Origin of the sequence: Pantoea alfalfae, assembly GCF_019880205.1 — a bacterium.
Taxonomy (GTDB): domain Bacteria; phylum Pseudomonadota; class Gammaproteobacteria; order Enterobacterales; family Enterobacteriaceae; genus Pantoea; species Pantoea alfalfae.
The window spans coordinates 3,443,598-3,904,970 of sequence record NZ_CP082292.1; the positions used below are offsets into that span (position 1 = coordinate 3,443,598).

The 461,373-nt window shown below is 55.4% G+C and carries 377 protein-coding genes, 14 tRNA genes, 6 rRNA genes, 1 other RNA gene, 3 pseudogenes and 2 riboswitches (2 of these 403 running past the window's edge); of the genes and pseudogenes, 141 read left to right on the plus strand and 260 right to left on the minus strand.

Features of this window, described 5'->3' with window-relative positions:
- Together K6R05_RS16165 and K6R05_RS16170 are read left to right on the plus strand one after the other, a co-directional pair.
- Positions 1–1,332 carry the 3' portion of a type I secretion system permease/ATPase gene (locus K6R05_RS16165; protein ID WP_262390874.1) on the plus strand. The gene continues 876 nt to the left of window position 1, outside the view, so 1,332 of the gene's 2,208 nt are visible here — the last part of the coding sequence; its start codon lies beyond the left edge, outside the window; the stop codon is at positions 1,330–1,332.
- Entirely contained in the window at positions 1,329–2,510 is a 1,182-nt protein-coding gene (locus K6R05_RS16170; RefSeq protein ID WP_262390875.1) for a beta-barrel domain-containing protein, read from the plus strand. Before K6R05_RS16165 ends, K6R05_RS16170 begins: the two co-directional genes overlap by 4 nt.
- Before the next feature lie 288 nt (positions 2,511–2,798).
- On the opposite strand, the gene K6R05_RS16175 is transcribed toward K6R05_RS16170, so the two are convergent.
- The 4 genes and pseudogenes from K6R05_RS16175 to K6R05_RS16190 all read right to left on the minus strand — a co-directional run.
- Entirely contained in the window at positions 2,799–3,617 is an 819-nt protein-coding gene (locus tag K6R05_RS16175; RefSeq protein WP_222924626.1) for a CDP-diacylglycerol pyrophosphatase, read from the minus strand.
- Between the two features lie 73 nt (positions 3,618–3,690).
- Complete coding sequence (locus K6R05_RS16180; protein WP_222924628.1) at positions 3,691–3,993, minus strand: contact-dependent growth inhibition system immunity protein; 303 nt, start codon at positions 3,991–3,993, stop codon at positions 3,691–3,693.
- Positions 3,994–4,506: 513 nt separating this feature from the next.
- Positions 4,507–4,836: an endoribonuclease SymE gene (gene symE / locus K6R05_RS16185; RefSeq protein ID WP_222924629.1), complete on the minus strand. Its 330-nt coding sequence runs from the start codon at positions 4,834–4,836 to the stop codon at positions 4,507–4,509.
- Positions 4,837–5,216: 380 nt separating this feature from the next.
- Positions 5,217–5,351: pseudogene (locus K6R05_RS16190) on the minus strand (helix-turn-helix domain-containing protein); the annotation flags it as partial.
- Positions 5,352–5,658: 307 nt separating this feature from the next.
- Between K6R05_RS16190 and dndB the strand changes: the two are divergent.
- Genes dndB through dndE form a run of 4 tightly spaced genes read left to right on the plus strand, consistent with a single transcriptional unit; the run spans position 5,659 to position 10,718 of the window.
- Positions 5,659–6,744 (plus strand): DNA sulfur modification protein DndB, encoded by a 1,086-nt coding sequence (gene dndB / locus K6R05_RS16195; RefSeq protein WP_045140816.1) that lies wholly within the window; start codon positions 5,659–5,661, stop codon positions 6,742–6,744.
- The gene (gene dndC / locus K6R05_RS16200; RefSeq protein WP_222924630.1) at positions 6,741–8,375 is read left to right on the plus strand and encodes a DNA phosphorothioation system sulfurtransferase DndC; all 1,635 of its coding nucleotides are present in this window, start codon (positions 6,741–6,743) and stop codon (positions 8,373–8,375) included. Before dndB ends, dndC begins: the two co-directional genes overlap by 4 nt.
- Positions 8,365–10,365 (plus strand): DNA sulfur modification protein DndD, encoded by a 2,001-nt coding sequence (gene dndD / locus K6R05_RS16205; RefSeq protein ID WP_222924632.1) that lies wholly within the window; start codon positions 8,365–8,367, stop codon positions 10,363–10,365. The genes dndC and dndD overlap by 11 nt, the downstream gene beginning before the upstream one ends.
- On the plus strand, positions 10,365–10,718 hold the full coding sequence (gene dndE, locus K6R05_RS16210) for a DNA sulfur modification protein DndE (RefSeq protein WP_222924634.1): 354 nt from the start codon (positions 10,365–10,367) through the stop codon (positions 10,716–10,718). Before dndD ends, dndE begins: the two co-directional genes overlap by 1 nt.
- 50 nt (positions 10,719–10,768) lie before the next feature.
- Here dndE and K6R05_RS16215 read toward each other — a convergent pair whose 3' ends face one another.
- From K6R05_RS16215 to K6R05_RS16265, 11 genes are all read right to left on the minus strand, one after another.
- Entirely contained in the window at positions 10,769–11,725 is a 957-nt protein-coding gene (locus K6R05_RS16215; RefSeq protein ID WP_222924636.1) for a hypothetical protein, read from the minus strand.
- Positions 11,718–12,821 carry a ParB/RepB/Spo0J family partition protein gene (locus K6R05_RS16220; protein ID WP_222924637.1) on the minus strand — a complete coding sequence of 368 codons (1,104 nt, stop codon included), beginning with the start codon at positions 12,819–12,821 and terminating at the stop codon, positions 11,718–11,720. Before K6R05_RS16220 ends, K6R05_RS16215 begins: the two co-directional genes overlap by 8 nt.
- A gap of 40 nt (positions 12,822–12,861) precedes the next feature.
- A complete protein-coding gene (gene dptH, locus K6R05_RS16225; RefSeq protein WP_222924638.1) occupies positions 12,862–17,940 on the minus strand; it encodes a DNA phosphorothioation-dependent restriction protein DptH in 5,079 nt (1,692 codons plus the stop codon).
- Complete coding sequence (gene dptG / locus K6R05_RS16230; RefSeq protein ID WP_222924640.1) at positions 17,921–19,246, minus strand: DNA phosphorothioation-dependent restriction protein DptG; 1,326 nt, start codon at positions 19,244–19,246, stop codon at positions 17,921–17,923. The genes dptH and dptG overlap by 20 nt, the downstream gene beginning before the upstream one ends.
- 4 nt (positions 19,247–19,250) lie before the next feature.
- A complete protein-coding gene (dptF, locus tag K6R05_RS16235) occupies positions 19,251–20,900 on the minus strand; it encodes a DNA phosphorothioation-dependent restriction protein DptF (RefSeq protein WP_222924642.1) in 1,650 nt (549 codons plus the stop codon).
- A 733-nt stretch (positions 20,901–21,633) separates the two neighbouring features.
- Positions 21,634–21,718, minus strand: a tRNA-Leu gene (locus tag K6R05_RS16240).
- A 209-nt stretch (positions 21,719–21,927) separates the two neighbouring features.
- Positions 21,928–22,959 carry a DUF1176 domain-containing protein gene (locus K6R05_RS16245; protein ID WP_222925503.1) on the minus strand — a complete coding sequence of 344 codons (1,032 nt, stop codon included), beginning with the start codon at positions 22,957–22,959 and terminating at the stop codon, positions 21,928–21,930.
- A 109-nt stretch (positions 22,960–23,068) separates the two neighbouring features.
- Positions 23,069–23,530, minus strand: coding sequence for a hypothetical protein (locus tag K6R05_RS16250; protein WP_222924643.1), 462 nt, complete (start codon positions 23,528–23,530; stop codon positions 23,069–23,071).
- A 157-nt stretch (positions 23,531–23,687) separates the two neighbouring features.
- Positions 23,688–25,307 (minus strand): hypothetical protein, encoded by a 1,620-nt coding sequence (locus tag K6R05_RS16255; RefSeq protein ID WP_222924645.1) that lies wholly within the window; start codon positions 25,305–25,307, stop codon positions 23,688–23,690.
- A 22-nt stretch (positions 25,308–25,329) separates the two neighbouring features.
- Positions 25,330–26,127, minus strand: a complete 798-nt coding sequence (locus K6R05_RS16260; RefSeq protein WP_222924646.1) for a nucleotidyltransferase domain-containing protein — start codon at positions 26,125–26,127, stop codon at positions 25,330–25,332.
- 4 nt (positions 26,128–26,131) lie between these two features.
- Positions 26,132–27,355 carry an RtcB family protein gene (locus K6R05_RS16265; protein ID WP_222924648.1) on the minus strand — a complete coding sequence of 408 codons (1,224 nt, stop codon included), beginning with the start codon at positions 27,353–27,355 and terminating at the stop codon, positions 26,132–26,134.
- Between the two features lie 182 nt (positions 27,356–27,537).
- Here K6R05_RS16265 and rtcR point away from each other — a divergent pair, with 182 nt between their 5' ends.
- Positions 27,538–29,118 (plus strand): RNA repair transcriptional activator RtcR, encoded by a 1,581-nt coding sequence (gene rtcR / locus K6R05_RS16270; RefSeq protein ID WP_222924650.1) that lies wholly within the window; start codon positions 27,538–27,540, stop codon positions 29,116–29,118.
- A 293-nt stretch (positions 29,119–29,411) separates the two neighbouring features.
- Here the strand turns inward: rtcR and K6R05_RS16275 are convergent, their stop codons facing one another.
- Together K6R05_RS16275 and K6R05_RS16280 are read right to left on the minus strand one after the other, a co-directional pair.
- A complete protein-coding gene (locus tag K6R05_RS16275) occupies positions 29,412–30,407 on the minus strand; it encodes a YsnF/AvaK domain-containing protein (protein ID WP_161731922.1) in 996 nt (331 codons plus the stop codon).
- Between the two features lie 16 nt (positions 30,408–30,423).
- Entirely contained in the window at positions 30,424–30,825 is a 402-nt protein-coding gene (locus K6R05_RS16280) for a DUF2382 domain-containing protein (RefSeq protein WP_161731920.1), read from the minus strand.
- Positions 30,826–30,882: 57 nt separating this feature from the next.
- Here K6R05_RS16280 and K6R05_RS16285 point away from each other — a divergent pair, with 57 nt between their 5' ends.
- The 4 genes from K6R05_RS16285 (at position 30,883) to K6R05_RS16300 (ending at position 33,308) form a co-directional block, all read left to right on the plus strand.
- On the plus strand, positions 30,883–31,020 hold the full coding sequence (locus K6R05_RS16285) for a hypothetical protein (RefSeq protein ID WP_222924651.1): 138 nt from the start codon (positions 30,883–30,885) through the stop codon (positions 31,018–31,020).
- A 337-nt stretch (positions 31,021–31,357) separates the two neighbouring features.
- Entirely contained in the window at positions 31,358–31,858 is a 501-nt protein-coding gene (locus K6R05_RS16290) for a YjjA family protein (protein ID WP_222924653.1), read from the plus strand.
- Positions 31,859–31,988: 130 nt separating this feature from the next.
- Complete coding sequence (locus K6R05_RS16295) at positions 31,989–32,624, plus strand: hypothetical protein (RefSeq protein ID WP_161731918.1); 636 nt, start codon at positions 31,989–31,991, stop codon at positions 32,622–32,624.
- Between the two features lie 15 nt (positions 32,625–32,639).
- The gene (locus K6R05_RS16300; protein ID WP_161731916.1) at positions 32,640–33,308 is read left to right on the plus strand and encodes a MarC family NAAT transporter; all 669 of its coding nucleotides are present in this window, start codon (positions 32,640–32,642) and stop codon (positions 33,306–33,308) included.
- Between the two features lie 43 nt (positions 33,309–33,351).
- On the opposite strand, the gene K6R05_RS16305 is transcribed toward K6R05_RS16300, so the two are convergent.
- The 3 genes from K6R05_RS16305 to K6R05_RS16315 are packed head-to-tail and all read right to left on the minus strand — an operon-like array spanning position 33,352 to position 37,147.
- Complete coding sequence (locus K6R05_RS16305; protein WP_222924655.1) at positions 33,352–34,614, minus strand: c-type cytochrome; 1,263 nt, start codon at positions 34,612–34,614, stop codon at positions 33,352–33,354.
- Between the two features lie 4 nt (positions 34,615–34,618).
- On the minus strand, positions 34,619–36,388 hold the full coding sequence (locus K6R05_RS16310) for a GMC family oxidoreductase (RefSeq protein ID WP_033731366.1): 1,770 nt from the start codon (positions 36,386–36,388) through the stop codon (positions 34,619–34,621).
- 30 nt (positions 36,389–36,418) lie between these two features.
- Positions 36,419–37,147 carry a gluconate 2-dehydrogenase subunit 3 family protein gene (locus K6R05_RS16315; protein ID WP_095706284.1) on the minus strand — a complete coding sequence of 243 codons (729 nt, stop codon included), beginning with the start codon at positions 37,145–37,147 and terminating at the stop codon, positions 36,419–36,421.
- 688 nt (positions 37,148–37,835) lie between these two features.
- On the opposite strand from K6R05_RS16315, the gene K6R05_RS16320 reads away from it, so the two are divergent.
- The 3 genes from K6R05_RS16320 (at position 37,836) to K6R05_RS16330 (ending at position 42,362) form a co-directional block, all read left to right on the plus strand.
- A complete protein-coding gene (locus K6R05_RS16320; protein WP_222924657.1) occupies positions 37,836–39,413 on the plus strand; it encodes an ABC transporter substrate-binding protein in 1,578 nt (525 codons plus the stop codon).
- Positions 39,414–39,534: 121 nt separating this feature from the next.
- The gene (locus tag K6R05_RS16325; protein WP_161731910.1) at positions 39,535–41,037 is read left to right on the plus strand and encodes a helicase HerA-like C-terminal domain-containing protein; all 1,503 of its coding nucleotides are present in this window, start codon (positions 39,535–39,537) and stop codon (positions 41,035–41,037) included.
- A 26-nt stretch (positions 41,038–41,063) separates the two neighbouring features.
- Positions 41,064–42,362, plus strand: coding sequence for a DUF445 domain-containing protein (locus K6R05_RS16330; protein WP_222924659.1), 1,299 nt, complete (start codon positions 41,064–41,066; stop codon positions 42,360–42,362).
- Positions 42,363–42,551: 189 nt separating this feature from the next.
- Here K6R05_RS16330 and lptG read toward each other — a convergent pair whose 3' ends face one another.
- Both lptG and lptF read right to left on the minus strand, forming a co-directional pair.
- Positions 42,552–43,628 (minus strand): LPS export ABC transporter permease LptG, encoded by a 1,077-nt coding sequence (lptG, locus tag K6R05_RS16335; protein WP_161731906.1) that lies wholly within the window; start codon positions 43,626–43,628, stop codon positions 42,552–42,554.
- Positions 43,628–44,728 (minus strand): LPS export ABC transporter permease LptF, encoded by a 1,101-nt coding sequence (lptF, locus tag K6R05_RS16340; protein ID WP_222924661.1) that lies wholly within the window; start codon positions 44,726–44,728, stop codon positions 43,628–43,630. Before lptF ends, lptG begins: the two co-directional genes overlap by 1 nt.
- 268 nt (positions 44,729–44,996) lie before the next feature.
- On the opposite strand from lptF, the gene pepA reads away from it, so the two are divergent.
- The 4 genes from pepA to K6R05_RS16360 all read left to right on the plus strand — a co-directional run bounded on the left by pepA (position 44,997) and on the right by K6R05_RS16360 (position 50,482).
- Positions 44,997–46,508 carry a leucyl aminopeptidase gene (gene pepA, locus K6R05_RS16345; protein ID WP_222924663.1) on the plus strand — a complete coding sequence of 504 codons (1,512 nt, stop codon included), beginning with the start codon at positions 44,997–44,999 and terminating at the stop codon, positions 46,506–46,508.
- Between the two features lie 65 nt (positions 46,509–46,573).
- Positions 46,574–47,032 (plus strand): DNA polymerase III subunit chi, encoded by a 459-nt coding sequence (locus K6R05_RS16350; RefSeq protein WP_090963995.1) that lies wholly within the window; start codon positions 46,574–46,576, stop codon positions 47,030–47,032.
- A 5-nt stretch (positions 47,033–47,037) separates the two neighbouring features.
- On the plus strand, positions 47,038–49,893 hold the full coding sequence (locus K6R05_RS16355) for a valine--tRNA ligase (RefSeq protein WP_222924665.1): 2,856 nt from the start codon (positions 47,038–47,040) through the stop codon (positions 49,891–49,893).
- Positions 49,894–49,972: 79 nt separating this feature from the next.
- Entirely contained in the window at positions 49,973–50,482 is a 510-nt protein-coding gene (locus K6R05_RS16360) for a GNAT family N-acetyltransferase (RefSeq protein ID WP_374206938.1), read from the plus strand.
- Here the strand turns inward: K6R05_RS16360 and K6R05_RS16365 are convergent.
- The 4 genes from K6R05_RS16365 to rraB form a co-directional block, all read right to left on the minus strand.
- On the minus strand, positions 50,477–51,154 hold the full coding sequence (locus K6R05_RS16365; protein ID WP_237566662.1) for a histidine phosphatase family protein: 678 nt from the start codon (positions 51,152–51,154) through the stop codon (positions 50,477–50,479). The two genes, K6R05_RS16360 and K6R05_RS16365, sit on opposite strands and share 6 nt — an antisense overlap.
- A gap of 125 nt (positions 51,155–51,279) precedes the next feature.
- Positions 51,280–52,647 (minus strand): OprD family porin, encoded by a 1,368-nt coding sequence (locus K6R05_RS16370; protein ID WP_262390876.1) that lies wholly within the window; start codon positions 52,645–52,647, stop codon positions 51,280–51,282.
- A gap of 324 nt (positions 52,648–52,971) precedes the next feature.
- Positions 52,972–53,733 (minus strand): tRNA isopentenyl-2-thiomethyl-A-37 hydroxylase MiaE, encoded by a 762-nt coding sequence (gene miaE, locus K6R05_RS16375; protein ID WP_161731892.1) that lies wholly within the window; start codon positions 53,731–53,733, stop codon positions 52,972–52,974.
- Between the two features lie 56 nt (positions 53,734–53,789).
- Positions 53,790–54,212 (minus strand): ribonuclease E inhibitor RraB, encoded by a 423-nt coding sequence (rraB, locus tag K6R05_RS16380; protein ID WP_013359940.1) that lies wholly within the window; start codon positions 54,210–54,212, stop codon positions 53,790–53,792.
- A gap of 160 nt (positions 54,213–54,372) precedes the next feature.
- On the opposite strand from rraB, the gene argF reads away from it, so the two are divergent.
- From argF to ridA, 4 genes are all read left to right on the plus strand, one after another.
- Complete coding sequence (gene argF / locus K6R05_RS16385; RefSeq protein WP_161731890.1) at positions 54,373–55,380, plus strand: ornithine carbamoyltransferase; 1,008 nt, start codon at positions 54,373–54,375, stop codon at positions 55,378–55,380.
- A 235-nt stretch (positions 55,381–55,615) separates the two neighbouring features.
- A complete protein-coding gene (gene pyrB / locus K6R05_RS16390) occupies positions 55,616–56,551 on the plus strand; it encodes an aspartate carbamoyltransferase (RefSeq protein WP_222924667.1) in 936 nt (311 codons plus the stop codon).
- Positions 56,552–56,563: 12 nt separating this feature from the next.
- Complete coding sequence (gene pyrI, locus K6R05_RS16395) at positions 56,564–57,028, plus strand: aspartate carbamoyltransferase regulatory subunit (protein ID WP_161731886.1); 465 nt, start codon at positions 56,564–56,566, stop codon at positions 57,026–57,028.
- Positions 57,029–57,100: 72 nt separating this feature from the next.
- Positions 57,101–57,487, plus strand: a complete 387-nt coding sequence (gene ridA / locus K6R05_RS16400) for a 2-iminobutanoate/2-iminopropanoate deaminase (protein ID WP_161731940.1) — start codon at positions 57,101–57,103, stop codon at positions 57,485–57,487.
- Positions 57,488–57,536: 49 nt separating this feature from the next.
- Here the strand turns inward: ridA and lplT are convergent, their stop codons facing one another.
- From lplT to K6R05_RS16440, 8 genes are all read right to left on the minus strand, one after another.
- A complete protein-coding gene (gene lplT, locus K6R05_RS16405) occupies positions 57,537–58,727 on the minus strand; it encodes a lysophospholipid transporter LplT (RefSeq protein ID WP_161731884.1) in 1,191 nt (396 codons plus the stop codon).
- Positions 58,724–60,874 carry a bifunctional acyl-ACP--phospholipid O-acyltransferase/long-chain-fatty-acid--ACP ligase gene (gene aas, locus K6R05_RS16410; RefSeq protein ID WP_222924669.1) on the minus strand — a complete coding sequence of 717 codons (2,151 nt, stop codon included), beginning with the start codon at positions 60,872–60,874 and terminating at the stop codon, positions 58,724–58,726. Before aas ends, lplT begins: the two co-directional genes overlap by 4 nt.
- 90 nt (positions 60,875–60,964) lie before the next feature.
- Positions 60,965–62,353: an efflux transporter outer membrane subunit gene (locus K6R05_RS16415; RefSeq protein ID WP_222924671.1), complete on the minus strand. Its 1,389-nt coding sequence runs from the start codon at positions 62,351–62,353 to the stop codon at positions 60,965–60,967.
- Between the two features lie 3 nt (positions 62,354–62,356).
- Entirely contained in the window at positions 62,357–65,458 is a 3,102-nt protein-coding gene (locus tag K6R05_RS16420) for an efflux RND transporter permease subunit (RefSeq protein WP_222924673.1), read from the minus strand.
- Complete coding sequence (locus K6R05_RS16425) at positions 65,455–68,676, minus strand: efflux RND transporter permease subunit (protein ID WP_222924674.1); 3,222 nt, start codon at positions 68,674–68,676, stop codon at positions 65,455–65,457. Before K6R05_RS16425 ends, K6R05_RS16420 begins: the two co-directional genes overlap by 4 nt.
- Positions 68,673–69,881 carry an efflux RND transporter periplasmic adaptor subunit gene (locus K6R05_RS16430; protein WP_222924675.1) on the minus strand — a complete coding sequence of 403 codons (1,209 nt, stop codon included), beginning with the start codon at positions 69,879–69,881 and terminating at the stop codon, positions 68,673–68,675. The genes K6R05_RS16425 and K6R05_RS16430 overlap by 4 nt, the downstream gene beginning before the upstream one ends.
- A gap of 420 nt (positions 69,882–70,301) precedes the next feature.
- Positions 70,302–72,041, minus strand: coding sequence for a penicillin-binding transpeptidase domain-containing protein (locus K6R05_RS16435; protein WP_161731872.1), 1,740 nt, complete (start codon positions 72,039–72,041; stop codon positions 70,302–70,304).
- A 279-nt stretch (positions 72,042–72,320) separates the two neighbouring features.
- Positions 72,321–74,594 carry a molybdopterin guanine dinucleotide-containing S/N-oxide reductase gene (locus tag K6R05_RS16440; protein ID WP_222924676.1) on the minus strand — a complete coding sequence of 758 codons (2,274 nt, stop codon included), beginning with the start codon at positions 74,592–74,594 and terminating at the stop codon, positions 72,321–72,323.
- A gap of 192 nt (positions 74,595–74,786) precedes the next feature.
- Here K6R05_RS16440 and galR point away from each other — a divergent pair, with 192 nt between their 5' ends.
- Positions 74,787–75,788 carry an HTH-type transcriptional regulator GalR gene (galR, locus tag K6R05_RS16445; RefSeq protein WP_003851033.1) on the plus strand — a complete coding sequence of 334 codons (1,002 nt, stop codon included), beginning with the start codon at positions 74,787–74,789 and terminating at the stop codon, positions 75,786–75,788.
- A 33-nt stretch (positions 75,789–75,821) separates the two neighbouring features.
- On the opposite strand, the gene K6R05_RS16450 is transcribed toward galR, so the two are convergent.
- Complete coding sequence (locus tag K6R05_RS16450) at positions 75,822–78,194, minus strand: beta-N-acetylhexosaminidase (protein WP_222924677.1); 2,373 nt, start codon at positions 78,192–78,194, stop codon at positions 75,822–75,824.
- Positions 78,195–78,443: 249 nt separating this feature from the next.
- Here K6R05_RS16450 and nrdD point away from each other — a divergent pair, with 249 nt between their 5' ends.
- Together nrdD and nrdG are read left to right on the plus strand one after the other, a co-directional pair.
- Positions 78,444–80,582: an anaerobic ribonucleoside-triphosphate reductase gene (nrdD, locus tag K6R05_RS16455; RefSeq protein WP_222924678.1), complete on the plus strand. Its 2,139-nt coding sequence runs from the start codon at positions 78,444–78,446 to the stop codon at positions 80,580–80,582.
- Positions 80,579–81,046: an anaerobic ribonucleoside-triphosphate reductase-activating protein gene (gene nrdG, locus K6R05_RS16460; protein ID WP_161731864.1), complete on the plus strand. Its 468-nt coding sequence runs from the start codon at positions 80,579–80,581 to the stop codon at positions 81,044–81,046. The genes nrdD and nrdG overlap by 4 nt, the downstream gene beginning before the upstream one ends.
- Here the strand turns inward: nrdG and K6R05_RS16465 are convergent.
- Entirely contained in the window at positions 81,038–81,673 is a 636-nt protein-coding gene (locus K6R05_RS16465; protein WP_222924679.1) for an NAD-dependent epimerase/dehydratase family protein, read from the minus strand. The genes nrdG and K6R05_RS16465 overlap by 9 nt on opposite strands.
- A 147-nt stretch (positions 81,674–81,820) precedes the next feature.
- On the opposite strand from K6R05_RS16465, the gene K6R05_RS16470 reads away from it, so the two are divergent.
- A complete protein-coding gene (locus K6R05_RS16470) occupies positions 81,821–82,342 on the plus strand; it encodes a type 1 glutamine amidotransferase domain-containing protein (protein ID WP_033731332.1) in 522 nt (173 codons plus the stop codon).
- A 35-nt stretch (positions 82,343–82,377) separates the two neighbouring features.
- On the opposite strand, the gene K6R05_RS16475 is transcribed toward K6R05_RS16470, so the two are convergent.
- Positions 82,378–82,806: a YhbP family protein gene (locus K6R05_RS16475; RefSeq protein WP_222924680.1), complete on the minus strand. Its 429-nt coding sequence runs from the start codon at positions 82,804–82,806 to the stop codon at positions 82,378–82,380.
- A 74-nt stretch (positions 82,807–82,880) separates the two neighbouring features.
- On the opposite strand from K6R05_RS16475, the gene K6R05_RS16480 reads away from it, so the two are divergent.
- Entirely contained in the window at positions 82,881–83,174 is a 294-nt protein-coding gene (locus K6R05_RS16480) for a GIY-YIG nuclease family protein (RefSeq protein ID WP_161731858.1), read from the plus strand.
- On the opposite strand, the gene K6R05_RS16485 is transcribed toward K6R05_RS16480, so the two are convergent.
- Positions 83,158–83,664: a GNAT family N-acetyltransferase gene (locus K6R05_RS16485; protein WP_161731856.1), complete on the minus strand. Its 507-nt coding sequence runs from the start codon at positions 83,662–83,664 to the stop codon at positions 83,158–83,160. The genes K6R05_RS16480 and K6R05_RS16485 overlap by 17 nt on opposite strands.
- A complete protein-coding gene (ubiT, locus tag K6R05_RS16490) occupies positions 83,658–84,182 on the minus strand; it encodes a ubiquinone anaerobic biosynthesis accessory factor UbiT (RefSeq protein WP_161731854.1) in 525 nt (174 codons plus the stop codon). Before ubiT ends, K6R05_RS16485 begins: the two co-directional genes overlap by 7 nt.
- A gap of 202 nt (positions 84,183–84,384) precedes the next feature.
- Here ubiT and ubiU point away from each other — a divergent pair, with 202 nt between their 5' ends.
- The 3 genes from ubiU (at position 84,385) to K6R05_RS16505 (ending at position 87,394) form a co-directional block, all read left to right on the plus strand.
- Positions 84,385–85,380, plus strand: a complete 996-nt coding sequence (gene ubiU, locus K6R05_RS16495) for a ubiquinone anaerobic biosynthesis protein UbiU (RefSeq protein WP_161731852.1) — start codon at positions 84,385–84,387, stop codon at positions 85,378–85,380.
- A 9-nt stretch (positions 85,381–85,389) separates the two neighbouring features.
- Entirely contained in the window at positions 85,390–86,268 is an 879-nt protein-coding gene (locus K6R05_RS16500) for a U32 family peptidase (RefSeq protein ID WP_161731938.1), read from the plus strand.
- A 115-nt stretch (positions 86,269–86,383) separates the two neighbouring features.
- The gene (locus tag K6R05_RS16505) at positions 86,384–87,394 is read left to right on the plus strand and encodes a luciferase-like monooxygenase (protein WP_161731850.1); all 1,011 of its coding nucleotides are present in this window, start codon (positions 86,384–86,386) and stop codon (positions 87,392–87,394) included.
- On the opposite strand, the gene K6R05_RS16510 is transcribed toward K6R05_RS16505, so the two are convergent.
- Positions 87,395–88,315: an AraC family transcriptional regulator gene (locus K6R05_RS16510; RefSeq protein WP_161731848.1), complete on the minus strand. Its 921-nt coding sequence runs from the start codon at positions 88,313–88,315 to the stop codon at positions 87,395–87,397.
- 172 nt (positions 88,316–88,487) lie between these two features.
- On the opposite strand from K6R05_RS16510, the gene K6R05_RS16515 reads away from it, so the two are divergent.
- Positions 88,488–89,234: an SDR family NAD(P)-dependent oxidoreductase gene (locus tag K6R05_RS16515; RefSeq protein ID WP_222924681.1), complete on the plus strand. Its 747-nt coding sequence runs from the start codon at positions 88,488–88,490 to the stop codon at positions 89,232–89,234.
- A 55-nt stretch (positions 89,235–89,289) separates the two neighbouring features.
- Here K6R05_RS16515 and K6R05_RS16520 read toward each other — a convergent pair whose 3' ends face one another.
- The 17 genes from K6R05_RS16520 to rlmE form a co-directional block, all read right to left on the minus strand.
- Entirely contained in the window at positions 89,290–91,212 is a 1,923-nt protein-coding gene (locus K6R05_RS16520) for a DEAD/DEAH family ATP-dependent RNA helicase (RefSeq protein ID WP_013359913.1), read from the minus strand.
- A gap of 16 nt (positions 91,213–91,228) precedes the next feature.
- The gene (gene yrbN / locus K6R05_RS22410; RefSeq protein ID WP_098053093.1) at positions 91,229–91,285 is read right to left on the minus strand and encodes a protein YrbN; all 57 of its coding nucleotides are present in this window, start codon (positions 91,283–91,285) and stop codon (positions 91,229–91,231) included.
- 105 nt (positions 91,286–91,390) lie between these two features.
- Positions 91,391–92,275 carry a lipoprotein NlpI gene (gene nlpI, locus K6R05_RS16530; protein WP_161731844.1) on the minus strand — a complete coding sequence of 295 codons (885 nt, stop codon included), beginning with the start codon at positions 92,273–92,275 and terminating at the stop codon, positions 91,391–91,393.
- Between the two features lie 129 nt (positions 92,276–92,404).
- On the minus strand, positions 92,405–94,540 hold the full coding sequence (pnp, locus tag K6R05_RS16535; RefSeq protein ID WP_222924682.1) for a polyribonucleotide nucleotidyltransferase: 2,136 nt from the start codon (positions 94,538–94,540) through the stop codon (positions 92,405–92,407).
- Positions 94,541–94,850: 310 nt separating this feature from the next.
- A complete protein-coding gene (rpsO, locus tag K6R05_RS16540) occupies positions 94,851–95,120 on the minus strand; it encodes a 30S ribosomal protein S15 (RefSeq protein WP_003851063.1) in 270 nt (89 codons plus the stop codon).
- A gap of 131 nt (positions 95,121–95,251) precedes the next feature.
- A complete protein-coding gene (truB, locus tag K6R05_RS16545) occupies positions 95,252–96,196 on the minus strand; it encodes a tRNA pseudouridine(55) synthase TruB (protein ID WP_161731842.1) in 945 nt (314 codons plus the stop codon).
- Complete coding sequence (gene rbfA, locus K6R05_RS16550) at positions 96,196–96,603, minus strand: 30S ribosome-binding factor RbfA (RefSeq protein WP_033731320.1); 408 nt, start codon at positions 96,601–96,603, stop codon at positions 96,196–96,198. The genes truB and rbfA overlap by 1 nt, the downstream gene beginning before the upstream one ends.
- Positions 96,604–96,668: 65 nt before the next feature.
- On the minus strand, positions 96,669–99,362 hold the full coding sequence (gene infB, locus K6R05_RS16555; RefSeq protein WP_161731840.1) for a translation initiation factor IF-2: 2,694 nt from the start codon (positions 99,360–99,362) through the stop codon (positions 96,669–96,671).
- A gap of 17 nt (positions 99,363–99,379) precedes the next feature.
- Positions 99,380–100,867 carry a transcription termination factor NusA gene (gene nusA, locus K6R05_RS16560; protein WP_061061455.1) on the minus strand — a complete coding sequence of 496 codons (1,488 nt, stop codon included), beginning with the start codon at positions 100,865–100,867 and terminating at the stop codon, positions 99,380–99,382.
- 24 nt (positions 100,868–100,891) lie between these two features.
- Positions 100,892–101,344 carry a ribosome maturation factor RimP gene (gene rimP / locus K6R05_RS16565; RefSeq protein WP_010251795.1) on the minus strand — a complete coding sequence of 151 codons (453 nt, stop codon included), beginning with the start codon at positions 101,342–101,344 and terminating at the stop codon, positions 100,892–100,894.
- A gap of 211 nt (positions 101,345–101,555) precedes the next feature.
- Positions 101,556–101,632 (minus strand) — tRNA-Met (locus tag K6R05_RS16570).
- A 59-nt stretch (positions 101,633–101,691) separates the two neighbouring features.
- Positions 101,692–101,778 (minus strand) — tRNA-Leu (locus tag K6R05_RS16575).
- Positions 101,779–101,815: 37 nt separating this feature from the next.
- On the minus strand, positions 101,816–102,154 hold the full coding sequence (gene secG / locus K6R05_RS16580; RefSeq protein WP_003851074.1) for a preprotein translocase subunit SecG: 339 nt from the start codon (positions 102,152–102,154) through the stop codon (positions 101,816–101,818).
- 217 nt (positions 102,155–102,371) lie between these two features.
- Positions 102,372–103,706, minus strand: a complete 1,335-nt coding sequence (gene glmM / locus K6R05_RS16585; protein WP_161731838.1) for a phosphoglucosamine mutase — start codon at positions 103,704–103,706, stop codon at positions 102,372–102,374.
- On the minus strand, positions 103,703–104,542 hold the full coding sequence (gene folP, locus K6R05_RS16590; RefSeq protein ID WP_033731317.1) for a dihydropteroate synthase: 840 nt from the start codon (positions 104,540–104,542) through the stop codon (positions 103,703–103,705). Before folP ends, glmM begins: the two co-directional genes overlap by 4 nt.
- 79 nt (positions 104,543–104,621) lie before the next feature.
- Positions 104,622–106,547 (minus strand): ATP-dependent zinc metalloprotease FtsH, encoded by a 1,926-nt coding sequence (ftsH, locus tag K6R05_RS16595; protein WP_161731836.1) that lies wholly within the window; start codon positions 106,545–106,547, stop codon positions 104,622–104,624.
- 113 nt (positions 106,548–106,660) lie between these two features.
- Positions 106,661–107,290: a 23S rRNA (uridine(2552)-2'-O)-methyltransferase RlmE gene (rlmE, locus tag K6R05_RS16600; RefSeq protein WP_013359905.1), complete on the minus strand. Its 630-nt coding sequence runs from the start codon at positions 107,288–107,290 to the stop codon at positions 106,661–106,663.
- A gap of 127 nt (positions 107,291–107,417) precedes the next feature.
- Between rlmE and yhbY the strand changes: the two genes are divergently transcribed.
- Entirely contained in the window at positions 107,418–107,711 is a 294-nt protein-coding gene (gene yhbY, locus K6R05_RS16605) for a ribosome assembly RNA-binding protein YhbY (protein ID WP_010251809.1), read from the plus strand.
- A gap of 106 nt (positions 107,712–107,817) precedes the next feature.
- Here the strand turns inward: yhbY and greA are convergent, their stop codons facing one another.
- Complete coding sequence (greA, locus tag K6R05_RS16610; protein ID WP_010251811.1) at positions 107,818–108,294, minus strand: transcription elongation factor GreA; 477 nt, start codon at positions 108,292–108,294, stop codon at positions 107,818–107,820.
- Positions 108,295–108,543: 249 nt separating this feature from the next.
- Between greA and dacB the strand changes: the two genes are divergently transcribed.
- On the plus strand, positions 108,544–109,977 hold the full coding sequence (dacB, locus tag K6R05_RS16615; RefSeq protein ID WP_010251813.1) for a serine-type D-Ala-D-Ala carboxypeptidase: 1,434 nt from the start codon (positions 108,544–108,546) through the stop codon (positions 109,975–109,977).
- Positions 109,978–110,038: 61 nt separating this feature from the next.
- On the opposite strand, the gene K6R05_RS16620 is transcribed toward dacB, so the two are convergent.
- Positions 110,039–112,306, minus strand: a complete 2,268-nt coding sequence (locus K6R05_RS16620; RefSeq protein WP_222924683.1) for a TonB-dependent siderophore receptor — start codon at positions 112,304–112,306, stop codon at positions 110,039–110,041.
- A 250-nt stretch (positions 112,307–112,556) separates the two neighbouring features.
- Between K6R05_RS16620 and fes the strand changes: the two genes are divergently transcribed.
- From fes to K6R05_RS16635, 3 genes are all read left to right on the plus strand, one after another.
- Positions 112,557–113,768: an enterochelin esterase gene (fes, locus tag K6R05_RS16625; RefSeq protein WP_161731832.1), complete on the plus strand. Its 1,212-nt coding sequence runs from the start codon at positions 112,557–112,559 to the stop codon at positions 113,766–113,768.
- Between the two features lie 96 nt (positions 113,769–113,864).
- Positions 113,865–114,086: an MbtH family protein gene (locus tag K6R05_RS16630; RefSeq protein ID WP_222924684.1), complete on the plus strand. Its 222-nt coding sequence runs from the start codon at positions 113,865–113,867 to the stop codon at positions 114,084–114,086.
- Positions 114,079–118,008, plus strand: a complete 3,930-nt coding sequence (locus K6R05_RS16635) for an enterobactin synthase subunit F (protein ID WP_222924685.1) — start codon at positions 114,079–114,081, stop codon at positions 118,006–118,008. The genes K6R05_RS16630 and K6R05_RS16635 overlap by 8 nt, the downstream gene beginning before the upstream one ends.
- A gap of 40 nt (positions 118,009–118,048) precedes the next feature.
- On the opposite strand, the gene K6R05_RS16640 is transcribed toward K6R05_RS16635, so the two are convergent.
- The 3 genes from K6R05_RS16640 to fepD are packed head-to-tail and all read right to left on the minus strand — an operon-like array spanning position 118,049 to position 120,803.
- Complete coding sequence (locus tag K6R05_RS16640; protein WP_161731825.1) at positions 118,049–118,840, minus strand: ATP-binding cassette domain-containing protein; 792 nt, start codon at positions 118,838–118,840, stop codon at positions 118,049–118,051.
- Complete coding sequence (gene fepG, locus K6R05_RS16645; RefSeq protein WP_222924686.1) at positions 118,837–119,817, minus strand: iron-enterobactin ABC transporter permease; 981 nt, start codon at positions 119,815–119,817, stop codon at positions 118,837–118,839. Before fepG ends, K6R05_RS16640 begins: the two co-directional genes overlap by 4 nt.
- Entirely contained in the window at positions 119,814–120,803 is a 990-nt protein-coding gene (fepD, locus tag K6R05_RS16650) for a Fe(3+)-siderophore ABC transporter permease (protein ID WP_222924687.1), read from the minus strand. Before fepD ends, fepG begins: the two co-directional genes overlap by 4 nt.
- Before the next feature lie 147 nt (positions 120,804–120,950).
- Here fepD and entS point away from each other — a divergent pair, with 147 nt between their 5' ends.
- Entirely contained in the window at positions 120,951–122,195 is a 1,245-nt protein-coding gene (gene entS, locus K6R05_RS16655; RefSeq protein WP_222924688.1) for an enterobactin transporter EntS, read from the plus strand.
- On the opposite strand, the gene fepB is transcribed toward entS, so the two are convergent.
- Positions 122,190–123,158: a Fe2+-enterobactin ABC transporter substrate-binding protein gene (fepB, locus tag K6R05_RS16660; protein ID WP_222924689.1), complete on the minus strand. Its 969-nt coding sequence runs from the start codon at positions 123,156–123,158 to the stop codon at positions 122,190–122,192. The genes entS and fepB overlap by 6 nt on opposite strands.
- 176 nt (positions 123,159–123,334) lie before the next feature.
- On the opposite strand from fepB, the gene K6R05_RS16665 reads away from it, so the two are divergent.
- The 5 genes from K6R05_RS16665 to K6R05_RS16685 are packed head-to-tail and all read left to right on the plus strand — an operon-like array spanning position 123,335 to position 128,190.
- A complete protein-coding gene (locus K6R05_RS16665; protein WP_161731816.1) occupies positions 123,335–124,513 on the plus strand; it encodes an isochorismate synthase in 1,179 nt (392 codons plus the stop codon).
- A 10-nt stretch (positions 124,514–124,523) separates the two neighbouring features.
- On the plus strand, positions 124,524–126,140 hold the full coding sequence (locus tag K6R05_RS16670; protein WP_222924690.1) for a (2,3-dihydroxybenzoyl)adenylate synthase: 1,617 nt from the start codon (positions 124,524–124,526) through the stop codon (positions 126,138–126,140).
- An 18-nt stretch (positions 126,141–126,158) separates the two neighbouring features.
- Complete coding sequence (locus K6R05_RS16675) at positions 126,159–127,013, plus strand: isochorismatase (RefSeq protein WP_222924691.1); 855 nt, start codon at positions 126,159–126,161, stop codon at positions 127,011–127,013.
- On the plus strand, positions 127,010–127,768 hold the full coding sequence (gene dhbA, locus K6R05_RS16680; protein ID WP_222924692.1) for a 2,3-dihydro-2,3-dihydroxybenzoate dehydrogenase: 759 nt from the start codon (positions 127,010–127,012) through the stop codon (positions 127,766–127,768). The genes K6R05_RS16675 and dhbA overlap by 4 nt, the downstream gene beginning before the upstream one ends.
- Before the next feature lie 2 nt (positions 127,769–127,770).
- Positions 127,771–128,190: a hotdog fold thioesterase gene (locus tag K6R05_RS16685; RefSeq protein ID WP_202604844.1), complete on the plus strand. Its 420-nt coding sequence runs from the start codon at positions 127,771–127,773 to the stop codon at positions 128,188–128,190.
- 74 nt (positions 128,191–128,264) lie between these two features.
- On the opposite strand, the gene cgtA is transcribed toward K6R05_RS16685, so the two are convergent.
- The 3 genes from cgtA to rplU form a co-directional block, all read right to left on the minus strand.
- Complete coding sequence (cgtA, locus tag K6R05_RS16690) at positions 128,265–129,437, minus strand: Obg family GTPase CgtA (RefSeq protein ID WP_013359890.1); 1,173 nt, start codon at positions 129,435–129,437, stop codon at positions 128,265–128,267.
- A 244-nt stretch (positions 129,438–129,681) separates the two neighbouring features.
- A complete protein-coding gene (gene rpmA, locus K6R05_RS16695; RefSeq protein WP_003851093.1) occupies positions 129,682–129,939 on the minus strand; it encodes a 50S ribosomal protein L27 in 258 nt (85 codons plus the stop codon).
- A 15-nt stretch (positions 129,940–129,954) separates the two neighbouring features.
- The gene (gene rplU / locus K6R05_RS16700; RefSeq protein WP_008925416.1) at positions 129,955–130,266 is read right to left on the minus strand and encodes a 50S ribosomal protein L21; all 312 of its coding nucleotides are present in this window, start codon (positions 130,264–130,266) and stop codon (positions 129,955–129,957) included.
- A gap of 256 nt (positions 130,267–130,522) precedes the next feature.
- Between rplU and ispB the strand changes: the two genes are divergently transcribed.
- Both ispB and K6R05_RS16710 read left to right on the plus strand, forming a co-directional pair.
- On the plus strand, positions 130,523–131,494 hold the full coding sequence (ispB, locus tag K6R05_RS16705) for an octaprenyl diphosphate synthase (RefSeq protein WP_008925415.1): 972 nt from the start codon (positions 130,523–130,525) through the stop codon (positions 131,492–131,494).
- A 237-nt stretch (positions 131,495–131,731) separates the two neighbouring features.
- Entirely contained in the window at positions 131,732–132,016 is a 285-nt protein-coding gene (locus K6R05_RS16710) for a helix-turn-helix domain-containing protein (protein ID WP_161731808.1), read from the plus strand.
- A gap of 72 nt (positions 132,017–132,088) precedes the next feature.
- On the opposite strand, the gene murA is transcribed toward K6R05_RS16710, so the two are convergent.
- From murA to K6R05_RS16750, 8 genes are all read right to left on the minus strand, one after another.
- On the minus strand, positions 132,089–133,348 hold the full coding sequence (gene murA / locus K6R05_RS16715; protein ID WP_161731806.1) for a UDP-N-acetylglucosamine 1-carboxyvinyltransferase: 1,260 nt from the start codon (positions 133,346–133,348) through the stop codon (positions 132,089–132,091).
- Between the two features lie 66 nt (positions 133,349–133,414).
- Entirely contained in the window at positions 133,415–133,672 is a 258-nt protein-coding gene (gene ibaG / locus K6R05_RS16720; protein ID WP_010251880.1) for a BolA family iron metabolism protein IbaG, read from the minus strand.
- A gap of 113 nt (positions 133,673–133,785) precedes the next feature.
- Positions 133,786–134,091 carry a lipid asymmetry maintenance protein MlaB gene (gene mlaB, locus K6R05_RS16725; RefSeq protein ID WP_010251883.1) on the minus strand — a complete coding sequence of 102 codons (306 nt, stop codon included), beginning with the start codon at positions 134,089–134,091 and terminating at the stop codon, positions 133,786–133,788.
- Positions 134,091–134,726 (minus strand): phospholipid-binding protein MlaC, encoded by a 636-nt coding sequence (mlaC, locus tag K6R05_RS16730; protein ID WP_161731804.1) that lies wholly within the window; start codon positions 134,724–134,726, stop codon positions 134,091–134,093. The genes mlaB and mlaC overlap by 1 nt, the downstream gene beginning before the upstream one ends.
- Before the next feature lie 15 nt (positions 134,727–134,741).
- Entirely contained in the window at positions 134,742–135,287 is a 546-nt protein-coding gene (mlaD, locus tag K6R05_RS16735; protein WP_161731802.1) for an outer membrane lipid asymmetry maintenance protein MlaD, read from the minus strand.
- 4 nt (positions 135,288–135,291) lie between these two features.
- The gene (gene mlaE / locus K6R05_RS16740; protein ID WP_222924693.1) at positions 135,292–136,074 is read right to left on the minus strand and encodes a lipid asymmetry maintenance ABC transporter permease subunit MlaE; all 783 of its coding nucleotides are present in this window, start codon (positions 136,072–136,074) and stop codon (positions 135,292–135,294) included.
- A 4-nt stretch (positions 136,075–136,078) separates the two neighbouring features.
- Positions 136,079–136,894: a phospholipid ABC transporter ATP-binding protein MlaF gene (gene mlaF / locus K6R05_RS16745; protein ID WP_150011839.1), complete on the minus strand. Its 816-nt coding sequence runs from the start codon at positions 136,892–136,894 to the stop codon at positions 136,079–136,081.
- Positions 136,866–137,123 (minus strand): hypothetical protein, encoded by a 258-nt coding sequence (locus K6R05_RS16750; protein ID WP_222924694.1) that lies wholly within the window; start codon positions 137,121–137,123, stop codon positions 136,866–136,868. The genes mlaF and K6R05_RS16750 overlap by 29 nt, the downstream gene beginning before the upstream one ends.
- Here K6R05_RS16750 and K6R05_RS16755 point away from each other — a divergent pair.
- The 11 genes from K6R05_RS16755 to npr all read left to right on the plus strand — a co-directional run bounded on the left by K6R05_RS16755 (position 137,122) and on the right by npr (position 145,100).
- Complete coding sequence (locus K6R05_RS16755; RefSeq protein ID WP_033731280.1) at positions 137,122–138,102, plus strand: calcium/sodium antiporter; 981 nt, start codon at positions 137,122–137,124, stop codon at positions 138,100–138,102. The genes K6R05_RS16750 and K6R05_RS16755 overlap by 2 nt on opposite strands.
- A 16-nt stretch (positions 138,103–138,118) precedes the next feature.
- Positions 138,119–139,102 carry an arabinose-5-phosphate isomerase KdsD gene (gene kdsD, locus K6R05_RS16760; protein ID WP_161731794.1) on the plus strand — a complete coding sequence of 328 codons (984 nt, stop codon included), beginning with the start codon at positions 138,119–138,121 and terminating at the stop codon, positions 139,100–139,102.
- Between the two features lie 13 nt (positions 139,103–139,115).
- Complete coding sequence (gene kdsC / locus K6R05_RS16765; RefSeq protein ID WP_222924695.1) at positions 139,116–139,682, plus strand: 3-deoxy-manno-octulosonate-8-phosphatase KdsC; 567 nt, start codon at positions 139,116–139,118, stop codon at positions 139,680–139,682.
- Entirely contained in the window at positions 139,679–140,251 is a 573-nt protein-coding gene (gene lptC / locus K6R05_RS16770) for an LPS export ABC transporter periplasmic protein LptC (protein ID WP_161731790.1), read from the plus strand. Before kdsC ends, lptC begins: the two co-directional genes overlap by 4 nt.
- The gene (gene lptA, locus K6R05_RS16775; protein WP_033731276.1) at positions 140,226–140,777 is read left to right on the plus strand and encodes a lipopolysaccharide ABC transporter substrate-binding protein LptA; all 552 of its coding nucleotides are present in this window, start codon (positions 140,226–140,228) and stop codon (positions 140,775–140,777) included. The genes lptC and lptA overlap by 26 nt, the downstream gene beginning before the upstream one ends.
- Positions 140,778–140,782: 5 nt before the next feature.
- Positions 140,783–141,508 carry an LPS export ABC transporter ATP-binding protein gene (gene lptB, locus K6R05_RS16780; protein WP_009092467.1) on the plus strand — a complete coding sequence of 242 codons (726 nt, stop codon included), beginning with the start codon at positions 140,783–140,785 and terminating at the stop codon, positions 141,506–141,508.
- Positions 141,509–141,556: 48 nt separating this feature from the next.
- A complete protein-coding gene (rpoN, locus tag K6R05_RS16785; RefSeq protein WP_222924696.1) occupies positions 141,557–142,990 on the plus strand; it encodes an RNA polymerase factor sigma-54 in 1,434 nt (477 codons plus the stop codon).
- 21 nt (positions 142,991–143,011) lie between these two features.
- Positions 143,012–143,299: a ribosome hibernation promoting factor gene (gene hpf / locus K6R05_RS16790; RefSeq protein ID WP_161731786.1), complete on the plus strand. Its 288-nt coding sequence runs from the start codon at positions 143,012–143,014 to the stop codon at positions 143,297–143,299.
- A gap of 150 nt (positions 143,300–143,449) precedes the next feature.
- Positions 143,450–143,929, plus strand: a complete 480-nt coding sequence (gene ptsN, locus K6R05_RS16795) for a PTS IIA-like nitrogen regulatory protein PtsN (RefSeq protein WP_013359876.1) — start codon at positions 143,450–143,452, stop codon at positions 143,927–143,929.
- Between the two features lie 47 nt (positions 143,930–143,976).
- Entirely contained in the window at positions 143,977–144,831 is an 855-nt protein-coding gene (rapZ, locus tag K6R05_RS16800; RefSeq protein WP_010251920.1) for an RNase adapter RapZ, read from the plus strand.
- On the plus strand, positions 144,828–145,100 hold the full coding sequence (npr, locus tag K6R05_RS16805; protein ID WP_010251923.1) for a PTS phosphocarrier protein NPr: 273 nt from the start codon (positions 144,828–144,830) through the stop codon (positions 145,098–145,100). Before rapZ ends, npr begins: the two co-directional genes overlap by 4 nt.
- Positions 145,101–145,103: 3 nt before the next feature.
- Here the strand turns inward: npr and mtgA are convergent, their stop codons facing one another.
- Positions 145,104–145,823 (minus strand): monofunctional biosynthetic peptidoglycan transglycosylase, encoded by a 720-nt coding sequence (gene mtgA, locus K6R05_RS16810; protein ID WP_161731784.1) that lies wholly within the window; start codon positions 145,821–145,823, stop codon positions 145,104–145,106.
- 869 nt (positions 145,824–146,692) lie between these two features.
- Complete coding sequence (gene arcB, locus K6R05_RS16815; protein WP_222924697.1) at positions 146,693–149,044, minus strand: aerobic respiration two-component sensor histidine kinase ArcB; 2,352 nt, start codon at positions 149,042–149,044, stop codon at positions 146,693–146,695.
- Positions 149,045–149,934: 890 nt separating this feature from the next.
- On the opposite strand from arcB, the gene K6R05_RS16820 reads away from it, so the two are divergent.
- Positions 149,935–155,466 (plus strand): glutamate synthase-related protein, encoded by a 5,532-nt coding sequence (locus K6R05_RS16820; RefSeq protein WP_222924698.1) that lies wholly within the window; start codon positions 149,935–149,937, stop codon positions 155,464–155,466.
- A gap of 185 nt (positions 155,467–155,651) precedes the next feature.
- Positions 155,652–157,409, plus strand: a complete 1,758-nt coding sequence (locus tag K6R05_RS16825; protein ID WP_222924699.1) for a sulfite reductase subunit alpha — start codon at positions 155,652–155,654, stop codon at positions 157,407–157,409.
- A gap of 112 nt (positions 157,410–157,521) precedes the next feature.
- Here K6R05_RS16825 and sspB read toward each other — a convergent pair whose 3' ends face one another.
- The 5 genes from sspB to zapE all read right to left on the minus strand — a co-directional run bounded on the left by sspB (position 157,522) and on the right by zapE (position 161,174).
- Complete coding sequence (gene sspB / locus K6R05_RS16830) at positions 157,522–158,007, minus strand: ClpXP protease specificity-enhancing factor (RefSeq protein ID WP_010251939.1); 486 nt, start codon at positions 158,005–158,007, stop codon at positions 157,522–157,524.
- Positions 158,008–158,010: 3 nt separating this feature from the next.
- A complete protein-coding gene (sspA, locus tag K6R05_RS16835) occupies positions 158,011–158,652 on the minus strand; it encodes a stringent starvation protein SspA (RefSeq protein WP_003851135.1) in 642 nt (213 codons plus the stop codon).
- 330 nt (positions 158,653–158,982) lie between these two features.
- Positions 158,983–159,375: a 30S ribosomal protein S9 gene (gene rpsI, locus K6R05_RS16840; RefSeq protein ID WP_008925401.1), complete on the minus strand. Its 393-nt coding sequence runs from the start codon at positions 159,373–159,375 to the stop codon at positions 158,983–158,985.
- 15 nt (positions 159,376–159,390) lie between these two features.
- On the minus strand, positions 159,391–159,819 hold the full coding sequence (gene rplM / locus K6R05_RS16845; protein ID WP_008925400.1) for a 50S ribosomal protein L13: 429 nt from the start codon (positions 159,817–159,819) through the stop codon (positions 159,391–159,393).
- Positions 159,820–160,046: 227 nt separating this feature from the next.
- A complete protein-coding gene (zapE, locus tag K6R05_RS16850; RefSeq protein ID WP_161731776.1) occupies positions 160,047–161,174 on the minus strand; it encodes a cell division protein ZapE in 1,128 nt (375 codons plus the stop codon).
- A gap of 178 nt (positions 161,175–161,352) precedes the next feature.
- Here zapE and zapG point away from each other — a divergent pair, with 178 nt between their 5' ends.
- From zapG to degS, 3 genes are all read left to right on the plus strand, one after another.
- Positions 161,353–161,754, plus strand: a complete 402-nt coding sequence (zapG, locus tag K6R05_RS16855; protein ID WP_003848291.1) for a Z-ring associated protein ZapG — start codon at positions 161,353–161,355, stop codon at positions 161,752–161,754.
- Positions 161,755–161,864: 110 nt separating this feature from the next.
- Complete coding sequence (gene degQ, locus K6R05_RS16860; RefSeq protein ID WP_010251960.1) at positions 161,865–163,238, plus strand: serine endoprotease DegQ; 1,374 nt, start codon at positions 161,865–161,867, stop codon at positions 163,236–163,238.
- Between the two features lie 89 nt (positions 163,239–163,327).
- The gene (gene degS / locus K6R05_RS16865) at positions 163,328–164,389 is read left to right on the plus strand and encodes an outer membrane-stress sensor serine endopeptidase DegS (protein WP_161731774.1); all 1,062 of its coding nucleotides are present in this window, start codon (positions 163,328–163,330) and stop codon (positions 164,387–164,389) included.
- Positions 164,390–164,549: 160 nt separating this feature from the next.
- Here degS and epmA read toward each other — a convergent pair whose 3' ends face one another.
- Positions 164,550–165,527, minus strand: coding sequence for an elongation factor P--(R)-beta-lysine ligase (gene epmA, locus K6R05_RS16870; protein WP_161731772.1), 978 nt, complete (start codon positions 165,525–165,527; stop codon positions 164,550–164,552).
- Between the two features lie 135 nt (positions 165,528–165,662).
- Between epmA and K6R05_RS16875 the strand changes: the two genes are divergently transcribed.
- Positions 165,663–166,187 (plus strand): lipocalin family protein, encoded by a 525-nt coding sequence (locus K6R05_RS16875; RefSeq protein ID WP_061061424.1) that lies wholly within the window; start codon positions 165,663–165,665, stop codon positions 166,185–166,187.
- 55 nt (positions 166,188–166,242) lie between these two features.
- Here K6R05_RS16875 and K6R05_RS16880 read toward each other — a convergent pair whose 3' ends face one another.
- The 3 genes from K6R05_RS16880 to efp form a co-directional block, all read right to left on the minus strand.
- Positions 166,243–166,377 carry an entericidin A/B family lipoprotein gene (locus K6R05_RS16880; protein WP_003848302.1) on the minus strand — a complete coding sequence of 45 codons (135 nt, stop codon included), beginning with the start codon at positions 166,375–166,377 and terminating at the stop codon, positions 166,243–166,245.
- 102 nt (positions 166,378–166,479) lie between these two features.
- Positions 166,480–166,611 (minus strand): entericidin A/B family lipoprotein, encoded by a 132-nt coding sequence (locus K6R05_RS16885; protein ID WP_003848306.1) that lies wholly within the window; start codon positions 166,609–166,611, stop codon positions 166,480–166,482.
- Positions 166,612–166,662: 51 nt separating this feature from the next.
- Entirely contained in the window at positions 166,663–167,229 is a 567-nt protein-coding gene (efp, locus tag K6R05_RS16890) for an elongation factor P (RefSeq protein WP_010251979.1), read from the minus strand.
- A gap of 42 nt (positions 167,230–167,271) precedes the next feature.
- Between efp and epmB the strand changes: the two genes are divergently transcribed.
- The gene (gene epmB, locus K6R05_RS16895; protein ID WP_222924700.1) at positions 167,272–168,300 is read left to right on the plus strand and encodes an EF-P beta-lysylation protein EpmB; all 1,029 of its coding nucleotides are present in this window, start codon (positions 167,272–167,274) and stop codon (positions 168,298–168,300) included.
- 52 nt (positions 168,301–168,352) lie between these two features.
- On the opposite strand, the gene K6R05_RS16900 is transcribed toward epmB, so the two are convergent.
- From K6R05_RS16900 to K6R05_RS16915, 4 genes are all read right to left on the minus strand, one after another.
- A complete protein-coding gene (locus tag K6R05_RS16900; RefSeq protein ID WP_008925394.1) occupies positions 168,353–168,700 on the minus strand; it encodes a DUF4156 domain-containing protein in 348 nt (115 codons plus the stop codon).
- Positions 168,701–169,024: 324 nt separating this feature from the next.
- Positions 169,025–170,674, minus strand: a complete 1,650-nt coding sequence (gene groL, locus K6R05_RS16905) for a chaperonin GroEL (RefSeq protein ID WP_003848314.1) — start codon at positions 170,672–170,674, stop codon at positions 169,025–169,027.
- A 48-nt stretch (positions 170,675–170,722) separates the two neighbouring features.
- Complete coding sequence (locus K6R05_RS16910) at positions 170,723–171,016, minus strand: co-chaperone GroES (RefSeq protein WP_009092502.1); 294 nt, start codon at positions 171,014–171,016, stop codon at positions 170,723–170,725.
- A 228-nt stretch (positions 171,017–171,244) separates the two neighbouring features.
- On the minus strand, positions 171,245–171,706 hold the full coding sequence (locus tag K6R05_RS16915) for an FxsA family protein (RefSeq protein WP_222925504.1): 462 nt from the start codon (positions 171,704–171,706) through the stop codon (positions 171,245–171,247).
- Positions 171,707–172,034: 328 nt separating this feature from the next.
- Here K6R05_RS16915 and aspA point away from each other — a divergent pair, with 328 nt between their 5' ends.
- From aspA to K6R05_RS16945, 6 genes are all read left to right on the plus strand, one after another.
- Positions 172,035–173,471: an aspartate ammonia-lyase gene (gene aspA / locus K6R05_RS16920; protein WP_150011885.1), complete on the plus strand. Its 1,437-nt coding sequence runs from the start codon at positions 172,035–172,037 to the stop codon at positions 173,469–173,471.
- A 111-nt stretch (positions 173,472–173,582) separates the two neighbouring features.
- Positions 173,583–174,884: an anaerobic C4-dicarboxylate transporter gene (locus tag K6R05_RS16925; protein ID WP_161731767.1), complete on the plus strand. Its 1,302-nt coding sequence runs from the start codon at positions 173,583–173,585 to the stop codon at positions 174,882–174,884.
- Between the two features lie 64 nt (positions 174,885–174,948).
- Positions 174,949–175,263 (plus strand): divalent cation tolerance protein CutA, encoded by a 315-nt coding sequence (gene cutA, locus K6R05_RS16930; RefSeq protein ID WP_161731765.1) that lies wholly within the window; start codon positions 174,949–174,951, stop codon positions 175,261–175,263.
- Positions 175,239–176,939 (plus strand): protein-disulfide reductase DsbD, encoded by a 1,701-nt coding sequence (locus tag K6R05_RS16935; RefSeq protein WP_222924701.1) that lies wholly within the window; start codon positions 175,239–175,241, stop codon positions 176,937–176,939. The genes cutA and K6R05_RS16935 overlap by 25 nt, the downstream gene beginning before the upstream one ends.
- Positions 176,940–177,002: 63 nt before the next feature.
- Positions 177,003–177,581, plus strand: coding sequence for a division control transcriptional repressor DicD (dicD, locus tag K6R05_RS16940; RefSeq protein ID WP_161731761.1), 579 nt, complete (start codon positions 177,003–177,005; stop codon positions 177,579–177,581).
- Between the two features lie 107 nt (positions 177,582–177,688).
- Positions 177,689–177,764 (plus strand) — tRNA-Phe (locus K6R05_RS16945).
- A 267-nt stretch (positions 177,765–178,031) separates the two neighbouring features.
- Here K6R05_RS16945 and K6R05_RS16950 read toward each other — a convergent pair.
- From K6R05_RS16950 to K6R05_RS16960, 3 genes and pseudogenes are all read right to left on the minus strand, one after another.
- On the minus strand, positions 178,032–179,201 hold the full coding sequence (locus K6R05_RS16950) for a Gfo/Idh/MocA family protein (RefSeq protein ID WP_222924702.1): 1,170 nt from the start codon (positions 179,199–179,201) through the stop codon (positions 178,032–178,034).
- A gap of 10 nt (positions 179,202–179,211) precedes the next feature.
- Positions 179,212–180,129, minus strand: coding sequence for a TIM barrel protein (locus K6R05_RS16955; RefSeq protein WP_222924703.1), 918 nt, complete (start codon positions 180,127–180,129; stop codon positions 179,212–179,214).
- 197 nt (positions 180,130–180,326) lie between these two features.
- Positions 180,327–180,911, minus strand: a pseudogene (locus K6R05_RS16960) (LacI family DNA-binding transcriptional regulator); the annotation flags it as partial.
- A 334-nt stretch (positions 180,912–181,245) separates the two neighbouring features.
- Here K6R05_RS16960 and K6R05_RS16965 point away from each other — a divergent pair.
- The 4 genes from K6R05_RS16965 (at position 181,246) to K6R05_RS16980 (ending at position 184,579) form a co-directional block, all read left to right on the plus strand.
- On the plus strand, positions 181,246–182,289 hold the full coding sequence (locus K6R05_RS16965) for a Gfo/Idh/MocA family protein (protein ID WP_222924704.1): 1,044 nt from the start codon (positions 181,246–181,248) through the stop codon (positions 182,287–182,289).
- An 18-nt stretch (positions 182,290–182,307) separates the two neighbouring features.
- The gene (locus K6R05_RS16970; protein ID WP_150011911.1) at positions 182,308–183,186 is read left to right on the plus strand and encodes a sugar phosphate isomerase/epimerase family protein; all 879 of its coding nucleotides are present in this window, start codon (positions 182,308–182,310) and stop codon (positions 183,184–183,186) included.
- A gap of 218 nt (positions 183,187–183,404) precedes the next feature.
- Positions 183,405–184,271 (plus strand): glutathione-dependent disulfide-bond oxidoreductase, encoded by an 867-nt coding sequence (yghU, locus tag K6R05_RS16975; RefSeq protein WP_161736376.1) that lies wholly within the window; start codon positions 183,405–183,407, stop codon positions 184,269–184,271.
- A gap of 11 nt (positions 184,272–184,282) precedes the next feature.
- On the plus strand, positions 184,283–184,579 hold the full coding sequence (locus K6R05_RS16980; protein WP_161736375.1) for a DUF1330 domain-containing protein: 297 nt from the start codon (positions 184,283–184,285) through the stop codon (positions 184,577–184,579).
- A 253-nt stretch (positions 184,580–184,832) separates the two neighbouring features.
- On the opposite strand, the gene K6R05_RS16985 is transcribed toward K6R05_RS16980, so the two are convergent.
- From K6R05_RS16985 to K6R05_RS17000, 4 genes are all read right to left on the minus strand, one after another.
- Positions 184,833–185,147, minus strand: a complete 315-nt coding sequence (locus tag K6R05_RS16985) for a DUF5862 family protein (protein ID WP_161736374.1) — start codon at positions 185,145–185,147, stop codon at positions 184,833–184,835.
- Positions 185,148–185,239: 92 nt separating this feature from the next.
- A complete protein-coding gene (locus K6R05_RS16990; RefSeq protein ID WP_161736373.1) occupies positions 185,240–185,539 on the minus strand; it encodes a DUF5862 family protein in 300 nt (99 codons plus the stop codon).
- A gap of 407 nt (positions 185,540–185,946) precedes the next feature.
- Positions 185,947–187,038: a YncE family protein gene (locus tag K6R05_RS16995; RefSeq protein WP_222924705.1), complete on the minus strand. Its 1,092-nt coding sequence runs from the start codon at positions 187,036–187,038 to the stop codon at positions 185,947–185,949.
- Between the two features lie 195 nt (positions 187,039–187,233).
- Positions 187,234–188,178 (minus strand): LysR family transcriptional regulator, encoded by a 945-nt coding sequence (locus K6R05_RS17000; RefSeq protein ID WP_161736371.1) that lies wholly within the window; start codon positions 188,176–188,178, stop codon positions 187,234–187,236.
- Between the two features lie 64 nt (positions 188,179–188,242).
- Here K6R05_RS17000 and K6R05_RS17005 point away from each other — a divergent pair, with 64 nt between their 5' ends.
- Positions 188,243–189,313 (plus strand): tartrate dehydrogenase, encoded by a 1,071-nt coding sequence (locus tag K6R05_RS17005; RefSeq protein ID WP_222924706.1) that lies wholly within the window; start codon positions 188,243–188,245, stop codon positions 189,311–189,313.
- A gap of 1 nt (position 189,314) precedes the next feature.
- Here the strand turns inward: K6R05_RS17005 and K6R05_RS17010 are convergent, their stop codons facing one another.
- The 4 genes from K6R05_RS17010 to K6R05_RS17025 all read right to left on the minus strand — a co-directional run bounded on the left by K6R05_RS17010 (position 189,315) and on the right by K6R05_RS17025 (position 193,826).
- Positions 189,315–190,646, minus strand: coding sequence for a glycoside hydrolase family 28 protein (locus tag K6R05_RS17010; protein ID WP_222925505.1), 1,332 nt, complete (start codon positions 190,644–190,646; stop codon positions 189,315–189,317).
- A 103-nt stretch (positions 190,647–190,749) separates the two neighbouring features.
- On the minus strand, positions 190,750–191,565 hold the full coding sequence (locus tag K6R05_RS17015) for a carbohydrate ABC transporter permease (protein ID WP_010252038.1): 816 nt from the start codon (positions 191,563–191,565) through the stop codon (positions 190,750–190,752).
- Positions 191,565–192,437: a carbohydrate ABC transporter permease gene (locus K6R05_RS17020; RefSeq protein ID WP_161736369.1), complete on the minus strand. Its 873-nt coding sequence runs from the start codon at positions 192,435–192,437 to the stop codon at positions 191,565–191,567. The genes K6R05_RS17015 and K6R05_RS17020 overlap by 1 nt, the downstream gene beginning before the upstream one ends.
- 57 nt (positions 192,438–192,494) lie before the next feature.
- On the minus strand, positions 192,495–193,826 hold the full coding sequence (locus K6R05_RS17025; protein WP_222924707.1) for an extracellular solute-binding protein: 1,332 nt from the start codon (positions 193,824–193,826) through the stop codon (positions 192,495–192,497).
- A gap of 550 nt (positions 193,827–194,376) precedes the next feature.
- On the opposite strand from K6R05_RS17025, the gene K6R05_RS17030 reads away from it, so the two are divergent.
- Both K6R05_RS17030 and K6R05_RS17035 read left to right on the plus strand, forming a co-directional pair.
- Positions 194,377–194,976, plus strand: a complete 600-nt coding sequence (locus K6R05_RS17030; protein ID WP_161736367.1) for a GNAT family N-acetyltransferase — start codon at positions 194,377–194,379, stop codon at positions 194,974–194,976.
- Between the two features lie 12 nt (positions 194,977–194,988).
- A complete protein-coding gene (locus K6R05_RS17035; protein ID WP_161736366.1) occupies positions 194,989–196,080 on the plus strand; it encodes an ABC transporter ATP-binding protein in 1,092 nt (363 codons plus the stop codon).
- A 366-nt stretch (positions 196,081–196,446) separates the two neighbouring features.
- Here the strand turns inward: K6R05_RS17035 and K6R05_RS17040 are convergent, their stop codons facing one another.
- Together K6R05_RS17040 and K6R05_RS17045 are read right to left on the minus strand one after the other, a co-directional pair.
- Positions 196,447–197,565, minus strand: coding sequence for an ROK family transcriptional regulator (locus K6R05_RS17040; protein ID WP_222924708.1), 1,119 nt, complete (start codon positions 197,563–197,565; stop codon positions 196,447–196,449).
- Between the two features lie 40 nt (positions 197,566–197,605).
- Complete coding sequence (locus tag K6R05_RS17045; protein ID WP_222924709.1) at positions 197,606–198,490, minus strand: glucosamine kinase nucleotide-binding domain-containing protein; 885 nt, start codon at positions 198,488–198,490, stop codon at positions 197,606–197,608.
- Between the two features lie 269 nt (positions 198,491–198,759).
- On the opposite strand from K6R05_RS17045, the gene K6R05_RS17050 reads away from it, so the two are divergent.
- Positions 198,760–199,917: a Gfo/Idh/MocA family protein gene (locus tag K6R05_RS17050; protein ID WP_161736363.1), complete on the plus strand. Its 1,158-nt coding sequence runs from the start codon at positions 198,760–198,762 to the stop codon at positions 199,915–199,917.
- 450 nt (positions 199,918–200,367) lie between these two features.
- Here the strand turns inward: K6R05_RS17050 and K6R05_RS17055 are convergent, their stop codons facing one another.
- Positions 200,368–201,609 carry an MFS transporter gene (locus K6R05_RS17055; protein ID WP_222924710.1) on the minus strand — a complete coding sequence of 414 codons (1,242 nt, stop codon included), beginning with the start codon at positions 201,607–201,609 and terminating at the stop codon, positions 200,368–200,370.
- A gap of 400 nt (positions 201,610–202,009) precedes the next feature.
- Between K6R05_RS17055 and K6R05_RS17060 the strand changes: the two genes are divergently transcribed.
- Positions 202,010–202,609 carry a hypothetical protein gene (locus K6R05_RS17060; protein WP_033781586.1) on the plus strand — a complete coding sequence of 200 codons (600 nt, stop codon included), beginning with the start codon at positions 202,010–202,012 and terminating at the stop codon, positions 202,607–202,609.
- A 275-nt stretch (positions 202,610–202,884) separates the two neighbouring features.
- Complete coding sequence (locus K6R05_RS17065) at positions 202,885–205,275, plus strand: glucose/quinate/shikimate family membrane-bound PQQ-dependent dehydrogenase (protein ID WP_161736361.1); 2,391 nt, start codon at positions 202,885–202,887, stop codon at positions 205,273–205,275.
- Between the two features lie 51 nt (positions 205,276–205,326).
- On the opposite strand, the gene K6R05_RS17070 is transcribed toward K6R05_RS17065, so the two are convergent.
- From K6R05_RS17070 to K6R05_RS17085, 4 genes are all read right to left on the minus strand, one after another.
- A complete protein-coding gene (locus K6R05_RS17070) occupies positions 205,327–206,532 on the minus strand; it encodes an MFS transporter (protein ID WP_222924711.1) in 1,206 nt (401 codons plus the stop codon).
- Between the two features lie 110 nt (positions 206,533–206,642).
- Positions 206,643–207,539, minus strand: a complete 897-nt coding sequence (locus tag K6R05_RS17075) for a LysR family transcriptional regulator (protein ID WP_222924712.1) — start codon at positions 207,537–207,539, stop codon at positions 206,643–206,645.
- Between the two features lie 168 nt (positions 207,540–207,707).
- Complete coding sequence (locus K6R05_RS17080; protein ID WP_013359828.1) at positions 207,708–208,076, minus strand: helix-turn-helix domain-containing protein; 369 nt, start codon at positions 208,074–208,076, stop codon at positions 207,708–207,710.
- Between the two features lie 690 nt (positions 208,077–208,766).
- Positions 208,767–209,108, minus strand: a complete 342-nt coding sequence (locus K6R05_RS17085; RefSeq protein ID WP_161733606.1) for a hypothetical protein — start codon at positions 209,106–209,108, stop codon at positions 208,767–208,769.
- 583 nt (positions 209,109–209,691) lie between these two features.
- Here K6R05_RS17085 and K6R05_RS17090 point away from each other — a divergent pair.
- The 3 genes from K6R05_RS17090 to K6R05_RS17100 all read left to right on the plus strand — a co-directional run bounded on the left by K6R05_RS17090 (position 209,692) and on the right by K6R05_RS17100 (position 212,849).
- The gene (locus K6R05_RS17090; protein WP_003855687.1) at positions 209,692–210,351 is read left to right on the plus strand and encodes a response regulator; all 660 of its coding nucleotides are present in this window, start codon (positions 209,692–209,694) and stop codon (positions 210,349–210,351) included.
- On the plus strand, positions 210,348–211,703 hold the full coding sequence (locus tag K6R05_RS17095; RefSeq protein WP_222924713.1) for a sensor histidine kinase: 1,356 nt from the start codon (positions 210,348–210,350) through the stop codon (positions 211,701–211,703). The genes K6R05_RS17090 and K6R05_RS17095 overlap by 4 nt, the downstream gene beginning before the upstream one ends.
- Before the next feature lie 279 nt (positions 211,704–211,982).
- A complete protein-coding gene (locus K6R05_RS17100) occupies positions 211,983–212,849 on the plus strand; it encodes a nucleoside-specific channel-forming protein Tsx (RefSeq protein WP_222924714.1) in 867 nt (288 codons plus the stop codon).
- A gap of 139 nt (positions 212,850–212,988) precedes the next feature.
- Here the strand turns inward: K6R05_RS17100 and yjdN are convergent, their stop codons facing one another.
- Positions 212,989–213,426, minus strand: coding sequence for a VOC family metalloprotein YjdN (gene yjdN, locus K6R05_RS17105; RefSeq protein WP_013359825.1), 438 nt, complete (start codon positions 213,424–213,426; stop codon positions 212,989–212,991).
- Between the two features lie 72 nt (positions 213,427–213,498).
- Positions 213,499–214,395, minus strand: a complete 897-nt coding sequence (locus K6R05_RS17110) for a LysR family transcriptional regulator (RefSeq protein ID WP_161733598.1) — start codon at positions 214,393–214,395, stop codon at positions 213,499–213,501.
- Between the two features lie 114 nt (positions 214,396–214,509).
- On the opposite strand from K6R05_RS17110, the gene K6R05_RS17115 reads away from it, so the two are divergent.
- The 3 genes from K6R05_RS17115 to abgT all read left to right on the plus strand — a co-directional run bounded on the left by K6R05_RS17115 (position 214,510) and on the right by abgT (position 218,940).
- Positions 214,510–215,823, plus strand: coding sequence for an amidohydrolase (locus K6R05_RS17115; protein WP_222924715.1), 1,314 nt, complete (start codon positions 214,510–214,512; stop codon positions 215,821–215,823).
- Positions 215,820–217,262, plus strand: coding sequence for a M20 family metallopeptidase (locus K6R05_RS17120; RefSeq protein WP_222924716.1), 1,443 nt, complete (start codon positions 215,820–215,822; stop codon positions 217,260–217,262). The genes K6R05_RS17115 and K6R05_RS17120 overlap by 4 nt, the downstream gene beginning before the upstream one ends.
- 160 nt (positions 217,263–217,422) lie before the next feature.
- Positions 217,423–218,940 carry a p-aminobenzoyl-glutamate transporter gene (abgT, locus tag K6R05_RS17125; RefSeq protein ID WP_222924717.1) on the plus strand — a complete coding sequence of 506 codons (1,518 nt, stop codon included), beginning with the start codon at positions 217,423–217,425 and terminating at the stop codon, positions 218,938–218,940.
- 81 nt (positions 218,941–219,021) lie between these two features.
- Here the strand turns inward: abgT and nadS are convergent.
- Positions 219,022–219,141 (minus strand): annotated as a pseudogene (gene nadS / locus K6R05_RS17130) (NadS family protein); the annotation flags it as partial.
- 377 nt (positions 219,142–219,518) lie between these two features.
- On the opposite strand from nadS, the gene K6R05_RS17135 reads away from it, so the two are divergent.
- On the plus strand, positions 219,519–220,928 hold the full coding sequence (locus tag K6R05_RS17135; protein WP_161733590.1) for an MFS transporter: 1,410 nt from the start codon (positions 219,519–219,521) through the stop codon (positions 220,926–220,928).
- A 46-nt stretch (positions 220,929–220,974) separates the two neighbouring features.
- Here the strand turns inward: K6R05_RS17135 and K6R05_RS17140 are convergent, their stop codons facing one another.
- The 3 genes from K6R05_RS17140 to K6R05_RS17150 are packed head-to-tail and all read right to left on the minus strand — an operon-like array spanning position 220,975 to position 224,817.
- Positions 220,975–222,285, minus strand: a complete 1,311-nt coding sequence (locus tag K6R05_RS17140) for a c-type cytochrome (protein ID WP_161733588.1) — start codon at positions 222,283–222,285, stop codon at positions 220,975–220,977.
- A 10-nt stretch (positions 222,286–222,295) separates the two neighbouring features.
- Positions 222,296–224,080, minus strand: a complete 1,785-nt coding sequence (locus K6R05_RS17145) for a GMC family oxidoreductase (protein ID WP_161733586.1) — start codon at positions 224,078–224,080, stop codon at positions 222,296–222,298.
- A gap of 2 nt (positions 224,081–224,082) precedes the next feature.
- Positions 224,083–224,817 (minus strand): gluconate 2-dehydrogenase subunit 3 family protein, encoded by a 735-nt coding sequence (locus K6R05_RS17150; RefSeq protein ID WP_161733584.1) that lies wholly within the window; start codon positions 224,815–224,817, stop codon positions 224,083–224,085.
- A 275-nt stretch (positions 224,818–225,092) separates the two neighbouring features.
- Between K6R05_RS17150 and sbmA the strand changes: the two genes are divergently transcribed.
- Positions 225,093–226,334: a peptide antibiotic transporter SbmA gene (gene sbmA / locus K6R05_RS17155; protein ID WP_161733582.1), complete on the plus strand. Its 1,242-nt coding sequence runs from the start codon at positions 225,093–225,095 to the stop codon at positions 226,332–226,334.
- A 47-nt stretch (positions 226,335–226,381) separates the two neighbouring features.
- On the opposite strand, the gene K6R05_RS17160 is transcribed toward sbmA, so the two are convergent.
- From K6R05_RS17160 to K6R05_RS17180, 5 genes are all read right to left on the minus strand, one after another.
- Positions 226,382–226,681, minus strand: a complete 300-nt coding sequence (locus K6R05_RS17160) for a helix-turn-helix domain-containing protein (protein WP_161733580.1) — start codon at positions 226,679–226,681, stop codon at positions 226,382–226,384.
- Positions 226,674–227,027, minus strand: coding sequence for a type II toxin-antitoxin system RelE/ParE family toxin (locus K6R05_RS17165; RefSeq protein WP_022625232.1), 354 nt, complete (start codon positions 227,025–227,027; stop codon positions 226,674–226,676). The genes K6R05_RS17160 and K6R05_RS17165 overlap by 8 nt, the downstream gene beginning before the upstream one ends.
- A 210-nt stretch (positions 227,028–227,237) precedes the next feature.
- On the minus strand, positions 227,238–228,290 hold the full coding sequence (yncE, locus tag K6R05_RS17170; protein ID WP_161733578.1) for a 7-bladed beta-propeller protein YncE: 1,053 nt from the start codon (positions 228,288–228,290) through the stop codon (positions 227,238–227,240).
- Between the two features lie 197 nt (positions 228,291–228,487).
- Positions 228,488–228,697, minus strand: a complete 210-nt coding sequence (locus K6R05_RS17175; protein WP_009092571.1) for a YdgH/BhsA/McbA family protein — start codon at positions 228,695–228,697, stop codon at positions 228,488–228,490.
- A gap of 212 nt (positions 228,698–228,909) precedes the next feature.
- On the minus strand, positions 228,910–230,097 hold the full coding sequence (locus tag K6R05_RS17180; RefSeq protein ID WP_161733576.1) for an MFS transporter: 1,188 nt from the start codon (positions 230,095–230,097) through the stop codon (positions 228,910–228,912).
- A 104-nt stretch (positions 230,098–230,201) separates the two neighbouring features.
- Between K6R05_RS17180 and K6R05_RS17185 the strand changes: the two genes are divergently transcribed.
- Complete coding sequence (locus K6R05_RS17185) at positions 230,202–231,167, plus strand: AraC family transcriptional regulator (RefSeq protein WP_161733574.1); 966 nt, start codon at positions 230,202–230,204, stop codon at positions 231,165–231,167.
- A gap of 9 nt (positions 231,168–231,176) precedes the next feature.
- Here the strand turns inward: K6R05_RS17185 and K6R05_RS17190 are convergent, their stop codons facing one another.
- The 4 genes from K6R05_RS17190 to gltP all read right to left on the minus strand — a co-directional run bounded on the left by K6R05_RS17190 (position 231,177) and on the right by gltP (position 237,068).
- The gene (locus tag K6R05_RS17190; protein ID WP_161733572.1) at positions 231,177–232,721 is read right to left on the minus strand and encodes a methyl-accepting chemotaxis protein; all 1,545 of its coding nucleotides are present in this window, start codon (positions 232,719–232,721) and stop codon (positions 231,177–231,179) included.
- A 228-nt stretch (positions 232,722–232,949) separates the two neighbouring features.
- Entirely contained in the window at positions 232,950–234,404 is a 1,455-nt protein-coding gene (gene murP / locus K6R05_RS17195) for a PTS N-acetylmuramic acid transporter subunit IIBC (protein WP_161733570.1), read from the minus strand.
- A complete protein-coding gene (gene murQ / locus K6R05_RS17200) occupies positions 234,404–235,315 on the minus strand; it encodes an N-acetylmuramic acid 6-phosphate etherase (protein ID WP_161733568.1) in 912 nt (303 codons plus the stop codon). Before murQ ends, murP begins: the two co-directional genes overlap by 1 nt.
- A 451-nt stretch (positions 235,316–235,766) precedes the next feature.
- On the minus strand, positions 235,767–237,068 hold the full coding sequence (gene gltP / locus K6R05_RS17205) for a glutamate/aspartate:proton symporter GltP (protein WP_161733566.1): 1,302 nt from the start codon (positions 237,066–237,068) through the stop codon (positions 235,767–235,769).
- A 585-nt stretch (positions 237,069–237,653) separates the two neighbouring features.
- On the opposite strand from gltP, the gene acs reads away from it, so the two are divergent.
- The 3 genes from acs to K6R05_RS17220 all read left to right on the plus strand — a co-directional run bounded on the left by acs (position 237,654) and on the right by K6R05_RS17220 (position 241,731).
- Positions 237,654–239,609: an acetate--CoA ligase gene (gene acs / locus K6R05_RS17210; protein WP_161733564.1), complete on the plus strand. Its 1,956-nt coding sequence runs from the start codon at positions 237,654–237,656 to the stop codon at positions 239,607–239,609.
- 140 nt (positions 239,610–239,749) lie between these two features.
- On the plus strand, positions 239,750–240,079 hold the full coding sequence (locus tag K6R05_RS17215) for a DUF485 domain-containing protein (protein WP_222924719.1): 330 nt from the start codon (positions 239,750–239,752) through the stop codon (positions 240,077–240,079).
- Entirely contained in the window at positions 240,076–241,731 is a 1,656-nt protein-coding gene (locus K6R05_RS17220; RefSeq protein WP_222924720.1) for a cation acetate symporter, read from the plus strand. The genes K6R05_RS17215 and K6R05_RS17220 overlap by 4 nt, the downstream gene beginning before the upstream one ends.
- 82 nt (positions 241,732–241,813) lie before the next feature.
- On the opposite strand, the gene K6R05_RS17225 is transcribed toward K6R05_RS17220, so the two are convergent.
- From K6R05_RS17225 to K6R05_RS17235, 3 genes are all read right to left on the minus strand, one after another.
- Complete coding sequence (locus K6R05_RS17225; protein WP_150011995.1) at positions 241,814–242,359, minus strand: YfaZ family outer membrane protein; 546 nt, start codon at positions 242,357–242,359, stop codon at positions 241,814–241,816.
- Positions 242,360–242,499: 140 nt separating this feature from the next.
- Entirely contained in the window at positions 242,500–243,195 is a 696-nt protein-coding gene (locus tag K6R05_RS17230; protein ID WP_150038354.1) for an LrgB family protein, read from the minus strand.
- Positions 243,188–243,613, minus strand: coding sequence for a CidA/LrgA family protein (locus tag K6R05_RS17235; protein WP_222924721.1), 426 nt, complete (start codon positions 243,611–243,613; stop codon positions 243,188–243,190). The genes K6R05_RS17230 and K6R05_RS17235 overlap by 8 nt, the downstream gene beginning before the upstream one ends.
- Positions 243,614–243,716: 103 nt before the next feature.
- Between K6R05_RS17235 and K6R05_RS17240 the strand changes: the two genes are divergently transcribed.
- Positions 243,717–244,619 (plus strand): LysR family transcriptional regulator, encoded by a 903-nt coding sequence (locus tag K6R05_RS17240; protein WP_222924722.1) that lies wholly within the window; start codon positions 243,717–243,719, stop codon positions 244,617–244,619.
- A gap of 45 nt (positions 244,620–244,664) precedes the next feature.
- Here K6R05_RS17240 and K6R05_RS17245 read toward each other — a convergent pair whose 3' ends face one another.
- From K6R05_RS17245 to soxR, 4 genes are all read right to left on the minus strand, one after another.
- Positions 244,665–246,314: a Na+/H+ antiporter gene (locus K6R05_RS17245; protein ID WP_161733554.1), complete on the minus strand. Its 1,650-nt coding sequence runs from the start codon at positions 246,312–246,314 to the stop codon at positions 244,665–244,667.
- A 145-nt stretch (positions 246,315–246,459) separates the two neighbouring features.
- Entirely contained in the window at positions 246,460–247,809 is a 1,350-nt protein-coding gene (locus K6R05_RS17250; RefSeq protein ID WP_161733552.1) for an NCS2 family permease, read from the minus strand.
- A 361-nt stretch (positions 247,810–248,170) separates the two neighbouring features.
- Positions 248,171–248,836 (minus strand): glutathione S-transferase family protein, encoded by a 666-nt coding sequence (locus K6R05_RS17255; protein ID WP_222925506.1) that lies wholly within the window; start codon positions 248,834–248,836, stop codon positions 248,171–248,173.
- A gap of 39 nt (positions 248,837–248,875) precedes the next feature.
- The gene (gene soxR, locus K6R05_RS17260) at positions 248,876–249,361 is read right to left on the minus strand and encodes a redox-sensitive transcriptional activator SoxR (RefSeq protein WP_161733550.1); all 486 of its coding nucleotides are present in this window, start codon (positions 249,359–249,361) and stop codon (positions 248,876–248,878) included.
- Positions 249,362–249,461: 100 nt separating this feature from the next.
- Here soxR and soxS point away from each other — a divergent pair, with 100 nt between their 5' ends.
- Entirely contained in the window at positions 249,462–249,887 is a 426-nt protein-coding gene (gene soxS, locus K6R05_RS17265) for a superoxide response transcriptional regulator SoxS (protein WP_150012009.1), read from the plus strand.
- Positions 249,888–250,141: 254 nt separating this feature from the next.
- A complete protein-coding gene (locus K6R05_RS17270) occupies positions 250,142–250,423 on the plus strand; it encodes a YjcB family protein (protein WP_013359796.1) in 282 nt (93 codons plus the stop codon).
- A 54-nt stretch (positions 250,424–250,477) separates the two neighbouring features.
- On the opposite strand, the gene K6R05_RS17275 is transcribed toward K6R05_RS17270, so the two are convergent.
- Together K6R05_RS17275 and K6R05_RS17280 are read right to left on the minus strand one after the other, a co-directional pair.
- Positions 250,478–251,428 carry an ATP-grasp fold amidoligase family protein gene (locus K6R05_RS17275; RefSeq protein ID WP_222924723.1) on the minus strand — a complete coding sequence of 317 codons (951 nt, stop codon included), beginning with the start codon at positions 251,426–251,428 and terminating at the stop codon, positions 250,478–250,480.
- A gap of 8 nt (positions 251,429–251,436) precedes the next feature.
- A complete protein-coding gene (locus K6R05_RS17280; protein ID WP_013359794.1) occupies positions 251,437–252,693 on the minus strand; it encodes an oligosaccharide flippase family protein in 1,257 nt (418 codons plus the stop codon).
- A 524-nt stretch (positions 252,694–253,217) separates the two neighbouring features.
- Here K6R05_RS17280 and K6R05_RS17285 point away from each other — a divergent pair.
- Positions 253,218–253,613 carry a transposase gene (locus tag K6R05_RS17285; RefSeq protein ID WP_013359793.1) on the plus strand — a complete coding sequence of 132 codons (396 nt, stop codon included), beginning with the start codon at positions 253,218–253,220 and terminating at the stop codon, positions 253,611–253,613.
- Between the two features lie 923 nt (positions 253,614–254,536).
- On the opposite strand, the gene K6R05_RS17290 is transcribed toward K6R05_RS17285, so the two are convergent.
- A complete protein-coding gene (locus K6R05_RS17290; protein ID WP_161733548.1) occupies positions 254,537–255,496 on the minus strand; it encodes a DMT family transporter in 960 nt (319 codons plus the stop codon).
- Between the two features lie 77 nt (positions 255,497–255,573).
- Positions 255,574–256,401 (minus strand): AraC family transcriptional regulator, encoded by an 828-nt coding sequence (locus tag K6R05_RS17295; RefSeq protein ID WP_161733546.1) that lies wholly within the window; start codon positions 256,399–256,401, stop codon positions 255,574–255,576.
- Between the two features lie 119 nt (positions 256,402–256,520).
- Here K6R05_RS17295 and K6R05_RS17300 point away from each other — a divergent pair, with 119 nt between their 5' ends.
- Positions 256,521–257,042, plus strand: a complete 522-nt coding sequence (locus K6R05_RS17300) for an isochorismatase family protein (protein ID WP_161733544.1) — start codon at positions 256,521–256,523, stop codon at positions 257,040–257,042.
- Positions 257,043–257,111: 69 nt separating this feature from the next.
- On the opposite strand, the gene ssb1 is transcribed toward K6R05_RS17300, so the two are convergent.
- Complete coding sequence (gene ssb1, locus K6R05_RS17305; RefSeq protein ID WP_161733541.1) at positions 257,112–257,666, minus strand: single-stranded DNA-binding protein SSB1; 555 nt, start codon at positions 257,664–257,666, stop codon at positions 257,112–257,114.
- Positions 257,667–257,891: 225 nt separating this feature from the next.
- On the opposite strand from ssb1, the gene uvrA reads away from it, so the two are divergent.
- Positions 257,892–260,720 (plus strand): excinuclease ABC subunit UvrA, encoded by a 2,829-nt coding sequence (gene uvrA, locus K6R05_RS17310; protein WP_161733539.1) that lies wholly within the window; start codon positions 257,892–257,894, stop codon positions 260,718–260,720.
- A 232-nt stretch (positions 260,721–260,952) separates the two neighbouring features.
- Complete coding sequence (locus K6R05_RS17315; protein ID WP_161733537.1) at positions 260,953–262,017, plus strand: NAD(P)-dependent alcohol dehydrogenase; 1,065 nt, start codon at positions 260,953–260,955, stop codon at positions 262,015–262,017.
- A 52-nt stretch (positions 262,018–262,069) separates the two neighbouring features.
- Here the strand turns inward: K6R05_RS17315 and K6R05_RS17320 are convergent, their stop codons facing one another.
- The 6 genes from K6R05_RS17320 to dnaB all read right to left on the minus strand — a co-directional run bounded on the left by K6R05_RS17320 (position 262,070) and on the right by dnaB (position 267,035).
- The gene (locus tag K6R05_RS17320; RefSeq protein ID WP_161733535.1) at positions 262,070–262,390 is read right to left on the minus strand and encodes an MmcQ/YjbR family DNA-binding protein; all 321 of its coding nucleotides are present in this window, start codon (positions 262,388–262,390) and stop codon (positions 262,070–262,072) included.
- Positions 262,390–262,809: a secondary thiamine-phosphate synthase enzyme YjbQ gene (locus K6R05_RS17325; RefSeq protein ID WP_161733533.1), complete on the minus strand. Its 420-nt coding sequence runs from the start codon at positions 262,807–262,809 to the stop codon at positions 262,390–262,392. The genes K6R05_RS17320 and K6R05_RS17325 overlap by 1 nt, the downstream gene beginning before the upstream one ends.
- Positions 262,810–262,930: 121 nt before the next feature.
- Complete coding sequence (locus K6R05_RS17330) at positions 262,931–264,124, minus strand: amino acid aminotransferase (RefSeq protein WP_222925507.1); 1,194 nt, start codon at positions 264,122–264,124, stop codon at positions 262,931–262,933.
- A gap of 40 nt (positions 264,125–264,164) precedes the next feature.
- Complete coding sequence (locus K6R05_RS17335) at positions 264,165–264,779, minus strand: YitT family protein (protein ID WP_161733531.1); 615 nt, start codon at positions 264,777–264,779, stop codon at positions 264,165–264,167.
- Between the two features lie 240 nt (positions 264,780–265,019).
- Positions 265,020–265,499 (minus strand): Lrp/AsnC family transcriptional regulator, encoded by a 480-nt coding sequence (locus tag K6R05_RS17340; protein ID WP_161733529.1) that lies wholly within the window; start codon positions 265,497–265,499, stop codon positions 265,020–265,022.
- Positions 265,500–265,628: 129 nt separating this feature from the next.
- Positions 265,629–267,035 (minus strand): replicative DNA helicase, encoded by a 1,407-nt coding sequence (dnaB, locus tag K6R05_RS17345; RefSeq protein ID WP_010252197.1) that lies wholly within the window; start codon positions 267,033–267,035, stop codon positions 265,629–265,631.
- 96 nt (positions 267,036–267,131) lie between these two features.
- On the opposite strand from dnaB, the gene K6R05_RS17350 reads away from it, so the two are divergent.
- Positions 267,132–268,115 carry a quinone oxidoreductase gene (locus K6R05_RS17350; protein ID WP_161733527.1) on the plus strand — a complete coding sequence of 328 codons (984 nt, stop codon included), beginning with the start codon at positions 267,132–267,134 and terminating at the stop codon, positions 268,113–268,115.
- A gap of 222 nt (positions 268,116–268,337) precedes the next feature.
- On the opposite strand, the gene pspG is transcribed toward K6R05_RS17350, so the two are convergent.
- The 3 genes from pspG to K6R05_RS17365 form a co-directional block, all read right to left on the minus strand.
- Positions 268,338–268,604, minus strand: a complete 267-nt coding sequence (pspG, locus tag K6R05_RS17355; RefSeq protein ID WP_222924724.1) for an envelope stress response protein PspG — start codon at positions 268,602–268,604, stop codon at positions 268,338–268,340.
- A 178-nt stretch (positions 268,605–268,782) separates the two neighbouring features.
- Positions 268,783–269,775: a tRNA dihydrouridine(20/20a) synthase DusA gene (gene dusA / locus K6R05_RS17360; RefSeq protein ID WP_161733523.1), complete on the minus strand. Its 993-nt coding sequence runs from the start codon at positions 269,773–269,775 to the stop codon at positions 268,783–268,785.
- Positions 269,776–269,881: 106 nt separating this feature from the next.
- Positions 269,882–271,132 (minus strand): conjugal transfer protein TraF, encoded by a 1,251-nt coding sequence (locus K6R05_RS17365; protein WP_161733521.1) that lies wholly within the window; start codon positions 271,130–271,132, stop codon positions 269,882–269,884.
- Between the two features lie 451 nt (positions 271,133–271,583).
- On the opposite strand from K6R05_RS17365, the gene zur reads away from it, so the two are divergent.
- Positions 271,584–272,105 carry a zinc uptake transcriptional repressor Zur gene (zur, locus tag K6R05_RS17370; RefSeq protein ID WP_161733519.1) on the plus strand — a complete coding sequence of 174 codons (522 nt, stop codon included), beginning with the start codon at positions 271,584–271,586 and terminating at the stop codon, positions 272,103–272,105.
- A gap of 89 nt (positions 272,106–272,194) precedes the next feature.
- On the opposite strand, the gene K6R05_RS17375 is transcribed toward zur, so the two are convergent.
- The 4 genes from K6R05_RS17375 to K6R05_RS17390 form a co-directional block, all read right to left on the minus strand.
- Complete coding sequence (locus tag K6R05_RS17375; protein WP_013359776.1) at positions 272,195–272,407, minus strand: CsbD family protein; 213 nt, start codon at positions 272,405–272,407, stop codon at positions 272,195–272,197.
- A gap of 167 nt (positions 272,408–272,574) precedes the next feature.
- Entirely contained in the window at positions 272,575–273,897 is a 1,323-nt protein-coding gene (dinF, locus tag K6R05_RS17380) for an MATE family efflux transporter DinF (RefSeq protein WP_161733517.1), read from the minus strand.
- 100 nt (positions 273,898–273,997) lie between these two features.
- Positions 273,998–274,612: a transcriptional repressor LexA gene (lexA, locus tag K6R05_RS17385; RefSeq protein WP_013359774.1), complete on the minus strand. Its 615-nt coding sequence runs from the start codon at positions 274,610–274,612 to the stop codon at positions 273,998–274,000.
- Between the two features lie 105 nt (positions 274,613–274,717).
- Positions 274,718–275,086, minus strand: a complete 369-nt coding sequence (locus K6R05_RS17390) for a diacylglycerol kinase (protein WP_161733515.1) — start codon at positions 275,084–275,086, stop codon at positions 274,718–274,720.
- Between the two features lie 128 nt (positions 275,087–275,214).
- Between K6R05_RS17390 and plsB the strand changes: the two genes are divergently transcribed.
- On the plus strand, positions 275,215–277,638 hold the full coding sequence (gene plsB / locus K6R05_RS17395) for a glycerol-3-phosphate 1-O-acyltransferase PlsB (RefSeq protein ID WP_161733614.1): 2,424 nt from the start codon (positions 275,215–275,217) through the stop codon (positions 277,636–277,638).
- 491 nt (positions 277,639–278,129) lie between these two features.
- Here plsB and ubiA read toward each other — a convergent pair whose 3' ends face one another.
- From ubiA to K6R05_RS17415, 4 genes are all read right to left on the minus strand, one after another.
- Positions 278,130–278,996 carry a 4-hydroxybenzoate octaprenyltransferase gene (gene ubiA, locus K6R05_RS17400; RefSeq protein WP_256497640.1) on the minus strand — a complete coding sequence of 289 codons (867 nt, stop codon included), beginning with the start codon at positions 278,994–278,996 and terminating at the stop codon, positions 278,130–278,132.
- A gap of 28 nt (positions 278,997–279,024) precedes the next feature.
- On the minus strand, positions 279,025–279,537 hold the full coding sequence (ubiC, locus tag K6R05_RS17405) for a chorismate lyase (RefSeq protein WP_161733513.1): 513 nt from the start codon (positions 279,535–279,537) through the stop codon (positions 279,025–279,027).
- 86 nt (positions 279,538–279,623) lie between these two features.
- Positions 279,624–280,034 (minus strand): phosphate-starvation-inducible protein PsiE, encoded by a 411-nt coding sequence (psiE, locus tag K6R05_RS17410; RefSeq protein WP_013359769.1) that lies wholly within the window; start codon positions 280,032–280,034, stop codon positions 279,624–279,626.
- Positions 280,035–280,104: 70 nt separating this feature from the next.
- The gene (locus tag K6R05_RS17415; protein ID WP_222924726.1) at positions 280,105–280,812 is read right to left on the minus strand and encodes a UTRA domain-containing protein; all 708 of its coding nucleotides are present in this window, start codon (positions 280,810–280,812) and stop codon (positions 280,105–280,107) included.
- Positions 280,813–281,018: 206 nt separating this feature from the next.
- Here K6R05_RS17415 and K6R05_RS17420 point away from each other — a divergent pair, with 206 nt between their 5' ends.
- From K6R05_RS17420 to K6R05_RS17445, 6 genes are all read left to right on the plus strand, one after another.
- On the plus strand, positions 281,019–282,080 hold the full coding sequence (locus tag K6R05_RS17420) for an ABC transporter substrate-binding protein (protein ID WP_161733511.1): 1,062 nt from the start codon (positions 281,019–281,021) through the stop codon (positions 282,078–282,080).
- Between the two features lie 20 nt (positions 282,081–282,100).
- Positions 282,101–282,913 (plus strand): alkaline phosphatase family protein, encoded by an 813-nt coding sequence (locus K6R05_RS17425; RefSeq protein ID WP_161733509.1) that lies wholly within the window; start codon positions 282,101–282,103, stop codon positions 282,911–282,913.
- Positions 282,910–283,755 (plus strand): ABC transporter permease, encoded by an 846-nt coding sequence (locus tag K6R05_RS17430; RefSeq protein ID WP_222924727.1) that lies wholly within the window; start codon positions 282,910–282,912, stop codon positions 283,753–283,755. Before K6R05_RS17425 ends, K6R05_RS17430 begins: the two co-directional genes overlap by 4 nt.
- An 11-nt stretch (positions 283,756–283,766) precedes the next feature.
- Positions 283,767–284,552 carry an ABC transporter permease gene (locus K6R05_RS17435; RefSeq protein ID WP_161733505.1) on the plus strand — a complete coding sequence of 262 codons (786 nt, stop codon included), beginning with the start codon at positions 283,767–283,769 and terminating at the stop codon, positions 284,550–284,552.
- 2 nt (positions 284,553–284,554) lie between these two features.
- Positions 284,555–285,547, plus strand: a complete 993-nt coding sequence (locus tag K6R05_RS17440) for an ABC transporter ATP-binding protein (protein WP_161733503.1) — start codon at positions 284,555–284,557, stop codon at positions 285,545–285,547.
- Positions 285,548–285,657: 110 nt separating this feature from the next.
- The gene (locus K6R05_RS17445; protein ID WP_161733501.1) at positions 285,658–287,283 is read left to right on the plus strand and encodes a Na/Pi cotransporter family protein; all 1,626 of its coding nucleotides are present in this window, start codon (positions 285,658–285,660) and stop codon (positions 287,281–287,283) included.
- Between the two features lie 86 nt (positions 287,284–287,369).
- On the opposite strand, the gene panS is transcribed toward K6R05_RS17445, so the two are convergent.
- The 3 genes from panS to lysC all read right to left on the minus strand — a co-directional run bounded on the left by panS (position 287,370) and on the right by lysC (position 290,755).
- The gene (gene panS, locus K6R05_RS17450; RefSeq protein WP_161733499.1) at positions 287,370–288,287 is read right to left on the minus strand and encodes a ketopantoate/pantoate/pantothenate transporter PanS; all 918 of its coding nucleotides are present in this window, start codon (positions 288,285–288,287) and stop codon (positions 287,370–287,372) included.
- A gap of 183 nt (positions 288,288–288,470) precedes the next feature.
- Positions 288,471–289,163 carry an aquaporin Z gene (aqpZ, locus tag K6R05_RS17455; RefSeq protein WP_161733497.1) on the minus strand — a complete coding sequence of 231 codons (693 nt, stop codon included), beginning with the start codon at positions 289,161–289,163 and terminating at the stop codon, positions 288,471–288,473.
- Positions 289,164–289,402: 239 nt separating this feature from the next.
- A complete protein-coding gene (lysC, locus tag K6R05_RS17460) occupies positions 289,403–290,755 on the minus strand; it encodes a lysine-sensitive aspartokinase 3 (protein WP_161733495.1) in 1,353 nt (450 codons plus the stop codon).
- Between the two features lie 113 nt (positions 290,756–290,868).
- Positions 290,869–291,061: riboswitch (Lysine riboswitch) on the minus strand.
- A gap of 391 nt (positions 291,062–291,452) precedes the next feature.
- Here lysC and pgi point away from each other — a divergent pair.
- The 5 genes from pgi to K6R05_RS17485 all read left to right on the plus strand — a co-directional run bounded on the left by pgi (position 291,453) and on the right by K6R05_RS17485 (position 297,597).
- Positions 291,453–293,099, plus strand: a complete 1,647-nt coding sequence (gene pgi / locus K6R05_RS17465) for a glucose-6-phosphate isomerase (protein ID WP_161733493.1) — start codon at positions 291,453–291,455, stop codon at positions 293,097–293,099.
- Positions 293,100–293,665: 566 nt separating this feature from the next.
- Positions 293,666–293,923, plus strand: coding sequence for an exopolysaccharide production protein YjbE (gene yjbE, locus K6R05_RS17470; protein WP_161733491.1), 258 nt, complete (start codon positions 293,666–293,668; stop codon positions 293,921–293,923).
- A 196-nt stretch (positions 293,924–294,119) separates the two neighbouring features.
- Positions 294,120–294,767 carry a YjbF family lipoprotein gene (locus tag K6R05_RS17475; protein ID WP_161733489.1) on the plus strand — a complete coding sequence of 216 codons (648 nt, stop codon included), beginning with the start codon at positions 294,120–294,122 and terminating at the stop codon, positions 294,765–294,767.
- Positions 294,764–295,507 (plus strand): capsule biosynthesis GfcC family protein, encoded by a 744-nt coding sequence (locus K6R05_RS17480; RefSeq protein WP_161733487.1) that lies wholly within the window; start codon positions 294,764–294,766, stop codon positions 295,505–295,507. Before K6R05_RS17475 ends, K6R05_RS17480 begins: the two co-directional genes overlap by 4 nt.
- Positions 295,507–297,597 (plus strand): YjbH domain-containing protein, encoded by a 2,091-nt coding sequence (locus K6R05_RS17485; RefSeq protein ID WP_222924728.1) that lies wholly within the window; start codon positions 295,507–295,509, stop codon positions 297,595–297,597. The genes K6R05_RS17480 and K6R05_RS17485 overlap by 1 nt, the downstream gene beginning before the upstream one ends.
- A 321-nt stretch (positions 297,598–297,918) precedes the next feature.
- On the opposite strand, the gene metH is transcribed toward K6R05_RS17485, so the two are convergent.
- Positions 297,919–301,554, minus strand: a complete 3,636-nt coding sequence (gene metH, locus K6R05_RS17490) for a methionine synthase (RefSeq protein ID WP_374206939.1) — start codon at positions 301,552–301,554, stop codon at positions 297,919–297,921.
- Positions 301,555–301,796: 242 nt separating this feature from the next.
- On the opposite strand from metH, the gene iclR reads away from it, so the two are divergent.
- Positions 301,797–302,624 (plus strand): glyoxylate bypass operon transcriptional repressor IclR, encoded by an 828-nt coding sequence (gene iclR, locus K6R05_RS17495; protein WP_222924730.1) that lies wholly within the window; start codon positions 301,797–301,799, stop codon positions 302,622–302,624.
- Here iclR and aceK read toward each other — a convergent pair.
- The 8 genes from aceK to K6R05_RS17535 all read right to left on the minus strand — a co-directional run bounded on the left by aceK (position 302,599) and on the right by K6R05_RS17535 (position 313,869).
- Entirely contained in the window at positions 302,599–304,347 is a 1,749-nt protein-coding gene (gene aceK, locus K6R05_RS17500; protein ID WP_222924731.1) for a bifunctional isocitrate dehydrogenase kinase/phosphatase, read from the minus strand. The genes iclR and aceK overlap by 26 nt on opposite strands.
- 62 nt (positions 304,348–304,409) lie before the next feature.
- Entirely contained in the window at positions 304,410–305,711 is a 1,302-nt protein-coding gene (gene aceA / locus K6R05_RS17505) for an isocitrate lyase (RefSeq protein WP_161733477.1), read from the minus strand.
- Positions 305,712–305,728: 17 nt separating this feature from the next.
- Positions 305,729–307,327: a malate synthase A gene (gene aceB, locus K6R05_RS17510; RefSeq protein ID WP_222924732.1), complete on the minus strand. Its 1,599-nt coding sequence runs from the start codon at positions 307,325–307,327 to the stop codon at positions 305,729–305,731.
- A 263-nt stretch (positions 307,328–307,590) separates the two neighbouring features.
- Positions 307,591–308,520: a homoserine O-acetyltransferase MetA gene (gene metA / locus K6R05_RS17515; RefSeq protein WP_010252696.1), complete on the minus strand. Its 930-nt coding sequence runs from the start codon at positions 308,518–308,520 to the stop codon at positions 307,591–307,593.
- Positions 308,521–308,698: 178 nt separating this feature from the next.
- Positions 308,699–308,814: ribosomal RNA gene (rrf, locus tag K6R05_RS17520) — 5S ribosomal RNA — on the minus strand.
- 211 nt (positions 308,815–309,025) lie between these two features.
- Positions 309,026–311,933, minus strand: a 23S ribosomal RNA gene (locus K6R05_RS17525).
- Positions 311,934–312,163: 230 nt separating this feature from the next.
- A tRNA-Glu gene (locus K6R05_RS17530) sits at positions 312,164–312,238 on the minus strand.
- 89 nt (positions 312,239–312,327) lie between these two features.
- Positions 312,328–313,869: ribosomal RNA gene (locus K6R05_RS17535) — 16S ribosomal RNA — on the minus strand.
- Together the 16S, 23S and 5S rRNA genes with 1 tRNA gene alongside form the textbook arrangement of a ribosomal RNA operon.
- A 631-nt stretch (positions 313,870–314,500) precedes the next feature.
- Here K6R05_RS17535 and purH point away from each other — a divergent pair.
- Together purH and purD are read left to right on the plus strand one after the other, a co-directional pair.
- Positions 314,501–316,090 (plus strand): bifunctional phosphoribosylaminoimidazolecarboxamide formyltransferase/IMP cyclohydrolase, encoded by a 1,590-nt coding sequence (purH, locus tag K6R05_RS17540; RefSeq protein ID WP_222924733.1) that lies wholly within the window; start codon positions 314,501–314,503, stop codon positions 316,088–316,090.
- A gap of 19 nt (positions 316,091–316,109) precedes the next feature.
- Positions 316,110–317,390 (plus strand): phosphoribosylamine--glycine ligase, encoded by a 1,281-nt coding sequence (gene purD, locus K6R05_RS17545; protein WP_161736289.1) that lies wholly within the window; start codon positions 316,110–316,112, stop codon positions 317,388–317,390.
- A gap of 32 nt (positions 317,391–317,422) precedes the next feature.
- Here purD and K6R05_RS17550 read toward each other — a convergent pair whose 3' ends face one another.
- The 6 genes from K6R05_RS17550 to nudC all read right to left on the minus strand — a co-directional run bounded on the left by K6R05_RS17550 (position 317,423) and on the right by nudC (position 321,821).
- Positions 317,423–318,085: a DUF1481 domain-containing protein gene (locus K6R05_RS17550; RefSeq protein WP_161736288.1), complete on the minus strand. Its 663-nt coding sequence runs from the start codon at positions 318,083–318,085 to the stop codon at positions 317,423–317,425.
- A gap of 71 nt (positions 318,086–318,156) precedes the next feature.
- Positions 318,157–318,429, minus strand: coding sequence for a nucleoid-associated protein HU-alpha (gene hupA / locus K6R05_RS17555; protein ID WP_003850136.1), 273 nt, complete (start codon positions 318,427–318,429; stop codon positions 318,157–318,159).
- Between the two features lie 188 nt (positions 318,430–318,617).
- Positions 318,618–319,208, minus strand: coding sequence for a YjaG family protein (locus K6R05_RS17560; RefSeq protein ID WP_013359744.1), 591 nt, complete (start codon positions 319,206–319,208; stop codon positions 318,618–318,620).
- A gap of 63 nt (positions 319,209–319,271) precedes the next feature.
- On the minus strand, positions 319,272–319,940 hold the full coding sequence (nfi, locus tag K6R05_RS17565; RefSeq protein WP_161736287.1) for a deoxyribonuclease V: 669 nt from the start codon (positions 319,938–319,940) through the stop codon (positions 319,272–319,274).
- A 2-nt stretch (positions 319,941–319,942) separates the two neighbouring features.
- Positions 319,943–321,010 carry a uroporphyrinogen decarboxylase gene (gene hemE, locus K6R05_RS17570; protein WP_013359742.1) on the minus strand — a complete coding sequence of 356 codons (1,068 nt, stop codon included), beginning with the start codon at positions 321,008–321,010 and terminating at the stop codon, positions 319,943–319,945.
- Positions 321,011–321,050: 40 nt separating this feature from the next.
- The gene (nudC, locus tag K6R05_RS17575) at positions 321,051–321,821 is read right to left on the minus strand and encodes an NAD(+) diphosphatase (protein WP_222924734.1); all 771 of its coding nucleotides are present in this window, start codon (positions 321,819–321,821) and stop codon (positions 321,051–321,053) included.
- Positions 321,822–321,910: 89 nt separating this feature from the next.
- Here nudC and rsd point away from each other — a divergent pair, with 89 nt between their 5' ends.
- From rsd to thiE, 3 genes are all read left to right on the plus strand, one after another.
- The gene (gene rsd, locus K6R05_RS17580) at positions 321,911–322,417 is read left to right on the plus strand and encodes a sigma D regulator (protein ID WP_161736285.1); all 507 of its coding nucleotides are present in this window, start codon (positions 321,911–321,913) and stop codon (positions 322,415–322,417) included.
- Positions 322,418–322,568: 151 nt separating this feature from the next.
- Positions 322,569–322,669, plus strand: a riboswitch (TPP riboswitch).
- A gap of 87 nt (positions 322,670–322,756) precedes the next feature.
- Complete coding sequence (gene thiC / locus K6R05_RS17585; RefSeq protein WP_305884806.1) at positions 322,757–324,679, plus strand: phosphomethylpyrimidine synthase ThiC; 1,923 nt, start codon at positions 322,757–322,759, stop codon at positions 324,677–324,679.
- Between the two features lie 2 nt (positions 324,680–324,681).
- Positions 324,682–325,308: a thiamine phosphate synthase gene (gene thiE, locus K6R05_RS17590; RefSeq protein WP_161736283.1), complete on the plus strand. Its 627-nt coding sequence runs from the start codon at positions 324,682–324,684 to the stop codon at positions 325,306–325,308.
- Positions 325,309–325,501: 193 nt separating this feature from the next.
- Here thiE and K6R05_RS17595 read toward each other — a convergent pair whose 3' ends face one another.
- A complete protein-coding gene (locus K6R05_RS17595) occupies positions 325,502–326,956 on the minus strand; it encodes an aminotransferase-like domain-containing protein (RefSeq protein WP_222924735.1) in 1,455 nt (484 codons plus the stop codon).
- 174 nt (positions 326,957–327,130) lie between these two features.
- Between K6R05_RS17595 and K6R05_RS17600 the strand changes: the two genes are divergently transcribed.
- The gene (locus K6R05_RS17600) at positions 327,131–327,313 is read left to right on the plus strand and encodes a DUF1127 domain-containing protein (RefSeq protein ID WP_033734941.1); all 183 of its coding nucleotides are present in this window, start codon (positions 327,131–327,133) and stop codon (positions 327,311–327,313) included.
- Between the two features lie 55 nt (positions 327,314–327,368).
- Here K6R05_RS17600 and rpoC read toward each other — a convergent pair whose 3' ends face one another.
- From rpoC to K6R05_RS17665, 13 genes are all read right to left on the minus strand, one after another.
- Positions 327,369–331,592, minus strand: coding sequence for a DNA-directed RNA polymerase subunit beta' (gene rpoC, locus K6R05_RS17605; protein ID WP_222924736.1), 4,224 nt, complete (start codon positions 331,590–331,592; stop codon positions 327,369–327,371).
- A 126-nt stretch (positions 331,593–331,718) separates the two neighbouring features.
- Positions 331,719–335,747 (minus strand): DNA-directed RNA polymerase subunit beta, encoded by a 4,029-nt coding sequence (gene rpoB, locus K6R05_RS17610; protein ID WP_013359733.1) that lies wholly within the window; start codon positions 335,745–335,747, stop codon positions 331,719–331,721.
- 329 nt (positions 335,748–336,076) lie between these two features.
- Positions 336,077–336,439, minus strand: coding sequence for a 50S ribosomal protein L7/L12 (gene rplL, locus K6R05_RS17615; RefSeq protein ID WP_009092660.1), 363 nt, complete (start codon positions 336,437–336,439; stop codon positions 336,077–336,079).
- A 65-nt stretch (positions 336,440–336,504) separates the two neighbouring features.
- Positions 336,505–337,002 (minus strand): 50S ribosomal protein L10, encoded by a 498-nt coding sequence (gene rplJ, locus K6R05_RS17620; RefSeq protein WP_003848098.1) that lies wholly within the window; start codon positions 337,000–337,002, stop codon positions 336,505–336,507.
- Positions 337,003–337,367: 365 nt separating this feature from the next.
- Complete coding sequence (gene rplA, locus K6R05_RS17625) at positions 337,368–338,072, minus strand: 50S ribosomal protein L1 (RefSeq protein ID WP_010261038.1); 705 nt, start codon at positions 338,070–338,072, stop codon at positions 337,368–337,370.
- Positions 338,073–338,075: 3 nt separating this feature from the next.
- A complete protein-coding gene (gene rplK / locus K6R05_RS17630; protein WP_006121495.1) occupies positions 338,076–338,504 on the minus strand; it encodes a 50S ribosomal protein L11 in 429 nt (142 codons plus the stop codon).
- 147 nt (positions 338,505–338,651) lie between these two features.
- Entirely contained in the window at positions 338,652–339,197 is a 546-nt protein-coding gene (gene nusG / locus K6R05_RS17635; RefSeq protein WP_013359732.1) for a transcription termination/antitermination protein NusG, read from the minus strand.
- A gap of 1 nt (position 339,198) precedes the next feature.
- The gene (gene secE / locus K6R05_RS17640) at positions 339,199–339,582 is read right to left on the minus strand and encodes a preprotein translocase subunit SecE (RefSeq protein WP_013359731.1); all 384 of its coding nucleotides are present in this window, start codon (positions 339,580–339,582) and stop codon (positions 339,199–339,201) included.
- 231 nt (positions 339,583–339,813) lie between these two features.
- A complete protein-coding gene (gene tuf, locus K6R05_RS17645; protein WP_222924737.1) occupies positions 339,814–340,998 on the minus strand; it encodes an elongation factor Tu in 1,185 nt (394 codons plus the stop codon).
- A gap of 108 nt (positions 340,999–341,106) precedes the next feature.
- Positions 341,107–341,182 (minus strand) — tRNA-Thr (locus K6R05_RS17650).
- A 5-nt stretch (positions 341,183–341,187) separates the two neighbouring features.
- Positions 341,188–341,262, minus strand: a tRNA-Gly gene (locus K6R05_RS17655).
- A 190-nt stretch (positions 341,263–341,452) separates the two neighbouring features.
- Positions 341,453–341,537 (minus strand) — tRNA-Tyr (locus K6R05_RS17660).
- 8 nt (positions 341,538–341,545) lie between these two features.
- A tRNA-Thr gene (locus K6R05_RS17665) sits at positions 341,546–341,621 on the minus strand.
- A 762-nt stretch (positions 341,622–342,383) separates the two neighbouring features.
- Between K6R05_RS17665 and coaA the strand changes: the two genes are divergently transcribed.
- Positions 342,384–343,331 carry a type I pantothenate kinase gene (gene coaA / locus K6R05_RS17670; protein ID WP_161736986.1) on the plus strand — a complete coding sequence of 316 codons (948 nt, stop codon included), beginning with the start codon at positions 342,384–342,386 and terminating at the stop codon, positions 343,329–343,331.
- A gap of 42 nt (positions 343,332–343,373) precedes the next feature.
- On the opposite strand, the gene birA is transcribed toward coaA, so the two are convergent.
- The 10 genes from birA to pepQ all read right to left on the minus strand — a co-directional run bounded on the left by birA (position 343,374) and on the right by pepQ (position 355,082).
- Positions 343,374–344,333, minus strand: a complete 960-nt coding sequence (gene birA / locus K6R05_RS17675; RefSeq protein WP_161736985.1) for a bifunctional biotin--[acetyl-CoA-carboxylase] ligase/biotin operon repressor BirA — start codon at positions 344,331–344,333, stop codon at positions 343,374–343,376.
- Positions 344,330–345,367: a UDP-N-acetylmuramate dehydrogenase gene (murB, locus tag K6R05_RS17680; protein WP_161736984.1), complete on the minus strand. Its 1,038-nt coding sequence runs from the start codon at positions 345,365–345,367 to the stop codon at positions 344,330–344,332. The genes birA and murB overlap by 4 nt, the downstream gene beginning before the upstream one ends.
- Positions 345,368–345,517: 150 nt before the next feature.
- A 5S ribosomal RNA gene (rrf, locus tag K6R05_RS17685) occupies positions 345,518–345,633 on the minus strand.
- Positions 345,634–345,844: 211 nt separating this feature from the next.
- Positions 345,845–348,752: ribosomal RNA gene (locus K6R05_RS17690) — 23S ribosomal RNA — on the minus strand.
- 230 nt (positions 348,753–348,982) lie between these two features.
- Positions 348,983–349,057 (minus strand) — tRNA-Glu (locus tag K6R05_RS17695).
- A gap of 89 nt (positions 349,058–349,146) precedes the next feature.
- Positions 349,147–350,688, minus strand: a 16S ribosomal RNA gene (locus tag K6R05_RS17700).
- A gap of 392 nt (positions 350,689–351,080) precedes the next feature.
- Positions 351,081–351,632: a menaquinone-dependent protoporphyrinogen IX dehydrogenase gene (gene hemG / locus K6R05_RS17705; RefSeq protein ID WP_222924738.1), complete on the minus strand. Its 552-nt coding sequence runs from the start codon at positions 351,630–351,632 to the stop codon at positions 351,081–351,083.
- 17 nt (positions 351,633–351,649) lie between these two features.
- Positions 351,650–353,101: a Trk system potassium transporter TrkH gene (gene trkH / locus K6R05_RS17710; RefSeq protein ID WP_161733953.1), complete on the minus strand. Its 1,452-nt coding sequence runs from the start codon at positions 353,099–353,101 to the stop codon at positions 351,650–351,652.
- A gap of 32 nt (positions 353,102–353,133) precedes the next feature.
- Positions 353,134–353,751 carry an IMPACT family protein gene (locus tag K6R05_RS17715; RefSeq protein WP_161733951.1) on the minus strand — a complete coding sequence of 206 codons (618 nt, stop codon included), beginning with the start codon at positions 353,749–353,751 and terminating at the stop codon, positions 353,134–353,136.
- The gene (gene pepQ, locus K6R05_RS17720; protein WP_161733949.1) at positions 353,751–355,082 is read right to left on the minus strand and encodes a Xaa-Pro dipeptidase; all 1,332 of its coding nucleotides are present in this window, start codon (positions 355,080–355,082) and stop codon (positions 353,751–353,753) included. The genes K6R05_RS17715 and pepQ overlap by 1 nt, the downstream gene beginning before the upstream one ends.
- A 187-nt stretch (positions 355,083–355,269) precedes the next feature.
- Between pepQ and fadB the strand changes: the two genes are divergently transcribed.
- Complete coding sequence (gene fadB / locus K6R05_RS17725) at positions 355,270–357,453, plus strand: fatty acid oxidation complex subunit alpha FadB (RefSeq protein WP_222924739.1); 2,184 nt, start codon at positions 355,270–355,272, stop codon at positions 357,451–357,453.
- A gap of 10 nt (positions 357,454–357,463) precedes the next feature.
- A complete protein-coding gene (gene fadA / locus K6R05_RS17730) occupies positions 357,464–358,627 on the plus strand; it encodes an acetyl-CoA C-acyltransferase FadA (protein ID WP_222924740.1) in 1,164 nt (387 codons plus the stop codon).
- A 70-nt stretch (positions 358,628–358,697) separates the two neighbouring features.
- Here fadA and fre read toward each other — a convergent pair whose 3' ends face one another.
- From fre to pepE, 3 genes are all read right to left on the minus strand, one after another.
- Positions 358,698–359,399: an NAD(P)H-flavin reductase gene (gene fre / locus K6R05_RS17735; RefSeq protein ID WP_008926461.1), complete on the minus strand. Its 702-nt coding sequence runs from the start codon at positions 359,397–359,399 to the stop codon at positions 358,698–358,700.
- Positions 359,400–359,440: 41 nt separating this feature from the next.
- Positions 359,441–360,925, minus strand: a complete 1,485-nt coding sequence (ubiD, locus tag K6R05_RS17740) for a 4-hydroxy-3-polyprenylbenzoate decarboxylase (protein ID WP_161733943.1) — start codon at positions 360,923–360,925, stop codon at positions 359,441–359,443.
- An 80-nt stretch (positions 360,926–361,005) separates the two neighbouring features.
- Positions 361,006–361,731 carry a dipeptidase PepE gene (gene pepE, locus K6R05_RS17745; protein ID WP_222924741.1) on the minus strand — a complete coding sequence of 242 codons (726 nt, stop codon included), beginning with the start codon at positions 361,729–361,731 and terminating at the stop codon, positions 361,006–361,008.
- 206 nt (positions 361,732–361,937) lie between these two features.
- Here pepE and rfaH point away from each other — a divergent pair, with 206 nt between their 5' ends.
- Positions 361,938–362,426, plus strand: a complete 489-nt coding sequence (gene rfaH, locus K6R05_RS17750) for a transcription/translation regulatory transformer protein RfaH (RefSeq protein WP_033734838.1) — start codon at positions 361,938–361,940, stop codon at positions 362,424–362,426.
- On the opposite strand, the gene tatD is transcribed toward rfaH, so the two are convergent.
- From tatD to udp, 10 genes are all read right to left on the minus strand, one after another.
- Entirely contained in the window at positions 362,423–363,205 is a 783-nt protein-coding gene (tatD, locus tag K6R05_RS17755) for a 3'-5' ssDNA/RNA exonuclease TatD (RefSeq protein ID WP_222924742.1), read from the minus strand. The two genes, rfaH and tatD, sit on opposite strands and share 4 nt — an antisense overlap.
- Positions 363,206–363,293: 88 nt before the next feature.
- Positions 363,294–364,052, minus strand: coding sequence for a Sec-independent protein translocase subunit TatC (gene tatC / locus K6R05_RS17760; RefSeq protein ID WP_161733937.1), 759 nt, complete (start codon positions 364,050–364,052; stop codon positions 363,294–363,296).
- Complete coding sequence (gene tatB / locus K6R05_RS17765; protein ID WP_222924743.1) at positions 364,052–364,747, minus strand: Sec-independent protein translocase protein TatB; 696 nt, start codon at positions 364,745–364,747, stop codon at positions 364,052–364,054. Before tatB ends, tatC begins: the two co-directional genes overlap by 1 nt.
- A gap of 3 nt (positions 364,748–364,750) precedes the next feature.
- Positions 364,751–365,005 carry a Sec-independent protein translocase subunit TatA gene (tatA, locus tag K6R05_RS17770; protein ID WP_150013208.1) on the minus strand — a complete coding sequence of 85 codons (255 nt, stop codon included), beginning with the start codon at positions 365,003–365,005 and terminating at the stop codon, positions 364,751–364,753.
- Between the two features lie 109 nt (positions 365,006–365,114).
- Positions 365,115–366,752 carry a ubiquinone biosynthesis regulatory protein kinase UbiB gene (gene ubiB / locus K6R05_RS17775; protein WP_150013210.1) on the minus strand — a complete coding sequence of 546 codons (1,638 nt, stop codon included), beginning with the start codon at positions 366,750–366,752 and terminating at the stop codon, positions 365,115–365,117.
- A complete protein-coding gene (ubiJ, locus tag K6R05_RS17780; RefSeq protein ID WP_222924744.1) occupies positions 366,749–367,354 on the minus strand; it encodes a ubiquinone biosynthesis protein UbiJ in 606 nt (201 codons plus the stop codon). The genes ubiB and ubiJ overlap by 4 nt, the downstream gene beginning before the upstream one ends.
- Before the next feature lie 11 nt (positions 367,355–367,365).
- Positions 367,366–368,124, minus strand: a complete 759-nt coding sequence (gene ubiE / locus K6R05_RS17785; RefSeq protein ID WP_008926452.1) for a bifunctional demethylmenaquinone methyltransferase/2-methoxy-6-polyprenyl-1,4-benzoquinol methylase UbiE — start codon at positions 368,122–368,124, stop codon at positions 367,366–367,368.
- A 75-nt stretch (positions 368,125–368,199) separates the two neighbouring features.
- Positions 368,200–369,699 carry a DNA recombination protein RmuC gene (gene rmuC / locus K6R05_RS17790; RefSeq protein WP_222924745.1) on the minus strand — a complete coding sequence of 500 codons (1,500 nt, stop codon included), beginning with the start codon at positions 369,697–369,699 and terminating at the stop codon, positions 368,200–368,202.
- Between the two features lie 85 nt (positions 369,700–369,784).
- Positions 369,785–371,053, minus strand: coding sequence for a tetratricopeptide repeat protein (locus K6R05_RS17795; RefSeq protein WP_222924746.1), 1,269 nt, complete (start codon positions 371,051–371,053; stop codon positions 369,785–369,787).
- Between the two features lie 92 nt (positions 371,054–371,145).
- Positions 371,146–371,907, minus strand: coding sequence for a uridine phosphorylase (udp, locus tag K6R05_RS17800; protein WP_161733927.1), 762 nt, complete (start codon positions 371,905–371,907; stop codon positions 371,146–371,148).
- Between the two features lie 304 nt (positions 371,908–372,211).
- Here udp and K6R05_RS17805 point away from each other — a divergent pair, with 304 nt between their 5' ends.
- Positions 372,212–373,045 carry a dienelactone hydrolase family protein gene (locus tag K6R05_RS17805; RefSeq protein WP_222924747.1) on the plus strand — a complete coding sequence of 278 codons (834 nt, stop codon included), beginning with the start codon at positions 372,212–372,214 and terminating at the stop codon, positions 373,043–373,045.
- A 49-nt stretch (positions 373,046–373,094) separates the two neighbouring features.
- Here K6R05_RS17805 and metE read toward each other — a convergent pair whose 3' ends face one another.
- Positions 373,095–375,365, minus strand: coding sequence for a 5-methyltetrahydropteroyltriglutamate--homocysteine S-methyltransferase (metE, locus tag K6R05_RS17810; RefSeq protein ID WP_222924748.1), 2,271 nt, complete (start codon positions 375,363–375,365; stop codon positions 373,095–373,097).
- A gap of 144 nt (positions 375,366–375,509) precedes the next feature.
- Here metE and metR point away from each other — a divergent pair, with 144 nt between their 5' ends.
- Entirely contained in the window at positions 375,510–376,436 is a 927-nt protein-coding gene (gene metR / locus K6R05_RS17815) for an HTH-type transcriptional regulator MetR (RefSeq protein ID WP_161733921.1), read from the plus strand.
- A gap of 83 nt (positions 376,437–376,519) precedes the next feature.
- Positions 376,520–376,999, plus strand: coding sequence for a YehS family protein (locus K6R05_RS17820; protein WP_010257278.1), 480 nt, complete (start codon positions 376,520–376,522; stop codon positions 376,997–376,999).
- Positions 377,000–377,510: 511 nt separating this feature from the next.
- Here K6R05_RS17820 and K6R05_RS17825 read toward each other — a convergent pair.
- The gene (locus K6R05_RS17825; RefSeq protein ID WP_222924749.1) at positions 377,511–378,374 is read right to left on the minus strand and encodes a carboxylate/amino acid/amine transporter; all 864 of its coding nucleotides are present in this window, start codon (positions 378,372–378,374) and stop codon (positions 377,511–377,513) included.
- A 374-nt stretch (positions 378,375–378,748) separates the two neighbouring features.
- Here K6R05_RS17825 and glpT point away from each other — a divergent pair, with 374 nt between their 5' ends.
- Positions 378,749–380,089, plus strand: coding sequence for a glycerol-3-phosphate transporter (glpT, locus tag K6R05_RS17830; protein ID WP_222924750.1), 1,341 nt, complete (start codon positions 378,749–378,751; stop codon positions 380,087–380,089).
- Positions 380,090–380,135: 46 nt separating this feature from the next.
- Here glpT and yigL read toward each other — a convergent pair whose 3' ends face one another.
- Both yigL and pldB read right to left on the minus strand, forming a co-directional pair.
- Positions 380,136–380,936 carry a sugar/pyridoxal phosphate phosphatase YigL gene (gene yigL, locus K6R05_RS17835; RefSeq protein WP_222924751.1) on the minus strand — a complete coding sequence of 267 codons (801 nt, stop codon included), beginning with the start codon at positions 380,934–380,936 and terminating at the stop codon, positions 380,136–380,138.
- Between the two features lie 52 nt (positions 380,937–380,988).
- Positions 380,989–381,981 (minus strand): lysophospholipase L2, encoded by a 993-nt coding sequence (gene pldB / locus K6R05_RS17840; RefSeq protein ID WP_161733915.1) that lies wholly within the window; start codon positions 381,979–381,981, stop codon positions 380,989–380,991.
- A gap of 112 nt (positions 381,982–382,093) precedes the next feature.
- On the opposite strand from pldB, the gene rhtB reads away from it, so the two are divergent.
- Positions 382,094–382,717 carry a homoserine/homoserine lactone efflux protein gene (gene rhtB, locus K6R05_RS17845; RefSeq protein ID WP_161733913.1) on the plus strand — a complete coding sequence of 208 codons (624 nt, stop codon included), beginning with the start codon at positions 382,094–382,096 and terminating at the stop codon, positions 382,715–382,717.
- Between the two features lie 69 nt (positions 382,718–382,786).
- On the opposite strand, the gene K6R05_RS17850 is transcribed toward rhtB, so the two are convergent.
- The 4 genes from K6R05_RS17850 to pldA all read right to left on the minus strand — a co-directional run bounded on the left by K6R05_RS17850 (position 382,787) and on the right by pldA (position 387,176).
- Entirely contained in the window at positions 382,787–383,596 is an 810-nt protein-coding gene (locus K6R05_RS17850; protein WP_222924752.1) for a DUF1460 domain-containing protein, read from the minus strand.
- Between the two features lie 211 nt (positions 383,597–383,807).
- Positions 383,808–384,431, minus strand: a complete 624-nt coding sequence (rhtC, locus tag K6R05_RS17855) for a threonine export protein RhtC (RefSeq protein ID WP_150013235.1) — start codon at positions 384,429–384,431, stop codon at positions 383,808–383,810.
- 12 nt (positions 384,432–384,443) lie between these two features.
- A complete protein-coding gene (gene recQ, locus K6R05_RS17860; protein ID WP_161733911.1) occupies positions 384,444–386,273 on the minus strand; it encodes an ATP-dependent DNA helicase RecQ in 1,830 nt (609 codons plus the stop codon).
- A 24-nt stretch (positions 386,274–386,297) separates the two neighbouring features.
- Positions 386,298–387,176, minus strand: coding sequence for a phospholipase A (pldA, locus tag K6R05_RS17865; protein ID WP_061061281.1), 879 nt, complete (start codon positions 387,174–387,176; stop codon positions 386,298–386,300).
- A gap of 193 nt (positions 387,177–387,369) precedes the next feature.
- Between pldA and K6R05_RS17870 the strand changes: the two genes are divergently transcribed.
- Positions 387,370–387,840, plus strand: coding sequence for a thioesterase family protein (locus tag K6R05_RS17870; RefSeq protein ID WP_013359695.1), 471 nt, complete (start codon positions 387,370–387,372; stop codon positions 387,838–387,840).
- A 23-nt stretch (positions 387,841–387,863) separates the two neighbouring features.
- Positions 387,864–388,763: an EamA family transporter RarD gene (rarD, locus tag K6R05_RS17875; protein WP_222924753.1), complete on the plus strand. Its 900-nt coding sequence runs from the start codon at positions 387,864–387,866 to the stop codon at positions 388,761–388,763.
- Here the strand turns inward: rarD and K6R05_RS17880 are convergent.
- The 10 genes from K6R05_RS17880 to K6R05_RS17920 form a co-directional block, all read right to left on the minus strand.
- Complete coding sequence (locus K6R05_RS17880) at positions 388,734–389,786, minus strand: AbrB family transcriptional regulator (RefSeq protein ID WP_161733907.1); 1,053 nt, start codon at positions 389,784–389,786, stop codon at positions 388,734–388,736. The genes rarD and K6R05_RS17880 overlap by 30 nt on opposite strands.
- Before the next feature lie 97 nt (positions 389,787–389,883).
- Positions 389,884–390,837 (minus strand): magnesium/cobalt transporter CorA, encoded by a 954-nt coding sequence (gene corA / locus K6R05_RS17885; RefSeq protein ID WP_161733905.1) that lies wholly within the window; start codon positions 390,835–390,837, stop codon positions 389,884–389,886.
- 178 nt (positions 390,838–391,015) lie between these two features.
- Positions 391,016–391,072, minus strand: a complete 57-nt coding sequence (ysgD, locus tag K6R05_RS22415) for a YsgD/CorL family protein (RefSeq protein WP_352230973.1) — start codon at positions 391,070–391,072, stop codon at positions 391,016–391,018.
- Between the two features lie 67 nt (positions 391,073–391,139).
- A complete protein-coding gene (gene uvrD, locus K6R05_RS17890; protein ID WP_033734817.1) occupies positions 391,140–393,302 on the minus strand; it encodes a DNA helicase II in 2,163 nt (720 codons plus the stop codon).
- Between the two features lie 153 nt (positions 393,303–393,455).
- Positions 393,456–394,172, minus strand: a complete 717-nt coding sequence (gene yigB / locus K6R05_RS17895) for a 5-amino-6-(5-phospho-D-ribitylamino)uracil phosphatase YigB (protein ID WP_161733903.1) — start codon at positions 394,170–394,172, stop codon at positions 393,456–393,458.
- On the minus strand, positions 394,169–395,074 hold the full coding sequence (gene xerC, locus K6R05_RS17900) for a tyrosine recombinase XerC (RefSeq protein WP_161733901.1): 906 nt from the start codon (positions 395,072–395,074) through the stop codon (positions 394,169–394,171). Before xerC ends, yigB begins: the two co-directional genes overlap by 4 nt.
- A complete protein-coding gene (locus tag K6R05_RS17905) occupies positions 395,071–395,775 on the minus strand; it encodes a DUF484 domain-containing protein (RefSeq protein WP_013359688.1) in 705 nt (234 codons plus the stop codon). The genes xerC and K6R05_RS17905 overlap by 4 nt, the downstream gene beginning before the upstream one ends.
- Positions 395,772–396,596 carry a diaminopimelate epimerase gene (gene dapF, locus K6R05_RS17910; protein ID WP_033734938.1) on the minus strand — a complete coding sequence of 275 codons (825 nt, stop codon included), beginning with the start codon at positions 396,594–396,596 and terminating at the stop codon, positions 395,772–395,774. The genes K6R05_RS17905 and dapF overlap by 4 nt, the downstream gene beginning before the upstream one ends.
- Positions 396,597–396,624: 28 nt before the next feature.
- Positions 396,625–396,825: an LPS translocon maturation chaperone LptM gene (lptM, locus tag K6R05_RS17915; protein WP_010257328.1), complete on the minus strand. Its 201-nt coding sequence runs from the start codon at positions 396,823–396,825 to the stop codon at positions 396,625–396,627.
- A gap of 147 nt (positions 396,826–396,972) precedes the next feature.
- Positions 396,973–399,531 carry a class I adenylate cyclase gene (locus K6R05_RS17920; RefSeq protein WP_222924754.1) on the minus strand — a complete coding sequence of 853 codons (2,559 nt, stop codon included), beginning with the start codon at positions 399,529–399,531 and terminating at the stop codon, positions 396,973–396,975.
- A gap of 317 nt (positions 399,532–399,848) precedes the next feature.
- On the opposite strand from K6R05_RS17920, the gene hemC reads away from it, so the two are divergent.
- From hemC to hemY, 4 genes are read left to right on the plus strand one after another with little or no spacing between them, the layout of a single operon-like run.
- The gene (gene hemC / locus K6R05_RS17925) at positions 399,849–400,790 is read left to right on the plus strand and encodes a hydroxymethylbilane synthase (protein ID WP_222924755.1); all 942 of its coding nucleotides are present in this window, start codon (positions 399,849–399,851) and stop codon (positions 400,788–400,790) included.
- Positions 400,787–401,515, plus strand: coding sequence for a uroporphyrinogen-III synthase (gene hemD, locus K6R05_RS17930; protein WP_222924756.1), 729 nt, complete (start codon positions 400,787–400,789; stop codon positions 401,513–401,515). The genes hemC and hemD overlap by 4 nt, the downstream gene beginning before the upstream one ends.
- Before the next feature lie 25 nt (positions 401,516–401,540).
- The gene (gene hemX / locus K6R05_RS17935; protein WP_161733894.1) at positions 401,541–402,674 is read left to right on the plus strand and encodes a uroporphyrinogen-III C-methyltransferase; all 1,134 of its coding nucleotides are present in this window, start codon (positions 401,541–401,543) and stop codon (positions 402,672–402,674) included.
- 2 nt (positions 402,675–402,676) lie between these two features.
- The gene (gene hemY, locus K6R05_RS17940; RefSeq protein ID WP_161733892.1) at positions 402,677–403,873 is read left to right on the plus strand and encodes a protoheme IX biogenesis protein HemY; all 1,197 of its coding nucleotides are present in this window, start codon (positions 402,677–402,679) and stop codon (positions 403,871–403,873) included.
- Positions 403,874–405,024: 1,151 nt separating this feature from the next.
- Here the strand turns inward: hemY and K6R05_RS17945 are convergent.
- The 19 genes from K6R05_RS17945 to trxA all read right to left on the minus strand — a co-directional run bounded on the left by K6R05_RS17945 (position 405,025) and on the right by trxA (position 420,766).
- A non-coding RNA gene (locus K6R05_RS17945) (RtT sRNA) lies at positions 405,025–405,154 on the minus strand.
- 32 nt (positions 405,155–405,186) lie between these two features.
- A tRNA-Pro gene (locus K6R05_RS17950) sits at positions 405,187–405,263 on the minus strand.
- Positions 405,264–405,283: 20 nt separating this feature from the next.
- A tRNA-Leu gene (locus K6R05_RS17955) sits at positions 405,284–405,370 on the minus strand.
- A 16-nt stretch (positions 405,371–405,386) separates the two neighbouring features.
- A tRNA-His gene (locus K6R05_RS17960) sits at positions 405,387–405,462 on the minus strand.
- A gap of 98 nt (positions 405,463–405,560) precedes the next feature.
- Positions 405,561–405,637 (minus strand) — tRNA-Arg (locus K6R05_RS17965).
- 158 nt (positions 405,638–405,795) lie between these two features.
- Positions 405,796–406,536 carry a lipopolysaccharide N-acetylmannosaminouronosyltransferase gene (gene wecG / locus K6R05_RS17970; RefSeq protein ID WP_161733890.1) on the minus strand — a complete coding sequence of 247 codons (741 nt, stop codon included), beginning with the start codon at positions 406,534–406,536 and terminating at the stop codon, positions 405,796–405,798.
- 25 nt (positions 406,537–406,561) lie between these two features.
- Positions 406,562–407,905, minus strand: coding sequence for an ECA oligosaccharide polymerase (gene wzyE, locus K6R05_RS17975; RefSeq protein ID WP_161733888.1), 1,344 nt, complete (start codon positions 407,903–407,905; stop codon positions 406,562–406,564).
- Entirely contained in the window at positions 407,902–408,969 is a 1,068-nt protein-coding gene (gene wecF, locus K6R05_RS17980; RefSeq protein ID WP_222924757.1) for a TDP-N-acetylfucosamine:lipid II N-acetylfucosaminyltransferase, read from the minus strand. The genes wzyE and wecF overlap by 4 nt, the downstream gene beginning before the upstream one ends.
- A complete protein-coding gene (gene wzxE, locus K6R05_RS17985; protein WP_161733884.1) occupies positions 408,966–410,216 on the minus strand; it encodes a lipid III flippase WzxE in 1,251 nt (416 codons plus the stop codon). Before wzxE ends, wecF begins: the two co-directional genes overlap by 4 nt.
- Positions 410,216–411,346 carry a dTDP-4-amino-4,6-dideoxygalactose transaminase gene (gene rffA, locus K6R05_RS17990; protein ID WP_033784417.1) on the minus strand — a complete coding sequence of 377 codons (1,131 nt, stop codon included), beginning with the start codon at positions 411,344–411,346 and terminating at the stop codon, positions 410,216–410,218. The genes wzxE and rffA overlap by 1 nt, the downstream gene beginning before the upstream one ends.
- Complete coding sequence (gene rffC / locus K6R05_RS17995; protein ID WP_222924758.1) at positions 411,333–412,040, minus strand: dTDP-4-amino-4,6-dideoxy-D-galactose acyltransferase; 708 nt, start codon at positions 412,038–412,040, stop codon at positions 411,333–411,335. Before rffC ends, rffA begins: the two co-directional genes overlap by 14 nt.
- Positions 412,018–412,899, minus strand: a complete 882-nt coding sequence (gene rfbA / locus K6R05_RS18000; RefSeq protein WP_222924759.1) for a glucose-1-phosphate thymidylyltransferase RfbA — start codon at positions 412,897–412,899, stop codon at positions 412,018–412,020. Before rfbA ends, rffC begins: the two co-directional genes overlap by 23 nt.
- Positions 412,900–412,918: 19 nt before the next feature.
- Positions 412,919–413,989 carry a dTDP-glucose 4,6-dehydratase gene (gene rffG / locus K6R05_RS18005; RefSeq protein ID WP_222924760.1) on the minus strand — a complete coding sequence of 357 codons (1,071 nt, stop codon included), beginning with the start codon at positions 413,987–413,989 and terminating at the stop codon, positions 412,919–412,921.
- Positions 413,986–415,245 (minus strand): UDP-N-acetyl-D-mannosamine dehydrogenase, encoded by a 1,260-nt coding sequence (wecC, locus tag K6R05_RS18010; RefSeq protein WP_222924761.1) that lies wholly within the window; start codon positions 415,243–415,245, stop codon positions 413,986–413,988. The genes rffG and wecC overlap by 4 nt, the downstream gene beginning before the upstream one ends.
- On the minus strand, positions 415,242–416,372 hold the full coding sequence (wecB, locus tag K6R05_RS18015) for a non-hydrolyzing UDP-N-acetylglucosamine 2-epimerase (protein ID WP_161733877.1): 1,131 nt from the start codon (positions 416,370–416,372) through the stop codon (positions 415,242–415,244). The genes wecC and wecB overlap by 4 nt, the downstream gene beginning before the upstream one ends.
- Positions 416,373–416,382: 10 nt before the next feature.
- Complete coding sequence (wzzE, locus tag K6R05_RS18020) at positions 416,383–417,432, minus strand: ECA polysaccharide chain length modulation protein (protein WP_161733957.1); 1,050 nt, start codon at positions 417,430–417,432, stop codon at positions 416,383–416,385.
- Positions 417,433–417,461: 29 nt separating this feature from the next.
- On the minus strand, positions 417,462–418,541 hold the full coding sequence (wecA, locus tag K6R05_RS18025; RefSeq protein WP_161733875.1) for a UDP-N-acetylglucosamine--undecaprenyl-phosphate N-acetylglucosaminephosphotransferase: 1,080 nt from the start codon (positions 418,539–418,541) through the stop codon (positions 417,462–417,464).
- A gap of 280 nt (positions 418,542–418,821) precedes the next feature.
- Positions 418,822–420,081 carry a transcription termination factor Rho gene (gene rho, locus K6R05_RS18030; protein WP_003851960.1) on the minus strand — a complete coding sequence of 420 codons (1,260 nt, stop codon included), beginning with the start codon at positions 420,079–420,081 and terminating at the stop codon, positions 418,822–418,824.
- 352 nt (positions 420,082–420,433) lie between these two features.
- On the minus strand, positions 420,434–420,766 hold the full coding sequence (trxA, locus tag K6R05_RS18035; protein WP_003851963.1) for a thioredoxin TrxA: 333 nt from the start codon (positions 420,764–420,766) through the stop codon (positions 420,434–420,436).
- 116 nt (positions 420,767–420,882) lie between these two features.
- On the opposite strand from trxA, the gene rhlB reads away from it, so the two are divergent.
- Positions 420,883–422,175 carry an ATP-dependent RNA helicase RhlB gene (rhlB, locus tag K6R05_RS18040; RefSeq protein WP_150013289.1) on the plus strand — a complete coding sequence of 431 codons (1,293 nt, stop codon included), beginning with the start codon at positions 420,883–420,885 and terminating at the stop codon, positions 422,173–422,175.
- Between the two features lie 6 nt (positions 422,176–422,181).
- Positions 422,182–423,666, plus strand: coding sequence for a guanosine-5'-triphosphate,3'-diphosphate diphosphatase (gppA, locus tag K6R05_RS18045; protein ID WP_222924762.1), 1,485 nt, complete (start codon positions 422,182–422,184; stop codon positions 423,664–423,666).
- Between the two features lie 42 nt (positions 423,667–423,708).
- Here gppA and rep read toward each other — a convergent pair whose 3' ends face one another.
- The gene (gene rep / locus K6R05_RS18050) at positions 423,709–425,730 is read right to left on the minus strand and encodes a DNA helicase Rep (protein ID WP_161733871.1); all 2,022 of its coding nucleotides are present in this window, start codon (positions 425,728–425,730) and stop codon (positions 423,709–423,711) included.
- Positions 425,731–425,805: 75 nt separating this feature from the next.
- Between rep and ppiC the strand changes: the two genes are divergently transcribed.
- Positions 425,806–426,087 (plus strand): peptidylprolyl isomerase PpiC, encoded by a 282-nt coding sequence (gene ppiC / locus K6R05_RS18055; protein ID WP_008926423.1) that lies wholly within the window; start codon positions 425,806–425,808, stop codon positions 426,085–426,087.
- Here the strand turns inward: ppiC and K6R05_RS18060 are convergent, their stop codons facing one another.
- On the minus strand, positions 426,088–428,148 hold the full coding sequence (locus K6R05_RS18060) for an AsmA family protein (RefSeq protein ID WP_161733869.1): 2,061 nt from the start codon (positions 428,146–428,148) through the stop codon (positions 426,088–426,090). It lies immediately after the preceding gene.
- 63 nt (positions 428,149–428,211) lie between these two features.
- A complete protein-coding gene (pdeH, locus tag K6R05_RS18065; protein WP_161733867.1) occupies positions 428,212–428,985 on the minus strand; it encodes a cyclic-guanylate-specific phosphodiesterase in 774 nt (257 codons plus the stop codon).
- A 281-nt stretch (positions 428,986–429,266) separates the two neighbouring features.
- On the opposite strand from pdeH, the gene kdgK reads away from it, so the two are divergent.
- Positions 429,267–430,199: a 2-dehydro-3-deoxygluconokinase gene (kdgK, locus tag K6R05_RS18070; protein ID WP_222924763.1), complete on the plus strand. Its 933-nt coding sequence runs from the start codon at positions 429,267–429,269 to the stop codon at positions 430,197–430,199.
- Positions 430,200–430,580: 381 nt separating this feature from the next.
- Here the strand turns inward: kdgK and msbA are convergent, their stop codons facing one another.
- On the minus strand, positions 430,581–432,338 hold the full coding sequence (gene msbA / locus K6R05_RS18075) for a lipid A ABC transporter ATP-binding protein/permease MsbA (RefSeq protein ID WP_161733862.1): 1,758 nt from the start codon (positions 432,336–432,338) through the stop codon (positions 430,581–430,583).
- 492 nt (positions 432,339–432,830) lie between these two features.
- On the opposite strand from msbA, the gene K6R05_RS18080 reads away from it, so the two are divergent.
- A complete protein-coding gene (locus tag K6R05_RS18080) occupies positions 432,831–433,703 on the plus strand; it encodes an alpha/beta hydrolase (RefSeq protein WP_222924764.1) in 873 nt (290 codons plus the stop codon).
- 2 nt (positions 433,704–433,705) lie between these two features.
- Here the strand turns inward: K6R05_RS18080 and K6R05_RS18085 are convergent, their stop codons facing one another.
- The 8 genes from K6R05_RS18085 to bcsR all read right to left on the minus strand — a co-directional run bounded on the left by K6R05_RS18085 (position 433,706) and on the right by bcsR (position 448,365).
- A complete protein-coding gene (locus K6R05_RS18085) occupies positions 433,706–435,196 on the minus strand; it encodes a M16 family metallopeptidase (RefSeq protein WP_222924765.1) in 1,491 nt (496 codons plus the stop codon).
- A 246-nt stretch (positions 435,197–435,442) separates the two neighbouring features.
- Positions 435,443–436,732: a dicarboxylate/amino acid:cation symporter gene (locus K6R05_RS18090; protein WP_013359658.1), complete on the minus strand. Its 1,290-nt coding sequence runs from the start codon at positions 436,730–436,732 to the stop codon at positions 435,443–435,445.
- A gap of 225 nt (positions 436,733–436,957) precedes the next feature.
- A complete protein-coding gene (gene hmsP / locus K6R05_RS18095; RefSeq protein ID WP_222924766.1) occupies positions 436,958–438,964 on the minus strand; it encodes a biofilm formation regulator HmsP in 2,007 nt (668 codons plus the stop codon).
- 117 nt (positions 438,965–439,081) lie between these two features.
- A complete protein-coding gene (bcsC, locus tag K6R05_RS18100) occupies positions 439,082–442,549 on the minus strand; it encodes a cellulose synthase complex outer membrane protein BcsC (protein WP_222924767.1) in 3,468 nt (1,155 codons plus the stop codon).
- Entirely contained in the window at positions 442,542–444,830 is a 2,289-nt protein-coding gene (bcsB, locus tag K6R05_RS18105) for a cellulose biosynthesis cyclic di-GMP-binding regulatory protein BcsB (protein WP_222924768.1), read from the minus strand. The genes bcsC and bcsB (K6R05_RS18105) overlap by 8 nt, the downstream gene beginning before the upstream one ends.
- Positions 444,831–444,839: 9 nt before the next feature.
- Positions 444,840–447,440 (minus strand): UDP-forming cellulose synthase catalytic subunit, encoded by a 2,601-nt coding sequence (bcsA, locus tag K6R05_RS18110; RefSeq protein WP_222924769.1) that lies wholly within the window; start codon positions 447,438–447,440, stop codon positions 444,840–444,842.
- Positions 447,437–448,168, minus strand: coding sequence for a cellulose biosynthesis protein BcsQ (gene bcsQ / locus K6R05_RS18115; protein ID WP_161734212.1), 732 nt, complete (start codon positions 448,166–448,168; stop codon positions 447,437–447,439). The genes bcsA (K6R05_RS18110) and bcsQ overlap by 4 nt, the downstream gene beginning before the upstream one ends.
- Positions 448,168–448,365 (minus strand): cellulose biosynthesis protein BcsR, encoded by a 198-nt coding sequence (gene bcsR, locus K6R05_RS18120; RefSeq protein WP_161734210.1) that lies wholly within the window; start codon positions 448,363–448,365, stop codon positions 448,168–448,170. The genes bcsQ and bcsR overlap by 1 nt, the downstream gene beginning before the upstream one ends.
- Before the next feature lie 199 nt (positions 448,366–448,564).
- On the opposite strand from bcsR, the gene bcsE reads away from it, so the two are divergent.
- The 3 genes from bcsE to bcsG are packed head-to-tail and all read left to right on the plus strand — an operon-like array spanning position 448,565 to position 451,951.
- Positions 448,565–450,103, plus strand: coding sequence for a cellulose biosynthesis protein BcsE (gene bcsE / locus K6R05_RS18125; RefSeq protein WP_161734208.1), 1,539 nt, complete (start codon positions 448,565–448,567; stop codon positions 450,101–450,103).
- Positions 450,100–450,297, plus strand: coding sequence for a cellulose biosynthesis protein BcsF (bcsF, locus tag K6R05_RS18130; RefSeq protein ID WP_098051885.1), 198 nt, complete (start codon positions 450,100–450,102; stop codon positions 450,295–450,297). The genes bcsE and bcsF overlap by 4 nt, the downstream gene beginning before the upstream one ends.
- Entirely contained in the window at positions 450,287–451,951 is a 1,665-nt protein-coding gene (bcsG, locus tag K6R05_RS18135; protein ID WP_222924770.1) for a cellulose biosynthesis protein BcsG, read from the plus strand. The genes bcsF and bcsG overlap by 11 nt, the downstream gene beginning before the upstream one ends.
- A gap of 106 nt (positions 451,952–452,057) precedes the next feature.
- Here the strand turns inward: bcsG and K6R05_RS18140 are convergent, their stop codons facing one another.
- The 5 genes in view from K6R05_RS18140 to bcsA (K6R05_RS18160) are tightly spaced (at most 11 nt apart) and all read right to left on the minus strand, a layout consistent with a single transcriptional unit that may run on beyond the window.
- Complete coding sequence (locus K6R05_RS18140; RefSeq protein WP_161734204.1) at positions 452,058–453,065, minus strand: family 8 glycosyl hydrolase; 1,008 nt, start codon at positions 453,063–453,065, stop codon at positions 452,058–452,060.
- A gap of 8 nt (positions 453,066–453,073) precedes the next feature.
- Positions 453,074–453,517, minus strand: coding sequence for a cellulose biosynthesis protein BcsD (gene bcsD / locus K6R05_RS18145; protein ID WP_161734202.1), 444 nt, complete (start codon positions 453,515–453,517; stop codon positions 453,074–453,076).
- Positions 453,517–457,332, minus strand: coding sequence for a cellulose biosynthesis protein BcsC (locus K6R05_RS18150; protein WP_222924771.1), 3,816 nt, complete (start codon positions 457,330–457,332; stop codon positions 453,517–453,519). The genes bcsD and K6R05_RS18150 overlap by 1 nt, the downstream gene beginning before the upstream one ends.
- A gap of 11 nt (positions 457,333–457,343) precedes the next feature.
- Positions 457,344–460,451, minus strand: coding sequence for a cellulose biosynthesis cyclic di-GMP-binding regulatory protein BcsB (gene bcsB / locus K6R05_RS18155; RefSeq protein WP_222924772.1), 3,108 nt, complete (start codon positions 460,449–460,451; stop codon positions 457,344–457,346).
- Positions 460,448–461,373, minus strand: partial view of a UDP-forming cellulose synthase catalytic subunit gene (gene bcsA, locus K6R05_RS18160; protein ID WP_161734195.1) — the final stretch only. 1,186 nt of this gene lie beyond the right edge of the window; the window shows 926 of its 2,112 coding nt (coding positions 1,187–2,112); its start codon lies beyond the right edge, outside the window — the gene reads right to left on this strand; the stop codon is at positions 460,448–460,450. The genes bcsB (K6R05_RS18155) and bcsA (K6R05_RS18160) overlap by 4 nt, the downstream gene beginning before the upstream one ends.

The following is a 461,373-nucleotide window of genomic DNA, read 5'->3' on the forward strand; positions in this document are numbered from 1 at the left end:
CTGCCTTTTTTAATCATCTTCCTGTTTATCCTCTGGTTACTGGGTGGATGGCTGGTACTGGTTCCGCTGGCGGCGATTCCGCTGATTGTGATTCCGGGCCTGCTGGCGCAGGGTTCGCTGGCGAAGCTCTCCAAAGCGACCATGCGCGAGTCCGCAGTGCGCAGCGCTATGCTGGTTGAGACCGTACAGGGCATGGATGACATCAAGCTGCTGCGCGCAGAGCCCTACTTTCAGAACCAGTGGAATCACCTGAATGAGGTGATCAGTAAATCTTCACAGAAGCAGCGTTTTGTCAGCGGCCTGCTGATGAGCTGGACCAGTGAAGTCCAGACCGTTGCCTATGTCAGCGTGGTGCTGGTGGGTGCTTTTTTTGCCATGAGCGGTGACCTCTCTACCGGCGTGTTAATTGGCTGCTCGATGCTGGCGTCACGCATGATGGCACCGCTGGGCCAGCTGGCGATGATATTTGGCCGCTGGCAGCAGGCCAAAGTGGCGCGCGAAGGACTGGAGAACCTGCTCAACAGCGAGGTCGATCAGCCAGAGCGCAGCATCCGTATTCATCGCCCGCGCATTAACGGCGAATATGCGCTCTCTGACGTTATCTATCGCTACGACCCGAACTCCCCTGATCCGGTGCTGACGGTGAAAAAGCTGACCATTAAAGCCGGTGAGAAAGTGGCGCTGCTGGGGCGTAACGGGTCCGGTAAATCAACGCTGTTGCAGCTGATGGCAGGTCTGTTGCAGCCGGGTGAAGGTGTCCTGCTGCTGGATGGCGTGCGGCTTTCCTCCATTGACCCGCTGGATGTAAGGCGTGACGTCGGGCTGCTGACCCAGAACGCATCCCTGTTCTACGGCACAATTCGCGAGAACTTACGCCTGGGCATGCCGCTGGCGACAGAAGAGGAGATGCTTCAGGCCCTGGAGATCAGCGGCGCACTCGACTTTATTCAGCGCCTGCCGGAAGGCATGGATTATCTGTTACAGGAGGGTGGCAAAGGCTTGTCTGGCGGACAGCGTCAGCAGCTGTTGCTGGCACGCACCCTGCTCCGCCAGCCAAGCGTGCTGTTGCTGGATGAACCTACCGCCTGGCTGGATGATGCCGCTGAAAAACATCTGATTGAGCGGCTGATGACGTGGATGGGCAACCGTACGCTGATTATCGCCACGCATCGCCCGGCGGTATTGCAGCTGGTTGATCGCATCATGCTGATGGATAAAGGCAGGATTGCGCGGGATGGCTCAAAAGCAGAGATGCTGGTCACCCGGCCCGAAGCCAGTGCCGCGCCGCATCAGGGCAACGTCAATGTTAAACCGAAGGGAGCACAGGCATGAGTTTCTCCTTATTCCGTAAAAAGAAGCATCAGCGTTCCCGTCAGCGCGTCTCTTCCGGCGGCCTGATCATCATGTCGGTGCTGGTCATGCTGCTGCTGTTCTTTGTCTGGGCTTCTAACTTTGAACTGGATGAAGTCACCGTTGGTGTCGGCAAAGTGGTACCCAGCTCACACGAGCAGATCATCCAGTCGCTGGAAGGCGGGATCCTCAAAGAGCTGAAGGTTCACGAAGGCGATGTGGTTGAGGCGGGCCAGGTGCTGGCCCTGCTGGATCCCACCCAGATTGACTCCGGTGTGCAGGAAAGCACGTCGCGTTTACGCGCAGCGCTCGCGACGGCGGCCCGCTTACAGGCTGAGACGGCAGGCACGCCGCTGACCTTTCCGCCGGAAGTTTTAGCGGATCCGTCCCTGGTGGCCGCTGAGACGGCGCTTTATCACTCGCGTCGTGAGAACTACAGCAAAACCATCAGCGGCCTGACTGAAGCGCTGAGGCTGATTAACCGCGAACTGCAGCTGACCTCTTCCCTGGTGGCAAAAGGCGCGGCAAGCAATGTGGAAGTGCTGCGCCTGAAACGTCAGGCTAACGACCTGCAAAGTAAGCTCAACGACGCGGAAAATAACTACATCGTGCAGGCCCGTGAAGAGCTGGCGAAAGCCAACGCCGAAGCGGCATCTCAGCGATCGATTATCATCGGGCGGGCGGACTCACTGAAGCGCACGGTTATCGTCACGCCGGTCAGAGGAATCGTTAAAGATATCGAGGTGAACACGGTCGGCGGCGTGATTCCGCAGCGCGGCAATCTGATGGAAATTGTGCCGCTGGATGAGCAACTGATGATTGAGGCGCAGATTGCCCCGCGCGATGTCGCCTTTATCACACCCGGCCAGCGTGCCGTGGTGAAACTCACGGCCTACGACTACAACATCTATGGCGGTCTGGAGGGCAAAGTGGCCTCTATTTCACCCGACACCATTCAGGATGAAGTTCATCGCGACCAGTACTATTACCGCGTCTACATCCGCACCGATAAGGATTATCTGGTCAATAAAAAAGGGAAAAAGTTTCCGGTTTATCCGGGGATGATCGCGATGGGTGAGATCCATACCGGCAGTAAAACCATCATGGAGTATCTGATGAAACCGCTGAACCGGGCGAAGGAAGCGCTGCGGGAGAGGTAAAATCTGCGGTGGCTGGAGATGGAACTGTGAAAATGCATGTCCGGGCTTCTGAACCTGCCTGGACATGCTGTTTGGTTAAAAATGGTCGTATAAATGGTCGCGGCGAAAATGGCGCTGTTTAGTTCTGTGGGAATAGCATCGCTGTATCGGTAAGCCAGTCGCCAGCGCTTAATAGGATCAGACCCAATGCACGGGCGATCGTCCTCGTCAGCCAGGTTCCTGCTGGCAGAGGGTTTGATTGCATCAGAGTGGCTGGGGCGGTGGAGGATTCAGGGTAATAAGGTTTGGTTACTCCGCAGCTGAAACATCAGCTGGCGGTGTTGAAAGAATTGCGCAGCGTTTATCCAGCAGCGACTCAACGGACGCCCGATTGCCCTTATCCCAGCCGCGCCGGGTGGTTAGCAGGATAAACCCTTTTTCTCCCGAGAACGTCGTCGGGATGAGCGCCACACCAGACTCCGCCAGCTGCGGCGGCGATAGATTGAAATGGCGCGCCACGGAGGAGACAGGATAGATCCCCATCGCCGTCGGTTGCATAACGCGACGGGCATAGTAGGTGTGATTCAGCAAACGGTCGGGCAAGGGTCGCCAGTCATTATGAATATAGGGGCGCTCGGCCTGAAGCTGGCGATAAACATCTTCCCGCAGGCAGGTCAGATGAATATGCAGTTGATTCTGGCTGCGGCCATAAGCGGAATTCAGCGCCATGCCAAGCCGATCCTCAGGCACTTTAGCGCCATAGGCCGCCATCAGACGATAGCGCATTAACCAGGCGTAGCCGAAATAATCGGGACGTCCAGGGCGCGACAACGTAATGCTCTCAATGCCGGACATCGCTACCGTCGGCACCAGAATAAAGTGCAGCCTGTGGCGAGGATTCTGGATGATGCTGTAGCCCTGTGTGCTGTCCTGCGGCAGATAGATTTGCTGGCAGGGTGCCGGATCGCGACGGTAGTGATAGTTATTCATGCAGAGGTCATGCGTGACCGTCCACAGCGCGTCAGAGCGGGCGCATCCTGTCAGCAGCAGCGCAATGACCAGCGGCAGAGAACGGCATCGCCACAACAATTTCCCGTTCAGCGGATTGCGTCCGGTCAGGCGACTCAATGCGGGTACAACCTCATTAGCAAGGGTTCATATTGGGGGAGCGTTTATCCGAATGGCAAATCAGCATTCAGCCTTAAAAAAGAGATGCACTAACCTTTTGCTTCAAAAGCATCAGGAATTCTGCAGGCGTAGTTTCCCATAAGTCTGTAGAAAACTCCGCGCCATAGCGGCTTTTAAAGTCCTCCTCCAGGTTGTCACTCTCCCTCATAAACTGCTCAATATCACCAATCAAGCCATGTCGGGAAGCAGCTGTGGAATCTGCAATCCATGCGTTGATTTGAGCATCTACACTTTCACCACTACCGAACAAATCATAGTCCTGTCCAAAGTAAATGGCGATTAGGCTATCAAGTCCGGCTATGTTAAGGTTTTTCATAACTATGCCATCGGATAAGCAGCAAGGATGATAAAGATCTTACAGTTCTAATACTCGAATTTAAGTGTTATACGGACCTTATAGCATGCTTACTCAAAGCCTCTTTGAGGTGTCAACAGTCACGCCCATTATTGTAGCTATAACCATCAGTCACTTTAACAAAGATTGATCCTAAAACGTGATTTAAAAATCAAAGCCGTAGTATGTCGTGGATGTGCGCGCCATAGGTTGCAGCATTTGAGTGTATCGCCTTTGTTGATCAATTCATCAGGAAGACCAGACGATATAAGTTGCTTTTGCAATTTCCTGATTTAAAATTTACATATTATTTTCAACAATACCGGTCAAACAGCCTTTATTTTATAACAGGAAATTTAAAAATCAGTTTCTTCTATCTAAGAGGTAAAATCGAAGTAAAGCTATTAAATGATACGAAGGACTAATGTACTGATGGAGGTAGTGGCTTCCTGATAGTTAACCGCTCCCGAAGCGATATCGGGAGCGGCTTTTCATTCAGACGACTTTCTGTTTACCGACAATAACCTGAATAAACTCCTGCACCTGCTTTTGTTTCCGCGCCGACAGCTTGCACACCTGGCGCAGCGACTGCATCAGTCCGCTCTCCTGCCGGGCGGTGAGCACGATACAACCTTCCATTACCTTTACATCTACTGCTGTGCCAGTGGCAAAACCGTCAGCTTCCAGCCATTGTCCTTTCATGGTGATGGCGGGTACCCGGCTGTAATCCGGATATCGGCTTGCATAGCTAACCGTTAATTTCCGGTTATTTGCAGGAGAGACTTCTGGTTCAGACAGTTGTGCAATAGAATGGGCGTCAGTCATGATTACTATTCCCTATAAATAGTGATTGTGATTAGCGGCGCGGGTGTGTTGCAGCACATCCGCACCGCGCTAAATATCTGTATACATCATCAGGTATGACAAGAAAAGTCCAGCTTAACACAGCCTTTAATAAGCTATTTATAAAATCATTTGAATATAAAGCTTAAGGAATTTTTAGCAGAAAACAATAAGAAGAGCACCAGCAAGGTGCGCAGAAATATAAGGATTGATATTTTTCACGTGACTTTTTTAACTATACTGGCTGCACATTTGGATTTAATTTTTCCAGCAACGCGGCGGCGCTGTTGGCAGCCTGTCAGATCGATATTGGGCTTATTTTCCTGAAATAACCAACGCGGAAATAAGCCAGTTCTATCAACTCAAACCAACACCTTCAACCCATGCTTCTGTAACACGCAAAGCAGCTTCAGCGATAATCCACCTGGACGTTTTACACCATTTTCCCATTTCTGCACCGTTGACACGCTGGTGTTCAAATGGCTGAAAGGCTGGGAAAAGTCACTAATGGAGAGTGTTTTTTCGGGTGTGAGGAGAGCTTAGTTTGAGCTTACAAGGCTAGTCAGGACATGAGAAAACATGGTTTGAGTTAGGTGGTTAAATGAGCGAGTAAAACGCACCTAAAAAATTAAGCTTACAATTTAGGCTTTCATATAACCTATTGAATTAAAGAGAGTTACATCTCATACCAAATTCCGGAAAAAACGCCAAAAAAAGTGAAGACTCTACGTAAAAAAAGATGACACAAGCCTGTAAAACGTTTATTTTTACGTAAAATGAATATTACTTCCAGGTAACCTCTGTATGGCGAACTTTGACACTGATTATTGCTACTCTTTCCCCGCTGTCAGAGGAATCCAGGCAGGCAGACCGTTCTATATCGCTACCTGCCCAATGCGCATAATCCCCAAAATTTTCAGTTTTGACGAAAATGAAGTACCGCCTGAGTTGCGTGCACAAAGAACACTCAATAAAGCCCGTATACCTGAAATGGTCCGCTACTTACTTGAAAATCCAAGTGATTATGTTTTTTCAGCTCTAACTGCTTCCATTGCAGTAGATGTGCAGTTCGATGAGTATTCGGGTTCCAATAACTTAGGGACTTTGCGGGTGCCCATGGAGGCACAAATTTTAATCAATGATGGGCAGCATCGCAGGAAAGCGATAGAAGACGCACTGGATGCAAGGCCTGAGTTGGGACAAGATAATATTCCCGTATTATTCTTTGTAGATGAAGGGCTTAAACGCAGTCAGCAAATGTTTGCTGATTTGAATAAATATGCCATCAGGCCAAGCCCTTCTCTTGCTACACTTTACGACCACAGAGATATCAGTTCGAACTTATCACGATATCTGGCTATGAATATCGAGCCTTTTATCGGACTAACTGAAATGGAAAAATCCAGCATCAGTAAGTTTTCAAACAAACTCTTCACCTTAAGCAGCATCAAGCAAGCTACGCGTTCTCTGCTGGGAAAAGAACCTAAAGCCAATGATGTTGAGCAGTGTTCTGACCTTGCGGCCCTCTACTGGCAAGCGATATTTCAGGTCATGCCAGACTGGCAATTAGCTGCAAAAAAAGAGGTATCTCCTGCTCAACTTCGCCAGGAGTATGTTCATGCACACGGCATAGGTCTTCAGGCTCTGGGTTTACTGGGTCACTGCCTGCTCTCAGAGCACCCTGACTCATGGCAAAAAATAATTTGTGAGCTTAGAGAGTTTGACTGGCGTAAAAGCAGCCCAGAGCTTACAAAACGTGCAATGCAACATGGTAAACTCAGTAAGACGACGGCATCTATCCAGCTTACCTGCAATGCTCTTAAAATCGCCTTATCGCTCCCCCTTTCAAATGAAGAACAAGAGCTCGAAGCTCAAATGGTTATCTCATGAGTAAACTGATTCAGGCCCACGATCTGGCCGATTACGAAGATTTTATCAACCAGGAAAATTTTGCCGGGCGGCCCCTGGCAGAATACGTATCTGAAGTACAACGTATCTATTGTGCTGATAAGCGTCCATGGGTGATTGGCTACAGCGGGGGTAAAGATTCCAGCGCTGTCATTACTTTGGTATACCTCGCACTACTTGGACTACCGCCCGCTATGCGGCAGAAAGACGTGTTTCTTGTTTCGTCCGACACATTGGTAGAGACACCAGTCGTAGTGGATTTGATCAAGAAGACCATGCAACGAATTGAAGCCGGTGCTAAACGCGCTGGGCTTCCAATCACTCAGCATGCTGTCATGCCAAAGACCCACGAAACCTTCTGGGTCAATCTGCTAGGTAAAGGTTATCCGGCCCCTACCCGCAGTTTCCGCTGGTGTACTGAGCGCATGAAAATCAACCCGGTAAGCGATTTTATTAAAGATAAAGTCAGCCAGTTTGATGAAGTCATCGTTGTACTTGGATCACGTAGCAGCGAAAGCGCATCCCGCGCGCAGGTCATAGCCAAACACAAAATTGATGGTACCCGTCTGGCGAGGCATACCACTCTTGCAAATGCATTTATCTATACCCCTATCGATACCTGGGACACTGAAGACGTCTGGAAATTACTCAGAGGTGCATTTCGTTATTCTCCAGATGATATTGATGAGTGGGAAAACCCATGGGGTGGTAACAACCGTCCATTGTGGACACTGTACATGGACTCTTCAGCGCAAGGCGAATGTCCACTCGTTATCGATGACAGTACGCCATCTTGCGGTAGTTCACGCTTTGGATGCTGGACATGTACCGTGGTCACCAAAGATAAAGCGATGGAGAGCCTGATCCAGAATGGTGAAGTCTGGATGTCTCCATTACTGAAGTATCGCGATCTTCTGGCGTTCACCACTGATCCAGCAAATAAAGACACTTACCGTAACTATAAGCGCCGTAGCGGCAAGGTCAGTTATCAATACGCCAAAGATGGCGAGGAAATAAGTGCTGAACGTAAGCATGTACCAGGACCTTACTGGATGAAGTATCGTCAGCAATGGTTGAAAGATTTACTGGAAATTGAGCGAGATATGAATGCTCAGGGCCACACCATCACGCTTATCACTGAACCTGAACTACATGCTATTCGCCAGGAATGGTTAAAAGACCCGAATGAGCCCGATTGGTATGATGCCCTGCCGGGTATCTATCGGGAGGTCTACCAAAAAGATTTGAATTGGGTTGTAGACGACCAGTCAAGATTTGATGCCAGTGATGCTGACTTGCTAATGCAGATATCTCAAGGATTTGATGTTGAACCTGAGATGGTCATGAAGTTAATCGAACTGGAAGTATCTATGGAAGGCCTGAGCCGACGTCAGGGGATCTTTGACAAGTTAGGCACCATCCTGAGACAGGACTGGGGCAGTCTTGAAGAAATTAAGCTGCAACAAGAAGCATTACAGAAACGAAACGATCGGGATATACATCAGGGCGAAGTCGCTCAGTTAGAAGCCGAACTCCAGATATTGCAGCGCAGAATTGCCGAAGTAAGTGACTCGTCTCTGCTTACCAGTGAGGAAAAAGAACATGTTAATTAAACAGCTGGTTTTGCAAAACTTTAGAGTCTTTAGAGGAGAGCACGTTATTGAATTGGCGCCAAGGAAACGCCAAAACAATTCTAATCCGCGTCCGATAGTTTTATTTGGTGGACTAAACGGTGCTGGGAAAACATCCATTCTATCGGCTATCCGAATTGCCTTATATGGCAGACTTGCGTTTGGTTCATCTACCCAACAGCAAGAATATGTTGAAGAGCTTAGTGCATTGATTCATAACGGCTCCACTTCTGGAGAGGATCCGAGTGAAGCATCAATCGAGCTCAGCTTTACTTATAACAAAGGCGGTTATGAAGCTGAATTCACCGTTACACGTTCCTGGAAAAAAGGTAAAAAAGATCAGCTCTCGCTTCAGCAAGATGGCCAACCTCTGAATGAACTGGATTATGATCAGTGCCAGGGATTCCTGAATGAATTAATTCCACATGGAATTGCAGATTTGTTCTTCTTCGACGGCGAAAAAATTGCAGAACTTGCTGAAGACGATTCAGGAAATATTCTACGTACAGCGGTAAGACGCTTGTTAGGTTTAGATCTCATTTCGAAACTTCGAAATGATTTGATGATATTTGTCAAGCGTCAACAATCAAGCCAGTTAGAGGTTTCAAAACAGCAAAAGCTTTCTGATCTTGAAGAACAGGCTAAAAAGTTTTCTTTCATGGCGGAGCAGATTTTAGAAAAAGCTGATTTTACAAAAATGCGCATCGATTTGCTGACGAAAGAAATCATGCGATATGAATCCCTTCTCAATGCAGAAGGTGGTGCTTTTGCCCAGACTAAAACACAAGAAAAACAGAAAGTTGATACGCTCTTAAAAGAAAAAGAGCGCCTTGAAAAAGCCTTGCGCCATGAGTGCGATGGCTCATTGCCATATGCTTTAGCACCTAAAACTTTAGGCCGTTTGCTGGAACAAATTAATAAAGAGATGCAAATCAAGCAAGCGAGCAGTTTTGAAAAAGAATTGAATCAATTCCTCGTACAGCTAAAAAATGATATCTCATTCCGTTCAGGTACTACAGGTATTATTGCTGCCGAAGCGATTGAAGATAATCTAAAAGATTTCCTGGCTAGTAAACCTAAAGGGGAATTATTGTTTGACATCTCGGAACGGGAAGCTGGGATGATTGAACAGTCCATCGAGCAAGACAGTAAGAAATCCTGGGAACGCTTTGATCTCTATCGTACCCAATTAGCAGAAGTTGAAGAGCAACTTGAGCAAGCGGCAGCAAACATCGCTCGTGCACCCGAAGATGATCAGCTCATAGATATATTTGAAAAACTTCGAGAGCTTGACCGGCAACGCGAGAGTAAACGCCAGGAGTATCGCCTGCTTCTGGAAGAAGCAAAGCAAACTAAACAACAGCAGCTTGAATGTGCTCGCCAGATACAAAAAACTCATGATCTGGCTCGTAATCAGCATAACTCCGATAGTGCATTTAATAACGCGCAGGAAACGATCAATCTGCTTGATCGATATAGTGAACTTTTAACAAAAGCCAGGGTGAAAACGCTGTCAGTCAATTTTGGCGATGCTTATCGTAAATTAGCTCGTAAAGAGGATTTACAGCTCAATGCACACATCAATCCTGAAACGTTTGATGTGGAATTGATCGATGAAAAAGGCACAGTAATAAATCGTAAGCTTCTTTCCGCTGGTGAAAAACAAATCTATGCAATAGCAATACTTGAAGCTCTGGCGAAAACATCTGGTCGCGATTTGCCAGTGATTATAGATACGCCACTGGGCCGTTTAGATTCTCAGCATAGAGATAAATTGATTAATCATTACTTCCCGTTTGCTAGTCATCAGGTAGTGCTGCTATCAACAGATACAGAAGTAGATGAGCGATATTTTGTCGATCAATTGCGAGATGACATCTCTCATGCTTATGAAATCGTTTTTAATGCGAATACTAAGTCATCAACTTTAAAACCGGGATATTTCTGGGAATTAACAAAGGAGGCAATCTGATGCTCCCTAACAGAATGCAGCTCAGTCGCCAGACTGAAGAACAACTTAAAAAGCTTAAGGGATTCACAGGGATAACTCCTAACGTGGCCTCCCGCTTAGCATTTTTCCGTTCGATAGAAAGTGAGTTTCGATTTTCACCAGATCGAGATAGCAAAAAGCTAGATGGCCTTTTGGTACTCGACAAAATTACGTGGTTGGGTGAAACGCTACAAACAACGGAATTGGTACTTAAAATGTTATATCCACAGATAGAGCATGCAATGTTAATTAAAGCATGGGCGGCACATGTTGAGGATGGGATTGCTGCAATAAGAAATCATAAAAACCTAAAAGATATAGCGCAGGTTTTATAGTTATTTTCATAGGTTAACATAAATGCAAATATGTTAACCTATGCTAAGCATTAAACTATATCCTCTTCAAAAGCTAATGCATAATTTATTACCTCTTGAAAACTAGCGCTTAGTACATCATTGGTTATATCTTCAATGTCAATTAGCCTTATTATTCTATGCCTATCAAATATAAGTGATGCTGTGATCTCATCATTTTGACAAAAATTTCGATCTGCGTCTCTAAAATCAAATGGAACAAATAATATGTTTTGTGCATTATCAGGCAAATCAGCAAGAAAGTTTTTAACCCGGTCGACACTAGCTTGTTTATTACTCCAATTTTTTCCAGATGCACTTTGACCTAAAAATATTTGCTTTCTTTCTAAGTTAGGGTCATCTTTAAAAGGAATCCACGCAACAATGTCTATCCCACCATCACCATTGTCACCGGACCTAAAGATATTAGCTCGAACAGACCTTGTTAACCCCAAGTCACTAGCTAACAGAGTAAATTTTCTCTCGAGACTACCAATATATTTAGAACTGCTGTCAGAAGAAACGCCGAATACATGAACCTCAGCATCTTGAGGTAGATAGTTTTTCAAAGCATAGTATGATAACTTCTCAAAAATTGTCGTTACTTGGTGATATCCATCCAAGTATTTAAGAAGAGAGCTTAATAACAAACATATATATATATAATGAACATCTTGAATGTTATCTTTTTTCTTAACTCTTACACCGTCGAAGGAGAATGGGTAGTGGTCACCATAATGAATGGCTCGACTATTAACCTCGGAAAACCAATTATTAATTCTACTATTCCAAACCTCACTTGTATGACCATTATTTTCAGTACCAATATCAGCAATTTTTTCATCTTCTAAAAAACGATCATAAACATCACTAAAACTGACACCATCATCACAATCAACTAAAGCAAGAAGCTCTATATAGTCACAATAATAATGTGAGTTACATATAGTTTCATTCGGCGTACTGCTTAATGATTTAAATTCAATCATCCCATTTCTCTTCTGACATAGATTTGATAGCAGCATTCATACTTTTCGCAAGCGTAAATATATCTTTAAGTTTTTCTCTAACCGAGTCATGGTGTTGTTTTACTTTAAACAGTACATTATTGGCTCTTTTTAATCCAGAGAGAGCTGCTTCAATTTCCTGATTGAATGAATCGGCTGTAATGGATACTAAATTATAGGCATCTATTATATTACCTTCACCTGCTCGGAAGTACTCCTCTGATTCTTTATTTCCTAAAACGGTATCAAGCATTTTTAAATTATTGCTATCACCTAAAACTCGGCTTCGTCCATTTTCATTTTTCTCGAAGAACCATCTTGTTAATAGCTCCAATTTATCTATATTTACATTAGCTGTAGGCTCATTTGATTTAATATCAACATTAATATATCCTCTGATATTTTCACGACTCAATGAGTCAGAGAGATAATTAAAATGCAAGCTTGTTTCATCTAAGGATACAATCTTGAAAAAAGCCTGATCTTCAATTTTCAGGTATAACTCATATGCTATTAGCAAACCTCGGACATAATCACTACGACTACCAATTGATTTTGCTAATTTTCTACATTTACTAGTAAAATCATCATCATTAAGTTCTTTTGATAATTCATTAAGATATCTAGCCTTGGGCAAAATCCCCCATGACTTCACACCTGTTATATGTCTATATCCCAGATACTTGTTAATTTGCTCACGATTTTCGAAAATAATGCATGGCAATTCATTTGGTCGCTCCTTGGTTTCAGAAAGGACTTTCTCTATTTTTATTTTTTGTGACGCGGCCAATTCAGGTTCGTTAAGCAATATGACAGATGTAAGCCTTCTATTTCCTTCTATTACAATATAATCACCAGATTTGTTATCATCAGGAACAACCAATAATGCCTCGCCGATAAAAAAACCAGACTGCCCGATTGCCAACATTAATTCTATAATAGATGCATCATTAAGCATCCAATTAACAATATCTTTCTTCCCTATTTTATCCTTACGAAAAGTAGAGGGAAGACGAGGATTTTTCTCATCTAGCTTTATCTTATCTAACTTTACGTATTGAATATTTTGCTTGGCCATTTCATCTCCATCAATTTTACGAAAATATTACCCTAAAAAATCAAACAAGTTCCCAAAAGGCCTTATCTCTCATTTTACTTACTCTTTTATCACCATCGATATAAAGACTAAAATGTTTATCAAGCTGACGAATCTGCCCCATCAAAGACTCCTGTTCCCCTTTCTCATCAACATTAAAAACAGCTTTAATATCTGCATTTTTGATCTCAGATACTCGATGAATTACCCAAGTTAAAACATAGGAAGCATAATTATTTTCCCCAGTCTTAAAGTGGGTGATCTCCTGCGTTGAAAGAATAGCCCCTACACCATATTCGCGCCCTTCTTTAAGGATCTTACGCAAACTAGAAAAATCCTGACGCATAAAATTATCGGCTTCATCGACCAGAATCATTTTTGTTAGCTGGCGGTAATCGCCTTGAACCATTGGCTTGCCCCGTTTTTGCATCTGCGCATAAAACAGATCTAACGTTAACGCGACAACTAGGTTTTGAATTTCAGAAGGATATCCAGCCAATTCAATGACGGTCACACCATCAACCAGATCATACAAGCTGGTCATTTTCTCAGGATTGGTTTCAAATATCTGGAAACCTGCCAGATTATAAAGTGCTGCATACAATGAATCTTCGTCAACTTTTTCCTGAGCCAAATAACGTTGCCAAACATCTTCAATAGTAGGTGCAGTATGGCCCCATGTTGTACGATCATGAGGGATGATGCCAGATAACGCATAACACTCCATGATCAGGCCAACCAATTTCATTCGCTGTTTTACGCCTAGGTTGTAGGCTTTACCCATTGTTTCTGCAAATGCCATTGCTGTGTGTCTAGGCAACATAGGCATATCGCCGAATAAAGATAATGGATTGTAAGGTAACAAAGATAACTGATACTTCTTAGCTCCAGTTGCCTCAAGAAATGCATTATCCACATAGTCAGATTTATAATCGAAAATCAGCAAGCCAATAGGCTTGCCATCAACATTACAGGACTGATTGCGCATCAGCTGGGTAACTAAAGACTTTGTAAACTGAGTTTTTCCAGTACCCATTGTGCCAATAATCCCAGTGTTGGTGTTCATGAACTTAGCCGTGTTCGTTGGCTCCCAATACAACGGGCTCTGGCGCACAGCATCGTGACCGAACAATATCTGTAATGGCGTATCAATGATATCAGGTGCAGTTTTTGTAATTTCAGAATTTAAGGGCTGATGTTCCGAAACGGGTTGTATAGTTGTCGACTCAGTGTTTTCTACAATCACATCTTGTTGTAACGGACTTACATCGCGTTCTGGCTTAAGCCAATATTTTTCCGGCACCTGGAACCGTTCCACAAGCGGTGATTGATCTCCCTGTGCAGTGATTAGAGAAGGCAGCAGTGAATAAGGGATTTCAATCTGTAAAATATTATCTACCGTCTCTTTATAGGAGATATCAAAGCAAGTTGCGCTGTCTACATGTGCTACCACGAAGCCGTTTGCATAATCCGCAAGCTGACCTAACTGATAGTCGCCTGTTAACCACCATTCACGTCGATCAATCAAGGGGACAAGTTTGTCGCTGTCGAGCACGCCGTACAAACGCAACTTCTCTACCTGCATCAGCACCTGACGTATAAAAAGCGCTCGGTAGAGTTGTGATGCCAGCGTTTTAGGCTCCAGAATATCTTGCTGTAAGTAACGTTTTAACTCGCGAGCCTGTTGGCCTGCGTAACTATAGTCTGGTCGAGCCCCGGTTTTCACTTCTAGCGGCAACAGATAGAGGCAGTTTTCTTTAAATCCGACAAAGAGCACATCATCAGAAATAGCACCATTGCGATACCCCTGTAAATTCCTCGACAAATCGCTCTCTTTCATTTTCAGGCCGACATTTCCGGACACACGAATCATCTCAGCTACCGATAGCGGAACCCAGCAAATATCAGACTCACGCAGCATAGATTGCACAAATTTGTACGCGCCAATAATGCCGTGTTTCTCTTTACGCTCTCTTTCACTGGAGCGCAGCATTTTCAGCAGCCATTCGCCATTGAACGCGTTAAATTCAGCAAGCAGATGATTACTGTCAACGGTGGATTGCCCGGGCTGGCTTCCGGTCTGGAGCAAGCGTAAAAACAAATCAACCTGCTTCGTGACGGTGACGGCATCATAACCTGCGCAACTGGTGTATTGGTCAGAATAGTGAATAAGAACTACATCTTTCTGGCTAGTGAAAAAGTCGAGAGTGACTTTAGGATCAATGATTGTGGTCCAGAGCGCACTGTTAAATGAGTAATTAAGTAGCTTTTTAAAATTACCGCTTACGGCTAAGCCGATCCCCTGTCCATGATACTGGCTGTTGCTTTGACGTGCAGGTTGCCACAGGCAGCCGATTAATTGTGCAAGACGCAACGCGCTGTAGGGCTCGGTGTCCACGTCACGCAGGCCAAACGCGGTAAAGTATGCGTCCCCCTGTGTTTCAGCTCCTTCACCAGCGATGAGTCCATGGCAAAGCACCCCGCTGGACGCATCTTCGATACGTATCTGTCGGCAATCAACAGGTACTGTGTTGGTGAAAAACGCCAGATGCGCATAGGCCAGCTTGTCACTTTCTGAAGGTAGGACAAATTTGCTGAATGTTAAACGGCTGCGTAGCAGATCAATCAACATATCTGCCTCTGCCCGCCATACGCCGCTGTTCAGATCGAGATCATTTTTTAGCTGTTCATAGCTGCCACTTTCAGCAAAGTGATCGAACATATTGGGAAGAAGGCGTTCATCGTAGCAGTTCACATGCACCGAAATAGCGTGCTCTCTTTCCTGCTTAAAATAATCCACTAAGCCCAAAAATAACTCTTTGGCGTTCCCTTGATTAATGGCATTAATAATCAACGCATTGTTTCCCGCACTCTGAAACAACCGAGCATAGGCATCTGTGAACTCATTAAGTTTGTCTTTTACCAGACGTTTCACATAGTCATGACTTACCTGCCGTTGCGGAATCACATCAATCCAGAAGCGGTTCTCCTCCACTGGCTGCAATTGTGCGTATTCATGCTCACTCTGATAAACAAATGGCATTAAGCCTGAAACCACCAGGCGATCCAGGGTAATAGACGGTAGAGTGGCAAATGAAGATGAAGCGTGCGTTTCCGACTCTTCAATTATCGTTTCAGCAAGTTGTAGATGGTAGGCGAGTACTAGCGGATGCAGCGGCGATAGGCGTTCATGGCTATCACTACGGCATATCCCAACATATAGAAGCCGTTTTTCCCGAGCCGTCAGTGCTCTGCTCAGGCTGATTTGCTGAAGGGCCTGTTCAAAGGTGGCAATGATGTTGCTGACCACAGCGCGGTATTCTGCTGACCATGATACCAGGCTAGGCAGCGTACTACGCTGCTGATAGTAGGCAAATAACTGCTCATATGCGTTATGTAGCTCGGGGTAGCTGGCATGAAGATCTTCTATTTTAAAATCAGTACCGTCACTTCCGGTACCCAGAAGACGCCCCTCAATTAATGAAGCTTCCAGTTGTAATAATTGCTGACGAACACCAACGACTTTGTGCTCAATGTTATCAAGAATGATACGACTCTTCAGTCGATTCCAGGTTGCATTACCCGCTTCTTTAAACAACTTATTGAAACGACTCTGATCAAACAGCAGGGGCAGCGTTAGTCCTTCCTCGGCTCCTGGTCCCTCGATGTTAAACGACAAACGAGAATCGCCAGAAATGAGTGCAAACTGAACCAGGTCACTTTGATTCGCCAGTTTCTCAAAATTCACTTGAGCATAATGCTGGCAATCGATGTATTCGCTCTCGTCATCTAGCATACAGGTCAGATCGCCAGATTCGGCAATACGCAGCGTATTATCTTCCAGTTGCAGCGTTATTTGCCCTTTACCAGGCTCTATACGATAGCTGTGCTGAATATCGTTTAGCCAGAATTTTCCCTGCTCAACTAATAACAGTCGAAACTTATATTCTTCAGCTGAGTTATTACGATTGGTCAGTTCAAGACTAAAAAAGCATGGACGCCCGTCAAAGGGCACCGATGCCATAATGCATGATGTCTTTCCTCCCGCCCGGCTAGTGCGCCAGAAAGACGTATTTTTTAGCTGCCGATGATGGGATATTTTAATCTGGCTGTCCTGAAGATCGTTCCCCTGAAAGCTGAACTCTAACTCTGCTTTTGATTGTCCGGGCTGTACCTGCACCAGCAGGCTGATGTCACGTTTGCCCGCCTTGCTCGCGCTTTTAGCACGTTGCCAAACTTCACCGTTTTCAACGGAGATGTTTTCCAGCACCAGTTTTTGCTCACTATTCTGTTCTTTTTCTCTTCTATAGTCGGCAAAATCAAGCTCACGCCAGTCGTCTTTATCGACAAAGTGCTCCTGAATGAATTTAGTACTAAATTCAGTCAGCACATTCTCCAGCTGTCCACTGTAGCGTTCAACACTATCTTCAATCTGGCGATATAATTTCCGGTTTTCATTGAGTCTACTGCGAAGCTGCTTGTGGCTATAATTTAGTAGCTCATCATCTTTGAACAATTGAAGCTCTGAAAAATCCAGGTTGCCATCATCAAGCAGACGATACAGCGACGAGAAACCAAATACAGTAGCCCCTTCTTCCAGCACCGTTTCACGTTGATCCTCCAGAAGGCAGCGTGATAAGTCCGAACGGTTACTATCGGTGGTAATAAGCCTTTCCAGCTGATGACTGAAGGTTTGCGGATACCAGATAGCATCCGGTGCAGCCACGTCTTTCGTGCTGTTAATCAGGGTATCCAGCATACTGTTGTGAATAATTAACAGCGCCGTTTGGGCAAAAATTCCGCTACGCCCTGCCACTTCGTCTCGCAGATGGGAAATATAGTTTTCTGTGAATGCCGGAGCCTCGTTACCATGCAGCACCGGAATCAGCTGAATACCATTGCATGAGAGGAAATCAACGTGCTGCTCTGGCGCAATCTCAAGTTGATTTCCGTCCGCCAAAGAAACGAATGCTTCCCAAAGCTTTAAGGCATTTTCGGGATCGGGAGATTTGAACTGGTAGCGCTCGCCCGGCTGGATGATGCCGCCAACCCACTCAATAAAGGTTTCAGCAAGAAAAGTTTCAAACTGTTTTACGGACATATACGGCGTCTCCACTGTCACTCATTCGCTCTACATTTCCCATACGTTCATAAAACGCCACCAGCGTTTGTACTGACTGATTATCCAGATAAAAACCACGCTGCTCAAAACCACGCAGCAGTTCATGCAGGCGGAGCTTGTCATTTTTCCCAACGGTAAGATTGGTCAATAACAGCAAGCGATCCTGATTCAGTACCAATACTTTTCCCGCCCGACCGCGCACCTGAATGAAGTCAGCACAAATCTGGCTTTCCAGTTCGTTGATATATTTACGGTTGACTGTCGCACGATCCGTTTTCTTACCCTGAAACTGCTCTACAGCAACGGATAAGAGCTGTTTAAAAGCACTGTCCAGATCTGTAGCGCGATCTCTGGCTGGAAGATCTCGTTCTTCCTTACTGATAAACTTTTGTATGTAATCATTAATATCATCTAACACTTGATTTGAACTGTTCGAACAGCTCAAACAATCCTGATACACTTGCCAGAGGGGCCTTTTTTTCTCCCCTTTTATCTGCAATACCTCCAGTGAGGAAAGTATTGGGAAAAGTTTTTCACTCTGACCAGCAAACCATTTATAACCAAAGCGTTTAATTTTATCCCGCTCAGAACTGGCTTTTTCGCTGTCGAGAATAAAGAATAGAGACTTACTTTGTGGCTCACCATCTCGCCAGTTATCCAGATTGAGAGCCAGTTGAGCACACCAGCTAAAAGCGTACAGTCGCAGAGTATTAGTCAGTTCTTGCAAGAGATATTGTGGGTGTTCGGCCAAAAACTCCAAGTCAGACTGAAAACATACTGCTATATAGGGGAGATAGGATTGCTCTTCGGGAAACGGGCCTTTCCCCAGCAATCTTATTTTTTCATTGAGCTTATTCATCATTTGCTGCTCAATGAAGTTCAGTCTGTCCTGTATGGGATAACCAAGGCTGAAATCCCCCATCAAATTAGAAAACAATGTGCCCAGACGCTTATCTGCCGTAGACCCATTGATTATTTTTTCGCCCACAAATTGAGCATGAAAAAGCAAAAAAAGTGGGGAAACACTGAAAATATCCTGGCTGGCAAAATACATCCGTTCCAAAACTGACCAGAAAGCTGGCTCATCAAGCAACTCATGCATATGTGCCTTACAATCCTCACGGAATTGGTCAGGATCGTAGGATTCAATTTTACGTTTCAAGGCGTAGCTAAGTACCAGGCCGGTAACAAATTGCCAGTCAATATCGTTATTTTTATTGCGTATCGGCAGGTAACTATCCAGTTGATTATTACCAACTTTTAAATCAGTTGCGATAGGATACATGTTGTCAACCCTCCATACCGCTAATAGTGATCATATCTTCATCCGCTTTTGCACGATAAACCCTGGAGCTACCATCATAGAATTTGATGTCTCTACTAGACTTAGCCTGTTCAGCAATTAATTCAACAAGTTCATCCAATAGAACAATAGCATTTTTATCGTATTTATTTGGGCGATATCCATTATTGAGTTTGTTCAAGAGCTCAAAGAGATTAAGGCCAATATGAAAAGAAGGAAGTGCATTTTGTCCGACCTTTAGATAGATATCAAAACCCGTTGGATGGGCAGTATTTTTATTACGAATCGCGTCCCAGTCAGGCTTAATTTCTACGGGCGCAGTTAATTTTACTCCACCGAACTCACCCAAGAAAAACTCTTCTTTCTGCATGCTTAATTCCGGTGCTCTACGGTTAGCATAGCGCTGTATACCCGCAATAAGCTCAAAATTATAGAAACGATTCAATAATTTTTTTTGTTCCGGGTCTCCAGTATAATTTCTATGAAGACGCCAAATTTTTGAGTAACGCTCAAACAACGATTCATTAAAGAATGCAGAAAAATTCTTATGGTAATTATTCCCCAGAGATTCGTCTTGAAGAAGCCAAAAAAGGCGAACTAATGAGGTCGCATCACCAGACCTAACACATTGGCGATCAAACTTAATATGCAATGTCTCAAGAGCAATTAAAAAATCATCGAGATCGTTGTCAATCAGTCCAAGCTCATAGCGCAAAATAAACTGATCAAGTTCATAGGTATGCAATCTGGCGGGATCGAAATCTGAGACTTTTTTGATCAAATCATTTTCTGAACCAGTAAATAAGTTATCAAATAAGTATCCCGGCCCCATAAGAAGATGATGCAGGAAATCTAGCAATGTTCTGGTGGTTACAAATTGATCTTTTATTAATCGAGCTTTAAAAAGTTGCGTAATCAAAACATTCTGCACACCCGGCAAACAAAGCAATTTAAAGTTCGCGACTTCTTTCAGATCGGGATTGATAGCCTCATCTCTCCGAAAAATAAACTGGAATAAGTTATCATCATTATCGCCAGTTAAATTATCTAATAATTTTTTGATAAATGATGAGTATTGTTTATTTTCTTCAAAATGGAATTTAGGATAATGTTCAAAATCAAAAAAAATGCAATTCCCATTCTGATAAGGACGGCTTGCACTCTGCTGAGCGGATAAAAAAGAGTCAATTGCAGATCGAATCGCTTGGTGGCATTCAGCACCTTCTCTGGCAAAATTTGCAATCATGCCGGTGTTGATACCAATGAGAAGAGGGGATGATTGCTGATGATGATTAGTAAATAGATTATTCAGGGCATCAATAGCTGATTGCCTAGGAGCAAAACTGTGTGTGGCATCCATGTGGAAATTAAATTGCCGCTGATAACGAGGATTTGACTGACAACGGGCTAAAATTTCTGACTTTCCATCTCCGCTGCTCCCACACAGAAAAATGATTTCACCGGGTTTAGCAACATCGAGATAACGTTGCAAATCAGTCTCAATATCTTGTTTTACAAAGAGTTGTTCTTTTAACTGATCGAGTTCATCTTTCTGACGATGTGTTACAGTGGTGACTGAAAACGAAGATGACTTCGCAAGTACACCCAAAGCCTTTTGTAATGTGATTGCGCTCATAACCGCACGGTCTCTGATGTGGATTTGTAACCATTCTATATAAACGTAAATATTAACTCTACTGAACATTGAGCAAATTTATTAGTTTAATAATGCTCCAACCATGCTTTGCGAGAGCAGACTCTAAAGCAATCTGGTTGACTTCAGGACATAGATGTTCAGATCTGGCCTCCGGTCAAAGCCTGAAAACTTTAACCTCATAACATTCAGATTCCATCTGCTGTTTAAAGGGATTGTACCTACCATTTCTGGTAGAGAGAATTATGCTACCAATCAGCTAACATGTTGTATTTTATATTTTTTTAAACGAGATTAGGTGTTGACTAGCCAAATTTTTATGTCATATTTAGCTTGAAAGCTTGGTAGGGAAACATGTTTTTAACGCAGCATAATGACACATATGGGTTTTAATTGAAGGTATCCTGAAAGCCTTCATAGTCCTTGATTGATTTAAAAGGCCATCTGACGTAACAGTTATATTTATCCAATCCATCAATTGTCCTCTCATAACCCAAATCAGCAGAATCCAGTAAGACTATTATGCTTCATCATTACTTTTAGTTAATACGTTTTACCAACCTAAGATATAAGCAGATTGTATGGGCAGAATTATTTTATTGGTGAAGGTTGCGAATAGAGGTTCAGGGTAAAGATTGAATCTGATGCGAAACCCTCAATTCCAGAGCGACAGGCACAAAAAAAGCCGCCCTTGAGCGACTTTAATTCGTATACCTGGTGCCGAAGGCCGGAATCGAACCGGCACGCCTCGCGGCGGTTGATTTTGAATCAACTGCGTCTACCGATTTCGCCACTTCGGCACTGAAGGGTATGCGGAAAACGTTGAGGATTATACCGTTACCCCCTGTTTCCGCAACCCTTATCCGCAGGCAGAGGTGCAACTGCTGAAAAAACCGTCTTTTGGGTTCTCCGGGACACAGCATAACCTCCTTGTTGAAGCTGCCTGCTCCCCCTCGCCCGCCGTAAAGCATTCACGTCAGCCATCAACTTTACTGGCATAACAAAAGCGCTAACCCGATACAGCCTTCACATCAGTCACCAGCGTCGGAAGATCCCACGTGCCGCCTGCATGGATATACCGGCACATGCCGGTTCCGCCCTCATAGCTTTTGCGGAAGGCCTGGCCGTCCCATACCCAGCTTTCCTGGCTCATGCAGTCACCGATACCCCGGCCTTTCTGCACGCTGGTAATCTCGCCCTTGTCGTAATCGGAGCCGGAAATGGTCACCAGTTCAGGCTTGCCTTTCAGCTGATTATCAATGACCCAGTAGCCATATCCTTCGTTATAAGCGGCACGCCAGCAGAGCGCCGAAAGCAAAGCGTGTGTGTCATCCAGTGGCGTAAGCGTGAGTCCGTCGGTTTCCGGATCGCTGTTTTCTGCAGGTGAATACAGGCTGTCGCACGTGTCATCATCATTATGATTGACCGTTGCAAGCAGTCGGGTTTTCAGTGCGTCGTTTTCTGTAGCGGTCAGCAAACGCGGTTCGCCGCCGAGAGTTTTAGCCGCCTGAATAACCGGTGCCGGCACAGCCTTAGCTACGCTGCTTTCCGGCTTATTGCCCTTTTTGGTGAGCGCACCCGGCGTGCCGATACGGCCCTGCACGTCGTCCGCTTTCAGCAGCACGGCATAAGCGCCTTCGCCGGAAAGCTGGAATGGCTTGGTGCCGCCTTTAAATTCAACTTTACCGCTGCCTTTCACGGCGCTGATTACTGCAGCGGTCTGACTGGCTGACATTCGCCAGTTGTCATCAGCCGCCACCAGATCGCCAGCGGATTTACCATTGATCCACAGCGTCAGATTTTCCGCCGGTTCGCTGTCATCTTCGGTGTCGCCCAGCGTCACTTCTCCCACTGTCTCCGTTCCCGGTCCAGCAGCACGGGTGAGCAGGATAGAGCCGGAGGGATCCTCTTCTTTGGCATAACCGGCAATGCGGCAAGTCCGAGTGTTATCACAGACAACTTCCCAGTCTTTGTGCTCAAGCGTTTTTCCGCTCTGAGCGGCCTGAGCCGACAGGGAGAGCGCCGCCAGCACGAAAAGCATCGGTTTACAGTTCACTTTAATCCCTCAAGTTTTAATTCTGATATCAGTGCTGATATCACTCTCACCACGGGTCAAAACAGGCGCAGGAGTGCCATACCTCCCTGTCGTTTTACAATCGCCCCAGGGTCATTTTCTGTACCTCGGCCGCTGGATTGGCCTCTTTCACGGCGGCAAGAAAACCGGCAAAATCCCGATTAAAAAGGCTGTAGTTGTTCAGGACTCTGAACTCCCTTTCGGTGCGATAAGACCCGGTGACGTAACGCACCAGCCATACTCTACGATTACTGACTTTGGTTCCGGTGACTTTTATCCTGATAATATTTTCCAGCGGCACTTTGCAAAGCGTTTCGCCTTCACGCTGCTGATACAGGAAGTCGCTGTCATAGTAATAATCTTCCGTGTTCATGCCCAATTTTTTCAATATCGGAGTGTTAGCCGATATCTTTTTCATCTCGCCTGGAGAAGGTGGGAGCCCTTTTTTAAGGGGCAAAGGCCTGAAGAAAGACCAGATGAGCAAAATGAAAAACGCTAACGAAAGCAGTGAAATAATAAACGAAAAAATCTGATGCATTTAAACATCCCGGACTGCGCGGATAGTTTCTGATTATATCCAGGAAGATATGACGCCGTTATCCGTTTTTACCGCTCTGAGCAGCGCCTTTTCCAGCAATTGCAGAGGCGAGCCAGCCGCCTGCATCGGCAAGCGCTGGCCCCACTTCAGACAATTTTCATAAGCGGCAAATCAGACGTTTATGCTTATCCACCAGTTGCTCCAGTAACTGTGCCAGCCTATCCTGAAGCTCCTTTTCCGGCTCCCTGCTCTTAGCCTCTGCCAGTATTGCAACAGCTTCTGCTGGCAGTGAGGCTTGCGGCCAGGCTTCCAGCGCATTCAGTGCTTTATTACGGCTAAACGTCATCGGGCTTTTTAAGCCTGTCCGGATCAGTATCCAGCCCTGTCCGGGAAAACGGCTTAAATCCTGCAGGACAAAACTGAGCGCCGAATGCTGCTGATATAGCGGCCCTCTCCCCTGGGATTTTTGCGGTCCGCAACTGATGGCAGTCAGATCCAGTTCGCTTTCTGCCAGCGCGATAACCTGCGCGATATGATCCGGATTATCGGTTTGCATCAACTGATACCAGAGGACGCTTTCCGGTTTTTCACGGTGCCGCTGATAAATTGCTGGCCACGGATCGCCTTCCTGCTCTCTGCAAAGCTGAAGTGCCGTATGAAAAATCATGCTGTCATCATCATGCAACCCGGCCTCAATCAGCGCGGGCCACTCGGGTAAAGCACGGATCTGCTCGCATAGCCCCCTCAGATGCTCCCTCTCCGCCTCGCTGGCAAACGTTTCTTCACCCATCAGCCTGCCGATTTCGCCTGCAACCTTATAATGCAGCAGGTCGCCTGCTGAGCCTGGCAGGATATGCGCGAGGTAACGCTCGCACGCCTGCACGGCATAGGTATATTCACCGATACCGGGGCCGGGCTCTCCGCTGATCATGCCGCGCAGGATTTCAGCGGCGCCCTGAAGTAATTGCGCATCGACCTCGCCTGCAAGCGCATCGTGCAGCAGGCCATACTCGGCACAGTGCCAGGCGGTATATTCCACCATCACTTCATTCTTATACCCCTCCCTTAATAGCCACTGACGAAGGGCATGATCCGGCGTTTCTGGCAACCGCTCGATCAAATGGATACGTCCCCAGCCAGCAGTGCGCTTCGCCAGCGCCAGCCACGCCAGCGCGAACTCCTCCGGCGGCAGGATAGCCCGCATCGCTACTACGGCATAAAGGGTGAATTCATCATGACTGCCTAACGTCTGAAGAATATTCACGCTTTGCTGATACGGGAAAAACGCCATTAGCGCCATCGCTAATTTCACCACCTGACGGTCAGGTGCCTGCGTTGCCAGAAATAGCACCAGCGCCCGCAGGCGGCGGGCATCAATAGCCTGAGAAGCGCCCATCATCCTCAGCAGATCGTCGATAAAACCAAGAGGCGTATCCTGCTTTGCCAGTTGATAAAACGCCTGCATATTTTTACTGCTGCTCCGCCGCAGTACGCGGATGATCGCCTGCGTCACCTGAGCCGCTTTTTCCTGGTGACTGTCGTTCGCCACATGATGACTGAAGACCCCGTCTAACGCACCAGGCGCCCAGCGGAGTAGGTCTTCGCCATCCTGTGCCACAGGTTCGTCAGGCAGCGTCATAGCAGCTTGAGGCAGCACGCCGGTTGCTTCCGGCCACTTGGCCAGCCAGTCATAAATAGCGCACTGCTCTGGTGGCCATACGATGGGAAAACGCTGTTCGTCAGGTTGACGGAAGATATTGGCGATCCACTCTTTCATTTTATATTCCTTTATTTTTCAGTCACGCCATGCTCAGTACGGTTTTCATCAGCAACGCATCCAGATCGCGGCTGTCGCGCCGCTCGCTATCCGGCAGCGTTTCACTGACGCGCCCTTCATCCAGGCACTGGCGGATGAAAGCATGGATGCGATCCATCCGCTCACCATATTCCGCTTCGCCTGCGCGCTGCTTGCGTGCCAGCAACTCTTCGATTTCGGCCAATAGAGAGGGATCCGTTACCGTCCCTGCCAGCAAATCGTCGAAACGCATTGGCGGCACACCTTTTCCGGCCTCTATCCACTGCACCGCCAGCAGTGGGCGCAAAACGTAGAAGTACTTTTTCAGCCGCACGCTGTCGCCCTGAAGATATCCCCGAAAGTTCTTTTTAGCCATAGATAGATAGTGCCAGCGCGCCCGCAATGGCGAAAACCAGTCCGGTATCCTTTCCCGCAAATCAGCGACGATAGCCTCCTCCTGCTGATAGATGACAGGCGAATCCAGCCACTCGATCAAGGTAGGGTTGGCTCGCTTTAACAGACCCAGCGCTTTTCGCCACTCCCAGCCGCAGACATCCAGCGTATCGTCGATCGGTAGCTCGATAACGTCGCGCGGTGGCTCAATACGCAGATACCACTCCGGTTTATGCACATAAAGAAAACGCACATCATAATCGCTGTCTGGTGAGGCAAAGCCCCAGCCACGACTGCCCGACTCGCAGGCATACAGCACTTTGACTGAATGCTCTTCTTCTATCTGGCGCAACACGCTACACACGCGCCCGCGCATTACGCTATCCACGCCATGCAATCCTGTTCTCATTTTTTTATCCTTTTACGCAAACAACCTGTGACAGCGTATGCACCACTTCCACCAGAGAAGACTGGGCAGCCATTACGGCATCAATATTCTTATAAGCCATCGGGATTTCGTCGATAACCTCTTTATCTTTTCGGCATTCTACGTGCGCCGTAGCACGTCGCTGATCTTCCACGGTAAACCGGGCTTTCGCCGCCGTGCGGCTCATGGTTCGCCCCGCGCCGTGACTACATGAGCAGAAGCTCTCTTCGTTACCCAGGCCGCGCACGATAAAACTTTTCGCACCCATTGAGCCGGGAATAATACCCATCTGCCCTTTTTGCGCTGATACCGCGCCTTTGCGCGTCACCAACACCGACTCGCCAAAGTGCATTTCCCGCTCCACATAGTTGTGATGGCAGTTCACTGCTTCCAGGTGCGTACTAAAAGGCTTACTGATGACACGGGACATCGCCGCCAGCACACGCTCCATCATGGCTTCGCGATTATGGCGGGCGAAATCCTGCGCCCAGCTCACCGCTTCCACATAGTCGTTAAAATGCCTGCTGCCCTCCCTAAAATAAGCGAGGTTACGATCCGGCAGATTGGCGATATGACGCTGCATATCTTTCTGCGCCAGCGCGATAAACAGATTACCGATGGCGTTTCCTACGCCGCGCGATCCACTGTGCAGCATCACCCAGACCTGCTGGCATTCATCCAGGCAAACTTCAATAAAGTGATTGCCCGTCCCCAGTGTTCCCAGATGCTGATAGTTGTTGGTTTTGAACAGCGCGGGATGCTTCTGCGTCAGCGTATTAAAGCGCGGCGCCAGTTCAGCCCAGTGGCGATCCACCTCCTGCGGCGGAGTCTGCCAGGCACCCTTATCGCGACGGGAGCGGGTATTCGTACGGCCATGCGGCACCGCCTGCTCAATGGCACTGCGGACGCCCGACAGATTGTCCGGCAGATCGCTGGCCATCAGCGAGGTGCGCACCGCAATCATGCCACAGCCAATATCCACGCCGACCGCCGCCGGGATAATGGCGCCTTTAGTCGGGATCACGCTGCCGATGGTGGATCCTTTGCCCAGATGCACGTCTGGCATCACCGCCAGATGGCGAAAGATAAACGGCATTTTTGCCGTGTTCAGCAGTTGATCGCGCGCTTCTGGCTCAACCGGCACGCCGTTAGTCCACATTTTTATCGGCACGCCCTTTTCCTGCTGGAGGGTCTGATAGCTATTTTTCATTTTGTTCTCCTAGTTGCTGTGGCTTAGGTATTGCGAATGCCGTGCCAAAAAGCTCACCCTGCACAATAAAATTTATCACCTTGATTATTAAAGTTATTTACAATCAGGGCACCGCACAGCATTGCCACAACTCATAATGGAACTTATCTTATCGGATAAGTTATTTATCTTATGGGATAAAAATGAAAGCTAACGTGGTGATAGGTGTGCTGGGTACTGTGCTGGACAGGCGTGGCAAGCGGGAAAATCGCTGGAGTAAATGGCGGCCAACCGTCGCGCTTTGCCAGCAGGAAGATCTCAGGATCGATCGGCTGGAACTGCTCTATCAGCCACGCGATATCAACATGGCACAGCGAGTGGCTGAAGATATCATTCAGGCATCCCCCGCCACTGAAGTTGTGCTGCACAGCGTTAAGCTGGCCGATCCCTGGGATTTTGAAGAGGTTTACGGCAGCTTCCTCGATTTTGTCAGCCGCTATCCTTTTAATACCGACGCCGAAGAGTACCTGGTGCATATCACTACCGGTACACACGTGGCACAAATCTGCTGGTTTTTACTGACTGAAGCCCGCTATCTGCCCGCACGTCTTTTGCAGACCTCACCAGCCAGTAAGGGATCTGAGACGCCTACTGCACTCGGCCACTACTCCATAATCGATCTCGATCTTAACCGATACGCCACACTGACCAGCCGTTTTCAGCGCGAACAGCAGCACTCCACCTCCTTTTTAAAATCTGGCATTGAGACGCGAAACCCTACGTTTAACAGACTGATCGAGCAGATTGAACGTGTGGCGCTCCGCTCCGACTCTCCGATGCTGCTGACCGGCCCAACCGGCGCGGGCAAATCTTTCCTTGCGGAGCGCATCTATCAACTGCGTCATGCCCGCCACCGGCTAGCGGGTAAATTCGTGGCGGTTAACTGCGCTACTCTGCGCGGTGACAATGCGATGTCCACGCTGTTCGGCCATGTCAAAGGAGCTTTTACAGGTGCACAGCAGGCACGTGGCGGCCTGCTGCGGGAAGCCGATGGCGGCATGCTGTTTCTGGACGAGATCGCCGAACTGGGGCTGGATGAGCAAGCGATGTTACTGCGTGCCATCGAAGAGAAACGCTTTTTCCCTTATGGCTCAGATAAAGAAGTCAGCAGCGATTTCCAGCTGGTCGCCGGCACGCACCGGGACATGCAACAGTGGATTGCCGAAGGCCGCTTTCGCGAAGATCTGTTTGCCCGCATCAACATGTGGACGTTTCAACTGCCGGGACTGGCCGAACGCCGCGAAGATATTGAACCCAATCTGGATTTTGAGCTGGCGCGTTACACACGTGAACAGCAAACGCAGGTGCGATTTGATAAAGAAGCGAGAAGTCACTTTCTGCGTTTCGCCTGCTCGGCAGAAGCCAGCTGGCGAGGCAATTTCCGCGAACTAAGCGCTTCCGTCACACGTATGGCGACCCTGGCGGAACAGGGAAGGATTTCTCTGGAACTGGTAGAAGAAGAGATTGCCCGGCTGCGCACCAACTGGTGCTCTCCGGTTGTGCTGGCTGCCCAGCCAGATCCCCCTTTAGCGCAGTACGATCTGTTTGATGAGTGCCAGCTACAGACGGTGTTAAGCGTCTGCCGCACGGCAGATTCGCTTTCCGAAGCGGGGCGACGCCTGTTTGCCGTCTCCCGCCAGGGGAAAAAACAGCCCAACGATGCCGATCGCCTGCGTAAGTATCTGGCACGGTTTGGGCTGAGCTGGGAAGAGGTTAAAAGATAAAGCACCTGTTGGCCTTCGTAGTTGTAATACTGCACTGCACCAGATAACGCTGGCCATTAATTTCCAGGTCGCGCCAGAGCTTTGTCGCCATTTCTGGCATTGCCTCAATAATAGTTATCTCTATTTTTGAGCAGCATTACATTGCCAATCTGTTGCTTGTCGACTCCTCCCTAAACACCATCCTGTTCCCCCCAAAACGCAAAAGAGCCAACCTCGCGGTTGGCTCTTCCTTGCATCTTCACATCGGGTATCAGCGATACCCATCAGCGCCTGTCGTTGTCAGGATGAGCGCCTCAATGCGTATGGTCATGATGCAGCTTGTTTTCGACCTTATCCTTCACTTCGCCAGCTTTATCCTTCACTTTCTCAGTCAGGCTCTCTTTGTGGTCATGGTTGTGCGCGCCGGGTGACTGTGTCGCTGCACCCGCTGCAGCAGGTTTTACCCCTGCTGTCGTACCCGGAAGCTCGCTCTCCAGACCACCGCGTGCATGGTCGATCTCCACTTCCTGACGACGCACCGTGTCGTTAATCGTCTCGGTACGATCGCTGCCGTCGGTACGCACCACCACTTCTTCTTTCACGTGGGTCGTTTTGTTGATTACCGGCTGCTCATGCGTCTCAGCGACTTCGACGGTTTTCTCGGACCAGTCCACTTCACCGGCCAGCGCGGGTTCATTCACCGAGCGGCGGAAGATGTCAGCATGCTGCTCATGCAGCGAGATATCTTCAGAGACGGTATCGGTCACGGTATAGCGTCGTACGCGGGTGGAGCCTTCGCTCACCAGACGTTTACCCACTTCCACCTGCTCTTCGGCCAGACGCAGAATGTCAGCTTCGCTCTCATCACCGGTCAGCGAGGTGCGTAGCGGCTCAGCCGGGCGGTCGTTGGTCTCACCGGCAAACTGCTTGCCTGCGGTCGGGTTAATGCCCGGTGCGGTGGTGCCGTTCCCGACTGAGCTTTGCATACGTGACGGCACATCTACCGAGTCATGAGAATGGAGAATCGTCATGGCGCGGGCCAGCTTCTCCTCCTCAGTACGGATGGTCAGCACGACGCCGCCCTTGTCCATTGCTCGGGTATACACATCCGCCTCATCTTTATCGACGTCGTGCCCAAACAGACGCTGCCACAGGCTCGGATGGCGGACAGACTGCCCTTCCTGCTGCAAACGTTCTCCACTGATAAGACTGATGTCCCGATCAGAAAAGCCTGCTTTCACGAGATTTCTTTTCGCGGCCTCTGCCTGAATTGCAGAATCGAACAGTGTTACGATTTTTTCCTGTGCCATGATAGGTTCCTCTCTGTTAGCTGATTTGATCGTCATCTCTCTCAACGTTCACCTGCTGCTCACGTCGGGTCACCACCTCCTGAAAAGGAACATTCTCCTGCACTTTTCGGATGTGGATTTCCTCTTTAAGCACCAGCTTTCTGACGATTTGGATTTCTTCCTCTACTACCGGGACAATCAGTACACCATTCTCTTCCCTGATTTCGGGCATCGTTTCAACGGGCTGCGCTTTCGCTACATGCTCAACCTCAACCTTCTCCTGGGTAAGCAGTGTACTGATGACCTCGTCATGTTCAGTTGTGGAACGGGTAACGCGGACATGTCCATCCACAATCTTTTGCTTCGTCAGGGCTATTTGCTCTTCAGCGAGTTTAAGCGTGACCTCTGCATTATTATTGTGCTCTGGCTGTCCAGCCATAATATCACTCCCGTTAAATTAAATATCTGCCACAACTGCCTGACACAGTGATTAAGCATGAACACTCTCGCTGATTTCGCAAGCCGGGATAATAAAAAATATCAGCAACTCAATTTAATTACCGCACATAAAACTGCATTAAAAAACAGCGACATGGCTTATTTTACCGCTGCGACAAAAAGAAAAATTAGTTAATAATCAATACTTTAAAAATAAGTCATTTCACAGGTAAATATTAACCACCCAGACGTAATTACTTAAAAATGCGTTTATAAGCAAAGCGGTAACTTTAATTTAAACCAGGACGATTCCTGATAAACACCGTGAGAATATTAAAGAATGTTTCAGCAGAAGCGCTAATTAACGCACCAGGGGAAGTCATCTCACGAAATAATAACACCCGTGCTCATCCGGATATTTTATTGCCTCTATTACAGAAGATTCCCAAAGCGTTATTTATGAAGGAAGTTCAGGAACTTTCTGGTCGTCAGACTCTCTTAGCAAAACTGAATACGCAGATACTGAGGTTAAGATGAAACAGGCACAACGCAGTGCATGGGGATGGGGACTGGCGGCACTTCTGGTGGCAGGCAGTGCATCAGCGGCAAGCTGGCAGGATCAGCTGAGCAGTGCAGCATCGCAGCTCAGCCAGCAGAATAACGGCAGCACCACCCAGCAGAATGGCGGCATGTCACTGTCTGCTATTACCAGCATGCTGGGCGGCGGCGACAAAGCGGTCAGCGCCAACAGCATGACCAACGCGGCCGGTGTGATGCAGTACTGCGTCGAACATAACGTGGTGAAAAACAACGTGCAGTCGGTTAAAGATCAGGTGCTGAGCAAGCTCGGTCTGAATACCACCACCGCGCAGGAACAGAAAACCGACTACACCCAGGGCGTGGCAGGACTGCTGAACACCGGGAACGGCCAGCAGTTGAATCTGCAAAGCCTGAGCAACTCGCCGATGGGCGAGAAGCTGAAAACCAAAGCCTGTGACGTGGTCCTGAAGCAGGGCAAAAACTTTATCTCCTGATCCCGTTCCTCTTCTCTCCCCTCTCTGCTCTGAGGGGAGCGTTAAACCCCGCTTTGCTGTGATGCCTGACATTCCCTTAACCTGGGGTTGAGCGCTATAGTGTTGTTTTGGTTTCTACAGGACAGCACGCATGAAAGGCATCAACATCGCACTTTACTTCGACCCCGATCAGATTCAGGCCTGCGTTCATGAACAGGACGGCAGCTATCTCAGCAAAAAATTCGAGTATGACGATGGCGTGATTGAAGAGATCTACCAGTGGCTGGAGCAGTACGAACCTAATCGCACCCACATCTGCCTGATTGAAAACGAAACCGCCGAGCTGCTGGCCGATGAGCTGGTCGACAGCGGCTATCGCGTCCATCAGGTCACCATGCACCAGCTGCTGAGCTGGTTCGCCGCTGAGCCGCCTTCCACGCCAGACGGCACGCCGATGCGCGCCATGCTGCGTTTCCTGGAAGATGAACATCCGCGTGAATATGAGTCGCGCACACCGCAGACCGAAGCGCTGATGGAGATGTTCGACGAGCTGGATGCGCTGGAGATGGTCGATGACGGCGATGACGAAGACGCGCTGCCAGGCGATCTGCTGCGCGCCATGAAGAAGCACAAAATCACCGCCAGCGCCGCGGCCCAGCGTCTGCTACCGGACGTCAACGAACGTATCCGCGAGCATCTGATGCAGTACCCCGAACTGATGACGCCGGAAATCCTGCAGGACTTCTTCCCGGAGCTGTTAGAGGCGCTGGAGCGCCCGAAACACTAATCAGGGAGATCGGCTATGCTGGAACTGATTAAAGCGGTCAGCCTGGGGCTGGTGGTGATCCTGCCGCTCGCCAATCCGCTCACCACCGTGGCGCTGTTTTTAGGGCTGGCGGGTGACATGAATTTCGAGGAGCGCAACCGCCAGGCGCGCCAGGCTTCCATCTATGTCTTCGCCATCATGATGGTGGCATGGTACGCGGGCAGTGCGGTGCTGAATACCTTCGGTATCTCTATACCGGGTCTGCGCATGGCGGGCGGTCTGATTGTCGCCTTTATCGGCTTCCGGATGCTGTTCCCGGCTAAACCTGCCGGGCATTCAGTTGAAGCTAAGCAGAAACTGGATGAGCTGGATGGGGCTAAAGAGCCGGTGAATATCGCCTTTGTGCCGCTGGCGATGCCAAGTACGGCCGGGCCGGGAACCATTGCGATGATCATCTCTTCTGCCTCAACGGTGAGAAGTGGCGTCGATTTTCCCGCCTGGGTAATCAGCGTGGCACCGGTGCTGACCTTCCTGCTGGTGAGCCTGATTCTGTGGATCTCGCTGCGCAGTTCGGGTGCCATCATGAAGCTGGTGGGTAAAAGCGGTATTGAGGCGATATCGCGCCTGATGGGATTTTTACTGGTCTGTATGGGCGTGCAGTTCATCATTAACGGCGTGCTGGAAGTGGTACGCACCTTCCATTAATGCGGGTTTTCCCCTCCCCGGACAGGCAGAGGGGAAAGCGCGATTACTTCAGCGTTTTACGCACTTCAGCAACCTGATCTTTGCTCACCGCAGGCGCGGTGTTGCTCCAGCCCTGACGAATAAAGGTTGCCAGCTGCGCGACTTCATCATCATTCAGCCGCTGGGCAAAGCCTGGCATCGCCAGTTTAGACGGCGCTTTCGCGGTCGAAGGCTGCTGCGCACCGGCCAGAATGGTGTGGATCAAGCCGGTTGGATCCTTAGCATTCACGATGGTTGCGCCATCCAGCTCCGGGAAGATCCCGGGTGCGCCTTTGCCGGTCACGAAGTGACAGGCCCCGCAGTTATCCAGATAGAGACGCTCGCCTTCGCTGAGGTTCTTCGCGGCGGTGAGTTTCGCTTCCGTTGCCTGCTGCGCCTGCACGCTGAACGCCTGCAATGGCGGATTGCCGCCCAGGAATTTCAGGTAGGCCGCGATAGCTTTGAGATCGGCATCGGTCATGTGTGAGCTGCTGTGCTCGACCACCGAGGTCATCTCGCCGCCTACTGCCGCTTTATCGTTACGGCCGGTCTGGAGGTAGTCGATGACTTCCTGCTCGCTCCAGTGTGGCAGGCCACGCAGTGACGGCACATCCCAGTTGTTCAGGCTGCCGCCCGCCAGGAATTTATCATCACCGCTATCCAGCGCTTTCTCGTTCATGCCCAGACCGCGCGGCGTATGACAGCTGCCGCAGTGACCCAGACTCTCCACGATATAGGCACCGCGGTTAACCTCGGCTGACGCACCACCAATCGGCTGGAACGGCTTATCGGACGTGAACGCCCAGTTCCAGAACCGCATGCCCCAGCGCTGGCTGAACGGGAAGCTCAGATCGGTTTCCGGTGGCTGTTCCGCACTCGGCTGCACGCCTTTCATAAAGTAGACGTAGAGCGCGTGCATATCGGCATCGCTGATTTTGGCGTAGTCAGGATACGGCATGGCCGGATAGAGATGCGAGCCATCCGGTAAGACGCCCTTGCGCACCGCGTCAGAGAACTGCTGCTCGCTGTAGTTACCGATGCCATGCTGCTTATCCGGCGTGATGTTGGTGGAGAAAATAGTGCCGAGGTTCGACTCAATCGCCAGTCCACCCGAATAGGCCGGTTTGCCGGGCAGCGAGTGGCACGCCATACAGTCGCCCAGGCGGGAGAGATACTCGCCCTGCTTAATCAGTTGCGCTTCATCTTCGGCGTGAACCGGCAGCGCAAATCCGCTGGCCAGCAGCACCGCGTTGGCAAAAATAAAAGACTTCAGTTTCAGCTTATTCATGCGCTTATGCCTGTACCAGTGGACCGGGATTTTTCAGGTAGTGATCTTTGATCGCCTGCGCCGCCATCAGGGTAATCGCACCGATGGTATCGGTCGGGTTCGCCTGGAAGTTCTGCGGGAAGGCGTTGCCGCCGGGCACAAAGACGTTATGCACATCCCAGCTCTGCAGATACTTGTTCAGCGCCGAGGTTTTCGGGTTATCGCCCATCACCGCGCCGCCCACGTTGTGCGTAGAGACATATTTGGTGATATCGAAATCCGCGCCCATTGGCAGGAAGCTCATGCTCATGCTGTCCGGGTTCAGCTCTTTGGCGATGTTGCCGACGATGCCTTTCAGATGCTGCTGCAGCTTCAGCTCATTCTCTTTCCAGTTAAACGTCATGCGCAGCAGTGGCAGGCCACGGTGATCGTTGTAGTTCGGATCGAGATCCAGATAGATGTCGCGGTAAGACTGGCAGGTGGTGGTGATGCTGATCTTCATCGAATGACCGTACCACTCTTCCAGACCTTCCTTGTAGCCCATGCCCCAGGTCGGGGTGCCTTTTGGCAGCGCGGTGCTGATTGGCGTGCCGGTCGCCTGTGAGCTGTGGATCTTCGCACCGCCCAGGAAGCCAAGTGAAGGGCCGTCGAAGTTGCCTGGCGAGATATCGTTAAACATCTGGCCGGTCGCGCCCGCCGTCGCATACGGATTGAAGTTTTTATCTTTGAAGAACAGCGTTGCGCCGCCGTTCGACAGGAACGCGTAGTTACGGCCTACCACGCCCTCTTCGGTAATCGGGTTGTAAGGTTTGCCGATGCCGGAAAGCAGCATCAGACGCACGTTGTAGAGCTGGAAGCTGCTCAGCACCACGATTTTCGCGGGCTGGAAGCACTCGTTGCCCTGCGCATCGATGTAGATCACGCCTTTGGCGGTTTTCTTATCATCGTTCAGCACGACCTTAATCACTTCCGCATTCACTTCATAGGAGAAGTTCGGCATACGCTTCAGCGAATCCATCACCGCCGTCTGCGGCGACGCTTTGGAGTAGTTCAGACACGGATATTTGCTGCAGTAGCCGCAGTAGTTACACGGGGCGATCTGGTTGCCGTACGGGTTTTTCCACGCACGTGACACACAGGCTGACGGATTCGGGAACGGGTGGTAACCGAGTTTCGTCGCTACCTCTTTGAACATCACGTTGTTCAGCGTGTCATCCAGCGCGGGCAGTGGGTAAGGTTCAGAGCGCGGGCCTTCAAACGGGTCGCCGCCTTCCAGGATTTTGCCGCGCAGGTTGCCGGTGTTGCCCGACTGGCCGCAAATCAGTTCGAATTTATAGTAATAGGGCTCGATCTCTTCCCAGCTGAACGGGAAGTCCATCACCCGCATATCATCCTGCAGAATGCCGGGCTTGTAAGCCTCGTCAACGTAGGTTTTAAGTTTGATGTCGGTCGGCGTCGGACGGATCAGTACCGCCGTCCAGTGCAGACCGGAACCGCCTACGCCGGTGCCCGGTGCAAACGCGCCCCATTTACGGGTTGGCAATGCCGTCTGGCTGCTGTTGTAGCGCACGGTGACCGCCACTTCGGCGGGTGTCGCAAACACTTTGTTGCGCACCGCATAGGCGTATTCATCCGCCGGTTTCGGGTAGGCGAACTCGTCGTAATCGCGATCGCCGCCGCGCTCCAGGGCGCGCACGTCCAGACCTGCCAGTGCCAGCTCGATGCTCATCAGCGAGCCTGCCCAGCCGAGGCCGCAGACCACGACGTCGACTTCTTTTTTAGTAACCTGTGCCATGATAATCCTGTTTACCTGATGTGGAAGCGCTTATGCGCGTTCACCTTTGATGCTGACCGGGCCGAGCGGATAAGGAACGTTGTGCTGTTTCACCCATTCGGTGAAGCTGGCACGCGCGCCGGGGAAGCCGATAGCGATCCAGGCTTTCATGCCTTTATTACCGCCGTACATCGGGTCGGCCAGGTAGCCATGCTTGGTATCGGAAAGCAGCTGGCTGAAGAAATGGGAAGGCTTAAGATCGGCTTCGCCCAGCGCGGCAAAGTCGATCTCGTTTTTGTTGACCTGGGTCAGCACCGCATCTTTCTCTTCCAGCGTCAGCGCATGAAACGCTTTCTGGTGCGTGTTCTGCGACCACTGATTGATCAGCCGGATACCGGTCTGATACATCTGCTGGGGACGGAACGGGATCTGATAACCCATCGTGGCGGGTGCTTTCGTGTTGAACGGCCCCTGCATATAGATTTCGCTGCCAAACGCTTCGCTGTGCAGCTGCTGATCGATAAAGATCGGCACGTTAGTTTCCAGCGCGCCCGGTGCTTTGCCTTTGCCGCCCGCCGGAATCAGGCGGTCGGTGGCGGCCAGAATAAACTGCCACTCATCGGCACTAAAAAAGATCGGTTTGTAATCGGCTAACTCCGGTGCGGCCATCTCTGCAGCCTGTGCCGCAGTCATGCCTTTCAGGACCAGTTCACTTAATGGCAACGCCAGCAGTGAACCGAGCAAAAATTTACGCCTGGTGGTGGGTTTTTCTAAAAGCATATCCGCACGACTCTCATCTGCTAAATACCCGCTTACTGTGTTATGACGCTGAAAGGCCGGGTGCAGGCAGGAAACTCCCCGCAGAGATGAACGCACACAGCACAGACAACGGCAGAACAGAGAAGGCAGGTAGAATTATGGTTCGGTGACTAACGGAACATATCGGTTAATAACCTGGCAATATTAGGGATATATATATGTCTGAATGTAAAAATTGAATTTAAAATGTGTCGTAGTAAAAGTTTATCATGGTGTTGCGGAAGGGTTGCGGATAGGTAAAAGATTTACAGCGAGGAAATTGCGTCTAAAACCGCATAAACATCGGGTATTTAGCCGTTTTAACGCAGGAGCGACGGATATTATTTTCGCCCTGTCATCATCACGCAGAATAACCGATAAAAAAATATCATACTTCCATACAAGAGAATCATTCTCATCGTTAACACTATAGTGACTTTGATGGTCATACAATCAGACAGTGCGCAAAGTGTGATCGCCTGAGTAAATCCTGCTTTATTCCGCCTGTTGTTAAATGACGCTGAAATAATTACTGACGGACATGACCTTAATTTGTCCTCTTGCCTGAATAACTAAGCATGTAATTGTGCAAAGCTCATAACAAACCGGCATTTTGAGATTATCCGGCGCCCGATAGAGTAGAGCGATCAACGACTCAGGATAACCCTCAATGCGCAAAACGCTACTCTCACTCTCTTTATTGACTGCACTGACACTGGTTCACCCGGCATACGCCGCGACGCCAGCGGACACGCTGGTAGTCGCCGTGCCACTCGATGGCATCATCAGTTTCGATCCGGCGGAAAGTTTTGAAACCGTCAGTAACAGCAGCCTGCGCAATATCTACCAGACGCTACTGGAACCGAATCATCAGAACCCACAGCAGCTCTCGCCACTCGCCGCCACACGCTGGCAGGCCGGAAAAACGCCGCACAGCCTGGTATTTGACCTCAACCCACAGGCCCGTTTCGCCAGCGGTCATCCGCTGACCGCGCAGGATGTGGTCTTCTCCTTAACCCGCGCGGTAAAACTCAACAAAGCCCCCTCTTTTATCCTGGGTGAGTTTGGCTGGACGCCGGAAAATATCGATCAACAGTTCACGGTGATCAACGACCACCAGCTTGAACTGCGCTGGCCCGCTGAGATCGGCAGCGATCTGGCGCTGCGCCTGCTGACCGCGCCGGTCGCCTCCATCGTTGACAGTAAACTGGCCCGGGAACACGTCAGCAATAACGATTACGGCAATGCCTGGCTGAAAACGCACTCGGCTGGCAGCGCCGCCTATGCCATCAAACAGTTTGTCCCGCTGCAGGCGCTGGTGCTGGAAGCTAACTCTTACAGCACGCAGAAGCCGCATCTGAGGCGGGTATTGCTCAAGGGCGTAGCCGATGCCGGCAGCCGCCGACTGCTGCTCCAGCAGGGTGACGTGGATGTCGCCTATCAGCTTGGTCCGGACCAGATTGCCGCGCTGAAAACACAGGCAAATGTGCGGGTTGACGCCTTCCCGTCCAGCCTGGTTTATTACGTTGGCTTTAATACTCAGAACGCGCAGCAACCGGCGCTGGGCAATCCGGCCCTGTGGCAGGCGGCACGCTGGCTGGTTGACTATGACAGCCTGGCGAACCAGCTGCTGAAAGGTCAGTATCGCATCCATCAGAGCTTCCTGCCGGATGGCTTCGATGGTGCACTGAACACCACGCCGTTCCATTACGATCTGAAAAAGGCGCAGGAAATCCTGCAGAAAGGCGGCATCAAACCGGGCACCCACATCGCGCTGACGGTGGTGAACCAGCCGCCTTATATAGACGTGGCGCAGGCGCTGCAGGCGAGCTTTGCCAAAGCGGATGTGCAGCTTGATATCCAGCCGGTGGCGGAATCGGAGCTGTGGAGCAAAATGCGCAGCCGCGACTTCCAGGCAATCTTCACTTACTGGGGCGCGGACTACATCGACCCTAACACCAATGCCAGCACCTTTGCTTCTAACGTGCCAGGTGGCGGCAAAACCCTGGCATGGCGTGTCGGCTGGACCATTCCGGCGCTGAGTGCACAGACCCGCGCCGCCGCCGGAGAGAGCGATGCGGCTAAACGCCGTAGCCTCTATACCGGGCTGCAAACCCGCATCCAGCAGGATTCACCGTTTATCGTACTCTTACAGGGCGCGACCCAGGTGGCGGTGCGCCGCAATCTCAGTCACCTGCAGCAGGGCATCGGCGTCAGCCTGCTCAATTTCGAAGAGGTGCAGAAGTAATCCCGCGTTTCAGGCCGCTGCTCTGCGGGCAGCGGCCGCGTTTTTGACGAATTGTTCTCCTCCTGTCTATGCTCCGCTTGCTATCCTTCAGGCATAATCCTTTGACTGAGAGTGGAAAACCATGACTTCCCCGCTACTGATTGCCCGTACGCCAGACGTCGAACTTCATCTGTTGCCGCAAATGGCCAACCGCCACGGCCTCATTACCGGTGCGACCGGCACCGGGAAAACCGTTACGTTGCAGAAGCTGGCCGAATCGTTCTCCGCCAGCGGCGTACCGGTCTTTATGGCTGACGTCAAAGGCGATTTAACCGGCGTGGCGATGGCGGGCCAGTCCAGCGAAAAGCTGCAGGAGAGGCTGGCGAAAATCGGCGTCACCGACTGGCAGCCGCAGAGCAATCCGGTGGTGCTGTGGGATATTTTTGGCGAGAAAGGCCATCCGGTACGCGCCACCGTTTCCGATCTCGGTCCATTACTGCTGGCGCGGCTGCTGAATCTGAATGAAGTCCAGAGCGGCGTGCTGCAGATTATTTTCCGCATAGCCGATGACCAGGGCCTGCTGCTGCTGGACTTCAAAGATCTGCGCGCCATGACCCAGTACATTGGTGACAACGCCAAAAACTTCCAGACCCACTACGGCAATATCAACAGCGCCTCGGTCGGCGCGATTCAGCGCGGATTGCTGACGCTGGAGCAACAGGGGGCGGAACACTTCTTTGGTGAGCCGATGCTGGATATCGCTGACTGGATGCGCGTCGACAGCAACGGCAAAGGCGTCATCAACATCCTCTCTGCTGAGAAGCTCTACCAGATGCCGAAACTCTACGCCACCAGCCTGCTGTGGCTGCTGTCGGAGCTTTATGAACATCTGCCGGAAGCGGGCGATCTCGATCAGCCAAAGCTGGTGTTCTTCTTTGATGAGGCGCACCTGCTGTTTACCGACGCGCCGCCGGTGCTGCTGGAGAAAATAGAACAGGTCATGCGGCTGATCCGCTCCAAAGGGGTCGGCGTCTGGTTCGTCACCCAGAATCCGGCAGATATTCCCGATCGGGTGCTGGGCCAGCTCGGCAACCGCGTTCAGCACGCCCTGCGCGCTTTCACGCCCAAAGATCAGAAAGCGGTGAAAACGGCCGCCGATACGCTGCGCGCCAACCCGGCGTTTGACAGCGTGGAAGCGATTCAGGCGCTGGGCACTGGCGAAGCGCTGATCTCCTTTCTGGATGCCAAAGGCAGTCCGTCGGTAGTAGAACGCGCGATGGTCATTGCGCCAGGCTCGCGCATGGGTCCGGTCACCGGTGATGAGCGTAACGGCCTGATCAACCATTCGCCGCTCTATGGCAAATATGACACCGAAATCGATCGCGAATCGGCGTTTGAAAAGCTGCAAAAAGGCTTCCAGGCCGCCAGCGATGAGGCGAGTGCCCCCCCGGCCAAAGGCGACGCTGTGGCTGTCGACAATGGGATTCTCGGTGGTCTGAAAGAGATCCTGTTTGGTCACACCGGCCCGCGCGGCGGCAAACACGACGGCGTGGTACAGACCATGGCGAAAAGCGCTACCCGCCAGATCACCAATCAGATCATCCGTGGGGTGCTGGGCAGCCTGCTGGGTGGCCGTCGCCGATGAACCCCGCTCTCTGCTAAGATCAGGTTATGGATAAACACTACGAACTGAAACGGATGAAACGCCTGGCGCTGCTGCTGCTGCTGCTCGCCGTCGCCACCTTTGTTGTCACCCTTTTCCTGCCGCCTGGCTTCTGGGTCAGCGGCGTCAAAGCGATTGCGGAGGCCGCGATGGTCGGCGCACTGGCGGACTGGTTTGCCGTGGTGGCGCTGTTCCGGCGCGTGCCGGTGCCTTTTATCTCGCGCCATACCGCCATCATTCCGCGCAACAAAGATCGTATCGGTGAAAACCTCGGGCGCTTTGTGCAGGAAAAGTTTCTTGATACCGACTCCCTGCTGAACCTGATTCGCCGTCACGATCCTTCAAACCTGCTGGCACAGTGGCTGAATGCACCGGGCAATGCCGACCGCGTTGGCCGCCATCTGCTGCAGGTGATGCGCGGCTTCCTGGATCTCACCGATGACGCGCGGATTCAGACCTTTATGCGCCGCGCGGTGCATCGTGCCATCGACAAGGTCGATCTCAGCCAGACCAGCGCCATGGTGCTGGAAAGCCTGACCAAAAATAACCGCCATCAGGCATTGCTGGACGCGGCCATCGACCAGTTGCTGAAGTTATTGCATAAGCCCAGTACCCGCGAGTTTATCGCCATGCAGCTGGTGCGCTGGCTGAAACGCGAGCATCCGATCAAAGCCAAAATGTTGCCGACCGAATGGCTGGGCGAACACAGCGCCGAGCTGGTGGCCAACGCGGTCGATTCCCTGCTGGATGATGTGGCGCTGGATCAGGGCCATGAGCTGCGCCTCGGCTTCAACCGGGCGGTTGATAAACTGATCGTTAAGCTGCAGACCGACCCGGAAATGGCGGAGCGCGCCGAAGAGATTAAGGGCTGGCTGAAAGAGGATGCCTCGTTCAATCGCTACATCGGCGAACTGTGGAATGATATGCGCAACTGGCTCAAAGCGGATCTCAGCAGTGAGGATTCGCGGGTGCAGGAGAAAGTGCGCGGTGCAGCCCTGTGGCTTGGCGAAACCCTGGCCGCCGACCCGGCGCTGCGTGACTCCATGAACCAGCATCTGGAACAGGCTGCACGCAGCGTTGCACCAGAGTTTGCTGGCTTCCTGACGCGTCACATCAGCGACACTGTGAAAAGCTGGGATGCGCGCGACATGTCGCAGCAGATTGAACTCAATATCGGCAAGGACCTGCAGTTTATCCGCATCAACGGTACGCTGGTAGGCGGCACCATCGGGCTGATTCTCTATCTGCTGTCGCAGCTGCCCGCTGCCCTGCCCGCACTGTCAGGCTGGATAAATAGCGTGGCGTAACGCCGTTTCAGGCCACTGCAGTCACTCCTCCGGCTGGCAGACATAAAGCGATGGGCGTATACGCCTGTCGTAAAGCATTGCGGGTCATGGATAGCGTCTTTGTGGAAAGCGTAGAATCCCTGAGCCTGCACTGTTAGCCAATAAAAAAGGCCGCTTGCGCGGCCTTTTCTTTTACTGCATTCATTGCGCTTAGCGCCGCTTAATCAGCATAAACAGACTGATCGCGAAGAACGCAAAGCTCGGCAGAATCGCCCCCAGAATCGGCGGTAAGCCATAAACCAGACTCAGCGGACCGAAAATCTGGTCCAGCACGTAGAACAGGAAGCCAAAGCTGATACCGGTCACCACACGCACACCCATCGACACGCTACGCAGCGGACCGAAGATAAACGACAGCGCCATCAGCATCATCACCGCCACCGACAGCGGCTGGAAAATCTTGCTCCACATATTCAGCTGATAACGTCCCGCTTCCTGGCCACTCTGCTTCAGATATTTACTGTAGCTATGCAGACCGCGAATCGACAACGCGTCGGGATCCAGCGCCACCACACCCAGCTTGTCCGGCGTCAGATTGGTTTTCCATTCACCACTCAGACTCTGTGAACCGGTAATCTGCTTCGGATCAGTCAGGTTTGACTCATCGACCTGAGACAGCATCCAGCGCTTCTTAGCCGCATCCCAGATCGCCGTCGCCGCGTAACGCACGCTCTGCAGACGACGCTGATCGTTAAAGTTATAAATGCTTACACCATCAATTTCATTGTCGCCTTTGATGCGCTCAATATAGATGAAGTTATTGCCATCTTTCGCCCACAGACCATTCTGCGTCGAGACCAGTGCGCCGCCATAAAGCTGCTGCGCCCGGTAGTTACGCGCCATCTGCTCGCCCGATGGCGCAACAAACTCACCAATCGCCATGGTCAGCAGCACCAGCGGAATTGCCGTTTTCATCACGGACAGCGCCACCTGCATGCGGGTAAAGCCCGCCGCCTGCATCACCACCAGCTCACTGCGCTGCGCCAGCGCGCCAAGTCCCAGCAGCGCACCCAGCAGGGCCGCCATCGGGAAGAAAATCTCAATATCTTTCGGCACGCTCAGCAGGGTGTAGTAACCGGCGCTCAGCGCGTTGTAGCTGCCCTGACCGGTCTTGCGCAGCTGATCGACGAACTTGATAATGCCGGAAAGCGACACCAGCATGAACAGCGTCAGCATGATGGTATTGAAGATAGTTTTACCGATATAGCGGTCAAGTACGCGAAACATCAGACCGACCCTCCGCGGGTAAAGCGGGCGCGAATCCGACGCATCGGCACCGTATCCCACAGGTTAAGGAGCACCGCCAGCACCAGATAGCTGATATTCACCACCCACATCCAGAGCGCCGGATCAAGCCGCCCTTTCGCCCCGCTCGACTTCAGCGAGCTCTGCAACAGGAAGAAGATCAGATAGAGCAGCATGGCGGGCAGCATCGACAGCACGCGACCCTGACGCGGGTTCACCACGCTGAGCGGCACCACCATCAGCGCCATTACCAGCACCGCGAACACCAGCGTCAGACGCCAGTGCAGCTCGGCCTGAAAATCCGGTGTCTTATTCGCGAACAGGTCGGTCATGCTGGCCTGCTCTGCATCGTTAGGATCGAGCGTTGCCGCTTTATATCCCACGGTGGCCTGATAGTTGGTGAAGTCGGTGATACGGAAATCACGCAGCAGTGCGGTGCCCTCAAAGCGGGTGCCTTTGTCCAGCGTTACCACCTGCGAGCCATCTTTGTGCTGCTCCATGTGACCGCTGTCAGCCAGCACCACCGAAGGACGCGCGTTACCTTTTGGCCGTAACTGCGCCAGGAACACGTTACCAAAGTTGTTGCCCTTCACATCCTCGACAAACAGCACGGCGCTGCCGTCGCTGGAGGTCTGGAACTGCCCGGCAGCCATCGCTGCCGCACCTGGGTTTGCTTTGGCGTTCTGCGTCACCTCATCCTGATAACGGGATGACCACGGCCCCAGCCAGATGACGTTCACCGCAGCCACTATCGAGGTAAACAGCATCAGTACCATCGCCGCTTTCACCAGGACGGCCTTACTCAGGCCGCAGGCGTGCATCACGGTAATTTCACTTTCCGTGTAGAGACGCCCCAGCGTCATCAGGATCGCCAGAAACAGACTTAAGGGCAGTATAAGTTGTGCCATTTGAGGCACACCGAGTCCTAACAAGGTCAGAACGAGGTTTGTCGGCACTTCGCCATCCACCGCGGCTCCCAGGATCCTGACTAACTTCTGGCAAAAGAAGATGAGTAGCAGGATAAACAGGATAGCCAGCTGGCTTTTGAGCGTTTCCCGAACCAGATATCTAATGATGATCACGCTTAGTACGCCTGTGAAAACTTGTCTTTTTGCAGGAAAATCGCTAGTTTCAACGCTTATCAGCCATTTTTCTTCATCAATGGCCGTCGCCGTAGCTAAATTTGTATGAAAAACGCGTCCGGGTGGTGAAAAAACAACATCTTGTCACCCTGATTCATTATGACCTCCAGCGGCAGAATGTCATGCTGCGACGATGAATAAATGGGTCATGAGCGCGCTACATTCTAGCGGCAGCAGCGGCCGTTGTCTTTAAGATTCAGGAGAGTGCATGGAGTTCAGTGTAAAAAGCGGAAGCCCGGAAAAACAGCGCAGTGCCTGCATTGTCGTTGGCGTTTTCGAACCGCGTCGTCTGTCACCGATTGCCGAGCAGCTGGATAAAATCAGCGACGGCTACATCAGCGCCCTGCTGCGCCGTGGCGAGCTGGAAGGAAAAGTGGGCCAGACACTGCTGCTGCATCATGTGCCAAATATCCTGTCCGAGCGTATTCTGCTGATTGGCTGCGGTAAAGAGCGTGAGCTGGATGAACGCCAGTACAAGCAGGTCATTCAGAAAACCATCAACACGCTGAACGACACCGGCTCCATGGAAGCGGTCTGCTTCCTGACCGAACTGCATGTCAAAGGCCGCAATACCTACTGGAAAGTGCGTCAGGCCGTGGAGACCTCAAAAGAGGCGCTCTACAACTTTGATCAGCTGAAAAGCAACAAAGCAGAGCCGCGTCGTCCGCTGCGCAAACTGGTGTTTAACGTGCCGACCCGCCGTGAACTGACCAGCGGCGAACGCGCTATTCAGCATGGATTAGCGGTTGCTGCAGGCATGAAAGCCGCTAAAGATCTCGGCAATATGCCGCCAAACATCTGTAACGCTGCCTATCTGGCGTCGCAGGCGCGCCAGCTGGCCGACGCCTTCAGCAAAAATGTCACCACACGCGTGATCGGCGAACAGCAGATGAAAGAGCTGGGCATGAACGCCTATCTCGCTGTCGGGGCCGGTTCGCAGAACGAATCGCTGATGTCGGTGATTGAATACAAAGGCAATCCGGATGCTGAAGCGCGCCCGATTGTGCTGGTGGGTAAAGGGCTGACCTTTGACTCCGGCGGCATCTCTATCAAGCCTGCCGACAGCATGGACGAAATGAAATATGACATGTGCGGCGCGGCCGCCGTCTATGGCGTGATGCGGATGGTGGCCGAGCTGAATCTGCCGCTGAACGTGGTGGGTGTGCTGGCGGGCTGTGAAAACATGCCGGATGGCCGCTCGATGCGTCCGGGCGACGTGCTGACCACCATGTCTGGCCAAACGGTTGAAGTACTGAACACCGACGCCGAAGGCCGTCTGGTGCTGTGCGATGCGCTGACCTACGTGGAACGTTTCGACCCGGAAGTCGTCATTGACGTGGCAACGCTGACCGGAGCCTGCGTGATTGCGCTGGGACATCACATCAGCGGTTTGCTGTCGAATCACAACCCGCTGGCGCATGAGCTGATCAGCGCCTCGGAGCAGTCAGGCGACCGCGCCTGGCGTCTGCCGATGGCGGATGAGTTCCAGGAGCAGCTGGAGTCCAACTTTGCCGATATGGGCAACATCGGTGGCCGTCCTGGCGGCGCGATTACCGCTGCCTGCTTCCTGGCACGCTTTGCCCGCAAATATAACTGGGCGCACCTGGATATCGCCGGCACGGCCTGGCGCTCCGGCAAGGCTAAAGACGCTACCGGACGTCCGGTGCCGATGCTGTCGCAGTTTCTGTTGAATCGGGCAGGATTGAACGGCGACGACTAAGCGCCCTCTTTTCTGACAGCAGGGGCGGATCTGATTCCGCCCTTGATCTTCTGATGAGCTAACCGATGAAAAACGCAACCTTCTACGTGCTGGAAACCGATGCCCCGAGCGATGGCCTGAGCGCTGTTGAAGCGCTGGTGTGCAATCTGGCGGAAACACGCTGGCGGGCCGGAAAGCGGGTGTTGATCGCCTGCGAAGATGAACAGCAGGCCATTCGTCTTGACGAAGCGCTGTGGCAACGACCGGCAAACGCCTTCGTGCCGCACAACCTGGCGGGTGAAGGCCCGCGCTACGGTGCGCCGGTCGAGCTGGCCTGGCCACAGCGTCGCGGCAGTTCACAGCGCGACCTGCTGATTAGCCTGCTGCCCCACTTCGCAGATTTTGCTACTGCTTTCCATGAAGTGATAGACTTCGTTCCTTACGAGGACGCTCTCAAACAACTGGCGCGCGACCGCTACAAAGCGTATCGCAGCGTTGGATTCCAATTGAATACGGCAGCGCCACCACAGCCGCAAACGACATAGCAGAAATGGAAAAGACATATAACCCGCAAGATATCGAGCAGCCGCTTTACGAGCATTGGGAAAAGCAGGGCTACTTCAAACCGAATGGCGATACCAGCCAGGAAAGCTTTTGCATCATGATCCCGCCGCCGAACGTCACCGGTAGCTTGCACATGGGTCACGCCTTCCAGCAAACCATCATGGACACCATGATCCGTTACCAGCGCATGCAGGGGAAAAATACCCTGTGGCAGGCCGGTACTGACCACGCGGGCATCGCCACGCAGATGGTGGTTGAGCGCAAAATTGCGGCTGAAGAGGGTAAAACGCGCCAGGACTATGGCCGCGATGCGTTTATCGAGAAAATCTGGCAGTGGAAAGCAGAATCCGGCGGCACTATTACCCGTCAGATGCGCCGCCTGGGTAACTCTGTCGACTGGGAGCGCGAGCGCTTCACTATGGACGATGGCCTTTCCAACGCCGTGAAAGAGGTGTTTGTTCGCCTCTACAAAGAGAACCTGATCTACCGTGGCAAACGCCTGGTGAACTGGGATCCTAAGCTGCGCACTGCGATCTCCGATCTGGAAGTGGAAAACCGCGAGAGCAAAGGCTCCATGTGGCATATCCGCTATCCACTGGCTGACGGCGCAAAAACCGCCGGCGGCAAAGATTATCTGGTGGTCGCCACCACCCGTCCGGAAACCCTGCTGGGTGATACCGGCGTCGCCGTTAACCCGGAAGATCCACGTTACAAAGATCTGATCGGCAAATTTGTGATGCTGCCGCTGGTTGGCCGCCTGATCCCTATCGTTGGCGACGAACATGCCGACATGGAAAAAGGCACCGGCTGCGTCAAGATCACCCCGGCGCATGACTTCAACGACTATGAAGTTGGCCGTCGTCATAAGCTGCCGATGATCAACATCCTGACCTTCGACGGCGATATCCGCGACCGTGCTCAGGTGTATGACACCAATGGCGAAGCCAGCGATGCCTGTTCCGATGAGATCCCGGCGGCTTTCCAGAACATGGAACGCTTCGCGGCGCGTAAAGCGATTGTTGCCGCTGTCGATGAACTCGGCCTGCTTGAAGAGATCAAACCTCACGATCTGACCGTGCCTTACGGCGACCGTGGCGGCGTGGTTATCGAACCGATGCTGACTGACCAGTGGTATGTGCGTACCGCACCGCTGGCGAAAGTCGCGGTTGAAGCCGTTGAGAATGGCGACATCCAGTTTGTACCGAAGCAGTACGAAAACATGTACTTCTCCTGGATGCGCGATATTCAGGACTGGTGTATCTCCCGTCAGCTCTGGTGGGGTCACCGCATCCCGGCGTGGTATGACGACAACGGTAACGTCTACGTCGGCCGCACCGAAGACGAAGTGCGCGCCGAGAATAACCTGGCCGCCGATGTGGCGCTGCGTCAGGATGATGACGTGCTGGACACCTGGTTCTCGTCAGGTCTGTGGACCTTCTCCACTCTGGGCTGGCCGGAAAACACCGAAGCGCTGCGTACCTTCCATCCGACCAGCGTGCTGGTCAGCGGCTTCGACATCATCTTCTTCTGGATTGCCCGCATGATCATGCTGACCATGCACTTCATCAAAGATGAAAACGGCAAACCGCAGGTGCCGTTCAAAACCGTCTATATGACCGGTCTGATCCGTGATGAAGAAGGTCAGAAGATGTCGAAATCCAAGGGTAACGTGATTGATCCGCTGGATATGGTCGACGGCATTTCGCTGGAAGCGCTGCTGGAAAAACGCACCGGCAATATGATGCAGCCACAGCTGGCTGAGAAGATTCGCAAACGTACCGAGAAGCAGTTCCCTGACGGCATCGAGCCATCAGGCACCGATGCACTGCGCTTTACCCTGGCGGCGCTGGCCTCAACCGGACGCGACATTAACTGGGACATGAAGCGCCTGGAAGGCTATCGCAACTTCTGTAACAAGCTGTGGAACGCCAGCCGCTTTGTGCTGATGAACACCGAAGAGCAGGATTGCGGACAGAATGGCGGCGAAATGACGCTGTCGCTGGCGGATCGCTGGATCCTGACCGAGTTCAACAACACGGTGAAAGCGTACCGTGAAGCCCTGGATAGCTATCGTTTCGACATCGCGGCTAACCTGCTGTATGACTTCACCTGGAACCAGTTCTGCGACTGGTATCTGGAGCTGACCAAGCCGGTCATGAACAGCGGCAGTGAAGCTGAACTGCGTGGCACCCGTCATACGCTGGTTCACGTGCTGGAAGCGCTGCTGCGTCTGGCACACCCGATTATCCCATTTATCACTGAAACCATCTGGCAGCGCGTGAAGGGGCTGAAAAATATCAGCGACGACACCATCATGCTGCAGCCTTTCCCGCAGTACGATGCGGCGAAAGAAGATGCCGAAGCGAAAGCGGATATTGAGTGGATGAAGCAGGCGATCGTCGCGGTGCGTAATATCCGTGCCGAGATGAACATCGCGCTGAGCAAGCCGCTGGATGTGCTGCTGCGTGACTGCTCGCCTGCGGCGCTGCGTCGCGTTGAAGCTAACCGCAACTTCCTGTCGCGTCTGGCGCGTCTGGAAAGCCTGACCATTCTGCCTGCGGGCGAGAAAGGCCCGGTGTCGGTGACCAAACTGGTTGAAGGCGCAGAACTGCTGATCCCGATGGCGGATCTGGTGGATAAAACCGCCGAGCTGGAGCGTCTGGCGAAAGAGCTGGTTAAGCTGGATGTCGAGATCGAGAAGATTGAGACCAAGCTGGCAAACGAAGGCTTTGTGTCGCGCGCGCCGGAAGCGGTCGTCGCGAAAGAGCGCGAACGCGTGGCAGACCTGCAACAATCAAAAGCAAAACTGATTGAACAGCAGGCGGTCATTGCGGCATTGTAAGCGTCGTAGCTGACAGCTTATTCATAAAGCCGGGCTTGCCCGGCTTTTTTATTGACCTCGTACAAATCCGGAAGAGATGATGACGACCAGTACCATCCCGCATTTTGACCTCCAGGTGCGGCCAATTACGGCCGCCGATAATCCGCATATCGCCCAGGTGATCCGTGATGTTTCCGCCGAGTTCGGCCTGACGGCTGACAAGGGCTACACCGTTTCCGATCCGCAGCTCGACCAGCTGTTTGAGCTCTACAGTGCCGAACAGAGCGCCTACTGGATTGTTGAGTATCAGGGCAAGGTGGTCGGCGGTGGCGGTGTTGCGCCGCTCGCCTGCAGCGCGCCCGATATCTGCGAACTGCAAAAGATGTACTTTCTGCCAGAGGTGCGCGGTCGGGGTCTGGCGCGCGAACTGGCATTGCGGGCGATGGAGCATGCGCGCAACCACGGCTTCCGGCGCTGCTATCTGGAAACCACCGCCAGCCTGACGCGGGCGATTAAACTGTATGAGTCGCTGGGCTTTGAGCACATCGACAGTGCAATGGGCTGCACCGGCCATGTCGACTGCGAAGTACGGATGCTGAAGACCTTATAAACCGCGCTCCACGTAACGCATATCGTTGATGGACTCGATTTTGAACTGCCCGTTATCGGTGTAGCGCAGCAGCGTCACGCTGGCATTCTTAAGCTGCTCCCGTAATGAAGTATCGCCCAGCGCCTGCAGCAGAGTGGTGATAGCCATACCGTGGCTGACCACCAGCACATTGCCTCCGCCCTGCTGCTGCGCCTGCTTCGCGATTGTGGTGATACTCTTCATCATGCGCTTAGCTACCTGCTGATAGGTTTCGGCCTGGCCGGAGGATTTAATACCTGCCAGCGATGGCGTGCCTGCGGCTTCCGCCTCATGAATCGCGTCGATCATCCCATCCATACGAATTTTACCGGCGCTAAACGCTTCCAGAAGTGCGGTATCAGAAGCATAGCCCGCCTGATGCGCGGCAGCGTTAATCAGATTTTTATTCAGATCGCCTTCATAAAGGCCAAATCCCACCTCGCGCAGCCCTTTCAGCTCTTTCAGCACAGGCGGGTGTTTCCAGTTCTTCATTACCAGCTGCGCGGTTTCTCTCGCCCGTCCCGAATCGCTGGACCAGGCCGCGACGAAGGGTAACGGCTGCAATCCCCTTCCCAGTTGCTCTGCAACAGCTGCACCGGAAGCCGTCAGCGGCGTATCGGCCCATCCCTGCGCGCGATGTACCGTATTAAACATGGTCTTTCCATGCCGGGTAACATAGAGCATCACATCTGCGGCCCAGGCGGAGCCGGCAGTGCTGACGGAGATGACAGCTATTAACATGAGCGTTTTAAATTTTATCTTCATTTTTATTCTCCGGATCAAAAAAGATTGAATTTATATTGAACAACCACTTCAGCGGACAAACTGCGGGAACGCTGAGTTTTCCCCTGATTATTCAGATGCGGGGTCTCTTTACTGTTTTTATATGACCAGCCATAACCGGTCAGCGTGAATAGCGTCAGATTTTTGAAGGTGGGATGTTGATTACTGAATTGATTAATTAATGAAACCTCGCCGGTTCGCACAAGATTATTACGATAATGGAACTGGCCATAATTAAGCTGTATTCCGGTACTGATCCCCTTTGTAATTTCATACTGACTCAGAGAAACCAGTGCCAGCTCTCTATCGCGCATATAGTCTTTGCCCGCCGAAGTTAGTGACGTGAAACGTCCCCGGGTATTTTTAGTCAGGGGCCGGGCATAATATCCCACCGCCCTCTCCTTTGGAGCCGATGTCCAGCCAGCAGCCAGTCTCTGCGTCCAGGCGCCATGCTTCCAGGTCGTTTCCCCGACATAGTGCCACGCCTGTTTATCAAAGGTTCTCTTGCTGGCGGGCATCCTTCTATATTTCTCCAGCGCCTGGCTGCCATAGATTTGCGCGCCTAGTGACCAGTATGGCGAGAGGGTGTAGCCCGCCTCAATCACATGGCGGCGCTGATAGCGCTCAGCCTCGCCGAATGCGTAGGCAACCGCGTGACGTTCATCTTTGTAGCGCAGCGCAGCGGTGTAAATGGCGTCAATTTTTTGTCTGGCCTGGGTTTGCAACGCCAGCGTTTTTCCTGAATCATGCCGTATGGTTTTGTTAACGAAAGCAAGATCCAGCCGGGCATTCTGCCACGTCAGTGCTCCGCTATAGCCAGCATAGCTGTTGCGCGACAGGCGATCCGTGGTCGTCAGCACGCCGATATTTTTCAGTTCCTGCCAGCCTGCCTTTCCATCGAACCGTAGCCTGCGATTGCCGAGCTTTAGCTTAAGATAGCGCTGACTGAACTTGCTAAAGCCGTGGGCATCCCGCTTCTCCATGTTACCACCGCTGTCATAGAGCAGACCGCGCGTGGAGAAGTAGTCGCTTGACCCCAGGCGTACGGCGCGGGTATAAGTCGTATCAAATCCAAGCAGGTCCCACTGATAACCGGAACGAAAATCGACTGTCGCGGCCTGGCCCCAGGCATTGTGAACCGCGGTGGGCTGTGCTTCGTCCTCCTTGAGATACTTCCAATGGTTGCGCAGTTTGAAATCGAGCGCCGCGTCACCCCATAATTTATTCTGCGCGGAGGGGGCGTGAATGTCAGACGCCTTAACACTCCCCCCAAAAAAAAGCAGCAATAGTGAAAAAAATAAATGAAAATAGTATTTTTCTTTCATTTTTAAATCCTTCCCCTGGCGATAGTAAAAATCCGTCACGCCATGACAATAAGGGTGACCCGGTTCCGTTAACCCATAAAAAAACCCGACTCGCTGCCCTCTGTTAAAAAGGGTAGCGAGTCGGGTTTTGCTTAAAAAAATAACAATCCCGCACTGACTCCGGGGCTATATTTATTTAACTTCAGAAAGTCAGCGTAAAAAAACCGTTATGTGATAGGTGGCACAAAATATCTTTGTACGTCAGTGTTACTTAAATTAAAGCGTTACACAGCACATTATATGAGACCACGCTGCACGGAAGAGAAATAAACGCGGTCAGGCATTCGGAAAAAGAGACACCCTGGCCAGGGCGTCCTCAGGGGTTTACCACGCAGGTACGCCGCTGTGAAAACGCAACTCCGTGTCCGGCTCGCTAATCAGCTTTGCTTCGACCCGGCCAATCGCCTGCACCCGCGGCGCAATATCCTTACCGGCAATCTGCGCCGCCAGCGTTAAATAGTCCTGATAATGCCGCGCCTCTGAGCGCAGCAGCGAAATATAGAACTTCGCCAGTTCATCATCAAGATACGGCGCCAGACTGGCGAAACGCTCGCAGGATCGCGCCTCAATGTAAGCACCACAAATCAGCTTATCCACCAGCGTCTCCGGCTCATGGGTGGTCACTTCGCGCAACAGCGATTTAGCATAGCGGCTGGAGGTGATCTTCTGATAGACCAGCCCGCGCGACTGCATAATTTCCCAGACCTGATAGAAGTGATGCAGCTCCTCTTTAATCAGTAGCACCATCTTCTCCACCAGCTCATCCGCCCACGGCAGCGCATTGCGCACAATGATGCGTTTCGTCAGGTTCTTATGGGCGTTGATAAAGTCGCTGTCGCCATCTTCCCGGAAGATAAAATCTTCATAGGGTTTCAGCCACGCCAGAATAGCGTCGCCGCTGGGTTTGTCGGCCACATATTTGCGGATCAGCCACACCGCAGTCTGGGCGGCTTTCAGCTCACACACCAGATGGTCGGTTAACAGCAGGGTCAGGTTTTCCGGCTTGCGCGCCTCATCAATCCAGGCCTGTGGCGTGCGGCAGTGCAGAAACTGATAGATCGGTTCGAGTAAGGGTGCGTAATTCATGATGTCAGAAAAGGGGTGGCAGAAGTGACAGGCGGAGAACTCTCCGCCCCGGCTACTTAGTGGCGAATACCATCATCATCTTCATCTTCGATGGCGTCGTCATCTTCGTCTTCATCTTCAGCATCAGGGTCTTCAAAATAGGTGCCCCAGCCGTCGTAGTCGACGTTGTACTTACCAATCAGGTTCACCAGCTGCTCAACCTGCACATCGATCAGTTCAGGCTTCAGCGCAGATTCGCTGATGATGTCGACGCACATCACGGTGGTGCCATCTTCCAGCTCCAGCTCTTCCGGCTCGGTCACTTCATAACCCAGCTTGAACGCATCAACGGCCGCTTTTTCCAGCGAATCAAAATTATTGCATGAGAGATGATGCTCGATGGTATAGAGCGCATCAGGATCGCTGCCATCCTCCAGCAGCTCTTCGATAATCTGCCGCGTCTCTTCCTGCTGCTCTTCCAGTAATGCTTCATATGCCATGACAATGTCCTCTCTGAGTTCGGCAATAATCAATTATTTTCCCACACTGCCTGTCGCGCCACTACACAAAACGAAAAGTTTCTTAGCTCCAGGCTTGAAAATGCATATTCATACGGTTAGATTGAATTTTAATTCATTTTGATGATTACCGGAGTGTTGTATGAGCCAACTGTATCAACGCCATTTCCTCAGGCTTCTGGATTTTACTCCCGCCGAAATTGATCACCTGCTTTCCCTGTCCGCTGAGTTGAAACAGGCGAAAAAAAGCGCCAGCGAAGTGCAGTATCTGAAAGGCAAAAACATCGCGCTCATCTTCGAAAAAGACTCGACCCGTACCCGATGCTCTTTCGAAGTTGCCGCTTACGATCAGGGTGCAAACGTGACTTATCTTGGCCCGAGTGGCAGTCAGATCGGCCATAAAGAGTCAATGCGCGACACCGCGCGGGTGCTGGGCCGCATGTACGATGGCATTCAGTATCGCGGTTACGGTCAGGAGCTGGTGGAGACGCTGGCAGAACACGCCGGTGTGCCGGTGTGGAACGGTCTGACCACCGAGTTTCACCCAACCCAGCTGCTGGCTGACCTGCTGACCATGCAGGAGCATCTGCCAGGCAAAAAACTCAGCGAAATGACACTGGTTTATGTGGGCGATGCGCGCAACAACATGGGTAACACCATGCTGGAAGCCGCCGCACAGGTCGGTCTGGATCTGCGTCTGGTGGCACCGAAGAGCTGCTGGCCAGAGGACGAACTGGTGGCGCAGTGCCGGGAAGCCGCACAGCAGACCGGTGGGAAAATTATCCTCACCGACAATATTGCCGACGGTGTGAAAGGCGCTGACTTTATCTACACCGATGTCTGGGTGTCGATGGGCGAAGCCAAAGCGGTGTGGGCCGAGCGTATTGCGCTGCTGCGTGACTATCAGGTTAACCGGGCGATGCTCGATCTGACCGGCAACCCGCAGGTTAAATTCCTGCACTGTCTGCCCGCCTTCCACGACGATCAGACCACGCTGGGCCAGCAGATGGCGGAACAGTACGATCTGCCCAACGGCATGGAAGTGAGCAACGAGGTGTTCGAATCACCACACAGCATTGTGTTCGACCAGGCTGAGAACCGGATGCACACGATTAAAGCGGTAATGGTGGCCACGCTGGGCCAGCGCTGACCGATCCGCTCCAGAGGCGCAAACGTTTTCCTCTTGCTGACCCACCGCGAACGGGTATAATGCGGCCCAATTTGCCGGAGGAAATATGCGACAGCACAGCGGACAATTTGACGCTCAATCACGCCTGACCGCAGGCGGCGCTGCTGTTTCTTTCGGTCATCGACCCGATCTTAAAAAAGCCCCTTAAGCAGGGGCTTTTTTTTGTCCGCAATCCGGCCGCGCAGAGGAGAGAGCTATGGCTAACCCGCTATATCGCAAGCACATTATTTCAATCAACGACCTCAGTCGTGAAGAGCTGGAACTGGCACTGGACACCGCCGCAAAGCTTAAAGCCCATCCGCAGCCGGAACTGCTGAAGCACAAGGTGATCGCCAGCTGCTTCTTTGAGGCGTCGACCCGTACCCGCCTGTCGTTTGAAACCGCCATTCATCGCCTCGGCGCGTCAGCGGTGGGCTTTGCCGACGGCAGTAATACGTCGCTGGGCAAGAAAGGCGAAACGCTGGCCGACACTATTTCAGTAATCAGTACCTACGTTGATGCGATCGTGATGCGTCATCCGCAGGAGGGCGCGGCGCGACTGGCGACCGAATTCTCCGGCGGCATCCCGATTCTCAACGCCGGTGACGGCGCGAACCAGCATCCGACCCAGACGCTGCTCGATCTCTTCACCATTCAGGAGACGCAGAGCCGTCTTAATCAGCTGAATGTGGCGATGGTCGGCGACCTGAAATATGGCCGTACCGTCCACTCCCTGACGCAGGCACTGGCAAAGTTTGACGGCAACCGCTTCTTCTTCATCGCGCCCGATGCGCTGGCGATGCCAGCCTATATCACCGATATGCTGGATGAGAAGAACATCGCCTGGTCACGGCATGACAGCTTTGAAGAGGTGATGCCGCAGCTTGATATCCTTTACATGACGCGGGTGCAGAAAGAGCGGCTCGACCCGTCCGAATATGCCAACGTCAAAGCACAGTTCATTCTGCGCGCTGCCGACCTCAGCACAGCGCGCGACAACATGAAAGTGCTGCACCCGCTGCCGCGCATCGATGAAATCACCACCGATGTCGATAAAACTCCGTATGCCTGGTATTTCCAGCAGGCGGGTAACGGCATCTATGCGCGCCAGGCTCTGCTGGCACTGGTTTTAAACAGCGAACTCGCCCTGTAAGGAGACCCCCCCATGACGCAGGACAACAAACTGCAGGTCGAAGCGATCAAACGCGGCACGGTCATCGACCATATTCCGGCGCAGATCGGCTTTAAGCTGCTTTCTCTGTTCCGGCTGACCGAAACCGATCAGCGCATTACCATCGGTCTGAATCTGCCGTCGGGCGAGATGGGCCGCAAAGATCTGATCAAGATTGAGAACACCTTTCTCACCGACGATCAGGTGAATCAGCTGGCGGTCTATGCGCCGCACGCCACGGTTAACCGCATCGACGACTATGAAGTGGTGGCGAAGATCGCCCCGACGCTGCCGGATCACGTTGAACGGGTGCTGACCTGCCCGAACAGCAACTGCATCAGCCGCAGCGAGCCGGTCTTCTCCAGCTTTGCCGTGAAGCAGCGCGCCGACGATGTGTATCTGAAGTGCAAATATTGCGAGAAAGAGTTCGCCCGCCATGTGGTGCTGGGTCACTGGTAATCGCCCTGCCCGACCTTATAATGGGCAATACCGGCGGCATCGCCGCCTGACGACATAATCAAAGGAGCCATGATGTCTCGTGAAATCAGTACTGAAAAAGCCCCTGCCGCTATCGGTCCCTATGTTCAGGGTGTCGATCTGGGCAGCATGATCATTACCTCTGGCCAGATCCCGGTGGATCCGGCGACCGGCCAGGTGGCAGATGACATTGCCGCACAGGCACGTCAGTCACTGGAAAATGTGAAGGCGATTGTTGAAGCCGCGGGTCTGAAGGTGGGTGACATCGTGAAGACCACGGTGTTCGTGAAGGACCTGAATGATTTCGCCACGGTCAACGCGACCTATGAAGCGTTTTTCACCGAGCATGAGGCTCACTTCCCGGCGCGTTCCTGTGTCGAGGTGGCGCGTCTGCCAAAAGATGTGAAGATCGAAATCGAAGCGATTGCCGTCCGTCGCTAAGCCTCACGCCGTCTCTTCCCGCGTAAGCCGGAGAGAGGCGGCGAATTTGTTACCGCTTAGCCGGTCGCCATAGCCACAGCACCGTAATCGCCAGCGCAAACAGCACGCCAAAACCGACGCCCGTCGCCACCGCAGGTGCTCCCGCCTTAATCGCCAGCGTATAGAGCCCCAGCATGATCAGCATGGCGCTGTTCTCGCCCAGGTTCTGAACCGCAATCGCATTGCCTGACCCGACGCTCTCTTTGCCGCGCGCCTGCAGCAGCGCATTCAGCGGCACCACGAAGAAACCGCCCAGCGCACCAATCAGCATCAGCACCAGATAGGCATTCATCAGGGAATGCTGCAGCGCGAAGACCACCACCATCACGCCAATCAGCACACCGGCTGGCATACAGCGACGCACGGTCTCCAGCGTGACCAGCTTCGCCGCCGCCGCCGCGCCAATCACAATGCCGATCGCCACCATGGCATTCAGGGTGGTTGGCGTGGTGTTGTCATTGATGCCCAGCGCCACCGGCACCCAGAGCACCAGCAGGAAACGCAGCGTCACGCCAGCGCCCCAGAACAGACTGGTGCCGAGCAGCGAGAAGCGCGTCTCTGCGTCACGCCACAGCAGCGCAGCGGCACTGAAGAAACTGCGCGTCATCACGCCGAACTGCCAGCTCTGCCCCGGACGTGCCGCCTGCAGTTTCGGGATAAACAGGTTCGCGACTACGGCGATGCCGTAAGTCAGTGCACAGATCCCCAGCGCCGCCAGAATATGCCAGTCAGCCAGCATCCCGCCCGCCACCGAGCCAAGCAGAATGGCGGCGATGGTCGAGGCCTCCATCAGCCCGTTGGCTTTCACCAGCTTCTCGCCGTGGGTGATCTCACCGAGGATGCCATATTTGGCCGGCGAGTAGGCCGCTGCGCCCGCGCCCACCAGGGTGTAGCCGACAAAGGGATTGAAGCCGAAGCAGATCACCAGCGCGCCCAGCAGCTTCAGGCTGTTGGCGAGCATCATCACCCGCCCTTTCGCCATGCTGTCCGCCACCTGACCGACAAACGGCGCCAGCAGAATGTAGGCTGCGACAAACAGCATTTGTAATACCGGCTGGCTCCACTCGGGATAGAACTGACTTTTCAGCACAGCCAGCGTGGCAAACAGCAGCGCGTTATCGCCGAAGGCCGAAAAGAACTGGGCGATAATCACGGCGATCATGCCACGCGACATCAGCGGCGCATTACGATCAAGGCTCATGCCTGCTCCTCTTCCGCCATTTTTTTCAGGGTAACGTAGTCGGGTTTACCGCTGCCCAGCTGCGGCAACTGCTTCATGACACGGATATCACGCGGCAGTGCCAGCTCTGGCGCACCCAGCTCGCGGGCGGCTTTCTGCAGCCTGTCGCGCGCCAGCTCCGCATCGGTGGTAAACAGCACCAGTGCCTCACCACGCTGACCATCCGGGCGCAGCGAGGCGGCGTGCTGTTTGTCCGGTGACGCTTTCAGAGCGATCTGCTCGACGATTTCCAGTGATACCATCTCACCGGCAATCTTCGCAAAGCGTTTGGCACGACCCTGAATCTGGCAAAAACCGCCTTCATCGAAGCTGACGATATCACCGGTGTCGTACCAGCCCGCTTCCATGTTGCCTTCGCCATCGTCAGCGACCGGTGCTTCCAGCACGCCAGGATTTTCGACCCGCAGATAGCCTTTCATCACGTTCGGCCCGCGAAGTTGCAGACGTCCGCCGTGCTCAATGCCTGGCACCGACATCAGTCGTGAATCCATGCCCGGCAGAATGCGTCCCACGGTGTGCGTCTTCGCCGCCATCGGCACGTTAATCGCCACGACCGGCGCGCACTCGGTGACGCCGTAGCCTTCAAGGATACGAATGCCATACTTCTCAATGTAGAGCTGACGCGTGTTCTCCTGCAGCTTTTCCGCACCCGCTACCACATAGCGCAGGCGGGCAAAATCATAGGGTGCGGCAAAGCGCGCGTAGTTACCCAGGAAGGTTGAGGTGCCAAACAGCACGGTGCAGTTACGGTCATAGACCAGCTCTGGCACGATGCGATAGTGCAGCGGGCTGGGATAGAGGAACACCTGGGCGCCGGTCATCAGCGGCGTGAACAGCCCGACGGTGAGACCAAACGCATGAAACAGTGGCAGCGCAGACATAAAGCGGTCGCGCGGCGTGAAGTCGGCGATGGTGCGGATCTGCTCGACGTTCGCCAGCAGGCTTTTATGCGAATGCACCACGCCCTTAGGGTTGCCTTCAGAGCCGGAGGTAAACAGCACCATGGCGGCGTCTTCCGGCTGCTGAGGCAGCTGCGCGCGATGCGGCATCAGCAGATGCGCGAGGATCCATAGCTTGTCTTTGCCGGTGACGGTATCTTTCAGATCTTCCAGGTAGATCCACTGCACATCGTCCAGCCCCTGCGGCAGATGCCACAGGTTGCCTTTTTCCAGGAACTGCCGCGACGTGAAGACGGTTTTGATCTGTGCGGCGGTCAGTGCCGCCCGCATGCCATTAACGCCCGCACTGTAGTTGAGCATGGCCGGAACGCGCCCGCGCAGGGTGGCCCCGAAAATCGCTGCCGCTGTCACGGTGGTATTCGGCAGCAGCAGCCCCACCACTTCTCGCGGCTGGCTGTAGCGTTCAAGAATACGGCCCACGCCCAGCGACTTTTTCAGCAGTCCGGTGTAGCTGTCAGGCTTGAAATTGACATCTTCGATGCAGCGCTTAAACGCGCCATAACGGGTACGCGCCGCCAGAAACGCCTCAAACAGGGTTTCACGCGGACGTACCGCCATGCGCGCTTCCATCATCACGTGATGCAGATGCTCACCGGCCAGCACGCGACGGTCGCGCGCCCGTTTCGCCTCCGGCATCGGAATGCGGGTCGCGGGCAGTACGGTCAGGGTGATGCGCGGGAACAGGCGACGTTTAAACACGCCAGCCAGACGACCAAACGGCGTGTATTCTGCGCCTTCAATGCGCATTGGCACCACATTCGCGCCTGAGCGCGCGGCGACAAAGCCGGCCCCGCTGTAGATTTTCATCAGCGAGCCGGTGACGGTAATGCGTCCTTCCGGGAAGATGACCACCGGACGGCCCGTATCAATCAGCCTTACCAGCTGCTTCAGCGCCATAGGCCGGGTCGGATCCAGCGGCACAAAGTCGATAAAGGGTTTAATCAGACGCATAAACCAGCTTTCGCTGATGGTCGAGTAGACGGCGAATACCGGTTTAATCGGTAAAAAGAGCGCCAGCAACATGCCGTCGAGAAACGACATATGGTTCGGCGTGATTAATACCTTCTGCTTATGCAGTTCGGCGACGTCGCCACGCAGTTCGACCCGCCATAACAGGCGAAATATCAAACGTAAAATTTTGAAAGCCATGCCGGTTCCTTAGCATCGTGAAAATTAGCCCCTCACGATGCAGGATTTGACGCGGTTCGACAACCGAATTATCGGCAATCTGACGCGGCTTCAGGGGGCCTGCCAGCTACCGCCGAGCGCGGCAATCAGTGCCACGCTGCTGACCCACTGCGTGCTCTGCAGCGTCAGCAAACTCTGCTGCGCACTCAGGCTGCTGTTCTCCGTGGTCGCGACATCCAGGTAGTTAATCATGCCCGCCTCATACTGCAGACGCGTCACCCGCGCCGAGGTCTGTGCTGCATCGGTGGCGCGCTGCTGTGCGGCGATTTCGCCCTGCAGCGTGTTCAGCTCCACCAGCTTATCTTCCACTTCCTGCATCGCGGACAGCACCGTCTGACGATAGGTTGCGACGCTGGCATCCCAGCCTGCCCGCGCCTGATCGACTTTGGCAGAGGTCGCGCCCGCGTCAAGCAGCGTGCCGCTCAGCTCCGGCCCCAGCGACCAGACGCGATTCGGCAGCGAGAAGAGCGAATGCAGCACGGAAGCGCTGACGCCCCCGCTGGCGCTGAGGGTCAGGTCGGGATAGTAACCGGCCACCGCCACGCCCACCGCAGCATTGGCCGCAGCCATGTTACGTTCGGCGTACGCAATGTCGGGACGGCGCTGCAATAGCTCGCCCGGCAGGGCCGCCGGAATGGCGGGCAGCGTGGCGGTCAGCGGCGCGGCGGCGAGACTGAAGTCGGCGGGGGCTTTGCCGACCAGCAGCGCAATGGCATGTTCCATCTGCGCGCGCTGCCACTGGTAATCCTGCGCCGAGGCGCTGGCACTCTCCAGCTGCAGCTGCGCCTGAGCCAGCGTGGCACGCGACGCAGTGCCCGCCTGATACTGGCTGTTAATGACGTTCAGGTAGCGCTGATACGCGTCAACGCTCTGCTGATAGCACGCGATTTTCTGATCCATGATGCGCAGCTGGAAATAATCCTGCGCCAGCTCAGACTGGGCGCTCAGGGTGATGTTGGCCAGTTCTGCCGCACTGGCCGAGGCGCTGGCGCGGTTCTCCTCCAGCGTGCGCCGCAGTTTGCCCCACAGATCCAGCTCCCAGCTGGCACTCAGCTCCGCCTGATGGCTGCTGCTGGTGGTGCGAACGCTGCTGCCAGTGGCATGGCTGCCGCTGCGCGTCACGCTGCTGTCATAGCCCAGCGAAGGAAACAGCGACGCGCGAGACTCCGCCGCCAGCGCCTGCGCCTGCCGGTACTGCGCGGCATAATTCGCCACGTTCTGGTTCGAGATGCTCACCTGGTTCAGCAGGCCGCTCAGGGTGGCGTCGTGATAAACCGCCCACCATTCGCCTTTGCTTTGCGCATCAAGCGGCGTCGCCTGCTGCCAGCCTCTGGCCTCTTTATAGTGGACCGGCATCGCCATCGCGGGGCGCTGATAGTCGGGACCGACGCTACAGCCGCCCAGCAGCAGCATCACAACAAAGGGAATAAGCGGTTTCATGGATCAGGATTCCGTAGGGCGCAGACGACGCCATTGACGTTGAGTGGCACGGCCCAGACGGTCGAGCCAAAGATAAACAACCGGTGTGGTAAACAGTGTCAGCAGCTGGCTGAGCGCCAGTCCGCCCGCGATAGCGATCCCCAGCGGACTGCGCAGATCGGCATCCCCGCCGCTGCCCAGCGCCAGCGGCAACGCGCCGAAAAAGGCGGCCAGCGTAGTCATCATGATCGGCCGGAAGCGCATCAGGCACGCCTGGGTAATCGCCTGCTGCGGCGACATACACTGCCGCCGCTCCGCGTCGATGGCAAAATCGATCATCATGATGGCGTTCTTTTTCACGATACCAATCAGCAGGATGATGCCAATCAGCGCGATCACCGTGAGCTGCGTGTTGGTCAGCAGCAGCAGTAACAGCGCGCCGACGCCCGCAGACGGCAGCGTCGAGAGAATGGTCAGCGGATGGATGTAGCTCTCGTAGAGCACGCCGAGCACGAGATAGACCGCCGCCAGCGCCGCCAGAATCAGCCACGGCATGGTGGCGGTCAGCTGGGAAAAGGCGGCGGCAGTACCGGCAAAACCGGCATGAAGGGTCGACGGCAGGCCCAGCTTCGCCATCGCCTGTTTAATCAGCAACTGCGCCTGCTCCAGCGAAACGCCCTCATTGAGGTTGAATGCTACGGTACTGGTCGCGGACTGGCCCTGATGCGCCACCGACAGCGGTGCATTGCCGCCGCTGAAGCGGGCAAAGGCGGAAAGCGGCACGCGGTCACCGCTGTCGTTAATCACATAGAGCTGCTGAAGCGTCTCCGGATTCGCGGTGTCGCTGTCCTGCAGCGACATCACCACATGATACTGATTCAGAGTGTGATAGAGCGTGGCGATCTGCCGCTGGCTGAACGCATTGTTCAGCAGCGTATCGAGCATCTTCACATTGACGCCCAGCCGGGTCGCGCGGTCGCGGTCGATGGTCAGCGCCACCTCCTGCCCGCCGGTCTGCGAGTCGGAGTCTACGCTGTTGAGCCCGGGGATCGCCGCCAGCGCCGCCTGCACTTTCGGCGTCCAGATCCGCAGCAGATCAAGATCGTCTGCCTGCAGGCTGTACTGATACGTGGCGTTAGCGCTGCGTCCGCCAATGTGCAGATCCTGCGCCGCCATCAGGAACATCTGCGCCCCGGCGATGTGGCTGGTTTTACGCGTCAGCCGGTTGGCGACTTCGGTAGCCGTGGCATCGCGCTGGTCAAAATCTTTAAGTCGCACAAAGAAGTTGGCGCTGTTGCGGGAGCCAAACATCCCGCTGCCCATCGACGACATTACGCTATCGACCGCCGGGTCTTCCTGAATGATCTTCGTGAACATCAGCATTTTCGGCCTCATCGCCTGAAACGAAATGTTCTGATCGGCACGCAGCGCGCCCATCAGCAGCCCGGTGTCCTGATTCGGGAAAAAGCCCTTCTGCACCACGGTGAACAGAAAAACATTCAGCAGCACGGTCAGCAGCAGACTGAGCATGGTCAGTTTCTGATGGCGCATCACCCAGGCCAGCCCGCGCCCGTAGGCGGCCAGCAGGCGATTTAGCTGGTTTTCAATAAACTGATAAAGCGGATGCGGCCGCTTGCTCACGGGCGGCTTCGGTTTCAGCAGGCGTGCGCAAAGCATCGGCGTCAGGCTGAGCGAGACAAACAGCGAGATCAGCAGCGACACGGTGAGTGTGACAGCAAATTCGCGGAACAGCCGCCCGACAATGCTGCCCATCAACAGAATCGGGATGAACACCGCGATCAGCGATACGGTCATCGACAGCACAGTGAAACTCACCTCCTGCGCCCCACGCAGCGCCGCCCGCAGCGGACTCAGCCCGCGCTCAATGTGACGGGTGATGTTTTCCAGCACCACAATCGCATCATCCACCACAAAGCCGGTGGAGATAATCAGCGCCATCAGCGACAGATTATCCAGGCTGTAACCCAGCAGGTACATCACCGCACAGGTCCCGATCAGCGACACCGGCAGCGCCAGTGCCGGAATGATCACCGCCTGCAGATTGCGCAGGAAAATAAACACCACCGCGATGACCAGCAGCACCGCGATCAGCAGCGTCTCTTCGGTGTCATACAGCGAGGCGCGCACGCCCGGTGAGCGGTCAACTACCACCTTCAGCTGGCTGTCAGCAGGCAGGCTCTTTTCCAGCAGCGGCAACTGCGCTTTTATTGCGTCGATGGTTTCCAGCATGTTAGCGCCCGCCTGACGTTTAATGCCGATCATCACCGCAGGCGTGGCATTGAGGAATCCCGCCTGATAGCGATCTTCAACCGAGTCATAGACCGTGGCGACGTCGCTCAGCCGCACCGCCTTGCCCTGCTGCCAGGTGATGATCAGATCACGGTAGCTGGCGGCCTTATCCAGCTGGCCGTTGCTGTCCACCAGCCACGACTGGTCACTGCCCTGTAAGATCCCTTTGGGCAGATTGGTGGTGCTGTCGGCGACGGCGGCACGCACCGTCTCCAGCGAGATGCCGTAGTGGGTCAGCTTCAGCGGCTGCAGATCAATCCGCACCGCGGGTAAGGCGCTGCCCATCAGCGACACTTCGCCGACGCCCTGTACCTGCCCCATCGCCTGTTCGATTTTGCTCTCCGCCAGATCGTAAAGCTCGCCGGGCGTGCGGGTAGCAGAGGTCAGCGCCAGCATCACAATCGGCGCATCTGACGGGTTGGCTTTGCGATAAGTCGGCAGCGAGGCCATTGCGCTGGGCAGCAGGCTGCGCGCCGCGTTAATCGCCGCCTGCACGTCGCGCGCCGCGCCGTTGATATCGCGGTCCAGCTCAAACTGCAGGATAATACTGCTGGAGCCCTGCGAACTGCTGGAAGTCATCTCACTGATACCGGCAATCTGCCCGAGCGAACGCTCCAGCGGGGTCGCGACGGTAGCCGCCATGGTCTCCGGGCTGGCCCCCGCCAGGCTGGCGCTGACCATGATGGTCGGAAAATCGACCTGCGGCAGCGGTGCCACCGGCAGCAGCCGGTAACCCAGCGCGCCGGGCAGCAGGATCGCCAGCGTCAGCAGCAGCGTCGCCACCGGACGAAAGATAAACAGCCGGGTCAGATTCATTGCCCGCTCCGCGCCTGCTGCTGACGGCGTTTCACCCAGGCACTGCCGCGCTGCGCCAGCCCGTCAAACCAGAGGTAGATGACCGGCGTGGAGAAGAGCGTCAGCACCTGGCTGACAATCAGCCCGCCGACAATTACCAGCCCCAGCGGCTGTCGCAGCTCGGCACCCGAGCCGGAGGCGAGCATCAGCGGCAGCGCGCCGAGCAGTGCCGCCATCGTCGTCATCAGAATCGGGCGGAAGCGCAGCAGGCAGGCCTGATGAATCGCCTCACGTGCGCTGAGGTGCTGCTGATGTTCCGCCTCCAGCGCGAAGTCGATCATCATAATGGCGTTCTTTTTCACGATGCCGATCAGCAGGATGACGCCAATCAGCGCAATCAGGCTGAACTCCGTGCCCGCCAGCAACAGCGTCAGCAGCGCACCCACCGCCGCCGACGGCAGCGTAGAGAGAATCGTGACCGGATGGATAAAGCTTTCGTAGAGAATGCCGAGCACCACATACATGGTGATCAGCGCCGCCAGAATCAGCCACAGCGTGTTGCCGGTGGCGCTCTGGAATGCCGACGTTTCGCCCTGATAGCGCAGCGTGGTGCTCTCCGGCAGCTGCAGCTGCTGCCGCACGTCGGCAATTGCCCGCTGTCCATCCTCCAGCGAGTAGCCTGGATTCAGGTTGAAGGAGATCATCACCGCCGGGAACTGATTCAGCCGCATGTGCATCAGCGAACCGGTGCGCTGGTGGATAGTGGCGATAGAGGTAAGTTTGACCATGCCGCTGCTGGCAGAGCGGGTGTCAGAGGCTGAAGTGGACGTCGATGAAGACGAAGATGTTGACGAAGACGTTGACGCTGATGAAGTCGTGCTGGTGGATGATGACGCCGAACTGCTGCTGCCGGACGATTGCAGCCAGACATCATCAAACGACGCCGGACCCTGCCGGAAGGCCGGCGCCACTTCCAGCACCACCCGATACTGATTCGACTGGGTAAAAATCGTCGAGACCAGCCGCTGACCAAAGGCGTTATAGAGCGCGGTGTCCACGTCCGATGCGGTAATGCCAAAGCGCGCCGCTTTGTCCCGGTTCAGCTCCACGTAAGAGACGCGCCCCTGATCCTGCAGGTTACTCACCACGCCATTAAACTCGGGCCGCTGCTGCAACGCTGCCACCAGTTTCGGCGACGTGCGGACCAGATTTTCACTGTCGGCGTCGTCAAGGGTGAACTGATACTGACTCGGCGACACTTGGTCGTTGACGGTGAGATCCTGCGCCGGTTGCAGATAGAGCCGGATACCCGGCACATCGCTGGTCGCCTGGTTCAGCTGGCTGATCACCTCGCTGGCGCTGAGATCGCGGGCGCCAGAGGGCTTGAGGTTGATCTGCAGCCGTCCGCTGTTGAGGCTGCTGTTAGTGCCGTCGATGCCGATGGTCGATGAGACGCTCTCCACCGCCGGGTTTTTCAGGATCAGCGCAGAGAGCGCCTGCTGCCGCGTCGCCATTGTTTTAAACGAGACATCCTGGGAGGCGACGGTAATGCCCTGAATCAGCCCGGTATCCTGGGTCGGGAAGAAGCCTTTCGGCACCATCATGTAGAGCAGCGCCGTCAGTCCGAAGGTTGCCAGCGCCACCAGCAGCGTCAGTTTCTGATGGTTCAGCACCACGGTCAGCAGCCGGTCATAGCCGCGCACCAGCCGGTCGAACATCTCGCCGCCCTTGCGGGCAAAGGTTGACTGCTGCTCTGGCGGAATGTGCCGCAGCAGATACGCGCACAGCATCGGGGTCAGCGTCAGCGACACCCCCATCGACACCAGGATCGCCACCGCCAGCGTAATCGCGAACTCCCGGAAGAGTCGCCCGACCACATCGCCCATAAACAGCAGCGGAATCAGCACCGCAATCAGCGAAAAGGTCAGCGAGATAATGGTGAAGCCAATCTGCCGGGAGCCTTTCAGCGCCGCCTCCATCGGTGTCTCGCCCTGCTCCAGCCGCCGGGAAATGTTCTCCACCACCACGATAGCGTCATCGATAACAAAACCGGTGGCGATGGTCAGCGCCATCAGCGACAGGTTATTCAGGCTGAAGCCCGCCAGATACATCACGCCAAAGGTGCCAACCAGCGACAGCGGCACCGCCACACTCGGGATCAGCGTGGCGGCCACGTTGCGCAGGAACAGAAAGGTTACCATCACCACCAGCGCAATCGACAGCATCAGCTCAAACTGCACGTCGCTGATTGAGGCGCGAATGGTCTGGGTGCGGTCGGAGAGAATCGTCATCTTCACCCCGTCCGGCAGCGCCGCCTGCAGTGCAGGAAGCTGCGCCTTGATGTTGTCCACCACCTGAATCACGTTTGCGCCGGGCTGACGCTGCACGCTGATGACAATCGCGGGCTGGTTATTGGCCCATGCGGACTGGAAGCTGTTCTCCGGGCCCTGTTCGATGTGGGCGATAGCTTTCAGGCGCAGCGCCGCGCCATTCTCATAGCTGAGGATCAGGTTGCCGTACTCGGTTGCGGTGCGCAGCTGGTCGTTGGCGTCGATGGTCACCGAATGATATTTACCGTCAAAGCCGCCTTTGGCGCCATTGACGTTGCTGTTGCCAATCAGCGTATTTACCGCCTCCAGCGTCAGGTGATGCGCCGCCAGCGCCAGAGGATTCATCTGCACCCGAATCGCCGGCTGATGCCCGCCCGCCAGCGTCACCATGCCGACGCCGGAGATCTGCGACAGCTTCAGCGCCACCTGGGTGTTAACCAGATCCTGCACCTCGGTCAGCGGCAGCGTGCCGGAGCTGGCCGCCAGCGTCACCACCGCGCTGTCCGCCGGATTGACCTTTTTGTAGGTCGGCGGATTAGGCAGATCGTCGGGCAGCAGGTTATTTGCCGCATTGATCGCCGCCTGCACCTCCTGCTCGGCGACATCCAGCGACAGATCGAGGCTGAACTTCAGGGTTATGATCGACGAGCCGCTGGCGCTGGTGGAGCTCATCTGGCTCAGCCCCGCCATCTGCCCCAACTGGCGCTCCAGCGGTGAGGTGACCGACGACGCCATCACATCCGGGCTGGCGCCCGGATAGAGCGTGGTGACCTGAATGGTCGGATAGTCGACCTGCGGCAGCGCCGAGGTCGACAGGAATTTCCAGGCAAAAATCCCGGAGATCAGCACGCCGGCCATCAGCAGGATGGTGGCGACAGGACGCAGAATAAACAGGCGAGACGGGTTCATTTCGACACAGCACCGGCAGCGGGCGTCTCATCTGCCAGCGTGACTTTGCTGCCGCTGGTCAGACGATCGATCCCTTCCGTTACCAGCCGATCGCCCGGTGCAACGCCGCTGAGGATCGCCTGCTGATCGTCGCCGAACGCCGGGCCGGTGGTGACCGCTTTACGCGTGACGGTATGATCTTTGTTGATCACAAAGACAAAGCTGCCGTCGCTGCTCAGCTGCAGCGCCTGCGCCGGGATCACCGTCGCGCCTTTCAGCACCCGGGTCTGCAGCCGCAGATTCACAAACTGGTTAGCAAACAGCGACTCATCCTGGTTGGCAAACACCGCTTTCAGCGCCACGGTGCCGGTGGCGGTGTCGATCTGGTTGCTGATGAACTTCACTTCGCCGCTGGCGAGCGGATGCTGGTTGTCCTGATCAAACAGCGTGGCGGGCAGGCTCTGCCCCTGATGCAGCACGCTGACCAGCGCGGGGATGTCGCTTTGTGGCACGCTAAAGGTCACGGCGGCGGGCTGCATCTGCGTGATGGTCACCAGACCGGTGCTGCTGGAGCTCTGCACCATGTTGCCGGGATCGACCTGACGCAGGCCGACGCGCCCGCTGATCGGGGCGGTGATCCGGGCATATTCAATGCTCAGCTTTGCACTGGCGATCTGCGCCTGATCGGCGGCGACGGCACCGCGATACTGCCCGACGGTGGCAATCTGCGTGTCCAGATCCTGGCGCGCCAGCGCATCCTGCGCCGCCAGTTTGCGGTAGCGCGCCAGCGTCAGCTCGGCACTTTTCAGCAGCGCCTGGTTCTCGCTGAGTTCAGCCTGATACTGGTTCAGCGTCGCCTGATAGCTGCGCGGATCGATCTGCGCCAGCAGTTGACCGGCACTGACTTTTTGCCCCTCAGTAAAGAAAAGCTGCTCCAGCTGGCCGTCAACGCGGCTGGTCACCGTCACGCTGGCGTTGGGGATCACCGTGCCGAGCGCATTCAGCCACACCGGCACATCCGCCGTGCTGGCAACCCCGCTGTGAACCAGCGTTGCACTGCCGCCCATCATGCCAGGCGAATCCGGTCTGCCCGGCGGCATTCCCTCACCCGGCCCGTGCCCCGAAGAGAGCAGACGCCAGATAACGCCCGCGACAATCGCCGCCACCAGCAACAGAAGCAGCCATTTAAGCCCAAAGGAACGCGCGGGGCGAGAAAGGTGAGTCATCGTCGAACTCTTCAGATAAGCAGAAAAAGAAATCCCGGAACGTGCGGAATGCGGCAGTGAGCGGCAGCGAGCAAAAAACCGCCAGGCTTCACGGCGGCCATTATCAGTGAAAGGCGACGCGCCTTTCTATTGGCAAACTGTCAGGGTTTCGTTAAGAACGATGTTGATTTAGCGGGAGTTTTTACAGCGGTAACGGCAGGCTCAGGCAAGCAGACAAAAAAAACCCACGCATCTGCGTGGGTCGGTGTAATAACAGGGTCTCACTGCCGAAGCAGTGTTGTTTTCACACCCATTAATACCTCTGGGACTGCTATCCTCGCACTGATTGACCGCGCGGAGACAGCGGGAAAACGCAACCGAATTCGGGGAAGTGCAACGAGGTGTGAATATTCCTCACGCCTCGCTTACACTCTGATTTAACTAAGATTTATCCGAAGGGCTGGCCGTGGGTTTAGTGTAGATGGCATCCGGTGCAACGTTCATGTGTTTCAGTACCGGCCCCATGATATTGCCGAACACCGGCGCAGCAACCGAACCACCGAAGTGATCGCCCGCCGTCGGATGGTTGATCATCACCACCAGCGCCACTTCAGGATGACTGGCGGGCGCAATACCGGCGGTGTAGTTGACGTAGCCGCCATCATACTTGCCGCTGGTACCCATCTTTTCCGCCGTACCGGTTTTGGTTGCCAGACGGTAGCCCGGTACCGCAGCTTTCAGTCCGGTTCCGCCCGGCAGGACGTCGCTCTCCAGCATATGCACCACCTCTTTCACCGTTTCCGGATTGGCGACCTGGCGTCCCATGACCGGCGGCGTGACGCGGGTGATCGACAGCGGACGGTAAACGCCATAAGAGCCGAGCGTGGCGTATTCGCGGGCAATCTGCAGCGGCGTGACGCGCAGACCATAGCCAAAGGAGAAGGTAGCCCGCTCGATATCCGCCCAGCGGGCGCGGTGCAGCGGGAAGTAGCCGACGCTTTCGCCGGTCAGCCCTAATCCGGTCGGTTTGCCCAGGCCAAACGCATGATAGGTATTCACCAGCGCCTCCGCGGGCATCGCCAGCGCCAGATGAGAGACGCCGATGTCGCTCGATTTTTGCAGAATGCCGGTCATGGTCAGGCGCGGCCAGTGGCCGACGTCGCGGATCAGGTGGCCGTTAACGCTGTAAGGCGTGGTGTCGATCACCGAGTCCGGACGCACCAGATGGCGCTCCAGCGCTTCCATTACGACTAACGGCTTAACGGTCGATCCCGGTTCGTAGCTGTCATTGATGGCCGAGTTACGCATCTGCGCCGGGGTGGCCCCTTCATAGTTGTTGGGGTTGAACGACGGATAGGAGGCCATCGCCAGAATCTCGCCGGTGTCGATTTTCACCAGCACGGCCGCACCCGAGTCCGCTTTGTTGATCAGTACGCCGTCGCGCAGTTTGCTGTAGAGCGTGTACTGGTCATATTTGTCGATGCTGAGCTGCACCGTGGGCGGCTGCGTCGGCGGCTGGTAGTTGATCATCGCGATGATATTGCCCGCCGCATCCTGACGATAGACCTCTTTGCCCGGCTCGCCCTGCAAGACTTTATCGAAGCCTTTTTCCAGCCCGTTCAGGCCGACATTATCCGCGCCAACGATACCGATCAGCGGCGCAGAGGCTTCGCTCATCGGATAGAAACGGCTGTCGTCATAAACTTCACTGATGCCTTTCAGCTTCAGCTCTTTAATGTCTTTGGCGATGCCCAGTTCGACTTTACGTCCCAGATAGAGGAAACGACGTTTCGGGTTGGCGGTGATCTGCGCCGCCAGCTCTTCGGGACGGGTGTTGAGCGCGGCCGCAAGATAGGCCCATTTGGCACTGGTAAAATCAGGGTTGCTCTCCAGCACGCGCAGTGGATCGGCAATCACATCGCGCGATGGCACGCTGAGCGCCAGCGCTTCGCCGTTACGATCCAGCAGGGTGCCGCGACTGGTGGGCAGCGTGACGGTTCGCAGCGATCGCTGATCCGCTTCGTGCTCCAGCATCGGCTGATTCAGGAACTGCAGGTCCGCGACGCGCGCCAGCAGCACCACCAGACAGGTTGTGACACCCAGACAGATCAGTCGAAAACGAAAAGGGTTGAATGGCGCTTTTATCTGGTCTTTTCCCAGTAGTTTTTTAATCCGGGGCATGGCATTCCGCTGCGCAAAATAAAGAGAAAGGGGCTGGTGCCAGCAGTTATAAAGAAAGCGCTGGCCGTATAACAGGAAAACTGTGTATCAGTTCGTTATTGGCAACGGATTTTTGGCAAAAAAAAACCTGCGCATCTGCGCAGGTTGGTGTAATCAAGAAAATCTATTGATGTTCACCCATCAATACCTCTGGGACCCTGAATGTAGCAAAGGGAATTGATCGGCTGCCATCGCCTAAACGCAACAGTTACCCGCAAAATGTAACCAGCCATGAGAACCTTACGCTATTGTGCAATCCTGATGTTTTTTGATTTCCACCAGGCAACTCATGGCGTTTGGCCCCTGCGTCAGCGACGACGTACCAATATCGAGCGTCAGCACGTTGGGGTTACCGGCGCGATCAAAAGGCTGCCACGCCCTGCCAAAGCCAGGGTCAAACCACGCACCGGTAGCGATAATCACCACGCCCTGCGTCACGCCCTCGGTGATCTGCACACCCGCCAGCATCACACCACGTGCGTTGCTCACCTCAATCTCATCGCCCTCCACCAGTCCGCGCGCAGCTGCATCCACTGGATGCATGTAAAGCGTTTCATGTCCGGCCGTTTTATTGTCCTGCACCGTGTCGGTGGCATCCAGCTGGCTGTGTAACCGGTCGGAAGGCTGAATGGAGATCATGTGCAGCGGATAGTCGCGGCTGACTGGGGAACCAAGCCACTCCTGTGGTTCACGCCACTCCGGATGACCGGCGAAGTCGTCCAGTTGGTAGTCCGCAATGGTCTGACTGAACAGCTCGATTTTGCCGCTGGCGGTTTTGATTGGATTGGCCTGCGGATCGGCACGGAAATCCTCCATAAACTGATAAGGCTTGCCGCCTTCCGGAATTTCCACAAAGCCGCGCTGCCAGAATTCATCAAACGCCGGGAAATCGATGCCTTTGCGCTGATGCGCGGTCGCACACTGCTGATAAAGATGCGCAATCCACTGCATCTCATTGCGCCCTTCGGTAAAGGTGTCGCGATAGCCGAGTCGCTCTGCTAAGTCGGCAAAAATATCGAAGTCGTTGCGCGCCTGATGCTGCGGCTTAATCGCCTGATGCATGGCCAGCACAAAGCGGTCACGTGAGGAGCCGCCGATGTCATTACGCTCCAGCGTGGTCGTCGCAGGCAGCACGATGTCCGCCATCTGCGCCGCTGGCGTCCAGACGATATCCTGCACCACCACCGTATCGGGCCGTTGCCAGCCCTCCACCAGCCGGTTCAGCTGCTGATGATGGTGGAAAGGATTGCCGCCCGCCCAGTGCACCATGTGGATATCGGGATAGTGCAGCGTTTCGCCCTGGAAGCTATATGGCTGGCCGGGATTGAGCAGCATATCGCTGATGCGCGCCACCGGAATCGACAACCCTGACGGATTGGGGCCGGTGCTCATCATCGGGGCAGGCCCCTCCTGACGGGGATTGCCGACGCTGTTCATTGAACCATGACCGAAAGAGAACCCCGCGCCCGGCAGGCCAGGCTGACCGAGCATTGAGGAGAGCGCAATCATCATCCAGTAAGGCTGCTCGCCGCGATGGGCGCGCTGCACGGAATAGGAGCAGGTAATAAAGCTGCGCTTGCCGGTCAGTTGCTGCGCCAGCTGCACGATGCGATCAGCCGGGATGCCGGTGATACGGCTGGCCCAGCCAGCGGTTTTCGCTACGCCGTCGGTTTCGCCCAGCAGATAGGCGCGCAGCTGCGGCCAGCCGGTGCAGTGGCTGGCGAGAAACGCCTCGTCAACCGCGCCGTGCTGGGTGATCTCATGCCCCAGCGCCAGCATCAGTACCACGTCGGTATTGGGGCGAATCGGGATCCACTCGGCGTTCACAAATTCCGGGCAGTCATCGCGCATCGGGCTGATGTTGATGACCGGCGTGCCTTTGGCCGCCAGCTGCATCAGCGCCGGTTTCAGGCTGTGCTGCCCTGCGCCACCTGAGGCGACCTGGGCGTTTTTCAGCGCCAGCCCGCCAAAGGCGACAAAAATTTCGGCATGTTCCACTACCTGCGGCCACTCGGTGACGCGCCCGGTCAGCGGCATATAGGTGCCGATCACATAGGGCAGGAAGAACTGCGCCGCGCCCCAGCTGTAGTTACCCTGCTGATCGACGCCGCCGCCGCCCTGAAAGTAGAAACGACGCACCAGCGTGCGGGCGTGATTGACGCGACCGGCCGATGACCAGCCGTAGGAGCCGTTGAAAATGCCCGACGCACCATAGCGTTCGCGGACGCGGCGATTCTCTTCCGCCACCAGGTCCAGCGCGGTTTCCCAGTCGACGGCGACAAAATCTTCCCGGCCACGCAGCGTGCGGTCGCTCTTTTCGCGTGACTTCAGCCACGAGCGACGCACCATCGGCTGGCGAATGCGTTTGTCTGAGTAGACCAGCTCAGGAATGGTGTGGATCATCGGTGACGGATCGGCATCAGCGAAGAAAGGTTCGCAGCCAATCAGACGATCGTTTTCAGTGACGGCGGTAAACGCGCCCCAGTGCGCCAGATGTGGCACTTTGGTTTTCATCGTTGTTTTTTTCACGGTAGCCAGGTGGGGAACTGAGCATAACATGGGGCAACGTCTCAGCAGAAGATGTGCAGCAGCGGTCGTTTTTGCCCCTTTTTGCGACGACGCTGGCATTCTGTCGGGTTGATGTGTCCGCCCTTTTCCGTAACACTGATGCGATGTGTAAACGTTTTCCCCAAAGCAGGTCAACGCATGGCTACCATAAAGGATGTTGCGCGACTGGCGGGCGTTTCTGTCGCCACAGTCTCCCGTGTAATCAATAATTCTCCCAAAGCCAGCGACAGCTCCCGACAGGCCGTAGGCCAGGCGATGGAGCAGCTTCAGTATCACCCGAATGCCAACGCACGCGCGCTGGCGCAGCAATCGACCGAAACGCTCGGCCTGATTGTCGGTGACGTCTCCGATCCCTTTTTTGGCGCAATGGTGAAAGCCGTGGATGAGGTGGCAGGCGACACCGGTAACTTTTTGCTGATTGGTAACGGTTACCATAATGAGCAAAAAGAGCGGCAGGCGATTGAACAGCTGATGCGTCACCGCTGCGCGGCGCTGGTGGTGCACGCCAAGAAAATTCCCGACGCAGAACTGGAAGTGCTGATGAAGCAGGTGCCGGGTATGGTGCTGCTGAACCGCCTGATCAAAGGCTTTGAAAAGCGCTGTATTGCACTCGACGATCGCTACGGCGCCTGGCTGGCAACCCGTCATCTGATCCAGCTCGGCCATCAGAATATCGCCTTTATCTGCTCGACCCACACCATCTCCGATGCCGAAGATCGCCTGCAGGGTTACTATGATGCGCTGAAAGAGCACGGTCTGCCGTGCAGCGATCGGCTGGTGACCTGGGGCGAACCGGACGAAGTGGGCGGTGAGCAGGCGATGACAGAACTGCTGGGACGCGGCAGAAATTTCACCGCCGTCGCCTGCTACAACGACTCGATGGCGGCGGGCGCGCTGGCGGTGCTGAGCGATAACGGCGTCCGCGTGCCGGAAGAGATGTCGCTGATCGGCTTCGATGATGTGCTGGTGTCGCGCTATGTGCGACCACGCCTTACGACGGTCCGCTATCCGATTGTCACGATGGCGCAGCAGGCCGCTCAGCTGGCCCTGGCGCTGGCCAACGATCTGCCGCTGCCGGAAGTGACTCACATGTTCAGCCCGACGCTGGTGCGCCGTCATTCGGTCAGCGGCCCGGCCTGACGCAACGGAGGCCGGTTCAGCCGGCCACAGTACTTACTGAAAGGCGTGCAGCAGCGTCTCCAGCGGCCTGACCAGCGCTATCACCGTTTCATCCTGCACCTCTGCGGCGGCATCCAGTGTCGCCTGCATCTCCGCCACTTCACTGGCACCAAACGCCTGATTACGGACGTAAGCATTCACCAGCGCGAGGCCCATGGCGCTCAGCACCTCAACCTGCTGCACGCTGTGTGCCAGCGGCTTCAGCGTCGCGCTGCCGTTGACGATCGGCATCACCGCAGTCGTGTTGGCCTGCCAGCGCTGCAGCGGCGCGCGCACTGCGGAGGCGGCAGCCGGATTATTACGATTGGCGATTAATACGGCGACCTGTTGCTCCAGCTGGCGCACTGCCTCACTCTCTGCGGGCAGCACATCGGCCAGCCGGTTTAATGGCTCCTGATAGTTGTAATGCCCCGCCTGAAACTTCAGGTGCTGACGCGTGTAATACTGCGCCGGTTCCAGTACTTCGGCCAGCACTCGCAGCGGGGCGATATCGTGTCCGCTGGCCAGCCGCATCATCTGCTGCTCCGTCTGCGCATGTTGCAGCGTTCCCACGGACACCGTGCTCCAGCGATCCATCGCCGCCAGCCGTGAATACATCGAATCCATGTTCGTGACGTTTTCTGCCGACCATAACCGCTCGGCCACCACAAAGGCGCGCGGCCACAGTTTAGTATCAATGATCTGGCTGTTGATGTTTTCAGCCCACAGCGCCGCCTCGCCACCCAGCAGATTTTGCTGTACCTGTTCTGGCGTGGGCAGCACGGGTGCGATGCCCGCAGGCGGCTGCATCAGACGCTGACCGCTGGCGGGATAACGTACGTTGCCTACCCGCACATAGCCTTTGAGAGACTGCTGTTGCAGCGTGACCACCGGCTGGAACGGCCCCATCCAGCTATCCACCGTGAACTGCACCTGTTGCGTCGAGAGCCAGTTGATGTCGCTGATCATCCGCCGGGCTTTGCCGTCGAAGTCGATAAAACCGCGCCAGCCCTGCGCGCCCTGAATCAGCGTAAAGCTGCCCTTCACCGGGCTGCCTTTCAGCCGTGGCATCGTGAATGACCAGCTCTGCGCCTGGTCGTCGGGCCGCAGACGGTCCTGACCGTTCAGCCCGCGTGGCGTGACCTCGTTGCGATAGTGATAGCTGGCAGGCTGGGGCTGATCGAGGTAGAAACCGGTGGAGAGGATGCCGCGATAATTTTCTTTTGCCAGCGCACTCAGCGCATCCTGGCCCTGCCAGGACTGGATCAGAATGCTGCGTGGCAGATCGGGATGAGCGATCTCATCCCAGCCCACCATCTGACGCTGATGGGCTTCGAGGATCTTCTCCACCCGCTGATTGAAGTACGCCTGCAGCGCATGCGCGTCTTTCAGATCGTGCTCGCGCATAAACTGCTGAATCACGGGTGAGTTTTTCCACTGCGTGGGATCGACTTCATCGCCGCCGATGTGCAGCCAGGGATCGGGAAAGATCGCCGCCATCTCTCCCACCAGCGTATCGATCACCTGATAAACCTGTTCATTAGCGGGATCAAGCAGCGGTTTAAAGACGCCCCAGCCGCGCTCCATCTGAAAGGGACCCGCTGCGCTGATCAGTTCCGGCATCGCCACCGCCAGCGCGGAGGCATGTCCTGGCATATCCAGCTCGGGCACCACACGCACCCCACGGTCGGTGGCATATTTCACGATTTCCCGCATCTGCTGCTGGCTGTAATAGTTGCCATCGCTGGCTTTCTGCTGCAGCTGGGGATAGTGGCTGGAGGCGAAGCGCCAGCCCTGATCGTCGGTGAGATGCCAGTGAAAGACGTTCATTCGTGCGGCGGCGATGCCGTCGATCTGACGCTTAAGCGTTTCTACCGGCATAAAGTGGCGTGCCGTGTCGATCAGCACACCGCGCCACGGAAAGCGCGGATGATCGTGAATGGTGACGTAAGGAATCGTCGTGCCCTGCTCACCGTTTTGTATCAGCTGCAGCAGGGTTTCCATGCCGCGCATCGCACCAAAACGGTTGGGTGCGGTTAATCGCACGCCATCGCCATTGACCTGCAACTGATAGCGCTCATCACTGTCGGGCAGCGGCAGTGGATCGACTGCCTTTGCAATCATGATGCGGATAGTCGGTGCAGCTACCGGCTGCGTGGCGGGCAATAGCGGCCAGCCGGTCTGATCGCTGATGCGCGCCAGCCAGCGTGCTTCGGCCCCCGCCAGATGATCGCCTGAGATTTGCAGCGTCAACTGCGGCGTCAGGGTAAGCGCACCGCCACTGGCGGGCTGCTCCACCTGTTGCGGCCAGGGCATTAGCGGCAGCGGATTGGCTATGACGATCGGGCTAAAAACAGCGAGCAGGAGCAGAGTACGGGGTAACCACATTGGCGGGCATCCTTGTAACGTCAACGGTTTGACAGGGCAGAACGTTGATTAAAGTTGCTGCACGCCGATTCGCCAGTGAATCCCGCAGGAAACCTGAACCATCACCCGATTTTTTACATTCGTCGGAATTTTCTGCCGGGTTGAGTCTTCCTTGCTTCAGGTCAAATCCTTGCGCAATAATTCACAGCAATCACTACATGTAGAGAATAGAATCCACCCAACCCCCATATGTAGTTAACGGAGAGAGGAATGGCGACGGTGGTAATCAAGCGCGATGGATGCCGGACAGGCTTTGATGCGCAGCGTATTGAGCAGGCTGTTGTGGCCGCGGCACGGGCAGCAGATGTCGACGATGCGGCCTGGTGCGCGCAGGTCGCTGAGCGCGTTGCCCTGCGGCTGGCCGATCGTCCGGAAGTGGCTATCCGCGAGATTCAGTGTGAGGTAGAAGAGACGCTGATGGCGGGTCCTTATCCACAACTGGCGCGCGCCTACATTGAGTATCGCCACGATCGCGATGTCGCCCGCGATCGTCAGAGCCAGTTACATCACGCCATTCGCGGTCTGGTCGATCAGACCAACGCGGCGCTGCTGAACGAAAATGCCAATAAAGACAGCAAAGTGATCCCGACGCAGCGCGATCTGCTGGCCGGGATCGTGGCAAAGCACTACGCACAGCAGCAGATCCTGCCGCGCGACATCGTTCTGGCGCATGAGCGCGGCGAGATCCACTATCACGATCTCGACTATTCCCCCTTCTTCCCGATGTTCAACTGCATGCTGATCGATCTGAAGGGCATGCTGACCAACGGTTTTAAGATGGGCAATGCTGAGATCGAGCCACCTAAATCGATCGCCACCGCCACTGCTGTGACGGCGCAGATTATCGCCCAGGTCGCCAGCCACATTTACGGCGGCACCACCATTAACCGCATTGATGAAGTACTGGCCCCGTTTGTTGAGCAGAGCTATACCCGGCATCTGGCGATCGCCGAACAGTGGCAAATCCCGCAGGCAGAGCAGTATGCGCGCCAGCGCACAGATAAAGAGTGCTATGACGCCTTTCAGTCGCTGGAGTATGAGGTGAATACCCTGCACACCGCCAACGGCCAGACGCCGTTTGTCACCTTTGGTTTTGGTCTGGGGACTGACTGGGCGGCACGGCTGATCCAGCAGTCGATTCTGCGTAACCGGCTGGCGGGGCTGGGCAAGAATCGCAAAACCGCGGTGTTCCCTAAACTGGTCTTCAGCATTCGTGAAGGCGTCAACCGCCGGGCGGGCGATGTTAATTACGACATCAAGCAGCTGGCGCTGGAGTGTGCCAGCAAGCGGATGTATCCCGACATTCTCAATTACGACCAGGTGGTGAAAGTCACCGGCTCGTTCAAAACCCCAATGGGCTGCCGTAGTTTCCTTGGCGTTTATGAAGAGAACGGCGAGCAGATTCATGAGGGTCGCAACAATATCGGGGTGATCAGCCTGAACCTGCCACGCATCGCACTGGAAGCGGGCGGTGATGAAGCGCGTTTCTGGACGCTGCTCGATGCCCGCCTGCTGCTGGCTAAGCGGGCGCTGATGACGCGTGTGGCACGGCTGGAGAAGACCAAAGCGCGCGTTGCGCCCATCCTCTATATGGAAGGGGCCTGCGGCGTCCGGCTGAATGCCGATGATGAGGTAGGACCTATTTTCCGTAATGGTCGTGCGTCGCTGTCGCTGGGCTATATCGGCCTGCATGAAACCCTGAATGCGCTCAGCGGCGGTCATCAGCATCCTTACGATGATGCGGCGCTGCGCGCCAAAGGCGTAGAGATCATTGCGTACATGCGCGCCGCCACCGATTGCTGGAAAGCGGAAACAGGCTACGGCTTCAGCCTTTACAGCACGCCAAGTGAGAATCTGTGTGACCGTTTCTGCCGTCTTGATGCCGCGCAGTTTGGTCTGGTGCCGGGCGTCACAGACAAGGGCTACTACACCAACAGCTTCCATCTCGACGTTGAGAAGAAGGTGAATCCTTACGACAAAATCGACTTTGAAGCGCCCTATCCGCCGCTGGCGAATGGCGGATTCATCTGTTACGGCGAATACCCGAATGTGCAGCACAATCTCAAAGCGCTGGAAGATGTCTGGGATTACAGCTACGACCGCGTGCCCTATTACGGTACCAATACGCCGATTGATGAGTGCTACGAGTGCGGCTTCAACGGCGAGTTCACCTGTACCAGCCGTGGCTTTACCTGTCCGAACTGTGGCAATCACGATCCGGCGCGCGTCTCTGTTACACGGCGGGTCTGTGGCTATCTTGGCAGCCCGGATGCACGGCCCTTTAATGCCGGTAAACAGCAGGAAGTGCAGCGTCGGGTGAAGCATCTGTCTGAAGGACCGCTGGGATGATGCACATCCATCGCTACTATGATGTGGATATCGTGAATGGACCCGGCACCCGCTGCACGCTGTTTGTTGCTGGTTGCGAACATCAGTGTCGCGGCTGCTACAACCAGAGCACCTGGCGTATTGATTCCGGCGTGCCCTTTACGCTGGCGATGGAGGAGCAACTACTGGCGGATCTGCAGGACACACGCATTCCGCGCCAGGGCTTGTCGCTGAGCGGTGGCGATCCACTTCATCCGCATAACGTGCCGCACATTCGCCGTCTGGTGAAACGGGTGCGACAGATATGCCCCGGTAAAGACATCTGGCTCTGGACCGGCTACCGGATGCAGGAGCTGAATGCGGCACAGCGCGCCGTGCTGGACTATCTCGACGTGCTGATCGATGGCCGCTTTGTCGAAGAGGAGAAAGATGCCACGCTGCAATGGCGCGGCAGCCGTAATCAGATCGTCTGGCAGTTACGCTGAATGACGTGGGATGTCGACCGACTCAATGATGTTGACGCTTTCACCACCCGGCGCGAACGCCTGCTGATGCAGACAACGCGCCACGTCGCGTGCGTGAACCGCCCGCCAGTTGCCCGGCAGCAGCGAAAACAGGGGTCCCGCCAGGCTTTCGCCCTGACGTTTCTGCGCGCGATCCCCCAGCAGCAGTGAAGGTCGCACCAGCGTCAGGCGCGGCCAGCCCTGATGGCGCAACGCATTCTCCATTTCGCCTTTGACGCGATTGTACAAAAACGGTGAGTAACGGCTGGCACCGTGCGCGCTGACGACCAGCATCTGCTTCGCGCCCAGGCGTAATCCGCATAATCCGCTGTCCACGACCAGGGTGTAATCGACGTGGATGAATGCCTGTTTGCTGCCCGCCTGCCTGCGCGTCGTTCCCAGGCAGCAGAACACCGTATCCAGCGAACTTTCCAGCGGCCCGAGCACATCCGTCAGATCGGCTTCTACCGGATTCACCACTTTATGCATCGCAGGCAGTGGCCGGCGGGTGGGCGCGATGATTTCGTCAATGCGGGGATCCTCAATCAGTAAGCGCAGCAGATGCGACCCGACTAAGCCAGTGGCACCGGTCAGTAATACGCGATTCATCTCAGATTCGTCCTTATTTCACTGCTGACAGCTTAAAAGATAGCTGATCTTAACGGGCAGGCTTGCGTTCTCACGCTCAGCGACCAGGCTTACAGCGTGATCCGGAAAGCGCGCCACGCTCTCCACAACTTTAAGGAGGAAAAAAAGATGAGCAAGAAAGTTGCGGTTTTGATTACCGACGAATTTGAAGACTCAGAATTTACCTCACCTGCGGAAGCCTACAAAGGCGCGGGTTTTGAGGTCGTGACCATTGAGAAACAGGCCGGTAATGTCGTTAAAGGCAAGAAAGGCGAAGCGGAAGTGACCATCGATCGCAGCATTGATGATGTCAGCCCGGCGGAATTTGATGCCCTGCTGCTGCCAGGCGGTCACTCGCCTGACGCTCTGCGCGGCGACGATCGTTTTGTTGCCTTTACCAAAGAGTTTGTCGCCAGCGGCAAACCGATCTTTGCCATCTGCCACGGTCCACAGCTGCTGATTAGCGCGAACGGCGTGCGCGGTCGCAAGATGACCACCGTTAAAGCCGTTGCCATTGACCTGATCAATGCCGGTGCTGACTTCCATGACAAGGAAGTGGTGGTGGACGGCGATAAGCTGGTCACCAGCCGTACGCCGGACGATTTACCGGCCTTTAACCGTGAATCCCTGCGGATCCTCGAAGCGCTGTAATTCCGCCGCGCCCTTTTCAGCCGAAAGGGGCGTGTCTATTTTTCCCGCTGCCAGGCAATTTTCTTGCCGAATCCCAGCGCATTATCCGTCATCTTCACCTCATCCAGCTCAATCTCCCACAGCGGGGCCAACACTTTGCGTGAGACCGGAAAACGTTTCTGGTAAGCCGCTCTGGCGACCTGCTCTGTTGCTTCCTCCAGCCGTCTGACCCGGCCACGATACTGTACCCCTTTAATGAGCAGCACAGTTCTGGGCTGGCCATTGACAGTGCCTGCAACTTGCGGATTCTGTACCATTAATTCACCGTGGCGGGTAGCGGGTTCGGTCATAATCCAGAAGGCCATGCGTGTCTCATCAAAGACGTAGTAGCAGTTAGCGCACCAGAGTTGATCGTCGGCGGTACAGCAGAGAGAAAGTACATGCTGCTTTCTGAGGTAGCGAACCAGATGGGCGTGATCGGACAAGATAAACTCCTGGTGGTGCACCGGAGCGTGAAGCGCGCTACACTGCCCGGCACCTTTTTTGGGAATAGTTTACGATGGGTCAGCAGTGGCAACTCTACATCGTCCGGACGGCGAAAGGGAGCCTGTACACCGGCATCACCACGGATGTGGTGCGCCGGGTTGCTCAGCACCAGAGCGGACGTGGCGCCCGCGCGCTGCGCGGCAAAGGCCCGCTGGACCTGGTGTTTCACTGTGAGGCGGGCGATCGCGCCAGCGCCTCCAGACTGGAGTATCAGGTTAAGCAACTGACCCATCAGCAGAAGTTACTGCTGGTGGCGGGTCAGCCGATCAGCCTGGAGAGCTGGCTACGTATTACGGCTGGCGATTAAAGGGTTCGGCGTAGTCGATCTGCCCTTCCGCGCCGTCAAAGGCATTGTCCGCCAGACGGTAGACCTGGAACGTTGCCTCTGTTCCCGGCCAGCGACTGCGCAGGCCATGACGTGCAGCCGGTTCAAAACCAAACCGGCTGAACAGCGCCGGATCGCCCAGCACGACAACCGCGCTGTAGCCAAATTCATTAAGTGTATCCAGCCCCTCATAAATAAGCTTGCTGGCAATGCCCTGACCGCGCAGCGTCTCATCAACGGCCAGCGGTGCCAGCGCCACCCAGCCGCGATCGTCGCCCTGAACGCTGACCGGACTGAATGCGGCATAACCCAGCACCTGTCCCTCGTCATCTGTGGCGACCACGCCTAAGGTCAGCAGGCCATCTTCACGCAGCGCCTGAGTCAGTTCCGCCTCGGCGGAGTGACTGAAGCAGCGTCTGAGCAGTACGTCGATGCCTGCGGCATCAACACCAATTTCGCTACGGATCAACATGCGGCACCTGCGCGCGGCTGTGCGGCCTTCGCGTCCTGTTTCATGCCGGCGTCGACAAATGCCGCCATCTGCTCAATAGCCGTGCGTAACGCAGTGGGCATAGCCTCGGGTTCAATAGCATCCATTACGTTCTTCACCTCAAGTCCCAGTTCTGTGTCACCTTCAATCACCAGACGGCGTTGAAAGAACAGCATATCGGGGTCTGCTTTACGTGCTGCCACCAGCAACAGATCATTGGCATTGCTCCGAAACCAGACATCCGCTTCGGACTGTTGCAATACCGCCAGTCGGCCATCCTGCAGCGTGGTTATCCATTGCAGATTAAGATCGGCAATCTCGATACCCAGCAGGCGACCATTCAGAAAGTCTAACTCACCTTCAGCCAAAGCATGGCGAAATTGCCAGTTTAAGAGTTGTTGCAGCAGCAACTTTTTGACCGGGAATGGGGTGAGCGCTACAGGTAACCCTAAGATTTTTGGACCGGTCTTCACACAATGGGCATGTATCCGCTCTAACACTTTCGTCACTCCCTTCAGAAAATTTTACGTATATTGCCATATCCTTTTCTGCGCGCCTCATCCGGGATCAATAAAAAACGCGGCAATAGCGGGAAAAAACGCTGCCGGGAAAGATGAACTGAAATTTCACTGCCTTAAATCAACACACAGACCAGACCAGATGCCTAGACTCGACGCCCATCGCATGTTGAGAGGAACACCTATGGAACTGCTCTGCCCGGCAGGAAACTTACCCGCAGTGCGCACCGCCGTAGAAAATGGCGCGGATGCGGTCTATGTGGGACTGAAAGATGACACCAATGCTCGTCACTTTGCGGGCCTGAACTTCACTGATAAAAAGCTGGCTGAAGCGGCGCGTTATCTCCATCAGCATCAGCGCAAACTGCATGTGGCAATCAATACCTTTGCCCATCCCGATGGCATGGGACGCTGGCAGCGGGCGATTGATGTGGCGGCGCAAAACGGGGCAGATGCCCTGATTCTGGCTGATATCGCTACGCTGGAGTACGCCGCGAAGCACTATCCACAGGTTGAACGTCATCTCTCTGTACAGGCATCGGCAACCAATCTTGAGGCGATTCGCTTTTATCATCGCCACTTCAATCTGCAGCGGGTGGTACTCCCGCGCGTCTTGTCGATTCATCAGGTTAAACAACTGGCACGCAGCACGCCGGTGCCGCTGGAGGTGTTCGCCTTTGGCAGTCTGTGCATTATGGCAGAAGGCCGCTGCTACCTCTCCTCCTGGATGACCGGCGAATCACCTAACAGCGCAGGTGCCTGCTCCCCGGCGAAATTTGTACGCTGGCAGCAGACGCCGCAGGGCATGGAGTCACGCCTGAATGAAGTGCTAATTGATCGCTACGCCCCCGATGAGAGCGCCGGTTACCCGACGCTCTGCAAAGGACGCTATGAGGTTAACAATCAGCGTTATCACGTCCTGGAGGAACCGACCAGTCTCAACACACTGGAACTGCTGCCAGAGCTGCTGCGGGCAGGCATCGCCTCGGTGAAAATCGAAGGCCGGCAGCGCAGTCCCGCCTACGTCGCTGATGTGGCGCGCGTCTGGCGTCAGGCAATCGATCGCTGCAAGGCGCAGCCGGAGCAGTTTGACGTGGCGCCACAGTGGATGCAGACGCTGGGCGATCTCTCTGAAGGCACACAAACCACGCTGGGTGCTTATCACCGTGAATGGCAATAAGGAGTCATGATGCAATATGCTCTTGGACCGGTGCTCTGGTACTGGCCGACCGATACGCTGGACGATTTTTATCAGCAGGCTGTCCGCAGTAGTGCGGATATTATTTATCTCGGCGAAGCGGTGTGCAGTAAACGCCGCGCTACGCCCTATGCCCGCTGGATGGCGCTGGCGCGTGACGTGGCATCCAGCGGCAAACAGGTTGTACTCAGCACGCTGGCGCTGCTGCAATCACCCTCTGAGCTGAAAGAGCTGCAGCGCTACGTAGAAAACGGCGAGTTCCTGATTGAAGCCAATGATATCGGCACGGTCAATATGGCCGCTGAGCGCCATTTGCCCTTTGTCGCCGGTCCCACGCTGAATGTCTATAATGCCGACACGCTGCAGCTGCTGGTTAAAGAGGGCATGACGCGCTGGTGTATGCCGGTGGAGATGTCGCGTGACTGGCTGCTACAGCTGCTGGCGCAGTGCGAGACGCGGGGTATCCGCAAACAGTTTGAGGTGGAGGTGATGGGTTACGGTCATCTGCCGCTGGCGCTGTCAGCGCGCTGTTTCACCGCCCGCTCGGAAAATCGCGCGAAAGATGACTGCGAAACCTGCTGTATCAACTATCCGACAGGTCGCCGCGTCAACTCTCAGGAGGGACAACAGGTGTTCGTCCTCAATGGCATTCAGACCATGAGCGGCTACTGCTATAACCTGGGTAACGATCTGGCGGGGATGCGTGGCCAGGTCGATTGCGTGAGACTCTCGCCGCAGGATACGTCGACGCTGGCAGAGATCGACCGTTTCCGCGCCAATGAAAACGGTCAGGCTCCGCTTATGGTCGCGAAAGGCTGCGATTGTAACGGTTACTGGCGCAAACTGGCGGGTATGACGCTGGCATCCTGAGTAAAAGCACATACCGGCTATATTCCTGCTGAGGTTAGCAGTTTTAATATAAGGAATGATGCGTAATACTAAATGGTGCAGGTTTTTACGCCTGCGCCATACAACGGGAGTAGTCATGTCTGATAAAAAACCTCTTCGCCTGTCCGTGCTGGATCTTGCGCCGATTCCACAGGGTGCGACCGCACGGAATGCGTTCCATAATTCCCTGGCGCTGGCGCGTCAGGCTGAAAAACTGGGCTTCGAACGCTACTGGCTGGCTGAACATCACAACATGACAGGGATTGCCAGCGCTGCGACGTCGGTGCTGATCGGCTATCTGGCGGCGAACACCGAGACACTGAAGCTGGGCTCCGGTGGCATTATGTTGCCTAATCATGCGCCGCTGGTCATCGCCGAGCAGTTTGGCACCCTGGCCTCTCTCTATCCGGGCCGTATCGATCTCGGTTTAGGTCGCGCGCCCGGTTCTGACCAGCGCACCATGATGGCGCTGCGCCGTCACCAGTCCAGCATGCATGCGGACACCTTTCCCGAAGATGTGGCTGAACTGATTAACTGGTTCGATGCTGGCCCGGATGCGCAACTGCCGGTTCAGCCAGTGCCGGGTCTGGGGCTGAAGATCCCGGTCTGGCTACTCGGATCCAGCCTCTACAGCGCGCAGCTGTCAGCAAAAATGGGCCTGCCGTTTGCCTTTGCCTCCCACTTCGCGCCTGACCAGCTCTTCCAGGCACTGCATGTGTATCGTGAGAACTTCCAGCCCTCGGCGCGTCTCGACAAGCCCTATGCCACCGTCTGCATTAACGTGGTGGCCGCTGATAATGAGCGTGATGCGCGCTTCCTGTTTACCTCGCAGCAGCAGCAGTTTATTAACCTGCGCCGCGGCAAACCGGGCCCGTTACCGGCCCCGGTTGAGAATATGGATAATCTCTGGTCGCCGTCAGAGCAGTATGGCGTTCAGCAGGCACTCAGCATGTCGCTGGTGGGCGATACCGACAAGGTGCGTCATGGCCTGGCTTCGCTGATGCGTGAAACGCAGGCAGATGAAATTATGGTTAATGGCCAGATTTTTGACAGCGAAGCTCGTCTGCGCTCCTTTGCCATTGCGATGGAAGCGGCAGACAGCCTGTAATCAGTTTTGCGGTGGGCGCAGGGTATCCGGGCTCACCGCCAACTGACGACTATCCCTGGCAGGAGATTGCCCATACAGGCGGCGATATTCACGACTGAACTGTGATGCGCTCTGATAGCCCACCCGATAGCCTGCCGTACCGGCATCCAGCTTTTCCACCAACATCAAACGCCGCGCCTCATTGAGCCGCAGTTGTTTCTGGTATTGCATCGGCGTCATAGCCGTTACGGCTTTGAAGTGATGATGCAGCGAAGAGATACTCATGCCGACACTGCTGGCAAGCTGATCGATCTTTAGCGGCTGGTGAAAATTCTCCCGCAGCCAGCGGGCAGCCTGCGCCACCCGGTTACCCGGCCGCTCAGCCAGCGCCATATTCAGGATGCGCGAGCCCTCCGGCCCGGTCAGCAGCCGGTAGAAAATCTCCTGCTCAATCAGCGGAGCCAGCGCCTCAATATCTTCCGGGTGGTCAAGCAGACGCACCAGCCGGATGACTGCATCCACCAGCAAAGGTGAAACCTTATGCACGGTGACACCCCGTTCATTGCCTGCGGTCACCAGCGGCAGCGCTGGCGGAAACTGTTCAAGGTAGCGCATAAGCCGGGATTCATTGATGGCGATACCTATCCCGAGATTGGGCTTTTCCGGCGTGGCGACAGTGACGCAGGCGCGCACTGGCATATCCAGCGTTACCAGCAGCAGATCCCCTGGTCCATAGTGCAGCACCTCATCACCCATATGCAGCGCTTTGCTGCCCTGCGCCACCAGCGCAAAACTGGCCCATTGAGCAAAGTGCATCGGCTCAGTAGGTGCTGAAACCCGGCCAAAAAACAGGCAGTCGATGGCGCTGGAATGCCGGCCATCCTCCGGCGCATGACGGGCAATTAACTGTGCCAGCGCCTGCCACTTGTTACTCTCTGTCACTGCGTTCTCCCCTTCCGCTCTGTGCCGATATTACCTGACGTCTGGCGGAATGCCTTTGCTGGTGCAGCACTTTTGCAGGATCGTGCAAAAAGCTTGCAGGATTGCGCTACCCGCTTTTCGTCAGCCGCGCGCATAGTCTTTCGACGCAATCATTACGGCGGAGAATGACATAATGAAAGCATTGCAGAATAAAATTGCACTGGTGACCGGCGCGTCCAAAGGCATTGGCGCGGCCATTGCCATCGCATTTGCCGCAGCGGGCGCGCGCGTCGTGGTCAACTATCGTCAGGACGAGGTGGGAGCGGCTGACGTAGTCAGCGATATCGTCACGTTGGGCAGTGAAGCCGTGGCGGTACAGGCTGATATTTCTCATCTGCGGGATGTGGAACGGCTGTTCGCCACAACTGCAGAGTGTTTCGGCGCACCGGACATTGTGGTGAACAATGCGGGCAGCTTTCATCACGGCGAGTTTGCGGCGCTGACGCAGGAGGAGATGCAGCAGCAGATCAACATTAACCTGCTCGGCACGCTGATGGTCTGTCAGCAGGCGATTCGTCATTTCCCCGCGCATGGCGGCAGCATTATCAATCTTAGTGCCCTGAACAGTAAAAACAGCACGCCGGGTTCCGTACTCTGGGCGGCCACCAAAGGCGCGGTGGATACCCTGACTCAGGGGCTGGCGCGCGAACTGGGCGCCAGGAATATCCGGGTTAACGCGCTGGCTCCTGGGATGATCCTGACCGAGGGATTACTGGCTGCGAAGAGGATGAGTCCGCAGCTCAAGGCACAGCTGCTGGCGGCTACCCCGCTGGGGCGTTTTGGTCTGCCGGAGGATGTGGCGCAGGTCGCGCTATTTCTGGCCTCTGAGGAGTCCGCTTATGTCAGCGGCGAGCGCGTCATGATCAGCGGGGGTGCCTGACAGGCATAAAAAAAGGGAAGCCAGCGGCTTCCCTTTTTATTACGACGTTAAGTCGTTATGCATCACGACGACGTGGAGCGGCAGCTGCGCCTTCTTCACGACGTGGACCACGGCTACCTTCACGGTTGAAAGTACGTCCACCGCCTTCACGACCACCTTCACGGCGTTCAGAAGAGAAGCGACGACCACCTTCACGGTTAGCTGCGCCCGGACCGCTGCGACGCTCACCGCCAGCACCGGCTGGACGACGATCGCCACGGCCTTCGTTTGGCTGAGCATCACCCAGCAGCTGCATATTCATTGGTTTGTTCAGAATACGCGTACGGGTGAAGTGCTGCAGCACATCGCCTGGCATGCCTTTCGGCAGCTCGATAGTCGAGTGGTTACCGAACAGCTTGATGTTACCGATGTAACGGCTGCTGATGTCGCCTTCGTTAGCGATAGCGCCAACGATGTGACGAACTTCAACACCATCATCACGGCCTACTTCGATGCGGTACAGCTGCATTTCGCCAACGTCACGACGTTCGCGACGTGGACGATCGCCATCACGGCTGTCACGGCTTTCACGTGGGCCACGATCGCTACGCGCTTCACGGCTGTCACGACGGCCATCACGCTCGTCACGATCGCGGTATTCACGACGTGCAGGACGTGGTGCTTCTGGTGGCAGAATCAGAGGACGTTCGCCCTGTGCCATCTTAAGCAGTGCGGCGGCCAGCGTTTCCAGATCCAGTTCATCTTCCGGCTGCATTTTAGTCAGCAGAGCACGGTACTGATCCAGATCGCTGCTTTCCAGCTGCTGCTGAACTTTAGCGGCAAACTTGGCCAGACGACGCTCACCCAGCAGTTCTGCGTTAGGCAGTTCAACTTCAGGGATAGTCAGCTTCATCGTACGTTCGATGTTGCGCAGCAGACGACGCTCGCGGTTCTCAACGAACAGCAGCGCACGGCCAGCACGACCAGCACGACCGGTACGACCGATACGGTGAACGTAAGATTCTGCATCCATCGGGATGTCGTAGTTCACAACCAGGCTGATACGCTCAACGTCCAGGCCACGGGCCGCAACGTCGGTTGCAATCAGGATGTCGAGACGACCATCTTTCAGGCGCTCCAGCGTCTGCTCACGCAGAGCCTGGTTCATATCACCGTTCAGCGCGGCGCTGTTGTAGCCACTACGCTCCAGTGCTTCTGCCACTTCCAGCGTTGCGTTTTTAGTACGCACGAAGATGATGGCAGCATCAAAGTCTTCTGCTTCCAGGAAGCGAACCAGTGCATCTGTTTTACGACCGTAAGCGGTCCAGTAGCTCTGGCTGATATCAGGACGCGTTGTCATACTTGACTGGATACGCACTTCCTGTGGATCTTTCATGAAGCGTTTGGTGATGCGACGAATCGCTTCCGGCATGGTTGCAGAGAACAGTGCAGTCTGATGACCGGCTGGAATCTGAGCCATGATGGTTTCAACGTCTTCGATGAAGCCCATACGCAGCATTTCATCAGCTTCATCCAGCACCAGGCCGCGCAGGTTAGAGAGTTCTAACGTGCCGCGTTTCAGGTGGTCAAGCAGACGACCAGGGGTACCCACAACAACCTGTGGTCCCTGACGCAGAGCGCGCAGCTGCACGTCATAACGCTGGCCGCCGTAAAGGGCAACCACGTTCAGGCCACGCATGTGCTTAGAGAATTCGGTGATTGCTTCAGCAACCTGTACCGCCAGTTCGCGGGTCGGTGCCAGCACCAGGATTTGCGGTGCTTTAACAGTCGGGTCGATGTTGTTTAACAGCGGCAGAGAAAATGCCGCAGTTTTACCACTCCCGGTCTGCGCCATGCCTAACACGTCACGGCCCGCCAGCAGGTGAGGAATACACTCAGCCTGGATTGGGGATGGCTTTACGTAGCCCATGCCATTCAGTGATTCAAGGATGTCGGCGTTCAGGCCAAGGTCAGCAAAAGTGGTTTGAATATCAGTCATGTAGTACACGTGCCTCTTAGATTGCGGCGGCCAGTCTACATAACTCGTCGTGAAAACTTTCAGTCATTTTCATCAAAAAGTGTGAACCGGCTCAAATTAGAAGTTTTGACGAACAGAAAAGCCTTCATCCTTTAAGATGATGACTTAACAGGTTTTACAGGCAAATTAAGTTCGTCAGCTATTGCTGGTCAGATTCTGATAAATCGTCTTGTGCCTGGCCGAGTTGCGCCAGTTCCAACAATGCGTATCGGTGTTCAACAAAGTTGTTAACGTTGTTGGCCACCGCCAGTTTGAACAACGCTTTCGCGTCGTCCTTCTCCCCCAGACTTAGGTAGTACTTACCTAAATAGAAGTTGGTTTCACTGAGATGTTCAGCGAGCGAGGTGTTATCCGTTGCGTCCGCCTTGAGACTTTCCATCAACGTTTTCTCGTTGATATCTCCAAGGTAGAACTCGACAATATTCCATCCCCATTGGTCTCTGACCGCTTTGTCGTGACGCTGTTTAAGCGCGACTTTTGCCTTGTCGACATCCATCTCACGTTCAACGAGATAGAGCCACAGACTGCGGAAAGGATCGTTAGGATCGTCTTGATAAAACGCCAGCAGATCATCTTGCGCTAACTTGTATCGACCGCCGTAATAGAGGGCGATACCACGGTTTAAATGCGCATAGTTGTAAGTTGGATCAAGCTCAAGTACAGAATCAAACGCTTCATAGGCGGCATCAAAGTTGCCCGCCTGCGTTAAATATATGCCTAAGTAGTTAAACACTTCGGGCATATCTGGTCTTATAGACAGCGCTTGCGAAAAATCGTTCCGCGCTAATGCCCGCAGACCTAAACTATCATACAACACTCCGCGCTCATATAACAGCTGTGCGCGTTCATCATCGGTGAGAGCGCGACTGGCAAGAATTTGTTCCATGCGCGCCAGTATCACTTCCTGCTGCAGTGTGGGCTGTAAAGGCACTGCAAGAACGTCGTTCTTACGCCAATTGGAGTTGCTGCATCCTGCCAGCGTCAAAGCTGTCGCAACAAAACACCAGCGCAGAAAAGGCTTCATTTCCCACTCCCGAATACAAACATTGGGATAACCATCCTGTCATCCGCCTGCTGTGCACAAGGATTCCCGCCCTCGCGATGATACAAACGCCCCTCTCTGCCAGGCAAAGAGGGGCAAATCAGCAACGACTTATTCAGCGTCAGGCGTGGTCACCGCTGCAGCTTCTTCAGTCTGCGGCTTAGATTCTGTCGCTTCTTTGATGCTCAGACGTACGCGACCCTGGCGATCAACTTCCATCACCTTAACCGGCACTTCCTGACCCATCTGCAGGTAGTCAGTCACTTTCTCAACGCGCTTATCAGCGATTTGTGAAATGTGAACCAGACCTTCTTTACCGCCGCCGATGGCAACGAAGGCACCGAAATCAACGATACGGGTCACTTTACCACTGTAAATGCGGCCCACTTCGATTTCTGCAGTGATCTCTTCAATACGACGAATGGCTTCTTTCGCTTTCAGACCATCGGTCGCAGCGATTTTCACGGTGCCGTCATCTTCGATTTCAATCGTGGTGCCGGTCTCTTCAGTCAGTGCACGAATCACTGAGCCGCCTTTACCGATCACATCTTTGATCTTGTCAGAGCTGATTTTGATGGTGTAGATGCGCGGTGCAAATTCAGAAATCTCAGTACGCGGTGTGCTGATAGCCTGTTCCATTACGCCCAGAATGTGCAGACGCGCACCCTTGGCCTGGTTCAGGGCTTCCTGCATGATTTCACGCGTGATGCCTTCGATTTTGATGTCCATCTGCAGCGCGGTGATACCTTCACGGCTACCGGCTACCTTGAAGTCCATGTCGCCCAGATGATCTTCGTCGCCCAGGATATCAGACAGAACCACAAACTTCTCATCTTCTTTCACCAGACCCATCGCGATACCGGCAACGGCGGCTTTGATTGGCACACCTGCATCCATCAGCGCCAGTGAGGCACCACAGACAGAGGCCATTGAAGAGGAGCCGTTTGATTCGGTGATTTCAGACACGACGCGAACGGTGTAAGGGAAATCTTCCGCTTTAGGCATTACCGCTAACACACCGCGCTTCGCCAGACGACCGTGACCAATCTCACGACGCTTCGGCGAACCGACCATGCCGGTTTCACCGACAGAGTATGGAGGGAAGTTGTAATGGAACAGGAAGCTGTCGGTACGTTCGCCCATCAGCTCATCCAGGTTCTGCGCATCACGGGTAGTACCCAGCGTTGCCGTAACCAGTGCCTGCGTTTCACCACGGGTGAACAGTGATGAACCGTGAGTACGTGGCAATACGCCAGTACGCACGTCCAGACCGCGGATCATATCTTTTTCACGGCCATCGATACGTGGCTCGCCATTCAGGATGCGGGTACGAACAACGGTTTTTTCGAGGCTATGCACGATGTCGCCGATTTCTGAACCATCCAGCGTGTCATCTTCAGCCAGCAGCGCAGCAATGGTTTCGTCTTTGATGACGCCAACCTGCGCGTAACGCTCCTGCTTGTCAGTGATGCGGTAAGCATCACTGATGCGCGCTTCTGCCAGGGCAGCAACACGAGAAATCAGCGGGGTATTGGCGGCTTCTGGCTGCCAGTCCCAGCGCGGTTTGCCTGCTTCAGCAACCAGGGCATTGATGTTTTCGATAACGATCTGCTGCTGGTCATGGCCAAAGACCACGGCGCCCAGCATCTGCTCTTCTGACAGGATCTCAGCTTCAGATTCAACCATCAGAACGGCATTCTGCGTACCGGCAACAACCAGATCCAGACGAGACTGTTTCAGCTCATCTGCGGTTGGGTTCAGAACATATTGATCGTTGATGTAACCTACACGTGCAGAGCCAATCGGGCCATTGAACGGCAGACCAGAAAGCGCCAGTGCAGCAGAAGCACCGATCATCGCAACGATGTCTGGATGAACCTGTGGGTTGACAGACACCACGGTGGCAATAACCTGGACTTCGTTAACAAAGCCTTCCGGGAAAAGTGGACGAATCGGGCGGTCAATCAGACGCGAAATCAGGGTTTCGCCTTCGCTTGGACGGCCTTCACGACGGAAGAAGCTGCCTGGGATACGACCAGCAGCGTAAGTACGCTCCTGATAGTTCACGGTCAGTGGGAAGAAGTCCTGACCTGGTTTAGATTTTTTCTGACCTACAACAGTGACGAACACTGCAGTATCGTCCATGCTCACCATCACAGCGGCTGTCGCCTGGCGAGCCATCATGCCGGTTTCCAGCGTGACGGTATGTTGACCATATTGGAATTTGCGTACGATCGGATTCAGCAAAATCAAAGTCCTTAACTTCGGGGCAGGGCTATCTGTAGCCTGCCATTGATTACCAATCTTCAGCTGCATCCTCGCGACTAATGACAACCCTCGACCGCCCCTGCGGTAAAGCCTCTCATTAGCCGCGCGAAATTCTGCAAACTAAAGATCACACTAAGCAACAATACATCAGTTTGGCCCGGATTGCTGCCGATTGCTCGAAAAAAGGGGCCATAAAGGCCCCCTCTTCACGAAACTCGCACAAATCTGATCGTAAGCTGCACACAGTGCAAAAGTCCGCATAATGCCCCGACGATCAGATTCTTCAGACTTAGCGACGCAGACCGAGACTTTCGATCAGGCTGCTGTAGCGTGCAACGTCTTTACGCTTCAGGTAGTCCAGCAGCTTACGACGCTGTGATACCATGCGCAGCAGACCGCGGCGGCTGTGGTGGTCTTTTTTGTGCTCAGAGAAGTGACCCTGCAGATGGGTAATCTGCGCGGTCAACAGGGCAACCTGAACTTCAGTTGAACCGCTGTCGTTAGCACCACGGCCATATTTAGCAACGATCTCTGCTTTAGCTTCTACGCTTAGAGACATAATAAACTCCAGTAATAAATGAATGTATGGGTGCCGATCTCTAATTCAGCATCCCGCTTTAAAGCCGCGCTATTCTACTCTGCGCCTGATAGCAACGCAAATGCCCCATCAGCGAAAAGTGAACGCCTGGCTTAATCCTGATACTCAACCACTAAACGACGTGGCGCAAGACGGCCATCATCGGCAATTTCTGCCATACCGATAAACTTACGCGCTTCGCCTTCCGATACTCTGACCAGCCCCTGCGCAGGCGCGTTGCTGGCCTGTACCGGCTGTCCCTGACGGAAAAAATCTGCCACGGCGGGTGGGATATTCACTTCAGGGAAATCAGAGGCCGGGCTGTCCATCGGCAACAACAGCGGATCGAGCTGCGTTTCCAGTGGGGTGCCCGCTTCTGTGGCTTCCGCCAGCAGCGTGTTGAGCTGTTCCAGCGTCACCATCCGTTCATACGGATAACGGGCAACCTGTACACGTCGCAGCATGATGACATGCGCACCGCATCCCAGCTTTTCACCCAGGTCATCGATGATGGTACGGATATAGGTGCCTTTGGAGCAGTGAATTTCCAGCTCCAGCTCATTATCCTGCCAGCGAATAAATTGCAGCTCATAGACCGTGATGGGACGCGGTTCACGCTCAATCACAATGCCCTGACGCGCATATTCATACAGCGGACGACCCTGATGCTTCAGCGCCGAAAACATCGATGGCACCTGCAGCGTATCGCCGCGGAAGCTCTCAAGGGCGCTATCCAGATCGACCTGACTGAAGCTGACCAGACGCGTCTGCACGATATTGCCATCCGCATCTGACGTGTCAGTGCGCTCGCCCAGTCGGGCAATCACACGGTAGCGTTTGTCGGAATCGAGCAGATACTGCGAAAACTTGGTCGCTTCACCCAGGCAGATTGGCAACATGCCGGTGGCCAGTGGATCAAGCGCGCCGGTATGGCCTGCGCGATTAGCGTTAAAGATACGCTTCACTTTCTGCAGGACATCATTCGACGAAACGCCTTGTGGCTTATCCAGCAACAACACGCCATGGACGTCGCGACCGCGACGACGCGGACGACTCATTACGCCTCCTCGTCATCGCCGGTGGCATCCGGACCACGGCGCTCTGCATCGTTCTTAACGACGCTGGTGACGAGGTTAGACATGCGCATCCCTTCGACTAACGAGTTATCGTAGAAGAACGTCAGCTCAGGCACGATACGCAGACGCATCGCTTTGCCGAGCAGAATGCGAATGTAGCCTGACGCTTCTTTCAGCGCTTTCAGGCCATGCTTGATCGCATCTTCATCTTTGTCGTTGAGGAACGTAACGAACACTTTTGCGTAAGCAAGATCGCGTGACACTTCAACGCCGGATACGGTGACCATCATGCCAAGGCGCGGATCTTTAATCTCACGCTGCAGGATCATCGCGATCTCTTTTTGCAGCTCTTGTGACACGCGCTGCGGGCGACCAAATTCTTTCGCCATCATTATTTCTCCCAAATAATTCGGGAGGCCAGAGGCCTCCCAAATTGCAACACATCAGCAGTCTATTACTCGATGGTGCGTTTAATTTCGATGATTTCAAACACTTCGATCATATCGCCAACGCGAACGTCGTTGTAGTTCTTCACGCCGATACCGCACTCCATGCCGTTACGCACTTCGTTGACGTCATCTTTGAAGCGACGCAGAGATTCCAGCTCGCCTTCGTAAATCACCACGTTGTCACGCAGGACACGGATTGGATTGTGACGTTTGATGTTACCTTCCGTCACCATACAACCGGCAATCGCGCCAAACTTCGGTGATTTGAACACGTCGCGCACTGCAGCCAGACCAATAATCTGCTGTTTGTACTCTGGTGCCAGCATGCCGCTCATCGCTGCTTTAACTTCGTCAATCAGGTTATAGATGACAGAGTAGTAGCGCAGATCCAGGCTTTCTGCGTCAATGACGCGACGCGCAGAGGCATCGGCACGAACGTTGAAGCCAAGGAGGATGGCGTTAGAAGCAGCCGCCAGGGTTGCATCGGTTTCGGTAATCCCGCCCACGCCTGAACCCACAATCTTCACCTTCACTTCGTCGGTGGAGAGTTTCTGCAGGGAATCAGAGATGGCTTCCACAGAACCCTGAACGTCGGCTTTCAGAACGATATTCAGTTCAGACACTTCGCCTTCGGTCATGTTAGCAAACATGTTTTCGAGCTTAGATTTCTGCTGGCGAGCCAGTTTAACTTCGCGGAATTTGCCCTGACGGTAGAGCGCAACTTCACGTGCTTTCTTCTCGTCACGTACCACAGTCGCTTCATCACCTGCAGCCGGCACGCCGGACAGGCCCAGAATCTCAACCGGGATAGAAGGACCCGCTTCCATGACTTCGCGACCCAGTTCGTCACGCATTGCACGAACACGGCCATATTCGAAACCACAAAGAACGATGTCGCCTTTATTAAGCGTACCTTCACGAACCAGCACGGTAGCAACCGGACCACGACCTTTGTCGAGGAACGATTCAATCACCACGCCGCTCGCCATACCTTCACGGATAGCCGTCAGTTCCAGAACTTCTGCCTGCAGCAGGATTGCGTTTAACAGGTCGTCAATGCCGGTACCCGCTTTCGCAGAGACATTTACGAACATGTTTTCGCCGCCCCACTCTTCCGGAATGATTCCGTACTGAGTCAGTTCGTTTTTAACACGATCCGGATCCGCTTCTGGCTTATCGCACTTGTTCACGGCAACCACAACCGGCACTTTAGCGGCTTTGGCGTGTTGAATAGCTTCGACAGTCTGTGGCATCACGCCATCGTCTGCGGCAACCACCAGGATAACGATATCTGTCGCCTGTGCACCACGTGCACGCATCGCGGTAAACGCGGCGTGGCCCGGGGTATCCAGGAAGGTGACCATACCGTTGTCGGTTTCAACGTGGTAAGCACCAATGTGCTGTGTAATACCGCCCGCTTCGCCAGAGGCGATTTTAGTGGAACGGATATAGTCCAGCAGAGAGGTTTTACCGTGGTCGACGTGGCCCATGATGGTCACAACCGGCGCACGAGACTCCTGTGCCGCATCGGTATCACGATCGTCCATTACCGCTTCTTCCAGCTCATTCTCACGACGCAGGGTCACTTTGTGGCCCATTTCTTCGGCTACGAGCTGTGCAGTTTCCTGATCGATGACCTGGTTGATAGTCGCCATGGCGCCCATCTTCATCATCGCTTTGATGACCAGAGAACCTTTCACCGCCATTTTGTTCGCCAGTTCGGCTACGGTGATGGTTTCGCCGATCACAACATCGCGGTTAACGGCCTGCGCTGGCTTGTTGAAGCCCTGCTGCAGTGCGCTAGGTTTGCGATGCTTACCGCCTTTACCGCCACGAACCTGCGCACGCGCTTCTTCACGGTCAGTTTTGGCTTCGGAATGTTTGTTGCCTTTTTTCGCCGGACGCGCAGCTTTAGCAGTAGTACGCGCACGCGCACGGCCTGCTTCAACCTGACGGTCGTTTTCGTCTTCTGCCTGACGGGCATGGGTCGAAGTGGTGACGTGATAGTCGCCTTTATCCTCTTCTTCCGGTTTTTCCCATTCAGCTGATTTCTCTTCAGCCAGACGGCGGGCTTCTTCGGCTACGAGGCGGGCAGCCTCTTCAAGCTTACGGCGGGCTTCTTCTTCAGCTTTACGCTTCAGTTCAGCAGCTTCAGCTTCGCGACGGGCTTTGTCTGATTGCGCAGCCCTGGTCACTTCGTCGGTAGGTTGATTTGTCACTTTGTCATTTTCCGCTGCTGCACGTTTGGCCTTATCAGCGGCTTCGCGCCTGGCTTTATCTTCGGCTTCACGTTGCGCTTTCTGTTCAGCTTCGCGACGGGCTTTTTCTTCTGCCTCGCGTTGCGCCTGCTCTTCCGCTTCACGCTGCGCCTCGGCTTCAGCTTCTGCCTGAGCTTGCTCAGCCTCTGCATCACCCTTCACATAGGTACGCTTTTTGCGGACTTCGATTTGCACCGACTTACTTTTACCCCCGGTGCCTGGAATATTCAAGGTGCTGCGCGTTTTACGCTGCAGCGTCAGCTTAGCTGAACCGACCTGACCGTGTTCACGGTTCAGATGAGATAGTAAGGTTTCTTTCTCTTGCTGGGTCACCGCGTCATTTTCAGACTTAGGGATTCCCGCATCAGCAAATTGCTGTACCAGGCGATCGACCGGAGTCTGAATTTCTGCGGCCAGCGATTTTACGGTTACATCTGTCATGCTGTTCCTTCCTGTTATTACGCGTCATCGCCGAACCAGCAGATATTACGTGCGGCCATAATCAGCGCGCCGGCCTGTTCATCAGACATGCCTTCAATATCCGTCAGATCGTCAACACCTTGCTCAGCGAGATCTTCCAGCGTGCAAACGCCTTTTGACGCCAGGCGGAACGCCAGCGCACGATCGAGGCCTTCAAGATTCAGAAGATCCGCAGCGGGCTCCTGATTTCCAAGACTCTCTTCTTTCGCCAGTGCCAGGGTGGTTAACGCATTTTTTGCTCGTTCACGCAGGGCTTCAATGGTCTCTTCGTCGAGGCCGTCGACTTCCAGCAGCTCGTTGATTGGCACGTATGCCAGCTCTTCCAGCGAGGAGAAGCCCTCTTCCACCAGTACGGTGGCGAACTCTTCGTCGATGTCGAGATGTTTAGTGAACATATCGATCGCTGCATGCGCTTCAGCCTGATGCTTAGCCTGCAGATCATCGACGGTCATCACGTTCAGCTCCCAGCCACTCAGCTGCGAAGCGAGACGCACGTTTTGGCCGTTACGGCCGATCGCCTGAGCCAGATTGCCAGCTTCTACAGCGATATCCATGGTGTGATTATCTTCATCAACCACGATTGATGCCACATCGGCCGGAGCCATGGCGTTAATAACAAACTGCGCCGGGTTATCGTCCCACAGCACGATATCGATACGCTCGCCGCCCAGTTCACTGGAAACCGCCTGAACACGCGCGCCGCGCATGCCCACACAGGCACCCACCGGATCGATACGTTTGTCGTTGGTTTTGACTGCAATTTTAGCGCGGGAACCCGGATCACGGGCAGCGGCTTTAATTTCAATCAGTTCTTCGCCAATTTCTGGCACCTCAATGCGGAACAGTTCAATCAGCATTTCCGGTTTGGAACGCGTCACAAACAGCTGCGCGCCACGCGCTTCCGGACGTACAGAGTAGAGTACGCCACGAATACGGTCGCCTGGACGGAAGTTTTCACGCGGTAGCATATCTTCGCGCAGAATGACCGCTTCGGCATTGCTGCCTAAGTCGAGGGAAATGTTGTCGCGGTTAACTTTCTTCACCACACCGGTGATGATTTCGCCTTCCTGCTCACGGAACTGATCAACCACCATCGCGCGCTCAGCTTCGCGCACTTTTTGCACGATAACCTGCTTAGCGGTCTGGGTAGTGATACGGTCAAAGGTGACCGATTCAATCTGATCTTCGACATATTCGCCCAGATTGAATGCTTCATCTTCGAAGCGGGCCGCATCCAGCGTGATCTCGCGCGTCGGCTGTGTCACCTCTTCTACGATTTCCCAGCGGCGGAAAGTATCGAAATCGCCACTGCGGCGATCAATGCTGACGCGTACTTCAATTTCCTGCTCGTACTTTTTCTTGGTCGCAGTCGCCAGCGCGCTCTCCAGCGCTTCGAAGATTTTCTCACGCGGCAGGGCTTTTTCGTTAGAAACGGCTTCTACAACAGCTAAGATCTCTTTGTTCATCCTGGTTAGCCTCAATCCGGACTTTTAAAAGTGGGGGACCAGGTTCGCTTTCTGAATATTACTCAGCGCGAACACTTCATCGCTACCCTCAACGTGCACCGTGATCATCTCGCCATCAACTGACTTGATGGTTCCCTGCCATTTACGGCGGTTCTGAACGGCCATACGCAACACCAGACTCACTTCTTCACCCATAAAACGGGTGTAGTGTTCTGCGGTGAACAGAGGACGATCGAGTCCCGGTGAAGAGACTTCAAGGTTGTAAGGTACAGTAATCGGATCTTCAACATCCATTACCGCACTTACCTGGTGGCTGACATCGGCGCAATCATCGACATTGATGCCATCTTCACTATCAATATAGATGCGCAGGATAGATGTGCGACTACGAACGAATTCAATTCCAACCAGTTCGTAACCCAGCGCTTCTACGGGAGCCGATACCAACTCTGTCAATTTTTGCTCTAATGTGGACAAGCCCACCCCCAAGACATAAAAAAAGGGCCTATAGCCCAGTATTACGATTCGCTAATAACAAAAAACCCCGAATATTCGGGGCTTTTAGTCACTGGACCCTGTATGCCGCAACGCGGCCCGGACTCCATCCAAAGAATTTTCTTTCAAAAAATAGCCGTGAATGCGTCCGTCGATGCATACAGTATATTTGAAAAAGAACTCAAAGGGAAAGTGGTTGCGGGGGCCGGATTTGAACCGACGACCTTCGGGTTATGAGCCCGACGAGCTACCAGGCTGCTCCACCCCGCGTCCGAAAACGTGGCGAATAATACGCCAGACCTGCATAAAATGCAAGTGATACTACGATTTGGTACCGAGGACGGGACTTGAACCCGTAAGCCCAATCGGGCACTACCACCTCAAGGTAGCGTGTCTACCAATTCCACCACCACGGCACTGCACTGACCACAACGATTCGTTGTGCTGACGATCTTACTTAGGAATATCGCTGCCCGGTGTAACCGGTTGAGCTGGCTTTTCAGTCTGTTGAGAAGACTGCGCCGGCGCAGAAAGATTTTCCCACTCACTTCCTTTCGAGGCTTTATTGCTGTTCAGATTACCCAGAACCAGGCTGATGATGAAGAACAGTGCCGCTAGGATGCCAGTAGTACGGGTCATGAAATTACCTGAACCCGAAGAACCAAACACCGTACCGGATGCGCCTGCACCGAATGAGGCTCCCATATCAGCGCCTTTGCCTTGCTGCAGCATGATCATACCCACGAGGGCGATAGCTACAATAAGGAAAACAACTAAAAGAGCTTCGTACATATTCAACCTGTTCCTTGCACGATAATCGTACAGTTAAAGCTTCAACCAGTATTGATGGGGCGTCTCGTCATCACCCATCAGAAGCGGGTGTGAATACTAACCAAAGGCGCATATCTCTGCAAGTGCAATTTCTCTTACGCAAACTGATTGCAGAAAAAAGCGCCATCCCGGTGATTTTACAGGCGGTTCAGCATTCTGAGCACCGCCTTTAAGAGGTTTAAACCGCTTTGACCTGATCGGCAATACGATTAGCCAGTTCGGTGACCTGCGCCTCATTTTCGCCTTCGACCATCACACGAATTAGCGGCTCAGTGCCTGACTTACGCAACAGAACGCGTCCGCGACCCGCCAGCGCTTTTTCAACATCAGCGGTGACCGTTTTCACGGCGTCGTTTTGCAGCGGGTCATGCTCGCCCGCGAAGCGTACGTTGACCAGAACCTGCGGCAGCATCTTCATACCACTGCAGAGATCGTGCAGGCTCATGTGGTTACGCACCATCGCAGTGAGCACTTGCAAACTTGCAACGATACCGTCGCCAGTGGTGGTTTTATCCAGCAGGATCACATGACCGGAATTCTCCGCGCCGAGACGCCAGCCCTTCTCCTGCATCTTCTCCAGCACATAACGGTCACCGACTTTGGCACGGGTGAACGGAATGCCGAGCTGTTTCAGCGCTAATTCCAGGCCCATGTTGCTCATCAGCGTACCCACTACACCGCCGCGTAACTGTCCCTGACGCAGCGCTTCACGTGCAATGATGTAGAGGATCTGGTCGCCATCTACTTTGTCGCCCAGATGGTCAATCATCATGATGCGGTCGCCATCGCCGTCGTAAGCCAGACCAATATCGGCCTTCTCCGCCAGTACGCGCTGCTGCAGCAGTTTAAGATCGGTGGCACCGCACTCTTTGTTGATGTTCATGCCGTCTGGCTGGACACCGATTGCGATGACGGTTGCGCCCAGCTCGCGCAGGACATTCGGCGCAATGTGGTAAGTCGCACCATTGGCACAGTCGACCACAATTTTCAGGCCATTCAGATTGAGTTCACTGGGGAAAGTCCCCTTACAGAACTCAATGTAACGCCCCGCTGCATCAACAATGCGGCTGGCGCGGCCTAACTGGGCTGATTCAACACAGGTAATCGGCTTTTCCATCTCCAGCTCAATCGCTTCTTCCACGTCATCAGGCAGTTTGGTGCCTTCGGATGAGAAGAATTTAATGCCGTTATCGTCAAACGGATTGTGCGACGCTGAAATAACGATGCCCGCCTCTGCGCGGAAGGTACGGGTCAGATAGGCGATGGCGGGAGTCGGCATCGGACCGGTAAACGCAGCGGTCAGGCCCGCGGCGGCGAGGCCTGCTTCCAGCGCAGACTCCAGCATATAGCCCGAGATACGGGTATCTTTGCCGATAATGATCTTTTTCGAACCGTGACGCGCCAGTACTTTACCCGCGGCCCAGCCCAGCTTCAGGACGAAATCAGGCGTGATAGGTGTTTCACCGACTTTGCCGCGAATGCCATCTGTACCGAAATATTTACGATTACTCATGATGCTCCTTTTGCTCTTCGGGTCGCTTCGACCACGCGCATCGCTTCGGCCGTCTCTTTTACATCATGCGCGCGAATAATCTGCGCGCCCTGCATGGCAGCAATCACCGCGCAGCTCAGGCTGCCGGTTAAACGCTGTGACGGGCCAACATTTAACAACTGGCCAATCATCGATTTACGCGACATCCCCACCAGCAGCGGCAGACCAAAGTGGTGAAAATCGCTGAGATGAGCCAGCAGTTCATAATTGTGGCTGAGATTTTTACCGAAACCGAAGCCCGGGTCGAGTATCAGCTGCTCTTTTTTAATTCCCGCCGCTTCGCAGCGCGCAATCTGCTGAGCGAAGTAAGTGTCCACTTCGCTTAAGATGTTTTCGTAAACCGGTGCCTGCTGCATGGTGCGCGGTTCGCCCTGCATATGCATTAAACAGACAGGAAGTCCGGTAGCCGCTGCGGCTTCCAGCGCACCCGGCTCAGAGAGTGAGCGGACATCGTTAATGATGTGAGCACCCACTCGTGCGGCTTCCCTGATTACGTCGGCTTTAGAGGTGTCTACTGAAATCCACACTTCGAAACGCTGGGCAATGGCATCGATTACCGGAATGACCCGCTCCAGCTCCTCCTCCACACTCACTTCATCTGCGCCAGGACGGGTTGATTCACCGCCGACATCGATAATGGTTGCGCCTGCGTTGACCATCTCATTGGTATGCGTCAGCGCATCGACCAGCGCGTTATGTTTACCACCATCTGAAAAAGAGTCCGGCGTGACATTCAGAATGCCCATCACATGAGGAAAAGATAAATCGAGATGGGAATCACGGGCAAACAACTTCATGGTGAAAACTCCTTGCTGATCAATATCTGGATGTAAAAAACCCCGGACCAGCCGGGGTTTTGTCTGACAATGATGCGTCTTATTTGTTGTACTGCTCTGACATGGTATTGCCTGGGTTCGGCGTACGCGGTTCATCAACCGGACGTGGCGCTTTTGGCGTACCGTTGCTGTCTGAGTTGCTGCCTGGATCTTCCCAGCCCGCAGGCGGACGCACTTCGCGGCGTGCCATCAGGTCGTCGATCTGCGGTGCATCAATGGTTTCATACTTCATCAGCGCGTCTTTCATGGCGTGAAGAATGTCCATGTTCTCACCCAGAATGCGGCGGGCACGCTGGTAGTTGCTGTCGATCAGGTGTTTAACTTCCTGGTCAATGATGCGGGCTGTTTCATCAGACATATGTTTCGCTTTCGCGACAGAACGTCCAAGGAATACTTCACCCTCTTCTTCTGCATACAGCAACGGACCCAGTTTTTCAGAGAAGCCCCACTGCGTCACCATGTTACGTGCCAGATTAGTCGCGACTTTAATGTCGTTGGACGCACCGGTAGAAACATGTTCCACACCGTAGATGATCTCTTCTGCCAGACGACCACCGTACAGCGTTGAGATCTGGCTTTCCAGTTTCTGACGGCTGGCGCTAATCGCGTCGCCTTCAGGCAGGAAGAAGGTCACACCCAGCGCACGGCCGCGCGGGATAATCGTAACTTTATGCACCGGATCATGCTCTGGCACCAGGCGGCCAATAATGGCGTGGCCCGCTTCGTGGTAAGCCGTTGACTCTTTCTGCGCTTCCGTCATCACCATGGAGCGACGTTCCGCACCCATCATAATTTTGTCTTTCGCTTTCTCGAACTCAACCATCGACACCACGCGCTTGTTTGAACGAGCGGCGAACAGCGCAGCTTCGTTCACCAGGTTGGCCAGATCGGCACCTGAGAAGCCTGGCGTACCACGTGCAATGATTGCGGCATCAATGTCGGTTGCCAGTGGCACACGACGCATATGCACTTTCAGGATCTGCTCACGACCACGTACGTCTGGCAGACCGACCACAACCTGACGGTCAAAGCGGCCTGGACGCAGCAGCGCAGGGTCCAGTACGTCAGGACGGTTAGTCGCGGCGATAACGATAATACCTTCGTTACCTTCGAAACCATCCATCTCAACCAGCATCTGGTTCAGCGTCTGCTCACGTTCATCATGACCACCGCCTAAACCGGCACCACGCTGACGACCCACAGCATCGATCTCATCGATAAAGATGATGCACGGAGCGGCTTTCTTGGCCTGTTCGAACATGTCGCGCACACGGGATGCACCGACACCGACAAACATTTCCACAAAGTCAGAACCGGAGATAGTGAAGAAAGGCACCTTGGCTTCACCGGCAATCGCTTTTGCCAGCAGGGTTTTACCGGTACCCGGCGGGCCCACCATCAGAACGCCTTTTGGAATTTTACCGCCCAGCTTCTGGAAACGGCTCGGCTCGCGCAGATATTCCACCAGCTCAGCCACCTCGTCTTTCGCTTCGTCACAACCTGCTACATCGGCGAAAGTGGTTTTAATCTGGTCCTCCGTCAACATGCGGGCTTTGCTTTTGCCGAAGGACATCGCGCCCTTACCGCCGCCGCCCTGCATCTGACGCATAAAGAAGATCCACACACCGATCAGCAGCAGCATCGGGAACCACGAAATGAAGATGGAAGCCAGCAGGCTTGGCTCTTCCGGCGGTTCGCCAACCACTTTGACGTTTTTGGTCAAGAGGTTATCAAGCAACTTGGGATCGTTGACAGGAATGTAGGTCGTGTATTTATTGCTGTCTTTTTTAATGACGTTAATTTCACGCCCGTTAATACGTGCCTCGCGGACCTGATCCTGGTTCACTTCCGACAGGAAGGTTGAATAATCAACCCGACGGCCATTTGACTCGCTGGGCCCAAAGCTCTGGAATACTGACATCAGCACGACCGCGATGACTAACCAGAGAATCAGGTTTTTCGCCATGTCACTCAAGGGATTAACCTCATATTACATCGGTGTTAACAGATAGCGTAGGGTACTATAGATCCTGCATACATGGAATCGCAGCAAAGCTGCGGACGTCTCCAGCAATTTGGTTATAGTTTGCGCCCAGTCGCCACAATGTACACTTCACGTGAACGTGAACGTGAAGCGTCCGGCTTACGAATTTTTACTTTCGTAAACAGGGAGCGAATTTCCCGCAGGTATTCATCGAAGCCATCTCCCTGAAACACTTTCACTACAAAACTGCCGCCAGGTGCCAGGATATCCCGACACATCTCCAGCGCCAGTTCTACTAAATACATCGACCGGGGAATATCTACGGCAGGTGTACCACTCATATTCGGCGCCATATCGGACATGACAACCTGGACTTTCTGATCGCCAACGCGCTCAAGCAGCGCATTGATCACTGATTCTTCACGAAAATCGCCCTGAAGGAAATCGACACCGACTATCGGATCCATTGGCAGGATATCACAGGCAATGATGCGCCCTTTATTCCCGATTTGCTGAACCACATATTGCGACCAGCCACCAGGTGCAGCACCCAGATCTACCACGGTCATGCCGGGTTTGAAAAGCTTGTCACCCTGTTGTATTTCATCAAGTTTAAACCAGGCGCGCGAACGCAACCCTTTTTTCTGCGCCTGAAGCACATATTTATCGCTAAAGTGTTCCTGAAGCCAGCGGCTGGAGCTGGCCGAACGCTTTTTACCCGTCATAATAATTCCAGTTAAATCGTCATCGTAGCGATAAACCTGCACGCAATGGGTTGCGTCGATTTGGTGATATACCCGAGATGGCGGTAGAATGAACCGTTTTCAATCCCTGAGTAAGTAAAAAACTACGATGAATCTAAGTACCAAACAAAAACAGCACCTCAAGGGCCTCGCCCATCCGCTCAAGCCAGTTGTTATGCTGGGTGGCAATGGCCTGACTGAAGGCGTGCTGGCCGAAATCGAGCAGGCTCTGTCGCATCACGAACTGATTAAGGTAAAAATCGCCTCTGAAGATCGTGAAACGAAACAGCTGATCGTCGAGGCTATCGTGCGTGAGACCGGTGCCAGCAACGTACAGGTGATCGGCAAAACGCTGGTGCTGTATCGCCCCTCTAAAGAGAGCAAAATTTCTCTGCCACGCTAAGTGGGCAAAGAAAGTGACATGCTCTTACCTCAGATAAAAGGCCGCAATGCGGCCTTTTTCCTTTCTTTACATTGTGCTTCAGCGCTTTTCAAAGCGTAGCAACATCTTAAAGGTATTCCACCTTCAGAATCTCATATTCAACGTCGCCGCCCGGGGTTTTTACGATAGCCACATCATCGGCCTCTTTACCCACCAGACCACGCGCCATTGGCGAATTGACTGAAATCAGATTTTGCTTAAAGTCTGCTTCGTCATCGCCCACGATGCGATACGTGGCTTCTTCGTCGGTCTCGACGTTCAGCACGGTCACCGTTGCGCCGAAGATCACGCGGCCGGTTTTGGGCATCTGCGTAACATCGATAACCTGCGCATTGGAGAGTTTGGCTTCAATCTCCTGAATACGGCCTTCACAAAAGCCCTGCTCTTCACGCGCAGCGTGATATTCCGCGTTCTCTTTTAAATCGCCATGCTCGCGTGCGTCAGCGATAGAGGCGATAATGCGCGGGCGCTTCACGGTTTTCAGCTCGTTCAGCTCTTCGCGCAATCTTTCAGCGCCTCTTAACGTCATCGGAATCTGATTCATTTAAGCTCCTCGCCCTCTTTCCTGTTTAACGATGTCATCCTGACCGGTGACCGCAGAAAAAAGCGCTCTGCGGCGCATTAGCCCGTTTTTGCAAATAAAAGAATCCTGACCCGGAGATGCTTCCAGGCCAGAAAAGAGTTTTGCAATTTGATACGTATTTTACCCCAGAGTTCCCTGCGGGTCATCGTTTACTTTGCACCGTCCAGCGACGTAGTATTGACGCCCTCACCTGCCAGTTACCGCGAGATTATGCGATTTTCACGACTTGTTACCGGATTAAGCTGCGCATTTATGCTGCAGGCACACGCAGCGCCAGTTGATGAATACATGCAGTACCTGCCAGATGGCGCCAATCTGGCGCTGATGGTTCAGAAAGTGGGTGCATCAACACCGATCATTGATTACCACGGCAAACAGATGGCCCTGCCCGCCAGTACCATGAAAGTGGTGACGGCGCTGGCGGCATTACTGGAACTGGGTGGCGACTTCCGTTTTCAGACCACGTTTGAGACCCGGGGTGCCATTATAGATGGCACCCTGAACGGCGACTTAGTCGCACGTTTCGGCGGTGATCCAACTTTAAGCCGTCAGGATCTGCGCAACATGGTCGCGGCAATAAAGAAGCAGGGCATTAACCATATCAAAGGCAACCTGGTTATCGACACCTCGGTTTTTGCCAGTCACGACATGGCACCGGGCTGGCCGTGGAACGATATGACCCAGTGCTTCAGCGCCCCGCCGGGTGCCGCGATTGTGGATAAAAACTGCTTCTCGGTGTCGCTCTACAGTGCCAATACGCCAGGTGAAAATGCGTTTGTGCGCATCGCCTCCTATTATCCGGCGCATATGTACAGCCAGGTCCGCACCATCGGCCGTAACAGCGGTGAAGGGCAATATTGCGAACTGGATGTGGTTCCAGGTGAGCTGAACCGTTACACCCTGACAGGCTGTATGCGCCAGCGTGCCGAACCGCTGCCGCTGGCCTTTGCGGTGCAGGATGGCGCGGCCTGGGCAGGTGAAATCCTTAAGGCAGAGCTGCGCTCGTCAGAGATTGACTACAGTGGCCATCTGGTGCGCCAGACGCAGGTCACGGAGCCAGGTACCGTACTGGCATCGACCCAGTCTGCGCCGCTGCACACGCTGCTGCACACCATGCTGAAGAAGTCAGACAACATGATAGCCGACACGGTCTTCCGCACCATTGGTCATCACTACTTCAACGTGCCCGGTACCTTCCGTGCCGGGCAGGATGCTGTCCGCCGTATCCTGAAAGCCAAAGCCAATGTCGATATGGGTAACAGCATTCAGGTTGATGGTTCCGGTCTGTCGCGCCACGATCTGATTTCGCCGCAAACCATGATGCAGGTGTTGCAGTTCATTGCGAAGAATGACAACACGCTGGATTATATTTCGATGTTGCCCCTGGCGGGTTACGACGGCACGCTACAGTATCGTGGCGGGCTGCATGAGGCGGGACTGGATGGCAAGGTCTCGGCGAAAACCGGTTCACTGCAGGGCGTCTATAATCTGGCGGGCTTTATTACCACTTCCAGCGGTGCAAGAGTGGCATTTGTTCAGTTCCTTTCCGGTTATGCAGTGCCGCCGGAAGATCAACGTACCCGCCGTATTCCACTGGTGCGTTTTGAAAGCCGACTCTACCGCGATATCAATCAGAACAACTGATTAAGCAGAAATAAAAACGCAGCAGGCGATCAACCTGCTGCGTTTTTTATGGCTGAACCGATCAGAAGCGGGTGTTCACGCTCATATAAAATGTGCGGCCCGATTCGTTAAAGGTATTGGCTCCTGCGCCGTAGAGGTAAGCGCCGGTGGTGGCATTGCCGGTAGTCTGCGCATTGCCCTGACGGAAATGACGCTTGTCGAAGAGGTTGTCGATACCCACGGTGACACTGGCATATTTATTAACGTCATAGGTGCCGCTCATGCCTACAACCGAATAGGGACTGACCTGATCGGTCGCGCTGCCGGTGACGGCGTTACCTTTATAGTCATACTTCTTCGGCACCTGTTTACCGTACCAGGTCAGGGTTGTCTGGAGAGAGAGATCCTGCATCGCCTGCCAGCTCAGCGTCGAATTGAGCGTATACGCCGGAATAATTGACAGGCGATCGCCGGTCTCTTTATTTTTGCTCTGCAGCATATACGTGAAGTTGTTGTTCCACGTCAGGCTGTCGGAGAACGGGACGTTAACCGTACCTTCGAGCCCCTCAACCACCGCTTTGGGCACATTTTCCCATTTGTAGATGTCGGTTTTGCCGTTAGACGCCGTGCCGGTGGGAGCCGTGCCTGCCTCAATCTTGTTCCGGTAGTCGTTGCGGAACCAGGTCAGACCCGCCTGATAGCCGTCGCGCTTCCATTCCAGTCCAATCTCTTTATTGATGCTGTTTTCCGCTTTCAGGTCATCATTACCCATCAGATAACAGGCACCGGCACTGGCCGCGCAGCCCTGGCCATTGCTGTAAAGCAGATAGTTCGGGTTAGTCTGGTAGAGGCTCGGCGCTTTATAAGCGCGCGCAATGCCCATTTTCAGCGTGAACTCATCGCCTAATCCCTGTGAGAGGTTGAGCGACGGGCTCCAGTTATCGCCGACAATCGAATGGTGATCGAAGCGCAGGCCGGGCGTCAGCATGGTGCTGTCAGTCAGCTCAATATTGTCTTCCGCAAACAGTGAGAAGATCTCCGCCTGCGAATAGGGAGAGCGTCCGGTGGTGGCGATACCCGGAATCGAACCGTAGCTGGCGGCCTGCGTCGTCGAGGAAGGATCCTTCATCCGCTGCTGATTCCATTCCGTGCCAAAAGTTGCAGTCTGATTCACCAGCCACTCAAAGGGCACGCTGATCTCGCTGTGCAGCAACACATCATCCAGCTGGATAGTGTTGAAATTGCTGTTGGAAAAGATCCCTTCAGTGCCGCCCGCCAGCCCTTCATTCAGACGCGAGTTGCGGGTGTTTTCATACTGCGCATAGGTGTTGGTGCTGATGCCATTATCCCAGGCGCCGGTCCACTTAACTGAAAAGTTCTGCCGATAGAGCCGGTTGGTTTCGTCACCATATTTGCTTTTCACAAGCGCGTTGGTATTGGTGTTCTGGGTGTCGCCAGCATAGAGGTTGCCCTGACGGCTGTAACCGGCCCCCACTTCCAGCGCCTGCATTGGTGCAAACGTCCAGCGCAGCAGGCCATGAATATCTTTATTGACTGAACCTTCGCGGCCCGCCGGGTAGGATCCCGCGTAACTGCCGGTGCGGTCTGCGGCGTGCCCTTCATTGATATCGTAAGCATCAGCCTGCGTTTTTGCCAGACCGCCATAGAGCCGGAAACTGACATCATCGCCCAGCGGTCCTTCAAGACTGAAGTTAGTACGCCGCGTCGCGCCCTCCTCCTTGTGTTGCGGCACGTTGTAATAGGCGTTCCACGAGCCGTGCCACTGATTATCCATCTCTTTCCTGGTGATGATATTAACCACACCACCCGCCGCACCATTGCCGTAGCGGGCCGCTGCCGGACCCCGGATGACGTCAATGCGGTCAATGATCTCTGGCGGTACCCAGTTCGTGTCGCCGCGTGTGTCGCGCTCGCCACGCCAGCCAAGCCGCACCGCATTGCGGCTGGTCACCGGCAGGCCATCGATCAGGATCAGGGTATTTTCCGGCCCCATACCACGGATATCGATCTGACGGTTATTACCGCGCTGGCCGCTGGTGGAGTTACCGGTCAGATTGACACCGGGCATGGTGCGGATGATTTCGGCGACGTCGCGCGCAGGCGGATGTTTTTTGATTTCGTCGGCGGTAATCGTTGACACGCCAGGGGCCTGCAGCGTCTGCTCAGCGGCGGTGACCGTCATGGTGTCGTCGTGGAGGGTATCGGAGGTGCTGCTGTCGATAGCGGGTTCGCGGGTGGCTTCAGCAGCCACGGCACCGGCAGAAATGAGAGAGGCCGTGAGACCCAGTTCAATCATAATGGCTAACGAAAGCCGGGATATCTTTTTCATTTTTCTGTTCCTGGAGTGCCAGCGAGCATGCCACTGCCGGCGTACCGGTAAAAAGGTCATAACCTTGCCTGCAACGCATTAACCTTCCCGTCACACAGGCTTCAGAACCGCGTTGCGTCCGTCTGAAATCCGATGCGGCAGAGAGAATGCGCGCGCTCCCTGTCGAGCGGAAACACCCTATTGCAAATGCAAATAATTATCAATACTATTATCTGTAACATGCATGACTCTAAGCAAGTGTGATTGAATCATGGCGCGAATAGCGTGGTTAAACGAAGAGACCGGCAGCGAACGCTGGTGGCAGCAGCTGCAGCAACAGGGCATTCCCCTGATTGAACCCGCTGAAAAGGGGACCTGTCAGGTCACTTTTTTCTGGCGTGATCCGCAGGGTGACCCGCTGCACTCTGATACCCGGCGCGTCTGGATCAACATTACCGGTGTGACCGATCATCATCACACAGCCTCACCTTCCTCCTTAACACCTGTTCCTGATACCGATGTCTGGTGGTGGCAAACCACCCTGCCCGCTGACTGGCGCGGCAGCTACTGCCTGATCCCTGACAACCAGACAGAGACGTTTGCCGGGCAGGCTGATATGCAGGCGCTGCGCCAGTGGTGGAGTCAGAAATTCCGGCAGGCACAAAGCGACCCGCTGAATCCTTTGCGTAGCTGGGCAGGTGGACGCGGAATGAGGGTCTCGCCGCTGCACCTGCCACGCGCGCCGGATCAACAGGTGTGGCGTGCGGTTGATGAGGGCCGTGCCGCCGATATTCCGCTGCAACACTATTTGTGGCGCAGCGAACGGCTGGGAAACCAGCGTCAGATCTGGATCGCTGTCACCGGAGACGCCAGTGCAGGCGATCGTCCGCTGGCACTGCTGCTGGATGGTCAGTTCTGGGCGCACAGCATGCCGGTTGCCGGTCCGCTTCAGCAACTCACTGAGGCAGGCGAGCTGCCTCCTGCGGTCTATGTCATGATCGACATCATCGACCGCGAACACCGCACGCGTGAACTGACCTGTAACCCTGACTTCTGGCTGGCGATTCAGCACGAGCTGTTACCACAAATTCAGCAGTGGGCACCGTTTCGGGCCGACAGCACGCTGGTGGCCGGACAGAGTTTTGGCGGCCTTTCTGCCGCTTACGCCACCCTGAACTGGCCGGAAACTTTTGCGGGTGCCGTCAGTCTTTCCGGTTCGTTCTGGTGGCCCGCGCGCGGTGACCCGAATGGCTGGCTGCCGCAGCAGTTACAGCAGGGTTTGCTGCAGGCGCCCTCCCGGCGCTTTTATCTGGAGGCGGGGCGGCGCGAACGCCTGATTCTGGCAGCAAACGAACAGTTTCAGCGCGATCTGACTGTGGCAGGACATCAGGTCAGCTATCACCCGATTGAAGGCGGTCACGATGCGCTGTGCTGGCGCGGCGGACTGCTGGCAGGCCTCAACGCTATGTGGCAATCGTCATAACCCGCTGATATCCCGCCGTCTGTGCGCCATTAAAAGAAAAAGGATACCCAGGAGATCGGCGTTTATACGCCCGACGACTTCGGACAGGAGACCAACATGCAACAACTCAATCCTTTCGACGATCCCCAGCAGGATTGTCAGGTACTGAAAAATGCTCAGCAGCAGTACAGCTTATGGCCCGCCTTTTGTGCGGTTCCGCCAGGATGGCAGCCTGTTTATGGGCCCGAACTACAGGCCCGTTGCCTGAGCTGGCTGAATGAAAACTGGCACGATATCCGTCCGGTTATGACGCAGGACAGTGGGAGCCGCAATGTCTGAGACCACTCTGAACCCGCTGACAGAGCAAAAAACGTTGCCGCTGGTGGCCGCTCAGCCCGGAATCTGGATCGCTGACCAGCTATCGCCCTATTCCAATGCTTACGCCGTGGCGCATTTTGTCGAACTGCACGGTGTGCTGAACAGCGCGCTGCTGTCACGGGCCATAATTGCTGGCATGCAGGAAGCGGACACACTGAATATGGCCTTTGGCGAGCTGGAGGGTGAACCGCTACAGTGGCCTGCCCCCCAGGATTTCCGCGAGCCTGAAATAATCGATCTGCGCGATGCCGCCGATCCTGCTGCATCAGCACGTGCGCTGATGCAGCAGGATATGTCCGGTGACCTGCGGATACTGAGCGGTGCGCCGCTCTATCATCACAGCCTGCTTCGGCTGGGCGAGGATCACTGGTACTGGTATCAGCGCTACCATCATCTGGTGGTCGATGGTTTTAGTTTCACCGCCCTGACCCGCCGCATCGCCCATCTCTACAGCGCCTGGCAGCACGGCGACACGCCGGAGCCGAGCCCCTTTGTCCCGTTCAGCGAGGTCGTCGACGAGTATCAGCGCTATCACAACTCTTTGGCCTGGCAGCGCGATCGCCAGTTCTGGCTGGAGAAAGGCGCGCAGTTACCTGCGCCCGCCTCGTTGTCCGCTCTGCCGCTGGCCGGTCAGAGCGCCAGTACCGACCTGCTACGCCATACGTTTGCCGTGGATCGCAACACTTTTCAGGCTTTGCTGACGCACACCGGGCAGCACAACCTCAGTGCTGCGGACACCGCCTTTGCGCTGGTGGCGTTATGGCTGGCGCGCCTCACCGGTCAGCATGCGTTCGCCGCCGGTTTCATCTTTATGCGCCGCATCGGCTCGGCCGCGCTCTGCGCCACCGGTCCGGTGATCAACGTTTTGCCTATGGCAATCCATTACGACCCGGCACAGCCGCTGACGGCACTGGCCGGGCGTCTGGCGGGCGAAGTCAGAAAAATGCGCCGTCATCAGCGTTACGACGCTGAGCAGGTGCAGCGCGATCTGGGCCGGTTTGGTGACAGTGCTCCGCTCTATGGGCCGGTGATTAACCTGAAGATGTTCGACTATCAGCTCGATTTCGCAGGCATTGAAGGCATCACTCATCAGCTGGCGTCAGGCCCGGTTCGCGATCTGGAGATTGCTATCTACCTCAGCGAACAGGGCGACCTGACGCTGGAACTACTGGCTAATGCAAAGCGCTATAGTGAAACCGCGCTGAAGCAACATGCCAGTCGCTTTGGTCTGCTGCTTGAGCAGCTTGCCGTCCGGCCAGCGTGCGCCTGTGGCGAGCTGGATATGCTGATGCCGGAAGAACATCAACAGCTGGCAGCGGTCAATCAGACGGCTGTGATGCTGCCTGCAGAGACGCTAAGCAGCCTGCTGCTGCTGCAGTCGCAGCGTACGCCGCACGCTATGGCGCTGGCGGATGAGGCGCATCAGCTTAATTACCAGCAGATGCAACAGCAGGTCGCCGCGCTGGGACAACAGCTGATTGCGCAGGGTGTGACGCGGGGTGACATCGTCGCCGTGGCGCTGCCGCGCTCGGTCTTTTTATCACTGGCGCTGCAGGCGATTGTCAGCACAGGCGCAACCTGGCTGCCGCTTGATACCGGCTACCCGGACGATCGGCTGAAGATGATGCTGGAAGATGCCGCGCCGAAGATGCTGATCACCTGCCGCGAACTGGCAGACAGGCTGGCGGCTCTCTCACCGGCCGCGCCGCTGTTTTACGACGTGCTGTTAACCCCGGTGGATAGCGTGCTGACACAGGCTCCGCGTCCGCATGATGGCGCTTACCTCATCTATACCTCTGGTTCGACCGGTCGGCCAAAAGGCGTGCTGGTCAGTCATGAGGCGATCGTCAACCGGCTGCTGTGGATGCAGGATCGTTATCCGCTCGGCGGTGATGATGTGGTGCTGCAGAAAACGCCGAGCAGCTTTGATGTCTCGGTGTGGGAGTTCTTCTGGCCATTGATCGCTGGCGCACAGCTGGTGATGGCACCGCCTGATGCCCACCGCGACCCGGACGTGCTGCAGCAGCTATTTGCCCGCTACCGCGTGACCACCACCCATTTTGTTCCGTCGATGCTGGCTGCTTTTGTCGCCTCGCTGGAGGAAGGTGACGCGATAGCGCGTTGCGCCACCCTGCGCCGGGTTTTCTGCAGCGGCGAAGCGCTGCCCGCTGAGCTGTCGCGCCAGTGGCAGACGCTGACCCGGGTGCCCTTGCATAATCTTTATGGCCCGACCGAAGCGGCAGTGGATGTCAGCTTCTACCCGGCTTTCGGACCGGCGCTGGCGGCCGTCGACGGTGCCAGCGTGCCGATTGGCTTCCCGGTCTGGAACACCGGCTTACGGATTCTGGATGCGCGTCTGCAGCCGGTGCCACCGGGCGTGGCTGGCGATCTCTGGCTGACCGGCGTGCAGCTGGCGCATGGCTATCTTGATCGTCCCGACCTCACTGCCAGCCGGTTTGTCGCCGATCCGTGGGGTCACGGCTCCCGGATGTACCGCACCGGTGATGTGGCGCGCTGGCTGCCGGATGGTGCGGTGGAGTATCTGGGTCGCAGCGACGATCAGCTTAAAATTCGCGGACAGCGTATCGAGCTGAACGAGATCGACCACGCCATGGCTGCGCTGCCTGGCATTGTGCAGGCCGTGACGCATGCAGTGGTACTGGGCAGCAGCAGCGACCAGCAGGGTGATGCCCGCCAACTGGTCGGCTATGTGGTGGCAGAGGGCTCAATTGATGCCGACGTCATGCGCCAGACTCTGGCGACACAGTTACCGGCGCATATGGTGCCGGTGGCGATTGTTCAGCTGGCGGCATTACCGCTCAGCAGCAACGGCAAGCTGGATCGTAAAGCGCTGCCGCTGCCACAGACCCGAACAGCGGCTGCCGGTCGTGCACCGTACCCGGGTCTGGAAACGACGCTGGCGCAGGCGTTCGCCACGCTGCTGGAACGTGAGTCCGTCAGCGCACAGGATGATTTTTTTGCGCTGGGTGGCCATTCGCTGCTGGCGATGCGGCTGGCGGCGCAGCTGCGGCGGACGCTGAATCAGCCGGTGTCAGTGGGCCAGATTATGGTGGCAGCTACGGTAGAAAAGCTGGCCGTCCTGCTTAGTAGTGAACCCGCGGAGACAGCCCGCGCCGGATTTGAGGCGGTCTTGCCGCTGCGGCGTACTACCGGCCCGACGCTGTTCTGCTTCCATCCCGCCTCAGGTTTTGCCTGGCAGTTCAGCGTGTTGCAGCGCTATCTGGATGCCCGCTGGTCGCTGCTCGGCATTCAGTCACCTGATATCACCAGCCCGCTGAATCAGGCGCAGCACCTTGACGCGGTGTGTGAGGCGCATCTGGCGACGGTGCGCCAGCAGCAGCCAGAGGGGCCCTACTATTTCCTGGGCTATTCGCTGGGCGGCACGCTGGCGCAGGGTATCGCCGCGCGGCTGGAGGCCGAAGGTGAAACCGTTGCTTTCCTCGGACTGCTGGATACCTGGCCGCCGGAGACGCAGAACTGGGATGAACGGCGCGGCGAAAACGTGCTGGATCCGGCGGTGCTGGAAGAGGTTAATCGTGAGCGCGAGCAGTTTATCGCAGCACAGCGCGAGCAGGCCGGTGAAGGAATGGAGGCACTGTTTACCACCATTGAAGCCAACTATGCCAGTTCGGTGCGCCTGCTGGCCACGGCGCGCAGTGCCCGCTTTAGTGGGCACGCCACGCTGTTCCTGGCGCAACAGACCCAGTTGCCCGGTCAGGATGCACGCCGCGCCTGGGCGCCCTGGGTTGGCGGACTGACTATCTGGCCGCTGGACTGTGCGCACGTCGAGATCATCTCACCGCGCATGTTCGAGCAGATCGGCCCACGACTGCAGCAGTGTCTGGCAACGCTGATTTCCTGAGTCATCCTGACCTGCGCTTATTCACCGGAGAAGGCGCGGGTCAGCCTCTGCCCAGCGGTACAATCATCGGCGTACCGGCCACCGGATCGCTGATGATAAGGCAGCGCAGGCCGTAGATCGCGTCTATCAGTTCCGGCGTTACAATCTCCGCCGGTTTCCCTTCGGCAACGATTTTCCCGTCGCGCATCGCTATCAGGTGGCTGGCGTAGCGGCACGCCTGATTAAGATCGTGCAGCACCACCACCAGCGTTCGGCCATGCTGCTGATTGAGATCCTGCATTAATTCCAGCAGTTCAATCTGATGGGCAATATCCAGCCAGGTGGTCGGTTCATCCAGCAGCAATAGCGGTGTCTGCTGAGCCAGCACCATCGCAATCCACACCCGCTGCCGCTGACCGCCAGAGAGCGTATCAACCTGCTGCTGCGCTAAATCGGCCACGCCGGTGGCCTGCATGGCCTGCTGCACCGCTGCCTCATCTTCCTGTCGCCAGCGCCCGAACAGCGACTGGTGCGGATAACGCCCGCGCGCCACCAGTTCGCTGACGCTGATACCCGCAGGCGCGTTCGAGCTTTGCGGCAGCAGCCCCAGCCGGCGTGCCACCTCTTTGGTGGCGTAGTGAGCAATGGTATTGCCATCCAGCAGCACCTCGCCCTGCAGCGGCGAGACCAGGCGGCTTAAGGTACGCAGCAGCGTCGATTTTCCGCAGGCGTTGGGACCGATGATCACGGTCAGCTCACCGTCAGGGATCGCCACAGAGAGATTCTCCGCCACGATTTTTTTGTCATAGCCCAGCGTCAGCGCGTCGCCCTGCAAACGTGTTGTCACTTTCATTGACGTCGTGCCTCCCGCACCAGTAGTGCAATCAGATAGAGTCCGCCCAGGCTGACCGTGATTACGCCAACCGGCAGCTGATAAGGCAGGAAAAAGTGCTGCGCGGCGTAATCTGCGGCGATTAACAGCAGCGCGCCACACAAGGCCGCCAGCGGCAGCGCGCCTTTAGTGCCACCGCTGAGCCTCCGCGCAATCTGCGGTGCCAGCAACGCAATAAAGGAGATCGGACCGGCCAGCGCCGTCGAGGCGGCGGTGAGGATAACACCCGTCAGCATCAGCATGAGGCGGCTGCGCTCAACCGGAACGCCCAGCGCACAGGCCGTGTCGTCACCCATCTCCAGTAGTCGCATGCGGCGGGCCAGCATGCCTGTTGCCAGCAGCGCCAGCAGCAGCACGATGATCACCGGCGTGGTTTTCGCCCAGGTAATGCCGTTAAGTGAACCGGCGCTCCAGAGCCCGGCGCTCAGTGCCGCCTCCAGTGAAGCACTGATAATCAGCCAGCTGTTCAGCGCCATCAGCAGTGCCCGCACGCTGATGCCGACAATAATCAGCCGGAAAGTCTCCACGCCGTTGCGCCAGCTGAACAGCCAGACCACACCTGCAGTGAGCAGCCCGCCTGCCAGCGCCGCCAGCGTCATCCCTTCCATGTTTTGCTGGAACAGCACCAGCGCCACCAGTACACCGCTGTAAGCGCCGGTGTTAAAACCCAGAATATCGGGACTGCCCAGCGGGTTGCGCAACAGCGACTGAAAAATCGCCCCGCTGACGCCCAGCGCCGCACCAATCAGCAGCGCCATCATGACGCGCGGCAGACGCCACTCCAGCACAATCAGCTGAACATTGCGCGCTGCCTCGCCGTTGAAAAGTGCCCATAACTGGCTGGCTGAGATCGGTAAGGTGCCGCGCGTGATGCCCAAAAAAGCCAGCACCCCGCAGGCCATCAACAGCAGTAACGCATTGATCATCATCCGTGTCATATCTGCCCTTTTCCCAGCTTACGGCGCACCAGCACAATCAGCATCGGCGCACCGAGAATGGCCGTGACAATTGACACGCGCAGTTCACCCGGTATCAGCAGCCGTCCAAGAATATCGGCGGCCAGCAGCAGACAGGGCGTGATCACAAGGGTTCCCGGCAGCATCCAGCGATGATCGTTGCCCAGCAGCCAGCGGGCCAGATGCGGTGTCATTAACCCGACAAAGGCGATGGGTCCGACTGCCGCCGTCGCCGCACCGCTCAGCAGTGCAATCGCCAGCAATCCCACCAGTTGAGTACGCATCACACGGGTGCCCAGCGCGGTTGCCATATCTCCGCCCATACTCAGGCTGTTGAGCGAACCTGCCAGCAGCAACGCCAGCAGGCTCCCGGCTACGACCGCCGGAAAGACAGTGCGCAGAATGGCAAAATTGCGGATATCCAGCGAGCCGCTGTGCCAGAAACGCAGATGATCGTAAATATCGGGATTAAGCAGCGACAGGCCAGATGTTAAGCCCTCCAGCACCGCACCCAGCGCCACGCCTGCCAGCGTCAGACGCAGCGGATTCACGCGGCCGCCGCCGATCGCACCCGTCATGGCCACCAGCAGCGACGCCAGCAGTGCACCCGTAAAAGCAAAACCCAGCCATTCCGCAGGAGAATCGGCGCCAGAGAGGGCGATGCCAAGCACCACCGCAAAACCCGCTCCGGCATTCACACCAAGAATGCCTGGGTCAGCCAGGGGATTGCGCGTCAGGCTCTGCATCAGTGCGCCCGCCAGACCTAAACTGATCCCGGCCAGCAGTCCTGCCAGGGTTCGCGGCAGCCGGGCATCGCGCACGATCACGCAATCGATGCGGCTGCAGTCGGAGAGTAAGGCATGTGTGACATCATGAAAGGGGACAGGTCTGGCACCCAGCATCAGGCTGAGCGCAATAAGCAACAATAGCAGCATCCCTGAACCGGCTATTGCACGGAGTTGACGCATAACGTTTAAACCTTCACGAATTCAACATGGCCCGCAATTACGAGTGTTTATGATAATGATACTTGTTATCGTTATTAACTGTTTTTTGTATGTTATCATGACTCTCAGATTCAATAATGAGGAAAATGGGTCAAAAAAAGCGACGCTATGAACAAACCCTCCCACTTTATCGATCTCACTCTGCTGAGAACCCATCCCGCCTTTCGCGCCCTGTTTATCGCCCGCTTTATCTCGATTGTCGCGCTCGGCATGCTGGCGGTGGCGGTCCCGGTTCAGATTCATCAGCTGACGCAATCACCATTGCTGGTAGGACTGGCGGTGACGCTGGCCGGAGCCGGTATGTTTATCGGCCTGCTGACCGGCGGCGTGCTGGCCGATCGCTATGAGCGTCGTCGCCTGATCCTGTTTGCCCGATCCACCTGTGGCCTGGGCTTTGCCGCGTTGTGCATAAATGCCCTGCTCCCTTCACCGTCGGTCATCGCCGTCTTCGTGCTGGGACTCTGGGATGGCTTTTTCGGCGCGATAGGCGTCACGGCGCTGCTGGCGGCCACGCCGGCGCTGGTCGGGCGTGAGAATCTGATGAAGGCGGGTGCCATTACTATGCTGACGGTGCGCTTTGGCGCGATTCTGTCACCCGCGATTGCGGGTATGGTGATTGCTCAGGGCGGTGTGGCGTGGAACTACGGGCTGGCCGCGTTCGGCACGCTGCTGACGGTGTTAACCCTGTTGCGATTGCCGCCGCTTGCGCCACCGCAGCAGCCGCGTGAACATCCCATAAAGGCACTAAGCAGCGGCGTCCGCTTCCTGTTCGATACGCCGATTGTAGGTATGGCGGCGCTGACTGGCGCGCTGGTGACGTTAGCCAGCGCGGTGCGCGTGCTCTATCCGGCGCTGGCCCCTCACTGGCAGGTCGGTCTGACGGAGCTGGGGCTGATGTACGCCGCCGTGCCGTTGGGTGCTGCGACAGGCGCGCTGACCAGCGGACGGCTGGCGCAGTCGCCACAGCCGGGCCGCCTGATTCTGGTCAGTGCCATCGCGGCATTCGTCGCACTGGCTCTGTTCAGCCTGATGCCGTGGTTCAGCCTGAGTCTGATCTGCCTCGTGGCCTTTGGTTATTTCAGTGCCATCAGCAGCCTGGTGCAGTACGCGATGATTCAGACGCTGACGCCCGATGCACTGCTTGGCAGGATCAACAGCCTCTGGACAGCGCAGAATGTCACCGGCGATGCGATAGGTGCAGCAATCATTGGCGCGATGGGTTCACTGCTGTTGCCGCAGCAGGCAGCCGCCCTCTCTGGCCTGGCAGCCACCGTGCTGGGTCTCATCATGTGGCTGCTGATGGGCCGCCTGCGACGCTATCAACGGCCTGCCCCCGACGAAGCCACATCATGATTTCACGAACAGCGCTTCCAGCCGCGTCAGTAAATGACTGGCGCTGTAGTAGTCGAGACGAAAGCTATCCAGCCCCAGCGCATAGACCGCTTTAGCGCGCACCGCTGGGGTCTGCGCCAGAAAAGCATTGCTCATTACCTGCGCAGCCGTGTTATCTTCGGCGGCAAACAGCAGATAAGTCTGGCCATTCAGGCCTGCCGCCAGATTTTCGCCTGACAGCTGAAGAATATCTTTACGCTGTCCCATGCTGTGAGCGGACTGAAGCGTCGCCGGTGGCGTTGCCAGCGTGAAGCCCAGCGCCTGCAGTAACTTCCCCTGTGCCGATGCCTCCGTCCAGAGATTCACAGCCCGGCCATCTCCGTTCCACACCATTGCAGAAACCGGCTGCGGAGGCAGGGTCAGCTTTGCCTTCAGCGCCTTTTCACGCGCGTCGAACTCGCTTATCCGGGCAGCGGCATCCGCCTCATGCCCGGTCGCCTCACCCAGCAGCGTCACCAGCTGCTGCCAGCTTTTATCGTCATAGTTAACGACCAGTACCGGTGCAATCGCCGAGAGCTGATCGGCCAGTTTGATCGCTGAATCATTACCGGTGGCGCTGACCACAATCAGGTCTGGCGCTTCCGCAGCGATCGCTTCCGCATTGGGTTCACCAATATAGAGCCGCTTTACGCCACGCTGTTTCGCCACACGCCCCCACTGCCGGAAGAATCCCTGCTCATCAGCCAGCCGGCTGCCGGGTGCGGTTGCGCCACTGGCAACTACCGGCGCATCAATCGCCAGCAGCGATCCGGTCAGGGTGACACTGGTCGAGACAATGCGAGTCGGTGCCTGAGCCAGGGTGACCTGACCTTTTGCCCCCGCGAAGGTGCGCGGCCAGCCGGTCTGTGCAACAGCGGTCACGCTGAACAGAGTGATACTCAGCAAAAACAGCGCTAATGCCGACGTTACTCCCTGTTTAGTCATTTGTTTTCATCCTATTTCTCTCCGGTAATCCGGGCGACAACTTGTGCTGATTTAACCAACAAAACCAGCTGAATCACCGCGTATTTATTGACACCTTCGGCTATTCGACGTAGGTTACTGCAACATAATACAAATGATAATCATTATTAGTTATCTTATCATTTATAGGTGAAATTATGGTGGAATCGCTGGCATTTGAACATCCCCTGCTGCAGGATTTTCCGGCACTCTGCCGTGGCTTCCTGTTTACTTCTCCCTGGCGAAGCCTGACAACTCAGGGCTGTTTTACGACACTCACTGCCCCGGTAAACCAGGGTGAGCAGCTGACCGGAGAGTTTCAGCAACAACTGCAGCATCATTTTGCCTCGGCCAGAAAACAGGGCATAGCCCATCCCATTCTGGTGGGTGCGATCCCGTTCGATGTGGATCAGCCCGCAGCGCTGTTTATCCCTGAGTCATATCAGACCTTTCAACGTGACGATCTGAAAGCCCGTGCCTCATCGGCTGAAAGCGAGCTGCCAGAAGTTCGTCGCCGTACCGCGCTGCCGGATCACGACACCTTCACTGACATGGTTGCGCAGGCCGTGGCAGCCACGCGGCGCGGCGATCCGGATAAAGTGGTGCTGTCGCGGCTGATGGAAATCGTGGCGGAACAACCGGTCGATACGGCCGCCCTGATGCAGCGCATCGTGGCGCAGAACCCTGACAGCTATCACTTTCATCTGCCGCTGCCCGATGGCGGCGCGCTGGTGGGGGCCAGCCCGGAACTGATGATTCGTAAGCAGGGCCGACAGTTCAGCTCCTGTCCGCTGGCCGGTTCAGCGCCGCGCAACAACGATCCACAGCGTGACCAGGCCTCAGGTGACAGCCTGATGCAGTCAGCCAAAGACCGGCATGAACATAAACTGGTGACGGATGCGATGCGCATGACGCTGCAGCCTCGCAGTCGCCTGCTGTCGGTCCCGGAAACCCCTTCCCTGCTGACCACCGCAACGCTGTGGCACCTCGCTACGCAGATTCGGGGCGAAGTACTGGACGACCGCGAAAATGCACTGTCACTGGCCTGCCTGCTGCATCCGACACCAGCGCTCAGCGGATTTCCGCATCAGCGTGCTCAGGCGCTGATTCAGCAACTTGAACCGTTTGAGCGTCAGCTGTTTGGCGGCATCGTCGGCTGGTGTGACGATCAGGGCAACGGCGAATGGGTCGTCACCATTCGCTGCGGCACGGTGAATGGTCCGCGGGTCCGGCTGTTTGCTGGCGCGGGGATCGTGGCGGACTCACAACCTGAATCCGAGTGGCGCGAGACCGGCGTCAAACTCGACACCATGCTTCGCGCTTTTGGATTGCACTAAAGGAACCTGTATGACGATTTCTTACAGCCGCTGGCCGGACGATCTGGCTGCTCGTTACCGTGAAAAAGGGTACTGGCTGGATCTGCCGATGACCGACATCCTGGAGCGTCACCGCGACAGCGAATGCGTGGCGGTGATTGATGGCGACCGGCAATTTACCTATCGACAGCTGGCCTCACTGAGTGACAATCTGGCAGCGGCCCTGCAGCGTCGTGGCCTGAAACCCGGTGATACGGCGCTGGTGCAGCTTGGCAACGTGGCGGAATTTTACCTGACGCTGTTTGCGCTGTTCAAAATCGGCGTTGCCCCGGTTAACGCCCTGTTCAGCCATCAGCGTACCGAACTGGCCGCCTATGCCAGTCAGATCGCGCCGCGCCTGTTGATTGCCGATCGCAGCCATCCCCTGTTCGCCGATGATGCCTTTATCACGCAGCTTCGCCGTGAGCAGCCTTCACTGCAGCAGGTGATCCTGCGTAATGATGCTCATGCGGAAAACCGTCTCGACGCCCTGCTGGCAGAACCCGCAGGTGACTTCAGGGCAACCCCGACCGCAGGCGATGACGTCGCTTTTTTCCAGCTGTCGGGCGGCAGTACCGGCACTCCGAAGCTGATCCCGCGTACCCACAATGATTACTACTACAGCATCCGGGAAAGTGACGTGATCTGCGGGGTCAACGCAGATACCCGTTACCTGATTGCTCTGCCCGCTGCACATAATTTCCCGATGAGTTCTCCGGGCGCGCTGGGCGTCTTTTACGCGGGCGGCCAGGTGATCTTAGCGGCCGATCCCAGCGCGACCCTCTGTTTCCCGCTGATTGAAAAACATCAGGTAACTGATACCGGCCTGGTTCCACCCGCGGCCAGTCTCTGGCTGCAGGCGATTCAGGAATGGGGCAGCAATGCCGCGCTGGCCTCACTGCAACGTATTCAGGTCGGTGGCGCAAAGCTGGGCGAAGCGCTGGCCGCGCGCATCCAGAACGAGATTGGCTGTACCCTTCAGCAGGTGTTTGGTATGGCGGAAGGTCTGGTGAATTACACCCGGCTGGATGACGATGAACAGACCATTCTCACTACGCAGGGACGCCCTGTTTCTCCGGATGACGAGGTATGGGTTGCAGACGAACAGGGACATCCGCTACCGGTGGGTGCCATTGGTCGCCTGATGACGCGCGGTCCTTATACGTTCCGTGGCTACTACAACAGCCCGGAACATAACGCCGCCAGCTTTGATGACCAGGGCTTCTACTGCTCTGGCGATCTGGTTGAGATCACCCCCGCTGGCAACATCATTGTGCAGGGTCGGGAGAAAGATCAGATCAACCGGGGCGGCGAAAAGATCGCAGCTGAAGAGATTGAAAACCTGCTGCAGCGCCATGCGGATGTGATCCACGCAGCGCTGGTCTCTATGAGCGACGAACTGATGGGTGAAAAGAGCTGTGCTTTTATTGTCACCCGTCAGCCGGTGAAACCGGTGGCGCTGCGTCGTCACCTGCGTGAACTGGGCGTCGCAGAATTTAAGCTGCCCGACCGTATTACCTGCGTAGATGCTCTGCCGCTGACCGCGGTCGGCAAGGTGGACAAGAAACGTCTGCGCCAACAACTTGCCGATCAACAAGCGCAAGCCTGATCTGTCCGGAGATTTTCAATGGCTATTCCACAACTGACCTCTTATCCGCTGCCAGCCGCCACCGAGTTGCCCAACAACAAAGTGAAATGGATGCTGGAGCCGGGACGTGCCGCCCTGCTGATCCACGATATGCAGCGCTATTTTCTCAACTTCTGGGGCGAAAATAGCCCGCTGGTTGAGCAGGTCGTTGACAATATTGTCCGCCTGCGACGCTACTGCAAAGCGCAGGGTATTCCGGTGTTTTACACCGCTCAGCCAAACGCGCAGAGCGATAAAGATCGTGCGCTGCTTAACGATATGTGGGGACCCGGACTGAATAAGCATCCCGATCAGCAGAAGATCGTGGAGGCGCTGGCACCGGATGAGGACGATCATGTCCTGACCAAATGGCGCTACAGTGCATTTCACCGCTCGCCGCTGGAGGCGATCCTGCAGGAGATGGGGCGCGATCAGCTGATTATCACCGGCGTCTATGCCCATATTGGCTGCCTGACCACCGCCACCGATGCGTTTATGCGCAATATTCAGCCGTTTATGGTGGCCGATGCGCTGGCTGACTTCAGCCGTGAGGAACATATGATGGCGCTGACCTACACCGCGGGCCGTAGCGGAAAAGTGGTGATGACCGCCGATCTGATGCCTGTGCCACTCAGCAAAGATGATTTGCGCGCGTTGATCCTGCCGCTGCTGGAAGATGATGAGGTGCCGGACGATGGTGAAAACCTGATCGACTACGGGCTGGATTCGGTACGCGTGATGGCGCTGGCGGCACGCTGGCGTCAGGTACATCGTGACATTGATTTTGTCAGCCTGGCCAAAAACCCGAGCATTGATGGCTGGTGGGCGCTGCTGTCGCGGGAGCCGGCGAAATGAGCCACACATTCGACTTCAGCGGTAAAATCGTCTGGGTAACCGGTGCCGGCCAGGGCATCGGCTATCATACTGCGTTAGCCTTTCATCAGGCGGGCGCGCAGGTAGAGGCGTTTGATCTGCGGTTCCAGAGTGATGATTATCCGTTTCCCTGCCACACGATGGATGTGGCCGATCCGGCTCAGGTCAAAACGATCTGCCAGCGCGTATTAGCCGCCCAGCCGCGCATTGATGTGCTGGTCAACGCAGCCGGTATTCTGCGTACTGGTGCCACCGATGAGCTCTCGTTTGCCGACTGGCAGGCCTGTCTTAACGTCAATGCGGGCGGTGCATTTAATCTGTTCCAGCAGACGCTGCCACGCTTTCGTGAACAGCGCACCGGTGCCATCGTTACTGTCGCATCGAATTCAGCGCATGCCCCACGTATCGGCATGTCCGCTTATGGTGCGTCAAAAGCCGCGCTGCGCAGCCTCTGTCTGACCGTGGGTCTGGAGATGGCGCCTTACGGCGTGCGCTGTAATATCGTTTCGCCTGGCTCCACCGACACCGATATGCAGCGCAGTCTGTGGCACACACCGACCGGTGAGCAGGAGATGATTGCGGGCTTCCCGGATCAGTTCAAGCTGGGTATTCCGCTGGGCAAGATTGCGCAGCCGCAGGAGATTGCGGCCACCGTTCTGTTTCTCGCGTCGGATCTTGCCAGCCATGTGACGCTGCAGGATATTGTGGTCGATGGCGGCGCAACCCTGGGAGCATGATGATGACAGCGATCTGGAAACGATCCATTGATCTTCCTGCGCTGAACGCGCTGGGTGAGAACTCTCTGGTGGCCCATCTGGGTATCGTTTTTACCGCAATAGGTGACGATTATCTGGAAGCGACGATGCCGGTCGATGCCCGGACGCAACAGCCGTTCGGGCTGCTGCATGGCGGTGCCTCTGTGGTGCTGGCGGAGTCGATGGGTTCAATTGCCGGGTATATGGCGGTAGAGGAAGGCAGCAGCGTGGTTGGCGTAGAAGTGAATGCCAGCCATCATCGTGCGGTTTCTGCGGGTCTGGTGCGCGGAATTTGCCGTCCACTGCATCTGGGTAAACGCAGTCAGAGCTGGCAGATTGAGATTCGGAACGGTCGGGATCAGCTGTGCTGCAGTGCGCGACTGAGCGTAGCGGTCATGAACTAGCGGCAGAAAGAACGATGCCCCCCTTTCAGCACTGAAAGGGGGGCATCGCATATCACGCAGTAGCAGGCGATCGGTTAACGCTGATAGATAATTTCAACGCCTTCGTCGTCTTCATCATCCCAGTCGTCATCCCACTCTTCATCTTCCACTTCGACCGTGTTTTCAATGGTTTCTTTGTGGTAATCATCCCACATGAATTCCACTTTCTCCGGCTGCTTCTCTTCAAGCTCCGCTTCTTTCGGGTTAGCGTTGATGAAGCTCATCACGTCCCAGCAGAGTTCTTTGACGCCGGTCTGGCTTGCGGCAGAGATCAGGTAATACTTATCTTCCCAGCCCAGCGCTTCAGCAACCGCTTTAGCCCGTGACTGCGCTTCTTCTTCACTGATTAGATCAATTTTGTTGAAGACCAGCCAGCGTGGTTTGTTGAACAGCTTCTCGCTATATTTTTCCAGCTCGCCGAGGATGATACGGGCATTTTCAACCGGATCGCTTTCATCAATAGGGTCGATGTCGATCAGGTGAAGCAACACGCGGCAGCGTTCAAGGTGCTTCAGGAAGCGAATGCCGAGGCCTGCGCCCTCTGCTGCACCTTCAATCAGACCCGGAATATCGGCCACGACGAAGCTCTGCTCGCTGTCCATACGCACTACGCCCAGGCTTGGCACCAGGGTGGTAAACGGATAGTCCGCTACTTTAGGTTTGGCTGCCGAGACGGCACGAATAAAGGTCGATTTACCGGCATTCGGTAAGCCCAGCATCCCGACGTCCGCCAGCAGCATCAGCTCCAGCTGCAGATCACGCTTTTCACCTGGGGTACCCATGGTTTTCTGGCGCGGACTGCGGTTCACTGACGATTTGAAACGGGTGTTGCCCAGGCCATGCCAGCCGCCTTTACCGACCATCAGTTTCTGGCCGTGGCGCGTCATGTCGCCGAGTGTCTCACCGGTACCCTGGTCGATAACCCGGGTGCCGACCGGCACTTTAACTTCGATATCTTTACCACGTTTACCGGTACAGTCGCGGCTCTGGCCGTTTTGCCCACGCTCGGCGCGGAAAGATTTTTCGAAACGATAATCGATAAGGGTATTGAGGTTTTCATCAGCGATCAGATAAACGTCACCGCCGTCACCACCATCACCCCCGTCAGGGCCGCCTCTCGGGATATATTTTTCGCGGCGGAAGCTTACGCAACCATTACCGCCATCACCGGCGACGACCAGAATTGTCGCTTCATCAACAAACTTCATTTTTTAAATCTCCGTCACACAATCGTCTGCAGCACTCTGCAGACGGGTCCGCCAGGGTCTTCTGCGCTGACCAGCGGCGGATAAATCAGGATTGGCTTTCGCCAGTGCGTACACAAAGTGTACAGCAAACTTTTGTGATGCGTCGCTTTTACCGCGACAGACCGCAGAATGTAAAAAGCCCCGCAGGAGCTGCGGGGCCTTCAATTCGTGCGTTCAGACGTCAGACGTCTGCGTCACGACAACCTTACTCAGCAACGATGCTGATGTATTTACGGTTGTTCGGACCTTTAACTTCGAACTGTACTTTGCCGTCTGCGGTAGCAAACAGGGTGTGGTCACGACCACAACCTACATTGGTACCGGCGTGGAATTTGGTGCCACGCTGACGAACGATGATGCTACCTGCCAGAACAGATTCACCACCGAAACGTTTTACACCCAGACGTTTTGCATTGGAGTCACGACCATTTCGAGTCGAACCACCAGCCTTTTTATGTGCCATTTGTCAGATCTCCTCTTACGCCGTGATACCAGTGATTTTCACATCAGTGAACCACTGGCGATGGCCTGCTTGCTTACGGTAGTGCTTACGACGACGAAACTTAACAATCTTAATTTTTTCGCCACGACCGTGAGCAACAACTTCTGCCTTGATCATTCCGCCTGAAACCAGTGGCGCGCCGATTTTCACGTCTTCGCCATTAGCAATCATCAGAACCTGGTCAAACTCAATCGTTTCACCGGTTGCGATGTCCAGCTTTTCCAGGCGAACGGTCTGACCTTCGCTTACTCGGTGTTGTTTACCACCACTTTGGAAAACCGCGTACATATAAAACTCCGCTTCTGCGCTTGCCTTTTAGTTCATCAGGCGGCGCGCTAAATATTCACAATAGGGCGCGAATTCTACGCAAAACTCCAGAAGAAGACAAGAGCACTTTGCACACTCTTGCAGAAAAAAAACACAGGCTGAATGCAACCGTTTCTCAGGCACAAAATTCAAGTACAATCAGTAACAGATTACCTGAACGCTGGCTGGGTAAACCACTTACCATGGCAGAGATAACGAGTCATAGCTGAAAAGACGAATGAACTTAGAACAGATTAATGAATTAACCGCACAGGATATGGCTGCCGTTAACCAGACCATCCTCGACCAGCTGAATTCGGATGTCTCGCTCATCAACCAGTTGGGCTACTACATCATCAGTGGTGGGGGCAAGCGTATCCGTCCCATGATTGCCGTGCTATCCGCACGTGCCATGGGCTACAAGGGCGACCTGCACGTGACCAATGCGGCGCTGATCGAATTTATCCACACCGCCACGCTGCTGCATGACGATGTCGTGGATGAATCCGATATGCGTCGTGGCAAAGCGACCGCGAACGCGGCGTTTGGCAATGCGGCAAGCGTGCTGGTCGGTGATTTTATTTACACTCGTGCCTTCCAGATGATGACCAGCATGGGGTCGCTGCGTATCCTGGCGCTGATGTCAGAAGCAGTAAACGTCATTGCTGAGGGCGAAGTCCTGCAACTGATGAACGTTAACGATCCCGACATTACCGAAGAGAGCTACATGCGCGTGATTTACAGTAAGACCGCGCGCCTGTTTGAAGCAGCCTCACAGGCTTCGGCGATACTGGCTGAAGCCACGCCTGAAGAGGAAAAGGCGCTGCAGGATTATGGGCGCTATCTGGGTACTGCTTTCCAGTTAATTGACGATTTGCTGGATTACAGTGCTGACGGCGAGACGCTGGGTAAAAATACCGGCGATGACCTGAGCGAAGGCAAACCGACGCTGCCGCTGCTGCATGCCATGCAGCACGGCTCGCCTGAACAGGCGAAGATGATCCGTGAAGCTATTGAGCAGGGAAATGGCCGCCATCTGCTTGAGCCGGTGCTGGAGGCGATGAATCAGTGTGGTTCGCTGGAATGGACGCGCAGCCGCGCGGAACAGGAAGCGGATAAAGCGATTGAAGCCTTGCGGATTCTGCCCGAATCCCCCTGGCGCAGCGCGCTGGAGTCGCTGGCACACATGTCAGTTCAGCGCGACTTCTGATCCCTCACGGAGCCTGCCGGGCTCCGTTTTTACGACCCTGCTCTCACTTCTTTTTGTTCCCTATTAGCTATTGCACTCCTGTTGCGTGCCACGACACAGACCAGAAGCTGGATCCAAATATTACTGGAAATTATCAGGAAACATTTGCTATAAAATTCTGACTATTTCCAGATAATGGTAAAAGGAAAACCAGCATCTCGCTGGACGATGCAATGACAAGGAAAAGGAGAACAGGTTATGCAAGAAAGAAAGGAAGACTGGCACCCGGCTGACATTATCGCGGCGCTGCATAAGCGTGGTATGACACTGGCGGCGCTGTCACGCGCAGCAGGCCTGAGTTCATCAACGCTGGCTAATGCACTGACGCGTCCCTGGCCCAAAGGCGAATGGCTGATTGCCGACGCGATTAAGGTTCATCCCAGTGAGATCTGGCCCAGCCGCTATTACGATCCCGATACAAACTGTCTGCTGGATCGCAGAAAACGTATCCGGACGCCTGCCGATCAGACGGATAATGCCTGAGATCTCAGGCGATCCTCAGGCGAAAAAAAACCAGCCCCCGCGGGGGCTGGCTATTTCAGCGCATCTGCAGAACTACTCTTCGCTGACGCGCTCGATGTTCGCGCCCATCGCTTTCAGCTTATCTTCGATGTGCTCATAGCCACGATCAATATGATAAATGCGATCAACGAACGTCGTTCCTTCCGCAATGCAACCTGCCAGAACCAGGCTGGCAGACGCACGCAAATCGGTCGCCATCACCTGCGCACCTGACAGGGTTTCAACCCCGTGACAGATCGCTGTGTTGCTCTCAATCTCAGCATGTCCGCCCATACGAATCAGTTCCGGAATATGCATGAAACGGTTTTCAAAAATGGTTTCGGTAATCACGCCCGTGCCTTCCGCAACCATATTTAACAGAGTGAACTGCGCCTGCATATCGGTCGGGAAACCCGGATGCGGTGCGGTGCGCACATTGACCGCTTTTGGTCGCTTGCCATGCATATCCAGACTGATCCAGTCTTCACCGGTTTCGATATCGGCACCCGCATCACGCAACTTCGCCAGCACTGCATCCAGCGTATCGGGCTGAGTTTTATGACACATTACTTTACCGCCTGAAATAGCGGCAGCCACCAGGAAAGTACCGGTTTCGATACGATCGGGCAGGACGGTATAGACACCGCCACCCAGACGCTCTACGCCTTCGATAGTAATTTTGTCGCTGCCTGCACCACTGATTTTAGCGCCCAGGGTATTAAGGAAGTTGGCTGTATCGACAATTTCCGGCTCACGCGCCGCATTCTCGATTACGGTAGTACCAGTCGCCAGCGTTGCAGCACTCATGATGGTCACGGTTGCGCCAACGCTGATTTTGTCCATGACAATCAGCGCGCCCTTCAGGCGGCCATTGACTGACGCTTTAACATAGCCCTCTTCCAGCTTGATCTCGGCACCCAGCTGTTCCAGACCGGTAATGTGCAGGTCAACCGGGCGCGCGCCAATCGCGCAGCCACCCGGCAGGGAAACCTGACCCTGACCAAAACGTGCCACCAGTGGACCCAGCGCCCAGATTGAGGCACGCATGGTTTTGACCAGATCGTAAGGCGCACAGAATACATCTACCGCGCTGGCATCGACATGCACAGAACCGTTGCGTTCCACCTTCGCACCCAGCTGGCTCAGCAGCTTCATGGTGGTATCAATGTCGCGCAGCTTTGGCACATTCTGGATCTCAACCGGCTCTTCAGCCAGCAGGGCAGCAAACAGAATAGGAAGCGCGGCGTTCTTCGCCCCGGAAATGGTTACTTCACCACTTAAGCGGGTGGGGCCTTGCACACGAAATTTGTCCATTAACACGGCTCTCAATTAACTAGCTAAAGATTGGACTCGCCAGCGACGAGTTCACCACGCTGGGGATCAGAAACCGTTGAGTTTACGGTCACGCGCCCATTCAGCGGGAGTATAGGTTTTGATAGAGACAGCATGAATGCGGTTATCCGCAATAAATTCCATCAGCGGCGCGTAGACAGCCTGCTGCTTTTTGACGCGGCTCAGTTCGCCAAACAGTTCGCCTACGGCGATCACCTGAAAATGGCTGCCATCATTGCTCATCACGTGCACTTCGTCTAAAGGCAATGCTGCCATCAGCACGGCCTGAATTTCACTGTTTTCCATTGGGCTTAACTTCACTTAATAATAATAAGGCTGACATAGTAGAGGAAAGCGGCTGACTCTTAAATACGCAAAAGCCCCTGTTGAAAACAGGGGCTTAGCATAACAACCGGAAATCAGGCGCTTTTATCCGCAGAAACAATAATCTGTTGCAGATTGTAAAGCGTAATCAGCGAATGCAGTTTGTCGCTGATGCCCGTAAAGCGAGGGGTAATACCCTGTGCCCGTGCGATTTCCCGCAGGTGCACCAGCAGGGCAAGTCCGGAAGAGTCCACACGCTCCAGCGCCGCGACATCGATGGTATCGACATCTTTAATCAGCGTCTCACGTTGCTGCCACAGGCTCATTAACGTGTCGCGATCCAGTTCGCCTTTCAGCAATAGCGTGCTGGCTTCCCGCTCCCAGCGTAACGATTCGTGCATTATTTTTGTTTATCCAGCGTGATGGGCTGTGCCGCAGAGGATTTCAGTTGCGCTGTCAGACCATCGATACCTTTAGTACGCAACAGATCGCTCCACTCATTTTGTTTGGTGGTGATCATGCTGACGCCTTCAGCGATCATGTCATAAGCCTGCCAGTTACCGCTCTGGCTGTTTTTACGCCACTGGAAGTCGAGGCGAACCGGTGGGCGACCATTTGGGTCGATAATGGAGACCCGAATGGCGACAATCTGAGCATCGCCCAATGGCTGCTCAGGCTGAATCTGGTAGCTCTGACCGTTGTAGAGTGCCAGAGCCTGACCATAAGCCTGTGCCAGATAGTCACCAAAGGCGCTGAAGTAGGCTTCACGCTGCGCCGGGGTCGAATCACGATAGTAGCGGCCCAACACTAACGCGCCCGCATATTTGATCTGTACATAGGGCAGCAGCTCCTGACGCACAATCTGACGCAGGTAGTTTGGATCCTGCTTGATTTTAGGCTGCTCATTTTTAAGACGGGTAAAGGTCTTTTCCGCCGCTTCGTTCATCAGCTTGTAGGGATTGCTTTGATCGGCCGCTGTCGCCGTTAGCGGTACGGCAACCACCAGCATGGCAATCATCAGTAAACGTTTAAACATGGTATACCCTCTTCTTTAAGGTTGAGCCGGTGCCGCAGGCGCAGCACTGTCGCCTTCCTGCGCATCCTTGTTGTCACTGTTTTGTTTGTTATCGCCGCTCTTGTAAAGGAACTGGCCAATCAGGTCTTCAAGCACCATGGCTGACTTGGTATCGCGTAGCGTATCGCCATCTTTCAGCATCGCCGAACCGAGTTCAGGATCGTCAAAGCCTAAGTTGAGCGCCAGAAACTGCTCACCCAGCAGTCCCTGCGTGCGTATCGCCAGCGAGCTGGTGTCTGAAATTTTATTCGCATACTGATCGCTGATCTCCATCGTGACACGTGGCAGCAGCGTTTTCGATTCAAGCTCAATGTCCGTTACCCGGCCAATCACTACACCGCCAATTTTGACCGGCGAACTGGCTTTCAGGCCGCCGATATTGTCAAACGTGGCGTAGAGTTTCCACGTTGGCTCTGTGCCCATCGACTTTAAATCGGCGACGCGCAGACAGAGAAACAATGCGGCGATCAACGCCATAATCATAAAAATGCCAACCCAGATTTCGCTTTTTTTGCTTTGCATTGCATCAATTCCCAAACATCAGTGCTGTCAGCACAAAATCCAACCCGAGCACCGCCAGTGAAGCATGTACTACGGTACGCGTTGTCGCGCGACTGATCCCTTCAGAAGTGGGAATCGCGTCATAGCCATTAAAAAGAGCAATCCAGGTAACCGTCACGGCAAAGACGGTGCTTTTGATGATGCAGTTAACAACGTCGGTGCGGAAATCGACCGCGTTCTGCATGGCTGACCAGAAGAAACCAGAATCGATTCCCTTCCAGCTCACGCCAACCAGTGCACCGCCAGCGATGCCAACGGCAGTAAAGATCAGTGCGAGTAGCGGCATGCTAATAAAACCGGCCCAGAAGCGCGGCGAAACAACGCGACGCAACGGATCCACCGCCATCATCTCCATGCTGGAGAGCTGTTCAGTGGCTTTCATCAGACCGATTTCAGCCGTGAGCGCCGAGCCTGCCCGTCCGGCAAACAGCAGCGCGGTCACGACCGGCCCCAGCTCACGCAGCAACGACAGCGCCACCAGCATACCCAGACTGGTTTCAGCACCGTATGTGGTGAGTACCAGATAACCCTGAAGTCCGAGTACCATGCCGATAAACAGGCCAGACACCACAATAATCAGTAACGACAACACGCCAACACTATAGAGCTGTTTAATCAGTAGCGGCGAATGTCTGCGAAACGCGGGTTTTCCTACCAGCGCGTGAAACAGCATTAATCCTGCGCGTCCAAAACTGGCGCACGTTTCAATTCCCTGACGACCGAATGACGCCAGCGCCTTCAAGACCATCTGTTTAGTTACTCCCTGAGCCGGTTAAATCAGCGAGATAGTCGCCGGCAGGAAAACGGAAGGGAACCGGACCATCCGCATCGCCATCAATAAACTGGCGGACGCGCGGGTCATTATTCTCTCGCAGTTCCGGCGTGGTGCCGTGTGCGATAATTTTTTGTCCGGCCACGATATAGGCATAGTCCGCGATACTCAGTACTTCCGGTACGTCGTGCGAGACCACAATACAGGTCAGGCCCAGAGCATGGTTAAGTTCGTCGATCAATTTTACCAGCACGCCCATAGTAATGGGATCCTGACCGACAAAGGGTTCGTCGAACATGATCAGCTCCGGTTCAAGGGCAATCGCGCGCGCCAGCGCCACACGACGCGCCATTCCGCCCGACAGCTCAGCCGGTTTAAGTTGAGCTGCACCACGCAGACCCACGGCTTCCAGCTTCATTAATACCGTGCTGTGCAGAATAGGTGCGGGAAGACGGGTATGTTCGCGCAGCGGCCAGGCGACATTTTCATAGACCGTTAAGTCAGTAAATAGCGCGCCAGACTGGAACAGCATGCTCATCTTTTTGCGCGCTTCGTACAATTTAGCGCGAGACAATGACGGAATGTTTTCGCCACGGAAAAAGATTTCCCCGCTAGTTGGCTGAAGTTGCCCCCCAATCAAGCGTAGCAGAGTGGTTTTTCCTATTCCCGACGGTCCCATTATCGCCGTCACTTTGCCTTTTGGCACGGTCAGCGAAATGTCGTCGAAGATGGTGCGATCTCCGCGCGAAAAACTCACGCCACGAACCTCAACCAGATTCGTTTGCTGCTGGATCATTATTACCTCTTGTAAGGATCGGGCGTAAACATGGGGTACGATGGTAGCCTGTTCGGTCCTGATTCACGATAGCTTTACAGAAACTTACCGCTAAGATTTGGCGAAAATGGTCATTAAATTTACTTTTGCCGTTCAGACGGTCAAAATCAGCGGCTGTCTCGCCAAACAGAACCTTAAACCGGTCGGGAAAGGCATTGCCGACCTGGGTTTTTACGCAAGGATTTTTCATGTTCGTAGCTTCTGCACTGCTGATTATCGGTTTGCTTTTACTGGCATATGGTGCCGATCGTCTGGTGTTTAGCGCCTCTATATTGTGTCGATCATTTGGCATCCCGCCACTGATCATTGGCATGACCGTTGTCAGCATAGGCACCTCGCTGCCAGAAATGATCCTCTCCTTTTCTGCGGCCCAGCATGGCCAGATGGATCTGGCTGTTGGTACCGCGCTTGGCTCGAATATTACCAACATTTTACTCATTCTCGGTGCCGCTGCGCTAATGCATCCACTCAGCGTTCATTCTAATCTGATACGTCGTGAACTGCCGTTGATGTTGCTGGTTACCCTGCTCAGCGGATTCATGCTGTTTGACAATCAGCTTAGTCGACTGGATGGAATTGGCTTGATCGCCATCGCCGCTATTTATCTGATGGTGGTGATTCGCATTGCGCGTAAAGCAGAACGGGACAACAACGACACCCTGACGCGCGAGCAGCTGGCCGAGCTGCCCCGCGAAGAGAGCGGAAATACGGTGGCCTTCCTCTGGCTGGCCGTCGCGCTGATTATCCTGCCGATGTCGACCCGGATGGTGATCGACAATGCCACCGCCTTTGCCGACTACTTTGGCGTCAGCGAACTGGTGATGGGCCTGACGCTTATCGCCGTGGGCACCAGCCTGCCCGAGCTGGCGACGGTGATTGCCGGGGCACTGAAAGGTGAAGATGATATCGCGATCGGCAACCTGATCGGCGCCAACATTTATAATATTGCTATCGTGCTGGGCCTGCCGGCGCTGATTCACCCCGGCAGTATCGACTATCACGCCTTTGCCCGTGATTACTGGGTGATGCTGGGGGTCAGCGTGCTGTTTGCCCTGCTCTGCCTGCTGCGTCGCCGACGCGTTGGCCGCATCGCCGGCCTGATTTTACTCTGTGGTTTCTTCGTCTGGGTGACGCTGCTGTGGATGCAGCCGGCATTCATGGACGGCTAACAAGGACAGACTCACTATGTCATATCAGCAACCAACAGCTTTTGATTTTCAGCAGGCGGGAAAAAACGTCCTGCGCATTGAGCGTGAAGGACTGGAACAGCTCGATCAATATATTAATGACGATTTCGCCCGCGCCTGCGCCCTGATCTACGCCTGCCAGGGGAAAGTGGTGGTGATGGGCATGGGCAAGTCTGGTCATATCGGCAAAAAAATGGCGGCGACCTTTGCCAGTACCGGCACGCCAGCGTTTTTTGTTCATCCGGCCGAAGCCAGCCATGGCGACCTGGGCATGGTGAGCAAAAATGATGTCGTGATCGCCATCTCCAACAGCGGTGAGTCGAACGAAATCCTCGCGCTGATTCCGGTGTTAAAACGCCAGCATATTGCGCTGATCTGCATAACCGGACGGCCTGACAGCGCGATGGGCCGGGTTGCCGATGTGCATCTGTGTGTCCATGTTCCCCAGGAAGCCTGCCCGTTAGGCCTTGCGCCAACCACCAGCACCACAGCCACACTGGTGATGGGCGACGCGCTGGCGGTTTCGTTACTTGAAGCGCGTGGATTCACGGCGGAAGATTTCGCCCTCTCCCATCCTGGCGGAGCGCTGGGCCGCAAACTACTGCTGCATGTATCCGATATCATGCACAGCGGCGATGAGCTGCCGCACGTCACCCGTGACGCCTCACTACGTGATGCGCTGCTGGAAATTACCCGCAAAAATCTGGGACTGACGGTCATTGTCGACGGTCTGATGAAAATTGAAGGTATCTTTACCGATGGTGACCTGCGCCGCATCTTTGATATGGGCATCGATTTTCAGCGCGCCACTATCGGGGAAGTGATGACGCCAGGTGGCATCCGCGTCCGGCCAAATATGCTGGCGGTTGAAGCCCTGAACCTGATGCAGACCAAAAACATTACCTCGATTCTGGTGGCCGATGACGACCATCTGCTCGGTGTGGTACATATGCATGACATGCTGCGCGCTGGCGTAGTCTGAACAGGAAAAGAAAATGCAACAGGCAATTCCCACGATTGACACCTGCTATGGACCGGTCAGTGCTGACGTCATGGCGCGCGCCAGCAACATTCGTCTGCTGATCTGCGACGTCGATGGCGTCATGTCCGACGGGGTGATCTACATGGGGAACAATGGCGAAGAGCTGAAAGCCTTCAACGTGCGGGATGGTTACGGTGTACGCTGTTTACTGACCGCCGATGTGGAAGTGGCTATTATTACCGGCCGCAATGCCCGTCTGATGGAAGATCGCTGCAAAACGCTCGGCATCCGTCATCTTTATCAGGGACAATCCGATAAGCTTTTGGCCTATCGTGAACTTCTGGATAAACTGTCTCTCTCTGATGAGCAGGTCGCCTATATCGGTGACGACCTGATCGACTGGCCGGTTATGGCGAAAGTGGGATTAAGCGTGGCAGTAGCGGATTCACATCCGATTCTGTTGCCGCGCGCGCAGTATGTCACGCGGATTGCGGGTGGACGCGGCGCAGTACGCGAAGTATGTGACCTGATCTTAATGGCGCAGAACAAATTTGAGGATGCCAAAGGGCAATCAGTATGAGTAAAAGCAGGCGTTGGATAACGCTGATTCTGACCTTGATTGCACTGGTTTTGATCGGCTGGAATCTTACCAACCAGGATGGCGATAGCACGCCAGTCGGGACGAATGGTCAGTCGCCGACCTATACCAGTGACGATTCTCACACTGTGGTGTATAACCCGCAGGGCGCGCTGTCATATAAACTGGTCTCTGACAAAGTGACCTATTTCTCGGATGACGAGCTGAGCTGGTTCGACAATCCGGTAATGACCACCTTTGATGAGAACAAAGTTCCCACCTGGACGTTACGCGCAGATAAAGCAAAGCTCACCAAAGATCGTATGCTTTATCTGTATGGCCATGTTGAGCTGAATACGCTGACGCAGGATTCCCAGCTTGAGCGGATCAAAACCGATAATGCACAGATTAACCTTGTCACTCAGGACGTTACCTCTGATGACCAGGTGACATTGTATGGCCGCAGCTTTAACTCCACCGGCATGAAAATGCGCGGCAATTTACGGACAAAAAACGCCGAGTTAATCGAGAAGGTCAAAACCTCTTATGAAATTCAAAATGAACAAAAATAGCCTGAAGATTTTACTGGCCAGTATGTTACTGGCAACCAGCGTTCCGGCGCTGGCCCTGACCGGTGACTCGGACAAGCCCGTCAATATTGACTCGCAGAATCAGGCGCTGGATTTGCAGGGCAATGTCGCGACCTTTACCGGCAATGTCATCGTGACGCAGGGCTCTATCAAAATCACGGCGGACAAAGTCGTGGTGACCCGTCCGGGCGGCGACAGCAAGAAAACCATCGTTGACGCCTACGGTAATCCTGCCACTTTCTATCAGATGCAAGACAGCGGTAAGCCGGTTCAGGGCCATGCCTCAAAACTGCACTACGAACTGGCTAACGATTTCGTTGAACTGACCGGCAATGCGTTCATTGAACAGCAGGACAGCAACATCAAAGGCGATCGTATTACCTACCTGGTAAAAGAGCAGAAAATGCAGGCTTACAGCCAGGGCCAGAACAAGCGCGTCACGACCGTCCTGGTGCCGTCGCAACTTCAGGATAAAGGTTCGTCCAACAGCGGAAAGAAGAGTAACTGATAGCTATGGCCACATTAATCGCAGAAAACCTGGCGAAGGCATATAAAGGCCGTCGCGTGGTAGAAGATGTCAGTCTGCAGGTAAAGTCCGGCGAGATTGTCGGCCTGCTCGGCCCGAACGGGGCCGGTAAGACCACCACCTTTTACATGGTGGTAGGTATTGTCCCGCGTGACGCGGGCCGCATTGTTATTGATGATGAAGATATCAGTATCCTGCCGCTGCATGCACGTGCGCGCCGTGGCATCGGCTATCTGCCGCAGGAGGCATCGATTTTCCGTCGCCTCAGCGTCTACGATAACCTGATGGCGGTACTGCAGATTCGTGATGACCTGACCGAAGAGCAACGTCAGGATCGCGCCCGTGAGCTGATGGAAGAGTTTCACATCGAGCACCTGCGCGACAGCATGGGTCAGGCACTGTCGGGTGGTGAACGACGTCGTGTTGAGATTGCCCGCGCGCTGGCTGCCAATCCAAAGTTTATTCTGCTGGATGAACCTTTTGCCGGGGTTGACCCTATCTCCGTTATCGACATCAAGAAGATCATTGAGCATCTGCGTGACAGCGGCCTCGGCGTTTTGATTACCGACCACAACGTACGCGAAACGTTAGCGGTCTGTGAGCGGGCCTATATCGTCAGCCAGGGCCACCTGATTGCGCATGGTACACCCAATGAAATTCTTGCGGATGAGCAGGTTAAGCGGGTTTATTTGGGTGAAGAGTTCAGACTCTGATAAGGTGTCGTTAATACCGATGTTTACCTGGGAACTACCATCCTGTCTATGAAGCAAGGTTTACAACTCAGGTTCAGCCAACAGCTGGCAATGACTCCACAATTGCAGCAGGCGATTCGTCTGCTGCAACTCTCCACGCTTGAACTCCAGCAGGAGTTACAGCTTGCACTGGAAAGTAATCCACTGCTTGAGCAGACCGATCTGCATGATGAGATTGACTCCCGGGAATCGTCGGAAGCCGAAGCGCTGGATACACGTGAAGCGCTTGAGCAGAAAGAGATGCCTGATGAGCTGCCGCTGGATGCCACCTGGGATGAAATCTACACCGCTGGCACCCCTTCCGGCACGGGTACCGATTATCAGGATGATGAGTTACCTGTCTATCAGGGTGAAACCACGCAGTCACTGCAGGATTACCTGATGTGGCAGGTCGAATTGACGCCTTTCAGTGATACCGACCGCGCAATCGCGACGTCTATCGTCGATGCTATTGATGACACCGGATATCTCACCGTCTCGCTTGAGGAGATCCTCGACAGCATTGGCAACGATGAGCTTGAAGCGGATGAGGTTGAGGCGGTGCTGAAACGTATCCAGCGTTTTGACCCGATTGGTGTGGGCGCACGCGATTTGCGTGACTGTCTGCTGGTTCAGCTTTCGCAGTATGCACCAGAGATACCGATGCTGGCTGAAGCGCGCCTGATTGTCAGCGAACATCTCGATCTGCTGGCCAATCACGACTTCCGCAGCCTGATGCGCGTCACGCGCCTCAAAGAAGAGGTGCTGAAAGAGGCGATGCTGCTGATTCAGTCACTGGACCCGCGTCCGGGTCAGTCGATCAACACTGGCGAGCCGGAATATGTTATCCCCGACGTGCTGGTACGTAAGGTTGGCAACCGCTGGACGGTTGAACTCAATGCCGACAGCCTGCCACGTCTGAAGATTAATCAGCACTACGCGGCAATGGGTGGCGCAACGCGCAATGACAGCGACACTCAGTTCATTCGCAGTAATCTGCAGGAAGCGCGCTGGCTGATTAAGAGTCTGGAAAGCCGTAATGACACGCTGCTGAAAGTCACGCGCTGTATCGTTGAGCAGCAGCAGGCGTTCTTCGAGCAGGGTGAAGAATTTATGCGTCCGATGGTGCTGGCCGATATCGCCCAGGCCGTTGAGATGCATGAATCGACCATTTCCCGTGTTACCACGCAGAAGTATCTGCACAGCCCGCGTGGCATTTTTGAACTGAAGTACTTTTTCTCCAGCCACGTTAATACGGAAGGTGGCGGCGAAGCCTCCTCTACCGCGATCCGGGCTCTGGTGAAGAAATTAATTTCGGCGGAAAACCCAGCCAAACCCTTGAGCGACAGTAAACTGACCTCCATGTTATCTGATCAGGGGATCATGGTGGCACGGCGTACCGTCGCCAAATATCGTGAGTCTTTATCCATCCCGCCATCGAACCAGCGTAAACAACTGGTTTGAAAGAAATGAGAAGGAAGACCTATGCAGCTGAACCTGACCGGGCAACATGTTGAAATCACGCCACCTTTGCGTGAATTCGTCAACAGTAAATTTGCCAAACTGGAACACTATTTTGAACATATCAATCAGGTCTATATTGTCCTGAAGGTTGAGAAAGTCACACAGGTGGCTGACGCAACACTCCACGTGAACGGTGGCGAGCTGCACGCCACGTCCGAAGCGGAAGATATGTATGCGGCAATTGATGGGCTGATTGATAAACTCGCCCGTCAGCTGACCAAACACAAAGATAAACTGAAAAAACACTAACCTTCACGCTAGCTACGCGCGCATGGCGCGCAGAGCCGACAGTATGGGGCGGATAATCCGCCCCGTTTTGTCATCTGAGCAAGCGCCGTTTGTCGCACATATCAGGGCGCTGGCGGTGAATGGCCTGGTGAACACGCAAGTGAAACGATAATGAACAACGATCTTACACTGGAATTGAGCACAGTGCTTTCGCCAGACTGCACCCGCAGCGGCGTACACTGCCAGAGCAAAAAACGTGCGCTGGAAATCATCAGCGAACTGGCCGCTAAGCAGCTCAACCTGCCGCACCAGACGCTTTTCGAAGCGATTCTGACCCGCGAACGTATGGGTAGTACCGGTATTGGTAACGGAATAGCCATTCCTCACGGCAAGCTGGAAGAGGATACACTGCGTGCGGTAGGGGTATTTATCAGCCTCGAGCAGCCGATTGCGTTTGATGCCGTCGACAACCAGCCGGTCGATCTGTTGTTTGCATTGCTGGTTCCGGCTGACCAGTGCAAAACACACCTGCACACCCTTTCACTGGTGGCAAAACGTCTGGCAGATAAAACGGTTTGTCGTCGTCTGCGTGCTGCGCAGAGTGATGAAGAACTCTATGCCATTATTACGGAAGTCCAGACAGAGCAGTAACGCGTCTTTACCGGCCCGGTGCCGGTTTTAAAACGGGAGAGAAGGTCATGGTGCTGATGATCGTTAGCGGTCGTTCAGGCTCGGGGAAGTCAGTGGCGCTCCGTGCGCTGGAAGATATGGGGTTCTACTGCGTTGATAACCTGCCGGTCGTGTTGCTGCCTGAGTTAGCCAACTCGCTGGCGGAACGCAATATTTCGGCGGCGGTCAGCATCGACGTCCGTAACATGCCTGAATCCCCGGAAATTTTTGAAACCGCGCTGAATAATCTGCCTGACACATTTTCACCTCAGTTGCTGTTTCTCGACGCCGATCGCAATACCCTGATTCGTCGTTACAGCGATACGCGCCGTCTGCATCCCCTCTCCAGCAAAAACCTGTCACTAGAGAGCGCGATTGATGAAGAGAGCGACCTGCTGGAGCCGCTGCGTTCACGTGCCGACCTGATCATCGACACCTCAGAGATGTCAGTGCATGAGCTGGCAGAGATGCTGCGTACCCGCCTGCTGGGCAAGCGCGAACGTGAGCTGACTATGGTGTTTGAGTCGTTTGGCTTCAAGCATGGCATTCCGATTGACGCTGACTATGTCTTTGACGTGCGCTTTCTGCCCAATCCCCACTGGGATCCTAAGCTGCGCCCGATGACCGGCCTCGATCGTCCGGTCGCGGCATTCCTTGACCGCCACACTGAAGTGCACAACTTTATCTACCAGACACGCAGCTATCTTGAACTCTGGCTGCCGATGCTGGAGACCAATAACCGTAGCTATCTTACCGTGGCAATTGGCTGTACTGGTGGCAAACACCGCTCAGTGTATATTGCAGAACAGCTGGCGGATTACTTCCGTTCGCGCGGTAAGAATGTACAGTCACGCCATCGCACGCTGGAAAAGCGCAAATCATGACCGTCAGACAAACTGTAGAAATCAAAAATAAGCTAGGCATGCACGCCCGTCCGGCGATGAAGTTGTTTGAGCTGGTGCAGAGCTTCGATGCCGAAGTATTGCTGCGCAACGAAGCGGGCACAGAAGCCGAAGCCAGCAGCGTGATTGCGCTGCTGATGCTCGACTCGGCTAAAGGCGGACACATAGAGATTGAAGCCAGCGGCCCGGAGGAGATCCCGGCGCTGGCAGCAGTCATTGAGCTGTTTGAAGCGGGTTTTGATGAAGACTAAGGCTTAGTCGAGCTTATTACGCTGCAGGAAGCCCTCACCGCCAAGCTGGCGCATCTGACGCATTATCCACTGCTGTCGCTCTCTGACGTAGCCTGAAGGTGCAGCAGCACGATAACGGATAGGATTAGGCAGAACCGCCGCCAGTAAAGCAGCATCGGCTGCAGTAAGCCGGCTGGCTGGCTTGTGGAAATAACGCTGTGAAGCTGCCTCAACGCCAAAGATACCCGGCCCGAACTCTGCAATATTAAGATAGACGGTCAGAATACGTCGCTTCGTCCAGACTGTCTCAATCCCTACTGTCAGCCCCGCTTCCAGACCTTTACGCACCCAGCTGCGGCCATCCCACAGAAACAGATTCTTGGCTGTCTGTTGTGACAATGTGGACGCCCCGCGCATCCGGCTATCGCTGTTATCCAGTACAGATTCAATCGCCGCGACATCGAACCCCCAGTGGTCCGGAAACTTTTGATCTTCGGAGGCGATAACGGCCAGCCCCATCCACGGCGAAATCTCATCATGTCCGACCCAGTCAGAATGGGCGACATAACTAAAGTCACCATGTAACCAGGCACTAATTTGGCGTTCAGCCATCACCGCTGAAAACGGTACCGGTAAGAACGAAAAGAGTAATATTCCCGCCAGCCATACGCCCAGCCACACCAGCAGGATACGACCAATAATACGTCTGATACGCTGTCCGACGCTTCCTTTATGCTTGTTCATGCAATCTTCCCACACTTGTTTCAGACGTTAATCAATCACTCATGTAATCACTGCCAGAAAAGCAGCTTTTCCACAAATATCGCTGAAAACCTCACAACGGTTTCCAGACTTTATTCAATCATTTTGCATCAAAATGCTGCAACAGTTCGAAATAGTTCAAGGACTTCCAGAAAAAAGGAATCGGTTCCATTCATGGCTACTGCTTAGCATCTTTCCAGATAAACACTTAATAATGGATAATAAGCACCGGTTCAAATCATTCATTATGCTTAACTGTTATTATTTTATGAATGATGAGCCGCCCAAAGCTTAAACAGAATCATGCTTATAACGTATAAATAAACAGCGCTTAACAGCATCACTCAACGTTGCTATGGCCCTGGTTACTTTCAGCAAGCACAATGATGTCAGCGCAATGAAAGGGCAAAGTTTTAGATTCTTTTTTATCATTCCAAATCGTTTTGGATAATTCGTGTCATTTCAGGGCGGTCACTTGCAATATCAGCGCGTTAGCCTGCCTCAGGAGGCAGATGTTAATGCCAGCTTAATTTACTGCGGCTCAGCCTTTGCTTTGGAGCTGAGCCGCGTCAAAACCACACAAAAAACCACAAATTTGATTAAAATATAAGCAACACAGCAGAGAAAATGATTCCTTGCTTGACTGTGTTGCCAAATTAATGTTTTCTGTATTTAAACGCTGCTCAATATCACAAATTTTAATGAATCTTGTCGCATGAGAAGATGAATTTGCTAAGGTGATGTCAGTGTTAACCAATACCCTGCGGCTGCATTAATTATTCAAATCACAGCGGCCGCAATGCTTTCCCTGGTGTTGGCGCAGTATTCGCGCACCCCGGCCTCGGCTGGGGTCATTTTTTTCCGGGATATGACTGACCCTGCTCTGCCACCCAGTCGCGCAATACCTGCACATCGTGTCGCCACTCATGCTTCAGATCGTCAATCCATTCAACAACGTTGTCCCACCACGCCGGTAATTCAGGACTCTGAATCTGTTTCGCCAGCATCTGCAAACGCTGCAGCCCGACCGAACCCGCCGCCCCTTTAATCTTGTGCCCCTCTTCAGCAATGCCTTTCTGATCGCGCGCCATCAGATTCGATTCCAGCACAGCAAGATAGTCCGGCATCATCTTTTCAAACATCGTCAGGCTTTGGGTAATCAGGCCCGGACCAACCAGCTCGATATACTGTTCGAGCATCGCCACATCCAGCAGCATCCGGGTTTTGTCGTCGCTGGCATCTGCGGTTTCCTCTTCCGAATCTGCCTGATAATCCCAGTATTTTTTGATCATTGCGGTCAGGGCCGGCACTGCCAGCGGTTTGCTCAGAACATCATCCATTCCCGCATCGAAATACTCTTTTTTGTCTTTAAGCACGTTGGCGGTCAGCGCAACCAGCGGTGGCAGATGCGTTCCCTGATACTGCTGGCGAATCGCACGCGAGACATCCAGTCCGGTCATATCGGGCAGTTGAATATCCAGCAGCACCAGATCAAACTCCAGTGGGTCGAACATCGCCAGCGCTTCGCTACCGGTCATGGCGACTTCGACGCTGCAACCCAGCTTCTCAAGCACCGAGCGCGCCACAATCACATTCAGCTCAATATCTTCCACCAGCAGCACGTGCAGCGCCGGGAGTGGCAGGCTGTCGTCCAGGCCTTCATCTTCCACCTCTTCAGCAATGCGTGGCGCTTTGATCTCAACCGTGAAGCATGATCCCTGTCCTGGTGCGCTGTGTACGCGGATGTCACCGCCCATCGCCTGCGCCAGACGACGTGAAACCGCCAGCCCGATACCGGTGCCGGTCGCCGGTTTACCGCCATGCTGATCTTTGACCTGATAGTACATCGCAAAGATCTTATCCTGCTCCTCCTGACGAATACCCATACCGGAGTCCTGCACCTCAAAGCGCAGCGTTTCGTCCTGCTCATAGACTACCCGCACCACGATTTCGCCCTGCTGAGTGAACTTCACGGCGTTACCAATCAGGTTCCACAGAATCTGACGCAGACGCGTTCCGTCCGTCGAAATCATATGCGGCAGCGGCAGTTGCGGCGCAAGCACAAACTTCAGCCCTTTTGGCTGGGCCAGCAGGCCGGAAAGATTTTCCAGATCGGCGAGGAAACCGGTAAAGTCGAGGGGCTGATTATCCAGCTGCACTTTGCGGCGCTCGATTTTGTCCACCTCAATCACATCATTAAAGATGTTGCCCAGCGTGATGGCAGAGACGTGGATGGTCTTCAGATATTTCAGCTGTTCCTGGTTAAGGTCGGTATCCAGCAGAATGCGACTCAGGCCGACAATGCCATTAAGCGGCGTACGAAGCTCGTGGCTGATCGTAGAGATAAAGGTGGTCTTCTCCCGGCTGGCGTTCTCTAGCGCGTCCTGATAGCGCTTACGCTCCGTTATATCGCGACCAAAACCCATCAGTCCGCTGCGCTTACCGACGCGGTCGTAATAAGGCACTTTACGGATCTCGAAACAGGCTTTGCGCCCGTCGGGATATTGCAGCCACTGTTCATAGGTCAGCGAGACGTTATGACGGAACACTTTCTCGTCCGTTTCCAGCACCTTCGTTGCCGCTTCATCGTCGTAGATATCGCGTGGCGTCAGGCCAATCAGCTGTTTTTCGCTTTTACCGGTCAGCAGTTCCATCGCGCGATTACAGCCGGAGAACTGCTTATCAATGTTGCGATAGAAAACCAGGTCAGGCGAAGCATCCAGGAAGGAGCGCAGGAAGGAGGATTGCTGCTCCAGTTCAATCTGTGCCTGCTCGCGACGCGTCACCTCTTCACGCAACTTGTCCATCACCTGTTCGCGAGCCAGCTCCGCCTTCTTACGATCGCTGATCTCCTGATTCAGCTGCGTGATGGTCTCTTTCATCTGCTGGTTCAGTTCCAGGTCGCGGGTTCGCATCTCTTCCAGCTTATCCACCAGCCGTGCCAGCCGTTGACGCGACTCCTCCAGCTGATCGACCACCACCGACAGAAAATAGACCGCCCAGGGCGTTATCAGCAACCCGAAGAAGACCGAACGCACCACGTCAATGCTCTCGACATGACCCCGCAGTACCATCGTAACCGCCATCTGGACAATCATCGCCAGCACCACCAGCGCAGATGCCAGCAGCAGCGAGAACCTCACCAGTCCAAGCTTGACCATTAAATCAACGTAGTACTGCGCCAACAGACGAATTTGTTTCATAACAACTCCCTGGAAGAGAAACAGCCTCATAATAGCGCAGTTAGCCTGCTGACGTCCCGGCACGTCGCGTGAAGATACGGGATCAAATGCGCTTTTATGGTGCATTCGCATAGCCGATCGGCGACGTTAAGGACAAAGGGCTTAAAACCCTTGACTGATTGTGCCAAATGAATAATCTATAATGCCGCCAGCGACTCAGTGATTTCTCTGCATGGCCTGTTTTCAATATCCTGGCAACGTCCCGTTGCGCAGGCACACCTTGTTTACATGCATACTCATTCAACTTAAATGCTATTTTAAGCACGCCCGTGTTGATTAATTTTTCTTATAACTAACCACTGTTTGATTCAAATAGCCGGACATAAGAAAAACAGATACATGCTATGCATCAACGGTTCTGAACAGCATTTAATGCTGTCTAACACCCTGTCACCAGCATGGTGCAGAGATCTGACGCCTGCACTACAGTGAGTCAGTTCACATTTATGGGCCGATCGCCAGGCTACAGAGTGATACATTTTAAACCTTAAAAACCCATTAATTCATAAACTTAATCACATAAAACACCTATTTACCTTGTCTGACCGCCCTATTTGACCTGATTACGCTTTCCCGATAAGTTGGAAATCCGCTGAAAGCTTTCCAGACGGGCCATTGTCTCGGCATATCTATGCAACAAGAAGACTCCCGCGCGGTTTAAGTCATCTCCTTTAAGAGACCGGAAATCAGAGAGCAGCTCAATTAAGGACGTTTTATCGATGTCTGGAGAGAAATGCTCAGGGCTATGACGCGCGCTCGACAGAGCATGGCGATGAAAATGATGTTGCGCCCCGTTGCGCTCAGACCCTGAAACAGTGCAAGTAATGTCAAAGCAGTTAAGGAGACCCTCAATGTCCACTAAAAAACCTCAATCCTATGGCTTGTATGATCCGACAGCAGGCAGTGACAGCTGTGGTGTAGGTTTCATTACGCGCAAGGACGGCGAGCAGACCCACGAAATTCTGCAGATGGCGCATAGCGCCCTGTGCACGGTACCTCACCGCGGCGGTATGTCAGCGGAAGGCGTTGGCGACGGCGCGGGGGTCAACGTTGACCTTTCCCTGCACTTCTTCCGCAAGATTACCGGCCAGCCGCTGGAAGCAGGCCGCTTTGGCGTCGGCAACTTCTTTGTGCCGAAAGATGCTGCGCTGCGCGCGAATGCTGAACGTCTGGTAGATGAGACACTCAGCAGCTTTGGCCTGCCGGTGATCATGAAGCGTGACATGCCGCTCGACAGCAGCGTGACCCGTCCGGCCGCCGTACAGTTTCAGTTACCGATTCTGCAGTGGATTTTCACTGCGCCACAGGACGTGGTTGACCAGAACGACTTCGAACAACGCATCTACCGCGCCCTGTTAACGATTGAAGCCCGCGCGTTTACCGAAAGTGAATTTGGTGGCCTCTATCCGCTGTCGCTGTCGTCGCGTACCCAGGTGTTTAAAGCTCGTCTGAACTCCAATGAAGTGATCCCCTACTTCAAAGATCTGACCGATCCTGATCATCAGGTGCGCGGGCTGTTTTTCCATACCCGCTTCTCCACCAACACCGATCCGCATACCACGATGGCCCAGCCGTTTCGCCTGATGGCACATAACGGTGAGCTGAACACGGACCGTAAAAACCGCATCGCTGAGTCCGCGCTGGCACTGGCCCGTGGCAAGAAAATCGTGCGGCCGAAAGGTCAGTCCGACAGCTCACGTCTGGATCAGAGTATCCACAGCCGTCTGATGGAAGATAATCTCGATCTCATCACCGCCGTGGTTTCAATGATGCCGCCCGCCTGGGAAAACGACAGTTCACTGCCAGCAGAAGTGCGTGACATGCTGGAGTATTTCTCTCTTTATGAAGAGAAAAACGACGGGCCGGCGGCATTAATCTTCGGCAACGGCGAAGTAATTGGTGCCCGCCTTGACCGTCTTGGCCTGCGTCCACTGCGTTCAGTTGAAACGGCGGAGTATATTGGGGCGATGTCAGAAGCCGGCCAGATCGCCTTCCCACCGGAAAGCGTGTTGCGTCGTGGCCGTATCGAAGCAGGCGGCATGCTCTATTTCGATCATCGTGAAAAACGCAGCTACACCACGCTGCAGGCGCTGGAAAAACTGGCTGCAGAGAAAGATTATTCGGCGCTGCTGCGTGAAGCCCGCGTCGGTCTTGACGATCTGCCTGAGATCCCGGCTGAACAGCAGGGTTCACCACTTCGTTATCGCGGCGATCTGAAAACCTATCAGCGCTTTGTGGCTTACTACTACAACCAGGAAAGCTTCAAGTTCATGATGGACCCGATGCTGAATACCGGCGCAGAGAAAATCTCCGCGATGGGTTACGGTAACGCCATTAACGGTTTATCCGATCATGAAGGCGGCATGGCGCACTACTTCTCTCAGCGCTTTGCTCAGGTGACCAACCCACCGCTGGACTCAATCCGCGAAGTGGATGGCATGACGCTGCGTGTCGCGCTGGGTGCGAAACCCCATCTGGGCCGCAGCAAGGGGCGTCAGATTGTGGTACCGACCCCCATCCTCAGCCATCTTGATATGCTGCGTTTGCGCGAGCAGACCATCGCCCCTTATGCGCGCTTTGAAATGCTCTATGAGCCGGTAATCGGCAAAGATCTGCTGAGCACCACCGCGAACGCCAATGCGCTGGAAAAAGCGATTGATGACCTGGCGCAACAGGTAGTGGATTTTGCCCGTGCACAGGGTGGCATCGCCGTGCTTACCGATCGTCACATCTCGTCAACGCACGCCGCAATCCCGATGCTGCTGGTGGTTTCTGCCATCAACCAGCGCCTGGTGCAGGAAGGTCTGCGTCTGGATGTTTCTCTGGTGGTGGAAAGCGGCCAGAGCATCTCCTCGCATCACATAGCTGCCACCCTCGGCTTCGGAGCTTCCGCTATCTATCCACTGGGTGTACAGATGCGTGCAGAGGAGAAATTTGGTGAAGGTGAAGAAGGTAACAAAGCCTTTAAGCGCTATGCCAAAGCCGCTGAAAAAGCCCTGATGAAAACCATGGGCAAAGTCGGTCTCTGTACCGTTGAGAGTTACAGCAGCGGTGAATTCTTTGAGCCTAACTTCCTCAACACTGATGATCCGGTGCTGAAAAAGTATTTCCCGAATATCAAAACCCCGGTGGGTGGCGCAGGCTTTGCAGCCATCGCGGCAATGGCCGTTGACTGGCATCAGAGCGCGCTGAAGATTCAGGGCGAGTCTGAAGTGCCGTTGCTGGGCCTGTTCAAAGAGCGTGCCGAAGGCGCTGGTCACTCCTACGGTACCATCGCCGTGCGCACCTTCATCGACATGACTGAAGAGCCGATTCGCTTTGCCGACAAAGCGCGCGAAGAGGACAACTTCATCCGTCTGATGACGCTGGCAAAACTGGATAACGCCTTTGGCATCAAGCCAGAGACGTTTAAGGACAGCAGCTTCGAGCGCATTCCGGATGACGTGATCAACAACTTTGCGATTACGGCCGATTACCGCCAGTTCTCAAGTCTGATGTATGAAGAGCGTAAACGTCGCCCGGCGGCCCTGCGCGACATCCTGACCTTCCCGGCTGACCTGACCCACATCGACAGCGAAGCGGAGTTCCGCCGTAAGCTTGGGCGCTACTCACTGACCAACAACGGCTTTGCTATTCGCGGCATGGAGTGTGAAGCGGTAGATGGCAGCCTGAATCACTTTATGCTGCGTCTGACCGATGCGATTGAGGGGCTGAAGCCAGAGAGTGAACGTTTGCAGAACCTGTCCCGCGCCCTGAAATCCCGCTTCGGCGACGATATCGAGAGCAGCGACGTGGTCACTGGCGGTCTGAAAGTGACGGCGTACGGTAAAGCGGCAGATTATCTGTCACGTATTTTTACTACCCTGCCCTCACTGCCGCTAAGTGAAGTGCAGCCAGCCTGTGAAATTACCCGTACCTTTGCTTCCGGGGCAATGAGCCATGGTGCACTGGTCGCCCCGGCTCATGAAGCGGTCGCACACGGCACCAACATGGTCGGCGGCATGAGTAACTGCGGTGAAGGCGGCGAGCATTATTCCCGTCACGGTACCATCCGTGCCTCCCGTATCAAACAGCTGGCTTCGGGGCGTTTCGGCGTCTGGGCTGCCTATCTGGCGGATCCGATGCTGGAAGAGCTGGAGATCAAAATTGGTCAGGGTGCGAAACCTGGCGAAGGCGGTCAGTTACCGGCGGCCAAAGTGACCGTCGAGATTGCTGCGGCCCGTGGCGGTACGCCTGGCGTTGAACTGGTCTCGCCGCCGCCGCATCACGATACCTACTCCATCGAAGATCTCGCGCAGCTGATCCACGACTGCAAAGCGGCGCGGGTACGCGTTATCGTCAAACTGGTCTCCTCTGAAGGGATCGGCACCATCGCGGTTGGCGTAGCCAAAGCCGGTGCAGACGTGATTAACGTCGCGGGAAACACCGGCGGTACCGGCGCTGCCTCGGTGACCAGCCTGAAATATACCGGACGCGTGGCGGAAATCGGCATCGCTGAAGTCCATCAGGCGCTATGCGCTAATGGCCTGCGCGATAAAGTGCAGCTGCGCTGCTCTGGCGCGCAGCAGACCGGCAGCGACGTGGTGAAATCTGCTCTGCTGGGCGGTGACAGTTTTGAGTTCGGTACGACGGCGCTGATGATGCTGAAATGCGTGATGGCGAAAAACTGCAACGTTAAGTGCCCTGCTGGTTTAACCACTAATGCCGAAGCCTTTGATGGCGATCCGCGTCAGCTGGCACAGTACTTCCTCAATGTGGCACATGAAGTGCGTGAGATTCTGGCTCGCATGGGCCTGCGTTCCCTGCGTGAGGCTCGAGGTCGCTCTGACCTGCTGCACCTGATGGATCATCCACTGGAAGTCGGCAAACTCGACTTACGCGCCATGCTGACCGTGGTACCTGAGCTGAAAATCGACAAGCCGGTTTATCTGGAAAAAGATTTTGAGCTGGATGACGGCTGGGTTGAGCAGCTGAAATCAGCGCTGGTCGATCAGGCCAATACCGACGTCGCACTGGGCAACGGCATCGTGCTGAACAACCGCAACAAAAGTGTGGGCGGCCAGTTAGCGATCGACATTGAACGCATGCTGAACCATGAACTGAGTGCGGCGCAGTTGCAGGCGATGCCTGCGGTGATGACCGACGATCGCGGCCGCCGTTATCTGGCCCCTGAGAGCGTAAAAATTTCCACCACCGGTTCTGCTGGTCAGTCATTTGGCGCGTTCTGCAACGATGGCATGCAGCTGGCCCACTACGGCACCTGTAATGATGGCGTCGGCAAGGGACAGTGTGGCGGTGAGCTGATTGTCATGTCGCCGGGCGGCGGCGCGCAGGATGGCGACGGCAACGTGCTGATTGGTAACTTTGCGCTGTTCGGCGCAACTGGCGGACGTCTATTCGTGCAGGGTCAGGCCGGTGATCGCTTCGCGGTGCGTAACTCAGGCGCAACGGCCGTGGTTGAAGGCGTCGGTGACTTCTGCTGCGAATACATGACTAACGGTGCCATTCTTAACCTGGGCACCTTTGGTAAAGGATTTGGCAACGGCATGAGCGGCGGCTTTGCTTACCAGTACGATCCGTATGGATCGCTGGCCAGTCACGCTGCCGGTGATTCAGTGCGGTTCGGCTCGATTGCCGATCAGGATGAGATGGCGCAGGTTCACAAGCAGGCAGTGCTGACCATGCTGAACTGGCATCTGGAAGCGACCAAATCGCCGCGTGCCGCCTGGCTGCTGGAGAACTGGGAAACCGAGTGTCACCACTTTGTTTACGTGATGCCGCGCTCGCTGCTGCTCTATCAGGATGGCGGCGAGATCCTCAAAGCCAAGAGCCGTAAAGATCTGCTCGAAGAGCTGTCGACAGCACTGGCAGGCCATCAGGTAGCGAAATTCAAAGCCGCGTGGCGTCAGGGTAAAACCATCGCCAACGGTGCCGTCCCGGCTTATGGCGCAACCGATACGCAGGAGATGTTTGTCCTGCTGAACAACTACACCGTGCTGAGTTTTGCCCAGCAGCTGGCACTGGCGAAGTTGCCGAAAGGTACACCTGTTGAAGATGCGGCGGTGGAAAAAGCGGTGCGTAATCTGCTGATGACTGAAGACTTTTCGCTGGTGAGCAAGCTGCAGCGTCATGCCCGTTCGGCCATCGAGAGTTACAGCGATGACGAACTGGCGAGTCTGATCGGTACCAAACGCATGTCAGATTACAAAGCGGCGCTGACGCAACGTAACATCCGCTCCATGGACAGTCTGGCGACCTACGGCTGGATCATGTATCAGGATGCCTGTAACCGGGAAGTGCTGGGCCACCTGCCTGACTTTGAAGAGCTGTTTGCACGTGCGGCATTGCCGGAAATCGCCGCTGCGGTGGGTAAACTCTCCTGACAGTGATACTGATCAGGCTGAACTGAATATTATTAATTGATCATTGCCCGGATTAATCGTTGTACCGGACAGAGGCTGAACCGCTTTCCCATGCTGCACACGCTGCGGCGCGGGGAGGCGGAACCGCTTTCAGACCGGGGAACGCCACTGATATCGGGCGAGAACGGGATTGAGTAAAAGTACCCATGAAAATTCCTTATATTCCAGAAGATGCACCTTTTAATGGCGATCAGAAGTACTGGCTGGCTGGCTTTCTCGCGGGGCTTCACTCCCGTTTGCTGGTATTAGAAGACAAGCAGCAACCTGCCGCGGGTACAGGCGCAGCCGCGACCACGCAATTGCATATTCTTTACGGCTCCCAGACCGGCAATGCCGAAGCGCTGGCGCAGACTGCTGCAAAATCTGCCCGTGCGAAAGGCCTGGTGCCGGTGGTGCAGGCGCTGGGCGATGTCGATCTCGACGTGTTTGCCACCATGCGTCATGTGCTGATCGTCACCTCGACCTATGGTGAAGGTGAGATGCCGGACAACGCACAGCTGTTCTGGGATGCGATCTCTGCCAGTACCGCACCGCGTCTGGAGCAGATGCATTTCGCCGTACTGGCGATTGGCGATACCGGCTACGATGGCTTCTGTCAGGCAGGCAAGTTCATTGATATGCGCCTTGAGCAGTTGGGTGCGAAACGCGTGGTTGATCGTATCGATTGTGATATCGACTACGAAGAACCTTCCAGCGAGTGGCTGAACAGCTCAATGCCACAGTTTGCCGCCAGCGCAGGCAGCAGCGGCACTGTGCTGGAGAGCGCGCCTGAAGCGCCAGTCATCCCAGGCAGTAACAAATCGAATCCGTATGCCGCCGCGCTGATCACTAACAAGCGTTTGTCAGGCGAGCAGTCAGCCAAAGATATTCGTCATTTCGAATTCGACCTGTCGGACAGCGGCCTGAAGTATGAAGCGGGCGATGCGCTGGGCGTGATTCCGGTCAACGAGCCGTCACTGGTCAGCCTGCTGCTGACGCAGCTTAATGCTGATTACCAGACACCAGTACCTGGCTTTGACCGCAGCCTCGGCGACCTGCTGACCTATCAGTTTGAAATCTCTGAGCCGTCACGCAAGTTAATCGAATGGGTTGGGCAGAACACGACCAATCAGGAACTGCGTCATGTCTTACAGCATGATGATAAAGATGCACTGGGCGTCTGGCTGTGGGGCAAAGATACCCTCGACCTGCTGCAGCTTGAGCTGACACGCACGCTGGCGGTGCCTGAGTTTGTTGCCCTGCTGCGCCCGCTGCAGCATCGTGCTTACTCTATTTCATCCAGTTCTAAAGCACACCCTAACCAGGTACATCTGACCGTTGCCTCGGTGCGTTATCACAGTGGCGGCCGTAATCGCGGTGGCGTCTGCTCGACCTATCTGGCCGAGCGCGTGCGTCGTGGTGAGAAGCCCGCCATCTTTATCTCACCCAATAAAGCATTCCGCGTCCCTGCCAATAACAGCGCACCGTTGATCATGGTGGGACCGGGTACTGGTATCGCCCCATTCCGTGCCTTCCTGCAGGAGCGCCAGGCAACCGGCGCGCAGGGCAAAAACTGGCTGTTCTTCGGCGATCAGCATCAGGAACATGATTTTATCTATCAGGATGAGCTGCTGGCCTGGCGGGATAACGGCTTGCTGACCCGTCTGGATCTGGCGTTCTCGCGCGATCAGGAGAAGAAGATCTACGTACAGAGCCGGATGCTGGAACAGGGCGCAGAGCTTTATGCATGGCTGCAGGAAGGAGCGTACTTCTACGTCTGTGGTGATGCCTCACGTATGGCGAAGGATGTGGATAATGCGCTGTATGAAGTGGTTCGTCAGTTTGGTGGTCTCTCTACCGAACGTGCTGCGGACTATGTCGATCAGCTGAAGAAAGAGAAACGCTACCTGCGCGACGTTTACTGATTGCGAAGGTCTGCTGATAAAAATCCGGCTTGCGCAGGCAGCCGGATTTTTTTATGGCTGACAGGCAAAAAAATACCCGTCGCATGGACGGGTATTCACGATTATGTCACGGCTATTTCACGACGCGCAGTGAAGGTCGTCCACCACGTGGCGGTGGATCGTCATCAGGCGGCGTCTCGTCATCGCTGGCATCGTCAGGACGATCGCCATCAATCACCGACATCATAGTCTCTTCCTGACCCTCTGACGCCTCATGCGTGCCCAGCTCGTAAGCCGGTTCCGGTTCAAACATCGTTCCGGCACCGTTTTCACGTGCATAGATCGCCAGAATCGCTGCCATCGGCACGTTAACCTGGCGAGGAACGCCACCAAAGCGGGCGTTGAACGACACCTGATCATTGGCCAGGTCAAGGTTACCGACAGCACGTGGCGCAATGTTCAGGACAATCTGACCATCACGCGCATACTCCAGCGGCACCTGCACACCCGGCAGATTAATGTCGACCACCAGATGCGGCGTCAGCTGGTTGTCGAGCAACCAGTCATAGAAGGCGCGCAGCAGATAGGGACGACGTGCAGTAAGTTGCGACATTTCCATACGTTAAGCCCGGGCTTGCAGGCGCATTTCACGTTCAGCTTCAGTCAATGAAGCAAGGAAAGAGTCACGCTCAAATACACGGTTCATGTAACCTTTCAGCTCTTTTGAACCCGAGCCGATCAGATCGATGCCCATTGACGGCAGACGCCATAACAGCGGCGCCAGGTAGCAATCGACCAGACTGAACTCTTCGCTCATGAAGTAAGGCGTACGGCCAAACAGTGGCGCGATGGCCAGCAGCTCTTCACGCAGTTGCTTGCGTGCGGCTTCGGCTTCCTGGCCCGTGCTGTTCTCGACTTTCCGCATCAGGCTGTACCAGTCCTGCTCGATGCGATGCATCATCAGTCGGCTGTCACCACGGGCAACCGGATAAACCGGCATCAGTGGCGGATGCGGGAAGCGCTCATCCAGATATTCCATGATGATGCGTGATTCATACAGCGTCAGCTCACGATCTACCAGCGTTGGTACCGTGCGATACGGATTGAGGTCAATCAGATCCTGCGGCAGGTTATCCATTTCGACCTGCTCGATCTCTACGCTGACACCCTTCTCCGCCAGGACAATACGTACCTGATGGCTGAAAATGTCAGTAGGACCAGAAAACAGCGTCATTACCGAACGTTTGTTGGCAGCGACAGCCATGAAAACCTCCAAGTTTGTTCACAAAAAGATACTGCGAATAGCCAACCACACGGCGATTCACCAGCTTATCGAACTCGCACGCAACCTGGTTAGCCGCGTCACAGATACTGACGCCCCGACAGTGGGAAGGCGCATAACGCACCGGCCTGCGGGCGCAAAGTGACACAGAGTTTACCAGATTTTAGGCTGCTTGTGGGCGAGTAATAAATCTTTGCAGGTAAATTGAGCGCGACGTTACGGTTTTCGCGGGAAGTCGTGGGAAGGCAGAAAATAAAAAACCCGCCGAAGCGGGTTTTTTGAGCCAATTGCCACAGCCGGAGCTGCAAACAATTAACGCTTGGAGAACTGAGGACGACGACGTGCTTTACGCAGGCCGACTTTCTTACGTTCAACCTGACGCGCATCACGAGTAACGAAGCCTGCTTTACGCAGTTCGCCACGCAGTGATTCGTCGTATTCCATCAGAGCGCGGGTGATACCGTGACGGATCGCACCAGCCTGACCAGAAATACCGCCACCTTTAACAGTGACATAGAGATCGAATTTACCAACCAGGTCCAGCAGCTCAAGCGGCTGACGAACTACCATGCGGGCAGTTTCGCGACCGAAGTACTGTTCCAGAGAACGTTGGTTAATTACGATGTTACCGCTACCCGGCTTAATGAATACGCGAGCGGTAGAGCTTTTGCGGCGACCAGTGCCGTAGTTTTGAGTTTCAGCCATTGCCTTTAATCCCGATTAAATGTCAAGAACTTGCGGTTGCTGTGCCGCATGGGTGTGCTCGTTGCCTGCGTAAACTTTCAGTTTACGGTACATAGCACGACCCAGCGGGCCCTTCGGCAGCATGCCTTTAACCGCGATCTCAATCACACGCTCAGGACGGCGAGCAATCATCTCTTCAAAGGTCGCCTGTTTGATACCACCGATGTGACCAGTGTGGTGATAGTAGATCTTGTCAGTACGCTTGTTGCCGGTTACAGCAACTTTTTCTGCGTTCAGAACGATGATGTAATCACCCGTATCAACGTGCGGAGTATATTCCGCTTTATGCTTACCACGCAGACGGCGCGCCAGTTCAGTCGCCAGGCGACCCAAAGTTTTGCCCGTTGCGTCAACTACAAACCAGTCACGTTGGACGGTTTCTGGTTTAGCTGTAAAAGTTTTCATCGAAAAGCTTACCCAAATTAAGTTACACGTTGGTGAAATCCCAAACGCTTAAGTAAACGAATGAGGCTCACACGACCATTTTGACCAGCAAGCCACCCCTTCGGATAGAGTTACTGGAACACAGAGGATTTGGGAAAAAAATCCTTTGCTGTAACGTGGGGTCGCAAGATTATAGAGAAGTCGGTTACAAAAATCGAACCCTATTTCGGTATTTATCCTGTTTATTCTCACGGCAGGTGTGGCAAACGCAGATACTCTTCGCTCTGCATCTCCTGAAGTCGCGATAAACAGCGCTGGTATTCAAATTTCAGTCGCGTGCCCTGATAAATCTCGGTCAGGGACGTTTCTGCCGCGACCACCAGCTTCACATGACGTTCATAGAACTCATCGACCAGCGCCAGGAAACGGCGCGCCTGATCTTCGGTTTTATAAATCATCACCGGCACGTCATACAGCAGCACGCTGTGAAAACGGCGCGACAGCGCAATGTAGTCATGCTGGCTGCGGCCCTCTCCACACAGGGTCGTGAAATTAATCGCCAGTACGCCTTCGCTAACGCCCAGCGTCGGCATCTGGCGATGATTAATTTCCAGAACCGGTGCCGCTTCAGGCTGACTGCCTGACAGTGCTTTGAACATCCGGCCCATCTCGGCATGCGTCTCTGCGTTGAGCGGGAAGTTCCACAGATGTGCGGAGGTCAGCGTGCGTAACCGGTAGTCGATACCCGCATCCACATTCATCACATCACAGTGCCGTTTTATCTGCTCAATAGCAGGCAGGAAGCGCGCACGCTGCAAACCATTGCGATAAAGATCGTCCGGCGGAATGTTCGAGGTGGCGACCAGCGCAATACCGCGTTCAAACAGCGCTTCCATCAGCGTGCCCAGCAGCATTGCATCGGTGATATCGGAGACAAAAAACTCATCAAAACAGAGGATGTCGGTTTCGGCTTTGAATTTGTCCGCCACGATCAGCAACGGATCGCTCTGGCCCTGAAGCTGTGTCAGTTCTTCGTGCACCCGCAGCATAAAGCGGTGGAAGTGCAGGCGCAGTTTGCGATCGCCAGGAATAGACTGAAAAAAGAGATCCATAACCCAGGTCTTACCGCGACCGACACCGCCCCACATATAGAGCCCACGTACCGGTTGTACCGTTTCGTTTTTCTCTTTGCCAATCAATTTAGAGAGGCGCCCCAACAGGCCGGATGAGGAAGGCGCGGCGGATTGTTGCCGGGCAACCAGCGCCTGCTGCAGCGCGTCTAAACGGGTAATCGCTTCACGTTGTACGTCATCGGGCCTGAATTCGCCCTGCGACAGCGCCTGCTCATAGCGTGCAAGCGGAGTTGAGGTTTGCATTATTGTTTCAAAGTCCCTGAATGGTGTCTGATTGATACCACGGTTGCTGAAAAAAAGGCCGTTCTACACTAAGCCATGCTGCTCCGGAGTTCCACATCCATAAGATTAACGGGTATAGTGACTATTATTGAAATGGTGCAACGCCCTACGGAACAATGGAAAAAACACGGGAGTCATTATGACCTGGGAATACGGGCTAATTGGTTTAGTGGTAGGTATTATTGTCGGCGCAGTCGCCATGCGTTTTGGCAACAAAAAGCTGCGTGAGCAACGCAGCATGCAGTACGAGCTGGAAAAATCGAAAGCGGAGCTGGCTGATTATCGCGAAGAGCTGACCAACCACTTCGCACAGAGTGCGGAGCTGCTGGACAACATGGCGCGTGACTATCGACAGCTCTATCAGCATATGGCAAAAGGCTCGAATGACCTGCTGCCAAATCTGCCTGGCCAGAAAAATCCGTTTGCCTATCAGCTGACTGAAGCTGAAGCGGACAACGATCAGGTGCCGGTGCAGATGCCGCGCGACTACTCTGAAGGCGCATCCGGTTTACTGCGTGGCGAGCGCCCTGCCCGCGACTAATCTTTTTGGGGCGCAGCCTGTCTGCGCCCGCTGTTTTTGCGAACCCTGACCGCAAACGACTGTCACACTCATTAATTCTTCCCACCTTTTGCAGCGAGAGCGTTGTAGCAATGAAAAAACAAGCACGCCTGTTTAGCGCATTAGCCCTGAGTATTGGGATGAGCCTTGCCGCCGCACCAGACGCGATGGCAACGCTACCAGCACAAATTGCGGGCCAGCCGCTGCCAAGTCTGGCACCGATGCTGGAAAAAGTGTTACCTGCCGTGGTCAGTGTTCACGTTGAAGGCACTGATTCGGGTGCACAGGCTCAGGATATTCCTGAACCCCTGAAGCGTTTTTTCGGCCAGATGCCTGGCGGAAATAGTCAGCCACAGCCGTTTGAAGGCTTAGGTTCTGGCGTCATCATTGATGCCGCGAAAGGTTACGTGCTGACCAACAATCACGTGGTCAACGGTGCGGATAAGATCAACGTACAGCTTGGCGACGGCAGCGAATATGAAGCCAAACTAATCGGCCATGATGAGCAGACCGATATCGCGCTGATTCAGATTCAGGGCGCTAAAAACCTCACGCAGGTGAAAGTCGCGGACTCTGACCAGCTGAAAGTGGGTGATTTCGCCGTGGCGATCGGTAACCCGTTTGGTCTGGGGCAGACCGCCACCTCCGGGATTATTTCTGCGCTGGGCCGCAGCGGCCTGAACCTGGAAGGGCTGGAAAACTTTATTCAGACCGATGCTGCGATCAACCGTGGCAACTCAGGCGGTGCGCTGGTCAACCTTAACGGTGAGCTGATCGGTATCAACACTGCGATTCTGGCCTCAAGCGGCGGTAACATCGGTATCGGCTTTGCTATCCCGAGTGATATGGCGATGAACCTCGCGCAGCAGCTGATTAAATTTGGTGAAGTGAAGCGCGGTCAGCTCGGCATCAAAGGCACTGAAATGACAGCCGATATGGCTAAAGCATTCAATGTCGATGCACAGCGCGGCGCCTTTGTCTCTGAAGTCTTACCGCAATCTGCCGCGCAGAAAGCGGGCGTGAAGTCAGGCGATATCATTACGTCGATCAACGATAAGCCGATTACCAGCTTCGCTGAGTTACGCGTCAAAGTGGGCACCACGCCGCCAGGCGAGCAGGTTAAACTTGGCCTGCTGCGCGAAGGTAAGCCGCTAACCGTTACCGTCACGCTGGAACAGAGCGCCCAGAGTACCGCCAGCGCTCAGCTGATGTCACCTGCACTTCAGGGCGCAACCCTGAGTGATGGACAGACCAAAACCGGTGATAAAGGCGTGAAGGTCGATACCATCGAAAAAGGTACGCCAGCCGAACAGGTTGGCCTGCAGAAAGATGATGTGATTATCGGCGTTAACCGCAATCGTGTTCAGACGATTGCAGAAATGCGTAAAATTCTGGAAGGAAAACCGCCGGTACTGGCACTGAATGTGGTGCGCGGCGATGAAAGTATCTATCTGTTGTTGAGATAAACCTCGCATTACGGCGGACACAAGCGCGTGTGTGTCCGCCGCTCTCATGTTATTCTCCCCTGCGATCTCCCCTGGCGTGATTTAACACCATGTTTCTTAAACTTTTGCGTGCCGTGGTGCTGGGCCTGATTGTGGCGGGTATTTTGCTCGCAGCACTGCCTGCACTGCGTATGGGCAGCGACGCCCTCTATAACCACGACAATATTACCGACGAAACGCCCTTTAGCTTCAATCAGGGGGTGCGCCGCGCCGTGCCTGCCGTTGTGAACGTTTACAACCGCAGCGCCCACGGCAACAACAATCGTGGCATCACCACCCTGGGCTCAGGGGTGATCATGAATACAAAAGGCTACATCCTTACCAACAAGCATGTGATCAACAATGCCGATCAGATTATCGTGGCATTGCAGGATGGCCGCTTCTTTGAAGCGACGCTGGTGGGTTCCGATGGCATGACCGATCTGGCCGTACTGAAGATTACGGCTTCTGGCCTGCCTGTTATCCCGATTAATCCCAACCGGCAGCCGCATATCGGCGATGTGGTAATGGCAATCGGTAACCCCTATAACCTCGGTCAGACGGTAACGCAGGGCATTATCAGCGCCACAGGCCGCGTAGGCCTGAGTTCGTCAGGCCGGCAGAACTTCCTGCAGACCGATGCCTCAATCAATCAGGGTAACTCCGGCGGTGCGCTGATTAACTCACTCGGCGAGCTGATGGGCATTAACACCCTGACGTTTGATAAGAGCAATGATGGTGAAACCCCGGAAGGGATTGGCTTCGCCATTCCAACCGTCTTAGCCTCAAAAATCATGGACAAGCTGATTCGTGATGGCCGGGTGATCCGCGGCTATATCGGCATTACCGGGCGTGAGTTACCGCCGCTGCATGGACAGGGCAGCAATCTGGATCGGGTTCAGGGCATTATTGTCAGCGTGGTCACGCCAGATGGGCCAGCGGATAAAGCCGGGATTCAGGCCAACGATGTGCTGCTCAGCGTTAATGGCAAGCCGGCCATCTCCGCGCAGGAGACCATGGATCAGGTGGCAGAAATTCGTCCGGGTTCAGTAATTGATGTGCAGGTGCTGCGAAACGATCAGAAGCTGACGCTGCCGGTCACCATTCAGGAGTTTCCTGACAGCAGCAGCTGATTGGCGGGGTTTTAGACTATCAGCAATGCCTTAGCCTGACGGGCAGGGGTGGCCCATCTGAAGAGCAAAGCGTCCGAGCCAGGATGGCGAGGCCGACCTGCAGGGATGCAGGATTCCTTTGCGGTCAGATGGGCCATCCCTGCCCTTTTCACCCGGACTTTTAGCAACGATCCACCGGAAACGCGATCACTTCACTCAATGACTCCGCTTTCAACGCCAGCATGATCAGGCGATCAATACCCAGCGCGACCCCGGAACAGGCTGGCATACCATGCGCCAGCGCATCCAGCAGATAAGTATCAATAGGATGCACAGGCAGGCCGCGCGCCGCACGGCGGCGGTTATCCTGCTCAAAGCGCTGACGCTGCTCACGGCTGTCGGTCAGTTCACGGAAACCGTTCGCCAGCTCAATGCCCTTGTAATAGACCTCGAAACGTTCAGCCACACGGTGATCTTCCGTACTGATCTCCGCCAGTGCCGCCTGGCTGGCCGGGAAGTGATAAACGAAGCAGGGTTTATCCTGACCAATCTTTGGTTCCACACCCAGCATAAACAGCAGCATCAGCAAGGTATCGCGATCCTCTTCTGCGCGCGCCAGCTCGCCTTCACCCAGCTTTTCAGCAGCTTCTCGCAACTGCGCTTTATCCGCTGACAGCGGATCCAGCTCCAGATGGCGGATAAATGCCTGCTGATAAGAGAGCGACTCGGCGCTGTCACACTCCAGCACCTGCTGCATCAGATCATCGACTTCGTTCATCAGACGGTACATATCGTAATGCGGCCGGTACCACTCCAGCATGGTAAATTCGGGGTTGTGGTGACGCCCCGCCTCTTCATTGCGGAAGCTGCGCGCCATCTGGTAGATCGGGCCACTGCCCGCCGCCAGCAGGCGTTTCATATGATATTCCGGGCTGGTCATCAGCCAGAGATCGCGACCCTGCGCTGCACCAGGCCCGACAAAACGCGTCTGGAACGGCACCAGATGGATATCGGTAATCGTTGCCTGGCTCATCGCCGGCGTATCGACTTCCAGCACGCCGCGATCGGCAAAGAAACGACGCACTTCGGCTAAAATAGCGGCGCGTTTTAACAAATTGGCGATGGGTGCGCTTGGTTGCCAGCTTGCCGTTTCGCTCATGGTGATGACTCCTGATACAAATTAGGGGGGGAAGTCTACCTGCAATGCCTGCGGCAAACAATCTCGTGCCCGTGCTGCCAAAAACAGCGTTTCGGCTTCTATACTTAAGCGGTTAAATCACAAAGGAATCCCACTATGTCTCCATGGAAAACAGTTGTTGCCAGCCTGAGTGCTTTTCTCTCTGTTGCCTGTAGCACCACGCCGCCAAAGAACGTCACGGTCGTTGATAACTTTGACAGCCAGCGCTACCTCGGTCAGTGGTATGAGATTGCCCGCCTTAACCACCCCTTTGAGCGTGGCCTTGAGCAGGTGACGGCAAACTACAGCCCGCGTGAAGATGGCGGTCTGAAAGTGATCAATCGTGGCTATAACGTCAAAAAGCAGCGCTGGCAGGAGAGCGTCGGTAAAGCCTACTTCACTGGTGAACCCCAGCGTGCGTCACTGAAAGTCTCTTTCTTTGGCCCCTTCTACGGCGGCTATAACGTTATCGCACTGGATCCCGACTATCGCTATGCGCTGGTGTGCGGCCCGAATCGCCACTATCTCTGGATACTGTCACGGACACCCCAACTGGAGCCGGGCGTGAAAGAGAAACTGGTTGAACAGGCGCGTCGGGATGGTTTCCCGGTCGAAGAGTTAATCTGGGTAAAACAGAAATAGTGCAGAATATGACAAGCCGGTACGAAAAGTCTTTCGTACCGGTTGGAATAACAGGTTACTTCGTGCTGTTCTGAATCGCCTGGCCACCCGCTTCAACATCTTCACCGACGCCACGCGTGGTATTACACGCCGTCAGCAGAGAAGAGAGCACCAGTACAGAGAAGATTGCGGCAATACTTTTCTTTAACATAACAATGTCCTTTTTGATGGATGTAAAGTACAGCGCTTTAAGCATAGCCGGATTTCAGGCAGTTGCTGCTAGCGGGACTCTAAAAAGGACAATCAGTTAAGGTCATTTTGCCGCACGCGAAATGGCACCGCCTAAGTGGGAGACATCTTCGCCAAAACCGTGGAATGTGTTGCAGGCGCTAAGCGCAGAAGAGACCAGCAACGCGAATGCGATTAATTTTGCCAGCTTGATCATTTTTTTCTCTCAGACAAGAAAAAGGCGCATCAGAAGATGCGCCTGCGAATCTTATTTTACGCGTGACACGTATTCGCCAGAGCGGGTGTCAACTTTGACCACTTCGCCTTCCTGAACGAACAATGGCACTTTCACCACGGCGCCGGTAGACAGCTTGGCTGGCTTGCCGCCAGTACCCGCCGTATCACCTTTCAGGCCTGGATCGGTTTCGATAACTTCGGCTTCGATAAAGTTCGGCGGCTGAACGGCAATTGGACGACCGTTCCACAGCGTAACGATACATTCAGCGTTATCCTGCAGCCATTTTGCTGCATCGCTTACCGTCTTCTCTTCAACCTGGAACTGCTCAAAGCTTTCCGGGTGCATGAAGTGGTAGAACTCACCGTCGTTGTACAGGTAGTTCAGGTTGGTATCTACTACATCTGCGCCTTCGGCGGAGTCGGTAGATTTAAAAGTTTTCTCAACGCGAGAACCCGTCAGCAGGCGACGCATTTTAACGCGTGCGAATGCCTGACCTTTACCCGGTTTAACGAACTCACTGGATTCGATGGCATACGGCTCGCCTTCGAACATGATTTTAAGACCGGGACGGAAATCGTTGCTAGAATAAGTCGCCATGAAGGCCCTCTACGAAAATTGACACTGGTACTAAGCCAAAAAATGGCACACATTGTAACCCTAAAAACACCTTCCAGAGAAGATTGGTTGCAGCAACTTGCGGATGTTGTCACTGAACCTGATGAATTACTGCGGATTTTAGCCCTTGATCAGCACACTGAGCTGGCTGAGGGCGCGGATGCGCGGCGTCTTTTCGCCCTGCGTGTTCCGCATGCGTTCATCCGCCGGATGAAAAAAGGCGATGCGCACGACCCGCTGCTGCTTCAGGTGCTGACCCGCCGCCAGGAATTCATCGATGCGCCAGGTTATAGCACCGATCCGCTCGATGAACAAAGCAACGTTGTACCTGGATTGCTGCATAAATACCGAAACCGGGCATTATTACTGGTAAAAGGCGGCTGCGCCGTCAACTGTCGCTACTGCTTTCGTCGTCATTTTCCCTATCAGGACAATCCCGGCAACAAGCGTAGCTGGCAGGCTGCGCTGGACTATATCGCCGATCATCCTGAGCTGGATGAGATCATTTTTTCCGGCGGCGATCCGTTGATGGCGAAAGATCATGAGCTTGCCTGGCTGCTCGCGGCGCTGGAACCGATCCCGCACGTGAAGCGTCTGCGCATCCACAGTCGTTTACCGGTAGTGATACCGGCGCGCATCACCGATCAGCTCTGTCAGATGCTCAGCGAAACCCGCCTGCAGGTGCTGATGGTGACGCACATCAACCATGCGCAGGAGATTGATGATGAGCTGCGTGAGGCGATGAGCAGCCTGAAGCGTGCCGGTGTCACCCTGTTGAATCAGAGTGTACTGTTGCGTGGCGTCAATGATAATGCCCGGACGCTGGCCACGCTGAGCAATGCGCTGTTTGATACGGGTATCCTGCCTTATTATCTGCACGTACTGGATAAGGTACAGGGTGCCGCGCACTTCTTTGTGTCTGATGAGGAAGCCCGTCAGTTGGTGCGTGCGCTGCTGTCACAGGTCTCGGGTTATCTGGTGCCAAAGCTGGCGCGAGAAATTGGTGGGGAGCCAAGTAAAACACCGCTGGATTTACAGTTACGTCAGGAATAAAAACGGCCAGCGAAAAGCTGGCCGATTCAACAAAGCAGGCGCCCGAGTCACATTATGGGCACTTATATACCTGGCCGGTCATTTTGCTGTCGAGTGGCGCGAACGCGGACAACAGATTCTGCGTCGGGCTGGTTGCACCGTAAATGACGTTGCCGCCCATCTCCGCTGCGCGATTGCGCAGGTCATTGGCTGCACCACGCAGCGCGCTGGTTTCGCCGCCAGCCCCGCTCAGCCAGTTGCTCTGTGAGCCGGTGATATTGCCCAGAAGCTGGCAGTTATTGCCAGGCTGCTGATCGGTAAACGTCACGCGCTGTCCTGCTGAAGAGAGTTGCGTAGAGCTGCTGCAGCCCGCCAGCAATAACGCGCCAGCCGTCAGTCCGAGCAAGAGGTTAATCCGCATTGTAATCCCCATTTATTATCATCAGAGTCGGGTGGCAGCGTAGCAGAAAAAGATCGCTTTTTTCTGAACATTCATTGCCTTAATCCCGTTATATCACCTCAATATTTCATACTGTGTTCAGGCTGACAGCTTTGCGCTTTCCGATGAGCTTACGGCCGTAAGTCAATCTGGCAGGGCGGTAACAGTCAGCGAGCAGACAGCGGGAGATATCAAGAGGAAAGACGAACGATTGCGCCACTACTTATACTATTTTCCTGCCCAAAAGAAAAACCCCCGACCGTTTCCGATCGGGGGTTCTGTGATGACTTAAGCAGTCAACGGCAATTACATCATGCCGCCCATACCGCCCATGCCACCCATACCGCCAGCGCCGCCGCCTAAATCAGGTGCGTCGCCTTTTGGCAGGTCAGTGACCATACATTCGGTGGTGATCATCAGACCCGCAACAGAGGCCGCGTACTGCAGAGCAGAACGGGTCACTTTGGTTGGGTCCAGGATACCGAAGTCGATCATGTTGCCGTACTCTTCAGTCTGCGCGTTGTAACCGTAGTTACCGTCGCCCGCTTTCACGTTGTTAGCAACAACGGATGGCTCTTCACCGGCGTTAGAGACGATCTGACGCAGTGGAGATTCCATTGCGCGCAGCGCAACTTTGATACCGACGTTCTGATCTTCGTTCTGACCACGCAGATCGGCCAGCTGTGCGGCAACGCGAACCAGCGCCACACCACCACCAGCAACCACGCCTTCTTCGACAGCAGCACGGGTTGCGTGCAGCGCATCTTCAACGCGGGCTTTCTTCTCTTTCATTTCAACTTCAGTGGCTGCGCCAACTTTCAGAACGGCTACGCCGCCTGCCAGTTTCGCTACGCGCTCCTGCAGTTTTTCTTTGTCGTAGTCAGAGGTTGCTTCTTCGATCTGCTGACGAATCTGGGTGACACGGCCCTGGATTGTCGCCTCTTCACCCACACCGTCGATGATGGTGGTGGTGTCTTTGTTGATCACAACGCGTTTAGCCTGACCCAGATCTTCCAGCGCCGCTTTTTCCAGCTCCATACCGATCTCTTCAGAGATCACGGTACCACCGGTCAGGATAGCGATATCCTGCAGCATAGCTTTACGACGGTCGCCGAAGCCTGGTGCTTTAACCGCGGCCACTTTCACGATGCCGCGCATGGTGTTAACCACCAGTGTTGCCAGCGCTTCGCCTTCAACATCTTCCGCGATGATCAGCAGTGGTTTGCCCGCTTTCGCAACGGCTTCCAGCACTGGCAGCATTTCACGGATGTTAGAAATTTTCTTGTCAGCCAGCAGGATGAACGGCGATTCCAGTTCAATCGCACCAGTTTCTGGCTTGTTGATGAAGTAAGGAGACAGGTAGCCACGATCAAACTGCATACCTTCAACCACATCCAGCTCGTCCTGCAGGCCGGTGCCTTCTTCAACGGTGATCACGCCTTCTTTACCGACTTTTTCCATCGCCTGAGCAATCAGCTGGCCTACGGTTTCATCGGAGTTAGCAGAGATAGTACCAACCTGCGCAATTGCTTTAGAGTCTGAGCAAGGTACAGACAGCGCTTTCAGTTTCTCAACCGCAGCGATAACTGCCTGGTCGATACCGCGCTTCAGGTCCATCGGGTTCATACCCGCTGCGACCGCTTTCAGGCCTTCAGTGATGATTGACTGTGCCAGTACGGTTGCCGTGGTGGTACCGTCGCCCGCAGCGTCGTTCGCTTTAGAGGCCACTTCTTTCACCATCTGCGCGCCCATGTTCTCGAACTTGTCTTCCAGCTCGATTTCACGTGCGACAGAAACACCATCTTTAGTGATGGTCGGTGCACCAAAAGATTTATCCAGAACCACGTTACGGCCTTTAGGGCCCAGGGTAACTTTTACTGCATCTGCCAGTACGTTCACGCCACGCAGCATTTTTACGCGAGCGTCATTACCGAATTTTACGTCTTTAGCTGCCATTTCAATTGTCCCTTAAATTCGTTTCGTTCAGTGAGTTACGCGAAAAAATTACGCTTCAACAATCGCCAGAATGTCGCTTTCAGAGATGATCAGCACTTCTTCGTTGTCGATCTTTTCGGTTTTAGCACCGTAACCTTCATTGAAGATCACGACGTCACCAACCTTCACGTCCAGCGGCTTAACGTCGCCACTCTCAAGGATGCGGCCATTGCCGACAGCCAGAACTTCACCACGGGTGGATTTACCGGCTGCAGAACCGGTCAGCACGATGCCGCCAGCTGATTTAGCTTCAACTTCTTTACGTTTGACGATGACGCGATCGTGCAATGGACGAATTTTCATTTGATAGCTCTCCTTTGAGAAGTCCAATCATTCAGTTTTGGGGTTGAACACCGGGCTGCATGGCTTCCGGCCTCGTGACCAGAGAGATAGGGCCGCTGCCACCCACTTTCAAGGGGACGGACAATAAATTTTTTACCCGCGAGTAATAAGTGATGGCTTTTTGAACAGAGGATGAGGCAAATAAAAAACGCAACCCGAAGGTTGCGCTTTCAGAAGCTGGGGCTGCAGTTAACGATCCTTGTGATCGTCATGATGCTCAAGGCGATTGCTGTCTTTACGCTCGAACTCGCCATCCATAGTGTAGCCGCTGTCAGGCCCGGCTCCCGGCCCGCGCCAGACGCGCAGATGAGGCATCAGTTTCAGCGTCAGATGCTTCTGCACCGGTGGCAGCAGCAACAGCAGGCCCAGCAAGTCAGTAAAGAAACCAGGCAACAGCAGCAGGAAGCCCGCGATGATCAGTGATACGCTTTTGATCATCTCATTGGCCGGGCTTTCGTTACGCGCCAGCTTCTCCTGCATCAGCATGAAGTTCTTCATGCCCTGATTTTTAACCAGCGAAACCCCGATGCACGAGGTAAAGACCACCAGCAGCATGGTCAGCAGCACGCCCATGACGTGTGCAACCTGAATGAAGAGTGAAATCTCGATCCAGGCCAGAATAAAAAAGACTAATAACGGTATCCAGCGCACCGTACTCTCCTGTAAGTAGGGGCTGAACGGCAGCGTGCCGGTCAGCAGAAAGCGTTCATCCTGAGGATGATAAGAAAAGAGATGGGCACCCGCGCCGCCATTTTCAACCGATCCTGTCAAATTTATCCTGCAGGGTTAATTTTGTAACCAACTTCACATATCGTTAACCAGACGGCAGCATTAAGTGATCTGCATGCGTGCTTTTCTTATGCATCAGAATATGATCGCACATGCCACTGTGAAGACGGATAATATGTCGGCACGGGCACACCACAACAAAATAAACACATCCTTTGTGATGGTTAGCGGCAACAACAAGAAGGTTATCATGGCGAACAACATTCGTATCGAAGAAGACCTGTTAGGTATGCGCGAAGTTCCGGCGGATGCCTATTATGGCGTTCATACTCTGCGTGCGATTGAAAATTTTTATATCAGCAACAGCAAAATCAGCGACATACCTGAATTTGTCCGCGGTATGGTTATGGTAAAAAAAGCGGCGGCGATGGCCAATAAAGAGCTGCAGACCATTCCGCGTAATATTGCCGATACCATCATTAAGGCCTGCGACGAAGTGCTGAACAACGGCCGCTGTATGGACCAGTTCCCCGTGGATGTTTATCAGGGCGGTGCCGGGACCTCGGTCAACATGAACACCAATGAGGTGCTGGCAAACATCGGCCTGGAGCTGATGGGCCATCAGAAAGGGGAATATCAGTATCTTAACCCTAACGATCATGTGAACAAGTGCCAGTCCACTAACGACGCCTACCCGACCGGTTTTCGTATCGCAGTTTACAGCTCGCTGCTGAAGCTGCTTGATGGCATCAGCCAGCTGGCCGAAGGCTTCCAGCGCAAAGCCGATGAATTCCAGACCATCCTGAAAATGGGCCGCACCCAGTTGCAGGATGCCGTGCCGATGACCCTCGGCCAGGAGTTTCACGCCTTCAGCGTGCTGCTGAATGAAGAGACCAAAAGCATTCTGCGCACCGCTGAACTGCTGCTGGAAGTGAACCTGGGCGCGACCGCGATCGGTACCCGCCTCAATACACCGGAAGGCTACCAGCACCTTGCGGTTCAGCGTCTGGCGGAAGTCAGCAACCTGCCGGTGGTGCCGGCGGAAGATTTGATTGAAGCGACCTCTGACTGCGGTGCTTATGTGATGGTCCATTCATCGCTGAAACGTCTGGCGGTGAAGCTTTCTAAAATCTGTAACGACCTGCGCCTGCTCTCCTCCGGTCCGCGCGCTGGCCTGAACGAAATTAACCTGCCAGAGCTGCAGGCGGGTTCCTCTATCATGCCGGCCAAGGTCAATCCGGTCGTGCCAGAGGTCGTTAACCAGGTCTGCTTCAAAGTGATTGGCAACGACATTACCGTGACGATGGCCTCTGAAGCGGGACAGTTGCAGCTCAACGTGATGGAGCCGGTAATTGGCCAGGCGCTGTTTGAGTCAATCAGCATCCTGACGAATGCCTGCTACAACCTGCTGGAGAAGTGCGTTAACGGCATCACCGCCAACCGCGCGGTGTGCGAAGCCTACGTCTTCAACTCGATTGGTATCGTCACTTACCTTAACCCGTACATCGGCCACCACAACGGCGACATCGTTGGCAAAATTTGCGCAGAGACCGGTAAAAGCGTGCGTGAGGTGGTGCTGGAGCGCGGCCTGCTGACGGAAAGTGAGCTGGACGATATCTTCTCGGTGCAGAACCTGATGTACCCGGTTTATAAAGCGAAACGTTATACCGATGAAAATGAACAGTAAGGCTTAATCGACGCTGGTTAACCAAAGGCACACCGCGATCAACACGGTGTGCCTTTTTTTTTGTTACACAGCACACCCAGGTTTTACCGGTTTACTTTTCAGGAGTGATTCATGTTTGTGGTTGAGCTGCTTATCGTCTTAATGGCGATCTGGTTGGGTGCCCGTCTTGGCGGCATTGGTATCGGGTTCGCCGGCGGCATGGGCGTGCTGGTGCTGACGCTGGGATTTGGCATGGTGCCCGGTGCTATCCCGTTCGATGTGATTGAAATCATCATGGCGGTGATCGCCGCAATAGCCGCCATGCAGGTAGCGGGCGGCATGGATTATCTGGTGAGCCTGGCGGAACGCCTGCTGCGCCGTCATCCGCGCCACGTCACGCTGCTGGCCCCGCTGGTGACCTACCTGATGACGCTGCTGGCCGGAACCGGGCACACCGCGTTCTCAACGCTGCCGGTGATTGCCGAAGTCGCGAAAGAGCAAGGCGTTCGCCCTTCCCGACCGCTGTCGATTGCGGTGGTGGCTTCGCAGATTGCGATTACCGCGTCACCGATTTCCGCTGCGGTGGTCTTCTTCGCCACGCTGCTTGAACCGCATGGCGTCAGCTATATCACGCTGCTGGCGATTGCCATCCCCTCAACCATGGTGGGTCTCTTCCTGGCGGCACTGGTGACGAACTTCCTGGGCAAAGAGCTGAAAGATGATGAGGTCTATCAGGCGCGTCTCGCCAAAGGCGAAGTCACGCTGCGCGGTACCAGCGTCTTCCAGGCAAAACCGGGCGCGAAAAAATCGGTGCTGCTATTTCTGATTGGTATTGTGGCCGTGGTGCTCTATGCCACCGCGACCAGCGCCAGTGTCGGGCTGATCGTCAATCCGCCGCTGCCACGCAACGAAGCGATTGTAGTGTTTATGCTGACCATCGCCACACTGATTAGCCTGACCTGCAAGCTCGACACCAGCGAGATCCTCGGCGCCAGTACCTTTAAATCCGGCATGAGCGCCTGTATCTGCGTGATGGGCGTCGCCTGGCTGGGCGATACCTTTGTCAAAGCGCATCTGGCAGATATTCAGATGCTGGCGGGCGACACACTGAAAACCTATCCGTGGATGCTGGCGCTGGTGCTGTTCTTCGCCTCGATGCTGCTCTACTCACAAGCCGCCACCACCAAAGCATTGATGCCCGCCGCGCTGCTGCTGGGCGTGACGCCGCTGACGGCCATCGCTTCCTTCGCGGCGGTGTCCGCGCTGTTTGTGCTGCCGACCTACCCGACCCTGCTGGCCGCCGTGGAGATGGATGACACCGGCTCAACCCGGATTGGCAAGTTTGTCTTTAACCACGCCTTTATCATTCCCGGGGTAATCGCCATTGCGTTGTCGGTACTCTCTGGCTTCGTCTTTGGCGGATTGCTGCTATAGCGCACTCCTCGTGTTACGGATGGAGCGTGCTATCATCGGCGCTCTTTTCAACAGGAGTCACAGGATGAACGCTGTCGTGATCCTCTGCACTGCGCCCGATCAGGCCACGGCAGAGCACCTTGCTGGCTTAGCGCTGGAAGCCCGACTGGCGGCCTGCGTCACCATGCTGGCGGGCGCCACCTCATGGTATCTCTGGCAGGGCAAAATGGCGCAGAGCAGCGAAATTCAGATGCTGCTGAAGTGCGACAGCGATCATCAGCAGGCACTGTGTGATCTGCTTAAAGAGGCCCACCCTTACGACGTACCCGAATTGCTGGCGCTGCCGGTTCAACATGGAGACAGTGAATACTTGTCATGGCTGCACGCATCTCTCGCTTAATTACGCTTCTGCTGACGCTGTTTATCTGCCTGCAGACGCACGCATCGCTTTTTTCAAACCCGGCGACCAGCCGTTTTGTGCCGGTCGATCAGGCGTTTACGTTTGACTTCGATCAGCAGGGCGCGCAGCTCAACCTGCACTGGAAAGTGAAATCGGGTTACTACCTCTATCGCCAGCAGATCCACATCACGCCGCAGAACGCGACGATGACGCCGCTGACGCTGCCCGCCGGTCAGCCGCATGAGGATGAGTTCTTTGGCAAAAGTGAGATCTATCCGCAGGACCTGACGCTGCCGGTGACGCTGCAACAGGCAGGCCCTGATGCCACGCTCAGCGTCACTTATCAGGGCTGTGCCGCCGCTGGATTCTGTTATCCGCCGGAGACGCGCAGCGTGCCGGTAAGTGAGATTGCAGCCAGCAGCGCGCCAGCACCGGTCAGTGCTCAGCCCGCGCCCGCCAGTCCGCTACCCTTTTCTCCGCTCTGGGCGTTATTAATCGGCATCGGCGTGGCGTTTACCCCCTGCGTACTGCCGATGTATCCACTGATCTCCGGCATCATCCTTGGCGGACAGCGCCACTATTCGCTGGGCCGGCTGTTCGCGCTGGCGATGGTCTATGTGCAGGGGATGGCGCTGACTTATACGCTATTGGGACTGGTGGTTGCGGCAGCGGGTCTGCGTTTTCAGGCCGCATTACAGCATCCTTACGTTCTTTTCTCGCTCTCACTGCTGTTTATCGTGCTGGCGCTGTCGATGTTCGGCCTGTTTACGCTGCAACTGCCCGCCAGCCTGCAAACCCGTCTGACCCTGTGGAGCAATCGTCAGCAGGGTGGCTCGCTGCCCGGCGTCTTCCTGATGGGGGCACTGGCGGGTTTGATCTGCTCGCCCTGCACCACGGCCCCGCTCAGCGCCATTCTGCTTTACATCGCGCAGAGCGGAAATCCGTGGGCCGGTGCCGGAACGCTGTGGCTCTATGCGGTGGGAATGGGATTACCGCTGATCGCCGTGACCCTGTTTGGTAACCGGTTGCTGCCGAAAAGCGGCCCGTGGATGCAAACCGTTAAAGAGGGCTTTGGTTTTGTCATCCTGGCGCTGCCGGTGTTCCTGCTGGAACGGGTGCTGGGCGACGCGTGGGGAGTGCGGCTCTGGAGCCTGCTCGGCGTGGCGTTCTTCGGCTGGGCGTTCAGCGTCAGCCTGCGCGCCAGCAGCGGTAAGTGGCGCGTCGTGCAGATTATCATGCTGGCCGCTGCGCTGATCAGTGCACGCCCGTTGCAGGACTGGGCCTTTGGTGGCCCGGCGGCGCAGCAGGCTGTGGCACCGCTGCCGTTTCATACCATCCAGACACCGCAGCAGCTCGATAGCGCGCTGCAGCAGGCCCGCGGCCGCATCACCATGGTCGATCTCTACGCTGACTGGTGCGTCGCCTGCAAAGAGTTTGAAAAATATACCTTTAGTGACAGCGCCGTGCGCGATAGCCTGAGTCAGGTACAGCTGCTCCAGGCCAACGTCACCGCCAACAACGCCAGCGACAACGCGCTGTTGCAGCATCTTCAGGTGCTGGGTTTACCGACGATTTTGTTCTTCGATGCGCAGGGCCGTGAAATCCCCGACTCGCGCCTCACCGGATTTCTCAATGCCGCCGACTTCAGAGCGCATTTGCAGAAACTTACCCCGTAAACAACACTGGAGTCAGGTCATTGCCCGGTGAATGACCGGGCCTGCATACCAGAGGAGAGTCACTTGCAGCGTGAACAGATACTCGAGCATGCATTGAATGTGCTTGAACAGAACGGCCTCGCCGCCACCCTCTCATTGGAAACCCTGGCGGGACAGACTGAATTAACCCTTGAGCAGCTTCAGCTGTTCTGGCCCGATCGTGACGCTCTGCTCTATGATGCGCTGCGCTATCATGGCCAGCAGATCGAAACCTGGCGACGCCAGATCCTGCTGGATGCGTCGCTGTCACCGGATCAGAAACTGATGGCACGCTACGAAGTCCTGAGTGAGCAGGTCAGTAAAGGACGCTTTCCGGGCTGCCTGTTTATCGCCGCCTGCAGCTTCTACCCGCAGCCCGATCAGCCCATCCATCAACTGGCCGAACAGCAGAAACGCGGCTCATGGCAGTTCACCCACGACATTCTGGTTGAGCAGGCGCTGGACAACCCCAGCATGGTGGCCGATCAGATGGAGCTGATTCTTGAAGGCTGCCTGAGCAGGCTGCTGGTGAAACGCAATGTGCAGGATGTCGCCACAGCCCAGCGTCTGGCCGAGGATGTCTACAGCATCGCGCTGTGCCGCAAAAATGGCGCGCTGGCCTGATGTTTTGCCCGTTTTGACTGAAAATCAGGCAATCAGTCACGTTTCCAGGGGTTTTTTAGTGAAAGCCGTTGACGACCCGCGGCCTTTACGGTTTAATGCGCCCCGTTGCCCGAATAGCTCAGTCGGTAGAGCAGGGGATTGAAAATCCCCGTGTCCCTGGTTCGATTCCGGGTTCGGGCACCAAAATTTAAAGAACCCGCCTCTGGCGGGTTTTTTGCTTTTGTGGTGCGAACCCGTTATCGAAGGTTCGATGCACTCGCCACATCCTGTGGCTCACCCTCCGGGTCGCGCGAAGCCGCGCGATGCAAAAATGCTCCCGGCATTTTTGTCCGGGTTCGGGCACCAAAATTTAAAGAACCCGCCTCTGGCGGGTTTTTTGCTTTTGTGGTGCGAACCCGTTGTTATCGAAGGTTTGATACATGCGCCACCTCCTGTGGCTCGCCCTGTGCTTTAGCACGCCACCCACACCGCCCCGGCATCCGCTGATTTCACGCACTGCGCCACCCAGCGCACGCCCGCTAATCCGGCATGCACATCGGGATACCAGAAATCCTCCAGGAAGGCGGTGTCACGGCGATCGGTGGCATCCATCGCCAGCGCGAAGCGGCGATAGAGATTCGACCAGGCTTCAAATAACCCTTCGGTATGGCCTCCGCCAATGCGATCCTCTTCCAGCGCGCGCGGGCTGAGATAACCCATGCCGCGCTCCAGAATGCGAACCGGCTCGCCCTGCACTTCGTAGCGCAGCTGGTTTGGCTGCTCATCCCACCACTCCAGACTGGCTTTCGATCCGACCACGCGAATCTTCTGTCCGTGCATGGAACCCGCATTCACCGCCGAGGCCCAGAGCGTACCCACCGCGCCGTTGTCATACTCCATCATCACAAAGGCGTTATCCTCCAGCGGCGCACGCGAGGCGACAAAACTCTGGCGCGAACAGAGCAGACGCGTCACCTTCAGCTTCGGCAACATCGTTTCGGCGATAAACAGCGGATGTGTTGCCAGATCGCCTAACACGTAGCTCGGGCCGACAAAGCGCGGATCGACCCGCCAGCGGGTGCTTTCACTCTGCAACTCCACCGCCTCATTATGGAAGCCGTGAGCAAACTGCAGATTTACAATGCGGATCTCACCCAGTATGCCTTCAGCGATCATCTCTCTGGCCTGATGAATCAGCTGATGCCCGGCATAGCCGTAAGTGACGCCGACAATCTTCTGCTTCTCCCGGCTAAGCTGCTCCAGCTCATCGGCCTCTTCGACCGTAAAACAGAGCGGCTTCTCGCACACCACATGCAGCCCGGCATTCAGCGCCGCACGGCAGATGGCGAAATGGGTATTGTTAGGCGTGGCGATCGACACCGCCTCAATGCCATCTTCACGCCCAGCTTCTTCGGCGAACAGGCTGGCGTAGTCGGAATAGCAGCGTTCAGGTGCCACACCCAGTGCCTGACCAAACTCGCGGCCGCGCGCCGCGTCGATATCAAATGCCCCCGCCAGCAATGCAAAATTGCCGTCACGCTGCGCCGCCGAACGATGAATATAGCCAATCTGACTGGTGCCGCCGCCGCCGATCATGCCCCAGCGCAGCGAGCGGTTAACTGCTTTTTTACCGTTAATCATGCTGTTGTCCTCAGAATCCTGTTGATCGGAGATAGTCCAGGCTGGCTTTCACATCCTGCAGGCTGGTGTCGGCATGACGCGGATCGCGCTCCTGCTCGATGGTGATCCAGCCCTGATAATGACGTTCATTCAGCAAGCTGCGCACGGCCGGATAGTCGATTGCGCCCTGCCCCAGCGGACACATCACCCCCTGTGCGCAAGCAGTGAAAAAGTCGAGTCCGCGTGAGAGTGCATCACGCCAGACCCGTGGGTTAACGTCTTTAAAGTGGAGGTAATCAATGCGCGACCAGTACTGCTCCAGCGACGCGACCGCATCCATCCCGGCGTAATAGAGATGGCCGGTATCCAGGCACAAACCTGCAACCTCATGCGGAATGTCAGAGACCAGCTGTGCCAGCTCATCGGCAAACTCAATGCAGCCACCCGCATGCGGATGGATCACTGGCCGCACGCCATACTCCTGCCAGGCGATCTCACTAAGAATGGTGATGTGCTGCATCATGCGCTGCCAGTCGTCAGCGGAAAGCCGTGGTGCTTTTTCACACTGACCGGCATATTTCGCCCGCTCCGGATTGCCGAAATCAATGATCACCAGATAAGGCGCGCAGGCACCGGGCGTTTTAGTCGCGACTGGTACGCTGGACAGCGTGCGGCACAGATCGTGGGTCAGCGTTACCAGCGCAGGAAAATGTGCCTCACTGACTAAATCATCGAAAATCGTGCCTGCCACCAGAGAAAGCTGATGTGCATTAAGCTGCCGGGTCAATTCGGCGGCATCGGTTGGCAGATAGCCCCAGGGGCCGAGTTCAATACTGGGATAGCCGGCCTGCGCGGCTTCGGTCAGGACTTTCTGCCACGGCGGCAGAAAGGGATTAGCGGGATCATCCACGCCCCAGCTACAGGGGGCATTCGCAATATGAAAGGTCATGATATCTGCCTGTGCAGTGAAAACTGCTGGCAGTATCAAATAAAAATTTCATCTCAGACAACAATGAAAGTTTCATTTTTTGATAGAGATCGCGTTTAAAAATCCCGTTAAATGATAGATTACTATCAAATAATAGCTAACCTGTTATTTCTACAGGTTTTCAAGCGTTACGATCTCAAATGGTACGGTCACCTGTGCAAAATGGTCAGGCTGACCGGCTCACGCAGCAGATGATGTGCCATCCAGGCCGCAGTGCGTCCTGCTTTCTGATTATCGATGCCAATAAATCCGGCATGGTCACAGGGCGAGAAATCGGAGAACAGCGCGTAAACCCGCACGCCCAGCCGTGAAACATCCTGGATTGCGTGACGGATCAGCGGGTGATCCAGCGCCACCAGCGCAATCACATCACTGCGCTGTGCCAGCTGACGCAAGGAATGCGCGACGGCTTCAACCTCGTGAATATCATGCCAGCAGAATTCAGGTTCGCTACCCTGTGGCTGCTGCGCCCTGAGCTGCTGCTTCAGCGCCTCGCCCAGCTGCTGATAAAACGAATAGCGGGCAGGCAGCAGGATAAAGCTCACGCGGAGTGCGGCTGCAGCCAGTGGCGCGGTGGTCTGGCTGTGCGCCTGGGTCAGGCGATAGCCCAGTTCACGGGCCGCAGCCAGCACCTTCTGCTCGGTCACACTGCGTACCGGCGCTCGGCGGTTCAGCACCCTGTCTACCGTCGCCACACCCACGCCCGCCGCCTGCGCAATGGCCGTCATCGTCACTTTTGACATCACCCTTCTCCTGCTTTTCCTGTTCCCATTAACTAACGGCTACGTCTTTATGTTCTGTTGTTTAAAACAGCACGACTTTATCGCGACAGGGCCATTTCCTCTCATTTATTTGATAGAAAATCAGAGCTAACTTTGATCTTTCTCTCAAAATGAAACATTCATTTCTTTTCGCATTCTCTTTAAAACGTTCATTTGCTAAAAAGGGTAAAAATCCCGAACCGATCCGACCGATCCGGTTGATGGGATCACATCATTAAAAGGTTAGAGCGGTGACGGTGAGCTTTTTATAGTGGAGACCTGAGCCCCCCAGCCTGCACGTAAAAAAGGAAAAGTAATGTTCCCATCAACGCTTCCGGCTCCACGCACAACCGATGCCCGCCAGGTTCCGCAACTGCGCTGGGGCATTATCGGGCCAGGTTGGATCGCCGACCATTTTGCCCATGCGCTGCACCAGCATACCCACCAGCAGATCACGGCGGTGGCTGCGCGCGACCCGGCAAAAGCACAGGCCTTTGCTGACAAATGGTCAATCGGCCATGCCACAGGCGACCTCAATGCGATGCTGGCACGGGATGATGTGGATGCGGTCTATATCTCGACACCCCACAACCACCATTTTCCCGATGGCCTGCGCGCGATTGCCGCCGGAAAGCATCTGCTGATCGAAAAACCGCTGGCGCTGAATGCGCAGCAGGCGATTCAGCTTAAACAGGCCGCTGCGGCCGCGAACCGGCTCTGTATGGAGGCGATGTGGTGCAACTTTGCACCGAAGTATGACGTCATTCGTCAGCTGCTGGCGGATGGCGTACTCGGTGACGTCCACACCCTGATTGCCGATCACGGTGAGTTTTTCACTCCGGATCACCGCATCTTCAATGCCGATCTGGCGGGCGGTCCGATGCTCGATCTCGGCAGTTATCTGGTGGCGCTTAGCGTGTTTGCTGGCGGCGGTGCGCCTGACACGATCGTCGCCCGTGGTCAGCCCGTCCCGGATGGCCGCGTCAACGGTCAGACGTCGATGCTGTTTACCCATCAGCACGGCATGCAGTCGGTGCTGAATACTACCCTGTTCAGCAACACGCCCGGCTGCGCGGTGATTGCCGGTCGCGACGCCACGCTGGAGCTGGCGGGCCAGTTCTATGCACCCGGTAACTTCACGCTCACTTCCAGCAATCGGCGTCACCGCCTGCAGTGGCAGGAACCCACTAACCGCTATGAACAACTCTGTCATGAGATTAACCACTTCGCCTGGTGTATCGGCCAGAGCCTGATCGATTCGCCTGTCCATTCGCTTGACCAGGCGATCATCACCCTGGCCACGATGGATAACGTCAGGCAGCAGATTGGCGTGACCTTCAATGAAGAACAGCAACCTTAACGTGCCTGGAGCAGAAAGATGAAAATCGCTTTTGATGTGGATGTGATTAAAGATTTAGGTATCACCCGTATGGTTCATCAGGTGGCCGACTGGGGCTACAAATATATCGAACAGTCGCCGCATCCGCAGATCAACCCGTTTTATAAACATCCCAAAGCCAGCCGTGAAATTATCACCGAGTATAAGAATGCATTGAGCGCCACCGGGCTGGAAATCTCTTCTTTTATCGTGGTCTATCGTTGGTCCGGCCCGGATGAGCTGCGCCGTCAGGCGGCGGTGAAGAACTGGAAGCGGATGATTGAGATTGCGGTTGAGATGGGTGTGCAGGTCATTAACACCGAACTCTCCGGCACGCCTAACGAGCCGGAAATCTGTGAAGAGATGTTCTATCGCTCAATGGAAGAGTTGCTGCCGATTATCGAACGTGAAGGTATCCGCGTCGAAATTCAGGCCCACCCGTGGGATTTCTGTGAAGAGAACAATGAAACCGTGGATATCGTGAAGTCGTTCCGCAGCGATAACGTGAAGTATATCTACAGCGCGCCGCACACCTTCTTCTATGACAAAGGCAAAGGCGATGTGAAACCGATGCTGGAGTATGCAGGTGACGATCTGTCCCACATGCTGATCGCCGACACCATGAACCATACGAAACACTGTCGCTATATCGTTAACCCGCCAGGCGTGGATGCCACTATTCACCAGCATGTTGGCGTTGGCGAAGGTGAAGTCGACTTCGATACCCTGTTTAAAACCCTGCGCGACACCGGTTTTGCTACCCGCAGCCATAAAGTCGGTGGTGAACCGATTATCGCGGCGTCACTGTTTGGTTACCCGGAAAAGATGAAGGTGCAGGCGATTGAAACCCGCGAACTGATTGAGCGCGAACTGCTGTAAACCTGCCTGCCGTGCAGTCGTTGCTGGCTGCACGGTGATGTCCGCGCAGGACAAACATCGCCCCGTCTGACACACTTTTGATCACTTTTCCCCTGGGCCGCTCCCCGCCTGACATCGGCCCGTCACAACACGCCCTCGCGCAGCCAGCAGAGTTAAACCGCCTTCGCAGCACCTGCTACACTCCAGACCAATATCACATCACAAGGCGAACTTTCATTATGTCGGAAAATGCATATCAGCCCGCAAAAGTCTGGACCTGGGACCCTGAAGCCAAAGGTAACGGCGCTAAAACTAATCGTCCGTTCGCTGGTCCCACCCATGAAAAAGCGTTGCCGGTCGGCAAACACCCTCTGCAGCTCTATTCGCTCGGCACGCCTAACGGCCAGAAAGTCACCATTTTGCTGGAAGAGCTGCTGGCGCTTAACGTCAACGATGCCGAGTATGATGCCTGGCTGATCCGTATCGGCGACGGCGACCAGTTCTCAAGTGGTTTTGTCGACGTGAACCCGAACTCAAAAATCCCGGCGCTGAGCGACCACTCAGCAACACCGCCGATTCGGGTATTTGAATCAGGTAATATCCTGCTCTATCTGGCAGAGAAATATGGTTACTTCCTGCCGAAAGATATCGCTGGCCGCACTGAAACGCTGAACTGGCTGTTCTGGCTGCAGGGCTCAGCGCCTTACCTTGGGGGTGGTTTCGGCCATTTCTATCACTACGCGCCAGAAAAAATTGAGTACGCCATCAACCGCTTCACCCTGGAAGCGAAGCGCCAGTTTGACGTGCTGGATCGTCGACTGGCCAATAACCGCTATCTGGCCGGTGATGACTACACTATTGCCGACATCGCCACCTGGCCGTGGTACGGCAACATGGTGCTCAACGATCAGTATGGCGCTGCCGAATTCCTGGATGTGCAGTCCTATAAAAACGTGGTGCGCTGGGCGAAAGAGATCGCACAGCGTCCTGCCGTCATCCGTGGCCGCAAGGTTAACCGCGTTATGGGTGACCCGGCCGATCAACTGCATGAGCGTCATGATGCAGCCGATTTTGACATTAACACTGAAGATAAACGCCAGGCGTAAAGGAGCCCACAATGAGCGCATATGTCATCTTTATTCGCGACAAAATTACTAACCCTGAGGAATTCGCTATTTACGGCGAGAAAGCGGGCAAAGCGCGCGGCGACCATCCCATTACGCCGCTGGCGTTTTATGGACAGCTTGAGACGCTGGAAGGACCGGAAGCGGACGGCGTAGTCGTGCTGGAGTTTCCGACGGCTGAAGCAGCGCACGGCTGGTATGACAGCCCGGAATATCAGGAAGCGAAACAGCATCGCCTGAAAGGTGCAGAATACCGTGTGGTGCTGGTCCAGGGTGTAGAACAGTCATAGCATGTCATGACTGTGAGAACAGTAAGCCGTAGCCATTAAGGTGCGGCTTAAATTCTCATTCGCCAACAGGTTACTGAGATAACTGCACAAAAAATCCGCAACGTCGAAACGTTACGGATTTGATTAAACTCTCTGAGTATTCGAATATCGTCCCTGATTTTTTTTCAAAAACGTTAGTAAAAATCCATCGCTAACATTATGGATAAATAATAGCGCTATCGTACAACTCAGATCATGTTTTGTTCAGAAAATATTAAACGATAGCTGTGCTGCCGTTGGTGCCGTAATTCTGACGGAAGTCAGCTGCGTAGGCGGCCACAGTGTCCTTACCCCACAGCGCACCCATCACGGCACCTACAACCGGACCGATAATGCCGCCCAGAATAGCACCAACGCCCTGAGCGATAGGACCGAACACGGCGCTACGGCTGGCACTGCCGCCGACTGTTACGCCTGTAGCCAGACCTTCAATGATACCCCAGACCGCACCTTCCGCAGCGTCAGCCAGAGTAGTCACTAATGCACCGCCGCTTACGGTTTCCATTTCGATCAAAGATAATTCACGCATGATAAAGTTCCTTTTATTTAAAAATAACACTGTTAATAAACTTCATTAAAAAAAATATTTTTAATGAAGAGGGTATGACGCAACGCTTGCAGTTAGCTGGCGTATTGCTTTCTGAAGTCAGCCGCATACGCTGCGACTGCGTCTCTGCCAACCATTGCGCCCATAATCGCGCCCGCTATTGGGCCAATAATGCCACCTAATATCGCTCCGACTCCCTGTGCAATAATGCCGAATACTGCATCACGGCTTGCGCTTCCACCGACAGTAACACCGGTTGCTAATCCATCCAGTGCACCCCAGACAATACCTTCAAAAAAAGCGTTAACCTCATCGGCCGTCGCTGGAGCGCCACCGCTTACGACACTAATCTCGTATTCCTTTAGCTTTCTCATTATTTTCACTCCGGCTGTTTAATGTTAATTTATAAGCCCTTTTATTTCAGTAAATGTAAAATTCATTTACTGGAACAATACAGCAGCAGAAGGCTAAAAAAAATAGTAAAAAAATCCATTTTCTGGAAAAATATAAATATAATAAAATCACTTTCCAGATATTATGGAATAATCAAAAAAACCGGAATAACATTGGAATGATAATAATAAAAAATCCAGCCACCTGGTTATATAGTTAATCTTTTGACAACATTAACCCCAGAATGAATATCAAAAACCGTTCCCCAACCCGTGAAATAGGTTTATGCAAAAAGACAAGAAACATTTTTACTAATAATTAAAAGCAAAAATTGAAATTGAAAATCAGATAAAATCATTAAGACGGCCTGCGGCCGCCATTTATTAACTTAATTCAGCTGAATACGTGCTACGCCGTCCCGCTCTTTGCTGCTGTAATGCTGATTAAAGTCAGGCCTGGTGGTGACATAGAGCGTCTGCCCGTCGGGTGAGACCAGCAGGCTGTCAGGGTGACGATCAAATGACCAGCTGTTTTTCACTTCATAGGTCGTGCCATCCAGTTGCAGCACCTTCTTCGACTCGCGCTGGCTGATATAAATCTCATTGCGCTTGCCGTTAAACTTAATCCCCATCGAATCACCCACATCAAGACGCTTAATCACCTTGCCGCTGCGCTCATCAAACACCAGGGTGATTTTCGCCTTGGAATTATCCGTGACAAACAGGCGTCCTGTCGCCGGATCTTCGGCCATGTTCAGGAAAAGATAATTCTGCCCGTCACCGGCTGTCAGACGCTGTTCGATCTTGTGATTACGCGGATTGATTACCAGGATTTCACCGCTGCCGTTCGCCGCGTAAATCCGGTCGCTGACCGGCGAGAAGATAATGCCTGTGACCCACTTGCCGGCATTTTTAATCCGGGTTTTCAGGGTCAGCGTTTTGGCATCGACCACCCAGATCACACCCGGATCGCCTGTGCCGCCGACATAGAGCAGCCCGTCATGCAGAAAGATTTCACGCGTGCCAACCGGTAACCCTTTCTCGTTTTTATCGTCAAACATCAGGCGTTTCAGCACCTTTCCGTTCTCCGGATCAATCTTAGCGATGCCGCCATCCAGTGAGTTGGTGGCGTAGAGTGCGCTGCCGTCCGGCTCGCTAATCAGCCCAAAGTTTTTCAGGTCGAAATGGCCCGTCCCGGTGCTCTGCAGCGTAGTGCCATCAAGACGGTAGATCATGCCGCCACTGATATCGTTCCCTTCCGGCGCACTGGCAACATAGAGCGCATTCCTGGCGGGCAGGTACGCCATCTCATACAACCCTTCACCCAGCTCGCGCTCAATCAGGTTATCGGGGCTGGAGGGCTGCATCACTACGGCGCCACCATCCACTTTTTTCACCGCGGTCTGGCACGCCGCCAGGCTGAAGGTGGTGACCATCACCAGTGCGAGTGCCTTTTTATGCGGGCTGAACAACGCTTTCATGCTTAACTCCCCTATCGACCTGCTCTCCCGGCTGGCCGCAACGCAGAGGACAGGCAGGGAAGAAAAATGAATGAAAATCATACGCATCAGAAAAAAGACTGTAAACGCAGCGTCAGTCTGAAACGACCGAATCAGTTTAATGCGGTATGCTACTTGTCCGCAGATGCTTTTTCAGGCCCGCCCATCCATATAAAATCACTGTTTTTCAACAGATTGCAGATTTTTCTGCAGAAACGCTACAAACGCGGTGATGCGCGCCGGAAGCTGGCGCTGCGCCTGCCAGACCGCAAAAATATCGCCATCAGGGGCCTGCCAGTCGGGTAGCACCTGCAACAGTTCGCCTGTCGCCAGACTGTGCTGCGCGTCCCACCAGGAGCGCAGCAGAATGCCATGCCCATCCATCGCCAGCCGCATCGCCACTTCACCATCGTTGGTAATCAGGCTGCCGCGCACTTTCTGGCTGATGCTCTGTTCGCCGCTGGTCAGCCGCCATAACGTAAAATCGCTGTCGTGCTGACGCAGTAAAATGCAGTTGTGCTGCGCCAGATCGCGCACCGTAGCGGGCAGGCCGTGACGGGCAGCATAGGCGGGTGAGCAGCAGAGGATGCGCGGATTGGTGCGCAGTTTACGCGCTACCAGCCGCGAGTCGGGCGGTTCACCGACGCGGATATCAATGTCCATGTGCGCATCCAGAAAATTAAGCGGCTGGCTGCTGAGCGACAGCGATAGCGAGAGCTGCGGATGCAGTGCGGCAAAGGCAGAGACGCAGGGCGCAATGTGCCGACGACCAAAACCAAATGAGGCATTGATGTTAAGTGTGCCGCGCAACTGAGCCGTTTCACCGCTGACCGCCTCTTCCAGCGCCACCAGCTGATCCAGCAACGGGCGCGCACCTGCCAGATAACGACGGCCTTCCGGCGTCAACTCCAGCCGTCGCGTGGTGCGGCGCAGTAGCTGCACGCCAAGCCGTTGCTCCAGCTGGCTCAGACGCTTGCTGACCGCCGCCAGCGACAGGCCCAGTTCACGCGCCGCCGCGGTCAGACTGTCCAGCGCGGCCAGGCGAACAAAGAAGGCTAAGTCATCGGTGGAGGTGCGGGATTCTCTACTTTGATTCAACAATGGATTGCCTTTCAGGCTCATTATTTCCCCGGAATCGACAGTTATACTGCGTACACAATTCGAACATCAACCGGAAAGGTGCCCTGTGACTGACAAAATTCACCGCATTGCCGTTATCCCTGGCGACGGCATCGGCAAAGAAGTGATGCCGGAAGGCGTCCGCGTAATGAATGCGGCCGCAGAGAAATTTAACATTCCGCTGCGCTGGGAGTGGTTCAATTACGCCAGCGCCGACTACTGGCAGCAGCATGGCAAAATGCTGCCTGACGACTGGTTCCTGCAGCTCAAAGCCTTTGATGCGATTTATTTTGGCGCGGTCGGATGGCCTGATGTCGTGCCCGACCACGTTTCGCTGTGGGGCTCGCTGCTGCAGTTCCGGCGGGAGTTTGATCAGTATGTCAATCTGCGCCCGGTGCGGCTGATGCCTGGCGTCAAAGCGCCTCTGGCGAATCGTCAGCCCGGCGATATCGACTTCTATGTGGTACGCGAAAACACCGAGGGTGAATACTCCAGCGTTGGCGGCACCCTGTTTCCCGGCACTGACCGTGAAGTGGTGATTCAGGAGACGGTGATGACGCGCACCGGCGTCGATCGCATCCTGAAGTTTGCCTATCAGCTGGCGCAGAGTCGGCCGAAGAAACACCTGACCTCCGCCACCAAATCCAACGGCATCGCCATCACCATGCCTTACTGGGATAGCCGCGTCGAAGCGATGTCCGGCCAGTTCCCCGAGGTTCGCGTCGATAAGTATCACATCGATATTCTCACCGCTAACTTCGTGCTGCATCCGGACTGGTTTGATGTGGTGGTCGCCAGCAATCTGTTTGGCGATATCCTCTCCGATCTCGGCCCGGCCTGTACCGGCACCATCGGCATCGCCCCTTCGGCCAATATCAACCCGGAAGGCCTGTTCCCCAGCCTGTTTGAACCGGTTCACGGTTCTGCGCCCGATATCGCCGGTAAAGGCGTCGCCAATCCCATCGGACAGATCTGGTGTGGCGCGATGATGCTGGAGCACCTCGGCTACAAAGCGGCAGGTGATGCGGTGTTAGACGCGACTGAACGCACGCTGGCGGCGGGCGAGCACCTGACGCGCGATCTCGGCGGCAGCGCCAGCACCGAACAGCTCGGTGCAGCCATCGCCGCCGCGCTGTAAATCAATCCGGCAACTGCACCACGCACTCAGGGTGCCAGCCTGACGGTAACGGCTCCGGACGTGTTATCACCAGGCTGTGCAGTTGCAGGTTCTCCACCCCACGCGCGAACAGGCCCGGCAGTCCGCCGGGATAGCGCTCGACACCAAAGGCTTCGCCGGTTTTCGGGTCAAGTTTGTAGGCGTTATCCAGCCCCATGCCGGTCGGAGAGTCCGGGTTACAGGGCGGCCGTACATCATAGTGTCCCTGTGTCATCGGCGACACGCTCTGCCGCATCTGTAGCTGGCTGATGACCACATCGCGTATCCAGCCCGGTTCTGCCGCATGCAGGTTAATCGCCCCTTCCGCCACGCCCGTAACGTTACTGAACTGCACCTGCTCCACGATGCCGGGCATGATGGCAGGATCGCGGCGGCGTACCGAAATATGCAGCGGATCGGCTTTACCCCAGTGACAGGGCGGCGCGTGGTGACAGGCAAAAGTCAGATTACTGAACAGCAGACGCCGCATCGCGCCGCCGTCACGCGACAGAATGCCAATGCCACGATTGGAATCAAAAATGGTGCAGCCGGTCACCGTGACATCTTCCACATCATCCCAGGTTTCAGTGCCGATCTTAAAGGCGCAGCTGTAGCTGCGCAGCAGACAGTTGGTGATCATGATCTGTCGCGCCGGACGCCGTAGCGCGGCCGGTTTATGGGTGGTTTTGATGCAGATGGCATCATCAGCGGCGCTGAGGTAGCTGTTGCTGACAAACACGGCTTCGCAGCTGTCGATGTCGAGCGCATCGGTATTTGGCATAGTCATGGCGTTGTCGATGGTGAGGTGGTCGATATGCACATGGCGACAGCTCACCAGATGCACTGTCCACATCGGTGCCTGCACTATGGTAAAGGCGGTCAGCGTCACCTGTTCGCAATCTTCAAACACAATGATGCGCGGCCGGTCCGCGCGCGGCAGGCGATAGCCCTGCTCATCCCGCTCAGCGGCAAACCAGGCTTCACCCTCGCCATCGATGCGGCCGGTGCCGCTAATGGTGATATTGCGCTGGCCCAGCGCATAGAGCAGCACGTTGTGGGACTTTTCCGCGCAGCTCAGCGCCTGTACCGCCTGGTAGTCAGCCAGCCGCGGACTGGCGATCAGCACCGCACCCGCTTCAAGGTGCAGCTCAAAATCAGAGGGCAGGTTCAGGCAGCCGCTGCGATAACGTCCGGCTGGCAGCGTCAGACGGCCACCGCCTGCCGCCGCAATCTGATCCATCGCGCGTTGCAACATGGCCGTGTCCGGGGTTTCGCCATCGGCGACAGGGTGAAAATCAGCAAGGGAAAGGTGCATCATGCGTCTCCCGCAGGGTTGAGGAGGAGGAATTGCAGCACGATACGGCGCGGCAAACCTTTGTCTGGCCGCCAGTGCGCCGTTTCGTGCGGAACTTCACAAATTACTTCACGGCCCCTTCGGTGACGCCGCTGATGAACTTGCGCTGGAAAATCAGGAACACCACGATCAGCGGCATAATCACAATCATCGCGCCCGCCATCAGCACCGGAATGTCGATGGTGTTTTTGTTCTGGAAAAACATCATGCCAATCGGCAGCGTGCGCAGCTCATCCTTGTTGACCAGAATCAGCGGGATCAGGAACTCATTCCAGGTCCAGATAAACAGCAGCAGCCCCAGCGTTGACAGGGTCGGCCAGATAGCGGGCACCAGAATGCCCCACAGAATTTTGACCCGCGATGCCCCATCCATCACCGCCGCTTCCACCAGTTCTTTCGGCACCTGCTGAAAAGCACTGGCGATCATCAGCGTGGTAAAGGGCAGCGACAGGGCAATTTGCGGCAGGATCAGCGCCAGATAGGTGTTGGTCAGCCCCATCCAGCGCAGCTCGTGATAGAGCGGAATGATAAAGGCTTCACTCGGCAATACCATCCCCAGCGCCAGCATCGCTCCGATGACTTTTTTACCGGGGATTTTCAGCCAGGCGAAACCGAACCCGGCCAGAATGCCGAGCAGCACGCTGAACAGCACTACCGGAATGACCACCAGTACTGAGTTGAGGAAGTAGACGTTAAAGTGACCCTGCTGCCAGGCGGTCAGGTAGTTTTTGAAATTCAGCGAGGCGGGCAGCGTGAAAACACCCTGAAACAGCTCCATCTGGGTTTTAAACGAGGTCATCAGCGCCATCAGAAAAGGCAGAATCGTCATCAGCGCCACGATCCAGATCAGCGCGCGTGAAATCACCGGCGTGCTTCGCATCAGTAACGCTCCTTTAAGGCCAGGTGGATCAGATAGTTAATCCCTAAAACAATGATCATGCTGAACACCGCGACCGACGAGGCGTAGCCAAAGTAGTGCAGGTCAAAGCCCTGCTTATACATAAAGATGTTGGTCACCATGGTGGAGGTGCCCGGCCCGCCCTGGGTCATCACATAGACCAGGTCAAAGGCTTTCAGGCTGGCGATCACCGTCAGCAGCAGGGCAATCCGCAGTTCGGGCCGCAGGCCAGGCAGCGTGATGCGCATAAACTTCTGGCGACGTGACGAGCCATCCAGATCGGCGGCTTCCAGCAGTGATGGGTCCATACGCTGCAGGCCCGCCATAAACAGCACCAGACAGAAGCCAAAAAAGTACCAGGTGGCGACCAGCCCCACGGCGGGCAGCGCCCAGGTAAAATCACCCAGCCAGGAGAGCGCCAGCTGTGGCAGCCCAATCGCGCGTAATATCTGGTCGATCGGCCCGAAGGCCGGATTATAAAGCCAGCGCCACACCACGCCCAATACCGCCATCGGCATAATGTAGGGCAGGAAAAAGAGAATGCGCAGCACGCTGCGTTCGTTGTTGTTGCGCGTGTCATAGAGAAAGCTGCAAAGCAGCAGGCCGACGCCAATCGGCAACAGGGTATAGAACAGCATCAGGATGGCGTTGTTGCCCAGCGCAATCCAGAAGACCGGATCGCTGAACATCCGCAGGTAGTTACTGATGCCACTAAACACCGGCAGCGAGGTGCCGTCCCATTCAGTAAAACTGATACCCAGTGAGGCCAGCAGCGGGAACAGCAGAAACACCGCATAGACCAGCACCGCAGGCAGAACATAGAGAAAATTACGCCAGCCGCTTAAATTCAACATAACCCTACTCGTGGTTCAGAACGATGCTCAGGCCCGGCTGTGCGCCGGGCCTCCGGCTTAATGCTTCAGGGTTTTCAGGTAACGCTGATAGTTATTATCAAAATTGGCCACCATCTGATCGGCAGTCTGACGACCCGCCAGCAGCAGCTGGACGTTCTGATTCAGCTCGGCATTCATGGTCGGCGTGGCCCAGTCCACATAGTGGCCTAAACCGTCATAGTCGTTGAGCGTCAGCCAGACCTGATACGCCTCCGCCAGCAGCGGATTGTCCGCCGGCATTTTGGCCGCCTTGTTAGTACTGGCCGGCAGGAAGCCCACTTTCAGCCAGCGGTTCGCCATAGCATCCGAGACCATATAGTTGATGAACTTCGCCGCGCCCTCCTGCTGATCTTTGCCTTTGGCGGTGCTGGTAATCGAGAACGCCAGATCGGTCCCGCCCACCATCAGCGGCTGTTTCACGCCTTCACCGGCAGGCATTGCGGCAAAGTGAATATCCTTGTTGTCTTTAAACTGGCCGAGATACCAGGTGCCACTGACGAGGAACGCGGCCTGGCCGTTCTGGAACAGCGTCGCCGCATCGTCGTGACCAATGCCCTGGAAGCCAGGGAAGAAGTACCCTTTGTCGGTCCAGCTCTTCATCATGGTGGCGGCATTGACCAGCTTGCTGTCTTTGAAGGTACCGCCCACATCGTAAATCAGATTATCCAGCGTCTTGCGGTCGTGGCTCTCAATCTGCGCCTGCCACAGGGTGCTGAGCAGCTGCTGGCCCATGTTGCCATCGAGCAGGCCCAGCATCATCGGTGCGGTGCCCTGCTGTTTCAGCTTCGCCATGGCACTTTCCAGCTCGGCCAGCGTTTTCGGTACCGCAATGCCCGCTTTATCCAGCAGCGCTTTGTTGTAATAGAGACCGACCATTTCGCCCAGACTGGCGACGCCGTAAAGCTTGCCGCTGCCGAACTCGCCACTGTCTGACCAGCGATTACGTTTCAGAATCGAGTCCGGGAAGCGCGTGGTCCAGCCGTAGCTGGCGGCATAGCCGTCGAGTGGCAGCAGCAGCTTATCTTTAACCAGCGACCCCATATCACCGCCGCCCTGATTGACCTGGGCGATCTGTGGGCCATCACCGGCAGTCAGTGCCAGCTTCAGCGGAATGCGGGTATCTTCAAAAGAGTGAACTGAGCGGTTAATCACGATGCCGGGATTCTGCTGGGAGAACTCTTTAATCCCTTCATCCACCGCGGCAGTCTGCTCCGGGTAGTTGTAGATATCCCACTCATTCAGAGTAACAGCGGCGTGAGCGGCATGAGAAACGCTGCCCGCCAGCAGGCCTGCTGCCAGCAGCCGACCCACATTGCGAATTCGGAACGAACGAACGGAGGAAACAGACATTATGCTCACCTTCTTCAGACCAGGATCGGCATCCTTTCATCTCACCGCCTGACATCCTGCAGGCTGCAGCCGCACACAAACGCACTCACCCATACTTACTTTAATAGAAAAATAAAGTCAAACAGCCTGCAGTGGGAATTGCAACGCTGTGAGCACGCGCAAATAAACAGCGACATGGCGTGAAATTCAGCACACCGCGCTGGCTTTCAGACGATTAACCCTGGCGGCACGTCGCCAGTCACGTTTTCAATAGCAGGAGATACCAGTACAATAATCGCAAAATAACGTCCTGATAAAACATATGAAAATCCTATCACGCTCACACTTTTCCCTTCCGGACGGCCTTAAAACGCTGGCCAGCCGCGGCGCTCCTGACGTGTTGGCGATCACAGTTGTGCATCCTGACGCCGCTAAACATTGCCGAACCGCCTGCGTTAGTGCGATAAGGTAATTATTCTATCTTGAAAACTAAGTCCACTTTCATTAACGTAACTTTCATCTGCGGATCTGTTCAATCCCTGACCGGTTCCCTCACTCACGAGAATTCACCATGGCGAATCAAAGTGTCATTCGTCCGGCCACGCCGGCGGACTACCCGGCGCTCTACCGCATCTGCCTGGAAACAGCCGATGCAGGCAGCGATGCCCGCGCGCTCTACTCCGATCCCGACTATCCCGGCCAGCGTTTTGCCGTGCCCTATGCGCGCTTCGCGCCTGACTTTGCTTTTGTGCTGGAGCGGGACGGTGAGGTGCAGGGTTATGTCGTCGCCGCGCCCGATACCCGCGCGTTTGAAGCACAGCTTCAGGCCGAATGGTGGCCGCAGCTGCAGGATAAGTATCGTGATCGCAGCGCCAGCGCCCCGCTCGACAGCAAAGTGCTCGACGCAATACGTCATCCCGACCAGGCTGCTGACACGCTGGTGACGCAGTGGCCCGCGCATCTGCATATCAACCTCCTGCCGGCGGCGCAGAAAGGCGGCTGGGGTCGCCGGATGATTGAGCATGAGCTGGCGGCGTTGCGGGCGGCGGGCGTCAGCGGTGTCCATCTTGGCGTCAGCCTGCAGAACGAGCAGGTCTGTGCCTTCTATGCGCGCATGGGGTTTACCCCTATCCTGCGCAGCAATGCCATCTACATGGGCCAGTTACTCTGAGTGAGGTAGCCGATGACCAGCCTGCGCTTGCAGAATGTGAAGAAGTCGTATGAACACGTTAATGTCATTCATGGCATCGACCTGACGATTAACAGCGGTGAATTTGTGGTGTTTGTCGGGCCATCCGGCTGCGGCAAATCGACGCTGCTGCGGATGATCGCCGGGCTGGAGGAGATCAGCAGCGGACAGTTGCTGATTGAGGAGCAGGACATGACGCAGCAGCCCGCCACCGAGCGTGGCATCGCGATGGTGTTCCAGTCTTATGCGCTCTACCCCAACATGACGGTGCGCGGCAATCTGGCCTATCCGCTGGAGGTGATGAAAAAGTCCAGAGCGGAGATCAACGAGGCGATCACTCAGACGGCAGCCCGTCTGCATCTCACCGAACTGCTTGATCGCCTGCCGCGTGCGCTCTCTGGCGGACAACGGCAGCGTGTGGCGATAGGCCGGGCGATTATTCGTCATCCGCGTATCTTCCTGTTCGATGAACCGCTCTCTAACCTTGATGCTGAACTGCGCCTGCAGATGCGCATTGAGATCGCCCGGCTGCACGCCTCGCTCGGTAACACGATGATTTATGTGACCCACGATCAACTGGAGGCGATGACGCTGGCTGACCGCATTGTGGTGCTGCGTCAGGGCCGCATTGAGCAGGTCGGCGCACCGCTGACGCTCTATCACGATCCGGATAATCTGTTTGTCGCTGGCTTTATCGGCTCACCGAAAATGAACTTCCTGCGGGCGGAAATCAGCGCCACCGGCGAGGGTGAAGTGCAACTGCGGGTGCCGGAACTGAAAATTGAGGGCCTGGTGCTGAAAATCGCCGCAGACTGTCGTGAGGGCCAGACCGTGACGCTGGGCATTCGTCCTGAGCATTTCCAGCCCGCCGCGCAGACGCCGGACGCACTGCGCTTCCACGGCGAGCTGGCCTATGGCGAGATGCTGGGCCACACCAACTATCTCTACCTGGATATCGGGCGCGAGCAGATGCTGGTGGTGGAAGAGCGCGAAGCAACCACGCGCGATATGGGCACACAGGTAGAACTGGGCTTTTCTGCCGCGCATTGCCTGCTGTTTGATGAGCAGGGATTGCGCCTGCGCTAAGGCAAACGCGGAAATAAAAACGGGCGCCGAAGCGCCCGTGAGATTGTTGACAAAGTCCAGCTCGATAGCGGTAAGACCGAGCCTGCGAAGGGAACACGGTCAGATCGGAAAGACGCAAAAACCGCCATCCATGGCATGCCCGGCCCGCGCGATTACGCACCTCATCCCTGAGGTGCGCCCGTAACCGGGCCAACGCGTTGCGTTGTTCAAAAACGCCTGGCGTTTTTGTCCCTGCCGCGGGACGCTTTCCTCCTCTGACCGTGCTCCCTGCGCATTGCGCTTATTCATGGCTGCCAGACTCACCCTGACTTGGGTTTGTCAGCAGTCTGGCGGGCGCTTAGCGCCCGTTTTTATTCCAGGGATAACTCAGGTGACCGGCTCTTCATCGGCCTGCGCCGCCAGCAGATCCAGCAGCCGGTTGACGGCAAAACCCGCCGCGCCCAGCGCCCACATCCGGTTCGATTCCGTCAGGAACTGCAACGGCGTCATGTGCGGCGTCAGTTTGAGCCGGTATGCATGGAAGCTCTGAGTGATGTGATCGAGCAGAATGCGTGATGCCATGTGCGGCTCCATCGCCAGATAAACCACGTCCGGATCGTAGGCCACTGACAGGTTCGCCAGCGAAATCCCCAGCTCGCGCCCTGCCTCTTCCAGCACCGCCAGCACCTCGGGCGTTGGTCGCTGATCCAGCGCCTGCAACGTAAGGCCCTCCATCGGTTCCTGCTCCGCCAGCCGCTGCAGAATGGCGCGCGATGAGGCGACATCTTCCAGCAGGCGCAGCGAGCCATCACCCACCAGCCCGTTGCCGATCTCGCCTGCCTTGCCATGACGACCGCGATAGAGCTGACGATTCAGGATGATGCCTGCACCGATCCCTTTACCGTAGGTGGCGATTACCGCTGACTGGGCATTACCGAGCTGCCCAAACACCAGCGCCGCCATCGCCATCGCGTTGGCGTCGTTCTCGATAAAGACCGGCAGCGAGAAACGCTCTTCCAGCAGACGTGCAATCGGGACATTATCCCAGTCGAGCACTTTGGAGCGGATGCAGTAGCCGTTTTCAGCATCAACCAGGCCCGACAGCGCCAGGCCAATCGCCCCGACCCGCTTCTCCTCGACACCTCGCAGGAACTTCGCCAGCGCATCGCCGAGCTGGCGCGGTGTCAGCGTGCCTTTCGGCATCTGCTGCTCGCCCAGCAGATTGCCGCTGAGATCGGTCATGACGATCAGGTTGCGTTCTGCATTGAGCTGAATGCCAATCACGCTGGCGCGATCGGGATTGAGTCCCAGCAGCGTTTTTGGCCGTCCCATCGACACGCGACGCAGCCCCAGCTCCTGCACAATCTCCTGTGCCAGCAGCCGATTAGTCGCCTGCGACACGGTCGACATGCTCAGTCCGCTACGGACTTTCAGGTCTGACTGGCTGATCGGCGCATTTTCAACAATCAACCGCAGAATGCGCGCGGTTACGTTGGGAGCGGTCATAAATTCCTCGGGTTATCTGGCAGAAGAGGTTCAGCCAGTTTCAGATCGGGTATCGGACAGGCGTCAGCTGCTGCGCCAGTATCAGCGCCCCGCTCAGGGCATCGCCCTGCGGCGTGACCAGCCGGGCCTGAATATCGTCATCCAGCCAGCGCTGTATTGGCGTCGCCACGCCCCCCATCAGCGCCACCCGTCCGCTGCTCAACGCAATCAGACGGCAGACCATCAGACCGATATCTGCTGCGGTCTGATGCAGCAGATCCTGAGCGTGACCATCGCCCGCGTCGGCGGCCGCAAAAACCTGTGGCACCACGCGTGCCCAGTCAGCAGGCGTCGCTGAGCGCGTCCAGAGCAGCATCGTTTCCGGGCTGTCACTGAATTGCGCCATCAACTGCCGGGTAAAGGCAGTCGGCATAATAATTGACTCATGGGCCAGCAGCGCCAGACGCAGCGCACGACGGCCCAGTTCTGCGCCCGAGCCCTGGTCAGACAGGGCAAAGCCCCAGCCGCCAAGCAGCGTAAAGCGTTCGCCATCCCAGGCCGCGCCCTGACTACCTGTGCCGATGATAAAGACAGCGCCAGGAGCGCCACCATGCGCACCCGCACAGGCGATCTCCACATCGCTGACCACCTGTAACGCCGCGCAGGCGGGCTGCCAGCTGGCGAGCCGCGCCTGCACCGAGGCGACATTCGCACCCGCTAATCCGGCCACCAGCGCGGTCTGCGTTAGCGCCTCCGGGGCTAATCCCGCCTGTGACAATACCCGGTCAATCAGTTGTCCGACACAGGTCAGCGCCGCGTCATAGTCTGACCAGACGTTGGCTGGCCCGCCAGTGGCTTCCGCCAGCACGTGGCCCTGCAGGTCGGTTAACCGCGCGCGACACTGTGTACCGCCGCCATCAATGCCAAGAAGATAGTGTGGTTGCACGCGCTTCCTTCCCGATTTTGGGTTATAGCCATAATGAGCGAACGATAGGATAAAAAAACTTAAATCGCAATAACAAATAAATATGGTAAAAATATATCGACACTTTTTGTTTAATTTACATGATGATAACAAAAAAACCCTCGCAAAACGCGCAGTGCGTTATTGACATTAGTTTTTCTGTCGTAATAAGTTGGTGGTCAGATTATCAACAGGCGCGCCCGATCACAGGCGGGCTATGCATCATGCGATTTCAGGAGCAGGGGTTTAACATGAAAGTAGGCATTATCGGTCTCGGCTTTCGACTGTCCCACGTGATCAAAGAGTTCAGCAAAGCCGACGACGCCTTCTCGGTAGTGGGTTATTACGATCCGGCACCCGCCGGACTGCCTAATCTGCACAGCTTTGGTATCGCGCCCGGCCAGGCCTTTGCGTCCATCGACGCGCTGCTGGAGCACGGCGGAATGGATGTGGTGCTGGTGGGCTCTCCCAACTTTCTGCATCTGGAGCATGTGGGTCAGGCGCTGGCAGCGGGTTACACGGTGTTTACCGAAAAGCCGGTGGTGATCAATGAAGAGCAGACCATGGAGATGGCGAAGCTGGTGCGTCAGTATGGCGAAGCGCGCATTCTGGTCGGCCTGGTGCTGCGCTACTCCCCGCTCTATCACGATCTGCTGGCGGCACGCGATGCGGGCCAGTTGGGTGAGATCACCTCGATTGAGGCGACAGAACATATCAAGCCTTATCACGGCGCATTCTTTCAGCGCGACTGGCGGCGTCTGGAGAAGTATGCCGGTCCGTACATTCTGGAGAAGTGCTGCCACGATATCGACCTCTATCAGGGCCTGTTGCAGGAGCGTCCGATCCGCGTCGCCAGCTTTGGTGGCCGGAAATCCTTTACCCCGGCGCATGCACCACAGGGAGCGATCACCGCTGAGTCAGAGCTTTATCACGTGAAGCCTAGTGGCTGGTCGAGCACCGATGCGGTCTTCGACAGCGACGCCGATATTGTTGACTACCAGACCGCCCTGATTGAGTACGAAGGCGGCGCGACGCTGGCTTTCCATGCCAACCTGAACGTTCCGGATGAGTTCCGCCGTTTCTGTGTGATGGGCACGGACGGCATGGCAGAAGGCGACTTTGTACGAAACTACTTCCGCGTACATAACGCGCGCAGCGGTGAAAAAGAGGTCGATACCGCCTACAGCGGCAATGCGTATGACGGTCACTACGGCGCAGATGCGCTGATGGCAGAAGAGATTGTTAAACATATTAAACAGGGAACACCGCTGAAAGTTTCAGTGGTGGACGCGCTGGAAGCGGGCCTCACCGCCATAAAAATCGATGAGGCGCGCAAAACCCGCAGCGTTGTGGACATGCGTGAAAGCTGGCTAACATTTGACGCCAACCTGGGAAAAACCGGGACCTGATGGGCCCATCCTGCGGGTCAGACACCCCCTCTGACTCCGGGTTTTGAATGGCAGTATGACTGGTAACTTCCTGTACTGGCCTTCGGGCCAGTGACATTATTGATGGTGAGCGCCACCGTAATAACTCTGCCCAACGCTCAGCCAACGTCTTTTCCCTTCTCTCCAGCCTGAGGCTACTTGCATTCTTAAAGCGATGGGGACATACGCCTGCGCGCAATTCAACAACCGCACAATTCCCTCCAGTGACCCAATCATCTTCACCTACCTGCTCCACAGCCTGAGGCGACGATCAGACTCAAAGCGATGGGAGCATACGCCTGTAGCAGAGCATAGCGGGCCAGGGATGGCGTCTTTTGCGTCTTTGCGAAAGGCGTATGTTCCCTGAGCGTGCACCGCAGTCCATAACCGCACAAATCCCCTCAGCCAATCCAACCAGCCCCGACGCCAGTCCTAAACTGGATCCACCTCATTCTCCAGCTTCTGACGCCGCCGCAGATGCGGAAACAACGTCATCCACAACGCCACCACAATCAGCGTACCGATGCCGCCAATCGCTGCCGCGGGTGCCGCTCCCATCCAGGCTGCCAGCAACCCAGACTCAAACTCGCCCAGCTGATTCGACGTATTGATAAAAATCGCGTTAACCGCATTCACCCGTCCCCGCATAGCATCCGGCGTATCCAGTTGCACCAGCGCACCCCGGATCACCATACTCACCATATCAAAGCCCCCCAGCGCACAGAGGGCAATCAGCGACAGCCACAGCTGCGTGGACAGCGCGAACACCAATGTGGCAACGCCAAATCCCGCCACCGAGCCAAACATAATCATCCCGACATGCTTGTCCAGCTTGTGACGGCTCAGCCAGATGCCGACCAGCAAGGCGCCCACCGACGGCGCACCGCGCAACATTCCCAATCCCCACGGCCCGGTATGCAGAATATCTTTGGCAAAAATCGGCAACAGTGCCGTCGCGCCACCCAGCAGCACCGCAAACAGATCGAGCGAAATCACCCCAAGCACATCCTTGCGCTCACGGATAAAGTGAATCCCGGCAAACAGATTCTTCATATTCATTGGCAGACGAGCCTGCACCGGACGCTCATAGCGCAGCAGACTCACCAGCGTCAGCGAAATCAGATAAAACAGTCCGGAAACGCCATATACGACATGCGGCCCGGCAACATAAAGCAGCCCGCCCATCGTCGGCCCGACAATCACCGCCGCCTGGCCCCCTACCGAGTTCATCGCCATGGCGCGCGCCAGAATCGAAGGCGGCACCAGCGACGGCAGCATTGAGGACATTGCAGGCCACTCCAGCGCCTTCGCCACCGCAATCATAAACACCAGTCCCCACAGCGCGGTCTTGTCAGCGGTATGGAATAAGGTAAGCACCACTAATGCCACCAGCGCAGCAAATTCCACCAGCTGCCCCAGCAGCACAATGCGCCGCCGGTCATATTGATCCGCAAGATGACCTGCAGGTAGCGCCAGCAATACCGACGGCAGAAACTGCATCAGGCCAATCATCCCCAACGCCATTGCGCTGTTGGTCAGCGCATAGATCTGCCAGCTGATTGCCACCGAGAACATCTGAAAACCAAATGATGAGCAGGTGCGCGCCAGCCAGAACGCGACAAATGTCCGATGTCGCCACAGCGACTCTTCTGCTGTTGATGCCATAAATCCCATGTCTTATCCCAAATCAGGTGAGGAAGCCCGCATCGTTGCGCGGTGTTATTGGTGTGGTTATTGATGATGTTAAATTAACAGACCGGATGAGACCTGAATGGCTGCGGCTCCAGCCCTGGCTCTCTGCACAACAAAACGCATACTGTCCGGCACAGGCGCATCCGACCTCTCCTGACTATTACCAGCCTATTGGTCCCGACTATTGAATATATTCCAGCACATCATCAGACGCCAAAGGAATTATGTTCTCTTTGCTAATGGGTTTATTTACTTTCGCAGGCAACAAAAGGATGATTTGGATTAAGCAGATGATCTATATTTATTCACGCGTTTAAAAAAATGCGACTTTTTATATGATCAATTATCAACAAATCCTTTTTTATTGCATTTCATAGAGATAATGAAAAACAGTTTATATAACCCCTATGTTACTGAACCTATCCATCACGTTAAGCGTAATGTCTCTGGCATTTGCTATAGCGTGCCTTATCTTCAGCAAAATCAGGAAAGCAGAAATACACTTAATACAAACAACATTATTTCATTACACAATCAAATTGCCACTGAAGCAGCATTAATGATTATTCCCATCGATGATATGCGATTACGGGGAATGATTGCGGTACCGGACGCTTATTCACATTTACAGAATGGGCGAATCCGGATTGGAATTAATTATTCCAGTTTAGCGGCACATTATGCGCCACTACTTGAATTAACTAAGAAATTTGATTTCTGGCTTTATGATTTTGCGCCGCCGGGAGCAGACTGGCGACTGCTGGAATCTTTCCCTTTTTCAGGGATTGTTTTAAACGAAGCGTTCTTTAATGACAATTATGAAAAATTTACCTTTCCCTTTTTTATGGCGACATTTCGTGAAAAAGGGGCAGAGGTCATCGTACGAAGTCATACGCCGACTTTAACGGCTGAGCAGTTTGCTGAGATAAATATCAGCGGCTGGCAACAGCAACGCTCGGATGGCGATCTTATTAGCTGCTGATTCACAAATCCTGCCTTCCGGCGTTAAGGGCACACGGCGGTGCGCTTAACGTCCTTTAATCCCCCATAAAATGTCGTATTATTCCGGTTGTTAAGCGATTTAAGCTAAAAAAATCAAATCTTGATCTGATTTTGCTATAACATTTAACACAAAGGGACCGTCTGTCTTAACGGAAGAGATACTTCAGAACACCCTAATCATTTGTACTTGATAACTGGAAACAGCCTATCTGGTTGTTTTCGTGTGTTTTATGGCAACGAAACGAGGTCGATATTATGGGGAAAAACTCCTCATCTTTTGGCGTAATTCGTTTCCTGACAGTGCTGTTCGCAGTACTGACGGGCGCGTTTATGCTGATTGGCGGTGGCTGGTTAGCCGCCATTGGTGGTTCCTGGTATTACGTTTTCGGCGGTGTGGTGATGCTTATCACCGCCTATCTGCTTTCCCGTCGCAAAAGCACCGCGCTGGTTCTCTATGCGCTACTGCTGATCGGCACCCTGATCTGGGGTGTATGGGAAGTGGGTACAGACTTCTGGGCACTGGCACCGCGCACCGATGTGCTGGTGATTTTTGGTGTCTGGCTGATCCTGCCGTTTGTTTATCGCAGCTTCAACGCGGGCAGTAAAGCCGCGCTGGGGACCATGGCTGTAGCGCTGGTTGCCAGTGCTATCGTGCTGACCTATGCGGTGTTTAACGATCCGCAGGTGATAAACGGTTCAGTGCCAGAAACCGCTGACAACGCCCCGCAGGCTGCGCCGCTGAGTAACATTCCTGATGCTGACTGGCCCGCTTATGCGCGCGATCAGCAGGGAACCCGTTTCTCGCCGCTGAAGCAGATTAACCACCAGAACGTGAAAGAGTTGCAGGTTGCCTGGCAGTTCCAGACGGGCGACATGAAAGGGCCTGACGACCCAGGTGAAATCACCGATGAAGTCACCCCGATTAAAATCCGCGACACGCTTTACCTCTGTTCGCCACACCAGATTCTGTTTGCGCTGGATGCGGCCACCGGTAAGCAGAAGTGGAAATTTGATCCGGGCATGAAGGTGAATCCAACCTTCCAGCACGTGACCTGTCGCGGTGTTTCTTACCACGAAGTGCCGGCAGCAGCCGATGCAGCGAATACGCAGCCTGCTCTCTGCTCTCGTCGTATCTATCTGCCTGTCAACGATGGTCGTCTGTTTGCGCTGGACGCAGAGACCGGCGAACGTTGCCCGACATTTGGCGTCAATGGCGAGCTGGATCTGCAACACAAACAGCCTGTTACGACTGCGGGTATGTATGAGCCGACCTCGCCGCCAATCATTACCAATACCACCATCGTAATGGCCGGTGCAGTAACCGATAACTTCTCAACCCGCGAGCCGTCAGGCGTGATCCGTGGTTTTGATGTGAATACCGGCAAACTGCTGTGGGTATTTGATCCAGGCGCGAAAGACCCAAATGCCATTCCGGCTGATGAACACACCTTCACCATGAACTCACCGAATTCATGGGCACCGGCAGTTTACGATCCGAAACTGGATACCGTTTATCTGCCAATGGGCGTGACCACACCGGATATCTGGGGCGGTAACCGCACTCCAGAGCAGGAACGCTATGCGAGCAGCGTGCTGGCTCTGAATGCCACCACCGGTAAGCTGGTCTGGTCTTATCAGACTGTGCATCACGACCTGTGGGATATGGATCTGCCGTCGCAGCCGACCCTGGCTGACATCACCGATAAAGATGGCAACACCGTACCGGTGGTTTACGCGCCAGCGAAAACCGGCAACATCTTTGTCCTGGATCGCCGTACCGGCAAGCCAGTGGTCCCTGCGCCAGAAACGCCAGTGCCACAGGGTGCTGCAAAAGGCGACCACGTTGCCGCTACTCAGCCCTACTCTGAGCTGACCTTCCGTCCGAAACAGAACCTGACGGACAAGGACATGTGGGGCGCGACGATGTTCGACCAGCTGGTGTGCCGCGTGATCTTCAAGCGCCTGCGCTATGAAGGTCCGTTCACCCCGCCATCAGAGCAGGGCACGCTGGTGTTCCCGGGTAATCTCGGTATGTTCGAATGGGGCGGTATTGCCGTCGATCCACATCGTCAGATTGCGATTGCTAACCCAATGGCGCTGCCGTTTGTCTCGAAGCTGATTCCACGTGGCCCGGGCAATCCGATTGAGCCGCCGAAAGGCGCAGAGGGTGGTTCAGGTACGGAAACCGGTATTCAGCCACAGTATGGCGTGCCATATGGCGTCGAGCTGAATCCGTTCCTGTCACCGTTTGGTCTGCCATGTAAACAGCCTGCCTGGGGTTACATCTCCGCGGTGGATCTGAAGACCAACGACGTAGTGTGGAAACAGCGTATCGGTACCGTTCGCGATAGCGCGCCGGTTCCGCTGCCGTTCAAAATGGGTATGCCGATGCTGGGTGGTCCTGTCACCACCGCTGGTAAGGTGTTCTTCATTGGCGCGACCGCAGATAACTACCTGCGTGCGTTCAGCACCGATACCGGCGAGCTGCTGTGGCAGGCACGTCTGCCAGCAGGCGGCCAGGCGACCCCAATGACCTATGAAGTAGATGGCAAGCAGTACGTTGTCATCGCGGCAGGCGGTCACGGTTCGTTTGGTACTAAGCTGGGCGATTATGTGATTGCTTACGCACTGCCAGACCAGAAATAATTCACGACGCTGTGAATAGCCTAAGGCGGACTCCGGTCCGCCTTTTTTGCGCTATTTTTTCATCTCACGCCAGTTGAGCCACGCGCAAAACAGCATCACTACACAGGTTGCCAGAAACACTGGCCGCATCCCGAACGTCCCACCTATCAGCCCACCGAACAACGGACCGCTGACCTGGCCGATATACTGCGCCGACGTCGAATACCCCAGCATCCGCCCGACCTGTGAACCGGGCACGTTATGACGGATTATCGCCGTAATGCACGGCATCAATCCGCCCAGCGCCATCCCCATCAGAAAACGCAGCAGCACCAGTTGCCAGGCCGCTGTGATAAACGCCTGGGGGATCAGCAACAGCCCACTGACCAGTAATCCGCCGGTCAGAACCCGCCAGTGCCCTACCCGATCGGCCAGACGACCCAGTCGGGGTGCTGCCAGCACCGTGCCCAGCGCCGCCGCAGACATCACCAGGCCGGCGATCATCGTGATTTGATGGTCACCCTGCACGAACTCGCCCACGTAAAGCGTAATAATGGGTTCAATCGACATGCTGGCGAAGATCAGCAACATGCCGGAGAGCCACATCAGCCGCACCAGTGTGTGATTCACCGGTTCTGCTTCAGGATGCGGTTGCTGGCTGGCACGCGACGTCGCAGCAGCACGTGGCTGCTCTTTAAGTAAAAAGGTGGTCGCGAGGAAGGCGAGAAAGATGACCGCACCGGTCAGCCAGAATGTCTGACGAATGCCGATCAGCGGCGGTAAAGCGCCACCCAGCAGCGGTCCCACTACGTTGCCTGCCATAATACCGGATGACAGGATGCCCAGCGCCCAGCCGGTCTGCGCTTTTGGCGTCTGCGCCGCCACCAGAATGGTCGATCCCGATGCGTAGCCACCCAGCAGCCCGGCCAGCAGCCGCAGCGCCACCAGCTGCCACGGCGCGGTTGCCATGCCAATCAGCGACATCGCAATCGCCATTCCCAGGCTGGCCCGGATCAGCATCAGCTTACGACCGTAGCGATCAGCCAGCCTGCCCCACAGCGGCGCAGTCAGCGCGGCGCTGAAAAAGGTCGCGCCATAGGCCAGCCCGGACCAGCGGGCGATGGCCGCGGGCTGCTCAACGCCCAGTTGCTGCACATAGAGCGGCAGAAATGGCAGCAGCAGCGTCATCGCCACGATGGTGGTAAAAGAGCCGACGACGCAGACCGCTAAGTTACGTCGCCAGTGCTGAAACTCTGCCGTTTCGGGTAACTGTTGCATGTAAATATCCGTTGAATGATCAGGGATACAGGCTAACCGGCGTAGCGGATGAACAACAGTCATCGCAGGATAGTTACTTTGTGGCGCTGATTGTTGTCAGCAGGCAACAATCAGTTCGGATTCAGCGCCGTAATCAGGGTATCGCACAGCAGTGTCACCGGTGACGCCGGTTCAGGCGTGTTGTGCAGCAGCAGATAGCTTTGCAGGCGATCCATCTGCCACTCCGGCAGCAGTTGCTGAATGTCGCCACGCGCAATCGCCTCCTGTGCCATGTAGGACGGAAGATAGGCGATACCGCTGCCCGCCAGTGCGGCATTGAGCAGCGCCATGCTGTTATTGGCGCGAAAGCGGCTGCGCACGTCCAGTGCCAGCCGCTGTTTATCGCGGCGGAACGGCAGTGCGGCGGTGTGCGCCGGACCATGAAACAGCAGCAGGTCGTAGCGCGGCAACATCTCAGGATGCGTGATGGCGGGTCGCTGCGCCAGGTAAGCGGGCGCGGCATAAAGTCCCCACTCGATATCGCTCAGTACCCGGAAATTGCCCTGCTGCGGCGATCGGGATCGGATCACAATCGCCAGATCGACCTGATCGTCCAGCCGATCGTGATTGCGATCGGTCAGATCGAGATCGACGTTAATATGCAGATGGCGGCGCAGAAAACGATTGAGAACGGGAACCACGCACTGGCAGCCAAAAGTGACGGGCGCCTGTAGCCTGACATGCCCAGTGGGCTGCTGATGCACCTGCTGCACAAACGCCTCGGCGCGCTGCACTTCAGCCAGCATCCTCACACAGTAAGGATAGTAAGCCTGACCCAGCTCAGTCAGTGCCAGCCGCCGGGTAGTACGCTGCAGCAGCCGGATACCGAGCCGCAGCTCCAGACGGGCAATTTCCCGGCTGACGTGAGATTTGGACAGGCCAAGTGCGCGTGCCGCCTCGCTGAAACTCTGTAATTCCACAACCCGTGCAAATACCAGCATGGCGGTTAAGTTCGCGCCATTTTCCATGTTTCCCGACTCCGGCAGTAAGGGGGGCTGGCAACAAACTAACATGTTCGGGCGGGATCGCTGTGGCTGACCGGCAAAAAAAGCGAGGCGAAGTTCAGGAGAAGAGCGGCGCAGAGCGCGGGCCGACCTTCCCGTCTGTGTGCGATGTCGGGAAGGCCTTATCAGGCATCAGCTGGCCATCGCCAGAGGGAACAGCAACCGATCCGGCTCGACGCGACGCTGACGGCGCAACTGGCCTGGCGTCATCATAAAGTAGTTTTTAAAGGTGCGGGTATAGGCCTGCTGGGTATCGAAGCCGTAATTCATCGCCACCTGTAATATCGCTTCGTTGCTGCTTAGCAGACTGAGTGCAGACTCGGTTAAGCGACGCTGGCGGATATATTCTGCCAGTGAAAAGCCGGTATGCTGACGAAACAGGCGTTGCAGATGCCAGCGCGAATAGCCCGAGCGGCGTGCCACCTCATCCAGATGCAGATCGTGTCCTAAGTTGTTCTCAATCCAGTCCAGCAAACTCCGAATAAACTCGCGCTGATTCATGGTTCCTCCTGTTGATGCTGATGTGCAGTGGAGCCACTCTACCCGCTAAAATTTATCCCTTAATTAGCAGAAAATTAGCGCAGAATTAGCAACGGCGGAAACGGGAGCGGAAAGGCGCGGCCAGCGGGGCTTTGGGGGGAATCAGTCGTGAGATCGTTGAAGAAAAAGAGGTGAGATGTTTTCAAAAAACTGAGTCAGCCAGGAGATTTTTTTATGCGGGATGTGATGTGGTGATGAGTTCCTGGGAGCATCTAAAATTTTACGTTATCAATAAATTTCTGCTCAACACACAAATCCTCTATTTCTGAGCAAATCCTGTTAAAGCATCGCTGTTGAACCATTTATAGTTCCAGGTGAAATGTATTAGCCTCCTGCTCTACTGATTTTGTTAAATAATCACAGGGGCCGAAGCCCCTGCAGATTTAATATCCACGCTTAAGTTTTTTTACTGCTGCCAGATGTACTGAAAAACCATGAACACAAAGAAATGGCAGTTTTAACAAACGTAGTCAATGTAGCGATTGTAACCACCATTTTTGATGCATTTTCTGGCATAGCATACCAGCCTATATAGGAGACGCCTGCGCCACTCAAAAACATTGCGCCTACTAATATGCTGCTTAGTATAGATAGATAACAGACTATTTTTTGCATAAGACCCTCAGCTGTCATTAGTCGTGGAGACTAACTTCACCAGGTACATTGCCCACCAAAACTATTCCCAGCATTGCTGTTTCCAGAATTATTAAAACATGAACCGATACCACCCCCAATGGCACTTGCCACAGCTGAGCCCGGCCCACCTGCTGAACCAGCAATCATCCCGCCCAGAATACCATTGAGGCAGTCCGCAATTTCAGGATGAGCAGCCACGACCTGTACTACGCCATTACTCGGCCCAAATAGATTACTGGAACCACCCGACTTATTACCATGCTGGCTAGCATGAGAAGACGCTCCGGCATAAGCAGGGTCATATGCACCGCTTGCACCAGTAACTAAAAGCCATTGATTATTTTCTAAGTTCTTCATTTAACAAACTCCTTCTGTTCTTTATCTATTGATAGCAAACTCTATTGCCAGCACGTTTATATCAATTGATATTCCTATGAGCAAATAGTTATTATCCTTGCCGAAATTTAGAAAAACGAATCATATCAAACAGATTGACAGAAAAATATAGTTATGAGATTTTTTATGCTTATTAGTCTTAATAAACTTTTTAATATTTATGTGATTTTGTGACAGTTAGCACAATTCATTCGCAGAGTTAATTTTCATTGCATAATTTTAACATTTCCTATTCATTGTCAGATTAGCGGAAGTGAAGCCTCTATCGAATAACAATTATTTTTAACACGTATTATTCATATAATGGTGTAGTTACATAATTCCTGCAGATTCAGGATAGCGTTTACTTATTCCTGAAAGCATCAACATTTTCACCCCTAAGCCATTAGTTTTATTCTCGTTTAATTTGAAGAATGCGGGTAGGGTTCTGATTGAGCACTGCAGATGCAGCCAACGCCGCCACAGCGCGAAGTATGACGGCGGATAATTCTGGCCTAACAATTGGTGAGTAAACTCTCTCTTATCTTTATGAAGGAGATCAGCCATGCGCGTGTTACTGGTTGAAGATGATGAAATGATCGGCGCGAACCTGCAACAGGCACTGCAGGGCGCGGGCTGGTCAGTAGATTGGGTGCGCGATGGCGTTTATGCCCAGAATGCCTGGAGCGAAGGCGGCTACAGCTGCGTGCTGCTCGATCTCGGCTTACCGCGCGATGACGGTCTGCAGGTTCTGCGCCGGGCGCGCGGGCGCGGCGACGCGACGCCGGTGCTGATTCTTACCGCACGCGACACCGTGGCGCAGCGGATACAGGGACTCGACAGCGGTGCGGACGACTACCTGCTTAAACCGTTCGATCTCCAGGAAGTCATGGCCCGGATGCGTGCCATTACGCGACGCAGCCACGGCGCAGCAGACTCGGTGCTGGGCAGCGGCGATGTCCAGCTGGATATGATGACCCGCGAGGTACTCTACAAAGGCCAGCGCGAGCAGCTGACGGCGCGGGAATATGCCCTGCTCTACGCGCTGCTGGAGCGGCCAGGTGCGATCTTGTCGCGCGAACAGCTGGAAAACCGTATCTACGGCTGGGGCGATGAGGTCAGCAGCAATGCAGTAGATGTGCTGATCCACGGCATGCGTCGCAAGCTCGACAACGACGTGATCCGTAACGTGCGCGGGCTGGGCTGGCGGGTTCCGGCAATATGAAACCTTTCACCTTTATGCGGTCATTACGCAACAAACTTCTCTCTACGCTGCTGATCATTCATTTGCTGATGATAGGCGGCGTCACATGGTATTTCTTCAGCTGTTACGGCGATATGGTCGGCACAATGAAGGACGATCAGCTGGCGAAAATCGCTGATGCCTGGTCTACCAATAAACAGATGCCCGCCCTGATGCCGATGCTTATCGCGCCGGATAAAGCAAAGAGCGCCTTTGTAGTCCAGCTCTGGGACGATCAGGGCCAGTTGCGGGCCAGCTCATGGCCGGAGTTGCAGGCCCCGCTGCAAAATCAGCGCGGGTATCACGATGTGCATGTGGGTCAGTGCGACGACTGTGAATGGCGTATTTTTACCCGGCCCGGCATGCCCGGCAGCGAGATCAAAACCATCCAGGTGATGCACAACCTCAGCTACATGAAAGCCTCGATGGTTAAGCGGGCGCTGTCGGCGATCATTCCGATGATCCTGATGATGCCGCTGTCGCTGCTGGTGATCTGGCTGGTGGTGCGCAAGATCACCCGGGATCTGCAGGTCGCTTCACGTCAGATTGCGGCGCAGGAGACACATCATCCGCACAATGTTTCACCTGAGGGCTTACCGGATGAGATCCTGCCGCTGGTAGCCGCTTACAACTCGCTGCTGAGTAAGCTGCGTGACGCCTGGTCGTCGCAGCGTCAGTTCCTGGAAGATGCTGCCCATGAGCTGCGTACGCCGGTAACAGCGGTGACGTTACAGCTGGAAAACCTGCGTCAGCATATTCAGCCAGGCGAAGCGAGCCGTCAGTTCAGCCAGCTGGAAGCGGGCGTCACGCGCACCCGTCACCTGGTCACACAGTTACTCAATGTCTCACGCCAGGATGACCAGAGCGTGGTGTCCAGCGTGGAGCATATTGAACTGGAAGATCTGCTGAAAGAGAGCATTGAGCAGCTGATGGTGGTGGCGGACAAACGCGGCATTGATATCGGCTTTAATGGCTCCACGCAGTACCGTCTGCAGGCCAGCCGTTCTGAATTGCGCAGCCTGTTCGACAACCTGATTGGTAACGCTATGTTGCACACGCCGGAAGGCAGCCTGGTCGATGTGCTGCTGCATCGGGTGGCGGGCAAAACGGTGGTCGATATTGTCGATAACGGACCGGGCATGCCGGAATCCTTTATCGAACGCGCGTTCGACCGTTTTACCCGTTCGCCTGACGTTAAAGCCCAGGGCAGCGGGCTGGGACTCTCCATTGTGCGTAACGTCGCACAGAAACATCAGATCCACGTTGCCCTTACCAACTGCCTGACACCACAGGGTGCTGTTTGTGGTTTGCAGGTTCGCGTCACCCTTCCCTGATCCCGCCTGTTTGATCACGAACCAGACAACGTAAACGGTTGCCTGGTTCCGTTCGATCCACATCGTTATTGTGAAGTTCGTCACATTTTAGCTGAATTGTAATGCAACACTTTTTGACAAACGTGAGCAAAATCTATTTTCTATCGATCTGTTACAGGCACGCTACGCGGGCTGAAGAACGGGTTGTTATTCGCTGTGAAACCCTCATTCCCATCAAGGGACCGATTTCTCTCTGACTGCGTCTGGTGTGCGGCGGTCAAAAGCATGTGGCTGATAATAATGAAATATAAAACGTTGATAGCAGGTGCCGTGCTGGCATGTTCATTGAGTGGTGCTGCGCAGGCCGCTGAAAGCGATCCACAGTATGTCTCCGACTGGTGGCATCAGAGCGTGAACGTGGTAGGCAGCTACCACACGCGTTTCGGACCGCAATTTAATAACGACGTTTATCTGGAATATGAAGCGTTTGCGAAGAAAGAGTGGTTCGATTTCTACGGCTATCTGGACGTGCCTAACTTCTTCGGCGTGGGCAACAGCAATGCCAACGGCGTGTTCGACCACGGTTCACCGATGTTTATGGAGATTGAACCGCGCTTCTCTATCGATAAGCTAACCGGCACCAGCCTGGCCTTTGGCCCGTTCAAAGAGTGGTATTTCGCCAATAACTATATCTACGATATGGGCCGCAACAGCGACAACCGCCAGAATACCTGGTATATGGGTCTGGGCACCGATATCGATACGCACAGCGATGTCGGCCTGTCGCTGAACGTCTACGCCAAATATCAGTGGGAAAATTACGGCGCGGCAAACGAAAACAGCTGGGATGGCTATCGCTTCAAGGTGAAATACTTCGTGCCAATCACCACGCTGTGGGGCGGTAATCTGGGCTATGTGGGCTTCACCAACTTCGACTGGGGTTCTGACCTCAACGAGAAAGGCGGTTCATCACGCACCAGCAACTCTATCGCCTCCAGCCACATTCTGTCACTGGGTTACAATCACTGGCATATTTCTGCAGTGGCGCGTTACTTCCACAACGGCGGACAGTGGGCGGATGGTCAGGAGCTGAACTTCGGCAAAGGGCCATTTGAAGTGAAATCGACTGGCTGGGGTTACTACCTGGTAGCGGGTTATAACTTCTGATAATGATGACGGGCGGCTGAAAAAAACGCCCGTTGCACAGGAGAACTGGCCTGGGGCATTAACGCCTCCAGGCCAGCTCTCCTCCAGGCCAACTTTTGAGAGGCAGGTTTAGCCACTCAGTCCTGCATCTGAACGTCGTTTATTCCTGCGGCTTCTCAACGTTGATGCGCCATGGAATGTTGAACTTATCGATAAACATCGCGAATCCATTCGACCAGAATGTCTCCTGCCACTCAGTTGTCACCTTGCCGCCTGCCGACAGTTTCTCAAACCAGGCTTTACCCTTTTCGACATCAGTGGTGGAAAGGCTGACCGCATAACCGGCATGTTCAGACGCGGGCGGCTTCTCAGTATTGCCGTCGCTCAGCATCAGCTCACCGTCACCGATACGCAGCTGGGCATGCATGATCTTTTCTGGCGGCTGCGGCGCGGCAGACTGATCGCCGACCTGCTCACCCTGATCCGGCATATCACCAAATTTCATTTTAGAGAGCAGCTCTCCCCCGGTCGCCTGCAGATAAAAGTCGATAGCCTCTTCACAACGGCCATAGAGAAACAGATAAGGACTGACTTGCATCGTAACCTCTATTTGTCGGGTGGATTTTTACAGTACCTCTATAGTGTAGACGATCGACTTTACCCCCTGATTTCATTGACAATAACGCCGAAAGAGTTGTGCCATATAACTGCTCATCGGCGTCAGCGCGGTGTCTTTGCGCTGGATCAGATAGAAGATCGCTTTCGGTAAGGGCTCGTCGAGCGTCAGCGCCACCAGCGACCGGCCCAGAATCGGGTCGTCAATGACGTCGACCGACAGAATACTGATGAAATCGCTTTGCGCCACCAGGCTGGTGCAGGCCATAAAGGTTTCACAGGTCACCACGATTTTGGGTGCCATGCCGCGTTCACCAAACAGATCGTGCAACAAGCGGTAGTAACTGCCTTTAGGCGTTGGCATCGTCCAGTCCGCCTGCTGTAACTCCGCCAGAGAACGCGCCTTTTCCAGCGGATGGCCTTTGCGCACCACTACCTTGTACTCGCGCTCCATCATCCGCTCATACATCAGCTCCTGATCGAGATGGCTCTGATCGTAGGTATTAATGGTGAAATCGAGCGCCCCCTGACGCAGTTCATGCACCATCGACACCAGCTGGCCTTCAACGATGCGCACCTTCACCAGCGGGTATTCGCGATGAAACTGGTTAATCACCTGCGGCATAATGGTGCGCGCCACGCTGCCACCGACGCCGATATTCACCTGACCGCCACCCAGTCCCAGCCGCTGCTGAATATCCTCTTCGGCAACCCGCAGCTCTGCCAGCACCAGGCTGGCATGCCGAAAAAAGTTATCACCGATATCGGTTAACACTACGCCCTGCTGACGGCGGATAAACAGCTTTGCCCCCAGCTCGCGCTCCAGTTCCTGAATCGCTTTGGTTAACGCCGGTTGTGACAGCCCGGAAAGACGGCTTGCCGCCCGGATACTGCCCTGTCGCGCCACGTCAGTGAAGGCGCGCAGCTGATGGAGCTTGAGATTGGCAGACATAATTTTGCGATAACCGTTGTTTATCAGTCACAAGATATTCGCATCTTATGCCGGTCAATACCATTGTGTAGATTCGGAACAGTGCATAAAAAATCAACAACGAGGAGAGAGCCGATGAAACCCCTTTCAGACCACGTCAGCGCCCGGCTGCCACAGCTGCAACAGTGGCGTCGCGACTTCCATCACTATGCCGAATCGGGCTGGCTGGAGTTCCGCACCGCCACCTTAGTCGCTGAAGAGCTGCATAAGCTCGGTTATCAACTGAAGCTGGGCCGTGAGGTCATCGACGCTGACGCGCGGATGGGCTTGCCCGACGAGGCGGTGCTGAAGCAGCAGGAAGCGCGCGCGCTGCAACAGGGCGCGCTGCCGCAGTGGATCAGCCACTTCTCCGGCGGATTCTGCGGCATCGTGGCAACGCTCGAGACCGGCCGTCCCGGCCCGGTGATGGGCTTCCGCGTCGATATGGATGCCCTGGATCTCAACGAGAGCCAGGCTGACGATCATCTGCCGCAACGTGAAGGGTTCGCCTCCTGCAACGCAGGCATGATGCACGCCTGCGGGCATGACGGCCACACCACTATCGGGCTGGGTCTCGCCTCGGTGCTGATGGCGATGAAAGATCAGCTCAGCGGTACGATTAAACTGATCTTCCAGCCCGCCGAAGAGGGTGTGCGCGGCGCAAAAGCGATGGTGGCGGCGGGCGTGGTCGATGACGTTGATCGCTTCACCGCGATTCATATCGGCACCGGCGTACCGGCAGGCGAAGTGGTGTGCGGCAGCGACAGCTTCCTCGCCACTACCAAGCTGGATGTTCACTTTACCGGCGTCGGTGCCCATGCGGGCGGTCGTCCTGAAGAGGGGCGTAATGCCCTGCTGGCCGCCGCACAGGCAACGCTGGCGCTGCATGGTTTAACCCAGCACAGCGGCGGCGTGGCGCGGGTCAACGTGGGCGTGCTGCAGGCCGGAACCGGCCGTAACGTGGTGGCCGACTGCGCCCTGCTGAAAGTCGAAACCCGTGGCGTGACCAATCAGGTTAACGACGATATTTATCAGCAGGCGCTGCGGGTGATTGCCGGTGCAGCGGCGATGTATGGCGTTGAGCAGCAGGTTTCACTGATGGGTGCCGCGCGCAGCTGTACGCCGACGCAGCCGTGGGTCGATTTCATCCATCAGCAGGCAGACGCGCTCGGTATCTTCGACTCGGTGGTCGATCGTAAAGCGCAGGCGGCAGGGTCAGAAGATGCGACTTACATGATGGAGCGAGTCAAAGAGCGCGGCGGCCAGGCCTCTTACGTTATTTTTGGCTGCGCGCTGGCGGCGGGCCATCACAACGCGAAATTCGACTTTGACGAGCGGGTCATGCCGGACGCTATCACACTGCTGGCCACCCTGGCGCTGAACCAGGCGCAGTATAGGGGCTCACGATGATGGAAGACTTTATTGCCGACTATATCCATCGTCATCAGCTTCGTTTCAGCACGCTCAGCGACGCCATCTGGGACACACCGGAGACCCGCTTTGCCGAAACCCGCTCGTCAGCCCTGCTTTCTGATGCGCTGGCAGAAGAGGGATTCAGAGTGGAACGCGGCGTGGGTGGCATCGATACGGCGTTTATCGCCAGTGCGGGCAGCGGCAAGCCGGTGATTGCCATCCTTGGCGAGTTCGATGCGCTGGCGGGCCTGAGTCAGCAGGCGGGCTGCGCCCGGCCACAACCGCTGGAAGCCAACGGCAACGGCCATGGCTGCGGTCACAACCTGCTCGGCACGGCAGGTGTTGCAGCGGCCTGCGCCGTGAAAGCCTGGATGGAACAGCATCACACGGGTGGCACGGTGCGCTTTTACGGCTGCCCTGGCGAAGAGGGCGGTTCGGGCAAGACTTTTATGGTGCGCGAAGGGCTGTTTGACGACGTTGATGCCGCCGTGACCTGGCATCCGGAGGGGTTCAGCGGCATGTTCAATCTGCGCACCCTCGCCAATATTCAGGCGGCGTTCAGCTTCAAAGGGGTTGCGGCGCACGCGGCCAATTCTCCCCATCTGGGCCGAAGCGCCCTGGATGCCGTCACGCTGATGAATACCGGGGCCAATTTTCTGCGCGAGCATATTGTTCAGGAGGCACGTCTGCACTACGCCATCACCAACAGCGGCGGTGTATCGCCGAACGTGGTGCAGGCCGATGCGGAGGTGCTCTACCTGATCCGCGCCCCGGAACTGCCACAGGCGCAGGCGATTTATGAACGGGTGATCAATATCGCCAGGGGTGCAGCGCTGATGACCGACACCACGCTGACCGTACGTTTTGACAAAGCCTGCTCGGATTACGTGCCGAATCGCGCGCTGGAAGCGGTCATGGAGCGTTATTTGCATCAGTTTGGTTTGCCCGACTACAGCGACGAAGAGCGCGCGTTTGCGGCCGAACTGCGTGCCACCCTGACCGATGACGATCTGCGCAATGCCCGGCTCAATGTCGCCCGCACCGGTGGCGAAGCCGGGTATGCCTGGGCTGAACAGCTGGGCGACAAACTGTTTATGGATGAGGTTGCGCCCTATGCGGTCACGCGTGAGCTGCTTTATGGCTCCACCGATGTCGGCGATGTCAGCTGGGTAACGCCGACCGCACAGTGCTTTGCGCCCTGCTTTACCTTCGGCACGCCGCTGCACACCTGGCAACTGGTGGCGCAGGGTCGCACCAGTATCGGGCATAAGGGGATGTTTCTGGCGAGTAAAGTGATGGCGGCCACGGTGTTAACGCTGTTAACGGATCCGCAGGCACTGGCTGGCTGCAGGGCCGAGTTTGAACGGGTACGCGCCGCGCAGCCTTATATCTGCCCTATCCCGGCGGGGATCATACCCACAAAACTGGCCGAATGAGCCAACGGCCGTGTCTCTGACGCGGACCACTATAAAAAATAGTGCAAACACTTCCCTGATTCAGCGGAGCCGACTCTGAACTCACCGCCTGTTGTATATCACGACGGGCGTCAGACCGGGCCTCCACCGATAAGGGGAACACAAGACGAGAATCAATACCATGGAAGCAACATCCGGGAACCGCAGCCCTGGCCGGCTTTTCAGCTGGATCGAGCGTGTGGGCAATAAAGTACCCAACCCGTTTTTACTGTTTGTCTATTTGATTGTTGTTCTGATGGTGGCGACCGCCGTTATCAGCGCGCTGGACCTGGCGGTAAAAAACCCCAGCAACGGCGAAATTGTCCGGGTGAATAACCTGCTGAGCGTCGCAGGCATTCAGTGGATCCTGCCTAATATCATTAAGAACTTCAGCAGCTTTACCCCGCTGGGTTCGATTCTGGCGCTGGTGATTGGTGCCGGACTGGCAGAAAAGGTCGGCCTGCTCCAGTCGCTGATGGTGAAGATGGCGTCACGCGTCAGCCGCCGTTATGCCAGCTACATGGTGCTGTTTATCGCCTTTTTCAGCCATATCTCCTCGGATGCCGCGCTGGTGGTGATGCCGCCGCTGGGCGCACTGATCTTTCTGGCGGTGGGCCGTCATCCGGTGGCGGGCCTGCTGGCAGCTATTGCCGGTGTGGCCTCCGGCTTTACCGCCAACCTGCTGATTGTCACCACCGATGTGCTGCTCTCGGGCATCAGCACTGAAGCGGCTAAAGCGGTCAGCGACACGGTGCATGTCAGCGTCATCGATAACTGGTTCTTTATGGCCACGTCGGTGATTGTGCTGACGATTGTGGGCGCGCTGCTGACCGATAAATTTGTCGAGCCGCGACTGCCAAAGTGGCAGGGCAACGGCGAGAAGCTGGCGGCGCTGACGCCGCTTGAAAACCGCGGTCTGCGGGCTGCCGGGATCGCCGCGCTGCTGTTTATCGCCCTGATGGCGCTGCTGGTGGTGCCGGAACATGCGCCGCTGCGCAATCCCGCCACCGGCGCCATTATTCCCTCGCCTTTTATTCAGGGCATTGTGCCAATCATCATTCTGTTCTTCTTTGTGGTGGCGATTGCTTATGGCGTGGTCACCCGGCAGATCCGTCGTCCGGATGATATCCCGCAGCTGCTGGTCGATCCGATGAAGGGCATGGCGGGTTTTATCGTGATGGTGTTTCCGCTGTCGCAGTTCGTGGCGTTCTTCAACTGGAGCAACATGGGCAAATTCATGGCGATCGGGCTGACTGATGTGCTGGAGAGCGCAGGCGTCAGCGGCGCGCCCGCTTTTCTCGGCCTGATGTTCCTGTCGGCGTTTCTCTGCATGTTTATCGCCAGCGGTTCAGCCATCTGGTCGATTCTGGCGCCGGTCTTTGTGCCGATGTTTATGCTGCTCGGCTTCCATCCCGCCTTTGCCCAGATGATTTTCCGCATCGCCGACTCCGCCGTGCTGCCACTGGCACCGATGTCGCCGTTTCTGCCGCTGTTTCTCGCCTTTTTGCAGCGTTACCAGAAAGATGCGCAGCTCGGCACCTATTACGTGCTGATCTTCCCCTATCCGCTGGTGTTCTTTATCAGCTGGATAGTGCTGCTGCTGGTGTGGTATCTGCTGGGTCTGCCGATTGGACCCGGCGTCTGGCCGAAATTGCCTTAAGGCACCGTGCCACCGATGCGGGCATTATCGGTGGCGCTTTCTCGCTTTTCCGGCTGGCGGGATATCTGGGCATGGATTGAGTGCCCGGATAGTCTTCACGTCGGCCACCGCATAGCGGGTAACACGACCTGGCTCTTTGGCACCGTTTTTGATCTCCACAGCTTCTTTCAGCGATGCTTTAAGCTCGTCAAAAAAACTCACGTTACACCTCATCTTTCCCTGATTGTGTCGGCTTCTTCAGCTCAGCTTTTCTGCATCCATGAAGAAGAGGTAACAAAGCAAGGCTATGCTAGCGCAGTTACGTCATTTGCATCCATACGGGCCTGCTACCGCGTTACCGGGCTGAGAGACAGCTCTGAGTTTCATACAGATCCTGGCCTGATCACAACTGCCGGAGTTGATCTGCGATGAATGGCAAAACCTGCAACGTATGTTGCTAAATCGTCAGCAACGACGCTCTCGGCATTGGCGGATGAATTGACTATTCTGCTCTTTCTTCGCTTGCTAACGGTTAACTATTTTAATAAGCCTCCGACCGGCTGCGAGTCGTCTCCACACTGCCTGAGGTTCACGCTGACATGACCACCTCCTCCACCAGCCTGCCGCCGATGCACGCTTCATCGGCGGCCCGTAACAGCTTAGCCGCACGCGTTGATGCGCTGCCCTCCTCCGCCGGATTGTGGCGCTTTATTACGCTGCTGGCGCTGGGCGGCTTTTTTGAGCTTTATGATCTGTTTGAAACCGGCTACATCAGTACCGGCCTGCTGTCGGCCGGCGTATTTCACACGGGTGCGGCAGGCGTGCTGGGCTTCTCCGATCAGGCGGCCTTCGCCTCAGCCACTTTTCTCGGCCTGTTTTTCGGGGCCAGCCTGCTGGCCCCCTACGCTGACCGCTTTGGTCGCCGTCTCACCTTTATGTGTGCGCTGCTGTGGTATGGGCTGTTTTCGCTGCTGATGGCGTTCCAGCAGAGCGCGGAGATGATCATTCTGTTCCGCTTTCTGGTGGGGATCGGGCTGGGCGTCGAGCTGGTGACTATTGATACTTACCTGTCGGAATGGGTGCCGAGCCATCTGCGAAGCCGCGCTTTTGCCTTCTCCTTTTTCGTGCAGTTTTTGTCGGTGCCTGCGGTGGCGCTGATGTCCTGGTGGCTGATTCCGCAAACGCTGCTCAGTCTGGAAGGCTGGCGCTGGGTAGTGATCGCGGGCGCGGTCTGTTCGCTGGTGATCTGGCTGGTGCGCAGAAATCTGCCGGAGTCAGCACGCTGGCTGGCGCAGCAGGGTCGTCATCAGGAGGCACATGACGTGCTGTCGATGATGGAGCAACGCTGCGGCATCCCAGCCGGACCCGCGTTTTCAGCTGAGGATGCAGCGGCAAAACTGCCCAGAAAGGGACGCTTCAGCGAGATCTGGTCTCCTGCTTACCGCAAGCGCACTCTGATGCTGGTGGTGATGAATTTTTTTCAGGCAATCGGCTTTTTCGGCTTTGGTAACTGGCTGCCTGCGCTGTTGTCAGGCCGTGGAGCCACGGTGACGCACAGCCTGCTCTATGCTTTCTTCATCACCCTGGCCTATCCGCTGGGATCGCTGATTTGCAGCCGCTACGCTGACAAAATGGAGAATAAGTGGCAGATCGTCCTGTCGTCGCTGATGACGGTGGTGTTCGGTACGCTCTTTGCTTTCCAGACGCAGCCGGTATTGCTGATTCTGTGCGGCTTCCTGATCACCTGGTCCAACGCCTGGCTGACCTTCAGCTTCCACGCCTATCAGACCGAGATTTTCCCCACCCACATTCGGGCGCGGGCAGTCGGCTTCTGCTACTCCTTCAGCCGCCTCTCAACGGTCTTCAGCAGTATTCTCATCGGGATGATATTGCAGTACGCAGGAACGCCAGGTGTGATTACCTTTATCGTGCTGAGCATGGTGATGGTGATGCTGTCAGTAGGGATTTACGGGCCGAAAACGCGCGGAATCGATCTGGAGAATATCTAAAAGAAAAGGCCGTCATCCTGATGATGACGGCCTCTATTACTGCCGGTTATTTGCCTTCGAGTACGTTGATATCCGCACTGCCCAGCCGGTCTTTCTCATCTTTACGCAGCGCCGCGACCTGTTTCGCGCTGACCGGCTCCGACGCCTTGTTGCCCCAGCTGTTACGCACGAAGTTCACTACGTCTGCCACCTGCTGATCGTCAAGACGCCAGCCGAATGCTGGCATGGTAATCGTCGACGGCGCGCCATTGACGCCAGGCAACTGTCCGCCCACCAGCACGATATGAATCAGTGAGGTCGGATCGTCCGCCAGCACCACCGGATTACCGCGCAGCGCCGGATAGAAACGTTTATAACCGCTGCCATCGGTTTTATGGCACGCCGCACAGCTGTCGACGTAGGTGGCTGCACCCGTCGCACTGTCATCACCTTTCCACAACGCTTTGGCGGTGGCATCATCGACGCTGAAGGCTGCCTGATGCGGATCTTTTGCACCCAGCGACTTCAGATAGCGCGCAATGGCGGTGATATCGGCCTCGCTCAGGTGCTGCAGACTGTGTTCCACCACGTCGGTCATGCCACCGAAAGCAGCGGTGTGATCGTTGCGGCCATAGCGCAGGAACTGACGCAGGTCCTCTTCGCTCCAGCGTCCCAGCCCGTCACGGTTGTCACCGCGCAGGTTGCTGGCGGTCCAGCCATCAATCGGCGCGCTGCTACCCGCCAGATAGTCGCTGCCCTCCTCGTTGGTCAGCGCCTTCTCCTGCATGGTGATGCTGCGCGGCGTGTGACAGGCTCCACAGTGGCCCAGTCCTTCAACCAGATAGCGACCCCGCGCCAGCACCGGATCTTCCTGGGCGGCAGGCTGGAACGCTTTTACATCGGGCGCAAAAATGCCGCGCCAGATCGCCAGCGGCCAGCGCATCGACAGCGGCCAGGGAATGTCGCTCTCCCGGTTTGGCTGCTTAACCGCCGCAACGCCATGCATGAAATAGGCATAAAGCGCCTTCATATCCTCATCGCTGACCACCGCGTAGGAAGGAAATGGCATCGCCGGATAGAGCGTATCGCCATTTTTCGCCACGCCGTGACGCACCGCTTTCTGAAAGTCGTCGTAGCTGTATTCACCAATACCGGTGTCGCCATCGGGCGTGATGTTGGTGGAGTAGATGGTGCCAATCGGTGTTGCCATCGGCAGACCACCGGCAAACGCTGCGCCGCCTTTGCTGGTGTGGCAGGCCACACAGTCACCGGCGCGCGCCAGATACTCACCGCGTTTAACCAGATCGTCCTGGCTGCTATCCGCCAGTACGGCGAACGACAGGGAGCCAAGAATCAGAGCCAGAATGCCATTTTTCATCGCCATCTCCTTATGCCTGCACCAGTGGACCAGGGTTTTTCAGGTAGTGCTCGCGAATCGCTTTGGCTGACCAGTAGGTCAGCGCCGCCACCATGCCGGTCGGGTTATAACCCAGTCCCTGCGGGAAGGCGGATGCGCCCGGTACAAACACATTTGGCACATCCCAGCTTTGCAGATAACGGTTCACCGCACTGGTTTTGGGATCGTCTCCCATGATCGCCCCGCCACTGATGTGGGTGGTCTGATACACCGTAGAGTCAAAATGGGTGCCCGGCTTTTTCGCGCCGCCGATGATCATCTTCGGGTTCATCGCTTCGGCGATGTTGCGCATCTTACCGACCATAAACTGCGCCATCTTGATGTCGTTCTCCTGCCAGTCAAAGGTCATGCGCAGCAGCGGCTGTCCATAGGCATCTTTATAGTGAGGATCGAGATCGAGGTAGTTAGCGCGATAGGACTGGTGTGCGCCGTGCGCATCCATCGACAGGTGGTGGGTGTAAGTATCCGCCACCGCCGCTTTCCATTGGCTGCCCCAGTTAGGTGTGCCCGCTGGCACCGGCAGACCGGAGATCGGTTTGGTACCCGCCTGGTTGACCCAGAATGGCGAACCGCCGACAAAGCCCAGCGGCCCGTGGTCGAAGTTATCCGCATTGAAATCATCAATGCCGACGCCCGCGCCACCCGCACCGATGAACGGATTGGTGGTGGTGTTTTTATCAAACAGCGCCTTGAGCGTGGAGAGGTTCTGATAAGCGAAGTTGCGGCCTACGGTGCCTTCGTTAGTGATCGGATTGTACGGTTTACCGATGCCCGACAGCAGCATCAGATGCACATTATGGAACTGGAAGGCGGACAGGATCACCAGGTCAGCGGACTGGACCTGCTCGCGACCCTGCCCATCCACATAGGTCACGCCGGTCGCGCGCGTTTTGTCATCGCTGAGATTAACCCGCAGCACATAAGAGTTATTGCGCAGCTCGAACTTCGGCTCCTGACGCAGCGCGGGCAGGATGTTCACATTAGGCGACGCTTTGGAATACATGTAGCAGGCGTAGCCGCTGCAGTAACCGCAGAAGTTGCATGGCCCCATCTGCGCGCCATAGGTGTTGGTATAAGGGCCCGATGTGTTGGCGGACGGCAGATCGTAAGGATGATAGCCGACCGACTCAGCGGCCTGAGCAAACAGCTGCGCTGAATAAGTACGCTTCTGCGCGGGCAGCGGGAAGTTATCGGAGCGATCCGGCGCAAACGGGTTGCCGCCTTTATCTTTGCCGACCACCTTCCCCTTAATGCTCCAGGCGCTGCCGGAGGTGCCAAAGACTTTTTCTGCCTTGTCGAAGAACGGCTCAAGCTCATCGTAGCTGACGCCGAAATCCTGAATCGTCATGCCCTCCGGGATAAAGTTCTTACCATAGCGCTCTTCGTAATGGCTGCGCATCCGCAGTTCAACCGGATCGACACGGAAATGAACGCCGGACCAGTGCAGACCTGCGCCACCTGTGCCGGTGCCTGGCAGAAACGCCGCCAGCTGGCGATAGGGAACAGCCGTCTGCGAGGCGTCATGACGAATGGTTACGGTGCTTTTAGAGAGATCCTGGAACAGCTTTTTGCGAACGTTATAGGTCAGCTCATCAATGGACTGCGGATAGGAGCCATCAGGATAGGTATCGCGATGCGGTCCGCGCTCCAGCGCCAGCACGTGAAGGCCCGCTTCGGTCAGCTCTTTCGCCATAATCGCGCCTGCCCAGCCGAAGCCGACAATCACCGCATCCACTTTTTTCATTTCGTTAGCCATGCTTAGCTTCTCTCCCCGCGAATCGACACTGACGGGAACGGATACCGTTCGCCGCGCTCTACCCAGTCCATAAAGTCGGCGCGTGCGCCAGGGAAGTTAATCAGCTTCCAGCCGACCATGCCCTGATTCCCGCCGTGGATGGGATCGCTGAAGAAGCCTTCGCGTGTGTTCTGCAGCAGGAAGCTGAAGAAAACTTTTGCTGGCAGCTGGCTGAATTCCGCACTGCCACTCTCCATCGCCTGCAGTAAGGCATCCTGCTGCTCGCCGCTGAGCTCGGCGAACACCTTGCCGTGCTGCTTTTTACTGTAGTTGTCGGCATCGGCCAGCCCGAGACGGTAGATCTGCTGTGGCACCAGCGGCAACTGATAGCCCAGCTCTTTCGGCAGATCGGGATTAAACGGCCCCTGCATATACCAGTTCGAGCCTGTGGCATACGGCGTGTTCATCTGACGATCAATAAACTCCGGCACGCCGGCTTCCAGCGCACCCGGCCCGCGTTCATCACTGGGGATCAGACGCGCTACGGCGGCCGTGATAAAGGCGAACTCTTCGGCGGTGAACCAGTTCGGCTGGTAATCACGCGCCTGCTGTGGCGCGGCCGGGGTTTCAGCCGCCTGTGCGGCGAGCGGCAGAGAGAGCGCGCCCATCGCCGTGGAACCTACCGCCATTGCAGGCGCCAGGGTAATCGTCTTCAGCAAAAAATCCCTGCGTGAATGACCTTTTTTTTGTTCTGACATGACATTGCCTCATTCCCGCCCTATCCGGCGGTATGAAAAATAAATGGTTGCGTTGTAATGGTTTTTATCAGCAAATTCAGGGTAGCATCTGGCTTGTTACCGGTAACAAGCCAGCATATTGTAACACTGCCATTCACAAAGATTTAGTTCCACGAAACAAAACCGCACAATTTCATTAACATCTATCACCGTCCTGTCATGAGCAGAAACAACAGACTACAGACAGCGCCACGTCAAAAACGTTATAACAGGCAACACACAACAGCGGAGTGCCTATGTTTAAGTCTTTTTTTCCGCGGCCAGCGCTGTTTTTCAGCTCTGCGGCTGTCTGGAGCTTAGTAGCGATTTTTGCCTGGTTCGGCTTTGCCGCGCATCTGCCCGGCATGTGGCCGACTTTTGAAGCGGCAATGAAAGAACCTTTACCGACCACAGCGGCACGTTTTATCGCCGCGAGTCAGATTTGGTTTTATCTCTATTACTGGATCATGGTCGCCATTTTTGCCCTGGCCTGGCGGCTGATTGATGCACATCCGTGGCAACGCTGGTCAGTGTGGGGTTCCGCGCTGATTATCTTTGTCACCTGGTTTGGCGTGCAGGTGGGGGTGGCTATTAATGCCTGGTATGGTCCGTTCTATGATCTGATACAGAAAGCGCTGACCAAAGCGGGATCGGTGCAGATTGCCGAGTTTTACCATCAGGTTATCGCGTTTCTCGGCATTGCCTTAATTGCGGTGGTGATTGGCGTTCTCAACTCCTTCTTTATCAGCCACTGGGTTTTCCGCTGGCGTACCGCCATGAATAACTACTACATGCACAACTGGCAGCGGCTGCGTCATGTGGAAGGTGCCGCACAGCGTGTGCAGGAAGACACCATGCGGTTTGCAACGACGCTGGAAAACTGGGGTGTCAGTTTTATTCAGGCGATTATGACGCTGGTGGCGTTTTTGCCGGTACTGGTGGCGCTGTCACATCACGTAAAAGATATCCCGTTCCTCGGCAATATTCCTTACGCGCTGGTAATTGCCGCAGTGCTCTGGTCTGTATTCGGCACCGGCTTGCTGGCGCTGGTCGGAATTAAGCTGCCAGGGCTGGAGTTCCGTAATCAGCGGGTTGAAGCCGCCTACCGTAAAGAGCTGGTCTACGGCGAAGACAATGCCGATCGTGCACAACCGCAGACCGTACAGGAACTGTTTAGCCGGGTGCGGGTTAACTACTTCCGTCTCTACTTCCACTATCTCTACTTCAACATCACCCGCATTCTCTATCTGCAGGTCGATAACGTGTTTGGTCTGTTCCTGCTTTTCCCGTCGATTGTGGCAGGCACTATTACGCTGGGCTTACTTAACCAGATTACCAACGTGTTTGATCAGGTGCGTGGCTCGTTCCAGTATCTGATCGCCTCCTGGTCGACGCTGATCGAACTGATGTCGATCTACAAGCGTCTGCGCAGCTTTGAGCAGATTCTGGATGATGTACCCCATGATGAGATGAAGCGCGAGGCATCGGAAGAGGTGTAACGGGTTGGAAAGAGAGAAGCCACGTTAATGTGGCTTCTCTCATTTAATCACAGATCAAAAGCTATTCTTTTGCCTGTCGGCAATTTGACATCGATACTTATCTCGCCTCCCAGAGCCGTAACGTAACGCTTCAGCGTAGAAAGGCGGGGATCATTATCAGCCTGTTCCATTCTGGCGATAGTTGGCTGTTTCACACCCATTGCCTGCGCCATCTCTGTCTGTGACAGGTTAAGTTCTTCGCGCAACATGTGTAGCGCGATAGCCTGCCGCATTGCATCGACTTTTTTGGCAATGCGTTCGCGACTCTCCGGACTTTGATTTGCCATCAGCTCTTTTAAATTAGCCATTATCCCCTCCATTCAAATATTTGCGGAATTCAGCATCTGCCAATTTGATCATGTCTTTATAGAATTTCTTTTCCTTAACCCCGGTTTTATCGCCTGCACACAACACAATGCCACGGCGAGAAGGATCAAAAGCAAAGAAGGCCCGTATCGGTTTGCCTTGATGCTGTACTCTTAATTCTTTCATATTCGGAAAATCAGAGCCGTCTACGGTATCAGCAAACGGCCTCGCTAAATGCGGCCCATACTCAGACAGGATAACTATCGCGGCGAGCATATCCTCCTTCAGTTCCTCACTCTGAGCCTTAAACCACTCATCAAATCTTTTGGTTGTATCCACATCCCACATCGCAACATCGCTTATAGCGAATAAGCTATAAATGATGCTATAGCCTGTTCGCTATAAAGGCAAGTGTCTCGCGGGCCGCCAGGGCAAAAGGATATTCCAGACCTCAAACCGGCTTTGAAAATAAAAAAGCCACTCGTCAGAGTGGCTTTCTCGTTTACAAAGACCGGATGTAAAACAGCTTCAATACAGCAGTGTCCGGGACGTCACGCCTTACAGTGCAATACGCATCACGCTGTCAGGATTTTTTGGCGGCGCCTTACGCGAGCCAGGCTGTTTCACGCTGACATAAAGCACCTTGCCGTCTGCCGAGAGTGCCAGACTGTTAGGCAACGCCGGGGTTTTTACCGTGCGCTTCACCTTATAGCTGCTGGCGTCGATGATGCTGACTTCCCCCGCTTTGCGATGAGTAACATAAAGCTCATCGCGATCACCATTGAACAGCACCGCCAGCGATTCCGGCACATCAATCCGCTGAATCACCTGCTGATTACGCAGATCAACCACCAGCACCTGCGCCTGCTTTGAATCCGTCAGGAAAGCGCGTTGACCATGCGTATCCAGCGCAATGTTCAGGAAGAAGTGCTCTTTATCGCCGTCAATCTTCTGCTTCTTCTCAACCGCATTTGTACGTGCATTAATGGTTACCAGTTCGCCATCAGCATTAGTGACGTAGATCTTTTGCGCGTCGGCATCCACAGCCAGACCGGTGCCCATTTTGCCGGTATTCGGGATGGTGCTGACAAGTTTCATCGTGCTGCCATCCACCACCCAGACCACGCTCTGCGGTCCCAGTCCGGTGATATACACCCGGTTAGTTTTCGCATCAACCGCCACCTGGCGTGGCTGCAGCGGACGCACGGCCTCACTGCGCGGACGGCTATCCAGCACCAGCGTATTCAGTACCTTGCCGCTACTGGCGTCGATAGCGGTCACCGAACCGTTTACGGTGTTACCGATATAAAGCACGTTGGTTTGGGGGTTGATCGCCGCACCAAACGATTTCAGCTCAGTGTGGATTGCCTGCTGCACCCCCAGCGTCGCCGGGTCGAGACGGAAAACCGTGCCGCCGTTACCGCTGCTGTTCTGCGCTGTCGCCACGAACAGCGCGTTGTCTTTCGGGCTGACCGCCAGTTCATAAACACCTTTACCCACTGACTGATTAAGATCCGCCGCCTGCGCTGCCAGCCATCCAGAGGCAGAGAACAGGGCCGTAGCCAGTAACAGCGGACGCAGGGTCCGGCGCGTAATGGTAATCGCTTTCATAACTTCTCCAGAGTTAATTCACTGCAGACGCAGTGATAAGAAAGCCCAACATTGCAACCAGAAAGGCCTGACACACAGGCTGATTTACTTTTTTTGAGAATGATAATTATTTATGAAGGAAAGGGACAGGATTATTCGCGGAGAAACGAAGCCAGGACGCCCGGAGGCGTCCTGTCAGCACAAGAGGGTAGAACGTTTTATTTCAGCAGTTCAGCGGTCATGTGAACGCCGTTGTTGGTGTAAGCTTCAGTGATTTTATATGAAGCACCAGCTTCCTGCGCCTGGGCAGCAATTTTCGCTTCCGCACCATCCAGCGTAGAGTCGATGGCGGTCACAGATTGGGCGAAGCTGGCGAATGGCAGAACAGAAAGCGCGATAACAGCTGCAAAAGTTTTGATAGATTTCATGGTCAATTCCTCGTTTAATTTTTATCAGGTAAGGCGTGATGCCTTGTTGATAGATATATTAGTCCGGAAGTTGATCAGTAAAAAGCGGAGGATTTTGCTTAACTCTTTCAGTAAAATTGAGCATAAAAAGCACGTATCGCACAGTTATCGCTCAAAAGGTTAATCACCCGCATCTATAAAAAAAGGCAGCATAATGCGCTACCTTCAGAAGATTAACCGTGATGCCGCACCCGAGTGAAGATGGTCAGTGCGGCCAGCAGCATCAGCACACCACTGGCAACGAACACGCCGCCTGCTCCGCGCAGGTCAAACATCCAGCCGCCTGCTGCCGCGCCGACGGTAATCGCCAGTTGAATGGTGGCGACCAGTAACCCGCCGCCCGATTCCGCGTCATCCGGCACCGCGCGTGAAATCCAGGTTGACCAGCCGGTTGGCATCGAACCAAATGCCATCCCCCAGATTGCCACACCTGCGCCTACCATCCAGCTGACATCGCCAAAGCTCACCAGCATCAGCGCCGTGACACTCATTAACAGCGCCATCCCGCTCAGCGTCAGCGATACGCTGCGGGTGACCAGAAAACCCGCCAGCGAGGTACCAAAGAAGTTCGCCACGCCAAAGGCGAGCAGCGCCAGCGACAGCTGATTAAGGCTGAGCTGTGCAACGCCTTCCAGGAACGGACGCAGATAGGTGAAGAAAGCGAAGTGGCCGGTAAACATCATGATCACCGCCAGCATGCCCCAGCGCATCACGCCGATACGCAGGAGCGCCAGCACGCCGCCATTGCGGGCTTTGTTCTCTGCCGGCATGGCGGGCAGGGTAAAGAACTGCCACAGCAGTGCCACCGCACCCAGTCCGGCGGTCAGCATAAAGATGTTACGCCAGCCCACCACTCCGCCGAGATAGCTGCCAAGTGGCGTGGCGATAATCGTCGCCAGTGAGATGCCGCTGAAGACAATAGAGAGCGCACGCGGTACCTGGTCAGTGGGTACCAGGCGCATGGTGATGGCCGTTGAGAGCGTCCAGAAGCCGCCGATGGCCATTCCCAGCAGCACCCGCGCCAGCAGGATCACCGTCAGGTCAGCCGCAAACGCCACCATCAGCGCCGAAGCAATCAGCAATAGCGAAAACACCAGCATGACAATGCGGCGATCGATACGCCGCGTAACGCTGCCGGTGACCAGACTGGTAAACAGCGCCACCAGCGCGGTGATGGTGACGGTCTGTCCCGCCTGCCCTTCTGAAACGCCCAGGCTGTGGGCCATTGGCGTCAACAGACTCACGGGTAAAAATTCGGCGGTAATCAGGCTGAACACCCCAAACGCCATAGCAAATACCGCGCCCCAGGCGGGACGGGTCGGCGAGGAAACCTCATCAGCCACTTCGGTTGTCAGACTCATGCTGCTTCTCCGGAAGATAAAAAAGTGAGTGTGAGCATAGAGTGGAGCGTCAGGACGATCTATGATGCTTACACCTTCATTTTTGATAATTCGTCCGGAATCGTATGAGCCACTATGGAGATCTGACCAGTGAGCTGCTGATGGGAATGCGTCTGTATGGCGTGAACTATCAGCGTATCGCGGTAAGCGCGCCGTTCGGGTTGCATTATGAGCATGCGCCGGGGCGGGCGCAGTTTCACTTTGTCGGGCGCGGCTCACTGCTGGTGCGCAGCGCCTCCGGCGAACTGTTTCAGCTCAACAGCGGCGATGCGCTGCTGGTGCCGCACGGTAAGCCGCACAGCCTGATCTCCAGTGAGGAGGCGGACTGCCAGTGTATTAAGAACATGGCGAGTAAGCCGATTTGCGACAGCGTCTGCGCGATTGCCGCACCGGAAGATGCCTGTGATGACGAGCACAGCGTGCTGCTGTTCAGCGCCTGCATGGCGTTTGAGCTTGGCGGTATGCAACCACTGATCACTACCATGCCGGATGTGATGCTGGTGAGTACCCTGCTGTCGCAGTACCCGGAGATTCAGCCGATTCTGGCGGCGATGGAGCGGGAGTCGCGCACCCGCCAGGCGGGATTTGCCGGAATTCTGTCGCGCCTGGCGGATGTGGTTGCCGCGCTGATAGTTCGCGGCTGGGTAGAGAATGGCTGCGGCCAGAGTAGCGGGCTGGTACAGGCGATGCGCGATCCGCGTCTGAGCCAGGCGATTGCCGCGATGCATCGGGAGCCGGGCGAAAACTGGACGGTGGCGCGACTCGCCAGCGTGGCGGGCTGTTCGCGTTCGGTGTTCGCCGGACGTTTTCTCACGGCTACCGGCATGACGCCGCTGCGATATCTGACCGAGTTGCGGATGCGGCTGGCGGTGCAGCGGATCGTAAACAATGGCGAAGCGGTGGAAGCCGTGGCCTATCATCTCGGCTACGGCTCAATTGCGGCATTCAGTCGTGCCTTTAAGCGGATTGTCGGGCAATCGCCAGGGGCATTGCGTACCGGACGCGAAGGCACGCAGGCGCTGGCCTCGTAATTTTTTCTCTTAACGAAACACGCTGATCGCTTCCACCAGCCGGTTAGCCTGATGGGTCATGCGACCTGACGCCTCGGCGCTTTCTGTCACGCGAGCGGCGTTCTGATGGGTGATGTCATCAAGATCTTCCACCGCTGAACTGACTTCGCTGAGCGCGGTCGCCTGTTCGGCCGTGGCGGCGCTGATCTGGGCGATCAGTGAGGTGACATTCTGCACCTGTGACACGATATCCTGCATCGTCCGGCCTGCTGCGCTGGCGTGCTCATTGCCCGACTGGACCCGGCTGCCGCTGGTTTCGACCAGCATTTTAATTTCGCTGGCGGCTTTGGCGCTGCGCTGTGCGAGGCTACGGACTTCGCCTGCCACCACCGCAAAGCCTTTGCCCTGCTCACCAGCCCGCGCCGCTTCTACTGCGGCGTTCAGCGCCAGTATGTTAGTCTGGAAAGCAATGCCATCGATAACGCTGGTAATATTGGCAATCCGCTTTGAACTGTCGGCAATTTCGCCCATCATGCCCATCATCTCGGTCATCACCTCGCCGCCTTTGCTGGCAGCGTGGCTGGTGCTGGCTGAGAGGCTATTCGCCTCGTGCGCGGTTTCGGTATTGCTCTTCACTGTGGCGGTCATTTCATTCATGGTGGCCGCGGTCTGCTGCACGTTGGCCGCTGCCTGCTCGGTACGGCGACTGAGTTCGTTGTTGCTGCGGGCGATGGCGTCGCTGGCACTCAGCACGTTGATCGCCTGACCGCTGACATCATCGACCAGCCAGCGGAACATCAATCCGAGCTGACCGATAGCGCGCAGTGTGACACCGACCTCATCAACGCGATCCATCTGCTCAACTTTGTGACTCGCACCGGTCGCCACGCTCAGCGCCTGTTTGCACATCCGCTCGATAGGGCGTGAAATCTGCTGCTCCAGCCACAGGCTGCTGAGCAGAAGCAGCCCAGCCATGCCTGCGGTAAAACCAGCCAGTGCTGTGTGCGTCATGCCCAGCGCCCAGACGCCTGCCACCGAAAGGGGCAGTAACGCCAGCAGCGTACTGCGGATCCGCCAGCGCAGGGGCAGCGTTTTCAGAATGGAGGCGGAACGACGCCAGCCACTGCGAACCAGCAGGCCTTTGTAAAAACGTCGCCCTCTGGCCCGGCCTTCACGAAAATCCTGATAGAGCGTTTCGGTCTGACGTATTTCCTCTGCCGTGGGTTTGGTGCGTACTGACATATAGCCCTGCACTTTACCGTCGCGCACCACCGGAATGGCATTAGCCCGCACCCAGTAGTGATCGCCATTTTTACGGCGGTTCTTGACCAGCGCAGTCCAGGGTTCACCCTGTTTCAGCGTCGCCCACATGTCAGCAAACGCTTCTGGTGGCATATCGGGATGACGCACCATGTTATGCGGCTGGCCGTTGATCTCTTCGGCAGAGAATCCACTCGCTTCGATGAAGGCGTCGTTGGCATAGGTGATGTGGCTGTTGAGATCGGTGGTCGACATCAGTGTCGCATGATCGTCAAACTGATATTCACGCTGAGAGACAGGCTGGTTGTTACGCATCAAAAGTCCTTGAAGACCCGACGTCCTGCACGTGACAGTCTGCGTGTCAGCGTGAAAACGAGGGGCTGAGAGATAACGATTACCTTTTTTTATGTTTTCGGCATGCGTCCGCCTACTCTTTAGCGATTAAGTTAAATTACTGGCAATAAAAAAGCCGCTTTGCAGCGGCTTTCACATTTTTAGGTGATTATTCATCCGTTAGCCGGATTTCAGAATTCCGGCAGCCAGTCAGCTGAGGTCAACATTTCGGGTGCCGAACCACCAGGTCAGCAGGAATCCGCCGACCCAGGCCACGATCAGTCCGGCCAGGTAAACCGCCATACCGGCGAAAATCCCCTGGCTGGAGGTCATCAGCGGCAGCGTGACCAGGCCGGAAGGTCCGAATACCGTATTCATTCCAACCGGCAAACCCAGCCACGCTACCAGCCCGATAAAGAAACCGCCCAGCGCGCCGCCACCGCAGGCGGTGATAAAGGGCTTGAGGCGCGGCAGCGTGACGCCGTAGATCAGTGGTTCTCCGACACCCAGCAGGCCGGGCACAATGGCACCTTTGATCTGCGCCCGCAGCAGCGCCCCTTTTCCGGCTTTGCACCACAGCGCCACTGATGCGCCGACCTGACCTGCGCCCGCCATCGCCAGAATCGGGAACAGCGAGTTAAAACCCTGCGTTTCCATCAGCGCAAAGTAGACCGGAATAAAGCCCTGATGAATGCCGAACATCACCGCGATCAGGAACAGCCCGGCCAGCAGCGCACAGCCAAAGGGATTGTTATTGAGGTGGATAAACAGCCACGACATCCCCTTAAACAGTTCACCACCCAGTGGCATGATAAACAGATAGGTGATGGCCCCGGTAATCACCAGCGTAAACAGTGAAGTCAGGATCATATCGAGGTTGTCGGGAATGATTTTGCGCAGCTGTTTCTCAATCCCCGCCCCGATAACTGCCGCCATCAGCACGCCGATAATATTGCCGCGCGGGTCGATCGTCAGGCCAAAGAAGCTCTCCATGCCGCTGTAGTAGCCGGTGGTGGCCGTGGGCACATAGCCAAGCACAAACAGCGAAGCGATGATGGCACCATTGACGCCGCTGCCGCCAAAGGCTTTTTGCGCGTTGTAGCCAATCAGGATGCTGAGAAAGGTAAACAGCCCTTTGCCGAAGACCTTCATGTACGCCACGGTGTGCAGCAGCCAGGGCGCGTGGTCGCCGGACACATTAAGGTGGAGGCTTTGCTCAATCAGCGTGGCAAATCCCAGCAGCAGTCCCGCGCCGATGAAGCCCGGAATCAGCGGGGTGAAGATGGTGGCGAAGCGCGACAGGAACTGATGCACGCCGCTGGTCTGCTTCGCTTTGAGCTGCTGCTTCTGTTGCGCTGCCAGCTGGCTAAGTTCTGCCGTTCCGCCCTGCGGTTCCGGCGCGGTATCGCCCTCTGTCAGCAGGCTCTGCATTCCCTCGGCCGCGGTTTGCGCTTTGCCCGGCCCCAGGACAATCTGAAACTGCGCCTCGCTATCGATAACGCCTAATACGCCCGGCAGACTTTTTAGCTGAGTCAGGTCGACCTGTTCCGGCTGATTGAGCGTCAGCCGAAGCCGCGTCATGCAGTGACCACAGGCCACGATATTTTGCGCGCCACCGACCGCCTGCAGGATGTCACGCAACAGTGCCTCGGTGATTTTCGCCATTAGCGTGCTCCCGCTGCCTGCAGCGCCTGACGGATAAAGCCCTGATGCTGACTGAGCAGCGCTTTCGCCTCATCGGCGGCCAGGTCAGCCAGCACCATCAGGATTGCGGTTTTGCAGTGTCCACCGCAGGCGGTGAGCGCGGCGCTGGCCGTTGCATCATCACAATCCGTGGCCTGCATGACGATGTTGACCTGGCGCTGCACCAGTTTCTGATTGGTCGCTTCCACATCAACCATCAGGTTGCCGTACACTTTTCCGCTACGGATCATTGACCCGGTGGTGAGCATGTTGAGCACCAGTTTTTGCGCCGTACCCGCTTTCATCCGTGAGGAGCCAGTGACCACTTCCGGGCCAACCACTGGCGTGAGCGCAATCGCGGCAACCTGCGACATGGCGCTGCCCGGATTACAGGTGAGCGACACGGTAGTTGCGCCAAGCTCGTTAGCGTAAGCCAGCGCGCCCAGCACATAAGGTGTGCGACCGCTGGCGGCGATACCGACCAGCACATCGTGGCGGCTGAAGTGGATATCCTTCAGATCCTGCGCACCCTGCTCCCGGTTATCTTCGGCATTTTCAACCGCCTGCAATATAGCGGTATGACCGCCGGCAATCAGGCCAATAACCTGCTCGCGGGGTGTACCAAAGGTGGGTGGGCATTCGCTGGCATCCAGGATGCCGAGTCGCCCGGAGGTGCCTGCGCCGCAATAGATCAGCCGTCCTCCAGCTTTAAATGCCGTGCAGATGGCGTCAACGGCGGTGGCGATCTGCGGCACGATGGCCTCAACCGCCAGTGCCACCTTTTTATCTTCATCATTAATGACGCGCAGCATCGCTTCGGTGGAGAGTTCATCAATGTTCTGGCTGGCCGGATTGCGGCCTTCGGTGATCATCTGGCTGAGGTCGAGTTTCATAGTGGGCTCCGCAAAGGAATAAATTATTCAAATTACCAAACATCATAACGAATGATTAATTCATTGGGTGAGATCTTTTTTCAATGGATGTGGAGTAAATCATGTTGCGGGGAGTGGGCGTGACAGCGTTGAGTTTAAGCAGGGTAACTGGTATACGGGGTTTAAATGCTGCGCATTCCGGTTTGGCCGCAGGGTCTGTGAGTAGCGTTGCCGGGAAATCGGAGCCGGTCAGAAAAGGTTCACCTGATCGTAAAGACGCATTCGTCATCTATGAGGCGAGTAAACCGGCGGCCGGGGGCCCAGGGAGGAGTTTACGCAGCCCGCCATTGTGTCCGACTGAACGGCACAAATGCTGGTCTTTGATTTCTGCATTATCGACCCTGTAGAACTAAGCCACACAAACAAAAAGGGCCCAACTTTCGTTGAGCCCTTCTTTACGCTAACGCTGTTCTCAACTTGCGGTCTGCGTCCGCAGTTGCAGCTCGTACTCTTTCGCCTGTTCGGCGTCGAACTGGTTTTCCCAGCGGGCAATCACCAGCACCGCCAGCGCGTTGCCGACCACGTTCAGCGCGGTACGCGCCATGTCCATGATGCGGTCAACACCGGCGATAAACGCCAGACCTTCCAGCGGAATGCCGACGCTGCCCAGCGTAGCCAGCAGCACCACAAACGAAACGCCTGGCACGCCAGCGATACCTTTCGAGGTCACCATCAGCGTCAGGACCAGCACAATTTCATCGGTCAGCGACAGATCGATGCCGTACAGCTGCGCAATAAAGATCGCCGCGATACTCTGATACAGCGTTGAACCATCCAGGTTAAATGAATAACCGGTCGGCACCACGAAGCTGGTGATCGCTTTCGGCGCGCCGTAGGCTTCCATCTTCTCCATGATGCGCGGCAACACGGTTTCCGAGCTGGACGTGGAGTAAGAGAGAATCAGCTCATCTTTCAGAATACGCATCAACGTAGTGATGCGCAGCTTACAGAAGCGCGCTACCCCGCCCAGCACCACAAACGCGAAGAACAGAATCGCGGCGTAAACCAGCAGCACCAGCTTAGCCAGTGGCCACAGCGAGGCAAAACCGAAGTTAGCAATTGTCACCGCGATCAGCGCAAACACACCGACCGGCGCATAACGCATGATCATGTGCGTTACTTTAAACATCGCTTCAGAGATACCACGGAACAGGTTCACCAGCGGATCGCGCTGTTCTGACGGCAGTGACGACAGGCCTAAGCCAAACAGCACCGAGAAAAAGATAATCGGCAGCATGTCGCCTTTTGCCATAGAGGCGAAAATATTCTGCGGGATCAGCGACAGAATGGTAGTCACCAGGCTATGCGGACCGCCCTGTACCTCTGCCGTTGTCGCTTCATATTTAGAGATGTCCACCGTTGCCAGCGTTGACATATCAATGCCGGTGCCGGGTTGAAATACGTTGGCCAGCGTAATACCGACTACAATGGCAATGGTGGTGATCACTTCAAAGTAGAGAATTGTTTTGACGCCGATGCGTCCCAGCTTCTTTGCATCACCCACGCCAGCGATGCCGACAATCAGGGATGAAATCACAATCGGTACCACAATCATCTTGATAAGATGAATAAAGATATCGCCTGCAGGACTGAGAATGTTGGTGACTAACCATTCACGATTGTCTGGCTGATTATGCAACACAGCACCCACAACGATGCCGAGCACCAGGGCTGTCAGAATCTGCCAGGCCAGGCTGATTTTAAAACCTTTCATAACGCGTAATTTCCTCAGTCAAAACCCGTTTCTCTCTACTGCGAAGGTGCAGAAGACAATACACACAGGGAGTGAGCAAAAAGCCCGGTAAATTAGAGGGTGTTTAGAAACAGCGCCTCGTATGAAAATCTGATGATTCCCATACCCATTTTCAGACGCGGTCTGAGTTGATACCTGCAGAACAGGGGCGAGATAAGTACCATTTTCACTGTAGTAAATGCAACCCCTGGCAGATCCGATTAAAAGTTAGCCAGCTAAGTAGCATAAAGTGCTGCCAGCGTTAAAAATCCCTAACCTGCTGTTATGAAAAGTAATACTTAGATGAATTTCCGCATAGCTATGCAAAGTGGGTTAAAAACGCGTCAGGCGCGTTTGCTTGCTTTTTATCCAGCCCAATCCCGAGTGATACCCCTTCTTAATTCCCCATCGCCGCCAGAGAGTTAACCGGAAATATCAGAACGGCTTCACGCTTCTCCCGAAGAGGTTTATCTCGTGATCTGTGGCGCAAAAAAGAAACAAAGCTATGGCACAGGCTTCAATTAACCATTGATTGACATATCATTAACATCTTCTAGGAGATCCGCTATGAGCCAAAATCACATTCATCCCGTTCCAGAGAACATTGCAGCAAACACCCTGATTACGGCTGAACAGTACCAGGCGATGTATCAGCATTCTGTCGACGATCCAGACAGTTTCTGGGGCGAACAGGGCAAAATCCTTGACTGGATTAAGCCTTACAGCAAGGTGAAAAATTGCTCGTTTGCGCCAGGTAACATTAACATTCGCTGGTACGAAGATGGCACGCTCAACCTGGCGGCAAACTGCCTTGACCGCCATTTAGCAACGCGCGGCGATCACCCGGCGATTATCTGGGAAGGCGACGACGCCAGCGAAAGCAAAACTCTGACCTTCCGCCAGCTGCATACTGAAGTCTGTCGCTTCGCCAATGTGCTTGAGTTGCTGGAAGTAAAAAAAGGCGACGTGGTGGCAATCTACATGCCGATGGTGCCGGAAGCGGCGGTGGCGATGCTGGCCTGTGCCCGTATCGGTGCCGTTCACTCCGTGATCTTTGGCGGCTTCTCACCGGAAGCGGTCGCTGGCCGCATCGTCGACTCCAGCGCCTCGCTGGTCATTACCGCCGATGAAGGGATCCGCGCCGGTCGCAGCATTCCGCTGAAGAAAAATGTCGATGACGCGTTAAAAAACCCGAATGTCACCAGCGTGAAAAACGTGGTGGTGTTCCAGCGCACCGGTAAAGATGTGGGCTGGGTTGAAGGCCGCGATCGGTGGTGGCATGACCTGATGCGGGACGCCAGCACCAATCACTCTGCAGCCGAAGTCGGCGCGGAAGATCCGCTGTTTATCCTTTATACCTCCGGCTCCACCGGCAAACCCAAAGGCGTGCTGCATACCACAGGCGGTTATCTGGTCTATGCCGCCACCACCTTTAAGTTCGTCTTTGATTACCATCAGGATGACATCTACTGGTGCACCGCCGATGTCGGCTGGGTAACAGGACACAGCTATCTGGTTTATGGCCCGCTGGCGTGTGGTGCCACCACGCTGATGTTTGAAGGGGTGCCGAACTGGCCAGCGCCGAGCCGCATGGCGGAAGTGGTCGATAAACATAAAGTCACCCTGCTCTATACCGCACCCACCGCCATCCGTGCGCTGATGGCGGAAGGGGATAAGGCCATTGAAGGTACCGATCGCAGCAGCCTGCGCATTATGGGATCGGTCGGTGAGCCCATTAACCCGGAAGCCTGGGAGTGGTACTACAAGAAAATCGGCAACAGCCGTTGCCCGATAGTGGATACCTGGTGGCAGACCGAAACCGGCGGCTTCATGATCACGCCGTTGCCGGGTGCGACCGAGCTGAAAGCGGGTTCCGCCACCCGGCCGTTCTTTGGTGTGCAACCGGCGCTGGTGGATAACGAAGGTCAGCCACAGGAAGGTGCCTGTGAAGGCAATCTGGTGATCACCGAGTCCTGGCCGGGACAGGCGCGCACCCTCTTTGGCGACCATGACCGTTTCGAGCAGACCTACTTCTCTACCTTTAAAAACGTCTACTTCAGTGGTGACGGTGCCCGTCGCGATGAAGATGGCTACTACTGGATCACCGGACGTGTCGACGACGTGCTCAACGTCTCCGGTCACCGTCTTGGCACTGCCGAAATTGAATCGGCGCTGGTGTCGCATCCTAAAATTGCCGAAGCGGCCGTGGTCGGGATTCCGCACAGCATTAAAGGCCAGGCGATTTACGCCTATATCACGCTGAATCATGGCGAAGAGCCGTCGCCGGAGTTGTACACCGAAGTGCGCCAGTGGGTCCGTAAAGAGATTGGCCCGATAGCCACACCGGATGTGCTGCACTGGACTGACTCACTGCCGAAAACGCGGTCCGGCAAAATCATGCGCCGTATTCTGCGCAAAATTGCCACCGGCGATACCAGTAACCTGGGTGATACCTCGACCCTTGCCGATCCTGGCGTCGTCGAAAAACTGCTTGAGGAGAAACAGTCGATCAAAATGCCTTAAACGCATGCTGTCCGGCGGGAAGATCGCTTCCCGCCACACCCGCCCTACGCAGTCTGTTTCGGTAGTCACAACTATTATAACCAGCTGAATCCGCGCCCTGTCGTGAGATTCTCGCGTGCAAGCCCTCTGGAGAAAATGTGATGAATGACGCCCTTTCGAATCAGGATGCAATCAATCAGCAGATTGAACGTAATCCCCGTTTTCATGAGTTAGTCCGTAAACGCCAGACGTTCGCGACGCTGCTGTCGCTGATCATGCTGGTGCTCTATGTTGGCTTTATCCTGCTGATTGCCTTTGCTCCCGGCTGGCTCGGCACGCCGCTGCATGCCGGCACTAACGTCACCCGCGGTATCCCGATTGGTGTCGGGCTGATTGTGATGTCGTTTGTGCTGACCGGCGTCTATGTCTGGCGCGCCAACGGTGAGTTTGACCGTTTAACCAAAGCGATCCTCAGTGAGGTGAAATCATGACTCGTCTCACTTTATGGCTGCTGGCCTTAATGTTGCCGTTTTCAGCGCTGGCCGCTGATGCGATCACCGGTGCGGTGCAGCGCCAGGCAACCAACTATCAGGCGATTATCATGTTTACGATTTTCGTCGGCGCTACGCTGGGAATTACTTACTGGGCGTCAAAGCGAACCCGATCGCGTAACGACTACTACACCGCTGGCGGCAATATCACCGGCTTCCAGAATGGCCTGGCGATGGCGGGTGACTTCATGTCAGCGGCTTCGTTCCTGGGCATTTCAGCGCTGGTTTACACCTCAGGCTATGACGGACTGATCTACTCGCTCGGCTTCCTGGTCGGCTGGCCGATGATTCTGTTTTTAATCGCCGAGCGGCTGCGCAACCTGGGCCGCTACACCTTTGCCGATGTCGCCTCCTATCGTTTGAAGCAGATGCCGATTCGTACCCTGTCAGCCTGCGGTTCGCTGGTGGTAGTGGCGCTCTACCTGATCGCGCAGATGGTGGGTGCCGGTAAACTTATCCAGCTGCTGTTCGGCCTGAACTACCATGTTGCGGTGGTTCTGGTCGGCATTCTGATGGTGATGTATGTGCTGTTTGGCGGCATGCTGGCGACCACCTGGGTGCAGATCATCAAAGCGGTGCTGCTGCTATTTGGTGCCTCCTTTATGGCAGTAATGGTGATGAAGGCGGCCAACTTCAGCTTTAACACGCTGTTCACTGAGGCGATGGCGGTTCATCCCAAAGGCATCGCGATTATGCAGCCTGGCGGGCTGGTCAAAGATCCTATCTCGGCGCTGTCGCTGGGGCTGGGGTTGATGTTTGGTACGGCAGGTTTACCGCATATTCTGATGCGCTTCTTCACCGTCGCGGATGCCAAAGAGGCGCGTAAAAGCGTCTTCTGGGCCACCGGCTTTATGGGCTACTTTTACTTCCTGACCTTTATTATCGGCTTCGGTGCGATTCTGCTGGTGGGTGCGAACCCGGCCTTTAAAGATGCCAGCGGCGCGCTGATTGGCGGCACCAATATGGCAGCAGTACATCTGGCTAACGCAGTTGGCGGCAGCACCTTCCTGGGCTTTATCTCTGCGGTTGCCTTCGCCACGATTCTGGCGGTGGTCGCGGGCTTAACCCTGGCGGGCGCGTCGGCGGTGTCGCATGACCTCTACGCCAGCGTCTATCGTAAAGGCCAGGCGAGCGAGAAAGATGAGCTGCGGGTGTCCAAAATCACCGTGCTGGCGTTGGGTGTGGTGGCGATTGCGCTGGGTATTCTGTTTGAGAAGCAGAACATCGCCTTTATGGTCGGGCTGGCCTTCTCGATTGCGGCCAGCTGTAACTTCCCGATCATCCTGCTGTCGATGTACTGGTCAAAACTCACCACGCGCGGCGCGATGGTAGGCGGCTGGCTCGGTCTGCTGACCGCCGTTATCCTGATGATCCTCGGCCCGACCGTGTGGGTACAGGTACTGGGCAACGCCACGGCGATTTTCCCGTATGAGTATCCGGCGCTGTTCTCGATGGTGGTGGCTTTTGTCGGCATCTGGCTTTTCTCCATTACCGACCATTCGCAGCAGGGCGCAGAGGAGCGTTCCCGCTTCCGCGCGCAATTTATTCGCTCGCAGACCGGCACCGGTATTGAACAGGGCAAGGCGCACTGATTGTGGCTTTTCGTTCATAACGATCAGGCAATAAAAAAGGGCGACTACCTGGGGAGTCGCCCTTTTCTTTCACGCAACAGAATCAGAAGCGCAGTGATGCACCCACGTAAGGGCCATCGACCAGCACGTTATCTTTACGTCCATCTTTGTTGTTCAGTTCGATGTACTGATAACCCACACGCAGGTTAAGCAGTGAAACCGGCGTGAAGCTCAGGCCGCCAGCGGCTTCCTGATAGCTGTCGAGCTGATCGGTGAACGACTCTGGCGCATAATAATATTCACCATACAGGCCCCACATGCTGTTCAGGCTGTAGTGTGCTGCACCGCCCACCGCCACCGCAAATCCATCTTTTCCATCTTCCGGATGGGTAAAGATCGCTTTTGCGGTCGGTGCCAGACGCAGCGGCCCGAAGTCAACGTTGTAGCCCAGACCGGCACCGTAGGTGCTGCCATCATGGTCGCTACGCAGCCAGTTACCTTTCAGAAACAGACCGGGTGTAGTGGTGCCCAGACCCAGATTCAGGTTGGTATTGTGTTCGCTGACATCAACACTACCTTCAATCGCCTGAGCGGCACCGCTCAGTAAAACCAGCCCGAGGGCGCTCCCGGTAACAAGATGCTTAAACATGATTCCACTCCGTGAAGGACAATTAATTCGGCCGCAAGGTTAACAGCCTGAAACGGGGAGACAACAAAATCCGGGAAACTTTACGTAAAAATACGTGTCGCGTTCAGAATTGCAGCTGTCTCTGCGCAACGCAGTGTAGACTATATTGTCCACATCAGGTGTCCAATCACCGGGGCCAGTATCACGGTCACCACCCCCGAGAGCATCATGACCAGGCTGGCGACGACGCCCTCCTGCTGCCCAAGCTGATAAGCGCGAGCGGTGCCGGCACCGTGTGACGCGGCACCAAAGCCTGCTCCTTTCGCCACCCCCTGCTTAATCGCGATGCGCAGAAACAGCACGTCACCCACTGCCATGCCAAACACGCCAGTGATGACCACAAACAGCGCCACCAGATCGGGCTGACCGCCAATCGGCCCGGCTGCGGCCAGCGCAAAAGGCGTAGTAATGGAACGCACGGCCAGACTGCGCTGGATTGACTCCGGCAGGGTTAGCAGCCGCGCCAGCCAGACCGAACTGCAGACGGCGACCAGCGTGGCGGTCAGAACGCCCGCGCTCAGAGAGAGCCAGTGGCGCTTTATAATCGCTACGTTCTCATAGACCGGCACCGCAAACGCCAGCGTCGCCGGTCCCAGCAGCCAGAGCAGCCAGTGGTTTTCTGCAATGTAATCCTGCCAGCTGATGTGGGTCAGCAGCAGCAGCGCCACCAGTACCAGCGGCGTCATCACCAGCGGCATTAACAGCAGCGTACGCCAGCGGCGGTAAAGCCGTTTATTCAGCGCATACACCAGCAGCGTAACCGCTACACACAGCAGGCTGAGCAGAAAATCACGCATGAGGATCCTGCTTACGCGCGGCGCGCGCGACTTCATACTGATAGAGCCGGTCCACCACCCAGGCGGTGGAAGCCAGCACCAGCAGCGTACTGACGCCAATCACTACGCAGATACGCCAGCCATCGACGCGCAGCAGATCGCCATAATTTACTACCGCCACCACCGCCGGGATAAAGAACAGCAGCATCTCGGCCAGCAGCCAGCGCGATCCGGCTTTTACCCAGTTCAGCGGCACAACCCGCGTCACGATTAAGGTCAGCAGCAGCAGCATCCCGACGATATTGGCGGGCAGCGGCAGCTTCAGCCAGCTCACCAGCCGGTCGCTGGCGATAAACAGGCCGATATAGAAACCCAGCTGAAGCGGCAGGCTGAGCCATTGCACTGCACGGATACTGCGTGGAGTGAGCGCTAACGCCATCACCTTGTCTCCCCCGATTAAACTGATGTCGCAGTATAAATCGTCAACAGAAGGTGAAAAAAATGAATTAAAATTATCGCAATCATGCCTGAAAGGAATAGTTATGGATGTCCGCGCCCTACGCTACTTTACTGAAGTGGTCCGCCAGCAGAGCTTTACCCGTGCGGCGCAAAAGCTGTTTGTGACGCAGCCGACCATCAGCAAAATGCTGCGTCAGCTGGAGGAGGAACTGGGCTGTACGCTGATCCTGCGGGATGGCCGTCGCCTGCACCTCACCGACAGCGGGCAGGCGGTTTATCAGCGCGGCCTGGCAATCCTGCAGGAGTTTCATCAGCTTGAGGCGGAGATTGGTGACATCAACCAGCTCAAAACCGGTGAGCTGCGACTGGGTATTCCGCCGATGGTCGGTATGCAGATCGCCGGATCGATTTCCGCGTTTCGCCGCCGCTATCCCGGTGTGAAGCTGAAAATCTCTGAATTCGGCGGTCTGACCGTACAGCAGGCGGTGCTGGCGGGCAGTCTGGATATCGCTCTGACCGCGCTGCCGGTCGATGCCGAGCTGCCGCTGAATACCCTGCCTCTGATGCATCATCCGCTCTGCGTGCTGCTGCCGCGCCGCCCGGCGTGGCTCAGCCGCCAGCAGATAGGACTGGCAGAGCTGGCAGAGCACCCGTTGCTGATTTTCAATGAGGAGTTTTCACTGAATCGTCAGCTGATGCAGGCGTTTCAGCGGCTCAGCCTGACGCCAACGGTGGCAGTGCGCAGCGGTCAGTGGGATTTTCTGGCGGCAATGGTGCAGGCGGAGATGGGGCTGGCGATTCTGCCGGAGCCGATCTGTCAGCGGCTGGATAAGCAGTCGCTATTGTGGCTGCCGCTGGAGTCGGAGCTGAAATGGAGTCTGGGATTGATCTGGCGGGAAGGGAGTTATCTGTCACGCAGTGCGCAGGCGTGGATCAACTGTTGTCGCGAACACTGGCCGGATGAACCGCCGCGCCTGTCGGTGTGAAAAGCTGGCACGCCCGCATGAATCCACAGGCGTGCCAGCCAGGGCTTACTCTTCTTTTTCGATCAGCAGTGTTTCCAGAAGATCCAGGTCGTGCAGCAACTTCTGCATCGTCTCATTGGAGATCTGCTGGGTGGCGCGCAGATGATAGACCTCTGCACGTTCGGCACGCAGCCCGGTCAGGCGGAAACGACGCTCAAGGTTCTCAGCAAACAATGCATGTTCAAGATCATTCTTGCCTTCGGCGCGGCGACGTAAGTTGCCAATCACGCGCAGACTGACCTCTTTCAGCAGTTCCGGATCGATGTTCTCTTCTGACTCATTCTCCAGCCGCTCTTCCATCTTGTGCAGGCTCTCAATCGCTGCACCTGCCATCACCGCACGGGCATTCTGCAGCTCACGGCGATGTGCACCTTTGTCGATACTATCAATGCCGCGCAGCAGAATTGGCAGGATCACTACCCCTACCAGCAGCGAGAACAGAATCACGCCTGTGGCGATAAACACCAACTCATAACGCGCCGGGAAAGGCTCGCCGTTGGTCAGGAACAGCGGGATAGAGAGCACACCGGCCAGGGTGATTGCACCGCGTACCCCGGCAAACGAGGCGATCAGCAGTTCACGCAGCGAGTAGTTTGAAAACTCCAGCGGCTTCTTCTTCAGCAGGCGTTTGCTGAAGCGCTGCATAATCCACAGCCAGCCAAAGCGCACGATCATCAGCGCGGCATAGACCAGCCCGATATCGGCGAACAGCATCCAGAGTTCCACATTCGGGTCGGCCTGCGCCTGGTCGATCGAGGTCTGCAGAATGTCCGGCAGCTGCAGGCCCAGCATCAGGAACACCATGCCGTTGAACACGAACTCCAGCATCTGCCAGACACTGTTGGCACGCAGCCGCATCGCCAGCGGAGCCTGACGAATAATGCCGGAACGGGTGATGGTCATACCGGCCGCGACCGCTGCCAGGATGCCTGAGACGCCCAGATGTTCGGCAATCAGATAAGAGGCGAATGGCAGGAGCAGCAGCAGCACGGTCTGTGTCGCCGGGTCATCCCCGCTCCAGCGGCTGAGCAGGCGCAGCGATTTACCGTACAGCCAGCAGATCGCCACACCGGCAATCAGGCCGCCTACCGCGACTTTCAGGAACTCAACGCTGGCACCGCCCCAGGTAAACACCATGGTGCCCATGGCGACGGCGACGGCAAACTTCAGTGATACCAGGCCCGAAGCATCATTCATCAGGGCTTCACCCTGCACAATCGACATAATCTTCTTGGGAATGCGACCTTCACCGACAATGCCGGAGAGTGCCACGGCATCGGTCGGCGACAGCACCGCCGCCAGCGCAAAGGCGGGGATTAGCGGGATCCCCGGCACCAGCCAGTAGATCAGATAGCCGATGCCGATCACGGTAATCAGCACCAGCGCCAGCGCTAAGCCGATGATTTCTCGACCATGATGCAGGAACTCACTGATCGGCGTTTTCCAGCCATCTGCGAACAGCAGCGGCGGGATGAACAGCACCAGAAACAGTTCCGGATCAAAGTCGACATGCAGACCAAATGTTGGCCAGGCCAGCATCGCACCTACGGCGATCTGCACCAGCGGCAACGGGATCTGAAAAGGGAGAATGCGGGCCGCGACGCCAGAGAGCGACACGACCAGCGTCATGATGAGAATAGTAAAAAAGATTTCCATGCTTTCCTTAGGCGTCGTTTCTTTCAATCATTGGTTAAGCGCTAAAGTGTAAAACAAACTGCATTGAAGGTGGTCAGCTACGCGTGCGCCGGGCGGGAAAAAAGTGAAAAATTCCGGACGCGCAGCCGCACGCCCGGTTGTACAGTCAGATTGCCCAGCCACCGGCGTAAAATGCCACCAGCGCGACGGCAATGATCACGGTACCGACGTTGAGCTTACGCCATTCACCGGCGAACAGACGCCCCACCACGAGGCTGGCGAAACCGATCATGATGCCGGTGACGATGTTGCAGGTGAGCACGATAATCACCGCCGTGAGCAGCCCAGACATCGCATCGACAAAATCACTGAAGTCCACTTTTGCCACATTACTGAGCATCAGCAGACCCACATACATCAGTGCAGGTGCGGTAGCGTAAGCCGGAACCAGATAAGCCAGCGGCGACATAAACAGGATAGCGAGAAACAGCAGGCCCACCACAATTGCGGTCAGGCCGGTTTTGCCCCCCGCCGCTGTCCCTGCCGCCGATTCAATATAGACCGCAGCCGGTGACGCGCCCACCAGACCCGCGAACAGGCTGCTGACAGAGTCACTGGTCAGCGCACGACCGCCATTGATAATCTGGCCCTGTTTATCCAGCAGATTGGCCTGCCCTGCGACCGCACGAATGGTACCGGTGGCGTCAAAAACCGCCGTCATCACCAGTGCCAGCACGCTGGGCAGTACTACAGGCTGTAGCGCCCCCATAATGTCGAGGCTGAACAGCAACGACTGACCGCTGGCGTCACGCAGGCTCGGCAGGGCAAACAGTCCCTGATATGTCACCGACGGGTCAAAGATCAGGCCGAGCAGCGAAATAGCGATAATCGTCAGCAGGATGCCGCCCGGTACCCTGCGCTTCTCCAGTCCGATAATCGCGGCCAGTCCCAGCAGTGTCATCATCACCGGGAAAGTGGTGAAGTGACCCAGCGCCACCGGCAGGCCCGGAGCCGGATTTTTTACCACCAGACCCACGCCGTCAGCGGCGATGAGCAGCAGAAACAGGCCAATCCCGACGCCGGTGCCGTGCGCCACGCCCATCGGCAGGTTACGCAAAATCCAGGCACGAATGCCGGTCACGGAGATCAGGGTAAACAGCAGGCCCATCAGGAACACTGCGCCCAGCGCGACCGGCACGCTGATGTGCTGACCCAGCACCAGGCTGAAAGCGGTAAAGGCGGTCAGGGAGATGGCGCAGCCAATGGCCATCGGCAGATTGGCCCACAGCCCCATAAGGATGGAACCAAAGCTGGCGACCAGACAGGTGGCGACAAACACGGCGGAGGGGGAAAAACCGGCTTTGCCCAGCATTCCCGGTACCACGATGACGGAGTAGACCATCGCCAGGAAGGTAGTGAGTCCGGCCAGAATTTCCTGGCGCACGCTGCTGCCGCGCGCCGAGATCGAGAACCATGCGTCCAGTTTTCCACTGGCCGGGCGTGATTCAGTTGACATAGTTGAGCCTCAAAAATTTTTGTTGTGTGGATCGCTCTGCGACCATCGCTGTCCCTGGAATAAGCGGGTAGACGGCGTCACTGTCGGGATTAACCCATCAGGCAAACGTTTACCTTGCCGCAGATAATTAGCCGTCAAAAGCAGCCAGATAAAAAGGCATGCGATTATCCGGCGTTTAGCGCCACGTTTTCAACTCTAAGAGGGAGATTCTTTGGCATAAAGAAAGATTGGGCGCAGGAGGCTGGCAGACGCCCGACGGAAGCCAGCCTGAAACGCTGAGGCCATAAAGTTAATGTCATATAAAGGCAGGATTCGCACCGGCGCAGTCGGGATGAGACAGGATGCGCCGGCGGAGAGAGGATTAACCTGGCAACGAAAGCTCGCCGCCCTGCGCAATCGCGCGTTGCCAGGCGGCGCGCTGCTGCACCGTCTGCAACCATTTATCAGTGGCAGGCATCCGATCCAGTCCGCCACGCCGCGCCAGTGCCAGCAGCGGAAAGCTCATCTGGATATCCGCAATGGTAAAACGCTCACCGGCAAACCACGTATTGGCTGCCAGATGCTGTTCGATCATCTGCCTGTGCGGCTTTAGCTGTTTATCCAGGAATGCCTTCTGCACCCCTTTGCCAAATGCCGCGCCGACCGGACGCAGCAGCCAGGGCACCGGCGCTTTGCCCATCTGACCGAAGATCAGTTTCATCACCAGCAGCGGCATCAGCGAGCCTTCGGCGTAGTGCAGCCAGTAGCGGCACTGTAACCGTGACGCCTCATCACTCACTTTCAGCCTGAATTCGTGATCATATTTCTCTTCAAGGTATTCGAGAATGGCCCCCGATTCTGCTACCACCTGGTTCCCGTCAGTAATGACCGGCGATTTTCCCAGTGGATGCACTTTTTTTAGCGCCTCCGGGGCCAGCATGGTCGGTTCGCGTTGATAGCGTTTAATCTGGTACGGCACTTCCAGCTCTTCCAGCAGCCACAGCACCCGATGCGAGCGCGATTTCTCAAGATGGTGAACGGTGATCATCATGATTCCCTGTGTGTTGACCTTCACCAAGTATAGACGTCACTCCACAGCCGGATGTTTATCATCCTGTTCCGGGTCAAGCAGCACCGCACCCGAGCCCTGCTGACCCAGCCGGTCGCCGGGATTACGCAGCGGACAGTCGCGCATCGACAGGCAGCCGCAACCGATACAGCCATCCAGGTCATTGCGCAGGCGGGTCAGGGTTTCAATGCGTTTATCCAGCTCTTCGCGCCAGTGCTGAGTCAGCGCATCCCATTCCGTCGTCGACATGCGCTTATCTGGCGGAATGTGGTCGAGACTGTCACTGACCGTCGCCAGCGGGATGCCAATGCGCTGAGCAATCTTGATGATCGCCACGCGTCGCAGCACATCGCGGCTGTATCGGCGCTGATTGCCGCTGTTGCGGGTGCTGAAAATGAGGCCTTTGGTTTCATAAAAGTGCAGCGCCGAGACCGCCACACCGCTGCGGCGCGCCACTTCCCCGGGTGTTAAGACCGGTTTTGGATAGTTACGTTCTTTTTTCATCAGACCCTTTACCTAAAGTTAACTTGAGGAATTATACTTCTTCTCCGTTGAAACCCCTAAACTCCCATTACCCCTTATTAAGCACCAGAAGGATGAGGCCATGATGCAAGAAGAGATCATTCATTCCCTGACGGACTGGATTGACCAGAACCTCGATAAGAGCCTGTCGATTGATGAGGTTGCGGCAAAATCAGGCTATTCGAAATGGCACCTGCAGCGTATGTTCCGTTCCGTGACGAAACAGACGCTGGGTGGCTATATTCGTGAGCGCCGCCTGACGCTGGCCGCAGAAGCGCTATCGCAGACACAGCGTCCGGTGTTTGATATCGCGATGCAGTATGGCTATGACTCGCAGCAAACTTTTTCACGGGTGTTTCGTCGTCAGTTTTCACAGACCCCGACCGCTTACCGCCACACCATGCGACGCCAGGCGATTCAGCGCCCTCGCCTGCTGAGTTTCGGTTGTAACGATCCGATCAACAGCTTTACCCAGCGCACGACCGGCGAGTGCTGCCCGGTCCGTTAATTCTTCGCTGCGCCCGCTCCGGGCGCATCTGTCTGATTTCCCCGCCGTTCTTCTTCTACTGCTCATTTTTTCTGCACACCACTACCATACAAGAGTCAAATTTTGTTCAAAATTTAAAATCGGGTGATATAATGTGACCCAAGTCACACTTTGAACCTGGGTTGACGGCAAAAAAGTCCTACCTGACACACTTTTTTGTCGCCGGTGATGTCCGCAGATTGTCAGGAATACTTACTGATAGTGAGGTCCGGCCGATGGCTACGTTAACCGCCAGTTTTCTTGTTATGCGTTGGGAACTGCTGAGCGCAATCATGATGTTTTTTGCCAGCACCCTGAAAACCAAACTTCGTCAGGATAGCCGTCACGTGATGGCCTTTATGTGTGGCGGGATTGGTTTAGGCATGACCTGCTGGTTTGTTACCGGTCTGATGGGCATTACCCTGAGCATGGAAAACGTACATAACTTCGTGGAAATCTCAAAGCACGCCTTTATCGATGCGATGAGCCAGGCGCCTGCTGACTGGCCGATGCCCTGATTTTTACGCATAAAAAACCCCGCTTAGCGGGGTTTTTTATATTGCTGTGTGAACTTAAATTTTCTTCAACATGGCAGGAACATTAACATCCTGCACTGTAACGCCCGGGCTCTGCGTTCCGCGGCGGTCCTGAATCCACATATCTCCCATCATCTGGTTTAAACCACGATCTAATCCGGTAACCAGCCCTGCACCTGGGGTGAAGGTCAGTTCGCCAAAGTAGATATGCTCGTCATGGATATACCAATCCACACGCACGTAGTCGAAATCGCTGGCCAGCTTCTTGCTCAGTTCGAGCGCATGTTCCAGTGACGGCATAATCGGTGACACATCCAGCCCGGTATCGCGAATCTTGTGATAGGCCTCATTGAGGTTATTCACGTAGAAGTTCATCGACAGCAGCGGCTGGCAGCGGTTGTAGATTACCTGCAGCACATATTCGAACCTGCCATCACGCTTGTTGAACATATGGAATTTGTAATCGATCGGCGCGCTTTTGCCATCACCAATGTACTTCTCAACCAGGATGCGTGGCTTGATGTAGCGGTAGTGAATCTCGCGCGCTTCATTGGCGAAATCGGTCTTCAGCCAGCGATAGCAGTCATGAATGATCTGCTGCTTGCGCAACGCGTCCGGCTCTTCCAGCAGTATTTCTACCATGTTGGAGGCGTGGTTCGGCTTGATCACCGTTCCCTTCCAGCAAGGCAGGCTGTTCAGCGTGGTCGGGTCAGTGGTTTCGTGTACCAGCGGGATCAGGTACTCATTACCGATTTTTTCAGCAATGAATTCGCGTACCGAGTACTTATCTGACAGACGACCGTAGTTCTGGTAATCGCCGAAGATAAACTTACGGTACAACACCTTCTCGTTGAACACTTTTGGCTGACGCAGATTGGGCAGCTTTCTGAACTTATGGAAGTAGTAGATGCGGTCCTGATAAGCCCAGGGCATCTTCTTGATAAAGTACTGCACACTTTTTCTGAGTTCTTCTTTCAACTTGAGCATATCTGACCTCATTTGTATGTTTTGTAGTTGAGTGAGGAAACCTGAATCTTTTGAATGACGCCGTTTTTAAAGAAGTAATTCATTACGGTCAGGGACAAAAGTTCTGAAAGGAAAACGCTCCACGCGGCCCCCATGATGCCGTGACCCTGGATCAACCACCAGGAGAGCGGCAGACTGATGACCATCAGGCAGATGATTTTCCTCAGCAAGTAGTTAAATCCTCCCTCTTTGACCATGTAGCGATACGCTACGGTCCCCATTGCCGAAAAGCTGGTCGCTATCGACAGCAACGTAATGAGACTTCCTGACTGTGTGTATTCCGGTCCGTACAACGCGATGATGATTTGCTCGCCGTAAAGCGAAATGACAAGCAGCATCAGCAATGAAACCGCCATAACGTAGCCATTGAGCCGGGCAGCCAGCTTAATGGCGACCTCGCCGCGCTCCCTGAAGATTTCAGTGAAGCAGGAGGTGATAAGCGCAACCGGGATAAAAATCCAGGAGGCGGAGATAGTATTCGCCGCCGCAAAGAGACCGAGGTCGCGCGCAGGCGCCGTGCCTGCCAGAAACATCTGCGCCGCTTTGACCTGCACCGAGATAAAGATGCTGGAGATCGCCAGCGGCAGACCGGCATACATCAGATAGCGCAGATAGGCGGTGCGCTTTTCGCGCGGTGGCATCTGATCCTGGTGGTCCTGATAGAAGTTGTGACGCTTGATCAGGTAAGGCACCAGTGTCACGGCAACAATCGACAGCGTCAGCCAGAGCGGATTAAGACGCAGCCAGGCCACGGTAAAGCTGATGCCGAAACTCAGCAGCATGCCCACAGCGTTAGCGATAGTGTTAAGACGCGAGGCAAGACGCGCGTTGTTATAAACGCTGAAGGTGTCCTGGGTGACAAAAACCGAGGCAACAAATGAGGCCAGTGCAAACGCCAGGAAGTTTTCCTGCATGTTGTACCAGACCCAAATTAAGACTGGCACCGAAGTGACCAGCAATAGCACCATGCGCAGCGTACGGGCGATGGTCATCAGTCGAAGACCTTTCGACGCATTTTTGCTGACGCGCTTAAACAGAATAGTTTCGGTGCCAAAGATTGCGACGGTTTGCACCATTGCAAAAAGTGAAGTAGAAAACGCCATCTGGCCAAACACCGTTGGACCAAAGGATTTAGCCACGTAAGACGTCACAAAAATGACGCCAAAAACGGAGATGATCTTCTCAGACATCATCCAGGCGGCATTAGACATTACGCTCAATTTCATCGACTCTTCCTTAGTATTACTCAACTACAACCGCTTCGGTACAACATCCCTGTAACGAATTAATAAGCGCTCAGTGGGCCTGGCGAAAATGTATGACTTCAGACCAAGCTGGTCCGAAAATTGAGATGTAAATCATGATCCGGAGAGTGAATTCAGGATAATTCTTATTATAAATGGCGCGAATCACTTCAAATGGAAACGATTTCAGGCTGAAAATAAAACAACCTTAAAGAGCTATACCGGCATATTAATCAAGTCGGCGAAGCTAAATATCCAGTGTACGTAGAATTTTTTCGTATTTTGGATGCGATGAATTTATAACAAAAACCCGCCTCCAGGAAGGCACGCTCCCCGGATAAGAATAAAATAAGATTTATCCCATGATGATATTTCTTCTAAATATCTTAATTTAGGCTTCGCAATTCAATTCGCGCACTTTAATACTGCCTTAATAAAATCTTACAGTGCCAGAAATTATTAAAGTCATTCTCATCCATTAATCGATAAGAAAGGTAAGAGCATTTATGAGAAAGTCACGATACAGCGAAGATCAAATCACAAATGCCATTAAAGCTTCTGAATCGGGCGTGAAAGTCAGAGAGATTTGTGAAGAGTTAGGCATCTCTGAAGCCACGTTCTATAGCTGGAAAAAGAAGTTTTCTGGGTTGTCTTCGGAAGAAGGCAGAAAAATCAAGGAGCTGGAAGAAAAACTGCAGAATGTCACACGTGAACTGCAGACGCTCAATTCGGACAAAGAGATGCTGCAGAGCGTTCTGAAGCACTTCTTTACGACTAATGAAAAACGACAGGCTGTAGATTTCCTGCAGACCACCTTTGACATTGGCACCCGTCGCAGCTGCCGCTTATTAGATATCAGCCGCAGCGTATACCACTATCCGTCAGGCACGGAGAATCGCTAAACCTAATGCTACCGCGCTTTTTAGACTTAACGCTGAGATTTGTTCTTACCAGAAGAGATGAAGATCATTTAACAGGACAATTGCGGCCCCCTTTTCCGCTCCATTTATAACTAATGAATGGCTTCACAGCTAAGCTTCTTTTTTTGCGGTAAAATTGATTCACAACAGCAAAAGTCTCGCATTCCACGCCTTATCTTCCCCTCCCAATCCCCTTTATGCGGGATTGGGCCTTCCCTTTTTTAGTTTAGCCCTGCTAATCGTCGGAACTAAATCCTCTCAACACCATTAAGCCGCTTTAAACATCGCACAAACAATAATCACCGTACATTTGAGTTAATGGTGGCCCTGACTCAAATTTTGCGGTTGCGCTTTAATTCCCGATGATGGCTTTATTGCATTAACTTTCTCCAGGATTAATCCGGGTTAAATAGTTTATTGCTCCTTATCACTAACGTTATGGGTCTATCTTTTCACTCTCTTCATTGCACATCATTGATGCCAGAGATTAATCTTTAATTAATAACGCAGCGGCGGAATTCTCTTACTCATTTATCACTGAGTGAAGTTAATGGTGGTTTTTAGTCCCCTTTTCTCAGGACCCTAACGCAATAAACAGCAGCGGATAAAAGCGTAACGTCCATAATGCTGCGCTATTTTTCCTGATTAATGACCGATATCTGACCAGTGAAAGGTTGCCAGAGCTGAAACAGACAACTTTCAGGTGCCAGAAAGGACCGTTTTTTTACTGACAAAGGAAGGATGAATGAGGTTATCGGAGAATACCGGACAACAGTGCGGAACCATGAAATCGATTTCGCGGTATAAATCTGCCGAAGAGCGAGCAAATCAGGATAGGGTTTAATCTTAAAAAGCCGCGCGGTGTGTTGTCCGCGCGGTAAAGGCATTCAGGTGAGTTTTACGGTTTACTCTTTAATCGTAACTACCTGCGGGTGCGGTTTGATGCGCATTGCCCAGATCACACCCGCCATCAGACAAACAATGCCTGTCAGGGTGAGCTGCGGCGGCCAGCGTTGATACCAGAGAAAAGTCCATAACAGGCCAAAGAGTATCTCGAAAACAATCAGCGGCCCCATCAGTACGGTGGGCAGACGCTGGCTGGCAGCATTCCAGCATAAGGTGCCAAGCCAGGAGCAGAGCAGGCCAATCGTCAGCATCAATGCGATGAATACCGTGGGACGCGGCCCGAACGGCAGCGAAAAATCGGGCTGCTGCCAGGCGAGCTGAACGCTGACCAGCGCGTACAGGATCAGTGCCATCGGCAGCGTCACCAGCCCCTGCGCGGTAGCCCAGGTTGAGGGGCGCAGTTCAGGATGCGTGCGCAGCCAGCGGGCATTACGCAGCGGATACCAGGTCCAGCAGATTACCGCCAGCAGTGCCAGCACGATACCGGTCAGATAACGACTGAGATCCAGCGTGGCGCCCTGGCTCTGCAGCTCCGCTGCGTTCACGCAGAGCAAGCCAGCCGCCATCATGACCAGTGCCGGGAACAGCCGCCGCCACGGCAGCCGTCCTTCAAGATGGCCATAACAGAGGTTAGCCGTGACGGCGATCACCACCGGCAGCGTGCCGATAATCATGGTGGAGACCGGCCCGCCGGTACGCTGAATGGCGTTCGCCAGAAACGCATAGTAGAAGAGGTTTCCCACCAGCGAGAGCTTCACGGCCTCAAGCCAGTCAGCGCGTGACAGCTGACGCAGCCGACGACGGCTGTGCCAGGCCAGCGGCAGCGCAATCAGCCCAAACGCCACGTAACGTCCCGCCGATTGCAGGGCGCCAGGATAGTCCGGCACCAGCAGCGGCCCGACAAAGATCAGCCCCCACAGCAACCCGGCGGTGACGGCAAACATAATTCCCGCAAACATGATTTCTTCCTTATACAGACTTTTGGCAGAGTGTGGCGGGTTCCGGCGGGAAATGCTTGTAGCAGATTGCGGTGTTATCAAAGCTGGCGAACCTGCTTTTGATAGCGGCCCGGCGTAATGCCATAACGGTGAGCAAAGGCGCGGGTGAGATGAGCCTGATCGGTCAATCCAACCGCCGCCGCGACGCTGGCGGCCGCCTCACCTTGCGCCAGCCTTTGCTTGGCGTCATAGAGCCGGAAAGCCATCAGCATCTGATGCGGCGTAACGTGATAGTGCTGGCGAAAAGCACGTAAGAAGTGCCACGGCGACAGTGAAGCCAGCGCGGCCAGCTCCTCCAGCCGCACCGGTTCTGCAAGGTTTGCGCGCAAAAAATCTCTGACCTGATCAAAACGATGCCGGGCATCGGGTCTGCGCTGTGAGGACATACGCGCCAGCGGACGGATTTGCAGCAGCAGCTCAGCAATCAGGCTCTGGCGCGCCAGTTCAGACTCTGCCTGCCAGAGTGCGGCAAGCGTGCGGGAGAGCGGCTGCGCCACGCGCGGATCGGTCAGCAGCGCCTCGTTAAACCACCAGCCGCGGTCGCCGGTCAGTTCATCCATCAGCTGCGGCTGAATGTAGATCATCTGATAGCGCCAGCCCTCTTCGCACGCTGACTCACCCGTGTGCAGCTCATCCGGGTTCATCATGACCAGTGAGTTCTCCGGCGCAGTATATTCGGTGCCGCGATAGCGAAAGCGCTGTGCGCCCGCTTCAATGGTGCCGATCCCAAAGGCTTCATGGGTATGAGGTTCAAAGGCATAGCGGGAGATGTGGGCCTGATAGAGTTCCACACCCGGCAGCTCTGCGAGTTGCCGGAACCGGGCGCGATCTTTCTCACAGGGGAAACTTGCCGGAACACCGTCCACTTCTCTCTCCTTATTTAACCAGTCTGCTAAGCATGCCTGCGACCGGGGCTAAAATGCAAAAGATTGCTATCTGCAACGCCGCGGGTAACACTGCTTTTTTCAGACGGATGGGGTTAAGCATGGCACAGCGTGTGGCAGTGATTATCGATATGCAGAATGGGGTCTTCATCTCGCCGCGCTTCGACCAGGCGGGTCGGGTGGCGCAGATTAACCGACTGACTGAACGCGCCGATATCACCATTTTTATCCAGCACCGCGAAGGCGCGATGTGCGAGGGAAATGAAGCTTTTAATCTGCTGCCGGAACTGATTCAGCCTGCTGGCGCATATTACGTGACAAAAACCGCTTGCGACAGCTTCTGGCAGACTGAGCTGGCCGCACTGTTAAAGAAGCGGGCGGTGGAAGAGTTTGTGGTGTGCGGTTGTGCCACTGACTACTGTCTGGATACCACCATAAAAGTGGGTGCCAGTGCAGGTTATGCCATTACGGTTGCTGCGGATGCGCACACCACCGCCGATCGTCACTGGGTCAGCGCTGAAGCGTTGATAAACCAGCACAATGAGGTCTGGTCCTCATTGTCGATTCCCGGCAACGTGCCGCGTGTGCTGCGCACAGACGAGATTGTGGCGGAATGGTCGTAACCGCCTGCGAAAGCCGCACATAAAAAAGCCCGCATAAGCGGGCTTTTTTACACTCTCTGACCAACAGAATCAGAATGGAATATCGTCGTCGAAATCCATTGGTGGTTCGTTGTTGCTGCTGGCCGGCGCGCTCTGTGGCTGCTGTGGACGGGACTGCGCGCCACCACTGAACTGATTGTTGTTACCCTGCGGCTGCTGCGGCTGACCCCAACCATTGTTGTTGCCACCGCCCTGCGCGCCGCCACCTGCTGGTGCACCCGCGTTGCCGCCCTGCTGACGGCCACCCAGCATCTGCATAGTGCCGCCAACGTTGACCACGACTTCGGTGGTGTAACGTTCCTGGCCGCCCTGATCCTGCCATTTACGGGTACGCAGCTGACCTTCGATGTAGACCTGCGACCCTTTTTTCAGGTATTCGCCTGCGACTTCAGCCAGTTTGCCAAACAGCACCACACGGTGCCATTCAGTGATCTCTTTGTTTTCACCGGTCTGCTTGTCGCGCCAGCTTTCCGACGTAGCCAGCGTAATGTTGGCAACCGCGCCACCATTTGGCATGTAACGTACTTCCGGATCCTGACCCAGATTCCCGACAAGAATCACTTTGTTAACGCCACGACTGGCCATGTTGCTGTCTCCCGATGAGTTAATGCATACAGTCTAATCTATCAATTCTAACACGTCCTGCGGACTGTTTCCCACTTTCGAGCGGGGTTCCAGTTTTAATCCCTCTCCGCTTCCAGGCCTGAGAGTACTGGATATATATTCAGTCTATTTTTTGTGCCATAATGACACGTTTATTCTGGCCGTGTCGGCAAGGCACGGTGAGTGCAGCTAATCCGGGAAAGGTGAATGGATAAGATCGAAGTTCGTGGTGCCCGCACCCATAATTTGAAAAACATCAACCTGACCATCCCACGCGACAAACTCATTGTGGTAACCGGCCTGTCAGGGTCCGGTAAATCCTCACTGGCGTTTGATACGCTGTATGCGGAAGGTCAGCGCCGCTATGTGGAGTCGCTCTCTGCGTATGCGCGCCAGTTTCTTTCGTTAATGGAGAAGCCGGACGTCGATCATATCGAAGGTTTGTCGCCCGCCATTTCCATTGAGCAGAAATCCACCTCGCATAACCCACGTTCGACCGTGGGAACCATCACTGAGATTCACGATTATCTGCGTCTGCTGTTTGCCCGCGTAGGCGAACCGCGTTGTCCGGATCATGATGTGCCGCTGGCGGCGCAGACCGTGAGTCAGATGGTGGATCAGGTGCTCTCGCAGCCGGAAGGTCGTCGCCTGATGCTGCTGGCCCCGGTAGTGAAAGATCGTAAGGGTGAGCACACCAAAACGCTGGAGAATCTGGCAACGCAAGGTTATATCCGTGCGCGTATTGATGGCGAAGTGTGTGACCTCTCCGATCCGCCAAAGCTTGAGCTGCAAAAGAAGCACACCATTGAAGTGGTGATTGACCGCTTTAAAGTGCGTGAAGACCTGGCAACCCGTCTGGCGGAGTCGTTTGAAACCACGCTGGAACTTTCCGGCGGCACGGCTATCGTGGCGGACATGGATGACAGCGACGCAGAAGAGCTGCTCTTCTCGGCTAACTTCGCCTGCCCCATCTGCGGTTACAGCATGAGTGAGCTGGAACCGCGTCTGTTCTCGTTTAACAACCCGGCGGGCGCCTGTCCAACCTGTGACGGCTTGGGCGTACAGCAATATTTTGATCCTGACCGCGTCGTGCAGAATCCTGAACTTTCGCTGGCGGGCGGTGCTATCCGCGGCTGGGATCGCCGTAACTTTTACTATTTCCAGATGCTGCGTTCGCTGGCGGAACACCTCGATTTTGATATCGAAGCGTCATTCGGCAGCCTGCCAGACAACGTGCAGAAGGTGATTCTGTATGGGTCAGGCAAAGAGAGCATCGAATTTAAGTACATCAACGATCGCGGCGATACCTCGGTTCGCCGTCATCCGTTTGAAGGCGTGCTCAATAACATGGAACGCCGCTATAAAGAGACGGAATCCTCTGCGGTTCGCGAAGAGCTGGCGAAGTTTATCAGCAACCGCGCCTGTGCCAGCTGTGAAGGCACCCGTCTGCGTCGTGAAGCGCGCCACGTCTTCGTGGAGAACACCACGCTGCCGACTATCTCTGAGATGAGCATCGGTCATGCGATGTCCTTCTTTGAAAACATGAAACTCAGCGGCCAGCGCGCGCAGATTGCCGAGAAAATTTTGAAAGAGATTGGCGATCGCCTGAGCTTCCTGGTCAACGTCGGCCTGAACTATCTCTCAATGTCACGTTCCGCTGAGACCCTGTCCGGGGGTGAAGCACAGCGTATCCGTCTGGCCAGCCAGATCGGTGCGGGTCTGGTCGGTGTGATGTATGTGCTGGATGAGCCTTCTATTGGCCTGCACCAGCGTGACAACGAACGGCTGCTCGGCACCCTGATTCATCTGCGCGACCTCGGTAACACCGTGATCGTGGTTGAGCATGATGAAGATGCGATTCGTGCCGCAGACCATGTGATCGACATCGGTCCGGGTGCAGGCGTACACGGCGGCCAGGTCGTCGCGGAAGGCACCGTTGATCAGATTATGGCGCAGGAAGAATCCCTGACCGGCCAGTTCCTGAGCGGCAAGCGTGGCATTGTGGTGCCAGAGGAGCGCGTCAAAGGCGATCCGGCCAAAGTGCTGAAGATTACCGGCGCACGCGGCAACAACCTTAAGGATGTCACGCTGACGCTGCCGGTCGGACTGTTCACCTGTATTACCGGTGTGTCCGGTTCAGGTAAATCGACCCTGATCAACGATACGCTGTTCCCGATTGCTCAGCGGGCGCTGAACGGTGCGACCATCGCCGAACCGGCACCTTACCGTGACGTGGCAGGCCTGGAGCACTTCGACAAAGTGATCGACATCGATCAGAGCCCGATTGGTCGTACACCGCGCTCCAACCCGGCCACCTACACCGGTATCTTTACCCCGGTGCGTGAACTCTTTGCGGGCGTGCCGGAAGCGCGTTCGCGCGGTTACAATCCGGGTCGCTTCAGCTTCAACGTGCGGGGCGGACGCTGTGAAGCCTGTCAGGGCGATGGCGTGTTGAAAGTCGAGATGCACTTTCTGCCGGACATTTATGTGCCGTGTGACCAGTGCAAAGGCAAACGCTATAACCGTGAAACGCTGGAAGTGAAGTACAAAGGCAAGAGCATCCACGAAGTGCTGGAGATGACCATCGAAGAGGCCCGTGAGTTCTTCGATGCCGTACCAGCGCTGGCGCGTAAGCTGCAGACGCTGATCGATGTAGGTCTCACCTACATCCGCCTCGGTCAGTCCGCCACCACCCTGTCCGGCGGTGAAGCCCAGCGTGTGAAGCTGGCGCGTGAGCTGTCGAAGCGTGGCACGGGTCAGACGCTCTACATTCTGGATGAGCCGACCACCGGCCTGCACTTTGCCGATATCCAGCAGCTGCTGGAAGTGCTGCATAAGTTGCGCGATCAGGGCAACACCATCGTGGTAATTGAGCACAACCTTGATGTGGTCAAAACCGCAGACTGGATTGTCGATCTCGGTCCGGAAGGCGGCAGCGGCGGCGGTGAAATCCTGGTTGCTGGTACGCCAGAAACCGTGGCGGAGTGTGAGAAATCCCACACCGCGCGCTTCCTGAAGCCCCTGTTACAGAAGTAATTCTTTCAGGCCCGCCGCGTGCGGGCCTTTTTTTACCCCTGCCGATTCAGCCAGAAAAATGCAGAATCAGGCAAGATTCAGACATGTATAGGCATATACGCTTCTCACTACGCTGACTATCCTTAAACGGTTCCTCTTTGGCACGCCCCTGGCGTCGCCCTGTTTTCGCAGCACATCCACGCTGCTGCACATCATCAAAAAACACTCACGACACATCGAAACTGGAGACACCATGAATATTACGCATGCGTATGCTGCTCAGGATGCAAAATCCAAACTGGCACCGTTCGATTTTAAGCCGCGTGAGCTGCGCGCCCATGACGTTCAGCTTGAGGTGCTGTTCTGTGGCGTTTGCCACTCAGACCTGCATCAGGCCCGTAATGAGTGGAAAAACACCATTTTCCCCGTGGTTCCGGGACATGAAATTGTGGGTCGCGTGACTGCTGTTGGTCCACAGACGCAGAAATACAAAGTCGGCGATCTGGTTGGCGTCGGCTGCATGGTTGATTCCTGCCGCAGCTGTCCAAGCTGTCAGCAGGGTCTGGAGCAGTATTGCGAAAACGGCTTTGTGGGCACCTATAACGGCGAAGATCGCGAAACCGGCGCTATTACCTACGGCGGTTACTCAACGTCGATGGTGGTTGATGAGAGCTTTGTGCTGCGGATTCCGGAGAACCTGGAGCTGGCGGGCGTTGCACCGCTGCTGTGTGCCGGTATCACCACCTATTCGCCGCTGCGTCACTGGAATGTCGGTCCTGGCAAAAAAGTGGGTATCGTAGGCTTAGGCGGCCTGGGCCATATGGGCGTGAAGATTGCGCATGCCATGGGCGCACATGTGGTGCTGTTCACCACCTCGCCATCCAAAATTGAAGATGGCAAACGTCTGGGTGCCGATGAAGTCGTGATCTCCAAAGATCCGGAGCAGATGGCGCAGCACGCGAACAGCTTTGACTTCATCCTGAACACCGTGGCGGCTCAGCACGATCTCAACCCGTTCATCACCCTGCTGAAACTGGATGGCAACATGACGCTGGTCGGTGCACCGGAGCACGACCATCCGGCACCGCAGGTCTTTAACCTGATCTTCAAACGTCGCAGCATCGCCGGTTCACTGATTGGCGGCATCGCGGAAACCCAGGAGATGCTCGATTTCTGTGGCGAGCACGGGATTACGTCGGACATTGAGCTGATCGCGATGGACCAGATCAACGAAGCCTATGAGCGCATGCTCAAAAGCGATGTGAAGTATCGCTTTGTTATCGATATCAACACGCTGCGCGCTCAGTCTGCCGCGTAAGCTGCTTGATCTGAAACCCTCTTGCTCAGGTAAGAGGGTTTTTTATTGCCGTTTAACGGGTAGCCGCCTGCTGGTATGAGGCATCGACCAGATAGTAGATCTGCGAATCTTTCAGCGAACCGTCGAGGAACAGCGTGCTCCAGTGAGACTTATTCAGATGCTCGCTGGGAATAATATCGCTGTGCTCTTCGCGCAGTAATTCGGCCAGCGCAGGCGTCGATTTCAGCGAGACCGCGGGCCGCCCTTTCGCCTCATGTACCATCGCAAACAGCACGCCGTTGCTTTTAATCTGCGTGGCTTTCCAGTCACTGTGGACGCTCTGCTCCGCGCCCGGCTTGCTCATGCAATAGGTCAGTAAATCTGAGTTATTCATTACGATTCCCCTTGTAACGTGGCGACAATCCGCCTGGCACCGCCCTCAATGCGATGCTCGCCCAGCCAGATCCCCTGCCAGGTGCCCAGCACCAGACGTCCCCGCTGAACCGGTAATAACAACGAAACCCCTAAGATCGACGATTTGATGTGCGCCGGCATATCATCACGCCCTTCGTAATCGTGCTGATAAGGCGCATTCTCGGGCACGTACCGCATGAAATGCTGCTCCATGTCGCTGCGCACCGTCGGGTCGCAATTCTCATTTAAGGTTAACGACGCCGAAGTGTGCTGCAACAGCAGATGCAGCAGACCGGTTTTGATATCACGCAGTCCGGAGAGCGAGTTGACGATCTCATCGGTGACCAGATGAAACCCACGCGACTTCGCGCTCAGCGTAATAGTTTGTTGATGCCACATAGCTTATTCCTGAAACGGTTATCCCGTTTAAGTGTGCAGCATGTCGCCGAAAGGTAAACCCTGACCCATAAAAAAACCGCCAGAGAAAACGCTGGCGGTCTTGTTTACAACCTGGCTGCTGTTACATCACGGCGGCAAACGCTTCCGCTACCTGATGCACATTTTTGCTGTTCAGACCGGCCACACACATGCGACCGCTGCCCACCAGATAGATGCCAAATTCGTTACGCAGGCGATCAACCTGCTGCGCACTCAGACCGGTATAACTAAACATGCCACGCTGCTTCAGCAGATAGTCGAAGTTTTTACCTGGCAGCGCGGTGCTCAGTACGTCCACCAGCGACTGGCGCATCGCGAGAATGCGCAGACGCATCGCCTCCACTTCAGCCAGCCAGCTGGCCTTCAGCGCCTCGTCGTTGAGGACGCGTGCGACAACCTGCGCACCGAAATTCGGCGGGCTGGAGTAGTTACGGCGAACGGTTGCTTTTAACTGGCCCAGCACACGTGCTGACTCTTCGGCACTGTCGCACACGATAGAGAGACCGCCTACGCGCTCGCCATAGAGCGAGAAGATTTTGGAGAAGGAGTTGCTGACCAGCGCAGGCAGACCCGCCGCCGCGACCGCGCGCAGTGCATACGCATCCTGCTCCATACCGGCACCAAAGCCCTGATAGGCGATATCCAGGAAAGGAATCAGCTGCTGTGCTTTCAGCACCTCAACGGTCTGATCCCACTGCGCATCCGTCAGGTCAGCGCCGGTCGGGTTATGACAGCAGGGATGCAGCAACACGATGCTCTGCGCAGGCAGGGTTTTCAGGGGGCTGATAAAGGCATCAAACCGCACACCGTGAGTTTCTGCGTCATACCAGGGATAGGTATTGACGTCAAAACCTGCGCCATTAAAAATCGCGACGTGGTTTTCCCAGGTCGGATCGCTGACCCAGACGGCAGACTGCGGGAAGTAGCGCTTAAGGAAATCCGCACCCACTTTCAACGCGCCAGAACCGCCAAGAGTCTGAATCGACGCAATACGGCCCGCCTTTAACACCGGATGATCGGCACCAAACAGCAGCGGTGCAATCGCACTGCGGTAGCTGTTCAGCCCTTCCATTGGCAGATAGAGCGATGCCTGATGCGGCTCAGCATAAAGCTGCTCTTCAGCAGCCGCTACAGCCTTCAGCCGCGGGATGATGTTCTGTTCGTCGTAATAGAGCCCGATGCTCAGGTTAACTTTGTGTTCACGTGGGTCTTGTTTGAACGCTTCCATCAACGACAGAATCGGATCGCCCGCATAGGCATCAACGTTTTGAAACACGGTGTAGGTCTCCATGATTGGTCCAGAGGTAAGCGGCGGATTAAACCCGATAGCGTCCCGGACGGTGGTTCATTGCAATAATCAGGTTCAGGATCACCGCACCCGCAATCGACGCGAGCAGGATGGGGCCACTCACCACAAACAGTGACGCCAGCACGACGCAGGTATCGACTGCCATCTGCAGTTTACCCGCGCGGATCCCAAAGCGATCCTGTAGCCACAGCGCCAGAATATTGATGCCGCCCAGGCTCGCCTTATGACGAAATAACACTATAAACCCGATTCCCATGATGACGTTACCGAACAGTGTCGCATAGAAGGGATTAAGGTCAGAAAAGTGGACGAACAGCGGGTGCAGTTGAGTGAACAGCGACACCAGCCCGACGGCGCAGAAGGTTTTCAGGGTAAATTCCCAGCCCATGCGTTTTACCGCCAGCCAGTAGAAAGGGATGTTGATCAGGAAGAACGCGCTGCCGAATGTGAGCGGCGAGAGATAGCTAATCAGAAAAGCGATACCTGCGGTGCTGCCCGTCAGCGCACCGGCCTGTTTTAGCATAATGACGCCGAACGAGACCATTAGAGTGCCGAGCACCATCGCCAGCGCATCTTCAATGCGCGAATGCGGGACGCGGGTAGGTTCTGCGATGTTATCCATGGGGGTTTTCTCAGTGCAAATGATGCGGTTCCGATGCAAAAAACGCACCATCGTCACAGCACTGAACAGCTGTAAAGCGGATGCCAGCGATATCCCGTTGATATCTAAGGCGCTTTAAACATAACTTTATGCATAAATTTCCACTGATACCGTCAATCTATGCGTCTGGCTCCGTTTTGATGCGCGTTAATTGCATTTATTACCGCAAGTGTGCACCAAAACCGCACAGCGCGCACCCTTTTAGCGCGTCTTTTGCTCAGGCAGCATCATCAGCCCGTTCTCTTTCATTCGTCCCAGCACCACTGAGGTTTTCACATGGGAAACGCTCTGGTGGCCCGCGACTAACTGGCTGATTAACGCACTGAGGGAATTAAGATCGGCTACTGCCACTTTGAGCAGATAGTCTGCATCGCCCGTGGTTTTATAGGCATCCACGATCGCCTGCTCCTGCTCCACCATCCGGTGAAAGCTCTCAACATATTCAGCGGTGTGGTTGATTAAGCGCACCTCAATCAATCCCACCATGCCAAGCCCGATGGCATCGGGTGACAGCCGGGCGTGATAACCCAGGATGAGGTTAGCCTGTTCCAGATTAATACGGCGGCGCGAACATTGTGAGGCAGAAAGGCCGACCAGATCGCTGAGTTCCTGATTGGTCAGACGGCCGTTAGCTTGTAATAAAGTCAGGATTTTAAGGTCGTAATCGTCTACGTGAGTCATTCCGTTTCCACATCGGTACCAGGCGTCGCTTTGATACAGATAACCCGATAACCCGAGAGGTTGTCCAACACTATTTTATGATGATGGGGGCTGTCATGCACAGATCGTGCATGACAGCACAAAGCGGGATTATTCGTCGTCGTATTGCGGACCCGCGTAGTTATCAAAGCGCGACCACTGACCGTTAAAGGTCAGGCGTACTGTACCGATGGGGCCATTACGCTGTTTACCCAGGATGATCTCCGCGATCCCTTTGAGATCGCTGTTTTCGTGGTAAACCTCATCCCGATAGATAAACATGATCAAATCCGCATCCTGCTCGATCGAACCCGATTCACGCAGATCCGAGTTGACCGGACGCTTGTCAGCACGCTGCTCCAGTGAGCGGTTAAGCTGCGACAGCGCCACCACCGGCACATTCAGCTCTTTCGCCAGCGCTTTCAGCGAGCGGGAGATCTCCGCAATCTCCAGCGTACGGTTGTCCGACAATGACGGTACGCGCATCAGCTGCAAATAGTCGATCATGATCATACTTAAGCCACCGTTTTCACGGTAGATACGTCGGGCGCGCGAGCGCACTTCGGTAGGCGTCAGGCCAGAAGAGTCATCGATGTACATGTTCTTCTTCTCCAGCAGGATGCCCATGGTGCCGGAGATACGCGCCCAGTCTTCGTCATCCAGCTGTCCCGTTCGGATGCGCGTCTGATCGACGCGGGAAAGTGACGCAAGCATACGCATCATGATCTGCTCGCTGGGCATCTCCAGACTGAAGATCAGCACCGGCTTCTCCTGCAGCATGGCGGCGTTTTCGCACAGGTTCATCGCGAAGGTGGTTTTGCCCATTGAGGGACGTGCGGCGACAATAATCAGGTCAGAACCCTGCAGGCCCGCGGTCTTTTTATTCAGATCCTGATAGCCGGTATCGACGCCGGTGACGCCATCGTGCGGGGTCTGATAGAGCGATTCGATACGGGAGACGGTCGATTCCAGAATCTGCTCAATGTTTTTCGGGCCAGCATCTTTATCTGCGCGCGCTTCCGCGATTTTAAAGACGTTCGACTCTGCGAAGTCGAGCAGCTCCTCGCTGTTACGTCCCTGCGGATCGTAACCGGCATCGGCAATCTGGTTGGCGACGGCGATCATCTCACGCACCACCGCACGTTCACGCACGATGTCGGCATAAGCACCGATATTCGCCGCACTCGGTGTATTTTTCGCCAGTTCAGCCAGATAGGCGAAGCCGCCTGCCATCTCCAGTTCGCCCCGGGTTTCCAGCGATTCAGAGAGCGTAATCAGGTCGATAGGTTTGCTGTTTTCAAGCAGCCGCTGCATCTCGGAAAAAATCAGCCGATGCGAGCGGTTGAAAAAATCATTCGCGACGACGCGCTCAGAGACGTTATCCCAGCGCTCGTTATCCAGCATTAACCCACCGAGCACCGACTGCTCCGCTTCCAGAGAATGCGGGGGCATTTTCACGCCTGCGAGCTGGCGATCCTGCGTTTCGTTCGATTTGTTGGTGGGTTTATTTCCTGCCATAGTGAATGCATTACCGATCTTCTGTGGGGACGCGCAAGTATACCTTAGTTGAGGTGCGCGCCTCACCCTCATGATGAAACAATCACAGGAGTCAGAATGGCAAAGCGTATTCAGTTCAGCGCGCATGGCGGCCCGGACGTCTTAGAGTGGACAGATTTTGAACCCGCTGACCCGGCTGAACATGACGTGCAGGTAGAGCATCGCGCTATCGGGATTAATTACATCGATACCTATGTTCGCAGCGGGCTCTATCCGGTTACCGCTTTTCCTTCTGGCCTGGGAACGGAAGCCGCGGGCGTCGTGTCGCGGGTTGGACGTGGCGTGACATTATTTAAGCCCGGCGATCGCGTGGTCTACTGTCTGGCGTCGATGGGGGCCTATAGCGAAGTGCATAACGTGGCGGAAGATCGCCTGATGCATCTCCCGGAGGCGATCGGCTTTGAGCAGGGCGCAGCCAGCTACCTGAAAGGGCTGACCACGCAATATCTGCTGCGCCAGACCTATAAAATCAGCGCCGGTGAGACCTTTCTGTTTCATGCGGCCGCGGGCGGCGTCGGGCTTATCGCTTGCCAGTGGGCAAAAGCGCTGGGTGCACATTTAATCGGTACGGTGGGTTCCGAAGAAAAAGCCACGATGGCGAAGAACGCCGGTGCCTGGGCGACCATTAACTACCGCGAAGAGAATATTGCACAGCGCGTCAGCGAACTGACCGACGGAAAAAAAGTGGGCGTCGTGTATGACTCGGTGGGCAAAGATACCTGGGAAGCGTCGCTGGACTCGCTGCGTCGTCACGGTCTGATGGTCAGTTTTGGTAATGCGTCGGGTCCGGTGACCGGGATTGACCTGGGCATTCTGAATAAGAAAGGCTCGCTGTTTGTGACCCGCCCTTCACTGTTTGGTTATATCACCAATCGGCAGGAGCTGGAAACCGCCAGTGCCGAGCTGTTCTCGCTGCTGGCGAGCGGCGCCATTAAGATTGATGTACCAGAGCAGCAGAAGTTTGCATTGAAAGAGGCCAGTAAGGCGCACCAGATGCTGGAGAGCCGGGCCACGCAGGGATCCTGTCTGTTAATTCCGTAACAGTCAGCGCCCGGTAAGCAACAAAAAGGGCTTCCCCTGGGAAGCCCTCTTCTTTTTTTTATTTTTTGTTCGCGCTGGTGTAGGGACAGCGGCGATGAATTCGTGTCGAGTCGATGGCACATCGATTTGACGACAGGCATCCTGCCAGAAAACATAAGTAAAAAATATGTTTAATTGCAGATCAGTGCCGAGCAATCTTTCACACTGTGATCGCTACCGCATTTAGCGCCAGCCTTTGCGGTCTAACCTGCTGATCTTACGCCTCAGCTTACGGCGCGCTCGCGCATCGCTGTCGCCAAAAAGGGCACGATGCAGCCACACAGCAATCACCGCCAGCACCAGCCACGGCAACACTTTAATAACAATTGCAAACAGTCCACCGACAAACATCACGATGGTTGCGACCACCAGTGCCGCCAGCACGCCCAGCAGTGAAACGCCGGTCAGCAATAGCATCAGGAAAAAACCCAATACGAATAAAATTTCCACGTCAGCGCTCCTTTTTGAGATTGATTGTTATAGCTATTACAAGAAACGTGCCAACCGATAACTTATTGATTTAACGCTAATAAGGGTTAAAAAAAGTGTCGTAACCTGGTGAGAAAAACCACATTATGGCGTAAAAAAAACCAGCTTTAAAAGCTGGCTTTCCTGTTCAGGGCAGACATCAGACTTCCTGCGGGACCTTATCCGCAACCAGCGCCAGCGCCGCTTCCAGTACGCGAACATCAGCGCCCGGCTTGTGGGCGTTTTCACTCAGGTGACGTCGCCACTGGCGAGCGCCCGGAATTCCCTGAAATAATCCCAGCATATGGCGTGTGACGTGTCCCAGATACGTGCCCTTCGCCAGCTCCGCTTCAATATAGGGATACATAGCGCGCACTACGTCCACCGGGTTAGCCGCCGGATGCTGACGACCAAACAGCGTCTGATCGACCTGCGCCAGAATGCCGGGGTTTTGATAGGCTTCACGTCCCATCATTACGCCGTCAAGGTGCTGCAGATGAGCCAGTGCCTCTTCCAGCGTTTTCACACCACCATTGAGCGCGATCGTCAGATGCGGAAAATCGCGTTTCAGCTGCCAGACGCGGGGATAATCCAGCGGTGGAATTTCGCGATTCTCTTTGGGGCTGAGGCCAGAGAGCCAGGCTTTGCGCGCATGGATAATAAATGTCTCGCATTCACCGCGACCGGCCACCGTGCCGATAAAGTCGGTCAGGAATTCATAGCTGTCCAGCTCATCAATCCCGATGCGGGTTTTCACCGTCACCGGAATCGATACCACGTCGCGCATCGCTTTAATCGCATCCGCGACCAGATTCGCCTCGGCCATCAGGCAGGCACCGAATCGGCCATTCTGAACCCGATCCGAAGGACAGCCGACATTCAGGTTCACTTCATCGTAGCCACGCTGCTCTGCCAGCTTCGCACACTGCGCCAGCGCCGCCGGATCGCTACCGCCAAGCTGCAACGCGACCGGATGTTCCGCCTCGCTGTAAGCCAGGTAATCCCCTTTGCCATGAATGATCGCGCCCGTGGTCACCATTTCGGTGTAGAGCAGCGTGTCGCCGGTCAGCTGACGATGAAAATAGCGACAGTGGCGATCGGTCCAGTCGAGCATGGGGGCGATAGAGAAACGTTGCGAAGAGAAATTAGGCATGAAGCGCAGACAATCCGGTAATTAAGGGTGATGGAATTCTGTGCAAGGATAACACAAGGGCGGGCGATAGTGCATCGCCCGCCCCCGAACAGCCTGAATAACGTGCTTAGAAGTTAAAGCCCAGCTGCATCATCGCGCCCCAGGTATTGTTAGCCCCCACAGAGCCGGCCAGATCCAGATGGACAGCTTTGTTAAACGGTGACAGACCAAAACCTGCGGTGGCAACATTTTCGTCGTTAGACCGCATGTCCGCACGATAACCGGCACGCAGCTGCAGCCAGTCAAGCACGCGGTATTCCGCGCCCACTGCCGCATACTGGCTGTTATCCTGCGTTTTGAAGCGTTTGGTTTCCGTCAGATCCACATCGCCGGTCACGGTAAACGGACCTTTATCCCAGGACAGGCCGGTGGTGACCAGCGGGCGAATCTGGTAGGTATCACGGAACCCGTTGACCTCTTTGGTCTGCAGATCACGCGAAACCAGGTTCTGTCCGGTCACACCCAGCGTCCAGTTTTCAGCAAAGGTGGTTGCCAGACCGGCATCAACGTTAAAGCCGGTGTCGGTGCTGCGATACTGGCTATTGTTGATGTCGTTCTTGTCATAGTTATAGATGCTGGCAGTATAGTTATAGAGCGAGGTTTTCTGCACTTTCGGCGTCACGCCCACTGAGACCGGCTGACCGGCGATAGTGAACTCATGCGCCACCGCCACACCATAATCAATGGTCAGTGCCGCTAAGCCATTCGCACTGGAACGAAGGTTATTTTGATCGCCCGGACGTGGCAGCACCGTTCCGTTAGCGACACCGCGCAGGTAGTCGATATCACCCTGGACCACGTTGGCACGGACGTGCGCCGTACCGTAGGCTTTGGTAATAAACGCAAAAGGCAGAGTCTCATTGGGGATCGTGACGGCCACGGCCACGCCTGCACTGCCGTGAGCTTTGTTACCGCGCAAATCGCTGAGCTTGTCAGCAACATCGCCGGAGGCAGCACGCAGTTCAGGGTAGCCACGCAGATAATCTGCAAAAGTCAGATTACCAATCACGTCACGATAGCGATCTACGGTGTCCGTAATATCATCGACTTTATCGATCAGCTTATCTTTGTCAGTCACCTGAATTCCCGCTGAAGGGAAAATAATGCTGACGTTATCGTCAGATTTAGCACGCGTCATTAATGCCGGGTTCGCCAGCACTGCTGAGCCATAAACAGAAGATGCTACGCCGGTCCCGCCCATGGCGTCATTACGTGCATCATACCAGGTCCCTGCCGCCATGGCGGAAGAAGAAAGGAAAAGCGCGGTCGCTGCAGCGGAATACTTCAGCGCTGAACGTTGAGCGGATTTTTTCACCATTTGCCTGCCATCACCTGAGAAATTGTCATTGAAACATTCAACGACTGAATAGTTTGTTAGCCCTATTGTGAACCCTGGCTAACGCGTTATTGCTGTGAATTCAAAGGAAACAGTGTCTTAATTCAAAGGATTGGACGTTTTCCAATCAAAAAACCGTTGTAATTGTTCAAACTGCGTCGGGGTATTTCAAATAATGCCAGACTTTCCTTAAGTCTTTCTGAACATTACTTCTTAACTCAGTGAGATGCAAAGCAAAATACCAACAAATTCCGCTTCAGGTCGATTGAAAATGGATCTGATTTCTCGTCAGATTTGAGATAGATAGCGGCTGAAATGCTTAAAATGCTGCTTTATCAGGCAAATAATGCTGTTTTACCAGGCGAAAACGAACATCAGCGCCGAAAAACTATGTGTGATAAAATAACATCACTTATCCAGCGGAGAATTTTTCATGACAAACATGACGTCGCAGCAAATTTTGATTCAGGCTGAAAAGATATGCCTGCAGCGCGGTGTACGTCTGACTTCGCAGCGTGCTGAGGTGTTGCGCCTGATGGCCGAACAGCCTGGCTCGATCAGCGCTTACGATCTGCTGGATCAGCTCCGCATCAGCGAACCACAGGCTAAGCCGCCCACGGTCTATCGTGCGCTGGATTTCCTGCTGGAGCAGGGTTTCATTCATCGGGTGGAATCCAACAACAGCTACGTCATGTGCCACCATTTTGAGGCACCGGCACATACATCGGTGATGCTGGTCTGTGACCGCTGTGCTGCGGTAACGGAGAAACAGGCGCAGGGCGTGGAGAAGATTATCGCAACGCTGGCGGGTGAAGCACAGTTCGCTTTACGTCATAGCGTGATTGAAGCGCATGGTTTATGTAAAAATTGTGCTGCGGTCGAAGCCTGTACGCACCATGAAAGCTGCGAGCATGACCATCAGGATGAGGGTAAAAAGCGGGGCAAACGCGGGTAATCTGCACATCCTTGTGCTGTTCCGTCCCTGTGCCGTTCCGGGGCGGGCGCGCCGGAAAGCTTTTAGCTGATTATCAGCCTGGTATCAGATTACCAGCGGTGATCTTTGTTCTGACCTTCCCAGTCGGTTACTTCACGCTCTGCTTCATCTTTCGCATAGCCATAACGTTCCTGGATTTTGCCGACCAGCTGATCGCGTTTACCTTCGATAACCTGCATGTCGTCATCGGTCAGCTTGCCCCATTTCTCTTTCATTTTGCCTTTGAACTGCTTCCAGTTGCCGCTGGCTTCATCTTTATTCATGGCAGACCTCCAATCCTCGGGGTTTAATGATTATCTTGTTACTTAACAAAATAACGATATAAAGCGCTGGTTAACTGCGCTGCATAGAGTTAATTATAGTAGCCAACTTATTAACCGTAGAATAATACAGAATAATCTGTATCGGCTTGCGTGCAGCCACGACTGACTCAGGCATCAAACCAGCTGTTCTGACGCCAGTGCTTACGCCAGATGAGCCACAGCGACAGGCCGCGCAGCGCCAGGAAAACCGTTACCGCCAGCCACAGTCCGTGATTACCCAGCGCCGGTACGCTGAGCAGCATCAGAAAGTAGCCTGCTGCTGCCACCACCATGCTGTTACGCATCTCACGTCCGCGTGTTGCGCCGATGAACATCCCATCCAGCAGATAACACCAGACGCCGATCAGCGGCATAACGATCTGCCAGACCAGATAGCGGTCAGCACTTTGTTGCAGCGAAGGAAGAGAGGTCAACAGGGTAACAATCTGCGGGCCAGCAATGGCATAGGTCAGGGAAAAGAACAGCGCTACCACCACCGCCTGCCGACAGGCAGAGTGCCAGACACGCAGCAGTTTGCCGCCATCTTTTGCACCATGGGCCTCGCCGGCAAAAGCTTCAACTGCGTAGGCAAAGCCATCCAGCGCATAGGCCGTGAACGTAATGAACATCAGCAATACCGCGTTAACCGCCACCACATCCGGGCCCAGCCGCGCGCCCAGCACGGTCAGCGAGGCGAAACAGAGTTGCAGCATCAATGAGCGCAGCATGATGTCCCGGTTCAGCCGCAGCAGCCGGCCGCTGTCACCGCGCCAGCTCTGCTTCAGCAGGCTTAACGTAATACCGCGCAGCTTCAGGACTCGCCAGACCATGATACCGCCGACACCCAGCGTGATGTACTCCGCCAGCGCCGTGGCGGTTGCCGCCCCCGCGACACCCCAGTGCAGTCCCATCACCAGCCAGAGATCGAGCCCGATGTTAACCAGATTGCCTACCACCAGCAGGATCACTGGCGCGCGCGCATACTGCACGCCCAGCAGCCAGCCCAGAATGACCAGGTTTGCCAGCGTGGCGGGTGCACTGAGCCAGCGAATCTGAATAAACAGCGCCGCCTGTTCCAGTACCGCGGGATTACCGCCAACCAGATGGGTCGCCAGCTGAATAATCGGATAACGTAAAGCGATGAACAGTACACCTGCCAGCAGCGCAATCATCAGCGGCTGGGTCAGCGCACGTGCCAGCGCCATTTTATCACCGGCACCAAACGCCTGCGCCGTCAGGCCAGTCGTACTCATTCGAAGAAAAAGCAGCAGCATAAAGAGGAAACTGGTCACAGTGGTCCCGACCGCAACCCCGCCAAGATAGACAGGGCTGTCGAGATGACCAATAACTGCAGTATCGACCACGCCCAGTAAGGGAACGGTGATATTTGAAAGGATCATCGGCAGCGCAAGCCGCCAGAGATTTTTATCCGTTGCCGTGATAAAGCGCATTCGCCGTTCCGTGCTCAGTGTCGCTGCGCAAAACAGGCAGCGACAAAATTAGGGCAGACAGAATAGCATCAGAGAAAGCGAATGCACGCAGCCCTCAGAATCAGAGCCACTCGCCGTTACGCACCACGCCAACCGCCAGACCTTCAATGGTCAGAGACTGTGCACGGGTATCGACAACAATCGGGTCGAAATCGCTGTTTTCAGGCAGCAGATGCACGATAGCACCCTGCTTTTTCCAGCGCTTAACGGTGACTTCATCATCAATGCGGGCAACGACAACCTGGCCATTGCGCACATCCTGGGTTTTATGTACCGCGAGCAGGTCGCCATCCATAATCCCGATATCTTTCATCGACATTCCGCTGACGCGCAGCAGGAAGTCGGCAGAGGGCTTAAACAGGCCCGGATCCACTTTATAGTGGGTTTCGATATGTTCCTGCGCCATGATTGGCTCACCGGCAGCAACCCGGCCAATCAACGGTATGCCTTCTGAGGCTTCTTCTTCCATTAGCAGGCGAATGCCGCGCGATGCACCGGAAACGATCTCAATGACGCCTTTACGCGCCAGCGCTTTCAGGTGCTCTTCTGCCGCATTCGGTGAGCGGAAGCCCAGTTGTGCAGCAATCTCTGCGCGCGTAGGCGGCATGCCTGTTGAAGAAATATGGTCGCGAATCAGGTCATAGACCTGCTGCTGCCTGCTGGTTAATGCTTTCATCCCGCCCCCTGGTTGTTTATACAGTCGCTGTGAGTATATACAGGTATTGGCGAAATGGAAACCGATTGTCAGGCAAAACGCGGCTTCCGGCGCGATATGGAACGCTTATCGCAAATGTGTCCAGAGCAGCGCGATCCAGACAAAGAGTGCCAGTAAGATGCTGATCAGTACTGCCGCAGATCCCATATCTTTGGCCCGGCCCGCCAGCGGATGATGCTCCTGACCGATGCGGTCGACCACGGATTCAATGGCGCTATTAAGGATTTCGACAATGACCACCAGCACCACCGACCCAATCATCAGGATGCGTGAGACCACATCGACATCCAGCCAGCAGGCGATAATAATGGCGACCAGCGCAGCCAGGGCTTCCTGACGAAACGCCGCTTCATGTTGCCAGGCGGCACGCAGTCCCTGCCAGGAGTAACCTGCGGCTTTAATTATTCTGATAAGTCCGGTGGCATTATTTGCCATGATGTGGGAACCCTTTTATCGGATTGACGTCAATGTCTGGGCTGCGTGCAATTGGCACCACCACAGATCTTCGCTGCACTTTCTGGTATGCTTGCGGCGCTTTGCTAACAAGAGGCTTCATGTTGTCTATGTCAGGTTGGCGTAAACTCTATTACAAATTGCTTAATTTACCACTGTCGTTTTTGGTAAAAAGTAAGGCCATTCCGGCCGATCCTGTGTCTGAACATGGTCTGGATCCGACCCGACCTATTATGTATGTTTTGCCTTACGATTCGAAGGCCGACTTACTGACTTTACGCGCGCAGTGTCTGCGGCATCATCTGCCTGATCCGCTCTCTCCGCTGGAGATTGATGGTTCACTGCTGCCGCGCCACGTATTTATCCACGATGGCCCGCGCGTATTCCCCTACTTTGTGCCCAGCGTCGAATCGGTGAAAATCTTTCACGATTACCTCGATCTGCATCGCAATAATCCTAAGCTCGATATCCAGATGCTGCCGGTCACGGTAATGTTTGGCCGCGCACCAGGACGTGAAGTCCAGGGCGAAGCCACGCCACACCTGCGTGTGCTGAACGGTGTACAGAAGTTCTTTGCGGTGATCTGGCACGGACGCGACAGCTTTGTTCGCTTCTCGCCGACCGTCTCACTGCGCCGTATGGCCACGGAGCACGGTACGGATAAGTCGATCGCCCAGAAGCTGGCTCGCGTGGCGCGCATCCATTTTGCCCGTCAGCGGCTGGCGGCGATTGGCCCGCGTTTACCGGCGCGTCAGGATCTGTTCAACCGTCTGCTGCAATCCAAAGCGATTGAAAAAGCCGTCGAAGATGAAGCACGCAGCAAAAAAATCTCCCATGAGAAAGCGCAGCAGAATGCCGTTGAGATGATGGAAGAAATTGCCGCCAACTTCTCTTATGAAGCGATTCGCGTCACCGACCGCGTGATGGGCTGGCTCTGGAGTCGTCTCTATCAGGGCATCAACGTCAATGGCGGCGAAAAAGTTCGTCAGCTGGCGCAGGATGGCCACGAGATTGTCTATGTGCCGTGCCATCGCAGCCACATGGATTATCTGCTGCTCTCCTATGTGCTCTATCATCAGGGCCTGGTGCCGCCACACATTGCTGCCGGTATCAATCTCAACTTCTGGCCAGCCGGCCCGATTTTCCGTCGTCTGGGCGCGTTCTTTATTCGTCGTACCTTTAAAGGCAACAAGCTCTACGCCACGGTGTTCCGCGAATATCTCGGCGAGCTGTTCACCCGCGGTTATTCAGTTGAATACTTTGTTGAAGGTGGCCGTTCTCGTACCGGTCGCCTGCTGGACCCGAAAACCGGCACTTTAGCTATGACGCTGCAGGCGATGCTGCGCGGCGGCAATCGCCCGATCACGCTGGTGCCGATCTACATCGGTTATGAACATGTGATGGAAGTGGGTACGTACGCCAAAGAACTGCGCGGCGCAGCCAAAGAGAAAGAGGGCTTCATGCAGATGGTGCGCGGCTTACGCAAGCTGCGCAATCTCGGTCAGGGTTACGTTAACTTTGGCGAACCGCTGCCGCTGGTCAACTATCTTAACAAGCGGGTACCGGAATGGCGCGACGCGATCGATCCGATTGAGCCGCAGCGTCCGAGCTGGTTAACACCGACGGTGAATGATATCGCGGCCAGCCTGATGGTGCGTATCAATGAAGCGGGCGCGGCTAACGCCATGAACCTCTGTGTCACCGCCCTGCTGGCGTCACGTCAGCGCTCACTCACCCGTGAACAGCTGATTGAACAACTGGAGTGCTATACCCAGTTGCTGCGCAACGTGCCTTACTCGCCAAATGCGACCGTACCCGATCTCTCCGCGGAAGCGCTGCTGGATCACGCCATGGGTATGAATAAGTTTGAGAGCGAAAAGGACAGCATTGGCGACATCATCATTCTGCCGCGTGAGCAGGCGGTGCTGATGACCTACTATCGCAACAATATTCATCACATGCTGGTGATGCCGTCGCTGATTGCCGCCATTGTTCAGCAGCATCAGACGCTGAGCGAAGCAGAACTGCTGCGTCAGGTAAGCCTGATCTACCCGATGCTGAAGAGTGAGCTGTTCCTGCGCTGGCAGACCGATGAGCTGCCGCAACTGTTGACCGAACTGAGTCAGGAGCTGGCGCGTCAGGGCCTGATTACGTTCGAAGCCGGCGAATTGCGCTTTTCCTCAGCGCGCTATCGCACACTGCAACTGCTGGCTGCCGGTGTGCGTGAAACGCTGCAGCGTTATGCCATTACGTTCTCCATTCTCAGCGCCAAGCCGACGATTAACCGCGGCACGCTGGAGAAAGAGAGCCGGACGCTGGCACAGCGTCTGTCGGTGCTGCACGGGATCAATGCGCCGGAGTTCTTCGACAAAGCGGTCTTTACCTCGCTGGTACTGACGCTACGCGATGAAGGGTATATCAGCGACAGCGGGGATGCCAATGTCGCACAGACGCTGGCGACCTGGCACATCCTGGCTGACCTGGTCACCAGTGATGTCCGCATGACGATTGAAACCGCGGTGGCGCACGACTGACCCCTGCGCACAGTAAAAAGGCGACCTCATGAGGTCGCCTTTTTTATGCCCAAAACTTCGGAGCAGAAGAATTCTGGAAGCAATGAATAAGCTCAACACGCTGGGAACAGGGTCAGAAGAGGAAAGCGTCCCGCCGCCCGGAAAAAAACGCCAGGCGTTTTTGAACAACGCAACGCGTTGGCCCGGTTACGGGCGCACCTCAGGGATGAGGTGCGTACTAAAAACGCCGGGAGCGTTTTTGAACAACGCAACGCGTTGGCCCGGCTACGGGCGCACCTCAGGGATGGGGTGCGTACTAAAAACGCCGGGAGCGTTTTTGAACAACGCAACGCGTTGGCCCGGCTACGGGCGCACCTCAGGGATGAGGTGCGTAATCGCGCGGGCCGAGCATGCCAGGGATGGCGGCTTTTGCGTCTTTCCGATCTGACCGAGTTTCCTGCGCACGCTCGATTTCGCCGCTAAATCAGCCTTTTTTCGCCCAAAACTCTCTATCAGAACAGCTGACTGAACGGCGGCGTATTCATCAGTACGCCAAGGAACAGCACCATCCCGACATAATTGTTATTCAGGAAAGCCTGGAAACAGGGCTGGCGTTCACGCCCGGCGATCAGCTTCTGCTGGTAAACAAACAGCGCAGCCGCAAGCAGCAGCGTCCAGTAGAAGGCGCCATTCAGATGCAGCATCATGCCCACCAGCGCCATCAGCAGCAGAGTGGCCAGTTGCAGCAACCCAATAATCAGCTTGTCGAAACGGCCAAATAAAATCGCCGTCGACTTGACGCCAATCTTCAGGTCATCGTCCCGATCGACCATCGCATACTGAGTGTCGTAAGCGACCGTCCAGCAGATGTTGGCAATAAACACCAGCCAGCATACCAGAGGTAAGGACTCACTAACTGCGGACCATGCCATAGGAATCGCCCAGCCAAATGCGGCCCCCAGCACCACCTGCGGCAGATGGGTATAACGCTTCATAAAGGGATAGACCCAGGCCAGCGCCAACCCCACGACGGAGAGCATTATCGTCATCAGGTTCATGGTCAGCACCAGCGCAAAAGCTATCAGCGCCAGGATCACGAACAGCAGCTTCGCTTCTTTGGCACTCACCGTGCCGCTGGCCAGTGGCCGGTGCTTCGTACGCTCCACATGACCATCAACTTTACGGTCGGCGTAGTCATTAATCACACAACCGGCCGCGCGCATCACAAACACTCCGGCAACGAATACCACCAGCACCGGCAGCGGCGGGATCGCCATGTCAGCCAGCCATAATGCCCAGAGCGTGGGCCACATCAGCAGCAGCGTCCCAATCGGTTTGTCGATACGCATCAGGCGAGCGTAGGCCCGCCATTTATTCATACTTAAGCTCGTTTGCACCACAAAATCCTCAGACCAGATCGCGATAGAGCGGCGATGCCGGTAAAAACAGTTCAGTCAGCAGCAGCGGTTTGCCAGAGAGACGCAGGCGGGAACGCCGTCCCCATAATCCGTCCACCTGCCCCGGCTCAATAAAATCGCGGGTCAGCGTCGACGACGAAAAAAGATAGCGCCCCAGAGGACGGGTGCCGAGCTGTTGCAGCATCGCCTCCGGCCCATTGAGGGTGCTTTCCGGCACCAGCGTGCGACCCGCCAGCCAGGGCTGATCGTCGCCGGACAGCAGCACTTCGCGCAGCCAGAAGCGTTCATCGTCTGGCAACAATGCCCTTTCCTCACCCAGCTCGCTGGCGTCAATAAAGCCTTCACGCAGCGGCTGAACCGTGACCCGCTGACAGTGCTGTTCAAAGCGGCGCGTCATTGAATCCTCCTCCATCAGCCAGTCGAGCAAAGGCGGCGCAAGGGTGGCCTGCGACGGAGAAAGCCAGTTGAGCGAACGTAATAAGCTGAGTGCGTCTTGCGACATGGCACCACTCCCGATAATTTTCAGGACGCTAGTTTAGCGCAGAGCGGCGATGCGAACACCTGCCGTCGTGTCAGACGGCAGGTGGATTACTCGCGTTTCAGCCGGTTACTGTTGGCCAGCCACAGCGTGACCACCAGAATCAGAATCGCCGCTGAGTAGCAGAGGGTATCGAAGGGATTTTTATGGTCGACGATAATCAGGCGGATGATGGCCGTGATACCGATATAGACAAAGTAGCGCAGCGGAAAGTGATAGCCCGACTGAAAGTACTTAACAATCAGGGCAATAAATTCGAAGTAGAGGAAATAGATAACAATTCCCTCAATCAGCAGGTAAGAAGAGGCCTGCTCACCGGTGTTAAACAGAACGTTTGCCAGATGGATAGTTTCTTTGCCTAAAAAGACGATCAGGATGATCGCCAGACTCAGCAGACCCAGATTCAGCACCCATTGCAATACCGTTGCAAGGTGGCGGGCCAAAGGATTTTTGTCACTCATGTTGCGCCTTTTAAAAAGGAGTTATCAGCGCGCGATATCATGCGTCAGTGTGATGCAAATCACAATAACCCTAAGCTTCTACATCCACACAGAGCGCGTCGTACCGCCAGTATTCACAGTCGCAATCAATCACCTCTTTTAGCTGATTGCGGTTGATACGGGTGATGAGCAGACCGGGACTGCCCGGCGCCACATTCAGCGTAGGTGCGGCAATCTCCGGCAACGGGCCAGGCAGAATGGTGAAGCGCGCGCCGCCGTAGCGAATACCGTAGCGCTGGTCATAGAGATCGGTCAGGGAGCGGGTCAGATCTTCATCGAGCAGGCCAGGGAAGAAACGCGGATTAAGGTAGTGTTCTACATAGAGTACGGCGCGCCCGTCGATGCGGCGCAGGCGGCGGATGCAGTAAACCGCCGAACCGGGTGCCAGCCGCAGCGCGGTCGCGACGCTGTCGTGCGCCGCAACCTGTTCAGCGGCGATCACCTCAGTGGTCGCCTGCCGTCCCTGCTCCCTCGCCATGGCATGAAAGTGGCTGTGATGCAGCGGATTGTAAATCAGACGTGGTGGCGCGATAAACCAGCCGCGGCGCAGTTCCCGGTAGATCATTCCCTGGGCTTCCAGCTTGCCCAGTGCTTCCCGCAAGGTAATCCGGGTGGTGCTGAACGCCTCGCTTAAGGCACGCTCCGCCGGCAGCCGCCCGCCGCTGAACTCCCCCGCCTGAATGCGCGTCAGCAGTGCGCTGGCTATCGCATCCGCCGTTTTGAGTGCTATCGACTCCACAACAGTAGCCTCATTTTGGTGCGACTCCGCACTCTTACTGTTCAGGTAAATGCGCCTGTGGCAGGCGAACGGGTCGCCTCTTTTGTCGCCCCTTCCCCGCACCGCGCCGCCTTGTCATAAATCGTTCATATACAGGAGCTACATTGGCTCGGTTCTTGCTGGACTAGACCAGCCAGGCCCATCAACTTACACCCGGAGCAACTGAGATGAAAGCGTTTATCGCCTCTGTAGTAGCCAGTGCTGTAGTTCTCACCCTGCCCGTTGCGCAGGCCGCCGATAACGACCTCGCTGCGCTGGAAAAAGCCGCGCGCAGTGAAGGTCAGGTCAACAGCGTCGGGATGCCGGATAGCTGGGCCAACTGGAAAGATACCTGGAACGACATCAGCAGCAAATATGGCCTTAAGCACAGCGATACCGATATGTCATCGGCGCAGGAGCTGGCGAAATTCGATGCAGAGAAAGCGAACGCCAGTGCTGATATCGGTGACGTGGGCGCCGCCTTTGGCCCGATCGCTGTCGCTAAAGGTGTGACCCAGCCCTATAAACCCACGCACTGGGATCAGATTCCGGCCTGGGCTAAAGATAAAGAGGGTCACTGGGCGCTGGCCTATACCGGCACCATTGCCTTTCTGATCGACAAGCAGCAGGTGAAAGATATCCCCCACAGCTGGGCCGATCTGAAAAAAGGTAAGTATGTGGTTACTATCGGTGACGTCGGCGTAGCTGCTCAGGCGGCTAATGGCGTACTGGCTGCCAACTACGCTTTAGGCGGTGATGAGAAGAACCTGAAACCAGCGCTGGCGTTCTTTGCCGATCTGGCTAAGCAGGGTCGTCTTGGCGTGACCGATCCGGTGATCGCTAACATCGAAAAAGGCGAAGTACAGATGGCGGTGGTGTGGGACTTCAACGCTCTGAACTACCGTGACCAGATCGACAAAAACCGCTACGAAGTGGTAATCCCGTCTGATGGCTCAGTCACCTCCGGCTACACCACCCTTATTAACAAATATGCGAAACATCCTGACGCCGCAAAACTGACGCGTGAATATATCTTCTCAGACCAGGGCCAGATCAATCTGGCGAAAGGCTATGCGCGCCCGATTCGTGCCGAGCATCTGACGCTGCCAGCGGACGTTCAGGCTCGCCTGCTGCCGCAGTCCGAATATAAAAATGCCCGTCCGGTTAAGGATCAGGCTGCCTGGGATAAATCGTCGAAAATGCTGCCGCGCCTGTGGCAGGAAAACGTCATCATTAACATGCAGCAGTAGTTCGCGGCAGGGAGAACGGAATGAAGACCATCCTGGTGGTACTGGACGGGCTGAGCAATCAGGTCGCACAACATGCAATGGGTTACCTGCATGCCGAATGTTCGCAGGGCAACGGGTCCTATTACCGAATGACCTGTGAGTTACCGTCGCTGTCGCGCCCGCTTTATGAGTGCATTCTGACCGGGGTTCCGCCGGTCAGAAGCGGTATTATTCATAACGGCGTCAGCCGGTTAAGTCGCGAGCGCAGCGTGTTCCACTTTGCGCGCGCGGCGGGACTGACAACGGCGGCGGCGGCCTACCACTGGGTGAGTGAGCTTTATAACCGCACCCCGTTCGTTCCGGCGCGCGATCGTCACACCGACGCGCCGGACCTGCCGATTCAGTATGGGCATTTTTATTCTGACGATAGCTATCCTGACTCGCATCTGTTTGAAGATGCAGAGAGCCTGCGGCTGCGTCACGATCCCGATTTTCTGCTGATCCACCCGATGAATATCGACGATGCCGGTCATAAGTCGGGGCTCTCCTCGCCGCAGTACCGCAACCGGGCGCGCATTGCCGACGGCCTGCTGTCGCAGTGGATGCCGCTGTGGCTGGCCGGAGGCTATCAGGTGATGGTAACGGCCGATCATGGCATGAATGACGATCGCTCCCACGGCGGGATTCTGCCGGAAGAGACCACGGTGCCGCTGTTTGTCTTTGGCCACGCATTCTCGCTGCAGCCTGACCTCGCGCCGCAGCAAACCGACCTGTGCGGCACGCTGTGTGAACTGCTGGAAGTGGCCCATGACAAGCCGGTCTGTCGCGGCCTGCTGGCGGAGCCGCAAAGATGAAGGGAAAAGGGTTCGCACTGCTGCTGCTGTTGCCATTCACTCTGTTCTGGGTCGCCTTTCAACTGGCCCCGCTGTTGTGGATCGCCATCAACAGCTTCTGGAGTGAGATGAACAGCCAGTGGGGCTGGGATAACTATCAGGACATTCTCACCTCGCCTTTCTACCAGCAGGCATTCCGCTTCTCACTGGATATCTCGCTCTGGTCCAGCGTCTGGGGACTGCTGATTGCGCTCATCACCGGCTATTCGCTGCATCAGCTCGGCAGCGGACGACTGCAGCGTTTTCTTATCTCCTTTACCAACATGACCAGCAATTTTGCCGGTGTCCCGCTGGCGTTTGCCTTTGTGATTCTACTGGGGCTGAACGGCTGTCTGACGCTGCTGCTGCGCCATTATGGCGTGATTGAGAGCTTCCGACTCTTCTCGCGCAACGGCATGGTGCTGGTTTACACCTGGTTCCAGATCCCGCTGGGCGTGCTGCTGCTCTATCCGGCGTTCGACGGGCTGAAAAAGGAGTGGCAGGAGTCCGCTGCGCTGCTGGGTGCCAGCCGCTGGCGCTACTGGTGGCATATCGGTTTGCCGATTCTGTTCCCGGCCCTGCTCGGTACTTTTGTCATCCTGCTGGCAAATGCGCTGGGCGCTTACGCCACGATTTACGCCCTGACCACCGGTAATTTCAACGTGGTACCGGTGCGCATCGCCGCGCTGGTCTCGGGTGATATTTCGCTCGATCCCAACACCGGCAGCGCGCTGGCGATGCTGCTGGTGGCCATTATGACGCTCATCACCCTGGTGCAGCAGTATCTGGTGCGCCGCAGCTATCTCAATGCGAAACAGCCATGAAAGGAGCCGTCATGTCACGTGCTGAGCACCTCTATCACCGGATCATGGTCGGGTTACTTTTTACCCTGCTGGCGCTGCCGTTGCTGGCCACGCTGCTCTATGCGATCTCGTCCGACTGGAGTAATACCATTCTGCCACAGGGCTATAGCCTGAAATGGTTCATTCAGCTCTGGAGCGACCCGCGTTTTCTGACGGCGCTGGGTCATTCGCTGCTGATTTGCTTTGGTGCGCTGCTGTTCTCGCTGATGCTGGTGCTGCCTGCTATGTTTGTAATCGCTTACTATTTTCCCCGACTCGATTCGGTGATGAACATCCTGATCCTGATGCCTTTTGCCGTGCCGCCGGTGGTGTCATCCGTGGGATTACTCCAGCTCTACTCTTCGTCACCGCTGATGCTGACCGGCACGCCGTGGATCTTAATCGGCTGCTATTTCACCATCGCATTGCCGTTTATTTATCGAGCGCTGGCGAACAATATGCAGGCAATCAACCTTAAAGAGCTGATTGATGCTGCACAGCTGCTGGGTGCCAGCACCTGGCAGGCAGCGCTGTGGGTAGTGCTGCCTAACCTGCGTAAAGGGATGCTGATTGCCGTGCTGCTCTCGTTCTCCTTTCTGATTGGCGAATTTGTCTTCGCTAACCTGCTGGTCGGCAACCGTTATGAAACCCTGCAGGTTTACCTCTTCAACATGCGCAACGGCAGCGGTCACTTCACCAGCGCACTGGTGATCTCCTACTTCTTTGTGGTGTTGCTGGTCACCTGGCTGGCTAACGCCCTGAATCCCGAACGAGGCTGAATATGAGTTATCTTGAGGTCAGAGAGCTGAACAAGTCCTATGGACCGACGCCGATTTTTGAGCAGATCGATTTTAGCGCCGCTGAAGGGGAATTTGTCACCCTGCTCGGCCCCAGCGGCTGCGGCAAATCGACGCTGCTGCGCTGTCTGGCGGGATTAACCGATGTCGACAGCGGTGAAATCAGACTGGAGGGCAAGGATATCGTGCCGCTGGCTCCGCAGAAGCGCGCCATCGGCATGGTGTTCCAGAGCTATGCGCTGTTTCCCAACATGACGGTAGAGAAGAACGTCGCGTTTGGCCTGAAGATGCAGAAACTGCCCGAGGCGCAGATCCGCCAGCGGGTAGTGGAGGTGCTGGAGCTGGTTGAACTTAGTGAGTATGCGCGCCGTTATCCGCATCAGCTGTCAGGCGGCCAGTGTCAGCGCGTGGCGCTGGCGCGTTCACTGGTCACGCGTCCGCGGTTGCTGCTGCTGGATGAGCCGCTGTCGGCGCTGGATGCACGTATCCGTCGCCATCTGCGCGATCAAATCCGGCGCATTCAGCGCGAGCTGAATCTCACCACCCTCTTCGTGACCCACGATCAGGAGGAGGCGCTGACGCTCTCCGATCGCATCGTGCTAATGAACCGGGGCAAAATCGTCCAGAACGGCGATGCCGAAGCGCTCTATACACAGCCGGTCGATCTCTTTGCCGCCGGATTTATTGGCAACTACAATCTGCTGAGTGCCGAGCAGGCGACGCGGCTGACCGGCCAGCCTTTCCACAGTCAGGTGGCTATTCGCCCGGAATCGATGCTGTTTACCGTGCCAGGCCAGGGTATTCCTGCGGAAATCCTCAGCCACAGCCTGCTGGGCAACGTCATCCGCTACCGTATCCGGGCGCATGACGTGGAGCTTTCGGTCGATGTACTTAATCGATCGGCGGCGGATTTGCATCCCGCTGGCAGGAAGATTGGTCTACAATTAGAGCTGTCGACTTTGCGCCAGGTGGCTTAAAACACAGGAAAAAATCACGCATAGCACGGCAATCCCCTTCACAGATTGCTCTCGCTGTCAGGCTGGCAGTCTGTGCTGTTTGAAGCCTGACAAACGAGGAGCGATACCCCGTGTTAACCCTGCTTAATTTACTTTCTGCAGTGGCCCTGCTGGTCTGGGGCACGCATATCGTGCGAACCGGCATCATGCGGGTCTACGGTGCCGATCTGCGCCGCGTGCTGAGCCGCAGCATCGAAAAAAAACCGATGGCGTTTCTGGCAGGTATCGGCGTAACCACGCTGGTGCAGAGCAGCAACGCTACGACATTGCTGGTCACCTCGTTTGTGGCGCAGAATCTGGTCAGCCTGACGCCCGCACTGGTGGTGATTCTGGGCGCGGATGTCGGTACCGCTATCATGGCCCGTATTCTGACCTTTGATCTCTCCTGGCTCTCACCGCTGTTTATCTTCTTTGGCGTGGTGTTCTTCCTCAGCCGCAAACAGACCCGTGCCGGTCAGTTAGGCCGCGCCAGTATCGGCCTGGGCCTGATACTGCTGGCGCTGCAGCTGATTGTCGAAGCAGCGCGTCCGATTACTCAGGCCGCGGGTGTGCAGGTGCTCTTCTCCAGCCTGACGGGCGACGTGATGCTCGATGCGCTGCTGGGCGCAGTGTTTGCCATTATCAGTTACTCCAGTCTGGCCGCGGTGCTGATCACCGCGACACTGACTGCAACCGGCGTGATTTCGTTCAAGGTCGCGCTCTGTCTGGTGATCGGTGCCAATCTCGGTAGCGGTCTGCTGGCGATGATCAACGCCAGCAGCTCGAATGCCGCCGGTAAGCGCGTAGCGCTCGGCAGCCTGCTGTTCAAGTTCATTGGCTGCGTCCTGATCCTGCCGTTTGTCGATATTGTGGCGACCTGGCTCGATAAGCTGCCGGTCAACGATGAAGAGTTAGTGATTTTCTTCCATGTGTTTTACAACCTGATCCGCTGTGTGGCGATGGTGCCGTTTGCTGACCTGATGGCGCGCCTCTGCCGTCGACTCATTGCCGACGACGTCGACAACGCGCTGCAGCTTAAGCCAAAGCACCTCGATCGCAGCGCGCTGGATACCCCGGCGCTGGCGCTGGTGAATGCCGCCCGCGAAGCGCTGCGCATGGGTGACGTGCTGGAACAGATGCTGGAAGCGTTTAATAAAGTCATACATGGTGAGTCCCGCGAGGAGCGCACGGTGCGGCGGCTTGATGATGATGTCGATGTGCTCTATACCGCCATCAAACTCTATCTGGCGCGGATGCCCAAAGAGGATTTGCCGGAAGAGGATTCGCGCCGCTGGGGTGAAATCATTGAGATGTCGCTGAATCTGGAGCAGGCCGGTGACATTATTGAGCGGATGAGCGGCGATGTCGCTGACAAGTCGCTGGCAGCGGGCCGTGCGTTTTCTGCTGAGGGCTTAAAGGAGCTGCAGGAGTTGCAGGAGCTGTTAATCGCCAACCTCAGAATGAGCCTGTCGGTATTTCTGTCGCACGATGTCACCAGCGCCAGGCGACTGCGCCGCGCGAAACATCGCTTCCGCCTGATGATTCGCCGCTACTCTCATGCCCACGTTGATCGCCTGCATCAGCAGAACGTGCAGAGCATTGAGACCAGCTCGCTGCACCTTGGTTTACTCGGCGATATGAAGCGCCTGAATTCCCTCTTCTGCAGCGTGGCCTATACCGTGCTGGACCAGCCCGACGATGAACGGGATTATGAATAAAGCGTGTGAACAGACAGTTACGCCGGAGCAATCGTCCGGCGTAACAGCAGTGAGAAGCGGCGCATCGCAATAATGCGCCGCCACGGTTACTTCTTCTTAATCGGCTTTCCGGACCAGTAACCCGCCAGCAGTGAACCTGACAGGTTGTGCCACACCGAGAAGAGTGCGCCCGGCAATGCCGCCAGCGGCGAGAAGTAGAGTTTGCCCAGCGTCGCCGCCAGACCGGAGTTCTGCATGCCGACCTCCAGTGCCAGCGTACGGCAGGTTGACTCATCAAAGCCAAACAGTTTGCCGCCCCAGTAGCCGCCAAGCAGGCCAATCGCGTTATGCAGGATCACCGCCGCGATCACCATCAAACCCACCGATCCGATAAAGCTCTGACTGCCTGCCACCACCGCGCTGATGATCAGCAGAATGCAGACCATCGAAAACGCAGGCAGCCACGGCTCCACCCGGCGAACCACGCTGTTCATGCTGTGATGAATGATCAGTCCAAGACTAATCGGGATCACGACGATCTTCACGATGCTCAGCAGCATGCCCACCACATCAACCTGAATGTGGGTATCCACATAAAAGCGGGTTAACAGCGGCGTGGCGAACACGCCCACCAGCGCGGAGACGGAAGAAATGGTTACCGACAGCGCCACATCCCCTTTCGCCAGATAGATCATGACGTTGCTGGCGGTGCCGCTGGCAACTGAGCCGACCAGAATCATACCGGCGGCCAGATCGGGCGGCATATGGAACAGTTTTGCCAGCCCCCAGGCGGCTAACGGCATCACCAGATAGTGCAGAAAGGTGCCGGCAATCACCGGCGCAGGCCGGGTCAGCACCCGTTTGAAATCGTCGATATTCAGGGTGACACCCATGCCGAACATAATCAGCATCAGCAGATAAGTGACCCAGGGTCCGATGCCGAGAAAGGTACCTGGAGAGTAATAGGCGGCGACAGACAGCAGCACGGCCCAGAGCGGGAACAGGCGGGTTAACGTGGCGAGCATAGCCAGACTTCCTTATAAGAATGTTATGTTTAGTGCAGATTTGCCATAGAGCGTCATCATGCAGGAACGACTGCCGTGACGAAGGCGGGATCATAACATTTCATTATCATGGCGTAAGGCGAAGATGGGGCGAGACAGGAAAATGCGGATCGACTGCTGCCGATCCGCTGAATATCGACGAAATTACGCTGCTTTTTCCTCTAAACCGCGGTAGATCAAACCACCAACCACGGCACCGATAATCGGCATCAACCAGAACATCCACAGCTGAGAGATCGCCCAGTCACCCTGGAAGAGGGCTGCTGCGGTGCTGCGTGCCGGGTTAACAGAGGTGTTAGTCACCGGAATGCTGATCAGGTGGATCAGGGTTAACGCCAGGCCAATCGCAATCGGGGCAAAGCCTTTTGGCGCGCGTTCGCTGGTAGCGCCCATGATCACAATCAGGAAGATAGCCGTCATCACTACCTCAGTGATCATGCCTGCCTGCAAACTGAAGCCACCCGGTGAGTGTTCACCGTAGCCGTTCGCCGCAAAGCCGCTGGCCGCTGCGCTGAAGTCGCCTTTACCGCTGGCGATCAGATAAAGCACCGCGCCAGCCGCAATGCCGCCCACCAGTTGCGCGATGATGTAAGGAATGGCCTGCGAGGCGGAGAAACGTCCGCCTGCCACTAATCCCAGGGTAACTGCCGGATTAAAGTGACCGCCTGAGATGTGACCGACCGCATACGCCATGACCAGCACGCTCAGCCCGAAAGCCAGCGCCACGCCCATGAAGCCAATGCCCAGTTCCGGGAACGCCGCTGACAGTACGGCACTACCACAACCGCCTGCGACCAGTACAAAAGTCCCCAGCGCCTCTGCGACTAACCTTTTCATGATATTTCCTAACTTTAGGTGAATGGATTCAGCGGCGGGATTATAAATCTGAGGAAAGGGAGCGCAACGCCGGTACACGAAATGCGCAAAGAAAGGGGTTGCCATTTGGCAATAGTGGCAATAAGCCTTTGTATTGATGGAACTGTCTGGAAGAAGCAAACCACAGGGAGATCAGGACGAACTGAACCTTTTTTGCCACTGTTCAGGCCGCGCAGACGCGGCCTGAACAGCAGATAAATTTACTCGAACAAATTGCGGTGCAGCGTACGGACTACGCTTTCCGCATCATTGCCCGGCACCAGGAAGCAGAGATTGTAGCTGCTGGCACCATAGCAAATCATCCGCAGGTTGAACGGATCGAGCACACCAAACACCTCTTTGCCAACACCACACGCTTTTGACAGCTCATTGCCGATAATCGCCACCAGCGCCAGATCTTCCTCCACTTCTACCCGGCACAGCGACGAGAGTTCAGTCAGCAACGCCTGGGTCAGCAGACTGGCACTGGTTGAGGTCGAGCCGGTGGTGTCCAGCGTCAGCGCCACACTGACTTCGGAGGTAGTTATCAGGTCAACGGAGACGTTATGACGCGCCAGAATGTTAAACAGTTCGGCGAGGAAACCAAACGTATGCAGCATGTTAAGGCTGTGCAGCGTTAACAGCGTCTGCTTACGGCGTAACGCCAGCGCCCGGAACAGCGGCGGGTTGCGGGTTTCGTTGCAGACGCGGGTGCCGCCCGCTGCCGGATCCCTGCTGGATCCGACGAAGACCGGAATACCCCGGCGCACGGCGGGCAGCAGCGTCGCCGGATGCAGGACTTTTGCACCAAACGTCGCCATTTCAGCGGCTTCTTCAAAGGTGATTTCATCAATACGCTTCGCCGTCGGCACCACGCGTGGATCGGTGGTATAGATACCCGGCACATCCGTCCAGATATCGACGCGCGCCGCGTTCAGCGCTTCGCCCAGCAGCGCGGCGGTATAATCACTGCCGCCACGCCCTAAGGTGGTGGTGCGCCCTTCGCTTTCGCTGCCAATGAAGCCCTGAGTTATCACCAGCGCCTGCGCGATACGTGGGTGTAACTGCGCCGTCGCCTGCTCCGCCAGCACCTGAACATCCGGGACTGCCCGGCCAAAATGATCGTCGGTGCGCATCACTTTGCGAACATCAAACCACTCTGCATTCACCTGACGTTCACGCAGAATTTCAACAAACAGCAGTGAAGACATCAGCTCGCCGTGGCTGACCAGTTCATCGGTCAGGGCATTTGAGGTGGCGAGTGACGCCGCTTCTGAGAGCATGCTGATATTGTCGATCATCCGATCAATTTCATCGCGGATCACGTCCGGACGCTGCAGGCGATCGACAATGGCGTACTGGATACGGCGGATATCATCAAGCAGAGCAGCGCGCTGGGGTGCCTGCTGGCCTTCAGCCAGCGCAACCAGAAGATTGGTAATGCCTGCCGAGGCAGAGAGCACTACCAGACGCGTGCTGGCGTCCTGCAACACCACATCGGCGCTGCGGTTCATCGCTTCAAAATCGGCTACGCTGGTGCCGCCAAATTTTGCCACTATCAGAGTTTGAGACATGTAGGACCTCGTGTCAGGTTATCTTGTTCTCGCCGATGAAAGGGTCGAGAAACATGCTTTCAGCCAGGCACAAGGAAAGAGCAGAAACGGGCGGACAAGATCGGATAGACGAGTCACCCAGAAGCGCCCCACCTTGCAAAACGTCGACTGCAGACGTTTCTGGTGACAACCCAGAGGATTCAGCCCCTGTAGCCGACAGGCAGCACACCGCGTGCTGACCCACCTCGGCGTCGCTCCCCATGATGTGTTTTCACCGGATACGGTTCCTCCAACACACTGCCTGGGCGACGCGCCTCTTCTGGCTTGCACACAGGTGCGCAAGTAGGCGCATAGATCTAGCCTTTTCTGGACCTGCTGTCAATGTCAGCGATGGCCGCAGAGCCGCATCAGAAAACAAATTGCCCTGCGCCGCAGCGGCTACAGTGCTTAATGGGTTCAGCCCCTGCAACAATCCCTGACACGGCACAACGTTTTGCGCAGACTTTCGCGTCACACTTTAGCGCGTGATACTGCTGCCATCCTCAGGCTGTTCGCGCCAGTGAATGCTGACGACAGACCGCAGCGTTTACCTCGTCTGCGCGGCGTGCGCTGACAAAATTTTTCCTTTCAGTTACAAGTGTGGTCATACTGAAACGCTAAACGGGCATGATGTGCCTCCGATGGAATGACGGTTCTTAATATCAACAAGAGTGTTGCCATGAAAAATATCAATCCGACACAAACCGCAGCCTGGAAAGCGCTGCAACAGCATTTTGAGCAGATGAAATCGGTAGAAATTGCCGATCTGTTCGCCCAGGATGCCGATCGTTTTGCCAAATTCTCTGCCACCTTTGATGATCAGATGCTGGTGGATTTCTCCAAAAACCGCATCACCCAGGAAACCCTCGATAAGTTACAGGCGCTGGCTAAAGAGACCGATCTCAGCGGTGCCATTAAGTCTATGTTCTCGGGTGAGAAGATTAACCGTACCGAAGATCGTGCGGTGCTGCACGTCGCACTGCGTAACCGGAGTAACACGCCGATTCTGGTGGATGGCAAAGATGTGATGCCAGAGGTCAACGCTGTGCTGGACAAGATGAAAGGCTTCTCAGAGCGCATCATCAGCGGCGAATGGAAAGGCTATACCGGTAAAGCGATCACCGACGTAGTGAACATCGGTATCGGCGGCTCCGATCTTGGCCCGTTTATGGTGACGGAAGCGCTGCGCCCGTACAAAAACCATCTGAACATGCATTTTGTCTCTAACGTAGACGGCACCCACATCGCCGAAACGCTGAAAGATCTCAGCCCGGAAACCACCCTGTTCCTGGTCGCATCGAAGACCTTCACCACCCAGGAAACCATGACCAACGCCCACAGTGCGCGCGACTGGTTCCTGAAAACCGCAGGCGATCAACAGCACGTAGCGAAACACTTTGCTGCCCTGTCGACTAACGCCAAAGCGGTGGGTGAATTCGGTATCGACACCAATAACATGTTTGAATTCTGGGACTGGGTTGGCGGCCGCTATTCACTGTGGTCAGCGATCGGCCTGTCGATCATTCTCTCGATTGGTTTCGATAACTTCGGGCAACTGCTGAGCGGCGCACATGCCATGGACCAGCACTTCGCCTCTACCCCGGCGGAGCAGAACCTGCCGGTGCTGCTGGCGCTGATTGGCATCTGGTATAACAATTTCTTTGGTGCCGAAACCGAAGCGATTCTGCCTTACGACCAGTACATGCACCGCTTTGCCGCCTATTTCCAGCAGGGAAATATGGAGTCAAACGGCAAGTATGTGGATCGCGACGGTCATCCGGTGGACTACCAGACTGGCCCTATTATCTGGGGCGAACCTGGCACCAACGGTCAGCACGCGTTTTATCAGCTGATCCATCAGGGGACCAAACTGGTTCCGTGTGACTTCATTGCCCCGGCGATTACTCATAACGCGCTGGCGGACCACCATCCGAAGCTGCTCTCTAACTTCTTTGCCCAGACCGAAGCGCTGGCGTTTGGTAAGTCACGCGACGTCGTGGAGAAAGAGTTTACCGATGCCGGCAAATCGGCAGAATCTGTAGCCCACATTGTGCCGTTCAAGGTGTTTGAAGGTAATCGCCCGACTAACTCCATTCTGCTGCGTGAAATTACGCCGTACAGCCTGGGTGCGCTGATTGCGTTGTACGAGCACAAAATCTTCACGCAGGGTGCCATCCTGAATATCTTCACCTTCGATCAGTGGGGTGTGGAGTTAGGTAAGCAGCTGGCGAACCGTATTCTGCCGGAACTGGAAAATGAGGACGAAATTACCTCTCATGACAGTTCCACTAATGCCTTAATTAACCGCTATAAATCCTGGCGTTAATCGGCGTTAATTTCATCGGGCGGCAACGTTGCCGCCCTTTTTTTGTCTCTTTTTCCATCCAGGTGGCCTGATTATCGATTTTTTCATTCACGCCAGTGCGGGAAAAGTCTTAAAATACCCTAAGATAATTCTGAACATCTGGCGATAAAACAGTGTGATATCCAGTATAAAATGGACCTGAAAACTAACGGACAACAGGGTTAGCTATTGATTTATAGCCATATTTAATTTAAGCCCTTATGAGTAAATTCTGATTATTCTTATTCCGTACCAGATATAACTAAAAAAGAACATTCCGCTTTGCATTCGCCTTACCTGTAGCGAAATATAGGGTATCAACCAGAAAACCTCCGATTTAAAAAGTAGTTATCCCCAATTCAGCTGATTAAATCACGCAATTGCCCCGCTATTTACCCTGGTTTTTATGGCACTGAACTCTGATATTTTGTTGCCCTATAATGAACGCGCCCGCAATGGGACTGTCCGTCGCTTTGGCTGCAGCCTGTCTGTATTGCCCTTGTCGCCGGTCAGAGATCCTTCATTCACTCAATGCAGGAAACGTTGTTATGAAAAAAACTATGGTTGCCGGTGCAGCCCTGATCCTCGTTGCCGCTTCTTCCAGCGCATTTGCTGCGCCGCAGGAAGCAGGTGAAGCAGGTACTGCAGCTGGCGCGCAGGCGGGAGCAATCTCTGCTGGCACGTCCACGGCTGTCGGTGTCGGCGCACTTGGCGCGCTGGTCGGGCTCGGCATTGCTGCTTCTGGCGGTGGTGACGGTGCAAATACCGGTACAACAACCACGACCACGACGAGCACCACTCGTTGATGGATGCCCGTCTCCCGTCTGATTGCTGATTTACAGCAAACGGGCTGCGGCTGAAACACTGACTTCGGTAAGTGATGACGCTAAGCCACGTAACCTGTATCTCTGCAGCCAGCCGTGACGGGCAGAGCACCTTTAAACATAACCACACGCCTGTGTGGTTATTTTTTACTTTGGCATGACTTATCAGGGACACACAGTGCGCCGACTTCCTCTGCTGCTCGCTTGCCTGCTGCTGCAGGCCTGTACACAAACGCAAAAAGGTCTTGAACAGACTTTGCTGCTCGCGGTTAACGGTCCGGATGACGTGACCGTCACCGATCAACAGGTCAACAATCTTCCCTATGCCAGTCTCTATGCTCGTCTGAATGAGGGTCCGCGCATTTTTGTGGTGCTGGGCTACAACGAGAAGGGGCAGCAGAAATGGGTTACGCAGGATCAGGCGATGCTGGTGACACAGCACGGCCGCCTGGTTAAAACCCTGGGCTTACCGGATAACCTGCTGAGCGTCAGCAATCTGCAACAGGATCCGCTTGCTGACAGCCTGCATATCAGCAATGGCGCAGGCTGGACCCGCATTGTGCAGTGGACCGAGCAGGGCAAGGTTCGCGGCGCGACCGTGCGCTCCACCTTCCAGCGTGGCACCGACGAAGTGCTGACCGTGGCGGGCAACCGCATTCCGTGCCGTGTCTGGCATGAGCAGGTAAGCATCGACAGCAGTAACCGCGAGTGGGAGAACACCTTCTGGATCGACAACAGCAGTGGTGATGTGGTGCAGGCCCATCAGATGCTGGCGGCCGATGCCTTCCCTGTCGATATCACTATTCTGAAGCCGGCGAAATCATGAAAAAAATCACTATTTTGCTGGCCGGGCTGAGCCTGTTCAGCGCCGCAGAAGCGCAGGCGACTGCGCAGGTTATCGTTCATGCTCCGCACAACGGCGGTCAGGCTGAGCTGAGCCAGATCGCGGATCTGTCACAGCTGGTGACACTGCCTCCGCTGCAGACCAACACGGACTGGCGCCGTACCGTTATTGCCGAGCGCGGTGCCAGCGCCGTCGCACAGCAGCAATATCAACAGACGCTGGGCGCGTTACGTGCCTGGCGTGCTGACAGCAGTGGCGATAGGGCGGCGGCCATTGCTGAGGTCATCCGCCAGCTGAGCGCCATCAACGTGACAGGTCGCCAGTTCACCCCGCTTGACCCGGACTGGATCCGTCTCCATCCGGCGGACAACCGTCGGCTGGAAGGTAGCTATGACCTCTGGCTGCAGGCGCCATCCGATTCAGTGCTGCTGCTCGGCGCATTAAGCGGTGCAGGCAAAGTGAGCTGGCAGCCGGGTAAATCAGTACGCGACTATCTGGAGGGTCACCCGTCACTCTCCGGCGCAGAACGCAATTTTGTCACGGTGATTGCGCCTTCCGGCGCCACACAGCAGGTGCCGGTTGCATACTGGAATCATCGCCACGCGGAAGTGGAGCCAGGCAGCGTTATCTGGCTCGGCTTTTCCTCATGGAGCCTGCCAGGCAGCTATGAAGATCTGAACGATCGCATCCTTTCCGTACTGACTCACCGGATACCAGACTGATGAAAAAACGTTATCTCTTCAGCCTGTTGGCTGTTTCCGTGGCGGCAGCCTGTCAGGCGCAGGCCGACACCTTCCCCGCGCCGGTGGGCCCGTCACAATCTGATTTCGGTGGTGTGGGCCTGATGCAGGTGCCGACAGCGCGCATGTCCAGAGAAGGCGAGTTCAGCCTCAATGCGCGCGACAACGATCAGTACCGCTACTACTCTGCGTCACTGCAGCTCTTTCCCTGGCTGGAGACGACCGTGCGTTATACCGACGTGCGCACCCGGCAGTACAGTGCGGTGTCAGAATTCAGCGGCACGCAGAGCTATAAGGATAAAGCCTTCGACCTGAAACTGCGTCTGTGGCAGGAAGGCTTCTGGCTGCCGGAAGTGGCGGTGGGAACGCGCGATCTCGGTGGTACCGGCCTGTTCGACAGTGAATATGTGGTGGGAACCAAAGCCTGGGGACCGTTCGACTTCACCCTGGGCCTCGGCTGGGGCTATCTCGGCAATAGCGGCACCGTGAAGAACCCGTTCTGCTCCTACAGCGACAGCTATTGCCAGCGTCCACAGGTAGGCGAAGCGGGTTCCATCAATGGCTCGCAGATGTTCCACGGTCCGACAGCATTTTTCGGCGGCGTGGAGTATCAGACGCCCTGGCAGCCGCTGCGACTCAAGATGGAGTATGAGGGCAACGACTACCAGAATGACTTTGCTGGCCGCCTTGATCAGCGCAGCAAGCTCAACGTCGGCGCGATTTATCGTGTGACCGACTGGGCTGACATCAACGCCAGCTACGAACGCGGCAATACGTTTATGTTTGGTGTCACCATCCGTACCAACTTCAATGATTTGCGTCAGGCGCACATCGACAGCGAGAAGCCGGCCTATAATCCACAGCCGCAGCCGCCGTTGCTGGAGCCGACGGTAGTCGGCACTCAGCTGACCGATCTGAAATACAACGCGGGTCTTGATGGTCCGCGGATTCAGACTCAGGGCCACACGTTGTATGTGTCAGGCGAGCAGACGAAGTACCGTGATACCCGTGAAGGGGTGGATCGCGCTAATCGCATTATCATGAACCACCTGCCGGACGGCATTGACACCATTAATGTGACCGAGTCGCGCTTTAACATGCCGCAGGTGACCACTGAAACGAAAGTTGCCAGTCTGCGTAACGAGCTGGAAGGCTACCCGCTGGGCCACGAGCAGCCGCTGCAACAGACCCGCAAAGAACCGATCGATCCGGGTAACACTGAGCAGGGTATGTTTATCCGTAAAGATCGGCTGAACTACAGCCTGTCGCCGGTGCTGAATCAGTCGGTGGGTGGCCCGGAAAGCTTCTACATGTATCAGGTTGGCGTCATGGCCAATGCGGATTACTGGCTGACGGATCACCTGCTGGTGGGCGGCAGTCTGTTTGGTAACCTCGCCAACAACTACGACAAGTTCAACTACAACGGCGCACCGGCGGACTCTTCGCTGCCGCGCGTGCGTACTCATATCCGCGATTACGTTGAGAACAACGTTTATGTCAATGATCTGCAGGCGAACTATATGGGCCACCTCGGTAACGGCTTCTATGGTCAGGTCTACGGCGGCTATCTGGAGACGATGTACGGCGGCGTGGGCGGCGAGCTGCTTTATCGTCCGGTCGATGCGAACTGGGCGGTAGGTGTCGATGCCAACTACGTCCGTCAGCGTGACTGGGACAATATGATGCAGTTTAACCGCTATAAAGCGACCACCGGCAACCTGACCGGTTACTGGCGTCCGTGGTTCATGCAGGATGTGCTGGTGAAAACCAGCGTAGGACAGTATCTGGCAAAAGATAAAGGCGTGACGGTCGATGTGTCGAAGCGCTTCGACAGCGGCGTGATGGTCGGTGTTTATGCCACCAAAACCAACGTGTCGTCGGAAGAGTATGGCGAGGGTGACTTCACCAAAGGCTTCTATATCTCCGTGCCGATGGATCTGTTCACCGTGACGCCAACACGCGGTCGCGCGCAGGTCAACTGGGTGCCGCTGACGCGTGATGGCGGTCAGATGCTGGGTCGTAAGTACCAGCTGTATGATCTGACGTCCGATCGCGACGCGCGCTTTAACTAAGCAGAGGCGGCTTTCGGGCCGCTCAACGCTGTTTACAGAAGCAGGCTCAGGGAGCAAACGCCCTGCGTAAAGACGCAAAAACGCCATCCGTGGCATGCTCAGCGCGGGCCATCCCTGGCCCGCGATGCTTTACTCCGGGCGTATGCTCCCATCGCTTTGACTCCGGCGCGTTTCAGGCGACCATCTGAACGCTTCAGACCGCTGAAAAAAAGCCGAAACAGGGTGAATCTGACCGTGTTTCCTGCGCTGGCTCGATATCACAGCTGACAGGGCCCGAGTTGATTCCCCTCCCTTCAAGCGGCCCTCCGGCCGCTTTTTTATTTAATCCGCATCGTAGCCGAGATTCGGCGCCAGCCAGCGCTCCACTTCCGTGACCGACATCCCTTTGCGTGCTGCGTAATCTTCCACCTGATCACGCTGAATCTGCGCCACGGCGAAATAGCGGCTGTCAGGATGGCTGAAGTACCAGCCGGACACCGCCGCGCCCGGCCACATGGCAAAGGATTCGGTCAGTTTGATGCCGGTCTGCTCTTCCACTGCCAGCAGACGCCAGATGGCAGCTTTTTCAGTGTGATCCGGGCAGGCCGGATAGCCTGGCGCCGGACGTATTCCCTGATAATTTTCGCGAATCAGCGCTTCATTGCTGAGATTTTCGTTGGGCGCAAAGCCCCAGATTACCTTACGCACCCGCTCGTGCAGATATTCAGCAAAGGCTTCCGCCAGACGGTCAGCCAGCGCTTTCACCATAATCTTGTTGTAGTCATCGTGCTGACGATCATAGGCCTCCGCCAGCGCATCCTCCTCCAGTCCGCCGGTCACCGCGAACGCGCCAAGGTAATCCGCTTTTCCCTCTGACTTCGGAGCAACGAAATCCGCCAGACAGTAGTTGGCGAAGTCGATTTTCTCGGTCTGCTGACGTAAGTGATGACTCACACACAAAATTTCATCGCGTCGCTCGTCACGGTAAATATGGATATCATCACCAACCCGGTTAGCCGGGAAAATACCGACCACGCCACGCGGCTTCAGCAGCGACGCCTCACTTAATCTGTCGAGCATCGCACTGGCATCGGCAAACAGACGCTGCGCCTCCTCACCCACCACCTCATCCTCCAGAATACGGGGATATTTACCCGCCAGCGACCAGGTCATAAAGAACGGCGTCCAGTCGATGTAGTGGCGCAGCGTGGCAATGCTGGCCTCCACCTGACTGACACCAGGTCGATGCGGCACCGGCGGTGTGTAACTCTCCCAGTCAATTGAAGTGGCGTTATCGCGCGCCATCTGTAGCGAGACCGGCGGCGTGCGCGGCTTTTTACGTGCATGCTGGATGCGCACGGTTTCGTACTCTTTGCGCGTTCGGGCGACAAAATCGTCTTTTAATGTGGCGGAGAGCAGCGACGACACCACGCCAACGGTGCGAGAGGCGTTCTGCACGTAGACCGTCGGGCCGCTGTAGTGCTGCTCAATTTTGACGGCAGTATGCGCCTTCGAGGTGGTCGCGCCGCCAATCAGCAGCGGTAAGGTAAAGCCCTGACGCTCCATCTCTTTCGCCATATTGACCATCTCATCCAGCGACGGCGTAATCAGCCCTGACAGGCCGATGATGTCTGCCTTCACTTCACGCGCTGTTTTGAGGATTTTCTCGCCCGGCACCATCACGCCAAGGTCGATAATTTCGTAGTTATTACACTGCAACACCACGCCGACAATATTCTTGCCGATGTCATGCACGTCGCCTTTGACGGTGGCCAGCACGATTTTACCGTTGCTGCGCCCTGCTTCTTTGCTGGCTTCGATAAACGGCTCCAGATACGCCACCGCCTGCTTCATCACGCGCGCCGATTTCACCACCTGCGGCAGGAACATTTTGCCTTCGCCGAACAGGTCGCCGACCACGTTCATGCCGGACATCAGCGGCCCCTCAATCACCTCTATCGGACGGGGCACCTGCTGGCGCGCCTCTTCGGTATCCTGCTCGATAAACTCCGTGATGCCCTTGACCAGCGAATATTCGAGCCGCTTCACCACGTCCCAGCTGCGCCACTCGGCGAGCTGCTTGTCCTGCGCACCCTCGCTTTTGCCGCCACGATATTTCTCCGCCAGCGCCAGCAGCCGCTCGGTGCCATCATCCCGTCGGTTAAGGATCACATCCTCTACCGCCTCGCGCAGTTCTGCCGGCAGATCGTCATAGATGGCCAGCTGGCCTGCGTTGACGATGCCCATATCCATGCCATTTCGGATGGCGTAGTAGAGGAACACCGCGTGTATCGCTTCACGCACCGGGTCGTTGCCACGGAAGGAAAACGAGACGTTGGAGACGCCGCCGGAAATCATCGCATGGGGCAGTTCACACTTGATGTCTTCACAGGCACCGATGAAATCCATCGCGTAGTTGTTGTGCTCGTCGATGCCGGTGGCAACCGCAAAGATGTTGGGATCAAAAATGATATCTTCCGGCGGAAAGCCGACCTGTTCGGTCAGGATCCGGTAAGCGCGGCGACAGATTTCGATTTTACGGGCGCGGGTATCTGCCTGGCCCACTTCGTCAAATGCCATGACCACCATCGCCGCGCCGTAACGCCGGACCTGGCGCGCATGATGGATAAAGGCCGCTTCCCCCTCTTTCATCGAAATCGAATTCACAATTCCTTTGCCCTGAATGCACTGCAGCCCTTTCTCAATCACCGCCCATTTCGAGGAGTCGATCATAATCGGCACGCGGGCAATATCGGGTTCACCCGCAATCAGATTCAGGAAGCGCACCATCGCCGCCTCGGCGTCGAGCATCCCTTCATCCATGTTGATATCGATGATCTGCGCGCCGCTCTGCACCTGCTGCAACGCCACCTCCAGCGCTTCGTTGTACTTCTCTTCTTTAATCAGCCGCTTAAATTTTGCTGAGCCGGTGACGTTGGTGCGCTCACCGACGTTAACAAACAGCGACTCAGCGGTGATGTTCAGCGGCTCCAGACCGGAAAGGCGACAGGCCACCGGAATCACCGGCAACCTGCGCGGCGCGACGCCTTCAACCGCCGCGACCATAGCTTCAATATGTTGCGGCGTAGTGCCACAGCAGCCGCCAATAATGTTCAGGAAGCCCGAGGTGGCCCATTCCTTAATCTGCTCCGCCATCAGTGCCGCATCGAGATCGTATTCGCCAAAGGCATTGGGCAGACCCGCATTGGGATGGGCAGTGACGTAGCCCTCGGCGATGCGCGACAGCTCCGCCACATACTGACGCAGCTCATCCGGTCCCAGCGCGCAGTTCAGGCCAAAAGAGAGCGGTTCGGCATGACGCAGGGAGTTGTAAAACGCTTCAGTGGTCTGACCGGAGAGCGTCCGGCCGGAGGCGTCAGTGATGGTGCCGGAGATCATCAGCGGCAGCTTCACACCCAGCGCGTCCATCTCGGTCTTCACCGCATAGACAGCCGCTTTGGCATTCAGCGTATCGAACACCGTTTCGATCATGATGAGGTCAGCACCGCCCTCCACCAGCGCACGAGTCGATTCGCGGTACGCCTCCACCAGCTTATTAAAGGTGACGTTGCGATAAGCAGGATCATTAACGTCGGGTGAGATCGAGCAGGTGCGGTTAGTCGGGCCGAGCACACCCGCAACGTAACGCGGACGATCCGGCGTTTTCGCCGTCCACGCATCGGCGCAGACGCGCGCCAGCCGGGCCGCTTCGAAATTGATCTCCGCCGACAAGCTTTCCATCTGGTAATCCGCCATCGCAATCGACGTGGCGTTGAAGGTGTTGGTTTCGAGGATATCCGCACCGGCAGCCAGATAAGCGTCGTGGATCTCGCGGATCACCGACGGTTTACTCAGTACCAGAAGATCGTTGTTGCCTTTGAGATCGCAGGGCCAGTCAGCAAAACGGCTGCCGCGATAATCCTCTTCCTCCAGCCGGTAGCTCTGGATCATGGTGCCCATGCCGCCATCCAACACCATAATGCGTTGTGCGAGCTGCTGATGTAGCGCGTCGATTTTAGTGCTCACTGTTGCCCCATTCACGTCAGTCTGCTGGCGGAAAACCCTGTTTTTCATTCTGGCACAAGCCTCTCTGGCGACAAAGTAACCTCTTCTGCGACAGGTGCAGGTCACGGCTTCACAGGTCTGACCAGAAAACCAGCATTTGCAAACGGCGTGATTAAAACGAAAATGATTTCCACAATGCAAAAGGAGAGACAACGATGGCAACGCCCGTTCCCGTTAAACGCGGTAAGAAACCCCGCGGCACCCCTGTCGCCGCACCTGCGGGCGGTCAGGTTCAATCGCTGACGCGCGGCCTGACATTGCTGGAGCTGATTGCTGACTCACATGGCAGCGTGGCGCTGACCGAGCTGGCACAGCAGGCGGGCCTGCCCAACTCCACCACGCATCGCCTGCTCAGCACCATGCAACAGCAGGGTTTTGTCCGTCAGGTGGGCGATCTCGGACTGTGGACAATCGGCGCGCATGCCTTTGTGGTCGGCAGCAGTTTCCTGCAAAGCCGGAATCTGCTGGCGCTGGTCCACCCGGTGCTGCGGAGCCTGATGGAGCAGTCCGGTGAAACGGTAAATCTGGCGGTGCTGGATCTCAGTGACCACCAGGCGGTGATCATTGATCAGGTACAGTGCACCCAGCTGATGCGGATGTCCGCGCCGATAGGCGGCAAGCTGCCGATGCATGCGTCAGGCGCAGGCAAAGCGTTTCTGGCGCATCTGGGTGATGAACAGGTTACCACCCTGCTGCATCAGAAAGGATTGCATTACTACACGCCGAAGACCCTGATGTCGCCGCAGAGCCTGAAAGAGAATCTGGCGCAGGTACGCAAAGCGGGCTTTTCGCTGGATGATGAAGAGCATGCACTTGGACTGCGCTGTGTCGCCGCGCCCCTCTACGATGAACATGGCGAGGCGTTTGCCGCGCTCTCGATTTCCGGCCCTATCGCTCGCATGACAGACGATCGGATTACGGAATTAGGTGCGCTGGTCATCCGCGAAGCGCGTCAGGTTACGCTGGCGTACAGCGGCCGTTAATAGCCTCTGACGCGTAGCAGACGCTGAAACGCTGCGTCTGCCGCCAGGCGATGACCTCTTCAACATGGCCATGAGCGAGGCGCTGCTGCTGCGCGCGCCACCAGCGGGCGTCGAATATCTCCGGATGCAGTTGTAGCAGTAAGGCGCCAGTCGCGGCTTCACTGCATAACGCATAGCGGAAGGTTTCCGGGAAGACATCATCCGGTCCGACGCTGTACCACGGCTCAGCGCTAAGTTCATCTTCCTCATAGCGCGCCGCGGGCACCTCGCGGAAATTCAGCGCCTGCATCGGGCGGATCTCATCGTAATCGTAGAAAATCACCCGGCCATGACGGGTTATGCCGAAGTTTTTAAACAGCATGTCGCCAGGAAATATGTTGGCGGCTGCCAGCTGCTTAATCGCGTGGCCATACTCTTCAATGGCGTGTCGTCGCTCAGCGTCGCTGGCCTGCGCCAGGTAGAGGTTAAGCGGCTGCATACGACGCTCCAGCCACAGGTGACGAATGATCAGGCGATCACCTTCGATATGCAGCTTTTCTGCCACGCAGGCGTGGAGTTCCGTCAGCAGCGCCGGTGAGATACGCGACAGTGGCAGCACAAACTGCTCGAACGCCTGCGTATCCGCCATCCGACCCACGCGATCGTGCTCTTTGACCTGCTGATAACAGGCGCGGACCTGCGCTTCCGTCACCTCTTTTTGCGGCGCGAATTGATCCTTTATCACCTTGAACACCCAGTCAAAGCCCGGCAGCGTGAAGACCAGCATCACCATGCCCCGCACGCCAGGCGCGATCTCAAAGGCCGTCTCACTCTCTGCCAGCGCCTGAAGATATTCGCGATAGCTTTCGGTTTTACCGTGCTTCTGGCAGCCAATCGCCATATAGCGTTCCGCCAGCGTTTTGCCGGGCAGAATCGGTTGCAGCCAGGCCACCAGCGCCGCAGGCACCGGGGCATACACCATGAAATAGGCACGGGCAAAACCAAAGACAATGCTGGCGTCATTCACATCGGTCAGGCAGGTGTCGATCCACAGCTCGCCACTTTCAGTGCGCTGTATCGGCAGCAGACAGGGAAAAATGCCCTCCGGCAGATGCAGGCGCGCCACCAGCCAGGCGGTTTTGTTGCGATAGAAGAGTTCACTGTTGACCTCCAGCCAGCCCTGATCCAGCCGGGGGAAATACGACTGCAGGTGGCGGACAATCCAGCCGACATCGCGCGCGCGGTGCTGCCACGGCAGCGTCAGCGGTAAATCTCCCAGCACCTGATCCACTAATGCCCGCCAGCCCCGCTCCGGCTGATAATGGCGCGACAACGGCCTCAAAGGTGTGATTGGTGCGGTCTGGGACTGAGAGCTGAAGATAAATAGCCGATCCGGTTGCAGGTCAGTATGTCCATGCAACCGGCAGTAAACCGAGTTAAAGAAGCTTTCAGCGATCTCATGCCGTGGATAGCCAGGCAGCAGGCTTTGATAGTGATCCTTGACCCGCAGCCAGAAAATCTCATCCCAGCTGGCCGCGCCATTCAGCACCCGCAGCTGATCGGCCACCAGGCTGACGTGATGATCATAGAGATGAATGCGGGCCTTCATGGCATGCTGCACTGCCTGCCAATCCGCCTGCTCGAACCGCTGCTGCGCCCCGGCCGTAATATCCAGAAAGCGGCCATACTGCGCATCAAAACCCTGCAGGATAGTGTGGGCGATCAGAGATTCGCGTGGCGGCATAGTCAGCTCCGGTCAATGACCGCCCACGTGGTGCGGGCGGGGAATCCGTCATAGAAGAAGCGTCAGAACTGATGCTCTTCGGTCGAACCGGTAAGCGCGGTGACTGAAGACTTACCGCCCTGAATGATGTTGGTCACCTGATCGAAATAACCGGTGCCCACTTCCTGCTGATGTGACGAGAAGCTGTAACCGCGATCGCGGGCAGCGAACTCAGGCTGCTGCACTTTTTCCACGTAGTGACGCATGCCTTCGCCCTGGGCGTAGGCATGCGCCAGATCGAACATGTTGAACCACATGCTGTGGATGCCCGCCAGCGTGATGAACTGGAAACGATAGCCCATGTCGCTGAGCGCCTGCTGGAACTTCGCGATGGTGCGATCATCGAGGTTCTTCTTCCAGTTGAACGACGGTGAGCAGTTGTAAGCCAGCAGTTTGCCCGGGAAGCGCGCATGAATGGCGTCGGCAAAGCGCTGTGCCATCGCCAGATCCGGCGTCGAGGTTTCGCACCACAGGATGTCAGCATAAGGTGCATAGGCCAGCCCGCGGCTGATCGCCTGTTCAATGCCAGCGTGGGTGCGGAAAAAGCCTTCTGCCGTCCGGTCACCAGGGATAAAGGGACGATCGTATTCATCGCAGTCTGAGGTAATCAGGTCAGCGGCGTCGGCGTCAGTGCGGGCCAGCAGCACGGTGGGTACGCCCATTACATCCGCAGCCAGCCGTGCCGCCACCAGTTTCTGAATCGCTTCCTGAGTCGGTACCAGCACTTTACCGCCCATGTGACCGCATTTTTTTACCGCCGCCAGCTGATCTTCGAAGTGGACCGCAGCCGCGCCCGCCTGAATCATCGCCTTCATCAGCTCATACGCATTGAGTACGCCGCCAAAACCGGCTTCCGCATCGGCAACAATCGGCAGGAAGAAATCGGTGTACCGGCTGTCATCCTTTTCGATGCCACTGGACCACTGAATCTGATCGGCACGCTGAAAGGTCTGATTAATGCGGGTCACCACTTCCGGCACCGAGTTCACCGGATAGAGAGACTGATCGGGATACATCTGCCCTGCCACGTTGGCATCCGCAGCCACCTGCCAGCCAGAAAGGTAAATTGCTTCAATGCCCGCTTTGGCCTGCTGCAGTGCCTGCCCGCCGCTGAGCGCACCCAGACTGTTGATGTACCCTTTCTTCGCCTCCCCGTTCAGCAGCGCCCATAATTTTTCCGCACCGCGCTCTGCCAGCGTACAGGCGGGAAGAACAGAACCGCGCAGATTGACAACCTCTGCTGCGCTGTAAGGGCGGGTAATGCCCTGCCAGCGTGCGGTCTGCCAGAGTTGTTCCAGTTGATCTATCTGTTGAGTACGTGTCATGGCAATAGCTCCTCTGTTCAGGGGATCAGGCGGTAGCCTGGCAGGGTAAGAAAGGAAACCAGCTCGCGTTCGGTAGTGATCTGCGCCATCAACTGTGCCGCGTCGTCATAGCGACCGGCACTAAAACGGGCTTCGCCCAGCGCGTTTTGCAGCAGATGCAGCTCTTCATTCAGCCAGCGCAGAAACAGTTCGGCCGTGACCTGCTGGCCACTGCTCAGCATTTGCTGGTGGCGAATCCATTGCCAGATTGAGGTGCGTGCGATCTCAGCAGTCGCGGCATCCTCCATCAGTCCGTCAATTGGCACACAGCCGTTGCCGCTAATCCACGCTTCAAGATATTGCAGTGCGACGCGGATATTGGCGCGCATTCCGGCTTCAGTGCGCTCGCCCTGGCAGGGCGCCAGTAACTGCTCCGCCGTGATGGGGGCATCTTCTTCGCGCAGAATATGCAGCTGATTCGGCCGGTCACCCAGCGCAGCATTGAAGACCGCCATGGCGGTATCTGCCAGGCCCGGATGCGCAATCCAGGTGCCGTCATGCCCGTTGTCCGCCTCCCGCTCTTTATCTTCCGTTACGCGCTGCAGCACCCAGGCATTGCGCGTCGGATCTTTAGCGGGGATCAGCGCAGACATCCCGCCCATCGCAAAAGCGCCCCGGCGATGACAGGTTTTAATCAGCAGGCGCGAGTAAGCATCCAGAAAAGGCTGAGACATGGTGACAGACTGGCGCTCCGGCAGTACGCGATCCGCATGTTGTTTCAGGGTTTTGATGTAGCTGAAGATGTAGTCCCAGCGGCCACAATTGAGGCCCACAATGTGATCGCGCAGATTCCACAGGATCTCATCCATTTGAAACACGGCGGGTAAGGTTTCGATCAGCACTGTCGCTTTGATCGTGCCGCGCGGCAGATCGAACTGATCCTCGCTGAAGCTAAAGATCTCACGCCACCATGCGATCTCCTGCCAGCTCTCAGTCTTAGGCAGATAGAAGTAAGGTCCGCTGCCCTTAGCCAGTAAAGGACGGACGTTGTGGAAGAAATAGAGCGCGAAATCAAACAGCCCACCCGGAATCGCCTCGCCCTGCCAGCTGACATGTTTTTCTGACAGATGCAGGCCGCGAACCCGACACATCAGCACCGCTGGATTAGCGCCGAGCTGATAAATTTTGCCAGTGTCGCTGGTGTAACTCAGCGTACCCAGCACTGCTTCGCGCAGAGTAAGCTGCCCGTCAATCAGCTTTGACCACTCCGGTGACAGCGAATCCTCAAAGTCGGCCATAAAAACCTTTACGTTTGAATTCAGGGCATTAATCACCATTTTTCGCTCGGGTGGACCGGTGATCTCAACCCGACGATCTTTTAAATCTGCCGGAATGGGTTGAATACGCCACGCGCTGGCTCTTATGGAAGCGGTTTCCATATCGAAGTCTGGAAGATAGCCCTCGTCATATCGACGCTGACGTTGCTGGCGAGCCGACAACAGCACGTCGCGTTGTGGTGCAAAGCGTGCAATCAGCCCCTCTAAGAAAGAGACGGCCTCGGGCGTTAACAGCTGCTGTTCGGCATGATTAAAGGGCTGGCTGAAAGAGAGGGTATGGCTGATCACTGAGTCTGTCATGCTGGCTTTCTCCTGTATTCAAAGGATCGAATGCAGCGGATCCACACGGTGTTCGTTTTGTGAGCGACAGGATCAGAGCATAATCATTTATTTTTATAAATCAAAAGCTATTTCCATTTTTAAATAAAAATCAACTTATCCTTGTGTTTTATCTGCAATAAAATTTTCATCCATTAAAGGAATCGCTTTCATTTAACGTTATGAAGGCGAAAAAAAACCGTGTTGCCATCGGCTAACACGGTTCCGTTGATCTTCAGACGGGACTATTCCAGCGTTGGGTTCATGTGACGCAGATCGAACGGCGTGATCTGGTAAACGTAGTAGTTAAGCCAGTTCGAGAACAGCAGATTGCCGTGACTGCGCCAGGTGGCGCGGGGTGGCAATACCGGATTATCCTGCGGGAAATAGTTATAAGGGACTTCCGGATTCACCCCCGCTTCATAATCGCGATGATACTCACCAGACAATGTCAGGGCATCATATTCCGGGTGACCGGTAACAAACACCAGACGTTTGTCTTTACTCGCCATCAGATAGGCACCGGTTTGTTCCGATTCAGCAAACAGCTCAAGATCGGTGTAATCCGTTATCAAATGAGTGGGAAAATCAGCATAGCGTGAGTGCGGTGCGAGGAAATTATCATCAAAACCGCGGGTCAGTAACGCATGGGGATGCAGTATCTGATGCTCATAGACGCCAGACAGTTTGTTATGCCGGGTTTGCTTGGGAATGCCATACAGAATGTTAAGCGCGGCCTGAACCGCCCAACAGACAAACAGGGTTGAGGTGACGTGCTCATTTGCCCAGTGCAGAACGCGCTGAATCTGTGGCCAGTAAGCGACATCATTAAAATCAACCAGCCCGAGTGGTGCACCTGTCACGATTAAGCCATCGTAGTTATCGTGCTGGATATCTTCAAAATTGCAGTAGAAGTTGTTGAGGTGTTCAGTGGGCGTATTGCGTGACTCGCGGCTGTCGATGCGCAGCAGCTGAATATCGATCTGTAAGGGCGAGTTGGAAAGCAGACGCAGAAACTGATTCTCCGTTTCGATCTTTTTCGGCATCAGATTCAGTATGAGCACTTTAAGCGGGCGGATCTCCTGAACACTGGCGCGCGACGATGTCATCACAAAGACATTTTCGTCACGCAAAAAATTCACTGCCGGTAATTCGTCGGGAACCCTGATTGGCATAACCTGCTCACCTCTCGCAACCATATAAACGTTTAGACATCTGGATGCCCAACATTATAGTGATCAGCAGAGATTGTCGAGGTTTGATGCAGAAAATGAAAATGTTTCAGCTTAACGTGGCAAACAACAGACGTAAAAAAGCCCCGCACTGCGTGCGGGGCTTCTTCACTTATATAATGCCTGGCAGTTCCCTACTCTCGCATGGGGAGGCCCCACACTACCATCGGCGCTACGGCGTTTCACTTCTGAGTTCGGCATGGGGTCAGGTGGGACCACCGCGCTAAAGCCGCCAGGCAAATTCTTTGTGCTCTGTCCTGTGTCTTTTGTGCTGATGCTGCGTTGGCCGCCCTCGCGCTACTCCGTCACATACTTCAGTATGCTCCTTCGTATCGGTCGGTTGCCGCCTTGCCTCAGCGCAAAATCCTTCGGACTTCAGCCCGCAGGACACAACTGTATCCGGTTAACAAGCTGAAAATCTGTCTCTCAAAAACGCCTCTGGCGTTGTAAGGTTAAGCCTCACGGGTCATTAGTACCGGTTAGCTCAACGCATCGCTGCGCTTACACACCCGGCCTATCAACGTCGTAGTCTTCAACGTCCCTTCAGGACCCTCAAGGGGTCAGGGAGAACTCATCTCGGGGCAAGTTTCGTGCTTAGATGCTTTCAGCACTTATCTTTTCCGCACTTAGCTACCGGGCAGTGCCATTGGCATGACAACCCGAACACCAGTGGTGCGTTCACTCCGGTCCTCTCGTACTAGGAGCAACCCCCCTCAATTCTCCAGCGCCCACGGCAGATAGGGACCGAACTGTCTCACGACGTTCTAAACCCAGCTCGCGTACCACTTTAAACGGCGAACAGCCGTACCCTTGGGACCTACTTCAGCCCCAGGATGTGATGAGCCGACATCGAGGTGCCAAACACCGCCGTCGATATGAACTCTTGGGCGGTATCAGCCTGTTATCCCCGGAGTACCTTTTATCCGTTGAGCGATGGCCCTTCCATTCAGAACCACCGGATCACTATGACCTGCTTTCGCACCTGCTCGAGCCGTCACTCTCGCAGTCAAGCCAGCTTATGCCATTGCACTAACCTCACGATGTCCGACCGTGATTAGCTGACCTTCGTGCTCCTCCGTTACTCTTTAGGAGGAGACCGCCCCAGTCAAACTACCCACCAGACACTGTCCGCAGCCCGGATAACGGGCCTACGTTAGAACATCAAACATTAAAGGGTGGTATTTCAAGGTTGGCTCCACGCAGACTGGCGTCCGCGCTTCAAAGCCTCCCACCTATCCTACACATCAAGGCTCAATGTTCAGTGTCAAGCTGTAGTAAAGGTTCACGGGGTCTTTCCGTCTTGCCGCGGGTACACTGCATCTTCACAGCGAGTTCAATTTCACTGAGTCTCGGGTGGAGACAGCCTGGCCATCATTACGCCATTCGTGCAGGTCGGAACTTACCCGACAAGGAATTTCGCTACCTTAGGACCGTTATAGTTACGGCCGCCGTTTACCGGGGCTTCGATCAAGAGCTTCTCCTTGCGGATAACCCCATCAATTAACCTTCCGGCACCGGGCAGGCGTCACACCGTATACGTCCACTTTCGTGTTTGCACAGTGCTGTGTTTTTAATAAACAGTTGCAGCCAGCTGGTATCTTCGACTGGCTTCGGCTCGGGGAGTAAATCCCTCCACCTACGCGCCAGCGTGCCTTCTCCCGAAGTTACGGCACCATTTTGCCTAGTTCCTTCACCCGAGTTCTCTCAAGCGCCTTGGTATTCTCTACCTGACCACCTGTGTCGGTTTGGGGTACGATTCTGTGTTACCTGATGCTTAGAGGCTTTTCCTGGAAGCTGGGCATTTATCACTTCAGCACCGTAGTGCCTCGTCGTCACGCCTCAGCGTTAATAAGGGACCGGATTTACCTGGACCCTCCGCCTACACGCTTAAACCGGGACAACCGTCGCCCGGCTGATATAGCCTTCTCCGTCCCCCCTTCGCAGTAACACCGAGTACAGGAATATTAACCTGTTTCCCATCGACTACGCCTTTCGGCCTCGCCTTAGGGGTCGACTCACCCTGCTCCGATTAACGTTGAACAGGAACCCTTGGTCTTCCGGCGAGCGGGCTTTTCACCCGCTTTATCGTTACTTATGTCAGCATTCGCACTTCTGATACCTCCAGCATGCCTCACAGCACACCTTCGACGGCTTACAGAACGCTCCCCTACCCAACAACACATAGTGTCGCTGCCGCAGCTTCGGTGCATGGTTTAGCCCCGTTACATCTTCCGCGCAGGCCGACTCGACCAGTGAGCTATTACGCTTTCTTTAAATGATGGCTGCTTCTAAGCCAACATCCTGGCTGTCTGTGCCTTCCCACATCGTTTCCCACTTAACCATGACTTTGGGACCTTAGCTGGCGGTCTGGGTTGTTTCCCTCTTCACGACGGACGTTAGCACCCGCCGTGTGTCTCCCGTGATAACATTCTCCGGTATTCGCAGTTTGCATCGGGTTGGTAAGCCGGGATGGCCCCCTAGCCGAAACAGTGCTCTACCCCCGGAGATGAGTTCACGAGGCGCTACCTAAATAGCTTTCGGGGAGAACCAGCTATCTCCCGGTTTGATTGGCCTTTCACCCCCAGCCACAGGTCATCCGCTAATTTTTCAACATTAGTCGGTTCGGTCCTCCAGTTAGTGTTACCCAACCTTCAACCTGCCCATGGCTAGATCACCGGGTTTCGGGTCTATACCCTGCAACTTAACGCCCAGTTAAGACTCGGTTTCCCTGCGGCTCCCCTATACGGTTAACCTTGCTACAGAATATAAGTCGCTGACCCATTATACAAAAGGTACGCAGTCACCCCCGTAAAGAGGGCTCCCACTGCTTGTACGTACACGGTTTCAGGTTCTGTTTCACTCCCCTCGCCGGGGTTCTTTTCGCCTTTCCCTCACGGTACTGGTTCACTATCGGTCAGTCAGGAGTATTTAGCCTTGGAGGATGGTCCCCCCATATTCAGACAGGATACCACGTGTCCCGCCTTACTCATCGAGCTCACAGCGCGTGTGCTTTTGTGTACGGGAGTATCACCCTGTACCCTGCGACTTTCCAGACGCTTCCACTAACACACATGCTGATTCAGGCTCTGGGCTGCTCCCCGTTCGCTCGCCGCTACTGGGGGAATCTCGGTTGATTTCTTTTCCTCGGGGTACTTAGATGTTTCAGTTCCCCCGGTTCGCCTTGCAGCACTATGTATTCATGCTGCAATGATGCACAGAGTGCACCGGGTTTCCCCATTCGGACATCGACGGCTGTAGCGGTTCATATCACCTTACCGTCGCTTTACGCAGATTAGCACGTCCTTCATCGCCTCTGACTGCCTGGGCATCCACCGTGTACGCTTAGTCGCTTAACCTCACAACCCACAGGCGTTTTGCAACGCTGCAGACTGCAAGCATTTGAGAGACTCGAACGTGCCGCGTTTTTCATTCTTGTTACGGAGAATGAAAGCGACACGTCGTTTCAATTTTCAGCTTGTTCCGGATTGTTAAAGAGCAAATATCTCAAACGCGACCCGGCTGCTTACGCAGCCAGAACGGCTTTGAGATACTGTATGGAGACATCTTTCACCTGTCACCAAGCAGGTGGCGTCCCCTAGGGGATTCGAACCCCTGTTGCCGCCGTGAAAGGGCGGAGTCCTAACCGCTAGACGAAGGGGACACGATAGTGTCACGACTTCGCAGCCGTCCTGCTCATTACTTTTTTATCAGACAATCTGTGTGGACACTGCGCCGGAAGGTATCTTCAGGTAAGGAGGTGATCCAACCGCAGGTTCCCCTACGGTTACCTTGTTACGACTTCACCCCAGTCATGAATCACAAAGTGGTAAGCGCCCTCCCGAAGGTTAAGCTACCTACTTCTTTTGCAACCCACTCCCATGGTGTGACGGGCGGTGTGTACAAGGCCCGGGAACGTATTCACCGTGGCATTCTGATCCACGATTACTAGCGATTCCGACTTCACGGAGTCGAGTTGCAGACTCCGATCCGGACTACGACGCACTTTGTGAGGTCCGCTTGCTCTCGCGAGGTCGCTTCTCTTTGTATGCGCCATTGTAGCACGTGTGTAGCCCTACTCGTAAGGGCCATGATGACTTGACGTCATCCCCACCTTCCTCCGGTTTATCACCGGCAGTCTCCTTTGAGTTCCCGACCGAATCGCTGGCAACAAAGGATAAGGGTTGCGCTCGTTGCGGGACTTAACCCAACATTTCACAACACGAGCTGACGACAGCCATGCAGCACCTGTCTCACGGTTCCCGAAGGCACTGAGGCATCTCTGCCAGATTCCGTGGATGTCAAGAGTAGGTAAGGTTCTTCGCGTTGCATCGAATTAAACCACATGCTCCACCGCTTGTGCGGGCCCCCGTCAATTCATTTGAGTTTTAACCTTGCGGCCGTACTCCCCAGGCGGTCGACTTAACGCGTTAGCTCCGGAAGCCACTCCTCAAGGGAACAACCTCCAAGTCGACATCGTTTACGGCGTGGACTACCAGGGTATCTAATCCTGTTTGCTCCCCACGCTTTCGCACCTGAGCGTCAGTCTTTGTCCAGGGGGCCGCCTTCGCCACCGGTATTCCTCCAGATCTCTACGCATTTCACCGCTACACCTGGAATTCTACCCCCCTCTACAAGACTCAAGCCTGCCAGTTTCAAATGCAGTTCCCAGGTTAAGCCCGGGGATTTCACATCTGACTTAACAGACCGCCTGCGTGCGCTTTACGCCCAGTAATTCCGATTAACGCTTGCACCCTCCGTATTACCGCGGCTGCTGGCACGGAGTTAGCCGGTGCTTCTTCTGCGGGTAACGTCAATCGGCGCGGTTATTAACCGCACCGCCTTCCTCCCCGCTGAAAGTACTTTACAACCCGAAGGCCTTCTTCATACACGCGGCATGGCTGCATCAGGCTTGCGCCCATTGTGCAATATTCCCCACTGCTGCCTCCCGTAGGAGTCTGGACCGTGTCTCAGTTCCAGTGTGGCTGGTCATCCTCTCAGACCAGCTAGGGATCGTCGCCTAGGTGGGCCATTACCCCGCCTACTAGCTAATCCCATCTGGGTTCATCCGATAGTGAGAGGCCCGAAGGTCCCCCTCTTTGGTCTTGCGACGTTATGCGGTATTAGCCACCGTTTCCAGTGGTTATCCCCCTCTATCGGGCAGATCCCCAGACATTACTCACCCGTCCGCCACTCGTCACCCAAGGAGCAAGCTCCTCTGTGCTACCGTCCGACTTGCATGTGTTAGGCCTGCCGCCAGCGTTCAATCTGAGCCATGATCAAACTCTTCAATTTAAGTTTGATTTGCTGCAACAAGTGCAGCGATGCTCATCTGTAAAACGTCATAATGAATTTCATTATGTGTTCACTCGTGAGGCTTTGATATTTTTGTGCGTCCAAAGACGCTGATATCAATCCTGCGAGTGCCCACACAGATTGTCTGATAAATTGTTAAAGAGCAGTGCGAACAGTGCGTTAGCGTCCTGTCGCGAGGTGGCGTATATTACGCTTTCCTCCTGCAGAGTCAACCTCTTTCTCAGAAGTTTTTCTCCGGCGGCGCAGTCTCCTGTGCCTTCAACCCGTTTCCCGTTTCCGGTGTGCCGTGTTGATGGATGCGCATTATAGGGAGTTGCCGGAGAGTCGCAACCCATAAATTGCATAAAAAAGAGCGTTCGCTGCATTCCACAGCAAAAGCCGCTGTTATACGCAGTTACGCACAATGTTATCCACACAGAGCAGGCTGAATGAATTTAGGCGAGCATCACGCAAACGTTTTCGCTACAATGCCGGGCAATATTCCGGACACCCCTTTTCGGGGCGTTACCTGAGGTTTTTGATTTTTTCTTCTTATATAGAAGAGAAAACCGCTGTAAAGCCTGACGTAACGCTCTTATATACGCGAAACAAAGCCAAGGGATAAACCACCATGCAACAACCTCGTCCTGTACGCCGCGCATTGCTCAGTGTCTCTGACAAAGCCGGTATCCTCGAATTTGCTCAGTCGCTCTCAAGTCGCGGTGTCGAACTGCTCTCCACAGGTGGAACCGCTCGCCTTCTGGCGGATGCGGGTCTGGCTGTTACTGAAGTCTCTGACTACACCGGTTTCCCGGAAATGATGGATGGACGCGTCAAAACCCTGCATCCGAAAGTGCATGGCGGCATTCTGGGTCGTCGCGGCCAGGATGATGCCATCATGGCGCAGCACGACATCAGCCCAATCGACATGGTGGTCGTTAACCTCTATCCCTTTGCACAGACGGTCGCCCGTGAAGGATGTTCACTGGAAGAGGCGGTGGAAAACATCGACATCGGTGGCCCGACCATGGTGCGCTCTGCTGCCAAGAACCATAAAGATGTCGCCATTGTGGTCAGCAGCGGTGACTACGACGCCATCATTGCTGAAATGGATGCGCATGAGAACGCGCTGACGCTTGAGACCCGTTTCGATCTGGCCATCAAAGCCTTCGAACATACCGCCGCCTATGACAGCATGATCGCTAACTACTTCGGTACCCTGGTGCCGGCCTATCACGGTGAACGCAATCAGCCCGCTGGCCGTTTCCCGCGTACCCTGAATCTGAACTTCATTAAGAAGCAGGATATGCGTTACGGCGAGAACAGCCATCAGGATGCTGCCTTCTATATAGAAGAGAACATTACTGAAGCGTCAGTAGCGACCGCGCAGCAGGTTCAGGGCAAAGCGCTCTCCTATAACAATATTGCTGACACGGATGCGGCACTGGAATGCGTTAAAGAGTTCAGTGAACCCGCCTGCGTCATTGTTAAGCATGCTAACCCCTGTGGTGTCGCGACCGGTGACAATCTGCTGGCAGCCTATGAGCGTGCTTACCAGACCGACCCGACCTCCGCGTTCGGCGGCATCATTGCCTTTAACCGCGAGCTGGATGAAGCGACGGCACAGGCGATTATCAGCCGCCAGTTTGTTGAGGTGATCATCGCGCCTGCCGTTTCCGAAGCCGCGCTAAAAATTACCGCTGCGAAACAGAATGTTCGTGTCCTGATCTGCGGCCAGTGGCAAAACCGCACTGCCGCGCTGGATTTTAAACGCGTCAATGGCGGCCTGCTGGTCCAGGATCGTGATCTCGGCATGGTGGACGCCAGCCAGCTGCGTGTAGTCAGCAAGCGCCAGCCAACAGAACAGGAGCTGCGTGATGCGCTGTTCTGCTGGAAAGTCGCGAAGTTCGTTAAGTCCAATGCCATTGTGTATGCACGCGACAACATGACTATCGGCATTGGCGCGGGTCAGATGAGCCGCGTCTACTCCGCTAAAATTGCGGGTATTAAAGCAGCCGATGAAGGTCTGGAAGTGAAAGGCTCAGCCATGGCGTCAGATGCCTTCTTCCCGTTCCGCGATGGTATTGATGCCGCCGCCGCGGCAGGCGTGAGCTGCGTTATCCAGCCAGGTGGCTCCATCCGCGATGAAGAAGTGATTGCGGCAGCCGATGAGCATGACATTGCGATGATCTTCACCGACATGCGCCACTTCCGCCATTAATCGTTCTGGAGAGTAACAGATGAAAATTTTAGTAATCGGCAATGGCGGACGTGAACATGCTCTGGCCTGGAAAGCGGCCCAGTCGCCACTGGCGGAAACCGTATTTGTCGCGCCAGGTAATGCGGGCACCGCATTAGAGCCTGCGCTGCAGAACGTCGCGATCAGTGCGACAGATGTCCCTGCCCTGCTTGAATTTGCCCAGCGTGAAAAGATCGATCTGACGATTGTCGGGCCGGAAGCGCCGCTGGTGATTGGCGTCGTGGATGCCTTCCGTAAGGCAGGGCTGGCTATCTTTGGTCCGACGCAGGCCGCGGCACAGCTGGAAGGCTCTAAAGCCTTCACCAAAGATTTTCTGGCACGTCACCAGATCCCCAGCGCGGCGTATCAGAACTTTACCGACGTTGAGCCTGCTCTCGCATATTTGCGTGAGAAAGGTGCGCCCATCGTTATTAAAGCCGACGGCCTGGCCGCAGGTAAAGGCGTGATTGTCGCAATGACGCTGCAGGAAGCTGAGGATGCGGTTCAGGATATGCTGGCCGGTAACGCGTTTGGCGATGCCGGACACCGCATTGTGATTGAAGAGTTTCTGGATGGCGAAGAAGCCAGCTTCATCGTGATGGTAGACGGCGAGCATGTACTGCCGATGGCCACCAGCCAGGATCACAAACGCGTCGGCGATGGCGACACTGGTCCGAACACCGGTGGTATGGGGGCCTACTCACCGGCTCCGGTTGTCACCGATGAGATCCACCAGCGCGTGATGGATCAGGTTATCTGGCCAACCGTGCGTGGCATGGCCGCAGAAGGCAACGTCTACACCGGTTTCCTCTATGCCGGTCTGATGATCGACCACACCGGGCAGCCGAAAGTAATCGAATTTAACTGCCGCTTCGGCGATCCGGAAACGCAGCCGATCATGCTGCGCCTTCAGTCGGATCTGGTCGATCTTTGCCTGGCTGCCTGTGACGGTAAGCTGGATCAGAAAAAGTCACAATGGGATCCCCGTCCTGCGCTGGGTGTGGTACTGGCGGCAGGCGGTTATCCGGGTAATTACGCTCAGGGCGATCAGATTCATGGGCTGCCACTGGAAGAGGTTGCCGACGGCAAGGTATTCCACGCCGGAACACGTCTGGAAGAGGATCGGGTACTGACGAACGGTGGCCGTGTGCTGTGCGTCACTGCGCTGGGTGACGATGTCGCTGCGGCACAAAAGCGGGCTTACGAGCTGACAAAGCCAATTTCATGGCAGGGCAGTTTCTGTCGCCGCGATATCGGCTACCGCGCTATTAACCGCAAATAAGCGAAGGGGGCACCTGGTGCCCCCTTTTCACTTCACATATCGTCTTCTGTCGGCTGCTGTGAGCAGTCATCCTTCTGACTGACCCGCAACAACTGAATTCCTTCAGGTGCTTCAAGCCATGACACCATCAGCGGTGCCGATGCGCTACGCTGCTGCTGTGTCAGCATCTGCACCTCGTCAGCATCAAAAGCGGGTCTGACCTGCTGGCCTTCACAATTCTCCAGCACATTGTTTCCCAGCCAGTGTCCCTGTTTCAGGAACACCTGACCGCTTAACAGCGCATCGCTGAGGTTACGCATGCGCTCGGCATCAAACTTATAGAGTTCAACCGCATCCGGGCTGACCGCTTCACGCCGGCCTGCAAGCTGGCGCTGCATAAAGTTGAGACCACCCGCCTGGTCGAAGCGCAGGGTTACATCGTCAGGTTGTTTGCCCTTCACCTGGCGCTGAATGCTGATCAATGACTCTTCCAGCCAGACATAGTCAGTCACTTCACCTTCACCGCCACTGAACGGCGTATAGAGGGTGCGGATATGAACTGACTGATGGTCGCTATTTTTGCGCCAGATACGAACAACACCACGATCGGCAAGATAGCCACTGGCAGAAAAGGGAGGTATATCCGGAGTCGAGCTGCAGCCGAAAAGAAACAGAGAGAGAAACAGAACAGATAAACGCGGTAACAGCGGAATCATGATGGCTGGCCTCTTAAAAACAAAAGGGGCGAAACGCCCCCTGTTTTAAAGCTTAACCGCAGTGCGACGTCTTACTTAACGGCGTCTTTCAGCGCTTTACCAGACACGAATGCCGGTACGTTTGCTGCAGCGATTTTAATCTCTTTGCCAGTCTGCGGGTTACGACCGGTACGCTCAGCGCGGTGGTTCACTTTAAAAGTACCAAAACCAACCAGTTGTACAGCATCACCATCTTTCAGAGACTCAGTGATCGCAGCCAGAGTCGATTCCAGCGCTGCCTTTGCCTGGGTTTTAGACAGGTCAGCTTTTTCTGCGATCACATCAATCAGTTGAGTCTTGTTCATAAGTTATCCTTAAAGTGTATTTATCGCTTGCTAAGCAACGAGTGCGAGGGAAAAGCCATATTCTGGCACTCTTCTGCCTGCACGCACCGATAGCCACAATTTTCAGCCCCCCAAATGTAGACCAGACAGGGGGCCAATGTGAAGCCTTCAGGCGCGCTAATTCGGGCCTGAAGTCACGTTTTATCGCCTTACTGCTGGAAATTTATACCGATGTTACTAATTCCCGCTTCACGCAGGTCAGATCGCAGACCTTTAATCAATTCAAGGTCGCGCTCTTCACACTCCGCCAGCAGACGGAAAATCTCCCACTGGAGGTCCCACTCATCGATGATAGCCGGGTTTTCACGCAGCTCTTCATCGGTCATTTCGCGTCCAGCCTGGGTCATCTCCAGCATAGCGACGGTGGTAATTGAGGTCTCGCTGACTTCAATAGCATGCTCAAGCGTTTCGCCGCTCAGCTGCGCATGAACGACTTCGCTTAATGCCACACAGGCATCGATAGCCGGATAAACGCCGTAAACCTCAAATGCATCGCCATCAGGAATGGCGGCTTCGAGTTTTTCCAGCTGGCTGTCGAAGTTAATCTTCGCATCTTTGACCGTCAGGTTTTCCCAGATCAGATCAAGAATCCGGCGATAGAGTGCCGGATCGGCAAATTCAGTCTGCTCGCAGAATGCGCGATAGTTGGGATACATGCGTTCGCACAGGCAGGCCATAAAAGTCAGGTGCTGCCAGCTTTCCAGCTTCGCCAGACGCAGATGAACGGGGTTCTGTAACATAAAGGTGGCTCTTATTCGTTTCTCTGGCCGCAGTGTAACTGCAAAACCGCAGCACAAACAGTGTTAAAGCGCGTTTTGCCAGCGCTGGAAAGCGGTTCGGTTAGAGGCAACCGCATCGGCCCAGCGGGTAGGTTCCGGCAACCGGTAACCGCGCGTACAGTTTTCGACCCACTGCAGCGCCGTATCCAGGCTGACACGATGACCGGTGGCGACAAACAGCGGATTACAACGCAGCTTGCTGCGCCATACCCAGCCTATCTGCTCACCTTTGTCGATCAGCGGCTGACGGCTGCCAGGCTGCGCATCCAGATCGTCAAAACGCCCGCAGAGACGACTTTTCGCAACACCAATAGTGGGCACATCGACCAGCAGGCCAAAATGCGATGCGACGCCCAGCCGTCTTGGATGCGAAATACCGTGTCCATCCACAAACAACAGATCAGGCTTTTGCTCCAGCATCTGCCAGGCAGCCATCAGCGCCGGATATTCACGGAAGGAGAGAAAGCCCGGAATATAGGGCATGGTGGTCTCAACGCGCGCGATGCGATGCTCCACCAGTTTTAACGAGGGATATTCCAGTATCACCATCGCCGCCCGCGTGACGGTGCCGTCCTGCTCAAACCCAACGTCTGCCCCGCCAATAAAGCGGGGCGGCAGAACGTCAAAGTCATCTTCACGCACCACGTCAGCGGCGCGTTGTAACTGCTCAGCGCGAAGTGCGGCAATGTCCATAATTACTCCTGATGCCAGGGACGCGATAAACGATGCACAGCATCAACAAAGACACCGGCATTTTCGGGCGGAACGTCCTGATGAATGCCATGCCCCAGATTAAAGACATGACCAGTGCCTGAGCCAAAACGCTCCAGAATACCGGCCACCTCCTGCTCGATACGTTCAGGTGCCGCATAGAGCATAGAGGGATCCATGTTGCCCTGCAGCGCAACTTTGTCGCCTACGCGGCGGCGTGCATCATCAATATCGGTGGTCCAGTCGAGACCCAGCGCATCACAACCGGTGGCAGCCATCGCTTCCAGCCACTGTCCGCCGCCTTTGGTAAAGAGCGTCACCGGCACGCGGCGGCCGTCGTTTTCACGCAGCAGGCCATCGACAATCTTGTGCATGTAGTGCAGGGAGAATTCGCGATAGTCACGACCGGTCAGCACGCCGCCCCAGGTATCAAAGACCATGACGGACTGCGCTCCGGCGCGGATCTGAGCGTTGAGATAGAGGATGACGCTGTCGGCCAGCTTATCCAGCATCGCGTGCAGCGTCGCCGGATCGGCATACATCATCTTCTTAATTTTAGTAAAGGCCTTACTGCTGCCGCCTTCCACCATGTAGGTGGCCAGCGTCCACGGACTGCCTGAGAAGCCAATCAGCGGCAGATCGCCATTCAGGTTTTTACGGATGGTGCGGACCGCATTCATCACATAGCCCAGCTCCATTTCAGGATCGGGCACCGGCAAACGCTCAACGTCAGCGCGGCAGGTCACAGGATTAGAGAAACGCGGACCTTCGCCGGTTTCAAAGTAGAGACCCAGTCCCATCGCATCCGGAATGGTCAGGATGTCACTGAAGAGGATGGCGGCATCCAGCGGATAACGGCGCAGCGGCTGCAGGGTCACTTCACAGGCCAGCTCGGCGTTTTTACACAGCGACATGAAATCACCCGCCTGGGCGCGTGTCGCTTTGTACTCCGGCAAATAGCGCCCGGCTTGTCGCATCATCCATACCGGCGTGACATCAACCGGCTGACGTAACAGGGCACGCAAATAACGATCGTTCTTCAGTTCACTCATCTCAACACTCTCTCAATAACAGGCGTGTAGTGTAGCACTTTCACGCTTCGGCGCGGCACAGGGCGACGGTATCTTCAATCAGGCGGCGCGCTACCGTGCCTGGCGGTGGCAGCAAAGGCAGCGCATCAAAACGGAACCAGGCGGCATCCAGCAGCTCTTTACCGTCATGTTGCAGATCGCCGCTGTCATACTCCGCCATGAACGCCGTCATCAGCGATTGCGGGAAGGGCCAAGGCTGGGAGGTCACGTAACGGACGTTTTTGACGCGGATATTGCTCTCTTCCATCACTTCCCGGGCAACGGCCTGCTCCAGCGTCTCGCCGACCTCCACAAAACCGGCCAGCACGGTGTAGACCTTGTTGCGATGGCGGGCATGATTCGCCAGCAGGATTTCATCGCCGCGACGGATAGCCACAATGATGCAGGGCGCGATCTGCGGATAGTAACGCTCACGGCAATGACTGCAGAGACAGGCAAATTCATGTTTGCTGTGGTGCATCTCATGTCCGCAGTAGCCGCACCAGCGATGAGAGCGGTAGAACTCCGCCAGCTGTACACCGCGACCCACCAGCTGAAACAGCGCCACATCCTGATCGATCAGCTGTCGCATGGAGAACATATCGGAGGAACGCGGCTCACAAATCAGCCAGACTTTTTCGCCCTGCCATTCACCAATGGTCCGGGCCTTACTGCCAGTTAAACCGAATTTTTCGGCGTTTCCGTGGGGTAAATCACCTTGTGGCAACCAAAGTTTTTGTTCATGGCTGACAATCCACCATCCAGCGTCTACGCTTGAGATTTCGCATTGCATTTATTTCGTCATCCTTAGCGTCAACTCGCACGCTGAAGCCCTGATGTTAAGTGTGTAGATAAACAACTATAACTCACATGGAGTTAGATATGCTTAACCAGTTAGACGTCCTGGCTGAACGCGTAGGTGGCAGTAATGAACTGGTCGATTCGTGGCTTGAAGCGCGTCGCCAGCTACTGGTGACCTATTATCACCTGGTCGGTCTTAAACCTAAAAAAGAGGCGCTGACGCGTCTTGATGAGCAGGCACTCGACAACTTCTGTCACGGCCTGGTCGACTATCTTTCTGCCGGTCACTTCAGTATCTATGAGCGCGTGATCAGTGAAATGAGTGGCGACAGCCCGATGATCGCCGCCGCGCAGATCTACCCTCCGCTGGAGGCAAACACTGAGCGTCTGATGCAGCTGTATGACGGTCACCTGCAGCAGGCCATTGATGATGAAAACTGCATGACCTTCCAGCAGGCTCTCTCCGAAGTGGGTGAAGTGCTGGAATCACGCTTTACGCTGGAAGATAAGCTGATTCAGCTGGCCTGGGATAACCAGCTTGCTACGCCACCAGTGGCGAATGACAGCCAAATCGCGCGTCCGGCTTAGTGGTTAACAATGGCAAAGGGCTTGAGATTATCCTGTAGCCCTTTTATGCTGAACAGGTTCTGAGGAGCGCTCTCCAAAGAACCTTTTTTATTTTAGCTTTGAAATGTGAGGTTTTACGCCCGAGTCTGTTATCAGACACCCGCGAAAAAACCGCTTCTTGTCGGAGTGCCCAGTTGGGCTGAGACCGTTAATTCGGGATCCGCGGAACCTGACCAGGTTAGAACCTGCGTAGGGAACAAGAGTAAAACTTCTCTGTATGCCAGCATGCCTGTGCTGTCTATACGGTTACTCCTTCCGAACTCCGGACAAGCATCGTTCCCCCTTAACAGGAAGATTGCTATGTCTGACCCAAAAATGTCCCGTCGTGAACAGCGTACCCAGGCGCAGGAATTTATCGATTCCCTGCAAAGCGGCAGTGCTTTTCCTCAGTCCCGTCGCGTCTGGATTACCGGTAGCCGGGAAGATATTCGCGTGCCGATGCGTGAAATCACCCTAAGCCCGACCCATATCGGCGGCAGCAAAGAACAGCCTCTCTATGAGCAAAATGAAGCGGTGCCGGTCTATGATACGGCAGGTGCGTATGGCGATCCCGCGGCACAGATTGATGTGCATCGCGGTCTGGAAAAGCTGCGCGCACGCTGGATTGCTGAACGCGACGACAGTGAGCTTCTTGAGCAGAACAGCTCGGGCTATACCCAGCAGCGACTGGCTGACGAGGGGCTGGATCATCTGCGCTTCGATCACCTGCCAACACCGCGACGCGCCCGTGCAGGCCGCCGTGTCACGCAACTGCACTATGCCCGTCAGGGCATGATTACCCCGGAGATGGAGTTCATCGCCCTGCGGGAAAACATGGGCCGTGAGCGAATCCGCAGTGAGGTGCTGCTGCAACAGCATCCGGGGCACAGTTTTGGCGCGCATCTGCCCGCCGATATCACACCCGAGTTTGTCCGTCAGGAGGTCGCTGACGGACGCGCCATTATCCCTGCCAATATCAATCATCCTGAATCGGAGCCGATGATCATTGGCCGTAACTTCCTCGTCAAGGTCAATGCCAACATCGGTAACTCGGCAGTCACCTCTTCTATCGAGGAAGAAGTAGAAAAGCTGGTGTGGTCGACCCGCTGGGGTGCCGACACGGTGATGGATCTCTCTACCGGTCGCTATATTCATGAAACGCGAGAATGGATTTTGCGAAACAGCCCGGTGCCCATCGGGACCGTGCCGATCTATCAGGCGCTGGAAAAAGTGAATGGCGTGGCCGAGGCGCTGAACTGGGAAATATTCCGGGACACGCTGCTGGAGCAGGCGGAACAGGGCGTCGATTACTTCACTATTCACGCGGGCGTACTGCTGCGTTATGTCCCGATGACGGCGAAACGCCTCACGGGAATTGTCTCGCGGGGTGGCTCGATCATGGCGAAATGGTGCCTGTCCCACCATCAGGAGAGCTTCCTGTATGAGCACTTCCGCGAGATTTGTGAAATCTGCGCCGCTTACGATGTCTCCCTGTCGCTGGGCGATGGTCTGCGTCCGGGTTCCATTCAGGATGCCAACGATGAGGCGCAGTTTGCCGAACTGCGTACCCTGGGCGAACTGACGCGTATTGCCTGGGAGTATGACGTTCAGGTGATGATTGAAGGTCCGGGACATGTGCCGATGCATATGATCCGCCGTAATATGACTGAACAGCTCGATCTGTGCAATGAAGCTCCCTTCTACACGCTTGGGCCGCTGACCACTGATATCGCGCCCGGCTACGACCATTTCACCTCGGGTATCGGTGCCGCCATGATTGGCTGGTTTGGTTGTGCCATGCTGTGCTACGTCACGCCCAAAGAGCATCTGGGTCTGCCGAACAAAGAGGACGTGAAGCAGGGATTGATCACCTACAAAATCGCAGCGCATGCTGCCGATCTGGCGAAAGGCCACCCTGGAGCGCAGATCCGTGATAACGCCATGTCTAAAGCACGCTTTGAATTCCGCTGGGAAGATCAGTTTAACCTTGCGCTGGATCCCCATACGGCGCGGGCAATGCATGATGAAACCCTGCCGCAGGAGTCAGGCAAGGTGGCCCATTTCTGCTCAATGTGCGGCCCTAAATTCTGCTCGATGAAAATTTCCCAGGAGGTGCGCGAGTTTGCGGCACGCCAGGATGCCCGTGCCGAGCCGGTTGAAGTGGGCATGGCGCAGGTGTCAGATCGTTTCCGCAGCCGCGGCGGTGAGCTCTATCACCCCGCCGATGCCATTAAGGAGGAGTAACGATGCCCGCATTTCCCGCTACCGTCCCGCGCCTGGGACTTTATCCGGTGGTTGATAGCCCCGAGTGGATCGAACGCCTGCTTGAAACGGGCGTTCGCACGATGCAGTTGCGCATCAAAGATCGGCCTGATGAGGTCGCCGAACCCGCCATTGCTCAGGCGATTGCGTTAGGTAAACGCTACGACGCCCGCCTGTTTATCAATGACTACTGGCAGCTGGCGATTAAACATCAGGCTTATGGCGTACATCTGGGTCAGGAGGATCTCGATGTCGCCGATCTTGCTCGCATTCATCAGGCAGGATTGCGTCTGGGGCTCTCCACCCATGACGATGCGGAACTGGATCGCGCTCTGGCAATCCAGCCCTCTTACATCGCACTTGGGCATATTTTCCCGACGCAGACCAAAGAGATGCCTTCTTCGCCGCAGGGCATTGAGCAGCTGAAACGGCATCTGACACGGCTGACGCATATTCCCACCGTGGCGATTGGTGGTATCTCGATTGCGCGGGCACCCGAGGTGCTGGCCACCGGCGTCGGCAGCATTGCTGTGGTGAGTGCGATTACTCAGGCAGATGACTGGCGTGCCGCAACGCGCACCCTTCTGGCGCTGGCAGGACCAGGCGACTAAGCATTTATGGAACCTGTCGCGCATAGCGGCTGCAAAATCGGTAAAGCCAGCATTATTCCGGGAAAGTGCCGCGTAAAGGTGCATGTTGCCGCTGGCGTGCTGTGATCCAAAACTTTAACGTGGCATCCGTCAGGTTAAGGTTATCTGACCAGGGCCGGATCCCTCCTCTTGCCGGCCCTGCTTCTTCTCTTCGCTATGCGAGCGTAGAGGCTGAAGCCTGGGTCTCATGCTGGCACGAGAGCATGGCGCGCTCGACGGCCGCACCCACCCGCGCCAGCGCCTGTTCAGTCTGCTCGTTGATCGGCAGCCCGTAGTTTAAGCGCAGACAGTTACGGTATTTCCCCGACGCTGAAAACAGTGAACCCACAGCAATCTGAATTTTTGACTCGCGCAGTTCCCGGTTAAGACGAACCGCATCAAACGCTTCGGGAAGTTCTATCCACATCAGAAAACCGCCCTGAGGACGGGAAACGCAGATGCCGCAGGGAAAGTAGTGGCGTACCCAGCAGCTAAAAGTTTCATAGTTACGATGATAGAGTTGCCGCATCCGGCGCAGATGAGGCTGATAATGGCCCTGACGGATAAACTCGGAGACCGCATGCTGAGGCTGTGTGGCGGTGGAGCCGGTGACAATATATTTCATGTGCAGCACGCGGTCACGATAGCGGCCTGGTGCAACCCAGCCAACGCGTAAACCTGGCGCCAGCGTTTTCGAAAAGGAGCTGCACAGCAACACCCGGCCATCGAGATCCAGCGATTTGATGGTAGGCGGACGCGGATATTCCCAGGCTAACTCACCATAGACATCATCTTCAATCACTGCCGCGTCAAACCGCTGCGCCAGCACCAGCAAAGCCCGCTTACGCGGCTCAGACATGATAAATCCCAGCGGATTATTGCAGTTCGGCACAACAACAACCGCTTTAATCGGCCATTGATCAAAGGCCAGCTCCAGCGCTTCCAGACTGATGCCGGTGACTGCATCGGTTGGGATCTCGATGGCACGAATGCCAAAGCCGCGCAGAGTTTGCATAATGCCGTGAAACGACGGTGATTCAACGGCAATGATATCCCCCGGCTCGCAGACTGCACGTACGGCGACCGATAATGCTTCATGACAGCCGGTAGTAATGACAATGTCATCGGCGGTGAGCTGGCAGCCGCTGTCTATCGCCAGCCGTGCAACCTGTTGCCGCAAAGCGAGCACACCATATAGACTGTCATAATTCAGCAGCGCCATGTCCTGCTTCTGCACCTGGCGGCTGAAAGCTTTCCACAGTGGCTTAAGCGTCGGCTGGGTCAGATCGGGCATGCCGCTGCCCAGCTGCAAAACATCATCTTCCAGACGGCTGTTAATCAGCTCCAGCACCGCATCCCACTGTGTCACCTCAACCGGCCGCTGTGCGGGGCGGGTCAGCGCCGGGATCGGCGGCGTTGCTTTGCGTGACGCCACAAAATAGCCGGAGCGCGACTGCGGCGTAATCATCTGCTTCTCTTCCAGCAGATGATAAGCCTGCTGCACGGTACTGATACTGACGCCATGCTCCGTACTCAGACTGCGTACTGAAGGCAGGCGCTCACCGCTGCGATATAAGCCTTGTTCGATACGCTGAGCCAGCAGCGTAGCCAGATGTTCATAGCGGGTCATTGTATCTCCACAGGCTCAGAGGCTGAGCAGTAACCAGTACAGTTCCGACTCTTTTTTACCATTCAGATCATACTGACGGCAATCTGTATGTTAAATAAAAGTGATTTTTGCGTCTGTATCATACAGAGCGATCCACTGAAAATGGTCCTCAGACACTTCACTGAGGGCACTATCATGGGATATGACGAGAATCGCGCAGCTAAACCGTTTACAGGCACGCCTTACCACCTGGTTCGTTATCTGTGGCGCAGTTACAAACGCTGGCAGCTGCGGCGTGAGACACGCCTCATCCTGTCGAAGTTAAGCGACAGTCAGCTGAAAGATATTGGTATCAGCCGCAGTGACTGGAATGGCTGAATCTGAGACAAAAAAAAACCCTGCCGAGGCAGGGTTTTTATCAGGCAAAGGACGATTAATCGTCTTTGTTGCCGCCGAGACCGGCGTTCAACAGTTCAGCCAGGCTGGCTGAGGCTTCATCCGCAGTCACCTGCGGTGCAACCGGAACTTCACCTGCCGCTTTGCGGCGCATACGATCCTGATGGTACGCATAACCGGTACCGGCTGGGATCAGACGACCCACGATGACTTTCTCTTTCAGGCCGCGCAGTTCATCGCGCTTGCCTGCTACTGCTGCTTCGGTCAGGACACGTGTGGTCTCCTGGAACGAGGCTGCAGAGATGAACGATTCGGTTGCCAGTGACGCTTTGGTAATACCCAGCAGGTCACGCATGAAGGTTGCGCCGACTTTTCCGTTCGCTTCCAGATCACGGTTAGAGATCTTGATGCGAGAGAATTCAGCCTGCTCACCTTCCAGGAAGTCTGCACTTCCTGCGCTCACGATGGTTGCTTTACGCAGCATCTGACGAACGATGACTTCGATGTGCTTATCGTTAATCTTAACGCCCTGCAGACGGTAAACTTCCTGCACTTCGTTAGTGATGTAACGGGTCACCGCATGCACGCCACGCAAGCGCAGGATGTCATGTGGAGACTCTGGGCCATCGGAAACCACGTCACCGCGCTCAACACGTTCACCTTCGAACACGTTCAGCTGACGCCATTTCGGAATCATCTCTTCGTATGGCTCACTGCCATCCAGCGGAGTAATGACCAGACGACGCTTACCTTTGGTCTCTTTACCGAAGGAGATGATGCCGCTGATCTCCGCCAGAATAGCTGGCTCTTTCGGACGACGCGCTTCGAACAGATCAGCAACGCGTGGCAGACCACCGGTAATATCCTTGGTACCGCCAGATTCCTGTGGAACACGCGCTAACGTGTCACCGGCACTGATCTTAACGCCATCTTCCAGCTGAACAATCGCTTTACCTGGCAGGAAGTACTGAGCCGGCATGTCGGTGCCCGGGATCAGAACGTCGTTGCCGTTGGCATCAACAATTTTCAGCGCAGGACGCAGATCTTTACCGCCTGCAGTACGTTCAGCACTGTCCAGAACCACCAGTGAAGACAGACCGGTTAAATCATCTGTCTGACGGGTAATCGTCTGGCCATCAACCATATCCGTGAAGCGAATGAAACCGCCCACTTCGGTGATAACTGGCATGGTATGCGGATCCCAGTTTGCGACGGTTTCGCCCGCTGCAACCTGCTCACCATCACCTTTCGCCATGGTAGAACCGTAAGGAACTTTATAGCTCTCTTTGGTACGACCAAATTCGTCGATCATTTTCAGTTCAACGTTACGCGAGGTGATCACCAGCTTGCCTGCCGAGTTCGTTACCGACTTGGCGTTGGTCAGCTTGATGGTACCTTTGTTCTTCACCTGAATGCTGGATTCAGCAGCCGCACGTGATGCCGCACCACCGATGTGGAACGTACGCATCGTCAGCTGTGTACCTGGCTCACCGATGGACTGTGCCGCGATAACACCGATCGCTTCACCTTTGTTGATGATGTGACCACGTGCCAGGTCGCGACCGTAGCAATGCGCGCACACACCAAAATCGGTTTCACAACCTACCACCGAGCGGACTTTCAGGCTGTCGACTGAGTTCAGTTCCAGCACGTCACACCAGTGCTCATCGAGCAGCGTGTTGCGTGGGACCAGAATATCAGCAGTACCCGGCTTCAGAACGTCTTCAGCAGTCACACGGCCCAGTACACGTTCACGCAGTGGCTCTTTAACGTCGCCACCTTCAATGACAGGCGTCATCATGATGCCTTCGTGTGTACCACAGTCATCTTCGGTAACTACCAGATCCTGGGCAACGTCAACCAGACGACGCGTCAGATAACCGGAGTTCGCTGTTTTCAGTGCGGTATCCGCCAGGCCTTTACGTGCACCGTGGGTTGAGATGAAGTACTGGAGTACGTTCAACCCTTCACGGAAGTTCGCCGTGATTGGTGTTTCGATGATGGAGCCATCTGGCTTCGCCATCAGACCACGCATACCGGCCAGCTGACGAATCTGTGCAGCAGAACCACGCGCACCGGAGTCAGCCATCATAAAGATGCTGTTAAAGGAAACCTGACGCTCTTCTTCGCCGTCGCGGTTAATCACGACTTCGGTAGAGAGGTTTTCCATCATCGCCTTGGCAACACGTTCGTTGGCTGCGGCCCAGATATCGATGACTTTGTTATAACGTTCGCCTGCGGTTACCAGACCAGACTGGAACTGCTCCTGGATCTCAGCCACTTCTGCTTCCGCTTCGGTGATGATTTCCACTTTCTTCTCTGGAATAACCATGTCGTCGATACCGACTGACGCGCCTGAACGGGCAGCGTAAGCGAAACCGGTGTACATGGTCTGGTCAGCAAAGATAACGGTCGGCTTCAGGCCCAGAATGCGGTAACAGGTGTTAAGCATTTTGGAGATAGCTTTTTTGCCCAGCGCCTGGTTAACGATGGAGAAAGGCAGACCTTTTGGCACGATCATCCACAGGATGGCACGGCCAATCGTAGTATCGATGATGCTGGTTTTAGCAACCCACTCATCCTGCTCATTCTTCTCGTGTTCGGTGATACGCACCTTAACGCGAGCATGCAGAGAGGCGAGGCCGGCGCGATAAATACGCTCAGCTTCTTTCGGGCCAGTCAGCACCATGCCTTCGCCTTTGGCGTTAACACAGTCACGGGTCATGTAATACAGACCCAGTACAACGTCCTGAGAAGGAACGATGATTGGCTCGCCGTTCGCAGGTGACAGGATGTTGTTGGTCGACATCATCAGCGCACGCGCTTCCAGCTGGGCTTCCAGCGTCAGCGGTACGTGAACAGCCATCTGGTCACCATCGAAGTCGGCGTTATAAGCCGCACAAACCAGCGGGTGCAGCTGGATCGCTTTACCTTCAATCAGAACCGGTTCAAAGGCCTGAATACCCAGACGGTGCAGCGTAGGCGCACGGTTCAGCAGAACCGGGTGCTCACGGATCACTTCGTCGAGGATATCCCAGACAACGGCTTCTTCGCGCTCAACCATTTTCTTCGCGGCTTTGATGGTGGTGGCCAGGCCACGCAGTTCCAGCTTGCCGTAAATGAACGGTTTGAACAGTTCGAGTGCCATTTTCTTCGGCAGACCGCACTGATGCAGACGCAGGTATGGACCAACGGTGATAACCGAACGACCAGAATAGTCGACACGTTTACCCAGCAGGTTCTGACGGAAACGACCCTGCTTACCTTTGATCATGTCAGCCAGCGATTTCAGCGGACGCTTGTTGGAACCGGTGATCGCACGACCGCGACGACCGTTGTCCAGCAGTGCATCGACCGCTTCCTGCAACATACGCTTTTCGTTGCGCACGATGATATCTGGCGCAGCCAGATCCAGCAGGCGCTTCAGACGGTTGTTACGGTTGATCACGCGACGATACAGATCGTTCAGATCCGACGTGGCGAAACGACCACCATCCAGCGGTACCAGCGGACGCAGGTCCGGTGGCAGAACAGGCAGCACGGTCAGGATCATCCACTCTGGCTTGTTGCCAGACTGGACGAACGCTTCCAGCAGCTTGATGCGCTTAGTCAGTTTTTTACGTTTGGTTTCGGAGTTAGTTTCGTTCAGCTCTTCACGCAGCTGCTCGCACTCCTGCTCCAGATCCATGTTTTTCAACAGGGCCTGGATTGCTTCGGCGCCCATTTTGGCGTCGAACTCGTCACCGAACTCTTCCAGAGCGTCAAGGTACTGCTCTTCAGTCAGGATCTGACGCTTCTCGAGGTTGGTCATGCCACCTTCGATTACCACGTAAGATTCAAAGTAGAGCACGCGCTCGATGTCACGCAGTGGCATATCCAGCAGTAAGCCGATACGCGATGGCAGTGACTTCAGGAACCAGATGTGCGCAGTCGGCGACGCCAGTTCGATGTGGCCCATACGCTCACGGCGTACTTTAGTCTGGGTCACTTCAACGCCGCACTTCTCACAAATCACACCACGGTGTTTGAGGCGCTTGTACTTGCCACACAGGCACTCATAGTCCTTTACCGGCCCGAAGATACGGGCACAGAACAGACCATCGCGCTCTGGCTTAAAAGTACGGTAGTTAATGGTTTCTGGCTTTTTCACTTCACCAAAAGACCAGGAACGGATCATGTCTGGCGAAGCCAGCGCAATTTTGATGGCATCAAACTCTTCGGTCTTAGTTTGCGCTTTCAGAAACTTAAGTAAGTCTTTCACGGATTAGCTCCCGTCGGAGTGAGACTCAGGGGGCGTCCAACCGAAATTGAACGCCCCGTAACCAGTACAATTGCGAGCGCTTTAAACCCTGCGCTTTCAGGCGGCGGTAAGCCGCATGAAAAGGGGTTACTCGTCTTCCAGCTCGATGTTGATACCCAGCGAGCGAATCTCTTTCAACAGTACGTTGAAGGATTCCGGCATGCCCGGTTCCATCTGATGGTTACCGTCAACGATGTTTTTATACATCTTGGTACGGCCGTTGACGTCATCAGACTTAACGGTAAGCATTTCCTGCAGGGTATACGCGGCACCGTATGCTTCCAGTGCCCATACTTCCATCTCACCAAAGCGCTGACCACCGAACTGCGCCTTACCACCCAGCGGCTGCTGAGTAACCAGGCTGTAGGAACCGGTAGAACGTGCATGCATCTTGTCATCAACCAGGTGGTTAAGTTTCAGCATGTACATGTAGCCAACGGTTACCTGACGTTCGAACTGCTCACCGGTACGGCCGTCAAACAGGGTAATCTGACCGGAAGAAGGCAGGCCGCCGAGCTGCAGCAGCTCTTTGATCTCGCTCTCTTTCGCACCATCAAACACCGGCGTGGCGATTGGCATACCTTTCTTCAGGTTCTCAGCCAGACGCAGTACTTCGTCATCGGAGAAGGTGTTCAGATCAACTCGCTGACGCAGATCGGTACCCAGGTCATAGGCGCGCTGGATGAATTCGCGCAGCTTCGCGACTTCTTCCTGCTTCTTCAGCATGGCGTTAATTTTCTCGCCGATACCTTTCGCTGCCATACCCAGGTGCGTTTCCAGAATCTGACCGATGTTCATACGCGATGGTACGCCCAGCGGGTTCAGAACGATGTCAACCGGCGTACCGTTTTCATCGTAAGGCATATCTTCGATCGGGTTGATCTTGGAGATAACACCTTTGTTACCGTGACGGCCTGCCATTTTGTCACCCGGCTGAATCTGACGCTTAACAGCCAGATAAACCTTAACGATTTTCAGCACGCCTGGTGCCAGATCATCGCCCTGGGTGATCTTACGACGCTTACCTTCGAGTTTTTTCTCAAACTCGTGCTTCAGTTCGTCGTACTGCTCTGCCAGCTGCTCCAGCTGGTTTTGCTTGGCTTCGTCAGTCAGACCCAGTTCCAGCCAGCGCTCGCGCGGCAGCTTGTCCAGTTTGTCTGCTTCAACGCCACCTGAAATCAGTACGTTCTGGATACGGCTGAACAGGCCCGCTTCCAGAATCTGCAGTTCTTCAGACAGGTCTTTTTTGGCCTGCTTCAGCTGCATCTCTTCGATTTCAAGCGCACGTTTGTCTTTTTCCACGCCATCGCGGGTAAAGACCTGAACGTCGATCACGGTACCTGACACGCCATTCGGCACGCGCAGTGACGAATCTTTCACGTCAGAGGCTTTCTCACCGAAGATAGCGCGCAGCAGTTTTTCTTCTGGCGTCAGCTGGGTTTCACCTTTCGGTGTTACCTTACCAACCAGAATGTCGCCGCCGGTCACTTCAGCACCGATGTAGACGATGCCTGACTCATCCAGTTTAGAGAGTGCAGCTTCACCCACGTTCGGGATATCAGCAGTGATCTCTTCCGGCCCCAGTTTGGTGTCACGCGACACGCAAGCCAGTTCCTGAATGTGGATAGTCGTAAAGCGATCTTCCTGAACCACGCGCTCGGAGACCAGGATGGAGTCTTCGAAGTTGTAGCCGTTCCACGGCATGAACGCTACGCGCATGTTCTGGCCCAGTGCCAGTTCACCCAGATCGGTGGACGGGCCATCTGCCAGCACGTCGCCGCGCTCAACCGGCTCACCCAGAGAAACACATGGCATCTGGTTGATGCAGGTGTTCTGGTTAGAACGGGTATATTTGGTCAGGTTGTAAATGTCGATACCGGCTTCGCCAGCATGCATTTCGTCTTCGTTAACTTTGATAACGATACGTGATGCGTCGACGTACTGTACGGTACCGCCACGTTTCGCCACGGCTGTTACACCGGAGTCAACGGCAACAGCACGTTCCATACCGGTACCAACCAGCGGCTTATCAGCACGCAGAGTCGGAACGGCCTGACGTTGCATGTTCGCACCCATCAGGGCGCGGTTGGCGTCATCGTGTTCCAGGAACGGGATCAGGGATGCACCGACAGAAACCACCTGCTGGGTGGAAACGTCCATGTAGTCAACCTGATCGCGGCTGAACAGACTTGATTCGCCTTTGCTACGGCAGGTGACCAGGTCATCAACAAACGCGCCGTTGTCATCCAGAGGGGCGTTCGCCTGAGCGATAACGTAGTTACCCTCTTCGATAGCAGAGAGGTAGTGAATCTCGTCAGAAACCAGACCGTCAATAACGCGGCGATAAGGTGTCTCAAGGAAACCGTACTCATTGGTCTGTGCATAGACAGACAAGGAGTTGATCAGACCGATGTTCGGACCTTCAGGGGTTTCGATTGGGCAGACACGACCGTAGTGCGTTGGGTGTACGTCACGCACTTCGAAACCGGCACGCTCACGCGTCAAACCACCCGGGCCGAGAGCAGAGATACGACGTTTATGCGTAATCTCTGACAGCGGGTTGTTCTGATCCATAAACTGAGAAAGCTGGCTTGAACCAAAGAACTCTTTCACGGCAGCCGAAATCGGCTTCGCGTTGATCATGTCCTGTGGCATCAGCGTATCAAGGTCGCCCAGAGACAGACGCTCTTTAACCGCACGCTCAACACGTACCAGACCGACACGGAACTGGTTCTCAGCCATTTCACCCACTGAACGAATACGACGGTTACCGAGGTGGTCGATATCGTCCACTTCGCCTTTACCGTTACGGATGTCGATCAGCTTCTTCATGACTTCGATGATGTCATCTTTGCTCAGGATGCCTGAACCTTCGATTTCATCACGCAGCAATGAGCGGTTGAACTTCATACGACCGACCGCAGACAGATCGTAACGATCTTCTGAGAAGAACAGGTTCTCAAACAGGTTCTCTGCAGCTTCGCGTGTTGGCGGCTCACCAGGACGCATCATGCGGTAGATCTCAACCAGTGCGCTCAGGCGATCGCTGGTTGGGTCGACACGCAGGGTCTCGGACATATATGGACCATGGTCCAGATCGTTGGTGAACAGCGTTTCGATGCGCTTGTGACCGGACTGGCTCAGTTTAGCCAGCAGATCCAGCGACAGTTCCATGTTCGCTGCAACAATCAGCTCACCGGTGCTCTCATCGATGTAATCTTTAGCGACCACTTTGCCCGCGATATATTCAACCGGGACTTCGATGTGCTGAATGCCATCTTTTTCCAGCTGACGAATATGGCGCGCAGTAATGCGGCGACCTTTTTCGACGTAGACGGTGCCGTTCGCTTCAATATCGAAGGTAGCGGTTTCACCGCGCAGGCGCTCAGGCACCAGCTCCATCTGCAGCTTATTGTCACGGATTTCAAACACGACTTTCTCGAAGAAAATATCGAGGATCTGAGGTGTAGTGAACTGTAACGCGCGCAGGATGATTGTGGCCGGCAGCTTACGACGACGGTCAATACGGACAAACAGGTTATCTTTCGGGTCAAACTCAAAGTCGAGCCATGAACCGCGGTAAGGGATGATACGTGCGTTGTACAGCACTTTACCCGATGAGTGGGTTTTACCCTTATCGCTATCAAAGAACACGCCGGGACTACGGTGCAGCTGAGAAACGATAACGCGCTCGGTACCATTGATAACAAAGGTACCGTTGTCGGTCATGAGCGGGATTTCGCCCATGTAGACTTCTTGTTCTTTAATGTCTTTTACGGTGCCTTCTGGCGCTTCGCGCTCATAGATCACCAGACGCAGTTTCACGCGCAGCGGTGCCGAATAGGTCACGCCACGGATCTGACACTCTTTCACGTCAAAGACAGGTTCACCCAGGCGGTAGCTGACATACTGCAACTCAGAGTTGCCGCTGTAGCTCGCAATAGGGAATACAGAGCGGAATGCAGCTTCCAGTCCGTACTGACCTTCTGGATCTTGCTCGATAAACTTCTGGAACGAGTCGAGCTGGATGGAAAGGAGATAAGGTATGTCCAGTACTTGCGGACGTTTACCAAAATCCTTACGAATACGTTTTTTCTCGGTATAGGAGTAAACCATAGGGTTCCTCAGCTAGCTGACAAGTCGACCCACGCTGTCCGTCCTGACAGGACAGTTCATGCAACACGATTTTGTTTGATTCACTGGCTGCGCGGCAGCAGTGCAATACCTCTTTCTATCACGCTTAAATCATTTCATCGCTTTTGAGAAGGCAGGGAACCCGCACAGGAAAGCGGTATATTAAGTCGTCGATAGAGAAAGATATTGAAGAGCAACAATGGACAAACAGTGTGAAACCCCATTGAGACCCTGTAGCGCAAAAAGGCTGGTGACCAAAAAGTCACCAGCCATCAGCCTGAAACTACTCAGACTGCAACCCGAAGGCTGTCTTACTTAACTTCAACTTCAGCGCCAGCTTCTTTCAGAGCAGCTTCAAGTGCAGCTGCGTCATCTTTGCTGATGCCTTCTTTGATTACGCCAGTTGCTTCAACCAGGTCTTTGGCTTCTTTCAGGCCCAGACCAGTTGCAGTACGTACAGCTTTGATGACTGCTACTTTGTTCGCGCCAACAGCTTTCAGTACGACGTCGAATTCAGTTTTTTCTTCAACAGCTTCAGCCGGGCCCGCAGCAACAGCTACAGCAGCAGCAGCAGAAACGCCGAATTTTTCTTCCATAGCAGAAACCAGCTCAACAACTTCCATTACGGACATCGCTGCAACAGCTTCCAGAATTTGGTCTTTAGTGATAGACATGACAATTGTTCCTAAGAATCAGAAAAAGTTTATACGTAAGCAGTTACGAAGAAAAGAATAAGGCCTTAAGCCGCTTCTTTTGCATCGCGTACAGCAGCCAGAGTGCGGACCAGTTTGCCAGCAGCGGCTTCTTTCATGGTCGACATCAGACGTGCCAGTGCTTCTTCGTAGGTCGGCAGCGTTGCCAGACGGTCAATATTGGCCGCCGTGATCAGCTCACCTTCAAAGGCTGCAGCTTTGACCTCAAATTTTGCATTCGCTTTCGCGAAATCTTTGAACAGACGAGCAGCAGCGCCCGGGTGTTCCATAGAATATGCAATCAGGGTCGGACCAACAAACGTGTCTTTCAGGCACTCAAACTGAGTACCTTCAACGACGCGGCGCAGCAGGGTGTTACGAACAACACGCATGTAAACGCCAGCTTCACGGCCTGCTTTACGCAGTTCGGTCATTTTATCAACGGTAACGCCACGGGAATCCGCAACAACCGCTGAAAGCGCACCTTTGGCTACTTCGCTGACTTCAGCAACAATCGCTTGTTTGTCTTGAAGATTTAATGCCATTAGCTTTTGCTCCTGGATTTGACCGGGAAAGGATTTCCCCGGAACTCACTTCACTTACTCACCCCGAGGGGTAATAAGCGCTCGAACACGGTGAGCAGAATCCAGCTAAGAAAAAATTCTTTTGGTTCTGTCACCGTCTACGCAGGGGATTAAGCGGAATACCCGGAGATAAACAGCGCCTGCGGTCTTGGACGGAGGCCAGGATAAGGCCTGGCTCCAACCTAAATTCTGTGCGACGCAGCAGAGTCAGAGGGAATGGCGATAAACGCAACAGTCGGTTCTGGCTCTCTGGTGTCCTGTTCTGCTAATAACAGAACAACGGGCGTAAGATTCTAGGTGAATTTTTCGCCCGTTTCAAGCAGCAATTAGTTTGCTGTTGCGTTCAGACCAGCCTGGTCAACGGCAACGCCGGCGCCCATGGTGGTTGAAAGGCTGACTTTCTTGATATACACGCCTTTAGCCTGTGATGGTTTAGCTTTTTTCAGCGCAACCAGCAGAGATTCCAGGTTTTCTTTCAGTTTGTCAGCGTCAAAGTCCACTTTACCGATGGTAGTGTGGATGATGCCGTTTTTGTCGTTACGATAACGAACCTGACCTGCTTTAGCGTTCTTAACCGCTTCAGCAACGTTAGGCGTTACAGTACCCACTTTCGGGTTTGGCATCAGGCCACGTGGACCCAGAATCTGGCCCAGTTGGCCAACAACGCGCATTGCATCCGGAGAAGCAATAACAACGTCAAAATTCATTTCGCCTTTCTTGATCTGATCAGCCAGGTCTTCCATGCCTACCAGCTCTGCGCCAGCTGCTTTAGCAGCTTCAGCGTTAGCGCCCTGGGCGAAGACAGCAACACGTACTGAACGACCAGTACCGTGTGGCAGAACGGTCGCGCCGCGAACGTTCTGATCAGATTTACGTGCATCGATGCCGAGGTTGACAGCAACGTCAACGCTTTCAACGAACTTGGCAGTTGCCAGTTCTTTCAGCAGAGCAACAGCTTCAGCAATGTCATACTGCTTGGTCGCGTCAACTTTGTCGCGAATTACGGTCATGCGCTTGGTCAGCTTAGCCATTTCTTAGTCCTCTACTACCAGGCCCATGGAACGAGCAGTACCTTCGATTGAGCGAGTCATCGCTTCAACGTCAGAACCAGTCATGTCCGCAGCTTTGGTTTCTGCGATTTCACGTACCTGAGCACGAGTCACTTTACCGACTTTATCTTTGTTCGGCTTACCAGAACCTGACTTGATGCCCGCTGCTTTTTTCAGCAGTACGGCAGCCGGAGGCGTTTTGGTAATGAAGGTGAAAGAACGGTCGCTGTATACGGTGATAACAACAGGAGTCGGCAGACCTTTTTCCAGAGATTCGGTCTTAGCGTTGAACGCTTTACAGAATTCCATGATGTTAACACCCTGCTGACCCAGAGCTGGACCAACCGGTGGACTTGGGTTCGCCATACCAGCTGCAACCTGCAGCTTGACGTAGGCTTGGACTTTCTTAGCCATGATATTTCCTCAATTGGGTTATAGCGCCTGTAAAGGCTCCCCGTGATAACGATTTATACGCTGTTGCCAGCGCATAAAAACAAAAGGCGCGAAATTGTAGTTAAATTTCGCGCCTGCTGCAACAGCTAATTTGTGAGCGGAAAGAGGTTAACCTTTCTCCACCTGACCGAAGTCGAGCTCAACTGGTGTTGCACGACCAAAGATGGATACGGATACCGTCAGGCGGCTCTTTTCGTAATCCACATCTTCAACCACACCGTTAAAGTCAGCGAACGGACCGTCATTAACACGAACCATTTCACCCGGTTCAAACAGCGTTTTAGGACGAGGCTTGTCGCCGACCTGCTGCAGACGATTCATGATCGCATCAACTTCTTTATCGCTGATAGGTGCAGGACGGTCAGAGGTACCGCCGATGAAACCCATCACGCGAGGGACGCTGCGTACTAAATGCCAGCTGGCGTCATTCATCACCATCTGAACCAGTACGTATCCCGGGAAAAACTTGCGCTCACTCTTACGACGCTGGCCACCACGGATTTCAACGACTTCTTCAGTCGGGACCATGACTTCACCAAACAGCTCTTCCATGTTGTGCAATTTGATATGCTCGCGCAGCGATTGGGCTACGCGGCCTTCAAAACCGGAAAACGCCTGTACGACGTACCAGCGTTTCTTTGGAGCTTCAGACATCTCAGAACCTCAGGCCAGTGATAAACGATACCAGACGGACCAGAATACCATCCAGCCCCCACAAAATCAGTGACATCACGGCAGTAACCGCGGCAACGATTAACGTGGTGTGCAGCGTTTCCTGGCGGGTTGGCCAGATAACCTTACGCATTTCTGTTCTTGCTTCACGAGCAAAAGCCACGGTCGCTTTGCCTTTGGTCGTTAAAAGCGCAATGCCGCCAGCCGCTGCAATCAGTACAACTACGGCTAACGCGCGCAGTGGCAGTGACACATCACGATAGAGGTAGTTACCTACAATCGCTGCAAGCAGCAGTAATACAACACCTACCCACTTTACCGCTTCCAGGCCACGCCCGCTCCCTTGAGCTTCGGTATTCGCACTCATAAACCAACCTGCCACAATAATTCAGAAACTATTCTGCCCCGCAGTGCGAGGCGTCCAAACCGAATGAGCTTTTGAGGCGTAACTCGGTATCCAACGCCGCATAACAGAGCCTGTCTCAGCAATGATTATGATCGAAAAAATCACTGATGAGCCAGGTTCTATGAAACAGCGTGCAAAAAGGGCATCAAATGATGCCCTTTCCGTGTGCATTGCGTCAAACGTTATCGGTAATTATGCGATAACTTTAGCAACAACACCCGCGCCAACGGTACGGCCACCTTCGCGGATTGCGAAGCGCAGACCTTCGTCCATTGCGATTGGGTGGATCAGGGTAACAACCATTTTGATGTTGTCGCCTGGCATGACCATTTCAACGCCTTCTGGCAGCTCTACTGAGCCGGTTACGTCAGTTGTACGGAAGTAGAACTGTGGACGATAGCCTTTGAAGAACGGAGTATGGCGACCACCTTCGTCTTTAGACAGAACGTAAACTTCTGACTCGAACTGGGTGTGTGGCTTGATTGAGCCTGGCTTAGCCAGAACCTGACCACGCTGGATGTCTTCACGCTTGATACCGCGCAGCAGAACACCACAGTTTTCGCCTGCCTGACCCTGGTCCAGCAGCTTACGGAACATCTCAACACCGGTACAGGTTGATTTCGCAGTATCTTTGATACCTACGATTTCAACTTCGTCGCCGACTTTAACGATGCCGCGCTCAACACGACCGGTAACAACAGTACCACGGCCAGAGATTGAGAAGACGTCTTCGATTGGCAGCAGGAACGGCATGTCGATCGCACGGACTGGATCCGGGATGTAGTTGTCCAGGTGTTCAGCCAGCTCAACGATTTTTGCTTCCCACTCAGGAACGCCTTCCAGCGCTTTCAGCGCAGAACCACGAACAATTGGGGTGTCATCGCCTGGGAAGTCGTACTGTGACAGCAGGTCACGGACTTCCATCTCTACCAGTTCCAGCAGCTCTTCATCATCAACCATGTCACACTTGTTCAGGAACACGATGATGTAAGGAACGCCAACCTGACGACCCAGCAGGATGTGCTCACGGGTCTGTGGCATCGGGCCATCAGTCGCAGCAACAACCAGGATCGCGCCGTCCATCTGCGCAGCACCGGTGATCATGTTTTTCACATAGTCGGCGTGACCTGGGCAGTCAACGTGAGCGTAGTGACGTGAAGCAGTCTCATACTCAACGTGTGCGGTGTTGATGGTAATACCGCGGGCTTTTTCTTCAGGGGTGCTGTCGATCTGGTCGAATGCACGCGCCTGGCCGCCGTTGGTTTTAGCCAGTACGGTAGTGATAGCTGCAGTCAGGGTGGTTTTACCGTGGTCAACGTGACCGATGGTGCCCACGTTTACGTGCAGTTTGTTACGTTGAAATTGCTCTTTAGCCATCGCTAGTCCCTCTAAGACACGGATATATCAATGATATCATCACATTAACCAGGCAATGCCTGACTGCAAGGAAGTTACAGAGAAAATCAGGAGGGAGATTAAAGGAAGTGGTGCTGATACCCAGAGTCGAACTGGGGACCTCACCCTTACCAAGGGTGCGCTCTACCAACTGAGCCATATCAGCACATCTGGAGCGGGCAGCGGGAATCGAACCCGCATCATCAGCTTGGAAGGCTGAGGTAATAGCCATTATACGATGCCCGCATCCTGGAACTCGGCTACCTGTTCTTTCTGTAGCTTGCAGAAAACAGAGAATGACTCTCTGTTATCTACTGCCTGCCAGCGAAGCTGACCGGCTTTGACTTCGCTAACGCTCAGTCTGAATTCAGGGTGATAAATGACTCACCTGACAGATAAACAGGTTGTCTATCTGTACTCAACCGTGAGGCTGAGATGGTGGTGGGAGAAGGATTCGAACCTTCGAAGTCTGTGACGGCAGATTTACAGTCTGCTCCCTTTGGCCGCTCGGGAATCCCACCTACTTGATTGGTGCCGGCTACCGGAATCGAACTGGTGACCTACTGATTACAAGTCAGTTGCTCTACCAACTGAGCTAAGCCGGCATCAAGTGGTGCGCATTCTAGGAAGGTCGGGCGTCGGATGCAACTAAAAAATCGCATATTTTTTTCTATCGCTTACTATTTGTGCAAATCGTCGCATTTTCGCGATTTTTTGCAGAATATTTGTGCAATCCGGCCCTGTTTTTACCGGCTCAGCCGGTTCTGACCGACGCTTCACTCCGTGCGAAAGCGCTCTTTCGGGCAGATAAATGATCCACGGCCCACGCCTTTATTTTGCCTTTACGCACTGAGTGATGCTTTTTTGAACCACTCTGCATCATTTTTTTGTTCACCGTCGCGCTTCAGCAGAAAATGGAGCCGCTTTGCGACCAAATAGACCGCTTTTTTGGCACCACCGTTACGAACGGTCTCAGAAGGGCAGACGGTTTTGCCGGGGATGTCGTCCGGCATCGGGTTTTGTCTTTCCCCGCCCTTCTGTGTCCTCCTCTCCCGCGTTTACGCCCTCAAGCCAGGCCTTTAGTCGGATAAGGGGATTAACGCCACCCAGTGGCTGTGAGGCGCGGTAAGATAATAAACAACCCCGGATCGGTGAAAACAGCGACTATCGTAACGTTTTGTGGGTATGCCGACGAAAGCGAGATCGCCTCTATCTTTTTACTTCTGTTGAAAGCCATACTGGTGATACCCTCCAGCCCATTGTTCTCACTGATAAACCAGCGATTCGTGACTCACTTCACCCGTACTGTCCTGCTTATCGGCTAACACGCGGTTGATAGTAATGAATTTGCGGTCAGATGCATGCTTATGAATAAAACACCCCCCCTGACAACGCCTTATCTGGAGTTCACTCGTGAGCAGTGGGCTGCATTACGTGATTCTGTGCCGATGACGCTGTCAGAGGAAGAGATCGCGCAGCTCAAGGGCATCAACGAAGATCTTTCGCTGGAGGAAGTCGCAGAAATTTATCTGCCCCTTTCGCGTCTGCTTAATTTCTATATCAGCTCTAACGTTCGTCGGCAGGCGGTACTGGAGCAATTTCTGGGCACAAATAGCCAGAAAATCCCCTATATCATTAGTATTGCGGGGAGCGTCGCGGTCGGTAAGAGTACGACTGCGCGTGTACTGCAGGCGTTGCTCAGCCGCTGGCCTGAACATCGTAAAGTGGAATTGATCACGACGGATGGCTTCCTTCACCCTAATGCCGTGCTGAAAGAGCGTGGCTTAATGAAGAAAAAAGGCTTCCCGCAATCTTATGATATGCACCGGCTGGTCAATTTCGTTTCCGACTTAAAATCCGGAGCCAGTCAGGTGACCGCCCCGGTCTATTCGCACCTGATTTATGATGTCATCCCTGACGGCGATAAAGTGATACAGCAGCCAGATATTCTTATTCTGGAAGGTCTGAACGTATTACAGAGCGGCATGGACTATCCCCATGACCCCCATCACGTCTTTGTTTCGGACTTCGTTGACTTCTCTATCTATGTAGATGCAGAGGAAGACCTTCTGCAAAGCTGGTATATCAATCGATTCCTGAAATTCCGTCAGGGTGCCTTTACCGATCCAGACTCCTACTTCCACCATTACGCCCAGCTCTCAGAGGCAGAAGCGGTTGAGATAGCGGGTAATCTATGGAAAGAGATTAACTGGCTCAATCTGCAGGAAAATATCCTGCCGACGCGTGAAAGGGCCAGCCTGATCATGACCAAAAGTGGCGATCATGCGGTCGACAAGGTTCGCCTGCGTAAATAACCGCGGTCATAAAAAAGCCTGCATCAGTGCAGGCTTTTTTAATCAGACAGGACGCAGTGATATTTCCCCACCCACCCAGGCTTTTATTTCGCCATCCTGCTCCAGTAATAAACCACCCTGGCTGTCGACGCCCCGTGCAATACCATGCACTTCACGTTCGCCGATGAGCAGCTTAACGTGCCGGTTAATAAAATTGTCCAGTGCCGCCCAGCGCGAGATAAAGGCAGTTAATCCCTCCTGCTCAAACAGCGGCAGGGCCTCGCGCAGGCTGTTGATCAGACGGGCTGCCAGCTCATTGCGGTTCACGCTTACTCCGGCCTCCTGCAGATTAATCCAGCCCTGATTAATCTGTGAAGCATCCGCTGTCCGCATCGCCAGGTTGATGCCCGCCCCCATAACGATCTGCGCAGCATCACCGGTTTTGCCGGTCAGTTCGACCAGAATACCTGCCAGTTTCCGATCGTTGAGGTAAATGTCATTGGGCCACTTTACCCGGACATCATCGGCACCGAGTGAACGTAATGTTTCAGCCATAACAATGCCGATGACCAGACTAAGACCCATCGCCGCAGCCGGACCCTGCTCAAGACGCCAGTACATGGACATGTAGAGGTTGGCACCAAAAGGAGAGAACCATTGACGACCACGACGGCCACGACCTGCCTGCTGGTATTCTGCTATGCAGGCGGTGCCAGACGGCATGTCATGCATGCGTTCCAGCAGATACTGATTTGTGGAATCAATCACCGGTATAACCGAGACATGACCCTGCTTCACCTGTGACAGAATTGCCTGCTCATCCAGCAGCTGTATTGGGGCAGAGAGGCTATAGCCTTTCCCTGTCACGGTATAGACGTCAAGACCCCAGCTTTTTAGTGTCTGGATGTGCTTATTGATGGCGGCACGACTCATGCCCAGTGTGTCGCCCAGCTGCTCGCCAGAATGAAACTCACCATCAGATAAAATATCGACCAGTTTGAGCGGGACACTGTGGTCTTTCATACGATCACCCCGACAGCATTGCATTCACCTTGCGCCTGAATAAAGCGGACTTCGGGCTCAAGCCAGACATCAAATTTTTCACCTACCCGGGCGCGCACAGTTTTTGCCAGCGCAACGATATCCTCAGGTGTGGCATGGTCAGCGTTAATCAGTACCAGAGCCTGTTGCTGGTGAACGGCGGCACCGCCGATGCGATACCCCTTCAGCTGACACTGATCGATAAGCCACCCTGCGGCCAGCTTGGTTTCACCATCTGGCATCAGATAGTGTGGCATCGCAGGGAAATGGGTCAGCAGAGAGCTACGCTGCGCCTCGGTGACGACCGGGTTTTTAAAGAAGCTGCCGACATTACCGGTGACTTTCGGATCCGGTAATTTGCTCTGCCGCATCTGGCATACCGCGTGATAGACATCCCAGGCATTGGCTGTCACCGGGTTAAGCGTTTTCAGGTCGCCATAGGTTAATACGGGCTGCCATTGCTTAGGCAATATTATCCCGACCGCGACGATGACATAGCCTGACTGGTAGCGATGTTTAAAAATGCTGTCACGATAGCCAAATTCACAGGCTTCACGATTGAGACGTTCTGTCTCACCACTGTGCAGGTTAAGTACATCCACATATTCGCAGACATCTTTTAATTCCACACCATAGGCGCCAATGTTCTGAATCGGTGCCGAGCCGGTCATCCCAGGGATCAAGGCCAGGTTTTCCAGGCCGGTAATCCCTTTTTCCAGCGTACTCTTAACCAGCTGATGCCAGTTCTCACCTGCCCCGACATGCAACTTCCAGCACTCAAATTCATCCTGAATTTTGATGCCTTTGATGCGATTCAGCACTACGGTACCGGCAAAATCCTCCAGGAAGAGGACATTACTGCCTTCACCGAGCACAAGGAAAGGTGTTTGATTACGCTGGCTATCCTGCCATGCGGCCAGAATGGCGGCTGGCGTCTCTGCGACGATGCGTTTTTGTGTGTGTACTTCAAGCCCAAGCGTATTGTCGGCTTTTAAGGAAGGATGCTGGCTGGACATTTGACGGCCTTTACTGAGTTATCTGGCCGTAGTTTACCGTATCAGAGAGGGGTTCTCAGGCTGTTTTCGGAGATTATGGTGCGGTTTTTCACGATCTGCAGACGTAAAAAAGCCCCGCACTCGCGTGCGGGGCTTCTTCACTTATATAATGCCTGGCAGTTCCCTACTCTCGCATGGGGAGGCCCCACACTACCATCGGCGCTACGGCGTTTCACTTCTGAGTTCGGCATGGGGTCAGGTGGGACCACCGCGCTAAAGCCGCCAGGCAAATTCTTTGTGCTCTGTCCTGTGTCTTTTGTGCTGATGCTGCGTTGGCCGCCCTCGCGCTACTCCGTCACATACTTCAGTATGCTCCTTCGTATCGGTCGGTTGCCGCCTTGCCTCAGCGCAAAATCCTTCGGACTTCAGTCCGCAGGACACAACTGTATCCGGTTAACAAGCTGAAAATCTGTCTCTCAAAAACGCCTCTGGCGTTGTAAGGTTAAGCCTCACGGGTCATTAGTACCGGTTAGCTCAACGCATCGCTGCGCTTACACACCCGGCCTATCAACGTCGTAGTCTTCAACGTCCCTTCAGGACCCTCAAGGGGTCAGGGAGAACTCATCTCGGGGCAAGTTTCGTGCTTAGATGCTTTCAGCACTTATCTTTTCCGCACTTAGCTACCGGGCAGTGCCATTGGCATGACAACCCGAACACCAGTGGTGCGTTCACTCCGGTCCTCTCGTACTAGGAGCAACCCCCCTCAATTCTCCAGCGCCCACGGCAGATAGGGACCGAACTGTCTCACGACGTTCTAAACCCAGCTCGCGTACCACTTTAAACGGCGAACAGCCGTACCCTTGGGACCTACTTCAGCCCCAGGATGTGATGAGCCGACATCGAGGTGCCAAACACCGCCGTCGATATGAACTCTTGGGCGGTATCAGCCTGTTATCCCCGGAGTACCTTTTATCCGTTGAGCGATGGCCCTTCCATTCAGAACCACCGGATCACTATGACCTGCTTTCGCACCTGCTCGAGCCGTCACTCTCGCAGTCAAGCCAGCTTATGCCATTGCACTAACCTCACGATGTCCGACCGTGATTAGCTGACCTTCGTGCTCCTCCGTTACTCTTTAGGAGGAGACCGCCCCAGTCAAACTACCCACCAGACACTGTCCGCAGCCCGGATAACGGGCCTACGTTAGAACATCAAACATTAAAGGGTGGTATTTCAAGGTTGGCTCCACGCAGACTGGCGTCCGCGCTTCAAAGCCTCCCACCTATCCTACACATCAAGGCTCAATGTTCAGTGTCAAGCTGTAGTAAAGGTTCACGGGGTCTTTCCGTCTTGCCGCGGGTACACTGCATCTTCACAGCGAGTTCAATTTCACTGAGTCTCGGGTGGAGACAGCCTGGCCATCATTACGCCATTCGTGCAGGTCGGAACTTACCCGACAAGGAATTTCGCTACCTTAGGACCGTTATAGTTACGGCCGCCGTTTACCGGGGCTTCGATCAAGAGCTTCTCCTTGCGGATAACCCCATCAATTAACCTTCCGGCACCGGGCAGGCGTCACACCGTATACGTCCACTTTCGTGTTTGCACAGTGCTGTGTTTTTAATAAACAGTTGCAGCCAGCTGGTATCTTCGACTGGCTTCGGCTCGGGGAGTAAATCCCTCCACCTACGCGCCAGCGTGCCTTCTCCCGAAGTTACGGCACCATTTTGCCTAGTTCCTTCACCCGAGTTCTCTCAAGCGCCTTGGTATTCTCTACCTGACCACCTGTGTCGGTTTGGGGTACGATTCTGTGTTACCTGATGCTTAGAGGCTTTTCCTGGAAGCTGGGCATTTATCACTTCAGCACCGTAGTGCCTCGTCGTCACGCCTCAGCGTTAATAAGGGACCGGATTTACCTGGACCCTCCGCCTACACGCTTAAACCGGGACAACCGTCGCCCGGCTGATATAGCCTTCTCCGTCCCCCCTTCGCAGTAACACCGAGTACAGGAATATTAACCTGTTTCCCATCGACTACGCCTTTCGGCCTCGCCTTAGGGGTCGACTCACCCTGCTCCGATTAACGTTGAACAGGAACCCTTGGTCTTCCGGCGAGCGGGCTTTTCACCCGCTTTATCGTTACTTATGTCAGCATTCGCACTTCTGATACCTCCAGCATGCCTCACAGCACACCTTCGACGGCTTACAGAACGCTCCCCTACCCAACAACACATAGTGTCGCTGCCGCAGCTTCGGTGCATGGTTTAGCCCCGTTACATCTTCCGCGCAGGCCGACTCGACCAGTGAGCTATTACGCTTTCTTTAAATGATGGCTGCTTCTAAGCCAACATCCTGGCTGTCTGTGCCTTCCCACATCGTTTCCCACTTAACCATGACTTTGGGACCTTAGCTGGCGGTCTGGGTTGTTTCCCTCTTCACGACGGACGTTAGCACCCGCCGTGTGTCTCCCGTGATAACATTCTCCGGTATTCGCAGTTTGCATCGGGTTGGTAAGCCGGGATGGCCCCCTAGCCGAAACAGTGCTCTACCCCCGGAGATGAGTTCACGAGGCGCTACCTAAATAGCTTTCGGGGAGAACCAGCTATCTCCCGGTTTGATTGGCCTTTCACCCCCAGCCACAGGTCATCCGCTAATTTTTCAACATTAGTCGGTTCGGTCCTCCAGTTAGTGTTACCCAACCTTCAACCTGCCCATGGCTAGATCACCGGGTTTCGGGTCTATACCCTGCAACTTAACGCCCAGTTAAGACTCGGTTTCCCTGCGGCTCCCCTATACGGTTAACCTTGCTACAGAATATAAGTCGCTGACCCATTATACAAAAGGTACGCAGTCACCCCCGTAAAGAGGGCTCCCACTGCTTGTACGTACACGGTTTCAGGTTCTGTTTCACTCCCCTCGCCGGGGTTCTTTTCGCCTTTCCCTCACGGTACTGGTTCACTATCGGTCAGTCAGGAGTATTTAGCCTTGGAGGATGGTCCCCCCATATTCAGACAGGATACCACGTGTCCCGCCTTACTCATCGAGCTCACAGCGCGTGTGCTTTTGTGTACGGGAGTATCACCCTGTACCCTGCGACTTTCCAGACGCTTCCACTAACACACATGCTGATTCAGGCTCTGGGCTGCTCCCCGTTCGCTCGCCGCTACTGGGGGAATCTCGGTTGATTTCTTTTCCTCGGGGTACTTAGATGTTTCAGTTCCCCCGGTTCGCCTTGCAGCACTATGTATTCATGCTGCAATGATGCACAGAGTGCACCGGGTTTCCCCATTCGGACATCGACGGCTGTAGCGGTTCATATCACCTTACCGTCGCTTTACGCAGATTAGCACGTCCTTCATCGCCTCTGACTGCCTGGGCATCCACCGTGTACGCTTAGTCGCTTAACCTCACAACCCACAGGCGTTTTGCAACGCTGCAGACTGCAAGCATTTGAGAGACTCGAACGTGCCGCGTTTTTCATTCTTGTTACGGAGAATGAAAGCGACACGTCGTTTCAATTTTCAGCTTGTTCCGGATTGTTAAAGAGCAAATATCTCAAACGCGACCCGGCTGCTTACGCAGCCAGAACGGCTTTGAGATACTGTATGGAGACATCTTTCACCTGTCACCAAGCAGGTGGCGTCCCCTAGGGGATTCGAACCCCTGTTGCCGCCGTGAAAGGGCGGAGTCCTAACCGCTAGACGAAGGGGACACGATAGTGTCACGACTTCGCAGCCGTCCTGCTCATTACTTTTTTATCAGACAATCTGTGTGGACACTGCGCCGGAAGGTATCTTCAGGTAAGGAGGTGATCCAACCGCAGGTTCCCCTACGGTTACCTTGTTACGACTTCACCCCAGTCATGAATCACAAAGTGGTAAGCGCCCTCCCGAAGGTTAAGCTACCTACTTCTTTTGCAACCCACTCCCATGGTGTGACGGGCGGTGTGTACAAGGCCCGGGAACGTATTCACCGTGGCATTCTGATCCACGATTACTAGCGATTCCGACTTCACGGAGTCGAGTTGCAGACTCCGATCCGGACTACGACGCACTTTGTGAGGTCCGCTTGCTCTCGCGAGGTCGCTTCTCTTTGTATGCGCCATTGTAGCACGTGTGTAGCCCTACTCGTAAGGGCCATGATGACTTGACGTCATCCCCACCTTCCTCCGGTTTATCACCGGCAGTCTCCTTTGAGTTCCCGACCGAATCGCTGGCAACAAAGGATAAGGGTTGCGCTCGTTGCGGGACTTAACCCAACATTTCACAACACGAGCTGACGACAGCCATGCAGCACCTGTCTCACGGTTCCCGAAGGCACTGAGGCATCTCTGCCAGATTCCGTGGATGTCAAGAGTAGGTAAGGTTCTTCGCGTTGCATCGAATTAAACCACATGCTCCACCGCTTGTGCGGGCCCCCGTCAATTCATTTGAGTTTTAACCTTGCGGCCGTACTCCCCAGGCGGTCGACTTAACGCGTTAGCTCCGGAAGCCACTCCTCAAGGGAACAACCTCCAAGTCGACATCGTTTACGGCGTGGACTACCAGGGTATCTAATCCTGTTTGCTCCCCACGCTTTCGCACCTGAGCGTCAGTCTTTGTCCAGGGGGCCGCCTTCGCCACCGGTATTCCTCCAGATCTCTACGCATTTCACCGCTACACCTGGAATTCTACCCCCCTCTACAAGACTCAAGCCTGCCAGTTTCAAATGCAGTTCCCAGGTTAAGCCCGGGGATTTCACATCTGACTTAACAGACCGCCTGCGTGCGCTTTACGCCCAGTAATTCCGATTAACGCTTGCACCCTCCGTATTACCGCGGCTGCTGGCACGGAGTTAGCCGGTGCTTCTTCTGCGGGTAACGTCAATCGGCGCGGTTATTAACCGCACCGCCTTCCTCCCCGCTGAAAGTACTTTACAACCCGAAGGCCTTCTTCATACACGCGGCATGGCTGCATCAGGCTTGCGCCCATTGTGCAATATTCCCCACTGCTGCCTCCCGTAGGAGTCTGGACCGTGTCTCAGTTCCAGTGTGGCTGGTCATCCTCTCAGACCAGCTAGGGATCGTCGCCTAGGTGGGCCATTACCCCGCCTACTAGCTAATCCCATCTGGGTTCATCCGATAGTGAGAGGCCCGAAGGTCCCCCTCTTTGGTCTTGCGACGTTATGCGGTATTAGCCACCGTTTCCAGTGGTTATCCCCCTCTATCGGGCAGATCCCCAGACATTACTCACCCGTCCGCCACTCGTCACCCAAGGAGCAAGCTCCTCTGTGCTACCGTCCGACTTGCATGTGTTAGGCCTGCCGCCAGCGTTCAATCTGAGCCATGATCAAACTCTTCAATTTAAGTTTGATTTGCTGCAACAAGTGCAGCGATGCTCATCTGTAAAACGTCATAATGAATTTCATTATGTGTTCACTCGTGAGGCTTTGATATTTTTGTGCGTCCAAAGACGCTGATATCAATCCTGCGAGTGCCCACACAGATTGTCTGATAAATTGTTAAAGAGCAGTGCGAACAGTGCGTTAGCGTCCTGTCGCGAGGTGGCGTATATTACGCTTTCCTCCTGCAGAGTCAACCTCTATTTCAGAAGTTTTTCTCCGGCGGCGCAGTCTCCTGTGCCTCTCAACCCGCTTCCCGTTGCCGGTGTTCCGTGTCGATGGAGGCGCATTATAGGGAGTTCGCGCGGGCTGACAAGTGTTTATTGCGAAAAGATTATCGTTCGCAGTAATTTTCATCAAATCGCGCTATTTCGCAACGATTTGCCTGGTAACTGTGCAAAATCATTGGCAAAAGTGCGTACCTGCTGCCAGTCCGTGTATTCCACTTCTTTCGTTGAATCTGTCTCACCACCGGTCATACGCATAATCAGCTGAATCATGACGCGATCGAACCAGCGATAGCGGGGATAATAAAGTGCGCCTGCGAACACGGCACAGCAATCGGGCTGCCACGGAGAGTTAGCCAGGAACTTCTGCGTATAGGCGTTGGTTTCAGGCAAACGCTTTTCAGGTTTACGCGCCGTCAGGTTCACCGAAAAGAAACCGCTGGTACGCTGCTGCAACGCCTGAAGGTGAAGCTTTACGAACTTATCGACGACTGGCTGGAAATGGCCGTAGCGGATCGAGGCACCAATCAGCACGCGATCATACTGTGCCCAGTCAGGCAGAGTGGCATCCTGGATGTCCAGTACATCACATGGCTGCTGCTGACGGATCACCTCAGCAATAGAAGAGGCAATCTTCTTTGTTTGTCCGTCGCGAGTGGAATAGAGAATCAGCGCTTTCATGTCAGCATCCTTATTAATTATTCACGCCAGAAAGTAGGCGTGAACAGCACCAGCAAGGTAAATACCTCGAGACGCCCGAACAACATGGTAGAAATAAGAATCCATTTTGCCACGTCATTCATTGAAGTGAAGTTATCAGCCACTACCCCCAGGCCCGGCCCGAGGTTGTTGAGCGTCGCGGCAACGGCAGCAAAAGCCGAGAAGTCATCGACGCCGGTGGCGATGATCGCCAGCATGCTGACCAGGAACACCAGTGCATAAGCCGAGAAGAATCCCCAGACGGCTTCAAGGATACGTTCCGGTAGCGCCCGATTGCCCAGCTTGATGGTATAGACCGCATTGGGATGAACCAGACGTTTAAGCTCACGGTTACCCTGCTTGCACAACAGCAGGATGCGAATCACCTTCAGGCCACCGCCGGTTGAACCGGCACAGCCGCCAATAAAGGCGGAGCACAACAGCAGTACCGGCAGGAACAATGGCCAGCGTGCGATGCTGTCGGTCGTGAATCCCGCCGTTGTCGCCATGGAAACGACCTGGAAGAAGGCCTGATTCAGCGTCTGCCAGCCACTTTCATAGACATTGTGGAACCAGAGAACCAGTGTGCAGATCAATACCAGCGTCAGCTGAACGCCAATAAACATGCGGAATTCCGGGTCGCGCCAGTACACGCGTAAATTACGTCCGCTTAACATGGCAAAGTGCAGGCCATAGTTACAGCCTGAGATCAGCAGAAACACTGCCACGATGGTATTGATAGTGCCACTATGGAAATAGCCGATGCTGGCGTCATGGGTAGAGAAGCCGCCAATGGCGATGGTTGAGAAGCTGTGACCGATAGCATCAAACGCGGGCATGCCCGCCAGCCACAGCGCCAGTGCACAGGCCACCGTCAGCAAGACGTAGATCAGCCAGAGTGTTTTGGCCGTCTCGGCGATACGTGGCCGCATCTTGTTATCTTTTAGCGGACCCGGCATCTCAGCGCGATAGAGCTGCATACCCCCGACGCCGAGAATCGGCAGTATCGCCACCGCTAACACGATGATCCCCATACCGCCCAGCCACTGCAGCATCTGCCGATAGAAGAGGATCGCCTTGGGCAGCGAGTCCAGTCCCACTAGTGTGGTGGCACCGGTCGTTGTCAGGCCAGAGAAAGATTCAAAAAACGCATCCGTTACCGAAAGATGCGGCTGCTCGGCAAAGATAAAGGGCATCGCCCCTACGCTGCCCAGCACCGTCCAGAACAGGACGACAATCAGAAACCCTTCCCGCGGTTTGAGTTCGGTTTTCTTTTTGCGATTCGGCCACCACAGCAGCGAGCCGATCACCAGCGCCATCATAAAGGTCTGGCTAAATGCCCGCCCCGCGCCATCGCGATAAATCAATGCGACCAGGCCGGGCAAAATCATCGTCACTGAAAAGAGGATCACCAGCAGACCGACTATGCGGGTAATGGCGCGAAAGTGCATTCAGCCGTTCCTTTAAATAATAGAGATGAATATCAGGGTGTGAGCGGGATCAGCGATAACGCGCCCCGACTAAAGTCTGACAGATTTTGTTTGAATCCGTCGATCTGTCCGTAAGGGACAGCCAGCGTCAATGCAATGCGATCCTGAAACTGACTGTCGGTCACCTTACCGTCGAAACGCTGAACCAGCCGTTCTATGTCGCTGAGCTGTGAATAGTCACACTGCAGTGTGAACAGCTTCATCGGCACTTTGCGCTGCCGTGGCAGCAGCTTAAGCCCCTGCTGGACCCCACCGCCATAGGCTTTCACTAAGCCGCCAGTTCCCAGCATGATGCCGCCATAATAACGCACCACCACGGCGGTAATCTCGCCAATATCTGCGCCCATCAGCTGCGCCAGCATCGGTTTGCCGGCCGTGCCCGAAGGTTCACCATCATCAGAGAAGCCAAGCTGCTGAGAATCATTCGGCGCACCCGCGACCCACGCCCAGCAGTGATGCCGGGCAGTGGGATGCTCGCTTTTAACCTGCTGGACAAACGCGCGCGCCGCTTCTGCACCCTCGGTGTGCGCCAGTAGTGTAATGAAGCGGCTCTTTTTGATCGTCTCCTCACTGCTGCTCAGGGGCACAGCGGGAATATCAAAGGCCTCCATCAGGCCAGATGCAGATCGCGGGTCATGTTCTCAACGCGATGCGCATGGATCACCACGTTGTCTTCGATACGAATCCCGCCATAAGGCCGAAGCGCATCAATGGCCTGCCAGTTAAAGTACTGACTAAAACGGCCTGCACGCAACGGCGCCAGTAATGAGTCAATAATATAGAAGCCCGGCTCGATGGTTAAGACCATGCCCGGTTGCAGCACGCGGGTGCAGCGAAGATAAGGATATTGCGCAGGCGCGGCCAGATGCGTGCCCTGATCATCCTGCATAAAGCCAGCCACGTCATGCACCTGCAGACCCAGCGGATGCCCCAGGCCATGAGGCATAAACGGACCGGTCAGATCTTCAGCCACCAGCGCTTCTTCGCTGATCCCCTGCACCAGCTCAAACTTCAGCAACATCTTCGCAATACGCTGGTGCATCTGAAGATGATAATCGGTGTAGCGCACGCCCGCTTTCAGCGTAGCGATCAGCGCCAGCTCTTCCGCGTTCATTGCCTCAATCATTCTGGCATAGAGCGAACCACTCTGCGCCGCATAGCTGCGGGTCAAATCGGCGGCATAGCCAAGATACTCAGCACCGGCATCAATCAAAAAGCTGTGGCGTTTCGCCGGTGGCTGATGATCCAGCCGGGTATAGTGCAACACGGCAGCGTGTTCATTCAGCGCGATGATATTGCCGTAAGGCACATCGGTGTCGCGATGACCGGTTGCGGTCAGATACGCCTGATTGATATCGAACTCGCTTAAGCCCGCTGCGAACGCCTCTTTCGCTGCGCGATGGCCAGCCACTGCCAGCTTCTGTGCCTGACGCAGACAGGCGAGTTCATAATCGGTTTTGATGCTGCGATGGAAATGCAGAAAGTCGATCACCGCTTTGGGATTGATATTGCCAGAGGCGATACCGAGCTGAGCCGCGCGCGCGTTGACCGGGCCGATATAAGCGACGTTATCGCGCTGTGCGGGCAGCAGTTGCGCAATCTCATCAGCATTTTTCAGGCCAATGACCTCAACATCCGCGGTCCAGAAACTATCCGGCAGCGGTTCGACGTTATGCCAGTAATCCACCGGAGAGTAGAACCACAGTTTCGGTTTGTTCACCCCGTCAATCCACAGCCAGCAGTTAGGCACCTGCGTCACCGGCACCCAGGCCTTGAACTGTGGATTCACCTTGAACGGATAGGTGTGATCATCCAGAAACACCGTCAATAACTCACCGGAATGGATCAGCATCGCATCCAGTTTGTTGCGTGCCAGCACCTGCTGCGCCCGTTGTTGCAACGTGGCGATATGCGCGTGATACAAGGTCTTCAGTGAATCCATTGACGTCTCTCCAGTGTCGCGAAATGGCCGCAAGTTTAGCATACCCCTTGCGCAGATGCCGATGTCAGCACTGCTGTGATCTTGTTAGCAAATAAGCAAAGAGCCGTTTGCAATTAATTAACATCGCTCCCACACTCACGATCATCTGGTATGACCAGATCACCTTTCGCGGTTTCAGGAGACGCACATGCTCTACCAAGGCGCTAACCTTACTCTTCACTGGCTGGACGATGGCATCGCCGAGCTGGTTTTTGACGCTACAGGCTCGGTCAATAAGCTCGATACGCAAACGGTCGCCAGTCTGGGCGAGGCGATTGCGGTACTGGAACAGCAGCCAGAACTGCGCGGCCTGCTGCTGAGCTCCGCTAAACCTGCTTTTATTGTGGGCGCGGATATCACCGAGTTTCTTTCTCTGTTTGATGCACCCACCGAAAAGCTGAGTCAGTGGTTGAGCTACGCCAACAGCATCTTCAACCGTTTGGAAGATTTGCCGGTGCCGACTCTGGCCGCCATTGACGGCTATGCGCTGGGCGGTGGATGTGAATGCGTACTGGCAACCGATCTGCGTATTGCCACTGCGGACGCCCGTATTGGCCTGCCGGAAACAAAACTTGGCATCATGCCCGGCTTTGGGGGCAGCGTGCGACTACCGCGCCTGCTGGGCGCCGACAGTGCGCTGGAAATTATTGCGGCGGGTAAAGATGTTGATGGCAACGCCGCCCTGAAACTCGGCCTGGTCGATGCGGTGGTGTCGCGCGAGAAACTGCGCGAGGCGGGGATCGCGATGCTCAAAGCCGCCGCTACTGATGGCAGCTGGCGGGCGCGCCGGGCACCGAAACTGGCACCGCTGAAACTCAGTCCGATTGAAGCGGCGATGAGCTTCACGATTGCGAAAGCGATGGTGCTGCAGACCGCAGGTAAACACTATCCCGCTCCGCTAATGGCCGTAAAAACAATTGAAGCGGCGGCCAGCCTGGGTCGTGATGATGCGCTGAAACTTGAAACGGCGGCGTTTGTGCCCCTGGCGCAGTCTGATGAAGCCCGCGCACTGGTCGGCATCTTTCTCAACGACCAGTACGTTAAAAGCCTGGCGAAAAAACGCGGCAGCGAAAGCGGCGCACCGGCTCAGGCAGCGGTACTGGGCGCGGGCATCATGGGTGGCGGCATCAGCTATCAGTCGGCCTGGAAAGGTGTGCCGGTAAGAATGAAAGACATTAATCCGCAGGCGTTAACGCTGGGGATGAATGAAGCCAGCAAGCTGCTCAATAAGCTACTGGAGCGCGGCAAAATCGACGGCAGTAAACTCGCCAGTGTGATCGCCACTATTCAGCCCACCCTGGATTACGCCGGTTTTGACCAGGCCGATGTGGTGGTGGAAGCCGTGGTCGAGAACCCGCTGACCAAGGCCAAAGTGCTGGCGGAAACCGAACAGCATCTGCGTCAGGATGCGATTCTCGCCTCCAATACCTCAACCATTCCTATCAGCCAGCTGGCGCAGGCGCTGCAGCGCCCGGAAAACTTCTGTGGCATGCACTTCTTCAATCCGGTGCCGCGTATGCCGCTGGTTGAAGTGGTTCGTGGCGAGAAAACCAGTGAAGCGACACTGAGTAAAGTGGTGGCATGGGCCAGCAAAATGGGCAAAACGCCTATCGTGGTGAATGACTGCCCCGGCTTCTTTGTGAACCGGGTACTGTTCCCCTACTTCTCTGCTTTCAGCCTGCTGCTGCGCGACGGCGCTGATTTCCGTCAGATTGATAAAGTGATGGAAAAACAGTTCGGCTGGCCGATGGGGCCGTCATGGCTGCTGGATGTGGTGGGCATCGATACCGCGCACCACGCACAAAGCGTGATGGCCGATGGTTTCCCGGATCGTATGAAGCATGACTATCGCGATGCGATAGACCTGCTGTTTGATGCCGGTCGTTTTGGTCAGAAAAATGGCAAAGGCTTCTGGCGCTGGGAAGAGGATAAAAAGGGCAAGCTGAAGAAAGTGCCGGATGCTGAAGTGGATACGCTGCTACAACAGGTCTGTCAGCCCGCGCGGGCCTTCAGTGATGAAGAGATCCTGAACCGTATGATGCTGCCGATGCTGAATGAAGTCGTGCGCTGCCTGGAAGAGAAGATTATCGCCTCGCCAGCAGAAGCGGATATGGCGCTGGTCTATGGTCTCGGCTTCCCGCCGTTCCGTGGCGGCGCTTTCCGCTACCTTGATACCCTGGGCAACAGCAATGTGGTCGATCAGGCCCGGCGCTACAGCGCACTTGGTGGCCTGTATGCCCTGCCTGCGCTGTTGGTGCAGAAAGCCCATCAGCATGAAAGCTGGTATCCCGCCGCCAAACCGATTGATGAAGCCGCGCTGAAAAGCGCCTGAGGGCAAGAAGATGGAAAATGTGGTGATTGTTGATGCGGTGCGCACGCCAATGGGACGTTCAAAAGGCGGCGCCTTTCGGAACGTGCGCGCTGAAGATCTCTCTGCGCACCTGATGCGCGAAATTCTGAGCCGTAACCCGGCGGTGAACCCGACATCCCTCGACGACATTGTCTGGGGCTGCGTACAGCAGACGCTGGAACAGGGATTTAATATCGCGCGTAACGCCGCGCTGCTGGCCGAAATCCCGCACTCTGTGCCGGCCACCACCGTTAACCGGCTGTGTGGTTCGTCAATGCAGGCGCTGCACGATGCGGCCCGCGCCATTATGGTCGGCGATGCGCAGTGCTGCCTGATTGGCGGTGTGGAGCATATGGGACACGTGCCGATGAATCACGGCGTGGACTTTCATCCTGGCCTGGGCCGCACCGTCGCTAAAGCTGCGGGTATGATGGGCTTAACCGCCGAGATGCTGGCGCGTATGCATCATATCAGCCGTGAGCAGCAGGATGCGTTCGCCCTGCGTTCGCACCAGCGCGCATGGCAGGCCACACAGCGCGGGGACTTCGCAACGGAGATTGTCGCCACCTGGGGTCACGACAGCGACGGCATTCTTAAGCGCTATGATTTCGATGAGGTGATCCGCGAGGAGACCAGCGCCGAAGGTCTGGCGGCGCTCAAACCCGCCTTCGATCCTGTGAATGGCACCGTCACAGCGGGTACGTCGTCGGCCCTGTCAGATGGCGCGGCCGCCATGCTGATTATGAGTGAATCACGCGCCCGTGAACTGGGGCTGACGCCACGCGCACGTATCCGCAGCATGGCAGTGGTCGGCTGTGATCCGTCGATCATGGGCTATGGACCGGTACCGGCCAGCAAACTGGCATTAAAACGGGCGGGACTGAGCGTCAGTGATATCGATGTGTTTGAGCTGAACGAAGCCTTTGCCGCACAGACCCTGCCCTGCATCAAGGACTTAGGTTTGCTGGAGCAGATGGATGAGAAGGTTAATCTGAATGGCGGCGCGATTGCGTTGGGCCATCCGCTGGGCTGTTCCGGCGCACGCATCAGCACCACATTACTGAACATCATGGAACGCCGCGATGCCCGTTTTGGCCTTGCCACCATGTGCATCGGACTGGGCCAGGGGATCGCAACCGTATTCGAGCGTCTGTAATACGTTGAGTCTTACTTTGTCAGATTTACCCGCCGTTGATCGGCGGGTTTTTTCTGTCTGCTACCAGCTATCAGATAAAGGCAAACGCATCGCCATACATCTGTGATTCCACTGCACCACGCTCGGCACAGAAACGATCGCGGGCAATCTTCGCCATCTCAAAACGTCCGGCGATATAAATCTCATGCTCGCTCAGCGTGCTGAAGTCCTGCATCACTGCGGTCAGTACCGTACCAGAACGACCCTGCCAGCCCGCTTCGGGCTGCTCGACCACCGGGATCACCTTCAGGTTCGGATGCTTGACGGCCAGCGCATCCAGCTCATCCATATCGTACAGGTGCTTAAGCTCACGTCCGCCCCAGTAAATGGCGATGTCGCGCTCTGGCTGTTCCGCCAGCGCGGTGAGCAGAATGGAACGGGCATAGGAGAAACCGGTACCGCCTGCAATCAGGATCAGCGGTTTAGTGCTCTCTTCGCGCAGCCAGGCATCGCCGTGCGGCATATCAACGGTGATCTGGCGATCGTTACGGATGCGATCCATAACGGCCATGGCATAGAGGTTCAGATCGGACGCGCCGATATGCAGCTCGATGATATCTTTTTCCATCGGCGTTGAGGCCAGTGAGAACGGACGCTTGTCGCGCTCATCCATCACTACCATCAGATACTGTCCCGCGCGAAAACTGAATTCCGCTTCAGGGATCAGGCGAACGCGATAGACCGTGTCGGTAATCGCCTCAACTGAAGTTACTTTACAGCTTAACGTTGTCATGCGTTCCCTCTGTCGGGTCGTCTTTATGGTTGTGCTCGCCATCAACGCTGTGGCGGCTGATCAAAAATACCTAGCTCATCCCAGATAGCATCAATGCGCGCGGTGACCGCCGGATCTTTAACGATGGGGGTACCCCATTCGCGCTGCGTTTCACCTGGCCACTTATTGGTCGCATCCATCCCCATTTTCGACCCCAGCCCGGAAACGGGCGAAGCGAAATCGAGATAATCGATCGGGGTATTTTCCACTAATACCGTATCACGGGCCGGATCCATACGCGTGGTAATGGCCCAGATCACGTCGTTCCAGTCACGCGCATTAACATCATCGTCACACACAATAACAAATTTGGTGTACATGAACTGCCGTAAAAACGACCACACGCCAAACATGACACGTTTGGCGTGCCCGGCGTACTGCTTTTTAATCGTTACGACCGCCAGCCGGTATGAGCAACCTTCCGGTGGCAGATAGAAGTCCACGATCTCCGGAAACTGCTTCACCAGGATTGGCACCAGCACTTCATTCAACGCCACACCCAACACCGCAGGCTCATCCGGCGGACGGCCGGTGTAGGTGGAGTGATAGATAGGCTTATGACGCTGCGTAATATGTGTCACGGTAAACACCGGGAAGCTATCTACTTCATTGTAGTAGCCGGTGTGATCGCCGTAAGGTCCTTCTGGTGCCATATCGCCCGCTTCGATATACCCTTCCAGCACGATTTCAGCACTGGCCGGCACTTCGAGATCGTTCGACAGGCACTTCACCACTTCGGTTTTATTGCCGCGCAGCAACCCGGCAAACGCATATTCTGACAGCGTGTCAGGCACCGGCGTGACGGCACCGAGAATAGTGGCGGGATCGGCACCCAGCGCCACCGAGACCGGAAAACGCTCACCCGGGTGCGCTTTCTTCCACTCCAGATAATCGAGCGCGCCACCACGGTGCGATAGCCAGCGCATAATCAGACGGTTTTTGCCGATCACCTGCTGTCGATAAATGCCCAGATTCTGCCGCTCTTTATGCGGGCCGCGCGTCACGGTCAGTCCCCAGGTAATCAGCGGTGCCGCATCGCCAGGCCAGCACTTCATCACCGGAATGCGGGTCAGATCGACTTCATCGCCGCTGAACACCTCTTCCTGACAGGGTGCATTGCGCAGACGTTTGGTCGGCATGTTCAGGACCTGCTTAAACTGCGGCATCTTATCGAACAGATCGCGGAAGCCTTTTGGCGGCTCCGGCTCTTTCAGGAAGGCCAGCAGTTTACCCACTTCGCGCAGTGCGCTGACCTCCTCCTGGCCCATGCCCATGGCCACGCGCTTTGGTGTGCCGAACAGATTGCACAGCACCGGCATGTCGTACCCTTTCGGGTTTTCAAACAGCAGAGCGGGACCACCGGCACGCAGGGTGCGGTCGGCAATTTCGGTCATTTCCAGTTCAGGATCGATCGACTGGGTAATGCGCTTTAGCTCACCGCGCTGTTCGAGCAGCGCGAGAAAGTCTCTTAAATCGTGATATTTCATGCGGCTTTAGCTTTCCGGCCAGAGTGAGTCGGCCATTATAGGTCTGATTACATGGATATGCTGAGGTTTATATGGCGGCCTCATACGCACTGAAAGGGAACCAGCGGTTGTAACGCACGGGCATCGTGATACCCCTGAATCGGCTCGCCGTGGCGAAACAGTTTAAAATCTTCGTTACGCACGCTGTGATAACGCAGCTGGTTGTCATGCAGGTGCAGAAAACTGCCTTCACGCAGTGCAATGACCGACTCGGCAGGGTTAACTGCACAGAACTCCGCCAGGCGTTCATCGCGGGTTTCGCCCATATGGCCGCTGACGCTGGCATCCAGATAGTGGGGATTGATCTGCACCGGAAAGAGACCCAGGGCAGGCAACACCACGCTGCTGCGCACCGGCATATCGTTAGTGGTACGGATTGAGGGCGTTGCCACGTTGCAGCCTGCGCTCCAGCCGACATAGGGTACCTGCCGCTCCCGCACCGCGCGCTGAATCACTCCGATCAGACCCTGTTCATGCAGCATCTGATTCAGAAACCAGGTGTTGCCACCGCTGACCAAAATCAGATCTGCCTGGGCAATCGCGTCAGCTGGCGAAGCGAATGCCTGAACTCGCTCCACCTGAATTCCAAGAGAAGCACTGAGCTCGGCAGCACGCTGCTGCTGGTCGCCACGAATAATTGCGTAGGGGATCAGTACCGCCGATCGGATAGCGCGTCGGGCGATCATGGCGTGCAGCTGTGGCTGCGCATAGCCCAGCAGCGCCGCATCATCCGCCAGCTTGCCATTGCTCAACAGAAAGAGTTCCATCAGAGGATCCTTATGCAGATGTGATGGTCATCGAGTCTGATACAGAGCAATAGCAGACGTCAATTACCCATCAATGCTTTTACTGCTATCCGGCATGTTAAGAAAAGTCTCAGTTTATTTTCGCTGCGGGGCGCTTTACCCTGCCCCTGCGCTATAACTCTGGCAGCAGGTTTGCTATTCTTAGCGTCCATTCAATGGGAGCAGTTATGGAATCCTGGTACTTACTCTATTGCAAACGTGGTCAGCTATTGCGCGCGAAGGAGCATCTGGAGCGGCAGGAAGTGCATTGCCTCAGTCCAATGATCGCTCTGGAAAAGATCGTGCGCGGCAAACGCACCACGGTGAGTGAGCCACTGTTTCCAAATTATCTGTTTATCGAATTCGATCCGGAAGCGATTCACACCACGACGATTAGCAGCACACGCGGTGTCAGTCACTTTGTACGCTTCGGCACCACCCCCGCAACCGTGCCGTCAGCGGTGATCGAAGCGCTGGAAACCGACGTTCCGCAAATCCTGCTTGACCCTGAGACACCGCAAAGCGGCGATGAAGTTGTCATCACCGAAGGGACGTTTGAAGGGCTGCGCGCCATTTTTGCCGAGCCGGATGGTGAAACGCGCTCGATTCTGTTACTCAATCTGCTGAACAAGCAGGTAATGCGCAGCGTCGACAATAAGCAGTTCCGTAAGATTTAAGCCAGTCTGAATAACGCCCGCGCATTCTGATCGATGCGGGTCGCCAGCTCTTCGGTATTCTCGCCGCGCCATGTCGCCACCTGATGCACAATATGCGGTAAAAAGCAGGGTTCGTTCCGGCGTGAGGTCGGACGCGGGCGCATGTCGCGCGGCAGCAGATAAGGCGCATCGGTTTCCAGCAGCAGGCGGTCAGCCGGGATCAGTGGCAGCAGCTCGCGCAGTTCCAGACCACGACGTTCATCGCAAACCCAGCCCGTAATCCCCACCGATAATCCCATTGCCAGACAGGCTTCCAGCTCGTTACGCGTGCCGGTAAAGCAGTGGATGACTGCACCCGGCAGTTTTGGCAACCAGGGTTCAAGTACCGCCGTGAAACGCGCATGGGCTTCACGGCAGTGCAAAAACACCGGCATATTGAGTTCTGCCGCCAGCGCCAGCTGCGCGTCAAACGCATACTCCTGCTGCCCATGAGCCGACAGGTTGCGGTTGAAATCAAGCCCGCACTCACCGATAGCCACCACTTCCGGTTTTTCAGCCAGGCGACGCAGGGTGCTGGCGATTTCCGAGGACCATTCGCTGGCATGGTGAGGGTGAACGCCTGCAGTAGACCAGCAGAAGCCGGGTTGAGCTTCAGCCAGTCGCTGAGCCTGCTGGCTCTCCAGCGCGTTAGTGCCGGTAATAAGCATGCCGGTGACGCCCGCATCACGCGCGCGTTTAACCACCTTTTGCCGGTCGGAGGCGAATTGCGTGCTGGTCAGGTTTACACCGATATCAAACATAATATTTCCCACTGTTTATAAACAAAAACCGCCCATCAGGGCGGTTTGGAGTGAACGCTTCCCGTCAGTGCGGGTAAGGCTGTCAGCATCAGGCGTCAGTGTTCTCTTCCTCATCCTGTAAGCGTCGGCCTTTACCCACGTAGTACCGGGAAAAGAATACGCCGACTTCAAACAGGCAGTACATCGGAATAGCGAGCAAAGTTTGGGAAAAAACATCCGGCGGTGTGAGCAACATCCCGACCACGAAGGCGCCCACCAGAATATAGGGGCGTTTCTTCTTCAACTCTTCCGGACTGGTGATCCCGGTCCAGCACAGCAACACAATCGCTACCGGCACTTCAAACGCCACGCCAAATGCCATAAACAGCGTCATGACAAAATCGAGGTACTTAGAGATATCCGTTGCGACGGTGACGCCAATCGGTGCGGTCTTGGTGAAAAAACCAAATGCCAGCGGGAAGACCACGAAATAGGCAAAGGCTACGCCGAAGTAGAACAGGAAGGTGCTGGAAAAGAGCAGCGGCATTACCAGCCTGCGCTCATGCCGGTAGAGCGCAGGGGCGACAAAGGCCCAGACCTGATAAAGGATCACCGGCACCGCGAGAAACACCGATACAATAATGGTCAGCTTAATCGGGGTGAAAAACGGTGAGGCCACATCGGTCGCGATCATGCTGGACCCGACCGGCATCTGACTGATCAGCGGTGCGGCGACCAGCTGGTAGATGTCGTTGGCGAAGTAAACCAGCATCAGGAAGATCGCCAGTACGGCGATGATGCAATTCAGCAGGCGCTTACGCAGCTCAATCAGATGGCTGATGAGCGGTTGGGTATCTTCAACGGCCATTATCGTTCATCACTTGCAGAAGAGGAGGGTACGGAATGACGCGCAGCATCAGTCGGTCTGGCGGCATCACCTGCGGGTGCCTGTGCCGGTGCACTCGCCGCGGTGGCGGGCGCGGCAGAGGATTGCACAGCCGGAGCTGATGAAACTGCTGACAAAACCTGTGCCGGAGACGTGGCGACTGCAGCAGGTGCAGCGGAAGGTTGCACCGCCGGGCCTGATGCTGATGACGGACTCTGTGCCGCGGCACTGGCCTGATGCGCTGCTGATGCAGGCGTCACCGAAGACTCAGCGACAGCAGGCTCAGATGCCGGCACTGCAGCAGAAGCCGCATGAGGCGCGGGCCTGTGCTGAGCCGAATGGATGGTGTTCGCCTCGTCTTCTTCTTTTTCAATGTCGATGCTCTGGCTGACCGAGCGCTTCATTGAATCCGCCGTTTTACGCAGCTCTTCCATCGACTCTTTCAGCTCAGGGGAGAGCGTGCCGCGGCCCGCTTCTTCCACCTTTTTCAGGCTCTCCTGCAATTCCTGCAGCTTGAGCTCCTGCGCCAGTTCATGTTGTACATTGGCTGCCAGCGAGCGAATCGCCCTGATCCAGCCGACCACGGTTTTCACCGCGACCGGTAAACGTTGCGGGCCGAGAACAATCAGCCCGATAACGAACACCAATACCAGTTCACTAAAACCAATATCGAACACGGTTTACACCTGCTTGTCGTTCTTGGCGTCTTCTTTGTTAGCCGAAGTTTGCTGTTTGTCCGCCAGTGTTTTGGCCGCGAAGTCAGCGTCCTGCTCTTTCGGTTGATCCTTTTTGTCATCCTCATCACTCATGGCTTTTTTGAAGCCACGAATCGAAGAACCTAAATCTGAACCCAGATTACGTAATTTGTTGGTACCGAACAGAAGAACAACAATCACGGCAATGATTAACAATTGCCAGATACTGATACCGCCCATGAGATAGCCTCTAATATTCTGTGAAAACGATAAGGTAATGCAGGACAGAGTGCCCTTTTTAACCGGGCTTTAGCCAGCGACATTACCTTTTTTTAAACAGACGTGACAATCAGTTTGTCTTACGCCAGCCGATTAACCAGGAGACGATTCCCGCTGCCATCAGTACCGCCGGGAAGAAGTCCCAGTCCGGTCGGGTGAGCAGCACCGCCGTTCCACTTAACAGCAACGTTGCACCGACACCAAACAGGTATCGCGCCTGATGGTGACGGACGCGTTGCGCATTCATGTCGCCCACTAACTTATCGACGCTGTGCCGTAAGAGTTTGTGCTGGCGCATGCTGTCGTAAAAGAGTTCTGGCAACTCAGGTAACTTTTCAGCCCAGAATGGCGCTTTCTCTTTGACCGCACGAATAATAGCGGGCAAACCGACCTGATCCTTAATCCACTCTTCCAGGAACGGCTTAGCTGTCTTCCACAGGTCGAGCTGCGGATAGAGCTGACGACCAATACCTTCCACATAGAGCAGAGTTTTTTGCAGTAATACCAGTTGCGGCTGCACTTCCATATTAAAGCGACGTGCGGTGTTAAACAGGTTCAGCAGCACATGGCCGAAGGAGATCTCAGCCAGCGGTTTTTCAAAAATCGGTTCACAAACCGTACGGATCGCAAACTCGAAATCTTCAACATTGGTATCGGGCGGCACCCAGCCTGAGTCAACGTGCAACTCTGCGACCTTACGGTAGTCACGGTTGAAGAAAGCGATGAAGTTTTCCGCCAGATAACGCTTATCTTCTTTGTTCAGCGACCCCACGATACCGCAGTCGATACCGATATATTGCGGGTCTTCAGGATGCTCATAGCTGACAAAAATGTTGCCCGGATGCATATCCGCATGGAAGAAGCTGTCGCGGAAGACCTGGGTGAAGAAGACCTGCACACCACGCTCTGCCAGCAGCTTCATGTTCACGCCATGACGCTCCAGTGTGGCAACGTCTGAAATCGGAATGCCGTAGATGCGCTCCATCACCATCATGGTTTCGCTACAGTAATCTGAATAGACTTCCGGCACATAGAGCATGCGGCTATCTTCAAAGTTCCGGCGCAGCTGAATAGCGTTAGCGGCTTCGCGTAACAGATTCAGTTCATCAAGCAGGGTTTTCTCATAATCGCGCACCACCTCGACCGGACGCAGACGACGGCCATCCGGCAGCAGACGCGGAACCCAGCGTGCCAGCCGATAGATCAGCTTCATGTCCGCTCGGATCACCGGCAAAATATCGGGGCGAATCACCTTGATGACCACTTTCTTACCGGTCGATTTCAGCGTGGCGGTGTGTACCTGCGCAATGGATGCCGATGCCAGTGGCTTGATATCAAAATCATCAAACCAGGTTTCAATCGGCGCGCCCATTGAGGCTTCAATCTGCGCTTTGGCTTTGACGCCATCGAACGGCGCAACGCGGTCCTGCAGGATCGCCAGTTGATCGGCGATCAGCGGCGGGAAAAGATCACGACGCGTCGACAGCATCTGGCCAAACTTGATCCAGACCGGCCCAAGTTGCTCCATCGCCATGCGCATACGTGCACCGATCAGTTCCTGCTGATGCAGATTCGGGATCCAGAAAACCGAACGACGCCACAGGCGAAACAGGAAAGTGAGGCGTGTCTGAGGAATCAGTTCATCAAGGCCATAGGTCAGAAAGACCTTCATGATCAGATATAAACGGCGGATCTCTCCAAAACTCATTTTGCCTCCAGCTGCGCCAGACGCGCATCAAGCGCCTCAAGCGAACGTTCCATCGCGTCGACCTCCTCAGAAAACCAGGCTAACTCCAGCGAGCCAGGCGCAACACGCCACTCTTCGGTAGTGGCCTGTCCGAGATAATCCTGGCGACGCTGCACTTCACCTTTGAAAAAGCGAAATGCCTGTTGTGAGCGCTGACTGATACCCTGAGCGGCGATATCACCGACCCAGGGAGCCAGATATTCTGCCGGATCCAGCTCAGCCAGATCCATTAGCGCAGAGAACTGCTGCACCACCTGCAGGTCACCTTCAACCTGCAGCTCACCGCTGCGGATGAGCGGCGTCAGCTGCTGGCGATCGCGCAGCTTTGGCAGCGTTTTCAGCGAAGTAATCACCGTGCAGTCACTGTGATCCTGCCAGTCCGCGAGTACGTCCAGTCGCTGCTCACTGAAAACCAGCACCAGCGGATGCGAAAACTCACTCAGGCGCAGCGTCAGCACTTTGCCATTCAGGCGTTGCCGCGCCGCTTTCAGGCCACGATCGCGATAGAGAATACGGTTCAGCGCCGTTTCCAGTCCTGCGGTAATCAAGGGCGTCAGGTTCATTACCATCTCACTCAGAACTTAAATCCACGATGCAACGCAACAATGCCGCCGGTCATATTGGAGTAAGTGGTATTTTCAAAACCGACATCGTTCATCATCGCTTTCAGGGTCTCCTGATCGGGATGCATGCGGATTGATTCGGCCAGATAGCGATAGCTCTCTGCATCCTGCGCCACCAGCTGTCCGATGCGCGGCAGAATGTGGAACGAGTAGGCGTCATACGCTTTGCTCAGCGGATCCAGAACAGGCTTAGAGAACTCCAGCACCAGCAGGCGTCCGCCCGGCTTAAGGACACGGAACATGGAGGCCAGCGCCTTCTCTTTTTCCGTAACGTTGCGCAGACCAAAGGAGATAGTGATGCAGTCGAAATAGTTATCAGGGAAAGGCAGAGCTTCTGCGTTGGCCTGGACGTAACTTACGTTGCCCACCACGCCCTGATTGCGCAGTTTCTCGCGGCCCATCTTCAGCATGGAGCTGTTGATATCCGCCAGTACAACCTGACCGGTTTCGCCCACCAGGCGAGAGAATTTGGCGGTGAGATCGCCGGTACCCCCCGCCAGATCTAACACGCGCTGACCGCGACGTACGCCGCTGCTGTCAATGGTAAAACGCTTCCAGATACGATGGACGCCAAACGACATCAAATCGTTCATCAGGTCATATTTTGCTGCTACGGAGTGAAATACATCCGCGACTTTGTCAGCTTTTTCGCTTTTGGCGACCGTCTGAAAGCCAAAATGGGTAGTTTCCTGCTGTGATTCATCTGCCATCGGTTTTACCTGCTCCACAAACAATACTTCCCGAAGTGTATCAGAGTCACGGAAGTCAGGCACGCTGCGCCCATACTATTCGTGGAGGCGCCTCACACGCCTCTCACTCTCATCCGCATCCCTGTCGTCATCTGCATCGTCAGCGGCCCGGTTTTCCGGCATGGCCCGTTCGGCCAGCTGAGGATTAATGGGTCGTTTGATCTCCACGCCCAGCGCACGAAATCCTTCCGTCTGCGCAATCAGGTTGCCGCGCCCTTCTGCCAGCTTTTTCATCGCCTCGCGATAGCTGTTCTGCGCCTTATCCAGGCTGTGACCAATGCCGCTCATGTCATCGACAAACAGTCGCATCTTGTCATAGAGGCGCGTAGCCCGGTCAGCAATACGCTGCGCATTACGGCTCTGATGCTCATAGCGCCAGAGATTGTTAATAGTACGCAGCGCCACCAGCAGCGTGGTGGGACTGACCAGCATAATGTTCTGCTGCAGCGCCTCGCCAATCAGCTCAGGCTGGCGGTCAATCGCCAGCAAAAAGGCCGGCTCGACCGGAATGAACATCAACACATAATCCAGCGACCGTAAACCGGGCAATTGTTGATAATCTTTTCGTCCCAGCAGGCGAATGTGCGCCCGCATGGCGCTGACATGCTCCTGGATCGCCTGCTCACGTTCGATCTCATCATCCGCATTGAAGTAGCGTTCATAGGCCACCAGCGTCATTTTGGCGTCCACCACGACATCTTTGCCCTGCGGCAGACGCACAATGACATCCGGTTGCATCCGGCCCTGCTGTTCTGACTGGATGCTGACCTGAGTTTCATATTCGTAGCCTTCACGCAGCCCGGAGGCCTCCAGTACACGGCTCAGCACCACTTCACCCCAGTTACCCTGGATTTTATTGTCGCCCTTGAGCGCTTTGGTCAGGTTAAGCGCCTCCTGTGCCATCTGCGCATTCAACTGCTGTAACTGCCGGATTTCATGAGTCAGGGTGTGCCGTTCACGCGCTTCTGCCCCAAAGCTTTCATGCACCTGACGGCGAAAGCCATCCAGCTGTTCACGCAGCGGGCCAATCAGCCCGTCCAGACTCTGACGGTTCTGTTCATCGACACGACGGCCGCTGTTTTCGAAAATACGGTTGGCGAGGTTTTCAAACTGGGCGCTGAGGCGTTGTTCGCTGTTGGTCAGCAGGCGCTGTTTCTCTTCAGCCGCGAAACGTGTCTCTTCAAGGCGGATGGTCACTTCGCGCAGCTCCGCTTCCTGCGCGCTGTTAACCTCCAGCTGATTGCGCAGTTCACGATTAAGCTGTTCGCTTTCATTGCGCCAGTAATCGAGCTGTTGCAGGCGCTCATTGGCCCCGCTCAGCGCGCCATGAAGCTGACGCAGTTCCTGCTCACGCTGCTGCGTCTGCTGCTGAAGCTGTTCGATCTGCTGCTGCTGGCGCTGTTGCGCCTCTTCCTGCAGACGGCGCTCGGTCTGAAAACTGGCGACCTGATGGCCGGCACGTAACTGTGCCAGCATCCAGCCAATCCCCAACCCGGCAAGCGCCAGACAGGCGCTGATAATGATGTGCTGATCCATGATTTCCCCGCGACTCAGGCTGCTGAGGAAAAAGGTAGAGTCGCACTGTATGAATGTCCAGATAAATTTACCGGCATTCAGCGCCTTACAGGGCCGCTACCGTCAGCTTTCCAGCCTGCCACTCATCAATCAGGAAGAATGGCATCGGCAAAAGCCACTCGCCGTTTTTGACCTGCGCCAGATAATGCCAGGTTGTCTCGCCAGAAGTGATCGCGACGCGCTGTCTGCTCCCTTCAGGAGCGCTGGATTTACCGGTCATACTGGCAAAGCCGGCATTGCTGCCTACGTGGAAATGCGGCGTCTGCCAGCGCACGGGCGCATGATCAGGCCACGCCTGGGCCTGATGAAAGTTGAACAGTTCATCATGGCTCAGGAGGCTTTCACGCACTGTGGGCCATAACGCCACTTTGAGGAAATATTGATCGGTGAAGCGCTGGCTGCCCTGATACTGTGCAATGAAATCACGCATCGCCTGCTCCACATTCCGGAAAACACCGTGACAGCCGCCCCACATCCCTGCCAGCAGCAGTTCGGTATGGGAGAAGTAGTCACGCATATGGTGGAACCAGTAAGGCGATGCCAGCCAGGCGTTAACCGCCGCCGCTTCGCGCTCTGAAAGCAGCGAGTCGGCATCGCGCACGATAAAACGCTTCACGTCAGGATCGTCGAGCACCAGAAAGCGCCACAGGGTCGGAAACAGCGTTTTTTCGTGAGACATATCGACCAGTTGCACATGTGGCTGGTCCAGGCGCTGCCAGACATGCTGCGGCACGCTGTCATCAAGGTAGATGCGGCAAACCCAGCCGGGATAGAACTCAGGCGCCACCTCAACATTTTTAATCAGCGTTTCGCAATAGCGTGGCTGATCGCCATACAGGCAGAAGGCGATGACATTCTGATGTGGCTGGCTGAGATCGACAGGCTCAGGTTGCGGAGCAGGAAACGCGGCACGCTGTCCCTGACTGAAACGCGCATCAGAGCGCATTAGCGATGTCAGACCAAAACGTGCCACCTCTTCCTTTTTACCCAGCCAGCCGCACACTTCGGTTAAGCCATCCAGCCAGGTTTCAGAGGCGGTAGCCTGCACAGCGGGCGGTGACTGATAAATCTTCTGGTAGATTTTGTACGATTTATTGTACTGACCCAGACGCAGCAGGCAGAGCGCGTAGTCGCTCAGCACCTGCATCTGATTGGGCATGGAGCGCAGGACTTCTTCGCAGCACTGAGCAGCCAGCGCGTGGTTACCCTGCTGCATGGCGGCGCGAAAACGTTCGGCGCTGCGTTCCAGACGGGCATTGATTGCCGCAGGATTAGCGCCAGGGACAGGACGTCGGACAGGAATCGTATTGCGCATAAACACTCTCAGGTTTCACTGATGTTACGCGCCGTTAACTACCGGCAACAGGTTTTGAGTCTGGACAAAAAACCTGTTGCCCGACGCGGTCATTATAATAAACGACGCGCCGCTTCGACCACAATCTTCACTGCGTCACTTTCTGTCTGCTTCATGGTGACCGCATCCGGAATCTCTTTCTGAGTACGGTTCACAATCACGCCCGCGACCATGCCGGCCCGCAGACCCTGGCTGGCGCACATGGTTAACAGCGTTGCAGATTCCATCTCATAGTTAAGCACGCCCATCTCCTGCCACTCTTTCATCGATCCTTTGAAACGACTGACGACACGGCCTGAAACAGTGTCGTAGCGCTCCTGGCCCGGATAGAAGGTGTCAGAAGAGGCGGTGATGCCAATGTGGGTTTTCGCGCCACAGGCTTCAGCGGCGGCAACCAGTGCGGTGGTGCAGGCGAAGTCAGCGACAGCCGGGAATTCCATCGGGGCAAAATGCAGGCTTGCTCCGTCCAGGCGAACGGACGCGGTGGTCACCAGCACATCGCCGACGTTAATGTGTGGCTGGATAGCACCTGTGGTACCGACTCGCAGGAAGGTACGCACGCCAAGCTGCGCCAGCTCTTCGACCGCAATCGATGTAGAAGGACCGCCGATGCCCGTTGAGCAGACAATGACCGGCTTGCCATCAAGTTTAGCCAGCCAGGAGGTAAATTCACGGTGTGAGGCGAGATGCGTGGCATCTTCCATCAGTCCGGCAATTTTCTTCACACGCTCCGGGTCACCCGGCACAATCGCCAGGGTCGCGCCCTGCAGATCGGCTTTTGTCAGGCCAAGATGGAAAACGTCAGACTGTGTCATTTTCAGACTCCTGTTAAGGGAAGGTAGCGCGCCACTCTACGCCAGCACGCCCGATAAATATGTGACAAAATTCACTTAAGAAAATGAAAGTTACATTTCCCGGAACATAAAATGTGATTTTAATCACATAATTACGTCTTATTCATCCGGATAGCCCTCAGCGAGGCTGTGTCAGGGTCGGCGCAATGTTAAAGAGGTGGATGATTTTATTCGCTGTTGATTCTGTTAACCGACACCTGGACGCAGACGCTTTACGGCCAGGCTATAGTTACGTGATTGCGTAAATGCTTGCACGGAGAGAATAATGAAACCCAGTGACAATATGGCACAAAAACCGGCGACGGGCGGCTTTGCCCCTGCCGTGCAGCCCACCGCCTCTACCACCATTATTACCGAAAGCCCGGCCATTCACTCAGGTGAAACCTCAGTGCCCAGCCAGGGCGAAAACATGCCGGCATTTTTTGCAAAACCGCACTCAGCGGAAGGCCCATTGCCTGTGGTGCTGGTGGTGCAGGAGATCTTTGGTGTCCATGAGCACATCCGGGACATCTGCCGCCGTCTGGCGCTGGAAGGCTATCTGGCGATTGCGCCTGAGCTCTATTTCCGCGAAGGCGACCCGACTGAGTATAACGATATCCCGACGCTGTTCAGCGAGCTGGTCAGCAAAGTGCCTGACACCCAGGTGCTGGCCGATCTCGATCATGCCGCTAACTGGGCGGCACGCAACGGCGGCGATATCCGTCGCATGGGCATCACCGGTTTTTGCTGGGGTGGCCGCATCAGCTGGCTCTACGCCGCGCATAACCCACAGCTACGCGCCGCGGTTGCCTGGTATGGGCGACTGACCGGCGAGCGCACGCTGAAGCAGCAGAAGCATCCTATTGATATTGCGGTCGACCTGAATGCGCCAGTATTAGGTTTGTATGGTGGCCAGGATGAGGGTATCCCGCTGGAGAGCGTCGAGCAGATGCGTCAGGCACTCCATGCCGCCAATGCAACCGCCGAGATCATCGTCTATCCCGAAGCGGGCCATGCCTTTAATGCTGACTATCGTGCAAGCTATCATGCTGAATCAGCCAATGATGGCTGGCAGCGGATGCTGGCCTGGTTCAGGCAGTATGGCGTGGCATCAAAATAAATAAACAGGGCGCTTCTGCGCCCCTGTTTATTGCCATCCGGTCCCATTCCTACGCCGTCTCACCACGCAGTTTCTTTGCCGCCGTCACCATATTGGCCAGCGCCTGACGTGTTTCCGTCCAGCCACGCGTTTTCAGACCGCAGTCCGGGTTTACCCATAGACGCGCTTCCGGAATCCGTTTCGCCGCCTTCAGCAACAGCGCCTCTATCCACGCCACGCTGGGGACATTAGGCGAGTGAATGTCATAGACGCCGGGGCCGATTTCATTCGGGTAGTCGAAGTGTTCGAACGACTCCAGTAAGTCCATGTCAGACCGTGAGGTTTCAATCGTGATCACATCAGCATCCAGCGCAGCGATGGCGTCCATGATGTCGTTGAACTCGCAGTAACACATATGCGTATGAATCTGGGTTTCATCCCGCGCCACCGCCGCATTCAGCCGGAACGCCTCCACTGCCCAGTTCAGATAGTCTGCCCACTCAGACTGATGCAGTGGCAGACCTTCACGCAGTGCAGGCTCATCGATCTGAATAATACCAATGCCTGCTTTCTCCAGGTCTTCCACTTCGTCACGCAGCGCCAGCGCGATCTGCTTTGCGATAGTTTCCCGTGGCACATCTTCACGCGGGAATGACCAGCAGAGAATCGTCACCGGGCCGGTCAGCATTCCTTTTACCGGCTTGTCAGTCAGCGACTGAGCATATCGGGCCCACTCGACGGTAATCGCCTCTGGGCGACTGACATCGCCGATGATCACAGGCGGTTTCACACAGCGGGAACCGTAGCTCTGTACCCAGCCATTCTGGGTAAAGACAAATCCCTCCAGATGCTCGCCGAAGTACTCAACCATGTCGTTACGTTCTGCTTCACCGTGAACCAGGACATCCAGTCCCAGCCGCTCCTGTTCGATGATCGCCTGTTTAATATGCTCCGCGATGCCGGTGCGGTAATGATTACTGTCGAGACGGCCCTGCTTAAAATCGAGGCGCAGGCCGCGAATTTCAGTGGTCTGTGGAAAAGAACCGATCGTCGTGGTGGGCCAGGCGGGCAGATTGAAACGCTGACGCTGCAGAAGTGCCCGCACCGGGTAGGCGCTCAGACGTTGACTGTGCTGTGGCGTAATGGCCTGAAGACGCTGGCCTACCGCGGCATTATGCACACGGCGGGAATAAGCACGGGCGCGCACCGGTGCGCTCCAGGCCTCCAGCGAGGCGGGATCATTCGTGTTGAGTGCCTGACTCAGCAGCGAGAGCTCTGTACATTTTTGCAGCGCAAAGGCGAACCAGCTTTTGACTTCATCATCCAGCCGGGTCTCGACGCCGAGATCGATCGGACTGTGCAGCAGCGAGCAGGAGGAGCCAATCCACACCTGTTCACGCGCTCTGGTCAGCGGTTGCAGGCGACTGAACCAGCGGCTCAGATCGGCACGCCAGACGTTACGTCCGTTGATCACGCCAAGCGACAGCAGCCAGCTGGCGGGCAGTTGCTGATTCAGCTGCTCAATATCATCGCGGCCATGAACCAGATCGATATGCAGGCCCTGCACCGGCAGCGCACGAATCACATCAATGTTCTGTCCGATGCTGTCAAAATAGGTGGTCAGCAGCAGCTTACTGTTACCCTGCAGCGCGTCATACGTCGGCTGGAAGGCTTCGCGCCACGTCTGCGGCAGCTCCAGTGCCAGGGCGGGTTCATCAATCTGTACCCATTCGATGCCGCGCTTCGCCAGTTCTGCCAGCACCTGCTGGTAAACCGGCAGAATCCTTTCCAGCAGCGACAGACGTTCAAAGGGCTCACCTTTAACTTTACCCAGCCACAGATACGTCACCGGTCCCAGCAGCACCGGTTTGATGTTGTGGCCCAGCGCCAGCGCCTCATCCACCTCATCCAGCAGCTGAGTCCAGGTAAGTTTAAAGGTCTGGTCCTGAGTAAATTCCGGCACCATGTAGTGATAGTTGGTGTTAAACCATTTAGTCATTTCTGCCGCCGCCGCAGGCTCGCCAGTCGGCGCACGACCGCGCCCCAGACGAAACAGCGTGTCGAGATCAACGGTCCCCTCTTTGTTCTGATGACGCGTGGGTATGTTGCCCAGCAGCAGGCTGGTAGTCAGCACATGATCATACCAGGCAAAATCGCCGACCGGCAGCAGATCGACGCCCGCCTCTTTCTGTTGTTGCCAGTGTCGCGCACGCAGCTCGCGGCCCGTCTCCAGTAAGGCCTGCTGCGTGCTGTCGCCTGCCCAGTAACGCTCCAGTGCTTTTTTCAGTTCACGGCGCAGGCCAATTCGGGGAAAGCCGAGGGTATGGTTGAGGATAGTCATGTGCTGTTCTCCAGATAATCTTTCACTTTGGCTTAAATGGGCAGCCAAAGATGTTTAGCCGTCCAGATGTTTACACTGCTATACTCTGCGGGTACTGTATGTTGCTCAAGCGCAATATGTTCATTTTCGATGTGAAGGACTCTCATGATCGAACTCAAGCACCTGCGGACGCTTCAGGCTCTGCGCAATACGGGATCGCTGGCGGCGGCGGCAGCCCAGCTTCATCAGACGCAGTCGGCGTTGTCTCACCAGTTCAGCGATCTGGAGCAGCGGCTGGGATTCCGCCTGTTCGTCCGTAAAAGTCAGCCACTGCGCTTTACGCCGCAGGGCGATATTCTGCTGCAGCTGGCAGAGCAGGTGCTGCCGCAGATTCAGCAGGCGTTGCAGGCCTGCCATGAGCCGCATCAGACCACGCTGCGGGTGGCGATTGAGTGTCACAGCTGCATTCAGTGGCTGACCCCAGCGCTGGATAAATTCCGTCAGAGCTGGCCGCAGGTGGTGATGGATTTTAAATCGGGCGTGACCTTTGATCCGCAGCCTGCTCTGCAGCAGGGTGAGCTGGATGTGGTGCTGACCTCCGACATTCTGGCGCGCTCGGGCCTGTTCTACTCACCGATGTTTGATTATGAAGTACGGCTGGTACTGGCGACGGATCACCCGCTGGCCCAGGTTGAGCAGATTTCGCCGGAAGATTTAGCCGATGAAGTGCTGATGATCTATCCGGTGCAGCGTCAGCGTCTGGATATCTGGCGTCACTTCCTGCAGCCCGCTGGCGTCAGCCCGGCCCTGAAAAGTGTGGATAATACCCTGCTGATGATTCAGATGGTGTCGGCACGGATGGGGATTGCCGCACTGCCGCACTGGGTGGTAGAGAGTTTTGAGAAGCAGGGTCTGGTCGTCACGCGCACACTAGGTGATGGACTTTGGAGCCGTCTTTATGCAGCCGTACGCGAAGGAGAACAGCGTCAGCCGGTGCTGGAAGCCTTTATCCGCTTTGCCCGACAGCACGCCTGTGAGCATCTGCCGTTTGTGCGTGACGCCGCGCGGCCTGGTGCCGTGTTACAGCGGTAATCCGACGGACACAAACCTGCGCGAACGCGGGCAAAATCCCCTATAATGCGCAGCCTGTCGACTGACCATGAGAAGATCTCACCATGACTAACAATGATATTCTGCGCAGCGTGCGCTACATGCTCAACCTGAGCGATGCCAAAATGGTGGAGATTTTTGCGCTGGCACAATGTGACGTGCCGCTGGCGGATATTCAGGCGTGGCTGAAAAAAGATGACGATGCTGCGTTCCGTCCCTGCCCCGATGTGCTGATGGGTTATTTTCTGAATGGCCTGATCTTCTACCGTCGCGGCAAAAGTGAAGATGCGCCCGCGCCGTCGATTGAGCGCAAGATGACCAATAACATCTTCATGAGAAAGCTGCGTATCGCTTTTGATCTGAAAACCACCGACATTCCTGATGTACTGAAGCGCGTGAATTTTACCGTTTCACAGGCTGAGATTGGTGCGATTTTCCGCAAACCTGATCATAAGAACTACCGCGAATGCGGCGATCAGATTCTGCGTAACTTCCTGAAAGGGCTGGCGATGATTCAGCGCCCTAAGAGTGAGAAGCCTGCTTAACGTCTGTGGCTGATCGCTTCGGGTACCTGCGTGGTCAGAAGTGGCGCATCTGATCGCAAAGAAAGCCTGCATCCATGCAGCACGGCCTCGCCATCCCTGGCTCGGACGCTTTGCTCCTCAGTTGCGCCACCTCTTCCCTCAAGCTTCTTCATGGCTTTTTAATCAGCAACACCAGGCCAGCTCTGGGGAGTGAAAGCGGGTCATCGGTGGAGCGTTCGTCGCAGGGGGAAAAAGCGCCGGGGGCATTTCTGAACCATCCTGTAAGATTCCTTCGCGATCGCATACGCCAGCTCCATCGCGAATGCTCTACGTTTCAGCGACCCATCCCCTCCTTCATATTCGCTCTGAGCCCCTGGTTCTACTGCGATGATGCTGTTAAGTCTCCAGGGCTGGCGCGTCTGAAGAGCGAAGCGTCCGGGCCAGGAATGGCCCGGCCGATCCACAGGGATGTGAGATTCCTTCGCGATCGGACGCGCCAGCCCGGGAGGCCGCACCCATGCAACAGGCCTGTTTATGACAGGTCACCGCGCCCCACCACCCAGCGCTTATGCACCCACAGCGAGGCAAGAATCACCAGCGCGCCCGCAATAAAGCTCGGCCAGTGCGGTTTTTCCTGCCAGATAGCCAGATTCACCAGCAGCCCGGCAGGCACGTGCATGTTATTCATAATGCCCAGCGTACCGGCATCAACCTGCGTCGCACCGTAGTTCCACATAAAATAGCCGAGACCGGAAGCCGCAACGCCCAGCCAGACCAGAATGCCCCACTGCAATGAGGTGGTCGGCAATTTCTGCGGATTGCCCCAGGCACACCAGGCGATCACCGCAATCAACACCGCCCCCAGGTAGAACCATGAGAAGGCCGTATGCTGTGGCATGGGACGGGTCTCCTGCAGACGTTTATAGCCCACCATGCCAGCCGCGAAGCAGATGTTTGCCAGTTGCACTAACAGCAGACCGAACCAGAAATGATCGCTGACTTTGTCATAGCGAATAATGGCCGCGCCAGCCACCGCCAGCAGCGCACTAAAGATATAGCCGATGCGCAGTGGACGACGGCTGATCAGATCGTAAATCAGCGTCACATAAAGCGGCGTCATCACCGTAAACAGCAGGAATTCTGACACGCTAAGGTAGAGATAGGCTTCGAAGCTCAGCAGATACATCACCCCCAGTTGCAGCATCCCCACCAGCATATAAAGCAGCAGCGTTGAAAGGCGATGACCACGCCAGCGCAGGAAAGGCAAAAACACCAGCGCAGCCAGCGCCAGCCGCATCAGCACAGAGAACCAGCTATCCACCTGGCCAGCGAGATATTCGCCAATCAGGCTGAACGAAAATGCCCACAGAATGGTGGTAATAATCAATAAAAACACGGCGACGACCCCGAAATTAACAGGCCGTCAGTGTAAACAATGTGCCGCCGTCAGGCTGTGAAATCTGGTTGACATCTGATTATAAACCAGGCAATTAAAAAGCCTTCCGGACAGCCTGCTTACACTTCCTGACATAAAAGTCGAAAGAATAGGTTTTCAGCCACATAAAATGCGCGAAATGATCCATCAGATGATCGCTTCCGCTCCTCATTGTAATAAAACTGTAACAAATGTGTCATTCATCACAGTAACGTTGCGCAACTAACACTATTCTTTGCGCGAAATGGAACATTATGCATCCATTTTGTTCTGCACTTTCCTGCTCCAACCTGCCGGGAATTAAAAACCATAATGTGCCCTGGAGGGCCTCACTGATGCTGAGCATTTTTAAACCTGCACCACGTCAGCCTCAGGTGGCGGAGGATCACGTCGATCCGCTCTACCGCCGTCTGCGCTGGCAAATTTTCATCGGGATCTTCTTTGGTTATGCGGCCTATTATCTGGTCAGAAAAAATTTCGCGCTCGCCATGCCCTATCTGGTGGAGCAGGGTTTTTCACGTGGCGATCTCGGCTTTGCCCTGTCCGGCATCTCCATTGCCTACGGCTTTTCAAAATTCATCATGGGCTCGGTCTCTGACCGATCTAACCCGCGCGTCTTCTTACCGGCAGGCCTGATTCTGGCCGCAGCTGTGATGCTGATCATGGGATTCGTCCCCTGGGCGACCTCCAGCATCATGGTGATGTTTGTGCTGCTGTTTATCTGCGGCTGGTTCCAGGGCATGGGCTGGCCTCCGTGTGGACGAACCATGGTTCACTGGTGGTCGCAGAAGGAGCGAGGCAGGATTGTCTCGGTCTGGAACTGTGCGCATAACGTGGGCGGCGGTATTCCACCGCTGCTCTTCCTGCTGGGTATGGCGTGGTTCAACGACTGGAAAGCGGCACTTTACATGCCCGCGTTTGGCGCGATTGCCATTGCGATTCTGGCCTTTGCGCTAATGCGCGACACGCCGCAATCCTGTGGTCTGCCACCGATTGAAGAGTACAAAAACGACTATCCGCCCGACTACGATGCCAGTCACGAAGAGGAGCTGACGGCAAAACAGATCTTCATGAAGTATGTGCTGCCGAACAAGCTGCTGTGGTACATCGCGCTGGCCAACGTGTTTGTCTATCTGCTGCGCTACGGCATCCTCGACTGGTCACCAACCTATCTGCGCGAAGTCAAACACTTCACGCTGGATAAGTCGTCGTGGGCCTACTTCCTCTATGAATATGCGGGGATTCCGGGAACGCTGCTGTGTGGCTGGATGTCGGACAAAGTGTTTCGCGGTAATCGCGGTGCGACCGGGGTGTTCTTTATGACGCTGGTGACCATCGCGACCGTGATCTACTGGCTCAACCCCGCGGGCAATCCTGGCGTTGACATGGCCTGCATGATCGTGATTGGCTTCCTGATCTACGGTCCGGTGATGCTGATTGGTCTGCATGCGCTGGAACTGGCACCGAAAAAAGCGGCGGGGACAGCGGCGGGCTTCACCGGCCTGTTCGGCTACCTCGGCGGTTCGGTCGCGGCCAGCGCCATTGTCGGTTACACCGTCGATTACTTCGGCTGGGATGGCGGCTTCATGGTGATGATTGCGGGCTGTGTGCTGGCGGTTATTCTGCTGTTACTGACCATGGTCAGCGAACACAAACACAAAAAGACCCCTGCCTGACGGCAATAAAAAAGGGCCGGATACCGGCCCTTTTTACGCTAACGGCTTAAGCCAGATAGAGCGTGCGCAACGTCTGCGGCACCGCATCATCAGCATTTGAACCGATCACATCCAGCTCCGGCAGCGTATCTTTCAACCGTTGATGGGCGTTCTGCATGATATAGCCCTTACCTGCCATGCACAGCATCTCCACATCATTCATACCGTCGCCGAAGGCAATGCAGCTTTCCAGTGAATGGCCCAGCGTTTTCGCAACCGCTTCCAGCGCATGGCCTTTCGACACGCCGCCCGCCATGACTTCCAGACAGGTTGGCAGCGAGAAACTGACGTTAACCCGATCGCCCCAGCGCGCTTCAATTGCCTGCTCCATCGGGATCAGATGCTCAGGGTTTTCGCAGGTGAAAAAGACCTTGCTGATGTTGCTGGTTGGCAGCAGACCTGGCTCGTAGACCTGATAGTTGAACACGGACTCGCGGAAATAGTCTTGCTCAGCCGGACTTGAACGGCTGACAAACCACTCATCGTCGCGGTAAACGTGGGTCAGAATATCGCTGTGATGATATTGCAGGCCAAACAGGTCGCTGGCGATATCCTCATCCAGATTATGACTGAACACCAGCTCGCCCTCTGCATTGTGCACGCGCGCACCGTTTGAGGTAATCATACAGGCCGGAATCGCCAGGCTGTCGCGCATCTGTCCGACATCGATATGATGACGACCGGTGGCGAAGACAAAGTGAATATCCTTAGCGACCAGCTGCTGCAGCGTTTCACGTGCAAAAGGGGTCAGGCGATGTTCGGGAGAAAGCAGCGTGCCATCCAGATCGGATGCAACGATGTGATACATGAAAACCTCGGGTATCTGGTTCTGCCGGTTTTTACCGGTCGGATAAATAACGTCAGTGATGCGATGAAAAAAAGTCGACCACTGCATTGAGTGCTTCGGCACGCATCTCATCTTTTTCAAACAGGATCTCGTGACGCGCGCCGTCGATCACCCGTGGTTTATTACCTTCACACGGATGACCCGCAGCAGCCATCGCGGCACAAAACAGGTCCTGCGAACGATTGTCGACCACGCGATCATCGCTGGCCTGTAACAGCAGCAGCGGCGTCGTAATCTTATCAACCTGACTGATGATGTTGCGCCCCGCATGGATGCCTTCACGTACCCAATGGTAGGTCGGCCCACCCACACGAATCGCCGGATCGTCCGCATAAAAACGCAGGTTACGCCGGTAACGCTCGGCGCTATGGGTCAGCCGGTTAATGCCAAACGGATGCGCGCGCCAGCGTCCGGTGCCGAGCGCATAGCCATCGCGTAAGGCTGGACGTTTCTCCGCCCAGTCCAGGATCCGATGGGCCAGAAAAGAGGGCAGCGGTAAGGCGATGCCAAACATGGGTGCCACCAGCGCCACTGCATGAAATGCCTGCGGCTGACGCGCCAGAAACAGCGTTAAGATTGCGCCACCCATTGAGTGAGCCAGCGCATAGCGCTGCTGGTAGTGACCGCTGACAATCTCTTTCAGATAGAGCGTTTCAAGATCGTCCACGTAATGCGTAAATTCCGCCACGTGACCACGGTGTGAATCTTCCAGCAGGCGATCGGAACGCCCCTGACCGCGATGATCGAGGATCACCACATCAAATCCGCAGTGAAACAGATCGTACGCCAGCTCAGGATATTTTATGTAACTCTCGATGCGTCCCGGCACAATCAGGATCACACGCTTATGTTGCGGCGATGTGAAGCGGACATAGCGCAGTGTCAGATTACCCACGCCGGTAAACTCTAGCTCCTCACGACTGTGCCAGAAATCGAGCAGCGGCCCGGTGGCGAAGGCAGCAAAGGCTTTTTCTCGTCGCAGCCAACTGGCTTTGTGTTGATTCATTCGCCCTCCTGATGACCGGATACAGAGTCCTGAATGCCCTGCGCATGCCATAGCGCCGCGCTTATTTCTGGCGTATTGTGTCACAAATCCGCGACTAAAGAGAGCCTGACCCATGACCATCGAATGGTGGCTGACCTACCTGCTTACCACCACAATTCTCAGCCTGTCGCCCGGTTCCGGCGCAATCAATACCATGAGTACCGGTATCAGCCATGGCTATCGCGGCACAGTAGCCTCGATCACGGGTTTGCAGGTTGGCCTGGCGCTGCACATCGTGCTGGTCGGCATCGGACTGGGTGCGCTGTTTTCTCAGTCGCTGCTGGCGTTTGAAATCCTGAAGTGGGCCGGTGCGGCCTATCTGGTCTGGCTGGGTATTCAGCAGTGGCGCTCAGCAGGTGGCATCGATCTTGATGCGGTCGCCAAAGCGATGCCGCGTCGTCGCCTGTTCAAACGCGCCGTGCTGGTTAACCTGACCAACCCGAAAAGCATCGTCTTTCTGGCTGCCCTGTTCCCGCAGTTTATCCAGCCACATCAGCCGCTGTTTATGCAGTATCTGGTGCTGGGTGTGACCACGGTGGTGGTCGATATCATCGTAATGATTGGCTACGCAACACTGGCCACACACATTGCTGGCTGGATTAAAGGGCCAAAGCAGATGAAGTTAATGAACCGCATTTTTGGTGGACTGTTTATGGCGGTGGGCGCACTGCTGGCCAGCGCCAGAAAAATCGCTTAACACTTTTTGCGCCGACACACTGAGGTCGGCGCGAACACTCCCTGTTTAACCCCTTCTTCCCAGGCACCATTAAGGCGCAGTCAGCGGCACCGCACGTAATACAATGATGCCCGACTTCGACTGCATATATTCCCTGAACGGCACATCGACAACTTTGCGATTAGCGGCCAGTGATGAAGCGTTCCTGAACCACCATTTCCCATCATGCCGGACGGCAATCCCGGCATGCGAGACATCCAGCCCCTGAGCGGGCGTGTAAACCCCAATGTAATCGCCAGTCTGGATCTGCTTCAGCACCTTTGGTGTGATTGCCCGGGCCGGAATATAGGTAATGCGGCGAGGAATCACACCCAGACCGGGCAGCCTTTCTTTTCCGCTGGCCTGACGATTCAGTTGCTTCACTACCGTTACCGCATTCGGACTAAGGGTGCCGGTTACGTCATCGGCATTGCGTGGGCTAACGGCAGACCAGTCGGTAAAAAAGTGGCGACGCTGCAGGTAGCTGACCTCACCGCCAGCGTAGCGGGTCCGAATCAGGCTGGCCTCAAAGCTGACGCGGTCGTGGCTGCGGCTTAGCGCCTGGACGTAATCAAGCAGTGTAAAGCAATCCACACCGTTGAAATTGATCACCAGCGCTTCCGGCGTATCGGGCGATCCGATCAGCGTATCGGCCTGGTAGGGCGTACCGAGAAACGCGGCGGAAATCTGGCTAATCCTCTCGCCCTGCGGCCGCTCTGACGCCGGAGGTATCTGCGCCAGAATAGCCGGGACACTCTCTACTTTCGCCGGATCAGGGGCACGGTAATGGGCAGCATCAGGCGAGGCGCAGGCGCTGATACAGGCGGTGATGAAAAACAGCAACAGGGGTTTTACTCGCATTATCATCTCCATGAAAAAATAGTCCGTTGGTACGACCATACCGGAGGTGATGGTTTCATTAATTAACGAATGGTGACTATTTATCTGCAGTTGCAACAGAGAGGCATCATCGGGTGCAGATTGTGACAGTCGTCACGCAGATGACGTTCAGAGGGAGCGGCAGGAGGTGGAATGACTGCCGGATGCGCAGCGCGCCCTCCGGCATAAGGGCTTAACGCGAAATAATCAGGTGGATACCAAAACCGGCGAACAGCACGCCAGCCATACCATCCACCCACTTCGCCAGCCGCTGATACTTCGCGCGGATCCATGGCAGCGCAAAGATAGCCGCCACCAGGGTAAACCAGGCAAAGGTTTCACCGACAATCAGCAGGAACAGACCCCAGCGCTCTGCTGAGCCGACATCATCACCCACAAATAGCGAGAAGACGCTGCCGAAGTAGATAATCGCTTTAGGATTCGACAGGTTGGTCAGCAGGCCCTTGAGAAAGCTCATGCCGCGTTTCGGCAGCTCTACCACCGGCTCATCCTGCTGCGGCTGCCTATGACGCTGACGCGCCGAGCGCATCAGTTGCCAGCCCATCCAGAGCAGATAGAGGCCACCGCCAACCATAATAATCTGATGCAGCCACGCCATTTTTTCCAGGATCAGATGCAGGCCCATCAGCGCCACGCCTGCCCAGACCACAATACCCAGGGTAATGCCCAGCACACCCATCATCGCCTCCTTGCGCGATCGGCTGGCGGCGGTCTGTGAGACAAAAAAGAAGTCGGGGCCGGGGCTCATCAGCGCCACCAGATGTACCAGCGCCACGGTTGCGAATAACATCAGCATGATTAGTGTCCTTTACTCTTCATCATCAAGATGCTCTTTGATCATCACCAGGAAGGGTTTGCCAAAGCGCTCCAGTTTGCGGTGACCCACGCCGTTGACGCTAAGCATCTCGGACGCGCTGACCGGCATCTGTTCTGCCATCTCTATCAGTGTGGCGTCATTGAACACCACGTAAGGCGGAATATTCTCTTCATCGGCGATTGCTTTTCGCAGCTTACGCAGTTTGGCGAACAGTTTGCGATCGTAGTTACCACCGTGAAACTTCGCCGGACCGCTGCTCTTTGTTTTCGCGGTAATTAAACGCGGCACCGCCAGCATCAGTGGCACTTCACCGCGCAGGACCGGTCGTGCTGCTTCGGTCAGTTGCAAAGCCGAATGCATAGCGATGTTCTGCGTTACCAGCCCCAGATGGATTAACTGACGTAACACGCTGACCCAGTGTTCGTGGCTCTGATCTTTGCCCAGTCCATAGACCGGCAGCTTGTCATGGCCCTGCTCACGGATACGCTGGTTGTTGGACCCGCGTAGCACCTCAACGATATAGCCCATGCCGAACCGCTGGCCCACGCGATAGATGCCGGAAAGCGCTTTTTGCGCTTCAACCAGGCCGTCATACCGTTTTGGCGGATCAAGGCAGATATCGCAGTTGTCACACGGCTGCTGGCGACCCTCGCCAAAGTAATTCAGCAGCACCAGGCGGCGGCAGGTCTGCGCTTCAGCAAACGCGCCCATCGCGTTGAGCTTGTGGCGCTCAATATCCTGCAGCGGCCCGGGCACTTTTTCTTCCAGGCATTTACGCAGCCAGGCCATATCGGCCGGGTCGTAAAGCATCATCGCTTCGGCGGGCAGACCATCACGTCCGGCTCGTCCGGTTTCCTGATAATAGGATTCGATGTTGCGCGGAATATCAAAGTGGACCACAAAACGGACGTTGGGCTTGTTGATGCCCATGCCAAAAGCCACAGTTGCCACTACGATTTGCAGATCGTCACGCTGGAACGCTTCCTGCACGCGGGCACGCTGTTCGCTGTCGATTCCGGCATGATACGCCCCGACGCTGAATCCACGGCTTTGCAGTCGCGCGGCGGTGTCTTCCACCTTCGCCCGACTGTTGCAGTAGATAATGCCGCATTTGCCGCGCTGATCCTGAACGTAGCGCAGCAGCTGATCGGTGGGTTTGAATTTTTCCACCAGCGTGTAGCGAATATTGGGGCGGTCAAAGCTGCTGATCTGAATCAGCGGATCCTGCATGTGCAGCAGATTAACGATGTCGTTGCGGGTGGTTTCGTCCGCCGTCGCCGTCAATGCCATGACCGGTAATTCCGGGAAGCGCTGACGCATCTTCCCGAGTGCACCATATTCCGGACGGAAATCGTGGCCCCACTGTGAAATACAGTGCGCCTCATCCACCGCCAGCATCGCCGGTTGCCAGTGCGCCAGACTGTCCAGGAAGTTATCCATCATCAGGCGTTCAGGGGCGATGTAGAGCAGCTTAACCCGGCCGGTACGACAGTCAGCCATCACCGTCTGCTGCTGCTCGCGCGTCATGGTGGAGTTGAGATAGGCTGCCGCCACGCCGTTCGCCAGCAACTGATCGACCTGATCTTTCATCAGTGAGATCAGCGGCGACACCACCAGTGTCAGCCCTTCGCGCACCAGCGCCGGAATCTGATAACAGAGCGATTTACCGCCGCCAGTGGGCATCACCACCAGACAGTCGCGCCCGCTCAGCGCCTGATTAATGATCGTCTGCTGACCGGGACGAAACTGCTGGTAGCCGAAGGTGTCCTGCAATACCTGCTGCGCCAGCGTTTCCTGATTAAGAACTGCCGAGGTTGCCACGCGATTCCTGTCTTACGTTAGGGATTAGAACAAGTCGTTAAGCGTTACACCCACACCCAGACGTGTCTGGCGATGGTTGTAATCGATCAGTGATTCACCGTAGCCGCTAAACACCTGAGTATAGAAGCGGACGTGTTCACTGATAGGGTAGCTCCAGCCCATTGTCGCGCCGCCATAACCGCTGTTCCAGTTATAGTTGCCCTCTACGCTGAAGATACTGTCGCCGAACTTATAGCCCAGCCGGGTGCGGTAGTAACCCATATATTTGGTGATGTCGGGATTATCATCGCTGCTCGCCCCTTCAGGGATACGATACCAGGGTTTGATTTCCGCCAGGAAGTTACCGTTCTCCGCCATCAGACGCGCATAGACACGGTTCCAGCTGCGTGAAGTCGGGTCACTTCGTCCATTAGATTGGTGATTCAGACCCAGTTCGACATCACGCAGCGTCCAGCCACCCAGCGAGTAGTCGGTCGCCCAGCCCAGAAAAATCTGCGGCTCATAGTTGGTCTCACGGAAAGGTGATGACTCAGCACTATTTGACAGCTGCCACCAGGAACGCTGGGTGTAAGAGGCTGCCAGCACCGAGTTGTCGCCCAGAATACCGCGCCACAGCGGAAACGCCAGGCTGAGCTGGAATTTCACTTCATCTTTGCGAGCGTTTTCACCCCAGTTATAGGAGGAGATCGCCTCTTTATTGAGGTCGCTGGTATAGGTGTAGAGCAGATAGTTGTTCTCGTAAGGATAGAGAACAAACGGGTTATCATGCTTCTCCAGCAGGTTAGCAATAATGCTGCCCTGAACCTGTGGCGCGTCATGAACCTCTTTAATCCGGGCTTCATCCGCCTGCGCCAGCGCAGGAAATATCAACATTGCCGCCAGCAAGGCGCGATGCTTACGCATAAAATTCTCCGGTGAACAGCTGCGTATCAGAATAACTGAAAGGGTGTTGTAAAAAGCAGGCCATTCTACACGCAAATGGCAGCGAGCATGAGTGCTGTTTTCTTAAACTGGAAACACCCTCGCAGGCGGCATAGAATACACAACTCATTCATGTTCCGCGCCCCTCTGGCCCGATTTTTCAGGACACATCATCATGTCATCACCCGTGCTGACACCGCAGGACGCTCGCCAGCTGGTCGGCGAAATTTTTGTTTATCACATGCCATTTAATCAGGCGTTAGGCCTGGAGCTGATGCGCCTTGACGCAGACTACGCAGAGATCAGCTTCAATAACAAAACCATGCTGGTGGGCAACCAGGCGCAGCAGATTCTGCATGGTGGTGTTATTGCGTCGGTACTCGATGTGGCAGCGGGGATGGTCTGCGTCAGCAATGCGTTAACCCGTCAGGAGAGCATCAGCGAAGCGGATCTGCGCCAGCGTTTGTCACGTATGGGCACCATCGATATGCGCGTTGACTATCTGCGTCCCGGACGCGGCGAACGCTTCACCGCCACCAGCAGCCTGCTGCGCGCCGGTAACAAAGTCGCCGTGGCACGCGTGGAACTGCACAATCAACAGGGCGATTACATCGCCACGGCTACCGCCACCTATCTTATCGGCTAACTATGCCACTGAATGGATCGCATATGGATACGCAACAAACCCGCCAGGGCATTGGCTTTGCACTGGGCGCCTACTTTATCTGGGGCATTGCGCCCGCCTATTTCAAGCTGGTCAAACAGGTTCCCGCCACAGAAATCATGACGCACCGGGTAATCTGGTCGGCACTTTTTATGGTGTTGCTGATTACCCTGAGCCGAAGCTGGCCCGGCGTGCGAGGCGTGCTGCGTCAGCCTAAAAAAGTGCTGCTGCTGGCGCTGACGGCCGTGACTATCGGCGGCAACTGGCTGCTGTTTATCTGGGCAGTCAACAATCAGCATATGCTGGAAGCCAGCCTGGGCTACTTTATTAACCCGCTGATCAACGTGGTGTTCGGCATGCTGTTTTTGCGCGAACGGTTTCGCCGCCTGCAATGGCTCGCCGTGCTGCTGGCCACCGTCGGCGTGCTGGTGCAGCTGTGGCAGTTTGGATCGTTGCCAGTTATCGCGCTGGGGCTGGCCCTGAGCTTTGCCGTTTATGGTCTGATGCGCAAAAAGATCCAGGTCGATGCACAGAGCGGCATGCTGATTGAGACCCTGTGGCTGTTTCCGCTGGCAGCCATTTATCTGTTTGGCTTTGCCGACAGCGCCACCAGTCATTTATCGGCGAACCCGCTGAGTCTCAACCTGAAGCTGATCGCAGCGGGCATTGTGACCACCATTCCACTGATGCTGTTTGCGGCGGCCTGCAGCCGGCTGCGCCTCTCTACGGTCGGTTTCTTTCAGTATCTCGGCCCGACGCTGATGTTTGTGCTGGCGGTGGTGTTTTACGGTGAAACCATCACGCCAGACAAGATGGTAACCTTCGGCTTTATCTGGCTGGCGCTGCTGGTGTTTGTCTGCGATGCGGTAGCGTTTTCATTCCGTTCCCGCGCGCGCATAGCGTGAAATAAAGCGCGCTAAAGCCGGGCCGGTCAACAGGATGGTAAAGAGACGCAACGTCTGCATCGCCATCACAAATGCCATGTTGACCTGGGTTCCCGCAGCAATAATCGCCACTGTGTCCAGCCCGCCTGGACTGGTGGCGAGATAGGCCGTCATCAGATCGATATCCAGCATGCGCGTCAATATCCACGCCAGCCCGCCACACAACAGCATCAGCCCGAAGATTGAGGCCAGCATCTGCGGCAGCGTGCGCAGTGCCAGCAGAAAGATCGGGCGAGTGAAACGCAATCCCACGCTCCAGCCAATCAGCGCATAGGCCACGGCCAGTAGCCACTCCGGCACCTGTAACACTGCGATATGGCTGCTGTTCAGTACCGCCCCCGCCAGCGCGGGCAGCAGCAGCGCGCCAGAAGGAATGCGCAGTCGTGTCCCCAGCCACGCGCCGGCCAGCATCACCATCAGCGTAATCGCAAAGCCATAATTCAGCACGGGAAACCAGAGCAGCGAAACGCTGTGCGCTTCATCGCCCAGCCCGATGCGCGCGACCAGCGCGGCCGCCGAGGCGACAAACAGTACCCGCAGATACTGCATAAACGCCACCAGTCTCACGTCAGCGCCAAAGTCCCCCGCCATTGCTACCATTGCCGAAGCACCGCCCGGTGACGAGCCCCATGCGCCGGTCGGGCCAGGCAGATGACTGAAGCGAACCAGCAGAAAACCCGACAGGCCGCTGGCGGCCAGCGTCAGCAGCAGCACCGCCAGCACGATTGGCCACTCCTGAACCAGCGGTGTCAGAATCGAAGGCGACAGGCTCTGCGCAATCATGCAACCCAGCACCGCCTGAGCAAGCAGGAAGAATCGTTTATCAATTCGCAGTGTGGCTCCTGACAGGCCCATCACCACACCTACAATCATCGGTCCCAGTAGCAGCGCGGCGGGTACATGAAAATAATGCAGCACCGCGCCCAGTAGTACCGAGATCAGCAGCAGTAGCGTCCACTGCGCGCGCAACGAAAAAGCGTCCATAAAAAGTTAATAATTTGTAAAAACAGGAGGGTAAGATTACGCAGAAATGGGGACAGGAGCCAGCAGAACGGGCCATCTCAGATGGCCCGTTCTTATTTTAAAGCCAGTTTTTACGTTTGAAATAGAGATAAGGCGCCAGTCCGGCCAGAATCATCAGGCCGATCGCGGCCGGATAACCAAAGCTCCACTTCAGTTCCGGCATAAACTCAAAGTTCATCCCATAGCTGGAGGCCACCAGCGTCGGCGGCAGAAACACCACGGAAACCACTGAGAAGATCTTGATGATGCGGTTCTGCTCAATGTTGATAAAGCCCATGGCCGCCTGCATCAGGAAGTTGACCTTCTGGAACAACGATTCGTTATGCGGCAGCAGCGATTCGATATCGCGCAGAATTTCCCGCGCCTGCTCCAGCTGATTACCCGGAAGACGCGCTTTACGCACCAGGAAATTCAGGGCGCGCTGGGTATCCATCAGACAGAGACGCACCTTCCAGCCGATATCTTCCAGTTCGGCGAGCCGCGACAGCGCCTGATCGTACTCTTCGCCCTGCTGACCTTCCATGATGACCCGGCTCAGTTTCTCCAGTGCGCTATAGATGTTCTCGATTTCATCCGCCAGCTGTTCGATTTTGGTTTCAAACAGGTCGAGCAGCAGCTCAAAGGCATTGCCATCGATCAGGGTCTGGTTACGGGCGCGCATACGATAGAGGCGGAAAGCGGGCAGTTCACGTTCGCGCAGCGTGTAGAGTCGGCCTTCACGAATGGTGAACGCCACGGTGGAGTTACCGGCATGATCGTCAGCATCTTCATAGAAGAAGAAGGAGTGGATATGCAGACCATCTTCATCTTCGAAGAAGCGTGCCGAGGCCTCGATATCTTCCAGCTCTGGCCGTGTTGCCAGGCTCTGGCCCAGCTCCGTTTGCACCCGGTCACGCTCGCCCTCTTCCGGCTCGATCAGATCGACCCAGACAGAGTTGGTCAGTTTGTCGGTTTCGTCTTCCAGCTCCAGTCGCGTCAGGCGGCTGTGATCCAGTTTAAATGCGCTCAGCATAGCAATACTCCCCATTGCAGACTAAATGGGACAAAGCGGTCCGCCGTTCCTTTAAAGGGAACAGGCAGCCTGAACACGGAAACAGAGTTTCAAAGATAAATCAGTGCTGACTCGCGCGACGGAATCAAAAAGGGAGGTCGCTGATAACCGCTAAGGCTACCCGCGTAAAGAGGTAGCCTTAGATGTTATGCCTGATATCCAGGTCATTGAGCCAGCATCGACTGGGCGTGTCCAAGGCATTGTCCTCTCATGATAATAGTGGGCGCATGTTACGCTGAGACGAAAAAGCCGTCAACCGCGTGCTAAAGCGTTTCCAGCTTCGCGTAAGCCGCCACCAGCCACTTGATTCCCTGACCCTGAAACGCCACCTGCAGGCGACTGTGCTCACCGCTGCCTTCCAGATTAATGATGGTGCCTTCGCCAAATTTTGCGTGATGAACACGCTGGCCCAGCGCGAATCCACTGTCATTTTTGGTCACCGGGGCACCCATACGCTGATGGTTGACCGGACGGCTGACGCTGGCGCGCAGACGCACTTCTTCGATGCAGGTCTCGGGCAGTTCGCCGATAAAACGGGAAGGCCGGTGATACACTTCCTTACCATAGAGTCGGCGGGTTTCAGCGTAGGTCAGCGTCAGCTTGAGCATCGCGCGGGTCACACCGACATACGCCAGACGACGCTCCTCTTCCAGCCGCCCGCCTTCATCCAGCGACATCTGGCTTGGGAACATGCCCTCTTCCATGCCGACGATAAAGACCTGGCTGAACTCCAGCCCTTTTGCTGAGTGCAACGTCATCAGCTGAACCGCATCCTGCCATTTATCTGCCTGACCTTCGCCCGCTTCCAGCGCCGCGTGGGATAAGAAGGCCTGCAGCGGCATCAGATCTTCATCTTCATCCTGATAGCTGAACTGACGGGTTGCCGTCACCAGCTCCTCAAGGTTTTCGATACGCGCCTGACCCTTTTCGCCTTTTTCCTGCTCATACATCAGCCACAGGCCAGAGTCTTTGATAACCCGGTCGGTCTGAACATGCAGCGGTAATTCGGCAGTTTCGGTAGCCAGTGAATCGACCAGCTCACAGAAGCGTTGCAGTGCAGACGCGGCGCGGCCAGCCAGTGCGCGACTTTGTAGCAGTTCGCGCGTAGCCTGCCACAGCGTCATCTGACGTTCACGCGCCGTCTGACGCACCACGTCGAGCGTGCGATCGCCCACGCCGCGCGTCGGGGTATTCACCACGCGCTCAAAGGCGGCGTCGTCATTGCGGTTCGCCATCAGACGCAGATAGGAGAGCGCATCTTTGATCTCCTGGCGTTCAAAGAAGCGCATGCCGCCATAAATACGGTACGGCATGCTGCTCTGCAGCAGCGCCTCTTCCAGCACACGCGACTGGGCGTTGCTGCGATAGAGAATGGCGCAGTCGTTGAGCGCACCGCCGTTCTCCATCCAGACCTTGATGCGGTTGACCACGAAGCGTGCTTCATCCAGCTCATTAAAAGCGCAGTAGATAGAGATCGGTTCGCCATCGCTGCCTTCGGTCCAGAGCTCTTTACCCAGACGGCCATTGTTGTTGGCGATCAGGGCGTTGGCCGCTTTCAGGATATTATTGGTTGAGCGATAGTTCTGCTCCAGACGGATCGTTTCCGCGCCAGGAAAATCCTGCAGAAAGCGCTGAATATTCTCAACCTGCGCACCGCGCCAGCCGTAGATCGACTGATCATCATCCCCCACGATGATCACACGGCCGCTGTCACCCGCCAGCATCCGAATCCAGGCATACTGAATGTTGTTGGTATCCTGAAACTCATCCACCAGCACGTTGGTAAAGCGTTCGCGGTAGTGATTCAGGATATGCGGCTTGTTGAGCCAGAGCTCATGAGCGCGCAGCAGCAGCTCGGCGAAGTCGACCAAACCGGCGCGGTCACAGGCTTCCTGATAAGCCTGATAAATGCGCAGCCAGGTCTGCTCAATCGGATTGCCATAACTTTCAATGTGCTTTGGCCGCAGGCCTTCATCTTTTTTGCCGTTGATGTACCACATGCCCTGGCGCGCAGGCCACTGCTTGTCATCAAGGTTCATCGATTTGATCAGGCGCTTGAGCAGACGCAGCTGGTCTTCACTGTCGAGGATCTGAAAATCCTGCGGCAGACCGGCGTCAAGATGGTGGGCACGCAGTAAGCGATGCGCCAGACCGTGGAAAGTCCCGATCCACATCCCGCCCTGACTGGTGCCGATCAGATGTTCGATACGGTGACGCATCTCTGCTGCCGCTTTGTTGGTAAAGGTCACCGCCATGATCGAATAAGGTGAGCAGTTCTCGACTGACATCAGCCAGGCAATGCGATGCACCAGCACCCGCGTTTTACCACTGCCCGCGCCTGCCAGCACCAGCAGGTTACTGCGCGGAGCCGCAACGGCCGCGCGCTGATTGTCATTCAAACCGTCGAGCAGTTCAGAAACGTCCATAAGCACCGTTTACCAGAGAAAAACGCCGTCGCCGCGCTGTTTACTGCGCCTGCCGTAAGGCATTGTCGCGGCCAGTCAGGCTGCGCCACGGACGCCGGATAAAGCACAGCGGCCTGGCAGAAAAAGGGAGACGACTGGATAAATTTACAGCCATTATAGCAGTGAGGTGAGTGATGCCAACCGCGAAATTTCGACATGCGGCAACAGGCGCGCATCCGGGATATGCATCAGGTTGCCCTGCCGCAGGTTAACCCAGCAGGCCTGCATGCCGCAGCGCAGTGAGCCGGCGACATCAGTAGTCAGGTCGTCGCCCACATGCAGAATGTGTTGTGGCGCAATATCAAGGCGTTGCGCGGCAAGCTGATACATATCCTGCCACGGCTTAGCACGCCCGTCAGGTCCGGCCCGCAACGTGAAGCGGAAATATTCAGCGATGCCCATTTTTTCCGGGCTGGCGTTGCCATTGGTTACCGCCACCAGCGGGATTTTTTCCGCCAGCGCCTTCAGCGTTTGATGCGTCTCGTCCGGCATCTCGACCTGACTCCGCCACTGATGGAACACCGCCATGACCTCTGCCGCGCCCGCGGTCGCTTCCGCAGCAGAGAGGCCGATATTCAGCATCGCCAGCTCTACCGAACGGCGTCGCCACTCTGAAACGTCATGATAGATCTCAGGCTCGCGCTGCAGCAGTTGATCGCGCAACTGCTGATAATCCTGCGGCGTGAAGTCACGCAGCGCCGGATGAAAAGCCTGCAAAGCAGCGTGAGACTCCAGCGTGGTGCGACGGATTACTGGATAGTTATCGTAGAGCGTGTCATCAAGATCGAAGGTCATGGCTTTTATGGCCGACAGCGGACGATAAAACTTCATTCGTTCTTTCCTCGTTTGGCGCGGGGATGCGCAGCGTCATACACCGAAGCCAGATGCTGGAAGTCGAGATGGGTGTAGATCTGGGTAGTCGAGAGGTTCGCATGACCCAGTAACTCCTGCACGGCACGCAGGTCGCCGCTGGACTCCAGCAGATGCGTGGCAAAAGAGTGTCGCAGCTTATGCGGATGGATATGGCTCGCCACACCCTGTCTGATGCCCCATTCGGCAAAGCGTTTCTGCACGTTGCGGGGCGAGATGCGGTTGCCACGCGTCGACAGAAACAGTGCATCATCCTGGCCGCCAAAGGTTTCACGCAGCGGCAGCCAGTGCTGGATCCAGGTGACCGCCGTGCGGCCAATCGGCACCCGGCGCTCTTTACTGCCCTTACCCACGACCCACACTTCGCCGGAATCGAGGTCGACGTGGCGGCAATCCATATTCACCAGCTCGGAGAGACGCAGCCCGCCGCCATACATCACTTCCAGCATTGCGCGGTCGCGCACCGCCAGCGGATCGTTAAGGTCGATCTCCAGCAGCTGGTTCACTTCATCCACATCAATATTCTTAGGCAGATGGCGCGCTTTACGTGGCGTCATCACCCCTTTGGCCGGATTAGCGGAGAGCAACCCCTGGCTCACCTGCCAGTCGAGAAAACTGCGCAGGGCGGAGAGACGCAACGCGAGGCTGCTGGCAGAGAGTCCGGCGCGACGACTGCGCGCCGCCATGCTGCGCACCTGCGCAGGTTCCAGTTGCGCCCAGCTGCCGAGCTTCATCTCATCAGCAATTGCAACCAGCGCGGTCAGCTGGCGCGCATAGCTGCTCTGGGTTAACGGACTCAGCTGGCGCTCCACTTTCAGGTAGCGCAGAAATCCGTCGACCGCCTCCTGCAGCGCGCTGCTCATGCGCGCTCTACCCAACGGGAAAGCAGGCCAGGCATCATCTGTGAAAGATGCTGTAACAGCAGCGTTCCCATGCCCGACTGATAGTGCTGGCTGTCACGGCTGCTGAATACCAGCACGCCGAGATCGCCCTCTTCGCCCATCAGCGACATCGCAACCGAGCCAATTGCTTTGGCCTGCGGCAGCAGCAGCAGGAGTTCCGGCCCATTGATATTACCGAGATAATGATGCTGGTTGCCGAAGCGCTGAATACGCAGCGGTTCAAACGCCTGACGCGACAGGCTCAGTTGGAAGAAATCGGAGGGCGCGCCCAGCAGCCATTTATCACTGAACAGCCGCACATTGGCGCCCGCCAGGCCTAACTCTCGCGCCCAGCGATGCAGACGGTTGAGCATATCCTGCAGCGAATCTGCCGCGGCCAGATGACTTTCCAGCGACAGCAGACGATCAAACAGCTCATGGTTAGCGCTGGCCTGCTCCATCAGCAGGGTGATCTCTTCTTCCAGCCGCTGGATGTGGTTGCGTTGCCGCGCCATATGCCACTCGACCAGTGACACGCTGCCGCGCACCGGATGCGGCACCGCCATCTGTTCAACTTCGCGGGCATTACGGATAAAGAAATCGGGATTCTGCCGCAGATAATCACTGACAGCCTGATCGTCCAGCAGAACCGAACTGTCAGCCTGCTCTTCGATATTTTTCATAGATGAATAAACCCATCGTAGACGTGTGTCGCAGGCCCGGTCATGTAGAGCGGCTGACCGGCACCTTTCCAGGAGATATGCAGCGTCCCGCCAGGCAGGTCGACACGCACTTTCGGTGCCAGAATGCCCTGCTGAATGCCGCATGCAACGGCAGCACAGGCGCCGCTGCCGCACGCCTGCGTTTCACCCGCTCCACGTTCGTAGACGCGCAGCCGGATATGTTCGGGATTAATGATCTCCATAAAACCGACATTGACGCGATCCGGGAAACGCTCGTGGCTCTCGAGAATCGGGCCCAGCAGTTCAACCTGCGCGGTTTTAACGCTTTCCACCTGAATGACGCAGTGGGGATTCCCCATCGACACTGCACCCAGCATCACCGTCTGTTCGGCCACGCGCAGCAGATAGAGATTCTCGGCTTTGTTGGCGCGGAACGGCACCTGCTGAGGCTCAAAGTTGGGCTCACCCATGTTCACGCGCACGTGATCGTCAGGCGTCACGGTTAACACCATGCGGCCATTCTGGGTACTGACCCGGATGTCGCTTTTGTTGGTCAGCCCTTTCAGCTGAACAAAGCGGGCAAAACAGCGTGCACCGTTGCCGCACTGCGCCACTTCACTGCCGTCAGCGTTGAAAATTCGATAGTGAAAATCGAGATCGGGATCGTAAGGCGGTTCAACAATCAGCAGCTGATCAAAACCGATCCCCAGATGACGATCGGCCAGCCGGCGGATCAATTCCGGCGAGAAGAAGACGTTTTGTGTCACTGCATCCACAACCATAAAATCGTTGCCGAGACCGTGCATTTTGGAGAACTGCATTTTTTGCTCCGCCGGATAAGCCATCAGATTAGTTCGCTTTTACGCCTGAATTGCCGGTCACCAGCCCGCCGACATCGGCTTTAGAGGCATCCGCTTTCTGGCGGTCGGTTGGGGCTTGTTGTTTCTTCGGCTGGTCCTTCGGCGGGAAGTAGAGCGGTCCTTTCAGACCACAACCTGCAAGGCTGATTACTGCCAGTGTCATGGCCAACAGGCTTATTACTTTCTTCATTCTTTATGCTCTTTATGTCCTTTACCTGGATGCTTATCATCGCAGTTGAAGGTGGAAAAGCAACAGGAAATCCCCGCAAATAGCGTGAACCGGGTGACAGGCCAGGAAGATAGCGGCCACCTGCAGAGCGCAGGCAGCCCGTCAGCATCAATGCACCTGATAGCGCGGTTGATAGTCGCTGTTGTCGTTGTCAGGCTGCGTCGTACAGAGCTGCGTCAGCGTCTGACTCCGGAATGGAATCACCTGGAATCGATCACCGGTGTTCACAATCTGGTAGAACTGCGGCAGGTTGAAGTTGATAAAGCTCGACCCATAGGTGAAGCGATCGTGCGATGAGGAGTAGAAGCGGCTGACGTCGCGCACCAGCTCCTCTTTGCTGCCTTCACAGTGATGATAGACCTCAACCCGATTGGTCTCATCAAGGATATAGATGTTGAAGCCGCGCTCATCCGTGGTGTTTTCAAAGAAGAACTGAATGATGCCTTCGCTGGCATAGCCGTTCACTACCGGTGGCAGCGGCGTCTGATTCGTTTCGACTTTGATCGACAACCCATGCAGCTTGTTGTTGGAGATCGCGCCATAAAATTCCACGGCGTTTTCAAGCTTCTGCACCGAGACACTCATGCGTTCAAAGAACAGTCCCCAGGTCTCGCCTGCCATGCGCAGCGCTTTGAAGCGGCCCGGCTCCTGACGTGTGCTGGAGAGGCGCAGCTCAATGCATTCAGAGACCAGCTGTTGCACGCGCGTGCGAATCAGACCGCGCAGATGCTGGCTGTAGCAGAACACTTCCACCGTATCCGGGGGTGCGGCATCCTGATGCATCTTGCCGAGAATGGTTTTCAGCCCTTCGATCATCGCCTGTTCACCGCTAAAGTGCAGCGTACGCACTTCATTCCAGGAGTTGCGATAGAGCAGATCGATGCTGCCAATCAGGCACTGCTGCTGCTGACCAAAGCTAAAGACATCCAGCTTGCGGAAGTCGAAGTGCACCACCTGATTGCGGAAGGCCGCCGTCGGATCGTGCTCAAGGTTAACAATAATCGCGAGGTGCCGGATTTCGCACGGGCTGTAGAGCGCTTTTGGCGTCGGCGAAGGCAGACGCAGCGGGAAGTGGCTGGAAACATCGTTAACCAGCTCCTGCAGGCGCGCCAGGTCGCAAATCTCATTGCCTTTAATATGCAGCCGGGTTTTACGGGTCAGCAGACCATTGAACCACGCCCAGGCCACCAGCTTGTTCAGGTAGCGGTTATATTCCAGCGGCTGATGGCTGATGATCGAATCCATGTCCGGTGCCTGGTTATAAAGATACCAGCCGGAACGGTTGGCGCGGCCAGGCGGCACATGAATAAAGGTCAGATTCGGTTCAGAGAGATCGGGCGAAATCTGTGGATTCACCAGCGTCACTTTGCCCGGCAGCGCTTCAAACGCGGCATACAGTTTACGGGTCAATACACCGATATCCTGCGGACTGGCGCTGACGCTTAAGTTGTTGCGACGGGCAAAGCGGATCAGGTTGCGATAACTCTGCATCATCGCATCCAGTAATTCGTTATGGGCTTCGCGCACCCGCTCGATTTTCCACCCGGCACGGTTGTCCAGAATGGCGATCTTCTCTTCGTTCCAGCCCCACTCTTTAACCAGCTGCGATAAAATCTCGCGACGCCAGCCGGTGCGTTGCTGATGATCTTCGTTGCTGAGCTTTTCACATACTTTGAGATAGAAGCAGCGACGCACCAGATCAAGGCGCGGCTGATCGTCCACGCTGGTCAGGTAGTGCGTCACGCGCTCAAGCATCATGCAGTAAGGATCGAGGCCAAAGCAGATGATTTCGCCGTCGTGCAGGCGCTGTTTGATATCCATTGCCAGCAGTTGTGTGTTCGGGTATTCCCAGCTGTAGGCTTCCAGCAGCAGCGTTTTCAGTACGGCTTTATAAGGCGAGTCGATACTTTTATAGAGCTGCCACAGGCTGGCACCGAAATACTCTTCCGCCGACAGCGTGCCGAGGCCGCCCAGATCGAGCCACTCATTGGGGGTCAGCACGCCTTTGGCGTACAGCGACATCACGTAGTCATCGTAATGGTGCTCTTCTTCGCCCGGCACCATATTCCACAGGAGGCGTTTGCCCGCCATACGAACCGCGGTACGGTAAAACTCATCCAGCAGTAAAATGTGTTGTGTGGAGCCGCAGTCTTCACCGCCCAGGCTGCCGCTTTCGTTATGACGGAAGCGGTTCTCGTCAATCAGGAAGAAACTCACTTCCACGCCCATCGAGACACACCACTTCTGCAGCAGCGTACATTTACGCTGCAGATTCAGCCGCTCTTCATTATCAAGCCAGGATTGATGACACACCCAGATATCGAGATCCGAGACGCTGTTCTGCCCGACCGAGGAGGTACTGCCCATAGAGTAGATCGCAGTGATCGGCATTTCGCCTTTCGGCGCATCGGCATGGCGCAGGTCGCTGTCGCCGGTGAGATCGGCCAGCAGCTGTCGCTGATTTTCATCAGGCGTGTAGAAGCTGATGCCATGTGGAACGCTACCTTCAAGGTAACCCGGCATCTGCGGATGTTGATAATGTAATAAGGTTGGCAGCAGACTGTAGACGCGCTGGAAAGCGGGTCCCATGGCAGCCAGCGCACGATCAACGCGCAGCTGGTTAATTGCATCCAGTCTCTGTTTCAGTGTCTCAATGTAGAGGTACAAGACGTTTCGCCTGATTGTCCCAGTGTTTAAGCACCCTGTTTCCACGCTCTGCCGCTTATAAAAGTAAAAAAGTGGGCAGATAATTGCTGGAAACGTGATCAATCTATCACTCGGCAGATTGACCGTAAAGAAAGTTGCGCTACTTAACAGTTTAGCACGTTCTTACCAGCTTCCCGCCTTTTCGGCACTGGTTGCCACGCTATGGCTTGATAAACCGGGCCTGAAACCGCGCACAGGCCGTTTTCAATCCGTTGAAACTGACAGTATTCACCCAGAGATGATAGGATATTCAGTGAACGATAAAAATGGTTAACAGCATGTTAGACAAAATTTTCAGAATTGCTACAAGACAAAGCCCGCTCGCATTATGGCAGGCACATTATGTACAGCAACGACTCATGAGTGCCCATCCAGGACTGCGCGTTGAGCTGGTGCCTATGGTCACCAAAGGTGACATTATCCTTGATACGCCGCTGGCAAAAGTCGGTGGTAAAGGGCTGTTTGTCAAAGAGCTTGAGCTGGCAATGCAGGATGGCCGTGCCGACATGGCAGTGCACTCTATGAAGGATGTGCCGGTCAGTTTCCCTGAAGGTCTGGGCCTGGTAACCATCTGCGAGCGCGACGATCCGCGTGATGCGTTCGTTTCTCATCACTATGACTCCATTGATGCGCTGCCACAGGGTGCCGTTGTAGGTACCTCCAGCCTGCGTCGTCAGTGCCAGATTAGCGCGCGCCGTCCGGATCTGGTGATCCGCTCGCTGCGCGGCAATGTGGGTACCCGACTCGGCAAGCTCGATGCCGGCGAGTATGACGCGATTATTCTTGCCGTCGCCGGACTGAAGCGTCTGGGGCTGGAAGATCGCATTCGCCAGGCAATGCCTGCCGAAGTCTCCCTGCCCGCCGTGGGTCAGGGTGCAGTCGGCATTGAATGCCGTCTGGATGATAGCGTCCTGATTGACCTGTTACGGGCACTGAACCACGCTGACACCGAAGTCTGTGTCAGAGCGGAACGCGCCATGAATACCCGCTTAGAGGGTGGCTGCCAGGTCCCCATTGGCAGTTTCGCGGTGCTGGAAGGCGATAAGCTCTGGCTGCGCGGCATGGTCGGTGCACCGGATGGCCGGGTGATGGTCAGCGGCGAACGCCGTGGTCCCCGCGCTCAGGCTGAAGAGATGGGCATCTCACTTGCCGATGAACTGCTGAACGGCGGCGCGCGTGAAATCCTGAAAGAGGTCTATCAGGGGCAGCCGCCGGCATGACCATCCTGGTGACGCGCCCGGAACCCGCAGCGGCAGAGCTGGTGTCACGCCTGCATGCCCTTGGCAAACAGGCGTGGAGCCTGCCGTTGATCGAGTTTGCGCCAGGCGCTGATCTCGATTCCCTGCCTCACAGGCTCGCCGGACTTCGTGCCGGTGATCTCGTCTTTATTCTTTCTCAGCAGGTGATTCACTACGCACAGCACGCGATCAAAGCATGGCCCACGGAGCTGGACTATTATGCAATTGGTCGCAGCACCGCGCTGGCGTTTCACACCGTCAGCGGACAGCAGGTGACCTGGCCTCATGCGCATGAAACCAGTGAGGAATTGATCAAGATAAACACGCTTCAGCAGGTTGCCGGTAAACGTGCGCTGATCCTGCGTGGCGATCCCGGACGCGAATTGCTGGCAGAAACATTAACCCGGCGAGGTGCTGAGGTAACGTTTGCTGCCTGCTACCAGCGCTGCCAGAAGCATTATGACGGACCGGTTGAAGGCCGCCGCTGGCGCGATCGCGGCGTCTCTGTGCTGGTGGTGACCAGTGGTGAAATGTTACAACAGCTTTTTTCGCTGTTCCCCGCGGTTGATCGCGAGGAATGGCTGCTCAACTGCCGACTGATAGTCGTCAGTGAACGTTTGGCTACCCTGGCCGCAGGATTGGGTTGGCAGGATATTCAGGTAGCCGATGGTGCCGATAACGATGCGCTGCTGCGCGCGTTACGCTGAACTTTAACAATGGGATGTGCCACATATGACGGAACAAAAAGACTCCTCCGCCATGGTTGAAGAAACCACCCCAGCGGTTGACCGCTCTCCTTCCAGCAACAGCACACCACCGCGTAATGCGAAAAAGGGTGGCATGGTGTTGGGTGCAGTTGCGATTGTCATCGCGCTGGCGATGGGTGCAGGTTTATACCTTAACGGGAAACATCAGGCTGATTTACAGGCACAAACCAATCAGAAGCTGAGCGACCAGTTAAGCGCATTGCAGCAGCAGGCCAGCAGCGATAAACAGCAGCTGACACAGCAACTGAGTGGCGCTGAAACTGCCCTGCAGAGGGCACAGCAACAGCAGGCTGCGTCAGCAAAAGCGCTGGAAACGCTGCGTGAAAAAGTGGCCGTGATTTCTGGCAACGACGTGCGTAGCTGGCTGCTGGCACAGGCGGACTATCTGGTGAAACTGGCTGGCCGCAAACTCTGGAGCGATCAGGATGTCACTACCGCGGCTGCATTGCTGAAAAGCGCCGATGCCAGTCTGGCTGACATGAACGATCCCAGCGTCATGAATGTGCGTCGCGCCCTGACTCAGGATATCAGTAACCTCTCTTCTGTTACGCAGGTCGACTACGACGGCGTGATCCTCAAGCTGAATCAACTGTCGAATAACGTTGATAATCTGCGTCTGGCCGATAATGACAGCGATGATACGCCGATGGACAGTGACGGCGGCGAACTCTCAGGTTCGGTACGTGAATGGCGTCAGAATCTGGTGAAAAGCTGGCATAACTTTATGGATGACTTTATTACTATCCGCCGCCGCGATAATACCGCACAGCCGCTGCTGGCCCCGAATCAGGATGTTTACCTGCGTGAGAATATCCGCTCGCGTCTGCTGATTGCTGCGCAGGCCGTACCACGTCATCAGGATGAGATTTATAAACAATCTATCGATACCGTGTCCGCCTGGGTTCGCGCCTGGTATGACACTAATGATGCTGCCACCAAAGCCTTCCTTGCCCAACTGGATGAGCTGAGCCAGCAGAACATCAATATGGATCTGCCGGATAACCTGGAAAGTCAGCCGTTGCTGGAACAGCTTATGCAGACCCGCGTGCGGAACCTGTTGGCGCAACCGTCTGCTGCTGCTAATCAGCAGGGAGGCTAAGCATGCTTAAGGTATTCATCCTCTTTATCCTGCTGATAGCGGGCGTGGTGCTGGGACCGATGATTGCCGGTCATCAGGGCTACGTGCTGATTCAGACCGATAACTGGAATATCGAAACCAGCGTTACCGGCCTGGTGATTATCCTTATCATCAGCCTGCTGGTGATTCTGGCGGTGGAATGGCTGCTGCGCCGTGTGCTGCACACCGGGGCGCGTACCCGCGGCTGGTTTACCGGACGCAAACGCCGTCGCGCGCAGCGTCATACCCAGTCTGCGCTGATGAAGCTGGCAGAAGGCGATCACCGCCAGGTAGAAAAATTACTGTCTAAAGATGCCGATCACGCCGACGTACCGGTAGCGAACTACCTGCTGGCCGCGGAAGCCGCCCAGCAGCGTGGCGATGAAATTCGTGCCAATCAGCATCTTGAACGTGCTGCTGAGCTGTCTGAAAGCAATACCATTCCGGTGGAAATTGCCCGTGCTCGTATTCAGCTGGCCCGTAACGAAGATCATGCGGCTCGTCACAGCATTGATCGCCTGCTGGAAGTGGCACCGCGTCACCCTGAAGTGCTGCGCCTGGCCGAACAGGCGTACGTCCGTACGGGCGCCTGGAGTGCATTGCTGGATATTCTGCCTGCTATGCAGAAAGCGCAGGTCGGTGATGACCTGCATCGTGATGCGTTACAGCAGCAGGCCTGGCTGGGTCTGATGAATCAGGCAATGGCCGACCAGGGCAGCGATGGCCTGAAGCGCTGGTGGGGCACGCTGAGCCGCAAAACCCGTCAGGATACGACCCTGCAGGTGGCAATGGCGGATCATCTGATTGAGTGCAACGATCACGACACCGCACAGTCGATCGTGCTGGAGGGCCTCAAGCGTCATTATGACGATCGGCTGGTGCTATTGATGCCTCGCATCAAAAGCGGTAATCCGGAAGCGCTGGAAAAGGCATTACGCCAGCAGATTAAACAGCATGGCGCAACGCCGTTGCTGCACAGTACGCTGGGACAGTTGCTGATGCGTCATGGCGAATGGCAGCAGGCAGCAGACGCGCTGCAGCAGGCGCTGGCGCAGCGTCCGGATGCGTTTGATTATGCATGGCTGGCAGATGTCTATGATCGTCTGCATCGTCCGGAAGAGGCCGCAAAGATGCGTCGTGAAGGATTGTTGCTGACGCTGAAGAATAATCCCAACGTCTGATGCGGTTGTCAGACAGGTTAAAGCCGGGCTCGCCCGGCTTTTTTGTGCCTGCAATCTGCCAGTCGCATTGCGCAGGCAAAAAAAAACACCTGCCAGGGGCAGGTGCAAGATCAGGTCGGTAAGACAACCGGGAGGTACCTGACTCAACGTGGTGTCTGTTAACCCTGTAAGACTTACGCGATACAGGCAGGCAGACAACAGGTACCTAAAATTGGCTCTGCATCATTCCCAGGTTTATGTAGCATCAGCAGACATAAGAGGTGGAATGAGCATCTACAGCAAAAGTGTTGCACAAGCCGTGCCAGGTTAAGATTTATTTTTAAATTTTATATCAATCAATATCTTAAGAAGTTGGCTAAGCCTTTCCTGAGCGAGGTACGGCAGGATGTGTCGGGATGAAGCGACAGCCATAAATTTCTCTGTCTCTGAATAGAGACAACCAGGTCATTCTCTCTTAGAAATTAACAATAACAATGACTTATCTGTCGGCAATTCACGACGCTATTGTTCCTGCTTATATTGCTAGTGGAATCAAAGCAGAGTAACTCTGACAGCAATGAATATGCTCAACGCGCAGGGAACACGGCCAGAGGAGGGAAGCGTCCCACCGCCCGGCTAAAACGCCGGGAGCGTTTCTGAACAACGCAAAGCGTTGGCCCGGATACGGGCGCACCTCATGAATGAGGTGCGTAATCGCGTGGGTCGGGCGGCCATGGATGGCATTAGCGACTTTCCGATCTGACCGTGTTCCCTTCGCAGGCTCGCGCTCACCACTCTGCGGGCTTCAGGGAGCATACGCCTTTCGCAAAGACGCAAAAGACGCCATCCATGGCAGGCTCAGCGCGGCCCATCCCTGGCCCGCGATGCTTTGCTACAGGCATATGCTCCCTTCGCTTCACGTATGGCAGACGTATTAAGTACTTCATAAGCTTCAGAGGGTTTACAGCAATGAAGAAGCTCAACGCGCAGGGAACACGGTCAGAGGAGGAAAGCGTCCCACCGCCCGGATAAAACGCCGGGAGCGTTTCTGAACAACGCAAAGCGCTGGCCCGTTTACGGGCGCACCTCAGGGATGAGGTGCGTAGCAGAAATTCAAATCCACTTTTTTACAGACGAAAAAAAACCTGTCTTTTCAGACAGGTTTCTAAATATGGTCGGCGAGAGAGGATTACTCTGCTCTGCGAGCAGCGCCCTGCGGGCCGTTGCTGAAGCAACGTTGTCTCGCTACGCTCGGCTCAAACCTCCTCTGTCGGTCCTCATCCTCTTTCCTACAGACGAAAAAAAACCTGTCTTTTCAGACAGGTTTCTAAAAATGGTCGGCGAGAGAGGATTCGAACCTCCGACCCACTGGTCCCAAACCAGTTGCGCTACCAAGCTGCGCTACTCGCCGATTTTTTTAACTGTTTTGCCTGGTGCGAAGAGAGGGACTTGAACCCTCACGTCCGTTAGGACACTAACACCTGAAGCTAGCGCGTCTACCAATTCCGCCACCTTCGCGTTTCCCAGCAAAATCTGGGGTGGCTAATGGGACTCGAACCCACGACAACTGGAATCACAATCCAGGGCTCTACCAACTGAGCTATAGCCACCACTATTCTTAATGTTACAGGTTTAAAGCCTGCAGCATTTAAATCTCTACTGCCAACCGCGGTAAATCAACCACCGAAGCTCATGCGCACAAACGATATGGCGCGCCCGACAGGATTCGAACCTGAGACCTCTGCCTCCGGAGGGCAGCGCTCTATCCAGCTGAGCTACGGGCGCGTAGCGCCGTTGCGGATGTGCATACTAGAGATAAGCGCCCATCGTGTCTAGTGCTTTTTAAATAAAAAGACGCGTTTGATTACGCTTTGTGCATTTCGTCGACAAATAGTACATTTCCACTCTCGTGATGCCTGAAAATGCGGCATTTATCAGCAATATCAGAGATCGCCGCGCCAGTGATAGCGCAAATATTTAAGCAGTTTTAATTGCCTGCGCAGGCGGCTCGGCTGCCGAATCAGACGATAGAGCCACTCCAGCCCCAGTCGCTGCCAGATCTCAGGGGCGCGCTTCACATGACCGGTGAAAACATCGTACGTTCCACCCACGCCCATATAAAGGGCATCAGGCCAGTACGCACGGCACGCCAGCATCAGCAACTCCTGACGTGGCGATCCCAGCGCGACGGTCACCAGCTTCGCGCCGCTGGCCGCAATCCGGGCAAACAGCGCATCCTGATCGGCTGGCGCAAAATAGCCATCCTGCGCGCCAACAATATTCACATTCCACTGCCGACGTAGCTTATCGCAGGTTTCATCCAGCACCTGCTGACGTCCGCCGATAAGAAATACCGGCGTCCCTTCCCGCCCGGCGCGTTCCATCAGCGCTTCCCATAAATCAGCCCCCGCAATGCGCTGCACCGACGCGTGTGGATATTTTTTACGAATCGAGCGCACAATGCTGATGCCATCGGCGTACGCATATTCCGCCTGCGCTAACAGCGTGCGTAATCCCTCATCCCGCTCAGCGGTCAGGATCTTCTCCGCATTAATCGCCACTAAAATACCGCTGCGTACGCTCTGCGGCGGCATCAGAAAATTCACCGCCGACGGCATGTTTTCGAAGCCATACAAATCAACGCCGCGAATACGGTACTGCGGCGTCTCATTTAACGTTGTCATATCTTCCGTTAATCCCAGAGGTTAATCAGAGCGGGCTGTGCAACACCCGCCTGCTGCGGTCGCGAATTAAACCTGCGCGATCCAGTAACCAGAAAAGTAATTTAGCCATGCCCAGACAGGCAGCAAAAATGAGGCAGAAAAACACCACACGTGAGCCGAACGCATCGAGGCCCTCGCGTGCCAGTACGATCATGTTAAACACCGCGCCAAAACAGAAGCTTTGCAGGATGGCGCCGGTGTACCGGTTGGCCTCAAGGCAGCCACGCTGATAGATCGCATCAAAGGCTTTAATAATCATCCCTACCACTACCGCACCGATCGGAATCGCCCAGACGCCGCCCATCACGACCAGAGAGCCAATCAGCGTGGGTGAAATCGCCAGGCCAGAATGGTTGTTCAGCACTTCCCAGGTGAAGTAGTTGGCACTGTTCAACACCGCCAGCGGGCGATCGGGCCAGAGCCAGGTCGGAATAAACACGTAGAAATCACGCCACAGCGGTGCCAGCCCCTGAAACTCAATTTTGTCGTAGTTATCCAGCAGCCGGGCAAGATTCTCCCACGGCGAGAAGGTATCACGCGTCAGATACAGGAAGGTATAGAACGCTTCATCGCCCATCACGTCGAGGTTATAGCGGCGCAGCGCCAGCCAGAACATCCCCCCAATTGCCATCACACCCGCCGTTGCCAGCATCCACAGAGTGATCCAGCCACGGGTAATGCCGATAAACAGGAACAGGGCAAACGCAATAATGATATTGGCGCGTGTTCCGCCCACCAGTGCATACGTCAGTAAACCAAAGGCCACCGTCACGACCAAAAACAGCAGCCAGTTGCGGCGGGTCGGCCGTAAAAAGTAGGGGATCAGCATCGCCGGAATAAAGAAATAGAAGAAGCGCTTAAGCGCCACGCCCGATACTTCGCTGGAGAAAATCTGGTTATAAGCGGTCAGGCGGAACAGCAGAAAACCGTTGTGAATGAAGAACACCGTCACGGTACCCAGCGCGACCAGCGCCAGAATCACACAGGTCAGGTGGGTTTCAACCCGATTCATCTGCAGCCAGGGCTTAGCCGGAGGCGCGCTGGCCGGTTTCAGCCGCACTTTATAGCTGACGTAATAAATGGCGTAAAACGCTGTGGCCGACAGCAGCGCCTCCAGCAGATTCTCAACCGGCATCACGTCCACGTTAAAGCGAAACACCAGCACGGAGGTCAGCGGGAAGCCGAAGTAAAAGGTCAGCAGAAACAGCAGCGTAAAGAACAGATGGAAGTTAAAACGGACGCGCTTAAACTCCCGCCAGGTCAGCGTCAGAATAAAAACCAGCGACAGCAGATAGACCACCAGCAGGCCGCCAAACTGCATAAGACTCATGACAACTCCCCTTCGCTGAGCTGTAACGCGGCTCGCCAGCCTGCGAGATAACCTGGCGCAAAGAAGGCGATAGCCTGTTTATCACAGCGCATCAGCTGCCGGCGTGCCTCGGCGATCACCGCAGGCGACAGCGTATCTTCGCTGAAGAGTACCGGAAGCTGCTGCTCAGCCACATCACGCCAGAATGGGTTTTTGCGGGTCAGAACAAACGGCACGTTGGCCTGGATCAGCAGGCAAAGTGTTCCCACCCCCTGCTGACGTTCAAACATAAAATAGCCGACATGGCAGCGCGCCAGCAGCGCTAAGTAATCATCAAATGCCAGATTTTCACGCAGCAGATTCACCTGACCGTCAGGAAACAGCGTCTTTGCTGCGGCCTGAATCTGGCTGATGTACGCCTCATTGCCCGGCGGATAGCCCAGCGGCACCTCGATGCGCACCTGCTCGCCAAACTGCGCGTGAATCGCCTTTAAGCCTTCAATATGTCGGTTACTCGGATCGCCCGAATTGCCCAGCAGCAGCGTAAACGGCTCTGACGGCGCAGACTCAACGGCAGCATCCGGCATTCTGGTCGGGAAATAGAGCAGTGAACCGGGAACGCGGCGATGGCGCTGCTGATAGTGATGCAGGTCGCCTCGGGTCGCAAAAACCTGCGCAACACGTCCCTGTGCTATCCGGCGGACCAGATAGAACAGACGAAACTTCAGGCTGCGCGAATCTTCATAGAGGTCGGCGCCCCAGACGTGCCAGAACAGCTGGGAACGGCGCAGCTTACCGCTGAGTAATGCCAGCCAGATCCACGGGTTAAACTGACCGTGGCAGAAAAAACGCTGCTGACGATTCCTGGCCCGCTGCAAAACCGCCTGCGCCAGCACTTTCTTGCTGGTAAAGCACTCGATCTGTAACGCACTGAACGGAGACAGGCTCTCTGGCTGCTGCGTCACCACCATAAAATGGCGTGGGAAAGCCGCAGGCTGCTCAACGCTGAGAACGTCATTGAAAAAGCGCAGCACCGTAAGATTATGGTGGGGAATGTCCGATCCCAAAACGTGAATTAAAGTCATTTTTTCCGGCAGTAAACAATAAAAGCGCCACAACACAGGGCAAAGTAAGCCATATAGGTAAACATATAGGCCTGCGCCGCACCCGTCGCGCCATGTAACGGGATCAGCCAGCGTGAGAACAGGGTCAGCAACAGAAACTGGCTGATCTCAGTCAGAACATAAAAGCGCAGCGAGGCTTTGGCGATAACCAGATATCCGAAAACATAGGCACCGACTTTAAAAACATCGCCGCACAGCTGCCACACAAAAAGATCGCGCATCCCGCGAAAAGCCTGAGAGAACAGCAGGCTGATGGCGAAGTCACGCAGTACCCAGACGGCGAAGCTGGCAACCGCCACGGCGGGCAGGACAAAGCGCAGTGCACGGCCAATCTCACGTGCGATGTCGCGTTTGTTGTCGAGCCGCGCAAGCGTCGGCAGCAGCCAGACGCTAAACGTCGCGGTGATAAACTGCAGATAGGCATCGGAAATGCTGGTCACACCCTGCCACAACCCGACCTGCGCCCAGCCCTCCTGCTCTGCCAGCAGGTTACGCATCATTACCCAGGCAACCGGTAAGGTCACCGCCGTGATCAGCGCCATCAGGGTATATTTTGCCAGATTACGCGCCAGCTCAGGATGCCATTGTGGCCGCAGCCAGCTCAGCGGTAGCGGCGCACGGCGTTTCAGCATCAGTAGCGCAGGCAGCAGCAGCAAAGCTGGCACCAGCGCCAGGCCGATCAATGCGCCCTGATAACCGCCCAGCCACCAGCAGAGCAGATAGCCCGCCACGCCAGTCAGGCTGCCGAGAATCAGCGCCAGCGCATTCCCACGCGCGTCACGATAGCCCTTCAGTAGCGCCAGGGTAAAGTTGGCCCAGGCGATGCCGAGCTGAAGAAAGGCGACGACGCGGATGACGCCCTGATAGCGGTCATGACCAAACAGCGCGGTGCTGATGGGGGCTGCCGCCAGCAGAAACAGCAGCGCCAGCACGCCGGAGAAGCCCAGCACCATAGCCGATGCCGTGCCCACCATCGCCCGGAGTGGTCCGGGCTGCTGCTGATACTGCGCCACATAGGTGGTGACGCCGTTGAAGATGCCCGCGCCCGCCAGCACACCCAGCACGGTGATCAACTGCCGGAAGTTACCTGCCTGGCCAACACCTTCGGGGCCGAAGCTGACTGCCAGCAGTTTGACCACCAGCAGACCAGACACAATTTTTACCAGCGTGGACGATGCGGTCCACACTGAGGCTCTGGCTAATGACATCAGGAAAAGAAGCTCAGCAGCGAGCTGATAACCGTGCTCTGATTATTATCCGACAGGTTATAAAACAGCGGCAGGCGCAGCAGACGTTCACTTTCCAGCGTGGTGAAGCGATCGTCACCGACAAATTGCGAGAAACGCTCACCGGCAGGTGAACTGTGCAGCGGAATATAGTGGAACACTGTCAGTATCTCTGCTTCTTTCATCCAGTTGATCAGCGCCTGGCGATCGTCCTGATCGCGCAGTTTGATGTAGAACATGTGCGCATTGTGTTCGCAGCTGGCGGGGATCACTGGCAGACTGATGCGGCCCTGAGCCGCCAGCGGCTGGAGTGCGTCATAATAACGCTGCCAGATGCGTAACCGCTGCTGGTTGATGCGTTCAGCGGCTTCCAGCTGCGCCCAGAGATAGGCGGCCTGCAAGTCGGCCATCAGGTAGCTCGACCCCATATCGCGCCAGGTATATTTATCGACCTGACCCCGGAAGAACTGGCTGCGGTTGGTGCCTTTTTCCCGCACGATCTCGGCGCGCTCGACCAGGCTGGCGTCGTTGATCAGCGTCGCGCCCCCTTCACCACCGGCAGTATAATTCTTGGTTTCGTGGAAACTGAAGCAGCCAATATGACCGATGGTGCCCAGCGCACGGCCTTTGTAGCGTGACATCACGCCCTGCGCCGCATCTTCAATCACAAACAGCTTATGCTTAGCCGCCAGCGCCATGATGGTGTCCATTTCACAGGCTACGCCTGCGTAATGCACCGGCACAATGGCGCGGGTTTTTTCAGTGATGGCGGCTTCGATCAGCGTTTCATCGATGTTCATGGTGTCCGGGCGCACATCGACAAACACGATGCGCGCGCCGCGCAGCACAAAGGCGTTGGCGGTTGAGACAAAGGTATAGCTCGGCATGATCACCTCATCGCCGGGCTGCAGATCGATTAACAGCGCTGCCATCTCCAGCGAAGCGGTACAGGAGGGAGTCAGCAGCACTTTTTTGCTGCCAAAACGCTGCTCCATCCACTGCTGACAACGACGGGTGAAGCCGCCGTCGCCGCACAGCTTGCCGCTGTTCATCGCCGACTGCATATACTCAATTTCTGTGCCCACAATCGGGGGCGCATTAAATGGAATCATGACCTTTCCTGTAAAACCAGTAGGCGGTGCTGTCGAGTCGGGCACCGCTGCGTAAATAGAGGCGCATCGCCGTGAGATTACTGAGCTGGGTAGCCACCCGAAGCTGAGCCAACTGCCTTACCCGCGCCCAGTCAGCCGCCGCCAGTAGCAGTCGCTGACCCAGCCCCTGACCCTGCGCGTCAGGCATTACGCCCAGCAGGCCAATGCGAGCATCGCCATCCACCGCGCGCAGCGAAACAAATCCCTGCAGCTGACCGGTGGCATCACTGGCCACCAGACACTGATCGTCAAACGTCCCACGCACCGCATTCTCAATCCACTGCGCATAAAAACGGCCGCTGGCGTCCGGTGCGTACCAGGCCGCGCGAAAACGGCTCTGGCTGAAAAGCTGTGACGCTGCATCACGCAGTTGCGGAATCTGTGCTTCGCGCGCAATGCGAATCCCCGCCTGCCGTTCTGTCTCTTTAATCGCCAGCGTCAGGTCCGCCTCGCCTTCTGCCAGCTGGAACTGATGCTGCTGCAGCGTATCAATCAACGCCGTCTCGCTGGCAGCCACTTTCATCTGCATCAGCGCACAGGGATGATGCAGCGCCTGCTCCAGCGGAATGTCACCTTCCGGCTCCAGCCGCACGGTCTCAACACCGAAGAATGCACTTTCCCAGCTAAGGGGATTAATACTGACGTGGACGGACATGTAATAAATCCAGCAGGTATTGGCCGTAGCCGGTTTTTGTCAGCGCTTCACCGGCAGCACGCAGCTGGTCATCACTGAGCCAGTTGTTACGCCAGGCGATCTCTTCCAGGCAGGCAATTTTAAAGCCCTGACGTTTTTCCACGGTCTGCACAAACATGCTGGCTTCCACCAGGCTGTCATGGGTGCCGGTATCCAGCCAGGCAAAGCCGCGTCCCAGCAGTTCGACCGTCATCTCACCACGCTCCAGATACATCTGGTTAATGGCGGTAATTTCCAGCTCGCCCCGCGAAGAAGGCTTAACCTGTTTCGCGAATTCGATAACCTGATTGTCATAGAAATAGAGTCCAGTGACCGCCCAGCGCGATTTCGGCTGCAGTGGCTTCTCTTCAATCGATATCGCTTTGAAGTTATCGTCAAACTCCACCACACCGAAACGTTCCGGGTCCATAACCTGATAGCCGAACACCGTTGCGCCACGATTCTGTTCGACGACTTTCCGCAGCTTGGGACTGAAACCCTGACCAAAATAGAGGTTATCACCCAGCACCAGGCAGCAATTGTCCTCGCCGATAAAGGATTCGCCGATGATAAAGGCCTGCGCCAGTCCATCGGGGCTGGGCTGCACCGCATAGCTGAGGCGTATGCCAAATTCACTGCCATCGCCCAGCAAACGTTCAAACTGCGCCCGATCTTCCGGCGTGGTAATTAACAGAATGTCGCGAATACCCGCCAGCATCAGCACGGAGAGCGGGTAGTAGATCATCGGTTTGTCGTAAACCGGCAGAAGTTGCTTTGATACTGCACGGGTTATCGGGTGTAACCGCGTGCCCGATCCTCCCGCTAAAATGATGCCTTTCATCGCTGCTCCTTACGCGGATTTAATGCGATAAGCCGAGGCGTTCGCCCTGATAGCGACCATCCAGAATAGCCTGCCACCAGGCGGGATTATCCAGATACCATGCCACGGTTTTGCGCATGCCGCTTTCAAAGGTTTCCTGCGGCACCCAGCCAAGTTCATGCGCAATTTTACTGGCATCAATGGCGTAGCGCTGATCGTGACCAGGCCGATCAGTGACATAGGTAATCAGGTCACGGTAATGCGCCAGCCCGGCAGGCTTCTGCTCTACAGCCAGCTCTTCCAGCAGGCTGCAGATGGTTTCAACCACCTCGATATTGCGGCGTTCGTTATGGCCGCCAATATTGTAGGTTTCGCCTGGCTTACCCTGACTGACCACCTGATAGAGTGCGCGAGCGTGATCTTCAACGTAGAGCCAGTCACGAATCTGCTGTCCGTTGCCGTAAACCGGCAAGGCTTTGCCGGCCAGCGCATTGATGATGGTCAGGGGGATCAGCTTCTCCGGGAAATGGCAGGGACCGTAGTTGTTTGAGCAGTTGGTGACCAGCGTGGGCAGACCATAGGTTCGCAGCCAGGCCCGCACTAAATGGTCGCTGCTGGCCTTAGAGGCGGCGTAAGGACTGCTTGGCGCATAAGGGGTGGTTTCGGTGAAATAAGCCTGGCTGTCATGCAGATCGCCAAATACTTCATCGGTCGAGATATGGTGGAACAGAAAGGCCGTTTTGCGCGTATCATCCAGGCTTTGCCAGTAAGAACGCGCGGCTTCCAGCAGCTGATAGGTCCCGACAATATTCGTCTCGATAAAAGCCACCGGCCCATCAATCGAGCGATCAACATGGCTTTCAGCCGCAAGATGCATTACGCAGTCTGGCTGATGGCGGGCAAAAACCTGATCAAGCGACGGACGATCACAGATATCCACCTGCTCAAAACAGAAGCGGGGCGAATCGGCCACACTGGCGAGTGACGCCAGATTTCCGGCATAGCTGAGTTTATCGACCACCACGACCTGATGTTCGGTTTCTGTTATCAGAAAGCGCACCAGAGCCGAGCCGATAAAACCGGCACCGCCCGTGATCAGAAAACGCTTCATCGCCAGACACCTTTGGTGTCGACAATCCAGTTCTGCTGAACGTCGGCGGCATCAATGGCGCGGAAGGCGCGGTGATCGACCAGCATCACCAAAATATCGGCCTGGTCCAGCGCCTGCGCGCTGGAAACCAGCTCTGCTTTGTCAGCCAGAGAATCTGCAAGCTGCTCAATGTGCGGTTCAACTATCCAGGTGGTGCCGCTGTGCCATTCGGCAATCTTCTGTGCCACGCCCACCGCCGGGCTTTCGCGCAGGTCGTCGATATTGGGTTTAAAGGCCAGGCCAAAGCAGGCAATGGTGATATCACTGGCGCGCTTGCCGGTCTGCGTCAGGCAGTCCGCCAGCGCGGTTTTCACCTGGTCCAGCACCCACTGCGGCTTGGCATCATTCACCTCGCGCGCGGTGCGGATCAGGCGGGCTAATTCGGGATTCTGCGCCACGATAAACCAGGGATCGACGGCGATACAGTGACCGCCGACGCCCGGACCAGGCTGCAGAATGTTGACGCGCGGATGGCGATTCGCCAGCGCAATCAGCTCCCAGACGTTAATGCCCTGATCGGCACAAATCAGCGACAGCTCATTGGCAAAGGCGATATTCACGTCACGGAAGCTGTTTTCGGTCAGCTTGCACATCTCGGCGGTACGGGCGTTAGTTTCAACGCATTCACCTTTTAAAAATAGCCGATAAAGCTCGCTGGCGCGGACAGAACAGGCGGGGGTCATGCCGCCAATCACCCGGTCGTTGTTAATCAGCTCAACCATCACCTGACCCGGCAGTACGCGCTCCGGGCAATAGGCGACAAAAATATCGGGCGTCTCACCGTGCTGCGGAAAGCGCAGGTCGGGACGTGCCGCAGCCAGCCAGTCGGCCATCTGTTCGGTGCTGCCCACCGGCGAGGTCGACTCCAGAATCACCAGATCGCCCTTTTTCAGAACCGGTGCAATCGACTCCGCCGCAGCTTTTACAAAGCGCAGGTCGGGCTGATGATCATCTTTGAATGGCGTCGGTACGGCGATCAGAAAAGCGTCAGCGGCTTCAGGCTGGGTGGTGGCACGCAGGTCGCCACGCGCAACAGCCGCATGCACCACCTGATCTAAATCGGGTTCCACAATGTGGATCGCGCCACGATTGATGGTTTCTACGGCGCGCGCATTGATATCCACGCCCACCACTTTTTTTCCCTTTGAGGCAAAAACGGCTGCCGTCGGCAGCCCAATGTATCCCAGTCCAATCACAGAGATGGTTTCAAAACTCATAATTCGGCTCGGTTATCTTTTAAGGCTTGTAAAATACGACCACAGGCTTTGCCATCGCCATACGGATTATGGGCATGGCTCATCGCCTGCCAGGCCTCGTCGTCGCTCAGCAATTCGCTGACGCTGGCCACGATTCTGGCAATATCCGTCCCGACCAGTTTGACGGTACCGGCATCGACGGCTTCAGGGCGCTCGGTGGTGTCGCGCATCACCAACACCGGCTTGCCCAGTGAAGGCGCTTCCTCCTGAATGCCGCCGGAATCGGTAAGGATCAGCCAGGCGCGGTTCATCAGCCAGACAAAAGGCAGGTACTCCTGCGGTTCAATCAGAATGATATTCTCAATGCCGCTGAGTATCCGGTTAACCGGCTCGCTGACATTGGGATTGAGATGTACCGGATAGACAATCTGCGCCTCGGGATGCTGGCGGGCAACCTGCGCCAGCGCGCTGCAGATACGTTCAAAACCGCCGCCAAAGCTCTCACGCCGGTGTCCGGTAACCAGCACCAGTTTCTTATCCGGGTCGAGAAACGGATAGCGCGCCGCCAGCTGTGCGTTCAGATTGCTGTCGTCCAGCACCCGATCGCGCACCCACAGCAGCGCATCAATGACCGTATTACCGGTGACGACGATGCGCGCATCGGGCAGATTCTCCCGCAACAGGTTCTGACGCGAGCGGGTGGTGGGCGTGAAGTGCAGGCGGGCAAGATGGCCGGTGAGCTTACGGTTACCCTCTTCAGGCCACGGCGAGGCGAGATCGCCGGTACGCAGACCCGCCTCCACATGCCCGACGGGGATTTGCTGATAAAAAGCCGCCAGGCTCGCCGCCAGCGTCGTGGTGGTGTCACCATGCACCAGCACGATATCCGGTTTAAAGTCGAGCAGGACGGTTTTCATGCCTTCTAAAATGCGGCAGGTGATCTCGGTCAGTCCCTGTTCAGGACGCATAATATTGAGATCATAGTCCGGTTCCAGCTTGAACAGACGCAGCACCTGATCGAGCATTTCGCGATGCTGTGCGGTCACGCACAGTCGCGATTCAAAAGCGGGATCCTGCGACAGCGCCTGCACCAACGGCGCCATTTTAATCGCTTCCGGACGAGTACCAAATACGGTCAGAACTTTCACACTGTTTCTCTCAATCATGCGTGTCTGACATCAGACGCGGACGACGTGCCAGCGCCACACCCGCGCCTGTTAATGCCCCAACGGCACCCCACATAATCATCATGAACAGACGTCGCGGACTGTCCCGTGATACCGGCTCTTCCGGCGTACGCAGATAACGGTAGGTCTGGAACTGGCTATTCAGTTTTGGCCCGGTCTGCAGCGTGGTCAGCATTGCTCTGTTCTGATCATAGCTGATATCAAACCCCGGACCGGTGGCGCGCAGGGTATCGAGCTGTCCCTGTAAAACGGGCTGGCCCAGCAGGAACAGGTCGCTGTCTGCCAGATTCTCACCCGCTTCGCGCGTCTGTTTCTCGTTGATACCCTGCTGGCTCGCAACTTTCAGCGCCTGTTCCAGCCGATGCTGCTGGCGCTGGAATACAGCGTTAGCCACATCTTCCTGACGTTTCACCTGCGCCTGCAACTGGTCGGTACGCGCCCGCCAGGCACCTTTTAACTCATCATTCAGATGACGAGCGGCGCGCTCACTCGCATAGGCGATGTACTGACGCAGCAGATTGTTGGCGTCGCCCGCGGTTTCCGCTTTAAGTTTGACGTTATCGGGCAGGTTATGTGCCGCGTCAGCGGGCGTGAACAGGATGTTGCCAATCAAATCGTCGAGCAGCGCGGCATCGTTATGCGCATTGCCGGTTTTACGGTTCCTGTAGTAATCCGTTTGCTGCCAGAACTCCCGACGCGTATCCCAGGAGGCAAGCTGCATGGTGAACTCCTGATAAACCTGATCCATGACCGTCGGTGACGGCGCAGCCAGCGTCAGGGCATTGTTGCGCACATCCAGATTGGTCAGGAACTGCTGCTGTGCATAGTAAGAGCCCAGCATGTTCACCGTCGGGCGATCGGTGATCGCCGTGGTGCTCCAGACCTGTTTCAGCAGCAGCGTAGCCAGCCAGGCGATCAGAGCAAACAGCAGTGCCAGCCCGACAATCCAGCGTTTACCACGCCATAAACGGCAGCTCAGGCCGCGAATATCCAGTTCGTTGTCCACAACGTCAGCAGGCATGGCAGAGGTATCCTTTTTCAGCATCGGGTTCATTTATTTTTTGCTTCGCGATGATGGCTCAGACGACGCTTGATACGCCGGACGCGTCGCGCCACGCGCCACGCATGTTTCAGGCAGTAGCCATAAACCATAAAAGCGCCCAGGAACAGCAGCAGCATCACCCACTCCGGGATAAACGCCAGATATTCACCCAGTACACCGATACCGGCGAGGATGGCCGCCGCAACGGTAATCAGGACAAAGGCCTGACGCGAGGTAAAACCGGCACGCATAATCAGATGGTGGATGTGCTGACGATCAGCCGAGAACGGACTCATGCCTTTGCGCAGGCGACGATACATAATCGCCACCATATCCATCAGCGGAATGGCTATCAGCCAAAGTGCGGTAACGGGTGTAATGGGATGGCTCAGACCCTGCGTTGTTTCCAGCAGAATCCAGATAATGGTGAAGCCGATCATGGTGCTGCCGGCATCGCCCATAAAGACTTTGAAGCGACGCCCCAGGAAGCCGAGGTTAAGCAAAATATAGGGCAGCGTGGCGGCAATCATCGCAAAACACCACATCGCCAGGCTCGTCTGGCCGTCGAAGTAGAGGATAATCCCCATTGCGGCAAAGGTGACCGAGGAGAGTCCGCCCAGCAGGCCATCGATCCCGTCTACCATATTAAAGGCGTTGATCGCAGCCCAGACGGCAAACAGCGTCAGCACATAGCCGAAGGGGCCCACGATAAGCTCGAACGGACCGACGATAAAGCCCAGGCTGAGCAGATAGAGCTTTGCGCCAAACATCATTACCAGGGCGACAATGGCCTGCACAACCGCGCGGAATTTGACGCTGATATCGAAGCGGTCATCCAGTGCACCAACCAGCACCAGAATACCGGCGCAGCCAAGATAGAGCAGCGCGTGTGGCAGATAGTAATTAGTAATGGCAAACGTAAAGCAGATACCTGCAAACACGGAAATGCCGCCCACCAACGGAATCGCGCCATGATGGCGCTTACGTGAGTTAGGCTTATCAACCAAACCAATTTTTTTAGCTGCTTTTCGAGCAAAAAAGAGGAAAGCCAGGGAAAAGAGAAAAATTAAACCAAGCTCAGTACTCATAGTGAGTAAATTCACGTTAAACGCTCTCAGCTAACATCCCGCACCACAATACGCGAAAAAGCGCGCCTGGTGCTGTGTCGGATTCCGAATTCTGCATAAAGAGACAGACGAATGGTCATAAATTCGCCATCACTACCACAGTCATTATAAATGCTCCTGTCAGTGTTCAATCCTATAGCTCACAAATGAAAAACGCCACGTCGGGACGTGGCGTAAGGTCGATTTTCTGCGCATTTGAACTAAAAAAGCCGAATCTGTGGTCCGGCCTGGCAGTATCAGATTATGAACGCTTCATCATATCGAAGAATTCATCATTGGTTTTGGTCATCGCCAGCTTGTTGATGAGGAATTCCATTGCATCGATTTCGCCCATTGGGTGAATAATTTTACGCAGGATCCACATCTTCTGCAGCTCTTCCTGAGAGGTGAGAAGCTCTTCTTTACGCGTACCAGAACGGTTGTAATCAATCGCCGGGAAGACGCGTTTTTCAGCAATTTTACGAGCGAGATGCAGTTCCATGTTACCGGTACCTTTAAACTCTTCGTAAATGACTTCATCCATCTTAGAACCGGTATCAACCAGCGCGGTCGCGATGATGGTCAGGCTTCCGCCCTCTTCCACATTACGTGCAGCACCAAAGAAACGCTTTGGACGATGCAGGGCATTGGCATCCACACCACCAGTCAGGACTTTACCTGAAGCAGGCACCACGGTGTTGTAGGCACGCGCCAGACGTGTGATGGAGTCGAGCAGGATGATGACATCTTTTTTATGCTCAACCAGACGCTTGGCCTTCTCGATCACCATTTCAGCAACCTGAACGTGGCGCGAAGCGGGCTCATCGAAGGTTGAGGCAATAACTTCGCCTTTCACCAGACGCTGCATCTCGGTCACTTCTTCCGGGCGCTCGTCAATCAGCAGCACCATCAGCACGCAATCCGGGTAGTTGTACGCCAGACTCTGCGCAATGTTCTGCAGCAGCATGGTTTTACCGGCTTTCGGCGGCGCCACGATCAGACCACGCTGACCACGACCAATCGGCGATGCCAGATCGAGTACGCGAGCGGTTAAATCTTCCGTTGAGCCATTACCCCGCTCCATACGCAGACGTTTATTTGCGTGCAGCGGCGTGAGGTTTTCGAACAGAATCTTATTACGCGCGTTTTCCGGCTTGTCGTAGTTAACTTCGTTAACTTTCAGCAGCGCAAAATAACGTTCACCTTCTTTTGGTGGACGGATTTTGCCAGAGATGGTGTCACCAGTGCGGAGGTTAAAGCGGCGGATTTGGCTGGGGGAAACGTAGATATCATCAGGGCCGGCGAGGTAGGAGCTGTCTCCGGAACGGAGGAATCCAAATCCATCCTGAAGAATCTCCAGCACGCCATCACCAAAGATGTCTTCGCCGCTTTTCGCGTGCTGTTTCAGGATTGAAAAGATAATGTCCTGCTTACGCATGCGAGCCTGATTTTCCAGCCCCATATTTTCGCCGAGAGTAATCAGCTCAGCAACCGGCGTATTCTTTAATTCGGTAAGATTCATAGTGATGGGTTCTTAAACTCGGGGTAATACTCGGAATGTTTGTCGTGAGTGGTATGGCAATTAATCCATGCCGTTAATGGCTCTTTTCGGCTCTTCCCGACGATCATCGTATGAAATGGCGATCGGTATGCAGGCAGATGTCCGAATGTGATGCCAGAGTTGGAGCTAACCGTAAGATTGCTGAACCGTTCTATCTTTATAAGGTACAGGGCGACAGGGTTCAACAAGGGAAAACTTTTAGATGCAAACTACAAGGTAAGTTCGTAATGCAGTATTGGTAACTTAGCACGCCCGAAAGCGAACGTCCAGCAGCAGGAGATAAATTCACCACTGCCGGACGTTCAGCCCTGAATTACGCCAGGTTGGCGTTCAGGAACTCTTTCAGCTGGCCTTTAGACAGCGCGCCCACTTTGGTCGCGGCGACTTCGCCATTTTTAAACAGCAGCAGCGTCGGGATACCACGAATGCCATATTTCGGCGCCGTGCCTGGGTTATCATCAATATTCAGCTTAGCGATGGTCAGCTTGCCATCATACTCTTCTGCAACTTCATCAAGGATGGGCGCGATCATTTTGCAAGGACCACACCATTCAGCCCAGAAATCTACCAGTGTAACGCCGTCGGCTTTCAGCACGTCGGTGTCGAAACTGTCATCAGTCAGATGAACGATTTTATCGCTGCTCATATTTTACTCCAAAGATTATGCCTGGCGAATTGGCGTAATATATACCAATGTTGGTTGACTTTATTTCATCGGATACGCTTTCGTAAAGCGATAGTAAGCTGATATTCTACCACACTATGAGCAAAACACACTTAACTGAACAGAAGTTTTCCGACTTCGCCCTGCACCCAAAAGTGGTGGAAGCCCTTGATAGTAAAGGCTTTCAATACTGCACGCCGATTCAGGCGTTAGCTCTGCCTTTTACGCTTTCAGGGCGTGATGTTGCAGGCCAGGCGCAAACCGGTACCGGCAAAACGATGGCGTTTCTGACGTCAACGTTTCATCATCTTCTCTCACATCCTGCGGCGGAAGGTCGTCAGGTTAACCAGCCACGGGCTTTAATTCTTGCGCCGACGCGTGAACTTGCTGTGCAGATTCATGCGGATGCCGAACCCCTTACCGCCTCAACCGGCCTGAAACTGGGTCTCGCCTATGGCGGAGACGGTTATGACAAACAGCTGAAAGTGCTGGAACAGGGCGTTGATATTCTGGTGGCAACCACCGGCCGCCTGATCGATTACGCGAAGCAGAATCATGTCAACCTCGGTGCCATTCAGGTCATGGTACTGGACGAAGCCGATCGCATGTTCGATCTCGGCTTTATTAAAGATATCCGCTGGCTGTTCCGTCGCATGCCGCCTGCTACGCAGCGTCTGAGTATGCTGTTCTCGGCGACGCTCTCTTATCGCGTCCGTGAACTGGCGTTTGAGCACATGAACAGTGCTGAATATGTGGAAGTGGAACCGGAACAAAAAACCGGCCATCGCATTCAGGAAGAGCTTTTCTATCCGTCTAACGAAGAGAAAATGCGCCTGCTGCAGACACTGCTGGAAGAAGAGTGGCCCGATCGCGCCATTATCTTCGCCAATACCAAGCACCGCTGTGAAGATATCTGGGGCCACCTGGCTGCCGATGGACACCGTGTTGGTCTGCTGACCGGCGACGTGGCTCAGAAGAAACGCCTGCGCATTCTGGATGACTTCACCAAAGGTGATGTGGATATTCTGGTCGCCACCGATGTGGCCGCTCGCGGTCTGCACATTCCGGCTGTGACGCACGTCTTTAACTACGATCTGCCAGATGACTGTGAAGATTACGTTCACCGTATTGGCCGTACCGGTCGTGCAGGCGCCAGCGGACACTCTATCAGCCTGGCCTGTGAAGAGTACGCGCTGAACCTGCCTTCAATTGAAGAGTACATTGGCCACAGCATTCCTGTCAGCAAGTACAGCAGCGAGGCGTTGTTAACCGATTTACCGCCGCCTAAACGTCTGCAACGCAGCCGTACCGGCAATGGCCAGCGTCGCGGAGGGAATAACGCCAATCGTCGCGGTGCTCCACGCAACAATAACCGCAAACGTTCAGGTTAGGCCACCATGCTCAGCGCGTCGTCACTTTATGCAGCGATCGATTTAGGGTCTAACAGCTTTCATATGTTGGTGGTGCGCGAAGTTTCTGGCAGTATTCAGACCGTCGCAAAAATTAAGCGCAAGGTTCGCCTTGCTGCCGGTCTGGATAAAAATAACCTGTTGTCAGCCGATGCGATGTCGCGTGGCTGGCAATGCCTCAGACTCTTCTCTGAACAATTGCAGGATATTCCCCCCGATCAGATTCGCGTGGTGGCGACCGCCACGCTGCGTCTGGCTGCCAATGCGCAGACCTTCCTCAACACCGCCCAGCAGATTCTCGGCTGTACCATCAACGTCATCAGCGGTGAAGAAGAGGCGCGCCTGATTTATCAGGGCGTGGCCCACACTACCGGCGGTTCCGACCAGCGCTTAGTGGTCGATATCGGCGGCGGCAGTACCGAACTGGCTACCGGCGACGGTTCACACGCATCAGTGCTGTTCAGCCTGTCGATGGGCTGTGTGACGTGGCTGGAGCGCTTCTTCAGCGATCGTCATCTGGCAAAAGAGAACTTCGACCAGGCTGAACAGGCGGCCCGTGAGATGATCCAGCCGATTGCCGCGCAACTGCGTGCGCAGGGCTGGCAGGCCTGTGTCGGGGCATCCGGCACGGTTCAGGCGCTGCAGGAGATTATGGTGGCGCAGGGTATGGATGAGCGCATCACGCTGAATAAACTGCAGCAGCTGAAGCAGCGCGCTATACAGTGCGGCAAACTGGAAGAGCTGGAAATTGAAGGACTGACGCTGGAACGGGCACTGGTGTTCCCCAGCGGCCTGTCGATCCTGATCGCTATCTTCCAGGCGCTCAGCATTGATAGCATGACGCTGGCAGGTGGTGCACTGCGGGAAGGACTGGTTTACGGCATGCTGCATCTGCCGATTGACCGCGATATCCGTACCCGCACGCTGCACAACGTTCAGCGCCGTTTCAGCATCGATGTCGAACAGGCAGACCGCGTGCGTCAGCTGGCAGAGAGCTTTTTCCGTCAGGTTTCCACGCCGTGGAAGCTGGATCAGCGCTGTCGTGAGCTGCTGCTCAGCGCCTGCGCGATCCACGAAATTGGCCTGAGCGTCGACTTCCGTCATGCGCCGCAGCACGCGGCGTATCTGGTGCGTCACCTCGACCTTCCCGGCTTCACACCGGCACAGAAGAAGCTGCTGGCCTGTTTACTGCAAAATCAGAGCGGCAGCATCGATCTGGCATTGCTGACTCAGCAAAACGCGCTGCCGCCGCGCCTGGCGGAACGGATGTGCCGTCTGCTACGGCTGGCGATTATTTTCTCCACCCGCCGTCGCGACGACACCCTGCCTGCAGTGCGGTTACTGGCAGACGATGATGCCCTGCATCTGACCCTGCCCGCAGGCTGGCTGGAGGCGCATCCGCTGCGCAGCGAACTGCTGGAGCAGGAAAGCCACTATCAGTCTTACGTCCACTGGTTGTTAACCCTGTCGTAATGGCACCCGCGTGAGGCGAATCTCCTTCGCCTCCTGCGAGGTTTAACTCTTCTTCGCCTTATCGAGCATCGCTCTCAACCCGGCGACCCGACTCTGCCCGGTTTTCATCCGCTCTTCCGCACTGACCACTTTGCGCTCGGTCTCCCATTGCAGATCGTCCTGGGGCAACTCCAGCAGGAAACGACTTGGTTCAGGCCGGATTAACTCGCCATACTGCCGGCGCTCGCGACACAGGGTGAAAGTCAGTTCTTTCTGCGCCCGCGTGATCCCCACGTAAGCCAGGCGACGCTCCTCTTCGATGTTGTTCTCATCGATACTGCTCTGATGCGGCAGCAGTCCCTCTTCCATGCCCACCAGGAATACATAGGGGAACTCCAGACCTTTAGAGGCATGCAGCGTCATCAATTGCACCTGATCAAGCTCTTCATCACTTTCACCGCGCTCCATCATGTCGCGCAGGGTAAAGCGCGTTACCACCTGCGCCAGCGTCATCGGCTCATCAATATCGCTGCCTTCCAGCATTTCAGTCATCCACTGAAACAGCGTATTGACGTTTTTCATCCGCATTTCGGCGGCTTTCGGGCTGCCGGAGGTTTCGAATAGCCAGCTTTCGTAGTCGATGCCGCGAATCAAATCGCGGACGGCATTCACCGGCTCACGTTCGCTCAGCTGGATAATCTCATTCAGCCAGTGGGTGAAGCGCTGCAGATGCTCCAGACCACGGCCGCTCAGCGTCTGCCCCAGACCGACATCAAAGCTGGCGTTAAACAGACTCTTGCTCCGCAGGTTGGCCCACTCACCGAGCTTCTGCAGCGTCGCCGGGCCAATCTCGCGGCGCGGCGTATTGACGATCCGCAGAAACGCGCTGTCATCCTCGGGATTGGTCAGCACACGCAGATAGGCGAGCAGATCTTTGATCTCAGGACGTGAGAAGAAGGAGGTGCCGCCAGAGATGCGATAAGGGATGCGGTTCTGCATCAGAAACTTTTCAAAGGTCCGTGACTGATGGTTACCACGATAGAGAATCGCGTAATCTTTGTACTGCGTTTTGTTGATAAAGTGATGCGCGATCAGTTCGCCAGTGACCCGCTCCGCCTCATGCTCTTCGCTGTTGGCGGTAAGCACTTTCAACTCGCTACCCTGCCCCAGCTCCGAAAAGAGGCGCTTTTCAAAGACGTGCGGATTATTGGCAATCAGGATATTTGCCGCTTTCAGTATGCGCTGCGAAGAACGATAGTTCTGCTCCAGCTTCACCACCTCCAGCGCCGGGAAATCCTGATTCAGCAGCACCAGATTCTGCGGCCGTGCGCCGCGCCAGGAGTAGATCGACTGGTCATCATCGCCGACTACTGTGAAGCGCGCGCGTGCGCCAACCAGCAGCTTAACCAGTTCATACTGGCTGGTGTTGGTGTCCTGATACTCATCCACCAGCAGATAGCGGATACGCTGCTGCCAGCGCTCGCGCACTTCCTGATTACGCTGCAGCAGCAGCGTCGGCAGCAGGATCAGGTCATCAAAATCCAGTACGTTGCACGCCTTCAGATGCTGGCTGTAGAGGGCATAGCAGTGGGCAAAGATATTATCCTGCTGCGAGCGCGCCAGCGCGGCGGCGCCCTGCGGATCGATCAGATCATTTTTCCAGTTCGAAATGGTGGAGATGAGCTGCTGTAGCAGCGTCTTATCCTCTTCCAGCCACTCTTTGGTCAGCTCTTTTAGCAGGGCGAGCTGATCCTGATCGTCGAACAGTGAGAAGTTGGACTTCATGCCCAGCGCCGCCGTCTCGCGCTTGATGATCTCCAGTCCCAGCGTATGGAAAGTCGAGATCAGCAGGCCACGCGCCTCTTTGCGGCCCAGCGTCTGTGCCACACGCTCTTTCATTTCGCGCGAGGCTTTATTGGTAAAGGTTACTGCGGCGATATGGCGCGCCTGATAGCCGCATTCACGAATCAGATGGGCGATTTTGTTGGTAATCACGCGGGTTTTGCCTGATCCCGCGCCCGCCAGCACCAGACAGGGACCGGTAACAAATTCGACGGCACGTTGTTGGCTGGGGTTTAAACGCATAAAAGAAATCGCCTGATTGAATCAAAAGAAAGGGGTTTATACTGGGCGGCAATTATACACAAGCGAGATACCAACATGGCGAAAACCGCGGCGGCTTTACACATCCTGGTCAAAGAGGAAGCGCTGGCAAAAGAGATTCTGGCGAAACTGGCGAAAGGCGGCAATTTCCAGGAGCTGGCAAAGAAGCACTCTACCTGTCCTTCCGGCCGGAAGGGGGGCGATCTGGGCGAGTTCCGTCAGGGACAGATGGTGCCGGCCTTTGATAAAGCGGTCTTTACCTGCCCGCTGCTGACGCCTTACGGGCCGGTAAAGACCGGCTTTGGTTATCACATTATCAAAGTGCTCTACCGCAACTAGTTACTTCTTCTGCTTCATCTGCTGCAGGACGGTGCTGCACTGATTGTCTTCGTTATCGCTTGGCGAGATCATGGCCAGCAGCGCCGCTGCCGGGCCGACGACCGCACCCAGTGCCACAGCAGCGGCACCGCGGGCCAGCAATGGCCCTGCTTTCACGCCTGCATCAGGATTTTTAAAGGTACCGCGCACGTAGAGCGGGGAGCGCAGCGTCACGATGCGGATGCCCTTACTCTCCGGATTCACCGACAGATCCAGTCTCTCACTGGCGAAGTTGGCGTTGCCTGACACATTGATAATCGCGTTCTCGGTATCAAATACAAACAGGTTCGGGGTCGCCACACCATTCTGCAGTCTGAGATCGGTCGCGGCGCAGTTGATACGCACCTGGTCATCGCCAAACAGCTTGCCCACCACGTAGTTACCGACGTTGAGTCCGGCAATCTCCATCAGGCTGCGACTGATCAGCCCATCATTCATCAGCAGCTTAAGCTGACCATTGCTGGTCGCCAGCAGATCGGCCACTGAGTTACCGGTGCCGGTAAAGCTGGCATCGCCATTGAGCTGACCACGGCTGTTCTTCATTGCGTCCACCGTCGGGAAGAGCTGACGCAGCTGCAGCTTACGTACATGAAGGTCAACCCGACCACGCATCGGCGAGCGATCGCCCTCCAGTCGGATGGTGCTGTTGAGACTGCCACCTGCCACACCAAAGCGCAGCGGATCCAGCAGCAGATCGCCGCTTTTCAGCTGTAAGTGGGTGTAGAGATCGCTTAACGGCAGTGAATTACTGTGTTCGATTCGTTTGCCGCTGAACTTCACATCGGCATCCATCACGTCCCAGTTTTTGGTCTCAAATTTATCGTGCGGCAGCACGCGGTCGGCGGGTTGATTCGATTTCTCACCGCGACGGGCTTTGGCCTGCGCGGTTTTTTCACTGCCTTTGCCAGAGTCTACGCCAATCAGCGGCCCCAGATCGGCCATGCGCAGTTGCTCCGAGGTCAGTTCACCGGTCAACGTTGGACGGGGTTTGCCCTGCGTGTAAATCAGGGAGCCATGAATATCGCTGTCGCCAATGTGTCCGTTGAATTTCTCATAACGGTAGACCGCACCTTTTTCGCCATTGAATTTAGCAATCAGATGGCCGTCAGTTTCATAAGGCGGTGTGTCAGGCAACAGGACGCCGGTCAGGCCGTAGAGATTCGCCAGCGTATCGCCCGAGAAGCGCAGTCGCACATTCAGCCCGCCGAGGTTCATTGGATCCTGCAGACCACCGGTGACCTGCACGCGCGTGGAGCCATTGCGCACATCGGCCTGAATCGGGAACGGGGTGTTCTGGCTGCGCAGCGACAGCATGCCGCCGATTTTGCCGTCGCCACTGAGATTCTCGTTGTTGTAGGTGCCACTGGCCTTCCAGCCAAAGACAAAGTTGCCCGCGCCCTTCTGCTGGTCGTTGCCGCCGGCGATCTGCGCGTAAGGCACCGGTTTGCCTAGCGGATTGACCTGCACCGTCACATCTGCACGGTTAACGGCATCGCGATAACGAATCTGGCCCTGATCGAACAGAATATTATCCAGACGGAAGGACCAGGCCGATGGCGCGGCATTCTTCTCATCTTTGTCGCTTTCGGCCAGCGTAAAGGTCCAGTTGTTCTTTTTATCTGCAGTCTGGATCAATCGGGCATCGGGCCGCTGCAGCTTAATCCATGGAATGAACAGCTCCTTATGCAGCAACGACAGCGGTGACAGCGTGGCATCCACACGTTGCAGATGCACCATGGTGACGTCAGAAATATCTGGCGGATTGCCCAGCATAATATCTTCCGCATGCACCTGCGGCCATGGCACCCAGCGCCGCCAGCCTGCCTCGTCGCGATTTCTCGCCCAGTCGATACCCAAATCTCCCCGTATCGCAAAGGGGCGATTTAATTCGGTAGAGACTTTCTGATTGATGGTGGGTTTCAGGCGATTCCAGTCAAAGGTGGCGATGACGACGATAATCACCACGATTAATAACACCAGAATTCCTGCTACCCAGCTGACTATTTTCCCGGTACGCGACATTACGCTTTCTCCTTGCACATTCACGGTCTGCGTTAAAGATAGTCGAGACGGCGAGCAACGGCATCAGGGAAGCTGGATAGTGAGATGATTCAGTTCAGAAAATGGGACAGGTCGCGAAAAGTAGTAGCCCTGGGCCGCGATAGCGGGGGATGCTTTAACCTGCTGCCACTGCGCTTCCGTCTCCACGCCTTCAACAATGACGCCGTTGCAGTAGCGATTGATCAGCGCCAGCAGCATCGAAAACAGGCTGCGCCCTTCATTGGTGGTGCCCAGCATAGTAAAAAGGTCGCGCGACAGCTTGATGTAATCATATTTCAGTTCGGTCAGCGCCGAGAAATTCGCCATACCCGAACCGAAGTCATCCAGCCACAGCGGCCCCAGTTCAGGTATTTTCGCTACTTTCTCCTCCTGCGGCAGCGCCTGGTGCTCGGTGAGTTCAAAGCGTATCCATGGCAGGCTGGCAATGAGGCGACGAATAGCGGGTCGGTGCTGAATGGCCAGCAGTGAGGGACCGTCTATGTTGACCGAGGCGACCACATCATTGTGTTCGAAAAATGCAGTCCATTCTGCGAGGAGCTCGAGCTGCTCATACACTACGTTCAGGCGCTGAGCGATATCGAGTCCGGCAAACCAGGCTTCAGGCGAGAGATTCCTTTCCGGCGCCATGGGATGATAAACGGCGGTCAGCAGTTCAATCGCCAGTAACCGACCTGTTACCCGATAAATCGGCTGAAACCGATAGCGTCGATGACATTGTTGCCAGAAGAGCGGCGTTTCCGTGTGGAGATTAAGGTCGGTTGAAGACGGCAGCCATTGGCTAATATTCTCCATCACCATGCTATTTTCCTGGTTGGTAATACGTCCCCAAAACGGGAGACTCAAGCGATTATCGTAAATGCCTGTGATAATGAGATGAATGGGGCGGCCGTATGAAAACGGAGAGTTTACCAGCCGTTTCGTTAGCATAATCGGTAAAACAGGCCGAAATTAGCCGCTCTTATCGCCCGGATCGCGGCTTTTCTGCGCCTTAAGTTAAATTAAAACACCGTTTTAAAACCATTGACGTCTGCCATACCAGACGCGAGACTAAGGCGATATTTCACTACAGGTCTGAAACCATGACGCAGAAGAAAATTGCCATCATCGGCGAATGCATGATTGAGCTGTCCGAAAAGGGTGAGAACATTAAGCGAGGCTTTGGCGGCGATACCCTTAACACGGCGGTGTATCTCGCCCGCCAGGTTGATGAGCCGCAGTTGCGGGTCGATTATGTCACCGCGCTGGGGACGGATTCGTTCAGCGATCAGATGATCGCAGCCTGGCAGCAGGAGAAGGTGAATACGGACCTGATTCAGCGCCTCGATAATAAGATGCCGGGCCTGTATGTGATTGAAACCGATGCCGACGGCGAGCGTACGTTCTGGTACTGGCGCAGCGATGCTGCCGCGCGTTACTGGCTCGACAGCCCGCAATCCGCAGAGATAGCCGAACAGCTGTCGCACTACGATTATCTCTACCTCAGCGGCATCAGTCTGGCGATTCTGCCGCCGGCAAGTCGTGAGAAGCTGATGGCGCTGCTGGCCCGCTGCCAGGCGAATGGCGGCAGGGTGATTTTCGATAACAACTACCGCCCGCGTTTATGGGCCGACCGCGCCAGCGCGCAGGCTGCATATCGCGCCATGCTGAACTGTACCGATATCGCTTTCCTGACGCTGGATGATGAACATCTGCTGTGGGGCGAGCAGCCGCTCGATGACGTTATTTCGCGTACCCGTCAGGCCGGTGCCAGCGAAATCGTCATTAAGCGGGGTGCAGAGTCATGTCTGGTCGCTATCGGCGATGCGCCGCTGATTGAGGTGCCTGCGGTACGTCTGGCGAAAGAGAGAGTAATCGATACGACGGCCGCTGGCGATTCATTCAGTGCCGGGTATCTGGCGCGCCGTCTGACGGGCGCTTCTGCAGAGGCCGCCGCGCAGCGCGGACACCTGACCGCCAGCACCGTGATTCAGCATCGCGGTGCGATTATTCCGGCAGCGGCGATGCCAGAGTGATGCTGTAGCAGTTAGCGTCGTGAAGATCTATCTGCGAATATAGATGACGGAAAATGCGCCCTTGGGCGCATTTTTTTGCGCTGCTGGTTATGTCTGGCTGAGTCGCGGTGAGAAGGAGCCTGCACAGGAAACCGGGTCAGATCGGAAAGACGCAAAAAATGTCATCCCTGACACGTTCGGTCCGCGCGATTACGCACCTCATCCCTGAGGTGCGCCCGTACCCGGGCCAACGCGTTGCGTTGTTCAAAAACGCTCCCGGCGTTTTTGTCTTGCGCGGGACGCTTTCCTCTTCTGACCCGGTTCCCTGCGCGTTGAGCTGATTTATTGCTGCTGGATTCACTCTGATTTGCCTTTCAGGCAGTGATTTGGCACAAACAACTCTTACGCACAAAGCGGCTGACTGAACTGCATCTGATAGAGCCGCGCATATGCGCCGTTCTGTTGCAGCAACTGCTGATGCGAGCCGCGCTCCACAATTTCCCCCTCATCTACCAGCAGAATTTCATCAGCCTTTTCAATGGTCGAGAGACGGTGAGCGATGATCAGCGTGGTCCGGTTCTGCTGCAGCGTCTCCAGCGCAGACTGAATCGCGCGTTCAGACTCGGTGTCCAGAGCCGAGGTCGCTTCGTCGAGGATCAGAATCGGGCTGTCTCGCAACAGGGCGCGGGCAATGGCGATGCGCTGCCGCTGTCCACCCGACAGCAGCACGCCGTTTTCTCCAATCACCGTATCCAGTCCGTTATCCATTTTATTAACGAATTCCATGGCATGGGCCATCTCTGCCGCCTTTTCTATTTCCTCGCGGCTGAAGACATCGGTACGGGCATAGGCAATATTGTTGGCAACCGTGTCATTGAACAGGTGAACATGCTGAGAAACCAGCGCCACCTGCTCGCGCAGCGAGGCCAGGGTGTAATCACGCAGGTCATGGCCATCCAGCAAAATTTCGCCGCTGTCGATGTCGTAAAAGCGCGTCAGCAGGCTGGCAAGGGTCGATTTCCCTGAACCGGAACGGCCGACCAGCGCCACGGTTTTACCGGCAGGAATGGTCAGATTGATCTGCTGCAGCGCCGGTGTTTCCGCGACCGGATAGGTAAAGGTAACATCCCGAAATTCAATGTTGCCGGTGGCGCGCTTAACCACGCGTGTCCCTTCATCTTTCTCCTGTTCCATATCCAGAATCGCAAACAGCGTCTGACAGGCCGCCATGCCGCGCTGGAACTGGGCATTGACGTTGGTCAGCGACTTTAACGGACGCATCAGCATCAGCATGGCGGAAAAAACCGCACTGATAGAGCCTGCGGTCAGCGTGGCCATCACCGAGGGGAAACTGGCCGCATAGAGCACAAAGGCGAGTGCCGAGGAGGCGAGCAGCTGAATAATCGGATCGGAGAGTGAGGTCGCCGAGACCATTTTCATTCCCTGGCGACGCATGTTGTTGCTGACCTGTCCGAAGCGGTCGGACTCAACCTGCTGGCCGCCAAACATCAGCACCTCTTTATGCCCTTTCAGCATCTGCTCGGCATGAGAAGTCACCTGCCCCATGGTGTTCTGCATATTTTTGCTGATGCGGCGAAAGCGCCTGGAGACGATACGAATTGCCAGCGACACAATAGGTGCCAGCACCAGAAGGATCAGCGAAAGTTGCCAGCTGTAGTAAAACATCATCACAAACAGGCCAAGAATAGAGGCCCCTTCACGCACTACCGTCACCAGTGAACCAGAAGAGGAAGAGGCGACCTGCTCACAATCGTAGCTGATACGGGAGAGCAGCGTACCGGTTGATTGCTGATCAAAAAATGCCACCGGCATGCCCATCATATGGCTGAACAGGCGACAACGCAGGGCCATCACCACTTTGCCTGACACCCACGAGATACAGTAACTGGAGAGATAGCCGCTGACACCGCGGATCAGGATCAGCCCGATAATCACCAGCGGCATCCAGACCAGAATGCCGGGATTTTTCTGGCCAATGACATCGTCCAGCAGCGTCTTCAGTAACGTCAGCATAAACGGGTCTATGGCGGCGTTGACGATCAGGGCAACACCCGCGACCAATAGCCCCAGTCTGAAGGGAGAAATCATCGGCCACAGGCGACCAAAGGTTTGTCTGGTAGAGAGATTGGTATCAAGCATGACATGCCTCTTACCGTTGTGAGCAGACGGAGGATGTTATGTTAAACCGCATCAACCAACAGGAAACTGCCGCGTGGTAAATAATGCTGACCATTCCCAAATGAGACTGGCACATTAATCTCAGCATTGAGACGGGGATCACTCTGGCACGAAAAGCATTATGTCGCCTTAACAGCAAACAGCGTGATATCCGGTAAATTGCGTCTAACAAAGTGGCCCGTGCCAGTTATTTACCTTAAGCTGAAAATTAGTGGTTAATAACAGACACTCTTCGGCAATCCTCTTTAATCTCTCTTATAATTTATTGATTAATATTAATTAGTTACGCAAACAAATCGCTCTCCAGGCATAGTCCTAATCTGGTCAGATTCGCCCTTTTCGGATGGACGACCGCCTGAAAAAAGACCATCTTTTAATCAAAAGACAGCAGGACGCTGTTCTCTCCGGCCGCGAACAAAACAATTAAAATATTCCCCGCATCAGGATCTATTTATGCACACAGAAATTATTAATATCTGGCCACACGGTGATGCACCAGGCGCCAGCGACTCGCGCGCCGAGCCGCAGATTGTCGATATGGCAAAAGAGTATGAGCCTTACGATCGCGCCGCTACCGGCGTGCGTTGCCCGGAGATGGCGATCTGGCATCCGGTCGAATCCAATGGCATTACCCTGCTGGTCGCACCGGGCGGTGGCTATCAGCGTGTCATGATCGATCGTGAAGGCAGCGCGCTGGCAACCTTCTTTACTTCAATGGGCTACACCCTGGCAGTCATGACCTATCGCCTGCCCTACGACGGGCATCACGAAGGTCCCGATGCGCCGCTGGCCGATGCGCAGCGTGCGGTTCGCGTCCTGCGTGATCGGGCACAGCGCGGCCTGAACGGTAAATACATTGCGATGATGGGCTTTTCGGCGGGTGGCCACGTGGCGGCCAGCCTGGGAACGCGTTTCGCAGAGAAACTCTATCCAGTGCAGGATGGCGCTGAAAACTTCTCGCCGCGTCCGGATGCGATGGTACTGGTCTATCCCCTGATCAGTATGCGTGACGGCATCGCCCACGAAGGTGCCAGAACCCGCCTGCTGGGTGCATGGCCCGATCAGAAAACGATTGAAGCCTATTCAATGGAAACCCGGGTTCATCCGCTGGTGCCGCCGACGCTGTTAATCCACGCCGCCGACGATGACGATGTCTCAGTGAATCACAGCATGGCGTTTTTCGGCGCGCTGCGTGAGCATAAGGTTCCGGCAGAGGTGCATTTCTATCAGAAAGGCGGGCACGGATTTGGTATCCGTGGCGTGGCAGATTTGCCCCTCGCCAGCTGGCCGATGTTAGTGACCGAGTGGCTCAGGGCAAAAACCTGACGTTACGCGGCGGGCGGAACGTCTTTGACGTTGCTATCCGGCGGACTGGCTTCATTGCTGGTCGCCGGTGCCGCTGGCGGTGACATCACTTTGTCCCAGCTGTTTTGCAGGCTCTTCACGTTGGTTTCCGCTTCGCCTTCCGGCTGAATCAGAACCATCATCAGCTCCTGCGTCAGCTGCTGACGCAGCTCCTGGTTCAGCTGTTCGCGGGTCAGGCCGGCCAGGAAAGTCTGACGCAGCTTCTGATACTGCTCTGGCGCGATATCGACCACGGCGTTCTGCTGCGAGCGCAGGCGCTGGCTCATCAGCACATCCGTATCGGTGCGGGCATAAGTGGTAAACAGCTTGTTCAGCTCCAGCAGCTTCTGCGCCATCAGCGCATCAAACTCCTCCTGCGGTATGCCTTTATCACGCACGTTCGCCAGCTCACGTGCCACCAGATTCATATTCTGCGCCAGATTGTCATTGCGCCCATCCATGTTGATGGAACACTGCGCCCGCTGATAGAGCACCCGGCAGTCGAATCCGACCTGGATGCCCTGCGCCTTACTGTCGCTGAGTGCACGCTGAACGTGCCAGAACAGCGCTTCACGGGCCAGGTCGCTCTGCCAGTAACGCTGCAGATTCAGGGAGTCACGAATCGGTTGCCATGGCGTATCCCACACCAGCGACAGACGATCCTGCGTCATGTTGCTGCTGACCAGATTCACCGGCTCATGTGGCAGCGGTGACAGCGTCGGCAGTGGCGCAGGGGTTTCACGTTTGCCGGTTAACGCCGAAAAGGTTTTGTTGATCTGTTCAGAGAGGTTACGGCTGTCGACGTTGCCTACCACATAGAGCGTCATCGCGTCCGGGGTGTACCACTGATGATAAAAATCGCTGAGCTGGGTTAAATCCACCGGCGCACGGGGTTGTGTAGCGGGATCGTGCGCCAGCAGCGCGGAGCCTTTCAGGCGGTAGCGCCACCAGACATCCTGCGGATCTTTCGGCCAGGTCGCCACCGGATCGGAGGCGGCCAGCGCGGTGTTAACCACCTCTTCAGTGATCGCCATATTGCCCGCCGTGGCCGCCAGCCAGTTCAGCGCTTCTTTCAGCAGCTCAGGGCGGTTATTCGGCAGGCTCAGATTATATTGGGTGGAATCATAGGAGATGATGACGGGCGGCAGCGGATGCTGAGGATCCATCGCCTGTTGCCATAGCGCACGCTGCTGATGATTATCGAGTGCAGTGTTATGCACCATCGCCAGGCGTGGCAGCAGATGACTGAAGCCGGTCTGTTGCGCACTCTCCACCAGCGAACCGGTATTCACCACCAGACGCAGTTCAATGCGGTCGCTGGGCCGTTGCGGTGTGGCCAGTAACTGCCAGTTAAATCCATTATCCAGCTTGCCTTCCTGCCAGGCCGGATCCGGTTGCAGCGTTTCGGCCTGGAGACCAAAGCTGCCTGCCAGCACTAATCCACCAACCAAAAGCCGAATTCTGGTGCCCTGCATGTGAACCCCTACTCAAATAATTCAAATATCATTATCACTGGCGCATATTGCCGCTGTTATTAACGAACCGGCTGACGCCGATTCGCGCTGTTATCCAACAACAGAGTGTTTGACCACAGGAAGCTCAGGATGTCGCGCAACGAAGTGAAAAACGTCAAAAAAAACAAGTGGGGTTCATTATGCAAATGCCCGCTGTCAGGGCAAGCGACAGCGGGCATTTGTGGGGATTTAAGTGAAATTCAATGATTAAATTGAAGATTCAGACGCTTTATTCTCCTTATTACGGCCTGCCAGCGTGTCGGTCAGCTGTTTATGATCCAGCTGATCGACCCACTTCGCGACCACCACGGTCGCCACTCCGTTACCGATCAGGTTAGTCAGCGCACGGGCTTCAGACATAAAGCGGTCAATACCGAGTATCAGCGCCAGACCCGCCACCGGCAGATGTCCTACCGCAGAGAGCGTCGCCGCCAGTACGATAAATCCGCTTCCGGTTACCCCCGCTGCGCCTTTCGAGGAGAGCAGCAGCACCACCAGCAGCGTAATCTGATGGAAGATATCCATGTGCGCATTGGTCGCCTGAGCGATGAACACCGCCGCCATGGTCAGATAAATCGAGGTGCCGTCGAGGTTAAAGGAGTAACCGGTGGGGATCACCAGCCCGACCACTGATTTCTTACAGCCCAGTTTCTCCATCTTATCCAGCATGCGCGGCAGTGCAGACTCGGAAGAGGAGGTCCCCAGCACAATCAGCAGCTCTTCTTTGATATAGGCGATGAACTTAAAGATGCTGAATCCGGCAAACAGACGCGCAATCAGCCCCAGCACGATCACCACAAACAGAACACAGGTGATATAGAAGCAGATGATCAGTTGGCCGAGCTGCACCAGTGATCCCACGCCATACTTACCGATGGTGAACGCCATTGCGCCAAATGCCCCTATCGGTGCCAGACGCATGATCATGTTAATGATGCCGAAAATGACTTTTGAGAAATTTTCAATCACGTTGAAAATCAGCGTGCCGGTGTTACCCAGGCGATGCAGGGCGAAACCAAACAGAATGGCGAACAGCAATACCTGCAGAATGTTGCCGCTGGCAAAGGCGCCAATCACGCTGTTAGGAATAATATCCAGCAGGAAGGGGACGATGCCCTGCTGTTCTGCCTGCTGGGCGTACATCGCCACGGCTTTGGCATCCAGCGTGGCAGGATCAACGTTCATCCCGGCACCTGGCTGCACGACGTTTACCACGATCAGGCCGATAATCAGCGCGATGGTGCTGACAATTTCAAAATAGAGCAGTGCAACTGCGCCGGTACGCCCTACCGCTTTCATGCTTTCCATGCCAGCGATGCCGGTCACCACGGTACAGAAAATCACCGGGGCGATAATCATCTTGATTAATTTAACAAAGCCATCTCCCAGCGGCTTCATCTGGGTCCCTAACTCCGGGTAAAAATGGCCTAACAAAACGCCGATGCCAATCGCCATCAGCACCTGGAAATAAAGGCTTTTAAAAAGTGAGGTTTTCATAAACAGGTGTCCACTAACGCCGTGAGGTGATGTTGTCGGATTCGTTATTGTGACTGGCGGGCAACAGAGGTGGCGCCTGACAGTAACCCGAAAATAACACTCTGTTTACGTGATTAATACAGGGTGACAAACGCCCAGGAAACCCTGGGATCGTAATTCTGAACTGAAACGCTTCAGCACGGGGTTTTGTAACTAAAATTCTCGCAAAATCAATGAATCAGGCAATTATTGCGGCAGTGAGGATTTTTCGATCCAGGTCTGGTTGAAGCGGCTCACCGGCAGCGCTTCCGCATAGAGGTAGCCCTGACCGATAGCGATGCCGCGCGCCAGCAGCCAGTCGCGCTGCTCCGCCGTTTCCACACCTTCGGCAATCACCTCCAGATGGATAATTTCGGCGATAGCCGCCACGATGCGGACCATGGTGTCGTCATGCGGCAGTGCCGCCACAAAGCTGCGATCCATCTTCAGTTTGTTAACCGGCAACGCTTTCAGCTGATGGAGATAGTTCAGGTTAGAATAGCCCATACCGAAATCATCCAGCGCCACCGCCACGCCGGTCTGCTGCAACATCCGCAGCATCGACATCGCCTGTTCCGCATCGTCAAGCTGAGCCGTTTCTGTCACTTCCAGCACCAGAGTGCCTGGTGCGATACGGTGGCGCGCCAGCAGGGATTGCAGATGAGAAACTACGCCGGTATCCCGCAGTTGCACTGCGGAAATATTCACACTCAGCGGCAGCATAATACCCTGTCGCTGCCAGCCAGCCAGAATGCGGCACGCCTCTTCAAACACCCAGCGGCCAATCGCGCTAATCACACCAATCTCTTCAGCACTGGCAATAAACTCCTCGGTCAGACCGTAACTGCCATCAGGCTGGCGCATACGCAGCAGCGCTTCTGCGCCGGTTAACGTACCGGTGCGCATATCCACCTGGGGTTGCAGGTAGAGGGCGAACTGCTCATCGTGCAGCCCCTGCAGAATGTCATGCTCCTGTGTCAGACGCTTCTGAGCGCGCTCGGTCAGCGCGGCGTCAAAGAACAGGATCTGATTTTTGCCCTGATGACGGGCCGACATCATCGCCGAGGTCGCGCGGTCAAGCAGCTCGTTAGCGCTCAGCGGCTTGTCGTCGCGCAGCGCCAGACCGATGCTGACGTTAGGACGCAGCTGCAGCTGATGCAGGTTGACCGGCTGATTCAGGCGAATCATCAGGTTGCGCGCCAGGCGCAGCGCACGAAACGGATTACTGGCGCGCTTCATTAACAGCACGAAGTCGCTGACACCGGTCTGTGCCAGCAGGGTATGGTCATCCAGCGTATGCCGGATTTTCTCCACCAGCGTCAGCATCAGCGTATCGCGCTGCTCATCGCGCAGGACGCCATTGGCTTCCTGCAGCGTTTCAATACGGATCACCATCAGACCCAGTGGCTGTTCAGGGTTACACATGAACTGTTCGACCAGCGCAAGAAACAGCGTACGGTTAGGCAGATCGGTGACGGCAAAATGGGTGGTCAGCCGACTCATCTCGTCATGAATCGACTCCAGCACCTGCTGATTACGGTTGTAGCTGCGGATCAGCATGCCGATTTCGTCATCGCGATGGCTCTGCGGCAGGGTCAGTTTATGCGTCAGAATCGACTGCGGTGGCAACTCCTGCAGCTCGCGTGAGAGATTGCGCAGCGGATGCACCACCAGCCGGTTGATGCACCAGCTGATCGCCACGGAGAGGATCAGCGCCAGCAGCAGATAGGTGATGATCATGGTTGAGAGCGTGCTGAGGATAAACTGGTAGACGCGCGTCGAATTAGCCTGCAACACCAGATAGGCCAGCGGCTTCGGCATCCCGGTATTTTCGACCGAATAGAGCGGCAGGGTAATCTGCACCGGCAGCTCAAACAGGCGGGCCACCAGAAGCGGCACCGGTTTTTCCGTCTCAAAGTCGGCATGCAGGGCCTGAAACGCATTAGGCAGCACCACGTCGGCGCGCGATAAAATACCGGCAGGCTTCAGTGAATGAAGAATGCGTTCGGCCTGAGAAATATCGGCACGCAGCACCGCTTCCGACAGCGGCTGGCGGACGGTGTGCGCGATATTCTCCATCTGCTGGGCGTAGTCAATCCTGCGCTGCTGCACAAAATGAAACAGTTGGATGACGATAAAGATACTGATGGTGATAACCGCAACCAGCGAAACTGTCGCCATCTGCTTTATCGTTAGTGACCGGCTTACGCGCAAAAAATTCTCTCCCGACGATGAAAAAAGCCCAGATAGCAGACAGGACAATGCCCGCCAGTATATCCCAAAAACTGACTTTTTTACCGTCTGAAAAGTCCTGCTTTTTCCCGTTCCGTGTTATTTAAAATCTGCGTAAGGGATCAGCGGCTGTGGCGGCATATCGAGATCGCCTTCCCAGCCGCCGGCAGCATAGCGCACATAGAGCAGACCATGACTCGGGGTGTAATCCTTCGCCTGCTGAATATCGACACCCGCACCAATAAACCAGTTCGACGTCAGCCGTCGCTCAATGACTGCCTGCAGCGTATAGCCCGTACCGCCGCCGGAACTGCTGGCAGAAGACGGATTACTGGCAAGGGTATAGCCCGGATTAACCGGATAACGCTGCTGCGCACTGGTTTTCGAATGTGACCAGGAGACGGAGCCGCCCAGATCAAACGACCAGTTCTCTGTCCGCTGCCGCCAGGTCACCGGCACGGAAAAGGAGAGATACTGCTGCGGACTGTAGTAGCCGCCCTGGCCGAAGGTGTAATCACTGAGATCCTTCTGATAGTGCCAGAGCATGCTGTTCAGCCCGACGGTTGCACGGCGGTTGCCGCTGTTGATGAGCTTGTAGTAATAGCCGCCCATCAGGCGCTCACGGCTGTTATCGGCAACATTTTTACCGGTGATCTGATGCGCGCTGATATCACCCCAGACGCCATGCGCGCCGCCCTGATCGTAACTCAGCCCGATGCTGCCGCCCGTGGCCACCACGCCACCCCAGCTTTTGCCCCCGTTGGCTGCAGGATCGCGCGTCCCGGCATAGGAGAGCAGCGAACTGGCTATCGGCCTGCGTGAGGCAGTGAGTGTGACGCCGAGCTGTTTCACATCGGTTTTCCAGCTCAGCCCGCCGGTCCAGTTAGTGACTTCAAAACCCAGCGGCGTGGTACCGAGGTCAGCCGACCAGGTCGCGTTATGCCAGCCAGCGGCCAGCGCCGTACCCTCATCGCGCTGGCGGGTCTGGCGACTGCAGCCGCCCGAACTGGCGTCGTCACAGCTGCCAAACAGGGCGTCGATGCTGCCGTTTTGGGTGGTAAAGGTGCCTGCGGAGACATCCACCCGATCAAGACGGACAAAGCCCCGGCCATCGGCAAACGGATGTTCCGCCTGCAGCATGGTGGTGTGCGCCGTAAAATCGGAGATGCCGCCGGTACCACTGTTGCGTGAATAGTCCTGCTGCACCGTCAGCGTGGTCTGCTGCTGACGGTAAAGATCGGCCGTGTCGCTGCGCAGGCTGCGCTTCAGCCAGTCATCCTGAGGATCGTTGCGGGTTGCGCGGCTGATATTGCCACGGCTATCGATACCGCTGGCCGTCATCGCCTGACGATAGTCTGTCAGCGCCTGTTCAGGCTGCTGCTGCGCACCCTCCAGCCGTGCCGCATCACGAAACACCAGCGCCTTGTCCTGCGAAGGCGGCAGCGCGGCAGCACGCTGTTTCAAATCGGTAAATAGCGCGACAGCCCGTGTGGTTTCACCCACCGCCTGCCACGCCAGCGCAGCACGGCGATCCGCATTGACGCTGGCCTGTACCGGCGGCTGTTGCTCAAGCGCCTGTCGGGCTTCGCTGTTGCGCTGCAGGGCAACCAGCGCTTCGATTCGTCCCAGCGCCGCATCGCCGTTATCCGGCTGGCGCGACAGCACCTGCTGATAATCCGCCAGTGCCTGCTGCGCTTCACCGCGTTCCAGCGCCCAGTCGGCCAGTAGCAGGTCGCGCTGGCTGGAAACCGGCTGCTGCTTAAGCAGCGTCACCGCTGCCTGCTCCTGCCCGGCGACGCGCAGCGCCTCAGCCTGGTCAAAGATCTGATCCTGCTTCAGGCGGTCAGCCAGCTCGCGCATATCGCTGCTCCACTGCGCGTCGGGCAGCCGATGCAGCGAAGCCATCGCCTCACTATTGTTATCGTTGCCTGAGAACCAGAGTGCGGTCGCATAAAGCGCGGTGGCGTTTTGGGGATGCTTCTGCAACAGTGCGCGCATTACCGCATCCGCCTGCTGTCCGGCTCCGCCGTTACGCAGTGCACCCGCCAGCCGGTAACTGAGCCAGACGTCATCCGGTGCCAGCTCGCGCGCCTGGCGATATTTCTCTGCGGCCTGCGACCAGCGCGCCTGCTGCGCCAGGGCATCCGCCTCCGCGCGCAGGCTGTCGCTGCGCAGCGTCCGGATTGTATCGGCCAGTGCACGCTGCTGTGCAGCGGGCAAGGTAGTGATAAATTCCATCTCGCGGGCAGGCGACACCGTCTGATACAGCCCCGCCAGCCGACGCACTGCGGTGATATTGGTGCCATCCAGCCGTCGCGCGCGCTGCCAGAACTGTTCAGCCGCCGCCGTCTCTTTGCGCGCCATCGCCACATCACCCAGACCAATCAGGGCATAGCTGTCGCTGCTGTCATACGTTTGCGCCGCGCGATAGTATTTTTCGGCAGCATCAATATCGTGCTGTGCCAGCGCTTTATCGCCCTGCTCAATCGCCAGCCAGTAGCGATTGCTCTGCAAAAGTGACTGCCATTTACCAATCAGCGTGCTCTGCTGACCCGCTTTAATGGCGCGTTCCAGCCAGAGAATGGCGGCATCACGATGACCTGCGCGGGCCTGAGTTTGTCCCATTGCGCCCATTAATTCGGCATCGTCGGGATTCGCTTTCAGCGCCCGGTTAAGGGTCGTCATCGCGTTATTCACGTCGCCTGCGTCAACCAGCGCCAGCGCCCGCATTCGTTCCCGATAAGCGGGATCGGCCAGCGTCGTCTGCTGCTTCGCGAGCGCCTCTGCGCCCTGCTGGTGCGCATCGCCCTCAGTGAAAACGGCCAGATAAGCTTTAAGCTGTGCCACGCTGCTGTCGCTGATGGGCTGATCGGTGATCTGCTGCAGCCAGAGGTCGGCGGCAGCGGTACGCCCGCCATTGCTGTTTGCCAGCTTTTTCAGCTGCGCTATCGCCTTTTCTGGCTGCTGCTGATTAAACGCCATACGCGCAATTTGTAGCTCAACCCCGATATTGCCCGGATAGCGCTGTTCCAGTGCCTGAAGCTGCTGATAAGCCACGCCCTCCTGACCGGGAAGACGTGCCAGCAGCCGCCAGTACTCCAGGGCGGTATTGGGATCGGGGAAGACGCCGTTAAACAGCGCATCATAAGCGCTTTTCGCCTCGGTCAGTCGCCCCGAGGTGGCAAGCAGACGCGCCTGCTGCAGTTGCTGTCGTCCATCGGATGAGGTCAGCACCAGGCCGACAGCGGATTCGCGTGTCTCTGCCGAATCAGGTGCAACCTTTTTCAGTTGAGCCAGCAGCAATTGCGCGCTGGCGATATCACCCTGATGCAGCGCCAGCCGCAGACGTGCCGCCAGCACCTGGGGATTATCGGGATCGATTTTCTCAAGCCGATAGAGCGATTGCTGTACCAGATCGTATTTGTTGGTCGACTCGCCGGTACGGACCTGGGTCAGCAGCCAGTCGACCGGTGAGACTTCCGATCCGTCAGCGGACGCGGCCATTCCCGGCAGCGCACTTAGCGCGCCGAGCAGCATGCCTGTCCGCAATAACTGAGCGTTATTCATCTTCATCCAGTAAACGACGACGGGTAATAATTCGCATCAGACGCCATGTCATCAGCGCGAACAGCACCACCACAAAGAATGCACAGAGTGCCAGCCAGAAGGGATGTGAAGAGAGCAGTGACCAGAGACGTTCCCACCACGGCAGATGGCCAACAAAGTAGGTCTCTCCAACGCGCAGGCTGTTGACGCCAGACTCACGGATAATCGCCGTGGAGCCTGAGATCGCCTGGCGTTTGCCGCTGTCATCCAGCGCCTCATCAAGCAGCTGCCAGCTGCGCGGACTGCCATCGGCGAGCAGTGCCACCACACTGCGCTGATCGTAAAACGGCGACTGGAAACCGATCACGGTCGCCAGCGGGCCGCGTGAACCAATGGCTGTGGTACTTTCCACTGCTCTTTCAGCCTCACTCAGCGGCTGAACAGGCTGAGAAACCTTGCGCGCCGGGGTTTTCAGCCAGCTGGCGGTGGCATCGACCAGCGCCGTGATCCGACGGTCATCCTGAAGATCTTTAGGAATATCGCCGATCATCAGCAGATCCGCATCCTGCTTTTTCGCCGTACTCCAGTCATCGGTAAGCTGCACGCGCAGCGCCGGATAGCCGGTCTGCGCGCCCATATTGCCCAGCGCATTCAGCAGTGTACTCACCTGCTGTGCATCAGGGTTGGACTGGACCAGCACCAGCGTCTGGGCCAGATCGGCGTAGCGACTGAACGGGAAGCCAGCATTCGCCCAGCTCTGCAATGAGGGCATTTCGATGTAGTGGCGATAGCCAGAGAAGTCGATGCTGGAATTGTCGTCCACCACCACATGATGTCCTACCGGCGTCACGGTTTCACAACGCCCGTCGGCGGTGCCCCCCATAAAGGTATTGGCATAGTCAAAATCAAAGCGCAGCTGGTTAACCACGCCCAGCCGCAGCGCCGGGATCAGCAGCTCATGATTCTTGTCCATCATTCCCTGAATCAGCGGAATATGCAGCAGTTGCTGCCCGGCCGTGTTTTTCGGCACCAGCGGGTAGTCCTGAATAAACTGATTATTCAGGTTAACGGCCAGTCGTGAGCCATCCGGGTGAACAGGCGAGGTGTAGCGATAGCTCAGATCCATATCGATACCGCGCGCGCGCACCAGGAAGAGATCGGGCGGCAGGTTCAGCGTCAGACTGATCGGGTTGGGCTGCAGACCGTCAGACTGCAGCTGGTTTTCATACTGCGTCAGCTCAGCAAAAGTGGTGCGGCGATCGGTGCGTACCCAGTTTGGCGCATCATAGGGCTGACGCGGTGCCCGCAGTGTGACGCGGTCGACGGTCGCGCTGTCGCCGCGTAACAGCAGCTCGCCCTGCGCAATCCCCTGCACCGCCGTCAGCAGATCGTCGTCGTTGCGTCCCAGGATCAGCAGCATCTTTTCATAGGGGCTGTCAGGCTGGCTTACCATCGCCACGGTCGGCTTCATCACCGGTGGCAAATTTTTCAGGAAATCCGGGCGTGCATTGTTGGTGGCAAACACCACCGCATGCTGCTGTTGCGGCAACTGATTGTAGAGCACCGGAAAATGCTGTCCGCGCCAGGCCGCTTTGCTGCCGAACCAGGAGGCCAGGATCGCAGCGGCACGCTGCTGGTTAACGTCTGGCCGGGCAGCAAACACCATCGGCAGGGTCAGCGGCCGCGTGTCGCGCGTATCAAGAAAGGGCTCCGGGAAATGAGACAGGTCGTTTTTCAGCGGCAGTTTTTGTAGCGTCAGATCCAGACCGCTCTCTTTGCCGATATCGAGCCAGATGGTGCTGTTGGCCGGATTTTCACAGATGTTGGCGTAGTGACCGACCAGCTCAAAGCGCACGCGGTTAAAGTCGGCGATAAAACGGGGATCGATCGCCAGCTGCACCTGATTCTGTTTGCCAGGCTGTTCCGGCGTCAGGGTGATCAGGCTCACCAGCTCATCGTTGAGATAGACTTTCAGCTGCGACAGCGTGGGCAGCAGCGCAGGCGACGGCCGGTAGCTGAGATTAAGCAGCGCACGTGTCACCACCTCATCACTGCGCACCCCGAACTCGATCTGCCCGCTGGGGCGGGTTCCGCTCAGCGTCATGCTGCCCGGCGGCGGGGCCAGCTTAACGAAGCTCAGCTGACTGCTACGCAGCGGCGCGGCAGGCTGCTGGGGCAACGATTGCACCGCCGTTTCTCCTGTGGCCATGATCGGCGCACTCTCCTGCGCCACTGCGCAGTTCAGCGTTGCCGAGCCCAGCAGCAGTGCAGCGACCCACCTGTTTATTCCTGTTGTTGTCATATCATCAACTCAATGCAGATTTTTTGAAGCGGGCACGCGTCCGATGCCTTGCGGCAACAGCGAAGCCAGCCAGCTTACCCCAGCGGTAAGCAGGTTAAACAACCGACGTAACTGCGGCGGGCCATATTCCGCCAGGCGCAGATAACCTTTAAAGCCGAGGATCATGATGTCGGCCAGACTCTGCACCGGCTTATCCTCCGGAAAACCGTCCTGCCACAGTGCCCATGTATCGGCACGGGCGAAGGTACACTGGATAAAATCAATATGTTGCTGGGTGGTCAGCTGATGCAGACGGACACCTGCCCGACGGCCAAAGACACGCTGGACCTGGCACGGAAAACTGAACTCCTGCTGTCCACGACGCAGCAGCAGCCAGACTTTTTCATTTTCCCGCAGCGCATCCGGTTCGCGCATTTCCAGCCCTACACCGCCATCAGAGTAATCACGCAGCGTACAGGGCAGCATGTGACCATCCTCGCGTGCGATGGCAGCGGGCATGGCAATCTCTACCCGATGCGCCTCGCGGATCTGTCGTGCTTCAACCGACACCGCTACCGCGCCACCGAGAATAATCATGTTGTAGATCACCCAAATCAGGCTTACGCATACCGTCAGTATCTCGTTTGCCGGACCATGCTGTATGCGCCAGAACGCCATCAGCACACCCGCCAGATTGAGCAGCACCAGCAGCATATAGGGCTTGGTGATCACCCAGTCCAGGTGCTGCTCCTCGACCAGTCCGCCTTTGGCGGTAACGTTAAACTTGCCTTTGTGGGGATTGAACAGCGCTACGGTGGTCGGGCGGGCGATATACCAGGCCAGCACCGTCTCGTAGACTTCGCTCCAGAAAGAGTGACGCCAGCGCCCCTGGATACGCGAGTTGGTGAGGCTGGTATGCAGCATGTGAGGTAAAACATAAATCGCGATCGCCAGCGCAGGCGCGTAGATGATGTAGGCATGGCAGAGTAAAAATGCCAGCGGTGCCAGCAGGAAGACCAGCCTTGGAATGCCGGACAGAAAGTGCAGCATGGCGTTGGCATAACAGAGCCGCTGCACCCACTTCAGCCCTTTACCAAACAGCGGATTATCCAGGCGGAAAATCTGCACCATGCCGCGTGCCCAGCGGATACGCTGTCCGATATGCGCTGACAGGCTTTCGGTTGCCAGTCCGGCCGCCTGAGGAATGCGGATGTAGGCTGAGGTGTAGCCAAGCCGATGCAGACGCAGCGAGGTATGAGCATCTTCAGTCACGGTTTCTACGGCAATACCGCCAATCTCTTCCAGCGCGGTACGACGCAGAATGGCGCAGGAGCCGCAGAAGAAGGTGGCGTCCCAGGTATCATTACCGTCCTGCACCAGCCCGTAAAACAGCGATCCCTCATTCGGCGTACGGCGAAACCGCCCGAGATTGCGCTCAAACGGATCGGGCGAAAAGAAGTGATGCGGCGTCTGCAGCATCGCCAGCCGGGGGTCCTTGATAAACCAGCCCATGGCCATCTGTAAAAATGAGCGAGTTGGCACATGGTCGCAGTCAAAGATCGAGACGAAGTCGCTGCGGCAGTACTTTTTCAGCGCGTGGTTGATATTGCCCGCCTTGGCATGTTCGTTAGAGGGGCGCACCACATAGTTAATGCCAATGCTGGTGGCAAATTCGCGGAATTCCGGTCGGTTGCCGTCGTCGAGCAGATAGATAGTCAGGCGATCTTTCGGCCAGTCAATGCCCAGCGCAGCATAGAGCGTCGGTCTGACAACGCTGAGTGGTTCGTTATAGGTCGGCACCAGCAGGTCCACCGATGGCCACTGCGAACGGTCCGCCGGCATAGAAACTGGCTGACGGTTAAGCGGCCAGAGTGTCTGGAAATAGCCCAGCACCAGCACCACCCAGGCGTAGGTCTCTGCTGCAATCAGCAGCAGACCAAAGATCAGGCTCAGTGGATCGTCCCAGTTCAGCGTCGAGGTATAGCGCCACCAGAGGTAGCGGCACGATACGGTCAGCGACAGTACGATCAGCATCATCGTGGGGAAACGCCCCGGTATGCGCCGTACCAGCATCGCCAGGCCCCAGAGCAGTACGACAAAAATAAACTGGGTCATGAGACCAAAGGGCTGGCTGATACAGAGCAACGCCAGCAGTGAGGCAAAGAGAGCAATAACAATGAAAAGGCTGCGTCGCATCAGCGGCGACAGGCGCTTCAGCCGCTGTTCAAGACGCGTATCAATGCCCTGGGTTTGCGAGCGGGCGACAAGATTATCCAGCCAGCGATAACCGTGGTGCCGCCAGTCAGTCAGCACGCTCAGGCGATTAACGCCGCCGCGCCCGCGCGCACCCGGTAGCCGGATCACAATCAGCCAGAGTGTCTGAATCAGATAACGCAAAATATCCAGCGGACGCGGACGCTCTGGTGAGATGTGCGGATAAAGTCGGCGACGCTGCTGAATAACACGCTGCCAGGCCGGGCTTTCGAAACGGAGCAGCATCACCCCCAGAACAGACCAGAACAGGTGGAGTGCACTGGCGAAGCGTGAAGCGCCGTTGCCACGCGCGGTGGTATAGCCGCTGTGCAGCGATTGCCAGGCGGGAGCAGTCAACAGCCAGCGCAACGGGTTCACGACCTCACCCCATTCAGATTGAGCAGCAGCCAGTTTGCCAGCGTGATGATCTCTTCGCTGACTAACGCATGTGGCCGATATTCACCGACCGGCTGCTTCATCATCAGCGATTCAGCCAGCGCCTCATCGCGGTGGATTAGCAGCGGTATCAGCTCTGTCAGCGAAGCCATCCAGAGCTGATGGAGGTCCTGCTGCAGACGACTGTTAGCATTAAACTGATTGATAATAAACCGGGTATGCACTGGAAAATGACGCTGGCTCAGGCGTAAATGACAATTCGCGTCTGGCTGAGTGACGCACAGTACACCGTCCAGTTCCGGATAGAGCGTTTCGTGCCACGGCAGGGGATCGGCGGGCAAATCGAAAATAATCCACTGATAGCGCACCTGCAGGTCCGGCAATGCCTGGAGCAGCGGCGCGGCCACCGCCTCATTCTGGTGGGCAATAGTCAACGCATGCTGATGAGAAAGCACACCATGAGGAAGCAAATCAGGTCCATTGGGATAGCGAAGCGCGGCATGCTGCCACGCCTCATCATCGCACAGCGCCTGCATCCAGCCACTCTCCTGCTGAGCGGGCAGATTAAAATGCACGCCGAGCTGACTGACCGGCGAGCCGTCGATCAGTAAGACCCGCTCGCCGAGGGTCGCGAGCGCCCAGCCGAGTCCTGCACAAAGAGAGGTTGTGCCAACGCCGCCCCGCACGCCCTGAAGCGCTATCAGCGGCATCAGTCAGGTTGCTCAGGCTGGCTGGGGAGCGTTTCCGCTAACAGCGGCCAGCGTGACACGATCTCTTTCAGGCGCTCTTCACGTGCAATATCGACATAGCGAAAAGAGTGCAAAGAAAAGGCGTCACGCAAAGCGCTAATATCATCCTGACGCTCGCCAGCAGTGGCGACAGGGTTATAAAGATTCTGGTTTTTCATTACTGTTCGCCAAAAATAAAACAATGTCAGATTCAGAATGACCGGCCGCGCGTAAAAAGGGCATTAAAAAATTTCCAGAAACGCGGCATTTGCACAACATTGTGAGCCAGCCTGCCATCAGAAATCTTTAAATTTCTCAGGTTACATCCTGGCCTGTCTATAATAAGCTAGCCTGGACTGGAAAAATAACGAATTCAATATGAAAAATTCTTTTTCGCTAGGGCTGTTGCATGTTCAGCCTGAATTAACGGCATTGCAAACCCCTGGCTGTTATTGGGTCACTTGTGCACGGCAGGATGACGCCCGCACTTTTATTCGACAGGTGATTTCACATCAGCAGGCCGTCACGCTCATCAGCGCTGATCAGCCGCCGCGTGATTTACTGACGCCTGACCCGGTCGGCGGCCCTGACCGTATCCCGCTGTTTTCTCTTCCCAAAAGCAAACGGAGTCTGTTGCAGCTGGAAAGTGATTTTCTGCGCACGCTCGGCAGTAAAAACGGCCTGGTGATATTTAACAGCAGTGCAGCGCAATGGGATAAGCTCGATGACGCCGAATTAACGCGGTGGATAAAGGGTATGCGCCACACGCTGCATAAAAGAAAACTCACGCTTTTAATCGTGACTTCCGGTTCCACTATAATAAACCTGAGTAATAATCTTCAGCGTTATTTTCGTCAGCTGGATGGCGTGGCGCATTTGGGCTTTCAGCAGGATAGCTGGCAGTATCGAATTAACTGGTGGTATGCCGCAGAACGCCTGCTGGCCGATCGTGCAATACGCCTGGGCTGTGAAGCGGATCGTTTCTTTACTTTAAATGAAAATCAGGAACCGCTGAGCCTTAATGACGAGCAGCATTATCTTGCAGACAAAATAGTGCTTGAGGGTGCACCGCCACTTTCACGCCAGTGGCAACTCTTTGATGATAATGAGCAGGTCTGGTTACGGGCTCAACAGGCCAATGCCGCAACGGTTATTTTCAGCCTGACCCGAAGCGACCTTATCAACGAACTGGCGAAGTTTGTACACAGCCTGCGACGCGGACGCGGCAACGGCCTGAAAATTGTGGTGCGTGAGATGGGTGCCAGCCTGCGTTACAGCGACGAACGTCTGCTGCTGGCCTGCGGGGTAAACGTTATTGTGCCGACCAACGCGCCAATGTCGCGGTTTCTGACCACACTTGAAGGTCTTCAGGGACAGGTGTTTAACCGCCGTGTTCCCGCCAGTCTTGAAGCGTTAACCGCGTCGTTGCAGCCTCTGCATGAAAAAGGCTACCTGCGGCTTGACGCCTTCTGCCAGTCAGTCAGCCAGTTGATCAGTAATACTTTACTGCCGGAAAATGATAAGGGCCTGCTGGTGGCGTTGCGGCCGGTGCCACAGCTTAAACCGCAGCAGATTCTGACACTTTGTAAGCCGCGCCGCTTTGGCGACCTGGTCACGGTACTGGAAGATCGCGTCATTCTGTTTCTCTCCTCCTGCCGCTATAACGATCTTGATAAAGCATTGAAATATATATTTTCATTGCCTCATGACGAGCTGTTTGCAAACCGAATGGTCTGGTTCGAGGATAATCAGATCCTTGCGGAAGTCAGCAATATTAAGAAACTGACGCCCATGGCGATTCAGGATCTGACGCCGGTATCAGAGACAACACGTGTCGCCGTCGAGCGCCGGCACGAAGCGCAGGAACGCTCAGCTCCCCTGCCCATCACTTTACTGCCGGAGAATGAATCCCGATGAACCTGATGGATTGGGTACAGATTGCGCTGCTGGTCGTTGTTATTTTGCTGATTTTAAAGCCGGTCTGGCACCAGTGGCTGCCGCGTCGCTGGAATGGCCTGCTGAATCGGCTGTTGCCTGCTCGCGCGCTGAAGTCTGAAGGTCACTGGCAGCGTCAATCTCCAAAAACGGATGCAAAAATTAATGAAAAATGATCAACCCGCTGCGGCCCACTCTTCCCGTTTGTGGTCCTGCTGGCGCGGACTGGGCGGCTGGAACTTCTACTTTTTAGTCAAATTCGCCCTGCTGTGGTACGGCTACCTCAATTTTCACGCCCTGAGTAATCTGGTGTTTCTTGCCTGGCTGCTTTTCCCGCTGCCGTCGGTTCGCCTGCATCGCCTGCGCCATTGGGTCTCGATCCCTGTTGGCCTCGCGCTGTTCTGGCATGACACCTGGCTACCGGGACTCAGCAGCATTCTCAGCCAGGGCGATCAGCTGGCGGGCTTCTCGGGTGCTTACCTGCTCGATCTGGCTGACCGTTTTATCAACTGGCAAATGGTGGGTGCCCTGTTTGTTCTGCTGGTGCTCTATCTGTTTATTTCACAGTGGGTTCGCATCACCGTGCTGGTTTCGCTGATGCTGATCTGGCTCAACGTGCTGACCATTGCGGGTCCGGCGATGTCGCTGCTGCCGACCCGCGCGACGACCCCGCCGGTGGTGCTGAATCAGACACCGGCTGCTGCCAGCCAGGCCGCTGCCGTGCCGGATGGGCTTGATCAGTCAGCCGCGCCCACCAGCGTCAGCCTGACCGCCTGGCTCAGCCGTTTTTACGAGAATGAACGCAAGCGCTACACCCATTTCCCTGACAGCCTGCCAGCCGATTCGCAGCCGTTCGACATCCTGGTGATCAACATCTGTTCACTCGCCTGGTCCGACATGGATGCCGCCCAGCTGCGTAATCATCCGCTGTGGCAGCACGTCGACATCATGCTGACCAACTATAACTCCGCCACCAGCTACAGCGGACCGGCGGGGATTCGTCTGCTGCGTGCCAGTTGCGGTCAGATTTCGCACAGCGAACTCTACAAACCCACCGATTCACGCTGTTATCTGTTCGATAATCTGGCGAAGCTGGGCTTTAAAGAGCAACTGATGATGGATCACACTGGTGTGTTCGGTAACTATCTCAAGGAACTGCGCGAGGGCGGCGATATTCAGGCACCGCTGATGTCACAGGCGGGCATTGCCCCGGAGCTGACCTCATTCGACGGCTCGCCGGTGCTTAACGATGCTCAGCTGATGCAGCGCTGGCTGGACGAACGCAGCAAGAGCAGCGATGCCCGCAGCGCCACCTTCTACAACCTGATCCCGCTGCACGACGGCACCCGTGAGCTGGGCAGCACCCAGACCGCCCCATGGAAGCCGCGCGCTCAACTGCTGTTTGATCAAATCGACGCCTTCCTTACCCAGCTGGAGAAGTCGGGCCGTCGGGTGATGGTGCTGGTCGTACCGGAGCATGGTGCCGCACTGCAGGGTGATAAGATGCAGATGTCAGGCCTGCGGGATATTCCCAGCCCTGCCATTACGCATGTGCCGGTGGGGATTAAGTTTGTCGGCATGAAAGCCCCGCATCAGGGTCAGCCTCTCAATATTGATGCACCGACCAGCCTGCTGGCGATCTCAGAAATTGTGTCGCGGGTGGTGGATGGGCAGGTATTTAATGCGCCGAATGTGAATATGTCGGTATTGACCGACAAGCTGCCGCAGACGCCAGTGGTGTCAGAAAACGACGGGGCGGTGGTGATGATGTATCAGGGCAAGCCCTGGATCAGGCTCAACGGCGGCGACTGGGTGCCCTATCCGCAGTAACGCCTTACCGCCGGATAGCAGAAGTATGTGTCAGGCGCGGCTCAGCGCCTGACACACCGGGTTATCAGCCGCATAATGGCGGCCAGCGCCGACGTTATGCGATTGATCAGCGCTTCTCCTGAAACGCCTGCCAGGTCAACAGTTGCAGGCTGGCAGAGAAGTAGTTTTGATCGGCAGCCAGCGTATCGCTCAGATAGCCGGTCTCATTCAGCGTCAGGTCACGTACCGCCAGAAGACCGCCCTCAAGATGATAAGGGGCTGGTGCATTCGCCAGCACATCGAACCAGGCGGGGGTCAGCATGCGGCTGTAACCCTGCCAGACGCGCTGAAACGGCACCAGCGCCAGACTGTGCGGATCGTACCACCAGATGTTCAGCGGCACGCGAATCGCATCGTAGCTGAAGCGGTTTGAATAGCCGACAGCCGGCGCAACCGACCCATCCGCATTCAGCGCGACCCAGTCCAGTGGCAGGCCGGTTTTGCCAAAGCTCAGCTTACCCAGCAGATCAAAACCATCATTAATCAGCTTATCCCAGACCTGCAGATGACTGCGCTCGCCAAACTCCCGCCACGCCTGAAACAGGAAGTACGAGGGATTCAGTACCACGTAGCTGGTTTTATTGAAACCCTGTGCACCCGGCAGCAGGACGGTATGGCCGCCAAAGCTGGTAACATCCAGCTTGATGATGGCGCGCTGAATGCGGTCAGACGCCTGCTGATAGCTCTCCTCCTGCCATTTCTGTGCGGCGCGCTGTAGCGCCCATGCCAGCAGCACATCGCCATCCGAGGCGTTATTTTTGTCAGCCACCGGATTATCACTGCCCGGCACATAGCGCCAGTAGAAGAGATCGGTCTGCGGATTACGCAGCTGAGTGCGCGTCCACTGCCACAGCCGATCGAAGGTGGCGCGATCGTTGTTGGCCACCGCCAGCAACATGCCATACCCCTGACCTTCGGTGTGACTGACATTGTTATTAGCGGTGTCCGTGATCCGCCCTTCGGCGGTCAGAAAACGGCTTTTAAAGGTATCCCAGCCGCTGGCACTTGCCTGCGCGCTGCAGGCCAGCAGTAAAACAGAGCAGATCCAGCCCATCCAGAATGGCTTACGTTTCATTTCTGATCCTATTGATATCGATAGTGCAGCGTGCTGCCATCGTTGAGTTCAAGCGTCACCGGCACCATTCTGCTGCCGCCCTGGCCCTGCAACCAGCCTGAAAAAAGTCCGGCGATGACCGCACCAAACGCCGCCTGCCAGTCAGCCGGAGAAGGGAGACTGTCGCCTGCCGGTAAGGCGTGATACACAATCAGCAGCGCCTTCTCTTCCGGCTGAAGCTGCACAAAGCCCCAGTTAAACCGCGCCAGTTGCAGGTTGGCCTCGCGCTCCAGATCCTGCACGGTGCGCGACTCTGGCAAAGGATAGCGGGTCGCCAGCGATTCACCCATCCTGTAGAGAAAGGCTTCCGCCTCCTGCTGACCGGCGTTGGCGATCATCCCGTCAATCAGTACGCTGACCAGGTCAAACCAGCCCGGCTGATAAGGATGCGATACCCCCGAATGTTCACTCATTACTTCTCTCCGAACAGGTAACGGACATAGAGCCGGGCGCTGCTTTCGTTGTAGTCACCAAAGGTGTCATAACCCAGCTGGCCGCCAATCGTCACATCTTTATTGAGTTTGTAGTCCGCTCCGGCGTGCAGGTTATAGCCGATGCCGTTTTTACTGCCGCCAGAGTAGTAAGCGTCTTTCACGCTGCCGCTGGCAGCAAGAGATTCCAGCGCCGACTGCAGGCTGGCATCCGACGGGAAGTACGCGCTCTTATCCTGACTGTAGGTCTGATAACCGGCTGCACCGCCGATATTGACTTTTAAATCGTCAAATTTGCGGGTGAACTCTATCGGGAACGAGACCGACGCGTAGTTCTGCGGGCTGAAGTAACCACCCTGCCCATAGCTGAAGTAACTGAGATTTTTTGAGAAGTCCATCCACGCCAGATTCATGCCCACTTTCAGCTCGCGATCGTCACTGTGGAACGGACGGACATAGGCCCCGGCAGTCGCCTGCAGGCTGTTGTTGCTGGCGACATTCTCGCCAAGGTAGCTGTAAGCGCCGCCACCAGCGTAGAAGCCCGCATCGCCATTGTCATAGCTTAACAGGGCGTTCGCGCCGTTCTTCGTGACCCGTCCCCAGCGTTTGCCGCTGGTTTTATCTTCTGCGCCGACATAAGAGAGCAGGCTGTCGGTAATCGCGCGACGCTCACCGGTCAGGATCAGCGTCAGGAAGTCGGTCAGTTTCGGTGACCACTGCACGCCACCGACCAGCGTACTGAGATCCTGGCCCAGCGGCGTACTGCCGATATCCACTTTGTAGCTGTCGCCTTTCAGCGCCAGATTCAGCTCGACGCCAGAAGCGGTCTGCGAATCGGTAGTCGCGTTGGGCAGGTCATTGACCGTCGCGCCGCCTGCGGCCACGACGCGGCCCTGGCTCAGCGCATTGGTGCCGAAACGACGCCAGGCATCAGCTGCGCCACTGCCCGCCGTCAGTGAGACCGGCGTGGCGGTAAAGTCGAGACGCGCCTGTTCAAACGGCACGGTAGAGAAGGTCAGCGGCGCTTTGGCTTCCGTCAGCTTGCTCAGGCCCGACTCGCCATCGCGCCCGCGTACCTGCACCATCCCCTGACTCCAGGTGCCGGTTTTCTCCTGCAGCGAATCCATCATGGTGTCGATGTCATGCAGAATCCGTGACTGCTGAGAAACCGTTTTACTGCCCGCTGCCGGTTCATCCTGCGTGGTCACCCCCGCAGTAGCCGCCACTGGTGCCGCCTGCCACGGCAGCACGGTACCGTAGCTGGATGGTGAACGTCCCACCGGCGAGGTGGTGCGGTTGATAAACGGATTGTCCGCCAGCGCCAGGCCGCCCACGGTCGGCACACTGCCAGACTGCACGCCCTGCAGGCCAATCAGTTGCCCGCGTGCCGAACGCAGATACGCCATCGCCTGTGAATGCTCGCCATTGGCTTCAGCGACCCGCGCCAGCAGCAGCAGGCGATCCGGAGTCTGCGTGGTGCTGTTAAGGCCGCGGCTCAGTTCACTGGCGCGCTGCACATTGTTCTGCGCCAGCGCGACGTTGATGGCCCCGACACGCGCATCCTGGGTCGGCGTATCCTGGGTCATCAGGTAGTCATACACGACTCCCGCATCCCGGTTCATCTTACCGTCCTGATAGAGACGGGCCATCGCGAACATCAGATCGCGGTTCTGCGGATCCTGCTGCAGCGCACCTATCAGCTTGTCATAGGCCACTGCGTACTGCCGCTGCTGCCGCAGGCGATCCACTTCGTTAATCAGATAGCCGTTACGAATACCGGCCAGCTGCGCCGGGGTACTGCGCGCCTGCAGCTCCGGGTTGCTGAGGAAGCGCTGCGCCTCACTGCCGAGGCCTGCCTGATTCAGCACCGCCATCTGCGCGGCATAATCGCCCGCATTGCCCTGTACGCCACGCTGCAGGTTCGTCCGCACCACTGATACCGCGCTGGTGAGATCGCCCGCTTTTGCCAGCTTCTGCGCCAGGTTTCCGGCATCCACCGGATTAGCGGGCGGCGTGACCGTGAGCGCTTTCAGGGTATTGGTGGCGGCGGCCATCGCGCCCTGCGCCAGATATTGATCGGCGGTGCTCATCTGCAGATTGAAATTCACCCGCTGCGCCAGCTCACGCATCGCCGCCGTCTGTGCGTTTGCGGGAATGCGCGACAGCAACGCGCTGGCCTGCTGCCAGCCACCGCTTTCGCTGGCGTTAAGTGCACCGGCATAGAGCTCGCTGGTGCTGGCCCCGTTGCGCATCACCGGCTGCATCACGTTGGCCGCCAGCAGCGTATCGCCCTGCTGACGATAGAGTCGGGCTAAATCGAGCCGCAGCCAGCCATCGGAGGGATAGCGCTGAATGCCCTGCTGCAGTGTCGCGATAGCAGCGGCGTTGTTACCGGCCGCCTGCTGCCGCTTCGCCTGCTGACGCAGCGCATCGGCTTCATTGGCGCGTGGCGTGACGCTCTGACGTACGTTGTCCGGCAGTGCCCCCAGCAGCGTACTGGCTTCGGCACTGCGATTCTGCTGACGCAGAACGTAGAACAGCCCTTCTTTGGCGCTGCGGTTGTCCGCATCACTTTGCAGAATGGTGCGGTAGATCTGCTCAGCCTGCTCAGGCTGATTGGTGCGGCGTAGCACGTCGGCGCGGAACAGCCTGGCGGCCAGCCCTTTTTCGCCGTCAGCCTGGGCCAGCGGTTCGCTTAAGGTCAGCGCCTGCGCCGTGTCGCCGCTTTTCAGCGCCTGCTGCGCGCTGGCCAGCTGCGCATAAAAGCGGGCATCGTCGGCCTGCTGCTGGCGCAAGGAACCCTGATCGCCGCCCTGCTGAGCAGACCGCTGCAGATAATCTGCCGCTTCCTGATAATGTCCGGCTCGCTGGGCCACATAGCCCATCCCCGCTAACGCATCGGCATCCTGCGGATTCGCACCCAGCACTTTTTCAAAGCTGGACTGCGCACCGCCGACATCACCGCTGTTCAGCGCGCTGAATCCGGCCCCTTTTTCTGCGCCACCGACATTTTTACGATAGTAGTCGATGACGGCGGAGTCCTGCGGATGACGCTGCTGCCAGGTCTGATAGAGTGCCGCGTCTGACGGCTGCGGACCGAGCCACAGCAGCGCCTGTCGCAGTGAACGATCGGCATCCTGATTACCACTTGCCAGCGAACTCAGCACCTCAATGCCTTCGCGACGGGTCGGTTCCTGCCAGGTCAGCGCTTTACCCAGCGCCAGCCGTGCGCCGGTATCCTGCGGATGCTGAGCCGCAAACTGCCGCAGCGCCTCAACGGCCTGCGGCAGCAGCGTACGGTCACCCGCCATCGTAAGATAATATTCCGCCGCTACGCTCGGTGGCGGCTCATTACCACTGAAGGTGTTGCGCCAGGTCTGTAATGCCGCCGCAATGTTGCCGCTGCGCGCCTGCTGACGTGCCAGCGAAAGCTGCGCCTGCGGAATGGTCTGCATCTGGCGCGCATTATCCAGCTCGCTCAGGTGCGGATCGCTGGGAGAGACCTGGCTGAGACGGGCGCGATACTGCGCTGCGGCAGCCGTGTCGCCACCCTGCTGTGAATAGAGGGCCAGCAGATAGAGCGCCTGGGTGTTGCCGGGTTCAACCATCAGCACCTTTTGCAGTGAGGCTTTCGCCAGGTCGTCATGTGCTTTCTGATGCCAGTAGGAGGCCTGATCGAACAGAGCCTGCAACGCCGGATTGGCGCTTTCTGCCGCCAGCAGCGGCGGTGACAGGGCCAGCGCGCTGCCCAGCAGCAACGCTTTACGAATACCGGCACTTAACGGATTTTTTTTCATTATTGTTGTCCTTACTTCCTGCCGGAATCATGGCCCTGCTTCGGGTTCAGACGCCGCCAGGCATGACGCTTCAGCATCACCCAGACCGCACTGCCCACCAGCGCAGAGAGCAGCATCGCTGCCACCGCCAGAAGCCCCGAGTGCTGGTTGGCATACCATACCACCATCATGTACCAGGGCATCTCGCCGCTGGGGAACTGTGCACCAACGCGAAAACTACGAATGCCGTTTTCATCGGTGATAATCGCGGTGTCGCCCCGCACTGCGGCGTTAATCTGCGCCGAACTTAAATCGTTGTGCAGTCGCAACAGCTGATCGTCGCTGGTTGCCACCGTCATCACCACCAGCCGATCGCGATTCCATGGCGACCGGTAGCTGAGAAAGCCCCGCCACGCTTCGTTGGATGAGAAGTAACGATCGGCATCCAGCTGCTGACGACTCCAGTCGCCGGTCAGCCAGCCGCGTAATTTTTCCAGCGTGTCGGGCTCTTTAACTCCAAAGGTGCCGCTGGTGGCATCATAAGGTGACGCCGCCAGCATCGCCTGATTAAAGGCCGTGTTACCTGTCGTGCTGACCGCCAGCAGATCGCTCTGCTGTATGCGCGCCAGATGGGTGCCGCCAGTGGGCAGACCAAACAGCACCTGATTCTGCGTCAGCGCCACGCCGGTCGCGGTTCCGGCTCGCGCCGTCAGATCCAGCAGCGTCGACAGTTCAGCATCGCTGGGCGTTTCCGGCAGCAGCAGCGTGGTCTGGCCGAAGTCAGCCAGCCGCGAGAACGGGAACGAGGCACCCACAAAGTAAGAGAGGTTCGGCAACATGCTGAAGTGGCGGGTATGGCTCAGATCGATCCACGAGTCCTCTTCAATCCGGCTCTTGATGTTGTTATTCAGGAGCACGCCGCAGGGCGCATCGGCGCGGGGTTTAATATTGAAGTAGAGCGCCAGCTGGTTATCGCCATAGATCAGATAGGGCTCGAGATTCAGCTGATACTGCTCCTGACGCGCATCACCGCCCAATCTATGCCAGGCGTTCTCCAGCAGGCCAACTTTGTTCACCGTCAGGTTGCGCAGGAACGTGCCGTTGAGCATGACGTTAAGGAACGAGTTGTCCTCATCAATCCAGCTTTCAGACGGGAAGCGATAGTGCACATTGACCGGCACCGTGTCGCCATCCCACAGGAACAGATCAGGCGCGGCGCGGAAATTAACCCGCAGCGCATCATGCCAGATGCCGCTGCTGGTCAGGCTCTGATCTTTACGCAGCAGTTCGCTCAGGCGAACCGGGCGGTCAGTGTTAATCCAGCGCGGCGCATCGTAAGGTTTACGGTTGCCAATGGTCTGTACAGGAACCTGCAGCTGGCTCTCATCGGTGGTAAAAGGCTGCGTCGTCAGACGGTTCGCCGCCTGACGCAGCTGATCGTCATTGTTACCACTGACCAGCAGCAATTTGTAAACCGGATTACTGGGGTTATCCACCACCTGCAGCATCGGGCCATTACTGGCCGGGAACGTCAGGGTGCCGATTCGATCGCCAGGATGACCAAACAGGATGCCGTTGTTTTCCGGCAGTTCGCCGCGTACCACCGGGAACCGGATGCCGCGATAATCACTCTGAATGCCGAGCCAGGAAGCCACCAGCGCAGCCGCGCTGACCGCATCAGGTGAGACGTTACTGGCAAAGCCCATCGTGATGGTGGACGCCGTCATCCGCTGCGGATCCAGGAACGGACGCGGGAAGTTGCGCAGACGGGTGCCAATATTGAGCTGCTGACCTTCAAGGTGCAGCGTGGTATTCGGCAGAATGGTGACCTGATACTGCTGTGCGCTCTCTTTCTCACACAGCAGCTTGTCCGCATCGTTGATTTTAAAACTGAGGTTGTTGTTCGACACCACCATCGCCGCCGGAATATCCAGCTCATAATCACTGACGTCGCTGTCCGTGGCTCCCAGCGGCAGCGTGCCGAGCGGCTGACCATTCAGCATCAGCTGCAGTGAGGTATTGCGTGCCGCCAGCGCGGCGGAGACGCGCAGCGTCAGACTGAGTCGCGCATTGGTAATCACTTCATCGCTGGGGAGAGTAAAAGTGATGCCCGACTGTAACTGACCGCCGGTCAGCGTAATACCGCGTGACTGGCCCATCTGGGCCACTGAAATCACGCTGCTGATCGGCTGATTGATGGCCGACGCGATAGGTGGCTGCGGTTCTGCAACCGGCGCAGTCGCCTGGCCCGGCGCGTAGGGCAGCGCACTGGCGGCCGCTTCCAGCGCCGGATCGGCATTGCTCAGCCCCTGTGGCAGCGGCACCGCGGAGAGCGCGCTGCTATCCTGGGTCACGGCGCCACTGCTCGTCACCGGCGCGACGGAAGAAGACCCGCCGTTCGCTGACGCCTGAGGCGCTGATGTTGCCTCACCCGCTGGTGCGTAAGAAGAGTTTGTTGATGTCGGCGTGGCATCAGGTACTGCACTCTGTGGCGCAGAGGCCGGTACAGATTCCGCGGGCTGGGCCGCGAATGGCACTAACGGCGCTGCTGACCCGCCCACACTCACCGGGGCCGTCATCTGCGCTGAACCGGCATCCGGTGTGGCAGCGTGATTAACAGGCGTTGCAGGTGGCGTCACATACGCCGCACCGCTGGCCGGGGCCTGATTTTCCGCGGGTGTACTGACAGTGGCCTCAGCTGACTGTGTGGTTACAGCAGCATCAGGCGACGCCGGAGTCGCACTGTTTACCGGCACACTGACGGCGGCATCAGCAGATTTCAAGGTTGCAGTGGCCTCAGCTGGCTGAGTGGTTGCAGCAGCCTCAGGCGGCGTCGGAGCCGTACTGGTTACCGGCACACTCGCTGCTGCACTGGCAGGTTGCGTGGTTGCAGCCGCATCAGGCAACGCCGGAGCCGTACTGGTTACCGGCACACTCGTGGCGGCATCAGCAGATTTCGAGGTTGCAGTGGCCTCAGCTGGCTGGGTGGTTGCAGCAGCATCAGGCGGCGTCGGAGCCGGACTGTTTACCGGCGCGGCACTGCTGTTATCGATCGCCGTCGGCGTTTCGGCGCCAGCGGGCGTCAGCCATAACGCGGCGGTCAGTGAACTGGCCAGCAACGTGTGCGTCAGGATCTTCATGCCGCGCCATCCTCTTTCGCCGCCGCGGCAACCGGGTCGACTTTTTTACGTTTATCGTGGCGCCCCTTCCAGGTCAGCCAGAACAGCTCAAATACGGTACGAATAATGGTGCCCAGCGACATCAGCGGGTTGTCCTGCTTATACTCTGGCTGGATCCAGGCGTCCGCACGCGCCAGCACGACACGCACCAGTTCGCGACGACGCGCCAGCGGCATCGCTTCAAAGCGCAGGCGAATGCTCTCGTCATCGCCGGAAATCTTACTCACCGGGATGGTGATCGCGCCGGATTTCAGCAGCAGATCAATCTCTTCAATTTCATCCGTTTCATGACGGCCATCCGGCGCATCGAGCTGTGCACCGCCCATCGAAAGGTTGCTGGTCTGGGTGCGTGATGAAATGCCGCTGGCGTAGTGAATAATCGCCGGGATTTGTACGTCAACGCGGATGGTTTTACGCACCTGTTTGGTTTCGCGCGCCACGGCAATCGCCGCCATCAGAATAATCAGGCTGAAAATCGCCCAGCCGACGTTGAGCGCAATAACGTAAGGGTCGACGCCAAAATAGTCATGCATCACGGCACGCACTACGCCAGCGACAATGCCGATGCCCAGCAGCAGCGCCACAATCACGTGCGGACGCACGATGTGGAAATCGAAGAAGCCCTGATCCAGCACACCGCCTTTGTCGGTCACGTTAAACTTGCCATGTTTCGGCGACAGCAGCGTCAGGATGGTCGGAATGACCAGATGGAAGCACATCACCGTCTCATAAATCTCACCCCAGAAGGTGTAACGGAAACGGCCATTCATGCGTGAGTTAACGTAGAGCGACATCACCAGATGCGGCAGCACGTAGGCAAAAATCAGCGACGCCGATGAGTGAATAATATTGAGGTTAAACAGCAGGTAAGCCAGTGGCGCGG

Excerpts from the sequence above, each read along its gene's own strand:
- K6R05_RS16170 (WP_262390875.1), top strand. The coding sequence starts at position 1,329 with ATGAGTTTCTCCTTATTCCGTAAAAAGAAGCATCAGCGTTCCCGTCAG.
- K6R05_RS16180 (WP_222924628.1), bottom strand. The coding sequence starts at position 3,993 with ATGAAAAACCTTAACATAGCCGGACTTGATAGCCTAATCGCCATTTAC.
- symE (WP_222924629.1), bottom strand. The coding sequence starts at position 4,836 with ATGACTGACGCCCATTCTATTGCACAACTGTCTGAACCAGAAGTCTCT.
- dndB (WP_045140816.1), top strand. The coding sequence starts at position 5,659 with ATGGCGAACTTTGACACTGATTATTGCTACTCTTTCCCCGCTGTCAGA.
- dndC (WP_222924630.1), top strand. The coding sequence starts at position 6,741 with ATGAGTAAACTGATTCAGGCCCACGATCTGGCCGATTACGAAGATTTT.
- dndD (WP_222924632.1), top strand. The coding sequence starts at position 8,365 with ATGTTAATTAAACAGCTGGTTTTGCAAAACTTTAGAGTCTTTAGAGGA.
- dndE (WP_222924634.1), top strand. The coding sequence starts at position 10,365 with ATGCTCCCTAACAGAATGCAGCTCAGTCGCCAGACTGAAGAACAACTT.
- K6R05_RS16215 (WP_222924636.1), bottom strand. The coding sequence starts at position 11,725 with ATGATTGAATTTAAATCATTAAGCAGTACGCCGAATGAAACTATATGT.
- K6R05_RS16220 (WP_222924637.1), bottom strand. The coding sequence starts at position 12,821 with ATGGCCAAGCAAAATATTCAATACGTAAAGTTAGATAAGATAAAGCTA.
- dptH (WP_222924638.1), bottom strand. The coding sequence starts at position 17,940 with ATGTCCGTAAAACAGTTTGAAACTTTTCTTGCTGAAACCTTTATTGAG.
- dptG (WP_222924640.1), bottom strand. The coding sequence starts at position 19,246 with ATGTATCCTATCGCAACTGATTTAAAAGTTGGTAATAATCAACTGGAT.
- dptF (WP_222924642.1), bottom strand. The coding sequence starts at position 20,900 with ATGAGCGCAATCACATTACAAAAGGCTTTGGGTGTACTTGCGAAGTCA.
- K6R05_RS16245 (WP_222925503.1), bottom strand. The coding sequence starts at position 22,959 with ATGCTTTTCGTGCTGGCGGCGCTCTCCCTGTCGGCTCAGGCCGCTCAG.
- K6R05_RS16250 (WP_222924643.1), bottom strand. The coding sequence starts at position 23,530 with ATGCATCAGATTTTTTCGTTTATTATTTCACTGCTTTCGTTAGCGTTT.
- K6R05_RS16255 (WP_222924645.1), bottom strand. The coding sequence starts at position 25,307 with ATGAAAGAGTGGATCGCCAATATCTTCCGTCAACCTGACGAACAGCGT.
- K6R05_RS16260 (WP_222924646.1), bottom strand. The coding sequence starts at position 26,127 with ATGAGAACAGGATTGCATGGCGTGGATAGCGTAATGCGCGGGCGCGTG.
- K6R05_RS16265 (WP_222924648.1), bottom strand. The coding sequence starts at position 27,355 with ATGAAAAATAGCTATCAGACCCTCCAGCAGGAAAAGGGCGTGCCGATA.
- rtcR (WP_222924650.1), top strand. The coding sequence starts at position 27,538 with ATGAAAGCTAACGTGGTGATAGGTGTGCTGGGTACTGTGCTGGACAGG.
- K6R05_RS16275 (WP_161731922.1), bottom strand. The coding sequence starts at position 30,407 with ATGGCACAGGAAAAAATCGTAACACTGTTCGATTCTGCAATTCAGGCA.
- K6R05_RS16280 (WP_161731920.1), bottom strand. The coding sequence starts at position 30,825 with ATGGCTGGACAGCCAGAGCACAATAATAATGCAGAGGTCACGCTTAAA.
- K6R05_RS16285 (WP_222924651.1), top strand. The coding sequence starts at position 30,883 with ATGAACACTCTCGCTGATTTCGCAAGCCGGGATAATAAAAAATATCAG.
- K6R05_RS16290 (WP_222924653.1), top strand. The coding sequence starts at position 31,358 with ATGAAACAGGCACAACGCAGTGCATGGGGATGGGGACTGGCGGCACTT.
- K6R05_RS16295 (WP_161731918.1), top strand. The coding sequence starts at position 31,989 with ATGAAAGGCATCAACATCGCACTTTACTTCGACCCCGATCAGATTCAG.
- K6R05_RS16300 (WP_161731916.1), top strand. The coding sequence starts at position 32,640 with ATGCTGGAACTGATTAAAGCGGTCAGCCTGGGGCTGGTGGTGATCCTG.
- K6R05_RS16305 (WP_222924655.1), bottom strand. The coding sequence starts at position 34,614 with ATGAATAAGCTGAAACTGAAGTCTTTTATTTTTGCCAACGCGGTGCTG.
- K6R05_RS16310 (WP_033731366.1), bottom strand. The coding sequence starts at position 36,388 with ATGGCACAGGTTACTAAAAAAGAAGTCGACGTCGTGGTCTGCGGCCTC.
- K6R05_RS16315 (WP_095706284.1), bottom strand. The coding sequence starts at position 37,147 with ATGCTTTTAGAAAAACCCACCACCAGGCGTAAATTTTTGCTCGGTTCA.
- K6R05_RS16320 (WP_222924657.1), top strand. The coding sequence starts at position 37,836 with ATGCGCAAAACGCTACTCTCACTCTCTTTATTGACTGCACTGACACTG.
- K6R05_RS16325 (WP_161731910.1), top strand. The coding sequence starts at position 39,535 with ATGACTTCCCCGCTACTGATTGCCCGTACGCCAGACGTCGAACTTCAT.
- K6R05_RS16330 (WP_222924659.1), top strand. The coding sequence starts at position 41,064 with ATGGATAAACACTACGAACTGAAACGGATGAAACGCCTGGCGCTGCTG.
- lptG (WP_161731906.1), bottom strand. The coding sequence starts at position 43,628 with ATGTTTCGCGTACTTGACCGCTATATCGGTAAAACTATCTTCAATACC.
- pepA (WP_222924663.1), top strand. The coding sequence starts at position 44,997 with ATGGAGTTCAGTGTAAAAAGCGGAAGCCCGGAAAAACAGCGCAGTGCC.
- K6R05_RS16350 (WP_090963995.1), top strand. The coding sequence starts at position 46,574 with ATGAAAAACGCAACCTTCTACGTGCTGGAAACCGATGCCCCGAGCGAT.
- K6R05_RS16355 (WP_222924665.1), top strand. The coding sequence starts at position 47,038 with ATGGAAAAGACATATAACCCGCAAGATATCGAGCAGCCGCTTTACGAG.
- K6R05_RS16360 (WP_374206938.1), top strand. The coding sequence starts at position 49,973 with ATGACGACCAGTACCATCCCGCATTTTGACCTCCAGGTGCGGCCAATT.
- K6R05_RS16365 (WP_237566662.1), bottom strand. The coding sequence starts at position 51,154 with ATGTTTAATACGGTACATCGCGCGCAGGGATGGGCCGATACGCCGCTG.
- miaE (WP_161731892.1), bottom strand. The coding sequence starts at position 53,733 with ATGAATTACGCACCCTTACTCGAACCGATCTATCAGTTTCTGCACTGC.
- rraB (WP_013359940.1), bottom strand. The coding sequence starts at position 54,212 with ATGGCATATGAAGCATTACTGGAAGAGCAGCAGGAAGAGACGCGGCAG.
- argF (WP_161731890.1), top strand. The coding sequence starts at position 54,373 with ATGAGCCAACTGTATCAACGCCATTTCCTCAGGCTTCTGGATTTTACT.
- pyrB (WP_222924667.1), top strand. The coding sequence starts at position 55,616 with ATGGCTAACCCGCTATATCGCAAGCACATTATTTCAATCAACGACCTC.
- pyrI (WP_161731886.1), top strand. The coding sequence starts at position 56,564 with ATGACGCAGGACAACAAACTGCAGGTCGAAGCGATCAAACGCGGCACG.
- ridA (WP_161731940.1), top strand. The coding sequence starts at position 57,101 with ATGTCTCGTGAAATCAGTACTGAAAAAGCCCCTGCCGCTATCGGTCCC.
- lplT (WP_161731884.1), bottom strand. The coding sequence starts at position 58,727 with ATGAGCCTTGATCGTAATGCGCCGCTGATGTCGCGTGGCATGATCGCC.
- aas (WP_222924669.1), bottom strand. The coding sequence starts at position 60,874 with ATGGCTTTCAAAATTTTACGTTTGATATTTCGCCTGTTATGGCGGGTC.
- K6R05_RS16415 (WP_222924671.1), bottom strand. The coding sequence starts at position 62,353 with ATGAAACCGCTTATTCCCTTTGTTGTGATGCTGCTGCTGGGCGGCTGT.
- K6R05_RS16420 (WP_222924673.1), bottom strand. The coding sequence starts at position 65,458 with ATGAATCTGACCCGGCTGTTTATCTTTCGTCCGGTGGCGACGCTGCTG.
- K6R05_RS16425 (WP_222924674.1), bottom strand. The coding sequence starts at position 68,676 with ATGAACCCGTCTCGCCTGTTTATTCTGCGTCCTGTCGCCACCATCCTG.
- K6R05_RS16430 (WP_222924675.1), bottom strand. The coding sequence starts at position 69,881 with ATGACTCACCTTTCTCGCCCCGCGCGTTCCTTTGGGCTTAAATGGCTG.
- K6R05_RS16435 (WP_161731872.1), bottom strand. The coding sequence starts at position 72,041 with ATGCCCCGGATTAAAAAACTACTGGGAAAAGACCAGATAAAAGCGCCA.
- K6R05_RS16440 (WP_222924676.1), bottom strand. The coding sequence starts at position 74,594 with ATGAAAACCAAAGTGCCACATCTGGCGCACTGGGGCGCGTTTACCGCC.
- galR (WP_003851033.1), top strand. The coding sequence starts at position 74,787 with ATGGCTACCATAAAGGATGTTGCGCGACTGGCGGGCGTTTCTGTCGCC.
- K6R05_RS16450 (WP_222924677.1), bottom strand. The coding sequence starts at position 78,194 with ATGTGGTTACCCCGTACTCTGCTCCTGCTCGCTGTTTTTAGCCCGATC.
- nrdD (WP_222924678.1), top strand. The coding sequence starts at position 78,444 with ATGGCGACGGTGGTAATCAAGCGCGATGGATGCCGGACAGGCTTTGAT.
- nrdG (WP_161731864.1), top strand. The coding sequence starts at position 80,579 with ATGATGCACATCCATCGCTACTATGATGTGGATATCGTGAATGGACCC.
- K6R05_RS16465 (WP_222924679.1), bottom strand. The coding sequence starts at position 81,673 with ATGAATCGCGTATTACTGACCGGTGCCACTGGCTTAGTCGGGTCGCAT.
- K6R05_RS16470 (WP_033731332.1), top strand. The coding sequence starts at position 81,821 with ATGAGCAAGAAAGTTGCGGTTTTGATTACCGACGAATTTGAAGACTCA.
- K6R05_RS16480 (WP_161731858.1), top strand. The coding sequence starts at position 82,881 with ATGGGTCAGCAGTGGCAACTCTACATCGTCCGGACGGCGAAAGGGAGC.
- K6R05_RS16485 (WP_161731856.1), bottom strand. The coding sequence starts at position 83,664 with ATGTTGATCCGTAGCGAAATTGGTGTTGATGCCGCAGGCATCGACGTA.
- ubiU (WP_161731852.1), top strand. The coding sequence starts at position 84,385 with ATGGAACTGCTCTGCCCGGCAGGAAACTTACCCGCAGTGCGCACCGCC.
- K6R05_RS16500 (WP_161731938.1), top strand. The coding sequence starts at position 85,390 with ATGCAATATGCTCTTGGACCGGTGCTCTGGTACTGGCCGACCGATACG.
- K6R05_RS16505 (WP_161731850.1), top strand. The coding sequence starts at position 86,384 with ATGTCTGATAAAAAACCTCTTCGCCTGTCCGTGCTGGATCTTGCGCCG.
- K6R05_RS16515 (WP_222924681.1), top strand. The coding sequence starts at position 88,488 with ATGAAAGCATTGCAGAATAAAATTGCACTGGTGACCGGCGCGTCCAAA.
- K6R05_RS16520 (WP_013359913.1), bottom strand. The coding sequence starts at position 91,212 with ATGACTGATATTCAAACCACTTTTGCTGACCTTGGCCTGAACGCCGAC.
- nlpI (WP_161731844.1), bottom strand. The coding sequence starts at position 92,275 with ATGAAGCCTTTTCTGCGCTGGTGTTTTGTTGCGACAGCTTTGACGCTG.
- rpsO (WP_003851063.1), bottom strand. The coding sequence starts at position 95,120 with ATGTCTCTAAGCGTAGAAGCTAAAGCAGAGATCGTTGCTAAATATGGC.
- truB (WP_161731842.1), bottom strand. The coding sequence starts at position 96,196 with ATGAGTCGTCCGCGTCGTCGCGGTCGCGACGTCCATGGCGTGTTGTTG.
- rbfA (WP_033731320.1), bottom strand. The coding sequence starts at position 96,603 with ATGGCGAAAGAATTTGGTCGCCCGCAGCGCGTGTCACAAGAGCTGCAA.
- infB (WP_161731840.1), bottom strand. The coding sequence starts at position 99,362 with ATGACAGATGTAACCGTAAAATCGCTGGCCGCAGAAATTCAGACTCCG.
- nusA (WP_061061455.1), bottom strand. The coding sequence starts at position 100,867 with ATGAACAAAGAGATCTTAGCTGTTGTAGAAGCCGTTTCTAACGAAAAA.
- secG (WP_003851074.1), bottom strand. The coding sequence starts at position 102,154 with ATGTACGAAGCTCTTTTAGTTGTTTTCCTTATTGTAGCTATCGCCCTC.
- glmM (WP_161731838.1), bottom strand. The coding sequence starts at position 103,706 with ATGAGTAATCGTAAATATTTCGGTACAGATGGCATTCGCGGCAAAGTC.
- folP (WP_033731317.1), bottom strand. The coding sequence starts at position 104,542 with ATGAAGTTGTTTGCCCGTGATTCCCATCTCGATTTATCTTTTCCTCAT.
- ftsH (WP_161731836.1), bottom strand. The coding sequence starts at position 106,547 with ATGGCGAAAAACCTGATTCTCTGGTTAGTCATCGCGGTCGTGCTGATG.
- rlmE (WP_013359905.1), bottom strand. The coding sequence starts at position 107,290 with ATGACGGGTAAAAAGCGTTCGGCCAGCTCCAGCCGCTGGCTTCAGGAA.
- yhbY (WP_010251809.1), top strand. The coding sequence starts at position 107,418 with ATGAATCTAAGTACCAAACAAAAACAGCACCTCAAGGGCCTCGCCCAT.
- greA (WP_010251811.1), bottom strand. The coding sequence starts at position 108,294 with ATGAATCAGATTCCGATGACGTTAAGAGGCGCTGAAAGATTGCGCGAA.
- dacB (WP_010251813.1), top strand. The coding sequence starts at position 108,544 with ATGCGATTTTCACGACTTGTTACCGGATTAAGCTGCGCATTTATGCTG.
- K6R05_RS16620 (WP_222924683.1), bottom strand. The coding sequence starts at position 112,306 with ATGAAAAAGATATCCCGGCTTTCGTTAGCCATTATGATTGAACTGGGT.
- fes (WP_161731832.1), top strand. The coding sequence starts at position 112,557 with ATGGCGCGAATAGCGTGGTTAAACGAAGAGACCGGCAGCGAACGCTGG.
- K6R05_RS16630 (WP_222924684.1), top strand. The coding sequence starts at position 113,865 with ATGCAACAACTCAATCCTTTCGACGATCCCCAGCAGGATTGTCAGGTA.
- K6R05_RS16635 (WP_222924685.1), top strand. The coding sequence starts at position 114,079 with ATGTCTGAGACCACTCTGAACCCGCTGACAGAGCAAAAAACGTTGCCG.
- K6R05_RS16640 (WP_161731825.1), bottom strand. The coding sequence starts at position 118,840 with ATGAAAGTGACAACACGTTTGCAGGGCGACGCGCTGACGCTGGGCTAT.
- fepG (WP_222924686.1), bottom strand. The coding sequence starts at position 119,817 with ATGACACGGATGATGATCAATGCGTTACTGCTGTTGATGGCCTGCGGG.
- fepD (WP_222924687.1), bottom strand. The coding sequence starts at position 120,803 with ATGCGTCAACTCCGTGCAATAGCCGGTTCAGGGATGCTGCTATTGTTG.
- entS (WP_222924688.1), top strand. The coding sequence starts at position 120,951 with ATGAACAAACCCTCCCACTTTATCGATCTCACTCTGCTGAGAACCCAT.
- fepB (WP_222924689.1), bottom strand. The coding sequence starts at position 123,158 with ATGACTAAACAGGGAGTAACGTCGGCATTAGCGCTGTTTTTGCTGAGT.
- K6R05_RS16665 (WP_161731816.1), top strand. The coding sequence starts at position 123,335 with ATGGTGGAATCGCTGGCATTTGAACATCCCCTGCTGCAGGATTTTCCG.
- K6R05_RS16670 (WP_222924690.1), top strand. The coding sequence starts at position 124,524 with ATGACGATTTCTTACAGCCGCTGGCCGGACGATCTGGCTGCTCGTTAC.
- K6R05_RS16675 (WP_222924691.1), top strand. The coding sequence starts at position 126,159 with ATGGCTATTCCACAACTGACCTCTTATCCGCTGCCAGCCGCCACCGAG.
- dhbA (WP_222924692.1), top strand. The coding sequence starts at position 127,010 with ATGAGCCACACATTCGACTTCAGCGGTAAAATCGTCTGGGTAACCGGT.
- K6R05_RS16685 (WP_202604844.1), top strand. The coding sequence starts at position 127,771 with ATGACAGCGATCTGGAAACGATCCATTGATCTTCCTGCGCTGAACGCG.
- cgtA (WP_013359890.1), bottom strand. The coding sequence starts at position 129,437 with ATGAAGTTTGTTGATGAAGCGACAATTCTGGTCGTCGCCGGTGATGGC.
- rpmA (WP_003851093.1), bottom strand. The coding sequence starts at position 129,939 with ATGGCACATAAAAAGGCTGGTGGTTCGACTCGAAATGGTCGTGACTCC.
- rplU (WP_008925416.1), bottom strand. The coding sequence starts at position 130,266 with ATGTACGCGGTTTTCCAAAGTGGTGGTAAACAACACCGAGTAAGCGAA.
- ispB (WP_008925415.1), top strand. The coding sequence starts at position 130,523 with ATGAACTTAGAACAGATTAATGAATTAACCGCACAGGATATGGCTGCC.
- K6R05_RS16710 (WP_161731808.1), top strand. The coding sequence starts at position 131,732 with ATGCAAGAAAGAAAGGAAGACTGGCACCCGGCTGACATTATCGCGGCG.
- murA (WP_161731806.1), bottom strand. The coding sequence starts at position 133,348 with ATGGACAAATTTCGTGTGCAAGGCCCCACCCGCTTAAGTGGTGAAGTA.
- ibaG (WP_010251880.1), bottom strand. The coding sequence starts at position 133,672 with ATGGAAAACAGTGAAATTCAGGCCGTGCTGATGGCAGCATTGCCTTTA.
- mlaB (WP_010251883.1), bottom strand. The coding sequence starts at position 134,091 with ATGCACGAATCGTTACGCTGGGAGCGGGAAGCCAGCACGCTATTGCTG.
- mlaC (WP_161731804.1), bottom strand. The coding sequence starts at position 134,726 with ATGTTTAAACGTTTACTGATGATTGCCATGCTGGTGGTTGCCGTACCG.
- mlaD (WP_161731802.1), bottom strand. The coding sequence starts at position 135,287 with ATGCAAAGCAAAAAAAGCGAAATCTGGGTTGGCATTTTTATGATTATG.
- mlaE (WP_222924693.1), bottom strand. The coding sequence starts at position 136,074 with ATGGTCTTGAAGGCGCTGGCGTCATTCGGTCGTCAGGGAATTGAAACG.
- mlaF (WP_150011839.1), bottom strand. The coding sequence starts at position 136,894 with ATGATCCAGCAGCAAACGAATCTGGTTGAGGTTCGTGGCGTGAGTTTT.
- K6R05_RS16755 (WP_033731280.1), top strand. The coding sequence starts at position 137,122 with ATGTTCGTAGCTTCTGCACTGCTGATTATCGGTTTGCTTTTACTGGCA.
- K6R05_RS16750 (WP_222924694.1), bottom strand. The coding sequence starts at position 137,123 with ATGAAAAATCCTTGCGTAAAAACCCAGGTCGGCAATGCCTTTCCCGAC.
- kdsD (WP_161731794.1), top strand. The coding sequence starts at position 138,119 with ATGTCATATCAGCAACCAACAGCTTTTGATTTTCAGCAGGCGGGAAAA.
- kdsC (WP_222924695.1), top strand. The coding sequence starts at position 139,116 with ATGCAACAGGCAATTCCCACGATTGACACCTGCTATGGACCGGTCAGT.
- lptC (WP_161731790.1), top strand. The coding sequence starts at position 139,679 with ATGAGTAAAAGCAGGCGTTGGATAACGCTGATTCTGACCTTGATTGCA.
- lptA (WP_033731276.1), top strand. The coding sequence starts at position 140,226 with ATGAAATTCAAAATGAACAAAAATAGCCTGAAGATTTTACTGGCCAGT.
- lptB (WP_009092467.1), top strand. The coding sequence starts at position 140,783 with ATGGCCACATTAATCGCAGAAAACCTGGCGAAGGCATATAAAGGCCGT.
- rpoN (WP_222924696.1), top strand. The coding sequence starts at position 141,557 with ATGAAGCAAGGTTTACAACTCAGGTTCAGCCAACAGCTGGCAATGACT.
- hpf (WP_161731786.1), top strand. The coding sequence starts at position 143,012 with ATGCAGCTGAACCTGACCGGGCAACATGTTGAAATCACGCCACCTTTG.
- ptsN (WP_013359876.1), top strand. The coding sequence starts at position 143,450 with ATGAACAACGATCTTACACTGGAATTGAGCACAGTGCTTTCGCCAGAC.
- rapZ (WP_010251920.1), top strand. The coding sequence starts at position 143,977 with ATGGTGCTGATGATCGTTAGCGGTCGTTCAGGCTCGGGGAAGTCAGTG.
- npr (WP_010251923.1), top strand. The coding sequence starts at position 144,828 with ATGACCGTCAGACAAACTGTAGAAATCAAAAATAAGCTAGGCATGCAC.
- mtgA (WP_161731784.1), bottom strand. The coding sequence starts at position 145,823 with ATGAACAAGCATAAAGGAAGCGTCGGACAGCGTATCAGACGTATTATT.
- arcB (WP_222924697.1), bottom strand. The coding sequence starts at position 149,044 with ATGAAACAAATTCGTCTGTTGGCGCAGTACTACGTTGATTTAATGGTC.
- K6R05_RS16820 (WP_222924698.1), top strand. The coding sequence starts at position 149,935 with ATGTCCACTAAAAAACCTCAATCCTATGGCTTGTATGATCCGACAGCA.
- K6R05_RS16825 (WP_222924699.1), top strand. The coding sequence starts at position 155,652 with ATGAAAATTCCTTATATTCCAGAAGATGCACCTTTTAATGGCGATCAG.
- sspB (WP_010251939.1), bottom strand. The coding sequence starts at position 158,007 with ATGGAAATGTCGCAACTTACTGCACGTCGTCCCTATCTGCTGCGCGCC.
- sspA (WP_003851135.1), bottom strand. The coding sequence starts at position 158,652 with ATGGCTGTCGCTGCCAACAAACGTTCGGTAATGACGCTGTTTTCTGGT.
- rpsI (WP_008925401.1), bottom strand. The coding sequence starts at position 159,375 with ATGGCTGAAACTCAAAACTACGGCACTGGTCGCCGCAAAAGCTCTACC.
- rplM (WP_008925400.1), bottom strand. The coding sequence starts at position 159,819 with ATGAAAACTTTTACAGCTAAACCAGAAACCGTCCAACGTGACTGGTTT.
- zapE (WP_161731776.1), bottom strand. The coding sequence starts at position 161,174 with ATGCAAACCTCAACTCCGCTTGCACGCTATGAGCAGGCGCTGTCGCAG.
- zapG (WP_003848291.1), top strand. The coding sequence starts at position 161,353 with ATGACCTGGGAATACGGGCTAATTGGTTTAGTGGTAGGTATTATTGTC.
- degQ (WP_010251960.1), top strand. The coding sequence starts at position 161,865 with ATGAAAAAACAAGCACGCCTGTTTAGCGCATTAGCCCTGAGTATTGGG.
- degS (WP_161731774.1), top strand. The coding sequence starts at position 163,328 with ATGTTTCTTAAACTTTTGCGTGCCGTGGTGCTGGGCCTGATTGTGGCG.
- epmA (WP_161731772.1), bottom strand. The coding sequence starts at position 165,527 with ATGAGCGAAACGGCAAGCTGGCAACCAAGCGCACCCATCGCCAATTTG.
- K6R05_RS16875 (WP_061061424.1), top strand. The coding sequence starts at position 165,663 with ATGTCTCCATGGAAAACAGTTGTTGCCAGCCTGAGTGCTTTTCTCTCT.
- K6R05_RS16880 (WP_003848302.1), bottom strand. The coding sequence starts at position 166,377 with ATGTTAAAGAAAAGTATTGCCGCAATCTTCTCTGTACTGGTGCTCTCT.
- K6R05_RS16885 (WP_003848306.1), bottom strand. The coding sequence starts at position 166,611 with ATGATCAAGCTGGCAAAATTAATCGCATTCGCGTTGCTGGTCTCTTCT.
- efp (WP_010251979.1), bottom strand. The coding sequence starts at position 167,229 with ATGGCGACTTATTCTAGCAACGATTTCCGTCCCGGTCTTAAAATCATG.
- epmB (WP_222924700.1), top strand. The coding sequence starts at position 167,272 with ATGGCACACATTGTAACCCTAAAAACACCTTCCAGAGAAGATTGGTTG.
- K6R05_RS16900 (WP_008925394.1), bottom strand. The coding sequence starts at position 168,700 with ATGCGGATTAACCTCTTGCTCGGACTGACGGCTGGCGCGTTATTGCTG.
- groL (WP_003848314.1), bottom strand. The coding sequence starts at position 170,674 with ATGGCAGCTAAAGACGTAAAATTCGGTAATGACGCTCGCGTAAAAATG.
- K6R05_RS16910 (WP_009092502.1), bottom strand. The coding sequence starts at position 171,016 with ATGAAAATTCGTCCATTGCACGATCGCGTCATCGTCAAACGTAAAGAA.
- aspA (WP_150011885.1), top strand. The coding sequence starts at position 172,035 with ATGGCGAACAACATTCGTATCGAAGAAGACCTGTTAGGTATGCGCGAA.
- K6R05_RS16925 (WP_161731767.1), top strand. The coding sequence starts at position 173,583 with ATGTTTGTGGTTGAGCTGCTTATCGTCTTAATGGCGATCTGGTTGGGT.
- cutA (WP_161731765.1), top strand. The coding sequence starts at position 174,949 with ATGAACGCTGTCGTGATCCTCTGCACTGCGCCCGATCAGGCCACGGCA.
- K6R05_RS16935 (WP_222924701.1), top strand. The coding sequence starts at position 175,239 with ATGGCTGCACGCATCTCTCGCTTAATTACGCTTCTGCTGACGCTGTTT.
- K6R05_RS16950 (WP_222924702.1), bottom strand. The coding sequence starts at position 179,201 with ATGATTAACGGTAAAAAAGCAGTTAACCGCTCGCTGCGCTGGGGCATG.
- K6R05_RS16955 (WP_222924703.1), bottom strand. The coding sequence starts at position 180,129 with ATGACCTTTCATATTGCGAATGCCCCCTGTAGCTGGGGCGTGGATGAT.
- K6R05_RS16965 (WP_222924704.1), top strand. The coding sequence starts at position 181,246 with ATGTTCCCATCAACGCTTCCGGCTCCACGCACAACCGATGCCCGCCAG.
- K6R05_RS16970 (WP_150011911.1), top strand. The coding sequence starts at position 182,308 with ATGAAAATCGCTTTTGATGTGGATGTGATTAAAGATTTAGGTATCACC.
- yghU (WP_161736376.1), top strand. The coding sequence starts at position 183,405 with ATGTCGGAAAATGCATATCAGCCCGCAAAAGTCTGGACCTGGGACCCT.
- K6R05_RS16980 (WP_161736375.1), top strand. The coding sequence starts at position 184,283 with ATGAGCGCATATGTCATCTTTATTCGCGACAAAATTACTAACCCTGAG.
- K6R05_RS16985 (WP_161736374.1), bottom strand. The coding sequence starts at position 185,147 with ATGCGTGAATTATCTTTGATCGAAATGGAAACCGTAAGCGGCGGTGCA.
- K6R05_RS16990 (WP_161736373.1), bottom strand. The coding sequence starts at position 185,539 with ATGAGAAAGCTAAAGGAATACGAGATTAGTGTCGTAAGCGGTGGCGCT.
- K6R05_RS16995 (WP_222924705.1), bottom strand. The coding sequence starts at position 187,038 with ATGAAAGCGTTGTTCAGCCCGCATAAAAAGGCACTCGCACTGGTGATG.
- K6R05_RS17000 (WP_161736371.1), bottom strand. The coding sequence starts at position 188,178 with ATGAGCCTGAAAGGCAATCCATTGTTGAATCAAAGTAGAGAATCCCGC.
- K6R05_RS17010 (WP_222925505.1), bottom strand. The coding sequence starts at position 190,646 with ATGCACCTTTCCCTTGCTGATTTTCACCCTGTCGCCGATGGCGAAACC.
- K6R05_RS17015 (WP_010252038.1), bottom strand. The coding sequence starts at position 191,565 with ATGCGAAGCACGCCGGTGATTTCACGCGCGCTGATCTGGATCGTGGCG.
- K6R05_RS17020 (WP_161736369.1), bottom strand. The coding sequence starts at position 192,437 with ATGTTGAATTTAAGCGGCTGGCGTAATTTTCTCTATGTTCTGCCTGCG.
- K6R05_RS17025 (WP_222924707.1), bottom strand. The coding sequence starts at position 193,826 with ATGTCTGTTTCCTCCGTTCGTTCGTTCCGAATTCGCAATGTGGGTCGG.
- K6R05_RS17030 (WP_161736367.1), top strand. The coding sequence starts at position 194,377 with ATGGCGAATCAAAGTGTCATTCGTCCGGCCACGCCGGCGGACTACCCG.
- K6R05_RS17035 (WP_161736366.1), top strand. The coding sequence starts at position 194,989 with ATGACCAGCCTGCGCTTGCAGAATGTGAAGAAGTCGTATGAACACGTT.
- K6R05_RS17040 (WP_222924708.1), bottom strand. The coding sequence starts at position 197,565 with ATGACCGCTCCCAACGTAACCGCGCGCATTCTGCGGTTGATTGTTGAA.
- K6R05_RS17050 (WP_161736363.1), top strand. The coding sequence starts at position 198,760 with ATGAAAGTAGGCATTATCGGTCTCGGCTTTCGACTGTCCCACGTGATC.
- K6R05_RS17055 (WP_222924710.1), bottom strand. The coding sequence starts at position 201,609 with ATGGGATTTATGGCATCAACAGCAGAAGAGTCGCTGTGGCGACATCGG.
- K6R05_RS17060 (WP_033781586.1), top strand. The coding sequence starts at position 202,010 with ATGAAAAACAGTTTATATAACCCCTATGTTACTGAACCTATCCATCAC.
- K6R05_RS17065 (WP_161736361.1), top strand. The coding sequence starts at position 202,885 with ATGGGGAAAAACTCCTCATCTTTTGGCGTAATTCGTTTCCTGACAGTG.
- K6R05_RS17070 (WP_222924711.1), bottom strand. The coding sequence starts at position 206,532 with ATGCAACAGTTACCCGAAACGGCAGAGTTTCAGCACTGGCGACGTAAC.
- K6R05_RS17075 (WP_222924712.1), bottom strand. The coding sequence starts at position 207,539 with ATGGAAAATGGCGCGAACTTAACCGCCATGCTGGTATTTGCACGGGTT.
- K6R05_RS17080 (WP_013359828.1), bottom strand. The coding sequence starts at position 208,076 with ATGAATCAGCGCGAGTTTATTCGGAGTTTGCTGGACTGGATTGAGAAC.
- K6R05_RS17085 (WP_161733606.1), bottom strand. The coding sequence starts at position 209,108 with ATGAAGAACTTAGAAAATAATCAATGGCTTTTAGTTACTGGTGCAAGC.
- K6R05_RS17090 (WP_003855687.1), top strand. The coding sequence starts at position 209,692 with ATGCGCGTGTTACTGGTTGAAGATGATGAAATGATCGGCGCGAACCTG.
- K6R05_RS17095 (WP_222924713.1), top strand. The coding sequence starts at position 210,348 with ATGAAACCTTTCACCTTTATGCGGTCATTACGCAACAAACTTCTCTCT.
- K6R05_RS17100 (WP_222924714.1), top strand. The coding sequence starts at position 211,983 with ATGAAATATAAAACGTTGATAGCAGGTGCCGTGCTGGCATGTTCATTG.
- yjdN (WP_013359825.1), bottom strand. The coding sequence starts at position 213,426 with ATGCAAGTCAGTCCTTATCTGTTTCTCTATGGCCGTTGTGAAGAGGCT.
- K6R05_RS17110 (WP_161733598.1), bottom strand. The coding sequence starts at position 214,395 with ATGTCTGCCAATCTCAAGCTCCATCAGCTGCGCGCCTTCACTGACGTG.
- K6R05_RS17115 (WP_222924715.1), top strand. The coding sequence starts at position 214,510 with ATGAAACCCCTTTCAGACCACGTCAGCGCCCGGCTGCCACAGCTGCAA.
- K6R05_RS17120 (WP_222924716.1), top strand. The coding sequence starts at position 215,820 with ATGATGGAAGACTTTATTGCCGACTATATCCATCGTCATCAGCTTCGT.
- abgT (WP_222924717.1), top strand. The coding sequence starts at position 217,423 with ATGGAAGCAACATCCGGGAACCGCAGCCCTGGCCGGCTTTTCAGCTGG.
- K6R05_RS17135 (WP_161733590.1), top strand. The coding sequence starts at position 219,519 with ATGACCACCTCCTCCACCAGCCTGCCGCCGATGCACGCTTCATCGGCG.
- K6R05_RS17140 (WP_161733588.1), bottom strand. The coding sequence starts at position 222,285 with ATGAAAAATGGCATTCTGGCTCTGATTCTTGGCTCCCTGTCGTTCGCC.
- K6R05_RS17145 (WP_161733586.1), bottom strand. The coding sequence starts at position 224,080 with ATGGCTAACGAAATGAAAAAAGTGGATGCGGTGATTGTCGGCTTCGGC.
- K6R05_RS17150 (WP_161733584.1), bottom strand. The coding sequence starts at position 224,817 with ATGTCAGAACAAAAAAAAGGTCATTCACGCAGGGATTTTTTGCTGAAG.
- sbmA (WP_161733582.1), top strand. The coding sequence starts at position 225,093 with ATGTTTAAGTCTTTTTTTCCGCGGCCAGCGCTGTTTTTCAGCTCTGCG.
- K6R05_RS17160 (WP_161733580.1), bottom strand. The coding sequence starts at position 226,681 with ATGGCTAATTTAAAAGAGCTGATGGCAAATCAAAGTCCGGAGAGTCGC.
- K6R05_RS17165 (WP_022625232.1), bottom strand. The coding sequence starts at position 227,027 with ATGTGGGATGTGGATACAACCAAAAGATTTGATGAGTGGTTTAAGGCT.
- yncE (WP_161733578.1), bottom strand. The coding sequence starts at position 228,290 with ATGAAAGCGATTACCATTACGCGCCGGACCCTGCGTCCGCTGTTACTG.
- K6R05_RS17175 (WP_009092571.1), bottom strand. The coding sequence starts at position 228,697 with ATGAAATCTATCAAAACTTTTGCAGCTGTTATCGCGCTTTCTGTTCTG.
- K6R05_RS17180 (WP_161733576.1), bottom strand. The coding sequence starts at position 230,097 with ATGAGTCTGACAACCGAAGTGGCTGATGAGGTTTCCTCGCCGACCCGT.
- K6R05_RS17185 (WP_161733574.1), top strand. The coding sequence starts at position 230,202 with ATGAGCCACTATGGAGATCTGACCAGTGAGCTGCTGATGGGAATGCGT.
- K6R05_RS17190 (WP_161733572.1), bottom strand. The coding sequence starts at position 232,721 with ATGCGTAACAACCAGCCTGTCTCTCAGCGTGAATATCAGTTTGACGAT.
- murP (WP_161733570.1), bottom strand. The coding sequence starts at position 234,404 with ATGGCGAAAATCACCGAGGCACTGTTGCGTGACATCCTGCAGGCGGTC.
- murQ (WP_161733568.1), bottom strand. The coding sequence starts at position 235,315 with ATGAAACTCGACCTCAGCCAGATGATCACCGAAGGCCGCAATCCGGCC.
- gltP (WP_161733566.1), bottom strand. The coding sequence starts at position 237,068 with ATGAAAGGTTTTAAAATCAGCCTGGCCTGGCAGATTCTGACAGCCCTG.
- acs (WP_161733564.1), top strand. The coding sequence starts at position 237,654 with ATGAGCCAAAATCACATTCATCCCGTTCCAGAGAACATTGCAGCAAAC.
- K6R05_RS17215 (WP_222924719.1), top strand. The coding sequence starts at position 239,750 with ATGAATGACGCCCTTTCGAATCAGGATGCAATCAATCAGCAGATTGAA.
- K6R05_RS17220 (WP_222924720.1), top strand. The coding sequence starts at position 240,076 with ATGACTCGTCTCACTTTATGGCTGCTGGCCTTAATGTTGCCGTTTTCA.
- K6R05_RS17225 (WP_150011995.1), bottom strand. The coding sequence starts at position 242,359 with ATGTTTAAGCATCTTGTTACCGGGAGCGCCCTCGGGCTGGTTTTACTG.
- K6R05_RS17230 (WP_150038354.1), bottom strand. The coding sequence starts at position 243,195 with ATGCGTGATTTTCTGCTCAGCCTGCTGTGTGTAGCGGTTACGCTGCTG.
- K6R05_RS17235 (WP_222924721.1), bottom strand. The coding sequence starts at position 243,613 with ATGGCGTTAGCGCTCACTCCACGCAGTATCCGTGCAGTGCAATGGCTC.
- K6R05_RS17240 (WP_222924722.1), top strand. The coding sequence starts at position 243,717 with ATGGATGTCCGCGCCCTACGCTACTTTACTGAAGTGGTCCGCCAGCAG.
- K6R05_RS17245 (WP_161733554.1), bottom strand. The coding sequence starts at position 246,314 with ATGGAAATCTTTTTTACTATTCTCATCATGACGCTGGTCGTGTCGCTC.
- K6R05_RS17250 (WP_161733552.1), bottom strand. The coding sequence starts at position 247,809 with ATGTCAACTGAATCACGCCCGGCCAGTGGAAAACTGGACGCATGGTTC.
- K6R05_RS17255 (WP_222925506.1), bottom strand. The coding sequence starts at position 248,836 with ATGATCACCGTTCACCATCTTGAGAAATCGCGCTCGCATCGGGTGCTG.
- soxR (WP_161733550.1), bottom strand. The coding sequence starts at position 249,361 with ATGAAAAAAGAACGTAACTATCCAAAACCGGTCTTAACACCCGGGGAA.
- soxS (WP_150012009.1), top strand. The coding sequence starts at position 249,462 with ATGATGCAAGAAGAGATCATTCATTCCCTGACGGACTGGATTGACCAG.
- K6R05_RS17270 (WP_013359796.1), top strand. The coding sequence starts at position 250,142 with ATGGCTACGTTAACCGCCAGTTTTCTTGTTATGCGTTGGGAACTGCTG.
- K6R05_RS17275 (WP_222924723.1), bottom strand. The coding sequence starts at position 251,428 with ATGCTCAAGTTGAAAGAAGAACTCAGAAAAAGTGTGCAGTACTTTATC.
- K6R05_RS17280 (WP_013359794.1), bottom strand. The coding sequence starts at position 252,693 with ATGAAATTGAGCGTAATGTCTAATGCCGCCTGGATGATGTCTGAGAAG.
- K6R05_RS17285 (WP_013359793.1), top strand. The coding sequence starts at position 253,218 with ATGAGAAAGTCACGATACAGCGAAGATCAAATCACAAATGCCATTAAA.
- K6R05_RS17290 (WP_161733548.1), bottom strand. The coding sequence starts at position 255,496 with ATGTTTGCGGGAATTATGTTTGCCGTCACCGCCGGGTTGCTGTGGGGG.
- K6R05_RS17300 (WP_161733544.1), top strand. The coding sequence starts at position 256,521 with ATGGCACAGCGTGTGGCAGTGATTATCGATATGCAGAATGGGGTCTTC.
- ssb1 (WP_161733541.1), bottom strand. The coding sequence starts at position 257,666 with ATGGCCAGTCGTGGCGTTAACAAAGTGATTCTTGTCGGGAATCTGGGT.
- uvrA (WP_161733539.1), top strand. The coding sequence starts at position 257,892 with ATGGATAAGATCGAAGTTCGTGGTGCCCGCACCCATAATTTGAAAAAC.
- K6R05_RS17315 (WP_161733537.1), top strand. The coding sequence starts at position 260,953 with ATGAATATTACGCATGCGTATGCTGCTCAGGATGCAAAATCCAAACTG.
- K6R05_RS17320 (WP_161733535.1), bottom strand. The coding sequence starts at position 262,390 with ATGAATAACTCAGATTTACTGACCTATTGCATGAGCAAGCCGGGCGCG.
- K6R05_RS17325 (WP_161733533.1), bottom strand. The coding sequence starts at position 262,809 with ATGTGGCATCAACAAACTATTACGCTGAGCGCGAAGTCGCGTGGGTTT.
- K6R05_RS17335 (WP_161733531.1), bottom strand. The coding sequence starts at position 264,779 with ATGGATAACATCGCAGAACCTACCCGCGTCCCGCATTCGCGCATTGAA.
- K6R05_RS17340 (WP_161733529.1), bottom strand. The coding sequence starts at position 265,499 with ATGACTCACGTAGACGATTACGACCTTAAAATCCTGACTTTATTACAA.
- dnaB (WP_010252197.1), bottom strand. The coding sequence starts at position 267,035 with ATGGCAGGAAATAAACCCACCAACAAATCGAACGAAACGCAGGATCGC.
- K6R05_RS17350 (WP_161733527.1), top strand. The coding sequence starts at position 267,132 with ATGGCAAAGCGTATTCAGTTCAGCGCGCATGGCGGCCCGGACGTCTTA.
- dusA (WP_161733523.1), bottom strand. The coding sequence starts at position 269,775 with ATGCCTAATTTCTCTTCGCAACGTTTCTCTATCGCCCCCATGCTCGAC.
- K6R05_RS17365 (WP_161733521.1), bottom strand. The coding sequence starts at position 271,132 with ATGGTGAAAAAATCCGCTCAACGTTCAGCGCTGAAGTATTCCGCTGCA.
- zur (WP_161733519.1), top strand. The coding sequence starts at position 271,584 with ATGACAAACATGACGTCGCAGCAAATTTTGATTCAGGCTGAAAAGATA.
- K6R05_RS17375 (WP_013359776.1), bottom strand. The coding sequence starts at position 272,407 with ATGAATAAAGATGAAGCCAGCGGCAACTGGAAGCAGTTCAAAGGCAAA.
- dinF (WP_161733517.1), bottom strand. The coding sequence starts at position 273,897 with ATGCGCTTTATCACGGCAACGGATAAAAATCTCTGGCGGCTTGCGCTG.
- lexA (WP_013359774.1), bottom strand. The coding sequence starts at position 274,612 with ATGAAAGCATTAACCAGCAGGCAGCAGCAGGTCTATGACCTGATTCGC.
- K6R05_RS17390 (WP_161733515.1), bottom strand. The coding sequence starts at position 275,086 with ATGGCAAATAATGCCACCGGACTTATCAGAATAATTAAAGCCGCAGGT.
- plsB (WP_161733614.1), top strand. The coding sequence starts at position 275,215 with ATGTCAGGTTGGCGTAAACTCTATTACAAATTGCTTAATTTACCACTG.
- ubiA (WP_256497640.1), bottom strand. The coding sequence starts at position 278,996 with ATGAATAAATGGCGGGCCTACGCTCGCCTGATGCGTATCGACAAACCG.
- ubiC (WP_161733513.1), bottom strand. The coding sequence starts at position 279,537 with ATGTCGCAAGACGCACTCAGCTTATTACGTTCGCTCAACTGGCTTTCT.
- psiE (WP_013359769.1), bottom strand. The coding sequence starts at position 280,034 with ATGAGTGACAAAAATCCTTTGGCCCGCCACCTTGCAACGGTATTGCAA.
- K6R05_RS17420 (WP_161733511.1), top strand. The coding sequence starts at position 281,019 with ATGAAAGCGTTTATCGCCTCTGTAGTAGCCAGTGCTGTAGTTCTCACC.
- K6R05_RS17425 (WP_161733509.1), top strand. The coding sequence starts at position 282,101 with ATGAAGACCATCCTGGTGGTACTGGACGGGCTGAGCAATCAGGTCGCA.
- K6R05_RS17430 (WP_222924727.1), top strand. The coding sequence starts at position 282,910 with ATGAAGGGAAAAGGGTTCGCACTGCTGCTGCTGTTGCCATTCACTCTG.
- K6R05_RS17435 (WP_161733505.1), top strand. The coding sequence starts at position 283,767 with ATGTCACGTGCTGAGCACCTCTATCACCGGATCATGGTCGGGTTACTT.
- K6R05_RS17440 (WP_161733503.1), top strand. The coding sequence starts at position 284,555 with ATGAGTTATCTTGAGGTCAGAGAGCTGAACAAGTCCTATGGACCGACG.
- panS (WP_161733499.1), bottom strand. The coding sequence starts at position 288,287 with ATGCTCGCCACGTTAACCCGCCTGTTCCCGCTCTGGGCCGTGCTGCTG.
- aqpZ (WP_161733497.1), bottom strand. The coding sequence starts at position 289,163 with ATGAAAAGGTTAGTCGCAGAGGCGCTGGGGACTTTTGTACTGGTCGCA.
- lysC (WP_161733495.1), bottom strand. The coding sequence starts at position 290,755 with ATGTCTCAAACTCTGATAGTGGCAAAATTTGGCGGCACCAGCGTAGCC.
- pgi (WP_161733493.1), top strand. The coding sequence starts at position 291,453 with ATGAAAAATATCAATCCGACACAAACCGCAGCCTGGAAAGCGCTGCAA.
- yjbE (WP_161733491.1), top strand. The coding sequence starts at position 293,666 with ATGAAAAAAACTATGGTTGCCGGTGCAGCCCTGATCCTCGTTGCCGCT.
- K6R05_RS17480 (WP_161733487.1), top strand. The coding sequence starts at position 294,764 with ATGAAAAAAATCACTATTTTGCTGGCCGGGCTGAGCCTGTTCAGCGCC.
- K6R05_RS17485 (WP_222924728.1), top strand. The coding sequence starts at position 295,507 with ATGAAAAAACGTTATCTCTTCAGCCTGTTGGCTGTTTCCGTGGCGGCA.
- metH (WP_374206939.1), bottom strand. The coding sequence starts at position 301,554 with ATGGTGTTGGATGGCGGCATGGGCACCATGATCCAGAGCTACCGGCTG.
- iclR (WP_222924730.1), top strand. The coding sequence starts at position 301,797 with ATGGCAACGCCCGTTCCCGTTAAACGCGGTAAGAAACCCCGCGGCACC.
- aceK (WP_222924731.1), bottom strand. The coding sequence starts at position 304,347 with ATGCCGCCACGCGAATCTCTGATCGCCCACACTATCCTGCAGGGTTTT.
- aceA (WP_161733477.1), bottom strand. The coding sequence starts at position 305,711 with ATGACACGTACTCAACAGATAGATCAACTGGAACAACTCTGGCAGACC.
- aceB (WP_222924732.1), bottom strand. The coding sequence starts at position 307,327 with ATGACAGACTCAGTGATCAGCCATACCCTCTCTTTCAGCCAGCCCTTT.
- metA (WP_010252696.1), bottom strand. The coding sequence starts at position 308,520 with ATGCCAATCAGGGTTCCCGACGAATTACCGGCAGTGAATTTTTTGCGT.
- purH (WP_222924733.1), top strand. The coding sequence starts at position 314,501 with ATGCAACAACCTCGTCCTGTACGCCGCGCATTGCTCAGTGTCTCTGAC.
- purD (WP_161736289.1), top strand. The coding sequence starts at position 316,110 with ATGAAAATTTTAGTAATCGGCAATGGCGGACGTGAACATGCTCTGGCC.
- K6R05_RS17550 (WP_161736288.1), bottom strand. The coding sequence starts at position 318,085 with ATGATTCCGCTGTTACCGCGTTTATCTGTTCTGTTTCTCTCTCTGTTT.
- hupA (WP_003850136.1), bottom strand. The coding sequence starts at position 318,429 with ATGAACAAGACTCAACTGATTGATGTGATCGCAGAAAAAGCTGACCTG.
- K6R05_RS17560 (WP_013359744.1), bottom strand. The coding sequence starts at position 319,208 with ATGTTACAGAACCCCGTTCATCTGCGTCTGGCGAAGCTGGAAAGCTGG.
- nfi (WP_161736287.1), bottom strand. The coding sequence starts at position 319,940 with ATGGACATTGCCGCACTTCGCGCTGAGCAGTTACAACGCGCCGCTGAC.
- hemE (WP_013359742.1), bottom strand. The coding sequence starts at position 321,010 with ATGAGTGAACTGAAGAACGATCGTTATTTGCGTGCCCTGTTACGTCAG.
- nudC (WP_222924734.1), bottom strand. The coding sequence starts at position 321,821 with ATGCAATGCGAAATCTCAAGCGTAGACGCTGGATGGTGGATTGTCAGC.
- rsd (WP_161736285.1), top strand. The coding sequence starts at position 321,911 with ATGCTTAACCAGTTAGACGTCCTGGCTGAACGCGTAGGTGGCAGTAAT.
- thiC (WP_305884806.1), top strand. The coding sequence starts at position 322,757 with ATGTCTGACCCAAAAATGTCCCGTCGTGAACAGCGTACCCAGGCGCAG.
- thiE (WP_161736283.1), top strand. The coding sequence starts at position 324,682 with ATGCCCGCATTTCCCGCTACCGTCCCGCGCCTGGGACTTTATCCGGTG.
- K6R05_RS17595 (WP_222924735.1), bottom strand. The coding sequence starts at position 326,956 with ATGACCCGCTATGAACATCTGGCTACGCTGCTGGCTCAGCGTATCGAA.
- K6R05_RS17600 (WP_033734941.1), top strand. The coding sequence starts at position 327,131 with ATGGGATATGACGAGAATCGCGCAGCTAAACCGTTTACAGGCACGCCT.
- rpoB (WP_013359733.1), bottom strand. The coding sequence starts at position 335,747 with ATGGTTTACTCCTATACCGAGAAAAAACGTATTCGTAAGGATTTTGGT.
- rplL (WP_009092660.1), bottom strand. The coding sequence starts at position 336,439 with ATGTCTATCACTAAAGACCAAATTCTGGAAGCTGTTGCAGCGATGTCC.
- rplJ (WP_003848098.1), bottom strand. The coding sequence starts at position 337,002 with ATGGCATTAAATCTTCAAGACAAACAAGCGATTGTTGCTGAAGTCAGC.
- rplA (WP_010261038.1), bottom strand. The coding sequence starts at position 338,072 with ATGGCTAAGCTGACCAAGCGCATGACCGTAATTCGCGACAAAGTTGAC.
- rplK (WP_006121495.1), bottom strand. The coding sequence starts at position 338,504 with ATGGCTAAGAAAGTCCAAGCCTACGTCAAGCTGCAGGTTGCAGCTGGT.
- nusG (WP_013359732.1), bottom strand. The coding sequence starts at position 339,197 with ATGTCTGAAGCTCCAAAGAAACGCTGGTACGTCGTACAGGCGTTTTCC.
- secE (WP_013359731.1), bottom strand. The coding sequence starts at position 339,582 with ATGAGTGCGAATACCGAAGCTCAAGGGAGCGGGCGTGGCCTGGAAGCG.
- tuf (WP_222924737.1), bottom strand. The coding sequence starts at position 340,998 with ATGGCTAAAGAGCAATTTCAACGTAACAAACTGCACGTAAACGTGGGC.
- coaA (WP_161736986.1), top strand. The coding sequence starts at position 342,384 with ATGAATAAAACACCCCCCCTGACAACGCCTTATCTGGAGTTCACTCGT.
- birA (WP_161736985.1), bottom strand. The coding sequence starts at position 344,333 with ATGAAAGACCACAGTGTCCCGCTCAAACTGGTCGATATTTTATCTGAT.
- murB (WP_161736984.1), bottom strand. The coding sequence starts at position 345,367 with ATGTCCAGCCAGCATCCTTCCTTAAAAGCCGACAATACGCTTGGGCTT.
- hemG (WP_222924738.1), bottom strand. The coding sequence starts at position 351,632 with ATGAAAGCGCTGATTCTCTATTCCACTCGCGACGGACAAACAAAGAAG.
- trkH (WP_161733953.1), bottom strand. The coding sequence starts at position 353,101 with ATGCACTTTCGCGCCATTACCCGCATAGTCGGTCTGCTGGTGATCCTC.
- K6R05_RS17715 (WP_161733951.1), bottom strand. The coding sequence starts at position 353,751 with ATGGAGGCCTTTGATATTCCCGCTGTGCCCCTGAGCAGCAGTGAGGAG.
- pepQ (WP_161733949.1), bottom strand. The coding sequence starts at position 355,082 with ATGGATTCACTGAAGACCTTGTATCACGCGCATATCGCCACGTTGCAA.
- fadB (WP_222924739.1), top strand. The coding sequence starts at position 355,270 with ATGCTCTACCAAGGCGCTAACCTTACTCTTCACTGGCTGGACGATGGC.
- fadA (WP_222924740.1), top strand. The coding sequence starts at position 357,464 with ATGGAAAATGTGGTGATTGTTGATGCGGTGCGCACGCCAATGGGACGT.
- fre (WP_008926461.1), bottom strand. The coding sequence starts at position 359,399 with ATGACAACGTTAAGCTGTAAAGTAACTTCAGTTGAGGCGATTACCGAC.
- ubiD (WP_161733943.1), bottom strand. The coding sequence starts at position 360,925 with ATGAAATATCACGATTTAAGAGACTTTCTCGCGCTGCTCGAACAGCGC.
- pepE (WP_222924741.1), bottom strand. The coding sequence starts at position 361,731 with ATGGAACTCTTTCTGTTGAGCAATGGCAAGCTGGCGGATGATGCGGCG.
- rfaH (WP_033734838.1), top strand. The coding sequence starts at position 361,938 with ATGGAATCCTGGTACTTACTCTATTGCAAACGTGGTCAGCTATTGCGC.
- tatD (WP_222924742.1), bottom strand. The coding sequence starts at position 363,205 with ATGTTTGATATCGGTGTAAACCTGACCAGCACGCAATTCGCCTCCGAC.
- tatC (WP_161733937.1), bottom strand. The coding sequence starts at position 364,052 with ATGGCCGTTGAAGATACCCAACCGCTCATCAGCCATCTGATTGAGCTG.
- tatA (WP_150013208.1), bottom strand. The coding sequence starts at position 365,005 with ATGGGCGGTATCAGTATCTGGCAATTGTTAATCATTGCCGTGATTGTT.
- ubiB (WP_150013210.1), bottom strand. The coding sequence starts at position 366,752 with ATGAGTTTTGGAGAGATCCGCCGTTTATATCTGATCATGAAGGTCTTT.
- ubiJ (WP_222924744.1), bottom strand. The coding sequence starts at position 367,354 with ATGAACCTGACGCCCTTGATTACCGCAGGACTGGAAACGGCGCTGAAC.
- ubiE (WP_008926452.1), bottom strand. The coding sequence starts at position 368,124 with ATGGCAGATGAATCACAGCAGGAAACTACCCATTTTGGCTTTCAGACG.
- rmuC (WP_222924745.1), bottom strand. The coding sequence starts at position 369,699 with ATGGATCAGCACATCATTATCAGCGCCTGTCTGGCGCTTGCCGGGTTG.
- K6R05_RS17795 (WP_222924746.1), bottom strand. The coding sequence starts at position 371,053 with ATGCGCAATACGATTCCTGTCCGACGTCCTGTCCCTGGCGCTAATCCT.
- udp (WP_161733927.1), bottom strand. The coding sequence starts at position 371,907 with ATGACACAGTCTGACGTTTTCCATCTTGGCCTGACAAAAGCCGATCTG.
- K6R05_RS17805 (WP_222924747.1), top strand. The coding sequence starts at position 372,212 with ATGAAACCCAGTGACAATATGGCACAAAAACCGGCGACGGGCGGCTTT.
- metE (WP_222924748.1), bottom strand. The coding sequence starts at position 375,365 with ATGACTATCCTCAACCATACCCTCGGCTTTCCCCGAATTGGCCTGCGC.
- metR (WP_161733921.1), top strand. The coding sequence starts at position 375,510 with ATGATCGAACTCAAGCACCTGCGGACGCTTCAGGCTCTGCGCAATACG.
- K6R05_RS17820 (WP_010257278.1), top strand. The coding sequence starts at position 376,520 with ATGACTAACAATGATATTCTGCGCAGCGTGCGCTACATGCTCAACCTG.
- glpT (WP_222924750.1), top strand. The coding sequence starts at position 378,749 with ATGCTGAGCATTTTTAAACCTGCACCACGTCAGCCTCAGGTGGCGGAG.
- yigL (WP_222924751.1), bottom strand. The coding sequence starts at position 380,936 with ATGTATCACATCGTTGCATCCGATCTGGATGGCACGCTGCTTTCTCCC.
- pldB (WP_161733915.1), bottom strand. The coding sequence starts at position 381,981 with ATGAATCAACACAAAGCCAGTTGGCTGCGACGAGAAAAAGCCTTTGCT.
- rhtB (WP_161733913.1), top strand. The coding sequence starts at position 382,094 with ATGACCATCGAATGGTGGCTGACCTACCTGCTTACCACCACAATTCTC.
- K6R05_RS17850 (WP_222924752.1), bottom strand. The coding sequence starts at position 383,596 with ATGCGAGTAAAACCCCTGTTGCTGTTTTTCATCACCGCCTGTATCAGC.
- rhtC (WP_150013235.1), bottom strand. The coding sequence starts at position 384,431 with ATGCTGATGTTATTCGCAACCGTGGCGCTGGTACATCTGGTGGCGCTG.
- pldA (WP_061061281.1), bottom strand. The coding sequence starts at position 387,176 with ATGCGTAAGCATCGCGCCTTGCTGGCGGCAATGTTGATATTTCCTGCG.
- K6R05_RS17870 (WP_013359695.1), top strand. The coding sequence starts at position 387,370 with ATGTCATCACCCGTGCTGACACCGCAGGACGCTCGCCAGCTGGTCGGC.
- rarD (WP_222924753.1), top strand. The coding sequence starts at position 387,864 with ATGGATACGCAACAAACCCGCCAGGGCATTGGCTTTGCACTGGGCGCC.
- K6R05_RS17880 (WP_161733907.1), bottom strand. The coding sequence starts at position 389,786 with ATGGACGCTTTTTCGTTGCGCGCGCAGTGGACGCTACTGCTGCTGATC.
- corA (WP_161733905.1), bottom strand. The coding sequence starts at position 390,837 with ATGCTGAGCGCATTTAAACTGGATCACAGCCGCCTGACGCGACTGGAG.
- uvrD (WP_033734817.1), bottom strand. The coding sequence starts at position 393,302 with ATGGACGTTTCTGAACTGCTCGACGGTTTGAATGACAATCAGCGCGCG.
- yigB (WP_161733903.1), bottom strand. The coding sequence starts at position 394,172 with ATGAAGTTTTATCGTCCGCTGTCGGCCATAAAAGCCATGACCTTCGAT.
- xerC (WP_161733901.1), bottom strand. The coding sequence starts at position 395,074 with ATGAGCAGCGCGCTGCAGGAGGCGGTCGACGGATTTCTGCGCTACCTG.
- K6R05_RS17905 (WP_013359688.1), bottom strand. The coding sequence starts at position 395,775 with ATGAAAAATATCGAAGAGCAGGCTGACAGTTCGGTTCTGCTGGACGAT.
- dapF (WP_033734938.1), bottom strand. The coding sequence starts at position 396,596 with ATGCAGTTCTCCAAAATGCACGGTCTCGGCAACGATTTTATGGTTGTG.
- lptM (WP_010257328.1), bottom strand. The coding sequence starts at position 396,825 with ATGAAGAAAGTAATAAGCCTGTTGGCCATGACACTGGCAGTAATCAGC.
- hemC (WP_222924755.1), top strand. The coding sequence starts at position 399,849 with ATGTTAGACAAAATTTTCAGAATTGCTACAAGACAAAGCCCGCTCGCA.
- hemD (WP_222924756.1), top strand. The coding sequence starts at position 400,787 with ATGACCATCCTGGTGACGCGCCCGGAACCCGCAGCGGCAGAGCTGGTG.
- hemX (WP_161733894.1), top strand. The coding sequence starts at position 401,541 with ATGACGGAACAAAAAGACTCCTCCGCCATGGTTGAAGAAACCACCCCA.
- hemY (WP_161733892.1), top strand. The coding sequence starts at position 402,677 with ATGCTTAAGGTATTCATCCTCTTTATCCTGCTGATAGCGGGCGTGGTG.
- wecG (WP_161733890.1), bottom strand. The coding sequence starts at position 406,536 with ATGACAACGTTAAATGAGACGCCGCAGTACCGTATTCGCGGCGTTGAT.
- wzyE (WP_161733888.1), bottom strand. The coding sequence starts at position 407,905 with ATGAGTCTTATGCAGTTTGGCGGCCTGCTGGTGGTCTATCTGCTGTCG.
- wecF (WP_222924757.1), bottom strand. The coding sequence starts at position 408,969 with ATGACTTTAATTCACGTTTTGGGATCGGACATTCCCCACCATAATCTT.
- wzxE (WP_161733884.1), bottom strand. The coding sequence starts at position 410,216 with ATGTCATTAGCCAGAGCCTCAGTGTGGACCGCATCGTCCACGCTGGTA.
- rffA (WP_033784417.1), bottom strand. The coding sequence starts at position 411,346 with ATGATTCCATTTAATGCGCCCCCGATTGTGGGCACAGAAATTGAGTAT.
- rffC (WP_222924758.1), bottom strand. The coding sequence starts at position 412,040 with ATGTCCGTCCACGTCAGTATTAATCCCCTTAGCTGGGAAAGTGCATTC.
- rfbA (WP_222924759.1), bottom strand. The coding sequence starts at position 412,899 with ATGAAAGGCATCATTTTAGCGGGAGGATCGGGCACGCGGTTACACCCG.
- rffG (WP_222924760.1), bottom strand. The coding sequence starts at position 413,989 with ATGAAGCGTTTTCTGATCACGGGCGGTGCCGGTTTTATCGGCTCGGCT.
- wecC (WP_222924761.1), bottom strand. The coding sequence starts at position 415,245 with ATGAGTTTTGAAACCATCTCTGTGATTGGACTGGGATACATTGGGCTG.
- wzzE (WP_161733957.1), bottom strand. The coding sequence starts at position 417,432 with ATGCCTGCTGACGTTGTGGACAACGAACTGGATATTCGCGGCCTGAGC.
- wecA (WP_161733875.1), bottom strand. The coding sequence starts at position 418,541 with ATGAGTACTGAGCTTGGTTTAATTTTTCTCTTTTCCCTGGCTTTCCTC.
- rho (WP_003851960.1), bottom strand. The coding sequence starts at position 420,081 with ATGAATCTTACCGAATTAAAGAATACGCCGGTTGCTGAGCTGATTACT.
- trxA (WP_003851963.1), bottom strand. The coding sequence starts at position 420,766 with ATGAGCAGCGATAAAATCGTTCATCTGACTGATGACAGTTTCGACACC.
- rhlB (WP_150013289.1), top strand. The coding sequence starts at position 420,883 with ATGAGCAAAACACACTTAACTGAACAGAAGTTTTCCGACTTCGCCCTG.
- gppA (WP_222924762.1), top strand. The coding sequence starts at position 422,182 with ATGCTCAGCGCGTCGTCACTTTATGCAGCGATCGATTTAGGGTCTAAC.
- rep (WP_161733871.1), bottom strand. The coding sequence starts at position 425,730 with ATGCGTTTAAACCCCAGCCAACAACGTGCCGTCGAATTTGTTACCGGT.
- ppiC (WP_008926423.1), top strand. The coding sequence starts at position 425,806 with ATGGCGAAAACCGCGGCGGCTTTACACATCCTGGTCAAAGAGGAAGCG.
- K6R05_RS18060 (WP_161733869.1), bottom strand. The coding sequence starts at position 428,148 with ATGTCGCGTACCGGGAAAATAGTCAGCTGGGTAGCAGGAATTCTGGTG.
- pdeH (WP_161733867.1), bottom strand. The coding sequence starts at position 428,985 with ATGGTGATGGAGAATATTAGCCAATGGCTGCCGTCTTCAACCGACCTT.
- kdgK (WP_222924763.1), top strand. The coding sequence starts at position 429,267 with ATGACGCAGAAGAAAATTGCCATCATCGGCGAATGCATGATTGAGCTG.
- msbA (WP_161733862.1), bottom strand. The coding sequence starts at position 432,338 with ATGCTTGATACCAATCTCTCTACCAGACAAACCTTTGGTCGCCTGTGG.
- K6R05_RS18080 (WP_222924764.1), top strand. The coding sequence starts at position 432,831 with ATGCACACAGAAATTATTAATATCTGGCCACACGGTGATGCACCAGGC.
- K6R05_RS18085 (WP_222924765.1), bottom strand. The coding sequence starts at position 435,196 with ATGCAGGGCACCAGAATTCGGCTTTTGGTTGGTGGATTAGTGCTGGCA.
- K6R05_RS18090 (WP_013359658.1), bottom strand. The coding sequence starts at position 436,732 with ATGAAAACCTCACTTTTTAAAAGCCTTTATTTCCAGGTGCTGATGGCG.
- bcsC (WP_222924767.1), bottom strand. The coding sequence starts at position 442,549 with ATGAATAACGCTCAGTTATTGCGGACAGGCATGCTGCTCGGCGCGCTA.
- bcsB (WP_222924768.1), bottom strand. The coding sequence starts at position 444,830 with ATGACAACAACAGGAATAAACAGGTGGGTCGCTGCACTGCTGCTGGGC.
- bcsQ (WP_161734212.1), bottom strand. The coding sequence starts at position 448,168 with ATGCCGCTGATAGCGCTTCAGGGCGTGCGGGGCGGCGTTGGCACAACC.
- bcsR (WP_161734210.1), bottom strand. The coding sequence starts at position 448,365 with ATGAAAAACCAGAATCTTTATAACCCTGTCGCCACTGCTGGCGAGCGT.
- bcsE (WP_161734208.1), top strand. The coding sequence starts at position 448,565 with ATGAAAAATTCTTTTTCGCTAGGGCTGTTGCATGTTCAGCCTGAATTA.
- bcsF (WP_098051885.1), top strand. The coding sequence starts at position 450,100 with ATGAACCTGATGGATTGGGTACAGATTGCGCTGCTGGTCGTTGTTATT.
- bcsG (WP_222924770.1), top strand. The coding sequence starts at position 450,287 with ATGAAAAATGATCAACCCGCTGCGGCCCACTCTTCCCGTTTGTGGTCC.
- K6R05_RS18140 (WP_161734204.1), bottom strand. The coding sequence starts at position 453,065 with ATGAAACGTAAGCCATTCTGGATGGGCTGGATCTGCTCTGTTTTACTG.
- bcsD (WP_161734202.1), bottom strand. The coding sequence starts at position 453,517 with ATGAGTGAACATTCGGGGGTATCGCATCCTTATCAGCCGGGCTGGTTT.
- K6R05_RS18150 (WP_222924771.1), bottom strand. The coding sequence starts at position 457,332 with ATGAAAAAAAATCCGTTAAGTGCCGGTATTCGTAAAGCGTTGCTGCTG.
- bcsB (WP_222924772.1), bottom strand. The coding sequence starts at position 460,451 with ATGAAGATCCTGACGCACACGTTGCTGGCCAGTTCACTGACCGCCGCG.